Source organism: Microbulbifer maximicatervae (SeqCode) (genome assembly GCF_052467825.1).
Genome location: NZ_CP174327.1, coordinates 3,479,115 through 3,940,487, shown reverse-complemented (window position 1 = coordinate 3,940,487; position 461,373 = coordinate 3,479,115). Strand labels below are relative to the sequence as shown.

406 protein-coding genes, 4 tRNA genes and 9 pseudogenes (1 of these 419 cut by a window edge) are annotated in these 461,373 nt (G+C 46.8%); 132 read left to right on the top strand and 287 right to left on the bottom strand.

Annotated elements, in window-relative coordinates; all coding sequences use genetic code 11:
• From betA to ACJJII_RS17580, 3 genes are all read left to right on the top strand, one after another.
• Positions 1 to 533: the final stretch of a choline dehydrogenase gene (gene betA, locus ACJJII_RS17590; RefSeq protein ID WP_444908328.1), read on the top strand. It extends 1,141 nt beyond the left edge of the window; the window shows 533 of its 1,674 coding nt (coding positions 1,142-1,674); its start codon lies off the left edge, out of view; it ends in the stop codon at positions 531 to 533.
• Positions 534 to 656: 123 nt separating this feature from the next.
• Positions 657 to 1,874: a BCCT family transporter gene (locus ACJJII_RS17585; RefSeq protein WP_444913042.1), complete on the top strand. Its 1,218-nt coding sequence runs from the start codon at positions 657 to 659 to the stop codon at positions 1,872 to 1,874.
• 63 nt (positions 1,875 to 1,937) lie between these two features.
• Positions 1,938 to 2,651: a TorF family putative porin gene (locus ACJJII_RS17580; protein ID WP_444913041.1), complete on the top strand. Its 714-nt coding sequence runs from the start codon at positions 1,938 to 1,940 to the stop codon at positions 2,649 to 2,651.
• A 55-nt stretch (positions 2,652 to 2,706) separates the two neighbouring features.
• On the opposite strand, the gene ACJJII_RS17575 is transcribed toward ACJJII_RS17580, so the two are convergent.
• Positions 2,707 to 4,374 carry a BCCT family transporter gene (locus ACJJII_RS17575; RefSeq protein WP_444917123.1) on the bottom strand — a complete coding sequence of 556 codons (1,668 nt, stop codon included), beginning with the start codon at positions 4,372 to 4,374 and terminating at the stop codon, positions 2,707 to 2,709.
• Between the two features lie 287 nt (positions 4,375 to 4,661).
• On the opposite strand from ACJJII_RS17575, the gene ACJJII_RS17570 reads away from it, so the two are divergent.
• Complete coding sequence (locus ACJJII_RS17570; protein ID WP_444917122.1) at positions 4,662 to 5,567, top strand: M15 family metallopeptidase; 906 nt, start codon at positions 4,662 to 4,664, stop codon at positions 5,565 to 5,567.
• Positions 5,568 to 5,599: 32 nt separating this feature from the next.
• Here the strand turns inward: ACJJII_RS17570 and ACJJII_RS17565 are convergent, their stop codons facing one another.
• Positions 5,600 to 7,297 carry a BCCT family transporter gene (locus ACJJII_RS17565; protein ID WP_444917121.1) on the bottom strand — a complete coding sequence of 566 codons (1,698 nt, stop codon included), beginning with the start codon at positions 7,295 to 7,297 and terminating at the stop codon, positions 5,600 to 5,602.
• 261 nt (positions 7,298 to 7,558) lie between these two features.
• Complete coding sequence (locus ACJJII_RS17560; RefSeq protein WP_444917120.1) at positions 7,559 to 8,617, bottom strand: DNA-binding protein; 1,059 nt, start codon at positions 8,615 to 8,617, stop codon at positions 7,559 to 7,561.
• Between the two features lie 192 nt (positions 8,618 to 8,809).
• On the opposite strand from ACJJII_RS17560, the gene ACJJII_RS17555 reads away from it, so the two are divergent.
• Entirely contained in the window at positions 8,810 to 9,820 is a 1,011-nt protein-coding gene (locus tag ACJJII_RS17555; protein ID WP_444917119.1) for a tyrosine-type recombinase/integrase, read from the top strand.
• An 80-nt stretch (positions 9,821 to 9,900) separates the two neighbouring features.
• Here ACJJII_RS17555 and ACJJII_RS17550 read toward each other — a convergent pair whose 3' ends face one another.
• Positions 9,901 to 10,356: a macro domain-containing protein gene (locus tag ACJJII_RS17550; protein WP_444917118.1), complete on the bottom strand. Its 456-nt coding sequence runs from the start codon at positions 10,354 to 10,356 to the stop codon at positions 9,901 to 9,903.
• Positions 10,357 to 10,626: 270 nt separating this feature from the next.
• Here ACJJII_RS17550 and ACJJII_RS17545 point away from each other — a divergent pair, with 270 nt between their 5' ends.
• Positions 10,627 to 10,998, top strand: coding sequence for a VOC family protein (locus ACJJII_RS17545; protein WP_444917117.1), 372 nt, complete (start codon positions 10,627 to 10,629; stop codon positions 10,996 to 10,998).
• A gap of 235 nt (positions 10,999 to 11,233) precedes the next feature.
• Here ACJJII_RS17545 and ACJJII_RS17540 read toward each other — a convergent pair whose 3' ends face one another.
• Both ACJJII_RS17540 and ACJJII_RS17535 read right to left on the bottom strand, forming a co-directional pair.
• The gene (locus ACJJII_RS17540; RefSeq protein WP_444917116.1) at positions 11,234 to 11,914 is read right to left on the bottom strand and encodes a GlcG/HbpS family heme-binding protein; all 681 of its coding nucleotides are present in this window, start codon (positions 11,912 to 11,914) and stop codon (positions 11,234 to 11,236) included.
• Between the two features lie 299 nt (positions 11,915 to 12,213).
• On the bottom strand, positions 12,214 to 12,804 hold the full coding sequence (locus ACJJII_RS17535; protein ID WP_444917115.1) for a hypothetical protein: 591 nt from the start codon (positions 12,802 to 12,804) through the stop codon (positions 12,214 to 12,216).
• 253 nt (positions 12,805 to 13,057) lie between these two features.
• On the opposite strand from ACJJII_RS17535, the gene ACJJII_RS17530 reads away from it, so the two are divergent.
• Together ACJJII_RS17530 and ACJJII_RS17525 are read left to right on the top strand one after the other, a co-directional pair.
• Positions 13,058 to 13,807: a flavodoxin family protein gene (locus ACJJII_RS17530; protein ID WP_444913741.1), complete on the top strand. Its 750-nt coding sequence runs from the start codon at positions 13,058 to 13,060 to the stop codon at positions 13,805 to 13,807.
• A gap of 240 nt (positions 13,808 to 14,047) precedes the next feature.
• Positions 14,048 to 14,893, top strand: coding sequence for a mechanosensitive ion channel family protein (locus ACJJII_RS17525; RefSeq protein ID WP_444917114.1), 846 nt, complete (start codon positions 14,048 to 14,050; stop codon positions 14,891 to 14,893).
• A 79-nt stretch (positions 14,894 to 14,972) separates the two neighbouring features.
• On the opposite strand, the gene ACJJII_RS17520 is transcribed toward ACJJII_RS17525, so the two are convergent.
• Both ACJJII_RS17520 and ACJJII_RS17515 read right to left on the bottom strand, forming a co-directional pair.
• Positions 14,973 to 16,004: a M12 family metallo-peptidase gene (locus ACJJII_RS17520; RefSeq protein ID WP_444917113.1), complete on the bottom strand. Its 1,032-nt coding sequence runs from the start codon at positions 16,002 to 16,004 to the stop codon at positions 14,973 to 14,975.
• A gap of 436 nt (positions 16,005 to 16,440) precedes the next feature.
• A complete protein-coding gene (locus tag ACJJII_RS17515; protein WP_444913030.1) occupies positions 16,441 to 17,331 on the bottom strand; it encodes a LysR family transcriptional regulator in 891 nt (296 codons plus the stop codon).
• Between the two features lie 58 nt (positions 17,332 to 17,389).
• Here ACJJII_RS17515 and ACJJII_RS17510 point away from each other — a divergent pair, with 58 nt between their 5' ends.
• A complete protein-coding gene (locus ACJJII_RS17510) occupies positions 17,390 to 18,199 on the top strand; it encodes an SDR family oxidoreductase (protein ID WP_444917112.1) in 810 nt (269 codons plus the stop codon).
• A gap of 81 nt (positions 18,200 to 18,280) precedes the next feature.
• Positions 18,281 to 18,700: a DUF1097 domain-containing protein gene (locus ACJJII_RS17505; protein WP_444917111.1), complete on the top strand. Its 420-nt coding sequence runs from the start codon at positions 18,281 to 18,283 to the stop codon at positions 18,698 to 18,700.
• A 122-nt stretch (positions 18,701 to 18,822) separates the two neighbouring features.
• On the opposite strand, the gene ACJJII_RS17500 is transcribed toward ACJJII_RS17505, so the two are convergent.
• Positions 18,823 to 19,650, bottom strand: coding sequence for an alpha/beta hydrolase (locus ACJJII_RS17500; RefSeq protein WP_444917110.1), 828 nt, complete (start codon positions 19,648 to 19,650; stop codon positions 18,823 to 18,825).
• A gap of 372 nt (positions 19,651 to 20,022) precedes the next feature.
• On the opposite strand from ACJJII_RS17500, the gene ACJJII_RS17495 reads away from it, so the two are divergent.
• Positions 20,023 to 20,904: a putative selenate ABC transporter substrate-binding protein gene (locus ACJJII_RS17495; protein WP_444917109.1), complete on the top strand. Its 882-nt coding sequence runs from the start codon at positions 20,023 to 20,025 to the stop codon at positions 20,902 to 20,904.
• 37 nt (positions 20,905 to 20,941) lie between these two features.
• On the opposite strand, the gene ACJJII_RS17490 is transcribed toward ACJJII_RS17495, so the two are convergent.
• Positions 20,942 to 21,733: a LysR family transcriptional regulator gene (locus ACJJII_RS17490; RefSeq protein WP_444917108.1), complete on the bottom strand. Its 792-nt coding sequence runs from the start codon at positions 21,731 to 21,733 to the stop codon at positions 20,942 to 20,944.
• Between the two features lie 243 nt (positions 21,734 to 21,976).
• Between ACJJII_RS17490 and ACJJII_RS17485 the strand changes: the two genes are divergently transcribed.
• Positions 21,977 to 22,570, top strand: coding sequence for an FMN-dependent NADH-azoreductase (locus ACJJII_RS17485; RefSeq protein WP_444917107.1), 594 nt, complete (start codon positions 21,977 to 21,979; stop codon positions 22,568 to 22,570).
• 118 nt (positions 22,571 to 22,688) lie between these two features.
• Here ACJJII_RS17485 and ACJJII_RS17480 read toward each other — a convergent pair whose 3' ends face one another.
• Both ACJJII_RS17480 and ACJJII_RS17475 read right to left on the bottom strand, forming a co-directional pair.
• The gene (locus tag ACJJII_RS17480; RefSeq protein WP_444917106.1) at positions 22,689 to 23,441 is read right to left on the bottom strand and encodes a class I SAM-dependent methyltransferase; all 753 of its coding nucleotides are present in this window, start codon (positions 23,439 to 23,441) and stop codon (positions 22,689 to 22,691) included.
• Between the two features lie 432 nt (positions 23,442 to 23,873).
• Positions 23,874 to 24,173 carry a hypothetical protein gene (locus tag ACJJII_RS17475; RefSeq protein WP_444917105.1) on the bottom strand — a complete coding sequence of 100 codons (300 nt, stop codon included), beginning with the start codon at positions 24,171 to 24,173 and terminating at the stop codon, positions 23,874 to 23,876.
• Positions 24,174 to 24,252: 79 nt separating this feature from the next.
• On the opposite strand from ACJJII_RS17475, the pseudogene ACJJII_RS17470 reads away from it, so the two are divergent.
• Positions 24,253 to 24,409, top strand: a pseudogene (locus ACJJII_RS17470) (IS30-like element ISVsa7 family transposase); the annotation flags it as partial.
• Positions 24,410 to 24,710: 301 nt separating this feature from the next.
• Here ACJJII_RS17470 and ACJJII_RS17465 read toward each other — a convergent pair.
• Together ACJJII_RS17465 and ACJJII_RS17460 are read right to left on the bottom strand one after the other, a co-directional pair.
• Positions 24,711 to 24,908: a transposase family protein gene (locus ACJJII_RS17465; RefSeq protein WP_444917104.1), complete on the bottom strand. Its 198-nt coding sequence runs from the start codon at positions 24,906 to 24,908 to the stop codon at positions 24,711 to 24,713.
• 38 nt (positions 24,909 to 24,946) lie between these two features.
• Positions 24,947 to 25,507 carry a putative adhesin gene (locus ACJJII_RS17460; RefSeq protein ID WP_444917103.1) on the bottom strand — a complete coding sequence of 187 codons (561 nt, stop codon included), beginning with the start codon at positions 25,505 to 25,507 and terminating at the stop codon, positions 24,947 to 24,949.
• A gap of 841 nt (positions 25,508 to 26,348) precedes the next feature.
• Between ACJJII_RS17460 and ACJJII_RS17455 the strand changes: the two genes are divergently transcribed.
• The gene (locus tag ACJJII_RS17455) at positions 26,349 to 26,537 is read left to right on the top strand and encodes a hypothetical protein (protein ID WP_444917102.1); all 189 of its coding nucleotides are present in this window, start codon (positions 26,349 to 26,351) and stop codon (positions 26,535 to 26,537) included.
• A gap of 63 nt (positions 26,538 to 26,600) precedes the next feature.
• Positions 26,601 to 27,672: pseudogene (locus ACJJII_RS17450) on the top strand (IS256 family transposase); the annotation flags it as partial.
• Between the two features lie 68 nt (positions 27,673 to 27,740).
• Here ACJJII_RS17450 and ACJJII_RS17445 read toward each other — a convergent pair.
• From ACJJII_RS17445 to ACJJII_RS17435, 3 genes are all read right to left on the bottom strand, one after another.
• Positions 27,741 to 28,109, bottom strand: a complete 369-nt coding sequence (locus ACJJII_RS17445) for a hypothetical protein (protein ID WP_444917101.1) — start codon at positions 28,107 to 28,109, stop codon at positions 27,741 to 27,743.
• A 410-nt stretch (positions 28,110 to 28,519) separates the two neighbouring features.
• Entirely contained in the window at positions 28,520 to 31,702 is a 3,183-nt protein-coding gene (locus ACJJII_RS17440; RefSeq protein WP_444917100.1) for an efflux RND transporter permease subunit, read from the bottom strand.
• Positions 31,703 to 31,713: 11 nt separating this feature from the next.
• Positions 31,714 to 32,898, bottom strand: a complete 1,185-nt coding sequence (locus ACJJII_RS17435; protein ID WP_444917099.1) for an efflux RND transporter periplasmic adaptor subunit — start codon at positions 32,896 to 32,898, stop codon at positions 31,714 to 31,716.
• 272 nt (positions 32,899 to 33,170) lie between these two features.
• Between ACJJII_RS17435 and ACJJII_RS17430 the strand changes: the two genes are divergently transcribed.
• Positions 33,171 to 33,833, top strand: a complete 663-nt coding sequence (locus ACJJII_RS17430) for a TetR family transcriptional regulator (protein WP_444917098.1) — start codon at positions 33,171 to 33,173, stop codon at positions 33,831 to 33,833.
• A 179-nt stretch (positions 33,834 to 34,012) separates the two neighbouring features.
• Here ACJJII_RS17430 and ACJJII_RS17425 read toward each other — a convergent pair whose 3' ends face one another.
• The 12 genes from ACJJII_RS17425 to ACJJII_RS17370 form a co-directional block, all read right to left on the bottom strand.
• A complete protein-coding gene (locus ACJJII_RS17425) occupies positions 34,013 to 35,113 on the bottom strand; it encodes a SagB/ThcOx family dehydrogenase (protein WP_444917097.1) in 1,101 nt (366 codons plus the stop codon).
• A 423-nt stretch (positions 35,114 to 35,536) separates the two neighbouring features.
• Positions 35,537 to 38,293: a TonB-dependent receptor gene (locus ACJJII_RS17420; protein ID WP_444917096.1), complete on the bottom strand. Its 2,757-nt coding sequence runs from the start codon at positions 38,291 to 38,293 to the stop codon at positions 35,537 to 35,539.
• A 159-nt stretch (positions 38,294 to 38,452) separates the two neighbouring features.
• Positions 38,453 to 39,148 (bottom strand): gluconate 2-dehydrogenase subunit 3 family protein, encoded by a 696-nt coding sequence (locus ACJJII_RS17415; protein ID WP_413665737.1) that lies wholly within the window; start codon positions 39,146 to 39,148, stop codon positions 38,453 to 38,455.
• A gap of 1 nt (position 39,149) precedes the next feature.
• Positions 39,150 to 40,946 (bottom strand): GMC oxidoreductase, encoded by a 1,797-nt coding sequence (locus ACJJII_RS17410; protein ID WP_444917095.1) that lies wholly within the window; start codon positions 40,944 to 40,946, stop codon positions 39,150 to 39,152.
• 251 nt (positions 40,947 to 41,197) lie between these two features.
• Positions 41,198 to 42,109 (bottom strand): sugar phosphate isomerase/epimerase family protein, encoded by a 912-nt coding sequence (locus ACJJII_RS17405; RefSeq protein WP_444917094.1) that lies wholly within the window; start codon positions 42,107 to 42,109, stop codon positions 41,198 to 41,200.
• On the bottom strand, positions 42,106 to 42,324 hold the full coding sequence (locus ACJJII_RS17400) for a twin-arginine translocase TatA/TatE family subunit (RefSeq protein WP_108733294.1): 219 nt from the start codon (positions 42,322 to 42,324) through the stop codon (positions 42,106 to 42,108). The genes ACJJII_RS17405 and ACJJII_RS17400 overlap by 4 nt, the downstream gene beginning before the upstream one ends.
• A gap of 3 nt (positions 42,325 to 42,327) precedes the next feature.
• On the bottom strand, positions 42,328 to 43,038 hold the full coding sequence (locus tag ACJJII_RS17395) for a 3-keto-disaccharide hydrolase (protein WP_444917093.1): 711 nt from the start codon (positions 43,036 to 43,038) through the stop codon (positions 42,328 to 42,330).
• Positions 43,039 to 43,108: 70 nt separating this feature from the next.
• The gene (locus ACJJII_RS17390; RefSeq protein WP_444897240.1) at positions 43,109 to 44,116 is read right to left on the bottom strand and encodes a LacI family DNA-binding transcriptional regulator; all 1,008 of its coding nucleotides are present in this window, start codon (positions 44,114 to 44,116) and stop codon (positions 43,109 to 43,111) included.
• 56 nt (positions 44,117 to 44,172) lie between these two features.
• Positions 44,173 to 45,495, bottom strand: coding sequence for an MFS transporter (locus ACJJII_RS17385; RefSeq protein WP_444917092.1), 1,323 nt, complete (start codon positions 45,493 to 45,495; stop codon positions 44,173 to 44,175).
• Positions 45,496 to 45,551: 56 nt separating this feature from the next.
• Positions 45,552 to 46,613 (bottom strand): sugar phosphate isomerase/epimerase family protein, encoded by a 1,062-nt coding sequence (locus ACJJII_RS17380; RefSeq protein WP_444913013.1) that lies wholly within the window; start codon positions 46,611 to 46,613, stop codon positions 45,552 to 45,554.
• A 198-nt stretch (positions 46,614 to 46,811) separates the two neighbouring features.
• Positions 46,812 to 47,981: a Gfo/Idh/MocA family protein gene (locus ACJJII_RS17375; protein WP_444913012.1), complete on the bottom strand. Its 1,170-nt coding sequence runs from the start codon at positions 47,979 to 47,981 to the stop codon at positions 46,812 to 46,814.
• Between the two features lie 252 nt (positions 47,982 to 48,233).
• Positions 48,234 to 49,493 carry an FAD-dependent oxidoreductase gene (locus tag ACJJII_RS17370; protein ID WP_444917091.1) on the bottom strand — a complete coding sequence of 420 codons (1,260 nt, stop codon included), beginning with the start codon at positions 49,491 to 49,493 and terminating at the stop codon, positions 48,234 to 48,236.
• Positions 49,494 to 49,710: 217 nt separating this feature from the next.
• Here ACJJII_RS17370 and ACJJII_RS17365 point away from each other — a divergent pair, with 217 nt between their 5' ends.
• On the top strand, positions 49,711 to 50,247 hold the full coding sequence (locus ACJJII_RS17365) for a lipocalin family protein (RefSeq protein WP_413665728.1): 537 nt from the start codon (positions 49,711 to 49,713) through the stop codon (positions 50,245 to 50,247).
• A 187-nt stretch (positions 50,248 to 50,434) separates the two neighbouring features.
• Here the strand turns inward: ACJJII_RS17365 and ACJJII_RS17360 are convergent, their stop codons facing one another.
• From ACJJII_RS17360 to ACJJII_RS17345, 4 genes are all read right to left on the bottom strand, one after another.
• Complete coding sequence (locus ACJJII_RS17360) at positions 50,435 to 50,971, bottom strand: thioredoxin family protein (protein ID WP_444917090.1); 537 nt, start codon at positions 50,969 to 50,971, stop codon at positions 50,435 to 50,437.
• Positions 50,972 to 50,997: 26 nt separating this feature from the next.
• Entirely contained in the window at positions 50,998 to 51,732 is a 735-nt protein-coding gene (locus ACJJII_RS17355) for an SDR family oxidoreductase (protein WP_444917089.1), read from the bottom strand.
• Positions 51,733 to 51,872: 140 nt separating this feature from the next.
• A complete protein-coding gene (locus ACJJII_RS17350) occupies positions 51,873 to 52,439 on the bottom strand; it encodes a carboxymuconolactone decarboxylase family protein (RefSeq protein ID WP_444917088.1) in 567 nt (188 codons plus the stop codon).
• A 338-nt stretch (positions 52,440 to 52,777) separates the two neighbouring features.
• Positions 52,778 to 53,359, bottom strand: coding sequence for a TetR/AcrR family transcriptional regulator (locus tag ACJJII_RS17345; protein WP_413665724.1), 582 nt, complete (start codon positions 53,357 to 53,359; stop codon positions 52,778 to 52,780).
• 545 nt (positions 53,360 to 53,904) lie between these two features.
• Here ACJJII_RS17345 and ACJJII_RS17340 point away from each other — a divergent pair.
• The 6 genes from ACJJII_RS17340 to arsJ all read left to right on the top strand — a co-directional run bounded on the left by ACJJII_RS17340 (position 53,905) and on the right by arsJ (position 60,236).
• Positions 53,905 to 56,004, top strand: a complete 2,100-nt coding sequence (locus ACJJII_RS17340) for a carboxy terminal-processing peptidase (RefSeq protein ID WP_413665723.1) — start codon at positions 53,905 to 53,907, stop codon at positions 56,002 to 56,004.
• Between the two features lie 91 nt (positions 56,005 to 56,095).
• A complete protein-coding gene (gene xthA / locus ACJJII_RS17335) occupies positions 56,096 to 56,911 on the top strand; it encodes an exodeoxyribonuclease III (RefSeq protein WP_444917087.1) in 816 nt (271 codons plus the stop codon).
• A 98-nt stretch (positions 56,912 to 57,009) separates the two neighbouring features.
• Positions 57,010 to 57,438 (top strand): arsenate reductase ArsC, encoded by a 429-nt coding sequence (locus ACJJII_RS17330; RefSeq protein WP_444917086.1) that lies wholly within the window; start codon positions 57,010 to 57,012, stop codon positions 57,436 to 57,438.
• Entirely contained in the window at positions 57,435 to 57,779 is a 345-nt protein-coding gene (locus tag ACJJII_RS17325) for a metalloregulator ArsR/SmtB family transcription factor (RefSeq protein ID WP_282932732.1), read from the top strand. Before ACJJII_RS17330 ends, ACJJII_RS17325 begins: the two co-directional genes overlap by 4 nt.
• An 84-nt stretch (positions 57,780 to 57,863) precedes the next feature.
• Positions 57,864 to 58,868: an ArsJ-associated glyceraldehyde-3-phosphate dehydrogenase gene (locus tag ACJJII_RS17320; RefSeq protein WP_444917085.1), complete on the top strand. Its 1,005-nt coding sequence runs from the start codon at positions 57,864 to 57,866 to the stop codon at positions 58,866 to 58,868.
• Between the two features lie 120 nt (positions 58,869 to 58,988).
• Positions 58,989 to 60,236, top strand: a complete 1,248-nt coding sequence (gene arsJ, locus ACJJII_RS17315; protein ID WP_444917084.1) for an organoarsenical effux MFS transporter ArsJ — start codon at positions 58,989 to 58,991, stop codon at positions 60,234 to 60,236.
• Positions 60,237 to 60,504: 268 nt separating this feature from the next.
• Here arsJ and ACJJII_RS17310 read toward each other — a convergent pair whose 3' ends face one another.
• The 3 genes from ACJJII_RS17310 to ACJJII_RS17300 form a co-directional block, all read right to left on the bottom strand.
• Positions 60,505 to 61,098, bottom strand: coding sequence for a cytochrome b (locus ACJJII_RS17310; RefSeq protein ID WP_444917083.1), 594 nt, complete (start codon positions 61,096 to 61,098; stop codon positions 60,505 to 60,507).
• 51 nt (positions 61,099 to 61,149) lie between these two features.
• Positions 61,150 to 61,806, bottom strand: coding sequence for a DUF6962 family protein (locus ACJJII_RS17305; RefSeq protein WP_444917082.1), 657 nt, complete (start codon positions 61,804 to 61,806; stop codon positions 61,150 to 61,152).
• A 263-nt stretch (positions 61,807 to 62,069) separates the two neighbouring features.
• Positions 62,070 to 63,080, bottom strand: coding sequence for an NADP-dependent oxidoreductase (locus tag ACJJII_RS17300; RefSeq protein WP_444917081.1), 1,011 nt, complete (start codon positions 63,078 to 63,080; stop codon positions 62,070 to 62,072).
• Between the two features lie 151 nt (positions 63,081 to 63,231).
• Here ACJJII_RS17300 and ACJJII_RS17295 point away from each other — a divergent pair, with 151 nt between their 5' ends.
• Positions 63,232 to 64,140: a LysR family transcriptional regulator gene (locus ACJJII_RS17295; RefSeq protein ID WP_444917080.1), complete on the top strand. Its 909-nt coding sequence runs from the start codon at positions 63,232 to 63,234 to the stop codon at positions 64,138 to 64,140.
• 361 nt (positions 64,141 to 64,501) lie between these two features.
• Positions 64,502 to 65,134 (top strand): hypothetical protein, encoded by a 633-nt coding sequence (locus ACJJII_RS17290; RefSeq protein WP_444917079.1) that lies wholly within the window; start codon positions 64,502 to 64,504, stop codon positions 65,132 to 65,134.
• A gap of 615 nt (positions 65,135 to 65,749) precedes the next feature.
• On the opposite strand, the gene ACJJII_RS17285 is transcribed toward ACJJII_RS17290, so the two are convergent.
• The 7 genes from ACJJII_RS17285 to ACJJII_RS17255 all read right to left on the bottom strand — a co-directional run bounded on the left by ACJJII_RS17285 (position 65,750) and on the right by ACJJII_RS17255 (position 73,710).
• On the bottom strand, positions 65,750 to 66,745 hold the full coding sequence (locus ACJJII_RS17285; RefSeq protein ID WP_444917078.1) for an alpha/beta fold hydrolase: 996 nt from the start codon (positions 66,743 to 66,745) through the stop codon (positions 65,750 to 65,752).
• Between the two features lie 1,574 nt (positions 66,746 to 68,319).
• On the bottom strand, positions 68,320 to 69,039 hold the full coding sequence (locus ACJJII_RS17280; RefSeq protein WP_444917077.1) for a hypothetical protein: 720 nt from the start codon (positions 69,037 to 69,039) through the stop codon (positions 68,320 to 68,322).
• A 428-nt stretch (positions 69,040 to 69,467) separates the two neighbouring features.
• Positions 69,468 to 69,893 carry a hypothetical protein gene (locus ACJJII_RS17275; RefSeq protein WP_444917076.1) on the bottom strand — a complete coding sequence of 142 codons (426 nt, stop codon included), beginning with the start codon at positions 69,891 to 69,893 and terminating at the stop codon, positions 69,468 to 69,470.
• 91 nt (positions 69,894 to 69,984) lie between these two features.
• Positions 69,985 to 71,274: a DSD1 family PLP-dependent enzyme gene (locus ACJJII_RS17270; protein WP_444917075.1), complete on the bottom strand. Its 1,290-nt coding sequence runs from the start codon at positions 71,272 to 71,274 to the stop codon at positions 69,985 to 69,987.
• Between the two features lie 41 nt (positions 71,275 to 71,315).
• The gene (locus ACJJII_RS17265) at positions 71,316 to 72,710 is read right to left on the bottom strand and encodes an FAD-linked oxidoreductase, L-gulonolactone oxidase family (RefSeq protein ID WP_444917074.1); all 1,395 of its coding nucleotides are present in this window, start codon (positions 72,708 to 72,710) and stop codon (positions 71,316 to 71,318) included.
• 5 nt (positions 72,711 to 72,715) lie between these two features.
• The gene (locus ACJJII_RS17260) at positions 72,716 to 73,102 is read right to left on the bottom strand and encodes a c-type cytochrome (protein WP_444917073.1); all 387 of its coding nucleotides are present in this window, start codon (positions 73,100 to 73,102) and stop codon (positions 72,716 to 72,718) included.
• Between the two features lie 269 nt (positions 73,103 to 73,371).
• Complete coding sequence (locus tag ACJJII_RS17255; protein WP_413665706.1) at positions 73,372 to 73,710, bottom strand: hypothetical protein; 339 nt, start codon at positions 73,708 to 73,710, stop codon at positions 73,372 to 73,374.
• 257 nt (positions 73,711 to 73,967) lie between these two features.
• Between ACJJII_RS17255 and ACJJII_RS17250 the strand changes: the two genes are divergently transcribed.
• On the top strand, positions 73,968 to 74,864 hold the full coding sequence (locus tag ACJJII_RS17250) for an aldo/keto reductase (RefSeq protein ID WP_444917072.1): 897 nt from the start codon (positions 73,968 to 73,970) through the stop codon (positions 74,862 to 74,864).
• A gap of 141 nt (positions 74,865 to 75,005) precedes the next feature.
• On the opposite strand, the gene ACJJII_RS17245 is transcribed toward ACJJII_RS17250, so the two are convergent.
• Positions 75,006 to 75,575, bottom strand: coding sequence for a hypothetical protein (locus tag ACJJII_RS17245; protein WP_444917071.1), 570 nt, complete (start codon positions 75,573 to 75,575; stop codon positions 75,006 to 75,008).
• 1,012 nt (positions 75,576 to 76,587) lie between these two features.
• Positions 76,588 to 77,355, bottom strand: coding sequence for a S1/P1 nuclease (locus tag ACJJII_RS17240; protein ID WP_444917070.1), 768 nt, complete (start codon positions 77,353 to 77,355; stop codon positions 76,588 to 76,590).
• 291 nt (positions 77,356 to 77,646) lie between these two features.
• Here ACJJII_RS17240 and ACJJII_RS17235 point away from each other — a divergent pair, with 291 nt between their 5' ends.
• Positions 77,647 to 80,787 (top strand): TonB-dependent receptor, encoded by a 3,141-nt coding sequence (locus ACJJII_RS17235; RefSeq protein ID WP_444917069.1) that lies wholly within the window; start codon positions 77,647 to 77,649, stop codon positions 80,785 to 80,787.
• A gap of 219 nt (positions 80,788 to 81,006) precedes the next feature.
• Here the strand turns inward: ACJJII_RS17235 and ACJJII_RS17230 are convergent, their stop codons facing one another.
• From ACJJII_RS17230 to ACJJII_RS17155, 16 genes are all read right to left on the bottom strand, one after another.
• Positions 81,007 to 83,220, bottom strand: a complete 2,214-nt coding sequence (locus ACJJII_RS17230) for a hybrid sensor histidine kinase/response regulator (RefSeq protein WP_444917068.1) — start codon at positions 83,218 to 83,220, stop codon at positions 81,007 to 81,009.
• A gap of 46 nt (positions 83,221 to 83,266) precedes the next feature.
• Positions 83,267 to 83,470 (bottom strand): DUF2788 domain-containing protein, encoded by a 204-nt coding sequence (locus tag ACJJII_RS17225; protein WP_282932717.1) that lies wholly within the window; start codon positions 83,468 to 83,470, stop codon positions 83,267 to 83,269.
• A 109-nt stretch (positions 83,471 to 83,579) separates the two neighbouring features.
• Positions 83,580 to 83,852, bottom strand: a complete 273-nt coding sequence (locus tag ACJJII_RS17220) for an acetyltransferase (RefSeq protein ID WP_282932716.1) — start codon at positions 83,850 to 83,852, stop codon at positions 83,580 to 83,582.
• A gap of 185 nt (positions 83,853 to 84,037) precedes the next feature.
• The gene (locus tag ACJJII_RS17215) at positions 84,038 to 84,526 is read right to left on the bottom strand and encodes a type II secretion system protein M (protein WP_444897209.1); all 489 of its coding nucleotides are present in this window, start codon (positions 84,524 to 84,526) and stop codon (positions 84,038 to 84,040) included.
• A 57-nt stretch (positions 84,527 to 84,583) separates the two neighbouring features.
• A complete protein-coding gene (gene gspL, locus ACJJII_RS17210; RefSeq protein WP_444917067.1) occupies positions 84,584 to 85,927 on the bottom strand; it encodes a type II secretion system protein GspL in 1,344 nt (447 codons plus the stop codon).
• Between the two features lie 11 nt (positions 85,928 to 85,938).
• Entirely contained in the window at positions 85,939 to 86,925 is a 987-nt protein-coding gene (gene gspK / locus ACJJII_RS17205) for a type II secretion system minor pseudopilin GspK (RefSeq protein WP_444917066.1), read from the bottom strand.
• Between the two features lie 18 nt (positions 86,926 to 86,943).
• Positions 86,944 to 87,672 carry a type II secretion system protein GspJ gene (locus ACJJII_RS17200; protein ID WP_444917065.1) on the bottom strand — a complete coding sequence of 243 codons (729 nt, stop codon included), beginning with the start codon at positions 87,670 to 87,672 and terminating at the stop codon, positions 86,944 to 86,946.
• A 5-nt stretch (positions 87,673 to 87,677) separates the two neighbouring features.
• The gene (gspI, locus tag ACJJII_RS17195; protein WP_444897205.1) at positions 87,678 to 88,049 is read right to left on the bottom strand and encodes a type II secretion system minor pseudopilin GspI; all 372 of its coding nucleotides are present in this window, start codon (positions 88,047 to 88,049) and stop codon (positions 87,678 to 87,680) included.
• Positions 88,039 to 88,605: a type II secretion system minor pseudopilin GspH gene (gene gspH, locus ACJJII_RS17190; protein ID WP_444917064.1), complete on the bottom strand. Its 567-nt coding sequence runs from the start codon at positions 88,603 to 88,605 to the stop codon at positions 88,039 to 88,041. The genes gspI and gspH overlap by 11 nt, the downstream gene beginning before the upstream one ends.
• Positions 88,606 to 88,624: 19 nt before the next feature.
• Complete coding sequence (gene gspG / locus ACJJII_RS17185; protein ID WP_282932708.1) at positions 88,625 to 89,053, bottom strand: type II secretion system major pseudopilin GspG; 429 nt, start codon at positions 89,051 to 89,053, stop codon at positions 88,625 to 88,627.
• 267 nt (positions 89,054 to 89,320) lie between these two features.
• Positions 89,321 to 90,538, bottom strand: coding sequence for a type II secretion system inner membrane protein GspF (gene gspF, locus ACJJII_RS17180; protein ID WP_413665695.1), 1,218 nt, complete (start codon positions 90,536 to 90,538; stop codon positions 89,321 to 89,323).
• A 2-nt stretch (positions 90,539 to 90,540) separates the two neighbouring features.
• Positions 90,541 to 92,037 (bottom strand): type II secretion system ATPase GspE, encoded by a 1,497-nt coding sequence (gene gspE / locus ACJJII_RS17175; protein ID WP_444913696.1) that lies wholly within the window; start codon positions 92,035 to 92,037, stop codon positions 90,541 to 90,543.
• Positions 92,034 to 94,049 (bottom strand): type II secretion system secretin GspD, encoded by a 2,016-nt coding sequence (gspD, locus tag ACJJII_RS17170; RefSeq protein ID WP_444897203.1) that lies wholly within the window; start codon positions 94,047 to 94,049, stop codon positions 92,034 to 92,036. The genes gspE and gspD overlap by 4 nt, the downstream gene beginning before the upstream one ends.
• 57 nt (positions 94,050 to 94,106) lie before the next feature.
• Positions 94,107 to 94,802 carry a type II secretion system protein N gene (locus ACJJII_RS17165; protein ID WP_444917063.1) on the bottom strand — a complete coding sequence of 232 codons (696 nt, stop codon included), beginning with the start codon at positions 94,800 to 94,802 and terminating at the stop codon, positions 94,107 to 94,109.
• Between the two features lie 220 nt (positions 94,803 to 95,022).
• Entirely contained in the window at positions 95,023 to 95,952 is a 930-nt protein-coding gene (locus ACJJII_RS17160; RefSeq protein ID WP_413665691.1) for an electron transfer flavoprotein subunit alpha/FixB family protein, read from the bottom strand.
• Positions 95,952 to 96,701 (bottom strand): electron transfer flavoprotein subunit beta/FixA family protein, encoded by a 750-nt coding sequence (locus tag ACJJII_RS17155; RefSeq protein ID WP_282932702.1) that lies wholly within the window; start codon positions 96,699 to 96,701, stop codon positions 95,952 to 95,954. Before ACJJII_RS17155 ends, ACJJII_RS17160 begins: the two co-directional genes overlap by 1 nt.
• A 354-nt stretch (positions 96,702 to 97,055) precedes the next feature.
• Between ACJJII_RS17155 and ACJJII_RS17150 the strand changes: the two genes are divergently transcribed.
• Positions 97,056 to 98,693: an electron transfer flavoprotein-ubiquinone oxidoreductase gene (locus ACJJII_RS17150; protein WP_413665690.1), complete on the top strand. Its 1,638-nt coding sequence runs from the start codon at positions 97,056 to 97,058 to the stop codon at positions 98,691 to 98,693.
• A gap of 101 nt (positions 98,694 to 98,794) precedes the next feature.
• Here the strand turns inward: ACJJII_RS17150 and ACJJII_RS17145 are convergent, their stop codons facing one another.
• From ACJJII_RS17145 to ACJJII_RS17125, 5 genes are all read right to left on the bottom strand, one after another.
• Positions 98,795 to 101,515, bottom strand: coding sequence for a TonB-dependent receptor domain-containing protein (locus ACJJII_RS17145; protein ID WP_444917062.1), 2,721 nt, complete (start codon positions 101,513 to 101,515; stop codon positions 98,795 to 98,797).
• A gap of 122 nt (positions 101,516 to 101,637) precedes the next feature.
• Positions 101,638 to 103,305, bottom strand: a complete 1,668-nt coding sequence (locus ACJJII_RS17140) for a beta-helix domain-containing protein (protein ID WP_444897198.1) — start codon at positions 103,303 to 103,305, stop codon at positions 101,638 to 101,640.
• Between the two features lie 591 nt (positions 103,306 to 103,896).
• A complete protein-coding gene (locus ACJJII_RS17135; RefSeq protein WP_444912985.1) occupies positions 103,897 to 104,451 on the bottom strand; it encodes a DUF1285 domain-containing protein in 555 nt (184 codons plus the stop codon).
• Positions 104,444 to 105,130 carry a TetR/AcrR family transcriptional regulator gene (locus tag ACJJII_RS17130; protein ID WP_282932697.1) on the bottom strand — a complete coding sequence of 229 codons (687 nt, stop codon included), beginning with the start codon at positions 105,128 to 105,130 and terminating at the stop codon, positions 104,444 to 104,446. Before ACJJII_RS17130 ends, ACJJII_RS17135 begins: the two co-directional genes overlap by 8 nt.
• Before the next feature lie 328 nt (positions 105,131 to 105,458).
• Positions 105,459 to 106,139 carry a hypothetical protein gene (locus ACJJII_RS17125; protein ID WP_413665686.1) on the bottom strand — a complete coding sequence of 227 codons (681 nt, stop codon included), beginning with the start codon at positions 106,137 to 106,139 and terminating at the stop codon, positions 105,459 to 105,461.
• Positions 106,140 to 106,488: 349 nt separating this feature from the next.
• On the opposite strand from ACJJII_RS17125, the gene ACJJII_RS17120 reads away from it, so the two are divergent.
• The gene (locus ACJJII_RS17120) at positions 106,489 to 107,337 is read left to right on the top strand and encodes an acyl-CoA thioesterase (protein WP_282932695.1); all 849 of its coding nucleotides are present in this window, start codon (positions 106,489 to 106,491) and stop codon (positions 107,335 to 107,337) included.
• 69 nt (positions 107,338 to 107,406) lie between these two features.
• A tRNA-Pro gene (locus tag ACJJII_RS17115) sits at positions 107,407 to 107,483 on the top strand.
• Positions 107,484 to 107,880: 397 nt separating this feature from the next.
• On the opposite strand, the gene ACJJII_RS17110 is transcribed toward ACJJII_RS17115, so the two are convergent.
• Positions 107,881 to 107,957: transfer RNA gene (locus ACJJII_RS17110), tRNA-Pro, on the bottom strand.
• Positions 107,958 to 108,042: 85 nt separating this feature from the next.
• On the opposite strand from ACJJII_RS17110, the pseudogene ACJJII_RS23050 reads away from it, so the two are divergent.
• The 8 genes and pseudogenes from ACJJII_RS23050 to ACJJII_RS17075 form a co-directional block, all read left to right on the top strand.
• Positions 108,043 to 108,381, top strand: a pseudogene (locus ACJJII_RS23050) (hypothetical protein); the annotation flags it as partial.
• A gap of 697 nt (positions 108,382 to 109,078) precedes the next feature.
• A complete protein-coding gene (locus ACJJII_RS17105; protein WP_444917061.1) occupies positions 109,079 to 109,948 on the top strand; it encodes a hypothetical protein in 870 nt (289 codons plus the stop codon).
• 90 nt (positions 109,949 to 110,038) lie between these two features.
• Positions 110,039 to 110,272 carry a hypothetical protein gene (locus ACJJII_RS17100; RefSeq protein WP_282932693.1) on the top strand — a complete coding sequence of 78 codons (234 nt, stop codon included), beginning with the start codon at positions 110,039 to 110,041 and terminating at the stop codon, positions 110,270 to 110,272.
• 85 nt (positions 110,273 to 110,357) lie between these two features.
• Positions 110,358 to 112,265 (top strand): S8 family peptidase, encoded by a 1,908-nt coding sequence (locus tag ACJJII_RS17095; RefSeq protein WP_444917060.1) that lies wholly within the window; start codon positions 110,358 to 110,360, stop codon positions 112,263 to 112,265.
• A gap of 398 nt (positions 112,266 to 112,663) precedes the next feature.
• Positions 112,664 to 113,890, top strand: coding sequence for a hypothetical protein (locus tag ACJJII_RS17090; RefSeq protein WP_444917059.1), 1,227 nt, complete (start codon positions 112,664 to 112,666; stop codon positions 113,888 to 113,890).
• A gap of 472 nt (positions 113,891 to 114,362) precedes the next feature.
• Positions 114,363 to 114,436 (top strand) — tRNA-Cys (locus ACJJII_RS17085).
• Between the two features lie 90 nt (positions 114,437 to 114,526).
• Positions 114,527 to 114,613 (top strand) — tRNA-Leu (locus ACJJII_RS17080).
• Positions 114,614 to 116,081: 1,468 nt separating this feature from the next.
• Positions 116,082 to 116,546: pseudogene (locus ACJJII_RS17075) on the top strand (RidA family protein).
• Between the two features lie 160 nt (positions 116,547 to 116,706).
• On the opposite strand, the gene ACJJII_RS17070 reads toward ACJJII_RS17075, so the two are convergent.
• Both ACJJII_RS17070 and ACJJII_RS17065 read right to left on the bottom strand, forming a co-directional pair.
• Complete coding sequence (locus ACJJII_RS17070; protein WP_444905356.1) at positions 116,707 to 117,402, bottom strand: YopT-type cysteine protease domain-containing protein; 696 nt, start codon at positions 117,400 to 117,402, stop codon at positions 116,707 to 116,709.
• A gap of 386 nt (positions 117,403 to 117,788) precedes the next feature.
• The gene (locus tag ACJJII_RS17065) at positions 117,789 to 118,955 is read right to left on the bottom strand and encodes a dipeptidase (RefSeq protein WP_444917058.1); all 1,167 of its coding nucleotides are present in this window, start codon (positions 118,953 to 118,955) and stop codon (positions 117,789 to 117,791) included.
• Between the two features lie 79 nt (positions 118,956 to 119,034).
• On the opposite strand from ACJJII_RS17065, the gene ACJJII_RS17060 reads away from it, so the two are divergent.
• A complete protein-coding gene (locus ACJJII_RS17060) occupies positions 119,035 to 119,643 on the top strand; it encodes an LEA/WHy family protein (protein ID WP_444917057.1) in 609 nt (202 codons plus the stop codon).
• Between the two features lie 30 nt (positions 119,644 to 119,673).
• Here the strand turns inward: ACJJII_RS17060 and ACJJII_RS17055 are convergent, their stop codons facing one another.
• The 11 genes from ACJJII_RS17055 to ACJJII_RS17005 form a co-directional block, all read right to left on the bottom strand.
• Positions 119,674 to 121,383, bottom strand: coding sequence for a sulfatase-like hydrolase/transferase (locus tag ACJJII_RS17055; protein ID WP_444917056.1), 1,710 nt, complete (start codon positions 121,381 to 121,383; stop codon positions 119,674 to 119,676).
• 158 nt (positions 121,384 to 121,541) lie between these two features.
• The gene (gene pgsA / locus ACJJII_RS17050; protein ID WP_413665675.1) at positions 121,542 to 122,105 is read right to left on the bottom strand and encodes a CDP-diacylglycerol--glycerol-3-phosphate 3-phosphatidyltransferase; all 564 of its coding nucleotides are present in this window, start codon (positions 122,103 to 122,105) and stop codon (positions 121,542 to 121,544) included.
• A 101-nt stretch (positions 122,106 to 122,206) separates the two neighbouring features.
• Positions 122,207 to 124,021, bottom strand: coding sequence for an excinuclease ABC subunit UvrC (gene uvrC, locus ACJJII_RS17045; protein ID WP_444917055.1), 1,815 nt, complete (start codon positions 124,019 to 124,021; stop codon positions 122,207 to 122,209).
• Between the two features lie 44 nt (positions 124,022 to 124,065).
• Positions 124,066 to 124,719: a response regulator gene (locus ACJJII_RS17040; RefSeq protein WP_413665673.1), complete on the bottom strand. Its 654-nt coding sequence runs from the start codon at positions 124,717 to 124,719 to the stop codon at positions 124,066 to 124,068.
• Positions 124,720 to 125,269: 550 nt separating this feature from the next.
• Positions 125,270 to 126,286, bottom strand: coding sequence for a UDP-N-acetylmuramate dehydrogenase (murB, locus tag ACJJII_RS17035; RefSeq protein ID WP_413665672.1), 1,017 nt, complete (start codon positions 126,284 to 126,286; stop codon positions 125,270 to 125,272).
• A gap of 11 nt (positions 126,287 to 126,297) precedes the next feature.
• The gene (gene kdsB, locus ACJJII_RS17030; RefSeq protein ID WP_444905363.1) at positions 126,298 to 127,065 is read right to left on the bottom strand and encodes a 3-deoxy-manno-octulosonate cytidylyltransferase; all 768 of its coding nucleotides are present in this window, start codon (positions 127,063 to 127,065) and stop codon (positions 126,298 to 126,300) included.
• The gene (lpxK, locus tag ACJJII_RS17025) at positions 127,055 to 128,089 is read right to left on the bottom strand and encodes a tetraacyldisaccharide 4'-kinase (protein WP_444912975.1); all 1,035 of its coding nucleotides are present in this window, start codon (positions 128,087 to 128,089) and stop codon (positions 127,055 to 127,057) included. Before lpxK ends, kdsB begins: the two co-directional genes overlap by 11 nt.
• Positions 128,090 to 128,098: 9 nt before the next feature.
• Complete coding sequence (gene msbA / locus ACJJII_RS17020; RefSeq protein ID WP_444917054.1) at positions 128,099 to 129,928, bottom strand: lipid A export permease/ATP-binding protein MsbA; 1,830 nt, start codon at positions 129,926 to 129,928, stop codon at positions 128,099 to 128,101.
• An 83-nt stretch (positions 129,929 to 130,011) separates the two neighbouring features.
• Positions 130,012 to 130,431 carry an ExbD/TolR family protein gene (locus ACJJII_RS17015; protein ID WP_444897173.1) on the bottom strand — a complete coding sequence of 140 codons (420 nt, stop codon included), beginning with the start codon at positions 130,429 to 130,431 and terminating at the stop codon, positions 130,012 to 130,014.
• Between the two features lie 15 nt (positions 130,432 to 130,446).
• Positions 130,447 to 131,070 carry a MotA/TolQ/ExbB proton channel family protein gene (locus tag ACJJII_RS17010; RefSeq protein ID WP_413665667.1) on the bottom strand — a complete coding sequence of 208 codons (624 nt, stop codon included), beginning with the start codon at positions 131,068 to 131,070 and terminating at the stop codon, positions 130,447 to 130,449.
• 113 nt (positions 131,071 to 131,183) lie between these two features.
• Positions 131,184 to 133,763, bottom strand: coding sequence for a DNA internalization-related competence protein ComEC/Rec2 (locus ACJJII_RS17005; protein WP_444917053.1), 2,580 nt, complete (start codon positions 133,761 to 133,763; stop codon positions 131,184 to 131,186).
• 271 nt (positions 133,764 to 134,034) lie between these two features.
• On the opposite strand from ACJJII_RS17005, the gene ACJJII_RS17000 reads away from it, so the two are divergent.
• Positions 134,035 to 134,973 carry a porin gene (locus ACJJII_RS17000; protein ID WP_444917052.1) on the top strand — a complete coding sequence of 313 codons (939 nt, stop codon included), beginning with the start codon at positions 134,035 to 134,037 and terminating at the stop codon, positions 134,971 to 134,973.
• A 121-nt stretch (positions 134,974 to 135,094) separates the two neighbouring features.
• On the opposite strand, the gene ACJJII_RS16995 is transcribed toward ACJJII_RS17000, so the two are convergent.
• On the bottom strand, positions 135,095 to 136,579 hold the full coding sequence (locus ACJJII_RS16995; RefSeq protein WP_444917051.1) for a bifunctional 2-methylcitrate dehydratase/aconitate hydratase: 1,485 nt from the start codon (positions 136,577 to 136,579) through the stop codon (positions 135,095 to 135,097).
• A 137-nt stretch (positions 136,580 to 136,716) separates the two neighbouring features.
• Here ACJJII_RS16995 and ACJJII_RS16990 point away from each other — a divergent pair, with 137 nt between their 5' ends.
• From ACJJII_RS16990 to trhP, 3 genes are all read left to right on the top strand, one after another.
• Complete coding sequence (locus ACJJII_RS16990; RefSeq protein ID WP_444917050.1) at positions 136,717 to 137,361, top strand: Crp/Fnr family transcriptional regulator; 645 nt, start codon at positions 136,717 to 136,719, stop codon at positions 137,359 to 137,361.
• Positions 137,362 to 137,448: 87 nt separating this feature from the next.
• Positions 137,449 to 138,018 carry a cytochrome P460 family protein gene (locus tag ACJJII_RS16985; RefSeq protein WP_413665663.1) on the top strand — a complete coding sequence of 190 codons (570 nt, stop codon included), beginning with the start codon at positions 137,449 to 137,451 and terminating at the stop codon, positions 138,016 to 138,018.
• Between the two features lie 224 nt (positions 138,019 to 138,242).
• Positions 138,243 to 139,553 (top strand): prephenate-dependent tRNA uridine(34) hydroxylase TrhP, encoded by a 1,311-nt coding sequence (trhP, locus tag ACJJII_RS16980; protein WP_444919282.1) that lies wholly within the window; start codon positions 138,243 to 138,245, stop codon positions 139,551 to 139,553.
• A gap of 163 nt (positions 139,554 to 139,716) precedes the next feature.
• Here trhP and ACJJII_RS16975 read toward each other — a convergent pair whose 3' ends face one another.
• A complete protein-coding gene (locus ACJJII_RS16975) occupies positions 139,717 to 139,878 on the bottom strand; it encodes a hypothetical protein (RefSeq protein WP_444917049.1) in 162 nt (53 codons plus the stop codon).
• A gap of 174 nt (positions 139,879 to 140,052) precedes the next feature.
• On the opposite strand from ACJJII_RS16975, the gene ACJJII_RS16970 reads away from it, so the two are divergent.
• The 8 genes from ACJJII_RS16970 to ACJJII_RS16935 all read left to right on the top strand — a co-directional run bounded on the left by ACJJII_RS16970 (position 140,053) and on the right by ACJJII_RS16935 (position 148,043).
• The gene (locus tag ACJJII_RS16970; protein ID WP_444917048.1) at positions 140,053 to 141,303 is read left to right on the top strand and encodes an efflux RND transporter periplasmic adaptor subunit; all 1,251 of its coding nucleotides are present in this window, start codon (positions 140,053 to 140,055) and stop codon (positions 141,301 to 141,303) included.
• Between the two features lie 35 nt (positions 141,304 to 141,338).
• Positions 141,339 to 142,055, top strand: a complete 717-nt coding sequence (locus tag ACJJII_RS16965) for an ABC transporter ATP-binding protein (RefSeq protein ID WP_444917047.1) — start codon at positions 141,339 to 141,341, stop codon at positions 142,053 to 142,055.
• Complete coding sequence (locus ACJJII_RS16960) at positions 142,052 to 144,487, top strand: ABC transporter permease (protein WP_444917046.1); 2,436 nt, start codon at positions 142,052 to 142,054, stop codon at positions 144,485 to 144,487. Before ACJJII_RS16965 ends, ACJJII_RS16960 begins: the two co-directional genes overlap by 4 nt.
• A gap of 88 nt (positions 144,488 to 144,575) precedes the next feature.
• The gene (locus tag ACJJII_RS16955; protein WP_444917045.1) at positions 144,576 to 145,484 is read left to right on the top strand and encodes an alpha/beta fold hydrolase; all 909 of its coding nucleotides are present in this window, start codon (positions 144,576 to 144,578) and stop codon (positions 145,482 to 145,484) included.
• Positions 145,485 to 145,621: 137 nt separating this feature from the next.
• Complete coding sequence (locus tag ACJJII_RS16950; protein WP_444897162.1) at positions 145,622 to 145,993, top strand: RidA family protein; 372 nt, start codon at positions 145,622 to 145,624, stop codon at positions 145,991 to 145,993.
• A 73-nt stretch (positions 145,994 to 146,066) separates the two neighbouring features.
• Positions 146,067 to 146,675 (top strand): hypothetical protein, encoded by a 609-nt coding sequence (locus ACJJII_RS16945; RefSeq protein ID WP_444917044.1) that lies wholly within the window; start codon positions 146,067 to 146,069, stop codon positions 146,673 to 146,675.
• Between the two features lie 93 nt (positions 146,676 to 146,768).
• Positions 146,769 to 147,275: an arsinothricin resistance N-acetyltransferase ArsN1 family B gene (locus ACJJII_RS16940; RefSeq protein ID WP_444917043.1), complete on the top strand. Its 507-nt coding sequence runs from the start codon at positions 146,769 to 146,771 to the stop codon at positions 147,273 to 147,275.
• A gap of 450 nt (positions 147,276 to 147,725) precedes the next feature.
• Positions 147,726 to 148,043: a heavy metal-binding domain-containing protein gene (locus tag ACJJII_RS16935; protein ID WP_413665654.1), complete on the top strand. Its 318-nt coding sequence runs from the start codon at positions 147,726 to 147,728 to the stop codon at positions 148,041 to 148,043.
• 12 nt (positions 148,044 to 148,055) lie between these two features.
• Here the strand turns inward: ACJJII_RS16935 and ACJJII_RS16930 are convergent, their stop codons facing one another.
• Complete coding sequence (locus ACJJII_RS16930; RefSeq protein ID WP_413665653.1) at positions 148,056 to 149,117, bottom strand: FAD-dependent oxidoreductase; 1,062 nt, start codon at positions 149,115 to 149,117, stop codon at positions 148,056 to 148,058.
• A 273-nt stretch (positions 149,118 to 149,390) separates the two neighbouring features.
• Here ACJJII_RS16930 and ACJJII_RS16925 point away from each other — a divergent pair, with 273 nt between their 5' ends.
• On the top strand, positions 149,391 to 149,810 hold the full coding sequence (locus ACJJII_RS16925; RefSeq protein ID WP_413665652.1) for a hypothetical protein: 420 nt from the start codon (positions 149,391 to 149,393) through the stop codon (positions 149,808 to 149,810).
• A 220-nt stretch (positions 149,811 to 150,030) separates the two neighbouring features.
• Here the strand turns inward: ACJJII_RS16925 and ACJJII_RS16920 are convergent, their stop codons facing one another.
• The gene (locus ACJJII_RS16920; RefSeq protein ID WP_444917042.1) at positions 150,031 to 150,171 is read right to left on the bottom strand and encodes a hypothetical protein; all 141 of its coding nucleotides are present in this window, start codon (positions 150,169 to 150,171) and stop codon (positions 150,031 to 150,033) included.
• 374 nt (positions 150,172 to 150,545) lie between these two features.
• Between ACJJII_RS16920 and ACJJII_RS16915 the strand changes: the two genes are divergently transcribed.
• The 3 genes from ACJJII_RS16915 to pbpC all read left to right on the top strand — a co-directional run bounded on the left by ACJJII_RS16915 (position 150,546) and on the right by pbpC (position 158,488).
• Complete coding sequence (locus ACJJII_RS16915) at positions 150,546 to 150,704, top strand: hypothetical protein (protein ID WP_282932647.1); 159 nt, start codon at positions 150,546 to 150,548, stop codon at positions 150,702 to 150,704.
• A 297-nt stretch (positions 150,705 to 151,001) separates the two neighbouring features.
• Positions 151,002 to 156,125 carry an alpha-2-macroglobulin family protein gene (locus ACJJII_RS16910; protein WP_444917041.1) on the top strand — a complete coding sequence of 1,708 codons (5,124 nt, stop codon included), beginning with the start codon at positions 151,002 to 151,004 and terminating at the stop codon, positions 156,123 to 156,125.
• Entirely contained in the window at positions 156,122 to 158,488 is a 2,367-nt protein-coding gene (gene pbpC / locus ACJJII_RS16905; RefSeq protein ID WP_444917040.1) for a penicillin-binding protein 1C, read from the top strand. The genes ACJJII_RS16910 and pbpC overlap by 4 nt, the downstream gene beginning before the upstream one ends.
• A 65-nt stretch (positions 158,489 to 158,553) precedes the next feature.
• On the opposite strand, the gene ACJJII_RS16900 is transcribed toward pbpC, so the two are convergent.
• The 7 genes and pseudogenes from ACJJII_RS16900 to ACJJII_RS16870 form a co-directional block, all read right to left on the bottom strand.
• The gene (locus ACJJII_RS16900; protein ID WP_444917039.1) at positions 158,554 to 159,081 is read right to left on the bottom strand and encodes a NosD domain-containing protein; all 528 of its coding nucleotides are present in this window, start codon (positions 159,079 to 159,081) and stop codon (positions 158,554 to 158,556) included.
• Between the two features lie 73 nt (positions 159,082 to 159,154).
• A pseudogene (locus ACJJII_RS16895) lies at positions 159,155 to 160,022 on the bottom strand (IS3 family transposase).
• A 293-nt stretch (positions 160,023 to 160,315) separates the two neighbouring features.
• A complete protein-coding gene (locus tag ACJJII_RS16890) occupies positions 160,316 to 161,956 on the bottom strand; it encodes a PKD domain-containing protein (protein ID WP_444917038.1) in 1,641 nt (546 codons plus the stop codon).
• A gap of 863 nt (positions 161,957 to 162,819) precedes the next feature.
• A complete protein-coding gene (locus ACJJII_RS16885; protein WP_444917037.1) occupies positions 162,820 to 163,416 on the bottom strand; it encodes a hypothetical protein in 597 nt (198 codons plus the stop codon).
• Between the two features lie 452 nt (positions 163,417 to 163,868).
• Positions 163,869 to 164,333: a DUF2489 domain-containing protein gene (locus ACJJII_RS16880; RefSeq protein ID WP_282932600.1), complete on the bottom strand. Its 465-nt coding sequence runs from the start codon at positions 164,331 to 164,333 to the stop codon at positions 163,869 to 163,871.
• Entirely contained in the window at positions 164,333 to 165,262 is a 930-nt protein-coding gene (locus ACJJII_RS16875; RefSeq protein WP_444917036.1) for an AEC family transporter, read from the bottom strand. The genes ACJJII_RS16880 and ACJJII_RS16875 overlap by 1 nt, the downstream gene beginning before the upstream one ends.
• Before the next feature lie 6 nt (positions 165,263 to 165,268).
• On the bottom strand, positions 165,269 to 166,747 hold the full coding sequence (locus ACJJII_RS16870; RefSeq protein WP_444917035.1) for a DNA recombination protein RmuC: 1,479 nt from the start codon (positions 166,745 to 166,747) through the stop codon (positions 165,269 to 165,271).
• Positions 166,748 to 166,902: 155 nt separating this feature from the next.
• On the opposite strand from ACJJII_RS16870, the gene murI reads away from it, so the two are divergent.
• From murI to ACJJII_RS16855, 3 genes are all read left to right on the top strand, one after another.
• Positions 166,903 to 167,736: a glutamate racemase gene (murI, locus tag ACJJII_RS16865; protein ID WP_444917034.1), complete on the top strand. Its 834-nt coding sequence runs from the start codon at positions 166,903 to 166,905 to the stop codon at positions 167,734 to 167,736.
• A 98-nt stretch (positions 167,737 to 167,834) separates the two neighbouring features.
• Positions 167,835 to 170,534 carry a PD-(D/E)XK nuclease family protein gene (locus ACJJII_RS16860; RefSeq protein ID WP_444917033.1) on the top strand — a complete coding sequence of 900 codons (2,700 nt, stop codon included), beginning with the start codon at positions 167,835 to 167,837 and terminating at the stop codon, positions 170,532 to 170,534.
• A complete protein-coding gene (locus ACJJII_RS16855) occupies positions 170,531 to 173,989 on the top strand; it encodes a UvrD-helicase domain-containing protein (RefSeq protein ID WP_444917032.1) in 3,459 nt (1,152 codons plus the stop codon). Before ACJJII_RS16860 ends, ACJJII_RS16855 begins: the two co-directional genes overlap by 4 nt.
• 506 nt (positions 173,990 to 174,495) lie before the next feature.
• On the opposite strand, the gene ACJJII_RS16850 is transcribed toward ACJJII_RS16855, so the two are convergent.
• The 4 genes from ACJJII_RS16850 to ACJJII_RS16835 are packed head-to-tail and all read right to left on the bottom strand — an operon-like array spanning position 174,496 to position 178,601.
• Positions 174,496 to 175,155: a Cap15 family cyclic dinucleotide receptor domain-containing protein gene (locus tag ACJJII_RS16850; protein WP_444917031.1), complete on the bottom strand. Its 660-nt coding sequence runs from the start codon at positions 175,153 to 175,155 to the stop codon at positions 174,496 to 174,498.
• A 43-nt stretch (positions 175,156 to 175,198) separates the two neighbouring features.
• Positions 175,199 to 175,684 carry a Mov34/MPN/PAD-1 family protein gene (locus ACJJII_RS16845; RefSeq protein WP_444917030.1) on the bottom strand — a complete coding sequence of 162 codons (486 nt, stop codon included), beginning with the start codon at positions 175,682 to 175,684 and terminating at the stop codon, positions 175,199 to 175,201.
• Positions 175,678 to 177,435, bottom strand: coding sequence for a ThiF family adenylyltransferase (locus ACJJII_RS16840; RefSeq protein WP_444917029.1), 1,758 nt, complete (start codon positions 177,433 to 177,435; stop codon positions 175,678 to 175,680). The genes ACJJII_RS16845 and ACJJII_RS16840 overlap by 7 nt, the downstream gene beginning before the upstream one ends.
• On the bottom strand, positions 177,432 to 178,601 hold the full coding sequence (locus ACJJII_RS16835; protein WP_444917028.1) for a CBASS cGAMP synthase: 1,170 nt from the start codon (positions 178,599 to 178,601) through the stop codon (positions 177,432 to 177,434). Before ACJJII_RS16835 ends, ACJJII_RS16840 begins: the two co-directional genes overlap by 4 nt.
• Before the next feature lie 408 nt (positions 178,602 to 179,009).
• Between ACJJII_RS16835 and ACJJII_RS16830 the strand changes: the two genes are divergently transcribed.
• Positions 179,010 to 179,885: a WYL domain-containing transcriptional regulator gene (locus ACJJII_RS16830; protein WP_444917027.1), complete on the top strand. Its 876-nt coding sequence runs from the start codon at positions 179,010 to 179,012 to the stop codon at positions 179,883 to 179,885.
• A gap of 820 nt (positions 179,886 to 180,705) precedes the next feature.
• Complete coding sequence (gene csrA / locus ACJJII_RS16825) at positions 180,706 to 180,894, top strand: carbon storage regulator CsrA (RefSeq protein WP_282932586.1); 189 nt, start codon at positions 180,706 to 180,708, stop codon at positions 180,892 to 180,894.
• Between the two features lie 230 nt (positions 180,895 to 181,124).
• On the opposite strand, the gene ACJJII_RS16820 is transcribed toward csrA, so the two are convergent.
• Together ACJJII_RS16820 and ACJJII_RS16815 are read right to left on the bottom strand one after the other, a co-directional pair.
• Entirely contained in the window at positions 181,125 to 181,259 is a 135-nt protein-coding gene (locus ACJJII_RS16820; protein WP_444917026.1) for a hypothetical protein, read from the bottom strand.
• Positions 181,256 to 181,711, bottom strand: a complete 456-nt coding sequence (locus ACJJII_RS16815; protein WP_444917025.1) for a hypothetical protein — start codon at positions 181,709 to 181,711, stop codon at positions 181,256 to 181,258. Before ACJJII_RS16815 ends, ACJJII_RS16820 begins: the two co-directional genes overlap by 4 nt.
• A gap of 359 nt (positions 181,712 to 182,070) precedes the next feature.
• Between ACJJII_RS16815 and ACJJII_RS16810 the strand changes: the two are divergent.
• Positions 182,071 to 182,154, top strand: a pseudogene (locus ACJJII_RS16810) (carbon storage regulator); the annotation flags it as partial.
• A 293-nt stretch (positions 182,155 to 182,447) separates the two neighbouring features.
• Here ACJJII_RS16810 and ACJJII_RS16805 read toward each other — a convergent pair.
• Complete coding sequence (locus ACJJII_RS16805; RefSeq protein ID WP_444917024.1) at positions 182,448 to 182,678, bottom strand: hypothetical protein; 231 nt, start codon at positions 182,676 to 182,678, stop codon at positions 182,448 to 182,450.
• Positions 182,679 to 183,541: 863 nt separating this feature from the next.
• On the opposite strand from ACJJII_RS16805, the pseudogene tnpA reads away from it, so the two are divergent.
• Positions 183,542 to 183,793, top strand: a pseudogene (tnpA, locus tag ACJJII_RS16800) (IS66 family insertion sequence element accessory protein TnpA); the annotation flags it as partial.
• Between the two features lie 2 nt (positions 183,794 to 183,795).
• Here the strand turns inward: tnpA and ACJJII_RS16795 are convergent.
• A complete protein-coding gene (locus tag ACJJII_RS16795; RefSeq protein WP_444897098.1) occupies positions 183,796 to 184,437 on the bottom strand; it encodes a hypothetical protein in 642 nt (213 codons plus the stop codon).
• A 321-nt stretch (positions 184,438 to 184,758) separates the two neighbouring features.
• Here ACJJII_RS16795 and ACJJII_RS16790 point away from each other — a divergent pair, with 321 nt between their 5' ends.
• Positions 184,759 to 184,959: a carbon storage regulator gene (locus ACJJII_RS16790; protein WP_444897097.1), complete on the top strand. Its 201-nt coding sequence runs from the start codon at positions 184,759 to 184,761 to the stop codon at positions 184,957 to 184,959.
• A gap of 474 nt (positions 184,960 to 185,433) precedes the next feature.
• Here ACJJII_RS16790 and ACJJII_RS16785 read toward each other — a convergent pair whose 3' ends face one another.
• The 7 genes from ACJJII_RS16785 to ACJJII_RS16750 form a co-directional block, all read right to left on the bottom strand.
• Positions 185,434 to 186,030, bottom strand: coding sequence for a hypothetical protein (locus tag ACJJII_RS16785; RefSeq protein WP_444913615.1), 597 nt, complete (start codon positions 186,028 to 186,030; stop codon positions 185,434 to 185,436).
• Positions 186,031 to 187,520: 1,490 nt separating this feature from the next.
• Positions 187,521 to 187,811, bottom strand: coding sequence for a hypothetical protein (locus tag ACJJII_RS16775; RefSeq protein WP_371840690.1), 291 nt, complete (start codon positions 187,809 to 187,811; stop codon positions 187,521 to 187,523).
• 401 nt (positions 187,812 to 188,212) lie between these two features.
• The gene (locus ACJJII_RS16770; RefSeq protein WP_282953304.1) at positions 188,213 to 188,446 is read right to left on the bottom strand and encodes a hypothetical protein; all 234 of its coding nucleotides are present in this window, start codon (positions 188,444 to 188,446) and stop codon (positions 188,213 to 188,215) included.
• A 682-nt stretch (positions 188,447 to 189,128) separates the two neighbouring features.
• Positions 189,129 to 189,290, bottom strand: coding sequence for a hypothetical protein (locus ACJJII_RS16765; protein ID WP_444917023.1), 162 nt, complete (start codon positions 189,288 to 189,290; stop codon positions 189,129 to 189,131).
• An 82-nt stretch (positions 189,291 to 189,372) separates the two neighbouring features.
• Positions 189,373 to 189,678 carry a hypothetical protein gene (locus ACJJII_RS16760; RefSeq protein ID WP_444917022.1) on the bottom strand — a complete coding sequence of 102 codons (306 nt, stop codon included), beginning with the start codon at positions 189,676 to 189,678 and terminating at the stop codon, positions 189,373 to 189,375.
• A gap of 91 nt (positions 189,679 to 189,769) precedes the next feature.
• Positions 189,770 to 190,795: a hypothetical protein gene (locus ACJJII_RS16755; RefSeq protein ID WP_444917021.1), complete on the bottom strand. Its 1,026-nt coding sequence runs from the start codon at positions 190,793 to 190,795 to the stop codon at positions 189,770 to 189,772.
• Positions 190,796 to 190,864: 69 nt separating this feature from the next.
• Positions 190,865 to 191,470 carry a hypothetical protein gene (locus ACJJII_RS16750; protein WP_444897090.1) on the bottom strand — a complete coding sequence of 202 codons (606 nt, stop codon included), beginning with the start codon at positions 191,468 to 191,470 and terminating at the stop codon, positions 190,865 to 190,867.
• A gap of 919 nt (positions 191,471 to 192,389) precedes the next feature.
• Here ACJJII_RS16750 and ACJJII_RS16745 point away from each other — a divergent pair.
• Positions 192,390 to 192,713 (top strand): hypothetical protein, encoded by a 324-nt coding sequence (locus tag ACJJII_RS16745; protein ID WP_444917020.1) that lies wholly within the window; start codon positions 192,390 to 192,392, stop codon positions 192,711 to 192,713.
• A 203-nt stretch (positions 192,714 to 192,916) separates the two neighbouring features.
• Here the strand turns inward: ACJJII_RS16745 and ACJJII_RS16740 are convergent, their stop codons facing one another.
• From ACJJII_RS16740 to ACJJII_RS23045, 5 genes are all read right to left on the bottom strand, one after another.
• A complete protein-coding gene (locus ACJJII_RS16740; RefSeq protein WP_444917019.1) occupies positions 192,917 to 193,432 on the bottom strand; it encodes a YcxB family protein in 516 nt (171 codons plus the stop codon).
• Positions 193,433 to 193,911: 479 nt separating this feature from the next.
• On the bottom strand, positions 193,912 to 194,121 hold the full coding sequence (locus ACJJII_RS16735) for a hypothetical protein (RefSeq protein ID WP_444917018.1): 210 nt from the start codon (positions 194,119 to 194,121) through the stop codon (positions 193,912 to 193,914).
• Positions 194,121 to 194,636 carry a hypothetical protein gene (locus ACJJII_RS16730; RefSeq protein ID WP_143731642.1) on the bottom strand — a complete coding sequence of 172 codons (516 nt, stop codon included), beginning with the start codon at positions 194,634 to 194,636 and terminating at the stop codon, positions 194,121 to 194,123. Before ACJJII_RS16730 ends, ACJJII_RS16735 begins: the two co-directional genes overlap by 1 nt.
• A gap of 535 nt (positions 194,637 to 195,171) precedes the next feature.
• Entirely contained in the window at positions 195,172 to 195,414 is a 243-nt protein-coding gene (locus tag ACJJII_RS16725) for a hypothetical protein (protein ID WP_444917017.1), read from the bottom strand.
• 107 nt (positions 195,415 to 195,521) lie between these two features.
• Complete coding sequence (locus tag ACJJII_RS23045) at positions 195,522 to 195,875, bottom strand: DUF6559 family protein (RefSeq protein ID WP_502867323.1); 354 nt, start codon at positions 195,873 to 195,875, stop codon at positions 195,522 to 195,524.
• A 495-nt stretch (positions 195,876 to 196,370) separates the two neighbouring features.
• On the opposite strand from ACJJII_RS23045, the gene ACJJII_RS16720 reads away from it, so the two are divergent.
• Positions 196,371 to 197,252, top strand: coding sequence for an SDR family oxidoreductase (locus tag ACJJII_RS16720; protein WP_444917016.1), 882 nt, complete (start codon positions 196,371 to 196,373; stop codon positions 197,250 to 197,252).
• Here ACJJII_RS16720 and ACJJII_RS16715 read toward each other — a convergent pair.
• Complete coding sequence (locus ACJJII_RS16715) at positions 197,247 to 198,152, bottom strand: LysR family transcriptional regulator (protein WP_444917015.1); 906 nt, start codon at positions 198,150 to 198,152, stop codon at positions 197,247 to 197,249. The two genes, ACJJII_RS16720 and ACJJII_RS16715, sit on opposite strands and share 6 nt — an antisense overlap.
• Before the next feature lie 101 nt (positions 198,153 to 198,253).
• Between ACJJII_RS16715 and ACJJII_RS16710 the strand changes: the two genes are divergently transcribed.
• Positions 198,254 to 198,688, top strand: a complete 435-nt coding sequence (locus ACJJII_RS16710) for a PACE efflux transporter (protein WP_444905449.1) — start codon at positions 198,254 to 198,256, stop codon at positions 198,686 to 198,688.
• 95 nt (positions 198,689 to 198,783) lie between these two features.
• Here ACJJII_RS16710 and ACJJII_RS16705 read toward each other — a convergent pair whose 3' ends face one another.
• The 4 genes from ACJJII_RS16705 to ACJJII_RS16690 all read right to left on the bottom strand — a co-directional run bounded on the left by ACJJII_RS16705 (position 198,784) and on the right by ACJJII_RS16690 (position 202,758).
• A complete protein-coding gene (locus ACJJII_RS16705) occupies positions 198,784 to 199,218 on the bottom strand; it encodes a hypothetical protein (RefSeq protein WP_444917014.1) in 435 nt (144 codons plus the stop codon).
• 116 nt (positions 199,219 to 199,334) lie between these two features.
• A complete protein-coding gene (locus tag ACJJII_RS16700) occupies positions 199,335 to 199,919 on the bottom strand; it encodes a hypothetical protein (RefSeq protein ID WP_444905451.1) in 585 nt (194 codons plus the stop codon).
• Between the two features lie 16 nt (positions 199,920 to 199,935).
• Positions 199,936 to 201,072 carry a dipeptidase gene (locus ACJJII_RS16695; protein WP_444917013.1) on the bottom strand — a complete coding sequence of 379 codons (1,137 nt, stop codon included), beginning with the start codon at positions 201,070 to 201,072 and terminating at the stop codon, positions 199,936 to 199,938.
• A gap of 18 nt (positions 201,073 to 201,090) precedes the next feature.
• Positions 201,091 to 202,758, bottom strand: coding sequence for an amidohydrolase family protein (locus ACJJII_RS16690; protein WP_444917012.1), 1,668 nt, complete (start codon positions 202,756 to 202,758; stop codon positions 201,091 to 201,093).
• Between the two features lie 183 nt (positions 202,759 to 202,941).
• Between ACJJII_RS16690 and ACJJII_RS16685 the strand changes: the two genes are divergently transcribed.
• Both ACJJII_RS16685 and ACJJII_RS16680 read left to right on the top strand, forming a co-directional pair.
• Positions 202,942 to 203,730, top strand: coding sequence for a LysR family transcriptional regulator (locus ACJJII_RS16685; RefSeq protein WP_444917011.1), 789 nt, complete (start codon positions 202,942 to 202,944; stop codon positions 203,728 to 203,730).
• Positions 203,731 to 203,817: 87 nt separating this feature from the next.
• Positions 203,818 to 205,104: an NRAMP family divalent metal transporter gene (locus ACJJII_RS16680; RefSeq protein WP_444917010.1), complete on the top strand. Its 1,287-nt coding sequence runs from the start codon at positions 203,818 to 203,820 to the stop codon at positions 205,102 to 205,104.
• A 598-nt stretch (positions 205,105 to 205,702) separates the two neighbouring features.
• Here the strand turns inward: ACJJII_RS16680 and ACJJII_RS16675 are convergent.
• The 5 genes from ACJJII_RS16675 to ACJJII_RS16655 all read right to left on the bottom strand — a co-directional run bounded on the left by ACJJII_RS16675 (position 205,703) and on the right by ACJJII_RS16655 (position 211,715).
• Positions 205,703 to 206,773, bottom strand: a complete 1,071-nt coding sequence (locus ACJJII_RS16675; RefSeq protein ID WP_444917009.1) for a hypothetical protein — start codon at positions 206,771 to 206,773, stop codon at positions 205,703 to 205,705.
• Between the two features lie 140 nt (positions 206,774 to 206,913).
• Positions 206,914 to 207,984, bottom strand: coding sequence for a hypothetical protein (locus tag ACJJII_RS16670; RefSeq protein ID WP_444917008.1), 1,071 nt, complete (start codon positions 207,982 to 207,984; stop codon positions 206,914 to 206,916).
• A 140-nt stretch (positions 207,985 to 208,124) separates the two neighbouring features.
• Positions 208,125 to 209,195, bottom strand: a complete 1,071-nt coding sequence (locus ACJJII_RS16665) for a hypothetical protein (RefSeq protein ID WP_444917007.1) — start codon at positions 209,193 to 209,195, stop codon at positions 208,125 to 208,127.
• 140 nt (positions 209,196 to 209,335) lie between these two features.
• Complete coding sequence (locus tag ACJJII_RS16660; protein WP_444917006.1) at positions 209,336 to 210,406, bottom strand: hypothetical protein; 1,071 nt, start codon at positions 210,404 to 210,406, stop codon at positions 209,336 to 209,338.
• Positions 210,407 to 210,413: 7 nt separating this feature from the next.
• Entirely contained in the window at positions 210,414 to 211,715 is a 1,302-nt protein-coding gene (locus tag ACJJII_RS16655) for a hypothetical protein (RefSeq protein ID WP_444917005.1), read from the bottom strand.
• 772 nt (positions 211,716 to 212,487) lie between these two features.
• Here ACJJII_RS16655 and ACJJII_RS16650 point away from each other — a divergent pair.
• Positions 212,488 to 212,655 (top strand): carbon storage regulator, encoded by a 168-nt coding sequence (locus tag ACJJII_RS16650; protein WP_444917004.1) that lies wholly within the window; start codon positions 212,488 to 212,490, stop codon positions 212,653 to 212,655.
• Between the two features lie 415 nt (positions 212,656 to 213,070).
• On the opposite strand, the gene ACJJII_RS16645 is transcribed toward ACJJII_RS16650, so the two are convergent.
• The 15 genes from ACJJII_RS16645 to ACJJII_RS16575 form a co-directional block, all read right to left on the bottom strand.
• Positions 213,071 to 213,484, bottom strand: coding sequence for a DUF4279 domain-containing protein (locus ACJJII_RS16645; RefSeq protein ID WP_444917003.1), 414 nt, complete (start codon positions 213,482 to 213,484; stop codon positions 213,071 to 213,073).
• 114 nt (positions 213,485 to 213,598) lie between these two features.
• The gene (locus tag ACJJII_RS16640; RefSeq protein ID WP_444917002.1) at positions 213,599 to 213,844 is read right to left on the bottom strand and encodes a hypothetical protein; all 246 of its coding nucleotides are present in this window, start codon (positions 213,842 to 213,844) and stop codon (positions 213,599 to 213,601) included.
• 578 nt (positions 213,845 to 214,422) lie between these two features.
• Entirely contained in the window at positions 214,423 to 215,133 is a 711-nt protein-coding gene (locus ACJJII_RS16635; RefSeq protein WP_444917001.1) for a DUF4386 domain-containing protein, read from the bottom strand.
• A 97-nt stretch (positions 215,134 to 215,230) separates the two neighbouring features.
• The gene (locus ACJJII_RS16630) at positions 215,231 to 215,935 is read right to left on the bottom strand and encodes a hypothetical protein (RefSeq protein WP_444917000.1); all 705 of its coding nucleotides are present in this window, start codon (positions 215,933 to 215,935) and stop codon (positions 215,231 to 215,233) included.
• A gap of 474 nt (positions 215,936 to 216,409) precedes the next feature.
• The gene (locus tag ACJJII_RS16625) at positions 216,410 to 216,895 is read right to left on the bottom strand and encodes a GNAT family N-acetyltransferase (protein WP_444916999.1); all 486 of its coding nucleotides are present in this window, start codon (positions 216,893 to 216,895) and stop codon (positions 216,410 to 216,412) included.
• 658 nt (positions 216,896 to 217,553) lie between these two features.
• The gene (locus ACJJII_RS16620) at positions 217,554 to 218,114 is read right to left on the bottom strand and encodes a YbhB/YbcL family Raf kinase inhibitor-like protein (RefSeq protein ID WP_444916998.1); all 561 of its coding nucleotides are present in this window, start codon (positions 218,112 to 218,114) and stop codon (positions 217,554 to 217,556) included.
• 86 nt (positions 218,115 to 218,200) lie between these two features.
• Complete coding sequence (locus tag ACJJII_RS16615) at positions 218,201 to 219,007, bottom strand: helix-turn-helix transcriptional regulator (RefSeq protein WP_444916997.1); 807 nt, start codon at positions 219,005 to 219,007, stop codon at positions 218,201 to 218,203.
• A 505-nt stretch (positions 219,008 to 219,512) separates the two neighbouring features.
• A complete protein-coding gene (locus tag ACJJII_RS16610) occupies positions 219,513 to 219,905 on the bottom strand; it encodes a hypothetical protein (protein ID WP_444916996.1) in 393 nt (130 codons plus the stop codon).
• A 147-nt stretch (positions 219,906 to 220,052) separates the two neighbouring features.
• A complete protein-coding gene (locus tag ACJJII_RS16605; RefSeq protein WP_444916995.1) occupies positions 220,053 to 220,295 on the bottom strand; it encodes a hypothetical protein in 243 nt (80 codons plus the stop codon).
• Positions 220,296 to 220,371: 76 nt separating this feature from the next.
• Complete coding sequence (locus tag ACJJII_RS16600; RefSeq protein WP_444916994.1) at positions 220,372 to 220,797, bottom strand: N-acetyltransferase; 426 nt, start codon at positions 220,795 to 220,797, stop codon at positions 220,372 to 220,374.
• Between the two features lie 89 nt (positions 220,798 to 220,886).
• On the bottom strand, positions 220,887 to 221,486 hold the full coding sequence (locus tag ACJJII_RS16595) for a dihydrofolate reductase family protein (RefSeq protein ID WP_444916993.1): 600 nt from the start codon (positions 221,484 to 221,486) through the stop codon (positions 220,887 to 220,889).
• A gap of 862 nt (positions 221,487 to 222,348) precedes the next feature.
• Entirely contained in the window at positions 222,349 to 222,660 is a 312-nt protein-coding gene (locus tag ACJJII_RS16590) for a hypothetical protein (RefSeq protein ID WP_444916992.1), read from the bottom strand.
• Between the two features lie 356 nt (positions 222,661 to 223,016).
• Positions 223,017 to 223,466: a hypothetical protein gene (locus tag ACJJII_RS16585; RefSeq protein WP_444916991.1), complete on the bottom strand. Its 450-nt coding sequence runs from the start codon at positions 223,464 to 223,466 to the stop codon at positions 223,017 to 223,019.
• On the bottom strand, positions 223,453 to 224,127 hold the full coding sequence (locus ACJJII_RS16580) for a response regulator (protein ID WP_444916990.1): 675 nt from the start codon (positions 224,125 to 224,127) through the stop codon (positions 223,453 to 223,455). Before ACJJII_RS16580 ends, ACJJII_RS16585 begins: the two co-directional genes overlap by 14 nt.
• The gene (locus ACJJII_RS16575) at positions 224,127 to 225,398 is read right to left on the bottom strand and encodes a sensor histidine kinase (RefSeq protein ID WP_444916989.1); all 1,272 of its coding nucleotides are present in this window, start codon (positions 225,396 to 225,398) and stop codon (positions 224,127 to 224,129) included. Before ACJJII_RS16575 ends, ACJJII_RS16580 begins: the two co-directional genes overlap by 1 nt.
• 188 nt (positions 225,399 to 225,586) lie before the next feature.
• Here ACJJII_RS16575 and ACJJII_RS16570 point away from each other — a divergent pair, with 188 nt between their 5' ends.
• Positions 225,587 to 226,414: a DUF2306 domain-containing protein gene (locus ACJJII_RS16570; RefSeq protein WP_444916988.1), complete on the top strand. Its 828-nt coding sequence runs from the start codon at positions 225,587 to 225,589 to the stop codon at positions 226,412 to 226,414.
• Between the two features lie 201 nt (positions 226,415 to 226,615).
• On the opposite strand, the gene ybiA is transcribed toward ACJJII_RS16570, so the two are convergent.
• Both ybiA and ACJJII_RS16560 read right to left on the bottom strand, forming a co-directional pair.
• Positions 226,616 to 226,840 carry a riboflavin biosynthesis intermediates N-glycosidase gene (gene ybiA, locus ACJJII_RS16565; RefSeq protein ID WP_444919281.1) on the bottom strand — a complete coding sequence of 75 codons (225 nt, stop codon included), beginning with the start codon at positions 226,838 to 226,840 and terminating at the stop codon, positions 226,616 to 226,618.
• A 510-nt stretch (positions 226,841 to 227,350) separates the two neighbouring features.
• Positions 227,351 to 227,626 (bottom strand): hypothetical protein, encoded by a 276-nt coding sequence (locus ACJJII_RS16560; RefSeq protein ID WP_444916987.1) that lies wholly within the window; start codon positions 227,624 to 227,626, stop codon positions 227,351 to 227,353.
• A 1,024-nt stretch (positions 227,627 to 228,650) separates the two neighbouring features.
• Between ACJJII_RS16560 and ACJJII_RS16555 the strand changes: the two genes are divergently transcribed.
• A complete protein-coding gene (locus ACJJII_RS16555) occupies positions 228,651 to 229,148 on the top strand; it encodes a DoxX family protein (protein ID WP_444916986.1) in 498 nt (165 codons plus the stop codon).
• Positions 229,149 to 229,863: 715 nt separating this feature from the next.
• Complete coding sequence (locus ACJJII_RS16550) at positions 229,864 to 230,916, top strand: DMT family transporter (protein ID WP_444916985.1); 1,053 nt, start codon at positions 229,864 to 229,866, stop codon at positions 230,914 to 230,916.
• Between the two features lie 449 nt (positions 230,917 to 231,365).
• Here the strand turns inward: ACJJII_RS16550 and ACJJII_RS16545 are convergent, their stop codons facing one another.
• Positions 231,366 to 231,659, bottom strand: a complete 294-nt coding sequence (locus ACJJII_RS16545) for a hypothetical protein (RefSeq protein WP_444916984.1) — start codon at positions 231,657 to 231,659, stop codon at positions 231,366 to 231,368.
• Positions 231,660 to 232,638: 979 nt separating this feature from the next.
• Between ACJJII_RS16545 and ACJJII_RS16540 the strand changes: the two genes are divergently transcribed.
• From ACJJII_RS16540 to ACJJII_RS16520, 5 genes are all read left to right on the top strand, one after another.
• Complete coding sequence (locus ACJJII_RS16540) at positions 232,639 to 233,670, top strand: XdhC family protein (protein WP_444916983.1); 1,032 nt, start codon at positions 232,639 to 232,641, stop codon at positions 233,668 to 233,670.
• On the top strand, positions 233,667 to 234,353 hold the full coding sequence (locus ACJJII_RS16535) for a nucleotidyltransferase family protein (protein ID WP_444916982.1): 687 nt from the start codon (positions 233,667 to 233,669) through the stop codon (positions 234,351 to 234,353). The genes ACJJII_RS16540 and ACJJII_RS16535 overlap by 4 nt, the downstream gene beginning before the upstream one ends.
• A 157-nt stretch (positions 234,354 to 234,510) precedes the next feature.
• On the top strand, positions 234,511 to 234,969 hold the full coding sequence (locus tag ACJJII_RS16530; RefSeq protein ID WP_444916981.1) for a (2Fe-2S)-binding protein: 459 nt from the start codon (positions 234,511 to 234,513) through the stop codon (positions 234,967 to 234,969).
• Positions 234,970 to 234,971: 2 nt separating this feature from the next.
• Positions 234,972 to 237,215: a xanthine dehydrogenase family protein molybdopterin-binding subunit gene (locus tag ACJJII_RS16525; RefSeq protein WP_444916980.1), complete on the top strand. Its 2,244-nt coding sequence runs from the start codon at positions 234,972 to 234,974 to the stop codon at positions 237,213 to 237,215.
• A gap of 1,300 nt (positions 237,216 to 238,515) precedes the next feature.
• Positions 238,516 to 238,725 (top strand): hypothetical protein, encoded by a 210-nt coding sequence (locus tag ACJJII_RS16520; protein ID WP_444916979.1) that lies wholly within the window; start codon positions 238,516 to 238,518, stop codon positions 238,723 to 238,725.
• Positions 238,726 to 238,922: 197 nt separating this feature from the next.
• On the opposite strand, the gene ACJJII_RS16515 is transcribed toward ACJJII_RS16520, so the two are convergent.
• The 3 genes from ACJJII_RS16515 to ACJJII_RS16505 all read right to left on the bottom strand — a co-directional run bounded on the left by ACJJII_RS16515 (position 238,923) and on the right by ACJJII_RS16505 (position 241,728).
• A complete protein-coding gene (locus tag ACJJII_RS16515; RefSeq protein ID WP_444916978.1) occupies positions 238,923 to 239,834 on the bottom strand; it encodes a right-handed parallel beta-helix repeat-containing protein in 912 nt (303 codons plus the stop codon).
• A 267-nt stretch (positions 239,835 to 240,101) separates the two neighbouring features.
• On the bottom strand, positions 240,102 to 240,704 hold the full coding sequence (locus ACJJII_RS16510; protein WP_444916977.1) for a nitroreductase family protein: 603 nt from the start codon (positions 240,702 to 240,704) through the stop codon (positions 240,102 to 240,104).
• 118 nt (positions 240,705 to 240,822) lie between these two features.
• The gene (locus ACJJII_RS16505; RefSeq protein WP_444916976.1) at positions 240,823 to 241,728 is read right to left on the bottom strand and encodes a LysR family transcriptional regulator; all 906 of its coding nucleotides are present in this window, start codon (positions 241,726 to 241,728) and stop codon (positions 240,823 to 240,825) included.
• 103 nt (positions 241,729 to 241,831) lie between these two features.
• Between ACJJII_RS16505 and ACJJII_RS16500 the strand changes: the two genes are divergently transcribed.
• Positions 241,832 to 242,764 carry a DMT family transporter gene (locus ACJJII_RS16500; RefSeq protein ID WP_444916975.1) on the top strand — a complete coding sequence of 311 codons (933 nt, stop codon included), beginning with the start codon at positions 241,832 to 241,834 and terminating at the stop codon, positions 242,762 to 242,764.
• A 58-nt stretch (positions 242,765 to 242,822) separates the two neighbouring features.
• On the opposite strand, the gene ACJJII_RS16495 is transcribed toward ACJJII_RS16500, so the two are convergent.
• Positions 242,823 to 243,068 carry a DUF2164 domain-containing protein gene (locus tag ACJJII_RS16495; RefSeq protein WP_444916974.1) on the bottom strand — a complete coding sequence of 82 codons (246 nt, stop codon included), beginning with the start codon at positions 243,066 to 243,068 and terminating at the stop codon, positions 242,823 to 242,825.
• Positions 243,069 to 243,255: 187 nt separating this feature from the next.
• Here ACJJII_RS16495 and ACJJII_RS16490 point away from each other — a divergent pair, with 187 nt between their 5' ends.
• Positions 243,256 to 244,089, top strand: coding sequence for a DUF4349 domain-containing protein (locus tag ACJJII_RS16490; RefSeq protein WP_444916973.1), 834 nt, complete (start codon positions 243,256 to 243,258; stop codon positions 244,087 to 244,089).
• Between the two features lie 142 nt (positions 244,090 to 244,231).
• Here the strand turns inward: ACJJII_RS16490 and ACJJII_RS16485 are convergent, their stop codons facing one another.
• From ACJJII_RS16485 to ACJJII_RS16460, 6 genes are all read right to left on the bottom strand, one after another.
• Entirely contained in the window at positions 244,232 to 246,871 is a 2,640-nt protein-coding gene (locus ACJJII_RS16485; RefSeq protein WP_444916972.1) for a TonB-dependent receptor, read from the bottom strand.
• 625 nt (positions 246,872 to 247,496) lie between these two features.
• On the bottom strand, positions 247,497 to 248,675 hold the full coding sequence (prpF, locus tag ACJJII_RS16480; protein WP_444916971.1) for a 2-methylaconitate cis-trans isomerase PrpF: 1,179 nt from the start codon (positions 248,673 to 248,675) through the stop codon (positions 247,497 to 247,499).
• A 3-nt stretch (positions 248,676 to 248,678) separates the two neighbouring features.
• Positions 248,679 to 251,276 carry a Fe/S-dependent 2-methylisocitrate dehydratase AcnD gene (gene acnD, locus ACJJII_RS16475; RefSeq protein WP_444916970.1) on the bottom strand — a complete coding sequence of 866 codons (2,598 nt, stop codon included), beginning with the start codon at positions 251,274 to 251,276 and terminating at the stop codon, positions 248,679 to 248,681.
• Positions 251,277 to 251,402: 126 nt separating this feature from the next.
• Complete coding sequence (prpC, locus tag ACJJII_RS16470) at positions 251,403 to 252,530, bottom strand: bifunctional 2-methylcitrate synthase/citrate synthase (protein ID WP_444905390.1); 1,128 nt, start codon at positions 252,528 to 252,530, stop codon at positions 251,403 to 251,405.
• Between the two features lie 110 nt (positions 252,531 to 252,640).
• Positions 252,641 to 253,519 carry a methylisocitrate lyase gene (gene prpB, locus ACJJII_RS16465; RefSeq protein ID WP_444916969.1) on the bottom strand — a complete coding sequence of 293 codons (879 nt, stop codon included), beginning with the start codon at positions 253,517 to 253,519 and terminating at the stop codon, positions 252,641 to 252,643.
• A 3-nt stretch (positions 253,520 to 253,522) separates the two neighbouring features.
• Positions 253,523 to 254,203 (bottom strand): GntR family transcriptional regulator, encoded by a 681-nt coding sequence (locus ACJJII_RS16460; RefSeq protein ID WP_282932633.1) that lies wholly within the window; start codon positions 254,201 to 254,203, stop codon positions 253,523 to 253,525.
• Between the two features lie 312 nt (positions 254,204 to 254,515).
• On the opposite strand from ACJJII_RS16460, the gene ACJJII_RS16455 reads away from it, so the two are divergent.
• Positions 254,516 to 255,040 (top strand): DUF2062 domain-containing protein, encoded by a 525-nt coding sequence (locus tag ACJJII_RS16455; RefSeq protein WP_413665638.1) that lies wholly within the window; start codon positions 254,516 to 254,518, stop codon positions 255,038 to 255,040.
• Between the two features lie 108 nt (positions 255,041 to 255,148).
• On the opposite strand, the gene ACJJII_RS16450 is transcribed toward ACJJII_RS16455, so the two are convergent.
• The 4 genes from ACJJII_RS16450 to ACJJII_RS16435 all read right to left on the bottom strand — a co-directional run bounded on the left by ACJJII_RS16450 (position 255,149) and on the right by ACJJII_RS16435 (position 260,142).
• The gene (locus ACJJII_RS16450) at positions 255,149 to 256,408 is read right to left on the bottom strand and encodes a lipoprotein-releasing ABC transporter permease subunit (RefSeq protein WP_444916968.1); all 1,260 of its coding nucleotides are present in this window, start codon (positions 256,406 to 256,408) and stop codon (positions 255,149 to 255,151) included.
• The gene (lolD, locus tag ACJJII_RS16445; RefSeq protein WP_444916967.1) at positions 256,401 to 257,153 is read right to left on the bottom strand and encodes a lipoprotein-releasing ABC transporter ATP-binding protein LolD; all 753 of its coding nucleotides are present in this window, start codon (positions 257,151 to 257,153) and stop codon (positions 256,401 to 256,403) included. Before lolD ends, ACJJII_RS16450 begins: the two co-directional genes overlap by 8 nt.
• Before the next feature lie 61 nt (positions 257,154 to 257,214).
• A complete protein-coding gene (locus ACJJII_RS16440) occupies positions 257,215 to 258,456 on the bottom strand; it encodes a lipoprotein-releasing ABC transporter permease subunit (RefSeq protein ID WP_444916966.1) in 1,242 nt (413 codons plus the stop codon).
• Positions 258,457 to 258,507: 51 nt separating this feature from the next.
• Entirely contained in the window at positions 258,508 to 260,142 is a 1,635-nt protein-coding gene (locus tag ACJJII_RS16435; RefSeq protein ID WP_444916965.1) for an alpha/beta hydrolase, read from the bottom strand.
• A gap of 264 nt (positions 260,143 to 260,406) precedes the next feature.
• On the opposite strand from ACJJII_RS16435, the gene ACJJII_RS16430 reads away from it, so the two are divergent.
• The 3 genes from ACJJII_RS16430 to asnS all read left to right on the top strand — a co-directional run bounded on the left by ACJJII_RS16430 (position 260,407) and on the right by asnS (position 262,950).
• Positions 260,407 to 260,703, top strand: a complete 297-nt coding sequence (locus ACJJII_RS16430; RefSeq protein ID WP_282932628.1) for a hypothetical protein — start codon at positions 260,407 to 260,409, stop codon at positions 260,701 to 260,703.
• Between the two features lie 167 nt (positions 260,704 to 260,870).
• On the top strand, positions 260,871 to 261,344 hold the full coding sequence (locus tag ACJJII_RS16425; RefSeq protein ID WP_444916964.1) for a L,D-transpeptidase family protein: 474 nt from the start codon (positions 260,871 to 260,873) through the stop codon (positions 261,342 to 261,344).
• A gap of 199 nt (positions 261,345 to 261,543) precedes the next feature.
• A complete protein-coding gene (asnS, locus tag ACJJII_RS16420; protein ID WP_444897139.1) occupies positions 261,544 to 262,950 on the top strand; it encodes an asparagine--tRNA ligase in 1,407 nt (468 codons plus the stop codon).
• Positions 262,951 to 262,996: 46 nt separating this feature from the next.
• Here asnS and ACJJII_RS16415 read toward each other — a convergent pair whose 3' ends face one another.
• On the bottom strand, positions 262,997 to 264,958 hold the full coding sequence (locus tag ACJJII_RS16415) for a GMC family oxidoreductase (RefSeq protein ID WP_444916963.1): 1,962 nt from the start codon (positions 264,956 to 264,958) through the stop codon (positions 262,997 to 262,999).
• Positions 264,959 to 265,640: 682 nt separating this feature from the next.
• Here ACJJII_RS16415 and ACJJII_RS16410 point away from each other — a divergent pair.
• Positions 265,641 to 266,018 carry a hypothetical protein gene (locus ACJJII_RS16410; protein ID WP_444916962.1) on the top strand — a complete coding sequence of 126 codons (378 nt, stop codon included), beginning with the start codon at positions 265,641 to 265,643 and terminating at the stop codon, positions 266,016 to 266,018.
• Positions 266,019 to 266,100: 82 nt separating this feature from the next.
• Here ACJJII_RS16410 and ACJJII_RS16405 read toward each other — a convergent pair whose 3' ends face one another.
• Positions 266,101 to 266,784: a hypothetical protein gene (locus tag ACJJII_RS16405; RefSeq protein ID WP_444916961.1), complete on the bottom strand. Its 684-nt coding sequence runs from the start codon at positions 266,782 to 266,784 to the stop codon at positions 266,101 to 266,103.
• A gap of 600 nt (positions 266,785 to 267,384) precedes the next feature.
• Between ACJJII_RS16405 and ACJJII_RS16400 the strand changes: the two genes are divergently transcribed.
• Complete coding sequence (locus ACJJII_RS16400; protein WP_413665629.1) at positions 267,385 to 267,654, top strand: DUF1330 domain-containing protein; 270 nt, start codon at positions 267,385 to 267,387, stop codon at positions 267,652 to 267,654.
• 167 nt (positions 267,655 to 267,821) lie between these two features.
• On the opposite strand, the gene ACJJII_RS16395 is transcribed toward ACJJII_RS16400, so the two are convergent.
• Positions 267,822 to 268,376, bottom strand: a complete 555-nt coding sequence (locus ACJJII_RS16395; RefSeq protein WP_444916960.1) for an RNA 2'-phosphotransferase — start codon at positions 268,374 to 268,376, stop codon at positions 267,822 to 267,824.
• 37 nt (positions 268,377 to 268,413) lie between these two features.
• The gene (locus ACJJII_RS16390; RefSeq protein ID WP_444916959.1) at positions 268,414 to 268,914 is read right to left on the bottom strand and encodes a GNAT family N-acetyltransferase; all 501 of its coding nucleotides are present in this window, start codon (positions 268,912 to 268,914) and stop codon (positions 268,414 to 268,416) included.
• 224 nt (positions 268,915 to 269,138) lie between these two features.
• Between ACJJII_RS16390 and ACJJII_RS16385 the strand changes: the two genes are divergently transcribed.
• Positions 269,139 to 271,256, top strand: coding sequence for a TonB-dependent siderophore receptor (locus ACJJII_RS16385; protein WP_444916958.1), 2,118 nt, complete (start codon positions 269,139 to 269,141; stop codon positions 271,254 to 271,256).
• A gap of 288 nt (positions 271,257 to 271,544) precedes the next feature.
• Here ACJJII_RS16385 and ACJJII_RS16380 read toward each other — a convergent pair whose 3' ends face one another.
• A complete protein-coding gene (locus ACJJII_RS16380) occupies positions 271,545 to 271,937 on the bottom strand; it encodes a DUF3224 domain-containing protein (protein ID WP_444916957.1) in 393 nt (130 codons plus the stop codon).
• Between the two features lie 243 nt (positions 271,938 to 272,180).
• On the opposite strand from ACJJII_RS16380, the gene ACJJII_RS16375 reads away from it, so the two are divergent.
• Positions 272,181 to 272,351 carry a hypothetical protein gene (locus tag ACJJII_RS16375; RefSeq protein WP_444916956.1) on the top strand — a complete coding sequence of 57 codons (171 nt, stop codon included), beginning with the start codon at positions 272,181 to 272,183 and terminating at the stop codon, positions 272,349 to 272,351.
• A gap of 186 nt (positions 272,352 to 272,537) precedes the next feature.
• On the opposite strand, the gene ACJJII_RS16370 is transcribed toward ACJJII_RS16375, so the two are convergent.
• Genes ACJJII_RS16370 through ACJJII_RS16360 form a run of 3 tightly spaced genes read right to left on the bottom strand, consistent with a single transcriptional unit; the run spans position 272,538 to position 277,715 of the window.
• Positions 272,538 to 275,675 carry an efflux RND transporter permease subunit gene (locus ACJJII_RS16370; protein WP_444916955.1) on the bottom strand — a complete coding sequence of 1,046 codons (3,138 nt, stop codon included), beginning with the start codon at positions 275,673 to 275,675 and terminating at the stop codon, positions 272,538 to 272,540.
• A complete protein-coding gene (locus ACJJII_RS16365; RefSeq protein ID WP_444916954.1) occupies positions 275,675 to 277,033 on the bottom strand; it encodes an efflux RND transporter periplasmic adaptor subunit in 1,359 nt (452 codons plus the stop codon). Before ACJJII_RS16365 ends, ACJJII_RS16370 begins: the two co-directional genes overlap by 1 nt.
• The gene (locus ACJJII_RS16360) at positions 277,023 to 277,715 is read right to left on the bottom strand and encodes a TetR/AcrR family transcriptional regulator (protein ID WP_444916953.1); all 693 of its coding nucleotides are present in this window, start codon (positions 277,713 to 277,715) and stop codon (positions 277,023 to 277,025) included. The genes ACJJII_RS16365 and ACJJII_RS16360 overlap by 11 nt, the downstream gene beginning before the upstream one ends.
• Before the next feature lie 560 nt (positions 277,716 to 278,275).
• Here ACJJII_RS16360 and ACJJII_RS16355 point away from each other — a divergent pair.
• Entirely contained in the window at positions 278,276 to 279,097 is an 822-nt protein-coding gene (locus ACJJII_RS16355; protein WP_444916952.1) for an alpha/beta hydrolase, read from the top strand.
• A gap of 197 nt (positions 279,098 to 279,294) precedes the next feature.
• Here ACJJII_RS16355 and ACJJII_RS16350 read toward each other — a convergent pair whose 3' ends face one another.
• From ACJJII_RS16350 to ACJJII_RS16335, 4 genes are all read right to left on the bottom strand, one after another.
• On the bottom strand, positions 279,295 to 279,678 hold the full coding sequence (locus tag ACJJII_RS16350; RefSeq protein ID WP_413665620.1) for a hypothetical protein: 384 nt from the start codon (positions 279,676 to 279,678) through the stop codon (positions 279,295 to 279,297).
• Positions 279,679 to 280,163: 485 nt separating this feature from the next.
• On the bottom strand, positions 280,164 to 281,051 hold the full coding sequence (locus ACJJII_RS16345) for an AraC family transcriptional regulator (protein WP_444916951.1): 888 nt from the start codon (positions 281,049 to 281,051) through the stop codon (positions 280,164 to 280,166).
• 309 nt (positions 281,052 to 281,360) lie between these two features.
• Positions 281,361 to 281,726 (bottom strand): VOC family protein, encoded by a 366-nt coding sequence (locus ACJJII_RS16340; RefSeq protein ID WP_444916950.1) that lies wholly within the window; start codon positions 281,724 to 281,726, stop codon positions 281,361 to 281,363.
• A gap of 65 nt (positions 281,727 to 281,791) precedes the next feature.
• Positions 281,792 to 283,015, bottom strand: a complete 1,224-nt coding sequence (locus ACJJII_RS16335; protein WP_444916949.1) for a CaiB/BaiF CoA transferase family protein — start codon at positions 283,013 to 283,015, stop codon at positions 281,792 to 281,794.
• A 276-nt stretch (positions 283,016 to 283,291) separates the two neighbouring features.
• Here ACJJII_RS16335 and ACJJII_RS16330 point away from each other — a divergent pair, with 276 nt between their 5' ends.
• Entirely contained in the window at positions 283,292 to 283,609 is a 318-nt protein-coding gene (locus ACJJII_RS16330) for an Mpo1-like protein (RefSeq protein WP_444897123.1), read from the top strand.
• A gap of 5 nt (positions 283,610 to 283,614) precedes the next feature.
• On the opposite strand, the gene ACJJII_RS16325 is transcribed toward ACJJII_RS16330, so the two are convergent.
• The gene (locus ACJJII_RS16325; protein WP_444916948.1) at positions 283,615 to 285,042 is read right to left on the bottom strand and encodes a TyrR/PhhR family helix-turn-helix DNA-binding protein; all 1,428 of its coding nucleotides are present in this window, start codon (positions 285,040 to 285,042) and stop codon (positions 283,615 to 283,617) included.
• Between the two features lie 196 nt (positions 285,043 to 285,238).
• Here ACJJII_RS16325 and phhA point away from each other — a divergent pair, with 196 nt between their 5' ends.
• The 3 genes from phhA (at position 285,239) to ACJJII_RS16310 (ending at position 288,047) form a co-directional block, all read left to right on the top strand.
• On the top strand, positions 285,239 to 286,042 hold the full coding sequence (gene phhA / locus ACJJII_RS16320) for a phenylalanine 4-monooxygenase (RefSeq protein WP_444916947.1): 804 nt from the start codon (positions 285,239 to 285,241) through the stop codon (positions 286,040 to 286,042).
• Between the two features lie 268 nt (positions 286,043 to 286,310).
• Positions 286,311 to 286,781, top strand: coding sequence for an Lrp/AsnC family transcriptional regulator (locus ACJJII_RS16315; protein ID WP_108733441.1), 471 nt, complete (start codon positions 286,311 to 286,313; stop codon positions 286,779 to 286,781).
• 96 nt (positions 286,782 to 286,877) lie between these two features.
• Positions 286,878 to 288,047, top strand: coding sequence for a cation:proton antiporter domain-containing protein (locus ACJJII_RS16310; RefSeq protein WP_444897120.1), 1,170 nt, complete (start codon positions 286,878 to 286,880; stop codon positions 288,045 to 288,047).
• Positions 288,048 to 288,116: 69 nt separating this feature from the next.
• On the opposite strand, the gene ACJJII_RS16305 is transcribed toward ACJJII_RS16310, so the two are convergent.
• From ACJJII_RS16305 to ACJJII_RS16295, 3 genes are all read right to left on the bottom strand, one after another.
• Positions 288,117 to 288,920, bottom strand: coding sequence for an amidohydrolase family protein (locus ACJJII_RS16305; RefSeq protein ID WP_444916946.1), 804 nt, complete (start codon positions 288,918 to 288,920; stop codon positions 288,117 to 288,119).
• Between the two features lie 128 nt (positions 288,921 to 289,048).
• Complete coding sequence (gene lepB / locus ACJJII_RS16300; RefSeq protein WP_444916945.1) at positions 289,049 to 289,696, bottom strand: signal peptidase I; 648 nt, start codon at positions 289,694 to 289,696, stop codon at positions 289,049 to 289,051.
• 211 nt (positions 289,697 to 289,907) lie between these two features.
• Entirely contained in the window at positions 289,908 to 290,819 is a 912-nt protein-coding gene (locus ACJJII_RS16295) for a LysR substrate-binding domain-containing protein (RefSeq protein WP_444916944.1), read from the bottom strand.
• 119 nt (positions 290,820 to 290,938) lie between these two features.
• Here ACJJII_RS16295 and ACJJII_RS16290 point away from each other — a divergent pair, with 119 nt between their 5' ends.
• Positions 290,939 to 291,625: a sterol desaturase family protein gene (locus ACJJII_RS16290; RefSeq protein ID WP_444919297.1), complete on the top strand. Its 687-nt coding sequence runs from the start codon at positions 290,939 to 290,941 to the stop codon at positions 291,623 to 291,625.
• On the opposite strand, the gene ACJJII_RS16285 is transcribed toward ACJJII_RS16290, so the two are convergent.
• Positions 291,572 to 291,868 carry a DUF885 family protein gene (locus ACJJII_RS16285; protein WP_444916943.1) on the bottom strand — a complete coding sequence of 99 codons (297 nt, stop codon included), beginning with the start codon at positions 291,866 to 291,868 and terminating at the stop codon, positions 291,572 to 291,574. The genes ACJJII_RS16290 and ACJJII_RS16285 overlap by 54 nt on opposite strands.
• On the opposite strand from ACJJII_RS16285, the gene ACJJII_RS16280 reads away from it, so the two are divergent.
• Complete coding sequence (locus tag ACJJII_RS16280; RefSeq protein WP_444919280.1) at positions 291,854 to 292,060, top strand: IS3 family transposase; 207 nt, start codon at positions 291,854 to 291,856, stop codon at positions 292,058 to 292,060. The genes ACJJII_RS16285 and ACJJII_RS16280 overlap by 15 nt on opposite strands.
• Before the next feature lie 573 nt (positions 292,061 to 292,633).
• Here ACJJII_RS16280 and ACJJII_RS16275 read toward each other — a convergent pair.
• Together ACJJII_RS16275 and ACJJII_RS16270 are read right to left on the bottom strand one after the other, a co-directional pair.
• The gene (locus ACJJII_RS16275) at positions 292,634 to 293,272 is read right to left on the bottom strand and encodes a hypothetical protein (protein WP_444916942.1); all 639 of its coding nucleotides are present in this window, start codon (positions 293,270 to 293,272) and stop codon (positions 292,634 to 292,636) included.
• Positions 293,273 to 294,001: 729 nt separating this feature from the next.
• Entirely contained in the window at positions 294,002 to 295,966 is a 1,965-nt protein-coding gene (locus ACJJII_RS16270) for an aconitate hydratase (RefSeq protein ID WP_444916941.1), read from the bottom strand.
• 369 nt (positions 295,967 to 296,335) lie between these two features.
• Here ACJJII_RS16270 and ACJJII_RS16265 point away from each other — a divergent pair, with 369 nt between their 5' ends.
• Together ACJJII_RS16265 and ACJJII_RS16260 are read left to right on the top strand one after the other, a co-directional pair.
• Positions 296,336 to 297,022 carry an alpha/beta fold hydrolase gene (locus tag ACJJII_RS16265; RefSeq protein WP_444916940.1) on the top strand — a complete coding sequence of 229 codons (687 nt, stop codon included), beginning with the start codon at positions 296,336 to 296,338 and terminating at the stop codon, positions 297,020 to 297,022.
• 129 nt (positions 297,023 to 297,151) lie between these two features.
• Entirely contained in the window at positions 297,152 to 298,720 is a 1,569-nt protein-coding gene (locus ACJJII_RS16260; protein WP_444916939.1) for a multicopper oxidase family protein, read from the top strand.
• A 53-nt stretch (positions 298,721 to 298,773) separates the two neighbouring features.
• On the opposite strand, the gene gad is transcribed toward ACJJII_RS16260, so the two are convergent.
• The 11 genes from gad to ACJJII_RS16205 form a co-directional block, all read right to left on the bottom strand.
• Entirely contained in the window at positions 298,774 to 300,147 is a 1,374-nt protein-coding gene (gad, locus tag ACJJII_RS16255) for a glutamate decarboxylase (RefSeq protein ID WP_444897583.1), read from the bottom strand.
• Positions 300,148 to 300,161: 14 nt separating this feature from the next.
• Positions 300,162 to 301,682 carry an amino acid permease gene (locus tag ACJJII_RS16250; protein WP_444916938.1) on the bottom strand — a complete coding sequence of 507 codons (1,521 nt, stop codon included), beginning with the start codon at positions 301,680 to 301,682 and terminating at the stop codon, positions 300,162 to 300,164.
• Between the two features lie 220 nt (positions 301,683 to 301,902).
• On the bottom strand, positions 301,903 to 302,706 hold the full coding sequence (locus ACJJII_RS16245) for a class I SAM-dependent methyltransferase (protein ID WP_444916937.1): 804 nt from the start codon (positions 302,704 to 302,706) through the stop codon (positions 301,903 to 301,905).
• A 36-nt stretch (positions 302,707 to 302,742) separates the two neighbouring features.
• On the bottom strand, positions 302,743 to 303,111 hold the full coding sequence (locus ACJJII_RS16240) for a SpoIIAA family protein (protein ID WP_413665487.1): 369 nt from the start codon (positions 303,109 to 303,111) through the stop codon (positions 302,743 to 302,745).
• An 81-nt stretch (positions 303,112 to 303,192) separates the two neighbouring features.
• The gene (locus ACJJII_RS16235) at positions 303,193 to 303,759 is read right to left on the bottom strand and encodes a hypothetical protein (protein WP_444916936.1); all 567 of its coding nucleotides are present in this window, start codon (positions 303,757 to 303,759) and stop codon (positions 303,193 to 303,195) included.
• 309 nt (positions 303,760 to 304,068) lie between these two features.
• On the bottom strand, positions 304,069 to 304,533 hold the full coding sequence (locus ACJJII_RS16230) for a netrin-like domain-containing protein (protein ID WP_444916935.1): 465 nt from the start codon (positions 304,531 to 304,533) through the stop codon (positions 304,069 to 304,071).
• 199 nt (positions 304,534 to 304,732) lie between these two features.
• Complete coding sequence (locus tag ACJJII_RS16225) at positions 304,733 to 305,818, bottom strand: PQQ-dependent sugar dehydrogenase (protein ID WP_444916934.1); 1,086 nt, start codon at positions 305,816 to 305,818, stop codon at positions 304,733 to 304,735.
• A 150-nt stretch (positions 305,819 to 305,968) separates the two neighbouring features.
• The gene (locus tag ACJJII_RS16220) at positions 305,969 to 306,982 is read right to left on the bottom strand and encodes a GlxA family transcriptional regulator (protein ID WP_444905544.1); all 1,014 of its coding nucleotides are present in this window, start codon (positions 306,980 to 306,982) and stop codon (positions 305,969 to 305,971) included.
• A gap of 2,144 nt (positions 306,983 to 309,126) precedes the next feature.
• The gene (locus tag ACJJII_RS16215) at positions 309,127 to 309,774 is read right to left on the bottom strand and encodes a YiaD family glycine zipper/OmpA-like lipoprotein (RefSeq protein ID WP_413665482.1); all 648 of its coding nucleotides are present in this window, start codon (positions 309,772 to 309,774) and stop codon (positions 309,127 to 309,129) included.
• A gap of 615 nt (positions 309,775 to 310,389) precedes the next feature.
• The gene (locus ACJJII_RS16210) at positions 310,390 to 310,617 is read right to left on the bottom strand and encodes a SlyX family protein (RefSeq protein ID WP_282933169.1); all 228 of its coding nucleotides are present in this window, start codon (positions 310,615 to 310,617) and stop codon (positions 310,390 to 310,392) included.
• On the bottom strand, positions 310,617 to 311,759 hold the full coding sequence (locus tag ACJJII_RS16205) for a serine hydrolase domain-containing protein (protein WP_444916933.1): 1,143 nt from the start codon (positions 311,757 to 311,759) through the stop codon (positions 310,617 to 310,619). The genes ACJJII_RS16210 and ACJJII_RS16205 overlap by 1 nt, the downstream gene beginning before the upstream one ends.
• Before the next feature lie 110 nt (positions 311,760 to 311,869).
• Between ACJJII_RS16205 and ACJJII_RS16200 the strand changes: the two genes are divergently transcribed.
• The gene (locus tag ACJJII_RS16200; RefSeq protein ID WP_282933171.1) at positions 311,870 to 312,334 is read left to right on the top strand and encodes a PaaI family thioesterase; all 465 of its coding nucleotides are present in this window, start codon (positions 311,870 to 311,872) and stop codon (positions 312,332 to 312,334) included.
• 63 nt (positions 312,335 to 312,397) lie between these two features.
• Here the strand turns inward: ACJJII_RS16200 and ACJJII_RS16195 are convergent, their stop codons facing one another.
• Positions 312,398 to 313,231, bottom strand: coding sequence for an ion transporter (locus ACJJII_RS16195; protein WP_413665480.1), 834 nt, complete (start codon positions 313,229 to 313,231; stop codon positions 312,398 to 312,400).
• Positions 313,232 to 313,397: 166 nt separating this feature from the next.
• Between ACJJII_RS16195 and yciH the strand changes: the two genes are divergently transcribed.
• Complete coding sequence (gene yciH / locus ACJJII_RS16190; protein WP_444916932.1) at positions 313,398 to 313,721, top strand: stress response translation initiation inhibitor YciH; 324 nt, start codon at positions 313,398 to 313,400, stop codon at positions 313,719 to 313,721.
• Here the strand turns inward: yciH and ACJJII_RS16185 are convergent.
• Positions 313,718 to 316,261, bottom strand: a complete 2,544-nt coding sequence (locus ACJJII_RS16185; RefSeq protein WP_444916931.1) for a mevalonate kinase — start codon at positions 316,259 to 316,261, stop codon at positions 313,718 to 313,720. The two genes, yciH and ACJJII_RS16185, sit on opposite strands and share 4 nt — an antisense overlap.
• 183 nt (positions 316,262 to 316,444) lie before the next feature.
• Positions 316,445 to 317,089 carry a TetR/AcrR family transcriptional regulator gene (locus tag ACJJII_RS16180; protein WP_444897600.1) on the bottom strand — a complete coding sequence of 215 codons (645 nt, stop codon included), beginning with the start codon at positions 317,087 to 317,089 and terminating at the stop codon, positions 316,445 to 316,447.
• Positions 317,090 to 317,291: 202 nt separating this feature from the next.
• On the opposite strand from ACJJII_RS16180, the gene ACJJII_RS16175 reads away from it, so the two are divergent.
• The 6 genes from ACJJII_RS16175 to ACJJII_RS16150 all read left to right on the top strand — a co-directional run bounded on the left by ACJJII_RS16175 (position 317,292) and on the right by ACJJII_RS16150 (position 325,052).
• Positions 317,292 to 318,185 carry an SDR family oxidoreductase gene (locus ACJJII_RS16175; RefSeq protein WP_444894137.1) on the top strand — a complete coding sequence of 298 codons (894 nt, stop codon included), beginning with the start codon at positions 317,292 to 317,294 and terminating at the stop codon, positions 318,183 to 318,185.
• The gene (locus ACJJII_RS16170; RefSeq protein WP_282933177.1) at positions 318,185 to 319,792 is read left to right on the top strand and encodes an acyl-CoA carboxylase subunit beta; all 1,608 of its coding nucleotides are present in this window, start codon (positions 318,185 to 318,187) and stop codon (positions 319,790 to 319,792) included. The genes ACJJII_RS16175 and ACJJII_RS16170 overlap by 1 nt, the downstream gene beginning before the upstream one ends.
• Positions 319,793 to 319,873: 81 nt before the next feature.
• Entirely contained in the window at positions 319,874 to 321,040 is a 1,167-nt protein-coding gene (locus ACJJII_RS16165) for an acyl-CoA dehydrogenase family protein (RefSeq protein ID WP_444916930.1), read from the top strand.
• A gap of 9 nt (positions 321,041 to 321,049) precedes the next feature.
• On the top strand, positions 321,050 to 321,853 hold the full coding sequence (locus ACJJII_RS16160; protein WP_282933179.1) for an enoyl-CoA hydratase/isomerase family protein: 804 nt from the start codon (positions 321,050 to 321,052) through the stop codon (positions 321,851 to 321,853).
• Positions 321,853 to 323,877 (top strand): acetyl/propionyl/methylcrotonyl-CoA carboxylase subunit alpha, encoded by a 2,025-nt coding sequence (locus tag ACJJII_RS16155; RefSeq protein ID WP_444916929.1) that lies wholly within the window; start codon positions 321,853 to 321,855, stop codon positions 323,875 to 323,877. Before ACJJII_RS16160 ends, ACJJII_RS16155 begins: the two co-directional genes overlap by 1 nt.
• Before the next feature lie 11 nt (positions 323,878 to 323,888).
• Positions 323,889 to 325,052, top strand: a complete 1,164-nt coding sequence (locus ACJJII_RS16150; protein WP_444916928.1) for an acyl-CoA dehydrogenase family protein — start codon at positions 323,889 to 323,891, stop codon at positions 325,050 to 325,052.
• 584 nt (positions 325,053 to 325,636) lie between these two features.
• Here the strand turns inward: ACJJII_RS16150 and ACJJII_RS16145 are convergent.
• Complete coding sequence (locus ACJJII_RS16145; protein ID WP_444916927.1) at positions 325,637 to 327,406, bottom strand: DUF885 domain-containing protein; 1,770 nt, start codon at positions 327,404 to 327,406, stop codon at positions 325,637 to 325,639.
• Positions 327,407 to 327,756: 350 nt separating this feature from the next.
• Positions 327,757 to 329,574, bottom strand: coding sequence for a haloalkane dehalogenase (locus ACJJII_RS16140; protein WP_444916926.1), 1,818 nt, complete (start codon positions 329,572 to 329,574; stop codon positions 327,757 to 327,759).
• Positions 329,575 to 329,968: 394 nt separating this feature from the next.
• Between ACJJII_RS16140 and ACJJII_RS16135 the strand changes: the two genes are divergently transcribed.
• Positions 329,969 to 330,994: a sensor histidine kinase gene (locus ACJJII_RS16135; protein ID WP_444916925.1), complete on the top strand. Its 1,026-nt coding sequence runs from the start codon at positions 329,969 to 329,971 to the stop codon at positions 330,992 to 330,994.
• 7 nt (positions 330,995 to 331,001) lie between these two features.
• A complete protein-coding gene (locus ACJJII_RS16130) occupies positions 331,002 to 331,778 on the top strand; it encodes a LytR/AlgR family response regulator transcription factor (RefSeq protein ID WP_444916924.1) in 777 nt (258 codons plus the stop codon).
• Positions 331,779 to 331,846: 68 nt separating this feature from the next.
• Here ACJJII_RS16130 and ACJJII_RS16125 read toward each other — a convergent pair whose 3' ends face one another.
• Together ACJJII_RS16125 and ACJJII_RS16120 are read right to left on the bottom strand one after the other, a co-directional pair.
• Positions 331,847 to 333,826, bottom strand: a complete 1,980-nt coding sequence (locus ACJJII_RS16125; protein ID WP_444916923.1) for an alpha/beta hydrolase family protein — start codon at positions 333,824 to 333,826, stop codon at positions 331,847 to 331,849.
• A complete protein-coding gene (locus ACJJII_RS16120; RefSeq protein ID WP_444916922.1) occupies positions 333,823 to 334,485 on the bottom strand; it encodes a hypothetical protein in 663 nt (220 codons plus the stop codon). The genes ACJJII_RS16125 and ACJJII_RS16120 overlap by 4 nt, the downstream gene beginning before the upstream one ends.
• Positions 334,486 to 334,550: 65 nt before the next feature.
• Between ACJJII_RS16120 and ACJJII_RS16115 the strand changes: the two genes are divergently transcribed.
• Entirely contained in the window at positions 334,551 to 336,335 is a 1,785-nt protein-coding gene (locus ACJJII_RS16115) for a WD40/YVTN/BNR-like repeat-containing protein (protein WP_444916921.1), read from the top strand.
• A gap of 104 nt (positions 336,336 to 336,439) precedes the next feature.
• Here ACJJII_RS16115 and ACJJII_RS16110 read toward each other — a convergent pair whose 3' ends face one another.
• Together ACJJII_RS16110 and ACJJII_RS16105 are read right to left on the bottom strand one after the other, a co-directional pair.
• Positions 336,440 to 337,837: a tryptophanase gene (locus ACJJII_RS16110; RefSeq protein WP_444916920.1), complete on the bottom strand. Its 1,398-nt coding sequence runs from the start codon at positions 337,835 to 337,837 to the stop codon at positions 336,440 to 336,442.
• A gap of 955 nt (positions 337,838 to 338,792) precedes the next feature.
• Complete coding sequence (locus ACJJII_RS16105; protein ID WP_444916919.1) at positions 338,793 to 341,075, bottom strand: TonB-dependent receptor; 2,283 nt, start codon at positions 341,073 to 341,075, stop codon at positions 338,793 to 338,795.
• A 386-nt stretch (positions 341,076 to 341,461) separates the two neighbouring features.
• Here ACJJII_RS16105 and ACJJII_RS16100 point away from each other — a divergent pair, with 386 nt between their 5' ends.
• The 5 genes from ACJJII_RS16100 (at position 341,462) to ACJJII_RS16080 (ending at position 346,713) form a co-directional block, all read left to right on the top strand.
• A complete protein-coding gene (locus ACJJII_RS16100) occupies positions 341,462 to 341,818 on the top strand; it encodes a hypothetical protein (RefSeq protein ID WP_444916918.1) in 357 nt (118 codons plus the stop codon).
• Positions 341,819 to 342,723: 905 nt separating this feature from the next.
• On the top strand, positions 342,724 to 343,068 hold the full coding sequence (locus ACJJII_RS16095; protein WP_444916917.1) for an ArsR/SmtB family transcription factor: 345 nt from the start codon (positions 342,724 to 342,726) through the stop codon (positions 343,066 to 343,068).
• A 284-nt stretch (positions 343,069 to 343,352) separates the two neighbouring features.
• The gene (locus ACJJII_RS16090) at positions 343,353 to 344,786 is read left to right on the top strand and encodes a hypothetical protein (protein WP_444916916.1); all 1,434 of its coding nucleotides are present in this window, start codon (positions 343,353 to 343,355) and stop codon (positions 344,784 to 344,786) included.
• Positions 344,787 to 344,964: 178 nt separating this feature from the next.
• Complete coding sequence (locus ACJJII_RS16085) at positions 344,965 to 345,225, top strand: hypothetical protein (protein ID WP_444916915.1); 261 nt, start codon at positions 344,965 to 344,967, stop codon at positions 345,223 to 345,225.
• 270 nt (positions 345,226 to 345,495) lie between these two features.
• Positions 345,496 to 346,713, top strand: coding sequence for a phytanoyl-CoA dioxygenase family protein (locus ACJJII_RS16080; protein WP_444916914.1), 1,218 nt, complete (start codon positions 345,496 to 345,498; stop codon positions 346,711 to 346,713).
• Between the two features lie 8 nt (positions 346,714 to 346,721).
• Here the strand turns inward: ACJJII_RS16080 and ACJJII_RS16075 are convergent, their stop codons facing one another.
• Positions 346,722 to 347,798 (bottom strand): FAD-dependent oxidoreductase, encoded by a 1,077-nt coding sequence (locus ACJJII_RS16075; protein ID WP_444916913.1) that lies wholly within the window; start codon positions 347,796 to 347,798, stop codon positions 346,722 to 346,724.
• Positions 347,799 to 347,924: 126 nt separating this feature from the next.
• Between ACJJII_RS16075 and ACJJII_RS16070 the strand changes: the two genes are divergently transcribed.
• The 3 genes from ACJJII_RS16070 to ACJJII_RS16060 all read left to right on the top strand — a co-directional run bounded on the left by ACJJII_RS16070 (position 347,925) and on the right by ACJJII_RS16060 (position 349,793).
• Positions 347,925 to 348,557: a LysE family translocator gene (locus ACJJII_RS16070; protein ID WP_444916912.1), complete on the top strand. Its 633-nt coding sequence runs from the start codon at positions 347,925 to 347,927 to the stop codon at positions 348,555 to 348,557.
• Positions 348,558 to 348,644: 87 nt separating this feature from the next.
• Positions 348,645 to 349,391 carry a metallophosphoesterase family protein gene (locus tag ACJJII_RS16065; RefSeq protein WP_444916911.1) on the top strand — a complete coding sequence of 249 codons (747 nt, stop codon included), beginning with the start codon at positions 348,645 to 348,647 and terminating at the stop codon, positions 349,389 to 349,391.
• 45 nt (positions 349,392 to 349,436) lie between these two features.
• Positions 349,437 to 349,793, top strand: coding sequence for a DUF4870 domain-containing protein (locus ACJJII_RS16060; RefSeq protein ID WP_444896786.1), 357 nt, complete (start codon positions 349,437 to 349,439; stop codon positions 349,791 to 349,793).
• A gap of 105 nt (positions 349,794 to 349,898) precedes the next feature.
• Here the strand turns inward: ACJJII_RS16060 and ACJJII_RS16055 are convergent, their stop codons facing one another.
• The 6 genes from ACJJII_RS16055 to ACJJII_RS16030 form a co-directional block, all read right to left on the bottom strand.
• Positions 349,899 to 350,669, bottom strand: a complete 771-nt coding sequence (locus tag ACJJII_RS16055; protein WP_413665268.1) for a zinc-dependent metalloprotease family protein — start codon at positions 350,667 to 350,669, stop codon at positions 349,899 to 349,901.
• Positions 350,670 to 350,901: 232 nt separating this feature from the next.
• Complete coding sequence (locus ACJJII_RS16050) at positions 350,902 to 351,579, bottom strand: protease inhibitor BamI-like protein (RefSeq protein ID WP_444916910.1); 678 nt, start codon at positions 351,577 to 351,579, stop codon at positions 350,902 to 350,904.
• A gap of 612 nt (positions 351,580 to 352,191) precedes the next feature.
• The gene (locus ACJJII_RS16045; RefSeq protein ID WP_444916909.1) at positions 352,192 to 353,139 is read right to left on the bottom strand and encodes a hypothetical protein; all 948 of its coding nucleotides are present in this window, start codon (positions 353,137 to 353,139) and stop codon (positions 352,192 to 352,194) included.
• A gap of 285 nt (positions 353,140 to 353,424) precedes the next feature.
• Positions 353,425 to 357,366 (bottom strand): cobaltochelatase subunit CobN, encoded by a 3,942-nt coding sequence (gene cobN, locus ACJJII_RS16040; protein ID WP_444916908.1) that lies wholly within the window; start codon positions 357,364 to 357,366, stop codon positions 353,425 to 353,427.
• Between the two features lie 2 nt (positions 357,367 to 357,368).
• On the bottom strand, positions 357,369 to 357,722 hold the full coding sequence (locus ACJJII_RS16035) for a DUF2149 domain-containing protein (RefSeq protein ID WP_444896781.1): 354 nt from the start codon (positions 357,720 to 357,722) through the stop codon (positions 357,369 to 357,371).
• The gene (locus ACJJII_RS16030) at positions 357,722 to 358,252 is read right to left on the bottom strand and encodes a MotA/TolQ/ExbB proton channel family protein (protein WP_413665263.1); all 531 of its coding nucleotides are present in this window, start codon (positions 358,250 to 358,252) and stop codon (positions 357,722 to 357,724) included. The genes ACJJII_RS16035 and ACJJII_RS16030 overlap by 1 nt, the downstream gene beginning before the upstream one ends.
• Positions 358,253 to 358,481: 229 nt before the next feature.
• Between ACJJII_RS16030 and ACJJII_RS16025 the strand changes: the two genes are divergently transcribed.
• Complete coding sequence (locus ACJJII_RS16025; RefSeq protein WP_444916907.1) at positions 358,482 to 360,653, top strand: TonB-dependent hemoglobin/transferrin/lactoferrin family receptor; 2,172 nt, start codon at positions 358,482 to 358,484, stop codon at positions 360,651 to 360,653.
• A 96-nt stretch (positions 360,654 to 360,749) separates the two neighbouring features.
• On the opposite strand, the gene ACJJII_RS16020 is transcribed toward ACJJII_RS16025, so the two are convergent.
• Both ACJJII_RS16020 and ACJJII_RS16015 read right to left on the bottom strand, forming a co-directional pair.
• Complete coding sequence (locus ACJJII_RS16020; RefSeq protein WP_444896778.1) at positions 360,750 to 361,337, bottom strand: SRPBCC family protein; 588 nt, start codon at positions 361,335 to 361,337, stop codon at positions 360,750 to 360,752.
• A 152-nt stretch (positions 361,338 to 361,489) separates the two neighbouring features.
• On the bottom strand, positions 361,490 to 362,401 hold the full coding sequence (locus ACJJII_RS16015; protein ID WP_444916906.1) for a LysR family transcriptional regulator: 912 nt from the start codon (positions 362,399 to 362,401) through the stop codon (positions 361,490 to 361,492).
• 123 nt (positions 362,402 to 362,524) lie between these two features.
• Between ACJJII_RS16015 and ACJJII_RS16010 the strand changes: the two genes are divergently transcribed.
• Both ACJJII_RS16010 and ACJJII_RS16005 read left to right on the top strand, forming a co-directional pair.
• Positions 362,525 to 363,268, top strand: a complete 744-nt coding sequence (locus ACJJII_RS16010) for a glycine betaine ABC transporter substrate-binding protein (protein ID WP_444916905.1) — start codon at positions 362,525 to 362,527, stop codon at positions 363,266 to 363,268.
• A 17-nt stretch (positions 363,269 to 363,285) separates the two neighbouring features.
• Entirely contained in the window at positions 363,286 to 364,392 is a 1,107-nt protein-coding gene (locus ACJJII_RS16005) for an L-dopachrome tautomerase-related protein (RefSeq protein WP_444916904.1), read from the top strand.
• Positions 364,393 to 364,436: 44 nt separating this feature from the next.
• Here the strand turns inward: ACJJII_RS16005 and ACJJII_RS16000 are convergent, their stop codons facing one another.
• Positions 364,437 to 364,643 carry a DUF2905 domain-containing protein gene (locus tag ACJJII_RS16000; RefSeq protein ID WP_282933328.1) on the bottom strand — a complete coding sequence of 69 codons (207 nt, stop codon included), beginning with the start codon at positions 364,641 to 364,643 and terminating at the stop codon, positions 364,437 to 364,439.
• 122 nt (positions 364,644 to 364,765) lie between these two features.
• Between ACJJII_RS16000 and ACJJII_RS15995 the strand changes: the two genes are divergently transcribed.
• The 4 genes from ACJJII_RS15995 (at position 364,766) to ACJJII_RS15980 (ending at position 369,188) form a co-directional block, all read left to right on the top strand.
• A complete protein-coding gene (locus ACJJII_RS15995) occupies positions 364,766 to 365,932 on the top strand; it encodes a PQQ-dependent sugar dehydrogenase (RefSeq protein WP_444916903.1) in 1,167 nt (388 codons plus the stop codon).
• Between the two features lie 67 nt (positions 365,933 to 365,999).
• Complete coding sequence (locus ACJJII_RS15990) at positions 366,000 to 367,652, top strand: amidohydrolase (protein ID WP_444916902.1); 1,653 nt, start codon at positions 366,000 to 366,002, stop codon at positions 367,650 to 367,652.
• Between the two features lie 203 nt (positions 367,653 to 367,855).
• Complete coding sequence (locus ACJJII_RS15985) at positions 367,856 to 368,317, top strand: GNAT family N-acetyltransferase (protein ID WP_444916901.1); 462 nt, start codon at positions 367,856 to 367,858, stop codon at positions 368,315 to 368,317.
• Positions 368,318 to 368,555: 238 nt separating this feature from the next.
• Positions 368,556 to 369,188, top strand: coding sequence for a GyrI-like domain-containing protein (locus tag ACJJII_RS15980; protein ID WP_444916900.1), 633 nt, complete (start codon positions 368,556 to 368,558; stop codon positions 369,186 to 369,188).
• Between the two features lie 324 nt (positions 369,189 to 369,512).
• Here the strand turns inward: ACJJII_RS15980 and ACJJII_RS15975 are convergent, their stop codons facing one another.
• The gene (locus tag ACJJII_RS15975; protein WP_444916899.1) at positions 369,513 to 371,729 is read right to left on the bottom strand and encodes a M3 family metallopeptidase; all 2,217 of its coding nucleotides are present in this window, start codon (positions 371,727 to 371,729) and stop codon (positions 369,513 to 369,515) included.
• A 910-nt stretch (positions 371,730 to 372,639) separates the two neighbouring features.
• Between ACJJII_RS15975 and ACJJII_RS15970 the strand changes: the two genes are divergently transcribed.
• Positions 372,640 to 373,590 carry a right-handed parallel beta-helix repeat-containing protein gene (locus tag ACJJII_RS15970; RefSeq protein ID WP_413665251.1) on the top strand — a complete coding sequence of 317 codons (951 nt, stop codon included), beginning with the start codon at positions 372,640 to 372,642 and terminating at the stop codon, positions 373,588 to 373,590.
• Between the two features lie 307 nt (positions 373,591 to 373,897).
• The gene (locus ACJJII_RS15965) at positions 373,898 to 374,860 is read left to right on the top strand and encodes a right-handed parallel beta-helix repeat-containing protein (protein ID WP_444916898.1); all 963 of its coding nucleotides are present in this window, start codon (positions 373,898 to 373,900) and stop codon (positions 374,858 to 374,860) included.
• Between the two features lie 109 nt (positions 374,861 to 374,969).
• Here the strand turns inward: ACJJII_RS15965 and ACJJII_RS15960 are convergent, their stop codons facing one another.
• The 3 genes from ACJJII_RS15960 to ACJJII_RS15950 form a co-directional block, all read right to left on the bottom strand.
• Positions 374,970 to 375,356 (bottom strand): RidA family protein, encoded by a 387-nt coding sequence (locus ACJJII_RS15960; protein WP_444916897.1) that lies wholly within the window; start codon positions 375,354 to 375,356, stop codon positions 374,970 to 374,972.
• Positions 375,357 to 375,367: 11 nt separating this feature from the next.
• The gene (locus tag ACJJII_RS15955; RefSeq protein ID WP_444916896.1) at positions 375,368 to 375,736 is read right to left on the bottom strand and encodes a VOC family protein; all 369 of its coding nucleotides are present in this window, start codon (positions 375,734 to 375,736) and stop codon (positions 375,368 to 375,370) included.
• Between the two features lie 147 nt (positions 375,737 to 375,883).
• A complete protein-coding gene (locus ACJJII_RS15950) occupies positions 375,884 to 376,840 on the bottom strand; it encodes a LysR family transcriptional regulator (protein WP_444919279.1) in 957 nt (318 codons plus the stop codon).
• Positions 376,841 to 376,951: 111 nt separating this feature from the next.
• Between ACJJII_RS15950 and ACJJII_RS15945 the strand changes: the two genes are divergently transcribed.
• Positions 376,952 to 378,022, top strand: coding sequence for an alkene reductase (locus tag ACJJII_RS15945; RefSeq protein WP_444916895.1), 1,071 nt, complete (start codon positions 376,952 to 376,954; stop codon positions 378,020 to 378,022).
• A 27-nt stretch (positions 378,023 to 378,049) separates the two neighbouring features.
• Here the strand turns inward: ACJJII_RS15945 and ACJJII_RS15940 are convergent, their stop codons facing one another.
• The 6 genes from ACJJII_RS15940 to ACJJII_RS15915 all read right to left on the bottom strand — a co-directional run bounded on the left by ACJJII_RS15940 (position 378,050) and on the right by ACJJII_RS15915 (position 383,521).
• The gene (locus ACJJII_RS15940; protein ID WP_444916894.1) at positions 378,050 to 378,865 is read right to left on the bottom strand and encodes a DUF817 domain-containing protein; all 816 of its coding nucleotides are present in this window, start codon (positions 378,863 to 378,865) and stop codon (positions 378,050 to 378,052) included.
• Positions 378,866 to 379,003: 138 nt separating this feature from the next.
• On the bottom strand, positions 379,004 to 379,213 hold the full coding sequence (locus ACJJII_RS15935) for a hypothetical protein (protein WP_444916893.1): 210 nt from the start codon (positions 379,211 to 379,213) through the stop codon (positions 379,004 to 379,006).
• A 287-nt stretch (positions 379,214 to 379,500) separates the two neighbouring features.
• Positions 379,501 to 379,896, bottom strand: coding sequence for a hypothetical protein (locus ACJJII_RS15930; RefSeq protein ID WP_444916892.1), 396 nt, complete (start codon positions 379,894 to 379,896; stop codon positions 379,501 to 379,503).
• Between the two features lie 446 nt (positions 379,897 to 380,342).
• Positions 380,343 to 381,734, bottom strand: a complete 1,392-nt coding sequence (locus tag ACJJII_RS15925) for a class II 3-deoxy-7-phosphoheptulonate synthase (RefSeq protein WP_444896762.1) — start codon at positions 381,732 to 381,734, stop codon at positions 380,343 to 380,345.
• A gap of 69 nt (positions 381,735 to 381,803) precedes the next feature.
• Positions 381,804 to 382,994: an amino acid aminotransferase gene (locus tag ACJJII_RS15920; RefSeq protein ID WP_444916891.1), complete on the bottom strand. Its 1,191-nt coding sequence runs from the start codon at positions 382,992 to 382,994 to the stop codon at positions 381,804 to 381,806.
• Between the two features lie 26 nt (positions 382,995 to 383,020).
• Complete coding sequence (locus ACJJII_RS15915) at positions 383,021 to 383,521, bottom strand: MarR family winged helix-turn-helix transcriptional regulator (protein WP_282933355.1); 501 nt, start codon at positions 383,519 to 383,521, stop codon at positions 383,021 to 383,023.
• Between the two features lie 273 nt (positions 383,522 to 383,794).
• On the opposite strand from ACJJII_RS15915, the gene ACJJII_RS15910 reads away from it, so the two are divergent.
• The 3 genes from ACJJII_RS15910 (at position 383,795) to ACJJII_RS15900 (ending at position 386,078) form a co-directional block, all read left to right on the top strand.
• Positions 383,795 to 384,925 (top strand): homogentisate 1,2-dioxygenase, encoded by a 1,131-nt coding sequence (locus ACJJII_RS15910; protein WP_444916890.1) that lies wholly within the window; start codon positions 383,795 to 383,797, stop codon positions 384,923 to 384,925.
• Positions 384,926 to 385,001: 76 nt separating this feature from the next.
• On the top strand, positions 385,002 to 385,631 hold the full coding sequence (maiA, locus tag ACJJII_RS15905; protein ID WP_444916889.1) for a maleylacetoacetate isomerase: 630 nt from the start codon (positions 385,002 to 385,004) through the stop codon (positions 385,629 to 385,631).
• 165 nt (positions 385,632 to 385,796) lie between these two features.
• The gene (locus ACJJII_RS15900; RefSeq protein ID WP_444894281.1) at positions 385,797 to 386,078 is read left to right on the top strand and encodes a 2TM domain-containing protein; all 282 of its coding nucleotides are present in this window, start codon (positions 385,797 to 385,799) and stop codon (positions 386,076 to 386,078) included.
• 412 nt (positions 386,079 to 386,490) lie between these two features.
• On the opposite strand, the gene ACJJII_RS15895 is transcribed toward ACJJII_RS15900, so the two are convergent.
• The 49 genes and pseudogenes from ACJJII_RS15895 to ACJJII_RS15655 form a co-directional block, all read right to left on the bottom strand.
• Positions 386,491 to 387,990 carry a vanadium-dependent haloperoxidase gene (locus tag ACJJII_RS15895; RefSeq protein WP_444916888.1) on the bottom strand — a complete coding sequence of 500 codons (1,500 nt, stop codon included), beginning with the start codon at positions 387,988 to 387,990 and terminating at the stop codon, positions 386,491 to 386,493.
• 1,063 nt (positions 387,991 to 389,053) lie between these two features.
• A complete protein-coding gene (locus ACJJII_RS15890) occupies positions 389,054 to 389,299 on the bottom strand; it encodes a hypothetical protein (protein WP_444916887.1) in 246 nt (81 codons plus the stop codon).
• 145 nt (positions 389,300 to 389,444) lie between these two features.
• Positions 389,445 to 389,927 (bottom strand): GNAT family N-acetyltransferase, encoded by a 483-nt coding sequence (locus ACJJII_RS15885; RefSeq protein ID WP_444916886.1) that lies wholly within the window; start codon positions 389,925 to 389,927, stop codon positions 389,445 to 389,447.
• A gap of 1,323 nt (positions 389,928 to 391,250) precedes the next feature.
• Entirely contained in the window at positions 391,251 to 391,610 is a 360-nt protein-coding gene (locus tag ACJJII_RS15880) for a hypothetical protein (RefSeq protein ID WP_444916885.1), read from the bottom strand.
• A gap of 487 nt (positions 391,611 to 392,097) precedes the next feature.
• Positions 392,098 to 392,568 carry a DDE-type integrase/transposase/recombinase gene (locus ACJJII_RS15875; RefSeq protein WP_444916884.1) on the bottom strand — a complete coding sequence of 157 codons (471 nt, stop codon included), beginning with the start codon at positions 392,566 to 392,568 and terminating at the stop codon, positions 392,098 to 392,100.
• 530 nt (positions 392,569 to 393,098) lie between these two features.
• Positions 393,099 to 393,701, bottom strand: a complete 603-nt coding sequence (locus ACJJII_RS15870) for a GDSL-type esterase/lipase family protein (RefSeq protein WP_444916883.1) — start codon at positions 393,699 to 393,701, stop codon at positions 393,099 to 393,101.
• Between the two features lie 737 nt (positions 393,702 to 394,438).
• The gene (locus tag ACJJII_RS15865; protein ID WP_444916882.1) at positions 394,439 to 394,792 is read right to left on the bottom strand and encodes a hypothetical protein; all 354 of its coding nucleotides are present in this window, start codon (positions 394,790 to 394,792) and stop codon (positions 394,439 to 394,441) included.
• A gap of 89 nt (positions 394,793 to 394,881) precedes the next feature.
• Positions 394,882 to 395,328, bottom strand: a complete 447-nt coding sequence (locus ACJJII_RS15860; protein ID WP_444916881.1) for an AgmX/PglI C-terminal domain-containing protein — start codon at positions 395,326 to 395,328, stop codon at positions 394,882 to 394,884.
• Positions 395,329 to 395,385: 57 nt separating this feature from the next.
• Positions 395,386 to 396,246, bottom strand: a pseudogene (locus ACJJII_RS15855) (IS3 family transposase); the annotation flags it as partial.
• A gap of 85 nt (positions 396,247 to 396,331) precedes the next feature.
• Positions 396,332 to 396,499 (bottom strand): annotated as a pseudogene (locus tag ACJJII_RS15850) (transposase); the annotation flags it as partial.
• Positions 396,500 to 396,655: 156 nt separating this feature from the next.
• The gene (locus tag ACJJII_RS15845; RefSeq protein WP_444916880.1) at positions 396,656 to 396,949 is read right to left on the bottom strand and encodes a DUF7660 family protein; all 294 of its coding nucleotides are present in this window, start codon (positions 396,947 to 396,949) and stop codon (positions 396,656 to 396,658) included.
• 597 nt (positions 396,950 to 397,546) lie between these two features.
• Complete coding sequence (locus ACJJII_RS15840; protein WP_444916879.1) at positions 397,547 to 398,032, bottom strand: hypothetical protein; 486 nt, start codon at positions 398,030 to 398,032, stop codon at positions 397,547 to 397,549.
• Between the two features lie 87 nt (positions 398,033 to 398,119).
• Positions 398,120 to 398,623: a hypothetical protein gene (locus ACJJII_RS15835; protein WP_444916878.1), complete on the bottom strand. Its 504-nt coding sequence runs from the start codon at positions 398,621 to 398,623 to the stop codon at positions 398,120 to 398,122.
• A gap of 90 nt (positions 398,624 to 398,713) precedes the next feature.
• Positions 398,714 to 399,115, bottom strand: a complete 402-nt coding sequence (locus ACJJII_RS15830; RefSeq protein ID WP_444916877.1) for a hypothetical protein — start codon at positions 399,113 to 399,115, stop codon at positions 398,714 to 398,716.
• 975 nt (positions 399,116 to 400,090) lie between these two features.
• A complete protein-coding gene (locus tag ACJJII_RS15825) occupies positions 400,091 to 400,456 on the bottom strand; it encodes a hypothetical protein (protein WP_444916876.1) in 366 nt (121 codons plus the stop codon).
• A gap of 125 nt (positions 400,457 to 400,581) precedes the next feature.
• Complete coding sequence (locus ACJJII_RS15820; RefSeq protein WP_444916875.1) at positions 400,582 to 400,785, bottom strand: energy transducer TonB; 204 nt, start codon at positions 400,783 to 400,785, stop codon at positions 400,582 to 400,584.
• Between the two features lie 12 nt (positions 400,786 to 400,797).
• On the bottom strand, positions 400,798 to 400,980 hold the full coding sequence (locus tag ACJJII_RS15815; protein ID WP_444916874.1) for a hypothetical protein: 183 nt from the start codon (positions 400,978 to 400,980) through the stop codon (positions 400,798 to 400,800).
• Positions 400,981 to 401,113: 133 nt separating this feature from the next.
• Complete coding sequence (locus ACJJII_RS15810) at positions 401,114 to 401,551, bottom strand: hypothetical protein (protein WP_444916873.1); 438 nt, start codon at positions 401,549 to 401,551, stop codon at positions 401,114 to 401,116.
• 93 nt (positions 401,552 to 401,644) lie between these two features.
• Complete coding sequence (locus ACJJII_RS15805) at positions 401,645 to 401,953, bottom strand: ankyrin repeat domain-containing protein (RefSeq protein WP_444916872.1); 309 nt, start codon at positions 401,951 to 401,953, stop codon at positions 401,645 to 401,647.
• Between the two features lie 989 nt (positions 401,954 to 402,942).
• On the bottom strand, positions 402,943 to 403,425 hold the full coding sequence (locus tag ACJJII_RS15800) for a hypothetical protein (protein WP_444916871.1): 483 nt from the start codon (positions 403,423 to 403,425) through the stop codon (positions 402,943 to 402,945).
• 90 nt (positions 403,426 to 403,515) lie between these two features.
• Positions 403,516 to 403,821, bottom strand: coding sequence for a hypothetical protein (locus ACJJII_RS15795; protein ID WP_444916870.1), 306 nt, complete (start codon positions 403,819 to 403,821; stop codon positions 403,516 to 403,518).
• Between the two features lie 91 nt (positions 403,822 to 403,912).
• Complete coding sequence (locus ACJJII_RS15790; protein ID WP_444916869.1) at positions 403,913 to 404,311, bottom strand: putative periplasmic lipoprotein; 399 nt, start codon at positions 404,309 to 404,311, stop codon at positions 403,913 to 403,915.
• Positions 404,259 to 404,675 carry a hypothetical protein gene (locus tag ACJJII_RS15785; protein WP_444916868.1) on the bottom strand — a complete coding sequence of 139 codons (417 nt, stop codon included), beginning with the start codon at positions 404,673 to 404,675 and terminating at the stop codon, positions 404,259 to 404,261. Before ACJJII_RS15785 ends, ACJJII_RS15790 begins: the two co-directional genes overlap by 53 nt.
• Positions 404,676 to 404,797: 122 nt before the next feature.
• Entirely contained in the window at positions 404,798 to 405,385 is a 588-nt protein-coding gene (locus ACJJII_RS15780; protein WP_444916867.1) for a hypothetical protein, read from the bottom strand.
• Positions 405,386 to 405,888: 503 nt separating this feature from the next.
• Positions 405,889 to 406,281: a hypothetical protein gene (locus tag ACJJII_RS15775; protein ID WP_444916866.1), complete on the bottom strand. Its 393-nt coding sequence runs from the start codon at positions 406,279 to 406,281 to the stop codon at positions 405,889 to 405,891.
• A 73-nt stretch (positions 406,282 to 406,354) separates the two neighbouring features.
• Positions 406,355 to 406,654, bottom strand: a complete 300-nt coding sequence (locus tag ACJJII_RS15770; RefSeq protein ID WP_444916865.1) for a hypothetical protein — start codon at positions 406,652 to 406,654, stop codon at positions 406,355 to 406,357.
• A gap of 237 nt (positions 406,655 to 406,891) precedes the next feature.
• A complete protein-coding gene (locus ACJJII_RS15765) occupies positions 406,892 to 407,278 on the bottom strand; it encodes a hypothetical protein (protein WP_444916864.1) in 387 nt (128 codons plus the stop codon).
• A 113-nt stretch (positions 407,279 to 407,391) separates the two neighbouring features.
• Positions 407,392 to 407,781: a hypothetical protein gene (locus ACJJII_RS15760; protein ID WP_444916863.1), complete on the bottom strand. Its 390-nt coding sequence runs from the start codon at positions 407,779 to 407,781 to the stop codon at positions 407,392 to 407,394.
• Between the two features lie 101 nt (positions 407,782 to 407,882).
• Complete coding sequence (locus ACJJII_RS15755) at positions 407,883 to 408,281, bottom strand: hypothetical protein (RefSeq protein WP_444916862.1); 399 nt, start codon at positions 408,279 to 408,281, stop codon at positions 407,883 to 407,885.
• Positions 408,282 to 408,362: 81 nt separating this feature from the next.
• Positions 408,363 to 408,674 carry a transthyretin-like family protein gene (locus ACJJII_RS15750; protein WP_444916861.1) on the bottom strand — a complete coding sequence of 104 codons (312 nt, stop codon included), beginning with the start codon at positions 408,672 to 408,674 and terminating at the stop codon, positions 408,363 to 408,365.
• A 396-nt stretch (positions 408,675 to 409,070) separates the two neighbouring features.
• Positions 409,071 to 409,379, bottom strand: coding sequence for a hypothetical protein (locus ACJJII_RS15745; protein WP_444916860.1), 309 nt, complete (start codon positions 409,377 to 409,379; stop codon positions 409,071 to 409,073).
• A gap of 103 nt (positions 409,380 to 409,482) precedes the next feature.
• Positions 409,483 to 409,881: an ankyrin repeat domain-containing protein gene (locus ACJJII_RS15740; protein WP_444916859.1), complete on the bottom strand. Its 399-nt coding sequence runs from the start codon at positions 409,879 to 409,881 to the stop codon at positions 409,483 to 409,485.
• An 84-nt stretch (positions 409,882 to 409,965) separates the two neighbouring features.
• Complete coding sequence (locus ACJJII_RS15735) at positions 409,966 to 410,853, bottom strand: IS3 family transposase (RefSeq protein ID WP_413662311.1); 888 nt, start codon at positions 410,851 to 410,853, stop codon at positions 409,966 to 409,968.
• Positions 410,805 to 411,158 (bottom strand): transposase, encoded by a 354-nt coding sequence (locus tag ACJJII_RS15730; RefSeq protein ID WP_413662312.1) that lies wholly within the window; start codon positions 411,156 to 411,158, stop codon positions 410,805 to 410,807. Before ACJJII_RS15730 ends, ACJJII_RS15735 begins: the two co-directional genes overlap by 49 nt.
• Before the next feature lie 94 nt (positions 411,159 to 411,252).
• Complete coding sequence (locus ACJJII_RS15725; RefSeq protein ID WP_444916858.1) at positions 411,253 to 411,690, bottom strand: hypothetical protein; 438 nt, start codon at positions 411,688 to 411,690, stop codon at positions 411,253 to 411,255.
• A 90-nt stretch (positions 411,691 to 411,780) separates the two neighbouring features.
• Positions 411,781 to 412,263 (bottom strand): hypothetical protein, encoded by a 483-nt coding sequence (locus ACJJII_RS15720; protein ID WP_444916857.1) that lies wholly within the window; start codon positions 412,261 to 412,263, stop codon positions 411,781 to 411,783.
• Between the two features lie 73 nt (positions 412,264 to 412,336).
• Positions 412,337 to 412,666, bottom strand: a complete 330-nt coding sequence (locus ACJJII_RS15715) for a DUF1493 family protein (protein ID WP_444916856.1) — start codon at positions 412,664 to 412,666, stop codon at positions 412,337 to 412,339.
• A gap of 135 nt (positions 412,667 to 412,801) precedes the next feature.
• Complete coding sequence (locus ACJJII_RS15710; protein WP_444916855.1) at positions 412,802 to 413,152, bottom strand: hypothetical protein; 351 nt, start codon at positions 413,150 to 413,152, stop codon at positions 412,802 to 412,804.
• A gap of 47 nt (positions 413,153 to 413,199) precedes the next feature.
• The gene (locus ACJJII_RS15705) at positions 413,200 to 413,652 is read right to left on the bottom strand and encodes a netrin-like domain-containing protein (RefSeq protein WP_444916854.1); all 453 of its coding nucleotides are present in this window, start codon (positions 413,650 to 413,652) and stop codon (positions 413,200 to 413,202) included.
• Between the two features lie 98 nt (positions 413,653 to 413,750).
• Positions 413,751 to 414,080: a hypothetical protein gene (locus ACJJII_RS15700; protein WP_444916853.1), complete on the bottom strand. Its 330-nt coding sequence runs from the start codon at positions 414,078 to 414,080 to the stop codon at positions 413,751 to 413,753.
• A gap of 103 nt (positions 414,081 to 414,183) precedes the next feature.
• Positions 414,184 to 414,432 (bottom strand): hypothetical protein, encoded by a 249-nt coding sequence (locus ACJJII_RS15695; RefSeq protein ID WP_444916852.1) that lies wholly within the window; start codon positions 414,430 to 414,432, stop codon positions 414,184 to 414,186.
• A 104-nt stretch (positions 414,433 to 414,536) separates the two neighbouring features.
• Positions 414,537 to 415,067, bottom strand: coding sequence for a DUF6714 family protein (locus ACJJII_RS15690; protein ID WP_444916851.1), 531 nt, complete (start codon positions 415,065 to 415,067; stop codon positions 414,537 to 414,539).
• 152 nt (positions 415,068 to 415,219) lie between these two features.
• Positions 415,220 to 415,537 (bottom strand): hypothetical protein, encoded by a 318-nt coding sequence (locus tag ACJJII_RS15685; RefSeq protein ID WP_444916850.1) that lies wholly within the window; start codon positions 415,535 to 415,537, stop codon positions 415,220 to 415,222.
• Positions 415,538 to 415,673: 136 nt separating this feature from the next.
• Complete coding sequence (locus ACJJII_RS15680) at positions 415,674 to 416,147, bottom strand: hypothetical protein (protein WP_444916849.1); 474 nt, start codon at positions 416,145 to 416,147, stop codon at positions 415,674 to 415,676.
• 208 nt (positions 416,148 to 416,355) lie between these two features.
• Positions 416,356 to 416,760, bottom strand: coding sequence for a DMP19 family protein (locus ACJJII_RS15675; RefSeq protein ID WP_444916848.1), 405 nt, complete (start codon positions 416,758 to 416,760; stop codon positions 416,356 to 416,358).
• A 64-nt stretch (positions 416,761 to 416,824) separates the two neighbouring features.
• Complete coding sequence (locus ACJJII_RS15670; RefSeq protein ID WP_444916847.1) at positions 416,825 to 417,142, bottom strand: hypothetical protein; 318 nt, start codon at positions 417,140 to 417,142, stop codon at positions 416,825 to 416,827.
• 76 nt (positions 417,143 to 417,218) lie between these two features.
• A complete protein-coding gene (locus tag ACJJII_RS15665; protein WP_444916846.1) occupies positions 417,219 to 417,920 on the bottom strand; it encodes an alpha-ketoglutarate-dependent dioxygenase AlkB in 702 nt (233 codons plus the stop codon).
• Positions 417,911 to 418,231: a hypothetical protein gene (locus tag ACJJII_RS15660; protein WP_444916845.1), complete on the bottom strand. Its 321-nt coding sequence runs from the start codon at positions 418,229 to 418,231 to the stop codon at positions 417,911 to 417,913. The genes ACJJII_RS15665 and ACJJII_RS15660 overlap by 10 nt, the downstream gene beginning before the upstream one ends.
• Before the next feature lie 63 nt (positions 418,232 to 418,294).
• Positions 418,295 to 419,488 (bottom strand): IS91 family transposase, encoded by a 1,194-nt coding sequence (locus ACJJII_RS15655; protein ID WP_444916844.1) that lies wholly within the window; start codon positions 419,486 to 419,488, stop codon positions 418,295 to 418,297.
• Positions 419,489 to 419,877: 389 nt separating this feature from the next.
• Here ACJJII_RS15655 and ACJJII_RS15650 point away from each other — a divergent pair, with 389 nt between their 5' ends.
• On the top strand, positions 419,878 to 420,858 hold the full coding sequence (locus ACJJII_RS15650; protein ID WP_444916843.1) for an integron integrase: 981 nt from the start codon (positions 419,878 to 419,880) through the stop codon (positions 420,856 to 420,858).
• A gap of 16 nt (positions 420,859 to 420,874) precedes the next feature.
• Here the strand turns inward: ACJJII_RS15650 and ACJJII_RS15645 are convergent, their stop codons facing one another.
• Genes ACJJII_RS15645 through ACJJII_RS15635 form a run of 3 tightly spaced genes read right to left on the bottom strand, consistent with a single transcriptional unit; the run spans position 420,875 to position 423,897 of the window.
• Positions 420,875 to 421,201: a VOC family protein gene (locus ACJJII_RS15645; protein ID WP_444913506.1), complete on the bottom strand. Its 327-nt coding sequence runs from the start codon at positions 421,199 to 421,201 to the stop codon at positions 420,875 to 420,877.
• Between the two features lie 41 nt (positions 421,202 to 421,242).
• Positions 421,243 to 422,805 (bottom strand): arylsulfatase, encoded by a 1,563-nt coding sequence (locus ACJJII_RS15640; protein WP_444905584.1) that lies wholly within the window; start codon positions 422,803 to 422,805, stop codon positions 421,243 to 421,245.
• 42 nt (positions 422,806 to 422,847) lie between these two features.
• On the bottom strand, positions 422,848 to 423,897 hold the full coding sequence (locus ACJJII_RS15635) for an HAD family hydrolase (RefSeq protein WP_444916842.1): 1,050 nt from the start codon (positions 423,895 to 423,897) through the stop codon (positions 422,848 to 422,850).
• A gap of 106 nt (positions 423,898 to 424,003) precedes the next feature.
• On the opposite strand from ACJJII_RS15635, the gene ACJJII_RS15630 reads away from it, so the two are divergent.
• Entirely contained in the window at positions 424,004 to 426,268 is a 2,265-nt protein-coding gene (locus tag ACJJII_RS15630; RefSeq protein WP_444916841.1) for a tetratricopeptide repeat protein, read from the top strand.
• Here ACJJII_RS15630 and ACJJII_RS15625 read toward each other — a convergent pair.
• The 17 genes from ACJJII_RS15625 to ACJJII_RS15545 all read right to left on the bottom strand — a co-directional run bounded on the left by ACJJII_RS15625 (position 426,265) and on the right by ACJJII_RS15545 (position 444,045).
• Positions 426,265 to 427,608: a hypothetical protein gene (locus ACJJII_RS15625; RefSeq protein WP_444916840.1), complete on the bottom strand. Its 1,344-nt coding sequence runs from the start codon at positions 427,606 to 427,608 to the stop codon at positions 426,265 to 426,267. The two genes, ACJJII_RS15630 and ACJJII_RS15625, sit on opposite strands and share 4 nt — an antisense overlap.
• 12 nt (positions 427,609 to 427,620) lie before the next feature.
• Positions 427,621 to 428,373 carry an outer membrane lipoprotein-sorting protein gene (locus tag ACJJII_RS15620; RefSeq protein ID WP_444916839.1) on the bottom strand — a complete coding sequence of 251 codons (753 nt, stop codon included), beginning with the start codon at positions 428,371 to 428,373 and terminating at the stop codon, positions 427,621 to 427,623.
• 12 nt (positions 428,374 to 428,385) lie between these two features.
• Positions 428,386 to 429,615 carry an ABC transporter permease gene (locus tag ACJJII_RS15615; RefSeq protein ID WP_444916838.1) on the bottom strand — a complete coding sequence of 410 codons (1,230 nt, stop codon included), beginning with the start codon at positions 429,613 to 429,615 and terminating at the stop codon, positions 428,386 to 428,388.
• Between the two features lie 2 nt (positions 429,616 to 429,617).
• The gene (locus ACJJII_RS15610) at positions 429,618 to 430,337 is read right to left on the bottom strand and encodes a hypothetical protein (RefSeq protein WP_444916837.1); all 720 of its coding nucleotides are present in this window, start codon (positions 430,335 to 430,337) and stop codon (positions 429,618 to 429,620) included.
• Positions 430,334 to 431,038: an ABC transporter ATP-binding protein gene (locus ACJJII_RS15605; protein WP_413665418.1), complete on the bottom strand. Its 705-nt coding sequence runs from the start codon at positions 431,036 to 431,038 to the stop codon at positions 430,334 to 430,336. The genes ACJJII_RS15610 and ACJJII_RS15605 overlap by 4 nt, the downstream gene beginning before the upstream one ends.
• Positions 431,038 to 431,772 (bottom strand): tetratricopeptide repeat protein, encoded by a 735-nt coding sequence (locus ACJJII_RS15600; protein WP_413665417.1) that lies wholly within the window; start codon positions 431,770 to 431,772, stop codon positions 431,038 to 431,040. The genes ACJJII_RS15605 and ACJJII_RS15600 overlap by 1 nt, the downstream gene beginning before the upstream one ends.
• A 19-nt stretch (positions 431,773 to 431,791) precedes the next feature.
• Positions 431,792 to 432,046 (bottom strand): acyl carrier protein, encoded by a 255-nt coding sequence (locus ACJJII_RS15595; protein WP_413665416.1) that lies wholly within the window; start codon positions 432,044 to 432,046, stop codon positions 431,792 to 431,794.
• Between the two features lie 2 nt (positions 432,047 to 432,048).
• Positions 432,049 to 433,179: a hypothetical protein gene (locus ACJJII_RS15590; RefSeq protein WP_444916836.1), complete on the bottom strand. Its 1,131-nt coding sequence runs from the start codon at positions 433,177 to 433,179 to the stop codon at positions 432,049 to 432,051.
• A complete protein-coding gene (locus tag ACJJII_RS15585; protein WP_444916835.1) occupies positions 433,176 to 434,090 on the bottom strand; it encodes an alpha/beta fold hydrolase in 915 nt (304 codons plus the stop codon). The genes ACJJII_RS15590 and ACJJII_RS15585 overlap by 4 nt, the downstream gene beginning before the upstream one ends.
• Positions 434,087 to 436,054 carry an NAD(P)/FAD-dependent oxidoreductase gene (locus ACJJII_RS15580; RefSeq protein ID WP_444916834.1) on the bottom strand — a complete coding sequence of 656 codons (1,968 nt, stop codon included), beginning with the start codon at positions 436,052 to 436,054 and terminating at the stop codon, positions 434,087 to 434,089. The genes ACJJII_RS15585 and ACJJII_RS15580 overlap by 4 nt, the downstream gene beginning before the upstream one ends.
• On the bottom strand, positions 436,051 to 437,913 hold the full coding sequence (locus tag ACJJII_RS15575; RefSeq protein WP_444916833.1) for an acyl-CoA dehydrogenase family protein: 1,863 nt from the start codon (positions 437,911 to 437,913) through the stop codon (positions 436,051 to 436,053). The genes ACJJII_RS15580 and ACJJII_RS15575 overlap by 4 nt, the downstream gene beginning before the upstream one ends.
• Positions 437,906 to 438,925, bottom strand: a complete 1,020-nt coding sequence (locus tag ACJJII_RS15570; protein WP_444916832.1) for a hypothetical protein — start codon at positions 438,923 to 438,925, stop codon at positions 437,906 to 437,908. The genes ACJJII_RS15575 and ACJJII_RS15570 overlap by 8 nt, the downstream gene beginning before the upstream one ends.
• A gap of 2 nt (positions 438,926 to 438,927) precedes the next feature.
• Positions 438,928 to 439,455 carry a hypothetical protein gene (locus ACJJII_RS15565; RefSeq protein WP_444916831.1) on the bottom strand — a complete coding sequence of 176 codons (528 nt, stop codon included), beginning with the start codon at positions 439,453 to 439,455 and terminating at the stop codon, positions 438,928 to 438,930.
• On the bottom strand, positions 439,455 to 440,288 hold the full coding sequence (locus ACJJII_RS15560; protein ID WP_444916830.1) for a hypothetical protein: 834 nt from the start codon (positions 440,286 to 440,288) through the stop codon (positions 439,455 to 439,457). Before ACJJII_RS15560 ends, ACJJII_RS15565 begins: the two co-directional genes overlap by 1 nt.
• Positions 440,285 to 441,325 carry a hypothetical protein gene (locus tag ACJJII_RS15555; protein WP_444916829.1) on the bottom strand — a complete coding sequence of 347 codons (1,041 nt, stop codon included), beginning with the start codon at positions 441,323 to 441,325 and terminating at the stop codon, positions 440,285 to 440,287. The genes ACJJII_RS15560 and ACJJII_RS15555 overlap by 4 nt, the downstream gene beginning before the upstream one ends.
• Before the next feature lie 3 nt (positions 441,326 to 441,328).
• On the bottom strand, positions 441,329 to 442,477 hold the full coding sequence (locus ACJJII_RS15550) for a type III PLP-dependent enzyme domain-containing protein (protein WP_444916828.1): 1,149 nt from the start codon (positions 442,475 to 442,477) through the stop codon (positions 441,329 to 441,331).
• A gap of 92 nt (positions 442,478 to 442,569) precedes the next feature.
• A complete protein-coding gene (locus ACJJII_RS15545) occupies positions 442,570 to 444,045 on the bottom strand; it encodes a class I adenylate-forming enzyme family protein (protein WP_444916827.1) in 1,476 nt (491 codons plus the stop codon).
• Positions 444,046 to 444,926: 881 nt separating this feature from the next.
• Here ACJJII_RS15545 and ACJJII_RS15540 point away from each other — a divergent pair.
• Positions 444,927 to 446,459 (top strand): DUF1254 domain-containing protein, encoded by a 1,533-nt coding sequence (locus ACJJII_RS15540; protein ID WP_444916826.1) that lies wholly within the window; start codon positions 444,927 to 444,929, stop codon positions 446,457 to 446,459.
• 22 nt (positions 446,460 to 446,481) lie between these two features.
• Here ACJJII_RS15540 and ACJJII_RS15535 read toward each other — a convergent pair whose 3' ends face one another.
• A complete protein-coding gene (locus tag ACJJII_RS15535; RefSeq protein ID WP_444916825.1) occupies positions 446,482 to 447,519 on the bottom strand; it encodes an AraC family transcriptional regulator in 1,038 nt (345 codons plus the stop codon).
• A 115-nt stretch (positions 447,520 to 447,634) separates the two neighbouring features.
• Here ACJJII_RS15535 and ACJJII_RS15530 point away from each other — a divergent pair, with 115 nt between their 5' ends.
• Positions 447,635 to 449,164, top strand: a complete 1,530-nt coding sequence (locus tag ACJJII_RS15530; protein ID WP_444913487.1) for a flavin-containing monooxygenase — start codon at positions 447,635 to 447,637, stop codon at positions 449,162 to 449,164.
• A 643-nt stretch (positions 449,165 to 449,807) separates the two neighbouring features.
• Here ACJJII_RS15530 and ACJJII_RS15525 read toward each other — a convergent pair.
• The 5 genes from ACJJII_RS15525 to ACJJII_RS15505 form a co-directional block, all read right to left on the bottom strand.
• Positions 449,808 to 450,782 (bottom strand): DJ-1/PfpI family protein, encoded by a 975-nt coding sequence (locus ACJJII_RS15525; protein ID WP_444916824.1) that lies wholly within the window; start codon positions 450,780 to 450,782, stop codon positions 449,808 to 449,810.
• Between the two features lie 592 nt (positions 450,783 to 451,374).
• Positions 451,375 to 451,758, bottom strand: coding sequence for a hypothetical protein (locus ACJJII_RS15520; RefSeq protein ID WP_444916823.1), 384 nt, complete (start codon positions 451,756 to 451,758; stop codon positions 451,375 to 451,377).
• Positions 451,759 to 456,681 (bottom strand): RHS repeat-associated core domain-containing protein, encoded by a 4,923-nt coding sequence (locus ACJJII_RS15515; RefSeq protein ID WP_444916822.1) that lies wholly within the window; start codon positions 456,679 to 456,681, stop codon positions 451,759 to 451,761.
• Positions 456,682 to 457,046: 365 nt separating this feature from the next.
• Positions 457,047 to 458,930 (bottom strand): hypothetical protein, encoded by a 1,884-nt coding sequence (locus tag ACJJII_RS15510; RefSeq protein ID WP_444916821.1) that lies wholly within the window; start codon positions 458,928 to 458,930, stop codon positions 457,047 to 457,049.
• A gap of 401 nt (positions 458,931 to 459,331) precedes the next feature.
• Complete coding sequence (locus tag ACJJII_RS15505; RefSeq protein WP_444916820.1) at positions 459,332 to 461,338, bottom strand: alkyl/aryl-sulfatase; 2,007 nt, start codon at positions 461,336 to 461,338, stop codon at positions 459,332 to 459,334.
• Positions 461,339 to 461,373: the final 35 nt, after the last annotated feature.

Below are 461,373 nucleotides of genomic sequence, written 5' to 3'. Positions count from 1 at the left end.
TCGGGCACAACAAGCCCAAGAGTCGCGGCAGAGTCAAAGTGGTGAGCAGTGATCCCAAGCAATCCCCTTCCATCCTGTTTAATTATTTACAGGAGAAAGAGGATATTGAGGGTTTCCGTGCTTGTGTGCGACTAACTCGCGAGATTATCAATCAGCCGGCTTTCGACGAGTACCGGGGCGATGAAATCCAGCCCGGCACCGATATCCAGACTGATGAACAAATTGACGCTTTCGTACGGGAATCCGTCGAGAGTGCATACCACCCATCCTGCTCCTGCAAGATGGGCACTGATGCAATGGCAGTGGTAGACCCGGAAACCCGTGTACACGGATTGCAGGGCTTGAGAGTTGTAGATTCCTCCATCTTTCCGACCATTCCCAACGGCAACCTGAATGCGCCCACCATTATGGTGGCGGAGCGGGCTGCTGACCTGATTTTAGGGCGCCCAGTATTGGCGCCCTCCGAGGCACCGGTAGCGACCAAAGCTACCAGCACTCAGCGACCTGGCCGCCCTGCGCGCTCAGTTAGCTGATTTTTCGTCGGCGCTCTGGCAGAGATTTGACTGCCCCCTTCAAACACGACGGGGATACTCAAATCTCGCACAGCAACGCCCTTGAGGGGCGCCGGCATACCAATAACTAGCTGGAGACTCAGCATGACAGCTTGGCTTTCTGCGGGATTATTATTTACCTTCACGGCAATAATTTTCTCGCTGATTAAATGGGGAAATGTGAAGATGGTCGGGGTGACCCCGGTCAAAACCTTCACTTTTATAGCGATCCTTTTCACCTCCGGCCTCGATGTAGGCCTGATCATGTTCCCCCTCACCGAGTTCGGTGGCTATGCAGACCTAACCGCAAACCCAGAATACGGCTTCACCAACGCACTCGCGATTGAGTTTGGTTTTTGGGCCTTCCTGATCTGGGGTTTCTACTTCCTCACCTGTTTTTACTTCTGCATTATCGAGCCCAAAGTTAAATTCTTTGAGATCGGCCTGGTAAAGCTGATCAACAACGTGGTGATTATCGGTACCTGCGCGTTTACCGCCTACCTGCTGCTTAGCAACCTGCCCTGGTATCTGCCACAGGTTGGCGATGGTGAAACCATTGTTGGCACCTTCTACCTGATCGTCTTTGCCGTGATCGCCGCTGCGGTCTACTCATCCACCAGCCTGCGCTATGTGCGCTTCCTCAGCTTGGCGACTACCTGGATGTTTATTGGCCTGATCGCGGTAATGTGGGTAGGCGCCTTTACCGGTGAGAACGGTAGCGTTGGCGACTTCGCTTCCACCTTTGCGCTGCTCGGCGGTTACTTCGGTAATATCCACCAGTTCGTGCTGCCGCTGAATGACTACCACGAGTTCTACCTGTTCTGGTGGTTTGCCTGGAGCATTATGATTGGCCAGTTTACCTCCCGCTTTGTGGGCGGCCTGCGCACTTACCAAGTGCTGGCGGCGATGCTGATCTTCCCATCCATCCCCATCGCGCTCTGGTTCACCGTGCTCTACTACTACTCCAGCCAAGGCTTAGATACCAGCGGCTTCTACAACCTGGCCATGGTCATTGTGGGCATTACCTTCGTGATCAACTCGCTGGACTCCCTGATTCGCCTGTACACCGACAACCTGGGTATGACTGTTGCGCGTCTGGGCAAGTGGAAATACTTCGTCCTGAACCTGGTTGCGATGAGCCTGCTCACCCTGTTGTTCAAGCTCAACTTCCTGCAAATCCAGTGGATCGGCGCCCTGGTAATTGGCATTTTCTTCTGCTGCCTGGGTTACATCCTGGTGAAACGCTTCAGGGCGGTAGCAGCTATCGACTCCTCGCCTAAAGAAAACAAGATCGACTTTAGCAAGATCGAACTGGCGAGCTAACTGTTGAAATCCCCCGCCTGGTTTGGCGGGGGCTACAAAATATAAATAAGTGGTAATTGAACAATGAAATCAACTTTGAAACTTTCTGCACTGACCTGTGCTTCCCTGCTGGTGCTTGCCCAACAATCCCAGGCAGAGCTGTCCTCTACTGTTAACCTGACTACTGACTACACCTTTAATGGTGTCAGCCAGACTCAAAACGACCCAGCACTGCAAGCCAGTCTGGACTACGGTTTTGATAGCGGCTGGTATATCGGCACCTGGGCTTCCAACGTAGACTTCGGTGAAGAAGACGATACCAACCTGGAGTGGGATTTTTACGCAGGTAAGTTCATGCAGCTTACCGATAAAGTAAGCCTGGACACAGGACTCGCCTATTACACCTATCACGGCGATGATGATCTCTCTAATGACTACGCCTATCCGGAAGCTTATGCCAAGCTTGGCTACAGCTCTGCTCTAGGCGAATCAGAAGTCAATGGCTGGTATAGCTGGGATTACTTTGGCACGGGCGGTGGTCATTACATTATGATGCTGGCGCATACCTTTGAGTTTGCAGAAGGTCACAACGTTCGCTTCAGTGTTGACCGCTCTACTAGCGTCAATAAAGACAAATGGACCTGGGATGGTAAAAAATCTTACAACCACTACCGAGTGGAGTATATGACTTCCCTGGAAGGTTTTGATTTCAATGTTGCCGCCGAGAATACCAATCTCGACGTGGGCACTGCTGACGAGCGAATTGTCTTCTCTGTTGCCCGCACTTTTAGTCTTTAAACTATAAATGCAGCCGGGGCTTTAGACAGCCCCGGCATATCTTACTAGTCTGCTCTTAAGGCGCTTCTTCTTTTCCGCCCCCGCTAATCTCCTCTGCAGATCTCATCACAACTTGCCCTGATTCAGCATTTCCACTCCAGGCACTTTCCTCAGCTACCCCTACCAAAACAATTTCCTTTTCAAGGATAACTGGGTGTAAATTCAAGTCATGCCGTGCAACTTTAACCATTGAGATACAAAGCAAGAGGGCAATTAGCAGCAAAGGGACACCAGCGATAATGCTTGCCGCCTGCAATGCTTCCAGCCCGCCAATAAGCAACAAAGCAATAGGCATTACTGCCAGCGCGAAGGCCCAGAAAATTCGATTCCACCGAAGCGGCTCGCCATGAACCTCTTTCTGCACAACTGCGGCAAGAATATGAGATATGGAGTCAAAAGTAATGACCGTGAAAACCAGTGCGATCAGCGTATACAGCAACACAACTAACTGGCTCGCGGGCAACATATCCAAAACGGCAAAGATCACGGTATTGGCCCCCTGCTGATTCAGTATTTGCACCAAGTCCAGCTCGCCCGAAAAATGCAAGTAAACGCCGTAGTTGCCTAGCACCATAAAAAACAAGAAGCAGCCAAAAGTTCCAAAAAATAGTGACCCAAGAATCATCGCCTTGATAGTCCGCCCTCCGGAGATACGCGCAATAAATAAGCCAATACTCGGAGCAAAAACCAACCACCAAGCCCAATAGAAGACAGTCCAGTCCTGGGGGAAGCGAGTACTGGGGAACTGTTTAAAATGAGAGAAGGACTCAGTCCAAGTGGCCATTTGCAAGAAGTTCTGCAACGCTCTACCCAGGGAATCCAACCCACTATTGAGCATAAATAGTGTCGGCCCTGCGATAAACACGAAGAGCAGCAAGGCAAGCGAGAGAAAAATTGTAAAGTTTGATAGAACGCTAAAGCCCTGCTTTACCCTGACAAGAGCACAATAACCAAACAATAGCGCACAAAATATCAGCACCCCGACCTGAAATCCCACCCCAGTAGGAATTCCAAATAGCTTGTGCAATCCCAAAGTAATCAGCGGCGCTGCGATACCAAGCCGTGTAGCCGCACCTCCTAGCATGCCAAATACCAGAGAAGTATCGATAAGCTTGCCAATCGGCCCGCTCACTCTACAATCACCCAATACTGGCGCGAGCGCTTGGCTCAACTTGAGAACCTTGCGTTTACGCACATAGTAGTAATAGGCAATTGGTAGTGCGGGGATTAGATAGATAGACCAAGCCAGTGGCCCCCAGTGAAAGATACCGTAGGAAACTGCCCAGCGCGCAGCTTCAGCTGAGCTTGCTTGAACCTGGAACGGCGGCTGTTGGTAATAGTAGATCCATTCAACCATCGACCAATACAAAATAGAGGCGCCAATACCGGAAGAAAACAACATGGCAGCCCAGGATAGAGTTGAGAATTCGGGGCCCTCTTTCCCCCCTCCCAACTTTATCCTGCCGATATCACTGAAGGCGATATACAGCACAAATAACATCGCACCTAGGCCAAGCAGGAGATAAAAGACCCCCAACTTCTCTGTTACCAGATCTTTAGCTGCCAATAACCATAAAGAACCCGCCTCGGGAAAGAGGATCAAGGGCACTGTCGCCACTAGTAGCAATGCAAAAGAGCCCCAAAAGGTGGGCTTGTCTATGAGATCCTTTGTTCCCTTATTCAACAAGGGTTCCTTCTGAAAAGATGTTCTTACAAAACGGGAAGGAGTTGGGAGCTAAATCAATTACAGTCTGGCTATTTTTTGACCAGCCGGAACAAAGTTGCTGAAACTAAAGACGCCAATCTTTAAGGCGAGCACTGCACTGCCATTTACCAACCGCTGGCATGACGTGATTAGCATCCTTTTGAGTGCTGATTTAACAGGCCAAATGCAATTCAAGTGTGAACAGGATGTGCATACTCAAATACTATTTGAAACGGGGCTTTCCCAAAGGAATACCGAGAAGCGATATGTATAAGAAGGCTATCGCCGCCATCGCGGGCCTGGCGCTATTTGCATGCACCAAGGACAAGGATAGGAGTGTTAATGATTTTGAACCTGAACCAAAGATAGGGATTTACGACATTTCCCAAGAAGACTGTGAGCTGATGAAGCTCCGGCAGGTTCTTCGGAACAACTCCCCTATTGGCTGTGAAAGGCTGAAGAGAGTCGTCTTCAACTATACGCCTCTCTTAGATCCCCCTGCTCAGGATAATGTTGGCATCGAAGCTGATCTATACCGCAGAGGCGCTGTTGTTGTACTTGATATCGTTGCCGAGAACGTCCTGTCTCTATTTGGCGAGATCTACCGATCTAGCTTTCCAATACAGTCAGCCATTCCTGTTGAATATTTTACTCTGCAAGAGCGAATGGCAGATGATCGAAACAACACACTGGCTTTTGATTCCCGGCCTATTACTGGCGGAAGCAGATGGTCTGAGCACGCTTATGGTGTTGCTATTGATATTAACCCCCTACAAAATCCCTACCTGTATATTGATAAACACACCCGAGCCAAAGTAATCCCTAAGGATGCAACAGAAGGATATTTAAACCGGGCAAAGTTTCGCCCGGGAAAGCCAACCCGTATGGGGATGTCTGAAGATGTAACCACAATCTTTGTAAGGCATGGCTTCGCTGTCTGGGGTGGAGACTGGAATGTCCCGATTGATTATATGCACTTCCAGGTTGGTTCCCGTCAATTCATTAACCGCCTTGTAACTTTGCCAAAGGAAAGAGCAAAACAACTATTTGACCGATATAGCCAGCAGTTGAATCATTGTTTTGAAGAGAACAACACTATAAAAAGTGTTGCTCACCTCAGGAAACATTGTGTCGAGAAGACCGTATCAGAATTTGATAGTGAGCAGGAGTGAGCACGGTTGCCCTCCTCCTGCCGAACCAACTGTTATAGTCGAGAGGGATGGCTTCCCGGATCGCCCTCTATATGGGGTTTGTCATCGTGGGAGACACCGTGTTCCGATTGGGTTGGAACGTCCCAGTTGCCCTCTTCCGTCCAGGGATCATCCTCTGGGAACTCTTCAATATAGATTTCCTTCTCTTCGTAGCTCGGCTGGTAGCGCAAGTCATAGTGAGCAGCTTTCACAATCGATATGCACAGCAACAATGCGACAACCAAAAGCGGCACTCCACCAATCACGCTGGCAGTTTGCAGTGTGTCCAGGCCGCCCAAAAACAGGAGTGTTATCGGCATCAGCGAAAGCGCAAATGCCCAGAACAGGCGATTCCATCGCGCTGGCTCTTCATCGACCTCTTTTTGCACAACGGCAGCAAGAATGTATGAGATGGAATCGAATGTAGTCGCAGTAAAGATCAGGGCGAGCACGGTATACACCAGAATCACCAGTTTACTGCCGGGGAGGGTTTTGAGTGTAGCGAAAATCGCGGCGGTAGCGCCCTGCTCATTTAGCACTTGCACCACATCCAACTCACCAGAGAACTGCAAGTAAACGCCGTAATTCCCCAACACCATAAAGAACAGGAAACAGCCCAAGGTGCCGTAGAAAATGGAGCCAACCACCATGGTCTTAATGGTCCTCCCCCGTGAGATACGCGCAATAAATAAGCCGACACTCGGAGCAAAAACCAACCACCATGCCCAGTAAAAGATGGTCCAGTCTTGAGGAAAATGGGTGTCTGGAAACTGTTCAAACTCTGCAAACGGCTCAGTCCAGGCAGCCATATGGAAGATGTTATCCAAGACACGGCCCAAGGCATCCAGGCCTGTATTCAACATAAATAAAGTGGGACCAACCAGGAAAACAAACAGAAGCAGCAAAATAGACAGCCACATATTCAGGTTGGAAAGTGCGCGGATACCTTTCTTCAGTCCAACAAAAGCGCTATAGCCGAAGATTACTGTGCATATCATCAGCACCACAACCTGGGTTGCCAGCCCAGTGGGTACACCTAGTAGTTCATGGGCCCCCTGGGTAATCAGCGGCGCAGCAATCCCCAAGGTCGTAGCACCGCCGCCCAACATACCAAAGATAAACAGCACGTCGATCAGCTTGCCGAGTCCGCCCTGGGCGCGCTGCTCCCCCAAAACGGGCATCAGCGCCTCACTAATTTTCAGCACGCTATGGTTTCGAACGTAGTAGAAGTAAGCGATCGGCAAAGCGGGAATCAGGTAGATGGACCATGCCAGCGGACCCCAGTGGAAAATACCGTAGGCAACAGCCCAGCGTGCAGCCTCGGGAGTGCCTCCTTCAACCTGGAACGGCGGAGTCTGGTAGTAGTAGATCCACTCAACCATAGACCAGTAGAGAATCGAAGCACCGATACCCGCACAAAAAAGCATTGACGCCCAGGATATCGTGGAGAACTCTGGGTCCTCTTCAGGCGTCCCCAGCTTGATCTGGCCGATATCGCTAAACACGATATAGACCATAAAGAGGATTGCCCCGACACCCAATGCCAGATAGAAAACCCCTAGCTTGTCAGTGACGAAACCTTTAGCGGCTAAAACCCAGGCAGCACCAACTTCGGGGAACAGCACCAGTGGAATTGTCACTGCCAACAACAGCGCCAGCGAACCAAAAAACGTGGGTTTATCGATGATTTCTCTGAAATGATTGGACAACACTTGCCTCCCAAATGCCTTATGAACCGCGGCAAATAAAAGCAAGGGGGACTTTATATAAGGAACTTTATTATGCGGTGTTAGTGAGTAGGACTTATATAAGGATAGGTAGATCAACTACAGCTAAATTTGCTCTTACTTATCTTTAATAGTACCAGCTAGTCAAAGTATTTCAATTTGACAGTTGTCACATCTGTTTAGATGCGACAACCAATTGAACTGGGGCTATCAACTGACGACGACCCCAACCTGCCGGGTTCTGAACTACTGCTTACCCAAAGATTTTTCCAGTTGGGCAAACTGCCCTTGCAGCATTGCCTTCTCCTGTAGAAGGATACGATTCTCGTCTGACAAGGTCTCTATCCGGTCTTTTGTAGCACCCAGTTCAGCATCCAGCCTTTCCAAAGATACTTGCTGAAGCTGAATCTCCTTAGCTTGCCCTACACCGCTGCTCTGGAGGCGGGCAACCTCATCCTGTAATCGTGTAATTTCAGAAGATTGGAGCTCAGCGCTTGCCGCCTGCTCTTCAGCCTGCCGCTTGTAGTTTGCCGCTTCGGCTTGAGCGGCGCCTATATTTTCACGCAACTCCTGCTTTTCCCGATTGAGTTCAGTAATTAATGCCTGCCCCTGTTTATACAGGAGATCCTGCTCAGAAATCCTCTGTTCCGCCAACCCAAATTGCTCCGTCAGTGAGGCCACCTGCCCCTTAAGTTGCTCACTGGAAGATCGAAACTGATCTCGCTCGTGCTGCCGGTCTGTAGCTGTTCGTTGCTGGAAGTGCTCAAAGTGTTCGCGCACATCGCGATTCTCCTGCTTCATCTCTTCAATTGAGGCCTTCTGCTCCTCAGCTCGAACCGAGGCCTGCTCCAATTGAAACTCACTTTTTTCCAGTTCTGACTGAGTTTCACCCAGGGTAACTTTGAGGCGGCGCTTCTCACCTTCAGAAGCTGAAAGCTTCTGCTCCAGCTCGCGAATCAAAGCGGCTTGCTTGCTACTGGTCTCTTGAGCTTCGTTTAGCCTCTCTGTTATCTCCAGCTCTTTCGCTTCAAATTCCTGCTGAACCTGCTCCACTCTTCGGTCCGCATCGCCCTGGATACGCTGATGAAGTCCTTTCAGTGCCTCCACCAAATCTTTAGGCAAGCCGCTGACATCAGTGCTGCTGGAACTCTCGCTTTTCCACCGCTTTAGAAGCGGCGCAATTGTACTTTTACTCCCAGTCCCCAGATGAGCGCGCACCCTATCAACTGTCGGCTCCTCGCCCCGGGCCTTAATCGCTTTTGCTGCTTCAAAAATATCCAGATAGGTGACCCCTGTGCGCGCCATTAATCTTTCCTCAGATTATTTTGTACCAAATTACGTATTACGTAATAATACATAATATATAAAAATAAACCAATTCTTGAATTAACCCAGCTAACCTTCGATAATGATTCTTATCGAAGGTTATAAAAGTAAGGAAGCCCCCATTTAACGTACTCTCAGTACAAATGGTGCTTTTCAGGTGACACAAAATTCATGAGAAAACAGCCTCTAACCTCAACCAAAATCCAACCTCAATCCCCGCTCAGCAGTACATCTAACGGGGCTGGAGTACTTCTGACTGAGGATGACATTCAGAAGTACCTGCGAGCAGCGACTTCAGACAGCACTCGCAAAGCCTATCGGTCTGCCATTCGCCAGTTCGAGAAATGGGGAGGCCGACTCCCCACCGATAGCCATTCACTGGTTAGCTATCTATTGAGTCGGGCCGAGCAATTGAACCCACGCACCCTGGATTTGCACTTAACCGCCATAGGCCAGTGGCACCTTTATCAAGGCATCGCCAACCCAGTTACTGAACCGCTGGTACAGAAAACCATGAGCGGTATTCGCCGCACCCACGGTAAGCCCAAGCAAAAAGCCAAGGCGCTGAGCCTCGAAAACATTGCCACCCTTACCCGACAGTTGCGCTCTCAGCCTGATTCCAAGAAGAAGGCCCGTGACTTGGCGTTGGTGCTGGTAGGTTTCTTCGGTGCCTTCCGGCGTAGTGAGTTGGTGGCGATCCAGGTAGAAGACCTGATATGGGAGGAGGAAGGCTTGATCATTCGCCTGCCCAAATCAAAAACGGATCAAAGTGGTCAAGGAATGATGCGCGCCCTTCCCTACGGGCCCCCTGAAATCTGCCCCGCACGAGCACTTAAGTCCTGGCTAGACGTTAGTGGCATTAGAACTGGGCCAGTATTTCGGTCGGTCAATCGCTGGGATACGGTGCAAAGTCGACAGTTAAACCCCACAGCTATCAACGATCTACTGAAAAATCTCGGGGAGGCCTGCGGTTTTGATTTTGTTGCCGAACTCAGCAGCCACAGCTTTCGCCGAGGCCTGTCTACTTCCGCTGCGCGAGAAAAAGTTGGCTTTGAGCTGATCAAGAAGCAAGGTGGCTGGAAGAGTGATGCCACTGTCTGGGAGTATATTGAGGAGGGGCAACAGTTTACCGACAATGCCTCAGCTATCTTGATGAAGAAGATGTCGGAACTACTCTCTTAAGAAGCTGCTATTGGCCTACTGGCAAGTCCCGCCTTTCAGGCGGGCAGTATATGTGCGGAAGTAATCAGCCTGGGGGCTTGTTACGGCACAAACTTAACAAGTGTGTGATTTTCGCCTTCAAGTTCATTTTCTATGATGCTGGAAATTACCTCCCAATCTCCACCGGCAAGCCCCGCACCTATTAGAGGATACCCAATCCTCTTCCCCGGAAAATCTTTCTTAACTTTGGTGAATACACTGCGTATAGCCTCATAGTCCGCCATTACCCCCTTACCTCTCCAGTGAAACTGAGTGTAAGCATTGACGACCGTAAAGCTGGCCTCTAACTGTGATATGTAAGCACTTGAATAGGTGCCCAGTTTAAGTCGTGAGCCTTTTTCTGTACCCAAGTCTGCTGCGAAGGCTTCAGGGAAAAGCTTCTTGATAGTTAAGGCTATCCCCTTTCCCATTTGGCACTGGCAATTACACCCATTAACAATTACATCAAAATGGCCCTCAAGTGCCATTTTGATCAAATCACCTTCTACTACATTCATTCTCGAACTCCAGAAATCCAAAACGCCTTGGCAGTCTTCAACGCGTATACAGTGGAACGAAAGGCAAACGCTCTAGCGCAGTTTCAACTTTCTTGATTGATTAACAACTCTCAACTAATTGACACTAGATCAATATAATATGCACCAAGCTGCTCTGCGCTAAGGCACACTGAAAAGCCTTACCCAATTTGTTGTTGCTAAAAATAACTATTGATAACTTAACATAGAAGTTATCGCTACGAAGAATTTAAGTATGAGTAAAGAGGAAATATGAGCGGACCCGCAAAATTTGGTGTCGTTGTATACGCAAATGATATCAATGAATTGTCAAAATTCTATATAAATATGTTCAGCTTGTCTGTACTTCATAAAACAAACGAACTGGTTAGTTTGGGCGGAGAGGGTTTCAATATTGTTGTGCATACTCCCCCTATTGAACTTTCCGAGGAAAATTTTAATACAGTCAAAGTATTTATAGCAGTACAAAGCCTTACAAAGGCACGGCACCAAGCAATAGAGTTAGGTGGCAAATCCCTTGGCGGAGAGTGGTCAAATCCAATATTCAAAGCCTGCAATGTAGCTGACCCTGAAGGCAATCATATTCAGCTTCGGGAGTTCACTAATAGTACGACTAATAAATAGATCCCCCTACCCGTTTGCGGCGCCTATAGGCGTCGCCACCATCTTATCTCCCGTTTACAGCCGCAATATAAGAGGCTCTTGTTTATTAGTATTGATTGGATCGGTAGCCTATTTATCACCCTTGCAGCTAGATTTTTTCATCAGTTTACACTAGTAGATATCGGCGACTAGCCGATCAACTTAAGTACATATGGAGAGCCAAGTCAGTTCATTACCTGAATTGCTCTAAAGTAATTTATTTTTTAGATCTAGTCGGATGTGTCTTAGGTAGTTTTTTGGCAATGTCACTTGCTTCAGGCGAGCAGGCAGGGTGCCCCCAACCACCAGCGCTAACACCACCCACAATGTCATTGACGATGTTATCGTCCTTGCTAGGACTCACCCCTTCAGGTATGTAGTCCATCTTGAGCATATGACGAACTTTCCACGCAATATTATGGTCCGCACATGAACTATCACCACTTACCCCAACTGCTCCAAGAAGCTTGCCGTCGTCTTTGTACAGCGCTAAACCACCACCAAAAACATTAACGCCTCCAATTTTCTTACCAATCATTGGGTCGTGTTCTGTACCAATATCATTGGGTAGCCCGCTATAAGCAACATTGGTATCAACTGGATTGCTATGCTGTAAACCATACAAACTTCCACCAGGCTGAACAGCTGTAAAAAGGTTTGCTGTCGATAAGGGTAGGCCTGGCAGACTGAAAGCATTTGCTGTATTTGCTTTTTGCGCTGAAATGACGCGGCTACCGGGCCATTGGTCGCCTCTATCTTCGCCGGAAAATACAACAGCTCTAACTATTCCATCTCTATCAACTACCGTTGCCCACATATTTAAGCTAAAACCGCCATTCTGTTCTTTTACGACATCTTTTAGCACCGCCTTAAGTTCGGAATATTTTGGTAACTCCATTGAATTAACCTGCATAATCTATATCTTCATTTCTTGCTGAGAGTGATGGGCCGTTGATAATACTAGGTTAGATTAATATAGAATCAATTATGCCCTTGGGTTTTAGCTATATTTTTAACACTCCTAATAAATGTCTTTAATGGTTGGCTAGAGTAGGCATGAAAAATCGCACCAGGTCGCCTTTCGCAAAGGTATCGACGATACCGCCTTAATAGAATTACGATCTTTAGCTAATTTGCTGAATTGTTTAGTTGTGGTAATGACATCGCATCCCCGGCAGTATCATTAGGCCCAAGCACTTATTGCTTGATATGGGTCTCATTGAAGATTGATTCCCAGTCCTGATCAAAGGTCTCGGGTATTGACGAGGAAGTCCTCCGAAAGAACAACACACCAACATGAGCTTCATGACCCTTCTTAGCGGTGCTGTCAGCAGTAACCTCCTCGATAAAACCTCGCATAGTGCCACTGCCATCGAGGGTCAAATTTGTAACGCTCTCATCGGACACATCAACAGCTACCACTTGAATTCTATTGCCACTCTTCATATAGGCAAAGATACCGATATCCTTAGCTATAGTGGTCTCATTCACCTTCTCTTCAACTGCAGTTAGTTGGTGTTTAACATCCGGCTTCTTCGTTACCTCAAGATAGCGACCACCACCACCCACCCCTGTTTGCTTGAGAACTTTATAAGTTCGGCAAATCTGCTCCTTTTCTAAGGTAAAGGCGTCTGGACTGTGCTCGTAAAAAATAAACGACTCACCTTCAATTGCACACCAGACTCCTTCCAAGGAATCTTTAGCTTCCGATTGGGCATTGGCGTGAGTGGCAACAAGAGTCAGAAGTACTGAGGACAACAGGAGTAATAGCTGATTGATTATTTTCATGGTGACCTCCAAGGTGGTAGTCAGTCAAATATAGGCGCAGCTTTACGGTTAGATAATCCCGGGGCAAGCCGAATCACGCCAATAGTAATGACCCCCAGCGGACCCTGGATGGATAAGTCGAAGCCTGATACCCGTAAGTTATATGGACTAACACCGTGTCGCAGATCTATTTAGGTAAAGTTCAACGGATCCTCTTTGAAATCACGGGATTAGAACTCAGGCTATTATCTAAGTGGTGGCAAGGAGGCCCAAAATGACGACGTTAAATCAAAAGCAAATTGAAGACTGCAAGTCTAGTGCGTCGGACTTCTCCGACCTCAAGGCGCTATTCCTCAACTGCACTCTAAAGCCTACGCCTGAACTCTCCCATACAGACGGTCTAATTCGCATATCCAGGGAAATCATGGAGCGCAACAAAGTCTCAGTTGAGGTTTTACGCCCTGTTGATCACGATATCGCTTTTGGTGTTTACCCGGATATGACGGAGCATGGCTGGGACACTGATGAGTGGCCACTGCTCTATCGCCGGGTTGAAGACGCAGATATCCTGGTTATAACCACGCCGATCTGGTTGGGAGAGAAATCCTCTATCTGCACCCAAACTATAGAAAGGCTCTATGCGAACTCAGCTGACCTGAACTCTAAAGGCCAGTACGCGTACTACGGTCGGGTGGGCGGCTGCCTTATCACCGGCAACGAAGATGGCGCAAAGCACTGTGCCATGAATATTCTCTACTCTCTGCAACACCTTGGCTATGTTATCCCTCCCCAGGCAGATGCGGCATGGGTGGGAGAAGCGGGCCCCGGCCCCTCGTATCTTGACCCTGGTTCCGGTGGTCCGCAAAACGACTTTACCAATCGCAACACCACTTTTATGACCTGGAACCTGATGCATATGGCGCGAATGATAAAAGATGCTGGGGGCATTCCCGCCCACGGTAATCAGCGCTCTGCCTGGGATGCCGGCTGTAAGCCCGACTTCCCTAACCCTGATTATCGATAGAAACATCCTGCATTTTTAACTTTATAGAGCTAAGCAGCCTAAAGTTGTTGCTGTTTGGCCAAGTCTATCCGTATTTACAAAATCCTATTTACAAGATGTAGCACCAGGGATAAATTCCCGCCTTCTTTGCTCCCATTAACACCCACCTGCCCGGCATAGCACTCCTTTCTCCATAAAGGGATGCTAGGCGTTGCCATATGAATTGGTGGTCCAGTAATTCCTGTGAGGTCCCTGTCCCGAATGAAACCAGAGTTCTTAGCGCATATCCTGGATAGCAAATTATTTATCACCATATGCCTGATCTCAGTAGTGATGTTATTACGTGGCCTGCTCACGCTAGTAATAGCACGAAGTAGTTGGCAAAAAGCGGATAAGCGCCGCCGTATCAATACCATACATAACCTTGGCAACTTGTTATTGGTAGTTGGCCTGATAGCAATTTGGGTAAGCGAACTCCGGGACTTTGCCCTATCCATTGCCGCTTTCTCTGTGGCAATTGTGCTGGCATTGAGAGAGGGTGTGCAGTGCCTCGTTGGTGGCTTGTACCAGGCAAACATGCGCTCGTTTACTGTGGGAGACTGGATCAAAGTCGGCAATCAATTTGGTGAAGTCACCGATAGTGACTGGCTAAGCACCACCCTTTTAGAAATCGATCCGCACGGTTTGGGCAATGGCTATACAGGAACAACTCTGTACATCCCTAACAATGCCTTCTTTACCCAACCGGTAAAGAACCTGAACTTTATGCGCCGGTATATCGAGCACACCTTTTCGATTACCCGAGAAAGCAAAGGAATGAATCCATTTGAAGCCAAGAAGTTTATCTCTGAGCGACTTAAAGAACACTGCGAGTCCTTCCGTGAAGTTGCCGAACGCTACTGCAACCTGATTGAGAACCGCATGGGCGTTGAGCTCTCGGGACCGGATGCCAAAGTCTGTATCACGACCAATGAGCTCGGCCACGATGTAACCACGGTAACCGTATTTTGCCCCCGAGAGGAAGCCACCAATATCGAACAGTTGGTGACTGAAGACTTCTATAACTTTTGGTTCGAGAAGACCAAGGACGTGGGGTCTAAAGCTTAACGCAGTCGTATTAAAAGGTATCGCCGATTGAAGCCGCTAGCAGTTCTGCCTAACTAGCGGCTCTTGTATGAATTTGCCGTTAACTTTCCCCATCGACCCGGAAGTTCGCAACCTCCCAGGCGCGCTCACGGATAACCCGCGCATTATCCTCTAGGTTGGAGGTGCCTGTAGGGTCTCCATCTATTGTGATATCCGGGTTGGACCACTGCTGAATTCTGGGGCCGCCTCGATCCGACGGGCAATTGTAGGCCATCACACTCCTCCAAGTTGAAGGGGTGGTATTGCAGTAGCCGTGGCCATATTCAAACGGCTCCATATTCGAATCACTGTAGATAATATGTCGGGCTCCCATTAGGTGGCCAATTTCATGGGCAAAGCTGAAGTACCCCGTTGCGCACCCTTCCCTTGCGAAAGCAAAGGCTGTTGATTCCGATGCGTAGATCGTCTTAGCTAATCCACATGATCCGCTGTACAAATCATTGCCGGTTAAAACAATCATTACATCTGCACTATACAAGTCTCTAAGTTCGTATAGTTCTTTAGTTTCTGGATATGCGTCATTCGAAAAGTACTCGCGGTCCACATAGAAGCTACCGCTTTCTGCATAGCTGGTTCTATAAGAGTGAACAATTTCTACCGAGGTATTGACTTCACTATTGGCAAATGAAACATTGGTTTCCTCTTCCAATAAATCCATGTAGGCGGGTACATCACCGGCGTCTGCCTCAAAGGCATCGGTATAAGCAACTATAACGGTTATTTTTCCACCAGAGTCAGTAGTCGCAATTCCTGAGGTTGTGTTTAGCGCGCCAACCTTGGAAGTAAAATCCATCTCTTCGAAGTAGTTACTATCATGGTCGACAAGTGAATTGTCTGGAACCTCAGCGATTGTAACCGCGCCTTTTCCGGCAGGTCTCACTTTGTAGAGCCTACCTTCAGATTGTATTGAGCCAACAATTCTACCGTTGTTCTCGGCTAAGGTGATAAACCCTTTTCCATCCTCAGAAAATGCAGATAGTGAAGCCCTATTTTTTGTTGAGCGAATATTTTGCAAGGTAAACCGTTGCTTGCCGAGCTCACTGGGAACCTCAAGGGTACTACCGGGCTTCAAGCTAAAAATCTTATTATTTAAACTTTTTTTAGTTTTATGTGAGATTATATTTGATCTACTTTCACTCATGGAAGATTCAAAAACAACATTCACATTTTCTTCTGAATAAGCGCCAAATGTAGAAAATAGCAACACGAAAGGCGCAAGAATTTTAAAGCTTTTCACAGACATACTCCCTGTATCCGCTTCTCGGAAAATCAATTTAGAAAGATCCGCACTAAAGATAAAAATAAATCTATTAATGCAGCCTTTAAAATACTGAATAGAAATATTTATTGAAATCCACAGTGCGCGGCTACTCTATATGATTCTTAACTAAAAAAATATTCTTACGCCTACCAATAATTTAACTTCGCAAATTTTTGACAAGTTACTATCTGAAGAGCAGATAACTTTTTGGAAAATTAAATTCAAATGAAAGCTTAATCACAATCCTTTAAATGGAAACTGAAAATATTTTACTTAACCACTCAATAAATGCTCTAACCCTGGGAGATAAAAAGCGATTCTGGGTGAACACAACCGATACCGGCTCGCTGGGCGGGCGAAAATTGGGCAATATTTCAACTAAATTTCCAGCATCCAATTCTTTTTCTACATGAAACTTTGGAAATTGAGCTAATCCGAGCCCCCGCTTAACGCCATCCAAGTAACTCTCTGTCCCAGTTACCGTCAATTGCGCCGGAACTTGCAACGTCTCTACCCTATCGCCAAGACAAAAAGAGAGCGGCGTAGACTTCCCAGTCGTTATAGAGCGCAGCGCTACAACACGGTGACCATTCAGTTGTTCCAAAGAGCTTGGGTGGCCGTAGTGTTCCAGGTATTGCGGCGATGCGCATGTAAGCCGTTCCAGCATGATTAAACGCCTGGCAATCAGCTCACTATCCGCCAAGTGTCCATAGCGAATAGCACAGTCGACCCCTTCTTGGACTAAGTCCACCCATCGATCCCCCTCACTCATTACCAAAGAAATGTCAGGATACTGGGCAAAAAATTGGGGGAGTTGCGGCATAACAAAATGACGGGCAATAGTCCCTTGTACGTCTACCCGCACCTCACCGCCTGGCAATAAACCTGTAAATGCCCCTTCTGCTTCCTCTACGTCCGCAAGTATTGAAATACAGCGCTGATAATACAGTTCCCCATCCAGTGTTGCCCTTACCTTGCGAGTCGATCGCTGCAACAACCTGACTCCCAGCCGCTTCTCTAGCCGGTTGATCACCTGAGTCGATGTCGACCTCGGAATCCCAAGATCAGTAGAAGCGGCTGTAAAACTGCCCCGCTCCACAATCCGCACGTACAAGCGCATCGCATCCAGCTTATCCATATCGCCCTATTGTTTGTTTATTTGGAACAATAGATTCCATTTTAGCCGGATTATCTACATGAATAACACGAATAGTATGGAAATACAGCCAAATCAGGGAGCTGCAAGGGCGGCTCCAGTAATCACTACGGAGATCATTATGGAGAAAGTGGCACTGGTAACAGGAGCTTCCCGTGGCATAGGCGCGGCGATCGCCTCTCGCCTGGCAAAGGATGGCTTTACCATTCTGGTGAACTTTGAAAGTAATATTTCAGCTGCCGAAAAGTTGGTAAACCGCATTGAAACCGAGGGTGGCAAGGCGGTTACTGCCCAAGCCGATATCAGTGATCAACAGGCGGTTTCGCGCCTATTCAACTCGGCAGAAGTCACTTTTGGCGGAATCAATAGTGTCATCAATAATGCGGGCATTATGAAGCTAGCCCCTCTGGCAGAATGTGAAGAAGATGATTTCGATCGTCAGGTAGCTGTAAACCTTAAGGGCACCTTCAATGTCATGCGTGAAGCCACCGCAAGGCTTCAAGAAGGCGGCCGCATTATCAACTTATCCTCGAGTGTCGTCGACTTGTGTATGCCGAATTACAGCGTATATGCGGCGACCAAAGCAGCTGTTGAAGCTCTGACCCAGGTAGTCGCCAAGGAAATGCGGGGGAGAGATATCACTGTGAATGCCGTCGCCCCAGGGCCCACCGCTACCGAGCTATTCCTGTCGGGGAAGACCGATGAAATGGTGAATACTCTTGCCAAAATGTCGCCACTTGAGCGCTTGGGCAGGCCTGAAGATATTGCAAATACCATTGCCTTTTTAGTCAGTGAGCAAGGTGGCTGGATCAATGGACAGGTCATACGAGCCAATGGTGGACTTGTCTAGCCTCACAAGCAATCACCCTTCTATTTAACATTCCTCAGCTAAGCGTTATGCGAGCTGGGATGATTTAGGACTAAAAAGCCAATGACCGCTCAATCACCGGTACTATGGGGTAAATACATCAGGGACACCCTTATCGCTGCGACCGTAGCCAGTGCAGCAGCATTTACTTGCTATATGCTAGAACTTCCTCCCTGGGCCATGTTTGTTGGATGGGTTGCTTTTTTTACCCAACCAAATTCTGCCTCAAGTGCAATCTCCAGCGGGGTTTGTATTGCTCTAGGGATATTGATGGGAATGACAGCAGCTATAGTCAATACCCTTTTGCAGCCAGTGGTAGGCGGCATTGCCTTTGTAGTTACAGTTTTCTCCGTTGCATTTGTGGTGGTATCGCTAAGAGGACTGCCACTTGTAGGTAATATCATTGCCTGGTTTTTAGGGTTAATCGCTGGCTATTGCTGCTCCTACCTACAATCTCTTGCTGGAGAAACTAAAGCTAGTTGATAGTCAGGGAGTCTCGGCATAATTCAGCATTATCCCTGAGGGCCTTAAGAGGCTCCCTGATTAGAACTAATCCCAACATATATTCAAAACTAGATAAATTGAGCGCTAAGTCATACCCTCTCTCAATTCACACCGCAGATATCCAGTATCTTATTCATTAGATCATTATTTCTACTGCTTAACATACGCGATACAGTATAGTGGTTTTTATTTTTCAAAAGTATATATTCGCACGGGCTTGTCGTTTGCTGTAGCTTCCCACAGTATCTTTTTGACTGATCAATAAATTCCGCAGTCTCATCATCACCTACTGCAACAATCGTTTTGGTGAAACATCTAATATCGCCAAAAATGGGACTCAAATTAGTAACGTCATCTTCTGATAAACGCAGAGATTCATTGAGATAAGATTGCCTCATCTTTGTTAAATCATAGAGCCCGCTTAACATAATAGCGCCGCTAATAGAGCTGCGGACTTCAGGTGTCCACTCAAATTCTAAAATTTTAGCGACAAGAAAGGCCCCAACAGAGTGACCACAGACCACTATATTACTGGGGTTGCCATTCCAGCGATCAATATTCTTATATATCCATAAGAATGCCTTTATATTTTGCTCATTAATTTCTTTAACACTGACGGCGGGCGCCAAATCATAGTTGACCAAAGCAACTGTACACCCGGCCTCTACAAAGGGCTTGGCAATGTACCGGTATTGCTTTTTATCTAGCGCCCGGAAATACCCGCCGTGGATGAACACAAAAACCGGTGCATTAGGAGATTTAGCAGGGAATATATCAACCTTTTCACCGGGGCTATCTCCGTAGCTGATATCCAGTGAGTTTCTCAGGGTTTGCGTGGCCAAATAGCTTTGTAGCTCATTGATTAGCAGATGGACTCTACCAAATGGGTGCCGCTTGCGCAGATTAAACTGATCATCATACTCACTCATTCTATGTTTCGACTCCGCAAGTGCTGGCATAAACTGCCTATTTTACACTAAAGGTTCTTTCTAGAGTCTAAGGAGCCTCTAAACAACTCCGTAACTCCCCTGGCTTGTGTGGCGGGCCTATTTAGCACAGAAAGCATCCTACAAAGGAAGAGACCCTATAATAATAAACACCTGTAGAGGCCTAAATATGTGTCAATTATTTCAACAACTCAGATATTGCGGATAAATGGTAGAAAGCCATCTCAATTTTGCTAGCCCAAACAGAGAAATACAGTTTCTTCCAAACATTCTGATCTATATATAACGCCTATAGTTAAACTTTTAGTTTTATCCTACAAATTTTGAACTACAGATCCGCAGAGGACCAAAAGAATGTTAAAGCGTTTAACCGTGTCTATTCTAAGCCTCGTAATTCTGTGCGGCGTACCCTTCGTATTATCTCAAGAAAACCCAAAACCTTTTGTTTTCACTGCCATTCCAGACCAGGACCCGGAGCGCTTACAAAAACGCTTTGGCAAAGTTGCACAGTATTTGTCCGACACGCTTAGGGTTGAAGTTAAGTACTTACCGGTGAAGTCCTACAGCGATACGGTTAAAGCCTTTAAAAATAACAAAGTTCAATTGGCCTGGTTCGGCGGATTTACTGGAGTACAGGCCCGTATTGCGGAGCCTGGCGCCAAGGCCATTGCCCAGGGAGAAGGAGATCAAAATTTCACCTCCTATTTTATTGCGAATAAAAGTACTGGGCTCACTCCCTCAAAAGAGTTCCCCCGTGGTATTGAGGGTATGACCTTTGCTTTTGGTTCAGAGCACTCCACTTCTGGGCGGCTAATGCCGGAGTATTTTATTAGAAAAGCACTGGGCAAGCCCCCGGCCGAGGTGTTCAGCCGTGTAGGCTTTGCCGGCGACCACTCCAATACCCTCGATCTAGTGCAGTCTGGGAAATATCAGGTGGGCGCCCTGAATCACAAAGTGTGGGAGAACGAAAAGAAAGCCGGCAAAGTGGATGAGAGCAAGGTGCAAGTAATCTGGAAAACCCCAGGATATCCAGATTACAACTGGACAATTCGTGGGGATGTCGATGAAACCTGGGGCAACGGTTTCTTAGACAAGGTCCAGCAGGCGATTTTGAATATGCGGGACCCTAAACTACTTGCCGCATTTCCCCGCAAAGGGTTTATCAAAGCCGACAACTCAATGTACCAGCCAATCGTCGAGACCGCTCACGAAATTGGCTTGTTGAATAATGAGTAAGCGAGCTGTTGGCCCTGCCGACCGACCTGATTCTTACTTAAGAACTCTCCGGGGAAGACAGATCCTGCAAACGCTCCCTGATAATAGTTGCCAATCTCAGTGCGCCGGGGCCGATATCATCCCGGTTAGGAAAGATCAGATACATAGGGACCTCTCTTTTACCTCCTCCTTCAAGGGGCAACAGTTTTAGACTTCCCTCAATAAGCTCATTAAGAATTTTATCTTCCGGTAACCAAGAAAAACCGTACCCCTGACAGGCGGCTCTGATCAAAGAAGACATGCTGCTTAGCGTCCATCGCTTAGCGACGTCAACCGTAAGCGTTTTACTTCCGCGCTGGGGGTTAGTATCCCGAACCACCAAATGCCGGTGATTACGGAGATCTTTCATTGTCAACGGGCGATCCAACTTATGTAGGGGATGGCTGGGGTGCGCCACGGGAACAAGCCGGGCAGGAGCCGGCAGTAACTCACCGTTGTAGCCCTGGGGGATTCTAGGACTGATCGCAAAATCGACCCGCCCTTCATTTAAAGCCTCCAAAGCACCACTAATCACCATCTCATGTACTTCAATACGAGTCTGAGGGCTCTCTTCGCCAAAAAGCGCTAGGCAGTCCAACAACAACCAAATTGGGAATAGCACCTCCACGGAAATCGCAATCTGGGACTCCCATCCAGCCGAGGCTCGGCTGGCGGCCTGCTCCAATGCAGAAGCATCCTCCAGTAATTGCTTTGCGTGACGGTAGAGCATCTCACCTGCGGGAGTCAGAATCGCCTTGCGCCCACTAATAGTGAAAACCGCTACAGCCAGTAGTGATTCCAACTTCTGCACCGAATAGCTTACCGACGACTGACTCTTGTGCAGAAGCTCGGCGGCCTTTGCATACCCCCCCCCCTTCAACTACCGCTATCAGGCAACGCCACTGCTCAAGAGTGATCTTTGGGTTTGATAATTGTGTCAACTGTTGGCTCATGATCGAATTTTTAGATAAAAACAAACAAATAATTCTAATTTTTAATCAACTTAATGAATGTTTCAATAGCGTCATACAAAGTTAGTTACGAGGAAACAGTCATGGCAAAGGTACTCAACATCAAGTCCAGCCTCTTTCAAGAGAACGGTCAGTCATCTCAACTTGCGGACAATTTCATAGCGAGCTGGAAGACTAATAACCCGCAAGATGAAATCATCCATCGTGACTTGGTATCCGAGCCTGTACCTCATCTGAGCCTGGAGCACTTTCAAGCCCACAATACGCCAGCTGATAGCCGTTCAAACAAGCAAAGTGAAATTGCAGAACTTTCGGACAAGTTGATAGAGGAGATATCATCGGCAGATCTGCTGGTGCTAGGTATCCCGATGTATAACTTCAACGTCCCGTCTAATTTGCACACCTACTTCGACTTTATTGCACGTGCCGGGGTAACATTCCGATATACCGAAAACGGCCCTGAGGGCTTATTAAGGAACAAAAAAGCCGTCGTTTTTATTTCAAGGGGTGGTGTTTATGGTGATGATCATCCCCAAAGTAATTACCTTCGACAGTTCTTGGGGTTTATTGGTATTACTGATGTGGAGTTTGTCTATGCTGAAGGCTTGGCAATGGGAGATGAAGCAAAAGAAAAGGCGTTGGCAGCTGCGAAGAAGCGTATTGCTGAACTTGTGTGAGATACGGAGATAAACAAGCTCTTATTTGAGTACCTGTAGGGGGAAACTAATCCTCCCCCTCTATTAAAAAAAACCGGCAGATTATTGCTTAACCTATCTTACATATATCAAATCTTATTTAGAGCTTCTTAAAATAGAATGTTACCCCAAGCGCACCGCCATGATCTGTAAAATCCAAATAGCAATGTGACATAGCCTCCCTTTGAATTTGGGAAAGCAACTTATTTAAATCATAGTTATTCATCTGCATTCTTGGAGCCATAAAAGGCTCGCCTTTAAGAAGGTTAAGGATATTCCCTGAAAAAGGCACAGTACTACTCAAAAATGAAGTCAACCTTTTTAGTTTTGAAGTTTTGGCATATGAAAAATGGGCAACGCAAACCCCGCCCGATTCTAACTTATCAAGCAGAAGACTAAATAGTCTTTGCCCTTTTTTAACAGGGATATGTTGAAACACTATAAAGGAGTGGATGAAGTTGAATTTCCTTTGAACTAGAGAGAGCTTCTCATCAGCTTTCACAAATTCAATATTCTTTAAGCCTTGCTCATGACTATTTTTTTTAGCCTCCATAAGCATCGAATCAGATATGTCAACACCTGTAACATCTTCAGTAATATACGCTAAAGGAATCGCTACTCTTCCAACTCCACAGCCAAAATCAAGCGCCCTCTTGACGACAAAGCCATCATCTACATGTTGTTTCACTTTTGTCAGTATATTGTGAACATGGCTTTGTCCCGTTTTAAAGAAATCTTGCTTTGCGCTATCTGTTAAGTTTTCCTTCCTAAATTTTTCTTCGGTTAGAACACCGTAATAAGCATCTTCTTTGCCAAACTTTTCCCACTCTTTGTCAGAGTCAGCAATAAACATCGACATTCTCCCGCTACTACCTCACTCACTCCAAATCTAAGGCCATTTGAAATAAGCAATTCCATTTCACCACGAATACGAGACGATTGTATCAAGAAATGTCTTTCCAAAACGAATACTTATAGGGTACCGGTGTACCACTTCATCCTCAGGGAACTCAAAGCATGTTGACGGCCTTGGCAAGTCAGCTCTATTCAGGTTAAGTATTTCTTACAGAGATCCCAATCCTGTTTAGCTGCAACTTGATTCCACAATATGCATTTTGCCAACTGAACTATCAGAAATAGTGAGCTTTTACTAAACGAATAGAGTTGCCTTCTCGATATAATTCAATGCGTTGAGCCCCTGCAACTCTAATTAGGGGCTATAAGTTTGAGACGGTTATCACATAAAAGGATATTTGTTTTTGAAATGTAGTAAAAAGACTATTATTTAGCTGTTCACCGCATCATCCATATACTCCACTGCCTCTCCTATAGAAATAGTGAACACTCCGGCATTGCCATTAATATATTCACGCTTCCATGAATTATAGCCATCCTCATAATCAGGTATCTCACACTCCCCCATCAGTTCAGGTATGCTTGACCCTAGTGCCTCAATTGAAAACGGCAAATGAGTAATTTCCTCAATGACCTCTCCACTATTAGGGTTATTAATCTTTATACCTGAAATCTGAACATGCACTACCATTGAATCGTCCTTAGACTCTTCAATTTTTAAGTTGCTCACTCGCAGAATATCAAATAAGAGTAAGAAGGCAGTGGGCCGTGCAATCAAACAGATGCTAAAGTCTTATCAGGCCGTGTGTAGAACCATAACTTACAACAACGGAGGTGAATTCGCGGGGCATCAGTCGACCGTGCGGAAACTAGGCTGCAATATATATTGCCAAACCGTATCACTCGTGGGAGCGTGGTTTGAGCGAAATTACCAATGGACTGCTGAGGCGTTTTTTCCGAAAGGGATAGAGATTAGCAAGTTACCGAACAGGTAAATTGACGATGCAGTGTATCGTATTAATGCCCAACCTAGAATGATGTTAAATTATTGGAGCCCGCTGGAATTTCTAGTGGGTAAGCGCCTGTCACTTATGTCGGCAATCTAGCTAGCGCTCTGGGTGCTCATTAAGAATTCCTGATCGTTAAAAAACAGGAGAGTAGAGAAAAGTTGGTGGGTGTTTTAGGTGGGCTTGCTTAATCGCTTACGAAACATCTCGGTTAAAAGTGTTTTTTGAGGATGTTCCGTTATTTAGCGGTGTGAAGCTTTTTAGATAATCCTTCTTCGACTCTGCGAAATCAACAAATCTCTACAGATTTTCGCACCACAGATGACACCGCAAAACATGATAAGTAAAATATCGGGTCGGGCGTGCTGCCTGCGTCGACCAAGCCTAGGATCTTCCATGTCACCAAAGTAGTGTAAAAGGCTTGGGACTGCCCTCGGTAAAGCGCCATTAATACTCATACCCCATAGAATTAGGGTATGAGCGGAAATTCTATAAGTTAGTACGGGTACGGCTTCTGCTGGTCAAAATCATTACCTTGGCTAGGTGACCGACAAGCAGTGAAATGTATCTTAGTGTATTTTAAGCTGTTTTTAGTGATAACCTCGAAAACATCAGCCAATTTAATGTTGGCACCCTCTTTCACTAAAATCAGATCGTGGGCATGAAGCCCACCTTCCCAAGCGGTTTTGATATTATCCAGATGTGGAAGGCTTTTTTCGTTATACGAAAGATTATAGTTGCGAACCTCTGCACCGCAGCCAGCAATAGAGATCACTTTTCCAGATCCCATTCTCAGAAATGTTTTAGCTTTGCTAAATTCGACTAAACCATTCTCGTTATCCGTGTCGGCAGGCTTACCCGTTTTAGTCAAACTTTTGACTGCATGATCAGTAGAAGCAGAGCCATGAAAGGAGTAAAAGTACATTGATACGTCTTTTGGCAGCGCCACAGTTTTGGAGCCTTTATCAAATGAACCATGCGCATAAAGAATGGCCTCTCCCCCAGTCGAGTTATCTTTCCTATGTATTATTACGTTTCCGAGTTCAAGAGTTTCCATAACAATCTCTATCAATTAAAAGGTTATTTAAAATTCCCTATCCGGGTCTAGCTGCATTCAATATTTACAGATTAATAAATTTAGATCAACGGCAAGATCCGTAAGGGCATCACCTCGCCCGCTATTAATAGCCACCAACCTGCTTTCCGAACAACAACATAATCATGCACACCTGACATAACAAACACATTAGGATAAACATCTCATAATATGGATTAGAGCATTAAATTTATCAATTAAGGAATTTTCCGTGCACATTTCAAAATCGGAAAAAAAGGAGCAATACTAAAGTCATACTGTAGATTTCTCTCTACAAATATACCTATTAAAACTCACAAAATAAGTATGGATTTTATGGTTATTCATTGAAATAGTGGCCATACCGCCATCAAGAATTGCTAAAACCTCCACCAACATACGACACTTCACCACTTGGAATTAATTTCTTTCCTGTATTCACAGAATGTAAAAAATTAAGAATGTGAACAGGCTTGCGCTCAAATTAACTAAGAACTGTAAGTTGCCTCATAAATTGATTGAGCCTTGCCTTCCCCAGCTACAATGTAGAAAAGTAGGCCTGAAACCTATTGATAACTGAGTATGTTTTGAGGCTACCTTATGGATTTTGCTATCAGGTTACGATAGAAGGACCATCCTTCACCTTACCCTCCACTGAGCACTTGCTGGAAAGACCATAGTTTTGCAAGGGCCAAAGCGCATGCTTGTTTCGAGGTATGGAGGATGTTTCTCAGGTAGTTTGATCAGCGGTCTCTACTTAACTAGTAGTGGTGTAACGAACAATATATTTAAATATAATTTGGCTGCTTTTGGTATACAGACAATGTCCGCCCCCGTAACAATAGCCCTCACAGACGAGGAACGTAAAGAGTTTCAACGTCTCTGTCGCAGTGGTAAGACTCCAGCGGGAATCAAAGAGCGTCTGTCAATTGTATTGCTTGGCGATGAAGATTTATCGAACAGAGAAATTACTGAACGCTTGCCCTTTAGTGACCATGAAATTGCTAGATAGCGAAACAGGTTCGCAGAATCTGGCTTTAAAGGTAATGAGAAAGATCTACCACGGGGATCAAACCAGGCGGCCATGCAGGCGGAATTGGAGGAGCACCTCGCCAGCAGGTACAAGCCCAACCGCAAGAATGGTAACACCTCAAAAACCATGAAAAGTCCCGCCGGTAGCTTCGAACTGCAGACGCCACGGGACCGTGCTGGTACTTTTGAGTCTCAAATCGTTAAGAAGCATCAAGCCTAGCTTACCGACGAACTGGAGCGCAAAATCACTACCCTGTTTGCCTTGGGTAACAGCTACCAGAACATTCGTACATATATTGCCGATATCTGTGGAATGGAGCTTTCCAACGGTACCAACAACACCGTTACAAACAAGCTGTGCCTGGGCTTAAAGCCTGATGTGAGTGTGATCTGGAGGCTATTTACCCAATCGTCTAGCTCGACGCTTTTCATTATATGATCAAGGAAAATGGTCGTTATGCTAGCAAGGCCATTTACACGATTCTTGGTCTCAATATCGAATGCAAGAAGGAATTGTTGGAACTCTATTTATCCGACGAAGAAGGCGCCCACCATTGGCTGAACGTCCTAACTGACCTCCATAACCGTGGGGTCAAAGATATCCTGATGGCATCCAGGGCTTTCCCGAGGCCATAGAGATCATCTGCCCAAATACCGAGATCCAGCGCTGCATCATTCACCAGATCCGCAACTCGCTGAAGTATGTAGCTTCAAAAAATCAGAAGACCTTAATAGCTGATATTAAGTGCATCTACAAAGTGGAAACGCTCTATGCTGCCGAGAACGCTTTAGATGAGCTGGAAGCTAAGTGGGGGAGGAAAATATCCAATGGTAATCAAGTCGTGGGGCAGTAAATGGACAATTCTCTCTATCCACTTTAACTACCCGGAATCTATCCGCCGACAAATGCAGTGGAAGCCATCCACAGGCAATTCCACAAGCTGGCCAAAACCAAGGGAGGCTCCGCCAGTGAGAATAGCTTACTGAAGCTTCTGTACGCCGGTATACTAAAAGCCTCCGAGCGCCGGACGCACCCAATTCAAAACTGGAATCTGACGCTGTCACAGCTAACGATCCACTTCCCCGATCGTTTGGAGAAATACATCAGCCTCTGAGGCTATGGCTGACACAGAGTTTTGAATACCCTCCATTTGTCGCTGAAATGTGGTAGCAAATCTATTATTTAGCTGTTCACCGCATCATCCATATACTTGACTGCCTCTCCTATAGAAATAGTGAACACGCCCGCTTTACCGTTATCATATTCTCGCTTCCACGAATCATAGCCCTCCTCAAAATCAGGTATCTCAGACTCCTCCATCAGTTCATTTAAACTCGCCCCTAGTGCCTCAATTGAAAACGGCATATGAGTAATTTCCTCAATGACCTCTCCACTATTAGGGTTATAAATTTTAATGCCTGAAATCTGAGCATGTACCACCATTGAATCGTCCTTAGACTCTTCAATTTTTAATATGATAACCCGCGAATTCTCCTCGCCCTCTCGATTATCATATTTCCACACTTGACCTTCTTTAACTTTTAAATCCATCCCGACTCTTCACTTTAAATTATCTGCTAATAACATTTATGCAATATCGGAGGCCCCATAGAAGTAATAATCTATGAACGTCCATATCAGGCTTCTATACTGCACTCTATCTAGCTTGGAAGTGAGGCTCAATCATGTATGGATAGCTACTCACCTTGCCTGGGATTAGCATTTTGACTCCAAACACTATTCGGCTTCTTGATTTAAATCATTGCTGATGCTTCATTACTTCAGCGAATAATTTAAAACGATGACATGTTCGTGGAGCTGGAACTAAAGAGGTTCGCTTTGTATCTTGAGACTCGCAGTAGCACCCTATTCAGCGATCTTGTGGCTTATGGGGGCCAGAAAGTAAAAAGCCAGGCCCATTAACCTGGCCTGGCTTTACTTACTTTATAGTTAAAGCTCTGTTAAAGCGCTTCGGCCGCTTCTGCTCTCTCATTTTTTTCTGACGAGATGTCTTGTTTAGCCAGCTCCACTTCCTGCTTATGGATTCTCTTGCCAAACAACCGCTGCACCACAACAAAGAACAGTGGGATAAAGAAGATTCCCAGTAGAGTTCCAACAATCATGCCGCCGAACACACCGGTACCGATTGCCCTTTGGGCACCTGAGCCAGCTCCGGTTGCTATGGCTAAGGGCAACACCCCCAAACCAAAAGCGAGAGATGTCATTAAAATCGGGCGTAACCTGTCCCGTACAGCTCGCATCGTGGCATCTACCAGTTCCATACCGTCTTCCAGATTCTGTTTCGCAAACTCCACAATCAGGATGGCATTTTTACTGGTTAGCCCCACTGTTGTCAGCATCGCGACTTGGAAGTAAATGTCGCGCTCCATGCCCCTTAGGCTATTGGCCAGTACTGCACCCAGGATTCCCAAAGGAGCCATCAATAGTACTGCTGTCGGTACTGTCCAGCTTTCATAGAGAGCAGCCAAACACAAGAACACGATCAAAAGGGACAAGGTATACAGCAATGGGGTTTGTGCTCCAGCAGAGCGCTCTTGATATGAGAGACCACTCCACTCCATACCAATACCTGCGGGTAGCTGCGCCACTAGGCGCTCAACCTCTTCCATTGCTTCACCAGAGCTAACTCCGGGTGCAGCCTGCCCATTAACCTGCATTGATGGAACGCCGTTATAGCGCTCCAAGCGGGGGGAACCGTACTCCCAGCCAAAACTGGCAAAGGATGATAGCGGTACCATATCGCCCTTATCGTTGCGCACTGACCACAATTGGAAGTCTTCCGGGACCATCCTAAAGGGAGCATCAGCCTGCATATACACGCGTTTTACCCGCCCGCGATCGATAAAGTCATCAATATATGAACCGCCCCATGCTGTACTCAAAGCGCTGTTAATATCGTCGATAGACAAGCCAAGCGCAGCTGCTTTTGCATTATCAATTTTTACACGGAATTGCGGGGTATCTTCTTGGCCATTGGGGCGAACATTAGCCAAAAGTTCACTCTGCCCGGCCATTCCCAGAAACTGGTTCCTGGCTGCTGTTAAAGCCTCATGACCCAAACTGCCATTATCCTGAAGATAAAAGTTGAAACCACCAGAAGAACCCAACTCGGGGAGCGGCGGAGGTGCGAAAGCGAAAGCCATCGCATCTTTAATTTGCATCAAGGCACCCATCGCGCGCATGGCGACAGACCCAGCGCTCTGAGACTCTTCTTCACGCTGGGACCAATCTTCCAAATTTACAAAAGCAATACCGGTATTTTGCCCGCTACCGGCAAAGCTGAACCCCTGTACCGAGAATACTGATTTCACGATACCCTGCTCATTGTTCAGGAACTGGTCCTCTACTTTTCGGATAGAGTTCATAGTGCGCTCCTGGGTTGCCCCCACCGGCGCCTGCACCATGGAGAACAGCACACCCTGATCCTCATCCGGCAGGAACGAACTGGGCAACCGCAGGAATAGGAAGGCCATGACTGCGGAAAGCGCAACAAACAACAGCATAAAACGACCGCTGCGCTTCAAAATACCTTGCACTCCACCTTGATAGCGCTGGCTACCTCGATCAAAGTTGCGATTGAACCAGCCAAAAAAGCCCTTCTCCCCATGCCCCTCCCCTTTGGATATTGGCTTCAGCAAGGTCGCACAAAGCGCTGGTGTCAGAATAATCGCCACCAACACTGACAACGCCATAGCTGCAACAATCGTGGCGGAGAACTGACGGTAGATCACGCCGGTGGCGCCATCCATAAATGCCATAGGCACAAACACTGCCGACAAAACTACGCCAATGCCAATCAGTGCCGCAGTAATCTGGTGCATCGACTTCTTAGTGGCTTCTTTAGGGGAGAGCCCTTCCTCCCGCATCACCCGCTCGACATTCTCCACCACCACAATGGCGTCATCCACAAGCAGGCCAATTGCAAGCACCATGGCAAACATCGTGAGCATATTGACTGAGAATCCCAGCGAAGCGAGTACGGCAAAAGTACCCATTAGCACCACTGGTACCGCAATCGTCGGAATCAACGTGGCACGGAAGTTCTGAAGAAACAGATACATCACCAGAAATACCAGGACGATCGCTTCAATCAAGGTAGAGATAACACCCTTAATAGATGCCTCAACAAACGGTGTCGTATCGAATGGTACTACCGAAGTCATGCCACGGGGAAAGTAAGCCTCCAGCTCCTTCAACTTGGCTTTCACCCCATCAGCAGTTTCCAGGGCATTGGCCCCTGTCGCCAAGTTAATAGCGATGCCGGTTGCAGGCTGGCGATTGTAACGGGAAATAAACTCATAATTCTCCGCACCTAGCTCGACCCGAGCTATATCGCCGAGGCGCAAGAGCGAGCCGTCGTCATTGGCTCTGACGATAATATCCCGGAACTCCTCAGGGGTTTGCAAACGTTCCTGGGAAGTAATTGCCGCATTTAGCTGTTGCCCTGGAATAGAGGGAGCAGCACCGAGGCTTCCGACCGTAACTTGTGCATTTTGGGCCCGCACTGCGTCGGTAACATCACCAGGGGTAAGTTCATAGGTGGTGAGCTTATTGGGATCGAGCCAAATCCGCATCGCGTACTTGGAACCAAATACCTGCACATTGCCCACGCCTGGCACCCTGCTGATCGGGTCAACAATGGCCGAATTGATATAGTCAGCAATATCATTGCGGTTCATGCTGCCGTCTTCAGACACAAAGCCGGCAACCATTAAGAAGCCACCTCGAGACTTACTAACATTTACTCCTTGTACCTGGACCTCCTGTGGCAGCAGCGGCATCGCCAGTTGCACTTTGTTTTGCACCTGGACCTGGGCCGTATCCGGGTCAGTTCCGTTCTCGAAAGTTAAAGAGATTGAAACGCCACCGTTGGATTGACTGGTGGCGGACATATAAAGGAGACCATCTAGGCCCTTCATGTTGCGTTCAAGGATTTGAGTAACCGAATCCTCAACCACCTTGGCGGAAGCGCCCGGGTAATTTGCCTCAATATTGATCGACGGTGGCGCAATATTTGGATAGCGCTCAACTGCCAGCTCGCCGATAGACAACACACCTGCCAGTATCGTGATAATTGCCAGCACCCAGGCAAAGATGGGCCGATTGATAAAAAAACTTGCCATAACCCCTACCCTTAAGACCCCTGCTGTGCAGGCGCTTCGCCAGCTTGTTGATCGCCTTCAGCCGCCGGCAGCTGCTCATTTTCGCGCTCGCTGGCCTGTACCGGTGCTCCCGGGCGAATTTTCTGAAGCCCGGCGACTACGACCCGGTCCCCGGCCTCGAGCCCATCTTCCACTAGCCAGCGATTGCCAATCGTACGACTAACCCGCACAGATCGCTGGGCAACCACATTTTCCTCATTAACAACCATGGCTGAGGTATTGCCTTTAGGGTCCCGCGCAATTCCCTGCTGAGGTACCAGAATTGCGTCTTTACGGACACCACTACCGACAATTGCGCGTACATACATACCCGGCAACAGCATGGTATCCGGGTTTGGAACAACTACTCGCAACAACACACTGCCCGTTGAGGGGTTGACACTGGCTTCGGCAAACTCCAGCTTGCCCTGGTGTTCAAATTCGCTGCCATCTTCTAATAGGATTGTCACAGGTAGATGAGTGGCGTCGGCCAATGTGCCCGCTTGAAGCGCTCGGCGAAGGCTAACAAGCTCAGCTGCCGACTGGGTAACCTCAACATAGATCGGATCTAGTTGCTGCACAGTAGCCAAAGTTCCGGCTTGATTGGCCGTTACCAGAGCACCTTGAGTAACTGTAGATTTGCCAATTCGGCCTGTAATCGGAGAGGTGACCCTTGCATATTCCAACTGGATTTCCGCCCTGTGCAGCTCCGCCTGAGCTGCGGCTACATCGGCTCGGGCCTCCTGAAGATCGGCTTCCGCAGCATCATTTTCCTGCGTGCTAACAGCACCATTACCCACCAGGTTCGCAGTACGCTCGGCTTTGAGGCGAGCGATGTTCATAGCCGCCTTTGCGCCTTGCAAACTTGCCCTAGCACTATCGACGTCAGCACGATAAAGAGCGTCATCTAGCTGGTAAAGTGGCTGATTTGCACTAACTTGGCCACCTTCACGGAACAACTGGCGTTTTATGATGCCATTAACCTGCGGACGAACCTCAGCCACTTTAAAGGGGGAAGTCCGCCCCGGCAGCTCCCTGGTAAGAGTGACGGATTCCGGCTGAAGTGTGACTACGGTCACTTGGGGGGCCATTCCCGGTGGAGCCGAAGCTTCCTCGTTACACCCCGCCAACAATGCGGAAGCGACCAAAAGGCTGGTGAGAGCTCGGGCTTTTAACATGGTTACCTCTAAAAATGACTGCGCGGACAAAATATTGGCAGTTAGCGGAATTTTTAAGTGACAAGGAAATCTGAGTAAAGTAGCGTGGCATTTTATGAGTACGTAGGAAACAGGATCAACTGTTCATAATCGTGCAATTTTCATCTAACATGCACTTTCACCCAGTATATTCAAGGGTTTGCACATAAAACCCCTTTGCACACTTGCGGTTAAACGCTGCAAAAATGAGCCAGAGTGAAACTAATAATTGATTAAAGAAGCCGCTGTTCCTTATGACCAAACGCAGAGATGAGCAAATTTTGACCACCCGTGAGCGTATATTAAACGCCGCGCTCAATGTGTTTCATGAATATGGAGTGTGTCGCCCTTCCCTTTCCGAAGTCGCAAAGCTGGCTGGAGTTAGTTGCGGTGCTGTTGCCGACCACTTTCACAGCAAAACCGGTTTGCTGCTCGCTCTGACAGAACGCATGGTACTACCCGGCGAACAACTTTGTAATAACGCCGGCGAGCAACTCAACGCCAATCCCCTCGGTACACTGCGAACCCGCTGGGTGTGGCTGTTTCAGGAAATTGCTTGTAACCCAGAGTGGCAGCAGGTACTTGAGATTATCTTCCATCCCTGTGAAGAAAAGGTTACCGAGAATAATGAAGCCCACTTGCGTATGAAGCAAGGGCGCACCCGCGGGCTTGAGCGAATGGCACAACTGATTGCCCTCGCAGTATCCGAGCGCCAACTGCCCGAAGATCTTGATACAGACCTCGCGATGCAGATGTTACACGGTGGCCTGTTCGGTGTGATTGAAACTTGGCTCTTATCCTCAAGAATTGAAGATATCGGCGAACTCGGTGAACGCTATATCGACTCTCTAATCGATATGATCCGCTTCTCCCCCACCATGCGCTTAAGTTCACAACTGGTCCACACCCTGCACTGACGCGCCTTATCCTTATCTACTTCGGTGGGGCATACTGCTTTGCAGTTTTCACCTCACCATAAGTACCTTTTCTCTTTTATGCTCATTGGAAGTCCCAAACTGGTTATTTTGGCCCTGAAATCATCGATTACCGCAATGTCAAACTTCTTTTTTCAGGCAAAACATTTAACTATTACTCATTAATCCAATTTTGTTGAATCAGAAGGCAAGTACTCTACCGGGAAACAGGCATGCTCTCCTTCCCCAATAGCCATAAAAAAGACCATGGCACTGTCTTTATCCAACTTCAGCAGACTCTCAAACTCTTCATCGTAAAAAGCGCCCGCTATAAATACGTCTTGCTTAAGAGAGTGTGCATAGAGAAATATATTCTCAGATAGATGGCCGGCTTCAAGGTAAGCCATCCGATAGATACGGGAATGACGATACTTGGACCAGAACCGATTAAATTTGCAGACAAAGCAAATATTAACTGCGGCACCCTCGGCATAGGGCTGACCGACCAGCAAACGGCGGATCTTATCATGGCTAACAGGACCTCCGACTTTGGTCAATCCATGATCAATTGGATTGTAAAGGTAAATACCAGGATCAATCCCCTGTACCGAATGCACTATCAGGTAAATATCTGTAGCTTGTAAGGCGCCGCCAGCAGGGCTGCTGCGAAAATATCCAAAATAATTTATTTTGTCTGAGTGGGCCTTATAAAACTTTTCAACAAACGGAGAAGTACGAAATTTTACACAATGAAAAAGTATTTTTTCCAAAAGCTCACGTTTTAAAGTGGTACCCGGTACAAATTTTCGTGAAGAAAACCGGGTCCCAAACACAGACTCCAACTGATTGGTGGTAGGAAAGCTATTCAGTGGAATATCCACTTCTGGATAATTGTACTTGCCTTTAGCCTTTTCCGGCACCTGTTTACAGTAGTCAACATACTGTCTTACCCAAGATACCCTGGGATCTTCACTAGCCCCTTCTTTGCCCTCAGTCGAGGGCGGTAACGAAAGCTTGGTGCCATAATGGTAAAACCAGGATAGTACATCCCAACCCCATTGTTTCCGAGCTAAATCACCACTGATGAAGGCTCCATTACTTTGAAGGAAATCTGCTGCCTTAGTTTCTCCTGTCTGCACATCGGAATAAAATTTATCCAGAATATTTATGAGGGTTTCTTTATCCAAAGCCCACTGATCGTGATGAACAACATCCCACAAGATGACTTCATTTTCACTGAAATAGAGAAAGAAATTATCTAATAAAGCAGCGCCTTTCATCATCGCTTAACCATCATATTTACTAGAAGTGGTAAAAAAACTAGAAAGGCAGAATCGATAAATTCTTGATTTGTCTGTATTAGCCCTGAGTGAGACGTCCCTCATGTTCAAGGGCCATCTCACTTTTTGTGAAAAACTACCTTCTATTAACAGGTAGTGTAGACTGTGACACAAACTCCCAGAGCATAGGGTGTTGCGTCTTCTATATATACCCTTTTCATGATAAATCCCTCCATTCAAACTACTTTAAATTACTCCTTCAACTGAGTACTAGTATAAAATGCACACATTTCCTAGATCGAATTGATATATGAGAGCTAATAAAATACTCAATTGCGCCTAAACTGAGTACGCTGATATGAAATTAAAAATTTACAGAAAGGTGCGGACACGTCCCTGTGTCCGCGTGACTGGGTAGCAATGAGGTTAGAAACTATATGTCAGCCCCATATAAGCTCGTCGGCCTGAATATGAGGAGCCCCAGACCCGGTTTTCCTCACCCCAATATCTATCCACCTTCTCTTCGGTAAGGTTGATTATTGAGGCGGTCAACGTCAGGTTATCCATCAAGCGATAAGATGCATTAACATCCAACTGATCGTATTCATCAGTGAAAGTGTTCATGCCATTGTGGAATCCGTCTGCATAGTCACTGCGATAATTGTAAGAAGCGCGAATGCTAAAGTCGATATTTTCATAGTAAAGGGATAGGTTGTACTGGTCCTTTGAAGTGCCGGCAATTTCTGTTTTGGTTTTGATACCTTCAGAGTCAATCTCAGCTAGCTCCGTATCTGTGAAGGTATAGTTTGCATAGACTCCAAAGCCATTATCAAAGGCATACTGAACAAACAGTTCTACACCTTGTGCGGTAGCATCAGTGCCATTGACCGGCATAGACATAGACACTGCCCGGGTAACACCATCGATATCCCTTGTCACCATAGAACTGCCGTTGATTACAAACGAAGCAATATCTTTTCTGAACAAGGTCAGTCCTGCAGCAGAGGCATCATCGAAATACCACTCCAGCCCCAAATCAAACTGATCAGCTTTATAAGGCTCCAATTCAGAGTTGCCTGCATACCCTTGACTGACTGTTGAGCCGGGCAAAGGAGCGTGGATCACTTCAGAACCCCCGAGATTATCGTATTCCACTCTCGCTACGACTCTAGCGAGAGCTGCGCGCATAACCAGTTCATCGGAGATATCCCAAGCGATATTAGCACTAGGTAAAATATCAGTATTGCTGCTGTCACGAATATTGGGTTCGTCCTGTAAGACCCCATCAATATTGTCGTAGGTGCTCGCATACTGCTTGGTCTGGACTGCTCGAATACCAAAGTTTCCGCGCAGGACTGCCGAGGCAAAATTCTGCTGTACATAAGCAGCCGTAATTTCCTCACCAACCCGGTAAACCTGATTTTTCTCGACGATTACCGTAGGGTCACCATAGGTTGCGTATAGAAACTCTTTTAACTTATCAAACTCCAGATAAGCGAAATTTGGCACATTCACACCGCCGATAATATTATCGAGAGGGCCGCTTGAAAGGATATCGATTGTGTCGGGCACACCATCGGGATCAGTGTGGAATGAATCACTTGGCCACCAGGGGTAACAAGCTCCATCAACATCACCCCAGTTAATCGTTGGACAGGGAGGATTATTATCATCCCAGGATTGTTTGGTGATGCGGCGGTTTATCTCATGGTCCCGGTACTTAACCCCAACATCCAGGGAGGTAAGCCAGGCATAATCCATATCGAAGGAAACGTCCAGCTGGTAGTAACTCTCATCGTCCTCGCTGCTGGTCCAATGGGATGAGAACCAGTCGTATAAAGGATAAGTGTTGGGATCTCCCAGATCTGCACTGGTATCAATTTCAGCAGTACCACTGCTAAGATCCCAGCTCCAATCGGTTGCAGTGCCATAACGGGAATTGACTGATGCAAACAATTTCTCAGAGGGGCCGCCCTCTGCACTGGTATTACCGACTATCAACCGAGCACTATATCCATCTCCCTCGTAACTGATATTGAAATCCAGCGTATCCGAAACATATTCCGCTCGAGTGTAGTCACCAGCTACCTGTGGAGACTGTAACTCTGCCTGGCCCCGATCGAGCATACCAATGCCGAGAAGAGTATCACCATCATCATCAAACTTGAGACTGCCCGGGGCTATTGCATCCCCGTAGTTCCACTCAGGGAATACGATACGATAATTCTCTGAGTTGCCGCCCAGCTCAAAGCGGAAATAATTGACACCAAATTCCAGCTGTTCTACCGGACGCCATTGGGCACTTAGCTGCATGCCATCCCGGGTCCGTTCCTCTTCCAAGACACTACCGACAACGGCTCGCGGCGCATAGAAATCCCGGTATTCATTACCATCAATATCCACCATCGGCCCCCTGGCCTCTACGCCAGTCTGGGGGGACTCATCTCCCTGCCAACCCCAGTTTTCTACCGAGGTGCTAATTACCCGGTTCTGACGATCCTGCTTTGAGTATCCAAACAATACGCCCAAGGTTTCCTGATCATTTTTCCATGAGTAAAAACCGGTGTACTGAGGTTCGTACTCCCCAGTAACATCAGCATAAGTACTCTCAATGGATAACATGCCCTCCCCGGAATCCAGGTCCAGTGGCTTGCGGGTGTGTAAAATTACAGTACCACCTATCCCGCCTTCATCCAGTTTTGCTTCTGGACTTTTATACACATCCGCTCGGGAAATCATCGCTGAGGGTAGCAACGCATAGGAAAATGATCGGGATGGATCATCGCCGGGAGTAGCTATGTAGTTTCCATTTAGCTGGGTAAAAGTGAGCTCAGGTGCAGTTCCTCGGATACTTACTTCGGCACCCTCGCCGCCGCTTCGAACGATGGATACTCCCGGAACCCTCTGCAAAGAGTCTGCAACATTCTTATCGGGGAATTTACCCATATCTTCAGCGGTGATTGAGTCTACTACCGCATTGGAAAAACGCTTTACATCGAGATTTTTCTCCATGCTCCGGCGAATACCCAATACCTCTACTTCCTCCAGCACCAGACTCTCTGTATCAGATTCACTGGTGCTCTGTGCATTTGCCATACCGACAACACTGTACAACACTAGAACACTAACAGACGTCCTCAATAGGTCTAGTTGGCGATTTGTATTTAAGGGTATCTCTCTCATTGCTCAAATTTCTCTTTTATTATTTTTTTCTAGCTTTCCGTTCACCCTACAAGCCCGACATATCATTTGCCGGGCCACCGGAATATGCCCTACTCTTATCGATCCAATTCTGTCTCGATATTTTTAAGCGCTAAAGCAATATGTGCGTATAAAGCGTTTTTAGCTATCCAAGCCAAGTCGCTTGAGAACTTCAGGGGGTGCTCCAGGGAAACTCGCCATTGGTCGGTTACCCACATAACCAATATCCGCCATACCTTCCTCGGTGGTATAGAAAGCGGTGGACACGAGAACTCGAACTTTGGCAAAGAAACGAGCACCAGCCTGGAACTCAGGCTTCGCCGTGCGAGTCCACTTGATATCCTCACAGATGGCTACTTTTTGAGGTTCATTCAGATCGACAAAGGAACCTCCAAATCTGCGCTTGGACTCACCCTCCAGCCAAACAACCCCTCCCCGAATCGTGACAAGATCTGCTTTATTATTGGAATATGGGGCGCTGACATATTCGTTGATGTAGTGATGGGCCCCTACTGAAGAGGCACTCGGAGAAGTTTCATCTGCGGGAATAATGACGTCGCAAAGTGCTGCCAATACCGCTAACTCACCCATTTCAAGCTGCATCTCCCAAGGCACAACGGGATTAAGGAGATCCGGATCTGTCGGCGTGCCCCTGGCAAGAGTCTGCTTCGGGGCGTCCAGGTTCTTTACTACCGGTTCAGCCGCTGGCACCTCCTCTTTCACTACAACTTTTTGCGCTACTTTCTCAGAACAGCCAATGACTGGAACTGCAGCAGCGGTGGTAGCAATCAAACGCAGGGCGTTGCGCCGACCCAGATTGGTTTTTTCCTCGCTCATATCAGATATTCCTCTTCTTGAACTGGTCCACGATGTAGTCGCAGGTGCGCCAGGCCAGCGCCATAATGGTCAGGGTTGGATTCTTATCAGCATTGGAGACAAAGGGTGCGCCGTCAGTAAGGAAGAGATTCGGTACTTCCCAGGACTGGCAGTAAGGATTGAGCACGGAATCATTCGGATTTGAGCCCATGCGCGCGGTGCCGACTTCGTGAATAATCGCACCGCCGTTGATAATTGCCTTGGCACCGTCGGTTTGCACGGTAGAGGTGACCTTACCGCCCATGCCTTCAATGATTTCAGCAAAGGTTTTGTGCATGTGAGCGGCCTGGTTCAATTCCTGGTCACTCCATTTCCAATGGAACTTCAACACCGGGATGCCCCATTGGTCTACCTGGTCCTTATCAATTTCACAGTAGCTGTCCTCATTGGGAATCATTTCCCCGCGACCGTCAAACCACACAAAGGAGCCGTAGTAACGCCGGCAGGCTTCTTTCAAGTCTTTGCCATAAGCGCCACTGGTAAAATCACCCATACCGCCGAAAGCACCTGCGCCCGGCATACTGCGACCACCGCCGAATTCAATGTGGTAACCACGGGCAAAATCCAGGTCACCACGCAATTGTTCCTTGTACAACCACCAGGGCATATACATGTGCATCGCCGATGCGCCGTCCTCGTTGTGGGCAGGCATACTTTCCAAAGCGGGAATCTGCCCGCCGATACCAGCTCCCACTGTATCCATCAGGTATTTCCCTACGGCACCGCTGCCATTGGCGATACCATCGGGGAATAAAGTGCTTTTGGAATTAAGGAGAATGCGCGAAGTTTCAGCTGCACTGGCTGCAACAACCACAGCGCGGGCACTGGCAAATCTTTCCTGACGGGTATCTTTATCAATATAAATAACCCCGTTTGCCTTACCTTTTTTATCAATGGTAACTTCACGCACCATGGCATCAGTAATGATATCCAGGTTGCCCGTCGCTAATGCCGGTGGCAGTAGTACAGTCGTGGACTGGAAATTCGCCTTAATTGAGCAACCGCGCCCACAGGGCGTGGCCCAAAAACAGGCTGCGCGAGATTTCATTGATTCCCGGGTGACGTCCTGAGCCAATTTATTGTTTGGGAATAATTTCTGCGGAATATTTTCGTGATCCAGACGCTCACTGAGAATAGCCAGGTGAGAGGGAATTACAGGGATCCCCAGCCTATCGCACGCTTTTTTGGCCAGAAGTTCATAGGCACGGGGCTTCGGGGGTGGCAGCAGCACTCCTTCGGAGGAGTCAGGAGTGTTTTCTAACCCCTCGTTAGTGCCATAAACACCAATGAGCATCTCGGTTTTATCGTAGTAGGGAGCGAGATCGTTGTAATTGATCGGCCAATCAAAACCGAGCCCATCCCTTGAGTAGGGTTTAAAATCATACTCACCCATTCGCAGGGAAATCCGTCCCCAATGGTTCGTACGGCCACCCAGCATACGAGCACGCCACCAGTCAAAACGGCGGCCTCTTTCTCTGGAGCCCTGAGTGTAGGGTTCGCCGGGTACCTGCCAACCTCCGTCAACCGTTGCATCATAGAAACCGAACGGCTTTTCCGGTGTGCTCCCCCCACGCAAAGGCGCATCTTTTGGGAGGTTAAACATTGGGGTTTCCTTAACCGGGTCATAGGATCTCCCCGCCTCCAGCAGTAGAACCTTTAGCCCTGCAGTGGCTAGTACATAGGCAGCCATACCGCCGCCAGCACCAGACCCAACAATCAGTGCGTCATACTCTTTCTTCTCGAAGTCATCATTCGGCATCGCCTCTCTCCTACTTCATCAATTATTTTTGTTTTACTCGTTTAATTTTAAATAACTTATAAGATAAATCTGTAACCGGTTACATTTTTTTCCAAAAATTTTTACTTATCCGTTACATCTAATGTCTAACTTATGTTTTTTTAACCAAAAAGATTAATTTTTATGAATATTTTTAACGAACCTAGAAATCCCTAAACACTTTGATCAAAAAATGAGAGTAACCGGTTACATTTTAACCAAATAATTATTACTTACTTACCATATAGCTCACCCTGTCGCGACAAGCGCAGCAAAAGCTCTTTCGTTGCTTTGATCCCCCAGTCTTCATCGCCGGCGCCTTCATACTCAATACCGATATACCCCTTATAACCCGCCTTTTGAATTATCCGCAGCATCCGGGCAAAATCCGTATTGGTCTCATTTCCCCGCTTATCAAACGAAAAACTCTTTGCGCTGATTCCGCGGGCAAAGGGCATCAACTGCTCTACTCCCAAGTAGCGGTCGTAGTCACCAAAGTTTCCAAAGTCTGGCAAACTTCCACAGTTCGGCATATCCACTGACTGTAATAACTGGGATAACCAAAGTCCGTTTGAGGAATAGCCACCGTGGTTCTCCACCACGATATTGATGCCGAAGTCCAAGGCAAACTCTGAGAGGGCTCTCAGCCCATCTCTACAAGCAGAACTAACCTCCCTGCTACTACCCTGTCCGCCAGCATTCACCCTGATAGAGTGGCAACCCAAATATTTGGCAGCTTCAACCCACTGGAAATGATTTTCTACCGCTTGTTGTCTTTCGCCAGCATTTGGGTTGCCAAGATCACCTTCTGCATCAACCATAATCAAAAGGCTTTTAACCCCGTGATCTATTGCACGCACTTTCAACGCTGAAAGAAAATTCTGATCCCTGGCCTTATCGGCAAAAAACTGATTGACATACTCTACCGCGTCAATTGCAAATGCCTTTCTTGCCTTAATAGGGAAATCCAATACCTTGAGAGCGCCACTTCGCAATTGCCGATGCAGGGACCATTGGGCCAGGGAAATTTTCACAGGGCTACCCGGGGTATTGGTAATGATTCGCCCACTATTACCAAACAAGGGGGCGGTAAAAGCAGCTGCAGCCAAGCCGGCACCAACCTGTAGCAAAGTTCTACGCTTCATTCCCGCTCCCCAGCTTGGAGTAGATTGCCAGACAAGTTACCTGGGGAATCTTCTCTAGTGCCATCCTTATCGCTTTGATGCAATGAGCGGCGGAAACCACTAATCGCTCCTCCAAGGTCTTCTCCCAGACGGCGGATCTTGCCACTACCAAATAGTAGAACCGCTAACACAAGAACAATAAGTACCTGCCAAATACCCACGCCTGAAATACCCATGATTTACAGCTCCCGAATTCTGATATTGCGGTACCACACTTTGTCGCCGTGGTCTTGTAAAGCAATAAAGCCACTCTCACTACGGGCAAAATCGGGGTAAGAGGAAAACTTACTGTTGGCAAGACGTGTATCCCAATCTTCAGACCAGAGTTCATAGCTGACAATCATGCTTCCATTCAGCCAATGTTCAACCCGACCATTCTCCACTAGAATACGCGTTTTATTGAATTCTCCTGCCGGCTTTACCTCATCTTCGCTGGGTGCATACAAGTCGAAGACTGATCCTGCGCTGTGGCTCAGTTTTTCCAGTTCGGGAAAAGCACTGTTATCAAGTACCTGGTATTCCATACCTGACATCCAGACTGGTGCATTGCCACCAGCTACCCGATAAATAATGCCGCTGTTGCCGCCTTCAGATATCTTCCATTCCAGTTCCAGCTCAAAATCAGAAAACTTCTCTGCAGTGACGATATCCCCTGCTCCACCAGCAGTGAGCACCAGGTTGCCATCAACGACCTGCCAGGCCTCTCCTACATGAGAGCCATTGGCACCGGTCCAACCCTGCAACGTTTTACCGTCGAATAAATGCCTCCAGTCCTTATCCGCTTGTATACCGGACTTTTCCGGCATCCGTTCACAACCCCCTAGTGTGACTAGTAGTGCTGCAGAGGCCAATATAGACGTGCAAAATTTTGTCTCAGTGAATTTTTTCATCGTTGTTATCTCCACATGAATTGGTGTTTATCTAATCAGTTCGCCGTGATGGTTTTACATCCGTACTTTATTAATCCTGATAGCGGGCAGTACTTCCCCTTGCCACTAAATCAAAGGGCAAAATAGTTCGACTCGCTTTTAACGGTTTTCCGTCAATAATGCGGCGCAAGGTTTCCATCGCATATCTGCCCAGCTTCTCTGCGGGCTGGTCAATTGTTGTCAGGGGCGGGTCCGTAAATTGCGAAAACTCAATATTATCGAAGCCCGCCACCGATACATCCGCAGGCACCTGCAAACCCATTTCCTTCGCTTGATGAACAGCACCAATAGCCATTTCGTCATTCATACAAAAAATGGCGGTAGGCGCACTGGCTAAAGAAAGCAGTTTTTTTGCACCCTCCGCACCAGACGGCATAGTGAATTCTCCGTTTACAACCAGGTCAGAATTCAACTCTAGACCATGCCGTTGCATCTCCTCCTCAAAACCGGCCAGGCGATCACGCACAATAGGACTGTTAAGCGGGCCGGTCACTATGCCGATCCGGCGGTGACCCAGCTCAATCAAATGGCGAGCCATAGCTTGCGCCGCGCCGGAATTATCCAGTTCAACAACCGGATAGCGGTCGTCTTCAGCAATGCGCTCACACGCATTTACCATTGGAATCGACGCTGCCAAAGCTGCATCTTTCTCTGCAAATGGATAGCGGCTATCCAGTTGAATAAGCCCATCTGCCTGATTCGTCAGCGCCATTCCCGCATAGAACTGCTCGTGAGCTGGTTCGCCCTTGGTATCTCCCAGCAATACGGAATAACCCTGGTCTTGAGCTGCCTTTTCTATCCCTCGGATAACTTTGGAAAAAAATGGATTGGCGATATTTGGGACCAGAACCATCACCGCAAATGACTTACCGGAACTAAAGTTTCTCGCCAACATATTGGGCCGATAGCCGGCCTCTTCCACCGCTTTCAGCACCCGCTCCCTGGTCCGCGGAGAAACCATTTGCGGGTCTTTCAGGGCTCTGGACACGGTCGCGACGGAAACACCGGAGCGCCGTGCAACTTCGCGAATGTTTGACATACTTTTCCGTTACTTTGTTGTTAGTAGTCGACTATTTTCGCACAAATGGAAAACGCCTACTGGTTGCCTACTACAGTGACACCTTGCACTTTGCTCGCTGCTTGCCTGCGATCCCAAAACCAGATAAACGCAAAAATCGGCAGCAAGATAAGGGGAACCACGGCTAGTGACTGGAATGATTCGATAGAGGCAGTCGCCAACACAGTGTCTAGCTCATCGCCCGTTAACTTTTCAAAGGCTTCCAAACCACCGGCAGCCTCAATCTTGGCGTTGTCGAAAATTTCTCCAAGTTTCGGCAGTACGAACTGAATAGACATTCCCCCAGCAAACCCCAGCAGCCCCAAAAACAGTGCACCGCCGCGTACAAAACGCTCGGATACCGTAGCGAGCATGGTAGGCCACATATAGCAGACACCGATGCCCCAAACTGTTGCCGCTAAGAATGCAGTTACCGGGGTTCTCGCCATTCCTAAGCAATAGAGGCCAACAGCTGCAAGTAAACTACTGAGCCACAAGAGTCCAATGGGAGAGAGTTTTTTGGCCAGCCGTCCGGCAAAGTGGCGCATTACAAACATCAACATGCTGACATAAACCAGAATGAGAATGCCCTTCATACCGACTACTCGAGAGAGCGTCAGGTCAACCCACTGCCCTGGAGCCAGCTCTGTTGCAGCGGTTAGCCACATACAGACCCATAGCACGATAAACATCGGCTGCCTGAAAACTTCTTTAAACATCTCGCCATAACTGATGCCATAAGAAACCCGTTCAGTTACCGGGAATTCTGTTCTGGACACAAGCCACGCCATGACCACAGCCGGTAGGGCCAAAACAATCAGGTTCAACTGCCAGGGAAGTTCAAGCGCAGAAATGGCTAACCCAAGTAATCCCCCCACCACAATCCCGGCAGGCCACCAGGCATGTAGTACATTTAGGCGCTGAGTTTTATTTTCAGGATCAACCGCAGCAACCATTGGATTACTGGCGGCCTCCACTGCCCCCCAGCCCAAACCGGTAAGTAACAGCCCCGCAAGAACCAAGTTCTCAACGCCCTCCCCGGGGGTTACCAAGGATGCTGCAATAATAAGCAGGCTCCCCAACACGTAGCCTATTGATGAGAGCATTAACATCCGTTTGATACCGACCAAGTCTACCAATGCGCTGCCAAATAGCAGGGTTAGGGCAAACCCTGTAAAGGTAAATCCAAGCGCTTCTCCAACCATTGCGGTGGAGTTGGCAAGATCAATATGATCATAAATATCCGACTGTAAGTTGCCGGCGATCGAAGCCCTCACAGCAAACCCAAGGCCAATCATAAAGATTGACAGATTTCCCACCAGGAAGACGTTCCTGTGCAAAGCCTTTGTCTGTGTACTCATCTATCCAGTCTCCGCATGATTTATTGTTATTCGTTGTTCACTGGGATTGGCAAAAATTAGTCCAGCCCTAAAATCCTACGATTTCGAGCGCGATCTGTTTCAGCACCGGCAAAATCATCAAAAGCTTTGTCAGCCACGGTTATCAGGTGCTCTCGAATAAATGGCGCACCCTCGCTGGCCCCCTGCTGTTGATCCTTAATGCAACACTCCCATTCCAATACCGCCCAGCGATCGTAACCGTACTGGGTCAGTCGGCTAAAAATCCCACGAAAATCTACCTGACCATCCCCCAGGGAGCGAAAGCGACCGGGCCGGTCAATCCAGGGGGCATAACCGCCGTATACGCCAGCCCTTCCACTCGGGTGAAATTCCGCATCTTTCACATGGAAAGCCTTGATTCGCTCGTGATAGATATCGATAAAGGCCAGGTAATCCATTTGCTGTAAAAGCAAATGGCTTGGGTCATACAAGATGTTGGCTCTAGGGTGATCTTCCACCTCGTAAAGAAACCGCTCGAAGGTCAAGCCATCATGCAGGTCTTCACCGGGGTGCAGCTCATAGCAGACATCGACCCCCGCGCTGTCAAACGCATCCAATATCGGACGCCACAAACGGGCCAGTTCGCGAAAACCTTCTTCAACCAACATCGCTGGGCGCTGGGGCCATGGATAAAAAGTGTGCCAGAGTAAAGCGCCGGAGAAAGTTGCATGGGATTTGAGCTTCAGGTTGGCACTGGCCCGAGCAGCAAGAACTAATTGATTGCTCGCCCACTCTGCTCGGGCTTGCAAGTTTCCGCGTACTGCCTCTGGAGAAAAAATATCCAGCATTTCCTTATAGGCTGGGTGAGCTGCGACCAACTGCCCCTGCAAATGCGTAGACAATTCAGAAATCTGTACCCCAGCCTCCTCACAGATTCCCAGTACATCATCACAGTAAGCTTGGCTTTTACTGGCCAGCTCAAGGTCGAAAATCCGCTTGTCCCAAGTGGGAACCTGGATGCCTTTGTACCCCAGGTCTGATGCCCAACGAGCCATAGATTCAAGCGAAGCTGGCTGTTCGCTCGATGGGAGAAACTGGGCGAGAAAAATTCCGGGCCCCTGAATTCTGGGTGCCTTCATTTATTGTTATCCTTTTTACTGCTGTACTTATTAATTCTGCAACCAACCCTTTCCAAGCGATTGGTTTGCACCTTTTGAGAAAACTCTTCAAAAGGTAACTGGCCGCAGGCCGACACCGGCACCTCCCTGTGCCGTACTAGCTGCCGGACGCCCACCCTGCCAGAGATACCTAAATTCTGTGAGGTTGGACCTAGCCGCTCACTTCCAAAAAGGCGCCAGGGAAACCCATGAGGATTTTGCGCGACTGCTCTCCAGCACACCGCGCACAAATGCCATCGCGCGAACACCTGCATCAATGTTGCCAACGGCAGGACTGTTCTTTGAAATTACCCCCTCGCGGCGGCCTCGGACTTGACCAGCAAAATCGCGATAGATATTGGCGAAGGCCTCTATATAGCCCTCCGGGTGTCCTTGAGGTGTCCGGCAGAAAGACCTGACGTCTCCATCCAGATACTCACAATCCGCACCGGCTTTCCAAATCGCCACAGGCTGCCCCCTGCGCTTTACTTGCAATTGGTTTGGGGCTTCCTGCTCCCAAAACAGCGAACCGTCTTCACAGTAAACGCTGATATTCAGGTTGTTCCCTTCTCCTCCACAGACTTGACTGGCTGTAAGTGTTCCTCGGGCGCCCTGATCTAATTTAAATAGCGCTGCACCGTCATCATCCAACGCTCTTTCATCAACTACCGCTTGCACGTCTGCGCAGACTTCAGAGATATGCTGGCCAGTAAAAAACTCCACCAGATGATGAGCATGGGTGCCTATATCCGCAAAGCAGCCACTTTCTCCCGAACGTGCAGGATCTGTTCGCCAACTCGCCTGCTTACTTCCCGTGGAATCACCGGCTAGTGCCAGCCACCCCTGCGGATAGGCAACGGTAACTCGTCGAATAGACCCCAACTCTCTCCTGCCCAGGATTGCTCTCGCTTGCATAACCAGAGGGTAAGCAGCATAAGTGTGGGTCAAACCATAAAGATGCCCGCTTTGCTCCACTGCCTTTTTAAGCTCAAGTGTTTCTTCCAAAGTGGAGGCGGCTGGCTTGTCGGAGAGGACATGGAATCCCGCCCGCAACGCAGCAATAGAAACGGGTAAATGGAGATGGTTGGGAGTTACTACAGATACAAATTCAACTCGATCATCAGCGCTGCGACGGGATTCCTCTTGGAACATCTGTTGATAGCTTTGGTAAATCCTGTCCGGGTGTAGCCCCAGCTTTTCACCAGCTTTACGACTGCGTTCGGAATCGCTACTAAAGCAGCCGGCGACTAGCTCTATCTCACCGTCGAGAGCTGCAGCCATTCGATGGATTGCACCAATAAAAGCACCCTCTCCACCACCAACCATGCCCATTCTTATTTTTTTAACCAAACCCCATCCCCTCGGGCCACTCAAAGAACCAGCTGAATAAACAGCCTACTTATTTTTTTTCCGTGTTTTGTAAGCGGACGCGCTGTTTCCAGACTGCGGTTTTCGTAGCACTCCACTGCCTGAAACAGAATGTAACCGGTTACATTTCAATTTAAGATACAGAAAAAAAATGTCTTTGCAAGCGAAATACGTTGTTAATATCGCCTTATTGGACTCATAGACTGATGGCTCAACGCTGAAATACTAAGCAAATCACCTGATTGGCAGGCCCATTTTCTGGACAAACTCAGCCCAAGAGTGCCACTTCAATTCATCGCTTTGCCATTTATTACAAATAGTTTGATGATCAACTGACTGCGACAGCAAGCTACCTATCGCTTCAGATTGAGGATGCCGAGGCTTAGCTTTTGAGCGAACCCATTTCCCGGCCTCCTTTGCAGCTTCCACGGCGAGACCCCAGTGATTCGGCCAAACCGCCAAGAAATTGGCTATATCAAAGCTGTGGATGTGGTATGGACGCGGATAGTTTAACTGCACAAGAGCATCCCCATCCGGCCCTGGAGCGTCAGTTTTCCAACCTGCGTAACCACCCCAATGGCAGCCGGCTGCCCAATCCTCAAACCCGGTCATACAATTTGCCAATCTATCCAGGGTATCCCGGATTAACGCCCTCTCTATGGGCGGGGCCACCCTCATGTCAACCACACCAGAGCGAAATCTGGGGTATTCTGGATTTAAGGTGAGTATCCAAAGTCCCTCTCCACTTTCCAGCGGGTGATATGCCACTACCATGTCCATCAGGAAGGCTGAGATTGGAGGGGTATTAGCCCCCTTAGCCAGCAACATATGTAGGGGCCGAACAACTTGGCTATCCCGCACACCTTGAGCTGGCACTCCAAGACTTTCGAGTATTGCTGCATTGCCCGCCCCGCATGCTGAGAGAACCAACTGGGGTTGTATTTGGTGGGAGCTACCATTGATATCGGCAGAGACCTCAGTCACGCCACCACTATCTTTGTCGAACCTTCGGATACTCCCTTTCACCAGCTTCTCGCTAACAGGAGCACTAAAACGTCGATAGGCTTCAGCGCCGTCAAACATAAGGTCATCAGCAAATCGAAAGCACTGATGCGACGGCAAGCTAGTTGTTACCAGTGGAGCTGGTATCGGAACCTCTTCCACTGGAATACCCGCCGCAATCCAGTTGGGCTCGACAGTATCTAAAAATTCTCGGGGAAGCGCGGCATAGAAATCTGTTATGTGGCTATCAACACCATCGCTCTCCAGTTGTGTGCGCCAAAACTGTGCGGCCTTTAAGTAAGCCTTTGCCGCACTTGGGTGTGCCGCATTCCAGCCTGAGGAGAAATAACCATGAAAGTGTAACGACTCAGCATCGTCTAACCCCTGGTCTATTGCCATCACAGAAAAATCTGTTGATAGCTCTCGCAACAATGAAATCGCTTGAATTCCGCCCCCTAATACCAGGACGTCTACGTCTACCGTTTTAGCCATGGTCAGCCTCAAACAAATCCTATCTATCACCACTTAGCAAAGGCTGGACTTCTGTCAACTTCTAAGACCTCAGCTCATTCACCTAGGTGACACTTTTTTGAAATTCAGATTAAACACAGAACCTGGTTAATCCGTTCCAGTTATATCCCCGTAAAGAGATTGTCGCTCAGCTATGAAGCTGGCGGCCTAAAAAACTGCGAACACAAGGAGCAAGGAAATGAAGAGCTTATTGAGAGGTATAGGAATTGTACTGTTTGCACTCAGTACCCAGGCCGTTCTGGCAGATGATGAACTGGAAACGGTTCCCTATGTCGATGTGAATCAGTATCTCGGCAAGTGGTATGAGATTGCCCGGCTACCGCAAATTTTCCAGCCAGCTTGTACTGCGGTAACAGCGGACTACGGCCTCAATGATGATGGATCTATCAGCGTTTTCAATTTTTGTCGAATCTTACACCCAAAATATGGGTTCCCGATCAGTGTTCAGGGCACTGGAGTCCCCATTGACGAGACGAACAGCAAACTCGCTATCACCTTCTTTGAGGGTAAAGCTGCCGGCGACTACTGGATACTAGAGCTAGATCCTGGCTATCAGTGGTCACTCGTTGGTGATCCGGACCGCTCCAGCCTCTACCTGTTAAGCCGCACTCCCCAGCTGGATGAAGCTATTACAGACTATCTACTAGACCTGGCAGTTACAAAGCATGGTTATAACATTGACCACATCATCATGACCCGCCAGCTTACTGAGTAAATAAGAAAGCGGGTGTCACACTTCTGGCACCCGCCACTTAACAAACCACATTAACTTTTTATTAATTCTTTATAATCAATAGGTTAGCTCATTATATTAATGTGTTTTCTTATATTTTGTGTGCTTTATGTTCGCCAGAGCATTCCTGTCAGCTAGCAACCCATATCAGTTATAGTTACCACTCCATTTAATAGAGCACCCCCATACTTGGCAGCTGCTTTTCCGGCCCTACCCCAGTCTCTGCGATCAACTTCATTGCATTGACCAGCTCCCTGGTTCGGCCAGCCGGATTTCCCATTCCCGCATCATCGATGCGGCCTCGATATTGGAGCTCTCCATCCTTATTCAGCCCGAAGAAGTCCGGTGTACATACCGCCTGGTAAGCTCTCCCTACGGACTGATCTTCATCAACCAAATAGGGGAAAGTAAACCCATGGTCTCGGGCAAACTTCGCCATATAAGGAGGACTGTCAATTTGGTAATCGCGATAATCGTTTGACATAACGGCCAGAACATTAATGCCCAGCCCTTGTAGCTCTCGCACATCCTCAGCTAGACGATTTGCAATCGCCTGAACATAGGGGCAGTGATTGCAGATAAATGCAATCAACAACCCCTTGCCTCCCAGATGGTCCGACATTCGAAAGCTCTTGCCGTCAGGGTCTTTCAAGGTAAAGTCTGGGGCTTTCCATCCGAAATCACATACTGGTGTATCTAGTAACATTGCCCGATCCTCTCTTGGGTTCTAAGTTAGCTTTCGATCTCAAGTACGCTCTTGGCAAAGGGAGCGTAAATTTTTGCGACCTCTCGAGCCATCTCATCTGGATAAACAAAAAAATCACCCGTTGTTAGTGCCTTCATAATGCCATCGAATACGATGCTCGCTGGAGGGGCTCCCTCTCCCATGCCTGCGGAGTCGGCCATATCCGTCTTGATTGGACCAGCAATAACACTGATAACTTGAGTCCCCTGCTCGACCCAGGCCTCCCTCAAACCCTGAGTTACTGCATAGGCAGCCGCCTTTGAGCCGGAGTAACCAGTAAATGGGAGAAAATTTTTGATAGATGCCAGTGAGTTCATTTGGACAAAGACACCCCCACCATTAGATTTCAAAACAGGGCCAAACGCTTTGGCCAGGTTTATCAGTGGGTAAACATTGCCCTCCATTTGATACTTGAAGCTCTCCACAGCATCATCGTCCAAGGGTGTCGATAGCTTCACTACGCCCGCATTAGAGACAACCAGATTGACATCACCGGCAACCTTTACAGCGTTTTGAATGGTTTCTTCACGTGAAAGATCAAATTCAATGGGGACGACCCTTTCACCATACTTTTGAGCGAGCTGCCTCACCGAGGCTAGGTCGCGAACAGCGGTATACACTTTAACCGCGCCCGCATCCAACAGCCCCTCTGTAATGGCCTTGCCAATACCTCGATTTGCCCCTGTGATTAATGCAGTGATATTGCTAGCTTGAAGAGTCATTTCGTATACCTCAGTTACTTAAGTCGAATAAATTCAAATTTCGATTCGCAACACAGTTGCGGGCTCCGCTACGAATTGTTGATGGCCACCCCATGTCTCCTCAGTGAGGGCTGGATGGCCAATCAAGCCCAGGCCAGAAATCAGGCCACTGTCTCTCCTTCGGGAGTCCACTCATTAACTGCAAAGGCACTATCTAGGGCGGTCTCGGCAATGTGATTTGTATAATTCGACATAACTTTTAAAGCGGTACCTAGAACCACTTCCAGTACGCTCTGCTGCGTGTAGCCAGCAGCAAGGAAAGCGTTAACTTGTTCCTCCGACGGCCAGCCACGGCTTTCATTCACTACCGCAGCAAATGTACGTAATGCCTCAAGCTTTTCATCTGCAATCGGTGTGTTACTACGCAATGCTTCGATAATTTCCGCTTCAACACCGGCCATTTGGGAAATGGATGTGTGTGCAGCCATACAGTAACGACACCCGTTCAGGCGGTTGTTTGTCATTAAGATGATTTGGCGCTCTGTCTCGGAAAGATTGGTTTTATCGAAAATTCCCGCCAAGGTCGTATAACCCTCAAGTAATGCGGGGGCCTCTGACATAGTTGCGAATAGATTGGGCACAAAGCCCATCGATTTCTTAGCGCCTGCAAGAAGAGGCTGAGCAGCAACAGGAGCGGATTCAATCGTGTGAGTCTTGAAAGTAGCCATCATATTTTTCCTAACTAGATAGTTTCACTTGTTTGTAGCGATCGGTCCAAACCTGGTTAAAAAATAAGGGGAGACACCCCTGTAAACTGTATGTACCGATTGCTACAAACAATGCTAATGAGTTTGTACCGATCGGTAAAGATTATTCATATAACTATTTGCTATGCATTAATGCCTACTGAGAATGAACAGAAAAAATATGAAGCCCTATCCAATGCAAAAATTGACAGGAAGGATCAATGGAGGTCAGGAGAGGGAAATCACAGTGCAGCCCTGGCAACCGAGAGGACGGCGCCAAGACCCTACGAAGAGCTTTCAACGCCAGAAGAAAGATCAGGTCAACGCAGCAAGTCTAATGCCTGTACCTTAATTCTGGAGAGGCTTTCCTTATTAAAAACTCCACGTGCCAACACTCGCAAGCCGACTAAAAGAGTCAGTAAACTATTGGCGCAGACTTCCGGGTCTACTCGATCAGATATCACACCTTTCTCTATCCCCAGGCGAACCTGCCTTGCAAAAAATGACTCAGTATCCCGCAAGCCCTTTTTTACAGCATCCCCAATATCGCTATCCAGGTTAGGCATATCAAGTGCGGTATTAACCAAAAAGCAGCCCTTCTTTTCCGGATCTGCAAGGCTTTGTTCAATTAGGGAGTCGAAAAGCTGACTGATAGCGCCGATAGGATCTTCCAACGACTCAAGCCGGGCCATTACGTCGCGCCGCTGCTCTCTCTCATACTTGAGTAAACTCAGGGTAAAAAGCTGCTTCTTACTGCCAAAGGCATTATAAAAGCTCCCTTTAGTCAGCCCAGTAGCTTTGAGCAGGTCGGCCAGAGAAGTCGCTTCAAAGCCTTTTTTCCAAAAGGCTTCCGTCGCTTTATCGACTGCGCTATCGACATCGAAACTTTTCTCCCAAGGCATAAGCACCTCACCTCAAACAAATCTACTGGCCATGTTACCACTGTTTGGACCAAGTGGTAAAAACACGATTCGCAGATACAGATACTGGCACTCGCCCGATATTCGCCTATTGCTCCGAAATCAAAACACCATTTTTGCGGTCACAGTGATTATTGGAGCAACACTTCTAGCCGAGGAGCGCTCACTCGAATTAATAAAGTGGTAACTGGTGCAACTTCATGACCCTAAAAGCCTTCAAAGTCATCAAAGTGGCTCTGACCTATTAGTCAAAGTGCTTATTTTTAACGCTTTTTTACAGTTGCAGTTACACAATAGTTATGATGACCATACATACTCAAGCCCTCAAAACGAGAAAAAATGCCTCAATTTCACACTCAATAGGAAAGCTATTTTGCTAAATACAGTGTTAAAGAAAAAGATCCATCTCTGATTAGAGGTATTTCATGCCCTTTGGAGCTTTCAGCCTTTATACTTGTCCTAAGCTATAGGTCGCCGAGCCATAAGGGCCGGACGCCTATGAAGTAGGACGTATAAAGAGACTCCCTATGCTTACCAATCGGATCGCCGCTTACTTTTCCGGCTTCTTGGTCATTGGCCTTCTTTCCACAAGCGTTCTGGCAGAGCCAGAGCGAATAGCCCCCGAAGAGGGTCAAGGTGGTACTGCACAAGAGATAGTCAGCAAGCTTGAAATGCTGCACTACAACAAAATCAAAATCGGCGACGAAATGTCCGAGAACTTGTGGAACGAGTATATCGATGCACTCGACCCCACTAAAAGTTACTTCCTCGCCTCTGATATCGACGAATTCCGCGCGTGGGAAGCGGAGATGGATGACCAGCTTCGCGCTGGTGATGTCACCGCTGGATTCAGTATCTACAACCGTTTCCGCCTGCGTATGGGGGATCGGCTAGATAATATTTTGTCCCAACTAGAGAAAGGCCTGCCCGCCTATGACTTTTCTCGGGAAGAGACCCTTGAGCTGGATCGGGAGGAAAGCCAGTGGCCCAACTCGATCAGCGCTGCAGATGAACTGTGGCGCAAGCGCTTAAAGAGCAGCATCCTGAATCTTCGCCTTACCGGTAAGACCGATGAGGAAATCCAGGACCTTCTTGTGCGCCGTTACAAAGGCCAAAAGAAGCGCCTCGAGCAACAGAAGAGCGACGACGTTTTTGAGCTCTATATGAATTCGTTGACTCGTCTCTACGATCCGCACAGCAATTACCTGTCACCGCGCTCATTGGAAAACTTCAATATGAGCATGTCCCTCTCCTTGGAGGGTATCGGTGCTGTGCTGCAGGCAGACGAGGAATACACCAAAGTTGCTCGCCTGGTACACGGTGGTCCAGCCGATCGCACTGGCAAGATCAAGCCCAACGATAAAATCGTGGGTGTTGGCCAGGATAAAGAAGGCGAAATGGTCGATGTAGTGGGCTGGCGCCTGGATGATGTTGTCGACTTGATTCGCGGCAAGGCCGGTACCTATGTTCGCCTGGAAACCATCCCCACTGGTGGTGACGGCACTCATAAGACTATCTTGATCAAGCGCAGCAAAGTGAAGCTTGAAGATCAGGCGGCCAAGAAGGCAGTGTTTGAATTCTCTGACGGCAGCAAGAATTACAAGATCGGTGTGATTAACCTGCCGACCTTCTATATCGACTTTGATGCCTATCGCCGCCGCGACCCCAACTATAAGAGCACCACGCGAGACGTTGCCCGTCTGCTGAGTGAACTTAAAGAGGAAAAGGTTGACGGTATTATTCTGGATCTTCGCAACAACGGCGGTGGTTCACTGCAAGAAGCCACCATGCTCACCGATCTGTTTATTGATCAGGGTCCTGTTGTACAGATCCGTCATGCCAATGAGCAGATTTCCCGCCATAACCGCTCGCGCTCCCGTGCCATGTACCGCGGGCCGCTGATGGTATTGATTAATCGCTTGTCGGCCTCAGCATCCGAGATTTTTGCCGGTGCAATCCAGGATTACAACCGAGGCCTGGTAGTGGGTAACCAATCCTTTGGTAAGGGTACTGTGCAAACTATGGCTCCCCTGAAGGAAGGCCAGTTGAAAATTACCCAGTCCAAGTTCTACCGGGTTTCCGGAGACAGCACACAGCACGCGGGTGTGAAGCCGGACATCGATATGCCACAGTTGATTGATGCCGAAAATGTCGGTGAAAGTGCTTACGATACTGCCCTGCCCTGGGACCGTATCCACGCTGTGCCTCATGCGAAGTATTTCAACTTGAAGATGCTGATCCCGAACTTGATTACCAAGCACAACAAGCGCACGGAAACAGATCCAGATTTTGTTTTCCTGCGCGATCAGTTCAAGTTCGACGCCGAGCGGGCTGACAAGAAGTATGTCTCTCTCAACGAATCAACTAGAGAGAATGAGCGCAAGTCCGTCAACCAGCGATTGCTGGATATGGAAAACCGTCGCCGCAAAGCTAAAGGCCTTGAACCCTACGAGAACTTTGAGGCATACGAAGAAAGCGAATCTGAAGAGGTGGCTAACATTGGTGGTCCTGTAGAGATCAAGTTGGAAAAAGATCCAATTTTGAATGAAGCGGGCTATATAATGGCGGACTTTATCGGCCTCGCCGATAAGGCCAGCAAGGCCCCGCCCCAAGTTGCCAACTTCTAAATACTGATAGGCACTGGGCGCGGCGTGCGCCCGGTCCGCGAACTAACTCTTAGGTCGGGCTAGCCCGACCTTTTTTATTTTGGGGGAAGAGATGAAGGTTGTTTCCTTTAACGTCAATAGTATTCGCACTCGCCTGCACCAGATGCAGGCCTTGGTAGACAACCATCAGCCCGATATCATCGGCCTACAGGAAACCAAAGTCACCGACGAAGACTTTCCAGTAAATGCGATAAAAGACCTGGGCTATGAGCTGATTTATTTTGGCCAAAAAACACACTACGGTGTTGCCCTGCTCTCACGCCTACCTTTTATTGATCGCGAATACGGTTTCCCAACTGATGCCAGCGACGCCCAGCGCCGTATGGTTGCCGGCAAGTTTGATATCGGCGGTCCTGAGCCCCTCACGGTTATCAATGGCTATTTCCCGCAAGGTGAAAATCGCGAGCACCCGGTTAAATTTCCGGCAAAGCAAAAGTATTACGCCGACCTGGATACCTACCTGCAAACCACGTGTAAGCCGGAAGCGCCTGTATTGGTTATCGGCGATATGAATATTTCACCCAGCGACCAGGATATTGGTATTGGTGAACCCAATCGCAAGCGCTGGCTGCGCGATGGCAAATGCAGCTTCCTTCCAGAAGAGCGCGAGTGGCTTCAAAAAATTGAAGGCTGGGGGCTCACCGACACTTTCCGCGCACAAAACCCAGAAACAGACGATGTATTCAGCTGGTTCGACTACCGCAGTCGTGGGTTCGATCGCGAGCCCAGACGCGGCCTGCGTATCGACTTGATCCTAGCCACCAACCCTCTTCTGGAAAAATGTGTCGGGACTGGCGTGGACTACGATATTCGGGCTATGGAACGCCCATCAGACCACGCGCCTGTATGGGCCGAGTTTAAGCTATAAGCACAGGTTACAGCCCGCTGGTTCAGTGGGCTATTTTTAAGACTATGAATATATGGTTTTCCATATATAATTGTGAAAAAGCCAAATGGAGCCCTCCAATGAAAAGGCGTGTTCTGTTTGTTTGCGCCGGGGACTCTGCCCGCTCACTGATGGCTGAGGCACTGTTGCGGCATTTTGGAGGCAACTCATACGAAGCCGTTGGCGCCGGAACCAATGTCCATACAGTGGACCCACGCGCTCTACAAGCGCTGGAGCGATTGGGGGTTTCAGCAGAGGGACTCACTCCCAAAGTTGTAGAAGATGTAGCTGACCAACCTTTTGACCTGGTCATCACACTTTGCGACAAAAGCCGGGAAGAGTACGTACCCTCCCCAAAAGTTGACAAGATGATTGCCTGGAATTTCAAGGAACCGACAAAGCGACACTGCTTCTGCCCTTTTTACACCACGGCACGTGAATTGAGCACTCGCATCAAACTACTAGTCTTGGCCCAAGCCGAGGCGGATTTACGAAAAAGAGCAGCATGAACCCAGTACAGTTTTACAAATGCCTGGCCGATGATACACGGCTACGCACATTGCTCCTTATTGCTCACGAGGAAGAGCTTTGCGTATGCGAGCTAACGGCAGCCCTCGAATTGAGCCAGCCGAAAATTTCCAGGCACCTCGCCTTGCTGAGAAGTTCAGACCTACTCCAAGACCGCCGCCAGGGGCAGTGGGTGTTTTACCGAATCAACCCGGACTTAAATGCCTGGGCAAAGTCTGTACTGTTCGACACCTTACAGGCGAACCAGCACTTTATTACCGAAGACCTCAACAACCTGATTCAAATGGGAGACCGGCCAGAGCGCACAAGTCTGTGCTGCTGATACCGCCTGCCGACCTAAGATTTAAACTATCCAGATATATATGATTTTTCATATGTGCCTGGCAGAAACGGAGCAAAATTAACAATGACCATCAAAATTGGGATCAATGGATTTGGCCGAATTGGCCGGCTGGTACTGCGCGCTGCCTGGGATTGGCCTGAAGTTGAGTTTGTCCAGATTAACGATCCTGCCGGTGATGCAACCACACTCGCCCACCTGCTCAACTTTGACTCTGTACACGGACGCTGGCACAGAGAGGCGAAAGCCGTTGATGACACAATTCAGGTTGATGGCAAAACAATAACCTGTAGCCGCAATACCGCTATTGCAGATACCAATTGGAAAAACTGTGACCTGGTTGTAGAGGCCTCCGGTAAAATGAAAACTACCGAACTTCTTCAACCCTACCTGGATCAAGGGGTAAAGAAGGTGTTGGTCTCTGCACCAGTTAAAGAGGCTGGAGTTCCGAACATTGTCCTTGGAGTGAATCAACATATTTACCAGCCGGACAAACACCAGATTATTACCGCCGCTTCCTGTACGACTAACTGCCTTGCTCCAGTAGTAAAAGTTATTCACGAAAACCTGGGTATTCGTCACGGTTCAATCACCACTATTCACGATATCACCAATACCCAGACTATCCTCGACGCACCCCATGGAGATCTGCGCAGAGCCCGCGCTTGTGGTGCCAGCCTGATTCCCACAACAACAGGTTCAGCTACAGCTATTGCCACCATCTTTCCAGAGTTGTCCGGCCGCCTAAACGGCCACGCAGTTCGTGTTCCCCTCGCCAACGCATCCATTACCGATTGTGTTTTCGAAGTGGAAACCGCCACTACCCCAGAGGCAGTAAACCAGCTATTTAAGGACGCTGCAGAGGGTGAACTAAAAGATATCCTCGGCTATGAGGAAAGGCCCCTCGTCTCCGTGGATTACAAAACCGACCCCAGATCGAGCATTATCGATTCTCTATCGACCATGGTCGTTAACGGCACCCAGGTAAAAGTTTACGCCTGGTATGACAATGAATGGGGTTACGCCAACCGCACGGCGGAATTGGCTCGAATGATTGGCACCATGGGCTAAACAGCCAAAGTACAACGGGGCCGGAAGGAAAGAACACACTGCACCTGAGGGGTACGCCTCTCCATGAGCTCATATTTTTTCCTCCTGCTTTTAGTAAATAGCAGTACACAGAACAAGATCATGCAGTTTCTTCACAATTTATCGTCGCCAGTGCGCCAATACTTGCTGGTAACAGGCAATTACTGGGCATTTACTTTGACTGACGGCGCTCTGCGCATGCTGGTGCTGCTGCACTTTCACGAACTCGGCTACAGCCCTTTGCAAATAGCCTTGCTTTTCCTTTTCTACGAATTCTTTGGCGTAGTCACTAATCTTATCGGCGGCTGGCTCGGTGCCCGGATTGGACTCAACCGGACCATGAATTTGGGGCTGGCCTTACAGGTTGTTGCTCTTTCCATGCTGCTGGCACCCAGTCAGTATCTCTCGGTCCCCTTGGTTATGGCCGCCCAAGCCCTTTCCGGTATCGCCAAAGACCTGAATAAAATGAGTGCGAAGAGCTCAATCAAGTTACTGGTGCCCGATCAAGCCAGTGGTGCCTTATATCGATGGGTCGCCCTTCTTACCGGTTCGAAAAACGCGCTAAAAGGCTTGGGCTTCTTTCTCGGCGGTGCCCTACTCGCCTCACTTGGCTTTCAAGGCGCGATTGTATCGATGGCCCTAGCTCTTGGAATAGTTTGGATATTGAGTCTCAAATTTCTTAAGCGGGACTTAGGGAAAGCCAAAGCAAAAAGCCGATTCAGAGATATCTTTTCCAAGAGTCCCGCAGTCAACATATTGTCGGCCGCGCGCTTACTCTTGTTTGCTTCCCGGGATGTTTGGTTTGTTATAGCTCTACCGATTTTCCTGGCCAGCCAGTTCGGTTGGAGCCACTGGCAGGTAGGTACCTTCCTGGCATCCTGGGTGATCGGATACGGCATAGTGCAAACCCAGGCCCCAAAGGTCACAGCGGCACGTTCAGCCCAGGCTCCGGATGGTCGAACCGCACTATTCTGGGCAATAGCGCTCACTGCAGTGCCCGCATTAATCGCAATCGCATTACACAAAGGGGTGGATCCACAGCTCGCCGTACTGGGTGGACTTTTGATATTTGCTGTACTCTTCGCCGTAAACTCATCTTTACACAGCTACCTGATAGTAGCTTATGCCCGGGAAGATGGCGTCTCTATGGATGTGGGCTTCTACTATATGGCAAATGCCGCTGGGCGATTGCTCGGGACACTGCTCTCGGGGTGGGTATTCCAAACTCAGGGGTTGGTGGCTTGCCTGCTTATTTCCAGTGCTTTTCTTCTGTTAACCGCACTGGTTTCACTGGGTTTGCCCAGACACAAAACCGGGGCTCAGGAGGTTGGCAGCTTAAGTAGGAGCTGATCCGATAGCAGTATGAGTGCTACTTGCCAGCAAAGGCTGGCAAGTAGGCTGAGGGACCATTTCGACCTGCACGATTCGATACAGTTTGGACTCAGGTATGCACCCCATTTGAAATAGAATCAAAGCAAGGACCAAATACCTCATATAACACCCACCTCAAGTCCAAGTACACAGTTCCACAGGAGCTGCAAAAACTCGAGATTAAAATGTCTGGATTTGGCACTCAATGCCTATTTGCCACTACTTTCTGCCAAAACCATCGCAAGAACTATGACTTTTTAGTCACAGTCATTCTTAGCAAAGTCCGATCCTTTTTGATGTAGTGGTGATATAGAGCGACCATTACATGCCCCAGGATTAAGATCCAGACCACCCACTCTCCCAGGATCTCTTTATGGATAAAATCGACCGGCTTCTCAAACTGTTCGAATGTCATCCCCATCCGATCCTGAACTATCGCCACAAAGGCTTGGGTGCTCTCAAACTTAGGAATTTCAAACAGGAAAAAGTAATCCGTATCCACACCTGTTCCGATATACCCTGTTAGCGGAGCGACGACCATAATCAAGTAGAGAAGAACATGACCGGTATGAGCGGCAAAGTGTTCCAGGGAGCTACCTGGTTCTAATGGCGGTGGCGGATTAGTGAGACGCCATACGATTCTTAAGATGACGATCACCCCAATGGTGACGCCAATAGATAGATGTAACTGCAAGGCAGTCCAATTCGCCGGTGTTTCCTCTTGGGTAAACCACTGGCGGTAGTAGACTGAAATATAGGAACCCAAAAACAATAAGGCCGTTAACCAATGTAGCCACTTGGCTACTGAACCGTAACTGTCAGGTTGATTTCTCAGGCTCATTCCTATCTCTTTCCCACTTCCGAAAACTATATTCTATCGGCAATTCGCCTACTATTTCTCCGAGTAGAATCTACGTAAACCCAAAATAAAGAGTACAACACCAAACGCTTGGACAAAATGATAGATAATATTGTGATCAAGGTCCCAAATGATACTGACTGATAAACTTCCATCTAACTGGACAGCCATTGCAACAATACTAACTATCGAGCCAAGTGCCATAAACCAACTGCCACGCGGTGAGCTTTGTCTCCTTAAGGCTAATATAGAATACCCTATAAAAGCCACTGCACTGATTAAAAACTGATAAACAGCAAAGGCAAAAATTTTATCTTTAAGTGAAAACGAGAAAACAAAAACTATCAGAAAAATAAATAATACTGGCAAAATGGCTCTTTTGGAAAAATCTTCATTCACCAAATCTACACTAACCGCAAGAACAAAAGAAGAAATCAGAAAACCAAGTAAAACAAGCACTCCATACCATAAACAAACTCGAAAATATGGAGGGATTTCAAACCCGTGATAGATAGCTGCCACTAATGAGGCTATGAACATGATAGTGAAAAAAATAAGCCAAATACTTCTTTTCCACTGCTTCCTCCTTACAAACACCAACAAATAAAGGGCGCCAATAAATGCGACCAGAGCCAGCCCGACATTAGTAATTGCAGTTAATAGGTCTATTTCGCCATGTACTAGAGTCATTCTATTTCGAATATAGTCGACACACTTTCATATACATTCTCTATCCAACCCAGATCGTAACCCTTTATAGCAATATATCAGACTTTCTGAAGATCAATTGAACATAGGTGTGTCATCTACGAAAACTCAATAATATCAATTTCTCTAGTGCAACCTCAATAATGAAGTAGATGCAAAGTTTAAAAAGCACAGAGACAGACAAGAGCCAGCGCGCCATTATATTTCAAGGCGGCACTGACACTTATTGATCGTTTCAACTCTTATTAACTGGCTATAACTGATACAATCACCTTGCCTTTAGCGCGTCCTGAAGCGAGATATGAAAAAGCTTCTTTGCCTTGCTCTAAAGAATAGATCTTGTCTATTACTGGAGAAAGAATCTTCTGCCGGTACAGATCCCCCAACTCACTCAGCTGTCCTCCATTAGCTTCCATAATAACCATTCGATAGAGCGCAGATTTGTCCTTCGCTGCCTTCATTAGCTTTCGCGACTTAAGCGCCACTAGCTTGCGAAGCAACCAACCTAGCCCAAGCTCTTCAGCTGTCTGCGGATCTAAAGCCCCTTTAACAGAGACAACACGCCCACCAGTTTTCAGGACCTGAAATGCATCCAAAGCATACTGACCACCCAAAGTATCGAACACGACATCCATATCAGATAGTAATTGCCGGTAGTCATCTTTTTTATAATCAATAACAAGGTCGGCACCGAGTGCTTTTACCCACTCCACATTCGCGCTACTTGTTGTAGTCACCACATAGGCGCCTACAGACTTCGCCAATTGGATCGCCATAGAGCCAACACCACCTGAGCCTGCATGTATCAGCACTTTCTCGCCAGACTTCAAACCCGCAACTTTGATCAAAGACTGATAGGAGGTCAGCCCAACGAGCGGAATACCCGCTGCTTCACTGTGTGACAAGTTTTCGGGCTTTGCAGCCAAGTGGGAAACACTAACGGTGAGATATTCTGCAATAGTGCCCACATGATCCTCCCCCACCCTGGAAAACACCAGGTCCCCTACACTGTATCCAGCAACATCATTCCCCACTGCTACAACTTCACCGCTGACATCCCGGCCAATACCAACCGGAAATACTTCCTTTCGTACCGATTTAAGCTCCCCCCGCACCATCATGTTATCAACTGGATTTACGCTAGCCGCATGCACCCGAAGCAAAACTTCACCAGCCTTGGGGGTGGGAACCTCAGCTGACTGAAACTCCAGGCTGCTATCAATATCCCCATAGCGAGTCATTTTCAAAGCTTTCATTGGTCATCCTAACAATCGGTTCAACAAACATTGAAAGCGATAGTGCCCATACTGCGACCATAAAAACAGGTGGTAATAGGTATAAGTCTTTTGTCATTTTGGCAATAATGGGGAATATTTTGAGCCGATGACAAACAGTTAGAAGTTGATTATGGACAAAATCAGAGCATTGCGTTACTTCAAGCGGGTGGTAGAACTGAATAGCTTTACTGCAGTTGCTGAGGAATTTGAGGTTCCCGCTTCATCAATCTCCCGCCGCGTAAAAGATCTGGAGCAGTCCTTAGGAGTGGAGTTACTGCAACGCAGTACCCGCCAAGTCAAGGTTACTGAGCTCGGCAAGCTCTACTATTCGATGATAAGTAAAGCAATTCGCCAGCTTGAACAGGCTGATGAATTGGTTAGCCAGACATTTGAAGCGCCCAACGGTCTGATACGTATCAGCTGCCTCCCAACTTATGGAGAGCAGCATTTAACCCCCCTTCTTGAGAAGTTTGCCCAACGTTACCCCAATATCGTATTCGACTTAACCTATAACGATGACCTGTCCCAGTTAGGGAAAGATCCCGTTGATATTGCGATTCGCGGAGGGTTTGCGCCGGATGAGCATGTTATTGCCAAACGCCTATCGGATAATGAGTTCACCCTCGTGGCTACACCGCAGTTTATCGACAAGTTGGAGTATAGCTTCCCCTTAAACAAGTCGGCGATTGAGTCAATTGCTACCTTGCAATACCGGGGGCCTCGTGGCGTCATTGAGTGGTACATACTCAATGACGAGCACTGGGAGCCCCTGAAGTTGACTCCAAAAGTTATCAGCAATAACGGTAAAGCATTAACAGCAGCCGCCCTCAATCACCGCGGTATGTTCTGCGTACCTTCCTGGAGTATTTGTAACTATCTAGATACAGGGGAGCTTGTACAGGTACCTTGCGAGGGTAAAGTCTCAGTCAGCCCCGGTGGCGATCTGGGAGTATTTCTTCTTTATGAGCGCACTAAATACCAAATTCCCAAAATAAAGCTTTGCGTAGATTTTATCTATGAAAATTTGAATGAACGATAGAAGAATACCAAAATTTTTCGCAGTGCTACTTAAATTATATGGGCCAATAATGCTAGCTTGAACAAATCTACCATTAAAAAAAGCACTCCCCCTTCTTTATTGTTCGAAAAAATTTATATTCGACTACAAGCTTATATCCCGCACCCCGTGGACATATAAAAACCTCATAAAACTAAAAATTGATCTACTTCAAGCTGCCCTTAGATTTATTTGGAGGCATATTGATAGGTATGCTAGTTTGAAAAGTAGAAATCATGCCAAAAGTACCTTTAACTATGAATAACTAAATGGAGAAGTTAGCACTGATAAAACCAGGTCAAACCGCTTATATCAGAACAGCCGGCGACAAAAGGATTGAGCCATGCCAAGTTATGAAGACTTCATCAGCCTATTAGAAAAAGACATTGAATCAGCCTTCAAAACCTATGAACTTGATTTTAATACGGAGGCCTTCGACAACAAATCAGGAGCTTACGAAACTGGGTTTGATTTTGAATTTGTAAAACCCAATAAAATCATGATGGTAAAAAGCGGAGATTCTGGCAAGAAAGCAACATACCTCACTTGGGCTAGAAAAACAGCTGTACCTGTAACTCTAGATAGTAAGAGTCCCCCATACTTCTTCACCTCCCATCTCAGTAATTGTCGAATGACCTTCAAGTACCATGACGACCAAAGCAAAAGTGTAACGGTTATCCATGTTGCAGGTGATGTTTCCCAGGGGGGGACCATCGAGGGAAGCAAACAAAGAGACGAACTGGAGCAGATGGTAAAAACTCCCGTTGTAACCAAGGAGAGGAGACTCTCAATAGGTGGCCCTAAAGGAGGTAATAAAGGAGCGAAGTTCAAGAAAAAGCAGGCAAAACTTGGTACTTCATACTACGATACCTGTGCACGAGTATTCGGGGTACGAGATGAAAACGGCCAGTGGGCATTTTATACACAAAATATCGGTCGTAAGGATGAGCTGCTGGGCTTTTTCGAAATCACATAATTCTTTGCAACAAACAATCTAAACTCAGCCCAGAATCTAATCAAATAGAGCCGCACGAAAAAAGTCGTTGCGGCTGATCCCATTCCACCCATGAAGGAAACTGTATTACCAGTGCCAGATTGAATTAGCTATATTTTCTCTTGGTAGTAGATATCTTATCAATTTCTATATACTACTGAATAAATCCCCTAGATATCGGATAATGTCTAACTTCCTTTAAGACTTATGTGTACCCTCATCACTACAATGAGGGTATCAATCAATAAATTGAAAGAGAACTTAAAATAAACATGGCACATATGTTAGGTGTCTAATTCTGATAAAAAATGCACTATAAACATCTAGGGAGCCTCTGAGCGACTCCGTGATGCCTCTGGCATGCAGAGCGGTTCACAATCAAGGCGCTGCTTCACAGGAATGTCTAGACCTTTCAAGAAGTCGCAACGCGGAGTGTGAATCGCTCTGCAAGCCCCGAAGGGTGGGCCTTGAAGGCCGCATCTGCTGCGTTGCAGCTCTTGCAAAGGGCTACGGCCATTCGCGGCGAGCTGCGCCTAACATCTGCAGCCTTCAAGACCCGCAGAGGTATTACGGAGTTATTCGGAGGCCCCTAGTTAGCTAAATAACTGTTTTCGAGCAACGACCACTCTCTAAGAACTGCAGTAAGGTTTCACCAAGTTCTTCATCGGCATCAAAAAATGGAAGATGATGGCTGTCTTTAAGTATAGTGAGGCACTTTGGCCCACGATATCGCGCAAAATCATCTTTAACTTGAGAAGGAGTGGTTATTGTATCCTTTTCACCTACCATGAATAATGCTGGAATCTCCAAGCTATCGACTTCAGCATTAACATTTAACGCCTGAAGCTCCCTTTCCATTTTATCTGCCAAGCTTCCCCGTTTCTGTTGCCACCCAGGAAACTGCTCATTTATCTTTTGATCTGCTATAAAGCCATGAATATCCACCCCATTTGCGATACCATTATTCGCCCTACTTGCCCACTTTGCGAGTAAAAGATGGTTCTCTCCTGGGTTCTCTTGATATTGCTTCAATTCGTGCATTGCATGTTCATTATTTTCCTGCATTACCCATTTTAGGGTTGCATCAAGGCTTGTTTTGGACTGAACCTTTCCATTTTGGAATGAGGAAATAAATACTATGCTAGCTAATTCTTCTGGATATTTTCCTGCATAAAGAGCAGCTAAAGCACCACCCCATGAATGGCCAACCAGAATAAACTTGTCTTTTTTATAATGGGTCCGGAGAAAATTAACTACATTGCGCACATCCTCAACATTATTATCAATCGTTAAGGTATCTTCCTTAACTTCAGGGGATTTCCCTGCCCCTCTTTGATGCATATAAGCAACTAAATAATCAGCTTCCAGAGTTTTCCCAATTTTTACCTGAAATGGAACCAACCCCAACTCCACATCCCCAGGCCCGCCATGTAAAAATAGCAACAAAGGCTTGCCTTCATCTTGCCCTGCAACTTCCACATACAAATTTGTGTCATTACTTTTAATACTCTGGATATCATTTACTTGTTCTCCAACCGCCATATTGGAAAGCAAGGCAACAAATAGAAGAACCAACCGGGCATGCTTAAACATCGATGTAATCACCATATCAACTATATTCTTAGGCAAATGAGCTGAAGTACCATTAGGTGGCACACTACCTTTTGTGAAGAGTCTCACAGATATATGTCAAAGATATAGGAAAAAGAGTCGAGTTGAATTACTTCAAAGGTAAATAGTAAATTCAAGCCTCATAACATCAAAGGGCAACCTTACCAGAACACCTCTGAAACCCTACTCATAAAATAGATTACCATCCAACGATAATTGATTAAATGCACACAACTAACCCATTACTGGAATAAGTAAAAGCGAAAAAAGACATTCCTAGTGAATATATAGATCAACCATTCTATCCATCGCTAATCAAACTAGCGTAAAGCAGAATACCAAAGCAAGCTTGTCAATCACTAGAAAGATGGCTTCTACCTGCACAGCACCATGAAATCAAGCTATAGGCCTGAATAAATGAAAGGATAAAACTGACCCGTCGTCAATTGATAACTTAAAGGCCCGGCACAGCTATGCCATCCGGGTCATGTTTTTCCTACTGCCTAAGAAGCTATTACTGGGTGCTGTTGAAACAACAATACAGCCCTACTCCCCAGTATAAGACTTGATAATACTATCCGATCAAGCTTTTAAGTAACTTGATTTGAAAGAGGTACACAAGTCCATGTGGCAGGTATTGCCAGCCATCGTCAACTACAAATAAAGGACGCTTGATAGCTGGCATGTATTGGAATTACTCAAAATTATGGTTCAAGGCATCCTCAAATGAAACAGACTTAATCACGCTCCTAGCTGTAAAACGATTCATCCTTGCGGTATACGTTGACTTACATCGCTGTGAAGTCCCCAGGTCCCTAGCCTTAATCTCATTGGCTATAGCCCAGTGCCATTGAGAATGATATTTAAAAGTTTTATCGGCCAGCTTTGTGCAAAGCTCCCAATCACCAAATCGCTTAACTCTAGTGTCCGGCTCTCCAAGAAAAACTGTACAACCAGTGAACAGAATCGAGCCCGATATGACCAAAATCTTTAGAATTCTCATACTCAGTAAACCCAAATGATACTTCATGGATGAGCTTTTCGATATCCTGAACCAGGTCACAGGATCGTACGACATCGCCAGCCCTTATCCATCTCAATTACTACCAGATGCTCGTAGGCTACCTATAAGCATTCTAGGAATTCATGAAAATATTAACATATTGTTGATATTTGGTCATACTATTCTGTCTAACATATATAAGGTATTTGCATACCCAGTTTAAGTACTACTTGGTTGGTTAATTTTAGATACCTACTAAGTCCAGTAAGCGGCCCTTATTAGCTATCCTATCACGCCACTGAGTCGCATGTTGCTCAACACTTAAGTCAAGGAAGGTGACTCTAAGAGTGGCCATTAAAATATCGGCATTTAGTTCGCTATTTATCGGTTACTTGGATAAGCGCAGTGAAGCAATATATAAACCCCTTTTATACTAATTCATTAATCTAGTTATTCTCTAGAGAATCGGGCCACCTTAATTCGCCAAGTTACCATAATTAGTCACAAACTATATAGTCAGCTTATTTTTTCCAACATAATTATCAGCAAGAAGTCAAAGGTCTATCAGATTCCAGCGAGCATTATTTTGGCAATCTATAATCTGTTGATCAATGGCGGCTATTCGACCCCGAATACGCTCCCAATTACTTTTCTTCATTTTCAGCTCATCAGTAATACTTGCACTGTAATCAATAGATTGTTTATCAGCTAAACTTGCCGTCCGAGAGTCATGGTGTTCTTGTCGTATGGTAATCCAAATATTAGGGTCCAGTTCCGATGTATATGTGATGGCCTGACGGAGTTTCGTGGGTACAGACTCTACTCTGACATTTCCATTTCGATCCGTAAAGTTAAGTACTTTTTGTTTGTCCACATTGACAATGTAGAAAAATTTACGATTTTGATTTAAGACCCAGTTCGCAATACCTTCAAAGGGGATCATCGCAGTATTGAGACCATGACTGCCAATGATCGTATTGTAATTGGAGTAACGGCGTTCATGTAAAATACCCGCGCTTACTCCAATTAGGTGAAGTCTCTCCCAGCTGCGCCCCAGTCCAGAATCTCGATCCCCAATTATTTCTCCCAAACCACCGCTAATTAGCCCCATAGCAGAGCGAGCCATATCTCCTGGCAATGGACCTATAACTCCTGCTTGGTTATGCAGTGACCTATGCACAATCCCTTGCGGAGGATTGAATGGCTTAGAGCTCGCAAACCATTCAATATCGCCTGAAATATTATACCCCGCAGAACTAACTCTAAAGTACATTATGTCGCCCCTATAATTGAGGAAATTCCGTTAGCAACTAGTTGTCAACTCATAAACTTGGAAAGCGAGGGAAATTATCCGCCTGAAATCAGATAAGCAAATAGTCGAATTGGGGGAAAACTAACAATCCCTCCCATGCCCTGAATATAATATCAGCAATCCTGAGCACACAATCACCTGTGTACTGCGCCGTAAGAAATGATTCAAATTTTTTCCGGCGAAAACCAATATAAACACCGCCGACACATCATTGGGTACCTATTTAGTTTGACCCAACAACTGCCATAGAGACATTATACGCCGACATTTTCTGTAGAAATTAAAGTTCGCCCATCGACTTTAGCAATGACATTCTCACTACTGATTTGGCATGCTGATCATTATCGGCCACAACAAACATCGTGACCGAATTTCAAAGGGTTTAAAATTTAGAGGAGTATCCAAAGTGCGGCTATTAGATTCAGTGACATCATTATAAAGTCAGTGATAAAGATAAAACGCATCACGCCTTTAACTTGCCACGGCCCTTCACCTTTTCGGTTTTGTAGGGCTACCGGGACATTGTAAATAAACTGTGTTCCGTGAGTGACAGCAAACACCAGCAGCAACGTAGCGCGTTGTACCTCCGTAGCAAATACTGAGGGGCTGATTAGCAGTAGGATATTGAGTAGCGCCAACGACAGGTTAAAACCACCCAGAAATTTTCCCGATTCTGCCAAGATATTAAATACGGGGGTATCCCTTTGTTCCCTGGGTACCAGTAACTTCGCAAATATATAGTTTCTCAAAGAGAAAACGTTAAATCCCATCAGAAACCAAATCGTGTTTAACACCAAAACAACTTCATAGATCATCAATATCTCCAAGACTTGTTGTTTGCCCGCCACTAAGGTCAGTACATTTATTAAACAAATTTGTACTTACCCCGTAGCAGGGGTTGAATCCTCAGGAATTACTCATTACCGGCCAGAGATCCACTATCTCGCCTTTGCTATAGACCGCAATATCACCAAACTGCAGGAACACGGACTCACTCTGTGTGGGCCGGAGAAAGACCCAGTCGTCTTCATTCAGCAGTACCTTTTTTGAGCCATTCAGCATTTCTTGGTTGCTGGAGCGGCCATAAATGGGGTTGATCGATAGACCTTTTGGTGATTCTGGCTCCGCCTTCCAATAGCCGCCAGATATAAAGAAGCTTTGCTCCCGATTTGGGTTCAACCAACTAAAGGGTCCGGTAAGCCCTTCTATGCCGGGTATCTGTGTCTGTGACAATTTCTTCAATACCGGACTTGCGATATACGCCGCTGGTAAATGATCAGACAGAGTGGGAATATCAAAGCCCACCGGTTTAACCAGGCACGAGCCAGCGGCAATCTCGTTACAGGGAGCCCGGTCTGCTCGGGATTTGTACAGTTGGTAGGTTGGGCTACCGGCAGCGTTCAAAGTGGCCGCCTTCGGGAATGCACTTCCCAGCTGGATCTTAGCTTGCTCCACCCTGCTTTGGTAAATATCCAACCCCCGAGTGATTGCCTTTTCAGGTCCACCGAGAACACTTGGCATTTTTGCGGCGTGGGCGTCGTAACCCATAAAACCGGAAAATTCCAAATAGGGTTCCCGCTGAATGATACCAAGCATCGTGGAGAGATCTTCCGCACTGGCAATGCCACCCCGGTGTAGGCCTACATCAATCTCGATATTAATTCGCAAGGATTGTTTGAGCGATCGCGCCAGATCGGCGTATTGATTAAGTCTGCGGGGGCTGTCAACCAGCCACTGTAACTGCCGCGTAGGATCAAAATGCTCCGCCCTAGTGCCAAAATAAAAGGCCTTTGCCGCAGAAATCGGCAGAGGTTTACCCAGTAAAATATCACTCGCTGGATGAGATTTAACCAGTTTCTGTAAAAATGGCAGCTGGAATACCATGATGCGATTGGTATTTGTTCGCTGAGTAATAGCATCCAGCAGGTTTAGCGAGGGCAAAGATTTAGCCACTACCCGGTAGTCATAGTGACCTCTGAGGTGGCCGGCTAATATATCGGCGTTCTTTTGCAGATTTTCCAAGTCTATGACTAATGTGGGACCAGAAAAGCCGGCATTATCCAGAGCTTTAGAAACACTGGAGAAGTATTTGCTGTGCCCTCCCTGCCCTTGCGCTTTAGGGCGAAGAACGGCGACACCTGCCACCGCTCCTAATGCGACCCCACCTAGTATTAGCTTTCGTCGCTTGATATCCATTGTGCTTTCCTCTTTGAGGGTTCACTGCTGAGCAGCGTTGCTCAGGTAAAAAGCGTTTTCAGATAGGGGTTTAAGAACTTACCACTGGGGTCCAGCTCTCGGCGAACCTCAAGAAAATCCTGCCACTGAGGGTAGAGCCCGGCAAAGTCCGAGCCTTGTAGCTTGTTTAACTTGCCCCAGTGCGGGCGGCCCCCATATTTGTGCATAATGGGCTCAATGGCCTGAAATAGCGGTAGGTGGTCCTCTTCAAAGTAGCGGTGTATGGCGATGGACACGGAATCTTGCTTATAAAACGGACTCAGCCAGATATCGTCAGCTTTAACGAAACGCACCTCGATAGGGAAGAAAACATCCAGGTTATTTTCCTCAATCGTTCGACGTATTTCCGCGAAGGCTTTCAAACCGTCCTCGCGGGGCAAGTGGTACTCCATTTCATTGAAACGTACGTTTCGCTCACTGGCGTAATTCCGCCAGGAGGACTCGACAACGACTTCCCTCTCGATATCTTCCATCGCATTTTGCAGCGCAAACTGGCGCAACTTCGGTGACCAACCCAGCCAGTCCCGCACGGATTTCAGGGTCATCACCGCTTCATTAGTATCTTCCCGCTCCGTAGAGAAGATTTCCTCTGTGGTCGGCTGGTGGGAATCAGCCATGCACATCCCAGAAAATGGGATATAGTAAAATTCAAAGTTCCGATTGGCCTCTGCCAATTCTGGAGCCAGATCCAACACCTCTTCCAGGGGCGCTACCCAAGATTCACGACGCAAACGGTAGCTGGGCTGGTTCTGCATACGCACCTTGGTCACCATACCCAGGCTGCCAAGGGATACTTGCGCTGCCGCGAACACCTCGGGGTTTTCCTCACCATCACACCAGAGCGTATCCCCCCCAGCGGTCACCAGTTCCATACCCGTTGCATAGCTGGACATACAACCCAAGCCTGCACCGGTTCCATGGGTCGCGGTTGCCAGGCAACCACCTAAAGTCTGCTCATCGATATCTGGTTGGTTAATCAGCGCTTGACCGATGTCCTCTAAGGGTTGGCCAATGTCTGCTACACGGGTGCCAGCGTAGATTGTCGCCTGGACCTTGTCGGAATCGTGGTCGGCGACGCCAGTAATGCGGCCCAATGAAATAATTGTGTCGTCAGTGGGTACCAGTGCAGTGAAGGAGTGACCCGCACCTACCGCCCTGACCGTACCTTGCGCTTCCGCAATTATCGTTTGCAGTGCAGGAATATCTTTGGGTGCCAGACGATGGGCCGGCAGACACTCTTGTGAACCAGACCAGTTCCGCCATCGAACACCCGCTTTTTTTGTCGGTGGGGCTGCAGCTTGCAATAAGGTGCGTGCAACTGATGAGATGGGCGCGGCCGCTAATGATGCGGAGCCGATCGCAATAGAATTAATAAACTGGCGACGATTGAACCCCATATCCTTTACTCCGCTGTAGCCATAAAGGCAATCAACTGTTCAAACTGCTCGGGGGAGCACTCAAAACAAAGGCCTAGTGGCGGCATACCCTGGAACCCATTGATAGCATTTTCCACCAACACATCCATCCCCTTCTCCATACGGGGCTTCCAGTTGGCTAAATCTCCGGTAAGGGGTGCGGCGCTGGCGCCAGTGCTGTGACAGCTGCGGCAAGTGCGAGTATATATTTCAGCGATTTCCGGATCAGCGGGCGCAAGAGACAGCGCTCTTTGGGTCAACATTGCCCGGCTTTTTTCACTATCCTGTGGAGGCTCAGAACATCCTTGAATGACATTTAGTACCAAAAAAAGAGACAAGAGCTTAAAGCTCCGGCGCAAGACTTCCAGTTCCATATGCGTACACCTACTACATTATTGTTGTTTATTTCTTTTTGGCTATTGCCAAAGCTATCGTGTACATATCGCTGGCACTATTGTTAATCATGATGACTGCTAAAACAACTACTTGAGTTGCCTGTTCTCAATTATTTCTATCGTAATTTATTTGCGTACCACTTAGAGAACTAAAGCCTATGTACATCTCGAAGTTAAAATCAGCATTTATTACAGAGATAAAATGACTCTTGTTAACAGTAGACAGGCTTTGCAAACATCAAAAAGAGCTATTTATATTTACGAATATATAGCCATAAATAAAAACCGCCGACCAAAGTGCCCAGCGGAACATTTAGCACACTCACTGTTGAAAATATTAAAGCTAACTCTGGGGCATACCTTTTATCCAAAAGGACAGCAATGCCAGCAAAGACCCCCAAAATATTCAAAGACGCAAACAGTATTATCATCAACCCCATTAGACTGAATATATTGAATGGCATACTCAAAATTGAATTCCCAAAAACTGCGTATAGGAATAACAATATTGCGCTGGATATCAACAACATCAAAATTGAGTAAGTAATTATCAACCAGCCGGAAACTTTTTCCTCGGTACTAACCATGCGGTGCTCCTGTGAAGGTAAAAGCCCAAGCCTCTTTAGTGATCCCGAGACCGAGAACATCAGGGCATTGAGAAATGACTCTAAAGTTGCTCCGGTTTCAGTTGTCAGCTAGCTCAACGATCAACATGACTCAATGACATTTATGACACCGATGGCGACTTTGGGCTGCCTACCCTTCTACTTTAGGCGTTGAGTATCAACAGGAACAGGAATACCCTAATGCTTTTCGATCAGGTAGGTATTCAGTGGTTAATAGAGTGCTAGTTTCTCCAAAAGGACCAGAACTGTCAGAGTTGATCCAAGGCTACTGGCGTGTGAGTGATTGGAATTTAAGCCCTCAGGAGCGCCTGACATTCCTAAAGCAACATATAGATATAGGGGTTACCACCGTAGATCATGCTGATATTTACGGAGATTACTCCTGCGAACAGTTATTCGGCGAGGCCCTTAAGCTGGATAGATCTGTTCGCAATCACATCGAGATTGTCACCAAATGCAATATCAAATTGCTTTCTGAAAAATATCCAAACAGGAAAGTTAAGTACTATGACTCCAGCGCTGAACATATTCAGCACTCGGTTAATAACTCCTTAGCCCACCTCGGTGTAGAGCACATCGACATCCTACTTCTTCACCGACCTGATGTTTTGATGGATGCAGATGAAATTGCCAGCACATTCGCCGAACTGCAGAAGTCCGGTAAGGTATTACATTTCGGCGTTTCCAACTTTACCTCCCAGCAATTTGATTTGTTGCAGTCCCGCCTGAGCTCACCACTGGTGACAAATCAAGTCGAGATTAATCCTATCAATTTTAGCGCTGCGGAGGATGGAACTCTGGATCAACTGCAGCAATATAGAATTCATCCTATGGCTTGGTCCTGCTTAGCTGGAGGGGAAATTTTTAGTGGATCAAGCACCCAGGCAACACGGTTACGAATCACCCTGGAAGATATCAAGCAGGAAATCGGGGCAGCCAGTATCGACCAGGTAATCTATGCGTGGGTACGACGTTTTCCCTCCAAGCCCCTAGCAATTATGGGGTCGGGAAAAATTGAGCGCGTTCAGTCGGCGATAGAAAGCCTGAAACTCAATTTGAGTAGAGAGCAGTGGTATAGAATATGGACCGCCTCTAAGGGGATTGAAGTTCCCTAGATCCAGCTTTCAGCCTAACAAATTATTGATTACTTGGCTTACGCAAAAAATAATTTATTAAGACTAACCTCTTGCTTAACAATTGGGCGGTGTAACTTTAATTCGGTTACACCACCCATCAACCAGATAAGTATATTTGCTCTACGGCCCCATCTGGCTTGACCACTGCATCAAGCGCCCCTGGGACATATTTTTATTTTTTTCATCCCCATTATTCATAAAAGATGCAAGTTCGGTAACTAAGTTACCCTTGCGCCAATCGTAGAGAAAGCTCGCCAATACATGGAATGCCGCATCTGAACAGTTGGAAATAATCTGCAACTGCCCATTATTATTTCCCTCCAGAGAACTCAAACGTTCCATCCACTTTCCTGGGGCAAATGCATATTGAAATGAAAGCTCTCCGCAATTAGGGTCATTATAGGCATTGCCGAAGCCTTGGGTTCCCAAAAGTTCACGCCTCAAAAAATTCCGGAACTCATTGTGTTCATTTTGGGTGACTTGCAAACCATAATACTGCGCTGTTGGGTCTGCGTTCATCCCCGTGTCATCACGCCAACGACCAGCAATAGGCCTCATACTATTGTGACGCCCGCCCACTGAGCCTTTAAATGCATCCCAAGAACTGTTGGGGTCCCAACCTACAATAGTATCAATAACACCATTGTGACCTGATATTAATGCCGTGTGCCCATTCCATGTTCTACCCAAAGAACTTTCCACCCCACCATTATTCCACCACTGCGCGTAAAACCTGGAAAAAAGAGAACCGTATGACCTCAAACTGGATACAAAACAAATACCTGCAAAGTATCCTTCACACGCCCTAGGATTAAAACCTCTTCCGCTCATCGCCCACATCCTCCATAACGACTATGAAATTTTTTACCAAAATTGTTATTTAATATTTTGACAATTCAAGAACTCTTTCAATTCATCGCTAAAGCCACTGAATTATTATTTTTATTACTCAGGACCTAATGAAAATTGACAGACTTTCTATATGACTCGAGATTATTTGATACCAAATCTGGTACTACTGTGTCAACACGGAAAATATTTCAAGCTGAAGAGAAGGGGTAACTGAGAGGCAAAGTAAAATAGGAGTTATGTATCCTCTAAAATTTATCAGAGAATCTCAAACAACCCAATGGGTCCATAATAAAACTCAAGATATGAAAGGATATAAAGCAGTTATTAGATATTATTTGCTTATCACCAAGTATAGTTGAATCATGAAAATTATTAGGAAATTACAAAACAACAACCATAAGAGAACTCACATACTAAAAACTCCCGCATAAAGGATTCCTTTTATAGGCACACCTACACAAGGAAGACTCAAAAGGCTGAGGGGAAGCTACTCTAAAGACCCTTTCTCTCATCCACAATCGCCTTTAACTTTCCCTCTCCAACCTGCTCAATCGCATTACTCACGAGCTACTTGAGCTAAAGATTTCACTCCCTCCTACTTACTTGAGCAAACATTTAAATGGGGATAATGATTGCAAATTTCAGCCATCTTTCGAAATAGATAACTTTACATATCTACAGTTCTAGGCAATTACCGACTGCTTATCGGACAAATTGATGACATTCCAATTAATTAACCAATAGACATCAAGAGAACAAAGATAAAAGAGGACAATTCGACTGATTTTGAAACTGCACTTTTGGCTCACCACATCAATAGCGTAGAGTGAAGCGAGCCCCAAGAAAGAATTTACTTATTGGCCACATCGATCGCAGGGTTACCAAGTGCACTGTTTAGAACATGGGCCAGGCGAACTCCCCCCTGCTGCAAACGCTTTTCAAGGGAGTCCTGACAGCGCAGAAAGTACTTTTCCCCAAGTTGTGTTTCGCTGGTATAGGCGAGACCATGGGCTAAGTGATGAGACTCCCGGGCCCAAACTTCGGCCGAGGTAGACTGCCAGATCTGCCTCTCAGCCGCACTAATTTTATCCGTTTGCTCCTGAGCATAATCTTGCCAGTCTAAAAACAAACGGGCGACCATATGGATGTCCCAGAGCGCATGTAAATTCGTTTCGACCCCATAGAATTGGACTTCCACATCATTACCCCCTTTATCTGAAAATAATCCGGTATGTAATGGCTGATGAAGGTCGCCAACAAAGTGGGCAATAAACATCAGTGCTTCTGCACGCTCCGTCTTGGTGCGCGAGCGATCGGCCAATACTTCCTGATATCTTTGAATCGCCTTCAATATGCATCCTGCAGCTGGGCAATCCCGCTCCTCAACATAAGCAGACCAGTCTCGAGACAAGTTTATATAGTGAAGCGGCGCAGCCCAGTTATAAGTCTCATCAGACCTAATTCGATCAGCCCAAGTTGTGGATTCAGCTAGATGCGGCTCACCGACTTCATCAAGGAGCAACTCTATTTCGGCGGCTACCTCCGGGTCCAGGTAATGCCATGCAATTTCTCCAACGACCCTGTGACCATCATCTCCCCAAGCGTGTGCTTGTGTCATAGCTGTGAGTCCGAATAGTGCAACCGCTATACGGGAAATTATCAATCGTATGCTCATTGGGCATGTCCGCCAGAGTGAATTTGCTGCGTACTTTAACGCCAGTATGTGACAAGTTCACGGCTGTAATAATTTATTTATATGTGCACTACATAATCGCTTCAGCTCTTAGACAGTACCCAATAAAAATCACATAACAGTCTCCATTGGAACTTGGAACCTAAGTTGCAAGAGCAAAACTCGATAATTACTTGGGCCACTTGAGTTGGCAATTCTTTAGACCAGGAAAACGCTATGAAACCTTCTCTGTTCCCGCGCGTATTGTTATCCGCGGCGATTATCTCTGCAGCTAGTATGGCGCAGGTATCTTATGCACAAGAAACCGCAGCGGGTATCCGCGGATCTATTACCGGTAGCAATGGGCAAACAATTAGCGATGCCAAGGTAACGGTAGTTCACACCCCCTCAAACAGTCGTCGGGTTGTAGAGGTGAGCGATTCCGGCCAGTTCAACCTAAGTGGCTTACGTGTAGGTGGACCTTACACTGTAACTATAGAGTCCGACGAAGGTAATCGGGTATTAGAAAATATCTACCTGTCTGTAGGCGATACCCTGCCGCTAACCTTAACCTTAGACAACTCCAACCTGGAAGAAGTGAGCGTAATTGGCCAAGCTATAACTAATTCTCGCTTGGCTGTCGGCCCCTCTTCTCACTTTAATAGTGATGATCTGGCGAGCGCGCCTTCTGTAAACCGCGATATTAAAGACCTTGTTCGACTAGACCCACGCGTCTATATCGATGAAGCCAGTGACGACTCCATTAAATGCACTGGTGCAAACTCACGCTTCAACAGCCTGACTGTTGATGGCGTTCGCATGAATGATAACTTCGGCCTGAACGGATGGGGCTACCCGACAGAGCGTATGCCTTTCTCATACGACGCCATTGACCAGGTTGCCGTAGAACTTGCACCTTTTGATGTTCAGTATGGTGGGTTTAGCGCATGTAATATCAATGCTGTTACCAAGTCCGGCACCAACGAATGGCACGGCTCTTTCTTCTATGATTATACTGATGACGGATTCCGCGGTGACTCCTTAGAAGGAGAAGACATCGACACAGGCAGTTTTGATGAGAAGCGTTACAATGCTGCGCTGGGCGGTGCCATTATTGAAGACAAGCTGTTTTTCTTTGCTGCCTACGAAAAACTGGAAGGTGTAGCCAACTTCTACCGCGGCCCTGCTGGCAGCGGCGCAGCCACCGAAATCCAGGGTGTTTCTCAGGAGCAGGTGAATGAAATTACTCGTATCGCCAATGAAGTTTACGACTACAATCCCGGCAGCCTTCCGTCCGGTATCCCAGAGGAAGACGAAAAACTGTTAGTCAAACTTGACTGGAATATAAATGATAATCACCGCGCCTCTCTTACTTACAACTACAATGATGGTTTCTCTATCGCAGAATCTGACGGCGATCCCGACGAACTGGAATTGTCCAACCACTATTACGAGCGCGGTGCTGAGCTGAACTCCTACGTCGTGCAAATGTTCTCTGACTGGAGTGACATCTTCTCGACTGAAATGAAGCTCGGTTATTCTGAATTAGATAATCGTCAACTTTCTCTCGGCGGCACTGACTTCGGTGAAGTTCAGATTACCACTTACAATGACCACGATAATAATGGTAGCGATTCACGTGCCACTGTTTACCTCGGTGCAGATGACTCTCGACATGCGAACAAGCTGAGCTACGATAACCTGACCTTCAAGCTAGCGGGCAAGCTCCTTCTGGGGGAGCACAACCTGACTGCCGGCTACGAGCATGAAAACTTCGATGTATACAACCTGTTTATTCAGGAAGCTGCCGGTGAGTATCGCTTCAGTAGTGTAGAAGACTTTGAAGCCGGCACCCCAAGCCGTATCACCTACGAAAATGCGACCGGTACCAATAATATTCTGGATGCTGCTGCAGAGTTCGCCTACGACATTGATACTTTATATGTTCAAGACGAATACACTTTTGCAGACGTGGACCTTACCGTTGTAGCTGGCTTGCGCTATGACCGCTATAGCAGTGATGATAAGCCTGTGGAAAACTCTGATATCACCGCTGCCTACGGCTTCTCTAACCAGCACACCATGGATGGCCTGGACCTGTTGCAACCGCGCTTGGGTCTAAGCTGGAACGTCGATGACAACCTAGAGGTTCACGGTGGTGTCGGCCTCTACTCTGGCGGCAACCCCAACGTTTGGATCTCCAACAATTATTCCAATAACGGTGTAATACAGATCGAAGCTCAGGATAGATCTGGCACCTCCCTGTTTGGTATGGATTGGACTGGCAATGGTAATCCTATCTACGATATCCCCCAGTCCCTCTATGATCAGGTTGCCAGCGGTGATGGTTACCTGGGCGGCGTAAACCTGATGGATCCGGATTTCGAAGTCCCATCTGTCTGGAAGTATGCAATTGGTGCTAGCTACGAATTCGAGTCTGGCTACTTGCTGTCTGCAGATTACCTGTACACTGACTACCAGGATGCTGCAATCATTCAAGATATCTCGCTTGAGCAAGTTGGCACTACCTTGGATGGCCGCGCCATCTATGATAGCTCCAATGACCGTAGCGGAGACTTTATGCTTACCAACGTGGACGGGGACTCTGGTTTCTCCAGCGTGTTCTCCCTTGGACTGAGCAAGTCTTTCGACTTTGGACTGAATGTAGCAGTTGGTTACGCTTTCACTGAAGCTGAAGACGTCAACCCGATGACCAGCTCTGTGGCCTACTCCAACTACACCACTATCGCGACTACCGACGCGCAAGATCCAGGTACAGCCACTTCCAACTATGTAGTACCTCACCGCTTTACTCTCAAGCTTGATTACGCCCAAGAGTTTTTTGCCGGTTACGAAACGCGCTTCACCCTGTTCGGTAGCGCCAACGAAGGCTTACCCTATAACTATACATTTGCCGGTAGTAACTTAACTGGTGTTGCGGGTTATGATAACGCGCTGCTCTACGTCCCAACCGGAATAGATGATCCCAATGTAGTGTTCGGGGATGACTTTGATACTGATGCATTTTTTGCATGGGTTGAATCAGAAGATCTGGACAGCGGCACCATGGAGCGCAACTCTCTGAATAGCGACTGGTGGACCAAGTTCGACCTGCGTATCGATCAGGAGCTGCCAGGTTGGCGTGCTGAAGATCGCGTAAATGCATACTTTGTTATCGAGAACCTGGGCAACCTGCTAAATGATGAGTGGGGCGTAATGTATCAAACCGACTTCCCACGCCATCAGCCTGCAGTTGCAGCCAGTGTTGATGATCAGGGCCGTTACGTATTTGGAGAATTTGTGGAACCCTCCGGCCAAACTCGCGTTGCTGATGCTTCTCTCTGGAGTGCCCGTATGGGTATTCGTTACGAGTTCTAATCCCACCTTTCCCCGTAAGGCCGCAGTGTTTACTGCGGCCTTTTTTGTTTCGCCTTTCCAGAAACCGGTTCTCTCTTCAATAGCTGCCGAGATAATTACTTTTCTGGGGCTAAACTTCTTCACCTCAAAAGCAGTAAGGCGTAAAGGTTGAGCGATTGGAAATAAAAAAGCCGCATTTACTTACAGCTTTTTACTCAGCATTAAGGCAAGCTCTGTAAGCTAAGCACTACCCAGCCAACGCGCCAAGGTTTCCCGAAGAAGATCCTTGCTCAGAGGCTTAGTCAGAAAATCATCCATTCCTGCTGCCAGGCAACGGCCCTCAAATTGCTCTTCAGTAGTACTGGTTACGGCAACAATAGGCAGGCGATCATCCGGGCGATGCTCGGACTCCCAGCGACGCAGTATCTCGATAATCTGCGCACTGTGATCCGTATTTTGCTGGCAATCCACTAGCACCAAATCATAATGACCTTCAGACAAGCGAACTAACGCATCATCAGCATCTACCGCTATATCTACCTGGTAACCCAGGGCCTGAAGCATTTCCTCAGTCACCCATTGATGAGGCCTAGACTCCTCCACCAACAACAAAGAGTAGTGACGCGGCTGATCCGCCCCACCGGTAACCACTCTTCGACAACTTCTTTTCGCACCGCCAAACAGTAATCCCACTAACGCATCGTGCAGTTCTTTACGGGTCACCGGTCGACTCAGATACTGTGCCGATGGTAAGAGTTGCTGCAGGTGAGCAAACTCACTCTTCTGTCCAAAGCCACCCAAGCAAACCAAGCGACCCTCTTTTTCCCCTGCCTCTTGGAATTCGTTAAAGAAAGGCGTAATGGAGTCGAAAAGAGTCGAGTCCCCCATTGCCGGCGCCATCATCACCAATTGGTTGCGCTCCACCGCTTGGCGTAGCAGCTGCTGGACTTCGCACTCACAACCTTCACACCAGCGGATCGACTTTACATCCATCCCAAAAGAACGCAGCACCTGCACCAAACCTGAAATAAATAGGCCTTTCTGATGAATTAACAGGACTTCAATATCCTGTAACTTTCTGTCCGGTGTGAGGTAGGTTCGCTGGTTTGGCTCGGTGGAATACTTGATCACCACCTGATAGCGGTTACCATCTGGGGTTGAATGCAGTTGAAGGTAACCGCCCATTGCTTCGGCTAGGCCTTTAGCAATCGAGAGTCCGAGACCTGTAGTTACCTGGGTGGTATCCATACGGGAGAAGGCACCGAAAAGTTCGCTCTCGTCCGGCAATATCTCACCGCGCCCATCATCCATCAAAGTGATCGAGAGCTGCCCTTCTACCGTGGTGATCGGGTTATAAGATACCTCACCCCACAGCTCGCCTCTTTGGGCAATGCCAGTAGCGGAGTCCACCAGATTACGAATCAGCTGGGCCGTTTTGCGATTATCCCCTGTCACCATCACCGGGAGGTTGTCATCAATCTGGAAGTTAAATTCTAACTCCTGACTGTGGGCAGCTCTCGCTGCAAACTTGAATGACTTTTCTACTGTCTTGACCAGGTTAAACGGGCCCTGGCGCAACCGAATATCTTTGCGAGCCACCCGGGTAAACAAACCCACATTATCAACCAGTTTGAGTTGCTGGCTACTGGCAACCTTGGCCAGCTCTACCCATTCGCGCTGACGGTCACTCAATGGCTCAGCTTCGAGCAGCGCTAAGGCACCAAGGGAATCAGACAGCTGACTGCGGAATTCCTGTCCGATATTAACTATGAACTCATTGGTCAGTTCAACTGCAGCTTCAGAGTGTTTACGGGCTGCAGCCAGGCTACTCGCTCTCTGTTGCAGCTCCTGCATCGCAGACAGACGCTCCCAATAGTTCTCCGATTCGCGACGGCCCTGGTGGGCAGTCAGCCAAATAAAAGCGAGGGTGAGAGTCCCGTAGATGGTCCCCAGGATCATGCCCGAGAACAGTGCCATTAGCGCTGCTGGCAGTAGTGAGGTTGCGGTGAACCAAGTCAGGAAACGATGGTAGGGAGAAAATACGGTGGTGACACTGGAGCAAAAGATTACTGAGTAGATCCACAGGAAGTGGGTCTCAGGCGCAAACCCCATTAAATAGACAAAGTAAAATAAGGTAATACCCCACCAGGCTGAGCCGATAATCGAGAACAGGAAGTAACGATTGCGCCAACGATTTGGTCCCGAGCCATACAGGTGGTCGAAGCGAAAAACGTAGTAGCCCCTGATCAGGGTTAGTACTACCAGGCCGATTCCCATTGTTAATAACAGGCGCGGAGCTTCTAGGCGCATGTCGCCAATAGAGGCTGCGATCAGAAATGCAAAAAGGGAGAGCACCATGCCGCGCCGGGTATATTTGGCGATACGCATATCAGTTGCGCGGCAAATACGTCTGTCTTTTTGAACCTTGAGTTCAGGGCGATCAAATATAGACATTGCGACCTTCCCTGAGAGACTGGGTATCCGGTGCCATTGAAGCTCCCTAGCCTATCCCGAGTACTTCAACCAAAACGGTCTTTATTAGAAATCCCAGCAATCCAAGCCCCAGAGCGAGGAACAGAATAAATGTTCCAAATCTACCAGCCTTGGAGTCTTTTGCCAGGTTCCAAACAATAAACACCATAAATAGAATTAGTGCACCGATTCCCAACCACAGGGAATACTCTTCAAACTGCTCAAATGTCATGCGTGCATTCGCTTAAAAAATTGGCGCGCATTGTACAGTGCTTAAGGGCAACTGGTAAGTCATTGGCAAAATCTAGTCGACCACCGTACCATTTGGTAAAACTATAAATTCAAGCACCTTGATAGTAGTCGCCATCCTCTGAAGCGTGAGTGCCGCAACGAAGCCTGCGAACCTCTTTATCCCGGTAGCGGCTGTCATGCCAGCATCTAGGAAGTGGCTCACCAGAGAGGAAGCATAAGTCAGTTTTATCGAAGACTTCTGGGTCCTGAATCTCTTCACCCCACAAATAACGGCCTACCACAGTCAGCTCGTAGGGATTCGAAAGTGTGACGATATCAGCCACTTCTACCAAATGCTTGGTGGATATGTCTTTAAAAAGCATAGTGGCACCTTTTTCCTCATTACTAATCCAGTATAGGGCTAAAGATGACATTTCCGCCTAAAACCGTCCTCCTTCTGTGAGGGTGCACACGATTGGGAGCGCCGATGACAGAGTGCGCTAAAGAGGTGGTTACCGGGGAGAAGTAGGCTCGAGTTCTATATTCGAGCCTGTCAGTAGGGAGGCTACTAGCCTTCGATCGTCAATCGAGCGGAGACCATGCCTTCATCCGCAAGGGCATCCAGATTAATCGTGCGAACAGCCATTTTCTCTTGCATTAGGCGATTCAACCAGGGTTGCAAATCCTGATAACGGACTTCTTCAATCCACAATCGGATGCGGTTTTCACCCTCAGGCTCAAAGCGCTTAATCACAATCTGGTTTTGTTTGGCCGCACCAGTAACGCGCTGCAGAAGAGTTCCTGAAGCACTACCAGCACCACCGCCTGCGGGCTTTATTCGCTCCAGCGTCGGGCGCTGGCCCTCCATCCAGTTAACCAGCTCACGATTTTCTTCCGCTCGCAAGCGGGACTCATCAAAGAAGCCCTTTGCCGGGGAATACAGGCCATAAACTATAAAAATTACGGCTCCGAATATACTCAGCAAACCCAAGGCTCTCTGGTCATTGGGCGGAAGTGCCTGCCATTTCTGGCGCCACTGTTCGATCTGTTCTTTCATTATATTGCTACCACCAATCTCTTCTTACGCCTGGCTGCTTTATATAAACCGCTGGCTCTAACGTAAGCGAATACGGCCTGAAACGCCTTTTTTCAACTCGTTCGCACCTAACAGGTCCGCCTTGATCCCACCGCCAGATAGCTTGCTGACAAATGCATCGAGATCAGACAGGTTTTCTGCCTGAAGCTGCAACACCATTTCTCCACGCTGGCCATCAAAACGAAGGGATTGCAATTTTAATGCGCCCCCTTTGTGAGCAATCCAGACTTTGCTCAACTGTTGCATCTGGGTAGAGAAAGCACCACCCTGATTACCCGCGCCTTTCAGGAAACCTTCAAGCTGTCGGCGCATCTGGGCAGACGGTCGAGTATTCGGGAACAATTCCGTAAACATCGCCCGGGCCTGCTCTTCAGACTGGTTGCCCTTCCACTGATAAAAAGCACCGGCACCAACGAAAAACAGTAGCTGGATAACAAAACAAGCGGCAGCAACTTTAGCCGGGCGTATCCACCAAGCCGCAGCGCTCTTATTACTCGATAACTGATAATCTCCAGTTAGCAAGTTTGTTAGCAGCCCCAGCTTGAACCGTTCAATAAAGACTTCTTCCGCTGAGCGCTGGTTTAGCTGTAAGCCATCGCCAAACTGGGATTCCAACTCAGCAATCAGCAGCCCATCCTGCTCGCCAGCCCCCAGCAGTACTACCTGTTTGTTATCGATCGGCTCGCCGCTTTCAGAATCATCTTCGCCTTCGGATTCATCACCTTCATCAACTAATAGCGAACCAAGAAGAGGTTGTAAAAAATCGCGATTAACAGTTAGACCCTGCCCGGCACCTTTCCAGATATGCGCTTGGCCGCCATCCAGCCACAGGCGAATGTCACCTTCGATCAAGCTAAGTAATTCATACTCCGGCACTACAGCAGCCAGCGGCCACTGGAGCCGCTCCAACTGGGAGTGAAGCGCTTCTATTTTTTCAACATCAATGGCGTATACGCTGCAGAGATCACCGGTGCGGGGTCTGCAGGCAAAGTGTAAGTCCTCGACATCCTGGGCCAAATGCTCCTCAACCATGTAACCAATGGCACTTGCCTGGCGACGAGCTGCCTTAGGTATAGTTTCGAGACCGCTCCATACCCAGTTACCAGGCACCATCAGTAGCGCTTTGGCGCCATCAGGAAGGTTGAGCTGAGGGAATTCTGGCTGCTCTTCGACAGTTTCAAATTCGGGATTAAATGCCAGAGAAAATTCTGAATCCAAGGCTACTTGTTGCCAAATACCCTCTTGCCACTGATGCAAGCGCAGAGTCAGGTCAGCAGTTTCGCTCAGCCGCAGCAGAACCAGAGACGACTGGGGAGGCGCTGTAGGGGCTTCAATCTCGTTAATGCTTTTCTTTTTAAACATACAATTTCTAACTATTCGCTCTCTTCAGTGCTTTCGTACTCGAGCAACTCCTGCATCATTTGACCAGAAAAGGCCCGGCGCTGGCGCTGGCGCACCCGAACCTTGCCATCTGTACTATTCCGAACCAGGGCGGACTCCCAATACTGCCTGTATTCGCCATCGCTTCCGAGTTGGACAGCAATTCGCGCCAGAAAGTGCTGGCTTTGATAAGTAAAAGGCCCCGAGTTAGCGATTTCATAATCTGCATATTCACTCGAGTCACTGATGTAACCACCCGACTCGCGGAGTTGCACCAACTTGGAAACACTTGCGGAAGGCTCAATCGCCTCGATTAACTCTTCAGAAGCCGTGTTGATATTCACCAGGGTTCCTGTCTCCGGGAGGGCACAAAGGAAAGGCACAAGTTTCTCCCAGTCCTCTAATTCCATATCTACTACCGATGACAACTCAGTAATATCAGTGATCATCATGTCCGGTGTTCTGTGGGCAAGTTCCCTTCCCAGGTAGCCGTCATCCTCTGTCCCCGAGGTTCGCGGGGTATCGCCATCGTCCACCCAATCTGCAATTGACTTGGCCAGGTCAGACTTGCCGGTAACATTATTCACCAGGCGCTGGAAGATCTCGAATTGATCACTATCGCTGCTATCAGACAAATTATTCACGTTAAAACATGAATGTAAGTCTTTGATATTCATGCGAATTTTGCCATTATCAGGATTGAACTGCAGAACTGGGAATGCCCAGGCCTCCAAGGCATGGTCTGCGGTTTCCTCCTCTTCCTGGTCTTCCTCGAAATCCTCCAACAGCGCTACCCGTGTCCAGGCCTCTGCCGCTTCAACAAACTCTGCCAACTGTGTGTTGGCCAACAGTGCACCGCTGCGGGAAATCGCAATCTGATCGCGCAAGATAGCGTGGGATACCGCCGCAATGGCAATCACCATCACCAGCAGTACAACAATCAGAGCCACCCCTTTTTGACGAGCCAGCGACCTCGGCATTTTTCTACCTTTCATCGCCTAACGCTCGTCATCATCATCGTCATCAGAAGAGGAACTGTCTTCCGCTGCCAGTATCTGGAAGACACGACGGACCTCCCCGTACTGTCGGGTAACGATGACAAACTCAATAGCTTGCGGAAGCCGTATATCCGCTTCTGTTTGGGAACCGTCCGAGCTGATCGGTGGCCACTGAGCAACCCAGGCATCAGTGTCTGGGTCCAGGTATTGAAGGCTTAAACTTTCGACTCCCATTAGCAGAGGCTCGGCGATGGGCGCAGAATCGGGAGACCGATCCAAGACCTGCCAGCGACTGCGCAGTAATAATCCACCTATATCGTCCTCGCCCTCCCGGCCAGTGCCGGTGGTCAGGGAATCGATCTCAAGATCCTCGGCGTATCCGATGCTATAACTCAAACGCAATAGCTCGCCCCGAGGTTCCCCGGTGAGATTTGCCGCACCAAGGCGCGTAAATTCCAACTCATCTTCATCACCACGTAACGCATGCTCATAACCGCTGTAGGCATTCTTAACAGCGCGGGCAGTTACCTGGCGAAAATCATTGTCTATACGGTACATCGCCATAGAAAAGCGACGTAGCTGCTCGGCCCTCTGGTCCACCATCTCTTCCGTGTCAAAAAAGAGTCCCAACAGCGAAAAGGAACCGACACTGATAATGGCGACAAGAACTAAAACTATGAGGACTTCAATGAGGGTAAAGCCCGACTGGCTGGAAAGGCGCAAAGACATATCAGTTACTCCTCAGCAGCCCAAGCATCCAGGGTCAGAGTTGGGTACTCAGCATCCAGGTGGCCTACTTCAATAATGATATGGCGCAAGCGCTCATTACTGGTGGCCTCCACTCGGGCACTAACCTCCCACTCCCTTTGCCCCAAGACCACCTGATCTGTTTGTTCCCCTAAAGGAGGCCAAGGAGTTTGCACGCGGACTTGGGAGAGCACTTGTTGGGCAACCCAGTTTGCCGAGAGGCGATCCTCCATCACCCGCTGCTGGCCAACACTGCGCTGCATTGCCTTCAGAACACTGGCGGCAATAACCCCAAAAATAACCAGGGCTATCAAGACTTCTACCAATGTAAAACCGCGCTGGGCTCTCTTAAAATTCATCGGCCTGCCACTCTAGCTGCAATCCGTTCAGGCTGGTGTAAGAAATAGTCGCACCTCGAACGTCGTCGCCACTCTCAACAAGGTACATGGCAACTTCTACGGGAAGTACCTCTCCACTGGAGAGAGCAACAAATTGCGGAACGACTCGATCTTCATTGGTCTCTTCTGCAAATTCCGTGGATTCTGTCGACGGCAGCTCCGCCTCAGTTATCACTTCAAGGCGAACAATTTCCGGCAATTCATGGGTGGCAAAACGCGCAGCACGCCTCCCCGACGCAACCGAATCTATCGGCAACCAGGTCATTGTTTCTTGCTCAAAATGCACCACGCTATAAGTGCCCTGCTCAAAAACAACGCCGTAATGCATTTTGTCAATCAGGGCTCGATCCGCAACCAACTGCAATAGCGCCGACAAGCGCTGGGCTTCTTTTTGCCACACGCGCCCGCCGGAATTCCCCATCGATAGAGTCGCCATGCCCGCCAGAGAGGCGATGATGACAATCACTACCAACAGTTCGATCAGCGTAAAGCCACGGCTTCGACCGATGCTATACATCAAGTGCAAATTTCAGGTGTTACAGGTCAGTAACGTAGATATCAGCGGCTTCGCCCTCACCGCCCGCTTTGCCATCGGCACCGAGGGTGAACAGATCGTAGGCACCGGCACTGCCTGGGCTGATGTATTGATATTCATAGCCCCAAGGATCTTTTGGCGCTTTCTTCAGGTAGGGCTCAGTCCAGTTCTTCGCTTCGGGGAAGCCGGATGGGCGGGATACCAGTGCCATCAGGCCCTGATCAGAGCTGGGGTAGACAAAGTTATCCATGCGGTAAAGGTCTAGTGCAGTCTCGATAGCTTTCAGGTCAACCCTGGCCGCTTTCATTCGAGCTTCGCCGGTCTTGCCAAGAACATTAGGTACAACCAGTGCACCAAGCACCCCGAGAATTACGATCACCACCATAATTTCAATCAGGGTAAAGCCACCACTTTTACGTAGGGTTTTCATTTTTCTCTCCTAGTTCACTCTAACTCTGGGAACCCCAAGGGTCACGATACCCTTCGTGACCCCAATTATTTAAAAGTCACCAAATCAGTAAATTACACGATTCCCCAGCCTAAAGCAGCAACATGCCCAGCAAAACTGCCGCTCCCAGCCCAACAAGAATCTTCGACGCCTCTAGCAGTGTAAAGCCGGCGCTGTTGCGCAAGGATTTCATACCAACCTCCTGAAGCAGCTACGCAATTTCTCTTTGACCTACACCTAATTTGAGCATTAAACAACCAATTCGTTCATGCTCAGAATTGGCATCATAATAGCCATAACGATGAACAACACGATCGCAGCCATTATCAGCAGCATCAGAGGTTCAAAGATGCTCACAAAGGCAGTTACCGCACCCTGCAAATCCTGCTCTTGCGAATCCGCCGCACGCTGAAGCATTTCATCGAGAGTGCCCGAAGATTCACCACTTGCGATCATATAGATCATCATCGGTGGGAAATAGCCTACATCTTCCAGGGCTTTACGAAGGCTCCCGCCCTCGCGCACGCTCTTTTGAGCCGCATCGAGTCGGTCTTTAAGGAAGGTATTGGTCATTACTCCACCAGCGATACCCATGGCTTGAACCAGCGGCACACTGCTGCCCGTAAGAATCGCCAGGGTCCCTACATAGCGAGCACTCTGTGTCCCTCGCATCATCCAGCCAATAATTGGCAGCTCCAGCAAACGGTGGTGGAAACGATACCGAATTGCCGGGCGCCGCAGCATCATCACAGCGCCAAAAATGAGCGCCCCAAGTGCCGGCGGCACCAGCCAGCCCCAGGCAGAAATAAAATCGCTCATGGAGACCAGGATGCGGGTAGCCAGCGGCAAAACCTGCCCGGTGCCGGTAAATACCTCGATAACATCAGGTACCACGTACACCATCAAACCGGTTACAACCAATACACAGATAAATACCAAAACAACTGGGTAGATCAGAGCCAGCTGCACCTTCTGCCGAAATTGCTGCTGCCCTTCCGTATAGTCACCAAGGCGATCCAGCACCGCATCCAAATGACCAGAGTGCTCCCCTGCTTCAACCGTAGCGCGATAGAGTTTGGGGAATGCCCGTGGAAAACTGCTCAGGGCCAAGGCGAAACTGTGCCCTTCAAGAATTTTGCCCCGAACAGCCAATACCACGCGTTTGATTTTTTGGTTCCGAGTCTGGTTGGCAATAGCCCCAAGGGTTTCTTCCAGGGGAATTCCCGCTCGAAGCAAGGTGGACATCTGACGAGTTAGCAGGGCCAGGTTTTTAACACTCAGCCCAGGGCTACCAGATAGAAAGCTGGCGCCGCCCTTCTCTTCTTTCTCGGTAGCTGCACTGACTTCCAGGGGCACCATGCCTTTCGCGCGCAGTTGCTGCCGCGCAGCGCGCGCGCTATCCGCCTCGAGCGTACCGCGACTCTTGCGGCCGGATGCTGCCAGCGCTGTATACTCAAAAGCTGCCACAATCAGGACTCCTGCGTAACTCGTAGTACTTCCTCAAGGGAGGTCCTACCCGCTAGTACTTTCTCTACGCCATCATCACGGATGCTGGGGCCAAGCTTGCGTGCTTCCGCAACCAACTTGCTCTCTGAAGCGCGATCGTGGATCAATTGGCGCATCACTTCGTTGAGCGGCACCAATTCATAGATACCGATACGACCGACATAGCCACTGTGATTACACTCTTCACAGCCATTAGGTCGATAGATGATGGCTTCCTCTTCAGGCCCGACGCCCAAAACCTCACGCTCGCTACTGTCAGCCACATGAGGTTGCTTGCATTCAGGACACAGAACTCGCACCAGGCGCTGGGCAAGAACACCAATCACGCTGGACGACAGCAGAAAGGGTTCAATTCCCATGTCCACCAGACGGGTTACCGAACCCAAAGCGGTGTTGGTGTGCAGGGTTGAAAGTACCAAGTGTCCGGTCAAACTCGCCTGGATTGCAATCTGCATAGTCTCCAGGTCTCGAATCTCACCAACCATCACTACATCCGGGTCCTGACGCAGGATCGCGCGAAGCCCTCGGGCGAAAGTCATATCAGCTTTGGTATTAACCTGAGTCTGTCCAACCCCTTCCAGGTTGTATTCCACCGGGTCCTCGACCGTCAGAATATTCTTCTCACGGTTATTGATACTACCGAGGCCAGCATACAAGGTGGTGGTTTTACCGGAGCCCGTTGGTCCGGTCACCAGGATAATGCCGTGGGGATGTCCCAACAGGTCTGTCATCACGCGCAAGTCGCGATCTGCCATCCCCAGCTTACTCAGGTCCATTTTGCCCGCTTGCTTATCCAGCAAACGCATTACCACCCGCTCACCCGCCGATGACGGCATGGTAGAGACACGTACATCTACCTCTCGGCCAGCCATCAAAAGGGAGATCCGGCCATCTTGAGGCACGCGTTTCTCGGCGATATCCAGTTTTGCCATTACTTTAATACGGGATACCAGCAATGGAGCCAGAGCGCGTCGGGGTTGCAGTACTTCACGAAGTACACCATCGACCCGGAAGCGCACGACGAGGCGCTTCTCAAAGGTTTCAATATGAATATCCGAGGCGCCCTGCTTGAGCGATTCGGCAAAAATTGCGTTGATCAATTTGACGATAGGTGCATCGTCTTCCTGTTCCAACAAGTCCTCAGTCTCAGGCAGCGAATCGGCGACCGCTGCAAGATCCAGGTCTTCACCCAGGCCTTCGACTTCGGAGAGGTTGCCACCCTCCCTGTTTTCATACAGGCGCTGCAAAGCACCCTGGAAAACATCTTCCTCTACAGCCTCCAAAGATACAGCCGCACCACTGATGCGCTGTACTTCGGCAACCGCTGATGGGCTCAGCGGCGCCACATATTGGCAGAGGGGTTTGCCTTCCTGCTCGGTTAACAGAACCTTGTGACGCTTTGCGAAAGCGTAAGGAAGGCGGCGAATTGTTGGAGTCCCTGTTCCTGTTTCAGCCGTCATTTAGCTTCTTCTACCTCCAACACCTCAACCTCAACATCCACGTCTTCTTCGACTGATTCAATGGCAGCACCATCTATAGAACCATCTACTGGCGCAGGGCTCTCGTTGTAGGTGCCTGTTGGCGGCATCAGGTCAGGTAGTACATCACCGCGGTGCCAATCCCAGATCAGGCTGGTGCGGTCTTTCAGGAATATTTGCTTCTGCTGCATATCCATGTAGCGCTTGCGCGTCTCCTCATAGCCAGCAACTTGACTACTGAGGATTCTGGGACGCAAGAACACCATCAGATTAGTTTTGCTAACACTCTTCTCAGTGTTTCTGAACAAGCGACCAATGCCGGGAATATCACCGAGGAGAGGCACTTTGGACACGGTTTCATTAACCTGATCTTCCATCAAACCACCCAGTACCAGGATCGCGCCATCATCGATCAATACTTTTGTGCGGATCTCACGCTTGCTGGTAACGATGTCGGATGCACCTTCCGCTGCAGCCGTAGCAGAAGACAAAACGTTTTCAACCTTTTGCTCGATCTCGAGAGTTACCGAGTTGTTGTTATTCACACGGGGAATCACTTTAAGAGTGGTACCCACATCCTCACGCTGGATAGTGGTAAACGGATCATCATTGCTACCAGACAGCAGCTGTTCACCGGTAATAAAAGGTACGTTCTGGCCCACCAAAATCTCAGCTTCTTCATTATCCAAAGCCATAATCGTTGGTGTAGAGAGGATATTGGTATTGCTCTCTGACGCTACGGCATTAATCGCAGCACGGATATCACCGCCACTGAGGTAGCCCAGGTGCAATGCGCCAGCTCCCACCAAATCAGTCACAGGAAGTGAAAATGGGTTGGGCTCCCCATCGGAATCCGTACCTAACTGGTTATTCCAGCCGGCAACAGCATTACTGCCGGAACCAGCAATCCAACTAATACCCAGTTCGCTACCTGTACCTTCAACTACCTCTACAATAATTGCCTCAATCAAAACCTGCGCTCTGCGCACGTCCAACCTGGCAATAACACCTTTCATCGTTTCAAGGAGAGCGGGAGGAGCAGTTAACACTAGTGCGTTGAGCGATTCGTTAACTTGAATGCTGACTTCGATATTCGCCGCTTGTTGGTCTTTCTCTGTGTTCTGGATGCTACCGCTCATACCCTCGAGGATAGGCTTCAGATCTGCTGCATTGGCATACTGGATATAAACAACTGCGGTGTTGCCTTCGCCATCCAGCGGTGCATCGAGACGGCCTATTACCGTCTTAATCTGCTGGCGGGTAACAGGGTCTCCGGTCAGGAGAATACTATTGGAGCGTTCATCCACAGAAATACGCAGCGGCTGCACTTCCTTACCCGCTTTGCCTCCACTCGATTGAAGTAGATCGGTAAGAACTTGCTTTACTTCCTTCGCAGAAGCAAACATCAACGGCACCACTTCAATATCAATAGCGCCGGCGCGGTCAAGTTGCTTCACCAGGCGAATAATCTGGTCAATATTCGCAGCGCGGTCAGCAATTATCAGAGTGTTGGTATCAGCATAAGCAGCCAAGTGCCCAGTTTGCGGAATCAGCGGGCGCAACATAGCAATCAGCTGTGAAGCGGAAATATTCTCAACCCTTATAGTGCGAACAACCAGGGATTCCGCGGGAGCTCGAGTGGCCTCATCTGCGACAGGTATCGCCTGCTGCTTGGCCAGCGCATCGGGAACTACTTTCCAGGTTCCGCCCTGTTCCACCAAACTAAAGCCATTGACTTGAAGCACCGACATAAATACATCAAAGGCTTCATTGTGAGTCATTGGGTCACCGGCAACTACGGTAACCTTACCCTTAACATTCGGGTGGACAATAATATTTTTGCCAGTGAAATCAGCAGCCCAATTGATCAGATCACGAATGTCTGCATTGTCGAGAGAAAGGGTAACCCGCTCCGGGCCCTGAGCCAGCGTTGCAGTACAAACAAAAAAACTCAATCCGACCGCAAGCAGCCGTCGATAAAACATCTTCATCATTATTTATCTGGCTCTAGTAAATGTTCAAAAAATCAAAACAATCTAGGTAGATAGTTTTTATTTAGGCTCACGCTGAGCACGACGCTCGCGGGCCAATTCACGCAGCTGCTCCATTCTCTCCCGAATGTTCTGCTGGTTCTCATCTCTTTGAGCAGTTCTTCTGGAGGAGCTGGAACTTGACGTTCTCTGTCTGGAGCTGCTGACGCCTCTCAATGGTACGTTTGGCCTTCCGTCCACTTCTGGGTATGTCAGTTTTTCCATCCTGCCATTACGACGAAGAACCACATGGTCAACCTCAACAGAATAAAGTTCGGCGCCACCTGGAAGCCGATCACCGACATACAAACGCTTGGAGGGTTTACCTTTCTCCGACACCAGAGCACTGGCTTTGGTTTTATTGGAGCTGTCAAAAACACCGGATAAAACAATATTCAGCTGGGTCAGAGGAATATTTTCGAGGTCGACTTCAGGGGCTTCTGTAGCCTTTTTAGGTTCAGCACGTCCAAAGAACGGCGTGCTGGGAAGACTGGCAGCGCTGGGGGGAGGAGCACCTCTCGGGCTTTTGCGCTCCGCGAGCAGGGATTCCTGAGGATCGCTTGGGACCAATAGGGAGCCATAGGCAAACAAATTGCCAGACAACCACAACAGGCCAATAGCTGACGCCGCCATAGTGCCACGGGAGAGACCTTTGCTCGACTCGCCCTGGGCAAACTTATTGCCAATTGAGCCAACGGCTCGCGCTAGAGGGGACATGAACATACCCACATACAAGTTCAACTTTCTGAGGTTATTGGTTTTTGACGCCTATTTTCTTGCCTCAGCCCGGGAAAGGCAACGCTCTTTCAAGTTAAACGCCGCAAACCCTCATTTCGTCCCTTAAATTGCACACTAGTTCCGCAGGTTGTCACCAAAAAACGAAAAAAGGCGGCATGACGCCGCCTTTTTCAATGCCCGCTAGTATAGCAATCGGACATTACAGCTTTGTTTCAAGCTCTGGTACAGCTTCAAACAGGTCAGCTACCAGACCGTAGTCAGCAACGGAGAAGATCGGTGCTTCCTCGTCTTTATTGATGGCTACGATAACTTTGGAGTCTTTCATACCTGCCAAATGCTGGATCGCGCCGGAGATACCAACGGCAATATACAAGTCAGGAGCTACGATCTTACCGGTTTGACCAACCTGCATATCGTTAGGTACGAAACCTGCATCCACAGCAGCACGGGAGGCACCAACTGCAGCGCCCAATTTGTCGGCCAGCTTGTACAGCATTTCGAAGTTTTCGCCATTCTGCATGCCGCGGCCACCAGAAATGACTACGCTCGCAGCGGTCAGCTCAGGACGATCGGATACAGCCAGCTCTTCGCCGACAAAAGAGGAAACACCAGCGTCATCCGCGATATCTACAGACTCAACCGCTGCACTTCCACCTTCAGCCGCCACGGCGTCAAAGGCAGTAGTACGTACAGAGATTACCTTGATGGCATCGGAGCTCTGTACAGTGGCAATGACGTTACCCGCATAAATCGGGCGCTTGAAAGTATCTGCACTTTCAACAGCGACGATGTCGGAAATCGGCTGAACATCCAGCAGCGCAGCAGCGCGTGGCAGCATGTTCTTACCGGTAGTAGTGGCTGGAGCCAGGATATGACCGTAGTCTTTACCCAGGTCCGCTACCAGCTTGGCAACGTTCTCAGCCAACTGGTGCTCGTAAGCAGCATTATCTGCCAGCAGTACCTTGGAAACGCCTTCAGCTTTAGCAGCAGCCTCCGCTACAGGGCCGCAGCCAGATCCAGCAACCAATACAGCAACATCACCACCAATAGCCTTGGCAGCAGCGATGGTGTTGAGCGTAGCGCCCTTCAGTTCGGCGTTGTCGTGTTCAGCAATAACCAGAATGCTCATCAGATTACCTTCGCCTCGTTTTTCAGTTTCTCTACCAGTTCAGCAACGTCAGCAACCTTAATGCCTGCTTGACGCTCAGCCGGCGGCTCAACTTTCAGGGTTTTGGTGCGGGGAGTGATATCAACGCCCAGCTCATCCGGGGTCGTGGTATCGAGAGGCTTACGCTTTGCCTTCATGATGTTAGGCAGGGAGGCGTAACGCGGCTCATTCAGGCGCAGGTCAGTAGTAACAATGGCAGGCAGTTTCAGTTCAACAGTCTGCAGGCCGCCGTCAATTTCACGAGTTACCTTAACAGCGTCGCCTTCTACGGCAACTTCAGAGGCGAAGGTACCCTGCCCCATGCCAGTCAAAGCACCCAGCATCTGGCCGGTCTGGTTGTTATCGCCATCGATGGACTGCTTGCCCAGAATTACCATTTGAGGCTCTTCTTTCTCAACAATCGCTTTCAGGCATTTGGCTACTGCCAGAGGCTGCAGCTCAGCATCGGTCTCAACCAGGATACCGCGGTCGGCACCCAGGGCCAGTGCAGTGCGGATTTGCTCTTGGCATTGCTTGGAGCCCATGGAAACGGCGACTATCTCGCTGACAACGCCTTTTTCCTTCAAGCGCACCGCCTCTTCTACTGCGATTTCGCAGAAGGGGTTGATAGACATTTTGACGTTGGCTGTATCAACGTCAGAGCCGTCCGCCTTGGGGCGAACCTTGACGTTGTAGTCAACAACGCGTTTCACAGCTACAAGAACTTTCATGGAAATCCCGTCTCAAATATGCTTTTTAACAGCCGCGACTGATAATTCACGTCGCGAACGGATACGGTGTTCTGGTCAAACAAGTGTTTGAACGGCGTGTATGGTGGCGGTTCTATAGCGCAAAATCAATAGTCAAATGGAAGTCCCTCCTGCCATTCACAAAATCTATTTCCGGGAATAAGAACCACCTATCCACCCCCAGTAAGCCGTTGAAATACAGCGCATTTGCCATAGCAAATGAATAGTCATGCAATTGGTAGGGTTGATTAAACGCCTATATAATCCGCCAGCAATATAAATGATAAGGCCGGATTGGCCGCAAAAAAGTTGAATACAACTGCTGAGGAGAGTGCCGTGGAACGCGAATCAATGGAATACGATGTAGTGATCGTGGGTGCCGGCCCCGCTGGATTGGCCGCGGCCTGTCGTATTCGTCAGCTCAATGAAGACGTCTCTGTATGTGTCGTGGAGAAAGGCTCAGAAGTAGGAGCTCACATCCTATCCGGTGCTGTATTTGAGCCCACCGCCCTGAATGAACTCTTCCCCGACTGGAAAGAACGTGGAGCTCCCCTCAATACCGAGGTAAAAGGCGACGACATCTACGTCCTGCGCAGCGAAGAGAACTCTATAAAAGTCCCCAACATGTTTGTGCCCAGCACCATGCACAACGAGGGCAACTACATTATCAGTCTCGGCAACCTGTGCCGTTGGCTGGCAGAACAAGCCGAAAGCCTGGGAGTGGAAATCTTCCCTGGCTTCGCCGCTGCCGAAATTTTGTACAACGAAGATGGCTCTGTAAAAGGTATCGCTACTGGCGATATGGGCATCGGCATGAACGGAGAGCAGAAAGACTCTTACATGCCAGGCATGGAGCTGCATGCCAAATACACTCTCTTCGCTGAAGGTTGTCGCGGTCACCTGGGCAAGCAGCTGATAGAACGCTTTAAGCTAGACGAAGATGCCGACCCACAACACTACGGCATCGGTATTAAAGAGATTTGGAAAGTCCCTGCGGACAAACACCAGCAAGGCCTGGTTGTTCACACTGCTGGCTGGCCGCTGGAACAAAGCTCCACCCACGGTGGCGGCTTCCTTTACCACCTCGAAGACAACCAGGTTGTTGTCGGTCTGATTACTGACCTCGCCTACAGCAACCCCCATGTGAGTCCATTTGACGAGTTCCAGCGCTATAAACACCATCCGGTAATCAAGCAGTACCTGGAAGGTGGCGAGCGCGTCGCCTACGGTGCCCGCGCCATAGTAAAAGGTGGCCTTCAATCCCAGCCGAAAATGACCTTCCCTGGCGGCCTGTTGATCGGTGATAACGCCGGCACCCTGAACTTTGCCAAGATCAAGGGCAATCACACCGCGATGAAATCCGGCATGATCGCGGCTGAGTCTGTAGTTGAAGCCCTCGCCGCTGAGCGCAATAGCGAAGAGCTGACAGACTACACCACCAAGTATCGCGATAGCTGGGCCTGGAAAGAGCTGCACATGCAGCGCAACTTCGGCCCTGCCCAGCACAAATGGGGCAACATTCTGGGATCTGCCTATGCATTTGTGGATATCAATATCTTTAAAGGCAAGCTTCCCTGGACCCTGCGCGACACCAAGGCTGACCACGCCCAGCTCAAGCCTGCTGCTGACTGCGCAAAGATTGACTATCCGAAGCCCGACGGCGTACTCAGTTTTGACAAGCTATCTTCCGTGTTTATTTCCAATACTAACCACGAAGAAGACCAGCCTTGCCACCTGACCCTGAAGGACCCAGAAGTTCCGCTGAGTCACAACCTGCCGATTTACGATGAACCCGCGCAGCGCTACTGCCCTGCCGGTGTTTATGAGGTTATTGAAGATACCAACGGTAAGCGCTTCCAGATCAACGCTCAAAACTGCGTACACTGTAAGACCTGTGACATTAAGGACCCAACCCAAAATATTGTTTGGGTAACCCCTGAAGGTGCCGGCGGTCCCAACTATCCAAATATGTAATTGGGTCTACACATAAAAAATGGCGCCGATGGCGCCATTTTTTATTGCTTGAGAACGCATATTTTCATGCACTTAATCCAAGGCACAGCCAGCTGACCTCCCTAGAATTTGTACTGCGCGCTCAATGCGAAAGTCTGCCCAACCTCCTCTTCAAAAACGGTGACACCCTGCCTCTCAATTTCAATGGCTTCACCCAAAAGGTTCTGCACTTTCGCCTTCACCGTCACCTCATCAGTTGGATACCAGAAGTAAGTTAAATCCAGAGAGTGGAATGGCTGCTCAAATGAATCGGGATGAGGATCTCGCCCCGCTTTGTAAAGGCGCTCACCAAATACGTTGTAAACCAAGCTGGCAGAATGGTTCCCGTCCGGGCTATCAAAGCCGAGTAGCATATTAACCACATAATCAGATGCCCCTGTCATTTCGCGGACTGCATTAGTCGGTGCATCAGCCTCATCACCGGCAACAATTTCCGAGTCTTGAAGCGTAATATTGCCCTGCAGGAAGAAGCTATCCATTGGGTCAGAGATAAAGCCAAGGCTTTTCATACCCTCTATTTCTATACCGGTAATCTCACCAGACTCAGCATTTATAATCTCTCGCGCAATATTGTCATCACTTGAGGCAGCTTCAAAAAACTCAATAGGATTAACAATATCCTTATAGAAAGCCGAAATAGTCAGGCTATCGCCGCTATCAAAAAACCACTCTGCGCGAATATCGTAGTTGTCGATCTCCGACGGCCGAACACTCGAATTCCCCCTGATCTGATCATCAGTGTGCGGATCTATATAAATAGCGTCGGTAATTTCACGCAAGTCGGGCCGAACAGCGGTCTTGGATGCACCGAACCTCAACTGGAATGTCTCCGCCCAAAATGACCCCATATAGGTCAAGGATAATGAAGGATAAATATCATCATCCGTATATACCGCTTCAGCCAACTCCTCGGGGTCATTCGTAATCTGTGGTTCACTTTGCGAGAAACTATAGGGGTTCCACTCTAAAGCAGCTTGACTATAGTCCTCCCATCGGGCCCCGGCTGATATACGCCAGGTTTCCTCAAGAGTCCAATCGAATTTACCGTAGATCGCATCTGTCGAAGTAGCGGCCAAATAACTTTGCTTGTTACTGCCAGACTTGGCAAAAACAAAGTTATTTTCATCGTTAGTGATATTGGTATCGCTAAACACATCACTCAAAGGGTCATCAAGAATTGAGGGGTCAGCCACACTGAAGATATCCAATCCAAATTCAGTTTGCTTATAGGAGCGCCCCTTCTCAATTCGAGCAAACCCACCACTCAACTCCAACGAAGACGAGGAAAACTCAACGGGCAATGTTGCGGACCAACCGTAGTTTCGGACCTCATCCTCCAGCTCGGTAAATCGAAAACTCGCACTCCGCGAAGCAATATCCACCGTTGAGTTAATAACCTCTCCGGTTTCAGGGTCAGTTTCGGTGTTAGCAATCACCTCAACCTGATTGGGGATATCTGTCATCGCCGTTGAATCGGAGTAGAACCAGTCAACCACCAAATCCTCAGGCACCCAACTTAGGGAGCTGACGGACAGCAGGCCTTTTGTTTCTGGACCAAGAGAGTGGCTTCCCTTTATTTGATGAAGCACCAGCTCCCGCTCTTCATACTTCAGGTCATAATTTCTCGATCCAGCGCCATCAGACAATAGACGATTTGAGTCAAAGTAATCCCTGATTGAAGTCTCATCGTCCGTATTCCTCAAATACAAACTGATACTCTCAACCGAATGCTCGTCCGCAAAACGTATACCTAGGTTTAAATTTCCACTGATATCTACGGAGTAAGTAGACTCGGTTCGACGGTCAACCTGCTCCTGTGGGTTACCGTAGTCACGAATAGTGCGCTCACTCTCCCTCCACTTACTCTTGTAGGAGGCTCCAGCCAGGAAACCGAACTCCCAATCGTCCCCGTAGTAGAAGCGATTCCCTACACTAGCCTTGTAGTCTTGGTCAGGATCGCTAGATTCCTCTTTAATAGAAATATCACGATTCAAGCTTAGGGCGAGTTCCCTATTTAGCGCTTGAGCCGCCTTTTCCGCCTCCTGGTTACTTGAATACTCATTCCCCTCAGCAATCAAGGTATCACGGATATCCGCAACTGAAATATTACCCTTGAAGCGTTGCAGTGCCGCAGATATCTCACCCGGCATCGCCCTGGTACCATCATCAGCACCCCAAATATCATCATCTCCACCGCTGTAGCTGAGCACATCACCATTGACTTCACTATTGGTGCCCGTACCAACTTCAATAGCGTAAGTCAGATCATCAGGTATCCCTTTGGTGCGGATATCGACATTACCACCTCCAAACGAGGCAGACTTATCAACTGAGTAGCTCTTCTGTACCGCTAGCGATTCCACGATAGAGGTCGGGAATAGATCTAGTGGGATGACATTTCTGGTCAGATCCGGGGATGGCACCGTCGAACCATTGAGAGTTGTACTTGAATATCGCTCACCCAAGCCCCTTACGTAAACGAACTTGTCACTTACCAGGGATAATCCGGATACTCGTCGCAGCGCTGCGGCTACGGTAGAGTCCCCCACCCTGCTGATCATCTCAGCCCCGAGGATATCCGTAACTACCTCCTCCTCCAGGCGCTCGCTGATTAGGACTTCAGCAGAGTCCTTCAGCCGCCCCTGGACTACAACCTCTTCAATCCCAGGAGTGGCACTATCAACCAGTTCAGCATCCTGTGCATACACTCCAGCTGCAAATGTGGAGCCCGCAGCTACCGCCAAAACAAGCGGCGCCCTTTGAAATCTTTCGCACTTAACCATCTCTCAGGCCTCTTTTCATTCCTAAGAATCACGGTCTTAAATCAAATAAGGCGCCGACTCCATCAGCGAAGGCGGCGCCTTAATTGATTGGGATTAGCATCCCCAACCGCTACCTCGATCTATTACTCAAACCAGAGAGGTTGAGCGCGATCACCCTGGTGAAGACCGTAAGTCCAACCCTGAGTCCAATCGGTACCATCCTGCTCAAGCGCACCCAAATAGGCACGACCCAGTTCGGCAGAAACCGTAGGTGCAACGCCATCGATCACTTGAGCAGATGCATCAACTGTGAACATTGCAGGGGAACCGCCGAGTAAAACAAAGTCAGTATCGGCATTAGAGGTTGGATTAACTTCACCGGAGATAGTGGCAAATTGGTTACCGCTATCCACAGCCCAAGTCTCAACATTGAAGCTGTCTTCATCGGTTTTAGTGCGATCTTCACAGGCGAAAATGTTGGAAGTCAGAGCCACCTCAGTCCCAGCAGATGCTTCGCCGCGAGTTTGAGAGCTCTCAATACGCAGGCAGTAGTTATCGCCGGCCACGCCAGTCTCATCAGCAAAGAAGGAGGCCACAACTATAGAATTAGTGATCATTGGATAAATACCCTCACGCAGGCGCCAGCCTGCACCGGGGTCATGAGTACCCTCTTCTTGAGCGGAAACAATACAGGTCAGCCCGTCAATTACTGGTCGACTGTTGAGACCCTGGCTGATCAAGGTGGAATAATCAGCTCCATCACTATATGAACCGATGCCATCGGCCTCTATACAGTGATTGCCGTCAGTCTCACTTTGAATCACCAAAGCATTGGTAATACTTCCACGATAACCTTCATCAATATCAATGGAGTCATCGCGAACGTAGAGTGCAACATAATTTTCGACATCTACAGCGCCACCGAAGAACTCGATACCGTCATCGTAAGTTGAGTATGTTTGAAGGTTACGGATCGTTGTGCCATTACCTACAGCATCAAAAGCAATTCCGTTCAACTCATCACCACTAGCAACTTCTGCGCCAGTGTGTTTGACAACAACGTACAAAAGCTCTCCCGAGTTATCGGCATTGTTGTCACCGCCGTAGTAGGAAGTATTGTCATCAGTGGATCCTTCAGCAGCTACGTGACACTCGCCATCAAGAGTCAGATCACCACCACCAATAGAACCTGTATATTGGCATTTGTTCGTTACACCAAAGCCATTAATAACCATTCCACCCCACTGTGAAACATCCTCCGGACCTACAGTGCCAAGAACATCAGTTTCTGACGTAAAAGTGATGGGAGATGTTTCTGTACCGCGAGCAAAGACTTGCGATCCACGGTTTACAACCATAAATGCTGAATTATCTTTAAAAGCGATAGTGGCGCCCGCCTCAATTTCCAGTTTTACGCCGTCACCACCCTCAGAAATACCGGCTGCTGCTAGGTCAGAATCGCTGGAGTAACTTTCTCCAACAAACAAACTGCCGCTAAAGACATGAGCTCCATTGCTATCCAGCGCAGTGAGATATAAATCTTCAGTTAATGGGTTTGCAGCAGAAACAAAATCAGTTGTGTAATAGCAGTTACCACCGCTAAATTCACCTTGTACACTTGAACTTTCTATAGTGGCACATGGATTTTCATCAGTGGAACCTCCGCCAGGATTTGTCACTGAATTATCTACCGAGTTGTCCACCGAGTTATCTACTGTTTCCGGCTCGATACTCACACCGCCACCGTCACAACCCGCTAATAGCGCAGCAATCGCAGCTGCCAGTAAGAGCTTATTCTGTACTCGCTTCATGTTTCCCCCTATAGGAATTTCAATCCAAAACTTTAATTGCTTCAACTCCGCCATTTTTAAAAAAAATAAATGACAACAACCAAGCAAATAAAAACTATATTTTTTGTTTCGCCGTAGCGATTTGGACGGAGGGAAGTTTAGAAATACACTGTTGCGGATTTGTTACTTATTTAGATATTTCCGTAAATTATCGAATTAATATTCGATTCCTTTCAGAACAAATACACTTATATTTCCATAAGATTTCAAACACTATTTTTTTAATAGAAATGAAATACAGCAACACCACAAATAAATGGTACGGACATGTATGTTCCCGGGCTATTTTCCGGACTCAGGCAAGCACCGGCGTAATCAAGTATAAACCCCATAGTGCTAATCAAAATAAAGAAGTGATAGTGGCATCCACTAAACAGTTTGATACCAAAGATATAAATAAGGAAAGTTCGTCGAGAGAGTAAGGTCAGGTGCTATAGAGTCAAGTAAATACTTTCTAAACTCGAACAGTGAAGAGCAAGGCTATAAATTAAAGCCCCAGCTACAAATCAGCGCTGAGGCGCGAGGAATCCGCCAGCAGGAACCTGGAGCTATCTAATTGCAAGAACCCAGCAGGAAATCTTTTCCGTCACTTTGCACAAAAAGCTTATCGGTATCGCGACCCCCTTCAAGCGCCCAGTCTACCAACTGGTAAAAAACATCACGGGAAACGCGAGCCTGTAACCCCCCTCGAATCTCCAGGTAAGGGATTGGCTGCGGCGGAGCACCAAAGTCTCTCAGTTGCCACTGCCCCTCTTCCGACAGCTCAACAACGTCGCCCACATTTGTGGTGAAAAGTAGCTGTTGATGAGTACTTCCGGGGTTGCGGGCTACCTGAGTGATCACAAATGGAACATCCTCCACTGTGATTCGCAGCTTTTCGACAGGGGTGACAAGGAAGTATTCATCCCCCTCACGCTTCAAAATGCTGGCAAACAGTTTCACAAGAGGGTGACGACGAATCTCTGTTCCCTCGTGGATCCAACGGCCATCAGATTTGATGACCATATCCATATCCCCACAAAGCTCTGGGTTCCACCTTTCTACAGGTGGATGCCCATGAAATTCAGCCTGTAATTTTTGCAGCTGCTGGAACAGGGGCTCAGCCAAGGGCGGACCCCGCAGAATCGCTGTGATGGCTTGTCTGGCTTCCCTCTGGCGTTTTGCGAGAGGACATATCACCGATATGCACACCCACATCCATAATAAACTCCATCAAACCTTCCCTGTCCTCTATTACATTGGCAAAAGACTTGGAGTGATAAAGCTCTACCGCCCCTTGCACAAGCGCCCAGTATGTTGAGTAATAGAAGTATGCAGGAACGTTCTTCAGCATGCCCTGCTCCATACGGCGCTCAAAGACCCGATTGAGAGAGGTGGCATTGGAATTACGAATATTGTGGAGCTCCGCAATCATTTCTGGAGCCAGGTTCAACGCGATAATCTTCTCCTCCAGGCGCTGGAAGAGTCTATCTTTGCCAGGATCGGCCATACGAGATTCAAAATAGGCGCGGGCTGGAGCGGTGATATCACCTTGCTCAGCTAGAGCTACGGCGGTCTTGAGGCGTTCGGCAAGGGACTTTTCATAATCCATCAGCAAACGCATGTAGATTTCTGTCTTGGAAATGAAGTGCTTGTAAATCGTGCCCTTACCGATATCCACACGCTCGGCAATCTGTTCGACCGTGACTTTCTCTTCACCGTGCTCCAACAGAAGCTCCAGAGCCGCATCCAGGATACGCTGCTCCCGCGCGCGGAACCGCTGAACCTTCTCTTTTGCCTTATCCATACTTCCGACCTTCTTTGCCCGTAAAAATGGGGACTGAAATTGACTATTCATTCATGAATGATAGGCAATTCAAGTCGGTTGGAAAAGTAAATCGGGGAATTAGACTGCCTAATATTAAAAATATTAGGCCATTTTGCTCAAAATTTACTCAAAATGAGCAATTTTAAGCTGAGAGCAGACCTTTTATTTTAGCATGTGGTGACGCTTGGCGAGCCCAAGCATTGCACATAACACATAAAATTCGACGATTGAGTGATTGCGAGGTAGTCCATTACCCCAATACTTCCGAATGAAATCAAGAACTACACCAGAACACAAGAAGCCACTATTAAACGGACTTCAGCTTTAGCTCCAACAGAGGCGCGACTACATCGTTGTCCTGCGTGCGTATCCAGAGCATTTCCTCCTCTGAGTAGAGCTCTGCAACAATCGCATTCGCTAATTCACAATCATGAGAAATCAAATGCTGCGCCAACCACTCTGCAGCAAAGGTACGTTTTTTACCGAGCGTACCCTGTGAACGCTTGTACAGGTTTTTTACTGCCTTTCGCGCATATTCTACTGAGGCGATTCCCGGAGTCGCTTCAACCATCTTGCGATGCAACTTTTTGCTTTTCTGTTCGATGATATAAGGAAGCACTTGGCCAGAAACATAGTCGTGGGCGACCGATCCTTTACAAGGACAGCTATACGACTTCCTGTTTTCGTAGATTTTTTTCAGAGCATTGAGGTGATTATTGGTCTTGTATGCGGATCGGGCCGCCAAACCAGCGTAACCAATGGACAATGCTGTTCCAGCAACAACCAAACCAATACCCGTTGCAGAAGTCGCGGCCGCTGCACCGGTAGCCAGGCCGGTTAGTGTGGCACCTGTAGCCGTCTGTGCACCCCACACCCCATAATAAGCAGCGGAGCCAACCCCTCCAGCCACAGCCTTTGCGGTACGGTGCCGACTGACAACCTTGCCGAAATTCAGTGGTGGACGTATATCAATATTGTTGTGTGGCACCTGTGGTATCTCCTACTTCTCTTATTCAATCTTTGTTGGATAGCTGCAAACGAATTAGTCCAACTGTCCCAACAACTATTGGCGCTTTATACCACAGAAATAAGTAAGAATTCGACAAGTCGCAATAGTCAATAGCACAGAGTTTCAACTTGACTGAGAAAATCAGTAGCTAGTGTATGGAAAAGAGCTGGATAGCTATACGAGGTGGCACCTGTGACCAAAATGGGCCTAACGTTCAAAATATGAATGGGGTTAAAGGGATTTGCTGTTATTATCCTTTTGATTAAGAGCGCAAAGCTCCCCATCTGCAAACTCTGTTAAGTGGAATAGGTAACGGGCAAAATCCCTTATGTTGGAAAAATTAGGTAAGTTATTGGATGTTGAAGAGCTGGATCGAAATCTCTTCCGCAGTCGTCATCACGTTGAAAATTATCGTAAAGTGCTTTTTGGCGGGCAAGTTCTGGGCCAAGCACTGATGGCAGCAACTCGTACCGTTGAGCATCGCCTACCCCACTCCCTGCACGCCTACTTCCTCCGCCCTGGCTCTAGCGAGCTGCCGGTGATCTACGAAGTAGACCCAATCCGCGATGGCGGTAGCTTTACCACTCGTCGCGTAGTCGCCAAGCAGCGCGGGCGCGCGATCTTCAATATGTCCGCCTCCTTCCAAATTCGGGAACCCGGATTTGACCACCAGGCCGACCTGCCTTGTGTCGAGATTCCCTCTCCTGAGAGCCTGAAAAACACCCAGGAGCTGGCCCTGGAAGCTGGATTGGTTAGCCCGCAGTACGATCAGCGGCGCTATATGATCGATTTTCGTCCGGTAGACCCGCAAAGCTACTTTGGCGCTGAAACTCGCGAAGCCAAATGCATGTTCTGGCTGCGGGCAGAGGGCGAGATGTCGGATGACCCGATGGAGCACCGGGCAGCACTTTGCTATGCATCCGATATGGGACTCCTGGGTACCTCCCTACAGCCGCACGACATATCATTATTCGACCCCCAATTGATGCCGGCGAGCGTTGACCACGCGATGTGGTTCCACCGCGATTTCCGCCTGGATCAATGGCTTCTCTATGTAACGGATAGCCCCTCGGCAACCGGTGCCAGAGGCTTTACCCGCGGCCAGATTTTCACCCGCGACGGAACGTTGGTAGCATCTACCTGCCAAGAGGGACTGATTCGACAAATAAAAAATTAAATCAGTGGTTTACAGCAGAAAAATTGCTGTTATAGTGCCGCCCCTTCGCAAATGATGCGAAACAAAAAACGGTGAGTAGCGCAGCCTGGTAGCGCACTTCGTTCGGGACGAAGGGGTCGGAGGTTCGAATCCTCTCTCACCGACCAGATTTTAAAAGCCCGCTTTTAGCGGGCTTTTTTTGTGCCTGAACTTTTTTAGCTTGAGCTGACGATCAGCCGTTCAGATTGCCCCTCATTTTCCCTCAGCTCATCGCACCAGGAAAGTACAAGCAATTCCTACATCTACCTTGCCGGCTCAATGCGGGAGTGCACTACAAAAGTCAGAAGCGATGAGGGCAGATAAGGAATTGGCTTCAGAAATACCGAAGAGGCATGGGGCTTTGTGTATGGTTGGCTTAGCTATTTGCACCGATGAACAACTAAGAGATCTACATCCTCAAGGCAGCTCTGTTATTGCCTATGTAAACCTTTAAAGTAAAAGCGCTACTAGGAGTGAAATCATAAACACAAAAAAGCCCGCAGAAGCGGGCTTTTTCTTTTTGTATGGTCGGTGAGAGAGGATTCGAACCTCCGACCCCTTCGTCCCGAACGAAGTGCGCTACCAGGCTGCGCTACTCACCGAGGCCGCGAATACTACTCATCCATTTTTCAAAGATCAAGTAATTTTTGGCGCGAATGTCATCATTGATCATTTTGCCGACACAACCGATCTTTGAGTTGTCCTCAAAGGCAGTCTAATCCGCATTATAGCTGGACCTCCCCGGCTCCAAGCGCCTCTTTCTACACTGGAGATTCAAGCTTTACGGTTGCTAGTAATTGCCCCAATCTCCGACATATCCATTTAGTCTGCCAACTAACAACCAATCCCTTACTCGTCCTGGGGTCGAACACTTTCCACCGATTTAGCCACTCTCTGAAACCCTCTTCACGTATACGGCAAACTGTGGTCGCCAAAGAAATACCGATATTATTTCTATCCACTTTCTTGTATTTACGTATCTTCAACGACTATCAAGTACTTTTAGTTTTGAGTGCACACGTATAAAAAATGCAAAGCTCTCCACAGAGGATGCAAGAGTTTGGAGCAGAAAAAACCAAGAAGGGCATACAGTGCGAGGCAATAGCAAATTACATTGAAAAGCTGCTAGATATCGTTTTTTGATATTTTGAGTAAGTAGATCTTTACATAAAAGCGAACTGACAAGCTCGTTAAGCTGCTTTTCCAAGACATCGATATAAACAGTTACCTTTAAATTCCAGTTCGCTATTTACGGATATTTCTACAAGTGCCGCTATTTTTCACCGGGCACCCGAGGGGATTTTCCCCGAGCCCTAACACCAATACAAGGGAGCAGCACCCTGCACGCCACAAGAATATTAACCACTCATTTAAGTAGAAAATCCCGAGTAAGACTTTATTTTTTAAAAAATATTCCTTTTGGGAAAATTACAGAATTTTAAGAAAAATGGTGACTACAATTGCGCCCCCATTACCTTTTTGTTTCCCGCTCCATTTTTTTTCAAACTTTCCCTGTGCTTCTGAAAAGCTTCTCTATACTCAGATCAGCCGGCTGAGTGTCCGTCGCAAGATGCAACAACTCGAAAGCTCATTACCGATTTATTATCAGCAGGCTGATCCTAAAAACGGGGCTCTATCAAGCTCCAAAATTCTCACCCGTAAACCATGAAATAACCTGGGCGATAGCCCCCTATCGTCATTGGTCTACTCGAGGAGTACGTTCATGTACCAACCATATGCATATGCTCAAGGGATCTTTGGACAACCACAAAACTATGCCGTACCTCCGATTAATCCGGTCGTCGGACTCACTCCCCCCCAGCCATACCTACCGCTTCAACAGTTAGCACCACAAGGATTGCTGGGAGAGTTTATTAGCCGTGCAGCCCCGGTAGTTGGCGGCATTGTCGGTGGACCACAAGGTCAATTGATCAATGCACTCGGCGGATTGGGCCAAGTACTGCCCTTCCAGGCCGCACCGCAGCTTCCACAACAGTTAGCGCCCCACATTCCTCAGCAGCTTGCTCCACAAATTCCACCTCAGTTCGCTCATCAGTTTGCCCCCCAAAACTATCTCAGCGAATTGATAAACCGCGCGGCCCCAGTTTTGGCCAATTACATCAATAACCCTCAGGCACAGCTAATCAATGCAGCCGCCCAACTAGGGCAGCTCTTACCCTATCAAGCCGCTCCGCAACTGCCACCGCAAGGTCTCCTCGGTGAGTTGATTAGTCGTGCCGCACCTGCTCTTGGCAACTACATTGGCGTACCTCAACAAGGTCAACTCCTTAACAACTTGGCGCGCCTCAACCACCTGCTGCCCTACCAGGCCGCACCGCAATTCACGCCACACCTCGTTCCTCAGACCTACATCGGCCAACCGGTAAATCAACTGGCACCTGTGGCTCCGGAGCAGTATGGATCGGTTCCCCCGCAGGCTTTTGCACCACTGAGCCAACCGGTGCCATTCCAGGCTTTCCCACAACCACCTCAGCAGCCCCTCCAGAATTTGAGTGGCATCGGGCAGCCACTGCCCTATCAGGCAATGCCGCAACCCAACTCAGCCTTTCAGCAACAGGCTTATCTGCACTAAAAATGCAAAAAAAGGGGCTTCACGCCCCTTTTCTTGGGGGTGGGTTCGACCCTGCCCTATTTTGGATGGCGCAGTCACAATGAGAAGAAAATGAAGAAGTTTGAGCAATATGTAGCCGTACCCAATCGTAAGGTATCAGCTAGCACTCTGGAGCTAGAGGAGCTGGTGAAGGAAGCTTCAAATTGCCCCGATGTTAAGGACGTTACTTTGCGCAAAAGCAACGTCACCCTTGTGGCTACACCCGATGCCGTCGACGACCTGAGAAAGAAATTGAGAGGCAAAGTAATTATTGATCCGGATCAACCTGTCCACCCTCTCAATTGAGGCTGAAACCCACTCGATTCACCACTTTCAGACGTTTCACACGCGTACTAAATCAGTACCGCACTGAAAGCGAAGGAACATGAACATGACTGAATCCCGACAAGAAAAGGCCGCAGGAGAACCTTCGGTCGAGGTTGCAGAGAAAGTCGAGTTACTTATTTCACCCCGCCGCAGCCTGATGGCTAAATCCATGGGCGTGCAGCCATTGAGCTCGGGCTCAATGCACCATGTGATTTCCACTATTGCCAGGCAGGCAGGTTGTGAGGTACTGCGTGAAATACGCCCTGGCAGAAAACTAAAAACGCTGTCCTCCGCCGATGAGGCCACCAATATTTACAAAGTCCGAATGGATGTGGATGCTGCTGCGGCACTTTACCAGACCACACCACCAAACGTCGCCGTTGAACTGGACTCACTTCTCTCTTACGGGCAAGCGAGTTATTCACCGACCTTTTCCGCAGTTTTTGCACAGCAACCCGGACTATTGCGTGAATACCATATCCAGGCTCAGCAGGTGCACTTCCGCGTTATCGGCGCAAAAGGTGAGCCCATACGCGACGCTCAAATAATTGTTGAAAGCGCGGGCTTTCCCCAGGAGGGGGTCACTAACAATAAAGGGGAAGTTGCGCTCAGTATTTTTGCGCAAAGCGGCGGCGCTCAAGTGAAATCACTTCTGATCCGTCCCGCAAAAGATTTCTGGAACAAATATATTCGCAGCCCTTCCCTGTCGCTCGCCGGTGTGAACCTGGTGAAACTCCAACCCCTAAGCGAAGCCATACCCAACTTCCCCAATGATGCCTCCTATGGCTGGGGGCAAAAGTACATGGGCCTGGACCAGCTACCCGATGAATACACAGGCAAAGGTATCAAAATCGCAATCATCGATTCCGGTGCGGACAATAAGCACCCGATACTGAGCCATTTAAAGAATGGTATCGATGTCACCAATAATTACGATACCGATAGCTGGGTAGAAGATATCGTCGGCCATGGAACCCACTGTGCGGGAATTATTACAGGCCAACCCTCTGGCTCCGAAGCAATACGCGGATTTGCTCCTGAAGCCGAAATCTACGTATTCAAAGTTTTCCCCGGCGGGCAATTTAGTAGCTTGATTGATGCGCTCTCACATTGCATAGAGCTCGGCGTTGATGTGGTGAATATGAGCCTGGGCAGCTCTGATTCATCAGAGGCCGTTGAGCAGCAAATCGAGGAAGCGGTCCAACATGGTATCGCCTGTATAGTTGCCGCAGGCAACAATGGCGGGGCAGTCCAGTATCCAGCCAGATCCCCAAATGCTATGGCTGTAGGCGCTCTTGGAATGCTCAATGAATTCCCCAAAGATTCCTGGGAAGCGCAAACAGTAATACCCTCAACAGCATCAGCCGACGGTCTATTTGTTCCTAGGTTTAGCGCTTTCGGCCAAGAAATTTCTGTTGCCGCACCTGGTGTGGGTATCGTTTCGTCTGTGCCTGACAAAGGCTTCGATGTTCAGTCAGGTACATCAATGGCCGCGCCGCATGTTACCGGTTTGGCAGCACTACTACTTGCCCACCATCCATTATTTAAAGGTACGCTCCGGCAGAAAGATGTATCCAGAGTGACCGCCTTATTCCAACTGATCCAATCCTTGGCCGCACCAATGCCCCTCGGGGCAGAGAGAGTTGGCGCAGGTGTTCCCAAGCTTTTCGGTATCAACTCCGCTTTTGAGTCCGCTAAAGAGCAAGCAAGGGCCGCGGGTACTCATGCCGCAACCGCGCAAGGCCCCTCCCCAGCCACTCCATACTCTGGATTTACCATGAGTCCGTTACAGGGCTACCCCCCTCAAGCTACACCCAGTTGGCAGGGGCAGTTTGTGCCGGGAGGCTATTACCCTTCCGAAATAGCCGCGGTTAACCCCCAGCAACCAATGGTAAGCAGTTTTCCAGATGGATTTGCCCTGAGCGCCTACGCTATGCAGTTCGTTGATCCCCGTGCAATCAGATATTGGTAGCTCTGTCGCCATCGTTAGTTAGACTGCAAAAGACCTTTCAAGACCGCAGCTATGCTGCGGTCTTATCCTTCGTAGCGCTCAATTCCCACTTAGTCAGCATGCCTGCCCACTAGCCCAGCCCTCTCAAAAGATGTTTGTGACGGCCCACCCATATCTATCTTCTTGGTTACTTATACGGGAGATGCTTACTAGTATGTGTGGTTATATGATAACGACTTTGTAAGTGTATTCTTTTTAAGTGGTACATATCTGAAAACCAATCCAATGAAACCTGACGGCACAAAACTGTCACCTCATAACTGGCTAGCTTGTGACCAGTTTGCTTGAAGATGACACAAGGGCACCTGTAGGCTTAGATACTGTCGAAACGACTAATTGTTGGATTTCCCGCTGAAGAAATGATGCTTAAACGATTACTAACACTGCCGCTATTACTCGCCACTCTATCCCCTGCTGTTCAGGCTTATGAGATTCTTTACAGTGCAGAGATCTCACCCAACTCCAAGCTGGCTGAGGTGGAAATGGCGCTCAGCGGTGATGATATGCCAAGTAAGCTCGTTCTAAACTTGCGCTCTGGCCGCTATCAGGACCTGGAAAGTGACACCCCCCTAAAGATCGAGGGCGACAAAGCAACCTGGCACCCCGAAGGAAAGAACCCCGCCCTCAAGTACCGCTTTGTCATAGACAACCAGCGTAGCAACGGTGGCTACGACTCACGGATCACCAAAGACTGGGCAATTCTCCGCAGCGATAAATTGATTGCACCGGTATCGGCAACCAGCCGTGGCCGCTCTACCGCCCGCCTTAAGCTGGAACTTCCTGACCAATGGTATGCGGCCCTACCCTACCCTGAGATCGAAGATAACCTATACGAGTTATCTGACCCCAAGCGTAAGTTTGTAAGACCCAAGGGCTGGATGATTGTAGGGAAAATTGGCAGTCGGCAGGATATGATTGCCGGCACTGAAACCCGTGTTGCAGGCCCTAAAAATGAGAACATTCGGCGGCAAGACATCCTGGCCTTCCTAAATTGGAACCTGCCAGAGCTCAAGAAAATCTTCCCCCTCTTCCCTGACCATCTATTGATCGTAACCGCTGACGACCCCATGTGGCGCGGTGGACTGTCGGGGACACGTTCTCTGTATATGCATGCTGATCGACCATTAATTAGCGGCAACCGCACCAGCAGCATGATCCACGAGTTAGTTCATGTGGGCACGGGAATTCACGGCGACGATGAGAGCGATTGGATTGTAGAGGGACTGGCTGAGTTTTACTCCCTGGAGATTTTAAGGCGAACTGGTGGCATCAGTGAAACCCGCTATCAGGAGGCAATGGATAAACTGATTAAATGGGGTAAGAAGGCTCCTTCACTATTAGTCGAACGCTCGTCCGGCCCCATTACCGCCCGTGCGGCCGGGGTAATGCAGCAACTGGATAAAGAGATTCGCGAGGCCAGCAATGGCAAGGCAAGTATTGATGACGTGGCACGAGAACTGGCTCGAACACGCGGTGAAGTGACTCTGGAAAGGTTTAGATCCCTGTCTGAGAAAGCAGCCGGTAAACCCGTGGATGCATTAGCCACAGAAAACCTGACAGACCGGGCGAAAGGTTCCAATAAATAGCAGACAAAAAAAAGCCCTGACGACGGGGGGGGAGAGCGTCAGGGCCAAGACCATTAGGAGTGAAACTTGGAGGATTTCATCCTTGCTTCCGGGTGGCAGCCATGTGAGCCACCCTACCAGCATTACTAAACACGTTGGGGGAGATGTGTTAGCCAGATAAAGACAGTATCGAACACAGGTCACAGATTGCCAGCACACCTGAAGATTAATTTAGAACAAATGGAAATAGGTTCTTGAGCACCAGCGCTAAAAGTTATTACAGCCCTCCCCCACCATCAGAAGGTAACTTTTCCTACTTTTTTTCACTTGTTTGCAACATTGATGAAAACAATGCTTGACTAATCCTCTAGAGTCCCTAAAATGGCGCCCACTTACACAGCGAAACGCACGTAAGTATAAGAAAACGCTAGGATTTTTCAGATTTATCAGATAGAATTCGCAGCGTTCTTTTCCGCCAAAGGCGGATAAAAAAGGCTAGGTGGCAGAGTGGTCATGCAGCGGACTGCAACTCCGTGTACGCCGGTTCGATTCCGACCCTAGCCTCCATTTTCCTCTTCATTGCAATATCCTGTTGAATGCAATGAAAGTGAGAATGAAGGGCAAGCATTAAACATCGCCCTCTCTCGCAAAGGATCTGCCCGGGTGGTGGAATTGGTAGACACAGGAGACTTAAAATCTCCCGGCTTCACGGCCGTGCCGGTTCAAGTCCGGCCCCGGGCACCACTAGATCCTTATACTTTCACAGTTACAAACCTTACGATATAGGCTTTTTTGAGCCGGCTCTCCCCCCCCTTTATAAATACGAATCTCACCAGTTAATATTTTTGTTGGCTGGGCAGAACTCTATGAGTTACCGATCCCCAACTTTCCCTGTCCGGATTAATAAACACATCCAGAGAGCACCCCCGCCACCCATCAAAGATTTTCCAGCCAAGCCACTGATCCATAACAACTAACACGACATCGCCATTTACGACCGGGATTTTTCTCACCGCAGGGAGCCAAATATCACCTGTACCTGGGAAAGCAAGATGAGAAGCATTTATTACACTGTGGTTACACTTACTGTTTTCTTGGCAGTCTAGCGAATTTAAGACAGGCGCTTAGCTTAGATGAGGAGCCCGATTCGAACTAAAGGATGCAGCCGTCGACCAAGGCCACACCAAGGAGGTATTCGTTAATATTGATTGCAGCTCTACCCCACCACCACTTCAGTTGGCGGCAATCAAACCCGTAACGCTTCCACCTGTTTTCAATCCAGAATAACCCTTGAAGACCACGGGGAAAGCAGCAAGTAGATTTACCGGACATCCGAGAAATATCAATCCCGGAAAATAAATCCACTTGAGTTACTACACTCATCGGACGTCCTCGGGACTAGATAGTACGGCCTCCAGAACTAGAAATGAAATAGTTTGCACGGATGAGAATAAAAAAACCGGCTTGGGGGCCGGTTCAAGAAAGGATGGTTGCTGCATAAAAACCAAAACAGCTACGAATATATTACCCCTCAAATCAAAATACTGTCAATACATACAGCTGTATATAAATACAGTTGACGGTGATTTACACGCCAATTTGAGGGGCGGGCTTGGGGCATTTAGCATCGAGCTTTACCGCTCTTTTGATGACGGGTTGGAGAGGGCTATCACATTTCAGAACCCAGGCACTGTAGTGGGGACGAAATTCTGGAAAACCTATATTTCCTTAAATGAAATGTGTGAACTGGTTTCAATTTAAAGAAATCGGCCCACTCAATACAGCGCTAAAATCTGATTTGTTTAAGGAGGAAAGAGTGCACTTGCATAGCAGCGCTCCGGACTCAGGTATCCAGGATACGCTATTGTTTAACGAGCCAGTATTGTAACGTGCGAAACTCAGGTAAGCAGTGGAGCGGAGCTACTCTGAGTACAAGAGAGCTTTCGTATCTATCGCCACCTTCAAGGCATACAACTTATATACAGATCTCGCGTAGATTCATCACCTAATATGCACATATGCCCTTTAATGTCTTTGTTCAATTAGCTTGATTTGGCAGGTTATACTTCACTAAAGAGAAGGTGGCTACTCATAAGTTGCGATACGCAGTTCTCCCAGGAAGCATTTCAAGCTTTGTGTGGTACCCACCAAGGGTAAAAAGTGGTTAATCGCAAGAGCCGTGTTTTTATGCATAACTTACAAAAAAATTCCCATGAAGATAAAGACATCACCTATAGAAATGTTAATTTTCGCAATTCTCGCTATTTCACTTTCCAATGCCAGCTATGCAAAGGACGCTGGGCAGGTTGAATTTCTGAACCCAACAGGATCAGTCTCAAAGCTACCGTTTTCAGAGGCTGTAAAAGTTGGCAACCAGCTATTTCTTTCTGGCCAAATAGGGCTTTCACCGAAGACTAAGCGGTTAGCCCAAGGGGGATTCGCTGCGGAGACCAAACAGACTCTAGACAACATAAAGTAAACTCTAGAGCACTACGACTACGAAATGAAAGATGTCGTTAAATGCACGGTCATTTTAACAGATATCAAGAATTTCCCTGAATTCAACAACATCTACCAGAAAGCTTTTGCCTCCCCCTACCCTGCAAGGACTACCTTTGCAGTGGAGTCCCTAGCGCTGGACGCCCAAATTGAAATTGAGTGCATCGCTGCCAAGTAATCAATATTAAAACTGGGAGTGCCAAACTAATCCCCCTAATTGACTCATCAGGACTTTTACTGCGGTCTAAATTCTCTAATATACGCTTGCACTTAAACTCAACGCACAGGGTCGCCTAAGCGACCCTGTGATACCTAGACAATAAAACAAGCCTACTAACTTATCTAAAAGTTGAAATCATCCAGCTTCCACCAGCAGTGCCCATCGCCAGGTATATCAAAGCCAGCTGATGTAATTCGGCCTTAAAGCGGTTGTATCCGTTAAATACAAAGGAGCCAAAATTGGGGTCAAAAAGCCTCCAGGTATTACCATTCTGTACTTGAATTGCAATTGCATGGCCGCTGTTGGGGCCCAGGAATCCTATCAATGCAAAGCCTTGATTAAGGCGGGCCATCCCCTGCCGTATCCATCGCAAAAATGTGGAAAAAGGCTCAAATGGATTCAACTGATGCCCACGGGCGATACAGTGCTCGGTATACCCATCTGTCCGACAAATCGTCCTTAACCCTGACGATATACCCATCACATTTCCCTGGATCTGCTGTTGCGCGGAAATTGCCCTTTGCATTGTATAGATAGGCTGCCCAAAGGTGGTGGTCGACCCGCCAACAGCCCTTAAAAACATACCTGGAGTTGCTCTGTTAAGAGCGTTTCCAATTCCTGTATTGTGGTAACGCTGTTGCAATCCTGCCTGGAGGTGCATATTTATATGGCCGCCGGGTTGCAAGCCGAGTCTCACCCACATGTAGGATAATGCGTAACAAACTCCGCGCCTTACATCATTGTGGACACCGGGTTGAATGTAATTTGCTTGATCCAATAGAAATTCTGTTTCTGTTAGTTTCGGATTGAACATGGAGGTCTCCCTATTCTTTAGAGATAGTGGACTTTTGCCTATCCGCAGTATCGCGGTCCATGTTCTATTTTTCTCACCTACAGTTTTATCTCTATCAATTTGTTTGCAGCTTTTTTAGCTTTAAGCCATTTTAAAAAGTAAACCGGAATTTGATTACACTTAATTTCAATTGGCCATTCAGGGCATTAAAGTCAAAATATGATACGAATTTCCAGTTGAAATTGCGTTTGGATAAGTGCAGAACGTATATTTATTTTTAACCATATACGAGTGCAAGTATTGCGCTGGTAATAACAAACTCATCAGAACAGTGAGCTATCAAATGCCAGCGCTAATATATCTCTTGAGAGAGCTGCGGAATCTAAATTCAACCTTCCTATATGATATTAACTGGGAAGTTGAGTAAGGAAGAAATCTCTCAGGTTCTCACCCATTACTTTACGGATCTCTTCTTCAGTAAACCCTTGCCAAAGCATTTCTGCGGTAAGCACGCCCAGTTCACTTACGTCAAATGCAACCTTTACACTACCGTCATAGTCCGACCCCAATGCGACATGATCCACACCCAGTGTATCAATGGCATAACGAATAGATTTAACAATGCTCGTGGGGCTTGTATCGCAGACAGCACCAGGCCAGAAACCAATTCCAATCAAGCCTCCTTTACCCGCTATCTCCTTCATTAGCTCGTCGCTGATATTCCGGCGTGAGTTACACGCCCCTTGAAGCCCGGTATGGGAAACAATCACTGGGCGCTCGGCAATATCCAAAACTTCGCGGACGACCTGCTCGGAGGAGTGGGCGACGTCAATCACAATAGAGCGCCTTTCCATCTCCTGCACTGCTTTCCGGCCAAATGCGCTCAAACCCTGCCCGCTTTCTCCATGCAGGGAGCCACCCAGCTCATTGTCGAAAAAGTGTTGCAACCCCATCACTCGGAAGCCAGCATCGTATAGGCGACCGATGTTTTCGATCTTCCCTTCCAAAGGATGGGCACCTTCAGTGCCAAGGAGTGCGGCCAAAACCTCTCCACCCTGCTTCCTTGCTACAAGCACCTCTTGTAAATCTGCCGCACTTTTGACGATACGTATTTGGTCAGGCGCAGATTGCTGTAGCGCATTAACACGCTCTGCATGATAGAGCGCCCGCTCATACAGGCTGCCCCACGCCTTTACTGGCCACGCCTGAGCAATGGCCAATAAGGTTATGTTATCGCCAGCTTTGCTGGAGTTCTTCTGATAGTTCTGCCCCCGGGGAGACTTGGTAACTGATGTGAAGACCTGGATACCCAGGTTACCTTCTCGCGCCCGGGGGAGATCCAGATGACCATAGTCGGCTCGCTTCCTCAAATCCCTGGCCCACAGGAAACTATCTGCGTGGAGATCACCTACCAATAGACTTTGGTGTAGCGCTTTAGCCTCAGATGACAGCGCTGCAATTTTGCCCGGCTCTACTTTGTTCATCGACTTTTCAATAGCCGGAAGCAAAAGCCATTTCCAGCTGGCGAACAATATCACCACCATTGTTGTCAGAAGAATGAACCACTTGCTCATCTATTGTCTCCGTTAGTAGAAATCCATGGGGAAGTTTGCACAGAGGCAACAACCTTCTTCGATCCATCAGGATCGCAGAATGAAGCAATTCGAGCGGTTGCTCAATAAGCAAGCAAGAGAAATAAAACTGTGGTGGTCGTGGAATAAGCGCTGGGACACCAACCTCGCACTTATCAGAAGAGAGAAAAATGAAGGACAAGCAGTGATTAAACTTTTACAACTGAACTTACTCGTATTATTCGCTCTATTCATGGGTGGTTGCGCCGCTTTATCGCCCAATTTTCAGCAGCCAGAGGTTGAGATTATTGGGCTGGAGCCGCTTCCTCCTGCCGTCGGCAGCGATCTGCGCTTCAGAATCCATTTGCGCATTTTCAACCCCAACAACCAAGAGCTACCCCTCTCCGGGATCTACTACAAGCTCAGTCTTGCCGGCCACAAAGTGATGACAGGAACCTCAAACAACTTATTGCCCATTGCCCCCTATGGCCAGGATGACATCGCGGTAGACGCAACTGCGAGCTGGATGGGGTCTCTATTCGCCGCCGCTGAATTAGCGAATAGTGGGCAGCAATCGGTACCCTATGAACTTCAGGCAAAGATTGGCCTTAGCAGGTCCATTGTGCCTTCCATTACAGTGCAGCGAAGTGGCGAAGTTCGACTAAATCAGAATCTGGGCCTCTACCACTAGTCCAAGCCTACTCACTTTGGATATAGCGTTTTAATCTCCCCAGTCGCCGACCTTGTCGGCACCGGGGATTTGATACTCGAGATAGTCTTCAACAGTGAATGGCATCTCACTGATGACTGCGCGCACGCGCTCACCAATAGCCTGTGTCTCAGGGCGCGCATTGGCCAGCCCGGTATAAGGTATGCCTTTGCCGCTGGCTACGTCTGGATATTTACGTTTGAATAAACGGTGGCGAGCCACCATATGATTGAACTGGCCCTGGGTGTAAATTAACGGCACCAACTGCGGGGACTCCTCCCGGGGGTCCATATATAAATCGTAATAAGCCTCCGGCATCCCCGACCCTGCCACCTCCCCCGCTCCCAGCCAATGCCTCTTATATCGCCCCTTTACTGTTGCCCCCAATTCCTTACCCGTATAAATGAATACATAATCCCGGCGGCCATGAGTATCGCCGTTTAGGAACAGAGCGGTCTGGTCGAGGCCGTCAACGACGCGATCCGTGGGAATAGCATCAGTTGCTCCACCCAAGCGAGCGAAAGTCGTATACAGGTCAGTGATATGAATGATATCTCCTGCCGTTTGTCCCGCTTCGATAGTTCCTGGCCACCAGGCAAAAGCAGGTACGCGAACGCCGCCCTCAGTAAAATCCCCTTTGCCCCCCCGATACAACATGGGCAGCATTCCCCACCCCGCCGGCGGACTGTGGACCATAGGACCGTTATCCGCCATTGCAACGAACAAGGTATTTTCAGCGAGCCCTAAGCTTTTCAATTCTTGCATCAGCACCCCGACAAAGTTATCCATCGCCGGGAAAGCATCGGCAACCATCAGCCCGGCCACCGAGCGCTTGGGGTTGTACATCGCCATGAAATTAAGGAGATTGGGCCAGTAGGCAACGAAAAACGGTTTCTTCTGCTCCGCACTGCGACGAATAAACGCCAGCGTTCTCTGTTCTGCTTCTGGATCAAACTTAGCGAAGCACTCGTTGGATGTTCCGCACCATTCCCGCCCGGGTTGTCCCTTTTTCCCTTCAATATTCATTACCCAGCCAGCGGGAATCAGACCAGGGCTGTCCAACTGGTAGGGATCAGGTGGATAGATTTCGGGGAACATTCCCAGCACCGCATTCGCCACATTTGCCTGGGGGTTAAACAGAGAGGTAATCTGGTTCATCGGAGTGAACAACGCCTCATCGAACCCCTGATTGTGTAAATAACTCTCCTCGATATCTCCAAGGTGCCCCTTGCCGAAAAAGCCTGTCGTATAACCCGCTTGCGAAAGTACCTCGGCAATAGTGACTTCTTCAGCGCGCAGACCGGAAAACTCATGGGGCATACCCACTTCACCCATGCCATAGCGCACCGGTAGCCGTCCGGTGAGCGCAGCGGCGCGGGTTGGTGTGCATGAGGGCTCAGAGTACATGCGGGTAAAGTTGATACCCTCTGCAGCCATCTGGTTTAGATTTGGCGTTGAGTAGCCAAAGTTCTTTTGTAACGCAGGAAAGCCAACAGCTCCAAATGCAGTGTCATCCCACAGCAGAAATACGATATTCGGTGGCTGTCCATATTTCTGCCGCAACTGCTGTAAGCGTTGCTCAAGCTCCGCATCCTCTTGATCCCAACGATCGCCGTTTTGCATCTTGAGAATATAAAACTCGGCATCGTGTACAACTTGCCCCTCGACATTGAGAGTGATGCAAAGCAGCCAGATCATAATCAGGTGGCTTTTGACGGACATGGGCTTCCTATGGATCGCAGAAAAGTATCTAACAATTTAGAGGAGCGCAGGGGTTTGGAAGAGGAAGAGCGAGTTTAAGCGGGGTAAAGAGCGCCTCGTTTTCCAGCAAATGCCAGAATCGAGGCGCCAATTTCGTGAGAGAAGGAACTCCCCTCTATCTACTTATCCCGGCTGTCGGCCATAAGGGCCGGCCATGCGGCGCGCAAGTACATCACCATCGTCCACAAGGTGAGGCCGGCAGCGATATAGAGCAGCAGGTATCCAATAGTTTCCATCACCGGAAACTCTCTAACATCGAAGGCAAGCAGAACAAGAATTGCTGCCATCTGTGCGGTGGTTTTGACTTTGCCTACATAGGAAACGGCAACACTGCTGCGCTGCCCCAGCTCAGCCATCCACTCCCGCAACCCAGAGACCGCGATCTCTCGACAGATGATCACCGCCGCAGCAATCGCAAACAGCGGATTGTCATGCAGTCCCACCAGCAAGACCAATGCCGTAGCCACCATTAGCTTATCGGCAACCGGGTCCAGAAAGGCACCGAGGGCAGTACTCTGATTTAATTTTCTGGCGAGATAGCCATCAAGCCAATCGGTAATTGCGGCAACTGCAAAAATTGCAGCAGAAGCAATGTAACTCCACTTGTACGGCAAATAGAAAACCAAAACAAAAAATGGGATCAAAGCAACACGTAACAGTGTCAGTTGATTGGCGATTGTCATACTTTTCTCTATTCTTGCGGAGGGCGTACGTTATCAAGCCATCGCGCAAAATGAAACGCTTTGGAAAAAACTGGCCATTTAATCGCCAGCTCAATCCTGTTCTACTCGTGGTGTAGTGCCGAGTATATATCCTGAGCCAATTTCCGGCTGATGCCATCCACGCTGGCAATCTCCGTTACTGTTGCGCGCTTAAGCTCCTGCAAACCTCCGAAATGTCGCAGCAGCGCCCTGCGGCGAGTGGGCCCTACTCCAGCGATACCTTCCAATGGAGACTCCCTGCGTTTTTTATCCCGTTTTGCCCGGTGGCCAGCGATAGCAAAGCGGTGCGCTTCGTCTCGCACCTGTTGAATTAAGTGCAGCGCTGATGAGTCGGCGGAGAGTACAAGCTCTTTGTTACTGGAAACCACATGTAATGTTTCAAAGCCCGCTTTTCGTGTAGTTCCTTTGGCAACACCAATAATTTGCACTCCGACGATGCCCAGCTCATTCAGAGCTTCGACCGCTTGTGTAACCTGGCCCTTCCCCCCGTCGATCAACAGGATATTTGGGAATTTGCCCTCGCCACCGGAAAGGCGCGTATAGCGCCGCTTTAGCGCCTGCCCCATTGCCGCATAATCATCCCCCGCCTGGATACCTTCAATATTGAATCGGCGATAATCCGACTTCACCGGACCTCCGGTATCAAATACAACACAGGACGCAACCGTGGCCTCACCGGAAGAATGGCTGATGTCAAAGCACTCAAGCCTCTCCGGGAGCTGCTCCAGTTCTAATACTTCCTGGAGCTTCTCGAAACGGTTGTAGAGTTTTTGCTGGGCTGCAGTTCGACTAGTCAAATTCTGTTGCGCTGCCTGTTGCGCCATTTCAACCCAAGTGGCCCGCTTGCCACGCAACTTATGGGTGATACCGACATCGCGACCACACTGCTCGCTAAGAGCCTGTTGAAGTGGTTCGAAATCCTGTAAGGCCTCTGAAACTAAAATCTCACGGGGGATCTCTCGGGGACTGCCCAGGTAAAATTGCGGGACAAATGCGGAAAGTAGCTCTGGCGGTGTGAGTCCCAGGCGCTCACTGGGAAAATAACTGCGACTCCCCAGAATTCGCCCCTGCCTGACAAACAGAACGTGTACGCAACAGCTACCGCCCTCACTGGCTATCCCCAGCACATCCACATCGCCACTTGCACCTTCAGCTACCTGATCCGCTTGTAGACGACGCAGCGCGGAAATTTGGTCCCGCAGTCTCGCGGCTTTTTCAAATTCCAGCGCCCGGGATGCCTCATCCATTTGATCGGCCAACTCCTGGATAATGCTGTCACTTTTACCCGTGAGAAACATCTCTGCGTGGCGAACATCCTGGCGATAGTCCTCGGGAGAAATAAAATCGACACAGGGAGCGGTGCAGCGCTCTATCTGATATTGAAGGCAGGGCCTTGAACGGTTGCGAAAAACACTATCTTCACAAGAGCGGATTCGAAAAGTTTTTTGCAAAAAGTTCAGGCTGTCGCGAACCGACGATGCATTTGGAAAAGGTCCGAAGTATCGGCCTTTCTTGCGCTTGGCACCACGGTGGAATGCAATGCGGGGGAAAGTGTCATTGCTGGAAAGAAAGATATAAGGGTACCCTTTATCATCCTTCAGCATCACATTGTATGGGGGCCGCTGGGACTTGATCAGGCTTTGTTCAAGCACCAGGGCTTCGGTTTCACTGCGCGTAACGGTGACTTCGATGTTTCCAATACGCTGCACCAGCGCCATGGTTTTTGTCGTTAGTCCGGAGCTCCGAAAGTAGCTCGACAACCGATTGCGAAGGTTCTTGGCTTTCCCTACGTAGAGGATTTTATTTTCGGCGTCGAACATCTGGTAGACGCCGGGTTTGCGAGTTACTGTCGCGAGGAAACGCTTGCTGTCGAACATCTGGCAACCGGCCTCAATATTTTAAGAAATCAGCCACTTTTCAATTAAAGTGCAGCATCTGGGTCGAGAATTTGGTGTTTAACAGCGAGGATCGTCAACTCTACATCACTATTAATATCCAACTTCTCAAAAATCCTGTAGCGGTAGCTATTCACCGTTTTGGGGCTTACCGAGAGAGACTTTGCAATATCCGCAACCTTGGCGCCATTGACGATCATGTCTGCAGTCTGCAATTCCCTTTTAGATAATTTTTCAAACGGAGATTGCTGATCATCCTGGCCACTGACACTGCGCATCGCCATTTTGGTTGCCATGGAATTACTGATAAAAACACCACCTGAAATAACCGTCCGTATCGCTCGAACCATTTCTTCAAGGTCCGCGCCCTTAGTCACGTAACCCATTGCCCCAGCTTGCATCAAGCGGCCCGGGAATAAATCATCATCGAGTGCACTAACGGCAACAACCTTTGCCTCCGGGCACCGCTGCAGCAGCTTTCTAGTCGCTTCAAGGCCGCCCATTCCTGGCATTTTTACATCCATCAGAATGACATCAACATTAGACCGGCGAACGAATTCCAGGGCCTCCTCGCCACAGTTTGCCTCTCCGGCGACTTCTATATCCTCAACATCACCCAGCATGCGCGAAATGCCCATTCGCACAAGATCGTGATCATCCACCACTAAGACTTTGATCAAGCTATCCCCAACTACGGATAAGTGCAGTGGCTACGCCGCGTATACATCCCCAACGCACGAGCTCTATAAACTGCGTTCTTCTTTTTAGCTCACGGTGAAACTACCCCGTGTAGGTCCCCCCGGAACCCAACCGCAACATACCAGACAAAAACGCTACTGCAAAGCAGAAGCCCCGTTTCAAATGCTGCTGAACAGACATTTGGCCACAGGATCTTGCTGCCTTTATAACATTTAATTATAGCGTAAAAACGTACCAATTAATTTTTCTGCGATCAAGATGAGCACTTCCGCAAAATTTGCGATAGAAGATTCATTTTATCGCAGAAAATATTTATGAAAGAAATCGGAATATGAGAAAATGTAAGATGTTGAATTCGTTATAACAAAATAATCGTCAACAACTAGAACAATTCTCTACTGATATTCAGGCTGAAAACTGCCAACCCCACCCAACAATTTGCACTTTTCTATTGGGTACTTGCTAACTGCAATTCAGTGAAGAATAAAAGAAGGGATTGTCCGTACCCTCATGCAAACAATCTTGAATAGATTAAGGGTAATAGCGCGGCTCAGGCTCCAGGGTAACACCAAACTTAGCCTGCACATCAGAAGCGATAGCGCGAGCCAATCTTGTCACTTCATCACCCCGGCCCCGGCCGGGATTAACCAAAACCAATGCCTGCTGGTGGTGAACTCCAACCGCTTCTTGCCGCCTGCCCCGCCAACCAGCGCGATCAATTAGCCAACCTGCCGCCAGCTTCCAACCTTCACCGCTGGCATAAGCTACTAAATCGGGATGTTCCGATTTTAGGTTTTGGTAAATGTCCGCATTCACCACAGGGTTTTTAAAGAAGCTGCCAGCGTTGGGGATTTGATCGGGGAGCGGCAATTTACTGTTGCGAATATCGATAACCGCAGCGGAAATTTGTGCGGGTGTTAAAGAGTCACAATCCCAACCTTGCTGGTCAATAAATTGCTGTAGGGCCGGGTAAGCTACCTTGGGCTGCCAATCTTGTGCAAGGCGAAGGTTAACCTGGGTAATAATAAATTGATCGCGCAACTGCCCTTTAAACACACTGTCCCGGTAATCAAACTCACAGTCCGACGCGGAAAAGTTATGTAGTGCACCTGTAGAAATTTCCATGGCCTGCAAGCTGCAAAAACAGTCGCGCAACTCTACGCCATAGGCGCCGATATTTTGGATTGGGGCTGCCCCCACTTTACCTGGAATCAGCGCAAGGTTTTCCAAGCCTCCCATGCCCTGCTCAACAGTAGACATAACCAGCTGGTGCCACCCCTCCCCGGCCGCCGCCTCAATCGTACCGCCACGACCATTGGGAGTAATTGTTAGCCCTCGCAGCCCGACCTGAATTGCAAGCCCGGGAAAGTCTCCCGTTAATACGATATTACTACCCCCACCCAACGGCAGAATTGGCAAACGCTTCTGCTGCGCAAAGCTCAAAGCCTCACGCAATTCATCCAGGGTTTCCACACGCGCAAAGTAAGCGGTGTTTGCTGAAATTGCGAGAGTATTGTGGGGCTGTAAATCAATATTGGCTTCAATCATTAGGTTCTACATCAGGCCAGGGTTTCTCGCATACGCTGAAGATCCTGCTCAGTATCTACGCCACCGGGCACTTCTGCGCAAGCATCCGCTACGTGAATCTCTTGGTCGTGGTAAAGAAAACGCAGCTGCTCCAGAGCCTCGAACTTTTCTAGCGGGGCCATAGGCCAGGAGACAAACTGGCGCAATAGCGCAACACGGTAAGCATAGATACCAATATGGCGACGAGGTTCCAAGCCCCTTGGCAGTTCACTGCTATCCATCGCAAAGGCATCTCTGGGCCATGGGATTGGCGCTCGTGAAAAATACCTGGCCAGCCCGGACTCTGTTGTCACAACCTTGACGATATTCGGGTTGCGAAAATCCTCCACTGAGGTGATGGGCTCCGCCAGGGTTGCAACGCCGGCTCGCTTGCTAGCCGCAAGGTTTTCAGCTACTTGATTTATCACCTCGGCGGGTATCAAGGGTTCATCGCCCTGCACATTGACCAAAATGCGGTCCTCGGCAAGGCCCAGGTTCTGAGCCACCTCCTGCAGTCGGTCAGTTCCCGAAGCATGCTCGGCAGATGTCATACACACCTCGGCGCCGAAGCCGTGAGCCACCTCCGCTACACGCATATCATCGGTGGCGATAACCACCCTCTGAGCATCGCTCTCACGGGCACGTAAATAAACATGCTCCACCATCGGCTTGCCGCCGATATCAGCCAAGGGCTTGCCTGGCAGGCGGCTCGAGCCATAGCGTGCGGGAATAATGACGTCGAAAGAAGAGTTACTTTTCATTTTCACTAAATTGTTGCAAGTGCTTGTGTACTTTTTGATAAAAAAGGTCTGGCAACTTGGCCCGCACCTCGAGCGCCCACCAATGACTCTCCCAGAAATCACGACATTTCACCGCATCTTTCATGGTCATAATCACTGGGGTTTCTCCATCGAAATGCAGTTCCTGGGGGCTGAATTGATGATGATCGTCAAAAGGTTGCTCTGTCACCTCGAACCCCAGCGCTTGCAGTGACCGGAAAAACCGCTTGGGATTACCGATCGCTGCCACCCCGTGGCAAGGCCCCACCTCAGGCCCTGATGGCAGGCGCAATGTGGAGGTTTGATCGAGGTTAAACTGGTGCCAACAGGAAGGCTCGAGTGTCATTTCAAACTCTAAAAGCCCACCGCACTGATCCCTGACTTTGGCTTCTGGCTCTCCATTACTAACCAGCATGTCAACGCTTTGCAGGCGCGTCACCGGCTCCCTCAGAGGTCCTCTGGGCAGCATATGGCCATTGCCCAAACCGCGATGACCATCAACCACACAAATTTCATAGCTGCGCCACAAACTATAGTGCTGTAGCCCATCGTCAGACAAAATAACATCGCACTGGTGATAGTCGATCAGGGCCTGCGCCGCCTCGGTGCGATTAGGGGAAACCATCACCGGCACACCAGTGATCAAGTGCAGCATCAGCGGCTCATCCCCGGACTCCAGGGGGTGGGATTGGGCAGTCACCTGATAGGGATATTTTTCTGCACGACCACCATAGCCACGGCTGATAATCCCCGGATTGCGACCCCGCTCCTTTAGCCAGCGAGCCAGCTCCGCCACCAATGGTGTTTTACCCGCACCGCCAACGGTGATATTACCGATGACGATGACAGGAACTGATAAGGGCTCCGGTGGAGTGCGAGAACTCATTACCCGGCGCCGCTTGCTCACCCCCCCATAGAGTAATTCCAGCGGAGTGAGCAGGGAGAGCGAGCGACCTTCACCCTTTTCCGGGTACCAGCGCTTGTTAAACCAGTCTTCCAGTGACATCCAGGTGCCCTACCCCATTGTTTGCTGCTGTAACAGAGATGCGTATCGACCACCCTGGGCGAGCAGCTCTGCGTGATTCCCACTCTCTACAATTCGACCTTTCTCCATCACCAGAATGCGATCGGCATTCTCGATCGTACTCAGGCGATGGGCGATAACAAACGTAGTGCGGTTTTTCATGACTTCAGCCAGAGCCGCCTGAATATGGCGCTCCGATTCATTATCCAGTGCTGAGGTGGCCTCATCCAAGATCAGTATGGGCGCATCCTTAAGCAGGGCACGGGCAATAGACAAGCGCTGGCGCTGGCCGCCGGAGAGCATCTGCGCATTATCCCCCAGAACCGTATTCGCCCCCTCAGGTAGCTCTTCAATAAATTGAGCTGCATGTGCCTGCTCCATAGCACGCAGAACATTTTCCTTGGGTGCATGTTCCAATTCACCGTAGGCAATATTGCGATATACAGTGTCGTTAAACAGCACGATATTTTGGGAAACCATACTGATATGACGGCGCAACTCTTTAAGTGGCACCTTGGAAATATCAGCCCCATCGACCAGGATACGTCCACCTGTCGGCTCGTAAAACCTAGCCAGCAGACTTACCAGCGTGCTCTTGCCGGAGCCAGATGCACCCACCAGGGCCACCGTTTCTCCCGGATTTACCGCGAAACTGATGTCGGAGAGTACTTTGGGTGCTGCCGGGTCATAGCTAAACTCAAGCCCTTCAAAAGCTACTGTGCCATTCACAGGCTTAGGTAGCTGAGCTTCACCATCCTGGGGCTCTCTGGGAGCATCCATTACTTCAAAGATACTCTCCGCTGCCGCAATACCCTTTTGGATATCGGCAAAAATTTCGGAAAGGCTGCGCACCGGCTTGGCCAGGGATGCAGCCGCACCAATATAGGCGGCAAAAACCCCAGCAGTCATGGACTCAACCATACCCGGTGCCAGAGCCAGCCAGACAATAGTTGCGGTAGACAAACCAACCAGTATCTGAATCACAGAAACACTGGCATTGTTTGCTACTACGAGCTTCATAAACTGCCGACGGTTATTGTCACTGGCAGAGAGGAAGCGGGATTTCTCGTAATCCTGCCCCCCATACATCCGCACCACTTGATAGCCATTGATCGCCTCCTGAGTGACATGGGTAACGTCGCCCATGGAATTCTGGATGCGATGGCTTAATTTGCGGAAACGCTTACCCACGATGCGCACAATAAAGGCGATCAAGGGGGCAAAAAGGAAGAAGGTTAAAGTCAGCTTCCAGTTCACCAGTAACAGGTAGGTCAAGAGACCGATTACCGTAAACGACTCGCGGAAGAGTACCTTCACCGCCTTGGTGATGGAGTTGGTTACCTGCTCAACATTGTATGAAACCTTTGAGATCAGGTAAGCGCCGGTATAGCGGTCAAAATAGGAGCTGGGAAGCTGGCCAATTCTCTCAAATAGCTGTGTTCGCAACTCGTGGATCACTGCACGGCCCACATAGGCCAAACCATAGCTGCCGACAAAATTGCCAATAGCCCTAAGGACAATAATCAGCAACATTGCAAGCGGTACAAGCCAACGAGCAGTCTCCTGGGGCATTACTCCATCGGGGTAATAGGATGCTACAAACTTTGAGAGAAACCCGCGACTCTCTTGGATACCAGCCCCCACTGCATCGAGCAAAAGCTCGGTCACAGCAATCAGGCTGACGCCCATGATCGAAAACAGGAAGAAGCCCAGTACCGCAACCCCGAAAATCGCCATGTGCGGGCGGGCATAAGTGAGCAATCGACGGTAAGTTTCCGCCCCATTTTGCGGTTTGCTGGGGGGCGCTTTTACTTTCTTCATACAGACCAATGAATGGACTCGCCCCAACTGGGGCGAGTGGGCACAGAAACCGAAGGTAAGTCAGCTCCCTACAGGGTTCCGCGCTAGTTTTCTTCCGGCTGCCGTGTAGTAATGCTTAGGTTGACAAAGCCTAGCTGTCCAGCGGCATCCATTGCCCGAACCACGGCTTGGTGATGAGCGGTGGCGTCGGCGGTTATCACAAGCGGGCGATTGTACTCGCCTGCGGAAACTTCCGACAGCGCAGATTTGAGGGTGTTGATCTTCTTGTTGATCAAAGCTTGTCCATCTACTGAATAAGAACCATCAGCACTGATTAAAATCTCTACAGATTTAGGTTGGTCAACAGACTGAGGACCTGCTGCTTCAGGTAGGTTCAGCTTAAGATGGCTTTCCTTGGTGAAGGTTGTAGACACCATAAAGAAAATCAACAGCAGGAATACCACATCGATAAGTGGTGTCAGGTTAACCCCTTCCTGCTCTGTGGCTTGGCGGCGGAATTGCATTGCTTGCTACCCCGCTCAGGCCGCATCTTCGATTTTACGATCGCTGTGCAGAGCATCCACAAGCTTGACAGCTTCCTGCTCCATTGCCACAACAATCGTGTCAACGCGACGCTGGAAGTATCTGTGTGCCATTAACGCAGGAATAGCGACAGTCAGGCCAGCGGCAGTGGTGATCAATGCCTGGCTAATACCACCGGCCAGTACGCCTGCATTACCGGTACCCTCCACCATAATCGCGGTAAAGACCTGGATCATACCGATCACAGTACCCAGCAAACCAATCAGCGGTGCTACGGCAGCAATCGTGCCCAGAGCACCCAGGAATCGCTCCAGTTCATGCACAACCTGGCTGGCAGTTTCCTCGATGCTATCTTTCATTACTTCGCGACCGTGGCGGGAATTGGACAGGCCCGCAGCAAAAATTTTTCCCAGTGGGCTGGAGTCGCGCAGCTCCTTCAATTTTTCCGCATTGACCTGGTTATTTTTAAGCCAGCCCCATACCTCACCTAATAAAGTACGTGGTGCAATATGCTGCGAGTGCAAAGTCCAGAAACGCTCGACACAAATAGCAATAACCGCTACAGAGCAAAACAGGATTGGCCACATCAGCAGGCCGCCGGATTTTATTATCTCAAACACTTTCTTAGCCCCAGAAAACCAGAGGGAATTTTTGGAAAATTATTACTGCGTCCTCGACGCAGAGCAGCACTTTATCACAGCTGGTGCCGGCGGCTAAGTCCTCCCGCGCATCCTTATTCCCTGTTGTGACTCGCATACCAAAACCGTGGTGCCAAACGAGCCTGTAAAATTTGCGGCTCTTGATCTCCAGCTCGCCAGAAAAATTCTACCGCTCCGCTCTCCGCAGTACTGAAAATACTGGCACCGAAGTTTTGGTAGCGCTTCACAACATCGGTGTGAGGGTGGCCAAAGTGGTGACGGAAACCGGCACTAAATACAACCCGTTTAGGCCTGGCCCATTCGAGCAAAGCGACCGATGAGGAAGAGCGGGAACCATGATGGGGCGCAATCAGTACGTCAACAGCGGGAAATTGTGGATACATTTTAGACAGTTGATATTCAACCTTACGACTGATATCCCCAGTAAGCAGTAAACGCACCCCCTGCCACTCAGCCAAAATTACACAGCTGTGATCGTTCTCCTCACCATCCAGTAATTCCTCTCCCTGTGCCGTTAAGGAAGGCCATAACCATCGAAATGATATATCTCCCAGTTGCTCTTCCGTTCCTGCCCGACATTGCTCAGTAATCGTGGCTGGCGATAATGGTAAATTGCTAGCTAAAGTCCCCGGAGCATAGAGCTTTTTTGCTTCAATGTTTCTAAGTAAACCCGACACGCCGCCGGCATGATCCCTGTCGCCATGGCTGACGATCAGCACATCGAGTTCACTACCTCCGCTACTCATCAAGTAGGGAGCCACTATCGAACCTCCCGCGCTCCAGCCCGAGGGGATTGAAGGCCCTGCATCGTAAACAATACGGCTTTTTCCGGTGCTGATAACTACTGACAACCCCTGACCAACATCCAGCACTGATAATTTCAAACGCTCATCTGCCGGTGCCAATGTAGAAAGCCAGGGCTGAGCAACTGGAAGAAAAAATAACCAGCCCAACTTGCGCCCTGGCAACCCTTTAGGCAGCAAAAGTAGCACCGCGCCAAGCCCGGCAATGACTATCGCCAATGCAGTGGAAGCAATCGCAAAACCGCGGAACCCCGGTATCGAATGATCGACAATATTGAGCGCAGTCATCAGCAGATCCAATTGCCAACCTGCAAACTGCAGCAGCCAAACACCCAGCTGAGTATCAATAAATACAGCACCTAACATAAGTGATGGCAAAATAGACAGGCCCATCCAGGGAATCGCTACAAGATTGACCAATACACCTGAAAGGCTAAAGCCAGAAAAATATATTATCGATGGGATAAACAGGCCAATTGCAATCAGCCACTGGCTTCGCAACAGCTGCCATAACGATAACTGGGAAAATCGGTGCTGCCATGAGGTTACAGCACCAGGGGCCTCAGCCTTCGGCCTCCATTGCGGCTCTCGACTTAAGCTAATTCGCCCACTGAACCCCAAAAGCAGACTCCCGACGGCCACAAAGGACAACCAAAAACCAGCACTGTAAAAAGCCAGTGGCTGCAGGGTAAGCACTATTGCCAGTGCCAATGAAAAAGCAAAACCGGCTCCCAGTCTGCGCCGCCAGTGCCAACCCAGTAATAGCACCCAGGTCATTACAAGCGCACGTTGCGCGGATAGAGGAACGCCGGCGATCAAGGTATAAACAAGGCTCGCCACCAAGGCGAGTCCTATCGCAATACCAAAACGGCTGGTGCCCGTAAAAAGCCCAATCCCTTTTGCCAGTATGGTGCCCATCAACAAAATACAACCGGCCACCATGCCCACATGTAAGCCGGATATGGCAATAAGGTGGCCCGTACCTGTCCTTTTAAGCAGGTCGGTATCACCTTCGCTCAACTGACTGCGATCCCCTAGTAATAGCGCCGCTATCAGGTCCAGTCGTTGGATCGGTAACTGACTAATTTGGGAGCGCAATTCATCCCTTAACTCGATAATGCCATTCCCCTGCCCCAGCCACTGAGGAGGATAATCGCGGGGGCGAACATACCCTGTTGCCGTAATTCCCTCTCGCAACAGCCAGCCTTCATAGTCGAATGTATGTGGATTCACACTTCCCCTAGGGCTTCTCAATCGCACAGGCAATATCCATTGAGAGCCACCTCGCAGACGAGCCAGAGCCTCACCGTCAACTCGGTACCAGGTTAGGTTGAGAAGGCTTCCGATAGATAGCTCTGGCGGTGCTAACTGGCCACCCTCTTCACCTAAAGAACTGGAAACAATATCCACAACTCGAGCGCGAAAACGCACCGTGTGTGATTCTGAACTAGCGCCAAACCCTCCCCCCTCAGTTAATTCAGGCAGCGAGACCAGGTTCAACTGAAGTGCAAAGTCCGCACCATGTGCACCGAGGGGGAGCCGGCGGTCCAGCGATGCTTCATGAGAGTGGAGTGCCCAGGTCGCACCAATAAAGGAGAGAAAGATCAGAGCAAGGGGGCGCCAGCGGCGTATTACCATCCAGGCAAACAAGGCTAGAGAGAGATACAGTGCCCACAGAGTGTTTTCAGCGGGTAATCGGGCAAAACAACCCACCGCGATAATAGAAAGCGAGTAGACCCAAAGGTATATGCTGGGCCCCGTGTAGCCGAGAATGCCTCTCGCCTTAGCCAGCAGGCGAGAAAGCCCGTAAATTCTCTCCCGAAAACTCCATAATTCCTTCCCCTGCGCCATCCCTTGCACCGCCCTTTTTGTTCAACTATTGACCACCTCTACTTAAATCAACGATGATTGCGGCCCGCCGCTTCAGGCGCCTAAAACCTTACTATAACTAGCTTACCTGCCATTCATAGCACCGGTCGGTCACATATTTTTAAGAAAAATGCCATTTTTAACATGTTTGTAATATTCAAAACGCAGAATCCGCACCAAATCGAAAGGCAGCCAACTAGGACGACACGGAAGGCACCTTTCAACCCAAAACCATAAACTGTGCGAGACGATTATGAATAAGACCGCTCTCTCTCTGGCCATCGTTGCCATGGTACCTGCTCTGGCCAACGCCCAAGATGAAGGCGATGTACTCGACTTTTACGGCAAAGCCAATGTCACTTTCCAGGCAGCTGACGAAGGTGACGATTCCGTCACTGACGTTCAGAGCAACGCTTCCCGCCTGGGCGTTAAGGGCGAAATAGCCCTGACTGAAGGCGTTAAAGGTATCTACCGTATGGAATACGAAGTAGATATGGACGGTGACGCTGACGATACTTTCTCCCAGCGCAACATCTACGCAGGTCTGGAAGGCGGCTTCGGCCAGGTCATCGCTGGTAAGTTCGATACTCCCCTGAAAGTTGCCCAGAAAAAAGTTGACCTGTTCAACGATCTGGAAGGCGACATCAAGAGCCTGATCACCAACAGCGATAACCGCGAAGAAGATGCGCTTCAGTACACTACCCCTTCTTTCGGTGGCTTCAAAGCTTCCGCTGCTTTTATCAGCAACAAAGAAGAAGTTATTGACGACGTAACTGGTAAAGAGCGCAACAACGGCGTATCCATGTCTGTCGCCTACGACAACAACGGTGTTTACCTGGCCTACGCTATGGACCAGGACGTTGAAGATCAGGACGTTGATGTTCATCGTTTCGTAGCCCAGTACAACATCGGCCCCGTACAGGTAGGTGCGCTGTTCGAAGAACAAGACGCTGACGACGGCGAAACTGTTGATGGCTGGATGAGCTCTGTTGCTTACAAACTGGACCAGTGGACACTGAAAGCCCAATACGGCCAGTCTGATATCAAAGAAGAAGGCGGTGAAACTTTCAGCCTGGGCGCAGACTACAAGTTCAACAGTGCAGCCAAAATTTTCGGCTTCTACACCGACGAAACTGCTGACGACGACTACGATCGCAGCTATGCCGGTGTTGGTGTTGAATACAAGTTTTAATCATTCCTGAGGTGCGGCGATCCAATTTGGGAAGTGCGATTCTGTCGCATAGGGAAGATTGAGCAGTGAAAAAGGCGGCCTTTGGCTGCCTTTTTCACTCTGGAATTTCCTAAAAGGTTTTCTAAATAACCAATAGATCCATAAAGCGATTAACTGACAACTGCTTTAACCCTTGAAGATCATTAATAGCTGCAAATATTTTGTTAGCCCGCCCTTGAGGGAATCGCGTAGCTAAATTACTACGGAACTTATCTTCCAATAACGGAACCCCCTCCCGTCGGCGACGGCGGTGCCCCATCGGATATTCAACTTCAATCTTTTCTGATGCGTCACCACTTTTAAAAAATACTTGTACCGCACTGGCTATAGAACGCTTATCTGGGTCTAAATAATCTTTTGAGTAACCTTTATCTTCTATCACTTCAATCTTGTCCCGCAAGATATCGATCTCTTTGTGATCGCGATGAAAACCGTCTTCATAAAAACCTGGCTGTATGTCACCAAAAATAAGCGCCACAGCAACAATATATTGCAAACAGTGATCCCGATCTGCCGGATTATTTAATGGACCTGATTTAGTGATGATGCGAAGGGCTGATTCGTGTGTGGTCACCACTACTTTAGTAATATTATCGATACGCTCTGCAACCTGTGGATGTAAAATGATTGCCGCCTCACAAGCTGTTTGACCGTGAAACTCAGCCGGATAAGAAATTTTGAACAGGATATTCTCCATGACATAGGAGCCAAAACTTCTGGGGAACTGAAAATTGCGTTCTGATGGTGGTTTCAGTTGCTGCTCAGCATTTGTCTTGCTAAACAGGACATCATAAAAACCCCATTGCTTTGCCGTAAGTACTCCGGGCACCCCCATTTCTCCACTTATCGCCAAATCAGCCAAGCGAACCCCGCGGGAACTGGCATCACCTGCAGCCCAGGACTTGCGTGATCCAGTATTCGGGGAATGCCTATAGGTCCGCAATGCTCCACCATCCGCCCACGCCTGAGACACCGCCGCCATTACTTCCTCCCGCCCAGCACCTTTAAGCCAGGCAGCCACAGCGGCAGAAGCAACCCGCACCAGTAGTACATGATCGAGCCCAACCCGATTAAAGCTGTTAGACAATGCCAAGACACCTTGAATCTCGTAGGCTTTGACCATTGCTTCGAGTACCGCGCCCATTTTTATTGGGCTTCCTCCTTTAACTAATCGCCCTTGCGACAGGTGGTCACAAACGGCCAATATTGCCCCAAGATTGTCAGAGGGATGCCCCCATTCAGCCGCCAACCAAGTGTCGTTGTAATCGAGCCATCGAATCGTACAGCCGATGTCCCATGACGCTTTTATCGGGTCCAAGCGAAACCGGGTGCCAGGTACCCGGGCCCCATTCGGCACCCATGCCCCCTCCACCCAGGGTCCTAATAACTTTGTACATTCAGGGAAACTCAACGCCAGAAAGGCACACCCCAAGGAGTCCATCAGGCTTAACCGTGCTGTTTCCCAAGCATCACTGGAACCCACTTTGAAATGAAGCACATAATCTGCGATATCCTGTATCACCTGATCGTAATCGGGGCGGATATTCGGAGCGGGGTCAGCAATCATGATTGAATAGCCCGTGAAATTGTCGGAGGGAAAAACAGATGGAGTAAGATTAGCTGCTTCCTAAACTTCAGATAGTTAAACAAACGACCGAAGAATTCTATATTGTTAGGAATCTCTAAAAACAGGAATCAACCCACTTGCAACGAACTAGCGGCCCAATAAAAAAACTTCGATTCCTCAAAGAAACGGTATTATTCCGACAAGGGGATTCTGGTCCCCAGATTTATTTTATTCATGCCGGCTACGTCCTTATCCAAAAAGTGGACTACTGCGGCAACCTAGCCATTGTCGATCTCTATGGGCCCGGATCATGGTTTGGACCAGGTCTAACTGGGAAAAACCTGGACACTCAAGCAAGCGCCAAATCCGGCAGTGAACTGGAAGTTACATCCATTCAACATCTAAACGCCATGATGGAGCGCCAATCACAGACCCACGGTGGTCTATTGCAACAACTAGCCACAAGGGAATCTCAGCTTCAGCAACGTCTTTTCCTCCACATCACCGCCCCCTTACCGGTCCGGTTGGCCAACCTGTTAGCACAACTATTTAATTACCGCGGACAACCCTGTGGCCATGGACATCAACTAGACATCAAGTTGACCCAGTCCGAATTGGCCGCCATGGCCGGTGGCAGCAGGCAAACAGTCAGCCAACAGCTTAAACAGTGGAAGTCTGATGGAGTTATCGACTATACGCGCCAATATATCTGCCTTCTCGATCAAACCGCGTTAAAAGGCCTGGCAGAGAACCAAATATATGCGCCAGTGTCAGCCAGCTGACAGTTTTACCCTTCCCGCCTTCATATACTTTCCAGCAGCTGAAACCCGGGTATAGCTCTCCCACATCAACAGCAATGGAAAAGGATTATGCGCAGCGCCTACTTATTTACCTCTTTAGTTCTGACACTCGTATTGGGTATTTCTGCAAAGGCCGATGAAAACCTCAATTCAACCTATAAAAGCATGGTTGATAGCCAGGGGAATATTACTTTGCCGGATAATTACCGCCGGGAATGGGTCTTCCTGGGCTCCTATCAGGTAAAGTCCTCGAGTGGCGATGGATGGGATACTCATAATGTTTATACCCAACCCGAGGCAGTAGAAGGGTATCGCAAAAAGGGGAAGTTTCCCGATGGGACAGTTTTGGTAAAGGATGTTAATAGCACCCAATCGGAGCCCTTAACCACAGGGTTGGCTTATTACTCTTCAGACCTTCAATTCACTTTTATGATGGTAAAAGACGATAACAACCGCTTCCCAGAAAACCCGGCTTGGGCCGAAGGCTGGGGATGGGCTTTATTTAAGCCAGGAATAGCCAAAAGTGAAACTGAAACCTGGAAAGGCACCGGGCTTAACAACTGTTTTGGATGTCATTTGCCTGCCAAGAATAATGACTGGGTATACACACAGGGTTATCAGCAGGTCCTGCAGAACTAAAAAGTAAACAGCAAAAATCAGAGGTTAGAGGTCTATTATTCGGCTAGAGTAACAGCATAGATTCCCTCCATAACAGCTTATCACCCCCACCCCAGCGCTAATTGATTTATATCAATTAGCGCGATCTTAAATACCGTTAACATGCGGCCGCGTCCGACTATTCCACTATGAGTTTTTCCGTGTTTAAACCTGAGTTACTGTCCCCCGCAGGGACTTTAAAAAATATGCGATATGCGTTTGCCTATGGAGCCGATGCCGTTTATGCCGGCCAACCCCGCTACAGCTTGCGTGTGCGCAATAATGAATTTAAAAATATTGAAACCCTGCGCCTAGGCATAGAAGAAGCACACCAGCAGGGAAAACAGTTCTATATCGCCTCTAATATCGCCGCTCACAACGACAAAGTTCGCAGTTACCTGCGGGACCTGGAAGAAATTGTCGAAATGGGGCCTGACGCCCTGATTATGTCCGATCCAGGCCTGATAATGATGGTAAGGGAGCGCTGGCCTGATCTGCCAGTCCACCTATCCGTACAGGCCAATGCGGTAAACTACGCGACCGTAAAGTTCTGGCATCGCCAGGGGTTATCTCGGGTGATACTTTCCCGGGAACTGTCCCTGGATGAGATTGAAGAAATTCGCCAGAAAGTGCCCGAGATGGAGTTGGAAGTCTTTGTCCACGGTGCGCTCTGTATCGCCTATTCCGGGCGCTGCTTGCTATCCGGTTATATGACCCATAGAGATGCCAACCAGGGCGCCTGCACCAACTCCTGCCGCTGGCAATACCAAGCTCATGAAGCCAAAGAGAATGAAGTTGGCGAGTTGATTCATGTGCAAACCCAGGAACCCACCAAGCAACCCACCAAGCAACCCACCAAGCAACCCACCTCCGCCAGTGACAGTACTTCTCAGGCCTTTTTACTACAGGAAGAAGGTCGCCCTGGAGAATATATGCCGGCCTACGAAGATGAGCACGGTACCTACATCATGAACTCCAAAGATCTGCGGGCCGTACAGCATGTCAAGCGCCTCACGGAAATGGGCGTTCACTCTTTAAAAATCGAAGGTCGCACTAAATCCCACTACTATGTGGCTCGTACTGCTCAGATCTATCGTCGCGCTATAGACGATGCTGCGGCAGGAAAAGACTTTGACATGAAGATGATGGACGAATTGGAGACCCTCTCGAACAGGGGCTACACGGAAGGTTTCTACCGTCGCCATCCACCAACAGAATACCAGCAATATGAAAAGGGGTTGATATCAACTCCGGGCCAACAGTTCGTAGGCGAGCTTATTGACGGCAGTCCTGAGTATTTGACGATTGATGTAAAAAATCGCTTTGAACGCGGTGATCAATTGGAGTTAATGACTCCCAGCGGTAGCTTGTTCTTCCCTTTGGAGCAAATGGAGAATACGGAAGGCAAAGCGATCGATGTAGCTCCGGGATCCGGGCATATCGTGCAAATACCCCGACCAGAGGGGGTTGATGACGATCAACTTCAACAGGCGCTATTGGTCAAAGCTCTGGGATAACCCTCGGCCTGTAATTTGCACTATGGCTTATCAAGCTCTTCGTTTTGCAAATATATTTTGTTAAAGATGTAGTGGTTTAGACAATCTACCGGATTCACTAAGCCACGACACCTTTATTCCCGCTACATTTCCACAATTTTACTTGTGAACCTATCATCAAAATTCATTGGGTCATCGTTAAACTTCTTAAGTGACTGCCCACCTCATAATATTCAAATCGTCCTGTATTTCCCCACCATTCACCGCAAGCAACTGGTTCTTGTACCAATTTTCCTGCATTTTCAGCCTCACCTAAAACCCTTTTAAAGCCCTGAGTTTTGATCACAAAAATATGCTCGACAGTACTAATTACAAGATAAAAATCCGCCCTACCTCGGAGTTCCAACAGGAATACACCCGTTTTAAATAGTTATGATTTTCCACCTCTAACTCGCCCCCGCATCAAGGTTTCACAGTAGAAAAGCGTGCAACGATTGCTTAACCAAGGAAACGCCGCAATATGGATATTATTAAACCTAAGAAACGCCCCCTGATTAAGCACCCTTTAATGCTAGGTGGTGCTGCTCTTGCTTTTGTGGCATTTACCAGCACCCTCCTGTTACTTCCTGACAGCGCCTATAAGGTTGAGCGGGAACAGCTGATGTTGGGTACCGTCCAACGGGGAGACCTGCAGGTTGTGGTAGATGGCTACGGTAGGCTGCGTTCAGACAAGCAGACTTTAATTACTGCACTAACCGCAGCGAATGTTGAAAAAATCATGTTGCGTCCCGGTGCAGAAGTACAAAGTGATAGCATCATTATGCAGCTGAGTAATCCAGAGTTAATGCGCGACCTGGATGCAGCCGAAACCTCCCTGGAACAAGAGGAAGCTAATCTGCGCCGGCTTGTTCTGAACAACCAGCGCGATGTGCTCGCGGAGGAAGCCATACTCGCGGAGCTAAACTCCAATTACCAAGTGATCAAGTTGCGTCGCGAAGCTGAGGACGAGCTGGTAAAAAGCGGGGTGGTTTCCCAACTCACCTACCAAACCACCGTCTTACGCCAGGAACAGATGAAAAAACGTGTGGACCTGCAAAAACAGCGTATCAACCACCTGCGCAAAGTCGCCGTCGAATCAGAGTTAATCCAGCGCGAGCAAATCAACCAAGCCCAAACCCAATTGCAAAGTATCCAGCAACGAACAGATCGACTGACCGTACGCGCCGGCCTGGACGGCATACTACAACGGCTGCCAGTAGAGCTGGGGCAAGGTGTCGATCCCGGGCAGGAGTTGGCACTGATCGGCAGCGAGACTGATCTTCTCGCTTTGGTTCAAGTACCACAATCCAAAGCAGAGCAACTGGAGGTTGGCCAGCCCGCTGAAATTGATACCCGCAGAGAAAAAGTCGAGGGCGTGGTAACCCGTATTACTCCTGAGGTTCGGGACGGCAATATTGAAGTGGAAATTGCTTTTAGCGCAGGCGCCCCAGAGTCTGCCAGGCCACAACTCAATGTCGATGCCCGGATCTTCACCGCCACGATGGAAGATACACTGTTCGTCGAGAGACCTATCAATGTGCAAAGGCACAGTGAGACCAACCTCTTCCTGATTAACGAAAACGGGGAGGAAGCGGCACTCCAGCCCATCAGCTTCGGCGAGGAGTCGGGCCGATACATCCAGATCACCCAAGGCGTCAATGAAGCGGACCGCATCATCCTCTCGGATATGGCCAATTTTAATGAAGCTGAGCATATCCAGATTATTGACTAAAGCCTGAAACCCAAAGCGAGAACAGGGAGTTCGCTATGTCCAAGCCAATCCTTCATATGGCCGGGATCACTAAGGTGTTCAGCACCGAAGAAATGGAAACTCACGCCCTGCGGGGCGTTGACCTGAGTATTTACTCGGGGGAATTTGTTTCTATCTGCGGCCCCTCGGGTTGCGGTAAATCCACACTTCTCTCGATTCTCGGCCTGCTGGACCTCCCCACCAGCGGCAGCTATGAGATTGAAGGCACTGAAGTCGCTCAATTGACGCTAAGTGAGGCGGCAACAATTCGTAACGAGAAAGTAGGCTTTATCTTCCAGTCCTTTAACCTGATTGACGAACTCTCTGTCTACGACAATATCGCCCTGCCCCTGCGATACCGACGCAATCCGATTTCCAAGTCTGAAGCCGACAAAAAAGTGAAACACTGCCTGGAGAAGGTGGGGATGAGTCACCGGGCCTCTCACAAACCTAATCAGTTATCCGGTGGCCAACAGCAGCGAATCGCCATAGCCCGCGCGCTAGTTGGCAATCCATCCCTGCTACTGGTGGACGAGCCCACCGGCAACCTGGATTCCCACAATGGCGATGCGGTAATGAAAATGCTGCGGCAGCTCAATAGTGAAGGTACCACCCTGTGCATGGTGACCCATGACCCTCGCTATGCAGATATGGCCAGCCGTCAATTGCATCTGCTGGATGGAAAAATCTCAACGCCGCAGCCCATACTAGAGCCCCATGAGATGGCCCTATGATCACCACAAAGGACCTGTCCATTGCCCTCCAGTCCCTCAATCGGGCGCGGAGCTACGCCACCACTATTATTCTGACCCTGGGTATCACTCTCGGCGCCCTGGTAACACTATTTAATCTCAACTACCAACTGTTAGCCGCACCCCTACCCTACCCGGACGAAGATCGGCTGTATGTCGTGAATGGTAATCTCTACCAGAACAAGCAGCTGCGGCTGGAAAACAACAGCCAATACCCTGCCCTGGTTGAAATCTATAAGAACGATAGTTTCTTCGAGTCCAGCGCCCTGGTGTACTTCTGGGAAGATGTGGTTCGCAATTTATCCGGATCACCACGGATTAATGTTTCCTATGTCTCTCCGGAATATCTCCAGCTGGCTGGAGCACCCCTGGCCCTGGGCAGACAATTCAATGCCGATGAAGGGCTCGACAGCCGAGTCCCTGTGGCGGTTATCAGCTATCAAACCTGGGAGCAGATGTTCCGGCGCAACCCAAATGTCTTGGAGCAAAGCCTGCAATTTGGGGAGGTGGACTTTCGCATTGTCGGCGTCACCGCCAAAGACTTCATTGAACCCCAAATCTATAAGCAGGGCCGGCAAACGGCGGTCTGGCTGCCCTGGGACTTTAACGATACACAAGTAGAGCGCAGAAATAATTGGAGAGGCTTCCTGCCTTTCCGCATGCTCACAGGAAAGCTGAAGCCGGGCATTGACCCCGCCAGTGCGGGGCATGAATTGAGCACATTAATGGATGCCCAGTATCAAGCGGCCCTAGCCGGGAGATCCTCTTCGGTAGAAAGGTCCGTTGAATACCGACTCACCCCCTTCGCCAATAAAATCCTTGGTGACAGCGCCACGCGAACCCTAATGATTATGGGCGGCACACTGGTACTTCTGTTAATTGCTTGCGCCAATGTTACCAACCTGATTCTTTCTCGCGCAGCCAAACAACAACGCAATATGGCGATACAGGTCGCGTTGGGCGCACACAAAAAACATATCTTTTTGGCCCTGCTATGTGAAATCGGCCTACTTATGTTAGGGGCTGCATTACTTTCTCTACTTTTAGCCCTGGGATCGACGGAAGTATTAAAGGTGATGGCTACGGAACAGATTCCTCGCATTCAAGAGCTCACCTTAAACTGGCAGACACTGGTTTTTGCACTGTTGTGTGCCTCACTTCTCGCCCTGTTCTTCTCAGCCATAGTCAGTCGACAGGTTAATTACCGCGCACTGAATCAAATGTTGCAGAGCAGCGGCAAAGGCTCCGGTGTACAAATTTCACCACTGATCCGCAAAGTCCTTATCAGCAGCCAAGTGGCGATGACCAGTTTGCTTATCGTCGCCAGCTTGCAGATTTTCCTGCAAGCTAACCGACTGATTAACCAGCCCTTTGGCTTCCCCTTGGACAACGTTCAAGTGATGACTCTGAATATCGGCAATCTTAGGAGCGCCCCCACTGCCGAACGGGAGAGTTACCTGAAGGCCATCAGGCAGAGATTGCTGGAGCACCCTAAAGTACAAAATGCCAGCCTGAGCCTAAACACTCCTATCTCTATCAGCCGGCCACTTTGGACCACATCCCTGAGTCATGATGCCAGCCGACAAAACCCGGTGATGGCCAAGACCACAGTTGTCGACGAAAACTACCTTTCCATTTTGCGTATGCCACTGGTAGCTGGCCGCCATATCAATGCGGCTGAGTTTTCCGATAACAATCACATGATGCTCGTCAACGAAACCCTGGCCCAGCAACTGGAGCCGGATGGAGAAGTATTAGGCAATCGCTACTACTGGCGAGGTGACTTGCCCTACCAAGTGGTCGGTGTAGTACGCAACGCAAGCCTGCCCGGCAAAAAGGAACCCGCCCGCTTATTTGTGCGCGGTATCAACGTGAGCTATCCCCTACTCGTACTTAGACATAAGTCTCACCAACCGCTCAGCACCACAGAGATTAATCGGGAGTTTGCCGAAGTAAACAGGCAGTACAAAGTTTCTGAGCTATTCACCCTGGAGCAGGCGCGAGACCTACTCCTAAGCAATGACCGGGTCTCAGTTTGGGTAACCACCGCCCTGACATTACTGGCACTTAGCCTCGCTGCCATCGGTATCTTTGGAGTGCTCAGTTACAGTGTACAACTGCGGCGTACTGAGCTTGGCGTGCGCATGGCAATCGGCGCCCGCCCAGCGACGATTTTCTATCACACCCTGATCGATAGCCTGATTCCCGTCGTTATCGGTATCGCTGTAGCGACTTTGGTCCTAGTCCCTCTGGCGCTTTGGCTTGAGCAAAGCGAGTTCAGTATTGAAACCAGCCTATGGGGCTGGCTGCTACCACCATTGCTTATTATCGGCCTAACCGCCTCGGTGACCCTGCTTTCAGTATGGAAGATAATCAACAAGCCCGCGATTTACGCATTGCAAGGAACAGGATAATTACTTTCCACCTGTAGCCGCTGCTTGAGGTTGCGCGCTCATCGTGCAATCTTTACAGCAAATACAACAATAAGAAATGGAACAGCCAATGCAGCCTCAGCAGTGGTTATCAAACGGAAGGATTTTTGATTATCAAAACCACCAACTCTTCTATGTCGATAGCAACCCAAGCTGCCGACATAAACCAGTACTGCTTTTGATTCACGGTTTTCCAACCAGTAGTTTTGACTGGCAAAAGGTATGGGCCCAACTGACAGCGGACTATCGCTGTATTGCTATGGATATGCTGGGATTCGGTTACTCAGACAAACCCAAGCAGCATAACTACAGTATCCACGGGCAAGCTGATTTACATGAAGCCCTTCTTCAACATTTAAACATCAACAAGGTCCACCTGCTGGCCCATGACTATGGGGATACCGTTGCCCAGGAGTTACTCGCCAGAGCCAATAGCGGTGGTACCACGAGGTATACCTCAGCATGCCTACTGAATGGCGGTCTATTTCCAGAAACTCATCAAGCGCGTTTCGTACAAAAACTGCTGCTCTCTCCCGCAGGCTTCCTGATCAACAAACTGATGAATTACCGGCAGTTTTGCCGCAGCTTCAGCGCCATTTTCGGACCCGACACACAACCCTCTGACAGAGAATTGCGAGACTTGTGGCAAATTCTCCAATATAAGAATGGTAACCGGCTCCTCTATAAACTAATCAGCTATATGCGCGACAGGCGCCAACATCGTCAGCGCTGGGTCGACGCCCTAAAGCGATACCCCGGCCCCCTATTGCTAATCAATGGCTCACTGGACCCAGTTTCAGGGAAGCATATGGTGGATCGATTTCGTCAAGTGATTGATCGTCCAGCAGATATTGTTGAGCTGGGAACGATTGGGCATTATCCCCAGTGGGAGGCTCCTGAAAATGTTGGGAATGAATATCTAAAATTCCTAAAAATACACCAGAACAACCCTTTCTTACTTTCTACACTATCGGATTAAAGTAAACTACTAGGGTAATGAGAGCTAATCATAGTAGCAATGCCGACACACTAGCCACTAGTAGTAATAACTAAGACTGGAATCTTCCTGTTTTAATTTAGTAAATCACCCAATTACAGAGCACAAAAGTAGATAGAATGATCGAAAGGATAAACTACCAAGACCTTCCCCAAGCTGCAGGCCCTTATGTACACGCAACAAAGCACAACAACACCCTATACATATCTGGCCTTACAGCGTATGAAACCGAAGTACAATCTTCTAGTTTGATTGCTCAGACTACTGAAATACTTTCCCAGCTTTCAATAATCCTTGATTGCGAGGGACTGGTAAAAAATAATTTAGTCAAACTAACAATCTTTGTTCGCGATATTGGCAGTTTAACATCCATTCGAGAGCTACTTTTTCAATTTTACGAAGAAAGTTTACCCGCTTGTTCATTGGTGGAAGTTTCAAAACTAATACATCCAGATTTACTAGTAGAAATAGAAGCTATAGCAGCCCTTTAGCGATGAAACTTGCAAAATTTCACAACATTTATCTTACACTTCACGCACGAAAAGCGAGACCCAACATTTGAGTATGAGACACTTAACGACAAAAGCCATTACTATTCTATATTGCATTTCGGCCCAATATTCTATTGCTAGTAATGAAGTAACAATACATGAAATACCAAAGGAGAAGGTTGCACAGGAAAATAAACTGCTCACTGATTTATTCACCCAAGACCAAAGCGCGCGCATTGCCCCCCACCGTGACATTGACTGGAAATCACTAAATCATGAAGACAAAACCCGGCGGATAAAAGTCTTAAAAATGCTTGAGAATGGGCATATTAGAACGTCAAAGGATTACTATCATGCAGCACTTATCTTCCAGCATGGTAATAAGTCAGAAGATATAAGACTGGCCCATGCTCTTGCCACTATTGCAGCAACCCTGATAGAGGATAAGAATAAAGCTAATTGGCTAAAAGCGGCCACTTGGGATCGCTTAATGATGAATCTTGGTCGGCCACAGTGGTACGGCACTCAGTTTGTTAAGGATGACTCTGGAAACTGGAGCCTTTATAACATTGATTCTGATATAGTTTCTGATCAACAGCGAATAGATTGGTCCGTTCGTACACTAGAAGAATCAAAAGCCATGGAAAAGTCGCTAAATAGTAAAAAGAAAAGTAAGCATTAATAAAGCTTTACAGAGCCAGCCAGCGGGTATCTGGCTAGTCAGTTCACCACCAATCTCTGGCCAATGCTATCAACCATAGGGAGAGACAACAGTATGATACGAGCAGTTAAAGCTTCTGACTCTGCTGGGATTGCTAAAATCTACAATTACTATGTGGAGAATACCTGTATCACTTTTGAGGTAGAGCCAGTTTCTGCAGAAATTATCGCCGACCGAGTCGAAGAATGCTCAAAAAACAATCTTCCCTGGTTAGTTGCTGAGAATGAGGGCCGTTTAATTGGCTATTGTTATGCCAGTAAATGGAAAGGACGCTGTGCTTACCAGTATTCGGTGGAGGCTACCGTGTACTTGGACACAAACTATTCTTCTAAAGGCTGGGGCTCGAAGCTCTATAATGAACTGTTTAAACAGTTAAGTGAACTCAATGTCCACGCAGTAATCTGCGGCATAGCTCTACCAAATGCAGGCAGCGTAGCACTTCATGAGAAGTTTGGAATGGAAAAAGTTGCTCATTTCAGAGAAGTCGGCCGAAAATTTAACCAGTGGATAGATGTTGGTTATTGGCAGTGCTTACTCCCCTTAAGAAAGGAGAAAGCATGAAATAAGCACATCATGAGGGAGTACATTTTAAGCAACTTTTATGTACCCACATTAACCCCACTAGGGATTTTTAACCTAAATTTTACCAAATTTTCTCTAATCTAAGGTCATAACTGCGCGCTTTTGCGCAGCAAGGGCTATTACATTGAGTAGCCGAGACTTTATTGAGGGCACTGATCTCCCTCCCAATTTATACCCAAAATAAAAGTGGACAACTTACGATCGAGAAAACTGTAGCAATTACTGGATTGTATGATCATTACACTTTTCACCCCGGAACCCTACCTCATTTAATGTAAGATTAAAGCTAAAATCCAGAAAAGACACAATAGCTAAAAACAAACATTCGACCACCATCAAACAATTAAATATATTCGCATAACGGATCCAGGTTAGGGTAAGATCACCAATAGAGCCAAAAATATAGGTAATTATAATTAAGGGAATGATATGATTTTTTCAACTACAGAAACAGTACCAGGAAGAGAAATATCGGAGGTGCTGGATATCGTTACGGGCAACGTTGTTCAATCAAAACATATCGGCCGTGACTTAATGGCAGGTATTAAGAGTATTGTCGGTGGAGAGATACGAGGCTATACGGAAATGCTGACCGAAGCGAGAAACAAAGCTTTTCAAAGATTGAGTGACAGTGCCCGGCAAAAAGGCGCTGATGCCGTGGTAGGAATTCGTTTTACTACAAGTGCAATTATGGATGGCTCCTCAGAAATTCTTGTTTTTGGTACAGCTGTAAAACTAAAAAAATAGGTTGGAATGCCCCTAAAGTTCTACCGCAAACTGCCCCAGTTTTCTCCGCACCGCAGGAATAGAACTGGCGGCAGCGATTAACGCTCGAAATTCAAATCTTGCTTTCAGGGATTGTCCAGTGATCATTTTCCGGCCACGCTCAGTAACCTCAATAACCTTTTTATCTTCTTGGTGGCGCAAATCAGAGTAGCCTAGGAGCTGCCCCTCAGTGATCCGTTTTGCCAATTCGGCTGCATCAGCTATCCCAAGGTTCATACCACGACCTCCAACCGGAGAGTGGCAATGGGCAGCATCCCCAGCTAGATGTATCCTGCCCTTTGAGTAAGTTTCCGCTTGCCGAATTGAGATTTTAAAGGTTCCCTCCCGCCGAACCCTCTTAACATCCACCGCCATCGGAAATGCTTTAATTGCATTATCACAGCTAGCTACCAGACGGTGTCGGCCTTCTCCCAATGGCACGGCAACAGCGACCACGCCAGATTCCATTTTGACCAAGGTAAACTTTCTTTTAGGAGGCCAATCCCCTGTATCAACATCCGCGATTGACCACACTTCTTCCAAGTCAAATCCAGGATAACTGATACCTGCAGCTTCACGAACAGTACTGCGAATACCATCCGCTCCTACGACCAGGTCAAATTGCTCCTCTTCACCATTATCAAAAAAAGCCACTACCCCACTCTTTTCCTCGGTAAGGGTTTTGAGTTCTTTCCTATATTCAACTTCGACTCCCATACCAAATAAAACCTGAGCCATGAGAGCTTCAGTTCTGTCTTGAGGAAGTCCAAGAATGGCGGGGAAATAAGTCCGATCGGAATGAAGGGGGAACTCTAGTGCTAAATGCGTATTTAGGTAAATGCATGCGCTCTGAACAGCGATCCCCTCAGCAATCAACTTTTCAGAAACGCCAGAGTGAGAAAGCAACTCAAGGCTGCGAGAAGTAACTCCCACTGCTCGACTAAGGGTTGACGCGCTATCCCGGCGGTCCACAATTCTTGGCAGTAGCCCTCGCCGAGCAAGCTCGACCGCTGTTGTAAGGCCCGTGGGCCCAGCCCCAACAATCAGTACTTTCACAGGCTACCTCAAATAACCCCACCTAACAGTAAGATAGTACATATGAAAGAGTAAGGGTGACTAGCTGGTCTGAGGCTCTTCATAAAAAACCTCGGCCGCTATCTGTGATCTCTTCACAGCAATACCAGTCACCGCTTGGTGAGTACGTGCTTAAACTTGCGAAGTCGAAACCTCTAATATCTGGCAACGATCTACAGAAGACTCGTCTTGCCAATAAGTACCCAATGTTATATCGATATTTTTTATGTTTCAGCTCTAGGGTATAATTTCTAAATGATTACACCACTTTACGATGATGTACATGGACTCGCACTTGAGATAGTCAATAAATCCGCCTCTGGGGATAAAGCTGGGTGCCAAGACTCCCTCAACTCGCTAGAGAGACTATGCGCAAAATATGCCGGAGGCGAGCTAGACCATCCCCTACAGTGGGAGGCTCTGGGTGATTTTTCAGAAAGCTGTGAGGATGCAATACAGGCATACACCCAGGGACTTAACTGCTCCATAAAATTAGATCTCCCTTTGTATTCAGCTTCAATTGCCCTGGAAATGGCTGAATGTTTTTTGAGACTAAACAATCAAGATAAAGCCTTGAAATTTGCCCATAAAGCACGTATCTATTCTGTCAGTACAGAGGATTATGAACTACAAGAATCCATTAACAATTTCCTTAGAAATCTTATACAGGTTTAGTTTACCCTTAAAGACCATCCAAGCTGAGTTATCATAGTTAACTAAAACAATGATTCTAAGATCACTGATTACTTCTATATTAGTCAGCCTAAGTTACACTCTGGCTGCACATTACATTTACGATAACTCTTTTGGTGAAGGTGAAATTCTGAAGCTCCAGGCCTCTATATTGATGTTTCAAGCTTCAGTCGTTTTCATACCTACATTCACTGCCTGCTTACTAGCCACATTCTGGCAAAACAAACTCAATAGAAAGACAAAATAAGACATTCTGTATGCCCCCAGCTTCAAGCATCATGGCTACCGCTTCAAAAATCAGCCTTTGTCTTATAGCAAGTTCAATAGCAACTCTTATTTCCATTATGGAGTACTGGCGAGGGCTTAATGATAACGAACTACTTCTAGCCAAAAGTGTCTCCGCTGTAACAGCTGCCAGGCAAAGCGGCCCAAAGTATTTAGAACCGACGCTAGTTGCCGGAAATGGTGGTGTTACCGAAGTTCAAGTCATCTTGATGGCTCTAGGCTTATCAGCACTTTTGGCCTTAAGTTCGCTGATAGTGGTGACGATTTACAGGGTCAGGCATGGCCATCACAAACTCTATCTGCCGTTAGCTTTTTGTTCCACAGCTCTATGCTTGGGTATTATTTATGTTGGGTTTAAGTCCGGTATTCAGTATAGTCTTTGTAGTAGGACAAGCTTAGGCTAGAACTGAGGCATAACAAAGGAATATCAAAGTGAAAAGAATTGCCACCGCACTGCTATTTTTATTTGCGGCAATTGCCTGCTACGCTTTCGGAGTCCCTGTGGGAGGAGTAATCTTCCTTGCTCTTGGCATTATCTTTGAAGGGATCTTCTGGATTAAGCTATTTAAACGTAAAAAGAAGCCAACATAGGTGTAGTGATACAACGTTATTTCGGCTAGATTCAATTGAACTAGTGATTATCGAATAAACTACACGCCTCAACCTGGCACCATAGAACAGGAAGGTCGCTTACTCCCTAAGCCACCTAATTGCCATCCCATCATTCTATAAATTTATTTTCCAGCCATCAGTAATCCCCACCTCACTATTGGTACACACTTGCATCAGGAATAGATACCGAGCACGGAAACCATGGAGGAAACTTGAGACATATTTAAAGACGGACTAAATTGTGCGTCGCTAAATGGATTCTATAAGGAAATACCCATGTCCCTTCACCGCTCACCACGCTGGATTGCGGTCATTCTTCTTTGTCTTATTGCTATGGCTTGCTCACAAGAAAAGTCAGAGAAGAAACTCGCTGACACCCCCAAGCTTGCGGAAGGCGGGAGCCTTGAAGAGGGTAACAACCAGGCACAAGCTCTCAGCCCCACTGAGAAAGTGCATAAAAAAGAAGCGGCCTCTTCTAGTAAAATAAGCCCGAAAGCTGATGAAGTTCAGCGCACTTCTAAAACTAATTCTACTGAGCTGACAGAGAATGATGCTACCCCTGCACAAGTCACAGCCAGTGCCAGTACTCAAATCTCCGGGGATCACTTTCTAAAGGTCCTCCATGTTGGGGAGCGGACGTTTAAAGATGCACGGGCCATCGCTGTTATCTTTTCTGAACCTTTACTGGGCAATGCCCATTTTGGCTCCTACTTGAATCTATCCCGTGACGATGGCGAGCGTGTAGATGGTGGTTGGGTTCTCTCCGATAACCAGAAAATTCTCTATTTTCTTCATATTGAACCAGATACTCGCTATAAACTCACCGTGCTCCCGGGTCTGCCCGGCGAAAACGGCTTGGAGTTACAGGAAGAGAAACAGGAGAGGATTCGCACCCGACGGATTGAGCCCAGTATCAGCTTTGCCAGCAATGGAAGTATTTTTCCCGCGACGGTAACTCCCGGCCTACCTGTTACTGCAGTCAGTGTTGAGGCTGCACAGATTCACTTCCATAGAGTGAAACCTGAGCATTATTCCGAGTTCTTCAGGCTGATCAAAAGCCAGTCACTTAAATACTACTATCGCTTAAAGTCCCTCAATCAAGTGGCCGATTTTGTCTATAGTGCCCAGTTCGATCTCACCAAGGAGAAATACGTCCAGCGAGATTTCGACCTCTCTATCGGGCATATAAAGCCCCTGCAACAACCAGGAATCTATGTCGCAGTTATGCAGCCGGCAGGCGTGTATGACACTAATCTCTATGATGTCACCCACTTCTCCATCTCCAACTTAGGCCTTCATGCGCGGTACTATCCAAACAGTGTTGACCTCTATGTTTCATCTCTGGATGAAGGGCAGGCTCTTAAGGGCATTGAGGTTGAGCTGCTCAACAACAAAGGGGAGTTAATCCAGCAATACACAACCGACCAAGACGGCCAGGTGCGCTTTGCTCTGACGCAGGAGCAGGAAGACTCACAGCGCTTCTTCATCGCAAGAGATCCTGATACCGGTCACTTCTCCATACTCGACCTACGTGAACCTGCATTGGACCTTTCGGATTTTCAGTTGGGCCAGCGCCCTTCGAGACCGATGGAGTTTTTCATGTATGGCCCGCGAGATCTGTATCGCCCCAATGAATCGATCCAGGTGAGCGGGCTGCTGCGCAATTATGATGGTCGCTATATCAAAGACCTGCCGATCAAGGCAGAACTCATAAAGCCGGACAATACCAGCGCGCGCGCATTCACATGGCACGCCAGCGCGCCCGGATACTACGAAAAGCTTATCCCACTTCCACAAAATGCACCTACCGGTGACTGGCGCCTGGATGTTGAGCTAGCCGATGGGCGCAAAGTGAAATATCCATTTAAGGTAGAAGAATTCTTGCCAGAGCGAATGAAGCTGGTTTTGCAAGACGGTGAAGAGCGCAGTCTGGTAGAGGGCCACAAAGAATCTTTCGAACTTCAAGTAGAAGGTAGTTATCTCTATGGTGCGCCAGCGGCAAAGAACCGCCTGGAAACTCTGGTGCAAATTAGCCACTATCGCGAGCCCTTCCCCCAGTGGAAAGGGTTCTTATTTGGGAACACTAATGAATCTTTGCCCACGCGACAGTTTCATGCGCCTACGATTGAACTCAATGAGGAAGGGTTGAGCAATCTGACCTTGCGCTCCCGTTGGAAACGAGCTAAGAGCCCGCTGAAAATCAACTTGGTTTCCAGCCTGTTCGAATCCGGCGGCCGCCCGGTAACTCGCCAACATCCAGTCCTGGTATGGCCCACACACCCGGTGGTAGGTATTCGCCCAAATTTTGGAGAGGAAAACCCATCGGCCAACAGCAGGCCTGAATTTGAAATAGTGGTTGCCGACGCACAGGGCGAGCCTGTTATCGGGCGGGATCTCAAAGCGGTGTTAATTTCCGAAGACCGCCAGTACTTTTGGGAGTACTCTGCAAATCGGGGCTGGCACTATGAATACTCAAGTGCTGAATTTGAAACTTTCAGTCGCCAGCTCCAATTCACCGAAGAGCAGCCCCTGAAGCTCACAGTCCCAGTGGAACACGGCCACTACCGCTTAGAAGTCACTGATACCAATACGGGAGCAACCAGCAGCTTACGCTTCCACGCCGGCCGGGACTGGTATTACTGGTGGCGTAAGGATCAAGTAGCCAAAGGCCAGGCTGCGCGTCCGGATACCGTGGCCCTATCACTGGATAAACCTAGGTACTCTTCTGGAGATCTGGCGCAACTCACCATAGTACCGCCCGCTGACGGAGAGGCGTTGGTGTTGGTGGAGAGCGACCAACTATTGTGGTCCAAACGACTACCTGTAGAAAAGTCGGGCACCAATATCGAAATCCCAATCTCTCCTGAGTGGGATCGCCACGACACCTATATTTCTGTTACGGCTCTGCGCCCTGCGGACAAGAATGAGCGTATCGCCCCCAATCGCGCTTTTGGTCTCGCCCATCTGCCCCTGGATCGCGATCCTCGGCACCTGCCCATTTCACTTGAAGCGCCCACGAGTGCCCTGCCCGGCTCGGAAATTGAAGTTACCATTTCTGCCAACGAAAATTCTATCGAACAAAACGGAGACAAAGCCTGGGCTACCCTGGCCGCCGTCGATGTCGGTGTACTTAATATCACCCGCTTCGAAACCCCGGATCCCTTCGAGGCCTTTTTTGGCCAGCGCCGTTACGGTGTGGATGTAAGGGATATTTATCATCGCATTATTGAATCCAACAGTGGCAAACTGGTGGAGCAACGTTTTGGCGGCGATGCGGAACTGGCCCGAGGCGGCGACGAGCCCAACTCCGACGTTCAAATAGTATCTTTATTCTCAGGACCCGTTGAATTTGATACTCAGGGCCAAGCAAAGGTCGCGCTACAACTACCGGAGTTTAACGGACAGCTGCGCCTGATGGCGGTTTCTTTCAGCAAAGACCGATTCGGTAGCACCGACGGAGAAGTAACAGTCGCCTCACCGGTTGTCACCCAAGCCGCCTTGCCTCGCTTTATGGCCCCTGGTGATAGCAGCACACTGGCCCTTGACCTCAATAACTTAAGTGGCCGCTCCCAGAAACTCACTGTAAATATGCAATCAGTGGGCGCGGTAGATTTGGAAATGGGTGAGCGGATGCTGGAACTGGCGGATGGTGAACGCAAAACTTTGCGCTTCCCTATCACCGCCAAAGATGCCACCGGAGATGCGGAGTTCAAACTGGTCGTGCAGGGTGCCGTCGATAAAGATGGAAATAATATCGATATCGAACAGCAGTGGCGCCTGGGCGTGCGCCCCGCTTGGCCGGCAACCACACGCAACCAGCGCAGACTCCTGTCCCAGGGCGAGAGCTTCAGTGCCGATAGCAGCTTCCTGGATTCCCTAATGCCTGGAACTGTTCAAACCCTGGTATCCCTGGACAGCCGACCGCAACTGCAGTTACAGGATCACCTATCCAACCTCCTGCAATATCCTTACGGCTGCCTGGAACAAACCTCCAGCCGGACCTTCCCGCTAGTCATGGCAACGCCGCAGCGACAGCAAAAACTGGGCCTTGAACCTCTGGATGAGAATGAGCGGGCCGAGCGTATCGACGCAGGTATTGAACGCATTTTCAGCATGCAAAAAGGGAACGGCAGCTTTGGCCTATGGAATTCCGAGTCTTCCGAAAGCCAGTGGCTAACCGCCTATGTAGTCGATCTTCTATTGCGGGCCCGGGACCAGGGAATCGTATTTGACGATAACCGCCTGGAATCCGCACTCAAGCGCCTGCAGGATTACGCCCGTGAGCGCGGTACTTTCTATCAGCAACGCTATAGCTATAGTCCCGATTTCTATGCTTATGCCTCAAGAGCTTACGCTGCCTATGTGCTCTCACGAGTACAGAAAGTGTCTCTCGGGCAACTGCGTACCCTTTATGAAAGCGGCTCTAGCCTGACCCAATCTCCCTTGCCAAATCTGCATATGGCAATCGCTTTGCACACCATGGGCGATGCCACCCTGGCCCAGGAGGCCCTGCAAAAAGCGCTTAAAATCGAGCGCAAACGCCGCAGCTACTATGGCGATTATGGGTCAGACCTACGGGATACGGCCCAAATGATCTCCCTGCTCCTAGAGCACAATTTCGCAGGTGATAAAACGGAATCCCTGGTGTTCGAGCTGGCCGATCTTCTCCACGGTCGCCAATACCTCAGCACCCAGGAGCGCAATAGTGTGTTTATGGCTGGAGCACAGTTGCAACTCAATAGCAGCGCAAACTGGTCCGCGACTTTGGCCAGTATTAATGGCTTGCGCGAGCTCAATAGCGATAACCCGCACAGCGCATTATTCCGCGGGCGCGAAGCCGCCAGCGCACTTGAGGTAACTGCACAGATAGAAAAGCTCTATTCAGCAATTACCATCAATGGTTACAGCAAGAAGTCACCTGAGCCGGTGATGGATAAAGGTGTCAGAATCAAACGCAGCTACCACAATTTGGATGGCACGGAAGTCATTCCCAACCAAGTTCGAGAGGGTGAGCTTTACCTGGTGCGTTTGCAAATTGATGCGGACCAACGCCTGCCCGACCTACTTGCAGTGGACCTATTGCCCGCAGGTTTTGAGCTGGAGAATCAAAATCTGGCCGACAGTGTCAAAGTGGATGAACTCCAGTTCGATGGCAAAAGTATTGCCCAGTGGCAGGACACCCAGGACAATATCCAACACACTGAATATCGCGATGACCGCTTTGTGGCGGCACTGGATCAGCTGAGATACAAAACCACCAATCTCTTCTATATTGCCCGCGCAGTAACCCCCGGCAACTATCAGGTGCCCCCACCCTACGTAGAGGATATGTACAAACCGGAACGCTTCGCTATCGGTGAAAATCCCCTAACGCAAATGCGGGTAATCGGTAAACAGTGAAGCTGTTGGCCACTATCCGGAGAGCCTGGCAAAGCAGCAGTCGCAGAGTTCGCACACTGCTGCTTGCGCCCGCCGCCCTCACAGCGGTACTGCTACTGCTCGACTTTGCTTTCCCTCCACCTCTTCCCGAAACTCAAGATTTTGCACGGGTCGTTGCAGATCGTTACGGTAAACCACTACGTTTCTTTGCCGACAGTCGCGGAGTTTGGAGATACCCAATATCTCGGGAAAATGTATCGCCGCGCTTTATCGAAGCTCTTCTCACCTACGAAGACCGACACTTCTACCGTCACCCAGGCGTAAACCCGCTCGCCCTATTGCGAGCTTCACTCCAATACCTTCGCAATGGACGAGTCGTTTCCGGCGGTTCCACTCTCACCATGCAGGTAGCGCGACTACTGGACCCACACCGCAAAACTCTGCCGGGCAAAACCAAGCAGATATTGCGTGCATTGCAATTGGAGTGGCACTTCAGCAAGAATGAAATTCTCGATCTATACCTGAACCTCGCACCTTACGGCGGCAATATTGAAGGCGTGGAAGCAGCCAGCCGTCTATACCTGCGTAAATCAGCCTCCGACCTTACCCATGCGGAAGCTGCACTTCTAGCTGTACTGCCTCAGGCTCCGAGTCGCCTCCGGCCAGATCGGCATCCTCTTAAGGCACAAAAAGCCCGGGACAAAGTTCTGGATAGACTGCGGTCATTTACCGTCTGGAGCGCAGAGGATGTTGAGCGCGCTCAACTTGAGCAGGTCTATGCGGAACGCTTGGAATTCCCACAAAACGCCCCGCACCTAGCCCGCAGGCTGGTGAATACCATCAGCGATCAAGAAGTTATCCGCACCACAATCGACGGCAACATCCAGCGCGGATTGGAAGATTTTCTACGCGATCATATGGATAGCTATCCAGCCAAAACATCTGCAGCTGTTGTAGTTTTGGAGAACTCCGATTTATCCGTGCGTGCCTACGTGGGAGCTTCTCATTTTGGTAACGGACGCCGCTATGGCTATGTGGATATGGCCAGGGCTGTGCGCTCACCGGGCTCTACGCTCAAGCCCTTTTTGTACGGACTTGCCATTGATGAGGACCTGATCCACAGCGCCTCCCTGCTCAGCGATGCGCCCCGCATCTACGGCGATTACCGCCCTGAAAATTTCCATCGAGGCTTCGCCGGCCCTGTCACCGCCACTGCCGCCCTTCAGAAATCTCTCAATGTTCCTGCAGTTCAGCTACTGGAACATTACGGCCCCGGTCGATTGGCCACAGCCCTGGAAAATGCCGGACTAGCACTAGAGTTTCCCAGTGGCGGTAGACCCAACTTGGCCATGATTTTGGGGGGCGTAGGTGCTCGTCTTGACCAGCTGGCAGGCATTTATGCCGCACTGGCACGGGGAGGCCAGACTGCAGCTCCCCGCTATTTACCCGAGGAGCCGGTACGTGAAAGGCATCTGATGTCTTCTGAGGCGGCTTGGATTACATTTGAAATGCTCGCTTCCAATCGCGGAGGTTCTCGTCGTTGGCGCAATCTGGTGCGACAAAACAAGGCAGATATCGCCTGGAAAACAGGCACCAGCTACGGCTATCGGGATGCCTGGGCGATTGGCGTAACTCCGGGCTACACCGTCGGCATTTGGGTAGGCCGACCGGATGGCACTCCCCTACCCGGTTACTATGGCTCCATTAGTGCCACACCTCTATTGAACGCAGTTGTCGCCGCATTACCAGACAACAAACAACAGCACCTGAAAAAGCCAGACTCAGTAACTCAAGAGACTATTTGTTGGCCGCTTGGTGGCCAGAAGACGCTCACACAAACCAGCCACTGCCATCTGCAACACAACGCCTGGTTAATCCAAGGGCGCACACCCAGAACACTATCGCCGCAAGGTGAGCCTCTGCGGGCAGCACAAACCTTCAGTTTCTTTGCAAACCGGCAAGGTATGCGGGTAAAGCCCAGTTGTATGGACTCTACTACTCAAAGGCATAGCCTAGCCCTTTGGCCAAAAGAACTGGAATCCTGGCTACCCGCAAACCAAACCCGGGCCCAACAAATTCCTCCGACGGCTCCCGAGTGTTACACCCCGACTGCAACAACAGGGACTCCACTAAAGATTATCGGAGCTGGAGATGGTAACCAGTATCGACCTACCGGCAAAAATGCCCCACTTCCGCGTTTAACTCTGAGCGCGATTGGCGGACAGAGAAAGCGCTATTGGTTCCTAAACGGTGAGCCCAAGGGCGAAACCCTCGGAAACGAAAACCTGGCACTACTTCCGGGAAGTGGTAAGCACCAAATTGCTGTACTGGATGCTAGCGGGAACGTCGATCGGATTGAGATTTTTGTGGGAGTTGGCGATTGATCATGGTTAGAAGCCGTCTCCCAACATAAATTCTTAGTGTTGGCCGCACAGCCCAAACCATCACATCAAGGGTCTACACAAACCCCGCCTGAAGTATCAAGCACCTTGCCTGTCCAAATGTTCAGGCAAGGTGCAGAATTAAGATCTTGCAAATCAAAAGCAACGTTATCCGCTGCCTGATTTCCTATAATCCTGTTACCTGATTGCCCTAAAGCAGACATATAAATACCTACGCTCCCAGGAACATTATCCTCAACAAAATTATATGCAATTAATTTATTGGAAAATTCAATTACTTTGCCTGAATTCAAACTTGAATAAATAAGGTTTAGTAGAATCACAGAGCTATTAGATATGACTTCCAAGAGAATCCCCTCAAATTCATTTAGCCCCAGCTTATTTGAAGAGATCGCATTGATACTGCCTGTCACAACAACACCCACGTTCGCATTATTCATAATAACTGACTGAAACAAGTTACTGTTATTTCCAGGAATTACTACGCTCAGAATCATATTATCAGCGACATTAACGCCAACAATATTATGGGATTCCTCGGACACAACCATATCTGTACCATAGTTAGTGATCAAATCATCCTGTCAGGTTTGCAGCCGTCACCTATAGCCAGATGATCCTACCCATCAACAACGAACACACTACCTACTAAGCGACTAATTGTTCCTCAAACGCCTCAGGGCTGAGATTGCCATTGGTGCTGTATAGGCGATTTCGATTGTAGTCTATCTCTATATACTCAAATGCGGTTTCTTGCATGAGGTACCTTGTGGGAAAGCGGTTACCATGAATTGCTTCTATTTTAAGTGAGTGGAGGAACGTTTCTACACAAGCGTTATCATAGCAATTACCTTTGGCACTCATGCTGCACCGCAGATCATACGCTGTAATTAAAGATTGATAATTTTTAGAGTAATACTAGTTTCTCTTGTCAGCATTGATTTTTTGCTCGAGCAGATTTGGGGCCACTGGCGAACCGTGTTTCGAGTAGGTTGTGTTTGCTGCTTTAGCCCGTAGGCCCTGTCGACGCATGCTGGCAGCAATTGTTTTTTAATTATATATACTCCCCTCACTGACCAACCCCATCGTCAGGCGAGGGGCGCCACTTCGTTCCTTGCTGGCTATAAAGCGCTGCCGTAGCAAGTTATCAAGCTGTATTCGATACTACCGGTGCTTGGATTGGTCAGCCGACCTTGACCCCCATCTGTAAAACCCACTGCGAGATACGCCCAATACTTTGGCCATCACTTTGAGCCTGAATTCATGCCTGTACTTTTGTATGAAGACGTACCTCATTTCAGGCTCTTTGCAAAGTACGCTGCGGCCTTTTCAAAGATCACCAGCTCCTCTGCCTGCTCAGCTAGCTGCCGCTTAAGTCGAGTATTTAATGTGGCTAGCTCTCTCTCGGTATCCCCTCGGCTACGATGTAGCTTAGCCTTACTCGCCATCCGTAAATCTGGAAAGGATGCAACCCAAGTTGTTTGGCGGCAACGCTTACACCGAACTTGAGCGCCAGTGCTAGGGCATCTTTTCTATACTTCTATGAGTATTGTTTACGAGTGGTTTTGGTTGGTTTACTTGGTCTTGTCATAGAGCACCTCTGTTGCGCAGTTTATCGCTTAAGAGAGTGTCCTTCATTGGTGTGTAGGATCAATATGAAAATTGGCAAGATACTCAAAAGCCGTATTGACGATGCGGTGGTCCGAATAAGCACTCGTCCAAGAAAGATTCTAAATTACTTGAGCCCACTAGAGCTTCTAGCGGGCAGAAGTATGTCACTTATGTTGGCAATCTAGGATTAAATAAGCATCAGTAGATGGTAACACCATAGTCATTCAGCATCCCAGATGTTTCATCTGCCTGAACAACAACAAACAGTCGTTCTCCATCGCTATGGTAAAAAACAAATCGACCTCTACCATCATATGCATTTCCATTCATTACAAATTTAGGGATAGTTAAGTCATCCTTATGAACCAAGAAATCATAATCATACCTTTTTATCTTAGTATCTTCTTTATCATCCCCCCAATAAGACACACCTGGAATTAAAGCGACCTCGTCTGCAGCAACTGAATGATCTAATTCTTGAATATTGACTACATCACTCAAAGAGCCGTTATAAACCATATCATTTGACTCGGACTGTGATGATCTAAAAACATTTCCGCATCGTGTAAAAATCCGTAGCCCGTCCTTAGATATCCAAAGATTGCCACACATGCTATAGTCACCGTGATAAGGTGAGTCATATGAATATTCAGCCGTACCCTTTGATATATCGTACCTTTCAATATCTGATGGAGAAAGACCATTATCAGCACCATAAATAACTTCCATTGTTGGATGCAATTTAGCCAACGTACCCGCACGAATACTCCTGCCGGAATTTGTAGTCTCTACTCCAGTATCAATATTTAAGCTTCGAATTGTCTCCCATTGATCAATGCGCGGAAATGCATAAATATAACCATTACCAGCCAGAACAACATCTAATACATCTGCTGATACAGGAATGCTTTTTATCAGGGATGTAGAACTTAGATCCACATAGGAAACCCAACCATCGTGTCCCACTGCTGCAAATTGACCATTCGGACCAACAGAAACACTCGATGGAGATAACGGTAAATCAACAGCAATATTTTTATTTAAAATAGGATCATATATGTGAAGCTGATTGGGTGACTCAGAAACCATAACTATTTCATTGGTCGAAACATTATATTCAGCATCAACCGGCCTATAGCTCAAATTTTCGATTTTTCGATGCACCTCTAAGGTGATCTGACTAGGATCACTATCAGATTTCCCATCATTTACTACAAGCTCTACAGAGTAAATACCCTCAACATCTGGCAAGATTGAAATCGCAGGCGTATCTTCAGCTGAAACAACAGCAGTACTAAATTCTGGTATAGAAACAATGCGCCAACTATAAGTCAGTGCATCTGCATCCTCATCGAAACTATCTATACCTTCAAAAATAACTTCGTTATTTACTACACTATAAGCATCTCCAGTCACAACAGCTACAGGAATAGCATTTATCGAGATAGCGACAATATCTGTATCAGAACTTCCACTATCATCAGTAACAGTCAATTGAACTTCATATATACCGCTTGAAAATACCAAAAATTCAGCAATAGAAGGATCGACAGAAGGCTCAATAATACCTGCACCCTCTGGACCTGAAATAATTTCCCAAGAGTAGGTCAATTCTCCTCCCTTTGGATCACTACTCCCACTACCGTCAAGCTCTATCACCATTCCTTCTGAATAGTTATGATATTGATCGTCTCCGGCAGACGCCACCGGACTCAAGTTTCCAGCACCTCCTCCACTTCCACTTCCACTTCCACCCCCACCACAAGCCGAAAGCAAGAAGAACAAAAAGAACAAAAAACCTGTCTTTCTTATATTGCTATAAATCATATTTAATTCCATTTTCAAACCTAAAGACCTTCCCCAAAAAATCAAATCAACCCTGTACAGGGTACCTCAGCGGTTACCATCCGCTATTAAAGTACTTATATACCAAATAGATTCATCTAAACATCTACATACCTTTAATTGAGACCACTAGATACGCCCCACACCTTTAAAAAGGTGCTAAAGCTTCAAGCCTAAATACCCACTCAATAACGACTGATAATATCTTAACTTCAAGTCAGGTTTTTGCAGATATCATCCTCAGAATAAAAGTGCAATCCATTAGAGTTTTGAAACTTCTACCCGACGTGAAAAGCTAACCCCAGTTTGAATGATTATATAAAGGCGATGTGTTTTTGGCTAGCTCTGAATGATACACCTTAGAATGACTAAACACACTCACGCTCTCTTCTTTTTCATCCAGTCGCCACCTACCACAGAGCAGCCCCTTGCCGACAATGACAAATACAAGCGTGCCACATTATTCGTATTCTCCATCTCAATATTCTTACGTAGCCGCCTCGAAAAGCTACTATAAATTTATACAAAATTTTGGTTCACTGCTGCTTAATATACATAGTTACTACTGAAGTAGTGAAATAAATAATTCTACTTACTTACTAAAGGCACAACCTTAGACTACCAACTGTCCCTCGGGTGCTTTGGTTTTATTCATTAACACAACGCCCCCCAGCACCCATGAAGTTCCTGGCTTGTTTGTGTGGAAGCTTACCAGCCTACAGCCAGCTGGCCTCCTTCGCTATCGCCATATGTGCCGGTTATTGTGGGAATCTAGGACTCAACATCAAATTTACACTTACACAACACTTTAAAGAAATCCCCTAAAGGATGAGCTAAGAATTAAATGCAGTAACTTTTTATAGGTTTACTTTCAACTTCATTGGGCCACCAAAGCCTACCTTGGCGTTAGAATTATGAGAAAATACTTCTCCTATCGGCCCCATGTGAAAGGCATCATAATACCAAGGTATCAATTTATCTATATTGCTAGGATCAACGTATACGATGATAGACCTAGCTTCTTCGCTTATAGAAAATGAATCCTTAAAATGAGTTGAACCATCCCACTCTGAACCTGGCTTCATACTACTTTCTTTGCGAAAAACTTCTTCATAATCTTCATTCAACACCAATATAGTCACAAATGGAACATGCCCCAAAGCTTGGGCGAAAGTATTGAACAAGGAAATCACTTCAACTGTAGCTTTGGATTCAATTTCGGGCAAAGAAAATCCTTTGTAAAAGGAAAGTCCATTTCCGAAGTCGAATACTTTACCATCATCACCCAACTCAAACTTATTGGTTTCACCTAGTGTCAAAAGTGTATATTCAAGTTGATCAAAAGACTGAAGCGAGCTAGAGGTAGATCTAAGCCTACTTTCATACTCACCCCTATCCGGATATATTGCACACCCTGAAATCAGAACCATCAAAAAGACAAAGATCCTTTTCATTTTTTTGCCTGCCAACCTTTATTATATGTAATTATAGCCTAGACATATTAATAGTTAATTTATACCGCGCACCTATATTTCACTCTGCTTATTCCCCTAAATCAATCCATAGCAATATAAACGAAGAACACCAAGAGCGATTCCATTACGTGAATATATAGCCACTATTTCAGGACCATCCACTCTCGATCATATTGCCATCCACTAAAAAGTCAATCACCCTTCACTAAAGTATTCAACATCTTGTTATAAGTCTAATAAACCAAAGAAATGGAAAATGCGAGACTTGAAGTCAATTCGTATAAGTAGAGGCGCCAATTGATAATGACTATTGTAAATATAAAACCGAAGCAAGCACAGACAAGACAGGATCAGACAAAGCTTATAAATCAGCAGGCAGCCCCCTACCCGCTGATCCAAAACGCCACCCCCAAACAGGAAATGACCCAGTACTAAAAAGAACGCCCCAAAATCCGTTTGGCAGCATCCATCGCAAAATCCTTATAGTCCGCCTCTACTTGCGCCATCTCCAACTCATACTTGAACTGTTCTTTACGCGGCAGTTCTTTCCAGTCTTTAAGAATTGGGATATGACTGGTTTTCTCTGCGATGGTGTAGAAGGCCACAAACTCTTCACGCACTTTATCTTCCACCTGAAGTGCATCCAAAAGAACGCGAATACGAATCGAGGCTTCGGTAAGCCCTACTCCATCATCCAACAGGGTGCGGGCAATAATCTGGATGCTGTCGTTTACTCTTTCTCGCTGATCTTCGGCAGCTTGCTCTAGCTCCGCCAGTTGTTCAGCCTGTTTCTTTTGCGCTACTGATAGTTTGCGCAGATAGTAGCCAGCCACAATAGCGAGAGCAAAAATGATTACTGCTGCAAGAATAAGCAACCAGGTTGGGAAAACGGTCATTAAAAGTACACCTTAAGCAATGCCAGCCCGATACTGGCAGTAACAACAGAAAGCAATGTGCTGAGCCCCACAATATTCGCCGTAAGCTGGCTGTTCCCGCCCATCGCATGGGCCATTACAAAGGCCGAGATCGCACAGGGAGCACCCGTCATCAGGATCAAATATCCCAAGTACTCAGGGCTCATGCCCAATGCCAAACCAATCAACAGGCAGACAATCGGAGCAACAACCAGTTTAAGTAATGAGGCCGCCAGCGCCGTAGGGGAACTGCGCATCAGTGTTCGCATTTTCATGCTGGCACCAATACAAATAAGCCCCAATGGCAAGCCCACAGATGCGAGATACTGAATGGTATCGTGCAGCACCTCTGGCAACCTTATAGCCAACAAACGGCACACAATGGCTGCGATTACACCGAGGATAAGAGGGTTCTTGACCAGCTCCCACAGCATCACCCGCCAGCCAAATTTTCTGTCCTTATTGTAAAGCACGAAAAGAGCGACGGCGATAACATTAAACTGAATCGTAAGTGCCGCTACCAACCCTGCGGAATTGGAAACACCCTCACTTCCGTAGGCTTTTTCGATCCAGGCAAGGCCGACAATCGCCACATTTCCACGAAAGGCTCCCTGGATAAATGCACTGCGATCCATTGGCGCTACCGGCCGTGCCAGCAACCATGCCAACGGGAGCATTACAAAAGTGCCGAGAACCCCTGCTACCAGTAGGTCTATTTCTTGCGCGGGGCTGGTATCCGAGGAATAGATATTAATAAAAAGCAATGCAGGCAAGGCTACGTGGAAAACAAGCCTTGAAGCATCATCAATAAAACTGTCCCGAACTATCCCTTTATACTTGAGCAGGTATCCGCCAATAATCATCAGGAAAATCGGCCCTGTGACTGATAGCGCGAATACAAGATTTTCCATAAAAAGTTATTCTTCCGCAGTAGTTTCCTCAGCCTGTGGCAATCCCTTTACCTCAGGCTGATCCGCTCGCTCCCTTAAGTCCGCAGAAATCTGTTTACGGGTTTTAGCACCAAGCTTACGCAGACTATCAATACGCTTCACCGCGTTACCACGGCCTGTCGCCAATCGCTTGTAAGTCTGCTGGTAAGCGTCATCAGCCTGGCGCAGACGGTCACCAAGAATGTCCAGTGACTCCAGCACCATAGCAAACTGATCGTGCAACTTGCCGGCCTCGTCGGCGATTTTTTCCGCATTCTTATTTTGTTTTTCGTAGCGCCAGATATTCTCGACGGTGCGCAGGGTCGCCATCAGGCTGGTGGGGCTCACCAGGACAATTTGCTTCTCATAAGCGAAACGGAACAGGTCTGGGTCCGCCTGCATAGCCAACATATACGCAGCCTCAATGGGCACGAAAATAAAGACAAAATCCAGGGTGCGCACACCCTCCAGCTGCTCGTAGGCTTTCTTGTTAAGGCCGGTGATATGGGCGCGCAGGGAATTCACATGCTGTTTCAGGGCTTGGGTGCGCTCCTCATCGGTTTCCGCCGAGCTGTAGCGCTCGTAGTCCACCAGGGAGACCTTGGAATCGATAATCAGGTCTTTGTTTTCCGGCAGGCGCACAATTACATCCGGCTGGCGCCTGCGGCCATCGCTCGTCAGGGTTACCTGGGTTTCGTACTCGCGCCCCTTCTGCAAGCCGGATTCCTCCAGCAAGCGCTCCAGCACCACTTCACCCCAGTTACCCTGGATCTTGCGGTCACCTTTTAGGGCCGAAGTCAGGTTCAGGGCCTCATCGCTGATGCGCTGGGTTTGCTCGCGCAATGCTTTAATCTGCCCCAGCAGGCTGTTGCGCTCAGCATTTTCGCGATCGTAGACATGCTCTACTCGCTTACGGAAATCCCCCAGCTGGCGCTCCAGCGGATCGAGACTTTTGCGCAGGCTGTCTTCACTGCGGCGCACGAAGCTTTGCTGCTTCTCTTCAAAAATCCGGTTGGCCAGATTCTCGAACTGCTCACCCATGGCTATACGCATTTGCTCCATCAGCTTGCGCTGCTCCGCCAGGGCCGCCTCCCCTTTTTCTACCAGCACCTGGCTTCGCGTGAGCTGCTGCAACTTGTCCGCCAACTCGGTTCGCAGGGATTCCACCTCAACCCCAAGTTGGGACTCCCGCTCGCGGCTGCTTTCGATACGCGCCTGAGCCACCTGCAAAGCGGCTTCGCTCTGCAGTAAAGCGCGGCGGCTACTGGCTCGCGCCAACCAAAACACCAAGCCCAACAGAAACAAGATGGCAACAGCCGCCATCACCGCATGATCGGCATTCAATTGCAGCGGGAACGCTGGCATAGAGTGGTACTCCCAGACCTGGAAAGAGATGGATAAATCAGGATTTTGCCAGGGGCCTCGCCCACTGGCCTGCCCGGGAAATTGCCCAGGCGAAGGCGCCATTCTACCAGCTTGCCCCTGGAAAGTACCCCGCGCCAGCCCGGCCGATAACCTCAGTATCAAGGGATAGGTTTGCGCCCGATAAGACCCAGCGGGAATTTTTACGGGGTTTTAGGTATTCTTGGAGGATTGGTTTCGATGTTGGTACTCCAGAACGCATGCACAAACACAGCGCCCACCCAGATAGCCCTGCCCCCAGCGCCCTGATCTTTGATTCCGGCGTGGGCGCCATCAGCATTGCGCGGGAGATCCGCCGCCTGGTGCCGGGCCTGACCTTGCACCTGGGTGTGGACAACGGCTTTTACCCCTACGGCAACAAAAGCGAAGAGGAACTGCGCCCCCGCATCGTCCAGCAGGCCCAAGCCATGATGGAGCACTGCGGGGCCGATATTTTAGTGGTGGGCTGCAACACCGCCAGCACCCTGGCCCTACCCCAGCTGCGCGAATCCCTACAGAAACCCGTAGTGGGCGTAGTGCCCGCAGTGAAACCCGCCGCTGCCGCCAGCCGTTCCCGCACTATTGCCCTGATTGCCACCGAAGGTACCGTCAATCGCCGCTACACCCGCGAACTAATCGAGCAATTTGCAAACGGCAACCGGGTAATTAATGTGCCCGCACCAGAGTTGGTGCATCTGGCGGAAAGCAAACTGCGCGGCGAAGCCATCACCGCAGAGGATTTGGAGCCGGTCTTGCACCGCGTATTCCACACCGCCGGCGGTGACCAAGTGGATATTGCCGTATTGGCCTGCACCCACTTTCCCCTGCTGCGGGAAGAACTGGACCAGTTCGCCCCTCGCTCAATCCAATGGCTGGATTCCGGCGAAGCCATCGCCCGGCGAGTGCGCTGGTGGCTGGAAGAACTTGAGCTGATGCTGCCGGATGCCCCAAATACTGGCCGCCTGATCACCAGCACGGTTGACCTAACCGGCAATATCGAACGGGCCTTCCGCGAGTTCGCCCCAGTTGCTGAACCCCTCGAACCCAACACCTAAGATCGCCAAAATGATGAGAACTGCGCACTTGGGTTGACAGCTCCGTCACAAACCGCGACCGTTCCCCGAATAACAAGCCCTAACCGGTACCCGAATTCATGCTGAAGCCGGCATTTCCCGCTCTCGAAATATTTGCGCAGCTGCCCCCCGGAGGGCTGCTGCTCACCCCCAACAACCGTTTGCGCAACCGCTGCCAACAGGTGTTTGCCGCGCAGCAGTCGCCCGGTGCCTGCTGGATGCCTCCGCCGGTGGAATCCCTGCGCAGCTGGCTGGACAAGCTCTGGTTCCAACTGCAACAGCGCAACTGGCAGCCCGCCTTGCAGCAGGTATTGAATCGCGAGCAACGGCAATTGCTCTGGCAGCGCGCCTTGGATGAATCCCTGGACCGGCAACTGCTCAACAGCCAGCAACTGTGCCGAGATGCCGATAGCGCCCTGGCGCAGCTGTTCCAATGGCAGCTGATCTCCGATCTCTCGCAAATAGATGAGGCGCTAACTCCTCTATTAGAGCAGTTCGCACTCTCTATGCGCAGCGACGAGCTGCCGCTGTGCGCAATGATCAAGGCCTTTGCTACTGAGCTTCAGGCCCACAGCGCCATCACACCAGACCAGCGCGATCAATTGATCCTGCGCGCATTCCAAGAAGGCATTCTGGAACCCGTCGCGCAAATTGATACCGCCGGCTTTGCCCAGATTTCGCCCCTCGCCAATGCCCTGATTCACGCAGGTGCAACAGCCGTTAATGAAAGGCCGGGACTTACCCAGCAGAGCGAGCTGTCCGTAGCCGCCTGCGCCGATTTGGATGAAGAACTCTATCAGGCAGCCCTTTGGGCCGGGCAAAAGCTCGCCGGAAACCCCGGCCACAGCGTCGGTATAGTGGTGAACAATCTCGGGCAATGTCGCGCCCAGGTGGAAGCGGTATTTTCCCGCGTACTCGAACCCCAATACCTGGACCCACAGCAACCGCGCTACACACTGCCGTTTAACTTCTCCGCCGGTACACCCCTGGCGCAAACTCCGGTCGGCAGCGCCGCTCTGCAATTGCTATCGCTACTCCAAGACGAATGGGATTACCCGCAATTGCAAAATATCCTGTTCAGTCCTTTTTGGGGCGACGACGGTGAAACCTGGCTGCGCAGTGCCCTGTTCCGCCGCTTACAAAAACTGGAACTGCGCCGCATCGACGGCGCAACCCTGCGCTACTGGGCCGAGCGCACCGCAGAATTACTCCACTTGGAATCACCGCAGTTGCCCCGCCAGCTGGAACAAATGGCCGAACGCGCCCGCCGCTGGCAGCGAGCCCCTGCAGAAATTTGGGCAGCGCGTTATTCCGAAACGCTGAAGGCCATGGGCTGGCCGGGAACACGCAATCCCGACAGCCAGGAATACCAGCAGCTGATGCAGTGGGAATCCACCCTGGAGGAGTTCGCCGCACTCAGTGCCTGCGGTGGCAACCTTACTCTCACCCAGGCCCTGCAATTGCTGCGTCAGATTGCCAGCCGCACCCCCTTCCAGGCGGAAACCCGCGATGGCCCTCTGCAAATTCTCGGGGTACTGGAAGCTGGCGGCCTCGCCTTCGATCACCTGCGCCTGGTCGGCTTCGGCCAACAGCAATGGCCGCCGGCACCGGCACCCAATCCGCTGTTGCCGATTCAATGGCAAAAACACTGGAAGATGCCCCGCGCCAGCGCCGAGCGGGAATTGGAACTGGCCCGCGAACTCACCGACGACCTGCAGAATGCCAGCGGCGATATCGTCGTGAGTTACACCTGTGAAGAAGACGGTGTGCAGCAAAGCCTGAGCAGCTTGTTTGAAAGCCCGCAACAAGCCCAGCACTTTGCCGAAGGCGCCCTGCACAATCACTACAGCCAACTGGCGCAAGCCTGCCAGCTGGAAAAAGTCGAAGACAAAAAGCTACCGCCACTCACCCCCGCCGAATGCGAACAGGTGCGCGGCGGTGCCTCGGTGCTCAAGGCCCAGGCCCTGTCCCCATTAAATGCGCAGTTGCGCTTCCGCCTCGGCGCCAGCAGTTTTACCCAACCGGATATCGGCCTCGGCCCCGCCGAGCGCGGCAATGTGGTGCACCAGGTGCTAGCGGAATTCTGGCAACAGTGCGGCACCCTCGCACAACTGCAAGCCATGGACGACGAGCAACGCCAAGCGCAAATCGAACGCGCAGTGGAGCGCTCCCTCGGCAGTGTGCGCAAAAAATACAATCACCTGCCGATCGGATTTTGGGCCATGGAAAAGCAGCGCCTGGAGCGCCTGCTGCAACAATGGCTGTCCGTGGAACTGGACAGGCCCAACTTCTCCGTAGAAAAAGTCGAATGGGAACAAGCCGTGGAAATCGGCGGGCTGCACTTTAACCTGCGCCTGGACCGACTGGACCAACTCGCCAGCGGCGAACAACTGGTAATCGATTACAAAACTGGCGTCCCCAGTATTCGCGACTGGCTTACCCAGCGCATCCGCGAACCCCAGCTGCCGCTCTACGCCCTTTTCCAACCGGACGCCCACGCCATCGCCTTCGGCCAAGTGCGCAACGGCGACTGCAAATGGAATGGCTGCGGAGATTTAGAGCACCCCATCACCGGCATTAAAGCCGTGGGCGATACCGAAAAGGAATCCCCCTACGGTACCTGGAGCAATCTGGTGGAGCACTGGCGCTACAGCCTGGAATCCCTCGCCACCGAATATCGCAGTGGTGTAGCCACCCTCGCCTTTGATCGCCCCACCGATAACAACAGTGAACTCTGGCCCCTAAACCGCTGGCCGGAAAGGGAGCAAATAACCGAATGAACGAAGTTGTGACCACTCCCGCCCTGCGCCGCCCCATCGATGCCGACGCCCGTAGCCAAGCCCTGGATATCAGCCGTAGCTTTGCCGTGTCTGCCCCGGCGGGTTCCGGTAAAACCGGCCTGCTCACCCAGCGCGTATTAAAGTTGCTCGCCGCCTGCCAGCAACCGGAAGAAGTGTTGGCCATTACCTTCACCCGCAAAGCTGCCGGTGAAATGCGCGAGCGCCTGATCGACGCCTTGCATAGCGCCCGCGACCAAGCCCGGCCTGACAACCCCCACGATGCCATCACCTGGGATTTAGCCCGCGCCCTGCTGGAGCGGGATCGCGAACTGGAATGGGAACTGCTGCAAACACCCCAGCGCCTGCGTATTCAAACCATCGACGGCCTCTGCCGCAGCCTCGCCAGCCAACTGCCGATCGAAAGCGGCCTTGGCGCACCGGGTGAACCCCTGGAGCGCACCCAAATCGCCTTCGAACTGGCCGTGGTGAACCTGCTCAAACACCTCGATGGCGAAACCCCAGATGCAGACCTACAGCAACTACTGCTCCACCTGGACAACGACCTGGGCCAGCTCAATAAGCTACTGCGCATTTTGTTGGACAAGCGCGAGCAATGGCTCAGCCCACTTTTGAGCGTTAACTTCGACGGCGCCCAGGATTATTTCCATTTTGTCATCGATGAACTGGTAGCAGAAAAGCTGCAAGATCTCACCACAGCCCTCGGCAGTTACGCCGGGGAACTGCTGGAGCTGGCCAGTTATGCCGGCGGCAATTTGCAAAAGGAAAACCCCAGCCACGGCCTGTGCCTCTTCGCCGAACTGGACGATTTCCCCAGCGCAGACAGCAGCGGCCTGCCCGCCTGGCTCGCCCTCGGCAGCCTCCTCCTCACCACCACTGGAGATCTGCGCAAAGGCGGCGGCATCAATAAAAAACTCGGTTTTGGCCTGCCGGATAAAAAAGATCCCGAGCGCCCCATCGCCGAAGAATACAAACAGCGCATGAAAGACCTGCTGGCAGAACTGGCCGGCAACGAACCGCTGCTCTCCGCCCTGCGGGAAGTAGGCAAACTCCCCAGCGGACTGCAACAGAGCCAATGGCAACTGCTGCAAGGGCTCGCCCAGGTACTGCCCAAGTTGGTCGCAGAATTAAAGCTGGTATTCCAGCAACTGGGCGCCACCGACTATACCGAAGTGGCCCAAGCCGCACTGATCGCCCTGGGCGATAGCGATAACCCCACAGACCTGGCCCTGAAACTGGATCTGCAAACCCAGCATATTCTGGTGGACGAGTTCCAGGACACCTCCCACACCCAGCTACAACTGCTGGAAAAACTCACTGCCGGCTGGCAGCAGGGAGACGGCCGCACCCTATTTATTGTCGGCGACGGCATGCAGTCCTGTTACGGCTTCCGCAATGCCAACGTAGGTATTTTCCTGGATGCGCGTAAACGCGGTATCGGTGAAGTGCCCCTGGAAGCCCTCGACCTCCAGGTAAATTTCCGCTCCGAAAGCGCAGTGGTGAACTGGGTCAACGAGACTTTCCAAAGGGCTTTTCCGCAAGCGGACAATATCGGTCGCGGCGCCGTGCGCTATCTGCAATCCGAAGCGTTTAAAGGCAGCAAATGGGCCGAGCCCTCGGTTAATTTTTACGGTTGCATTGATGACGAAGACCGCAACCGCGAAGCCACTCAAGCGGTTGAACTGGTGCAGCAATTACAAGCGCAAGACCCTGAAAGCCGTATCGCCATTCTGGTGCGCAAGAAAAAGCATCTACAAAAGATTCTGCCGGCCCTAAGTACTGCCAATATCGCCTTCCAGGCCCCAGAGCTGGCGCCGCTCGCCAGTAAAATGGTGGTGTTGGATTTACTCAGTCTCACCCGCGCCCTACTCGACCCCAGCGACCGAATCAGCTGGCTGGCCGTACTCCGCGCCCCCTGGTGCGGACTGCAACTGCCAGACCTTTACACCCTGGCCAACTGGGGCAATGGGGATATCACCGTAACCGATACCAGCGCGCGCCCATTATTAATGGCCTTGCAGGAAGTAGACGATATCGCCCTGCTCAGCGATGAAGGGCGCACACGCCTGGCCCAAGTGGCTCCCAAACTGCTGCACGCCTGGCAACAGCGCGGCCGCAAACCCCTGCGCACCTGGATTGAAGGCCTCTGGCTGGAACTGGGCGGCCCCGCCACCGTAGCGCAAAAATCCGACCTGAATAATGTGCAGGATTTTCTGCAATTATTAGAAGCCTTCGATACCGGCGGAGCCATTACCGACTGGCAACAGTTCACCCTGGCCCTGGAACAGCTCTACGCCCGCCCCGCCCAGGATGCCAAAGTGCAGGTGATGACCATTCACAAATCTAAAGGGCTGGAGTTCGAACACGTACTGATCCCAGGACTGGACCAAGGCGGCAAACCCGGCAGCGACCAACTGCTGCGCTGGAGCGAATGGCTCAGCCGCGAAGGCGAAAGCCGCTTCCTGCTCGCCCCCAAAAATGCGCGCGGCGGCCGTGACCCGGTTTTTGAATACCTGAAGCACGACAACAGCGAGCGAGAACGCCTGGAAGGCACCCGCCTATTGTATGTAGGCTGCACCCGCGCCATCCGCTCGCTGCATCTTTTGGCCTGCATCAACCGGGATGAAAAAAAGGGCCACCTTAAACCCCCGGGCAGCGCCGCCCTACTCGCCGGCATCTGGCCCAGCGTTTTGCACCACCAGGAAAGCGATTGGTGTCACTGGCTGGAAGCGGAAGAACCCCCGCTAAACCAGGAAGAAACCAGCAGAGATCACGACTACCTGCTGCGCCTGCCCAACCAATGGCAACCCCAAACCATGCCCCGGCAGGAATGGCTGGCCCAATACCGCATGCCAGACTACCAACCCAAAACCGAGGAAGAAGACAATATTCCCGAACTGGGCCAGGTTGCCCTGCGCTGGCTCAAACACGCCGGCACCGTAGCCCACGAAACCCTCGCCACCATTGCCGAGACCAACATTAACGACTGGACCCCCAGCAAACTGGAAGCCCAACGCCCTCTATGGCAACTGCGCCTGAAACAATTGGGGCTATCCGCCATCAGCCTGGACCGCGCCGCCGAGAAAGTGGAGATCGCCGTACGCAACAGCCTCAACTGCCCCACCGGCCGCTGGCTATTGGATGGCTCATTAAGGGAATCTGCCTGCGAACTGGAACTCCACAGCGGCGGCAGACAGTTACGGCGCTCCATTGTTGACCGTACATTTATCGATAACGAAGGCACTCGCTGGATTGTCGATTACAAAACCGCAGAGCCCAGTGGTGAGGAAAGCCAGGAAGAGTTTGTTGCGGCTCAATTGGAACAGTATCGGAATCAGCTGGAGAATTACCGCAAGCTTTTCTATGCGCAGGGGGAGCGGAATATTCGGTGTGCGCTGTATTTTCCATTGATGCAGAGGTTGGTTGAGTTGGGTTAGAAGCGGTAATATATAGTGGTGGACTCACATGAGTGCGATTCAAGGTAACGACCATGTATCGTGATGTAGGTCCACCAACAGTTAATACCTTACCTAATACAAATTTTAAATTTAGTTGGAGTTTATTGCGTGTTTAGATAGTTCATTACCTTCTACCACTCCTACGCCCCATTGAAATCATAGTCCCCAAAAGCAATCCTGCTCGCACAAGATAGAAGTCCATTATCACCGTCGATAAATTAAAAACGCTAGAGTGTGAGCTCTGTACAAGTCATTGAGAAATCTGGATTTGAATCTCTACATTATCGACTGACTGGATACTCAAATAACGCTCTATATCAAATACTCCACGAAAAAGTCATTTAAAATTCTTTCAGCAAGAAAGTTGGAACAACGCCCAAGCCTACCGAAAAAGAATATAATTGATCCACCTTCATAAATCGAACATAATAAATTTTAATACCTGTTACTTAAAACCATAAAATTATAGAAATCTAGTGTCGCTACTATTTTCTAGTTAAGTGAATGGTTCCCGCTGTCTGCCCGCTTCTTTGCCATGTTCTATTAGTCCAATAAACTCCAACTAGTTCGATCTCACTATCTTTGAACCGAACGTTCAACTTAGCAGCACCATCGAATTTCGAATCATCCTTAGCCTCCGGCCGATCAACCACTGACTCAAATATATACGACACATAAAATGACCCGTTTCTTGGATCTTTGTAAATTTCACTTTGAATTACAGTGCTTCTTTGATATTCGTTCGTTGATTTAAGCTTCATATCCAAGCTAAAAAAAGAGGCCTTAACAGTCAACTCGACTTCAGTTTTTACAGGGTTCCCGGATTCATCCTTATAGGTAGACTCTGTAAAACCAATCCACTCCCCATTTATATCAGGACAAACGTTCTTGTTGAGCATATCTCCGAGCCCTGGAATCGCCCAGACCCACTTCCAAAATATTGAACCAAAAAGCCAAACGACCGCGAGGAAAATGATGAAAATGGGGGTTAGTACGCCAATAAGTTTTCCAAACCCTTCAGCGGAAAAAAAAGATACAAAGCTCAGCCAACCGCCTGTAGCCCAGGCCAACGCAGAAGTAGCTATTGCACTTAACAAAAAAATTAGTAACTTAAGCAGCCCAAACTGGGGTAGTACTTTCCACATGACTATTTCTATCCTTCTGGTCTTCCAAAATTTTTGGCATTGGCTACTTATCTTCGACTAACTTCGGAAGGTGAGTCGCTTTCGAGCCATCCCAATAGGCAAGCCATATAGACTTAGTTCCAACAATCGCCAAAACAGCAATATTTCCTCTCAAGTTACGTTTCCAGTTGAGGATATCAACTTGAGAAGGTTCGGGATGACTTTCCGGGTGCGTGTGCCACTCTCCAATATATGTTTGTAAGCCTTGCGTAGAAGCCCATACTTCTTGAACATACCTGACATGATGCTGGCTTCTTCGTTCAAATTCATATCTCGAGCGATAATCTTGGCCCGAGGGTTCTGTGCACGATGTCAATTCGACATGAAAAGTCTTTTGGCTAACGGTAGACCTCCTCCAGCATCCTATCAGTACACCACCAGCTTCAGTATCACCAGGCCTAATTTGCCTATATGTATCCAATACATCCACAACCTTCTCTGGAACCAAGAGGAATCCACCCGCTGGTAAAATCGTGTAATAGTTCAGCATTCACTTCCGCTACAGCATGGACATTGGGAATACTGAGAAACATTTTGTGATTTTACGCTTCTAACCGATGAATCAAGTCCAATATGTCTAAAACGAGGACTTGGATCTTGAGAAAAATACTCTGACGTTAACTGTTGGGCAACTCCAGCTGCAATTACAGATACACCTTCCGAAAATGGAATATAACTCTCACCGCAACGGAAGTTTATTGTCGCATAATCCGGAATTTCACTCGAATGCTTGAACAATTCAAAACGCTCTTTCAATTGAAAATCACCACCTGCTTCATATACACGAAGACAGCGGTAGCATCCTCCAGTACCGTCATCCAAAAGTGCTCTGACAGCTAAACCATTCGCATCCACCCAGATATGGAGAATAGCTACTTTTCTCCCAAGCTTTCTGGCCCTACGCGCCTCATACGCTAGAACTGTAGAGAACTGCTCATCTCCAGTTGCATCAACTACAAGGTCATGTGAAAAAACACGAGCTATCTGACTTGGACGCAATTCTCCCTGTGACTCAATATTAACGGGATAAATGGACCGGCTATTTAACAAATCAGCAGTTGCGATAGCCTTGTTTTCCTCAAGATACTTAACTCCAAGAAAATGACGCCCTAAATTTGACGGTTTAAGCCAATCCCCATCATAAAGCATTAATCTACCGTTATTCCCTGCCCCAGCTCCAATTTTTACGAGTAGATTGGCCAAATGTGATCCGACCGTTCCGCAGCCAACTAATGCAATCTTCTTACCCTTAATTGAGCTCCGCTGTAGGTTTCTATCAACCAAAAAGTCTTCGGTTACATCATCAACTCTGATTCTTTCGAATTTTTTTTCATACAGGTTACTTCTCAAAACTTGGCGAAAATGTTTCAGACCAAACTTTGATTTCCGTTTAAATTTTTTCTTTGCGAGTCTAGAGGAAACTTCCTTTATTTTAGAATGAAAAGACACATAGACACCAAATGGACCACTTACAGGGCAAACCAACACAATAAAAGTCGTTAATGATTGGTTCAATGTATTCGCTAATTTTTCAATTAGATGAGCTTCTGCGGATGGATGGCATTCTTGCAGCCAAAGCTGAAACTCTCGGAATGTAGCGATAGGCCAATCTCGACCAGTTGGAATATGTGGTGGCTCACGAAGGCTAATAACAATAGCAGGAGAGCTAAAGGCTTGACTTACGATACTGCGATTCTTACTCCAACGGTCCAGGGTATCTTCAGCGTTATAAAACAGTGTCTCTTGTGTAGTATCACCACTCAACCGTGCGACATTAAACGTAGCGGCTTTAGACATACCTTCAGAAGCTGCCAAATATCCCGTGTATCTACCATCCCAGTATGTCGAGAATTCAGCGCCATATTCTCTCTTACGCTTGTCACCATCAACAAGAAGTAAAAGTGTCTGCTCTACAGCATCGACTATATGATTGGCATTAGCAACAGGTTCAAAGGGATCGAAATATATACCGGTCTTATCAAGGTAACAAAGATATCCATTGCTACCTATTACGTGCGGCAACACAGATGGCAATTCCTTTGGCCACCCTTGTAGTTGTACGATCGGAAGCTCCAGAAAGTTCGGATCTATACAGGATATCTCTAAGTTAAACTCAATATCTCGTAAAGAGATTGACCACGAAAATACCAAATCGGCGCCTTTGACCAACTTCAAGCCGCGACTTAAAAGCGCCCTCGTAATAAGGCTTATCGCGTCTCCTCTTAACCCCTCTCCGCTCATGCAGACCGGTGCGATTGAGATGGCTTAGGTTGTACCTGTGGTAGCACCGGTACACTTTTGACAACCTCAGCAATGGATAGGCGCTCAACCCAATGAGGCTTCGACGGAATTCGATCTCCGAAAACACCCTGCAGGACTTCTACAACCTCGTGGTCGTTGGCAGGCGAACATAGCGCTGTTGTAATTTGGTTCGAGAACTGCTCAACCGCAGCCCTGATCTCCCAAACCGTATCTCCGCCCAAACCGTTAGGAAACAGCTCTGACTCCCCTACCGGGTTCATAATTTTCGCCGAGAATAGCTCAGGTAACCGCTCGGCAACCGCCAGAAGCGCCTGACAATCGGTATTGAACGGTTCACTTAGCCCTCCAAGATGATTATCAAAAATCTCTGCTACCGCAGCCATAAGGGCGATAGAAGAAGGGCCGCCTTTCTCCCAGGAGTAGTCTCGCCATGCCTTCATATATCGGCACAGTCTACGGAGGCGCTGGCCATGCATAGCAACTTCTTTTTTGAACCATTTCTCTAGCTCTTTGGGATCCGACTGCACCCAATGCTCCCCATCATCCCAGAGGGCAAGGTAAATCTCATTCGGATCCAGACGAATAGAGGATTGATCCAGTTGACTGCCAAAGTGGCGGCTTTCAGATATGGCCTTCGCCATAACGGCATAGCGTTCCCTTGGGATCGCATATACAGGAATATCCAGATGAACGCGTTGATTGATCGTCAACCTGGCACAAGTGGACTTTTTGCTCAGCGTCCAGCTTTTCTCCCGTGCAAGAACTTCCAGCATGCCCGAGACTGACTTTAGAAGAGCATTTTTTACTGCAACAGGTTTCCCACTAACCAGCTCCATAGGAAAGTACACGCCATCATCCAAATCTATCTGTTGTGGCGGATTATGGGCAGGGTCGTTGAGTGTATTGTAGGAAAAGCTTCCTTGCGTCCAGAACTTAGGTTCCAGGGACGCAATGACATCAAGGTTGACACCTGAAATTTTGGCCTGATTGGCGAGAGCCCTAAAGCCTTTCCGCAAACATTCCCTGACATCCTTCCTGTACTCCATCAGGTCATTTTTCTCTTCTTCCGTGATGGTGAGCCGATCTAGAAAGTCCAACTCACTTAAATTGTTGTTCAAAAGTTTCTGAACCTTATACCGCTGCATCTCCCCCTCCTCTCTGCCACAAACTCTGAGCAGCAGTGTTAACTTTGTAAAGTGAACAACCTAGGAAACACCTAAAGCACTAGGACATCCTGTATAAAAACTAATCAGGCCGAATGTCAACATGGCGTTGGTAGCAGGCCAGCCCCGCTACGGCAAACTCAAATCATTGTCTTAGACAATCAATTAATAAAAACCAATAGTTGAAATAATTTTGTCAGTGATACCCTCTTCTCCCCTTCAGGGCCAAACGCCAAAGCAATGGACCCCATAGATCAACACCCAGGATGCTAACCATAACAACATGATATACTAATCATTTTGATGATGTCAACGGTTCTTCTTGATACGGAAACATCCTCACTGGTACGATAACACTGTCATACAATGAAAGAGTCGAGCAATTTGCACGTGGAAGAAATTAGCCCCCATCAAAAAAAGCGCCTAGCCCATATTGACTTCCGGCTGTATTTTCTTGGCTCAATCGGAAGAAACCATTTAGTGAAGAGGTTTGGTATAAAAGAGGCTGCAGCTACAAGAGATATTTCTCTCTATCGTGAGCACGCTGCGAAGAATATTGAATATGATGGAAGTGCAAAACTCTATCGCGCAACAGATGTATTTCACCCTCTATTCAATCACAAAGCTGAGTCAGTTCTTGCGGCGCTTTCTCAAGGGATAGGCGACGATAGCATCAGCGATCAACAGAGTTTCATTCCCTGTGAGACACCCTCTCAGCTAAGCAAACCTGATTTATCCATATTGGCGACCTTAACCAAGGCTATCTATAACCAGAAAATTGTTTCTATCGAATATAGATCAGTAAGTAGCGGGTTTACCAAGCGTGAAATAGCACCGTTTTGTTTGGTCGATAACGGGCTGCGCTGGCACATAAGAGCATACGACAGGCGTAGAGAGCGTTTTACTGATTTTGTGATTACACGGATTACAAAACCTAAAATTTTGCACGATAGTAAGGTCCTTAACAACGAAGAGCCTCAATCTGATATTCAGTGGAATAGAATCGCCGAACTTGAACTAGTGGCTCACCCGAAATTGGATCACAAAGAAACTATTGAGATTGACTACGGCATGACGAACGGGATTCTGAATGTGAATGTACGAGCCGCTGTTGCAGGTTATCTTTTAAGACGTTGGAACGTTGATTGTACTGAAAATGGGGAATTAGAAGGAAACGAATATCACCTGTGGCTTAAAAACCGCATGGCGCTTTACGGAGTTGAGAACTTGATAATTGCTCCAGGGATTAAGCAGGATCCGGTTTAACTAACCCCACCAATTAGAGAGTTAAGTCGATAATTAAACGCTTCCTTATTGCTATACTTTGAACAGCTCTTGGTCATAAAATTAAAACCGTGGTAGAAGCCATGAATAGATGCTAAAAAATAAGGCTTTCAAATCCAATTAACCCAGTACTCACCCATGGTAGATGTAGTTAAAAGATTTTTACCGGATTATCTAAAACAATTCTGGACACCCACCAATTAGAGGTATAATCCGCCAATCTCATCGATGAAAGCAGAAGACAGTACCAAGTACGGGATGCAACGCGCAATTGAGGAGACCAGCCTCCCAGTGCGGAATTTAGTAAAAATATAGGCGCGCAAATTCCTTTATTGGAATATATTAAGTTTTATTCGACGTCAAAGCTGCGTAAAATCAATAGGTATCTATCAGTGTGACGGGTTGCGATTAAGCAAATTTCTAGAGTCGCTCCCCCCAAAAAGATCCCAAAATTTCTGAAGCACCCACACTATCAATAAGAGAGCCGCAACGTGAAGTAAGAATAGAGAAAAGGCGCTGACCCAAGGTGCTGCAACACCAGGGGCCAGCTAACCAAATTGATAAGGACACTATCAAGATGGCTGTATGCATACTACGCTAGAAACCCGCTCGTCTTCAATAAAGTGGAGCACAATCAGCAGCTTGGAGCGATTCTCCAAGCTCTGGGAGCCTAGCGCCCGCCTTTTCCTATTCTGCGCCCACCGCCCCCGCGCCCCACCCCACTCTTCCACCAAGTATCACTTACCAATCTTCCCCACCAAGGAATGCCCACCCGCAGCTAGAGTATCGGCAGGAAGAAAACATGTTGATCCTAAAGCGCCGAACAGGCGAGAACCTAAGAATTGGAACGAACGTCTCGATTACAGTACTGGAGGTGAAGGGAAACCAAGTAAAGATAGGCATCCGCGCCCCCAAATCCCTTCCCGTCCATCGTGAAGAGATCTATGTGCGTATCGAGAGAGAACGAAAAATAAGCAACGGAAGGCGTTGAGGAAAGGTTCTCCAAGGAAGGAGGCTCCACCTCAATAAAGTCACTATTAATAGCCAGTTATCTTCGAGGTATAGGGCAGTGAACTTACATAGCCCTCTTTACAACTACAAAAATTCACCTCTCCACAGAAAGGTAAAAGTCAACACAAATTCGATCGAACAAGCAGTATAACTAGTTCGCAGAAGGCTGTGGTCGTTTTTTAACCTATTCTTCTTCATCACTACGATCTATTAGGTTTTCCGGTGAGCCCAGAGTGCTATCTTTTCAAGCTCTTCCTTAATATCTTCAGGAAGTGGCTTGAACAACTCTTTTGCCCTCTCTTCGGCTTTCTTTTTTGCCTGTTCGTATCTTTCTTTATCGTTCATAAGTCTCTTACCAGATAATGTGGATTGCCTTTCTTTGAACCAACCAATTTAAACCCACCATGAGACATATAGTACTTAATGAGCTTGTCATTCATAGGCTCCATGATGCGAATTTTCTTTGCACCAATTAGATCCCCATAAATTTCATACGCCAATAGAGAAATACTGAACATTTCACCGGCGTATGGACAATTCTTAGGGGCTCTCTCTATAAAATCTAAACGCATTTCGGTGCCCTTGAATGTAGGGCGACCAAGGGACATTGAACATAGAGTATTTCCCAACCAAACTGACATATCGAATGACTTCGGGTAGAAAATCTTATAGCTCCGGGAAAATTCCCAATTCCATAAAACCTTTCGTTCAGCGGTATCCTTCCAAGCCTGGAAAGCATTTAAGGTTTTGTGATCTATACCTTCAACATTTAGAACGCCCTTCAGGTTTCCGGGCAAACTTTCTTTTGCTATATCTCTGCTTGCGCTCGAAATACATCATACCGCTCTAACGTTTCCTTATGTGACGGTTGCATTTCTTCTCCTTGAATCTGCCTGTTGAGATCCGCCTTTAGCTGTCACTGAAGGCAGTATTTTCCCGGTTCATTGCGATCCGACCAATCATGGACGTTAATAAGTGAAAGCCCGATATGGATGGGTAATGATAACGCGAATGACCATTTGAGCCTAGCGCCCGCCTTTTCCTATTCTGCGCCCACCGCCCCCGCGCCCCACCCCACTCTTCCACCAAGTATCACTTACCAAGCTTCCCCACCAAGGAATGCCCACCCATTGCTTGAGTATCGGTAGGAGAAAACATGTTGATCCTAAAGCGCCGAACAGGCGAGAACCTAATAATTGGAATGGGTGTTTCGATCACAACACTAAAAGTGAAGGGAAATTAAGTAAAGACAGGTATCCCCCCCTATCCGCCGTGAAGAGATCTATGTACAACTCAATAACTAACAAAAAACAAGCAATGGAAGACATTAAGGGCAGATTCTCCAAGGAAGGAGGCGCTCGTACTTGCTCAATAGAAGTTTAAACTGATTCTTAAGTGGTATTTTGAACCGATTCCGCTAGCTCATGCCTGTAATTATTGCTCCTGTATTGGCTAGCCATCCCATTTTCAGATTGCTAAACCCAAGGGCCAACTGAAGCAGCACAGCCTCAATTGACAGTTCATGCTCATCTATTAAATTTCTTTTTGCCGGACATAACTATGCCCACTTTGTGGAAAGTAGACAATCTCATTTGTTTTTTTATTAAAAGCGGCACAGTTTCTTGAACCGCAATAAAGGTACAATAGCTCCTTTTTCGCGCCGTTAATTTGCACTATCACTCTACTGTTTTTATCAGCCTTGATATTTTGCAAAATTTTTCTTGCCTCTTGCACACCCTTCTTTTCAAAATGAGCCATCCCCATGATAAAAATAACTACCCCAATGAGGATGGACCATGAATTTTTATATTTTCTTTCATATTTTAAAACAAGAGGCCTATTCTATTTGGTCGGCAATTTGATCTTTTTTTTAAAATTAACTATATTCCTTGCGCTTGCAGTGTCTTTATTTACATATTCACTAAGGCAAATTTTGTACAATGAATAAAAAGTCACCAAGCCTGCCGCCACTAACGGAACATATAGTATGGTCCATATATTGAGAATCATTCCATGATATAGAATTTGATGAAAGTTTCTGCCCAGGATCTCTCCATCCAAATCTAAAAATTGAAAGAATCCGTGTGTAAACGCCGTGCTAGCCGAGTAAAGAAATGCTGTAATACAAGCTAAAATAACTGCACTATCTAGAAACTTAATAGTTCGCCTCCCTTAAATATATTGATTAACCTAAAACTTATTTACACCACTCCTCACTATAACTTTAAAAGCAACTCAATCAAAGTACCTAGATAGATTAATTAAATGCTTGTGGCTGGTGTATTTGTCCAGTCAAAATCCTGCCCTCTCCAAATTAGGCAAAAAATAGGGGCCGTACCTACCCACGGCTTGAATTCCAAAGGGAAGTAAATAGGTTGGCCATAAAGCACCGAACCGACGAAAGCTCATAAATTGGAACAAATATCCTAGCTGCTGTACTGGAAATGGAAAGCAATCAAGAAAAGATAGGCATCCATGCCCCCAAATCTTGTAAGCGATCAAGCAACCTCATCTAAAAATCAGCCAACTTTTCTCTACTCTCCTGATTTTCAATAATCAGGAGTTCTCAATGAACCCCCAGAGAAAATCCGAATTTTGGAGGAGCATATCAGTGCCAGGAACAACAGCGATTTTCCCAGACAGTATATTGTCAACAACACGATCTGAAACCCAGAACCTATACTTATTGGCACAACAAGCAGAGCAAGCGACGACCCAAGTTGATCCCGGTGACTATAGCGGCTTTTCAGGCTTCTGTTGATTTGACCTTGCCCGATAGCATTCAGATGCAGCTGCCGGTCTCTGAGCTGGCACCTCCTGCGGGAGCAACATTGATGCTACGCCCAAAACAATCCGCTCATAGGTTCCTCAGGTACTGAACTCAGATTTCCGTTACTGAAATGTTCAGATCCAGGTGACTTGAAGTCAGCTGATTTGTTGGATCTCTCGGGTGGTATGCGGTAGGTACAACCGATATTGACCACGTTCTATCCTCTAGCTTACATACCGCAGTACCTAAATAACCCCTCTTTGACAAATCAGAGATTATTTGCTGATCTTCAGCTAAGCCTGAGTTTCGATAAAACTTATGAAGTCTTTCAGTAGCAATACTTGCTGATCGCATAGCAACTTCATCAGAGGCGCCTAAAGACTTGGCGAAAGAGGCCGATGTAACTGCTGCCCTAACTCCATTATCTCGCAAAACTTGGATTTCATTGGAACCAATGGAATAAAACTTTCCACCTTTTACTCTACAATAGCCACCTACATCATCAATTGGTTTTCTAATTGATTTAGTATTAACGAATGTAAAGTAAGCCCGATAATTAATTACACCTGGCGACTCTACTTGAGATTTCCACTCATCAAATAGTTGATATGAGCCAATTTCCTTTTCAACAAACTCCACTAAATTAGAAAATTGCTCTGCACGCTCGATAGTGATTGGAGGGTTGGATGTAATTGAGCAGGCAGCATTGCCCCCTGTAAATAATATTAAAATTATAATTTTCCCTATTTTCATGTTTCTTCCTTGTTTTTACAGTAATGGGGACATGCCAAATAGAAGTATAAATCGCCTCGACCATTGACTAAAGGGGATAGATAGGAAAAATGCTAGGCACCCAAAAAAATTTATATTCCTCAATGCAAATGTATTAAAGCAAGCAGCATCTAAGATTATCTTTTAGAAAATTTGTTGGGCATCCAACAAATAGTGTAGAGAGCTAGAGCTATAGGCCTCGGCTAGCTTAGTTAAAATCGTATTTAAAAAACGGAGTTAATTTTACAGGTTGTAGCGCCCGCCCTTTTCTATTCCGTGACCACCGCCTCTGTGCCGCACTCCATGCCGCCTCCAAACATTACTTACCAAGCTTCCCCACTAAGGAATACCCAGCCAAGACTTGATATATACATGTTGATCCTAAAGCGCCGAACAAGCGAGCACCTAAGAATTGGAGCGAGTGTCTCGATCACAGTACTGGAAGTGAAAGGAATTCAAGTAAAGATAGGTATCCATGCCCGGACTCCCTTGCCACTACAATGAAAAAATCTACGTGGATCTCAAAATAGAAAAAATTAAAAAATAGAGGGCTTTGAAAATAGATTCCTAATAGAAGGAGAATCTCCCATCCTAGCATCCAACTTTTGCTCATAGTAATCGCGCCCATAAGGACACAACAACTCCAAGATAGATACGTCGCTATTTTAAAGCTATCTTTACATGTGTCCCCCGCTCTTCTATAAATCAAGAATCGACTCTAACTGGGACGGTCAGCTGAGTTTATACATTGCTAGCGTTAATGCAATCTGCTTAGACTAACGTCTATCAGTTACCTCCCCCCTTTAATCGCCATAACCCAATGAACGAAAATAGACCATCAGAGGATTCATAATTTACTCAGGGGTGTACTCACTACTCTCACCCTGCTTCTCATCTTGCCTATTAGACTCTCCGGCAGCGCTCTGGAAAAAGGCCATTCAGACAATATAAAAACAGATTGGCGTCCCTTTCCTTCCATTAGATATTTAATGCCTTTCGTGTACGATCTTTCAGAGATTCCCCGAAATGAATGGCATTAACTGACTTGGCTTGTGGCCAGTAAGTAATTTCTATAGAGCTTTCCTTATCAGCGACCTTTTCGACCCTAAAATCAATTACTGTAATCACACCGTTATGCATACGAGTATCCCTCATGTGGTAATACATAGATGGCATAATATCGTAGTGATACTCAAAATTCTGCATCTTTGTACTTGCCAAGCTACCAAATTCTTGCTGGATTTCACTGGTTGATTGGTATTCAAATTCTCTTTTAATTTTCATGAACACCACGTCCACATTCACAGGCACGGTAAATGCGATTTTATGATTAGTAGGCTTATTGGCAGATGTATTCACCGCAGTTTTGTCGGTAGTGCTTGTCTGCTCCATCTGGGATTCCTGTGCAGCTTGTTGCTGGCGAGTATTTCCATCGTGATTGATGGGGTCGCCAGTAACCGGATTATTCCAGCAGGTAAGACATTTACCGTCTGATGAGTAGATATGCTGATTAGACGCACATCCGCTCACGATAGAAACCAGGGCCAAAGAGAAAATAAGTGTTGGTAGCTTCATGAATGCTCCCCTAATGAGAGTGTTTATTTAAAAGTTACTATGAGATTCCAAGCTAGCAACCGAGTATACCGACTCCCTGTATTAACATCGAGCAAGGAGATACTTTGTACACGGAAGTCTTGGAAGGATCTGTTTAGTATTGGATTATCTCGCTCTCTGTATAGAAACCAAGAAAAAATGGCTGTGGGGTTGGTCCCTTTCTAACGCTAGTACCTAAATTAAACTTTCCTTTAGAAGAGACACTGTTGCGTTTAACATTGATCAGTCGTTTTCGACGAACCCTGTTCCAGTCTAACGTTCTTAGTGACCAAATCCTTTCTGATATCATGTTCAATTTCTACGATCCTCCCTGAATATAGATATTGATGGTTCTTTAGGTCGTTATTATGGAGCATAATACCCGGTGCGTCCGCCAGTAAATCATCATTTAAAAACCAATTTTAGAAAATCTTAAACTAAAGCACCGTGCAATATTGTTGTGGCCTAGTAAGCAAAATAACACAAAACTGTAAAAGCTTTGTGAATTCAACCACTTGTAGTGATTCCTCAAACTATAGGAACTTAGCGCCTATGCCATTCACACTTTACTCCGTTCTACCTGTAACTTCTGAAGCAGGGAATGCCCAGCCACAACCTTAAGTATTGGCACTAAAAAATTCTGATCTTAGAGCTTCCTAAAGGTGAGAGCATTAAAATCGGTACAAATGTCTCGGTTACATTACTGGACGTAACCGGCAACCATGTAAAGCGTGATATCTACAATACCCAAATCTCACCCCATTCATCGGGAGAAGATCTTCGTGTATTTTGATAGGAAAAGATGACTGGGGCTCTGCCACCATAGAGCCTATTAATCTTGAGAATCGCGGGGGCCCTTAATTAATAAAATGAGCCCCCTCAAGAGTTAAGCTAAGCGATGTTCAAACCGCACACCAGTAAGATGATTTTATTGAATAGACTTTTTAAGGATATCTGTACAAAAAGCACAGGTAAAAATATTAAAAGCTGATTTGAAAATAGCCTTTGTACCAACTTCCTCATGAGAAAAAACAATGCGCCAAGGAATACCCACCCACCACTTGAATGTCATCAGGAAACAAATATATTGAGCCTAAAGCATCGAAACGGCGAGAGCCCAAGAGATAGAACAAATGTATCAAGTAACATACTGGGAGTGAACGGTAATCTCTATCAGCCCATAGTGGAAAGATCTATGTGCGCATCAAAAGAGAACAAAAAGTAGGCACTGAAAGTGCGGTGGGAGCAGATTCACAATGGAGGGAATCCCACCCAAATCTCCTCCCCTCTTTCATCATCATAGTGGCACCTTTGAGCGCACACTATTTCTATGATGAGAAATGTCACAGCCATACAGTTACTTCCAAATGTATTAGAAAACAGCTGCACACACTCTATAAGTGAAAATCGACACTAACTGGGGAGATCAACTGAGTTCAAGACATAGCTAGCATTGCTGCAATCTGTTCACACTAATTTTTATCAGTTACCTCTTCCCATTCATCTTCATAACCGGCTGAACGAAAATAGGCCATCAGCGTAATGATGATTTTCTCAAGGATATATTCACTACTCTCTCCTTGCTTTTCATCTTGCTTATTAGACTCACTGACAGTTCTCCAGAAAAACTCAGCGAAGTGAATAGCCTCTTCTTTACTAGCCAAAGATCCTGAATTGATAATCTCAAGGCTTTTTTTATCATTGAGTAGCTCTGCATAATGCAAAAGAAACTCTCTCTCCTCGGGCAATTTATAATTAATCATCCTATCACCTTCGTACCATCTCTTATTACACTCATACGATCAGCAACCATCTGGAGCTTTTGGACTAGTTGAGAAACCGTCATTTTCCTCGTTATGGTTAGGAAGTAGTGTCTATTATCTTTCTGATCTTGCACAAATTTCAGATCAGGCGGCAAATCTGACTTCTCCAAAACCCAAAATACGTCGACATTTTTCCCAGGGTTTTTAGATGCTTTAAGCTTATATATTGATTTGAGGTGCTGCCAGTTTGCCGAAAAGCTGAGTCCCATCTGATTATGAGGAATCACCCACTCGTGCTTCCTCTATAGAGATTTAACTTTGGTGTATCAAACTTTGGTTACCGTACTATCGCCATAAAGAGGCGCATAACGTTGATCGCCGACTGTAATACCCTAGTAAACTCATAGTAGTTCGCGTGAAAAATTAACTATATTTTTTCCGTATTTTTCAACTGCCTTTTCTTTAAGAGGCTTTAGTAGGAGCCTTACTTCAATAAGATCATTACCAACATCCGCGATCTCATCTTCATTATCCGATGTTTCGCAAATATTGGACATTTTTTGTTCCATTTCTATCAGCGCTTCCAGGATAATCTTGAGCTCTGATTCTACTAGGCTTAATTGAAAGTCATTCATACCACTCTACCTTCTTTCTTAAAAACTCTTGTGGCGCTAAGGGCCATTTCTTCGGGGCAGTTCTGGACACCCACCAAGTAGAATGGCGAGCAGAGCAACAGTAGCCGGATAAGAAAATTGGCATTGAAAATATAGAAAGTTGTAAATTCAAAAAGTTATATTAGCTAATCAATTCAGGAACACTTACATCCACCCTTCCCTATTCTGCACTATTACGACTGCTCCCCATCCGCAAAGCATCACTCACCCAGCTCCCGCAGCAAGGAATCCCCCCCACATCTTGAGTATTTTCACGAAGTAAGTAGGTTGACCATAAAGCACCGAGCCGGCGAAAGCCCATAAGCTAGTACAAGTGTGCTAGCTGCAGTACTGGAGGCGAAAAGCAATCATGAAAAGATAGGCATCCACGCCCCAAATCCCCTCAGCCCATCGTAAAGGGATCTATGTGCGAATCGAAAGGTAAGCAATAGAAGGAATTCTCCAAGGAAGGAGACTCTACCCCAATAGGGCTCCAGAGAGGCGCTATTGATAGCTAGCTATCTTTCAGGTAACGGGCGGTATGCTCATAGAACCCTTTTCACACCTACAAGGAATTACCTCTCTACAAAGCGGAAAAGACAGTACAAGTTAGAGTGAACAAGTAGCCTAGCTACTTAGCAGAAGACTTTGATCGTTTTTCAACCTACTCCTTCTCATCAATACGATCTATTAGGTTTTCTGGTGAACCCAAGGTACTGTCTTTTTCAAGCTCTTTCTTGATATCTTCAGGAAGTGACTTGAACAACTCTTTTGCTCTCCCTTCAGCATTCCTTTTTACTTTCTCGTACCTTGGTTGGCGCTTCATGAAATTTCTATCAACAAATTAAGGTTAATATAGTTAACGAATGAACCTGAGGCGGAGCTTATAAATCAAGCAAGCAATGCAACTAACGAGCGTGTGAAATATCGACTACCTGACAGTTTTCACGGTGTAGTTTCACAGTCGGCTGACCACCGCCACGTCTATACTTTGATTCTTCCTTCGGAATCACTAAATAGAAACTGCCATCAACAATCAACTTGTAGTCCCCAACTTTTGCGCTTTTGGCCGGAAACTTTGTAGCAATTTCGGAAACCCCTTTTTCAAGAGCTAGTTCATGTGAACACAAGCAGGCGCTTGCAATGTGGGAACAAACTGTCAATACCATGAAAACTATTATTTTTACATTAAAATTATAGAATACTTTAAACATAGCAAGTTACCTTGTATGTATGGCTACCCATTTAGTAATACAGCCTTCTTGTTGGAGCAAAACTAAAAGCGAGTCTATCAATATACACTCGTTAAGACTCATTGACAGATGCCATTTCCTCTAGTTTTCTTTTCGCAAACTTACCCCTTTCTGATACAGGGTGAGACTCATCTGAAGCAAACTTGTTAGCTAACTCCTTAGCAATAACTGCTTCAATTTTACCCAGCTCTCGTATCAAAATCTCAGCTGAAACTCGTCTAACGATAGACGAGCGATCAGTAGATGATAATTTCAAAAAATCGAGTATAGGGAGCTTGATGTCTAGTTTTCGTTCACCTACGATGGGCCTTACCCTACCTTCACAATAGCGTATATCTGTCCATTCCCATTTCCGGCCCTCCATCCATACAATACGGCCTTCAAATAAACTACGATATGCCTTAGCTCTAACCGAAGGTTGAATAGCTAATCTCGCTATTTCCTCTAAATTCTCATCAAGAATAGGTGTGCGCCCAAGCTGGGAAAAAAGTGATGGCATGGGCCCAGACGCAGACAAAATTAACTTACGCCGAAGCGACTCTGCTATATCTTTTTCACAAATGACTTGAAGAAGAATCTGCTTGTCTTCTTCCTTGATTCTACCCCATGAGTTCCAATTTGATAGTGCAATACATAGTGCTTCAACTACACATTTTGGATCAGTTAATTTTGCTATCTCAGGAAGCTTTTCTCTTGCAACCTCACGCACTTGAGGCACCCAATCATTCAGCCTACGAACGGCAAGCGAGAAAAAGAATGTATTTGGCGCTCCTCCCGAAAGAGCTCGTAGAGCTTTCTCTCTTTTGTAACCATCCCAACTTATTAGGTCAAGCCAAGTTGTCAGCTCCTTAGGTTTTGACCAAAGCTTCCACTTGGAAGGCGTGGATTCTCTTAGTGCTGAAGAGAACTCAGTGCGTATAAACCGTTCCCAGTAGTCAAAACTGGAAAGAGATAACTGACTCGTCACATCAACTAATGCAGACATATCAGCTACAACCTTGCTCCCCGAATTTATCGAGTTCGCAAAGTCCTTAACTGCTAAAATAACTTTCTCTTCCATCATCTTCAACTGTTGCACCTATTTCACTGCTTGATAACGCCCAAATCAGCGGAGTTTCAGTTCCGCTGTATTTTCTTATTACATGCCCTACGCCATCTCTCTTAGCAAGTGAATAGATGTATTTTTTGGCAACCCCATTGAGCTTGCCAAACCATCTATACGATTAGCCACCATGGTAATCTCTGACTCGGCCACCCCTATCGCTTCATACACAGCCTGATAATCAACCTCAATTTTTCTATCTGTGGCGGGGATGAATGGCTCGTCATCAATGCACTCAATTATTACTTTATCGCCCTTTCTAAACGCACGCGAACTTGGATGCCCCTCAATGGCTATGTAGAGATCGGATTCCGACCTCAATCGCACCCAGGACTCAAGATCAGCTATAGTCCCACAACATTGGGGAAATAATTTATTAACTCCATTTATGACTAGAGCAAAGCCGCCAAAGAAGGCGCAACAATCTTTGACTTCAAAATCTGATATATGCAGTTCAATTGCGCGCGCCAAATTGTTGTCATCAAGCTTACTTAATGAATGAAATTGATGATCAGCTGAATACCCGACCAAGTCTCGATATCCACTAACTGTAAGTAGCTCGTCTCTTGCAGTCGAGCTGCATTCTTTCCTAAGATCGTTAGCCTGATCTGATATTGGCAACTCTATTAATGCTTCTAATTTTACTTCCATATTTGTGCAATTCTGGGTACCCACTAAATTGAAAGTATAAACCGCAAGAGCTATCAGACTGAAGAGTAGACTCAAATAAAGCACCGTGGGACAGCTGGCTCTAGAGGCCTAGCTTCGCATATTCTTACTCTGGACCTACCACCTCCTCACCCACCCCATTCCTCTAAGGGCTTCACTTATCAAGCTTCTCTACCAAGGAATGCCTACACACAGCTTGAGAGCCAGCGCGAGGGGGGGAGCATTTTGACCATGAGCCAGTAAGCCGGCGAAAACCTAGAATCTGGTACGAATGTTTCTATTGAGTGTGATAAACCCGCAATAAGTTGCTTGTCCGAATGGCAAATATTATGCTTTTACAATCAATACCATCGAAATGGAATTCAAAAATAGGTAAAAAGAAGATACCTTTCAAACATCAGCTAAAAACTGTACAAGACATTACTGACCGCATATCCAGAATCTATTTAGAAGCACTGGAGTGAAAGGAGAGAGCATTCTTTAGAACTGTCATAGATCCGAATGAAGCTATTATATAAGGAAGGCTCACATGGTAGAGGCGGGATAAGTAAAGGGGTTAGGCATTGTGACGACAAATTCTCAAATTCAGATCCTATGTGGATTGAACCCCGTGACGAGCACGGTTTGTCTTTCTCTTCAACGGTTAAGCATGCTGTCTCAACAATGGGATTTCTAGGCAGATTTTAAGAAAAGAGAACTAAAGTTAACTGGGACTATTGGATTATAGAAGACAGTCAGCATATCCCTTCCGGGATGAAATTTGTATAAGCCCCTGATAACTCATCTCATTATTTACGGGGAGTGACAGAACGCATGCGAGTTGATGAACTCGTTTTCAAACTTTGATCTATATCCGATAGAATGTCCATCATGACAGACCTGCAACTGGAGGCTTATAAAAGTGCTTAAATTTAAAGAATCTGAGTCTGATACTAAAAGCCTCGCTTTACATTACGCTAAAGAAATGAATGATGAACTTCTTGAAGAGTTTATCAATTCAAAAGTAAAAATTAATTCGAACGAAATGGCAGCGTCATTAACAGAATCATTTTGGAAAATGACAGACTTAGCAATCAAAGATAATGAAGAGCAAAAAGTCATAGAGGAAACTACTGATATAGAGTTCTGGATGCATAAACTCTTCAACAAATTTTCTGGCTACATGCTTATTAATGGTTTTGAAGAACTTTGGGAAAGTACATCAAGCAAGATACGTGCTAATTAAAACCTGGTATTGCCTTGCTCCAATTTAAGGGAGTATGGGCTTTCCCACACCCCCTTGGGCTGTCAGTATTTTGGAAATAACTACTCTTGTACTTGGCGACTCCCATGTGTTCTACTTTATTTAGAAGCTAGGGCTTCTTACAAATAGTATTTTTCTTAAAAAGGCCAGATACCACATTCTGGCCTAAATGTATCTTGGGTGTATTATGTATGCATTTTCAATGTAGCTAAAAGATCATCTTTAAAATCAATTTGCTCTAATGATTCAGCTGTAAAAATCAAAGCTAATGCTTGATCCACAAAAACATAAATTGCCCCATTAACTTCCTCCACCTGCTCAACCACTGCCCAACTATAGAAACTATGGCCATGTTGACAAGTTTCTTTAATACCCTCTGGAGAAATCTCATACTCTTTAGAGCCTAATATTATTCCATCCTTGTTTGGTGTAAAGCACTCACCTATTTTTACAGCCAACAACCTACTAAGAGCAACATAAAAAAGAAACGCAACTGATATTACCATAACTAATATGAACGGACTCAGCTCAATTTTCCCAGCCTTAAACTGAACACAAGACATAAAAATTAAACCGATAGCCAACCAAACAACTAAGATCTTAAGAATCGATATCCATGTATGAGATTTCAAACGACTACATACCACATAGTCACAAAAATTATTATGGTCAGCTTTAGAGGTTACTACTTTAAGTTTCAAACGAATCTCCACAATCTACATCATATATAAAGGTCAATCTACCTTAAGCCCAAGCGTAAATTCTTTTGGACACACAGTGAAAGCTAATCACATCACTATACTTCTACTCCCTGAGGCGCTTTTCTGCCTTAATAAATCTTCTGAACGTATATACCATTACGGCAATATAAAGGGCAATTACTATCGCCATAGCAGAAATATCATAGACATTTATCACCCAGCTTTCTGGGTGTTGATCTCCTTGCACCAATAGCGTAGTAGTTAGAAATGACACTAACAGCAGCAGTATAAATACAGCGGTTACCAATAGAAGTTTGCATGCCAGGAGTATAAATCTCTTCATAAAACAAAAACCAGGTTAGGCAGTTGAAGGCAGATGCAACCTGTACCTATATTTGTCTAAATAATTAGCTCAATACGACCTCCCCACATAAGGGGGGCCTTAACTACTTAAACCTTTTTACTTTATGTCCTGACCTTTAGACTGAGGTTAAAGTGGGGCCCCTATTCTCCCACTCGTCAATCATTCTTTCGGTCAGCGCCCTCAAACGCCCCATGTATAGAATATCTTCTTGAAGCTCTTCAGCTTCTTCATCATCACATTCATTAATATCAACATCACATAATTTTTCTTCGTAGCAAGCAAGGGCTTCTCGTATATAGTTCAAATCTTTGTAGTTATAAGACATCACTTAACTCTCATATATTTTTTTAAGGCGGCAAGCTTTTCAAAATACTCGGAAACAGGCATGTCGATTTCCGCTTCAATCGAGTAGTGGGTATTGCCTTCTGCATCGGGAAACATATCTTTTGCAATAATCAACCCTGGTTCCAATCTCGCATCTTTGGTAATTATCCACCAAGCATCCTTTCCCTCTCTAAATGGAACTTTGCTACTGATACCATCGAAAAGTGATACCCCACCCGATTTAGCCAAAATATACGGCTCTGAAGAGCCTGGCATCCGGTAGGTTACGATATCGTTTCGCTTGGGCCTTTCTTCACCCGTTCTGTTGTTTTTCACCATCATTGGCCGATGGTCCTCACGATACCTAACCTTATCGATCTGCGGATTATCAAGCTTTCCTTTCCTAAGCACCACATCCACATCAAATCTCTTCATATAGACTTGATTGGCACGTTTGTGTAGTTTTGCGTGCCCTATGGCATCATCCCGTGTAAAGCTCAAAACATTTAGACCCATTGACTCACTCCATAAGTTTCAATCCGATGTTGGTAAGCGATATTACTTCAATGCTTAACGACGAGCCACAGCCAACCGCAAACCCGATCCCCATTGCCATTAGAGCCATAGCGAATCCAATTAGTTAACTCAGTAGCTTGAAGCGACTCCCCAACTTCCCAGTACCTAATTCCCGTCTTTTACTGATCCACGTCCACAACCCTAAACCGACGAAATCCTACAAGCTGGGACATACGTCTCAGCAATAGTGCTGCAAGTGAAAGGAAATTAAGTAAAGATAGGCATCCACGCCCCCAGGTGAGAGATCTATGTCTACATCAAAAGCGAACGAAAATTAGGCTATAGGGGTTGTCCAGGTCAGGCTTCCCAAGGAAGAAGGCCCTACCCCTCTCTGTAGAAGTTAAATTTTATTTGGCAACGAGATGCATATCTACACGCTCTGCTCCAGCCTTTTCTTGAGTAAACTGTGCAAAATGTACATAAAGTAAGTTATTCCCAAAAAGCCCGAAGAGCCGTAGCATACTACTTGTGCTTGTTAGGCATCTGGCTCACCAAAAAGAAGGATGTACGCTGTGTAGGCTAATCCAGCTACTAACAACCAAAATGAAATACTGACAATCACCACCAGAAACCCATTTGGCTCTCTCCCTTTCTTTGTAAAAGGTTTACAAATGAGATTGCCAGGGAAATGGAACATGACCTCGACAATGATTGTAAATATAGTCTCAACAATAAATCGACCGAGAAATCTAAATACACTGCCTATTACTTCTTCCACTCATTCTCTCTCCGAACTCAGGATTTTTGACGCCTAAAGCACTTACAGTAAAATCAAATCGAAGCAACGGTTTTTACACCGTATGCCTTTTCGTTTTAAATGTGAGCTCAATCCGAACCTCCTGAGTCAGAAAATTCGTTGCTACAATTGGATTCTACTAGGGATGAATCACTTCTATTCATAGAAATCACAACAGAATCAATTTCTTTCCTGGCCTCGATTGAGCTAAGACTTACGCCAGATTCTGTACAATATTTATCAAACTGCTTTTTATCTGACCACATGTATATTGCGTACATTTGATACTTAGTCAGTTTGGGGTAGTGGTTTTGAACACTATTAGCCACCTCAGAGGCTAAATACTTTCTCTTATTCCCCCAGTCATTTGATAATTTACGCCTTAAATCCCTTTTGAAGATCCGTATGGCCTTGCGTTTACTTGACAATTTTAAAAACCACACGATCGGATACCTTTACCAATTAGTTCAAAAGCTACATCTGTATATCATGCTTCTCTCTAATTCTAAAACTCATATATCCTAGAACACAAAAAAATACAGAGAATCAAGAAACCACCTTTAACTGATAAGTATGTCAAATAAAGATATAGAGCAACCTCTTTATCTTTCTGTACTTTCTTTGCTCTGTATATTTTAGAAATGCTTTATGGGGCAATGAGGCTACCCACAAGTAACGAACCGGCAAAAACCTAAAAATTGTTACGAATTCCTCACTCACAGTGTTGAAGTAACTGGAAAATAAGTAAAGATATGCTCCCCCCCAAATCCCTTGTCGTCCACCGAGAGGAGATCTAGGTGCGCGTCATACATGAACAGAACGTAGGCACTAGAAGGTCCTGCTGTAGTATCTATTTGATAGATGGTACATAACTTTAAGAGTTTCTATCTCTTGGGCAAAGTATGGGCTACCTCATTCATTGCTTTAAAGGTTGAACTATGCAGAAAACTATTACGATTATTGGCGCCACAGGCCATTTAGGCCGTCAGGTAGCACGAAAACTGGATCATAAAGGTGTAAAGGTAACTGCGCTCGTAAGGGATGCGGCTAGCGCTCGCACTATCCTTCCAGAGAGTATCCAGCTTATCGAGGCAGATGTCTCGGATAAAGAGAGCCTGGTGTCCGCACTAGTTGGTACCAAAACACTTTATATCACCCTGAATACCACGTCACTCGACCCGACTTTACCCTTTCATAGTGAGCGTGAAGGTGTGATTAATATCGTGGAGGCTGCAAAGGTCAATGGTGTGCAACACATCATGCAGATTGCTGGTATTGATTATCTCCACCCAGAGTTTGCGGACAAGGGGCTTGAGTACAAGACCAATGTAATCCGTAAATCAGGCATAGAGGCCATTAAAAGTTCGGGCATTAATTTCACTTTCTTCTTCTGTTCATTCTTCCTGGATTCTTTCCCCACATTCATCGAGAACGGCCAATTTTCTATCATCGGCGATCATGTCCACCCTATCTACTACACCAATACAACAGATCTGGCAGAGATGATCGGTAATGCTATCGGGAATGAGATGGCCTACAACCAGAGTTTTTCAGTTCAGGGTACTGAGGGGATGTCTTTACCAGAGGCGGCCAGAACGTTTGTAGAGGCATATTCTCCGGGAACAGAAATTGCCGTTCACCCTATCGCGGCCATTGCAGAAATGGGACTGCCCGAGGAGCAGGCAGTATTTATGGAACATATGCTGAATTACGTAGAACAGCTAAAGGAGCAACCAGTGAGTCAAAAAACTTGGCAGGTGTTAGGTAAGCCAGATACAACTATCACAGATTTTGCCCGAGATCTGTCAAACGCTTCATAGCGACTGATCCTTGTTCAGTATTGCGTCCTCTGTGCTCAGCCGCTTCATCAAGTCAGTGGCTGCAGGACCCAGTGGACGCTTACTGGACCAGATAATATCTACACCGTGTGACAGCTCTTTCTCCTGCTCAAATACCAGAGGGAGCTGTATCAGTTTTTTCGCCGCTATCCCCTTCGCAACCACGTGTAGTGGCAATACTGCCCAGCCCAAATTGGCATCGACAAGGTCAAGTGCATCATCGACACGTGACACACTCCACACGTCGGGAGACACCAGCCAGCGAGTTTGGCTGGATATCTCAAACTCCTGCAATAAGATTTGTCGGTATTGTTTCAGGTCTTCCCAGGTTACTTCAGTAAGTTGTGCTATCGGGTGCTCAGCACAGGCGACGCCAGTGAGCTTCAGATGGCCCAGGGCTCTGAAATCGCACCCAGTGGGCACATCTTCTTGCTGCGTGATAATCCCGAGTTGGGCAACATCCCGTTCGACCCAGGTCTGTACATCCTGAACATTTCCCGCTCTGAGCGTAATTTGAACATTTGGATATTTGGTCTCAAACTCTTGAAAGAGTCCACCCAGGTTTTTAATCCGCACATGCTGGGCAATAGCTAACGTCAACCGGGCCTCGACATCCAGAGACAACCCTTGTGCGATCGCCATCAAACGCTCGCGTTGCTCGATAAGATTCCGTGCGCGTTCCAGCAGTGACTCACCTGCGTCCGTCAATCGCGGGTATCGTTGACTACGATCAAATAGATTGACTCCCAAGTCAACCTCCAGATTCGATACCAGTGAGCTGATTACCGACTGTGCCTTTCCACATTTACGTGCAGCCGCTGAGAACGAGCCAGCCTGCTCGGTTGCTACAAATGCTTCCAGTTGCTCAATAGAAACTGCCACGCGCCCAACCTATCTGTTTAAGGTATAGTATCTAACTTATCCCACCTAAAATAACTATATATCATTCAGGCATATTTTCTCAACCAGAGTGAGTATGGCTGATGACTAAATCATTGAAGAATCGTTTATTCCATGCGGTTTCCTACGAGTTTTTTCTGCTGCTGACAGGTGGCTTACTGGTGGTGCCAGTGTTTGATCTGGAGGTACACCAATCGCTAGTACTTGCGGCTGGACTATCACTGTTTGCGCTGGTCTGGAATATGGTTTTCAATCACGCCTTTGACTGGTACTTATTGAATATACGTAAAAACCCGGAGAAGACGTTTATCGTTAGAGCCATGCATGCGTTATTGTTTGAAGGGGGTATGTTGGTACTGACGTTGCCAGTAATCGCCTGGGGCTTTAATCTGACTATCCTAGAAGCATTTATGCTTGAGATAGTCATGGTGATTTATATCGTGATATATACCTATGTATTCAACTATTGGTTCGATAAGCTGCATAGCTCGTTTCAAGTTACTGAACACAAACGTTAAAGGTCTTCTCCACTTTCTATTTTAGATGAAATGCAGGACCAGTTAAGATACACATCGCCGGAATCACCCGATGGGGGCAGAGATACATACTTTTACTATGTGCTTAGCTCAATACCGATACATCTTAAATTTGTTAGCAGTTCTTTATATTGATCGGACTTGGAAGATAAGTATTGTAACTTACGATGCCTTTTAACTTCCCAATTACCAATGACAGAGTCAATTTTTGTACCGGATGCCGATGGTTCATCATCGAAACCAAACTCAAATCCGCAGCTACATATCTGGAAAGAGCCACTACCATCCTCTAAGTAAGCAGGAGCCCCCCAACTCAAGGCTACCACATACAGGATAATGCCAACATCCATTAACTCTTTAACAAACTTTCTGGCTATATGCTTATTAATGGTTTTGAAGATGCCTGGGAAAGCATACGTGCCTACTAAAACTAAGCATATCGATTGGATATGACCTCTTTTTAAGTGAAGTGGTTCAGGATTGATCTGACAGTTAACAGAAATTCTGGACACTCACCTAATGTAGCAGGCACAGGACTGATACTTATTCAAACAGATTGATTTAGGACTTGTGATAATTTTAAGTTGAATGGTAAGGCTTCCGAGTTGAGAGCAACTGGATTCTATCACTAACAGTTTTTGGGTTTTATCGACTGGAGTTCCACCCATACGGGGTGAGAGGAATTTTGTGGAGAAACAATAAAGTACCAACGAAGCTCATCAGTTTTTTCACAGTTAACTTGATTCCCTTTAAAGTAGAGGGTCTGCTCTTTTTTGGTTACAAATGGCTCAATCCACTTTATCTGACCAGTATACTTGCCATCATCCCACTCAATTGTAATAGCCGGCTTATATTCTTTGCCTTGAGTGACGGCCTTGTACAACCCCCTATAGTAGGAGGCTATAAAATCCTGGATTTCGACCTTCCCAAAAACTTGGTTCTTCTCTGGCTTGTGAGTCCATGAAAAAGCATAACTAAAGAAATCCTCTTTTTCTTGTTTATACATACCAGGCAGAAACACAAGCTCTTCAACACCATTCAAGGTGATATCTGAAGCAAATTCGATCGGGAAAGGAATCACTTCAGTCTTTGAACTCTTTGGGAATTCGGAATAAGTACTAAGTCCTTCAGCAAAAAGCAAAGGTGAAAAGAGGAAAGTAATACAAGCCACCAATCGAATTAGAACGCCATCAAGCCTTAGATAATTATCCATTTAATCTTACTTTCCTTTAATTCCATACCGAAGCAAAAACACGCAACCAGTTTTTACCAATTATTTTTTCTACCACTCGATCAGGAATTCCCTTTTGGCTTAGCCTATAGGCAATTAGCTCCATCCGCCGCTCAGAGTTCAGCTCAGGAATAAACGGTGGACGATTTGGTGTTTCTCCGGGCGCGGAGATTCCAGCCGCAATACGACGCTCAACTTCCTTACGGATACTTTCTCGATACTCAGGGCCATCATTGACCGGTACTACGCCTTGGTCACTACCTATGGCAATATGATCTTCACCACATACTTTATAGGCATGCAGTATATGTTCTATCACCACATCGGCCTTTATTTCATGCTCCCCACCCTCCAAAAATGGCATTAAATAGATTCCAACCAAGCCACCGGTGTCTGCTGCAGCTTTTAATTCGGTATCGTCATTATTTCTAGGGTGGTAATAAATTGCGTTGCAGCCAGTATGAGAGATCACAATCGGTCTTTTTGATTGACTGATTGCACTGGACACTGTCTTCTTTCCAGAATGCGAGAGGTCAATCAGAATCTTCTCCGCCTCCATGATCTCTATGGCTTTCTTGCCAAGGGAAGTTATCCCTGAATCTTCCTTAACGAGACCGCCGCTGCCAAGGATAGAGGGCCCATTGTAGGATACCTGCATTATCTTGACGCCCATTTTGGCGAATTCTGAAATACCTGAAAGTGACTCATCAAACATTTCAGTTGATTGGAATCCCATTATGATACCGAGTTTACTCTCTTGCTTCGCTTTCAGGATATCTGATGCAGAATGAATTAAACTCAAGTAGTTTGAATTCTGTTCGATGATAGATTTGGTTTTTTCAACCTTCTTTAAAGTCTCTGTGTAGTCATCACCTGGATAGGGGACTGTCATATTCAAGGCACTAATCCCCGAGTTCTTGAATATTCCCAGGACTTCTTCAGAGATTGGCTCCCTGAGCGAGAATGCTCCGCTGAGGCCATCAATTACAATCGATGAACCGTATTGATTCCACGTTGATTTTTCTGCATCAACTCCAGAAAAGGCATTTAATATACCTGAGTTAATGGCCAAGTATGAACCAACACTACCTGATACTAGAGATTTAATCAGTGCTCTTCTATTTATATCGTTCATAAGTCCCCCGCTCCAGAATTAATCGGCGATTCGTGAAGCTATACACTCCACCTCAGCTTTGGCATCAAGTGCCAGGCCACTCGCTGCAAAAGCACTCCTCGCAGGTTTCTTTCCGTTGAAGTACTGGAGGTAGACTTCGTTCGCCGCAGGCCAATCATCAATATCAGCGAGCATCAAAGTACACTTAACCACATCGTCAAAATCCAGGTTTTTGCTTTCGAGAACTTGGCCAATATTCTTCATTGTTTGATGCATCTGAGCTTCCAGACTTTCACCTGCCAAGGTTAAAGTTGAAGGGTGATTACCGATCTGCCCAGATAACCAAATGGTTCCATTCACTTCACGTGAAGAGGAGAAAGGCAACTGTGGATCGTCGCCAATAAAAATAAAGCGACCGTTCTTAACCACATGAGCTATCGACTGGCTATTTTCGATATTCTTTTCGGGACTTTCTGAAAGTACAACAATGTTTGCTTTCTTTCCCTCTTCAATACTACCGACAGAACCTTCTATCCCTATCACTTTTGCAGCATTTATAGTTGCAGCTTGAATTGCCTCGAGAGGTGTCATACCGATTTCATCTACGAGCAGCTTAAGCTCATGATGAATCATCGGTGTAGTGTCATTTTCAAGGTCACTAAATGCATCCGTACCAGCAGCTATAGTGATGCCGTTTTGATAGGCAAATTGTGTCATTTGTGTACTGAGCTGATCAAGTTGCCTGTACTTTTCGTTTAAGGTATTCCTTCTTTCAAATACTGTAAGCGTCGCATCTAAAATTGTACCTTTCTCTTTCATTGCATCAAAAAGGTCTAAATAGCTATCCTTTTGCAGCATTTTTTCCCAGGTTGAATCATCGAACTCAGCAGTTTTTCTGCGCCACGCCTTGAAGTTATCAACTAGCTGAGCAGACATATCTGAGGCATGTGAAATAGTCTCAACACCAGCATTGACAATATCCAAAGGTTTGGAGGGGCCTATATAAGCATGCGACCAGACTTTTAAACCATGTTTCTTGGCTGCACTTGCGAGTAATGGCACCGTCTCGGCCTCAACATCAGCATATATCTTGATGCCTGTTGCACCAGCGCCTATGGCCTGGAGCATTATTGAATCCATATCTGAATTTTGATCTACCGCTCTCATCCATGTTGTGTGACCTGGAGTACGCCCTTTAGCTGAGGCAATGGTTCTCGGGTCCGAGAAGAAGGATTCTCCACCAATAATGACTGAAAAGTAGATGTCTGGCGAAGCGATGGAGTCGACCTCTGCTTGACGTTTTAAGTAGGCCAATGCTCGTGCATCACCGCCCATATCTCTCACAGATGTGACACCACCACGAAGCAGGTATCGAAGTCGCTCAGTAGTGATAGACAACTTATCCCAGCTATCCGGATCTGTCGCATGGTGGACATGCGCATCTATCAAGCCGGGGATTACAAACTTCCCTTTTAAATCGACAACACTGGCCCCCCTCACCTTGGAGATATTTTTCGTTGAAGAAATTCTCTTTATCTTATCGCCTTCGATAAGAATCGACTGGTTTTCATCAACTTTAAGCGCTTTAACGTCCACTATATTGGCGTTAATGAGCAAAACTTGCTCTAGCTTTCCATCCTCTGCTGATACAACGCCGCTGGTAGCAATGTGTAGAACCGCCAGAATAAAAATTTGTTTTATTTTCATGTACTTATCTAATGTGAGACCGTGGGACTTTTAATCTACTAGCAAAATTTTGCGTCATTTAGGATGCACTTTAAATGTAATTTAGGTTTATAGTGTATAAACTATTTGTTTATTATGTTTGTCTGTATACTCCAGCTAATGCCCACCGTAAGAAGAGAAGCGGATTAGCCATCAGGGGAGTCAATGAACAAGTTACACGCCCTTGAGGCATACTGTTTAGTGTGCGAAAAGCAAAATTTTGCAGCTACTGCTCGCGAGCTCGGCATTTCAGCAGCAATGGTCGGTAAGTACATTAAGCAGTTAGAAGAGGAGCTGGGCTGCCTATTGGTGATGCGCAATACACGCAAAGTATCCATAACCGAAGCGGGCGAAAATTACTATAAACAGGTTTCACCAATACTAAAAAAACTCCACTCCGTCGACCAGGCGATGTCAGAATACAATCAAGAGCCTAGAGGCAGACTATCGATATCGACTAGCATAGAGCTAGGCAGTCAATATTTTTCAGGATTGATTGCCAATTACCGTAATCTATACCCTCAGGTATTCTTGGATTTTCATCTCAGCAATGACCCACTCGATTTACTCGACAATAAAATCGATCTCGTTTTTAGAATCGCACCAGAATTGCCAGACTCTAGCTATATCGTCCAATCTATCGCAAAAACTAAGCTAGCACTCTGGGCAAGTGACTCTTACATAGAGAAGAATGGGCTCCCTGAAAGCATAGAGTCATTAAAGAAGCATCAATTACTCTTCTTTAACCACAGTATTCGAGGGGATCATTGGCTATTTCAAGACAAAAAAGAAACAAAAAAAATCAAACTTCCCTGGGCCTGGCAATCTAACAATGGGAGGCTATTAAATGAGGCGGCTGCTGAAGGACAAGGAATAATCCAAGCCCTTTTTACTCTGTCAAATCTTATGTCGACTCTGGTCAACTCACTGAGATTCTACCTAGATTCACAATAAAGCCACTAACTATTTTTGCGCTCTACCCTCATCGCTGCGAACTTTCCCTGAAGGTTAAAACCTTTATCGATGTGGCTAAGAGCTATTTTGAGCAAAATCATTCCGAGCAGTTCTGATTCAATGGATGTATTCAAACGTACTTTCTCAAATCTAGGCCCTGGTATCATTTGGGCTGCAAGCAGTATTGGCGTATCTCATATCGTGCAGTCTACCCGCGCTGGTGCAGATTACGCTTTCGCTTTGATTGGTTTTATTTTCCTGGCTCATTTAGTCAAATACCCTTTTTTCAAAATCGGACCAGAGTACGCTGCTGTCACCGGTGAGAGTTTATTGGAAGGCTATAAAAAACACAGTCGACTTGGTTTTTATAGTTATATGGCTCTCACATTTCTAACAATGTTCTTTGTTCAAGCTGCGGTTACGATCGTCACAGCTGCTTTAGCCCTCAATTTATTTGGCGATATCTTAAATGTTTCAGAGTGGTCTGCCATCATTTTGGTCATTACATGTGCAATATTGATTGCTGGCCAATTTAAATGGCTGAATGAAAGCTTAAAGTGGATGGTCCTCATTCTGGCAATTGCCAGCTTGATCACTCTCATTGCCGCAATAAGTCAATATGGGCTTCTTCCCTCTAAATCCTATTTAACAGCCGATATGGCACCAGCTGTGAGTATCGCATTTGTTGTCGCCTTAGTCGGCTGGATGCCAACTTCAATTGAAGTTTCTGTTTGGCACTCTATTTGGTCAGAGCGAAGGATAAAGGAGAGACCGGATAGAGGGTTTGCCAAGAAATCCCTCGTATTTGACTTTAAGGTTGGTTATTTCACCAGCTTGATATTAGCTATTGTATTTGTATGGCTAGGCGCATTAGTAATGTTCGGGAAAGATATTGAACTATCTCAATCTGCAGGCATATTTGCTGGTCAGCTAATCAATATTTATACCGAATCTCTAGGTGATTGGAGCCATCTAACAATCAGTATTATCTGCTTTATCGCGCTTTTCTCAACTACCTTTGCAGTCTCCGATGGGTTTCCTCAAGTTTGGCGAAGTGCCTTGAGGTCATCGAGTAGTATTAAGATTCCCGAAAATAGAGTCTACGTATCCACTCTTATTATACTAAGCCTCATAAGCTGGTTTATTATTTCCCTATTTGCCAACCAGCTAAAGAACTTAATCGACTTTGTAACTACTCTATCTTTCGTTTGTGCTCCAATCTTTGCTTTACTCAACATTCTTGTTATGAACGGGAAATGGGTACCAAGAGAACATCACTTAAAGGGATGGTACTTAGTTTACACTTATGCCTGCCTGTGCCTAATGATAGGTTTTAGCTTTTACTTTATTTATTGGCGCTTCTTGAGTAACTAACTATTCCTTTGCAACATCAGCCGGCTTGAAAAGTTTATAGATAATAAGCTCAGGGATGAGCTCAACATATAAGGTCACCTAAACGTTAAACATCAATCCCCCTTCATCTTAAGCTAGCCCCATTCAACATAAAGAACTCTGAAAAGGATTCCCATGATCATTTTTCAGCCATTGCGCACTCTTAGGTAGGCTTAAACTCAACTGATAAAGCTTATAATGATCACTTCTTCAACTCCAAAACTAGCCTAACCGAGCTTCTCTAAACGCTCGTGAAGCACCAAATTGTCATAGGAAGGTTGGGGCCCAGACTTCCCTATTCTCCACCACCACGGCCGTTCCCCAACCGTAATGTAACCCCCATCGAATTTGAGAAATGTGTTTAAGTAGGTGTCCGATGGGACTTGATCATAATAGTTCTCAACCCTTCTCCCACTACGGAACTTCGACCCAAAGGTGAGAACGTCTTTCAAAAAACTCATAAAAAACCTATTTTCAGAGTGACACACATCAAGATGTGTATCCACAAAGATATAGAGACCTACCAAGAAGCTGTTTGCGGAGCGTAGCTCAATCTGAGAGCCCGCAGGGACTTAACTTGTTATTCGTGATGGATCAAAGGTTGACGAAGATACTCCGTGCAAATTCTTGACACAATTTCTATTTTATCCCCCAAAGAGTAGCTATTGTGTAAGGGCCTCGGCTGAATACGTTTATTGATAAAACTAGAAACTTCGTCAGTAGAAGCTCTATTATCATCATCCCTTCCTTTGCCAGGAGCTATATATCCAGAACTACTCCACATACTCATCACATACTTTGCATCGTTTACTTGCTTGGAAGTAAAAGACAAAATCGGCTTACTATTAGCCTCAGGATGCTCCAGAATTTTAACAAGACGACCAGACAAATCAGAGGTGAGACGTAAATCTAAAGAATCTACAATACGCTGCACAAACCCAATGTAATTTTCCCACGAAACACGCTCACTTACTCGATATGCATTACCGGCATTCGAAGCAGAGCGAGTAATATTAAACCTAAAACTTAAAAAATGCTTATCTGTAAGTGCAGTATGCCAGCTAACTTTATCAAGCTTATTTCGCAGAGACTGACTTTCAAAGTACAACCAACTCTTATTCGCCTGCTCTACCCAATGGCAATTAATGGGCCCCAAATAACTAGGCCAGTGATACTCGGTTAAATCAAATGGGTCGCTTTTTAAACCTAGCTCAAAGTTATGAAGGTCTCCCAATTCATATCGGCGATACACTTCTTTCGCCAGTACTCTTGTATCAAATAAGCTATCATTGACTGGAAGATCCTCTATTGAAGTAACAGTAACTACCAGCCCAACTTTGCCCGCATACCCCCCTATAATGGGCACCCCCTTAAACCCCCAACAGCTTGAGAATAGTCTTAGATACCTAATAGCTGGGAATTCAATTTTTTCATCCAAATCCTTACCCGAACAATATGAAATTGGGCGAAAATTCTCAGCCTCTAAAATATCAAATTCGTCAGGCTCTGCCTCCCACTTTTGAATAGAGGAAAATGGATCTGCTGTAGGAGGCACTATAAAAGAAAGCTTAGAGCCGGATAGAGTTTTCTCTATCCTTCTCGCACTACGGAAGTTTGTCCCCCGAGGAAAAATATCTTTCAAAAAATCCATATGGAAATAATCATAAAAGTAATCTGATCAAGGCAAGATATCGCAAGAATAGAGAAGCTCATCTGCGGAGTGTTACCCCGCAGAACACAACCTGGAGCCTAAAGTAGTGTTTTGATGGTCTATAAAAGCTATTTAATTTATCATCCTTGATAAATTAAGGGTTGGCTGAGATGCTCCGTGGGAATTCTGGACACAACCTCTATTTTATCCCCCAAAGGATAGCTATTATGTAAAGGTCTATGCTGAATACGCTTGTCGATAAAACTAGAAACTTCGTCAGTAGAAGCTCTATGAGCCTCGCCCTCCTCTTTACTTGGATCCGTATATTCCGAATCACTCCACATTCTCATCACAAACTTTGCATCTTCAACTTGCTTAGATGAGAAAGTTAAAATAGGCTTTTCTTTAGCTCCAGGCTGCTTCTGAACTTGAACAAGGCGTTCAGACAAATCAGAAGTGAGGCGCAAATCTAAAGAATCTACAATACGTTGTGCAAAACTAATGTAATTTTTCCATGATACGCACTGATTTATTCTGTAAGCGTTACCGGCATTCGAAGCTGGTCGTGTAATATTAAACTTAAAACTTAAAAAATGCTTATCTGTCAACGGGGTATACCAGCTAAGCTTGTCAAACTTTCTTCGCAAGGGCTGACTTTCAAAGTACAGCCAACACTTATTGGCCTGCTTGATCCACTGACAATTAACAGGTCCCAAATAGTTAGGCCAACGATACTGGGTTAAATCAAATGGATCATCCTTTAATCCTTTATGGAAATCATGGAGATCTTCTAACTCGTACTTACGATAAACTTCTTTTGCCAATACCCTTACATCAAACAAACTCTTATTTACAGGCAGATCTTCAACTGAATTGACATCTACAATCAGCTTAATATTACCATTGTACCCTCCTATAATAGGCACGCCCTTAAATCCCCAACAACTAGAGAAAATCCTTAAATATGTTACACCTGAAAACTTGATTTTATCATCTAAATTCTTACTCGATCGGTATGAAATTGGGCGAAAATTCTCAGCCTCAAAAATATCAAATTCGTCAGGTTCTACTTCCCACTTTTGAATAGAGGAAAATGGATCTGCTGGAGGAGGCACTATAAAAGAAAGCTTAGAGCCGGATAAAGTTTTCTCTATCTTTCTCGCACTACGGAAGCTTGGCCCACGAGGAAAAACATCTTTCAAAAAATTCATATGAAACTAATCTTCAAAGCAATGCGATCAAGGCAAGATATTGCAATAATAGAGCAGCTCATCTACGGAGTATTACCCCGCAGAATACAACTTGGAACCTAAAGAAGTGTTATAATGGCTTACAAAAACTATTTAATTTATCATCCTTGATAAATTAAAGGTTGACGAATATGCTCTGCGGGAATCCTTGATACAACTTCTATTTTTTCCCCCAAAGGATAGCTATTATGTAAAGGCCTGGGCTGAATACGCTTATCCATAAAACTAGAAACTTCATCAGCAGAGGCTTTATTATCTTCACCCATTCCATTTCCAGAAGCTACGCATCCAGAACCACTCCACATTCTCATTACATACTTTGCATCATTAACCTGCTGGGATGTAAAAGATAAGATGGGCTTGTCTTTAGCTCCGGGTTGTTCCTGAATTTGGCTAAGGCGATCAGATAAACCAGAAGTAAGATCTAAACTTATAGAATCTACAATGTGCTGCGCAAAGCCAACATAATTATCCAATGATGTACATTGAGCAACTCGATATGCATTACCAGTATTAGAGGGTGCGCGAGTAATATTGAATCTAAAGCTTAAATAATGTTTATCTGTTAATGCAACATGCCAACTGATTCTATCAAATCTATCTCTCAAAGGCTGACTTTCAAAGTACAACCAACTCTTATTAGCCTGCTTTATCCACTGGCAATTAACAGGCCCCAAATAGCTGGGCCACCGATATTGAGTCAAATCAAACGGGTCACTCTTCAAACCCGGGTCAAAATTATGAAGATCTCCCAGTTCATATCGGCGATAAACTTCTTTTGCCAGCACTCTTGTATCAAATACACTCTCATTAACAGGAAGATCTTCTACTGAAGTAACAGCGACAATCAGCCTAATATCGCCACCATACCCCCCTATAATGGGCATCCCCTTAAATCCCCAACAGCTTGAGAATAGTTTTAGATATGTAATATCAGGAAATTTTATTTTTTCGTTAAGGTTCTTACTCGAACGGTATGAAATCGGGCAAAAATTCTCAGCCTTAAAAATATCAAATTCGTCAGGTTCTACTTCCCACTTTTGAATAGAGGAAAATGGGTCCGCTGAAGGAGGCACCATAAAAGAAAGTTTAGAGCCGGAAAGCGTTTTCTCAACCCTTCTCACATTACGGAAGCTCGGCCCACGAGGGAAAATATCTTTCAAAGAATTCATATGAAACTAATCTTCAAAGTAATGGGATCGAGACAAGATATCGCAAGAATAAAGTAGCTCATCTGCGGAGTATTACCCCGCAGAACACAACTTGGCGCCTAAATAAGTTTTATAATGACCTACAAAAGCTATTAAATGTATCACCCTTGATAAATTAAGGGTTGATTGAGATGCTCCGTGGGAATTCTTGACACAACCTCTATTTTATCCCCCAAAGGATAGCTATTATGTAAAGGCCTATGCTGAATACGCTTGTCGATAAAACTAGAAACCTCATCAATAGAAGCTCTATGATCCTCATCCTCCCCTTTACCTGGAGCTGTATATCCCGAATCACTCCACATTCTCATCACATACTTTGCATCTTTAACTTGCTTGGAAGTAAAGGATAAAGTCTGCTTATCTTTAGCTCCGGGCTGCTTCTGAACTTGAACAAGTCGTTTAGATAAATCAGAAGTGAGACTTAAATCTAAAGAGTCTGCAATACGTTGCACATAGCTGACGTAATTTTGCCATGATACACGTTGATTTATCTGATATGAGTTACCAGCATTCGAAGCTGAGCGTGTTACATCAAATCTAAAACTCAAAAAGTGCTTATCTGTCAATGCTGTATACCAGCTAAGCTTGTCAAACTTTCTTCTTAATGGCTGACTTTCAAAGTACAACCAACTCTTATTTGCCTGCTTTACCCATTGGCAATTAATAGGCCCCAAATAGTTAGGCCAGCGATACTGGGTTAAATCAAAGGGATCGTCTTTCAATCCTCGATGAAAATCATGAAGATCCTCTAACTCATACTTACGATAAACTTCTTTTGCTAATACCCTCGTATCAAATAAGCTTTCATTAATGGGAAGGTCTTCTACCTTAATGACATCTACAGTCAGACCAATTTCCCCCCTATACCCTCCAAAGAAGGGCATCCCCTTAAATCCCCAACAGCTTGAGAATAGTCTTAGATACGTAATATCTGGAAATTCGATTTCATCGTCCAAATTCTTACTCGAACGGTATGAAATTGGACGAAAATTATTAGCATCAAAAATATCAAACTCGTCAGATTCCATCTCCCATTTTTGAATAGAGGAAAATGGGTCCGCTGAAGGAGGGGCCATGAAAGAAAGCTTAGAGCCGGATAGAGTTTTCTCTATCCTTCTCGCACTACGAAAGTTTGGCCCACGAGGAAAAACATCTTTCAAAAAATTCATATGAGACCTATTTTTTGACCAAACTTTTCTGTAACAATTGCTTCAAGGGCATGGTTGACCCACTATGATACTTTTCATTTAAGCTTGGAATACTTGCTAACGTTGTATTGGCTGTAGCGGCCGCTAGAATCCCAAACAATGCTTTTGCTCCCGCAAAAGAAAGACCCGAAGTAGCCGCTAAAGTAGCAAAAACTACAACAGTCGAATCAGCTCCTTTATAGAGTTTTACAGCAGAATCAAAAGCATCTACAAGTTTATTAGCAAACGCTTCTCTTGTTCGTGACTTGCACAGCTCACCTACCTCCATTGCTACCTTTCCAAGCCCTAATTCAGAACCTCCGACAATCTGGGCAACACCGGGTGTGGCTTTATACCAGGTTGAATCCTTAGTATTCATACCTACCTTACGGCGCAAGTTATCAGCTACATAATGGCTCGAGGTAGCATCGCTGAGGAAGATTTTTTGCTTCTCCCCCACATTCACCTGCCTTGTTGCAAGTAACTCCATAGCTTTGGTTATAACTTTTGAGCCGCCCCTATGACTTATCCAATCAACATATACACCTTTGTCATGTGCTTCTTTCATATGCCCTGCAAGAATCCTTGCTGCTTCCATGTCCCTAGCAGTTGTACCATGTCCCAAGTTTTTGACATAGCGCCAGCCCGCCTTCGCAGCCCCCTCTTGCGGCACATAAAAAAGGGTATAGCCTTTGCTTTGCAATTTTTCTAATTCTGTAGTGTCACCGCGAACAATGTGAGATGGCAGTATTTTTGCGGCATGGACCAAATCATCACAATACCCATTTATACCGATTTTTAACCTTGAATCTTCCTTGCCTGTCACAGCACCATTAGTGCGTAAAAACATAGTAGGCTCTTCTTTGGGAGACCAACTACCTCTACCACTACTTCCAGATTTCCACTCAACTTCCCAAAGGGAAGCCCGTTTTCCCTTTTCCGCTTCCCGCCCTAATAGTCTAACATCAAGAATCACAACATCAGTCTGCGGCCCACCATAGTAATTGATTAACTCATATTCAATCTCAAAACCATCTCCAACAATACAGCGGCGAGTTGCACTGCCATTCTTCAAATATGAGTTAACCGGTACAGCCCCGCCTCTCAACCCGTTCACAGCATTAGTCAACGCTAATGCGTGATACCCCTCACTACTAGGAATACGACTGAGTTCCTGAAACCCTTCCAGCATATGATGGAGCTGGTCATTAGCCACTATCGAACGACCAGATCCAGATTGACCAAAGGTTTTAAGTCCCAAGCTCGTAGCTGATGAAGGTAAAGAGTTCATTGATCATCCTTATTCAGTAGGCGCAGTTTCTCCTGTGAAGTCAGTCACATAAAGATATTCTGCCTGGTAATTTGCGCCTCAATTTACCAGTGAGACCATTCTAAGTACATTTTGAGAGAGATCACTAAAAATCGATTATATTTCACCATTAAGTAGACCGCTCGGTCAGAGCAGCAAGATTTTGCGGGCTGTAAAATTGGTGCCAGAGTGGAATTTTACTTAAACTGCTTTTTGGACAAAAAACCAACAGCTGTCTACTGCCGAAGTGTAATCATATGTAATCGGTTTCCTGCTATTTCTGAGAAGCACTTCCCACTGCTTGAAGCCCCTTAGCTACAAACGAGAGATTTGTACCAAATCAATAACACAAGACAACCACATTGTTCAACTGTACCTTTTCCGTAAATTCTGTCAGTAATACTGGACACACACCAAATAAGTAGAACCTGGCCAAAATAAGCGGTTGGATCGTAGCGTTAAACAAATACAGGGAGCCATTTTTCCTAATTAAATGAACGTCACAAATTAAAGGTGCATTCAACAGCTTGGAGTGATGCCCTAAATTCTAGGAAGCCAGCACCCGCCTTTCCTTACTCTGGACCCAACCCCGCTCGCCATCGAACTTCCCTGTCAAGGAATACCTATCTGTGGCTTGAGTGTCAGTAAAAAACAGATAGGTTAACCCTAGAGCACCGCCCTATAACAATTCTGCGGTAATTATGCCACGCACAAAAATTGAGCCGTGAGCCCAGCTTAATTATCAGTAAGCAGGTTGAATATTGAGCACAAAACCGGCAAAAGGCTGGGGATCGGTACGAATATCTTAATCACAGTGCTGAAAATGAACGGCAATCAAGTAAAGATAGGCATCTGCGTCCCCAGGTCCCCCCATCTCCACTGCGAAGTGACCAACGTGCGCATCAGGAGAGAAGAAAAGTAGCCAGTTCAAGGGGATACTAATTGGTTCTATAACGAAGGAAGGTGGCCCATACGCTCGGTGCGAGCTTAACTTAATTAGATGTTAGATTTTAATTACCCCAATAGGGCCCTGTATAGCGATCGATTAAGAGTGGCGAACGGACAAAAACGGGGCTTCCAGGTCATACTTTTTATAAAACTCCATGACAAAATCAACGGCTTTCCTGAAATTATTTTCACCTATTATTTACTACCTTTTCAATATTAAAAAATCACGCCTGATACTTTTATCATATGGATAATTTGCATAACCCATTGTTTCTTTGATGATACTCTTAACAACCTCTTCAGAAACTACCATCTTTTTCCCTACAATTATAGGACCTACTTAAGATGCCTCGCCAAACATAATTTTTGAAACACTTGTTAGGCATGGGCTAATCAGCACTATCATAAATATCAAGTGAAAGCACTATCCCACGACTACCAAGTTCCAACAGTGTTTTAGGAGAAATATTCATACCCTCATTGCCCTTATCCATAAATATGCCACAGAAAAGGTCAATACTATATTTTTGTGAAAGGTCCTCCCAAATGGCAATATTATCTGTCAAACGATCAAGAATTTCCTTCACTTGTCCATCTAAGTCTTCAGGTTTGCATTCCTTTGCTGCCAAAGACCAGTGCCCACTTTTACACACATATTCTCTACCACTTCTTTTTACAACTTTTAAGTCACCTTTGGAGTACATAGTTGTACCCTCACACCCCAATAGCACTGAAATCTCTTGTGGTTGCAATTTATCTCCAATCAATCTCAACGTAGCTTTAGACCGACTTACCTGTGCCATTGCTATAAACACCCAAAGCTTTAATAAACGGCAACCGGAACACAAATAGACTGCCCGATAGGAATCTCAATTTTTTCCAGGAACGAGTCTAAGTGAACTTAATATCACAAGCTACTAGTAATTCAATAAAAGTAAAATCAAGAAAGCAATAAATATAGGAAAGAATAGCAAACCAAAAATTGCCGAACGCCTGAAATTTGCTATCCTTTGCTCATCCATTGCTTCAATTTCTTCGCTGCTGAAATCAGTACCGCAAATATGGCAATCAAATCTACGCTCCTCGTGTGCAGCTCCACAGTGAGGGCAATTCGTAGTCCGTTTTTCATACAGCCATTGGACTTGATCCAGTAAATGAAACATAAGCTGAATCCCAGTATTTAAACACTATAAGTGATAGCAGTTTGTTCAATAGCACAAGCTAAATATCACACTTTCCCATAACTTAAAAGTTAGTCAGCCCGATGACTCACAGAAGTTAGCAAATAGAGGGGTTCCCAAGTCTCTTGCAGCTTGGCATTTGCTTTTTCCTATTCTGAGACCCCGTACCCCATTCCTCCATCAAACTTAACTTATCAGTCTTTCCCAATCAGGAATACTCACCTACGCTCAAATTTCAATAGGAAACAAATAGCTTGATCCCTAAGAGCACTACCAGCGCACGTCTAACAGTTTGAGGGCATGCCTCAATCAAGACAATAGAGGTGAAAAGAAGTCACGTTAGGAATTGACATCCCCAAATCCTTCCGCGTCCAAAGAAAAGAGATCTATATCCACATCAGAATCGACCAAATATTAGACAACTGGACGTTAAAGGCAAGTTCCCAAGAGAGGAGGCCCTAGCCAAATCCCCTCTCATGAAATTAAACTTTGCTTGGTAACAAGATACGATTATCTGTACAAAAACTGCACAGCCTTGTCAGTCATGCATTAATGCTTACTCAGGCATTACTTTTGTATAAACCTGGAGCATCGATTGAACTAGGTTTGATGTTAATTCCTTTGATTAATAACCATAGCCCAAATGTGATTTCAAAAAACGCGCCTGGAAGCATGAATTGTTTCAGTATTTGGGGCGGCTCGAGTAACAAAATATTTGAAAACCCATAAACCACCATCGACATATAAGTGAAAGCTCCCCAAAGAACTAACCACCTAGGCACATAATTTGAAACGTAAAATAAGTACATGAAAATAGTCGCGCCTATGCCCATTATGATTAAAAGAACATCCCACATCGAACCACTCATATTCACAAATATACTCGCTAACGCATGTAGCTGCTCTTCTTGAAATGTATTCGAATATTCCTGGTTTCTTAAAACTACTATAACCGTCAATGTAATAATTGTTGCTACAAAGCCAAGAAGCCCTTCTCCAAACCTGAAAAGCAATGCCAAAAAAGCAATATTTTTATTGATTGTTTTTGTAACCAAGTACTGCGCCCAAGATGCCCAAATAACAGCGATAAACATAATTATATCTATAATCTGAGCGAACCTGAATCTCACCTCTGTCTCAGCAAAAGCCCCAAAATCATATATTCCTTTCTTGACAAGTAATGAATTGAGCATCCCTAAAACGATATAAATTAAGTATGCAGCACCTAGATGCTTCGCATATAGGCTAAGTGATGATTGTGTATTATCCATCAGTAATTATCCTTTGGCTCTCGCATACGACGAAAGTCCTAATCTTTATTTCAGGTGCGAAGCTGGCGCCACCTGAATATAGTAGTTAGAGTTCTTGCTACAGTGTGCCAATACTGCTTAAAAATGACGTTAGCTGAGTTGCGGAATCCTTTAATGACTCGGCTACGGCAGCGATCTCTGCCTTCTTTATGGTTTCATTGAAATTAGTATCACCGAGTTCTTTGCGGGCAGAGAATTCGTTACTTGACACAACCGTAAATGGCACTATACCCGACCGAACATCAAGTAAGACTACTTCCACTGAACAGTATGCCTTTGTTTCATTCGGATCAATAAACTTATACTTCTCAAAAGTACGGCAACTTGAACGGTAGGCTAATAGTAAATCAGCTTGGTAGCGTGCAGCAGCTTCTCGAAGATAAGGCACTGTACGTTGCTCTGGAACGAGCATGCTTGGTAAGAATGAAGCATCGTAAACCCTTTCAGACTCTCTCAACTGCCCTACAAAGTCCCTAGCAATAGTTTCATTTAGTTGCGTAAAATCATTAGAGTAATGGCGCCAGTAGCTATCATTGGACAACTTGAGTATTGCAATTCTATTTTGTGCAGGAAGCTTTAACTCATAGTTGAGGATGCGGTCTATGTCTATATCCCCTAGCGATTCACCAGTGGAGCCAAATAGAGGCCCATTATTCGCTTCATTACCCCCAGCCTTATAGTAATCGCTTGGTCGATGAGATGTAGCTACAGTAGCGCAACCTGTAACAAGTATCGCAATTATAACTATCAAGTACTTTGTCATTTGTAATCCTTAGGTGGCAATTATTAACTCTTAATAGTTAATTCAAGTACAGCATCTATATATCACGCTTCTCTTGAATTCCAAAGCTAGCCCAATGAGATAAAATCAAGAGGAGCAAAGAATAGCCTTTAACTGGTACAAATGTTCAACACAAAATATTGATTGAGACATCCATAATCCTGAGACCACCCTACTTTATATCTTATGATGACGCTCTACGAGTTATGGAAAGACTCGTCCTATCCAAGAAACAACGGTAGCTGCGCTTATATTCTGATGATAAAACCACCTAAAAGACGTCTTTTAGCACTTCAAATATGAATTCCTTTCCTATTCCGTAACCAAGAATCACCTACTAAACCACCCCATTAAGATTATCTCATATACCAGATTTGGAGGCTGCTATTCAGTAAACCCGATATCAGAAAAAAATAATAGAACCACAATCTATCGTTTTATAATTTTATTAAACACTTACAGAAAAGCTGCTCTTTTTCTCATCTCGTGACTGTCGTTAGATTTGGTTAAGTCAATTACGGCAAGCATATCTTCTCCATCATCATCCATTCCGACCTCAACAAAGCCGAAACTAGAATAAAAAGCTTTTGCAACGGGATTATCAGGGTTATAACAAATTTCAATCTCTTGAAGTCCCAGGACATCCCGAATTTCTCCTAAAGCAAGATCCAGAGCTATCCGACCAATACCTTTTTGTTGGTAATTTTGATCAATCATAAACCGCCAGATTGAGATTTTTTCTAAGCTTTCTTGTACCCACATTAGAAATCCAACGGCTTCATTATCCAAGTAAATAGCACGAGTTTCATAGCCTTCGTTAAACATCGATTCAACTAGTGACCACATATTGCAGGCAACGTAATCTTCTTGACCCTGTGCAACATCAAGATCACATACTGCTTCATAATTCTGTTTGGTAATCTGACGAAGTGATACTTCCATGGTCTAACCTTAAAGTTCTAACAATCAATCGGCAAGTGACACCTATATATCACACTTCTCTATATTTCCTAAGCTTTTCAGCCTGATCGAAAAAAAGAGATAAATGATAAAGAAGCTACCATTAGGTGGCACTAATAATCAAAGTAAGATGTAGAACAGCGTCTATTGAATTTTGATATTTATATCGTAGCGTAATCAACGAAACAGCTTTTACCCATATTTTTGAGGCGTTTTAGTTCCCCCTCTAATCCACACCAGTAGACCCAGCTACTCCGTTTCCAAAAGCCGCTTTCCAAGCTTGTCTTTCAAAGATTCTGTACCCATAGATCGCATATCAGTAAAAAAATATGCTGACCTAAGAGACCCGAACTTACGAAATCTAAGATTTGGAATCAATCTGTCAATCAAAGTACTATTGGTGGATGGATGCCAATTAAAGATAGGAATCCACGCTTCACCACCGTCATCAAACGGATAGAATCTTACTGCATATATAAAAGAAGTATTGAGGGAACAGCCTCACCAAAGGAGGCCTAGTACAGCTTTTTCTTAAGAGGTTTAACTTTATGCGATAACAAGTAACAACGAGCTTCGATTATTTCGCTCTCGCACAGATTAGATCAGCCAAAAGCCCCATCTGAATTTGCTTGCTGGAGAGTCACTCCCGTATGTATAAAGCTTCAATAGTACTTTCCCCCAATGAGTTAGCCTTAACCATATATCCAGTTAGTGCCCCTGATGCATCGCTTGGTAAATCTAGTTTCTTTGATAGCGCAAAAACCGTAAACTGATACCGATGCGCACCATGCCCTTTTGGTGGGCAAGCACCACCAAAACCTCTTACTCCATAATCATTTACTATTTGTACACTACCCTGAGGAGTGCGATTTTGCTCTGAATTTCCTGCGCCAGCTTCCAGTGAACTAATATTTTTGGGAATATTTACAATTTGCCAATGCCACCAGCCACTGCCTGTTGGTGCATCAAGATCATATACAAAAACAGCAAAAGCTTCTGTCCCCTTCGGAGCATTTGCCCAAGATAATTGGGGTGAAGTATTATTACCAGTGCAACCGAACCCCTGGAATTCTTGCTCTTTACTCATATACTTCCCAGTATCTATATCATTACTCGAGAGCAAAAATGATTCTGCAGAGGCTACGCCGGATATAAGCACTGTAAAGACGGCACATTTAATTTTACTAATTAGGCCAAACATATTTACTCCAAACATATTAAAAATGATTACTTATCATAGGAGCATTATGTTCTGAGTAATATATCAAAAACAGGCAAACTTTCGCCTCAAACGTTCACTCGTGTTTTTCTCAGCTCTATAGGTGTTATACCAAAAGATCTTTTAAACTTATCTGAAAATCTAGACTGGGATTTATAGCCACATCTTTCTGATATACGGCCTACTGGCTCAAAAGTCGTTTGAAGTAAGTGCAACCCCAAGCCAAGCCTGATGTCATCTATAATGACTTTAATGCTCGTACCTTCGCTATTTAACTTCCTTCTTAATGTTGACTCACTCATTGACAATTTTGAAGCCAACATATCCACTCTTAAGTCAGCAGCTGGATTTTCACTGATAATTTTATATAATTTTTGGCTTACACTTGTCGATTCAAAAACAGAAGCTACTTCCTGGTATCCCAAATAGAGTAATGTTTGTAATATTTCCTGTCTTCGAATATGCCATAGATCAAAAGGAACGGAAGAACTCCATTCCATAAACTGATGAAGGGCTAACTCTAAAGTAGAATCTATATCTCCCGTAAAATATTTTTCTTCTTTGTTTCTTACAGGCGTTAATCTATCGAAATCGTTGCATTCAAACTCAATAAGTAATGCGAAGTATTCTGAATCACCTGGGATATTTCGCATATCAATTTTAGGGCTATTAGATAAAAATATAAACTCCCCTGTTGAGCAACTCTTTTGCCTGTCACCACCCAGCTCTTTGCATCCATCAAGCACACATATCAAGGTCGGATTAACAATAGGAACACTAAAAATATTTTGCTCTTTATATGAGGAATATACTGAAAAAGGTAAATTCTTACTCTCCTTTAGTATCTGCTTTGCTAATTGCTTAAGTTCATGCATAAGTTGATTGAGCGCCTAATAGTAAATTCAAAAACAGAGTTTATATAGCACGATTATCAAAAATTACAAAATATGCCTACCCAATCGCACACAATAAAATCGCCCGGATCACGACCATCAAAAACGCCTTAGTAGCGATTTCGAAATGGGACCTCCCTATTCTCCGCTTACTATCTTCCAGGTACACCTATTGCATACGTACCAAGCTTGCCTGTCAAAGCAAGATCAATTGTATGCTGGAGCAGCATCCGGTATCGAATACTTTGGTACGAAGCAGCGAACTAGTAAAAGCTGAAGAGTCGGTACAAATGTATCTGTCATAGAGCAGAAAGTGAATAGAAATCAAGTAATAGTATACAACCACGCCCCACAATTCCCTGCTGGTCCAAAGAGAAGAGATCCGCGAATGTACCAAATGAGACCAAATATTAGCTAACACGAGGCATCTGTGAACAGATGTCATATATAAGGATGTAGTCGAGACCAGGCTAGAGACTAAGTATTGCTAGACACAACTGTCCAGGTACAGGATCCCCTTTCTATCAGTAGAAAAGATTAAATAGCTCACTCCAGCCTCAAAATCATATTTGCAAGAGCAAATATTTCCAGAAGTAACTAGCTTCTTACCTGCGATATTTCCCTTTATTGACTCTTCAACATCGAACAAAGTGACTACTTCTGAAACATGTCCGCCCTTACCACTACCCTCAGCGATTACTTCTTTTCCAATACTCTCAGCGCTACCTATAAAAATTATTCTGCTTCTATCAACAACAAACTCTATTTCAGAAGTACCTCTTTCACGTGAAACTGCCTTGTCATGTAACGATATCCAACAACTCGTAGAATAGGCATCAAGTGAAATTGCCAAAGCAAATAAAGCTAGTGTGTATTTCATGTATTATTACTTTAATCTTAAGTAGGCTGCATGGCTGACGTAAGCAGCAATAAATTTTAAGGACTTCTCATGAAATTTACCACGCTTGAGAAATATATTTAAAGCATGCTTTGACTCAAACAGCAGATCACACCACTCTTGAGAGAACTATTTCGAATCTGGCTGAACTCTCTCCCAGAATTTATTTACAACTAATAGAGATTCAATTGCTTCTCTCACAAATACCTCTTTATCAAATTGAGTTATTGAATTAGCATCAAACCATTCACCCCAGAATTCAAGGTTAGCGATTGCAACATCAAATCTAAATTCATCTGAGAAAAATTCTAGAACTTCGATGATCCTATTCCTGACTCTTTTCTCTATACAACTCTTCTCTTCAGGTTTCATATTTGAGATATCTTATTCTAGCCTTATGCATAACGTCGCGCTAAACGACAGAAGTTAAGCCGACTTGAACTCCTTTTTATATTTTAGTACTCATTAAGTATTCCGGGTGACCAGTATGCTCATCTCTTTGTTCTTTTACTACTTTAAATTCTTGAGACAAGTAAAACTGATAGCTAGAAGCGTTCTCTTTGTAAACAGAAAGTATCAGCCTATCTCTTTTCGATTTTGCATGGTTAAGGAGCTGTTTGCCTATTCCTCTTCCCTGTAGAGAGGGAGAAACAAATATAGCTGCAAGCGTATCGCCACTAAGTGAGTAAAAGCCTACTGCTTTACTTTCCATCTCATAAACATATGTCTCTGATGTAGGAATGTAAACATCTCTCATATCACTTAACTGTGCCTCCCAGAAATCTGAAGGCATGAAATCATGAGCTTGAATAGAAGCTTGCAACCAAATATCCAATATAGTAGGCAGATCGTTACGGTTATATAACCTAATCATTTTGATAAATTCGACAATATTGCTTTTATTTCAACAACAATCTCAGTAAGGATAGTCGCATGAGTGAGTTTTCTATTTAACAACGCTCTTTATACAGCCCTGCCATCTAGTGATTTGTAAAAATGCATAAAAACCCCTGAGGGGCACTTCGCAAAATTGATGAGTTTGTATTTTGATGAAATTCCACCGCTTTCGAACAGTCGCTTTCCTTCTCCAACAACTACTGGAAACGTCCAAAGCCTAAGCTCATCTACCAAGTTATGCTTTAGAAGTGACTGCACCAACTGCCAACTTCCATGAACTTGTAGTAAAGGCCCATTCATTTTCTTAATTTTTGTTATCTCGACGACTGCATCCGAACCCTTTAGCTTGAATGAATTATTCCATGTGAGATCATCATTACCTGATGTTACGACATACTTTTTTGCTTGATTAAGTTTGTCTGCAGTTGGACTTCCAGGTTTGGCATTTGAAAAACTTGTGGCAAATAAATTGTATGTATTACGTCCTAATAGCAGATCATAAGGTTCCGCCATGGCCTCCCTTCTCACTTGCTCCATGACTTCACCCCAATAATCCTTGGCCCAGCCTCCATGACTAAAGCCACCTGAAAAATCTTCCTCAGGCACACTCGGTGCTTGCATTATTCCGTCAAGTGTTTGAAATACCAATATGGCTAAGTTTCTCATTGGTTGATTCTCGCGAAAGAGCCGAATAACGCTAAGCTCAGCTATATAGGCGCAAATACGCCGGAAGTGAATATAGCGCTGAATTATAAAGACCACTAACAACTAGAAAAAGAAACACAGCAGGCATTTACTATACATGAGTTCAATAGCGATATGAATCTCAAACACAAATAGAAACGCAGCGATAGCTTACCTTATACATCATAATGAAAGAATATCTACTGGATGCCAATATGGGTTAATCGTATACTGATCGGACATAGCCGCTTCTATGTAATTGCAACAATTAACACTCAGATAATCATAGCTATATACAAAAACAATAGCACCCAACCTGATATTTTATACCGGCCGAACACGCGCAAGTGTTTCCGGAGTAATGCCGTGCTTAGCTGGTCTATATTTAATACATAAATATATTTCTTTCACAGCTTCGGATTGAGTTCTCTTGTCTATATTCCCTGAGTAAGAATAACACGTGAGGGTTAGTATTGCCCCACTAACAAACCAAACTCCAAACATCACCCCTAGAAATTCAAACATCTTTGTTCACAAAGTGCCCCGATTAACAACTAAAACTCAATTGTTTGTTTTGTACTATAAAAGTACAAACATGTGACAAATTTGATATCCAGCAAACTCACCGACAACTTAAATTCCCTTACTATATTTTTTACTATAGAACGACAATCTGATAATTGTGGAATTAATGGCGATGTAAAAAAGTAGATGCGTAAGTAGAGCTATAGATTTACGGCTATCCCATACCAATCCAGCGAGAAAAGCTTGGAGACTTTAAGTAGTTGAAGCCTACGAAGCTTACGTCCTTAGTATGCCTCCGCAAATTATCCACCCACCGCTCTTAATATTGAAAATGGCGCCTGTATACAAATACAACCGTACCCTCTTCATCCTTGAGTTCACCATGAAAGTCGGAGCGCTTTCCAACATACTCTGACAATTCTGATGAAGATATCACAGGATAACTTTCTATATGGCCATATCCTAGTACAGCCGTAGTGACCTCTGGAGTAAGAATTAGGACTTTATTGCCGCCGAACTCAACATTACTTAAAGTACCTGTAACTTTTACCTCGCCTCTACCGACAACTGCAACGCAAGCAGAAGAATCAATCGATATTAAAAATATAATAGCAACAAGTAAGTTTTTCATAACTTCCTCTGCGGAACTAATAATTTAAAGGCATTGTTTGTATATCATACCTCCCCACAATTTAAAATCTCACCAGCCAAAGAATTTAAAAAATGTAGGAAATCATCTTGAACAAGTAAATATGCTCAAGGAAAGATGTTAGCTAAGTTCTATAACTCTGTTACCTTACTCAGGCTACATCTTTTGAGGAAGACGCCATGAAGTAATCGGAAGGGTTCTCTTCAAGTCTATTTGAAATGGATCTAACAAAGTGATGCTCCACCAAAACCAATTTAACCGATGGAGTTGTTTTTGAATAAAACACCTTGAGGTTTATGGTGTTGAATGTTAGCAAAACTCGCCGAGCGCTTGTGCTGCTAAATGTCCATCTCAACCGGCGGTTCTGCTGACATAGGCCATACCAGTCCAGTTCTTGTTACTAGGAGCAATAATACAAAAGACATCTCCAATGCGAGAAATATACCAATAGGGTGATTGGGAACCCCGCGTATCATTAGGTAGAACAAATAGCTTGTAGTAAGCAAATTTACCGCGAGAGTAACGTTGAGGGCATAGCGACGTTCTTGCCAGAGTGGCTTACAGAGCAGGAGGTTCAACACCGCCGTTCCGGCGAGCATCACACCGGGTAACATCAACAACAAACGACGGAATAAACCGATACCATCGCTGGTTACCAACGGCCAGATGGCAAAAAAGTGGCCCTGGGCTCCAAGGAAGAGAAACAGCCCCAGAACCACAGTGCCACAGGCGGCAAGGCGATAAAGTGCATTGCGTTGCAAAGCAGGCTTTGATCTAGAAGCCGACATCACGCTCCCCCACTGTGGCTAGGCCACATTCGTAGGCAAATACGACTGCCTGCGCACGATCGCGCACCTCCAATTTTGACAGCATACTGGAAACGTGGGTTTTCACGGTAGCAGGGCCAATAAACAGGGTCTCAGCAATCTCTGCATTACTCTTGCCTGCGGCGATGGCTTCCAGTACTTCACGCTCCCGGGTGGTCAGGCGCTCCAGCCGCTTTGCCAGGTTGCGCCCAGTTCCCAGTTTCTGTGCGAACTGGCTGATCAAGCGTTGGGTGATGCCCGGTGCAAGCATGGCACCGCCCTCTGCTACGGTGCGCACTGCCTGTACCAGCGCCTCTGGGGGAATGTCCTTGAGCACAAAGCCACTGGCGCCAGCCCGCAGCGCACGAAACACGTATTCATCAGGATCGAACGTAGTCAAAATAATGACACGGCAAGTTGCATCACTAGCTTCCAGGATGCGCGCTGTGGATTCCAGCCCGTCCATCTCCGGCATACGGATATCCATTAGGATGATATCCGGCTGGTACACTCGCGAGGCTTCAATTGCCTCGACACCGGTACCGGCCTCGGCGACCACCTCGATATCGGGTTGGTTATCCAGAATCAGGGCAAAACCGCGTCGCACCAAAGCCTGGTCGTCCACTACCATCACTCGCAACATTATGTTTTCACCATTCCTGTAGGTAGTTGTGCATATACCTCAAAACCGCCACCATCGACTACCCCCGCATACAGATAGCCACCGAGCAGTTCCGCACGCTCGCGCATTCCCGCGATGCCGTGCCCACTGCCTGGCTGCCCATCAATAGCTATTTCCCTCATGGGCCGCTCGCCGAGAGCATTTCCATCATCGCGCACTCGAATTGTGAGAGTGCCGTGGTCTGCGCGCACACTCACTTGCACTCGCGCTGCGGCACCGACGTGCTTGATGACATTGGTGAGGGATTCCTGAACGATGCGATAGGCGGCGAGCGCGACGCTGGTTGGCACTTTCTCCAGTGCACCGTTGGCCTCGTAGTCAACCTGGGTTAACACCTGTCGGACCTTTTCAATCAGATCTGGCAAATCGCCGAGTTCTGGTTGCGGAGTGAGCGCAGTGTCGTTATTAGTCGGTCGCAGTACACCGAGTAAATGACGCATTTCTGCCATGGCCTGGCGGCCAGCCGCCTCTACAGAAGCCATAGCCTCATTGGCAGCTTGCGGGTTATTGCGGCTGATAGCCCTGGCGGCACCGGCCTGCACAGTCATAAGACTCACTTGGTGTGCCACCACATCATGCATCTCACGGGCGATTCGAGTGCGCTCAGCCACAACTGCGCGCTCGGATTCGGCATTGCGCTCGCGCTCCAAATACTTGGCCCTCTCTTCCAACAAGCGCAGATATTCACCGCGAAAGCGCAGCCGGCGGCCGATATACCACAGCGCCCATACCAGCATCACCGTTACTGTGCCTGCTGCAGTTGGCTGAACCGGAATACCCTGGTCAAGCGCCACAAAAACCAGCGTCGCGATAACGCCAAAAAAGCTGGCCCGGGTATTGGCCTCGTAACGACCGAGGCTATACAGCGAAATCGCCATAGCCACGATGCCATCTGCCGGCAAACCCAGCTCCAGCAATATTGTTGCGCCGAGAATAACAGCCTGTACCTGCCAAGGGTGGGTGCGACGCCACAACAGAGCGAAGGAGCCAACGAATGCACACTGGAAAGCAACAACATCCCACAGGCTCTGCATGGATAGTACTTCGGGGGAGCCGTTGCGCGACCACATCAAAAGCGTCAGCAAGAACATAAGCAACGCAATAAACAAGTCGGTCAGGTGCGGCCATCGCTCAAACGGCCCACGTAAGGGCCGCCACATAGGGAGCTTGGGCAGTTCCGCGCTGGCATTGGGCGGATTCGGCGCAGGCGTACTTAGGGACGAAGATTTCATTTCCGCATGCTAAACCAGGGGCAACCAACTGTCATGGGACTTTCGGGGGAGATGGATACGGCAAACTCTCCACCTTTTGGGGGAGTTCGATTCCTGCCTGCGGCCGATGTGCGTAGGTCTGAAAAAGCAGAACATGCTCGGCAAGCACACTCAGACCCAATGCGGACCATAATCGCCTGGAGAACCCCATGAACGACGCTGTACTCAGCCAAACACTACCGCGACCATTCGACACCCGGCGGGCAGTTAACCTGTCGGTAAAAACCTGGTTCTGCATCGCGGCTATCGGCCATGCGATCTTCTTCGCCTATATCCTGGCCGTCTTCTACCCACCCATTGCCGAATCAGGAGTGCATGGCTTGAAAGGGCTGCACCTACCGGCAGGCTTCCGCGAGGGAGATATATTAGGCAACCTGGCTTCGGTGAGCCACGTGCTATTGGCCGCGATTGTCATTGGCGGTGGTCCACTTCAGCTAATCCCCTCGGTGCGGCGCCATGCCCCTAACTTCCACCGCTGGCTGGGACGCAGCTATCTGCTGACCGCTGTCATAGCCAGTATTGCGGGGCTCTACATGACCTGGACGCGGCACACTATTGGTAATCTGGTATCGCAGATCAGCATTACAATGGACGGCATACTGATTCTGTTATTTGCCTTTCTGGCAGTGCAGACTGCGATGGCCAGACGCATTGCTGAGCACCGCCGCTGGGCCTTGCGCCTTTTTATGGCAGCAAGTGCAGTGTGGTTTTTTCGTGTAGCCTTGATGGGCTGGGCAATGCTAACCGGCGGCTGGGGGATTGACTGGAAATCCTTTACCGGGCCTTTCCTATATGCACTGGGCTTCGGCCAATACCTGCTCCCACTGGCCATGCTGGAATGGTATTTTCACTGTCAAAAGCGTGGAGCCGCACAGGGTACCCAGATTGCGTTTGTCAGTACATTAATGCCGCTGACCGTGTTTATGGCCATTGGTATTTTTGCTGCTACGATGGGAATGTGGCTGCCACGGATCTAAGGCTACTAGAGCTGGTTATCGTGAACTTCTTATGCTGATTTGACTTTAGAGGTTCACGACTTGGAAATCCCGCTCTGAGCGAAGAGTTAGAAACTAGAGTACTATATTAATTTTGGCACTATGCATTTGTGTGATCCGAGGAGTTACCTCGTACTGAAAGCTCGGCACCCACCTTCCCCTATTCTACACCCACAAGCTATTTTAGATGCCTGTTAGCCTGGCTCTCACTTCCATAAGTGCGAACCCTAAAAGATTAAGGCCTTTCCAATCGTTGGGATTTTCTGACGCAGAATTATCTTGGGCCAGACCAATGCCCCATATTTTATCTACTGGACTAGCCTCAACTAATACTCTGTCTTTTGTATTAAGCAAAAATTGCTTTAGCTCAGAATTTTGAGAGAATTTGGCTAGAGCAGCATTTACCACAAACTTAAAAGGAATGAGAAGCAGGGAATGGCAAGAGATGTAGGCGATGATTATCGTGCTGACTTCAACATAACCAGCCACAGGTAAAAAATAATACAGGTTCAGTAAAAGCCATGTAAATGGCTAGGACGAGATTTATATCCTGGTTGGCTGGCACTACCGCACGATATAGTGCGATCACCAGCTACCCTGGATAATCATTTGGTTAATATAGGATATTAAAGTCTCTCTTTGTGCGACTGTCGCCCATACGCAAGTAGTATAGAAACCATTCCTCTATAAAGAGTTTAGCTTTAAAACTGATCACTTCCGCCCACTTAGCAAGGGCAAGTTCAACTGGAACTTGCCAAACGTCACTCAACGCCCCTAAAGGCTATGCCACCACCAACCGCTACCAGAGCAAATTGTAACCGGTCCTGTGGAGCCCCGTATTTTGTGGCCAAAACAACTTCAATGATCTTGTTATGGACTTACCGGAGGCTCCGAACTTTGAATGTTACTGGTATTAAGTTAAAAATTGATCTTCCCATCTTCACCCAAAATTAAATGCTCTAGGACTTGATCTTTTGACAATTTACTCTTTCTCTCTGTATCAATCTCTCGCTGCTCCAGCATTTTAGCCCGAGGTGTTTTCCCAAGATCTTCGGTAGCCCCATCGCTACCAGGAATGTTTATATATGGATCGCCGGACCAAAGCTCAGCATCAAGCAAATCTTCCTGGCTCGCACACCCTGTCCCACACACAGCCATAAAAACAGCCATTATAAAAATCAATTTTTTACTCATAACCTCCAGACCTCTACACAATGCATAATCGCAAATATCAGTAGATCGATCACGGCATGGCCTGGTTATGTATTTGGTGAGATACAAAAAAACAAAACCAACTTCCATATGCCAACTACCTTTAGAACAGCATATTGTATCTTGATTAGAACATAATTCAGAGAGATTTTCCCAAGCCCCATAGCTTTATCATAAATGAAACCCTAAAGCACCAAACTAGTAAGAGTCAAATATCTGGTACAATCGCTCCATCAGATGCGGTGGCAGCAGAAAGTAATCTAGTAAAAGTCGACTCCTAAATACCTTCCCCCCCCACCATGAAGGGGTCCTTGTGTGCACCAAATCTGATCAATAAACAAGCAGGCAGGGTCAATTAAGATGACATATAGATAATCTGACTCTAAAGGCTCTCTATTTCTGAGCCACTTAAATTTCTAAAAGTTGGAGAATTTATGTCAGAGCTATCGGCGTACGTTTAATTTTTTTCATGACGAACAGCCCACTTTCTTGTTGCCAGCACTACTCGGTTTTTCCGTCGCCATTATTATCGTTATCTTTCAAGCGACTCCTATCAGGGCGGGGCAAGAAATAGCGCAAGGATACTCTTGGTTCAGATTTTGTGGAAAACTATCAAACTATTCACAGACTTACTGTATTGCGCCAATATAAAGGTCAGTGTATTTTTGGCTTGCCCTTACACACTAATGGGCTAAGATGTTTGAGGGATAGTGGAGTATCACGTTTCTACTGTAGTTTTAGATAGCCCTATATCCGCTACATTCGAGTACGGCACGTAATCGAGACTGCTCACTAGAGATTGCCATTGCATATTTCACATTTAGTTTATGTATAATCCGAAACACTATTTGCGCCTACGTCTGAAAAGTTAAGGAGTCTTTGGATTACTGCTCTATAAATATTTTAGGTTCAATATTAGCCATACAGTGTAAAGCCAAAATTAAGGTGCATAAAACTTCTTAACTGGGCACTCATAATTGGGGCGCAATCATGCAAGAGGGCATGTATGTTTACTCAACCTTCTTCTTTAATTAAAAAAATACTTATAGGTAATCGCAGCTGGGAATGGGTGCCCATTTTAGTTGCACGCGTATCTCTGGGTCTATTTTTTTCAGTGTCTGGGTATAACAAACTATTTGATTCTGAGAAACATGCAGACCTTGTTAATTTGATGAGCGAAATAGGAATGCCCTTCCATAAATTTATGGCGCTGGTTTTAGCCTCTGTAGAGTTCTTCGGAGGATTACTTTTAATTATGGGCCTACTGTCAACACTTGCTGCCATTATCCTATCCATTGTAATGATTGTTGCTATTGCCACAGTTGAAATCGAACACGCCATCCCTAAAGGCATCGGACCGCTAGACTGGATGAGCTGGTTTCTTTATTTACCCCAAGTTTTGTATATTATTTTATTTATATGGTTAATAACTACTGGTCCCGGCCGATTTAGCTTAGATCATCTAATTGCCGACAAGTTGGGGCTCAACAGAACAGATAAATAAAACAGACAGATTTGTAGGTCTGGAAGATGGATATTGAATTGCTATCAGTATTAGCGCAACCCTTACCTTTACCCTTAATAAGAATTTGCAAATTCCCGAAAACATGCAATTTTAAACACTCGTAAAATACACTTTAAAGACTAACAACCAGAAGAAAAATGGGGGAATTGGCCTACACCTAACCAACCTTGCATTGCAAGCATTAATTCTTATATTTTAGAGTCCAATATCCTTGTGCCACATATTGAGAATCTCGATCTGAGCATACAAATAGCTTTGGCTCTAATTTTCTCTAATTTGCAGCCATTCATGGAGTACAATACACTATCCATCTCTAGAAGGGGCAAATTCATAACCATCTATATTTCCCTTAAAATATCGTACGCCGTTGTAGTAAGCTCTACTTCCAGCAGCATATATTAAGAGCCTGTCTCCAGTACTAGAATTTCACAATCATATTTTCCTCACTAAACTCCGGTATAACCTGATCCCTAAATAAAAATGAGTAAGAATGGCCCCAATACTCAGAGCAGAATTCGCTACAGTATTTTGATATGGGTGGACACCCTCCTTTCAAGCACTATCAGTTATTAGAATTGGTCTACACTAATCCAGATCAGACTGTCCCACTTACCACTACTTAATTGTAGGGGGATACTTAGTGCGGAACGACTTAAATTTAGTGGAACATGTTGTAGTGCCCAGGGAACATCAAATGGAAAATCAATCTTCCGTAAGAAGTACTCGATTTTGGTTATGGATTTCGATTCTTATTTTTGCTGCCTCCAACGCAGTCGTTGCGAAAATTGGGGAACTGGGTGCCAGCCACCCCATTAATGGAAACAACCCAATCTCTTTTTGCAACCTTTTGTTCGCTGGAAATCTCTTGGCGGGTATCACTCTTTTAATAATCTATAGGAAAGATTGGCGTCTCAGCATCTTAAAGCAATATCCATTCAAAGACTGGTTTTACATGTTCGTGCTTATTTTGATGTCTGGAGTTCTTGCCCCCGCCTTCTTCTTTATTGCTCTGATGCTCACAGAAGTGACCAATGTCGTTTTAATTGCAACTCTAGATGCTCCCTTGGGGCTTTTGTTCGCTTATCTGATGTTCAGGGAAAGGCCTACTGGGTTCGCAATAGTGGGAGCCCTTGTGGTAACGGTTGGTGTTATTGCAATTTTTGTCCTACACCAATCCCCGATGGAAGATCCAATGAGCATGAAAATGCTGAACCTTGGAAATCCAGCCATGAACCAATTTCTTCAAGACCTTCCCAAAGCTGGAGAAATTTTAACCGCTGTAGCAACACTCTTAGGAGTCATTGCCGTTCAGGCGAGCCGGAAACTGCTTGATCGCGTCCCTATTGGCGTCTTTTCAACTTTCCGCATGCTTGCGGGAGCGATACTCTTTTCGGTCATTGTCCTCTCTGTATTTGGCCCCCACCACTTTGACGACCTATTCTCTCCCTTCCTCTGGGTGTGGATGCTTGTATACGGGGCAATCATTATTGTCCTTGGGCAGATCACCTGGTTTAAAGGACTCCAAGGAGGGGCGAGCTCTGCTGATATCTCTATCGCCACAGCCATTACTCCCGTAGCCGGTACTTTCTTCGCCTTTCTTATCCTGCAAGAGGTTCCCAACTTCGCTCAAATTATTGGGGGTATCATTATTATGTCCGGAATAGGTATCTCATTACTCGGCCAATATCGCGAGCAAAAAGCCATCGAAATGAAGTATGAAAAACCATGCTCTTTTAAAGGGGTATAGAGCTTAGTAGATGAAACAGATACTATAGTGGAGACTTAGGTGACGATATAGGCTTTGCAAGGCTACGTAGTGGACTTTGCGAAAGCTCAAAGCTATTGCCTATGTTGAGAGAAATCTCTGTTCGTATGGAGCTATAGCTAATAAATATTGGTGAATAACTTCTCATACAAGGAGACTGACTTACCTGAGATTGGATTTCTAAATTAGCCAATCCTGACTATATGGCAAAAGCCCAAACTATAATTTAAGACTATAAATACTTACATGTACCAATTCAAACCTGACTTTCCAATTACCACTATTATGGAAAACACCCTGCCAATCAATATCCGAATTAATACAATCAAGGCTCACCCTCGGGGTCAGCCTTAACCAACCATTTATTTATAGGCGAGTAGCAATGTGTTTTTCTAGAAAACTAATTCTCAGGGAACCATAGCGATTTTATATTACTCTAGAACATCATTTTTTCCGAATCCATCTACACCAACAATTACCGAGGTAACGCCCTGAAAGATCTGGGGTAACATTTTTTCACCCTGCGGGTCATTGAAATCTGCATGGCTATGTCTGCCAATAAACCCAGGAGTAACATATAATCCTTCAGCATTAATGGTTAATTTAGTCTTACTCCTAAGACTATCAGCATTCCCTACAAAGAATATCTTGTCATCGACCACTCCAATGTCTTGCTGTATCCATGGATTACCTGAACCATCGATAACCTTTCCATCAATAATCAAAATGTCCAAATAATCTATTTTATAGTTCTGTACCAGAATTACCGCACTGTAGAAAATGAACGATAAAACAAGGCAAGACTTAACAAATTAACTCTGTATACATTTCACAATTACTCCCCATCAACTACATAATCCAAACCAAAAAACTTCACGATACGGTGAAATAGACAATCCAACACCTTTAATACTCTATACTTTAAAATACCACTATTTTCAGTAAGAATTGAAACACCAAATAATATTATACCTGCGATGAGAAAATTGAGAATCGACTTGGCATTCATAATCACCCTTATCAATTTATCTTTATATGGCACACCACAAAACACAACTAAATGGGCTTAAAATTCACCGCATTCTAACCTTATCTGTTACAATCTTTGAATCAAACACTACTTATCGCTTAAACAAGACCGGCTATCGATAGAATTTCATATGAATCTCGAATTTTTCCTGGCATTGCAATACTAACGTTTAGTTAACCTTATAAATATTGACGTAACCAATGGTTTCCCAGCACTAGCAGCTTAATATGTAATTTTCCATTCTACATCCATAACCCTTTTGCCTTGTTTTACTCTTCTACCAAAGATCAATTATAGAAACCTCTACGCACTAAGCCTTTCCTTACCCAAAGTATCACTAGGAAGTAAGTTACTGATTCGACTCGGAACAAGCTAGTGAGCTGGCACCACTATTTCAGAAGCTGCCAAAATAGAAAATTATCGAATAGAGGACATTTAGGACAAAACTCCACTGCCTCGCCTCAGATTCTACCCTTATAGAAGCAGCCCATTATTAAAAGAAAGCACACATCAATTTCCGACTATCGCGCTTAACAGTACAGCTACCGCATTTTCTGGGAACGACCTTGCATTTTATTCACATTCTTGGAGTATCGCTAAATTGTGGTGTTTTACAGTTTACTGGGTTCTAAATAGGTTTGTAGGTCATTTTTCATGTATTCGAGCACAGAGTTATGTCACACCATATTGAAGCCCTATTAAGTGAATGGCAGGCATCGCCTGAGGATGATTGGGTACTTGCCGTAATCACCAAAGTTCAGGGCTCAGCTTATCGTAAGGCGGGAGCGATGATGTTGTTTCACCCACTAGGTAAGAGTATTGGTCTAGTCAGTGGTGGTTGCTTAGAGGCCGATTTAAAACGATACGCTCAACGCGCTATTCAGTATGATACTTCGATTAAAGTGATTTACGATGCCAGTGATGAGTCGGATACTAGCTATCAATTAGGCTGTGGTGGCATTGTAGAACTAATTTTATTTCCCCTCACGCATAGGAACCAATATCTTCAGTTGCATTGCCTTTTAGAATATTTGAACTCGGGAAACTCCGCTTTCTACGAACTGGAGTTACCTATTCAAAATACCAATTCAAGAGATCTTGTTGCGAGAGTTATTGCCCCAGGAGCAATGGGCTACCAGATTGATAGCACTACCAAAGCTACCCTATCACTACAAAATGGAAAAACAGATACTCTGCATCCGAGATTAATTATTCCCTGCCTACCCCGCTTTCATATTGCTGTTTTTGGTGGCGGGTTAGATGCTCAGCCAGTAGTCAAAATTGCTCAAGAACTAGGCTGGCACATTACGGTGATTGATGAACGCGCAAGTTTTGCACGTCATTACGATTTCCCTGGTGCAAATATTCTAAAGAAACCCTATTCAGAGCTGACTACATCGCTGCTGAATCAGTTTGATGCGGCGATTGTGATGCACCACAACTTGGACTTGGATGCGAAGGCGTTACAAGCTGTAAGCCTAACGAAGCTACACTATGTTGCGCTGCTCGGCCCTCCACATAGACGTGATAAAGTTCTTGATAAAGCGGGGATAAAAGTAAGTGATTTCTATGGTGTCTTTTCCGCACCGGCAGGTTTAGCATTAGGTGGTGAGCTACCTGAGTCCATTGCTTTGAGCATCCTGGCTCAATGTCACGGAGTATTGCATCAAGCTAGATTGTTACCCCTAGACAAGGTCGCAACGTGAATAAATTTATCCGGGAGACAGCTAGACAACCTTCAAAACGGATACTGGTAGCATTGCTCGCTGCCGGAGAAAGTCGTAGATTTAATGGTATAAAATTACAAGCAACAGTAGATGTGATTGACTCAAATGGGAAGATTAAGAGTCAGCCTCTGCTGTTACAAACGCTTGATAAACTTACCAGCCTAAACACAAAAACATCAATCGGGCTAAAAGTAGAGTTATTGGTAGTTCTGGGAGCGTATCAAGAGAAGCTGGCTAATTTGTTGTCTTCCGATGTGAACCGGAGATTTAACCCTAACTGGCAAAGTGGTATTGCAAGCTCTATTAAAGAAGCAGTTATCGAAGCCGAGGAACTTAAGGTAGATGGTTTGCTAATTACCTTGGCTGATCACATAGGCGTAACTTTGGATGATTATCAACAATTAATCACTGCGTGGCAGTCATATGGGCAAACTTGCTGCGCCCAATATCAAAATAGTTTTGGCGTACCTGCAGTATTTAACTCCTCAGATTTTACTGATCTCGCATCTCTCACAGGCGATACGGGCGCAAAGCACTTATTGAAAAAGAAATCTAATCTTGATGCTTTATCAATTGTTGAGATCGAAGGTGTCGCCATAGATATAGATCGTAGAGCTGACATAGATAAATGGCAACAAATGATTGTGGAGAATCTCAGTTAGGCTTATTTTCAGTTTTTAGTGAGAGTATCAATATAATTAATTACTTCCGTAAAACTAGCTGTGCGATACACAGATTTCTAAGTCAGAGCCAGTTAACGAAAAGAGGCGATTTCGCCACCGATACGCAATTACTAGCGGGATTATCAAGGAGCGGGTAATGTCAGATAAGAAGTTAACCTTAACCATCAACGACGAAAGTTACGCACTAGATGTTGCACCAGAGATGCCACTTTTGTGGGCAATCAGAGATTTGCTTGGACTAACAGGCACTAAATATGGTTGCGGTGCTGGATTGTGTGGAGCCTGCACAATCCACTTGGATGGAACGCCGACGCGAGCATGTTTAACGACGGTTTCGCAAGCCAAAGGCAAGAAAGTAACTACCATCGAGGGGCTGCATTTTGCTGAATTGAAGCAAGCATGGAGCGACAATAACGTTCCACAATGTGGCTATTGTCAGTCTGGCCAGCTTATGACTGCTGCCGCGCTATTGACCCAAAACCCATCACCAAGTGATGAAGAGATTAACTCTGCCATGGCTGGAAATATTTGCCGTTGTGGTACCTACACACGAATTCGAGCTGCTATTCAAGACACCGCTAAAAAGAGAACTTAATAATGAGTAGCTTTACAGCCGTAAAAAATTTCAGCCGCCGGGATGTACTTAAACTATTTGGAGCAACTGGCGGGGGCTTAGCTTTAGGTGCAAGTGGGATGAGCTGGAGTCCGATGGCCATAGCACAAGGAAAGGAGCCGAGGTTAAACCTGTTTGTTGCTGTTGGCGAAGACAATAAAGTCTATCTTACCTGTCATCGTTCAGAGATGGGCCAAGGTATTAGAACCGGGATACCTCAGATACTCGCTGATGAGCTTGAGGCTGATTGGCAACATGTCGTTGTGATTCAAGGGTTAGCCGATAAGCGCTATGGAAGCCAGAATACCGATGGGTCACGCAGTATTCGTAAGCATTATGACAAAATGCGACAAATGGGGGCAATAGCTCGGACCATGCTGGAACAAGCTGCAGCAGACTCATGGCAAGTGCCTGTCGGAGAAGTGGAAGCCAGGAATCATAAAGTTGTGCATGTAAAGTCGGGCAGAAGCTTTAGTTATGGAGAGCTAGCAGTTGCTGCTGCGAAACTTCCCATACCAGAATTGAACCGCGTGAAACTGAAGGAAAACAAGGACTTTAAACATATCGGCAAATCTCACAAGATTGTCGACATGGATAATATGCTATCCGGAAGAGCTAGATATGGCTACGACATTCAAATAGATGGCATGCTGTATGCCAGTATAAGCAGGCCCCCGGTTCTCGGTAGTGATGTAGAAAGTTTAGATGATACCCTGGCTCGCAAGGTTCCCGGGGTTTTGGATGTGATTCAATTACCTGTGCCCGAAGGACCACCTAAGTTTCAAGTTTTAGGTGGTGTAGCAGTTATTGCTACTAACACCTGGAGTGCCTTGCAAGGGCGTAAAGCATTAGAAATAACTTGGACTGCCAGTAAGAATGATAGCCACAGCAGCACAAGTTTCATGGAGTCGTTAATTCAGGGGGTCAAGGAGCCTGGTAAATTAGTTCGCCAACAAGGAGTTGAAAACACCGATTGGCCGGAGGACTCTACCCAGCAAGCCATATACACAGTGCCCTATTTGGCCCACGCACCGATGGAAGCTCCTGCTGCTGTAGCTTCAGTTACACCAAATGGCTGTGAAATCTGGGCATCAACACAAACACCGCAAAGTACGCAGCAAAATGTAGCAGCAAACCTCGGGCTCAATGACGAACAAGTGAAAGTTAACGTCACGCTATTAGGGGGCGGCTTTGGAAGGAAGTCAAAGCCTGACTTTAGTGTGGAAGCGGCACTATTGTCTAAAAAGCTTGGACGGCCGGTTAAAGTTAGCTGGAGCCGCGAGGACGATATCCAAAACGGCTACATGCACGCAATTAGTGCCCAATTTTATCAAGCAAAACTTGATAGCGATCAAATGCCAACGGCAATACTACAACGTACCGCCTTTCCATCTATTAGCACTACCTTTGCCGAGAACGTGGAGTACCCCTCAGCTGGAGAACTGGACCTTGGCTTTGTCGACATTCCATTTATTGTGCCAAGTCATCGTTGTGAAGCGGTTAAAGCATTGGCGCATACCCGTATCGGCTGGATGCGCTCAGTGAGTAATATTCAACACGCCTTTGGTATTGGTAGCTTCGTGGATGAACTGGCACACAATGCCAAAGTATCATGCCCAAAGATGTGGAAAGAAATTTTGGGCCAACCTAGGCATATCGACTTTTCCGGTCAACAGTTCAAATACGGAAACTACGGAGAGGATCTATCACGTCACCCAGTCGATGTTGGTCGCTACCATCAGGTGATTGATATTGTTGAAAGAAATATGGCTGAATTTGCACCTAACCAGTCAAATCAAGGCTGGGGCTTTGCCGTTCATCGAAGCTTTAATAGCTATGTAGCTATAGCGATTCTGGTGGAGGTGAAAAACACAAACCTTAAGGTACTGCAAGCAATTGCAGCTATTGATGCTGGACTTGTTGTTAACCCTGATAGAGTTGTCTCACAAACCGAAGGCGCGGTGATTTTTGGCTTAAGCTTGGCGATGATGGGAGAGGTAGCCTTTGAAGATGGGAAGGTTAAGCAGTCCAACTTCCATGATTACCCTGTACTTCGTATGGGGCAGAGCCCTGATATTTCGGTAACGGTAGTGAGTGCCAATTCTGCTCCAGCAGGCGTTGGTGAGCCTGGTGTACCACCCGTAGCCCCTGCATTGACCAACGCGATATTTGCAGCAACAGGAACCAGAATTCGCAATCTGCCAGTAAATAAAACTTTTAATATTTGACCTACTCATGCAATCGTAAAGACCGCTAGTAAAACTCACTTTTAGCAGCTTTTACTGACAGTGTACCTAAACAACCATTTTTTTCTGCGACTAGCGACTAAAGAAGTAGCTTCATTGTCTTAGATTACTATCAGTTTATGAGGCCAATCGATCATAGGAGAATATTAAAAATCATAATTGAGTATTAACCAAAATATAATTCCATAGTTGCTTTTTAGACTTCATCGTGATCTATTATTTCAATATTTTATCATTAAAAATCTACTTTGCGACTATATCACCTTCTACGTATCAATACTGGGGCAGAGCTGAAATACTTCTATTACTTACTCGATTTCTTCAGGTTTAAGTTTCACGACTATAAAGCCTTGCTGGCCGCTCTCTATCAACAGCTGACCTAATAATATTTTTGTTTGGGATTCAATTAACGCAATTTACGATAGCATAGAAGAAAGCCAACTAGTTTATCTTTGAGGCATATGCCTAGGCTAGCATCTATGACAATAAAGCAAAGGGGCCATTTTCAGCCGTTAGGAGCTAACCAAAAGCAGAATGTCCTGTAGAGATTACGATAATACAGAGTTTTTCACCTCTATTGATCCACTTGTGAATCGTACCGCGCTGAGCAAGCGTGTCAGCTACATAAAGCTTCACACTCACGCGATCTCAACTCTACCAAATAGTACAACTGCATAATTAAACTATTGGTTCGATGCAAACGAGGGGGTACGCGGGGATAAACTCAACAAATTTGAAAGTAGAACCACCGAATGTCGTAGTGCCGGCGAATTTACACCCACTTCATTCATATCATCTCCAGTTAAATTTACTGGTAAATCCTCGATAGCTCACAAATGCTGCTGAGTAACATGAGGTCGCCAGCTGTTTTAGTTTGTATGTGAACCGCAACCGTCCATTCAGGCCACAGACACCACCTGTAAGCTATCTCCAACTCTACACACACATGTCTATCCTTAACGAAATGGTAACACCTGAGGGTAATATAGCACCTATAAATCCCCCCCACCCTGACTTAAACTAGCTCCCTACATTAGGGTTAAGCGCTAAAGATACTACTCAGACCAAATGTCCCTTTTGATATTGGTATCACCTACCTTGCGAAGTCACCATAATCACGAGCATGTCAGTATTACCTATTCAAAGTATCCTTCCTGAATTACTCCAAACCTTAGATGCGCACAATAAGATTTTTCTTCAAGCGCCTCCTGGTGCCTGTAAAACAACCGCAGTCCCCCTCGCTCTGCTTGATATACCATGACTAAAAAGGAAGAAAATTATTATGTTAGATCCGCGTCGTATAGCAGTGCGGGCAGCAGCGGCTCGAATGGCTGCCCAGCTCAGAGAGAAGACCGGGGAGACAATTGGCTTTCAAGTTCGAGGGGGACGTCAAGTGCCCCATAAAACCAAAGTTTTGGTTATCACCGAGGGAATTCTCACCCGCCTTTTACAGGCAGTTCCTGAATTGCCGCCGATCAGCTCGCTTAGCTAGACCTCTCTGTCAATAGGATGGTCAGTATGAATGCGTAACATCGCAATATAAGCTCAACTTAGCTAATTCCACAACTTACTCAAAATAGGGAAGAAAGGGATCCGCAGCACACCTTAAACGCAGTATATCTTTTCGGCTTCTCCAGCAGTAACACTTACACGCTCACTACTTCCCCCAGATTAAAAGCCTCCCCGATCTTAATCCAAACAGGCAGGTTCTGCTGTTACATGAGTATTGCCAATCCAAGTATTACTTCCACTGCAAGTTGGATCGGTAGGATCACGTAAATCAAATGCAGAATTATCAAGCGATGTATTCCCTACCACCACATTATTCTCATTATTGAATCCAGCGATATTGATACCGGCTGTATCAGGCGAGCCATTTGTCCCATTTTCCATGACTATATTTTGTATTATAGAAGTACTTGATACATCCACATTGAGTTCAATCCCGTTACTCGCACTGCCGGTAACAAAGTTCTGAATAACTGTTGTGTTACTTTCATTAATATCAATTCCGTTATCACCATCAGTACTGCCGACAACAGTATTTAGCTGAACCAGTGTAAACACACCATTTACCGTAATCCCCTGATCACCGGCTGATTCAATATAATTATTGATAATTTGGTTTCGATCGCCTCTAACATCTATACCATCATCATTGCCAGTATCAATAATTTGATTCCCAACAATATTATTGGAGTCACTATCAATAACAATTCCCTCTCGTGGAGAGTTTAAGATCATAATTCCATCTATGGTATGAAATCCATCTCCCTCCAGGTTTAAACCATCTGGACAGTCGGTTATCGTCCCACCATAAACGGCACCAGATAATCCATTAACCAAAATTCCAGCGATACCTTCTAGATTTGGGTTATCACAAATAATTTCCCCGCCCTCTGCCATCGTAAGGCTTCCACCGGGTCCAGTTACTGTTACCGCATAGGGATTCGCCAGGCTCAGTTCACAATTCAGCGTTTCCGACAGGGTTTCAGCTGTTGTTATTACATCGCCACAATCAACAGCCATAACAAGTGGTGATGAGAATAAAGTAGCACTTGTGACGAAAGCTGTGACTAACTTGTGGTAATAGGTGTTCATAGCAGGTCCCTCTCATTGATATAAGAAAATTGTAGGCATAAGCCACACTTCACGTTTCCAATATCAATGAAAAGAATTCATTCTGAGCCTAAGGGGGCTTTCATTATATTGCTCTATCTCATATCTATTATTTGAAGTAGGCAAGCATAACGAAACTTTGATAACGTCAGCAAATAGACACTGTAATTGCCTTTACAATTTACCCAACTAATCCTTGAGACCTACTAAAAGAGCCTCAATAGCGATTCACCCCTATTTATCATCACCTTAAAAGCTATTCTCGAACAGGACGTCATTTATCGACAGCTGTCCACCACGCCCATTCGCAACTTTTGCCGCTTTTCCAATCACTATCATCATCCCGATCAAATAACCTTCGGGCAAATTGATCAGCTCAGAGACTCTCTCTGGGTCAAACCCAACCATTGCACCTGTGTCATATCCCATCGACTTTGCCGCTAACATCATGGTTTGTGCTGCCAATCCGCAGCTTCGAATAGCCTCGTCCCGCTGTAGTTGCTGCTTACCCTTGTAGAACTCAGTTAGCATTGGCACTAATACATCCCGGGCCTCTTTCGGCGCATCGGCCCAGTACCGCTCCGGCCGATCGCTCCAGGCATTAATATCTGCACAAAGTATGACCAACTCAGAAGCATCTTCTACTTGCTGCTGTCCCCAGGCTGCATCTTTAAGCTGGCTGCGGAGGGAAATGTCAGTGATGCGCAGAAAGCGCCAATGCTGGATATTGTAAGAAGTCGGCGACAACATAGTCGCCTGGACCAGACGGGTGAAGTCCTCGGCAGGCATCTCTGCTGTGACATCGAAATGCTTAACCGAGCGGCGGGATTCAACAGCTTTAAACAATTCCATAAGTTTCTCTCTGACTATCGTTCGTTGATTGAATGTCGATGAGAAGAAGCTTATTGGGTTTCCTTATCGTTGATAATGGGGTTCGGCGGAGACTTACTGTTGACGAAAGGTTAACAGTTTACTGATCCCAATAAGGTGTATCGCCGCCAAAGTACTCTATTGCAAAGTCTATAAAGGCGCGGACTTTGGCTGGCATAAACTGCCGCTCAGGGAAAACCGCGTAGATAGACTTGGCAGGCATCTGGTACTCCTCGAAAAGAGGAATTAGCTTTCCAGCCTCAATGTCTGGTCCTGCCACGAAGGTGGGCAAGCGGCCTATCCCTACTCCTTGGAGAAGAGCCTCCCTCAGTGCCTCACTATTATTTACCTGGTAGTTACCCTTCACCTCGATGGTATGTAAGTGATTGTCTTTGAAAAAACCCCACTCTTTCACATCCCTGGAATAAGTAAAAATCAGGCAATTATGGGCACTCAACTGCTCCAGTTCTGTGGGCTCTCCGAATTCCTTCAAGTAGGAGGGTGATGCACAGAGTACACTTTTCAAAGGTGCAAGTTTGCGAGCAATCAGGCTGGTATCGGGAAGGTCACCTCCGCGAATAGCGATATCAAAGCCCTCCCCCACTAAATCGACAACTTTATCGTCCAGTACCATGTCGATACTAATCTCGGGGTAACGCTCCATAAATACGGGAATTAAGGGAGCCAGATGCAATCTACCAAAGGACATAGGAGCATTGATCCGCAAGCGCCCCCGAGGCTTCCCCTGTAGCTGCAGAACTGCGTCTTGTGCATCTTTGGCCGATTTATAAGCAATGCGTGCGTGCTCATAAAAATGCTCCCCAGCCTCCGTCAGGCTCAACTTTCGCGTAGTTCTGTGCAAAAGCTTCACCCCAAGCTGCAGCTCCAACTGGGTAACCCGCTTGCTTACCGCTGATTTTGAGATGCCAAGTAACTTTGCCGCCGGGGAAAAGCCACCGGTTTCTGCCACAGTCACAAATATTGGAATCGCTGCAATTGTCTCCATAGGCGACTGTTTCCTTCTCCTCAACAGTGAGTATCTATAATGCTGGATTATCAGTTTACCAGAAACGACTTACACTTATCTCTCGCTAATAGAGGGAAGAATCATGAGTGAGCTTACCAGGGACATAACCCCATCAACTACAAGCCCCAACACCTCGCTCTGGTGGGTTCACTGCCTGATGATACTTTGTACACTACTGGTTGCAGGATCATTTCCTATTGGGGAGTTAATCGCCGATTCACTCCCGGCGGATTCCATGATGTTGATTCGATTCTTAATTGCGGCGGGACTATTTGCACCCTTCATATTTTTAAAGCATGGGATTCAGCTTCCAGAACCCAAACAACTGCTGGGATATGCTCTACTCAGCATCCCATTGGTTATCTTTTTCTGGTGTATGTTTGAAGCACTCAAATACACCACCGCAGTGAATACCGGCGCTCTTTTTACAACCGTCCCGGCGATGACTGCCATCTTTACTTTGATCATCAATGGCGAGCGAAGCAGCACCCGAAAAGTTATCGGCCTAACCCTTGGGACTCTGGGTGCAGCCTGGATTGTATTCAAGGGGAGTATCTCAACAGCGATAACGCTAGACCTAAACAAAGGGGATTGGATATTCACCCTAGGTGCTATATCACTCAGTTTATATAACCCGCTTATCAAGAAGGTTCACTCAGGGGAACCTACAGAGGTCATGACATTCTGGGTTATTCTATTTGGCGCGCTCTGGTTACTATTGCTCTCTTTTCCAAACTTGAACCAGATAGAATGGCGAAATATACCCACCGAGACTTACGGCGGGCTATTCTATTTAGCCTTATTCTCAACTTTAATTAGTTTTTTTCTGCTGCAATTCAGTACATTAAGGATCGGGGCAACTAAGGTTGCAGCATATAGTTTCTTGAATCCGATATTTGTACTAATAGTGGCCATAGTATTGAAAATGACAAACTTTAATATCAGCTTTATACCTGGAATAGTGTTGGTCTTTGCAGCCATGCTATTTATCCAGGCAGAAAAACCTAAGAATTAATATCTCTGAACAGCTTATAAGAGATAGAATGGTGCTGCTATCAATAAGTGCAATATTTCTAGTCTACAGGCTTTTCTATCTCATAAATTGCATCAGAAATATCCTCCAACTTAGAGGACACTATTACCTGAGCATCATGTAAACCCTGATTATAAAATCCGGCCCCCAACTCCTTTGCGAGGAAATCAATAAAGAACTCCGCTTCAAAACCGCCAATTTCCAGCTCAAATTCTTTAGACAAATAACCCCTAACCTTTTCGATTAGCTCTAATTTCCGCCTTTCTTCCAACTCTATTGCAGACATTATCTATTTTCCACCAATACACAGATTTATAACAAACGCTCAGACTCGTAGAAGAATAACACACATCTTGAGTCTCCTTAATGAAACCCAAATATGCAGCATACACACCGACGTCAACCTTTATCAGTAAACCGAGCGATGCTAGATTCAAGTCTATTCGGATTAACTAAAATCAAACAGGATCCAAATGAGACTCTTTAACTACTTACTTGCCCTTCTTATATTGGGCAGTAACTACGGTTGCTCAGAATCAGGCAGCGAAAGTTCAGTAACCTCATACAACAATGCCCGTGCCTCCAGTAAGGTAGTTGCAGACATCCGGTTCCCGGAACCTATTTCAGGGGTCAATCAAAGTGGGCGAGGTCAATATATTGCTTACGAACACTTCCTGACAACCGAGCTACATACTGAGGAGGTTGAACCTGTATTCCACAAGCTCCAATTACTCTGCCAACAAGAGGTGGAGAAAGAATGCACAATATTGCATTCTAGTCTCAGCAATGATGAAAAGCCCTACGGAAGGATTCACTTTAGAATTCACCCCAGCGGGGTCGACAAAATCATTGATCTGGCATCAGAGCAAGGAGGAGTGATACAGCGAGAAACCAAAGCAGAAGATTTACAAGATGTCATTATCGACAACCAAAAGCGTCTTGAAATGTTACTCCAGTATCAGTCGAGGCTTGTAGAGCTGGAACAAAAATCTGCCAGTGACATCGATACTCTAATCAAGGTTGCTGAAAAGTTAGCATCGGTACAATCTGATATTGAGTATTCACAGGGGAAAAAAGCTAAACTGTTCAAGCGAACTCAGATGGATATGGTTCAAATTGAGTTACACTCAAAATCCTACACTTCTTTCTGGGCTCCCATATCAGACTCCCTATCTCACTTTGGTGAAAACTTGTCTGACGGGTTATCTGAAGCAATTACTGCAATCGCATACCTTTTACCTTGGACTCTTATCGCCCTATTTTTATTTTACATGATTCGCATAATTTGGCGTAAAACCAGAGCCTAGCTACTTACATAACCCCAAGATACTGGCATGCCTTAACAGGGCTAAAGAACTCGTAAGAAGCTTTGACACCACACTCGAGATATAAAAAAAGCCGGACCATTTAAAATGGTCCGGCTTTTAAATATGGAGCAGAAGTAACTACTTAGAAGTTGTAGTTGAAACGTACACCATAGTTAGCCGGGGTAGAGAATGGTCCAGACACCAGTGCATCGCTACCTTCCGCATAGTACGGAATAACTTCATCGGTCAGGTTGTAACCATAAGCTTCAACATTCCACTGATCGTCGGGGCTTACGTACTTAATAGAGGCATTAATCATCCAGAACGAATCACGGCTATCATCAAATGCAGAGGTATCGCCAACTGGGAAGTCATGCTTGTCAACATTCCAGAAGGTCAGGTAAGACTCATCTTCCCAGTGAACACTAATAAACGGAATAATTGCGCCACCGTGAGCCAGCTCAAAGGTATGGTCGTAGTTGATAGTGAAGCTGTACTCAGGCGATACCGGCAGTTCGTTACCCTTCAGGTTACGGTAGAGCTCAGGGTTGCTGTCATCATGTGCCGCAGCCCAATCAGTAATCTCAAACAGCGATGGGTTGTTATAGTTCCAGCGGTTTACGAAATCGGACGTGATCTCTGTTTGCATCCAAGTTGCAAAGCCGCTGATATGGCCATTTGGATACGGAGCCCAGTCAAATTCAAACTCAAAGCCTTTGATTTCTGAATGCGCAGCATTCTTGGTTCGATAAATTACCGCGGGCTCTGAAGTAATTTCCCCTGTAAGTTCGCCTGCATCATCAACCTCTCTCACCAAAAACGTATAGGCAACATCTGGAGCGGCCAGCTGCATATCTTTATATTTTGAGAAAAAGAATGTACCGGCAAGATTCAAACGACCATCGAGGAAACTACCTTTGGCCCCAAACTCCCAGGTGTCAACCGTTTCTTCATCGTAATTGGTTTTAAAAGTCTGCTCTACAACACGATTGCCATCTGCATCGAGAATATCCTCGGCAGTCTCAGGGTCCTGCGCGTATTTATAAACAACATCACCCAAGCCACCAGACTTAAACCCGGTTGCGAAATAAGCATAGAGCATTATATCGTCAGTCAGATCGTAATCGACCCCAAGACGATAGTCGACATTTTCCCAATTATCATCGACATCATTGTAAGTATCGATGGAATAAATGGAGTCATCCGCAAAGTAGTCGGAGGGTAGCTCACTGAAGGTCGGATGGATATAAGCGGGAAAACACCCGTATTCACCAGTAGCTTCAGTATCCAGTGACCAATCACGGCGGCAACTTAGGTTATTACCCCCCTCATCACTTTTCTCATCATAAGTATAGCGAGTGCCAAATGTGAGGTGTAGAGTGTCGGTAAGACTATAGGTTGTCTGAGCAAATGCCCCAAGTGCGTCAACATTTCTCTCCGGTTGACGCCAGAAAACGGCATTATCCAGTGATGCCAAGAAATAGCCATTTAGGTCGTTAGACTCATGGAAATAGAATAGACCTGTGATCCACTCAAGGGGGCCATCATCAGTAGATTGCAGCTGTAGCTCATGAGAGTATGAAACATTTTCTGCATCAGTGATGCTCATGCTCATATCCCAACTATTGCGACCAGCATCAGCATCAATCAAGTTACTGCGATTCTGTACCGCATAACCTGCATTATATACAAACGCCATGCTGTCACTAAAATCCCAACGGAAGTTGGAACGGAATGCATCCATGGTCAGATCGAGCTTGCCGGGAACGTTTACTGCTACTGTGTACTCATCAGCACCAGGACCATAATAAGTTTCACAAGTTGTTCCATCTGTCCGCTTCGCGGCCTTTTCACAGTCAATGGTATTAATACCACCGGCACTTTGATCCTGATAATGTTCGACAACGGTGTACCAGGAGATGTCCTCCGTTGGCTCCCACAAGGCGCCAATACGAATCGCCTGTTGATCAACATTACCGTAGAAGTCTTCAGGGTCGGCTTTTACCAGAGAAACATCCTCAGATGTCCACCAGTTATTGCTTTGAATAAATGTACGCTCAGCATCATTAGCGAGAGGGGTTGCGCCTAGGCTATCCGCGCTAAAATAACGATTGTCATATTGGTTAGCATCGTAGTAACCAGTAAGGTAGGAGTCCCGAGTTTCGCTCATGGCAGATACACGAAGAGCAAAGGTGTCGGAGACGGGTATGTTGATCACCCCTCTTACCATTTCTCGATCCCAGCTACCGTATTCAACGCCGACGTTGCCTTCAAATTCGTCGATTACTGGCTTCTTGGAGATAACATTTATGGCGCCAACGGTAGAGTTGCGTCCATACAGGGTACCCTGAGGTCCGCGCATAGCTTCAACTCGCTCGGAGTCAAACATCATTGCCATTGCAGACTGGGGACGCGCTGAGTAAATACCGTCAAAGTGTAACCCTACCGCCGGATCACCCAATTCACTGGTGTTTGTAGAGCGCACACCACGCATGGAAATTACTGGGGAGGACTGGGAGGCATCGTAGCCGATATCCACATTGGGGATAGTGTTGCCCAGGTCCTTAATATTTTTGATCCCCTGGCGGTCCAGCTCTTCCTGCGTAAATGCACTGATTGCTACGGGGGTTTCCATCAGGTTGGTTTCCCGCTTGGTAGCGGTAACCGTTACTTCTTCCAGCGCCCAATCGTCATCTTGTTGGCTATCTTCCTGAGCCCAAGCCGACACTACCGCGACATTTGCCATTGCAATTGCAAAGGTAAGTGGTTTTTTAATTCTCATTGATGTCTCTCCAATCTGCTGCAAAAGGAAAGCCACATTTATTTTTTAATGAATGGCCATCCCATAGGGCCGTCGGCAGTACGGCGGCTAGGCTAAAATCTCAAAAAGAAGGGACGTTAGAAACTCAGATACGATAGAGCGGATCGCGACTAGGACAAAGAGGACTAGTTCACAATTTGCTGTCACTAGTTGCGACCAGCAAGTCAAATAAGTACTGAAACCGTAGGATTCTTACACCAGCTTTCTACGAATATTGGGAGTTTTTTAGAGAATATCTGCTTGCTTACCCAACGCCTCGCATCCCAACAGCAGGCCTTAAATATACGTACGCTGAGCAATAAAGGCTATATCTAAACAGACCTAGATGTGACTATTAAGGCAAGCCCTGTCTCACAATGATAAAAATACAGCTTTCTCTGAGATAAAAAACTACCTGAAAACACAGGAGAACCGAAAGAAAAGTTGCTGTCAGAATACCTGAAATTTATATTTTCCTATAAAGCTAAATATATGCGGAATATAAAATTTGACTGGAGTAAAAATTTAAAACCGATTCCTAATCAATTTTTAGAGAAGAAAAATAAAAAGGGGCCCAAAGGCCCCCTATAAAGAAATCACTAAAGTCCTAAAAGCTATCGCCAGGTATTCGCACCCAACCCTCCATTAGGATTCGAGCGCTGCGACTCATAACAGCCTTGGTAGCAGTCCACTGCCCTTTGACCTCTTTGGCTTCAGCACCCACACGCAAGGTGCCTGATGGGTGACCAAAACAAACGGAGTTGCGCTCACCCCCGCCGGCGGCAAGGTTGACCAAAGTCCCAGGGATCGCTGCGGCGGTGCCAATGGCTACCGCTGCCGTGCCCATCATGGCGTGGTGCAACTTGCCCATAGATAAAGCGCGCACGAGGAGGTCGACCTCGGAAGATGCTACTGCCTTACCACTGGATGCAGCGTAATCCTGCGGTTTAGCAACAAAAGCAACCTTAGGGGTGTGATGACGATTTGCAGCTTCTTCTACGGTAGAAACCAATCCCATCTTTACCGCACCGTGAACGCGAATGCTCTCAAACATCGCCAGCGCTTTGCTGTCACCATTAATGGCATCCTGCAATTCAGTGCCGGTGTAGCCAATATCTTCTGCATTGACGAAAATCGTCGGAATTCCAGCATTGATCATGGTGGCCTTGAGCACACCTACATCGGGCACTTCCAGATCATCGACCAGGTTACCAGTAGGAAACATGGCACCCTCACCGTCGGCAGGGTCCATAAATTCCACTTCCACTTCAGCCGCCGGAAAAGTCACTCCGTCCAGCTCAAAGTCTCCGGTTTCCTGAACTTCGCCATTGGTCATGGGTACATGGGCAACAATGGTCTTGCCAATATTGGCCTGCCAGATGCGCACGGTGCAGATGCCATTTTCTGGCACTCTCGCGAGCTCTACAAAACCGCTATTGATCGCAAAGGCACCCACAGCGGCGGTTAGATTTCCGCAGTTACCACTCCAATCAACAAACGGCTTATCGATAGAAACCTGGCCAAACAGGTAGTTCACATCGTGATCGGCTTTATCGCTGGGCGACAAGATTACCGTTTTGCTGGTGCTTGAAGTAGCGCCACCCATACCGTCAGTTTGCTTACCGTATGGATCCGGGCTGCCAATCACGCGTAGCAGCATATTGTCACGGGCCTGCCCCGGCACTTGTGCAGCTTCGGGCAGATCTTGTAAGCGGAAGAAAACACCCTTGCTGGTTCCCCCGCGCATATAAGTCGCGGGGATTTTTATTTGAGGAGCAAACTTCATAACTCAGACCGTCGCTTCTGCTTCGAGGAAGTCTTTGGCAAAGCGCTGCAAAACACCCCCAGCCTCATAAATGGAAACTTCTTCTGCGGTATCCAGACGACATGTAACAGGAGCCTCAATCGTCTCACCATTAGCGCGGTGGATAAGCAAGGTCAGCGTGGCATGGGGAGTGCGCTCACCGATTACATCGAAACTCTCGGTACCGTCGATACCCAGGGTTTCACGAGTAGTGCCCGGCTTAAACTCCAACGGCAATACACCCATACCGATCAGGTTGGTGCGATGAATTCGCTCGAAGCCTTCGGCAACAATCGCCTCCACACCGGCAAGGCGCACACCTTTCGCAGCCCAGTCACGAGAAGAACCCTGCCCGTAATCAGCACCTGCAATGATAATCAGAGGCTGCTTCCGATCCATATAAGTCTCGATGGCTTCCCACATACGGGTAACCTGCCCTTCCGGTTCGACACGAGCCAGGGAGCCCTGACGGACTTCGCCGTTATCATCGCGCACCATTTCGTTGAGTAGCTTCGGATTGGCGAAAGTTGCACGCTGGGCAGTGAGGTGGTCGCCGCGGTGGGTCGCGTAGGAGTTAAAGTCCTCCTCCGGCAAGCCCATCTTCGCCAGGTATTCACCGGCAGCACTGCTGGCCAGAATGGCATTGGACGGAGACAGGTGATCGGTGGTGATATTATCACCCAGCACCGCCAGCGGGCGCATCCCCTTCAAGCTGCGCTCGCCTGCAAGGGCACCTTCCCAATAAGGTGGGCGGCGGATATAGGTGCTCATCGGACGCCAGTCGTAGAGTGCGTGGCCCTGCTCTTCTGCGGCATCCCGCTCTTCGAACATCGGAATATACACATCGCGGAACTGCTGTGGCTTCACGCTCTGACGTACAATCGCATCGATCTCTTCATCGCTGGGCCAGATATCTTTCAGGGTAATCGGGTTGCCATCGGCATCGTATCCCAGCGCATCTTTTTCAATATCGAACCGGATGGTGCCGGCAATAGCGTAGGCAACGACCAGCGGCGGTGAAGCCAGGAAAGCCTGCTTGGCGTAGGGGTGGATACGACCGTCGAAGTTGCGGTTTCCGGACAGGACTGCAGTAGCATACAGATCGCGATCAATCACTTCCTGCTGGATTATTGGGTCCAGGGCACCGCTCATGCCGTTACAGGTGGTGCAGGCGAAAGCCACTACGCCGAAGCCCATCTGCTCAAGATCCGGAAGCAGATCGGCCTCTTCCAGATACATTTTTACCGTTTTGGAACCCGGTGCCAGGGAGGACTTGACCCAGGGCTTACGGGTCAGGCCGAGCTTGTTCGCATTGCGGGCAATCAGGCCTGCGGCAATCATATTGCGCGGGTTACTGGTATTGGTGCAGCTGGTAATCGCGGCAATAATCACAGCACCATCGGGCATCTCACCGGCTTTCTCTTCCCAGGCTTTAGCGATTCCACGATTAGCCAGTTCTGAGGCCGGCAGCAGCGCGTGGGGGTTGGAGGGGCCAGCAAGGTTGCGACCCACTGTATCCAGGTCAAACTTCAGTACACGCTCGTATTCGGCATCCTTCAAGGTGTCGGACCAGAGGCCCGTTTCCTTGGCAAACTTCTCTACCAAAGCTACCTGCTCATCATCGCGGCCGGTGAGTTTGAGGTAGTCGACGGTTTGCTCATCGATAGAGAACATGGCCGCAGTAGCGCCATACTCTGGAGTCATATTGGAAATAGTGGCGCGATCGCCCAGGGTCAGGTTGGAAGCCCCCTCACCGTAAAACTCCAGGTAGGCTCCAACCACACGCTCGCGGCGCAGGAATTCAGTGAGAGCCAATACCAAGTCGGTACCAGTAATACCCGGCTGCAACTTTCCGGTGAGCTCCACTCCAACAATATGCGGCAGACGCATATAAGAGGCGCGGCCAAGCATCACGCTCTCAGCTTCCAGGCCGCCAACACCCACAGAAATCACACCCAGAGCATCTACCATCGGCGTGTGGCTGTCGGTACCGACACAGGTATCCGGGAAGGCCACGCCCTCGCGCACCTGCACCACCGGAGACATTTTCTCCAGATTGATCTGGTGCATGATGCCGTTACCGGGGGGAATCACATCGACGTTTTCAAATGCGGTTTTGGTCCAGTTGATAAAGTGGAAGCGATCTTCGTTACGACGCTCCTCTACCGCACGATTTTTTTCAAAAGCATCCTTCTCAAATCCGGGGTGCTCTACCGCGAGGGAGTGATCCACAATCAACTGGGTGGGAACCACTGGATTTACCTTGGCGGGATCACCGCCTTTATCGGCAATGGCATCGCGCAGACCGGCCAGGTCTACCAGCGCGGTTTGGCCGAGGATGTCGTGGCACACCACTCGGGCTGGAAACCAAGGGAAGTCCAACTCGCGCTTGCGCTCAATAATCTGTTTCAGGGAGTCGGTCAGTTTTGCCGGCTCGCAGCGACGCACTAGGTTTTCCGCCAGAATACGTGAGGTATACGGCAGTTTGGCATAGGCTCCGGGCTGGATCGCGTCAACAGCGGCTCGGGTATCGAAATAATCGAGGTCTGTACCGGGCAGTGATTTGCGGTAATCAGTATTCATAGCAGGTAAATCAGTCGAATCTTTTTTTAAAATCGTGTCTCTTCTGAGGGTGGCTCCAGGCCAATCACCAAAGGCAACCTGGAGCCGGCACACCGGGTGTGCCTCATTTCAAAAGTGAAATGAAAATTAACCGCGCTCAGCGATTGGAGTTACTGTACGGGGCTCAACACCTACGTACTCTGCACTCGGGCGAATAATGCGGTTATCAGCGCGCTGCTCGAATACATGTGCAGCCCAGCCGGTAACCCGGGACATTACAAAAATCGGGGTAAACAATTTTGTGGGAATACCCATAAAGTGATATGCGGAAGCGTGGAAGAAGTCTGCATTACAGAATAATTTTTTCTCGCGCCACATCACTTCTTCACAGCGAACAGATACTGGGTACAGCACGGTATCACCAACATCCTCAGCCAACTTTTCAGACCAGCCTTTGATAATCTCATTGCGCGGGTCGGACTCGCGGTAAATGGCGTGGCCGAAGCCCATAATCTTCTCTTTGCGCTCCAGCATACCCAACAGTTCTTTCTCTGCTTCGTCTGGATTGGAGAAACGCTCGATCAGTTCCATTGCCGCTTCGTTGGCACCACCATGCAGAGGACCACGCAGAGTACCGATAGCACCGGTGATGCAGCTGAACAGATCGGACAAAGTGGAGGCACAAACGCGAGCGGTAAAAGTAGATGCGTTAAATTCGTGCTCTGCATACAGAATCAGGGAAACGTTCATGACCTGCTCGTGCAGTTCATTGGGCTTCTCATCGCGCAGCATATGCAGGAAGTGGCCGCCAATGCTGTCGTCATCGGTTTCAGTTTCGATGCGCACATTGTCGTGGGTGAAACGGTACCAATAGCAGATTATGGAGGGGAATGCGGCCAGCAGGCGATTGGCTTTATCCAACTGCTGGGCGAAGGATTCTTCACCTTCCAGGTTACCCAACATGGAACAACCGGTGCGCATTACATCCATAGGATGGGCATCAGCCGGAATGCGCTCAAGCACTTCTTTTAATGCTTGCGGCAGGCCACGCTTGGCTTTCAGCAGCGCCTTGTACTCCGCCAGCTCTCCCTCAGTGGGTAATTCCCCATAGAAAATCAGGTAGGCAACTTCTTCAAACTCACAGTGCTGGGCCAGATCTTTAATATCGTAACCGCGGTAAGTCAGGCCGGAACCGGATTTGCCCACTGTAGAAAGTGCAGTTTTACCTGCTACCTGGCCGCGCAGACCAGCACCGCCCAATGCTTTCTCTACCATCTTCTTATTTCCCCTGTTGTATACACATTTGCTGTGTTCATCCAATTGAAAGCGCAGCGCCCGGCTTTCGCACCGGGCTGCTTGGGAGCCTATGAATAACTCCGTAATGCCTACTTATTGAAAAGTTCGTCCAGCTTCTGTTCAAACTCGTGATAATTCAGGTAATCGTACAGCTCCTCACGAGTCTGCATGGTGTCGACAACCGCTTGCTGGTCGCCATTTTGCAGGATGCTGGTATAAACATTTTCCGCCGCACGGTTCATCGCACGGAACGCCGACAGTGGATACAGTACGATATCTGCGCCCGCTTCGCCCAAATCTTTGGCGTTATACAGCTTGGTTTTACCAAACTCGGTAATATTCGCCAAAATCGGCACATTTAGCGCGTCTTTAAAGGCACGATAGTGCTCTAGCTCAGTAACCGCTTCCGCAAAAATGCCGTCGGCGCCAGCCTCAATACAGGCCTGGGCGCGTTCAATAGCCGCATCGAGCCCTTCCTGTGCAAAGGCATCGGTGCGGGCCATTACAAAGAAATCATCATCGGTACGGGCATCTACTGCCGCTTTGATACGGTCGACCATCTCCTGCTTGGAAACAATCTCTTTATTCGGGCGATGGCCACAGCGCTTCTGCGCTACCTGATCTTCAATGTGTACCGCAGCGGCACCAGCGCGGATCATCTCTTTAACGGTGCGGGAAATGTTGAAAGCGCCGCCCCAACCAGTATCGATATCCACTAAAAGCGGCAACTCACTGGCAGCAGCTATACGGCGCACATCCTCCAGTACATTATCGAGACTGGTCATACCCAAGTCCGGCAGACCGTAGGAGGCGTTGGCAACACCGGCGCCAGACAGGTAAATCGCCTTGTGACCAATACGTTCGGCCATAATGGCGGAATAGGCGTTGATGGTACCAACCACTTGCAGCGGTTGATTCTCGGCGAGTGCAGCGCGGAAACGCGCGCCAGCAGAAGGCTTTTGGCTCATGCTCTACCTCAGTTTCTTTTCAATGTTTATTCTCGAGGCGCGGATATGCCGGCGCATTAACAGCTCCGCCAGCTCACCATCCCCGGCCTCAATGGCCTCAATAATATGGTTGTGCTCGCGGAAAGCCCGCTGGGCCCGGGGACTGGCCATCCCCAATTGGTAGCGATACATACGAACACGGTAATAAAGTCGATTGCACAGGGTATCGATCAGAAGATCATTCTTTGATGCCTGCACGATGCGGAAATGAAAATCAAAATCCCCTTCCGGCTGGAAGTACGCCTTACCGGCCTGCAGCTCTTCCTGCTGCTCATGGTGATAGAGCATTTGGCGCAGCTCAACCAGGTCTTCCTCGGTGCGCTGTTCCGCTGCCAGACGGCAAGCCATCCCCTCAAGGGCTTCGCGAACTTCATAGAGTTCCAGTAAGCCGCGCTCACTTAACTCTACAACCCGGGCTCCGACATTGACCTTGCGTTCCAGCAGCCCCAAAGACTCCAGGCGCATCACGGCTTCGCGCAAACTCCCGCGACTGGCATTAAAGCGGCGCGCCAGTTCCGGCTCGCTAATTTTGCTGCCAGAGGCAATTTGCCCCTCCACAATTTCAGCGCGCAAAGTCAGAAATAAGCGTTCAGCAAGACTTTGGCGCTCCTCTGAAGCTGAACCGGCAGTACCAACTACAGTCATGCAAGACCTGGATTGTCGACAATCTTAATGGGGCATGACATTAAATCACCAGCATTCTCTCGTCAACTGCAGGCATCCCCGATTAAACATTAAGGATTGTTGACAATAGGGCAAAATAGGTGACTTTCAACAGAGCAGTAGTCTTGCCATGTTTAAGTGGGCATAATAGCGCCCGCGCCAGATGAGCCTGTTCGACTAACGCGAGCGCTCTATGCTTTATTTGGGGCTTAGGGAAAATCCCACAGAAAGAATATCCAGGCCTCGGAACAGCGCTTGTTTTAGGCTGCCACCACCCAGGTTACAGACAGAGTTATGCCGAAGAGTATTATCAGGCGATGGCTGCCAAGCCCCGAAGAAGTTAGAGCCAACAATGGCCTCAAATTTCTGGGGACTCTTCTCCACGACCCCAACCTTTTTCATTTGAACCGACACTCAGTCTCGGTCGCATTTGCGGTTGGCGTATTTACCAGCTTCCTCCCTTTGCCAGGGCAAATGGTTATAGCCGCCCTGCTCGCACTTTGGCTGCGCTGCAATCTACCTTTATCGATGATTCTTGTATGGATCAGTAACCCGATCACCATGCCGGCTATTTTCTTTAGCACTTACAAGCTCGGCGCCTGGGTTCTGGGGGCGCCACCGGTGGATTTCAGCATTGAACTGTCGTGGGAATGGTTGACCAGTGAAGTCGGGAAGATCTGGCTACCACTATTTACCGGCTCTCTGATTGCCGGGGCATTCTTTGCGACAGTGGCCTATTTTGCCATGCGTGCCCTCTGGCGCTGGCACGTTGTGAAAAGATGGAAATTGCGAATCCAAAGGCGATCAGCGGTCAGTTAATTTTTCCCGCTGTAAACCCTCTGCAGGCTCCAACAGGCAGCCAGCACCCAAGCCAAAATTGCGGCGGGCACCGGTAGATATCTTCTAAAAATTGAGACCCTACCCAACTTATTCATTGCGCAAGGCCGCTGCCGGCTGAACCCGACTGGCCTTCAAGGCCGGATACAAAGTTGCCAGCAAGCTAAGCAGAAAGCCCGCCGCCACAACCAGTGCCACGTCTCCCCATACCAACTGGGACGGCAAATAATCCACGGGATAGACATCAGACTTTAAGAACTGGATGCCGAGCATTGATTCCAGCCCCGCTACCAATTTGGTCACCGTCAGAGAGCCTAACACCCCCAACGCACCGCCAACTACAGCCCCCACAAGCCCGACCAGCGCCCCCTGACTCACAAAAGTCAGCAAAATCTGCCGGGTACTGGCACCCATAGTACGGAGGATGGCGATATCAGTATGCTTATCGATAACCACCATCACCAAAGTGGAAACCACATTAAAAGCGGCAATCGCAATAATCAGGAAAACCAGTAACCCCACCAGGTTGCGGGACATCTGAATAGCCTGGTAGAGGTTGCCGTGGGTTCGGCTCCAATCAGTGCCGTAGAAATTGCCCCGAGGCAGGTCTTGCAGAAGACGCCGCATAATCCAGTTGGCCTCGAGCATTTCATTGACCCGTAACTGGACCCCTGCCCCACCGCTACCTCCAGCCAGAGTCCTGGCCTGCTGCCAGGCAACCAGGGCGAGAGATTGATCCAATACAGTGCCAGAGTGAAAAACCTGCGCCACTTTAAATCCAGCAACCCTGGCTGCCTTACGTGCACCGGTGGCACTATCGTTATTTGGTACAATCAGGGAAAGGTAATCACCCGCCTCAACCCCCAACTTCTCAGCGAGCCCTTTACCCAGAACCACACCCGGTTCAGATGGGTCAAGCAAGGCATCGAAGGATGAGGATTCAAGGAAGTCCCCGATATTGGAAACTTCAGTAATTGTCTCCGGGTTTACCCCCTGCACCAACAGCGGCGTCACTTCAGCCCCACGCCTGGCAAGCGCATTGACTTGCCACACTTCTGCCGCAGAGAGAACCGCAGGGTCGGAAACCAATTGTTGGCGCAACTGGGCCCAATCCACATCAGGGCTCCCGTTGTAAATAGTGACATGGGGCATGATTCCCAGGATTCGCTCGCGCAACTCCCGGTCAAAACCATTCATCACCGACATCACCACAATCATCAAGGCGACACCGAGGATCAAACCAATCATCGATAAACCGGAAATGAATGAGACCAACCCGGCAGAATCGTCATTTCTACGCTGGGCACCGGCATAGCGCAGCCCAATATAGGCGGGAAGAGGCTTAAACATGATCACCCTGGTGCCAGTCAGCAGTCAGTCGCCCATCGATCAAATGCAGGCAGCGATCCAGGGCTGCCGCCAGATCCGGGTCGTGGGTAACGATCACAAAGCTAATTCCCATCTCCCGATTCAAGCGATCCATCAATTTATGGATCTCTGCCGCCGTAGCCCGATCCAGATTGCCGGTGGGTTCATCCATCAAAACACAGGCAGGCCTTGTCACCAGTGCTCGGGCAATGGCCACCCGTTGCCGTTCACCGCCAGAAAGCTGTGATGGCTTGTGGCCCATGCGCTCACCCAGACCTACCGCTGTGAGCATCGCCTCGGCCTCTTTGCGAGCTTCGGCAACTGAACGCTTACCTATCAGTAATGGCATGGCGACATTTTCCAGGGCGGAAAACTCGTTAAGCAAATGGTGAAACTGGTATACAAAACCGAGACTGCTATTTCTCAACCAGCCCCGCTCATTGGCGTTGAGTTCAGCGAGATTCTTACCCGCAACCCAGACCTCACCGGAGCTTGGGGTATCGAGACCACCAAGCAAGTTGAGCAGTGTCGATTTACCAGAGCCGGAAGCGCCGACGATGGCCAATTTCTCGCCCCGCTTTACCTCAAGCTCAACACCACTCAGAACCTCCAGGTCCCGGCCTCCCTGGCGATAATGTTTGCGCAATTGCCGACAAGCCAAAACAGCACCATTCGGGGCCGGAGCTGGCTGCGCTTTTTCCGTATCTATTTCCACTCGACTGTTCATCAAACTATTCGCTGTCTCTCAACATCTATAAATCACACCAAAACAGGCCGACTTATATAAATTATTCGTAACGCAAAGCTTCCGCTGGCTCAATCTGCGCCGCTCGCCAGGCAGGAAATATCGTTGCCAACAGGCTCATACAAATTGCCGCCGTTAGCACCACCACTGCATCGCCGACACGGAATTCAGAAGGCAGATAACTAACAAAGAAAACACGGGGATCAAATATCTTGGCACCCACTACCGACTCAATCCAGGTCACCATTTCAGTCAGGTTCATCGCTATCACGATACCTAAAACAGCACCGGCAAAAGCGCCGATAATGCCAATGGCACTCCCCTGAATCACAAACACCGCCATAATCTGGCGGGAGGTGAGCCCCAATGTTCGCAGCACCGCTATATCGGAGCGCTTATCCGCAACCATCAGTACTAATGCGGAGACAATATTGAATGCGGCCACGGCAACAATGATCATCAGCATCAACGTGACAACGGTCTTTTCCATTTTAACTGCCTGGAAAAGACTTCCCTGGGAATCCCCCCAATCTTCACCCTGAAAACCCTCGCCCAGCTCATTTGCATAAACAGAAACAAGCCCCAGCGCATTGTCCATATCGTCAAAGCGCAACTGCAGCCCCTGGACCTTACCCGTCACCCGGGTCAGGCGCGCAGCATCTTCAATATTGATCAGCGCGACATTCTGATCCACCTGCGCACCCACAGAGAAAACACCGGCAACCGTGAAACGCTTTGTTCTGGGGAATATACCAGCGGGGGTAACGCTGACTTCTGGCAGGGTCAGTATTACCGAATCTCCGGGAATCACATTGAGCTGATGAGCAAGGATTCGCCCCAGAACCACCCCGTAGCTGCGGGGCTCGAGCAAATCCAGGTTACCCATCACCATATGCTCACCGACGGTAGACACCTTGCGCAGCGCTTGCGGTTCCACACCTTGGAACTGGGCACCGTGACTGCTGCCATGGGCACTCAAGAGGGCGTAGCCATTCACAAAAGGGCTGGTCGCTTCGACATGTGGCTGAGCTTCCAAATGCCGTGCAGGTGTCTCCCAGTCCACAAGACCGCCTTCCCGCTCGACAAAGCCGTGAGGTACCACACTTAGTATTCGGGTTTTAAGCTCACGATCGAAGCCGTTCATAACAGAAGCGACAACAATCAACGCAAAAACACCAAGGGCCATCCCCAGTAGAGAAAAGCCATTGATAAAGGAAATAAACTGCTGCCTGCGGCGGGCAGCCACGTAGCGCAGACCAATAAATAGGGGAACAGGTTTTAACATAGGGTCGATTTAAACGGAAAAACGTCAGGAAATCCAAAGATTTAGGCAAGTTTACCGAACGTTGTATGTCTTGAGCTGGGCCTTCAGGCGCTTCAACGCCTCTTCATCCCACTCCTCTGGCTCTGTAAGGGCGAGCCACGCCAAGGTGTATCCCCACGGGGTATACCGATGGCCAAAAGATAACGGAGCGAGCCCTACATTTAAGTCTGCCAGCAGCTGCAAGCCGGTAACTAGAGGGTACCACTGGAGATCCGGCGATACATCAGGCCCTCTGGGATGGTTCAACCAGTCGGGCCTTTCCAGCGCCCAGCGCACACTAAAGAATACTATCGGGTCACTGGCGTGCTGCAAAAATGCAATCCTGAACTCACCCCATGGCTCACGACCAATATAGCCTCCGTACTGATTACCAAAGCGCACCACCTCCCCCCCTTTGAACTCTGGCAGCCAGGCGGGAGTGCCCGGATCTCGATTTCTGACAATCCGGCTCCACATGCCTACACCGAGGGGCGGCCCAGCCCAAAGGGCTCCATCAATCGGGTCATCGATAATGTCATAGAAGTCGAAGGAGTCTTCGGAAAGTTGAGCGCCAAGACTGAGGCCAAACAAGTAAACTCGGGGCCGCTCATCTTCTGGCAACTCCGCCCAATAATCATAAATGACCTTAAACAGTGCTCGCGCCGACTCAAGCCCCTCAGAATCATCCGCCATCAGCGCTATTGGACTGGATAAATAGGAGTACTGCGCCGCAACAGTGGCGGTATTACCTCGATACAAAAACTCTAAAGAATTTACAGCACCGGGATCAACCCAGCCGGCGCCGGTTGGAGTTGCCACTAACAAGATCTCACGCCTGAATGCACCAACCCGCTTTAATTCCTCCAGCGCCAACTGAGCGCTCTTCATGGGCGTCACAGCACTATCAAGCCCAACGAAAACCCTGATGGGCTGTACTGCAGAACCAGCCACCTCTTTTATTTCTTCCTCTGTCGGCCCCAGCGTTAAGAACCGGCGCCCTTGATTGCCAATGTCATCCCACTTAATCAGCGAATTGGCGCCACCAGGAAGATTGGGGTCTGCCGGAGGGGGAATACTCTTCGCATAAGAATTATCTAGCCGCTGATAGGTCGATGAGATCACATGCAAACCTGCTTTCAATAGCACTCCATTAAAAACAGCCCAGTAAAGGAGCACAGCCGCCAACACACCCACAAGCATCGCCACTCGCTCCGGCACATGCTGCTCCACATAGCAGGCCACCAGGAGAACTATTCGCTGAAACCCTTTTCCCAGGCACCACAACACCAGGAACATGAGGAGAGATATTACAGCGATCGTAATAGGCTCTACGGTACCAACCTGCTCCATACCCATAAGGGCGCGGATAGAGTTCTGCCACTTCACTCCCTGCCAGAGAGAAACAAGAAAAAGAAGGAGACATACGGCTAATACACTTCGATCAAATAGACGTCTTTGCCATGTGGAAATCGGCAGATTGGGGATACCCAGGTATTTCCAAAGCCAACTCAGAAAGACGCCGAAAACATAGCCGACAAAGAATGCAACGCCGCCCAGTATTCCCTGCATTACATCACTGCGAGGAATAAGGGATGGCGTAAGGGAGAGCGCAAAGCAGATAGAACCAATAAGAAGGCCGAGAATTGAAAAGGTATTAACCAGCCTCATTCTTGTCCGCTCGACAAGCCAAGCATAATTAACAGCCTAGCATAGGCGCCGATACAGCCAGCCAAGCCGTCTTCTGTTAAATCGCATCAAAATCCGAAGTAGTAGCGCTGCAAGAATTTAGCCGTCAACTCATGGCACCTAACATTCCAAAGAGGCGCATTTATTTCTATTCTTGGCGCGAAAACGTGAAGAAGAACAGGAGCATTGGCGGAAATTCTGTTTTAATGGGACGGCTAATGGAACATCTACATCGGAGAACAAAAAATGTTCAGCAGACTCCGCAGCGGATTGAATTGTCTCGCTGGCTCAATGGCACTACTTCTTACTTTTGGCGCCCAGGCGACAACCATTGAAGTACCCGTAGGCACCCAGGGTGGGGAGCTCACCATTGAAGAAGTCCGTGGGCTTAAAAAACATGATGTGACCTCACGCCTGGGGGAACCCCTTGGTATTGAGGGGCCAATTGGCGAACCCGCTATCACGCGCTGGGAATACGGCGAGTTCTACGTTTTCTTTGAGCAGGACACCGTCCTACACACGGTGAAAAAGCCCAGCGGCTGATCTAGCGCATCCTGGCAGGCACTCAACTGAAGCTGCCTGCCTCACCCAAAGTGAAGCACCCCACTCTAGCTGCAGCTGCAAGATAATTCAGCCCCGCCTTTTTGCTGATTCGGAAAATTTATATCACAGTAACCTGAATCAACCACCTCCAACTGGAGTTACAAACTGTGCGTTATATCGCCATTCTGCTTTTTGCATTAACCACTATTGCCCAGGCTGAAGTCACCCTGGTGGAAGTGATTAAGTCCGAAAACAAAATGCACTTGCTCGATGGCGACAAGGTCATAAAGAGCTACCATGTCGCCTTCGGCGGGCAACCCCAAGGACACAAGCAGCAGGAAGGCGATGAAAAAACCCCCGAAGGACACTACACGCTGGACTACAAAAAAGAAGACTCCTCTTATTATCGGGCAATGCATATCTCCTACCCCAATGCCGAAGACCGCGCTCAAGCTGAGGCTCGGGGAGTCTCGCCAGGTGGCTTCATTATGGTCCATGGCCAGCGCAATCGACTCGGCTGGCTCGCTCCAATCACCCAACGTTTTAACTGGACTGATGGTTGCATTGCCCTTACCAATGACGAGATGGATGAGTTTATGGCGCTCGTAAAAATCGGCACCCCCATTGCAATCCGCTGGTGAGACATCACCAATATAGAGGCCATAACAGCTCTTCAAAGTCCTTAGGGAGATTTTGAAGAGCTGTCCGATAGCCAAGGGACTGGATTTCCCCTCTACAACCAGTCAATATGCCCGCCGTAACTTCACCTTGGTGGGGTGGTCAACTTTTAGGCAAGCTGACAGAACACCACCTTCCGGACTAATGAGAAACCGATAGAAAATGACAGTAAAAGTCGAATCCGTAGATAGCCTATTGAAATCCAGCGGTCGCGAGGGCGAAGAAGTCCGCGTTCAAGGCTGGATCAGAACCCGCCGCGACTCCAAAGCCGGCCTCTCTTTCCTGGCCGTACACGACGGCAGCTGCTTTGATCCGATCCAGGTCGTTGCTGAGAATCACCTGCACAATTACCAGTCAGAAGTGCAGCGCCTGACTACCGGCTGCGCGGTAGATATCCTCGGTACCATCAAACCATCCGAAGGCAAGGGACAGTCTATCGAACTGCTCGCCACCGAAGTCCAGGTTGTCGGCTGGGTGGAAGACCCGGATACCTATCCCATGTCCCCCAAGCGCCACACTATGGAGCACTTGCGCGAACACGCTCACCTGCGCCCGCGCACCAATGTCAGTGGTGCCGTAGCCCGCGTACGTAACTGTATCGCCCAAGCGATTCACCGTTTTTATCACGAGAACGGCTTCCTCTACGTGCACACCCCAATTCTCACCGCTTCTGACTGTGAAGGTGCTGGCGAGATGTTCCGGGTCAGTACCCTGGATATGGAGAACTTACCGCGCACAGATAAAGGTGCAGTGGACTACAGCAAGGACTTCTTCGGCGAAGAGAGCTTCCTCACTGTATCCGGCCAGCTGAATGTTGAGAGCTACTGCCTGGCCATGTCCAAGGTGTACACCTTCGGCCCCACCTTCCGTGCAGAAAACTCCAATACCACTCGCCACCTGGCAGAGTTCTGGATGGTTGAGCCGGAAGTTGCCTTTGCAGACCTGGCGGATGTAGCCGATCTCTCTGAGCAAATGCTGAAGTATGTATCCAAGGCGGTACTGGAAGAACGCGCCGATGATATGGCCTTCTTTGCTCAGCGCATCGACAAGGAGGCTATCAGCCGCCTGGAGAATATCATCGACAACGATTTCGCCCGCATCAACTACTCCGAAGCGATTGAAATCCTGGAAAGCTGCAAAGAGAAGTTCGAGTTCCCCGTATCCTGGGGTATTGATCTGGCCTCTGAGCATGAGCGTTACCTGGCAGAGAAGCACTTCAAAAAGCCAGTTATCGTGATGAACTATCCGAAGGACATTAAAGCCTTCTACATGCGCATGAACGACGATGGCAAAACCGTTGCCGCAATGGATGTTCTGGCACCGGGAATCGGCGAAATTATCGGCGGTGCCCAACGTGAAGAGCGTTTGGAGAAGCTCGATGAGCGTATGGATGAAATGAATGTACCCAAGGAACACCTGGACTGGTACCGCGACCTGCGCCGCTACGGTACAGTGCCTCATGCGGGCTTTGGCCTGGGCTTTGATCGCATCGTGTCCTACGTGACCGGCATGGGCAACATCCGCGATGTAATCCCCTTCCCGCGCACACCGAAGAACATCTCATTCTAAATAAAAAGCCCCGCGTTGCGGGGCTTTTTATTTCACATACAAATCTTCAAGCGCTCAGCCCAGTTGCTGTAGCAATGATGTCATCACTCGCCTTTTCACTGATCATATAGACCGGCACCACAATGAAAAAACCGGGGATTCGGGGGAACACCGAAGCATCCACCACCCTTAAATTATTGGTGCCGTGAACCCGGAACTTACTGTCGACAACTGCCATAGGATCACTGGCAGGCCCCATTTTATTGGAACAGGAAGCGTGATGCCCCCAAGCTTGGTTCTTAACAAAATCGCCAATTTGCCGATCTGACTGAACCTCTTTACCGGGCAATAATTCCCTGGAGACCTGCTTGCTCACAATAGGGCCCGACATAATATCCCTGGAAATTTTTACCCCCTCAACAACTGCCTGAAGGTCTTCTCCCAGAGCATCATTACCCTCACCAAAATAGTGGAAGTTGATTTCAGGTGTGTCCCTGGGATCAGCAGATTGCAGGGTCACACGCCCGGCGGTATTGTTCGTATGGCCTTTCAGTACAATCCAGGAGAAACGGTCCTTGTAGTCCCGCAACGCCTGGGAGTACCCGGGAAAGTATCCGTGGAAGTCGGAGGGCACTCCGAAAATAAACAAGTCGGGATCTTCCAGCTCCGGTTTGGAACGTTTGACCAGAGACAATACCGGACCATTTCCACTGTAGGGCCCCTGATTGAACCAACCATAGCGATAGCGATTTAAGCAGGGATCATTCCCCTCCCCCCAAGTACAATCTTTAAGAAGGGCAAGATCCTCACTCATCTCACTAACGATTCCGACCTCATAGCGATCCTGGAGGTTCTCTCCTACCCCAGGCAGATCTACCAGGGGCTCTATGCCGTGATCTCGGAGCTCATGGGCGGGACCAATTCCTGACAACTTGAGAAGTTGCGGGCTATTGAAGGCCCCTCCAGACAAGATAACCTCGCGATTTGCCCGCACTTGCCTCAAGACTCCGGCAGTACCACTTTCGTCATGGTAAGGGTCTGCCTTATACAGGCTCGCCCCCTCTAAAAACTCCACCCCAACAGCAATATTCCCCTCAAACAACACACGAGTTGCCAGTGAATTTGTACGAATATGAAGCAAATTTGGGTAAATTGACTGGGTATCCAAGAGGTATTCACGCACACTGGTACGGCGGTTTCGGCTATCTGCTGCCATAGGGGCGATAAAAGGCCCTTCCTGGCCACCGGCCACGTCCCAATGATTGATATCCAAGCGAAGATTGCCACTGATAATTTTTTCCAAAGCCCCTTCGAGCCCATACTTGGCCAGCGCAGCCTGCGCAACTTTCAAGATCGCCGGGTCTTCCAGCAATAACGCGGGGTTGCCGCGATTCGTAGGCAGCCAACCATCAAAACCGTGACGGGATGGATTGGAGAAAATTGGGCGGGGCACATATTCACAATGCTCTAAACGCTCAAAATATCGCCGCATATTTGCGCTATCCCAGGAAATATCCCCTGTATCCCGTGCTATGCGGTCAAAATCATTGTTATGTGGATAGACCGTAATCAGTGCATGGTGCGTGGTACAACCACCGATAGTACTCGCCCGTGGGTAGAGGATTCCCTTCCCGGAAACATATTTTTCGTCCAGTTGCTGCTGATTGATATCCGCATAATGCTTAACAAAAAAGTCCCAGCTCAATTTGGGGTCTTCAGAAGCAAAGGGGTGCCATGCTGGAATATTATGGGTGTCATCACTGGGGTCATCAGCACCAGCTTCCAACACCAAAACAGAAAATCCCGCCTTTGCCAAATTTACCGCTAATGGCCCTCCACCCGCACCCGACCCAATAATCACGTAGTCATATTGATCATAGAAATTCCGATCCAACATTGAGAGAGCGGAAACCAATCCTGTTGAAGCCGCGCTGGCAGCAATACCCAGTTGCATCGCCCCTTTAGTAAAATTTCTACGGCTAATTTTTTTGCTCGACACTTTCTTGTTAATCGAATCCTTCTCTTCCATAGTGCTTATCCATTTTTATACGTTGTATCCGAGATAGCATTATGCACGCCAGCTTTTGCAATTCTGTCTTACAGGGATTGCTTTAATCTAAAACTCGACCTACTTACCAGCGCCAGGATGTATCACATGCCTAAAAGATATATCGACGCAAGGCTTCTTAAATGAAATTAAATAAACCTCTCCCACTCCACCTGGAGACCCCAGAAGAGAACCACCTGTGAGGCATCAAATAAAAGGCAAACGAGTTTTTAAGCTGACCAAAACCAGCGGTCATGCTTCAAAGTCCAATCAACCAGATAAACCTTCAAGCACCACATCAAAAAGGAAATATAAATAAATTTGAATAACTGCAAGGCAGTTTATTATTTTAAGCATTACGCCAACGCTTAAAATAATAAATTACCCAGCCCGGCAAGTAACAAACTCAATTCACAACGGCGGTTTTCGTGAATTTTCTACACAATCAGTCGCTGTAATATTCTTACCCCCCCTATTGAGAGTTTAAAACATTGCTCAAAGTATCAATATGTCTATATGATGCATATCATCGAATTTGATTGCGATTTTTGGAATAACAACTAGATTAATAAACACTAAAAAATAATTGCGATCCGATTCACCCCAAAATGCTCAGGAGCATCGGACACAAGTTTTAGTTGATGACCGTGAGAAGGAGACCAGAATGTCTGGAATAGAGCTCTATATCACCTACGAAGAACTTTTAAAACTCGAGAGTTTTAGAAAACCTAACTCAACACCAAGAAAACCACAAAACATTGATACCACCCACCTTGATGATATCGAAGTAATCATTGCTAACGGCAAAGGAATTCAAGCTCTCGATAGAGAAGCTATCAACAAACTACCATTAACAGGATGGGTTTGTAGATTTCCTGCCCACATTCACCCCCCCAAAGGGTTGAAACTCGTTCAAGTCAGCGAGCACCTATTGAATATTGCTCCGGCTAGAAATATGCCGTTGCAAAAATTTGAGGCTTTAGTCAAGGAACTCACTATAAGCGCCATCACAATATTCAAGAAGCAAGGTCGAGCCGTCTGATATATGACCCTGGTCACGACCGACTGCAAAACGGTATGCTATTGAGCTGCCGTTTTGTATATCTCCACTAAGTACTTACCCCCTAGCCTATTAATTTCTGAAATGCGATTAGCTTCCTGATGTAAGCTCGCATTTCCGGAGTATCAAATTTCCCCTGATAACGATCAGGATCGTTGACTGAGCGCCCCTTAATACCGGGACAGCCGCCAAATCGTATTAGTGTGGAAAAAGCAGGCATTAACTGCAACTCCTCTACCGAAGCCTTGATTTCTAAATCCAAATGATCTGAGTACTCTTCAATATATCTGGAAACCGTCCCCATACCTGAAAGTGTTTGTGCACAAACCATATTTCCAACTGTCCCAAACTTGGGAAATCGATGAACTTCTTTAAAGTCCACCTTATCAAAGCTGGCCAATAGATTTTCCTTCAATACCAACTCGGCAAACTCCAGGTGCTCCCCCTTTTTGGGTTTCAAGCCTGTCACCTGGTAGTGGAGCGCCTCAAAGGGAACAAAAAGATTGCTCCACCCCTTTTCAATTTTTGAAATTGCATATTCCTTATAAGCAGCTTTTTCCTGATGCTTATCGATAGTCTGAAAGATTGAAAGCGCCAGACCAACAACTGCCACCCCGGCTGCAACACCGCCTATCCTGGTTACCCTTTTCAGGCCAATTTGGGTTTCATCCCATGTCTTCCCATGAATTGCCAAAAGAGCCGCGATAGCTGTAAGTGCATGCCCTAAAATAGAAATAGTCAGATCCATAAGCTCCCCCAGAAAAAACTCAAATTTCAATATGCACTAAAAATCAAATCTTGGTATCACTATCTGCCAATACCAGAAAATCCCAACACAGTAGATACACGCCACATTGCGAAAATCACCGCCAAACTATCTGTTTTCATTAATGGGCAGGAACAAATAGAAAGATACACTTACTCAGAAAAGCTAATCAATAAGTTAAAATTACTATTTCTAGACGGGAGCCTTATAAGAAACCCAAAACAAAACAATCGTACCCATTTGGGCTCACCTCATCGCACAGAATTAAATAGCAATATACGGAGCTTGTACTTTTCCTGTGGATTTAATTAGAAAGTAGGCTGCGCAATAAGGGGCAAAGGTTGACTCACAAGATAGCGCTTTACTAACTATACTATTTAAGTCAAATCCCCTGACTCCATACAATTAATAAATTTAAAGGCCTATTATAACAACCGACCCCCAATACCTGCCAAACATCTCCTTTGCGACCCAAAGGCTACTATTGGGAACCTTTTTAAAACTTGACCCTGAATAGCTAACTACTATAACTATTCACAAGGTTGTATAACACGCAGCATCTACTGACCAACTGGTATCCATATGATACATCTATTTATGCACGCGAATGTTAAGGACTTCAACGAATGGCACAGAGTGCTAGAAGAGTTTATGCCTATAGTGAAGCAAATGGGCGCTACAGCTACATCTGTATATCGAGAAATTGACAACCATCACAATGTAACAGTGATCCATGAGTTTCCTTCGAAGGAGCATGCTATCAAGTTTGTCAATAGTAGTGAGCTTGAAGAATCTAGAAAAAAGGCTGGCGTGCTTGTAACTCCAAAAATTTGGTATACAGAAAAATTATAATTATTCCTTATTATGGCATAAAAATTTATAAAGCGATCTTCACCCCCAATAGGCCTATCCATTCAAGGGGTGTATCTTGATCAATGGCTCTTCCTTTATAAATAAGCTGACTCTAGAGTATCCCTCCACTAACAGTACCCATATAACAATACTGATAATCCCTGCCTTTAAAGTAACTTCATATACTTGACTGGCACATGATCAACCAGCCACACATTATTAGCAGAGCGATAAAAATCAAAACCATCTCGATGCATGGATTTAGCCTCCACCCTTAACAGTACGGGCTTGCCATACCTGGCCCCAACAGATCGAGCAACTGCCTCGGATTCTGACAGGTGAACATGATGCCTTTGCATTTTCTTCAGTCCTTGCGCGAGGATATCTTCAACAAAACGCTCTGCAGTGCCATGGAGAAGCGCACCTGGTGGCTCAAGGGGGCTTAAATGTAAATTAATATCTACAGAATGTCCCTGATTGGCTCTGATAGAAAGGTCATCATCACTTATAGAAAACCGCTGCTTATCATTGGTTTCCACAACGACAGAAACCAAATCCCTGTTTAGCTCAAAGTCTACAGTTTTCTGAATCAACTCATCAACTGCCACCCATCCATTCTCATCCATAAACAAGCCGATGGCTTCAGGCTTATGCCTGAGCAGGTAGCTGAAGTATTTTGATATCCTGCTCAGCTCTCTACTGAATTCAGTATCTCTGTTCAATTCTAATATTCCACAACTAAGAATATAACTCGAAATTTTATGATGGGGCATTCACCTTGGCGAAAATGTACTCATCAAAATAAATACCCCCTTTTTTTACTGAGCAGCTTAAAGTCCCTTCATGCTTATACCCCGCCTTCTGTAAAACCTTCATTGATCCGACATTTCCAGAAAAGACAGAGGCATAAAGCCTGACAATATTTTGTGAAGAAAAAATCGCACGAGTAAACTGAGTCAAAGCAATAGTAGCAATTCCTCTCCCCCAAAATTCTCGCGCAACCCAATATCCAACCTCACCGGAGTGAGAATGCTCAAACAGCTGCTCGCGCATACTTATAATCCCGCAAAAGGCCCCTCTGTACTCTATTGCCTTTACAACCCCATCCTTCCCACAACCTTTATCAACCCACCAAGCCGCATCTTCCAATGTATAAGGGTGAGGAATTCTCGATGACAAATACTTAAGCACTGACTCATCATTTAAGTACTCAACCAGAAGTGCTTCATCATTCTTTTCAATGTTTCTTAATTCAATCATTCGGACAAACCATCAATTCTTTAACCAATTACTGACACCCTTTCAAGGAAAATCAATGCTTTGTTGACGGCTAGGGTTCTAAGCTATCAACTCTTCCTACCTACTCTCCAATCTGCACAATAGCTTTTTAGCTTCCTACGACTGCCTCCCATTTATTACTACATCTCAAAATTGTCAGCCATTATCAATTATAATCGACCCTATTTGTACGGAATTCTATCGATATGTACCCTCAACAACTCAACTTGGCAGTATGGGCCTCACTAGCCCCTGCTGCGTTGGTGTCTGCCCAGGAAGTAACTCAAACGGTAGAAGAAGTTGAAGTTATTGGTAGAGCCCAACAATTTTATCTGGACTCTCATACACAAGTTGGAACTAAAACAGACGCAGACTTATTAAATATTGCGATGTCTGCTCAGGTACTAAGTGAACAGCTTATTGAAGACCAGGCTGCCCGCGATATCACTGACTTGTACCGCTCCATCGCAGGAGTTAGTGAATTCAGCTATTCCGGAGTCACATTTCGGGGATTTCGAGACAATAAAAATATATTTTACGATGGAGTCCGCGGCGATCCCTATTCAGGGTTTAGTGTTCCTCAAGTATCAAATGTAGCGCGCATCGAGGTACTAAAAGGGCCATCCTCCGCCCTCTATGGCGGCGGTGAGCCCGGAGGGATGATTAACTACACCTCCAAGAGGCCAACTTTCGATGAGCGCCGTGAATTAACAGTCACCTCCGGAAGCGAATCGCTAAAAGGAGCTTCTATCGAGCTAACAGGCGGTGTAATTGGAAATATCGCCTATCGTTTAGGAGGCTTCTATGAATCTCAAGATAGCTTTCGCAATAATGCGAAGAGCGAGAACATTGAACTTGCCGGGGGACTACTATTTGACCTCTCAGCAGACACTCACCTGACGACCACCTTCGAGCACATAGAACAAAACCTAGGCGGTAACCGCTTGCGCGGCGTACCCGTTAATGATGACGGCAAATTCCTGGTAGATCCTTCCTACAACACCAACGAAAAATCTGATTATCAAAACCTAAAAGCCTTGGTTCTTCGAACTAAAGTCAAGCATAAGGTGACAGATAGCCTGAACTTTAACGCAACATTGCGTTACATGGAAAATGAAAGGGAGCAGGCTTATCACGAATCACGCGGTTGGGTAGACATCAATGGTGATGGAATGGCCAATGCTGAAGATGGAACCATCCGCCGTGAGTACCGCGATCAGTACCGGGCAAATGAAGAGCTGAGCCTTACTTTGGATTTTGTGTATGACACAGACATTTCAGGTATGAATCATCAGATTTTGCTTGGTGGTGACTATCATGATGTTGATACAAAATATGACTATTGGCGAGCGCGCCCTGGAGCAGAGGGTGTTACAAACCTCAACATCTACGAACTCAACTACGGCATAACTGACCCGTCAACTTACAACCTTATCAATATGAATAAGGATGGTACGGCCAGCATCCGTACCAGCATTTATATCCAGGACACTGTGGAATTGACCAATCAGTGGTTCTGGATGCTAGGTGCGCGCCTTGATCAGTTCGACGAAACTGAAAAAGAAAGCGGCAATAGCTACAAAGATAATGATGCAAGCTACCGTACAGGCATCACTTATAAGCCCGTAGATACACTATCCCTCTATGCAAATTACTCCCAGAGCTTTAATCCGGTGAGCGCAGACGACTTTGAGGGTGGCGCCGGGGAGCTTGAACCCAGTACTGGCAGTCAAGTGGAGATTGGTGTGAAGAAGGAATGGCTGGATGGGCGTATCCTGACCACTCTAGCATTCTATCAGATAAAAAAAGCAAATATGGCCCAAAGCAACCCCGCCTATATCAGTGCCGAAGAGACCCCAAATGAAGCCGAAATTATCAACCTCGGGCAGGTTCAAAGTGGTGGAAGCGAGCTCACCTTAGTCGGTGACATAACTGAGAGGCTCAGCATAACAGCTAATTATGCGTACAACGATACGTATATCGCTGAGGGTGACTCACGCAATGTGTCAGACTCAGGTCAGTTCGTAAATGCACCCAAACACCAAGCAGGCTTGTGGGCCCGCTATGACCTCAGTATATGGGACTCAGCATTTGCCATTGGTGCCGACTATGTGAGCGATCAAATAAGCTTCGATGATCAAAAAGTAAAGGCCTACACTGTACTCGATGCCAGCTGGGCAACTCGCTGGGATGATATTCAGCTGAGTATCAACGTGAAAAACCTTTTGAATAAAACGTATGCAGTGAGCGGTTTTAATGAGCGGCAAGGACATTTTCCCGGCCAACCACGAGAGCTAATCGCCCAGCTTTCCTATGACTTTTAGCGACCTAGCAATTTATCGTCAGCGGATTTCCACTGGCGATATCATCTTGTTCTATACAGGAAGAAAGTTCTTTGACGATACACTCACCAATATATCCCCGCAGACTTACCCACCTGTTCAGCCCTTCTTCTAAACTTAGATATTATGAAAACGACACTGATCCCCCAGATTGAATTTCTATTAGCAAATATTCAATCCGAGGTTGCACCTTCAATCAAGACGAGTACAGACCGTATAAATTTCGATCGAATAACCTCTCCATGACGCTATACAGACAGCAAACTCCTATTAATCAAGTTGGTATTCAAAGTCGTAGTAATGAACTCCACCATCCACCTGAATAGACATTTTCCCAGAGAGTCCCACTAGTTCTCCAGTGCCAGAATCAGGCACAACTTCTAAAATAAGGAAGTCCTCTCCTTTCTTCATAGTCCCAAAGTGCTGTAAAACAAACGTGCCTCGCTTACCACCTAAAGTACCGGCAACTTGCTCTATAGCTACATACCCCGCAGATCCTTTTACGGGAGTCATTGCACTTAACATTTCTCCTCGACTTCCTCCTGAAAGATCACCGTAAAAGACTTTATTAATTGACATACGCCCCAAGCTGTTTCCTTCACTGCCTTTCGCATACGGATCCATCGGCTTTACAGTAACCTCGAACTTTCCTGAAATTTTCATATTTGCTCCTTTGCGAATCTAGATTGAAGTAGTACGTGTCTGGCTTTACCAGTAACAACTTAGGCTCTAAGAAAGTCTAAAATGCTACTTATCGGTTTTCCATTTTAATATACAGGACTGTATATTTATACACACACGATGGCAAAGTAAGTGACTATGGACTGAGACATTTATGAAGGTGCGCAATTAACACTCAAAATTACTAATGTCCACCAAACTGTTAAGAGACATAAGCGAGAAATATTGGAACCTACCGAAGCAGCATGGGATTTTAGCACTTCCAATCTTCCCGAGAAGATAGTTCATTTTTATTTGGGGCCAGGTGGAAATACGCTTGTTAATTCTACAGAGAGGGAAATTAAAGAAATCGCTAAAGCGGGATTACAAGAGTTCAGTGGAGCAAAGCCGAAATGACGATGCCCCTAAAACCATTTTGGAGGCTATGAGTTATTTTTCTACACTAATATTGGCAATAACGATAGACCGTAGATCTGTGGATTGACTAGCCCAAAACACTCACTGCCTAACTTATTAGCACCATTATTAGGTGTAATAAGCTAGGCATATCCTAGGAAACTAGCTTCCCTTCATATAAAACGATCAACTACTTGGCGCAGTTACCATAGGCGCCGGTACTAATACGTCTTCGCCATCACTCTCTTCTTGAGGTTCAGTAAACCCAAAATCCTCCAGTATTCCGTAGAGCGCCGGTAGCACCAGAAGAATCAGAATAGTAGAACTGCTGATACCAAATACAATACTGGTAACAAGCGGCACCAACACCTGTGCCTGCAGACTGGTTTCAAATAGCAGTGGCAACAGACCGACAATTGTGGTCAGCGAGGTAAGGAAGATTGCTCGGAAACGATCGCGACTGGCCTGACTTGCCGCGCTATGTACATCCATTCCTTCACGCACTCGCCGCTTCACAAACTCCACTAGCAAAATTGAGTCATTGACCACAATTCCGGCGAGAGAGACAAAACCCATCATACTGGGCATAGACATATTCTGGCCCATGATCAGATGCCCCCAAATAACACCAATCAGTGCCAGGGGAATAGCCACCAATACAATCAGAGGCTCCACGTAGCTACGGAATTGCATGGATAGGAGAAGGTAGATACCAATGGCACCTATTAACAAGGCCCGACCAATGGACTTAGCGGTAACCTCACTATTTTTTATTTCCCCCTGCATATCAACGCGCAACCCTGGGAACTCGCGGGTAAGCTCAGACAGGAACTTCTCCTGGGTGTCGCCAAGTACCTGTCCTGCATTCGCTTTCTCAGTGAAAACATCAGCAAACACACTCACTACCCGCGCGCCATCAATACGTTGAATTCGCGCATACTCCCGATTCATTTCTATATCGGCAACGGCAATCAGCGGAACCCGTTGCTTGGTAGTTGGATGGATAATGACCAATTCATCGAAACGGCTCAACGCTCCGCGGGAATCTGCATCCATACGAACCTGTATCTCGTAGACCTCCCCCCGATATTGAATTTCATCTATCTCCATCCCCTGGTAAGCAGCTCGCAACTGATTGGCGACATTGCTGGCATCCAGGCCAGAGGCATAGGCGCCTTCACGCATTTTGACGGTGAGTTGCGGCTTGCCGGGACGCAAGTCATCCACCACATTCACTACGCCGTCGTATCCACGCAACCAATTCTGCAAGCGAATGGACGCTGCCTTTAGTTGATCCAGCTCCAAACCGGCAAGGCGCAAGTGGATAGCACGGCCGGCAGGGCCTAAGGCCGGCTCTTTATAAAGAATAGCGATTGCTCCAGCCATATCGCCGGCAGCCTTATGCCAGGCATGGCGCAATTCATCCATACTGGTAGTACGACCTTCAGCAGCAAGCAAATCGACATTAATGGTGGCCACATGGGGGCCCGACTCAAAGGCATCACCATTAATACCAAAAGTGACACTCGTATGATTCACCAGAGGTGCATTTTCATCTTTTGACAACTCTGTGGCGACCTGATCCAGCGCCTTCAACTGCTTATCGACTAACTTCTCCATATCAACCAAAGAGGTTCCCTGGGGCATCAAGATCCGGGCTTGTAATAAATCGCCCTCTAAGGTGGGGAAACCCTGAAATTTGACGATCCCCGATGTCATCAAACTAATAGTGACCAGGAATAAGCCAAACACTCCCCCGACAAAGGCGTAGCGATATTTAACCGCCCAGTCCGCTGCGCGCCCTATATTTTCTCGCCAACCATCAAAGCGTTTAGCAAAACCCAGCTTCCAGGCGGGGATAGAGCTTTTGTGCTCAAGAGCATGACGCAAGTGTGCCGGCAGAATCAGGAAAGCTTCCACCAAACTAATGAGCAATACAGAAATCAATACAATGGGCAACACCTTGAGGACCTGCCCAATGTCTCCCTTAATAAAAACCAGTCCCCCAAAAACCATTACCGTAGTTGCAAATGAGGACAAAACGCCACCGGCCACCCGCTTGGTGCCATTGATAACCGCTTCCAGCGGAGATCTTCCCTCGCTGTGTTCACTGGCAATACTTTCCGATAACACAATGGCGTCATCCATTAGGATGCCAATGGCAATCAGCAGTCCCACCAGGCTGATCATATTAATGGACACGCCCATGGCCGTAATCAGTGCGAACGACCCCAGGAATGAAACCGGCAATCCCATGACCACCCAAAAAACATAGCGGCCACTAAAGAACAGATAGAGAGCCAATGCTACCAGGATCAGCCCCTGCCAAGCATTGGTTATGACCATCTGCAAACGATCCGCAACTATAGAGGCGCTGTCTTGGGTTAAGGTGAGCTTCATGCCCTCAGGCAGATTTTCATTTTCACGGTCGACAAAGTCGCGCACGGCTTCAAGCACACGCAAGCTATCATCCACACTATTCTTCTCAATATTGAGAAGCGCAGCGCGATGACCATCAAAAGTAATTTTGTCTTCAGCCAACTCAAAGTCATCGTAAATTTTTGCAATGTCCCCAAGTCGAACTTCCGCCCCATCACCACCTTTAATCACCACAAGGTTTTCCAACTCTGCAACCGTGCGGCGCTCTTCAGTAAAGCGCACCTGATATTCTCGATCTGGAGTGGAAACCTTACCGGCGGGCATATCAATAGCTTGCTGGTCAATAATATTGGCCAGGTCCATCACGCTAAGCCCGTATTGGCGCAAGTTGTAATCTGAGACTTCGATCTGGAGCTGATGATCAGAAAAACCGGAAATACGCACAATAGGAATAGCGGGGTCGCGGAGTAATTCACGGCGATAATGTTCGGCCAGTTGATTCAATTGAACCAACGGCAGATCGGCACTGATAGCAATACTAACCACAGCCTGAGTACGCCCCAGTTCCTCAATCACCGGGCGCTCACTTTCTGCAGGAAGCGAGTCGATACCGTCAACTGCGGACTCCACATCAGCAACAAACTGGTCCATATCACCCGCTTCTTGCATTTTAAGAGTCATCAGGCCCAGATTATCTTTCGCCTCACAAAGTCGCTCATCGATAAAGCTGATTCCATCGGTGGCCTCCTCCAAGGGAAGACAAATACTATCTTCCACCTCGGCCGCCGCAGCGCCGGCATAAGGGACCAAAACCTGAACCTCAAACTTATCGATTTCCGGCATCGTTTCACGCTTCATGCCAGGCAGAACAAAAAGCCCGCTTAGCATCAGCGCAACCATCAATAAATTGGCCGCCGTTGGGTGACCGGCAAAATAACGAATCACTACTGGTTACCTCTAGCACTAGCTGTAACAGATTGTTCATCACTAACGACGGAAACAGCCATTCCATTAATCGCAGGGATTACATCAGTCACAATAACCTGCTCACCGGGATTCAATCCCTCGCGAATCACAGTGGTGTCGCCTTGGTGGTAGTCAATCTGTACGGGGCGCACTCTTAGTTGACCATTTTCTACCAGATAAACCTTGCCTTCATGGAGGGCACGGCGGGGTATGGCGAGTGCTGGTGCGGCGGGAGCCAATAACTCCACACGGGCATACATACCGCGAAATAGCGGTGGTTTTTCACCGGTCACCGCTTTGCCGTAGGGGTCATCCACAGCTACAACAACGGAGAGTGTTCGACTGGTGCTATCCAGGGTTCCACCCAAGCGCACTACCCTCCCCTGCCACTCACTATTCCCCGGGCCACCCACCAGGGTGATCCGAGCTTCCAGCCCCAACAACATCTTGGGTAGATCATCAGGAGTCGGATTGGAATCTATGCCAGGCCTTAAATTACGCAATAGTGGAGCCACATGCACCATGGGAAGCTCTGCTGCAATTTCTACTTGGGCGAGTCCACTTGCATCAAATAAGCGAGCACTGCCAGTAACATATTGGTTTTCCTCTACATGGACTTCACCAATAAGAGCATTAAATGGCAGGGTCACCCTGGTGCGCTCCAAGTTGTATTTACTATCCCGTACCTGAGCTTCCGAGCGAGCTATCTGTGCTTCAATCACCTTGCGGCGGGTAGGGAAAAGGGAAAGTTGGCTGCTCTGGTTCTGCACTTCCTGGCGCAAGCGCAGCATATTTTGCTCTTCAGTATCTACGGTAGAGCGGGAGACGGTTCCCTTCGCAACTAACTTTTGCTTGCGAGCGAGTTCTTTCTCACCCAACTTGAGGGTGCGCTCGGCGATTTCCAGAGAACGTTGACTATTGGCCTCCTCCACTTCCAGCTCTTGCAAGTTAGCGCGATTTGCAGCCAGGTCACTTTCAGCCTGCGCCAGGGCAAGCTGGTAGCTGGTATCATCGATTTTCAAAACCAGCGTACCGGCAGAGATAATATTTCCCCGTTCCAATTCCGGAGCTGTATACACCACCCTACCACTGACTTCTGCATTGGCTTCCAGGAAAGTACTGGGTTTCACCTCTCCATATGCAATAGCTTGAGCTCGCAACGGCAGCTCCTGCACTTTTATTGCGTCTACCGTTGTTATAGGAGACGTGATCGCATCGTGTTTAGGCTCACTTTTAGTGACGTCCAACACTAAGGATACAACCACCGCCGCCGCAATCAGTACCGGCAATGCGAGCCGGCTATTCATCAGAGCTTTTATATGACTCTTAATTTCCATTGCTGACTTCCTCGCCTTTGGATATAGATTTTTTAGAAACACCTTGGAGTAAGAGTTGAACGGTATGGTTAATCCATCTCTCCCCACTTTCCTCCCCCAGAGCAAAGCCAAATTCTTCCTTAAAACGGGCGCCAGCAATAAAGGGGAAGGCGATCAAACTGGAAAAAGAGATTGGCATCAGGTCAATATCCAGATCCTCTCGCAACTGGCCATTGGACTGAAGGGTTTGCAGTAGAGTACGTAACTTGGGTATCAGTTTTGAGGCCAACCTATCGGCAAAGAGTTCGCGCATTCGACCGGATTTGGAAGCTGCTTCATCAACAATTAGGCGAGGAATCCAAGGCTCCTTGATATATAGGCGTATCATTCTGCTCATTGCTTCTCTCAACAATTCTAAAGTGGGCTCCCTCCCATCCAGCCCGGCAGTGATGAAAGCAGGGCCGTACTGCATTATTTGGTTCCGCACTACCTCGATAATCAGCCCCTCCTTGCCACCAAAGTGGTAACTGATCATTGCCGAGTTCACCCCTGCTCCCTGGGCAATCTCTCGAATAGAAATATCGCGAAATGCCTTATCCCGAAGCAATGCATACGCTGACTTCATAAGCGCCTCACGCACCTGGGATTCACGCTCAGGATCTTTTGGGCGCCCGCGCCCTCGGGTGGGTGGCTTATCAGTCACAGGCATACGCCCTTAATTAATCAATTGATTAATTAAATAGGAAATACACACATGCAACAACCCCAAAAACCGACCAGGCAGTCAGGCTGAGCCGGGTTAATTTCTGACCCTCAAACTGAACATCTTGGGACGCAATACGTGACAATGATCAAGGATTTGACGGGGGACTAGCAAAACAGGTCGTAATAATGACCACCTGCAAGTGGCCACCTTTAGTAAATTCAGCGGTACTTACCAGGACAACTCCAACCCATTAAATTTGTACATTTTCAGGCCAAACATCCAAATTTCTACTTAAAGCGACCTGAATATGAAACCAGGAAAGTCATTCAGCTGGAGCAGAAGAAAAACGTCGCAATCTCATCCCCTTCCATGTCCGAACGCCAATCCCAACAAGACTTTATGTATAAATGATGAGTGATGAATAATTTTAACCTTTAGATAAAGCATTACTACAACCACCACCCTTCCCGGTGTTAGTATTAGGCCGTTTCAATATGAATCTTCTACAGACCCTATCTATTTCAAGAATAATTTAACCTTCAAAGGGCATATAACTTATGGTCAAGTATTTGGCTCTCATCTCATTTTTTCTTATGGCTACTTTCGCAAAGGCTACAGACCTTAAGAGTTCTCCCCTAGTAATTGGCGACTCAATTAGTTTTCAATCAAAGATATTAAAGGAAAAGCGCACCTTAAATGTCTACTTACCCGAGAGCTACCATCGTGAACCTGAAAGAAACTACCCCGTAATCTATCTTTTAGATGGCTCCTTATCCGAAGACTTTATCCATATAGCGGGAGTGCTCCAATTCGGCTCATTCTCTTGGATTAATATGCTTCCAGAATCAATTCTTGTAGGCATAGAAAATATTGATAGAAAACGCGACTATACATTTCCATCCAAAATAGCTTTAGATCAAAAAGAATTTCCATCATCAGGCGGATCAAAGGAATTTATTGATTTTTTGGGCAAAGAGGTTCAACCCATTATTGCGAGCAATTTCCGTACAAAAGAAAAGTCCACACTGATAGGTCAGTCTCTGGGAGGACTTGTAGCTACAGAAATTCTGTTAAAGCATGCGGACCTTTTCGACAACTATATTATTATCAGCCCAAGCTTATGGTGGAGTGGAGAATCTCTTCTGACAAGCATCCCTAAAGACTGCTGTGAGGACAAACAGATCTATATTGGAGTTGGAAAAGAGGGGGAAGTGATGGAGCGCCTAGCGCGAACACTATACAAGAAGCTAGATAACAAGAAAAACAACACAAAAATACACTTCGGCTACTTTGAACAACTAGACCATGGTGACACTCTGCATCTTGCTGTTTACGATGCGTTTGGAAAGCTGTTTTCAGACAAAGCCCCTAAAAACTAGAAACATTTTTCAACTTAAAACTGGTTGCTTTCGTTTCAGGAAATAGAATACAAAACCTGCGGGAGCAACACACCACTTACCTCACCATCAATCAAGTACACAATTACCATAGCGTCAACCTCATTTCAGCGACGTTCTGAAAGAGAGGCGGTGTGACATTTACAGTAAACACCGCCAACACCCTGCATTTTCTGAACCTACGTCAAAGCTGCACGACGGAAGTTGTACACAGCCACCTGAGACAGAATAAATAGTGTAAATGTCACTACCAAGCCAGTCAGCATTACGGGCTCGTAGCCCTCAACTAATACAGAAATAAGCCGCGAAGAACCATTAAATAGAAAGTACATCGAGGCAGGAAGTATTAACAACCACTCTTTGCGAAAGGCACCAATTGCCGTAATGATCGCTAAGCTAAGCGTGGGGGCACCGAGAGTACGTAGGTTAGTGAAACCATAATTAGTTGTTGCATCAAATCCGGCTGGACCATTAACAACTTCAGGGAAAAGCATGGTCACTAAGCCAGCCGAACCCAATATAAGTACAAATATACCGGAAAGAAATTGTGCGAAACGAATCATATTAAATATTCCATTTGGTTGATTAAATGAACAGAACGAGAACTCAAAGATCCCCTGAAAAATTCCTTATCATCTCTGCGAGACCTCAACAGGCCAAGGCAGTGCTACTAATTGACTGTATCAAGTTTCACTATTTTTGATTGCACAGGGGACAGAGTGATTAGCCTTCAGGCTTCCAGCAAACATCAGCAAGTAATGAAAAGTGACTGATTCATAGTCTTCAGCGGTATCAGCTATAGTTCGCCCTAGGAGGGTTCTAATCAAACCACCAGGACGATAACTAATGCTCGTCGGGCTAAACGCAAAACCAACATCACCATTAGCACTACCAATGAGCATGTATTCATTCTTTAGCCCCTCAGTAACAAGAGGGTTTAAATATAACGACATATCGTTAGAAAAGTACGCTGTTAAGACAAAGACTAGATTAAGCAGTAAGCCAACACTTTACTTGGAACATCCAGTCAAGGATTTGTACAAATCCGTCAAATCGCCTTTTTACGCATTTGGGAAGGGGCTACTTGATAGTGCTGTTTGAACACCCGGGAGAAGTAACTAAGCTCATCAAAACCACACTCCAAAGCAACTTCAGTCAGGCTAAGATCGCTATTGAGAATCAGCTGCTGTGCTTTCTCCATCCGTTTCGAGGTAATATATTTCGTGGCGCTACTGCCATAGACTTGCTTAAATTTACGAGTAAATGTTGACTCGCTCATATGGCATAGAAAAGCTAAATCCGCCAGCTTCAGAGAGGAGTATAAGTGAGCTTGCACCACTTCCTGAAGTTTAGGCTGTTGCCTGATGAACAACTGCCCCAACATCTTCACAACTGTTCCACTGCTATCGAGCCTGGGGATGAGCTCTACTAATTCTCGAACCTTTAATACCACCAGTGGCTCACTGAATACTTCTGGCTGCTGGATATAGTCAATTATGCTACGCATATAATTGGAGAGCAGTACAGATTCCTGCAGGCGCTCAGCCGAGGGGGGCTGATTATTGGACTTATTATCCTCCTTAACAGCAGCCCTACTTTCGCCATTATTACCAAAGACATCAGGCATACCACTTGGGTAGAGTCGCTGTAATAGCTCTGACGTTAGCCGAAAACCGATGAAATTAATTTCATTGTTTATTCCATCTTCATGCCACTGATTAATAAAATTATCTGTCTTCATTAGCACAGTGGCACCTGGACTCAAGGTGAGGGTTTCATCACCACAAACCAAGGTTGAACAGCCACTGATAACGTAAACCAACCTTGCCTCATCAACCAAACGGTCTTGATAACTTAACGGTGCCCTGAATTTACGCTGACCAATTACCATTTTCCCTTGTATTTTAAATACAACTGATTCTTCACTATCTGGCATAAATTATTATCTTTATCAGGGACCTAGTCATTTGCAATAAAACATGAAGCATATCAACTTTTCAATCAGAGAAAACAACCAATCGGAAGTGATTGCCATAGCTTCTCTGGCAGGGGACCAAGTTAAATCCAGGGGCTATAAAGAACATGCTCTACAAAGCATCTTCTAAACCTAAGAGACTCAAATGCCTCTGAAAGGACTAAAACAACTTAAGGAGCCTCTGAACAACTCCGTGATATCTTTGGCATGCAGAGCGGTTCACAATCAAGGCGCGGCTTCGCAGGAATGTCTAGACCTTTCAAGAAGTTGCTACACCACCGCGTTAACTTCCACCTTATTCCCTACTGGATCAAAAAATACTAATTGCCGTACATTGCGCCCGGGCACATCCATTAGGTGATTGGCGACTCCCAATGCATCCAGACGCTGCTTAACCGGCTCAAGCGCATCTGTACGGAAAGCTATGTGATCCAGGTAGGGTTTCTCAGGCTGGTCACCACTCACCTCACCATCAATTAAATGCAAAATAGCCCTACCATTGCCATAGAGCCAAAATCCATTACGCTTGAAATTTGGCCTCTCACCCTCGGTCAGACCGAGAACCTGGGCATAGAAGTCCCGTACCTGCTTTAGGGTTTCCATAGGAGCAGTAATATTGACGTGGTCGAGTTCCATCTGTTTTCCCTAATTTACAAGGCACATCCTTGTGCCTGATTATCAGCAAGTTATCTATCTATAACTTACACAATACTCTTGTTCCGCAACTCTTCTACTTGCTCGTCACTTTTACCTAGCAAATCTCGCAATACTTCCTCAGTGTGCTCACCCAATACTGGCGGCGCCTGGGTGTAGTCGAGTGCGGACTCGGAGAAGATTACAGGGTTGCGCACGGTCTTCACCTTTCCAGCTTCCGGATGATCCTGCTCAACCACCATACCCCGGGCCTGTACTTGAGGATCAGCAAAAACCTCCTCCAATGTATTGATAGGCCCACAGGGAACATGAGCATCACTAAGATGCTGGAGCCACCAAGCGGATTCGTGCTTACGAGTCGCAGCTTCAATCTGCGGCACCAATTCTTCACGGGCCATAACCCGCGCTGAATTAGTCCCGTAGGCAGGATTTTCTGCCAGTTCTTCTACACCTGCGATTCCGCAGAAGCGTTTAAACTGGTCATCATTACCCACTGCCAACATAAAATAGCCATCTTTTGAAGGGACTGCCTGGTAGGGGACTATATTGGGATGGCCGGTACCCTGTCGCTCAGGGCTTTTACCAGAGGTAAGGTAATTTTGGGCTTGGTTAGCCAACCATGAAACCTGGGTATCCAATAAGGCGAGGTCGATATGCTGGCCAACGCCCGTATGCTGCCGGTGAACAACAGCTGCCAATACAGAAGATACTGCATACATCCCTGTCATCAGGTCGGCTACTGCCACCCCCACCTTTTGCGGGCCCGCACCCGGTTGCCCTTCCGGCACACCAGTAATACTCATCAGACCACCCATCCCCTGGATCATCGCATCATAGCCTGCTCGATTTTTGTACGGGCCAGTTTGCCCAAAACCTGTGATCGAGCAGTAGATAACACCAGGATTGATCGCCTTGATGGATTCATAATCCAGGCCGTACTTTTTCAACCCATCTACTTTGTAGTTTTCAAGAAGAATATCGTATCGGGCTGCCATCTCCTTGATCAAGGCCTGGCCATCTTCAGTAGTGATATCTACGGTAACTGATTTTTTTCCGCGATTGGCACTTAGGTAGTAAGCGGCATCAGCAGTGTCATATCCCTTCTCATCCTTTAGGTAGGGAGGACCCCAGTGGCGAGTGTCATCCCCTCGCTCCGGGCGCTCTACTTTAATAACCTCAGCCCCAAAATCAGCAAATACCTGCCCAGCCCAGGGTCCGGCGAGAATACGACTTAAATCGAGTACCTTTAAGTGTGCGAGTGGACCTGCCATAACTTCCTCATATCGCTTACTTGCGGGTTAACCGCATATTTTTGCGGCAGCCTAACAGATAATTTGTGCCCGCGCCCTGATTGGCGTCTGTAGATATTCGTCTTAAACTTAGGAGTCTCTGAATAAACCCGCGATACGGCTAGCTTACGGAGCGATTCATAGTTAAGGCGCGACCTCGCAGCAATGCCTGGACCTTGCAAGAACTCGCAACGCAGAGATATTACGGTTTTGTTCAGCGGCTCCCCTGATTGTGCAATAAAAATAAGGAGGCACAGCATGGCCGCAATAGAAGCGCAAAAATTTGAATCTTTTCGCGAGTTTTATCCATTCTACTTACAGGAACATAGCAATCTCACCTGTCGTCGGCTGCACTTCTTTGGTACCAGTCTGGTGTTCGCGACAATAATTGCGGCTGTAGTAACTTCCAATATGCTGTGGCTAGCAGTTACTCCTGTCGCGGGCTACGGGTTTGCATGGATCGGGCACTTTTTCTTTGAAAACAACCGCCCGGCAACCTTTAAGTATCCGTTCTACAGTTTTATCGGGGACTTTGTTATGTTTAAAGATATGCTGATCGGACGAATCGAGCGCTAAACAAACTATTTTTTATTGGCCGACAAACCGTATTTCCGCAATTTGTTGGCCACAGCGGTATGAGAAATACCCAGCTCCTTAGCCAGCTCCCTGGTTGAGGAGTGACCTTTGATAATGTCCGCCAGCAACGCCCTCTCCAGCTGCTCCATCATTTCCTTATAGGTAAGTCCACGGCCCCAGTCCCGCCAGGGAAGTTCCGCCTTAACCATTAAATCCGGCACATCCGCACAACTGATCGACGCCGCCCCTCTAATCAAGCATTGACTGGATGCGGCCATTAAATAGTCCCTGAGGCCGTTGAAGTTATCCGGCCAGTCGTGGAGTTTGATCAACTCCATCACCTCGCTATCAAAATTGAGCTCACTAGCCTCTGGAGACTCCTGGCGCATTAAAGTACTAGCATAGCGCGGCAGAGCCGGTCGCATATTTCGCAACGGGGGCAAGGACATCGCTAACGACGAAAAGAGCTGCGCAAGTGGCGGCGCAATAGATTCCCTATCAATAGCGGTGGCCACCAATCTCAGCGATGCCGGCAAATTGCGGAGTTTTCTCAATAAATCAACTTGAGCTTCTGTTTTGAGAGTATGTAAATCCTCAAGAATCAAAGTACCCGTTCGACGAAGATGTGAAGGCAGTTGCATAGTCCCATCACGTGGGATAATTCGATAGCAATCAGCCCTTGAGGCCGACGGGGAGAGGTAATGCACCGCACAGGCAAACGTTGTCTTTCCTGTGCCCCGCTCACCCAGTATCAACAGAGGTGCACTGAGTTCAGATAAGTCCTGCAGCTGGAGGCAACTTCTTCGACGCAAATCAAAATCCCACAACACCATCGGTCTTGGCAGCTCAGTGACAAACTCACTGCTATCCCGAGGCTGTAAACGCAGTACCGCCCCAGCCAGTGAGTCAACCGCTCCGGGATTTCCCTCCAGAGTGATTGGGGACCAGTCCACACGAAAACTCTGCCCCCTTACCACCAGAGGCAGTCCGTAGCGAGGCACTGCAAAATCCCGCAGCAATTCTGCGACCTGCATAAGCGGCAGGAATCTCTGCAGCTGTAGACCAGGCACCTTGTCCAAGCTCACACCGAAGGCCCTTGCCGCTGCCAGATTGGCAGCGACCACCCTGCCCTCGCGATCCACACTAAGAACCGGATCAGTCACATGACTCAGCAAAGTGTCCAACTCGAAATGACGTCGCTCCAGGGGCAATAGAGAGATCCTCCGCACCCGCTTAACTCCAGGAACCTGGTGCAGGGACTTCTCGATAGTCTGGTATTGAGTGGCAAGCATCCCGGGCGCTATCAGATAAACCTTATCTCCACTGTCACCCCCGAGCTCACCAGAGGTCACATTTATCCGATATTTTCCGAAAATTTGCATAATTTCGTGCAAAATGCCGACACGATTTGCACAAGTAATCTCTACCCGCACAGCGTCACCTGTAAAGAAATGTTTACAGAAAGTGTAATTTGAACTCCCCGGAAGGCGCAATAGCTCGCCGCTACCCCTCCCCACCAAGGGCACGCCTGGCTAAAAATAGAGGTCGAAACATAACAACAACAGGTTCAGCGGCAGGTGCTGGGCACTGGGAATCAGCGAGAGCTACCGAGCCGCAGGAGAGACATTCATGAAGAAAGAAGCAAAGAAGGCAAGCAAGTACGTTGCCCGTGAGCCCAATGAAGACGGCTTTATCGAGTATACCGACCTTGAACACCAAACTTGGCAGCGTCTGATTGAACGCCAACTGGATGTCTTACCTGGCCGCGCCTGCGATGAATATATGCACGGCCTGGAGCTGTTGGACCTACCGAAAGACCGCATACCCCAGCTCGAGGAAATCTCCAGCGTGCTGCGCAGGGAAACTGGCTGGGAAGTCGCCCGGGTTCCCGCCCTTATCGGCTTCGAAACCTTTTTCGGTCTTCTAGCGGATCGCAAATTCCCAGTTGCTACCTTTATACGCACTCCCGATGAGTTTGATTATCTGCAAGAACCGGACATCTTCCACGAAATTTTTGGCCACTGCGCCATGCTCACCAACCCAGCATTTGCGAACTTCACGCAAAAATACGGACAACTGGGCCTTAAAGCCTCACCCAAAGAGCGCGCCTATTTAGCCCGCCTCTATTGGTTTACAGTGGAGTTCGGCCTGCTGAACACCGACGGTGGTTTGCGCATTTACGGTGGCGGCATTCTGTCTTCCCCGAAAGAGACACTCTACGCACTGAGTCACCAACCAGAGCGCTACGATTTAGACGCGGTTACCGCACTGCGCACCCCATATCGCATCGATATTGTTCAACCCATTTACTATGTTCTCAACAGCTTGCAACAGCTGCAGGAACTGACAGAAATTGACCTGATGGCCAAGGTCCGCGAGGCCATTGAGCTGGGACTATTCGAACCCCGCTTCCCGCCCAAAGACGCAGCCTGATCTGCATTCAAGATTGGGCGGCCAACTTCCGCCCAATCTCACCTCTGCTAAAAAGCTCCCCCAGAAGCGTTGCACATCTAGGGAAATTCCACTACCAGCACTCCCCCCCTGAGCCTATCGTATCTGCAGTAGGTGTGATGGTAGTTCGATGACTTTCATCCAATAGCCCCCACACCCACTCGCCCAAATACCGTTAGGGGTAGCCAGGGAGGCAATGCAATCAGCGCAAGGACACAAAACCCCTACCTTATAGGGAGCGCATAGCACTATGTCCTCACTTGACGCGATTGATAGAAAACTTCTTGCGATTCTGCAATCTGACGTCAGCCTTTCGATCGAGGAGCTGGCGGAGCGTGTGGGCCTGACAAAAACCCCATGCTGGCGCAGGGTGCAGAAACTGGAAAAGAGCGGCATCATTCGACGCAAAGTCGCCTTGCTTAATGCCGAGATTTTAGGACTTCCGGTCTCAGTGTTTGCCCAGGTTAAAACTGACCAGCACACACCGGAGTGGGCCGACAACTTTGCCGAACATATGGCACAGTTGCCAGAGGTAGTAGCTTGCTACCGTATGGCAGGCGACTACGATTACCTGTTGCGAGTGGTAGTTAGCGATATCACGGCCTATGACCGCTTTTACAAGGAGTTAATCCGGCATGTTGGCATTAGCGATATTGTCTCCAACTTTGCCTTGGAACAGATCAAAAGCACTACCGAGTTACCGATTCCATCCGGTGAGTAAAGTCTCAGCGCAACCACTTGGTAGGCACATAGACCTTTCAGCTGTTCGCACATCTATGGATAATGGTTAAATCTCGCTCACACACAAGGATGGCCTGTGGCGGACAGCTCCCTTTTCCAATCATTCTTCTTGATCTTTAGTGGCGCAGCAATTGTTGCCTCATTGGCTCTTTTTGGACGACAACCGCTTCTGGTAGCTTACATCGCTCTCGGTGTTTTACTCGGCCCATCCGGCTTTGCAGTAATCGATAACCTGCGACTTCTATCCGATATGTCCAGCGTCGGGATTATCTTCCTGCTCTTCCTGTTGGGTCTAGATATGCAGCCTCAAGCGCTGGTAGCTGTATTGCGCAAAGCTACATTTGTGGGGGTTGTAAGCTGTGCGATCTTCCTCGGCCTTGGCTTTGGCATAGGCTTGCTGTTTGGATTTACTACCGTTGAATCCTGGGTAATCGGCATGGCGCTGATGTTCTCTAGCACCATTATCGGTATCAAACTGCTTCCCACGACGGTACTTCACCACAAGCACTTGGGTGAACTTATGGTGGGACTTCTTCTTTTTCAGGACTTTGTGGCAATAGTCTGCCTAATGGTACTGCTGAGTGATAACACCGGTGATGAACAGATCTGGCAATTGGCTCTCTCCTTTGGATCGCTGCCACTGCTGATCCTTTTTGCCTGGCTAATAGTAAAATATATTTTATTGCCACTTTTTACCCGCTTTGACCGCTTCCACGAATACGTATTCTTAATGGCACTTGGATGGTGTATGGGAATGGCAGAGCTGGCAGAAGTTGTGGGCCTTTCAAGAGAGATCGGCGCATTTATTGGTGGTATCACGCTGGCAGCCAGCCGGATTTCACAGTACATTGCCCTCAGCCTTAAACCTCTGCGAGACTTCTTCCTGATCCTGTTCTTTTTCAGCCTCGGAGCACAATTCAAGCTGGCCATGCTGCCCGAAATTCTACTTCCTGCCCTGGTCACAGCCGCCGCAGTTCTGGTAATAAAACCCGTAGTATTTCACTTCCTGCTTGGAAATCGCAGTGAACACAAAGTACTCTCTTGGGATATTGGATTTCGACTTGGGCAAATTAGTGAATTTTCCCTGTTAATCGCCCTGCTCGCTTATACGCAAAACCTGATTGGCAGCGCAGCATCACATTTAATCCAGGCAACAGCGATTCTTACATTCCTGGTGTCGTCTTACATTGTGGTGATGAACTTTCCCAACCCCATTGCAATCAAGGATGAGTTGCGAAGAGACTAAACCTCTTAGCCTCTTCCAATAGAGCAGTTAAGTTAACCGCCAGAATCAACCACAGTGACAAACAGCCGATCAAAGCTTAAACACTCTCTCTGCATTTTTATACAAGAAGAGTTCCGCAACCTCATCATCCAACTCCAGAAGGTGCATTTCCTTTAAGCACATCTCTGGTGTCAGCATGGGATAATTAGTCCCGAACATCACCTTATTCTTACCGTGGGACTTGATAAATGAAACCAGCTCGCGGGGGTATCTTTTTGGCTTATAAGCAGAAGTATCTATGTAGATATTGGGAAACTTGGTCGCAAAAGCGATCATTTCATTGTGCCAAGGGTACCCAATATGGCCGCAGACAATCTTTAGGTCCGGAAAATCAAGAGCAATCCGCTCAATATGAACAGGACGGCCAGAATCAGAGCTGCGCAACGGCCCGGTAAGACCCACTTGCAAACAAACTGGTACATCCAGCTCAACACAAGCCGCATATAGCGGATAATACAAAGGGTGAGTACAAGGCAACTCCCAGAGCCACTGCACAATGCGCAGCCCTTTAAAGTCATGCTCCAAAACGTACTTGCGCAGGGTTTGCACAGCCTCTACTGGCTTTCGCAAGTCCACTGATGCCAGACCGCAAAACCTGTCAGGATGAGTTAAAGTAAGATCCAGTACTTCATCATTGCTAATCAAGGCCCCGCTCGGCCCATGCCAAGCAGAAATCAATGCCTTGGACACATCTGCCATATCCATAGCTGACAGGGTCCACTCAAGGGGCACTTCTTTAAAATCCTGCCCCATCCAACGCCTCAAAGTATCAAAGAAAGGTTCAGCAAGAAAACGCTCTGTAGGATGCTGGGCCCAAACATCAATCACTTTCATGTTAGCAACTCCCTGCTATTGCAATCCTTAACCGGGAAGGAGGAGCACTTATCCCTCCCTCTATTCTCTGGTAGCACAAGTATTACCAGTGAACAGCTGCACCCATTTAAAGAAATATCATTGACTACCTACTTGAGAGGCATCGCCACACTACTAAAGAAATCTCTTTCCTTAGAGAAGGAAAACGCTAAAGATGTAACTTTGCCCATAACCCTATCACGGTCAACCAAGCCCCAATATCTCGAATCCAAGCTATCGTTGCGATGATCTCCCATGACAAAGTACTTACCTTCAGGGATCTCAATAGTCTTCCCAATGTATGGCAATGTCTTATTACCACTAAGCTTGAACCGATGCTCCCTGCCATCAATGACTTCCCTACCCAGGATGTCCGAGCCCACCCCACTTTCCAGGTGATACTCAAGCTGAGCTCCATTAACAAACACATTCGCCCCTTCAATACGTAAGCTATCACCAGGGACGCCTATTACACGCTTCACATATAGTTGATCAGTGTGAGGTGGCAAAAAGGTAATAACATCTCCTCTGGAAGGATTCCCCCATTGAGCAACCTGCTTATTGAAGAAAAATAAAGTTGGCCCATAGCTCGTCTTATCTACCCACAAAAAATCACCAGGATGAATAGTAGGCTCCATAGACCCACTTGGTACTGGAGACCAATCGGCATACGCTGACTTGAAAAAGTACATAAGAAATAGAAACAATATTGCACTGCGGTTGTTTCTTACCGCACCCTTAAAACTAAACCCACTCATTCCCTAAACTCCTTTCCCAGGGCAACGCACCACTTACAACTGATCACTCAGAAATAACAGAACCTCTGAAAACTAAAAAATCAGCCTCTAGCTTTCATTAGGTGGGACATTATCCTTATCAGAACGTTCGAAAAGGATTACTCTATTTTCAGCACATCCGTACTAAAAAAGGGAGCCATAAATATCAAAGGGCACTCGTATTACACGGCATTTATAAACTCGGATAAAGCTCCAAAATCTTTTCCCTTAGCCAGCGATGAGCTGGATTTGTTGTCTGCGACTTATGCCAGGTGAGCTGAAGTACTACCTTTGGAAATGCCATTGGCAGCTTGAGCATACGTATGGGAAGCTCTTTATAATAGCTTGAAATCATCATTCTTGCTGGTACAACGCCAATTAAATCGGTTGTGCAAACCACATAGGGGAAAGACGAGAGGTGTGGGACTCGCAAACAAATATTACGCTGTAACTTTCTGGGCCTGGCTAGCCTTTCCATTGGAGAGCCCATAGGGTTTCCTCTTAATAGGGATACTTGTGGCAGCGATTGGAATTTTTTTTCACTGATTGTCTCACCCACATTTTTATTATGTTTGCTGACAATAATCACAAGCTCTTCTTCTGCGATAGGCTGGTTAACATAGCTGGGGGAATTGACAGGTAGGTAGTCAATGATTAGGTCTACTTCCCCATTACTCACCATTCTGGCTGTCATTTCTGACTCATCGGGGAGTACAGTAAGCCTTATGCCGGGTGCAAATTCTCGAAGCCATTTGCAGAAGCCGGGGATCATCAGAGTTTCCACCACATCGGGCATAACGATGGAGAATTCCTGCTCTGCTTTCCGGTAATCAAAAGACATTTGCTGGAAGCCTGAACGGACGGTGTTGAGTGCCTGGTGAATAGAGGGGTGCAGTACCAGTGCGCGTTCAGTGGGGCGCAATCCCTTAGCGGTCCGTATAAAAAGCTCATCTTCATAAGTAGCTCTCAACCGCTTGAGGGCAGCACTGACGGCCGGTTGGCTCATATGCAGTTTCACTGCGGCTCTGGTCAGGTTTCGTTCAATCATAAGTGCTTCAAAAACGGGAAGCAGATTTAAATCCAGTGATCTAAGATGCGTAGACATTATCAACCTGATGAATAATGCATTTAATAATTATTTATTAGACGATACATAATGTCCCTAATTATATTTATCGTCAACAGCATGAAAAACCGTAAATACTATAAAAAGTCAGGTGAAATATGTCGAACATGCATGATACGGCGGCTTTCAGAGAGCAATATAGAGCCTATGCCCATAGCCGCTATAGTGGCTGGCTCCATTTAGGGAGTATTCTACTGATCAGCCTAATCGGTGCTATTTACTGTATTTTTCAAATAAGTGAGCTGAGGGCGCATGAACTGCTAATAATTCCACTGGGAATTCTTGCTTACAACGCTGTAGAGTATGCCGCCCATCGCTGGTCTGGGCATAATAAGTTGAGATTTACCAAACTGTTTTACAAGAGGCATACTGGCGATCACCACAGTTTCTTTTCTGCACCATTGCTGTCTTTTGAATCAACTCGTGATTGGCGTATAGTGCTGTTTCCAATCTATCTAACAGCTGTTATCACTTTTTTTCTGGCTCCACTTTGTGGTTTTTTTCTATCCTGGGTGGCTTCAGGTAATATGGGATATATCACAGCGGCAACCATGATATTAAATCACCTGGCTTATGAGCTAATGCATATCGGTTATCACCAACCCAAGAGTCACTGGTTTCATAAAGTGCCAGTATTTCGTGAGTTAGCCCACTTACACAGAATTCACCATCACCGTAAACTAATGAAAATTAATAATTTCAATTTAACTTTTCCGCTATTCGACCTTTTATTAGGCACTTTCTATTGGGAGCCGCAGGATTCCTTTGACGATTTTCGCGACTGATAGTTTGTAGATTACTTGTACCTTATTACGCACTAGGTTCTGCCTTTGATCTTGATTTTCTTCCTGTAATCTTGCCAGCATTAACTCTCGGATAATTGGCACTGGCGCATTACCAAAACTTAGAAACTCCTCATGGAAGGCCTTGAGATCAAAATTTTTCCCAATTCTTCGTTTGGTTTCCTCACACAGAGAGAGAATATCTGAGTAACTAGCAAAATAGCTGGCTAGCTGTACCTGGCTCAAGGTGGCCAGCCGCAACCTGTCTTCAGCTCACTTAAAGTAGAAGCAATTCATGGTAACCATTTTCCCACAAGGTGCCCCATGAGAGAAACCGTATTTGAGTATATGGAGCTAGACTACAATCGAAATCGCCTGCACAGCGCCAATGGCTCTCTCCTAAACCCTGAGGCGTCTTATGAACAACTAGTCACTTAGTAGTGTGTCCGTTGTCGATGGGTAGGATCAAACATATCCTCTGGAAGGGCTCTCCCATTGAGCAACCTGCTTATTGAAGGAAAATAAAGTTGGCCCATAGCTCGTCTCATCTACCCACAAAAAGTCACCAGGATGAATAGTAGGTTACATAGACCCAACTGGTACTGGAGACTAATCAGCATACGCTGACTTGAAAAAGTACATAAGAAATAGAAACAGTATCATACTGCGGTTGTTTCTTACTGCACCCTTAAAATTTCATTAGTTATGAAATAATTTCAGCAAAACGTTCGAAACGCATAAATATATCTGTTTAATAACGGTACCACTTGGAGAGGACACCTAGAGTTTAACCTCTTAAGATCGCCCCTCCAAACCAATGATAGAGACTGATGAATCTAGCCATACGGCATAGAACTATCTAGCAAGCTGTTCCAGCTATAGATCTCGCGCGTATCTCACGCACATAGAAAAGCTGACTACACTAAATTCGAGGAAAACAGGCTTCATTACTCAATTGCATATTTCCAACCAAAGCTCAAAACAATCACCATTAAGATAAAACAATAATATCTAGTTGGGTAACTTTATTTCCCTGATTATTTTATTTACAGAATCAACCTTCTCTATCAGGGATAACATTTTATTCCCAGAAGAACTCTTATTCTTCAGGTAGTTAAAACTCTTCTTGACCGGAGGTGGCTCACTCAAAGGGGTAGAACCTTTCTGCGGCAAGGGAATGGATACGGGATTATCTACAGGAATAGGATCACTCACAGAACCCTGGCTCAAAGGCGCTGCTTTATCCATAGATGCAGGGAAATCAAGATAATCAATATCGTGATCTTGCGCGGCAACTGAACAGTCAATTTCAAGACTAACACTTCGATCCAAATTAGCAAGAGGATCATCCAATGGAATTGCTGCAGGAACTGCCGGACTTATGAAGCTCAACCTATTTTGTAGCATTTCAGCCTCTGATCGGATGGATGCTATCCTCTGCTCCATGATTGACTCAAACTGAGAAAACCTTTCCTTTTGATGAGCAATTTCTAACTGTAGGACTTTGATCTCTTTTTTATGTATTAGATTGGAAATCATCCAGGATAGCGCAACCCCACCGCTTAGCAATGCAAAATAAATACCTGCGATATACTCCCAATTATTAACAACACTCTTACCTATAAATGTTATTAACTCCTCATCTGTCACGTATAGCGCTCCATATCTACACAATTCTTTATTAGGCATGGTAAAGTGGGGGGGGTATTCAGCTCATCGTTTATTGAACCAACACGTTCCACAATTTTTCCAACCCTGCCCGAGGTACAACAAAATGCACCTTTCACTAGCTAAATCTAACTATATCAAACCCCAAAGGCTATGCAATCCTTTGGTAAAATCTATTTCCGCACGTTAATTCATTAGCTTACAGTATTAAACCAACCTTTCACTACTGCAGCATCCCCAGCTGTACAATTCAGATTTAGATTTATTTACTCACAACCTTTGCCAACCATCCCCTAACACTGTTGATTATTCCAGCCAAAACTATGAAATCAGGCACCCAAATCTTATCCTATCCCAAAACTGATGATCACCATCTAAATCACACACAAAAAGAGTATCGCAATTTTAAGCAAAACCATAACTAACTTACAGGTATTTAACCGACCTTCAAGGTTTACCTCTACTTCATACTCTCTCTTCATCTTCAGTCAATACATACAACAATTAGCATACACCGACCTAGCAAAATGTAAAAGAATATAAATTGGAGATAAAGCCTAAGATACATTTTTAATAGCAATCAAGCCCGCACACTCAAACCAGACCATCAGCTTAGCTCAAACTGCCAATCTAGAACAACATTCCCCAATCGCATGCTGTAAATATAACTTCATTACAAGCCAAACTATATTTTAATTCACGCACGTACTTTTAATAAGAACCCATTTCTTCCAGAGACCGGCTAAACAACCCCTTAATATAGTTGATGCGGCCTCCAAATTTAATTATTTCAATTTCTTCTTGAGAAAGGTCATTTTCCAACCAAATCTTAATACCTTTAGTCACATTTCTCAGCTCTAGTATCTTGTTACCCCCTGTACAGCTTGAGAGATCATAAAATTGAAGTTGATCATCTTTACTAAAGGCGTCAAAATCGCTTGGATTACAAAATGTTAAAATGAGAATTCCGTGGTCAATAAGATTCTTGCGATAGAGTCCAGCTACACTTTTGGCTATGACGCAGCGCACTCCCAAGTATCGCAGTGTAATTGAGGCATGCTCCCGGCTCGACCCATGACCTAAACTGTTGCCGGCAATAAGAAATATATCCTCCTTGGTGCTCAAAGCCCGCTGATAAAAAGATTCATCTACATTTGAAAAAGCAAAGCGGCTTAACTCTGGGACATTTGACCAATAAGGCAAAGCATCCGCACCTCCGGGAATAATATCATCGGTTGAGACATTATCCTCCAGCTTTAAAAGAGCTGGGCCTTCGATCACACTTAACATTTTTTCCAGAACTGGCAAAGGCTTGATGTTGGGGCCCTTTCTCACCTCAACTTTCACTGGTATTTCCTGCGGTGGCTCCAATAGTGATCGCATATCCATTAGATGTTCAGGCTCTTCAAATACCGGATAATCCATGTCTAAATTTCTGGGGTCAGTTATTTTTCCTTTCAGGGCGCTGGCCGTCGCAGTCTCTGGGCTGCATAAATAGACGCTATCTTCTTTAGTTCCCGAACGCCCAGGGAAATTTCTCGGCACAGTTCTAAGACTATTGTGCCCGCTAGCTGGGGCTTGCCCCACACCGATACAGCCACCACAGCCGGTTTCATGCAAGTAAGCCCCTGCACCAAGTAGTTTTTCAAGGTCACCATTATGAGTCAGCTCATGAAGTAGTTGGCGCGACGCGGGATTAATATCTAAAGAAATCTCGTGCGGTACAAAGAGACCATTTACCATCCGGGCGGGAATAGAAAAATCACGCAACCCAGGGTTAGCCGAAGAGCCGATATAGCTCTGAGAAACTGGCCTACCCTCAACTTCACGAACTTTAACAACCTTATCCGGCCGCGAGGGGCAAGCGATCATTGGTTCAATTTTCGATAGATCTAAAGTTGCAACCTCATCATAGGTTGCATCCTTATCGGCAAGCAACTCGACAAAGTCGTTCTCGCGCGACTGCTGCCGCAAGAAAAGCCTCACTTGATCATCAGCAGGAAAGACACTTGTTACGGCCCCCATTTCCTGCCCCATATTGGCGATTACGTGACGATCCATTGCTGTAAGGTTTGCCAATCCAGGGCCGTGATATTCAACAATCTTGTTCCAGCAACCTCTCAATGTATATCTACGTACAAGCTCCAAAATAACATCTTTAGCGCTTACCCATGGCTGTAGCTCCCCCTCTAAACGCACCCCCAAAATAGTTGGCATTACCAGAGAAAGCGGAAATCCCATCATTGCAAGCGCAACCTCAATTCCTCCGGCTCCTATTCCTAACATACCTAACGAGCCCGCAGCACATGAGTGGCTATCCCCACCCAAAAGGGTTTTACCGGGGATACCAAAACAAGCCATATGGACAGGATGACTAATACCATTTCCTGGTCGCGAGTACCATATCCCGTAGTTTCGACAGGAACTTTGCAGGAACACATGGTCATCGCCATTCTTATGGTCTGCCCTCAATACATTGTGATCCACATACTGAGCACAGATTTCTGCTTTCACCTGCCTCGCCCCCAAAGCTTCTAGCTCCAACATCACTAACGTGCCGGTGGCATCCTCACTGAGGACTTGGTCAATTTTAAGCTCGATAACACTTTGGGGAGCCATATTCCCTTTGACCAAATGACTTTCAATTAACTTTCTAGTTACGTTTAGGCCTGTCATTAAGTTACACTAACGAACACTAATACTTACCCACCTAGACAACTTATTGGCCTAGCAATTCTGTTTTCGTTATCGATATAACTAGAAATAACGTATTAGTATAAATAAATATCCATTAGAATAATTAAATATATTTACAAGCCCAAATCAAAGAAATTATTTTTATCTAAAACATGCAGACCCAACAGCTTTCACAGCAACTTAAACCGCCTCTCACGATAGAAAACTTCACCTTTCGGCACTACCAGATTGCTTGTCCCGTACAAACATCAAGAAGAATTACCCTGACTAAATGTCATATATAGATAAACACCAAACATAAGCATGTTAATATTCAATTAATAGGAAATTCCAGCAGGATATTCGGAATTGAAAGTTTTACTTCTACCAGGACTTGATGGAACAGGAACACTGTTTTCAGGTTTGATTAAGGCACTGCCAAAACAATGGACAACCGAAACCATCTGCCTTTCCAAGCTCCCAGGGGATAGTTACCTGGCTCAAGCTCAATCAATCGCCAAGAGCTATCTCAATGAGAAGACTTACATTATTGCTGAATCCTATTCAGGAAGAGTTGCATATGAGCTATCCCTTTTAGCTCCCGAGAAAATTTTAGGCATTACCTTTATAGCTAGCTTTATAAGCTCTCCTTCGCTGCTATCCAAGGCGGCACAACTAGCTCCAATCTCGCTTATAGACTGCCCATCTTTAACCAAAATCACACTAAATTTCTTTGGTTTCAATGGCAAAGGCAGTGACATACTCATTGACAGCACCTATAACGCCCTACTAAATACCAACAGAGGCAAACTAAAGCAAAGGCTTCATAATATCGCCTCTATCTCCAAACCATCCCAAAAATTGGAAATCCCTGCCGTCTATATCCGCCCGGATAGAGATCGACTTGTGAGTAAAAAAGCTGTCATCGATATATCTGCGATATACCTCAACCTCAATGTCATTGATATTCCAGGTGGGCACTTTATTGCTCAGGCACACCCCAACAAAGTCGCGAGAATTATTATGAATTTTGCAGAAGGATTATTGCCACCCTAACTTACCTCTCAATTAACGATTATATGGCGAGCAATTCCACAAATAATCTCGCCTTAGAATCTAAACTGATATTCGTTCATAAAGTACCTCTTACCAATCTCGCTTCCCACAAAGTCCCCGGAGTTAACAGTGAGCAATAGAGAGCATATTTCCTTTCTAGAACCAATAAAAAATCCACCCGCTTACTCAATGGATAAAAAAAATAGAAAACTAGAACTTAAACTTGATGTACAGTACGAAAAGAATAACATTTTCAGTTTTTACAAAACCCATAACACACCAACCTGGACCCGTGTATTTTCATCATCAATCACTCAAGAAGCAGGTTTCACACTGACAGGCCCTACCATTGAAATTCGCGCTGATAGCCACCTTACTATCCAGACAAACAACCTGCTGCCAGAGGAAGACCCCCTCAATACACCCGCTACAATAAACTTCCCCCATGAGTTCAATACCTACAACTTACATACTCACGGGCTCCACGTCTCCCCAGAATCTCCGGCCGACAATGTCTGCATGAAGATCAAACCAGGGGAAAGTTATACCTACGAATACGACATTCCCAAGAACCAACCCCCAGGACTCTACTGGTACCACCCCCATAAGCACGGCTCTGTCGCTATACAAGTCGGCAGCGGGATGGCAGGTGCCCTAATCGTAAGGGATGAATTTGACGATGAACTTGAGGCAATGGGAGTTAAGGAACATATTCTTGTCTTCCAGAATATTGCCGTAGATGAGCACGGAAAAGTAGAGGATCAACACCAGGTCGCTAAGTTCCCAGATAGTGAATACTGTATTACCGTTAACGGACAATACTGCCCTATCATTCATGCAACGGTGGGTGAGCTTCTCAATCTGAGACTTCTCAATGCTACCACCAGGACATCGATAGATATCGATTGCCCTTGGTTCGCGCAAATGTACATCTACGGGTTTGATGGAAACCCTACTGATGACTATCGCCTACAAGACGGAGTAAGCCTGGGCCCCGCTAATCGAGCCTCCCTTTTCTTAAAAATCAGTGAAGCCGCCACTCCGGGAGCTCATTTTTACATTTACAATAATGCGATTGAGTTCCAACAAATGCCGCATTATAAGTACCATAACAACAGTCCACTTTTTGTTATCGCCATTGCCCAGGGAGAGGAAATCGGAACGGCAATCTATGCCCCCAGCAAACCACCCGCCCGATGTGCACCCCCACCCTTCCCCAGCAGTTTTAAAGTGGACTTACTGAAACCTATTACAGATGATGAGATCACCAATACACGTCGACTCACTTTCCAGGCCAACACGCTTGATGACCCCCAAAAATATTATCGCGGGCTGAATGTCAGTATTGACCATTCACCATTCGAAGGGTGTGAAGTGGTTAATCATTACGTAGAGCTTGATGCAGTAGAGGAGTGGACCTTGGTCAATGAAAGTGAATTCCCCCACCCAATCCATATTCATGTTAATCCGTATTATGTTATCGAGGTGGTTGGAGAAGACCCCATGCACCACACACTCAAACTACCGTTTTGGTGCGACACCTTTCAAGTACCTCCTCATGGGCACGTCAAATTCCGTACTCGTTTCAAGGATTTTACCGGGAAGTATCCTCTGCATTGCCACTTACTTTATCATGAGGATGGGGGCATGATGCAGCATGTTAGAGTTGTCAAAGATGCCTCGGAGATTCCAAAATAGCCCACTTATCTATCCAGTCATTGAATGCAAGGATCGTTAAAGTCCGGTAAGAATTAACACTTACTGGGGGCCACTTTTTGCGGGTCATGCAACTTGGGCGGAGTTGCATTACCACAATGCTCACTCAGCCAATCGCAAGCATGGATAATATCCTTTGCAAGGCCACTGATTGCATTCTGATTGAGATGAGGGCGAACAACAATTCTCAGAGAGTTTACAGACTGAGCGTTTGGCGGCATCGAATAGGCAGAAAGAACCCATCCCCGCTCACGTACTTTATTGGATATATCATATTCATTAAAATTCTTATATTTTTTATTCAGGGTCATGGCAACAACCGGGATTCTCTGGGTTTTATTCATTATTTCAAAGTACCCACTGGCCACCAGAAGTTGACGAAGAGTCTGCGCATTTTCCAAGGTGTGCTGCATAATCTGCCTGTAACCCTCATAGCCTAGACGTATAAAGTTGTAATACTGGTAGGCAACCGGCGATGCATTTCGGCTGAAGTTCAATGTGGCTGTAGGCATCTCCCCACCCAGGTAATTAACATAGAACATCAAGTCTTCATCAAAAACTGCTCTTTCACGAAAAATTATCCACCCCAATCCCGGCGGCACCAAGCCAAACTTGTGCCCGGAGGCATTGATAGATTTCACTCTTGGCAAACGAAAATCCCATTTGTAATTCGGATAGAGAAATGGATTAACAAATCCTCCCGACGCCCCATCAATATGCATAGGGATATCGTTTCCTGTTCTCTCTTCATACTTATCCAACCAGTTTTGAATCGCCCTAAATGCATCATCCTCACCGGTAAAGGTTTGCCCGGCGATAGCGACAACAGCGATGGTATTCTCATCGACCAATTCATCCAGATGTTCACTGGTAAAGCGGTAATGACCAGGCTTTAACGGTGCTATGCGCGGCTCCACATCAAAGTAGCGCATAAATTTGTCCCAAACGATCTGCACATTGGCTCCGGTAACCAGGTTAGGTTTTGAGCCGTCTTTGCCGGCTTGCTGCCTCTTCTTACGCCAATTCCACTTGTGCGCCAAACCAGCCAACATGCAGGCCTCTGACGAGCCTATGGTCGCTGCGCCGTATGGCTCTACTCCCTCAGGTCCATTCCAGAGGTTGTGTAACCAGCGAACCATTCGCGCTTCCATCGCAAACAGCTGTGGATACATGTCGTGATCAATATAGTTCTTCAGATAATGTTTCTTAGCGACCTCAAATGCTTCTGACTCAGTAAAAGTTGTGACAAACGAAGATAAGTTCATCGCAGGCTTTGCGTCAGCCCAGGTTTCACTGGTTACAATAGCCTCGGCAGCCTCTGCTGAAATACTACACCGGGGAAAGTGCTTTTCTGGAATATCTTCATTGTATTCGTCAAAGAACCTGTCAAATGGAGATTGCTCTTTCACTATCTACCTCCGGCTCACTCATCAATATCAGAAAATGACTGCTGTTGATGGCCACCCTCCCCCCGCCAGGAGGGATTGTGAAAATAGAAAATTAACAAGGGAACGGTGATCGCTATAGCAATTCCACCCAGGTTGAGAGCAACATAAGTTACAGGGTTTTTTATCGTGAGCTGTTCTGGCGGGAAAAATGAAACTACCAAGGCAAAAACAACGGAAATTAAGCCTATTCCGGCAACAATACAAACCCCTGGCAGCCCTCCCGGGATACGAAAACTTCTGGGTAAGCCTGGTTGCGTGATCCGCAATCGAATAACCGCAGCAAACATCATTATGTACATAATGATATATAAGCTAATAGCCATCACTGAAATTAAAACAAAAGCTGTAGATACATTATCCATTAAAATATAAATGGACGAGATTGCCGCTACCACTACAAACTGTGCGAGGAGAATATTTTTTTGTACACCCACCCGGTTTTCTCGCTGAAACCAGGGCGGCAACATCCCATCCTGGGCCGTAGCCAGTAGCCCTCGACTGGGTCCAGCCAACCATGCCAAGGCACCACTTAGTGCACCATAGCCAATTAGCCAGGAAAGTGCTTGCACGGGCCATTGAATCCCAAGTAGCTGCCCAAAAGCTCTTTCGTAAGCTGTAAATAAGCCAGTTTCTACAGATATCTCTTTATAGGGCAAAATTGCAGCAATAGAGAGTGCGCCGAGAGTGAACACCAGGATGGAAATAACGGCGGCGATGGCGATTACAGCTGGATATCCTCGACGGGTATCACGTAGTTCCGACACATGCGTGGCCTGTGCTTCCACCCCAGCAAAGGCAAGTAAAATACCCCCGAGAAAAGCAATCGCCCCCAAACCGTTAATATGGGGAAACCAGCGCGGGTGATCATAACCATCCCGACGCACTGCTACTTCCGGGTCGGTCAAGGTCTCCCAGCCAATAGGATTACCACTCACCACCCACCAAACAGCCAGGATAATCAAAATCAAGCAGGGAAATACGATACCCACCAGAAATCCAAACTGTGCCACTTTTACCAGAAAGCGGGTTCCGGTAAGGGCAATCAGTGTCGCTAGCAAATAAGCAAGAATACAAAACCCACCGATATAATAGGTATTCTGGGCGATGGTATTATCGCCCACCGCATAAGCCACCGCCGCAGCGGCAAAACCCAACTCCGTGGGATACCAAACAATGCACTCGATCCACTGCAACCATATAGCGACAAAACCCACCTTCGGGGTAAAAGCTTCACCAACCCAGGTATAGACACCCCCAGTGCGCTCTGAAAAGGCGCTGCCAAGTTCTGCCGACACGAGCCCTGCAGGAATCAAGAACAACAATGCCGCAAAGCCGATATAGAAAAACATCGTCAGTTCTTCCTGCGCCATCATCGGCAGGGTGCGCAAGCTGGTAACGACCGTTGCGGCAGTTAGGAGCCCGAGAGCAGCCACAGAAAACATCTTTCTGTTGGCAATATCCGGGGTGCTCGATGCACTGCTCCCTTTTGGTCGCACTGATGGGACCTCCCTGGAGTGCAATATTTTTGCGGCAGTACAAAGAAGCAAAGCCTATCGTGGGAGTCTGCGGGATAGATGGGATAACAGAGGTGCCTCTACCAAGGCATAAGCCGCCCTTTTAGTAACGGACTTATGGAAACATAGAATTCATAGCAAGTCGGTGCCCACACCATCTTTCACCCAAGGAGAAATCGGCTAGGGCAGCGGTATGTGGCAGTTAGCCTGGAACCCCATGTTTGGTGTAGATATCGAAGCGTCCGGATTTCCCCTCCAAGGAAAGGTTGGGCTTCAGATCAGCCAAATAGGGGGCAAGCTTAGGGCGCTTAACTACTGTGCGGTAGTAGCAGGCCGCCAAGGCAGGGCTCAATAAGCTATCCGCATCCTCATCAGTCCCAACCAAATGATGGAAGGCAGCCATTTCCTTTTTGACCTTGGCAGCTTTCCCCCGCGCAGGGAACATCGGATCCAGATAAATAACAGGGATGGATTCCTCCGATTGCAGCGCGAGCCACTCTGACGCCGCCGTACAGCAATCCACCAAGCTCATTCGCTCAGAAATCGCAGCCAACTCAGCATCCCCGATAGACGCCTGTCGCAGCCGGCGTATTCCATCTTTCAGCAATTGGAAAACAACCGGGTTGCGCTCCAGCATCTGCACCTCACATCCCAGCGCCGCCAGAACAAAAGCATCTCTACCCAAACCAGCGGTGGCATCGAGGACTTTGGGATGGAAACCAGAACGTAGACCAACAGCTTTTGCTACCGGTTGAGCTTTACCGCCGCCATACTTGCGGCGATGAGCAAGTGTTCCAGCAACAAAATCCACCCATACTGGCCCGGCTGCTTTGCGCCCGGTCGCACATAACTGCAGTTGCTCTCCGAGACACAACACTTGGGGAAAGTCGACCACATCAGCAGGAGAAATAGCTCCAAGGAGGGGGTAATCTAACTGAGCGGATAGTTCTTCCGCTGCGGAAACATATTCTGGCGCCGCAGCGACAATAGCCAACGATGGACTCACCTGCCCTCCAGGTAACATTGAAAAAGGGAGGCGATGCTAACCCGGTTTTTGTAACCATTCCAGAGCTTGAGCGGACTCCTCTTCGGGAAAGGGACGCACCTCAGCACTGATGAAGTGACAGGCAAGGTTGGGCATAAAGCGGAGGATAGGATTATCGGTAACCACGGCTATCCGGCGGATATGTCGTTGATGCTCTCGAATAAAGCGAAAATGAGAGATCATTGCGACGAAGCTCTCCCAGCCAGCAAAATCTCCCGCATTGACTAGCAACCCTTCTATACGTCCCCGCTTACTGATGATCGGATCAACTTGCGCGGCTAGCAACTGGAAGTCCTCAACGGTTAACTTCCCAACTGGTCTAACCTCGAGTATTCGATCACCCTGATGCCAGATATGCTCAATCATATTTTGAGAATGCGGCAGGGCCACACTTCTGTGCGGCCCTGCTTTTCGCTTAGCTCGATGTAGCTGAGTCATTACTATTGGTCAGTTATCATTACTTTCCATTCCCTCATCCTGACCGGTATCTGCCTCTGTATCTGTTTCAGTGCCATCGGCAGAGGCATCCATATCGTTAGTCGCGCCCTCTACCGCATCATTGGCTTCCTTCGTAGCATCATCTACGACCTTATCCGCTTGCTGATTTAGGTCGCCGCCCGAGTTATTGCTCGCGTCTGGCATGGCGCTAGAATCATTAGCATCCGGGCTCATGTTGCCATCTGCACCCATATTGTCGGACCCAGACATAGTAGCGTCAGGTGAGCTCCCGTTATCTGAAGACCCCGGAGGAGCGGGATCGGTTGAGTCAGAGTCCTGGGGTATTTGGGAATCGGGATTGCCCATACCATCAGGGGAATCCGAGGTATCTGCTGGGGCCATTGAGCCACCGCTACTTCCTCCACTAGAGGGGGTAGAGGATCCCCTCATCTGTTCACTCTTCTGCTCCTGCTCCATCGAGTTATAGGCTTCTTTAGCCTTATGCTCGCCGCTACGCGACATAAAATAACCGATGATCAGTAATAAAATGATCAGGGGAATCAGTAACTTCTTCATATCTGGACCTCTCGACCCCAGGCAAACTCAAAAGAAGACATTAATCATTAAAATCGAGCCGGTTACACAGTGCTGGTCGGTGTACTTTCTCGATAACAATCCCAAACCCTGACACTCCAGCCTGTTTACAACGGTGCGCAACTTAATGAGATGCAGCGCCTGTAAAAGAAGGTCGCGCCAATACTGATAAGAATAACCCTCCTTTGGGGTTCTTCAAGGGGGAGAGCCACTTCGTAGCAGGTTGGATTGCTGTAAAGAAAGAACCAGTTACAACTGATAGTTCTAACAGGTCTGCAAGAAAGTAACTTCTTAGCCCTGTTTAATAAACTTATTAAGTTGGGCAAGTATCGCGGTGGCGTCTGACTCAGCAATAACCGCCTCACAACTCCTCAGGTGTAACCTTCCGTAGCTATCCAAATTCGCAAAAATCAGATAGTTTTCACCTTGCTCCAGCTTTAAATCGCAGGATTCAAATCCCAGGCGGAAGGTGATCTCTCCACCCATTGGCCCCTTCCAAACCTGGCTGGGAACGGCAGAGTAGATATAGCCTGATATGGCTGTAATTCCCTCCTCAGACAGTGCGCTATCCACATCCCTGTGAACATCAATAATTTCTACTTGCGCCACAACCTCAGCTTGGGCAAAACGTAATTCCAAATGAGCAGTAGATGCCGAAGCTATGTCCTCAGCCGTATGCGCCGTGCTACTCACTAGGAGATATAAAATAACACTCACGATTTTGGAAAATGTCTCACAGGATATTTTTTGCGTCACAACCCTCTCCTTACTTATGCTCTTATCGCAGTAGACATAGCACAAGTAATTAGGATCGGCTTACTCTTTTTTACAGAGTCTGAAGGATAGCTAAGAGGTGAGGAAATTTGGCAGAAATTCCTCTAGCGTGAAAACCAATACAGTGGATAACCAAACGGGCTGCTCAATGAGCAGCCCTGATAGCTATAAAATCGGCCATTTAAATACCGGTATAGGTTAAGCGATAGATTTTATGGGCAAAATCATCAGAAATTAATACGCTGCCATCAGGCATTTCTAAAAATGCAACAGGGCGCCCATAGGTGGTTTCATCCCGCATAAAACCAGTGACCAGCGGCTTGTAATCCGTGACCTCACCATCTTTAACTGTCGCCATCATTACTCGGTAACCTGATTTTTTGCTTCGATTCCAGGACCCGTGCTCAGCAACCAACAAGTTCTGTTGGTATTCCTTGGGAAACTGCCCACCGCGATAAAAGTGAATTCCAAGAGGCGCCACATGGGCATCTAAATTTAATACCGGCTTGGAATAATCAGCGGCCTTCTTACCCTGACCAAATTCCGGATCTGCAATATCGTCACCGTGGAAATAAGGATAGCCAAAATGCTCTCCTGCAAAGCTTACCTTATTGATTTCACAGGGTGGGATATCATCACCCATCATGTCCCGACCATTGTCTGAAAACCACAATTCATTGGTTTGCGGATGAAAATCAAAGCCAACGGAGTTCCTCACTCCATTTGCAATCACTTTTGTTTTCTTAGATTGCAAGTCCAGTGAAAATATTTTTGAGTAATTTTCGTTGGCATCACAGATATTACAGGGTGCGCCGACGGGCACTATCAGCTGCCCTTCACTATCAAAACGCAAAAATTTCCAACCATGATGCCTGTCCGCTGGAAACTGATCATAAACAACCTCAGACTTCGGTTTGTCAAGATTTTTATCAATCTGGGGGAAGCGAATAATCTTATTGACATCAGCCACATATAAATCGCCATTTTTATAGGCAATACCTGTCGGCGCTTTTAAATCATCCATCAATAGCCAACGCTGATCAGCTACACCATCACTATCTGTGTCCTTGAAAGCATAAACTTTTTTCGCGCTGAAAGAACCAGAAAATACTGTACCCGACTCAGAACGTGCCAATTGACGAGCCGTCTCAACATCTTCTGCAAAGTAGCTGAGCTTAAAGCCCTCGGGTACCTTGAGGTAATCAAGGTCTATCTCAGCACTTGCAGAAACTGCAAATAGCAAACTGGCCAAAAGTAAGTATTTCATATTTATATTCTTGCAAAATATAAATATTAACTAAAAGTGAAGATGTTGATCAACTCAGAGGTTCAGACATACATGAGCATTCATGCTTAAACCCTGAAAAGCCGCCTCCCATGTCGAAGATAAGCCAAAAATCAACGAAATCCAGTATTTTCAAGCGAACTGTTTGCGGTATTTACTGGGAAGAATACCTTTCTGCCGAAGAAACGCCCTTCTCATTTGTTCCTGCGACGAAAAGCCACACTGGGTTGCCACTACATCCTGACTAATCCCTGCCTCCAATATTAACTGACAGGCCTTCTCAACTCTAACCTGCTCCAAATACCGAGCCGGAGTTACACCTATTTCGCTTGTGAAGCAGCGAGAAAAATTTCGGGGGCTCATTGCTTGTTTTTTAGCCAAAAAATCAACACTGAGAGACTGCTCTAAGTTTAGGTTTATCCATTCCAACAACGGGGAGAACCTATTATTTTTTAATTGTGCCTGTAAATAACTACTGTACTGACTCTGATCACCATCACGCTTCAGGTACAAAATCATTTCCCGAGCAACTAAAAGGGCCAGTTTTCGACCGAAGTCCTCCTCAACCATAGCCAAGGCCAAGTCTATCCCTGCACTTCGCCCTACAGAACTGTAGATTTTCTTATCTCTCACAAAAATCGCTTTGTCATCTACTTCAATATCTTTATATTTTTTTAGATCACCGATATATTTTTCATGGGTTGTAGCCCGATGCCCTGATAAAACTCCAGCCTTAGCAAGTACCAATGTGCCACTTCCGCTAACCCCTATCCTCTCAACTTCCTTTGCCTTAACTTTCAACCACTCAAGAAACAGACTGTCATCCGTTAAATCAAGGCAACTTTTCGCAGTACCACCTCCAACTAAAAGAGTATGGATGGAATCAGCCTCGTAGAAACATTTATCTGGATGTACTTTCAGGCCAGTAGTTACTTGCCTCGGCTCCTTGCTAGCAGCCAAAAATTCAATTTTATACAGCTGATCTTCGCCATACCCAAAATCGGCCATTTGTTTATTAGCAAACGTAAACACCTCAGCTGGACCTGTGATATCCAGGCACTGGGCACCAGAACAAATAATGATCGATATCGTTCTCTTTTTACTTTCTTTAAGGCCCTGGTATGGCGATAGAAGACTACTTTTCACGGCAAACACCTACAACTAACTTATCAACCCAGAAGGGTTCTTTATGTTTTCTCGCAAATCTAACTTGGCGTAAAAAGGCAAAATAACTCGATGGAATTAAGTGACTTTGCGTTAGGATGTACTAACCTTGCATATTCTGTAAAGTAATATTGATATCACCTTAAAGAATAACCAGTCACCCAAAATTTGGGGCCTTTTAACTGATCAAATTTCATCCCACTTGTACTTACAAGCTGTACCAATAAAACTAACAACCTCAATTGGTACAGATGAACCAATAATTATTTCGCTTATACAACGATAAATAGTATTTTCAACCCTAAAAATTTTGGCGCCTTTTGCACGCACACCAGCAAATGATTGAAGACTGTTTTTTTGACAAATCTAAATAAAATGCCAATTAAGGACCCACAACACTGCCTCAATTTTTCCACCTCGCCCCACAGGCCGGGACTGGGTGTAAAACAATCACCCAAAATTAAAAAAACTCCAAATTACAAACAAAAAAAGAATAAAAACCTACTAGAAAAATTTAAATGCAATAAAATTGCAATAAAAACCTAAAGATAAGAAATATTTACCAACCCTAACATCCAACCACTCAATCAATAACTTTACGATCGATTCAGCAATTAGGCGCAGCTACTACATCTACCGCATGTTAAGTGAGACCCCTATCTTTACCTGAGCCACTAAAATTCTAAACTCTCCCCTTAAGAGGAGAGTCAAGGCTTTAAGTTAAGAACTCATTGTGTACTTTTCTCAGAACCTACTTTTAGCCAACACCTTCTGCCAAGATCACCGCTACCCCTTATTAATTACCAACCAAAAGTTATAGAGATAGCCTTTCCATCTTATGGATACAATCTTTTAGTGAAGAACTGAAAATGACATAGACCTTCATGAAAAGAGCTTGAAGCCCTCAGCCCCAATATGAATCTCACAAAACATTTAAGTAATGAAGCTTGACGATCATCACAGGCCCACATCTTAAGACTCATCATTTCCAACCAAAAGGACAAGCTTCCTGCAAAATTTTACTTTATCGCCTCTTAAAATCAGTCAGGTTCACAATCACCATTATTATATTTCTGCAGCGTATAGATCAGCTATTTACAGCAGTGAAACCATGAAAAACAATACTTATGGAATTCTTTACCTACCTCAATGTATCGAGTTAATTCTCCGACGAGATAGACACAAACATCCATCCAACAACTAAATTACCAATCGAAGTGGCGAATGAGGGAAGGAACAACCTCCACTATTAACACAACCCTAAAATCTGGCGCTATACCCTTCGAATTAGAAGTATTTATACGATCCTTTGCCTGGGGGTACTAATCAAAACTGATTCCACCAACTAAACACCTAAAAACATCCGCAACAGAAAAAACAATAAAAACTTACGGCTCACACCACCACAACTGGAACAAGCGTACCAATATAAAAAGCTGATCAAAAATATAAATCCAAAAAATAATAAAACTAAGAAATCATTATTAGCGCCAACCCAACACTAGACAACTTAATTTTCGGACTTTCCTGCTTACTTGACGGCCAATGCGTTAAAAATTAAAAAGTAAGAAAATCCATCTCTGCATACATGGCCACAAAATCAATTTTTCATAGGTAGAAAATATGATTGGCAAAAAATCTCTATAAAAATGTTGGCACGTCTAATTTTTAGCAGTCGAACAAACTGAGACATCAAAGAACTGACAACCACTATCGTTTGGCTCAAAAAAAATTTTCTAAAAATATACTAGAATCAAACTAATGCTAAATCTTAGGGTCGTTAGATTTATATAAGTCTGAAAACAAGACAACACGGAAATCCAAAGATGAGCCTTGATCTAAATAGAATGGTTTGAGCGGCAACTACAAAAACAGTTCGGAAAAGATTCTGAAGATGGCAAGAGGATAAGTGAGAAAGCTATCTCTCAATACGTCATCCGCTGAGTAACCAGGGATCAAAGCCGGAAACTCTTTGCAGGGACAAACAAATAGCGGATTAAGGGAATAGTTAAGAAATTGAGCAGAATAATAAAGGGAATTTATGAAGGGGTGTAGTGCCCAAACCGAACAATCTGGGCACTATCAACAAAAGAACGACTAAAGGTAGAAATTATCTGACCTGATCGTTATAAAGGCAGTAGTTCCAACTCAACTCGGCGATTGGCCTGACGTCCAGCTTCAGAGTCATTGCTGGCAATAGGATAACGCTCACCGTAACCTACCGCCTGCACCCGACCTGCAGAAACGCCCTGACCGCTGAAGAAGCCAGCAACGGAATTAGCGCGCTGTTCACTCAAGCTCTGGTTGTACACATCTGAACCAGTGCTATCGGTATGGCCGCTGACTCGAATTGCAGTTTTATCAAACTCCTGCAATACAACAGTGACCGATTCCAGAGTGTCATAGAAATCTGTACGAATATCTGCGCGGTTAGTACCGAAGGTAATGTTACCCGGCATGATCAGGCGAATATTATCACCTTCACGCTCAACACGTACGCCAGTACCTTCCAGACGCTGACGCAACAACATTTCCTGACGATCCATATAGTAACCAATGCCACCACCGATTGCCGCGCCACCCAGGGCACCAGTCAAGGCTCCCTTACCACGGTCTTTCTTACTGGCAGTAGCGACACCAACGATCGCTCCAGTTACAGCTCCAATTCCAGCCCCCTTGGCGGCATTACTGGTCTTACTTTCACCTGTGTAAGGGTCCAATGTGGAACAACCAACCATCGAACCCAGTGCCAGGGCTGCTACCCAATATTTCATTATTGGCTCTCCTAACGCATTTTTAAGTAACGGGTATTGAGCTACACATGTCTTGTGCAATCTCTGTATTGTTCAACACACTATCTGACTGGCGGCTGAACCAACCCAATGAAATTTTCCATAGACTAAAGCGAATTTATTGTCAGTTCTACTGACTAGTCCCCATTACGTACTAACTATTCATAACTACGTACCAATGACGGACAAAGTAGCGAGCAAGAAGTGATCAGCTTCCCGGTCTTCCACAAAATCTGTGGATAAAACTGTGCACTAATACGCTATCCATGGCGCCAGCCGGCGTAAACTCTCGCCTACAGCGTTTTGCACATTTTTTAAACTCTTCAGTTTTCCTTTTAAAAACAACAAGTTAGAAATCTGCCTTGACGTCAAATAGCGGTGGATATCTTCTTGTTTGAGGGCAAATTTTACCAACTGCGTATGTGGAAAAGTTTGTCAATAGCCTCACGCTCCACTGAGGCAATTTTTTTTAGACGCTTTTGTTTTTAAAGTCACCCCCAAGAGGCAGCGAATACCTCTATGTCTGTCACTTAGTAACAAAAAAATTTCATGCCAGCCTCTGTGGACTTCTATAAAAACCCTTTTGTAACAACTGAATTAGTAATGCGGAGGTTTTTCATCCAGCGGCTTGCCGGCCCCCTGCATCTCAAAAGCAATCGTCCGATACTTTTCGCCCAACTCGCGCATATGTGCGAGTAGAGTGCGAATATCCGTATCCTGACGAGTAATCACATCATTTAATTGGCTTATAGTGTCTTCCTGGAAAGCCAAACGGCTCTCCAGTTCATCGACCCGCTCTACCAGAGCCTTTATTTCTTCAGTCATCACAATAACCCGTAAAGAACATCTACCAGACCGACCGCTCGACGATCCATAAATAAGCTCTGCCCCAAACGAGTTGTCACGTATCCGAAGCCCAGCCCTCTTTCCGGATCAGCAAAGCCGACACTACCACCCGCTCCCGGATGGCCAAAGCCCTGGCTACCCCCAAAGCGCAAGTCCGCCGCGGAACTGCTGCGAATAAAGCCACAACCAAAACTCACCTCAGCCTGCAATACTTTATCGTGGCCATGACTCTGCTCCTTTGCCGCTTCATCTATCAACCGCTTGGACAAAATAGTCGGCTCGTCACAGGTGAGTTCACCGTAAACCGCTGCCAGGTCTCTCGCACTGAAGTGGCCATTGGCTGCAGGAATTAAGGCACCGCGCCACTCGGAGCTATTGGTACCCATCATCAAGCTCACCGGGTTGCTAAATGCCATCGCAACAGGCCCTTTGCGGTCTTCTTTTATGGCGCGGCCAATGGCATTTTCCCGAAGCTCTGGTAAGGGTTGTTTCAGCGGGCTGACATCGGCAATTCTCTGCGAACGATGTCCGTTTGCCCCAAAGCCCCCATCAAGATTGAGGGGTTTGGCTAGCAATTCCCGATAAAGTTCCAACAAGGGTTTTTCAGCAACCCTTTCAATTAACCCACCCAAGCTCCAGCCGTATAAAAATGGGGCGTAACCCTGTGCACTTCCGGGCTTCCACCAAGGCTCGCTGCCAGCCACCTGGTCGCAAGCCGCCTGCCAATCGTAAATCAAACTGTCTTTTACCCGCTCTCGGAAAGCGACAAGTCCGCTGCGGTGGCACAGCAATTGGCGTGCGGTGACAGTTTCTTTGCCTGGGGCAAATTCAGGCCAGTAATCCGCTACCGGGCGATCCAAATCCAGTTTGCCTGCGGCAACTTGCTGCATCGCCAATACTGCGAGAATACCTTTGGAAGAAGAGAATACATTGGCCAACGTATCTTCGGTAAATGGCCTCTCTGCACCTCGATCTGCACTTCCCGCCCACAGGGAACAGATTAATTCTCCGTGCTGGCGCACGGCAAAGGCCGCTCCTGTATCGCCGCACTCGCGAAAATTTCTGGCAAAAGCATCGTAAAGAGCCTCTAAACCAGGGGCACAAAAGCCGTATATGTCCATGTATTTACGTCCAGATAATTCGGATAACTCTGTTGCAAGCCCGCAAGGGTAGTTTCTTCCACTCTGCGGCGCAAATCGGTAGTATTGCGCGCTCATAGCGAGGGATAAATATGACTCAGGAAAGCGCAATTCAAGATCAGATCCAGGGCAATCATTGCTTCGGCTGTGGCCCAGACAATGACCAGGGCCTGCGTATTAAAAGCTACTGGACCGAGAAGGATCAAACCCGCTGCGAGTTCCTTCCCAGCTCCCATCACAATGCTGGACCTGCTCAATATTTAAACGGTGGAATTATCGCTACGGTTATCGACTGCCATACCGTATGCACAGCCATCGCCGATGGTTACCTGCAAGCCGGACGAGCTGTCGGCACTGGTGACAAGATCTGGTATGCCACCGGCAAACTGGATATTAGCTATCTGGCACCGGCTGCCATCGATAAACCGGTCATTCTCGAAGCCACTATTGTTCAGCGCTCCTCCAAGAAAACTGTTCTGCACTGCAATCTCACCAGCAATGGACGCCTCTGCGCCAAGGCAGAAGTCATAGCAGTCCGCGTCCCTGATGAATGGTAAAACCATAAGCTGATAAATCGCTGCCGGCCCTGTGTTGGCCGGCAGTGACAAAGTGGGAATAACTTACAGCGCTTCGCTCTCTTCCATATCCTCCAGGCGATGGCCACAGAATTTGCAGTATTCCGCATCTGGGTCATGGGCACTACGGCTGCAGTTATCACAGCGCTGTTGCACTCGCTCCCGATGCATTTCTCCAGCCAATTCCGCCGTTAGAATGCCGGTAGGCACTGCAATAATTGAGTAACCAATCAGCATGGTCATTGCAGCAATGCCCTGCCCCAAAGGCGTTTGCGGAGAGATATCGCCATAACCAACGGTTGTGATGGTCACAATGGCCCAATAAACACTCGTGGGAATACTGGTAAATCCGTGGCCTGGCCCCTCCACCACAAACATCAGGGAACCAAAAATAATGCACATAACCAAAACACTGGAGTAAAAGACCAGGATTTTGCGCCGGGCCAGCCCGAGGGCTCGCAACAAGACGTTGGCATCACGTAAGTAGCGAACCAACTTCAGGATTCGGAAGATCCGCAGCACCCGCAACAGGCGAATCACCAAAAGATAAGTGGCGCCGGTATAGAGAAGCGCCAAGTAACTAGGGAGAATTGCGAGCAGGTCCACAATCCCATAGAAACTGAAAATATATTTGCGGCGATTCACCGTGCAATATATCCGGGCGATATATTCAATGGTGAAGAGACCAGTAAATACCCATTCCAGGCCGATGAGTAAGTGCTCATAGCGGTCGCGCACCGTACCTATGGAGGTCAGGAGCACCAAACCCACGCTGATCAGGATCGCCCAGATCAAAAAAACATCAAAATTCCGCCCTGCCCGGGTCTCGGTTCCGAAAATAACCTCATTGAGCAGTTTGCGACGTCCCGTCAACGCCATCTATCACCTCAACTACGCTGCTGTTTCATATTGCGGCAAAATTCTAACCTCTCAAGCCCCAGGGGTCGCCCCATTTTCAACATCGTTTACAGCGGCTTTGATATCCTGCGCACCTCGGGCACAATTCCCGGCATTTTCAGCAAATACCAACGGAGTATTCCCAGCCATGGCTAAGGAGAATCGTCTCGTCTATTCAACTGACCTCGGTCGAATTAAAGAGGAATCCAGGACAGAGAAGCGCCGTGATGGAGATGGCATAGTTCGAATCCAAAGGGAAACCAAGGGCCGCAAAGGAAAAGGGGTGACTTGCGTACGCGGGCTGCCAGGCACTGACAGCGAACTCAAGCTGCTCCTGGCAGAGCTCAAGAAGCGCTGTGGCTGCGGTGGCGCCCTCAAAGATGGGGTGATTGAGATTCAGGGTGACAAGCGTACTGAGATCAAAACACTCCTGGAATCTCGCAACCACACGGTAAAACTGGCCGGCGGTTAGCCGGCCTTAAGCAGTCGCAGTGGCTTTAACTGCAACTGCTTTTCCCGCTCCAAACACTGACTCAGCAAGGCGGCTAGCTGGATATGATAGTGTTCCAGAATCGCAGCGCGAATGTGTTTGCAACGCGATTCCATAACCTTCAGAGAATCCAGCACTTCCTGTCGCCCTTGTGGCAGCTGCCTGAAAGGCTCCCCCTGAGCTTTCAAATTTATTGCCGCAGCCACCCCTTGCTCCTTTAATAGAGCCGAACTCTCCACTGCCGCTACTATGGCATCTATCTCTCGCAAAGACAGCGCTGTATATTTTTGCAGCAGCTCCCTTTCATTCAACTCTGGTGATAGGTGCTGGGCAAATATTGCCAGCGAGTGGCTATAACCGGCGAGCCGCTCCAGATGCGGTGCCAAGCTATCGTAGGCGGCCAAATGGCGCAGCTGGTTCCTGGCTGTCTGACGCTGATCCGTAGGCATAGTTACCAGGGATAGACACAGGCGCTGATAGAAAACACCATAAATCTGCTGTAATTGCTTGTGTGACTCCTCCAGTTCAGCGCGCTTAACAGCGATCTGCTCTTGAGCTCCTGCAAGGCTGGCCCCCTTCAAGCAAAAGTCTTCAGCGGTAAAAGGGATTTTGCCGCGTATCAGCGCCGCTCCCAGCTGCATTGTAAAAACCCTGATCTGCAAGTCCTCCCGGCGTCCACGCAAATCACGCAACTCCACCAGTTTACTGCGCAGCCAATCGATAGTGCCCTGCAGATCCAGCGCCTGCATTTCCGCAGAGGATGGCCTGCGCAGAGGCATCAGGGTCAAGGGCGCCAGGCGATTGAAATACTCGTCCAGTACCTCAGCAGACTCCTCTGACTCCTTACTTGAACTCAGTAAAAGTCGGTTTTCGACCATCTCGCAGTCTTTGCCAGCAACTTCAGAGGTCACAGCGGTCGTCAGGCCGGCAAAGTCCACAAACATGGATTGCAGGGGTATCGCAGATCTAACCTGCCCCACAAACTCCCGCTCAATCAACACCGTTACACATTCACTGTCGATCGCCTGCTGAATATCCCAGGGATCCCTGGCCTGCGTCATAGCAGCCTCAACCACATCGCAGGTATCAACATCCAGGTTCTCCTGCATCCAGCGGACGGCATCAGGAATATTTGCACAACTGCGTCCCAGCGCCTGGGCTTCGCGATTAATTTCTGTCACTAAGAGATCTGCGTGCACTAACCGGTGCCACTTCCAGGCGAAGTCTGCCAACGCATCACTACCTATTATCTGCGCCGCAACACCGTCAGCCCTCTCCTGTAGCATTACGGCACTGCCTGCGGTTAAGCGGCAATGCAGTGCCTCCAGGCGCTGCAAGATAGGGAGCAAAATATATCCACCTGTCACTAGCATACGGTGAAATGGCGCGGCCAATGCTCCCGGAGCATTATCCGGGCTAACAACACTGCGCTCATTTTCAAAAGCCCACTGCATCAGTTCCAATCGCTGCACGGTGCCGTAAGTCAACCAACCAAGTGCGCCGAGCAAACGGCCGCGATAAAAGGCGAGCCCCCGGCCCACGAGTGCCAGGACCTCCTTTCCGTTCAATGAGGCGACGCTGGCAAGCCCTACCGTAAGTGGTAAATTCTGCCTAAAAACCTGGAGAAATCCCGGCTGGGACAGAATATGGGAGTCTGCACTTACAAAGACCTGGCTGATCTTTGGCAGCCCTAACTTATCGACCAATGAATTAATTAACTTCAAGGCCTCCTTACCTTCAGAGGGCAACAGCTGACGGGGCTCCGATGATTCTCGCAAACGGGAGGATAAGCAGAAAAATGGCCAGGCAAACAGCAGACCAACAAGCAGGGCGAGAAGTACGGTTAAAATACTCAGCGACACCCCCACCCAGGTAAGTTCTCCCTGCCAAACAGCCATAGGGATTTGCCATAGGGCATATCCACTGGAGAAAACACAAGCGAACAGTACCAACCAGAATATTGAAGGCACGATTACTGCTTTGACCACTCCCCAAACTGCCTTTCCCTGACTGGTGACACTGTCAGCCTGTAATCGGCCTGCATCAGATAAATACCACTCAACCGAACCCTGGGAGCCTTCCGGCTTTATTGCTGGGTTGCCTGCGGCAGTAGTGGATGAAACGACTTTCTGGGGCTCGTCTGCTTCGAGAGTTTTCTGGCTAACAGGAACAAAAGGGTCAGTACCAGCGCGCGACTTATCCAGCGCATCCACCGATGCAGCATTGACCTGGGCCTTGCGCCGCTGGGCGACTTTTATCTTTGCAATCAGCTCGCGGTTATCAAACCGTCCCGCCGGACAAACCTCCACTCGCAGGCCAATTTTCTGCAGACTGGTACGAAACTCCAGCGCCTGGTCAGAAACCAACCGATCTTTAATTACCCAGCCTTTTAGTAGCAGCCTGCGCGCCTGGGGCTCCGAGATAGAGAACAACTTCGCCACATCCCGGATAACCGGACCCGGTTCTTTGGCGTGAAGTGTCCTTCCCGTGGAAACCACCTGGTACAAATCCTGGCCCGCCATCTCCCTCTCCTGTCACCAAGTGACGCAAATTGTCACATTTATTACATCTTGCGCGGAGAGTAAAAGATTCAGAGAAAATCAGTTGCGCACCAGTTCTCACCAAGCCAGTTCAAAAACAAAAATGGCAGGAAAGAAGGCAAAGTTCACAGTTTTTCTGGCACGCTTTGCCAATTTAGAAAGAAATCAGGGAGTGAATATCGCTAGAACACGCGCCGCCAGATCTGGAATAGACAACCCCTTATCTCTCGGCTTATACCAACTGTATGTGTGACTCAAGGCACCGACCAGCAAACGCCTTACCAGTGCGGGATCACCACCAGGACACTCGGCGGCCTCAATAGCGTCCAGCCATATCTGCTCATACTCCTCCCTTAGGCGCAAAACCTCCTGCTGACTTTCTTCGGATAGGCTTCTCCATTCCACTACCAGGATAGAAAAACCTGGTACTGCCAACCCATGAATAGCCTCTAATTCACACTGAATACAGGCCTGAAGCCTCTCTTGCGGTGTTCGACTCTGTTCCGCCGCGGTTCGCATTCGCGCACCGGCAAATATCGTCACCTCCCGCATTACTTCACAGAGAATCTGCTCCTTACTGGAGAAATGATGAAAAATACTGCCAGACAAAATACCCACTTCAGCAGCGAGATCCCGCACTGTTGTCCGGGCAAACCCTTTTTGCTCAAACAACCGCGCTGCAGCATTCAGCAAACGTCCACGGGCAGATTCAGGATCTGTTAGCACTCCCTCTGCCACCAAAGCACCTACCAGCTGCTGCGGCGATAACTCTTCGGGAACTCTCACTAAATCCTGCCCACTTTCAATCACGAACCACTCCCCGTATTGATCAATTTGAGTCAAACATCTTAACGGCCCTGAGAATTTTTAATCAAATAGGCGCCAAGTATTGAATACCAAGCGCTTGCTTGGTAGCGTTAAGCTATTCTGCGTTTTCCCACACGCAGGCGCAAGCGCCGACAAGAACAATAAAAACTGAATAAGCCGTAAGGCCGTAAAAAAGGAAACTTTCATGCGCTATCAAAGCCAGCTGCGCTCCGGCAGCTTTAGCGAGCAAACCTATATCGTCACCGGCGGCGGCAGCGGTATTGGACGCTGCATCGCCCACGAACTGGCCAGCCTCGGCGCCCATGTAGTATTGATCGGGCGCAAACTGGACAAGCTGGAAAGGGTTGCCGGCGAGATCAACAACGATGCTGGCGAGTGCAGTTTATTCAGCCTGGACATCCGCGATGAAGAAGGAGTGCAGGAGACAGTGGGGCAAATAGTCCAGGCCCGGGGCCAAATTCACGGATTAGTGAACAATGCCGGTGGCCAGTTCCCCTCCCCCCTTGAGCAGATCAACACAAAAGGTTTTGATGCTGTTGTACGCAGTAACCTGCTCGGTGGCTTTTTAATGTCCCGAGAAGTTTTTGTTCAATCTATGAAACAGCACGGCGGCAGTATCGTAAATATCACCGCAGATAACGCCGGCGGTATGCCAATGATGGGCCATTCCGGTGCCGCTCGAGCAGGCATGGAAAATATTACCGAAACCTCCGCCTTAGAGTGGGCACCTTTTGGGGTTCGAGTTAATGCTGTAGCACCAGGCTATATTCTCTCCAGCGGCTTTGATACTTACGACCCCAAATTCCTGCGCGAGCTATTACCGGGCTTCCGAGACAGTATTCCCCTCTATCGATTGGGAGAGGAAGCGGAAATTAGTGGGGCCGTGTGCTTCCTGCTTTCCGATGCCGCCAGCTATATCACTGGACAAACGCTGCGTATCGATGGTGGCTCGAGTCTCAAACATCACTCTCCCCTTTGGCAGCCACAGGCGGCCCGTAACTCTAAGCGCTTCAACGGATTCCACCGCAAACGCCGGCCGCAGGTAGTGGAAGAATTGGAAGCGGAGGGCAAGCTCTAATGCAGCCGATTGATTCCCAGCTCGACAACCGCTCGGCAGAGTTCAATGACAACCAAGCTGCCATGCTGGAGCAGATCAACCATTTTCGTGAAGCTGAGCAACGTCCGGTACAGGCAGAGAAAAGTAAGGCTGCGCGCTATCGTGACAGGGGCTGGCTGCTGCCAAGGGAGCGCCTTAATTTATTGCTCGACCCCGGCGCACCTTTTGTTGAGCTGTGCTCCCTTGCCGGCTATAAACTTTTTGACGACCAGGATGGTACCGGTGCGGGTGGCGGAGCCATTTGTGGCATTGGCCAGGTCAGCGGACAACGTTGCATGGTTCGGGTGGATAACTATGCCGTAAAAGGTGGCACCATCTCACCAGCCGGGATGGATAAAGCCCTGCGAATGCAGAGGATCGCTCTGGAGAATCATTTGCCGATTGTCGCCCTGGCACAAAGTGGTGGTGCCAACCTGATGTATGCCAGCGACACTTTCGCTCCCGGCGGGCGGGGGTTTGCTAACCAGGCTCGAATGTCCGCTGCCGGTATTCCGCAAGTAACCGTGGTACATGGCGGCGCTACTGCCGGCGGTGCTTACCAGCCAGGCCTGTCAGATTATGTGGTCATGGTACGCGGGCAAACCGGTATGTATCTGGCTGGGCCGCCGCTACTGAAAGCAGCCACCGGTGAAATTGCCGATGCGGAAAGCCTCGGCGGAGCGGAAATGCACTGTACCGAATCTGGCAGTGGCGATTACTTAGCTGAGAACGACGCTGATGGTATCCGCATAGCAAGGGAAATTATTGCCACCCTACCCTCACCCATTAAAAGCTCAGTACAAAAAGACTACCGAGACCCATTGCATCCTATCGACGACCTGCTCGGCCTGATTCCAGCAGACAGCAAAAAGCCCTACGACGTGCGCGAAATTCTCGCTCGTGTAGCCGACGGCTCTGCCATGCTGGATTTCAAGCCGGAATTCGATCGACAAACCGTATGTGGCCATATTCGTATTGAAGGCTTTCCTGTAGGAATTATTGGGAATAACGGCCCGATCACCCCCAAGGGGGCCAACAAGGCCGCGCAGTTTATTCAGTTGTGCGAACAGAGTGGCACTCCACTGCTGTTTTTACATAACACCACCGGCTTTATGGTGGGTACCGAGGTGGAGCGCAACGGCATCATCAAGCACGGGGCCAAAATGATTCAGGCCGTGGCCAATGCCAGCGTACCAAAACTCAGTATTGTCGTGGGCGGTTCCTACGGGGCCGGCAACTACGCCATGTGCGGTCGCGGATTCGATCCCCGCTTTATTTTTGCCTGGCCCAATTCCCGCACCGCAGTTATGGGCGCAGCCCAGGCCGGCAAGGTAATGCGCATCGTCACCGAGCAAAAAATGCAACGCAGTGGCAATGTGGATGAGACTGTATTGGACAAATTGGAAAATGACACCAGCGCATTTATGCATGGCAATTCCGATGCTCTCGCCTGCAGTGCACGCCTCTGGGATGACGGCATTATCGATCCCCGCGATACACGCAAACTTTTAGGCATGTTGCTAGAAATTTGCAATGAGGCCGAGCAGAGAAAACTCAATAAAAATACCTTTGGCGTAGCTAGGTTCTAACGAAAAACCGGGGCAACAAGGAAGTGCGGTTGCCCATTAACACAATCACCGGGTTCACACTTCAAGGCAGGGAAAACAATAATGATATTTAGCGATCAACACCGGGAACTGCAGCGCACTGTACAAAACTTTGTACAGCAGGAAATCAATCCCAATGTGGCGGAATGGGAAAAGGCCGGCCGCTTTCCTATCCACGAAATTTTCCAACAACTGGCCAACCTGGGCCTGCTGGGCATCAGCAAGTCCACGGACTTCGGTGGTCTGGGCCTCGACTTCAGTTACGAAACCGTTTTCCTGGAAGAGCTGGGCAGCGCCCACTGTGGCGGCGTACCCCTGTCAATTTCAGTGCAAACCTCCATGTGCACCCCGGCTCTGGCTAATTTTGGCAGCCAGGATCTGAAAGAGCAGTTCCTGATTCCCGCTGTGAGTGGCGAGATGATCGGTGCAATTGCCGTTTCCGAACCCGGCGCCGGTTCCGATGTTGCTTCGATTAAGACCACCGCCAAGAGCGATGGCGACGACTATATGATTAACGGCAGCAAGATGTGGATCACCAACGCCCCTTGCGCCGATTTTTTCTGCACCCTGGTCAATACCAGTGAGGGCAAAGCCCATAGCAACAAATCCCTGGTCATTATTCCGGCGAAAACGCCTGGTGTACGCATCGGCGAAAAACTCGACAAATTAGGCATGCGCTCATCGGAAACCGCTCCCATCTTTTTTGACAATGTACGGGTGCCCAAACATTTCCGTATCGGCGATGAAGGTGCCGGATTCCTATTGCAGATGCTTCAGTTCCAGGAAGAACGCCTCGCCGGCGCCGCGCTGAACTTAAAAGGCCTGGAGCACTGTGTAACCAGCACCATCGACTATGTGCGCGAACGCCATGCCTTTAAAGCGCCATTGATCGACAATCAAACTATCCACTTTGCCCTCGCAGAAATGCAGACCGAAGTGGAATGCCTGCGCTCTCTAACCTGGCGCGCGGTGGAAGCTTATGTAGCCGGTGAAGATGTCACTACCCTTGCTTCAATGGCCAAGCTCAAGGCTGGTCGCCTGTCCCGCTCTATTCCCGATCAGTGCCTGCAGTTCTGGGGTGGCATGGGCTATATCGAGGAGACTGTAATCAACCGCGCTTACCGGGATAGCCGTCTCACCGCTATCGGCGGCGGTGCAGATGAAGTAATGCTCGGCATTATCTGTAAGCTGATGGGCATACTGCCCAGCAAACGCAAACCCACCGCGTGAGGTCAGGCCATGGAGACAATTATTGATGAAACCATCGGCATCGCCCGCCACCTCACCCTAAATCGCCCGCAACAGCGCAACGCCATCAGTTTGCAAATGGTAGATGAGCTTCTGCAAAAACTCGCAGAAGCGGAAGAAGATCCGCAGGTGCGAGCGTTGGTACTGCGGGGTGCAGAACACAACTTCTGCGCCGGTGGCGATATTGCCGATATGCTCAATGCTCAGCAGGGCGCGAGCGATGGAAATAGTGATGTATTTTTTCACCTAAACCGTCGTTTCGGTGAATTGATGGAACGATTTAATCGCACCCCTTTAATAGTCATTGCCGTACTGGAAGGTGCCGTAATGGGCGGTGGTTTCGGGCTCGCTTGCAGTGCCGATATTGCCATCGCCGATCGCAGTTGCCGCTTTGCCCTTCCGGAAACCCGCCTGGGTTTACCGCCTGCACAAATTGCTCCCTTTGTCGTGGCGCGAGTCGGTCTCTCCCAGGCCCGGCGCCTGGCCCTCAGCGGAGCAAAAGTCAATGCTCAGCAGGCTTTGGAAATTGGGTTAATCCACCAGCTGCTCGATAATTCCGAAGCCCTCGAAGGCGCGCTGCAGGAACACTTGGGCGCGATCAATGCCTGCGCTCCCGGCGCCCTGGCAACGACCAAGCAGATCTTGCTGGATGCTGCACGGGTAAGCGATGAGACTGCCCTCGGCCAACTGCTCGACGGCGCTGCGCAGCAGTTTTCCCGTGCAATTCAAGGCCATGAAGGGCGCGAAGGCGCCCGTGCATTTCTGGAAAAACGATCACCGGAGTGGCAGCACTGATGTCGACAACAGAGACCCTGTTAATCGCCAATCGAGGCGAGATCGCACTGCGAATTATGCGAACTGCTCGGGCGGAAGGCTATCGCACAGTCGCCGTCTACAGCGATGCGGACTGCGATGCACTTCACGCACAGACTGCCGATATCGCCGTAGCCATTGGCGGGCAGACTTCGGCGGAGTCCTATCTGGATATCCAAAAAATTCTCGCAGCAGCTAAAAAATCCGGAGCCACTGCCGTCCACCCTGGCTACGGCTTTCTCGCTGAGAATGCGGAATTTGCCAGGGCTTGCGAAGAGAATGGACTGAGTTTTGTTGGCCCGAGTGCCGAAGTCATAGAAATGATGGGCAACAAACGCAAAGCCAAGGAGTTTGTTGCCGCTGCCGGCGTACCCTGTATTCCAGGCTTCCAGGGTGCCCAAGACGACGACACCCTGATCGCCGAGGCGAGGCGCATTGGATTCCCGTTAATGATTAAAGCTGCCGCAGGCGGTGGTGGGCGCGGCATGCGCCTGGCTCACGAAAACAACGAGCTGGCCTCCCAGTTGCGCGCTGCCCGCAGTGAATCCATGAGTGCATTCGGCAGCGACGAGTTGATTCTGGAAAAGGCACTGGTCAACGCTCGCCATATCGAAATCCAGGTATTTGCGGATCGTCATGGCAACTGTATTCACCTGGGGGAGCGAGATTGCTCCGTACAGCGACGCCATCAAAAAGTGGTCGAAGAGTGCCCTTCCCCAGCGGTCAACACCCAGCTGCGGGAAAGAATGGGGCAAGCCGCTGTCGACGCCGCGCGAGCCTGCGGTTATCTAGGCGCGGGCACCGTAGAGTTTCTACTCTGCCCCAACGGCGAATTCTATTTCCTGGAAATGAACACCCGGTTGCAAGTAGAGCACCCGGTAACAGAAATGGTAACCGGTTTTGACCTGGTAGCTTGGCAACTGGCAGTAGCACGCGGCGAAGCCCTGTGCGTTTCCCAGCAGAGAGTCACCCAGCAGGGGCACGCCATTGAAGTCCGCCTGTATGCCGAAGACCCGGAACAACAATTCCTGCCCCAGGCCGGAAAAGTACTCCACTGGGTAGCGCCAAAGGGACAAGGAATCCGTATCGACCACGCTTTGAAAAATGGTTGCGAAATTACGCCATTTTACGACCCCATGCTCGGCAAATTAATTGCTTGGGGGCAGGATCGAGAAGAAGCTCGGCGCAAGCTAACTCAGGCCCTGACCCGGCTGGAATTTATCGGCCCCAAAAACAATATCCATTTCCTGCAGAAGATCCTGGCCGAATCACAGTTTATCGCTGGCGATGCCGATACCAGCTTTCTCGACCAAAACAGCACGCTGACATCCGCAGAACCAGTTCCAGCAGTAATTGCAGCCCAAGCCGCATTACTTAATCACTTGCACCAAGCCAGCCCTCAGGATCGGCGTAGCGGCCGCAGTGACTGGCGCAGTGGCGACAACAGCGTGCCGATCAACTACCGACTGGAAATTTCAGGACAAACCCTAAACTGTGAGCTGCTGGCGTTAGTAGATAATTCTTATCAAATCTCAGTAGGCGACGAGCAGTTCCTGATTCAGTGGGTCCATTTTGAGAAATCACACAAAGAAACTGGAGTTTATAGTGCTGAACTCCTGCTGGATGGCGTTAGCCAAAAGAGATTGTTCCTAGCCAACCAAAGCAATCTGCATCTCCTGTTAGACGGCAGGCAATTTCATTTTGTCGATATCACCCACGCCCCGGCCAAATCGAGCCTTAACGAAGGCAGTGGCCGCATCACGGCCCCTATGGACGGTTGCCTGGTGCAGGTATTGGTTGAGCCCAATCAAAGAGTTCAGCGGGGAGACACTATCGCCTTAATGGAAGCCATGAAAATGGAGCACGCCCTGCGCGCAGACCGCGACGGTACCGTAATTAAACTGGGCGCCTGTGAAGGAGACCAGGTACGCGGTGGCCAGCTGTTAGTTCAGATCGAAGCCGCTCCCACGGAAACCGCCAAAATCCCCAGCGACGCTACTTCCTAAAGGAGATCAGCATGTACGATATTGATGCCTCCCGCATGGCAAGCCCCTTCTATGACGAAGACCATCAGGAATGGCGCACCCAGTTGCGCCGCTTTGTCGACCGCGAGATTACTCCCTACATCACTCAATGGGACGAAGACGGCCAACTACCCGCCGAGCTTTGGAAAAAAGCCGCAGAAGTTGGCCTTCTACAGATGAGTTATCCGGAAAACTACGGCGGCATCGAAACCGATGTCTTCCATATGATTGTTGCCGCAGAGGAGTTAGCCCGCCCCGGCGCTGGTGGCCTCTACGCCAGCCTGATGGTCCACGGCATTGCCCTGCCCCCATTACTGCACTATGGCAGTGAGGCCCTAAAAGATCAGGTTATTCCCTCGGTATTACGTGGCGAAAAGCATGTTTCCCTGGCAATTACCGAACCAGGCGCAGGCTCCGATGTAGCCAATCTCCAGTGCCGCGCAGAGCGTGATGGGGATGACTATATCGTTACCGGCGAAAAGACCTATATCACCGGCGGTATGCGCGCTAACTGGTTTACTACTGCCGTGCGCACTGGCGAGGAAGGCTTCGGCGGTATCTCCCTGCTCTTAATCCCTGCGGATGCCGAAGGCGTTAGCCGGCAGCTACTCGATAAAAAGCAGGGCTGGTGGTGCTCTGATACGGCCAGTATCTTTTTTGATCAGGTGCGCGTCCCCGCGAGTAATCTAATTGGCGGTGAGAACCAAGGTTTCTTGCCCATAGTGCACAACTTCAATCGCGAGCGCCTGGGCATTGCCGCTTCCTGTGTAGAATTCAGCCGGGTCTGCTTGCAGGATGCCATTGAGTGGGCCCAGGAGCGCCAAACTTTCGGAAAGCGTCTCGCCAATCACCAGGTGATTCGACACAAATTTGCCCAGATGCTTCAACGCATCAATGCCACCCAAGCCTATCTGGACCTCTGTGCCTGGGCAGAGCAACAACATCAGCTCAAAGTAGCGGATATCGCACTACTCAAAGTCCAAGCCACAGAAACCCTTGAGTTCTGCGCTCGGGAGGCTATGCAGGTGTTGGGCGGCGCAGGCTATATGCGCGGCAGCCGTGTTGAGCGTATATATCGTGAAGTGCGAGTGAATGCGATTGGTGGCGGATCTGAAGAAATTATGCGGGATCTAGCGTCCAGGCAAATGGGGATTTAGTAAGTGTAAGGCCCCCTGAAAACATTCATATTAATAATTACGAAGCTTTATTTGGGGTAGTTACTTTGACTCAGGCAGCAGCAACTTCTTAAGAGAACAATTAACTACCCACTTTATAACCACCTTAATAACTACCAGAGGAATAAAAATATAGAGATAGCGAAGAGAATTGTGTGATATTTAGAAAATTCATCCCAAAAATTCACTTTCCCAAAGAGTATTTCTGCATAAGGATCACCAAAGATCCAATCCGGCCTCTCCCCTCGAGCCAACCTGTTACATACAGCATGAAAGGCATACGAGGAAGAACCCCTCGGTTTGAAAAACAAAGCCATCGGACTTCCATCCCTAAGCCATTTTTCATGGTACCTCTCAAATTGGTACTTAATCAGATCAGATAACTTTAGGTGACTGATTAAAATCGTAACTGGGAAGGAAAAAACCACTATAGTAAAAAAATTAAACATAGCCCAATTCGGGAACCCAACTTATATAGCGCTGACACTTAGTCAAAAATTAATTGGCACCCAACTGTGTAGCTCAGGCTCGCAATAACACGAGCCCGAGATCAGACTTAAACGCAGCTACCCTTGCTTCTTATCCTGAATGAAATCCCTTACCTGCTCACTTAGTACGGCCATAGGAACATTGCCATTTCTCAGAATGATTTCGTGGAAGTCCTTAATATCGAAGTCTTCACCAAGTTCATTTTGCATCAGTTCTCGCAAGGCGAAAATCTCGAGGGCACCAGAATCATAAGAGGTAAGCTGCGCAGGCATAACCGCCATTCGGTCCATCAGAGTCCTCGGGCCTTTTGCAAATGAAGCGCCAGAATCCTGCAAAAACTCCGCAACCTTTTCATCACTCCAACCGAGTACATGCATTGCGGTGTCCGCTACCATACCTCGCGCAGGCCATGCTCTCCTTAGGATCTTGGTTGACCCATACTGATACATTCCCGCTTCCTCCGCTAGATGTTCAGAGTACCTACCCCAACCTTCAGCAAAAGCAGAGTTAGACAAAGCATCTTCTATTTTGTGAAACTTTTCTTGCTCTTGTACGAGAGCAATTTGCATATGATGGCCCGGGTACCCTTCGTGGATAGTAACCTTCTCTGCAGAAGCGTAAGACTCATCCCTGTAAGTTGTCGGATCATATCCAAATCTCGCCTTGCGCTCCTTGGAGCCCGGAATATAGTGTGCGCTGCGACCTGAGCCCTGTTCATGCTCAGGGATAGCTTTTACTTCCATTTCGATCAAAGGCATTTCATGGAAGAAATCAACGGTTAAATCTCTAGACTTATCAACCAGGCGCTCATAAAACTGATGCATCTCATCAGCGCTATTAAATTTCTGAGTTTTATCCTCACTGGCCCTTGCCACTGCCTCAGAATAGGAATCTACTTGATAGAACTCCTTGCCTAAGCGAACCACTTCGCTCTTGTTTGAGTTGACAGCCCTTAAACCCAACTCAAAAACTTCTTCTGGTGTTCTCTGCAAAGTCGTATAAGAACGATACTGAGCCATATAACATTCACGGCCATTAGGAATCGCATGGATACCAAGCTCCGCTCTGGCTTCAGGTAAATAGGCAGACTCTAGAAAATTCTTGTAATTCTCCATTGAGGGGATAACGTGATCTGAAAGCACCTGTTTAAATGTAGCTTCAAACTCAGGGTCCCCAGCTTTCTTCGCTAACCCCAAGAACGGGTGCTCATCGATAGGTACTTGGGTCAAGCCACCAACTTGCTGAATGACTCGCTTAACCACACTCTGAGGTGCGGAGTAACCTTGCTCTAACCCCCGGCGGAGATTGGCTATTTCTTGCTCATAGTAACGAGCCGCGTCAAGCCAACGTTCAATCGCATCTGCCTTTTCTTGGGCTGTTTCAACCGGCTGAACCTCGGTCAAAAAGCCAAGAATGATATGAGGCCCAAACATATGATCAACAGACCAGAGTTCAGTCTTACACACCCTTAGGCCAACATTGGACTCTAATCGCTCTTTCAGTTTGAAGTAGAATACCTTCTCTTGATCACTTTTTAGACCATTAAGATCTATCTCTGCCAATTTATTGAGTATTCTGTCCTCAGATGCCGCTAGAGAGGCAGCGTTACTGGGGGAATTACTTAAAAAAAGGTTGTGCCTGTCCAGCTCCATATCTGAGAAGTAAGCGTACGGCTGGAAGTTTTCTAAATAAGCTTCGGCATATTGATCCGCTAGATCATGGAGTAGTGCCGAGTTGTCAATAGCTTCCCTACCGGCCACATCAGTTTGGTTATCAGTAACTGAGCATCCCATTAGGACCGATGAAACTACCAATACACCTAAACCCGCTCTTTTTACATTAATCATTCTTATAAGACCGCAACATAAAACTCATTAAAAAGGTTTCTACAAAGAAAACTTCAACTTCCTGTTTTATAGTAGGCACTGTAACAAAATGAGTTTCAACACCTCAAATGCGGAATATCGGCGAAGCGAGGATATTTATAGATAAATCCCAGAGATAGAGCGCGGAACTCGTTTAATTGGCAGAGTCACAAGTAACAAGCGCTAGCAACTTGACATAGAGACCACCTAAACCTCCCTTAACCTATGCACTTGAAGGGTATGGCTATGCATAAGAAGCCCACTTTAATAAAAATGGGCTTCTTAAAGAACAGTAATTCCTTATAACACCGAAGAATGTTACTTCATTTATATTACGGCACTAACTGGTAGCTATTACCTAAGTCGTCTTGTACCACCTCAGCAATACCATCGATGGCGGAGACTTCTAATGGCTCACTTAGAATGCGACTTCTAAATGTCCAGCCTTCTGGCAGATTGAGGCGACTTCCCAGATCTTTTAAATCGTCAAACTGAAGATCAGAGACCTCAATACGACTAAATGATTGCATAATATACACCTGCCCATTGATATCAGTTAGCTCATAAACACGACGGCCTTCATAAAACAACCAAGTATTATTCCTTAGTACTTGTCCAGGAATATAGGAAACACTCTCTCCGAGATCAGAACTATAATTCATGGTAGTCAATAAGCGCATTTCTAAGTCACCGAAAAAACGGTGTTCATCATCCGGACTAGGTGAGACAATATCGCCACCTAATATTTCATCCACCACAAAAAAACGCGGCCCGTTAGGGATTGCAAAAAGCGCACCATACTCAATTTCTATATCGCTGAAGTTGATAGCATCCCACTGATTTTGGGGACAAAAATTAACACCCGGGGTACCCCAAATCTCTGTTGACTCCTCAGCCCCGTCTAGATAAGAAAGTAATATCTCACAATAGCGAAAATTAAAGAGTGGACCGCCAGCTTGCAATGGTTCCTCAACCGTAGTATTTCGCAAGAAGTCTAAAAAATGTATGGCCAATTCCTCGCCTACATCGTCTTGAATAAAGTGACCGGCAATAAACCGCTTATGATCATTGCCGTCTGATCCAGGTACATGTTCAACCCACTTCTGCTGGACCTCTAAGCTACCCAACTTTATATCATAAGCTCCCGCATTAAACATAAAGGGGTTATGAAAGGCTCCAAGTGTTTTCCAAGCTGAAAAATTCAGCATTTCAATACCTGCCGACATCGCAGGAAAAGCCCGGATTGCTGCTTTATACTCGAAAGCAGGATAAGGAGCATTGTAAGCTGCGACTTCTTCACTGCTCAGCTCAACTCTGGTTACTACTTGCAGTACATCTCCAGCTATTAATTCTGGCACACCGGCAGCATAGTCAATCCACTGCTGAAACCCCTCCACCCCATCAGGTTCTTTTGACGCAAAGAATGTAGCTGCATCACCCAATGACTCATCGATCTCAAATGTCGGGTAAATATAGGGGTTTTGACCCACCGGAATGAGGGGAAGATCACCATTAGCAACAACCAGCCTAGCAATTACATGTGGCATATCACCCGCAATACGAAGACCGATAAGACTGCCCCAGTCCTGTACGAAAAGGTTGATATCAGTTAATTGCAATTTATTAATAAATGCCTTATTCCAAGCAACATGCTGTTCATACTGATGTACAGTGACGTCAATCGGTTTGTCTGACCTTCCCATTCCAATATGATCTGGTGCAATCACTCGGTAACCGGCATCAGCAAGGATCGGGATCATTTTTCGGTATAAATAGGACCAGCTGGGTTGACCATGTAGTAACAGTATAACTTCACCATTATCAGGCCCAACATCCACGTAATGCATATTTAAGCCGTCAATTTCTACGTAACTTGGCTCAAACTCATATCCTGAAAGGGAGTCAAAACAGGCATCGGGAGTAACAATGTATTCCAAACCCGTAGCGGTTGCATGTATTTCACTTTCAGACAATTTACAAGCATCGCTATTTGGGCCTGTAACTAAGGGAATCTCTGTCCCTGAGACATCTTCAGAGTCATCCGAGTCACAAGCAACCAATAGGTAACCCAAAAAGCAGATACCGAACAGACACCGGAATAGAGAGATATATTGGGGAGTTTTAGATATAGAGACAAAAGAATAATTCATAATATAAACCTTCCTTTTACATTAAATAAAAATTCCTTTAACTGGAGAGGATATTCATATCACCATCAGAGCATCCACCTATGACAGAATTGTGCGGATGGTGAAAATCTCCGCACGACCAGAACTGTTGGAAGTTTTACCATTAATTAAACAGGGAAAACTCTATAAAAAAACACATGACTAACTTCCGCCAATTTAAAAACTAGAGATACATAAACTTATGCTTAGATACTTAAAAATTTGCTTGCAATCGAGAATGTTTTGTATGAACGGTGCATATTTCAAGCTCAATGGAGCAAATGGCAAGTTTCTTTCATATGAGATTACCTATATCATTCACTGTTGATATTTTGATATATAAAATCGATATTGAATGCAATATAGGCAAGGAACCTTGTTTGAATTTCGCAAAATAAATAAGATCCAAGCATGGATATTTCTTCTAATATGGCCATGGGTGAATATCTTTATCGTCTCTGCTACACTTTATTCACTTGAGTCACTAACCCCCCACCTCTTCCTGTTGGCTACAGCTAAAATATGGGGAACATTTATTTTATGTCACCTTCTTTTCATTTTTATTGAAAATCTTCCCAACAGCCCTCTACGATTATTAAAAGAAAAACACACCTACTTACTTAGACCAATTGTAGTCATTTTTCTATTTATAAGCATTGCACCGATCGTAGAACCCCCATTAACTTTCAAAGTACCTGATATTAAAATATTACCATTGGCGATAATGCTACTTGAATCCACAGTTTATATTTTTGCCATATATATATTTCAACAGCAAAGTTTCTTCTATCGCTCGCAGCTTCATGCACAACAGGCAGAGCTACAAATACTTAAAATGCAATCAAATCCTCACTTTCTATTTAACACTCTAAATTTGATTGCATCAGAAGTTATTCAGCACCCATCAAAAGCTAAAGAGCTCATTTACAGCCTTTCCGATTTATTGCGCGACACAATCAACTTAACCAAAACCCAATGGATAACTATTGAGGAAGAACTAAGATTAATCGAGTTATACCTCTTGCTGCAACAAAAGCGCTTTGAGGATCGATTTACCTTTGATATTGACTGCCCACAAAATTTGAATGGAATGAATATACCTTCATTACTATTAATGCCAGCTGTGGAAAATGCCATAAAGTACGGTATTGCACCCTACGCCAAAAGTGGTCATGTGAGTGTAAATGTGGAACTAAATAATAGCTACATAGAAGTGGAAGTTCAGGATACTGGGGCATGCTTTGATGACAAGAACATCACTTATGGTGAAGGATTGCGTATTCTTACTCAAACATTAAGAGTCAACTTCAGTGACAACCACGCCCTTAAGTTAAATTCAAGCGGTGAAGGAGCAAGTTTGAAAATTCGCTTCCCACAAGTAAATTCATCCATAACCCCGTAGGTTGAAAATGGCGAAAATGAATACTAAAAAAGTAATTGTTGTCGATGATGAACCTGCAGCAAGATCCAATCTAATAGAAGTAATCAACACCTTCGATGAATTGAAAGTTGTGGCGCAAGTAACTGATGGAAAGTCAGCGATAAAGCAGATCATAACCAAAAGCCCTGATATCGTATTCCTTGACATTGAAATGCCAGAGGTGAATGGCTTTGATGTGGCTAATGCAACTCAACATATAAACTATCAACTTGTCTTCCTAACAGCCTATCAGCACTATGCCCTGCGTGCGTTTGACACAAATGCAATTGACTATTTGACAAAGCCTGCTCACCCAGAATTAATAAAGAAAAGCATTCGCAAGATATTACGGCAAGAGATGTATGCCTTAGGGCAACAGACGTCTTCGACAAGCGGAAACCGATTGGTTTTGAGTGATTATAATCAAATGAAGATATTTGAATACGACCAAATTAACTATATCGACAGTATCGGTCGTTATCGTCGTATCCACCTTACCGAGACAGGAGTTGAATCTCACAATACAAATACCATTATTTCAGATATGACACTTGACAGTTTCAGTGAGCAGCTACCTAAGGAAACTTTTTACCGATTACATCGAAGCTACATCATTAACAGCCATAGAATCCTTGAATTAAAGCTACAGTCACGACGCCATTTTGTCCGACTTTCCGGAACAGATACACTTATCCCAGTATCTCGCAGTTTTCTTTCCATCTTAAAGGAGAGTATTAAAGTCTCAGCTAGCTCTCTAATTGGGTAATAGATGGCTCTAAGTAATCCCACAAATACAGCTATGAAATTACTCCGAGCCTCCATAATCCCAGAAACCTACATGTTCTTTTCAAGGAAGCTGATGATCGACCCAAAAATAGCTCTATGGTGCTCACTATCAGTAGGACCATGAGCCATTTCTGGATATAGTTTCCACTCATAGTCCTTATCAAACTTACTTAACATCATATTCATGCGGTACATATGTTCAACATCAACAGTTTCATCCTTCTCACCATGAATAATAAATACAGGCCTTTGAAGGTTTTGTGCCAGATATACCGGTGAAATGTCCTTCAGTTTGCCATAGTCTTTAACAGTATCTCCAACATTCTCCAGCAACCACTTACTTTGAGCCTCAGTTGCATAGGGTGAGTTCAGGTAGAGGTTAACATCTGTGACACCGGCCACACTGACTGCACAGCGGAACAATTGCTGGTGTTTGATAGCCATCATTAGTGCAGCATATCCACCATAACTCATTCCAACAGAACAAATTTCCAAAGACAAAATATCGCTTCGGTCACTTACCACCTTTGTTGCTTGAAATATATCTTCAAGCATTAAGTTACCCCACTGCTGAACACCCGCTTCCTCCAGCTCAGTTGAATAACCACTCGATCCTCGATAATTCACCCTTAAAACGGCATAATTATTCGCCACAAAGAACTGTGTATAGTAGTCAAAATACTGATGGTCAAAAACGCCAAGAGGACCACCATGTGGCATAACTATAAGAGGGAATGGCCCGTTACCTTTTGGCATGGTCAATATATAGGGAATATCCAATCCCTCCACTTTAACCTGCTCGTGGTATTGGCGACTCTCAAGCTGATCATCTAAATGTGGAAATTTTGAGGCCACTGGCTGATCAATTTTCTGGCCATTACTACTAATGAAATAACGTCCTGGTTGGCCGTGGCTCTCGCTATAGTAAAGCTCTATAGTACTATCGAGGCTTCTTCCTACTGTTGTTTTTAGTAGACTCGCCATGCCATTTTTTTCTTGTCTATCCTCATCAATGTATTGATATTCTAACCGTCCATTATGAACGACCTTTACACCAATTAACTCCCCTGTCGATTGCTCTATTACCAGATCGATAATATCGTAGCTATCAGATCGATAAGCTATGCTCTGTTCTCCACTAGTGAAATTGCAGCGGTAAACTATCCGATCTTTCTCCGAATTAGTATCTAAGCAAAAGTAAGTTCCAGACTCTGGACTTATAGACACCGGTATAAGGATTCCATGCTCTGCTCCGGGGGCGGGCTCCTCTTCCAACTCTTCCAACTCTTCTTCAGTCCAACTCTTTATTGGGGCGGTAGAGTGTCCATCAACAACTTTACTCAAATGAAGCTTGCTGTCATTGAAAAACAGAACTGACTTTGGCTGCCCTGATGGATCAAAAAACCAGCGTATCGCATACCCTTCAACTGAAGCCACTTCATTCTGAACTGTAAACTGGCCTCCATCTTTTCGTAAAAGTTTACTTGCCTTCTGTTTAAATCGGTTAAGCTTAGATACCTCAATACTGTATACCTTGGAGTAAATCCCACTTTTTGCATACAGAAAATGGCCCGGCCTGTTTGGCAACGCATGGACCAACCATCCTGGTGTTTTTACCTCAAATATTTCTGGAGGCTGGCCTTCGGAGCCTGAGACATCAAGCACTAATAGTCGATAAGCTGGCTTGGTATCTAATAAATTTTTAACACCCTTCTTGACTTCCTTAAACTGGGCAACAAGATACTGTGGGCCAACCCAGCGGATAAATTGAATTGATGCGTCCCTGGATGTCAATGTTTCGAGATCAATCAGGGTATGACTAGACCCATCTTCACGACTCCAAATATCTAACTTTTGACTAGCATCACTCTGCTTAATGGACGCTACCAATCTTCCATCTGGACTGACTTGTGCTGTTATAGTATCAATCGATTTAAAGTAGCTTTCTGCTGGCATTGCTACAACTGGACCAATTTTCACCAGAATGCACAACAAAACCAATAAAGTCCCTCGAAAAAAAACAATCATTGGTTTATCTCCATAGGACTTAACCAACTTTGCAAGAATTCATCTTGCACTCCCGCACCAGATACAAGAGGATACAACTCAGTTAATGAATTTATAGCTTCTTGAATTCCATCTAAATCTGTTGCTATTCGATTTTTGAAATAGACTTCTACCGTATCTGACTTTCTTTCCTTACCTATAAACAAGCTACCAATATAATTTGTTTTTTTAGCTTCCACATGAAAACGCCAAGTACGCTGCTTAGCAGTATCTAGTTTGTAGGGGAGGTTGAAGTAAGGTGCATTTATTTGGGTAATTTGGTACAGGCCAGCTGGGACTGTCATCAGGTAAAAACCTTCGGACTTATCCTTGAGGCTGACTTTATAACGACCTTTCTTTCGCAGTTTATATTTTTGCCCACTCAGCAGGTATTTATTTCCATTAGCGTACATCTTAGCAAACTCAATTGAGGGCGCAGTACCTCCTACATCTAGCTTAACCAAAACATACCCACGCCCGCCCTCTAATTCAGGTGGATTATCATAGGGTACCAATGATAGCGTCCGAGCAATTACTGATTCAGACACAAGGATTGCCGCAAATATTATGCCTTTAAGAAGAGTATCTACTCCACTTACCTGATAGCCTACCGGCATCACGCTTCTAAAATTTAGTGTCAAAATAACACTTCCATATGTTTATTTATAAATGAGTGACAACGTTTTGAATACTATCTCAGAGCCAAATGCAATACAATTGGCAAGCTTTGGTCAAAATTATGGAGAATAATATGTCAGGGATGAACCCTCTCAGGTACGTTAAGTCTTGCCCACTTCTTTTAGCGGTCTGTTTATTATTTCTACAAGGTTGTGCGGGGCAAGTTAATATGCTACCAACATTGAAAGAAGACGTCCCTATTAGCGAACAAGATGGAATTGTTGTCGCTCGAATCATTAACGCCTCTGGAGTTGCCCTGCCGTTTAATCAACTCACAATTAACCCGGAAAACTTGAACGAGTCTAAATCCATAAAACCGGAACGCCTCCTTGCGGATCGACCAAAGCTAAATGGTACAACGGTATTTGCCTCTTCTGTCAAACCAGGGAATTACTCTATTAGTAGTATTCGGGCGTTCTATTCAAACGGTAATGGATGGTACAGCCGTTTCGTAAGTGCAGATGAGAAGCTGGGGACCTTTTCAGTTACGCAGGGTGAGGTCACTGATCTTGGTACTTTGATCTATTACCCAAAGCCACAAGGTGACAGATACCTTGACCTTTTGATTCGCGCGCCTGAATCAAAAGAAGGGGAGGTAATTGCAAAGCACTTTCCATTCATAAAATACGATCCTCAATCAATCAACGGGTGGCATGTCGATGAAAATGATGAAGAGCGTGAGTCAGCTTATATATCCATTGCACAGAATCCTCTGACATACAACGAAGAGTATATTTCTCCTGATAATTCCATCTACTTTCTTGGAAAGGTCGGCGTATTTATGAAACGTACTCCCGACGGGGACTGGGAGCTTGATGCTGTTGACACCAATCATGAACTAACGGCTATCGCACAAAACAATCATGGTGATCTAGTAGTCGGGGGGAGTGAAGGCGCCCTATTCTGGCGCTCTGCTAAAGGGGATTGGCTAGACATATCATTGGAGCACAATACTCACATTGAAAACCTGAGACTTCTAGATACAGGAGAGATAGAACTTCTAGTTACTCGCGACTTTGAAGTGAATATTTATAGGGGAGTAGTAGCAAATTCACAAGTAAAGTGGAAACTTTTGAATCAATACTCCTCAAGATCAGGTCAAGGATGGAAGCATATTGCGGAAGTAAAAATAGGGGAAATGAAAGCCCACACTAAAAGTGACCAACATATATACAATACAACTATTTTTGAATTCAACGGCCAGAATTACATAATTGTCCGTGAGCAATCAACGTATGGAAGTATTATATTTTCGCCAATCAATAGCGAAATCTTCATCTATGATCCTGAAAGTTGGATGATTGAAAAAACAGTAGATGATTTTGACCTAAATGCAATTGTTGACGCAGGCGCAGTTCAGTTAGGTGTCGAGGAAGCTGGCTTCTGGTCCTGGACAGGAAAGCCAACCTATTACAAAATTGATAAAAATGGCAACCAGGATAAAATAACTACGTATATTAAAGAATGTAAAGAGAGTAAATCTTCCAGAAATCGCTGTATAAATAGAAATTTCACATTTCGATCCGTTCCCTGGTTCTCAACTGACAATGAAGCCGTTGCGATTGTTGGTTTTTCACAAAGTAACTTTTCCGGTAGGAATCGTGAAACAGAAAACAGAATCTTGACAACAACGGATGGCGGAAAAAGCTGGATATCTACAGACAATAAACCACCTACAGACTATTGTACCTCTATAGTTCCTCTGGTTGCCGATCGTTTATTAGTTTCCTGCGATGGTGCCAATGGTGATTTCTATGAATCGACCGACTTAGGGGCCAGTTGGAACCAGGTAAGACAACAAGATAATTTCTAGAAAAAATAAGGTGGATACAAGTATCCAATGTATCCACCTTATTTTGGCTATAAAATCTACTAAAGAATGGTCTCACTACAATAGAAAAAATGGTTATTTATAGCTCAAATTTCTGTAAATCTTGCAGTAAAATGCCGTAGAACTTGTGGCTCATACTCGAAAGTTAACCCCCGCAATTCATTGGCCCGCGAGCTAAGTTCAATAATCGCATCTGCTACATAATCCATATGATCATTTGTATAGACTCTACGTGGAATAGTAAGCCGCATTAATTCTAGATCTGCTTTCTTTTGTTCACCGGTATCCGGGTCCCGCCCAAGAAGTAAAGATCCAATTTCCACAGCCCTGATTCCCGCTTCTAGATACAGCGCATTGGTTAACACCTGTGCCGGAAACTGCTCTGATGGAATATGGGGAAGAATCTTCGATGCATCTACAAAAACCGCATGCCCACCTGTGGGATATTGAATGGGTACTCCAGCAGATCTCAATCGCTCTCCCAGATAGGCCACTTGGCCAATTCGGTAGTTCAAATAGCTCTCATCGGCAGCCTCATAGAGCCCCCGGGCCAGCGCTTCCATATCGCGACCAGCCATCCCTCCGTAGGTCACAAAACCCTCCATAGGGACGCAGCGGGTTTGTACGGCTTGAAAAAGTTCCTCATTGTTTCGAATACAACAAAGGCCACCAATATTTACCATAGGGTCTTTTTTTGCGGACATTGTCAACATGTCCCCATATTGATACATCTCGCGAATAATTTCTAAAATCGATTTTTCTTGATACCCCTCTTCCCTTTGCTTTATAAAGTAAGCATTCTCGCAATATCGAGCCGAATCAATTACCACTGGGATATCATACTTAGTAGCAATTTCATAAACTGCCTGCATATTTTTCATGGACACAGGCTGACCACCAGAACTGTTACAGGTCACAGTAGTTATAATCGCACAGACATTGTGGCTTCCGTGCTCCTCAATAGTGGAAACCAGGCGTTGTAAATCAAAGTTACCTTTCCAGTCGTATGCTGTCGTGGTATCAAAAGCACGTTTATCTACCACATTAATTGCTTTTCCACCATTTAACTCTATATGCCCTGCAGTAGTATCAAAGTGATAATTTGAAATAAATACAGGCTCCGTCCCTCCACGCACTTGACGCATACGCTCAATCAGAGCAGGAAACAAAATTTGTTCTGCTCCACGCCCCTGATGTGTAGGAACAACCAATTTATACCCGAAAAAATGCTCTACTGCATTGCACAAATTGTAGTAGTTTCGGCTACCGGCATAGGACTCATCACCAAGCATCAAACCCGCCCATTGATTATCACTCATTGCACCAGTACCTGAATCTGTCAATAGGTCAATATAGACATCATCACTGCGCAGTAAAAACGGATTTAATCCGGCCTTATTGAGTGCAACCTCCCTATCTTTATAGGTTGTCATCTTGATCGGCTCAACCATTTTTATACGGAAGGGTTCAGGGATTCGCTTCATCACAATTATCCTAATAGTATCTGCCCTACTGCAGGCAATAACAATCCAATTATTATAAGTAGAGTAATTAGCATAAGTCGAAACAAGACCGGATTATATTTCAATTAAAATTAAGTCCTGTATAACATCTAAAAACTGTAAAAATACATCAATGGACTTTGTCCAAATACTGAGATTTAAGCTCCTTTGTCAAAAGACTGTAAAATATTATGGACCCTTTAGGTTATCTAACTTGCACTTATCACCAGGCTCTTAGATTCCCGAAACGGAAACTTACTCCGAATTTATAAGTAACGAGATAAAGAATCATACCTAACAATAGTATCACCTACATTCAAAACACTGACAAATAGGGATTTATACCAAGCGGGGCTAGAAATGCCTAGCTTACAAATGAGGCAAAAGATACTAATTAGATTCACACCTATCAGCAACCATTTTTTCACCTCACCGTCCTTCGCAAGATAGCCCCCTCCTTTCTCAAAACTTATACCATATTTCGAATAAAGTACAGAATGATCTTTGCGTTCGATGATGGGCTTTAGGTGGGTTGGCTGGACATTGCATACAGTAAAACTATCAAATAAGTTGTGGAAGATATCATAAATATCACCAAAAACTTAATAATCCAAACTGTGAACCTATACACAAATTTATTTAACTTAGAGCTGAACTCAATAGATGTAATAGAGCCAAAGCCCCAATTTGACAGTCTTACCCCCTGTATAGCTCCTGAATCAAATTTAATTATTTGGGGAATTAGTGAATAAGACAGGCGATGCGGCTATTTATTTTAGTGTGGTGACACAAGGATCTAAATCATAAGAATGACGAGTGGAGTTATCGTTCCATATATGCCCTTTACGGATTGAAACTATATGTTTTGGAAAATAAAAAAGCCGCACACTGGAGAAGTGTGCGGCAAAGCTTGGAAGCCTATGGGAGAGGCATGAGGTTAAAAATCGTACGCGAAGCTAAGCTTGATATTGCGCGGTAAGATGTAGCGGACATTAGACGCTAGCGGATCGCGGGGATCACCTTCGGTGATACCATCTTCATCAGTTAAGTTGTCCACAGCCAACTGGACAGTAATATCATTGATATAAGCCACCGCACCCAGGTCAACTTTTGTATAGGCTGGCAAAGTTACTTCATTGTTGCTTCCATTAAAGCGATCACCTACCCGACTGATATCGGTATACATAGCCATATCAATGTCATTCAGTGTGAAATCATAATTCTGGCTCAGGCGCACCTGGTATTCAGGCTGACGCATAACCTGGTTGCCTTCATATTCACCACTCGTGATTTCTGGCTTTTGTAGGGTAGTATTTAACCCAAAGGTAAAATCTCCCCAGTGAACTTTACCGTCCAATTCGAGACCAAGCGCCTCAGTCTCCAAACGAGTACAGGTACTGCTGCCAATGATACAGTCAGGCATGCCCTGGGTTTCGTTGTAGAACAGCGTCGCAAAGAGGGAGTAATCTTGCTCCTGTAATTTATAACCCAGTTCGTATTGCTCAATGTCGATCACAAGATCAGACCCAGCAATGAAGCTGTCACCAAACTCTCGATAGTTGTCAAAGTCTGCGAATTTAAAACCGGAGTTTATACGGAAGAATGTGCCCATATTTTCGGCAAATGCCCAGTCCACTGCCGCAGTGTAGGCAGTACCATTTTCGTCTGCTTTATAGGTGGTAAAATTACCGTCACGTTCGCCATGATCCACGGAGTAATTGGTTTTCCGGTTTGCGGAACGCACTCCCAGATCGAAAGTGAAATCTCCTAAGTAAAACTCGCCGGCAAGGTAAAGCGCGTTTTCACGGGCATCACCCACAGCATCCACATCATATTTCCAGTCACAAGTTGAGATATCGGCGGATGTATTACAGGCAAGGTCTCCTGTGAGCTCAGAGCCATCTGCAGCTCCTGTGATCAGCTCCCCATCTTGACCCAATACATAGTATTTCTGGTTACCCAGGGACCACCATTCATCAACTTCCCAGCTAGAGGTGTAATAACCGGCAGTTACCTTAAAGTTATCCCACTCTTTTGCCAGGCTAATGTCATTTGTCGTAGCCTCGATATCTTTGCGTACTACCCAGGCACCAAACTGCTGTACCACAGTATCGCCACTAAGTTCGTTTCCAGAGGCGGTTACTACTGCTTGGTCAGTAAGAGAATTTAGCGATACGGGCGCACCATTAGGAACAAAACCCAAAGTATCAGCGTTACCTGCGGTAAGTCCAAAGCGTTCGGTGAGACTCCAGCCATCGCCCAGGTCTAGCTCCAGATAAGCACCGGCTACATTACCATTCCACCCGCGCCCTTCGCCCATATCGAAAGTTTCCCAGGTAGTTTCTGAGCCGCCATTACCGTCAGCCTGAGTGATAGGTACAGAAACCTTGCGATTACTGGGGCCTACCTGGGTGTAATCTGTTTCCAGAAATGCAGCATTGGGCAAATACCAGGTACCAGTATCTTTTGTATCCCGGATGTAAAAACCCGCTTTGCCGTTATCCATCTCTTTGGTGATGTGCAGGGTAAATTGATGCCCTTCTTCCGCATCAAAACCCGCATCGCGAATACCCGGGGAGGAAGATACGTAGCCCCCGATCATGTAATAAACATCATCTGCGAGCTTACCAGTCATTAGGGCATCTGTTCGCTGCAGATCATAGTCAGATAAAGTGTACTTAAAGCGCCCCTCAGTCTCTTCAGTACCTTCTTTTAAGATAAAGTTGGTAGTCAGACCTGGCTGGCCATTGGAGAAAACCGGATTAGGTCCACCGCGTAGAGCTTCCACTCGCTGAATAGTTTCATCGACACGAAATAGAGAAGAGTTTTCTAAAAATGAGAGTGTTGGCGCTGGATACAGAGGCAATCCGTTCATGGATACCGTGACAAAGGGAGCATCACTACCGCCGGGGAAACCGCGAACATCGATATTTGCCCCAGAAACACCGCCAGAGCTCTCAACCCACAGGCCTGGAACGGACTTCAACAGGTCTGCAGTACTTGAAGGAGAGGCTTTGCTAATCTCATCATCACTTAAAGTTGTGATAGAAAAACTGGCATCCAGCTTACGCATGCCCGCACCGCCTGGGGTGCCAGTTGTGATGACTTCCTCCATCACCATATCGTTTTCAGGGCTAATTTCTTGGGCTGCGGCATAGCCGCAAAGACCAACGGAGAGCGCGGCCATGGATACGGCCTGCGCCAATGGTTTCTTGCTCATCAACTCTTCCCTCTCGTCGTCATTCTTATCTGTTCTGATACTTCGGTGCTATTTTTATAAAGCTTTATGCAATCGATTGCATAAGGAGTTGCTAAACGCTACTTGATGCACCGTGCTTTAACTATAATGTGCAAATGCAATCGATTGCAAATTGAATTAATGGCTAGATTTGAGTGACTAGTCATTCGTTAGACCTTCGCAGATCAAGAATTGAGGGGTAGGGGCAGGTTTTCTGCCATTGGTAGAAGTTCATATTTGGAAACTACACCCGGATGTTCTTAGATTTAGTATGTAGGGCTGTCCAAATGTGGCGCCAAATTATTGATTCTAGAAGCATTCGACGATGAGTGGTTCCATGTAAGTGCCAAGCGGCCAGGAGAGTTATCATGGAAAAAGGCAAGTGCCAACAGGCGGAGCATCATTCACATACCCATAATAGCCACTGTGGCCACACAGCCATTCGCCATGGGGACCATATCTGCTACCTCCATGACGGCCACCTACACCATCACCACAAAGACCACTACGACGAGCACGTCTTGGAAGTAAGCACCCAAAACCCGGAGGGTTGCCACCCTGTTACAGGGGGCTATGACAGCTCCCATGTCCACGGCAAAAACTGTGGCCATGAGCAGGTTCCCCACGGAGATCATGTTGACTACCTGGTTAACGGGCGGCTTCATCATGTTCATGGTGATCACTGTGATGACCATGGGCCGGTCGAACTGGCTAAACATCAGTAAGCCTGCTAGCCAAAACTTGGCGAGGCCAAGATTTATAGCAACCCAAAGTTCTCTGGGCGCCGATCACATAAGCTGAGATTTTATTTCTACTGACGGCGCCCTTTAATGTGCAGATCATATTTTAGCCGCTATCTATGCCTATGCCATTAAATAAACTTCTTCGAATTTGAGGCTCAGATCAATTCATTAACACTAAAGACTTTTGCATTAAAAACTCCTGAAATAAAAATCTCTAGGCAACTTATTGAAAGCTCCACCGAAGAGAAAGAAAAGTACATTGGCCAACCTGTTTTCTAGTGCTGAAGACGAAAGTTGTTGCCAAGCAATTCCTTTTTGGTGAGATCTTCTAAAAAGCGGCCATCCTTTTGTTCAACACAAGGGGAATTATTAAAGGAGATCTCTTTGGTGATCTGGAAGTAAAAGACCTGGAAATGAAAGCCGGCGAATGCCTTATTTCTCACCCCAAAATATTCACTCATCTTATACAAACACATCAAAAGATAAATCTCGATTTTCGTTTGCCAGGAGGTATACAGCTAATCACGTAAAAGTTGCTCCTTATGGCAAAGACAACATTTCAACCATTAAGGACTTGCTGGAATTCACATTGCAATATTCAGGTGTTTGGCAAAGATTCTTACGACTACAATGAAATCCTGGATGATGATGAAGATGATGAGTCTACTTCAGAATAGATATTCCCCCTCTGCTATGGGGCAATTAGCAGTAAATCATTATTTCGGTAAGTTTGGTAATATAGTTTAAAGAAATATAAGTAATGTAGCTTCCTCTCAATATCCTAAAAAACTAGTGGCAGCACTAGCTTGAGCAGTCCTCCACACGACACTTTATCTTTAGCACTAAACTGTATATATTTCGACGAATATAGAACTTATGACCAAATCATGATGGAAATCGAAGAAGTAGCCAAATCACTCAAAGAGCTGGGACACCCAACCCGCTTGTTGATCTACAAAAAAGTAGTCAAAGCTGGCCTACCGGGTATTCCTGTAGGCAACATCCAGGAGCAGTTAGATATCCCCGGATCAACCCTTTCCCACCATATTTCCAGTCTGATTTCGGCGGGATTGATCTTCCAGCGGCGTGAGAGCCGAACCCTTTTCTGCGTAGCCGAATATCAGCACTTGATTGAGGTTATTCAGTTTTTACAAGATGAATGCTGTCACGATGATTTCAATACACCGATAAAGTGTCCTGATATCAAATGTGCAATACCGGATCAGCACTGAACGATGCCGCTCTTACTTTGGGCGACCTCAATCGATGGCGTCCGAACTTTCCTCTCTTCACCCCGATGGGTACATTTAGGCCCTAAATTCTGCTTTAAGTACCGCTAGAATGACCATTTACAGAAATAGCCAGCTTTAGTTGGCTCCCTTCCCTTGATACCTTTCTTAGATACCTCGGAAATAACTCGAACACACACCTTTACTTAACATCCATATTTCCATTATTCTAGAAATTTCATATCATCTGAGTTGTGTACCCCAGCACACAAAGGCCAGAGGAAACCATGAAAAAGAGCCAACCAAACGCCATTCAGGCAGCCAATGAAGCGGTAGAGTGGGGGCTTGCCCATGGCTTAGCTTTCAAATCTAGTCGTGGCTCAGCGAGCCATGTTCCTTTTAGCCTTACCCCGAGTACTATCGCCCTGGAACGGTTTGAGACGTTAAAGAAAGCAGTACCCCTATTGGGAAAGCTGATACATCAAGTCTCAGAAGATCACCAATTTCTTCACGAAGCTATCAGGCCTGTTGCACATGGAGACCCGTTTTTCGGTGCCTTACTCGCCATGCATGGTCAAATAAAAAATGCGCCCCGCCTCCCCCTCCTGATTATGAGAAGTGACTTTATGGACGATGTGAGCCAAGGACCAAAGCTCATTGAGTTCAATGGAATCGCAGCAGGAATGGGGCCCTTCGGGCAGCGTATTTACGAGTTGCACCAATTCATCCGCTCGCAAAGTCCTGAGACCTATTCCGATTGGTCCAATACTTCGAACGGCCAACCTATAGAGAACCCAGCAATTGAGCGACTCTCCCAAGGCCTTGCCGATGCGACAAGAGCCATCAAAAGCGAGTTTGGAGATGGTGGCAGCCCAACATTTCTAATGGTGATACAGGAGCATGAAGACAATGTCTTCGACCAACACCTTCTTGAATATGCCTTAGCTGAAAAAGGCATTCGTACGGTACGAAAGACCTTTCGCGAACTCAAAGCGGGCCTGGTAACAGGCCCCAACAATAGGCTCTTGCTGCAAGGAATAGGCCCTGTAGATTGCGTGTATTTACGAGCCGGCTACAACTACTGTGATTATGTCGCCAAAGACCTGGATGGCGAGCGCTGCTGTGAAACACTGATGCAATCGCGAATTTTGCTTGAGAGCCATCGGATCGCAATTAATGCAACCGTAAGCCAACAACTGGCTACCAGCAAACGTGTACAAATGATCCTTTCGTCCATGTCAGTAGAAATGCTAACCGGATTCAATGTATCCCGGGATGAAGCGGTTTTAATCAAGTCATTACTTGGCGACATGCAACCAATTTCATCAGAAAAGATAGAATGGTTCGGTCAGCAGAACGCCTCCAAGTGGGTCCTCAAAAATCAGGGAGAAGGCGGCGGGCACTGTGTCTTTGGCCAGGATATCAAGCTGAAACTCAAACAGCTCTCAGTAGACGAATACCCTGCCTGGGCACTAATGCCACGCTTGAGCCCGCCCCCTAGAAGCAACCCCGCCCTGGTAGTCAGAGACTCTGAATTATATTTAGTAGGCGATTTAATCAGTGAAATAGGTATGTTTACAGTTCATTTCAATGGTCAACCAGCTACTTCAGAACAAGGTTTTGCCGGCTACTTAGTTCGAAGTAAATCCTCTCAGGAAATGGAGGGTGGCGTGCATAGTGGCAAGGGCGTTTTAGATTCACTGGTATTCAATATCGCATGACAATATCACAAGCATTCCGTAAAAGGGTCTCTTGGCACCATAAATCACACTTCAAAGCGGATGAAAATACATTAACAAAACCTATTATGGCTATTCGTTACATGATATAGATCATATTGTAGAGGCGCCTAAGGTCCTTGCTCCAAGGATAGAACCAAACCACCACTCATGTAGTTCGATGAAAGCACATGGCGCTGAGGAACTATCCCATCATGATAAGGGATTTTATATTGCTGGTATTAAATCCTATGGTCGGGCACCTACTTTCCTAATGCTGACGGGATATGAGCAGGTTCGCTCTATTGCAGATGAGCTGGCAGGAAATTATCAAGCTGCTCGCAGGCTGGAGTTGAATTTTCTTGGGGATGACACCAGTATCTGCCAGAAAAATGAAAACCGTGTTTGCGCTAAAGAATCAGCAGCATCAAACTGCTGCTAGTAACACAGAATGCCCCAACAGGTCCTAAATTTGGCAATCAATAATCCTAGCAATTGATTACCAAGACCTGGGCCAATAATACCCCCCTTTCTCCCATAGATCATGTCGTCTTCCTCGTCCTAGGATACACTCCAAACTATTGCGCCAACAGGCGGTTCAGTAATTGCCTAGTATTAATGAACGAATAATGACACCTAAAACAGGTTCATGACAGATTCAATATTGACCCCAAATTTTGCCTGACAACCTCTTAACCGCAGGAATAAATCGGTGAGCGATACACTAAAAAAAATGTTCAGAGGAATGAGCAACCTGGCGGACACTGCTAATTTTCCAATCTCAAATATTCAGCACCTCAAAATATTAGCTGGAGTCACAACAATACTACTTTATCGAGTATTCATCCTACCCTGGCAGAAAACTAAAAAACAAAAGCTATTAGAAACACTTGATCAGCTAAAAGACTTAAAGATAAACCTACCAAGAAAATGGTCAAATGCAGGGGGAGATGACAACTTTTTTCTCAGCGATGGAGACCTCTCGTTTTTTGAGCAGAATGGATATCTCCCCCCTTTCCAAGCAATTGACAAAAAGGGGGCCGAACAACTGAAGGCACTGGCCCTAGAGGAGTACGACAGTGATTTCCAGGGTACTTGTTATTTGGGGAAGCACATCCCCCAAATAGAGAAGAAACATGGACGCTGGTCCATAGACTATGCGGGACTGTACCAAGCACTGCGACTTAAGCCATTTCGGGAGTTGATCCGAAAGCCCCAAATATCCCAACGTCTCGCCAGCCTTCTCGGACATGAAGTTTTGTGTTGGCGCAGCCAGTTCTTTCATAAATTACCAGGAACCGACGAAACCCCTTGGCACCAAAATGCAACTTTTAGAGAGGCCGGGAAATATGCGAAGTTACAACCTACTCAAGAAACTTCTCCAGCAATAATCCAACTAAATGCTTGGGTTGCTCTCACAGATTCCACCCCCGAAAATGGATGTTTGCGGATACTGGCAGGCTCCTTTACCGACGCCAGAATCGACTATCTTTATAATTTTACGCCCAATAACAAGATATTCTACTTATCCTTACTACCCCTGTCGCCAGTTTATCTATACCACGCAGTAAAGGTCGCTTTTTATGGAAGGACGTTTAACAAAAGTGCTCTTGTCCTATTTACTGCTCTCAAGTTGATTGGAGAAGATTTCTTTGACCAGTTCGAAGTAAAGGATATTAAGATGAAGGCTGGAGAGTGCTTGATTTTCTCATCATTAAACATGCATGCCTCATACCCAAACAGCAGTAAGACTCAAGGGCGATTTTCCTTTGTAGCAAGATGCACTGCTAACCACGTAAAAGTAGCCCCTTATGGCAAGGATATGTATTCAACTGACGAGGGTTTAATTGAATATGATATTCCCGACGTCAGCACTTTCCAGGTCTACGGCAATGATACCTATGGCTACAACAAAATCCTTAAAGAATAACCAACCACCTATAGCTTTGTCAGGTTTTGGATATAGGCATGTCGCACTGTAGGGAAAGTTACAATTAGCTTTGCCAAAATACGAACCAATCCAATATTCACCCAGGCATTTGAACTAATAATTCGCCTAATAATTTCCGTCTTCCGGATAGTCGCCGCACCTATTTTATGCCTCTCATCAGAATAACTATCTACTGTGCCGTTTATAATGGCATCAACCGCAGCTATCGCATCGGCAATACCCAGGTTCATACCTTTACCACCTACCGGAGAATGGCAGTGAGCGGCATCTCCCACTAAAAGTACGCGCTGGGAGCGATAACTTTTCGCCTGGCGAATGGAAATTTGAAAACTACCGGAGCGGCGGATATTACTGATGTTTAACGGTTGATGTAAGGCTGCTAATGCATCTGGCTGGGTAGCAACTACTCTTAATCGCTGCTTCCCCATGGGCAAAACAATCGTAAATTGATTGCCGGGCTTCTGAATATCTACACTAATCAAGTCAGGGTCACACTTCTCCTCTGTGTCCACATCAGCAACCCCCCAGGGTTGTGGCAAATCTATACCCGGAAAGGGAATGCCCAGCTTTTCACGCATTGTTGAATGAACGCCGTCAGCAGCAATTAACCAGTCAAAGCATTCGACACTACCGTCAGACAGGGTGACTTCCACTCTGTGCTCACTAGAGTCCACCTCAGTAGCGGCAATACCGTATTCAACTACAACACCCTGCGTGAGCAGAGCGTCCTTCAAGATCTCCTCAGTGCGATTTTGCGGTAACCCAAAGCCCACATACTCTTTATATGCATCGCCCCGGTTGTCCAAAAATAACAGCGGCCTACCCGCTTGAAGATATTGAACTTTGCAGAGTCGCATCGCCTCAGAGACCAAATTATCTGAAACACCAACCTTAAGAAGGCGCCTGATGGTGCAGGGAAAAATACCGACTGCCCGAGAGAGTTCACTGGGCTTGCTACGGCGTTCAACTATTCGGCATTTGATTCCATAGAAAGACAAAGCACAAGCTGCCGCCAACCCCGTTGGACCCGCACCAACCACTAACACCCGGTCTATATGGCTCACTGGTACCATTGCACCCTGTCGTAGAACTCACTTCTATTGTAGAAGCCAGGGAAAAAGCAAGGCACGGCCATCATAGAAGTAAGCTCACCTGCTGTGATAAAATCGCAATTTCAGGGCACCCCTCATATGATCGACCTCAGTATTTTACCCGCCTTCTTGATCGCAGCGATTGTTCTAGCGGCCTCCCCTGGTCCTGACCTACTGTTAATATCTGCTTACTCTTCGGCTCGCGGATTTACTGCAGGAGCAATGATCTCATTGGGCATTTTTACTGCCGGGATGGTGCAAACGGCGCTAGTTGCTCTCGGACTCGGACATATTATGCAGACGATGCCTCTGGTAGCACTGGTAGTAAAACTGGTAGGCGCCGTATATTTAGCTTGGCTTGGATTGTCACTCCTTCGCAATTGGCGTTCAAATAAAGTGACAAAAAATAACCAACCAGATACCGTGGTTCTGTCGGCAACACAGCTGATCGCCCGGGGCTTACTCAATAACCTAATGAACCCCAAAGCCCTACTTTTCTTTAGCCTTTTCCTGCCTCAATTTACCGTGCCATCCCAAGCAATCACGACCCAAATCCTTGTATTGGGCGTACTTTTAAGCATTACAGCGCTGGCTTTTAACACCCTGGTATCTCTATCGTTTAGCAAGCTGGGAAAATCTCTTGCTACACAGGCCAATATTCAGCGGCACCTGGATGGTTTTCTTGGAGTTATTTTCCTCGGCTTGGCCTCTCGCCTGGCTTTTGACCGCTGATTTTTTATAGTTTTATGGACGACAGGAAGCTTTCTGTGAAAATATAGCGGCAGTCAAAGTACTTTCAGCAGTCCAGCGGAGAGCTCAATGCGAATAGCGGTTCTGTCTGACATCCATAGCAATATTTATGCCCTCGATGCCATTGTTGCTGATCTAAAAAAGAGAGGCGCCGATCTAACGGTGAACCTGGGTGATATTTTATATGGCCCTATTGCGCCACGACTCACCTATGAACGCTTAATGGAGCAAGGTTACACGACTATTCGCGGTAATCAGGACCGGCAAATATATGAAGCCACACCTACCGAAATAGAAAGCAACCCAACTCTGCAATTTATTCTGAAAGACCTTGGTGTTGAACCACTATTATGGATGAAGCAGTTACCACCCAGCTTACAAATCACCGATGAAGTCTTTCTTTGCCATGGAACACCCAGTAGTGACCTCATATATCTGCTGGAAGATACCAGCAGCGGCCGCCCCCAGATACGTTCCAACCATGAAATCCTCAACCTCCTTGGAAAGATTTCCTCAAAAGTAATTCTATGTGGGCATACACATCAACCACGCTGTATCTCTGTCAGTAGTGGCCAGCTGGTCGTAAATCCAGGCAGCGCTGGGCTACCGGCTTATACTGACAGTGAACCGCAACCCCATATTATGGAAACCTTTAGCCCCCATGCGAGTTACGCCCTGATAGAGAGAAGCAAAAATGGAGCCTGGAGCGCAGAATTTTTTAAGGTAAGTTATGATGCAGATAAAGCTGCCCGAGCTGCTATTGCGCAAGGGAGAGATGACTGGGGTTTCTATCTATCAACCGGACGAGCCAGCTAGGTAAATCTGCTTACACAGGATATTGGATAAAAGGAAATTCGCTAAATGGAAGATTATCGCCCTTGGGATATGGAACTAAATACCTTCATAATGCTGCTTCATCTAAGTCAATTGGCTTGGATCGTAATTCCTGGTGCTGGTTTTGTTTTACCCATTATTATGTGGGCAACAACAAGGGACCGTTCTCAAGAAATCGATAAACACGGCAAGATGATATTTAACTGGATGTTAAGCTTGCTTATCTATTCTATTATTTCCGTCATACTGATATTTTTTATTATCGGTATTTTTGGGCTGATTGCATTAGCAATAATCAATGTTATATTTATTGTGATTGGTGCAATCCGGGCTAATGAAGGCCAATTCTGGCGCTACCCACTCAGTATTCGATTTTTTGGTTAAATAGTTAACCGTACCTTCCAGATGGAAAATCGGGAGAGCACCTCCCGATTTCCCTTGGCTATAAGCCAGTAATCTCTACAATTACTTTCAGCAAATTAGCGCCGATTAGTAGTAACCAGAGATATCATCAGTGATAGGACCGAGAGCACGGTAAGCGTTAGAAATGTCTACGCCGTTTGAGCGCTCACCACAGGCCAAGCCACCACACTCGTACCAGTCAGGATCAGAGAACCAATCGTACTGGGTAACGTTTTCGCCGTATTTCCAAGGGTAAGCCATGATGGTAGAGAACTTGTTATCTACACCGTGACCCATACCGTAAGAGTAAACGCCACCAGAGGTATCACCCTGCTTGGTTGAGTGAAGCAGACCCATATTGTGGCCCAGCTCGTGAACGAAGGTGTTATAACCACAGTCAACGCCAGTTACGCTGTAAGCACGCTCTTTTGCGCTGGAGTACATGGTGCCATTGCTACCCTGTCCAACCCAGGCAATACCACAGGTGATGTAGGTGTTGCCGTCGATTACAGTTTCTTCAGCTTTACCCAGGAAAACCACCATATCCGCCTTTTCAGAGGAACGCCAGTCATTCACAGTGTCGTGGAAGGTAATCAGGTCCAGGGTTTCTTCGTTAACACGGAGATCGGAGCTGGTAGCTTGCCAGGTGTCTACCAGGTTCAACTGGATATCAATACCATTCCTTGAAAAGGAATTGTTCGCATAGCTGATATAGCTATCGATCTTGGCTGAGATATCACCGGTATACTCCGCAGCTGGTGCAGTGTACATAATAGCGATATCGACGGTATCGGCACTCGCAGCGCCAGAAACAGTCAGTGCTGCAATAGCAGCGGCCAGGCTTTTCTTCAGGTTCATTATAAGACTCCTTTTATTATAATAAGTAGTGCACACTCCTCCCCCAGCAATTAATTAAAATTGCTGCCCAAAGGAGTAACAATACGCTTTTAATACCCTGACTCGATTAAAAAACTATCCCTAGTCTTTTAACCGCCTGAGGAGACGAGCCCCCGGTATCTGCAGGATTTACTTGGGCCTTCCTTTGCCTGATTATTAATTCAAAGCATAATTACCTTGAATCAATTTATTCTTATTTGAAGTCGTTTAGCGGTACATCGTCATCCGACCAGGTCTTTTCACGAGGTGCTTCCGAGGACATATCCGTATCGTGTTTCTCTACGTGGTTTTTAATTAATGCACCATTAGGCGCTATCCATGCATAACTACCCTGACCTTCCATAGTATATGACCCGGAAGGTAGGTTTAGCTGTGCATAAACAGAGTTTGCTCCGAGTGTAAAAGTTGCGCCATGCAGGCGAGTCATCCCCGGAAAATTTAATTGTACGCTTTTGTTGCCACTGGCATGCTCTTCGATACTGCCAACCTGAGCATCGTAATCACCTTCAATACCTGGCAAGTCAATGTCGACGTAATCACCAACTGTGAGATTCCGGAGCATATCAATATCCAGCTCGAGATAGGTTTCACCATTGAGATCTACGGGTAGGCGGCCATTTTCATGAAGAGCTTCCCTGGCCATCTCTGACTCAACCCAAAGTGCTTTTTCTTCATCACTTTCGAGGAGCTCCTCTTCACCCACCTGAACCTCCTCAGGTTTAAGCGGCTCTGCTTTTTGAGTAGATTTACTGATAGCTGGCTTGGGCTTTTCCAGCTCAGCGACTGGTTTTTGACCTTCAGATTGGCTTTTGGACCAAACGAAATACCCTGCTGCCACTGCAATGGCGACGAGAGGAATTATTTTTCTCACAAGCTTTTCTCTCAAAATAATGCTACGTGCAACGGCAAAGCACGTCCTATCGACAGCTTAACCAGCCCTACCTCATGTTGGCATCTTTACGATTCTTAACATTCGATATTTAGTTGAGACGATCGATCCTAATTATCACGCAGCTTTTTTTTGGGAAATTTTTCACATAATTTTCATAAAAATTGAACAGAATCTAAATTATTTTTCAAAACTGTGGGGAACGTCGGAATTAAAGCAGACATATTTCACGAAAACCCTTTTTGCACCAAATTAGTTCAAGCCAAATACCAGTGGCGAGATTCCCCCAAATACGATCAGGAGCACCTGCAAAAACCAAAAAATAAGTTTCACAAGAAACAAATTTGGTAGATTTTTAAGCAGAATTAATAATTTCAGTGTACGAAAGGCAATAGAAGAAAAAAGTTGAAGCTCAAAATTTCTCTTCGATTTTGGAATAGAATTTTCTGTTAGAAAAAAGTGAATATAAGGACAAACTGGAAAATCGTAACTAGGCAGGCAATTCAGACAATCTATTTATTCTTGATTGGGTAGAGATAAAGCTGTACGGAGTAACTTCAGCGCACAGCAGTTAATTGGCTAATGGTGACACCGTTACTCAACTCGATAGCGCAACAACACCAAATTATCCAGGACTATATTTTTTGACCAGATAAATTTAGCACCACTGCCATAAAACTGTTTCCGAAAATTCATATACGCCGCTTTATTGTCCACACCTATCTGCTGCTCCGTGTACTCTGTCGCATAAGGCCAAGAAAGATAGCGATCGTCGACTTTCCAATTTTTCGGAATATCCCAGTGCAGAGAATAGACTTGTGCACCTGGTTTTGGGGGCCTCTCAGCACAGTCCGAGGAGGTTCGCTCTTCTCCCCGCTCTTTCATGCACCCCAAATCATAAATAGGTGCAGTATAAAAAGTTTGTGCATGCCACTTTGAATTCGTTTTGGTACCGTCAGAAAAGCTGGCAATAAAGCCACCGTCACCAGCGTGAGTGCGGACACCTCTATTACTCTCTGTGCCCTCCCCTAAGTTCTCCTCCCAGTCAACCGCTTTTACAGCGATATCGTAGGGTCTCTTTACCCTGAACTTAACCACACTGGAGTTAAATGGCGTAAATGGAACCGGATCAACAGCAACTAACTTGCCATTGATATATAGCTCAAAATAATTGTCGGCAAAGATATAACCGGTAACCACCTCGCCTTCTTTGTCGATATCGACCACCGGTACCTTTGTAAGATCCATATCATCCAATGAGGATGGAGTGACCCCAGAGCACTGGTTATAGAGATCTGCAGCAAAGTACCGCTTGCTGTAATTCACTTCAGCCGGAACGGTAAAGGCTTTGCCCTCTACCTGCTTCACCCCCATTGGCGACAACCGGGAGCGACCGGAAGCACAGGAAAACAGGTTCTCCGTTTCTACTTTGGCAGAACCCTCAGCCACCGCCCCATTGCTCGAGTAAGGGTTTTCCAGAGACCAGGCATTTGCCGTAATCGATATAAGGCCCAGGAAGGCCGCCTGATATCGTTTTCCCATCGTTCCAACCTCCTTTCGAGAGACAGCTATAGTCGTAAGCTCACCAAGCTGTAGCCCTATTAATCTGACAAGCTGCAAGCTTAATGATTTACAAAGTAATCAAAATGCACTTTTTACCTTCTATATAGAAAGCTAACACAGTAAGAGAGTAATAGTTGCCGGGGTCAACAATTCTTAACCCTGTAGCCGAGGCAGCTTTAAGAATATTTACACGAAAGGGGTAAAACAGAGGGGGGGTTAACGGCACCCGGCCTTAAGCAGATCGGGTGCCGTTAAAGAAGGGCATTAAGCGGGCTTGGTTCGCACCCACTTATGATCAAAGAAACCGCTGACAAAGCCAGCCAACACTATAGCCATCAACAGTAGCCATATCAGCTTTTCCGGCTTATCACTGGGAGTCGGCTCTGCAACCTGCTCCAGCTTCTGGCCACTGACCTGTTGCGCAGCATTGGCGCTGCTAACCTGAGGGTTATCCAATACCTGGGCATTGGCCAGGGCCGCAAGGCCGAACCCTAGTGCCTGCTGATTGACGAATTCCTTGAACTTGTCATTGTCGGTAGCCACATCAAACTGATTTGCCAGCTCGGTGTAGGTCTCTACCATTTTCTCCAGGGTTTCAGGCTTCGCATCCCAATATCCCTTGCGCACCGCTTCCAGCATTCGCTCCAACATCTGGGCCAGGGCCTCGGCATTGTGCTCTTCGAAGAATTCGCGCATGTCCATTTCATATTTGTCATCCACGTAGACTTCAAACATTTCCTGCCATTGGTCGTCGCGAATGGTTTCCGGAGTCATTACTTCCCAGCCCCACATATTGTTGACGCGATCCAGGATAGCGGTAGCGCCTGCGTAGCCGGAGTCCTGCATCGCTTCAATCCAGCGGGGGTGGAAGTAACGGCTGCGCATTTCCTGGTTGACGAACTCCGCAAGGGTTTGCGCTTTTACGTTATCTTTGCGACGCAAATTGGAAACATACATTTCCGGCGTTGCGCCATCCAGATTGCGAACCGCCAGACCGATACCGCCAAAGTATTGGAAGGGATCGTCATTGGTCATCATGGCGTAGAGGTTGGTGGAGCGGGAAAAAATCACCCCATCAGTGCCAGATAGCACCTTGCCGTACAGCTCAACACTGCGCTGATCCTCGCTCCAGCGGGATTCATCTTTGCCATAGGCAAAGCCCATACGGCGCATATAGAGGTCAGCGAGCTTGTCATCCCCCTCCCAACTGTCAGAAGCCAGGCTGGCGGCGGCAAGGCCCGTTCCATAGTTGCCGCTTTCATTGGAGAAGATACGCACCGATGACAAATAGCGAGCATCCTCTTCACTGTTGCCGTCTTCCAACAGTTGCTGTTGCAATGCCTGGCTGTGGCGGTAGACAAAGTTATTGTCTTCTTTCATCTGCGCCACTTTATCAATGGCTTCTGCCAACCACAGCATCACGTTGGGGAAAGCATCCCGATAAAGGCCTGTCGCAGAGATTACGACATCAATACGCGGGCGCTTTAATTCCGAATAGGGAATAACTTCTGTACCGGTAACATTGCCCTGCTGGTTCCACTTGGGTTTTAGGCCCAGGGCGTGCAGGATCTGGGCTTCCAGGGCACCCTGGTGGCGCATGGTTTCAAGGGACCACAGGGAGAAAGCCAACTTGTCCGGAAAGCGGCCATGCTTTGCATGGTAGTCAGCAATGGTCTGGTCCATCAGCTGAACACCAGCTTCATAGGCTTCCTTCGACGGCACCTTAGCCGGGTTAAAGCCAATCAGGTTACGACCGGTGGGCACCGCCTGCGGGTTGCGAATCGGGTCACCCCCATGGCTTACAGGAATGTAGTTACCATCGAGTGCCGACATCAGGTTTTCCAGCTCGGCAATTTTGGCAAAGTTATCGGAGTATTCCCGGGCCTGATCCAACTGGGCCCGCAAGGGCTCAGAAACCTGCTCCAGCTCACCGCCCTCTAGGAAGGTATCCAGCAACTGGAACCCCGCCTGCGCTTCCAAAGCCACAACATTGCGCTCGTCCCGGGTTTGCTCTTCCGGCAAACGCAACCCGTGCTCCGCCTCATATTCATCCGCTGCGGTGATAAACCCTTCACCCAACATTTGCAGCATGGTGCTGGTGAGGTGTTCGGTTTTGGGCAGCTGACCAAAACGATGGATGCCCAGCGGCTGGCTCATCTCTGCCAATTGACCCAAATGATCCTGCAAGCGGCTCAGTTGGCCATCAAAATCCGCACTTAAGGCTTCAGCACTGATTTCCAGATCCTTGAGCATATTGAGCTCTTCGGCCAGACTGATAATACGCTGTTGGGTATTGGCCCGGGTCTGCCCCTCAGACAATACCAGGTAATTGCCAATTAACTCGGACAACTCAGCCACTTCCGCATATAGGCCCGCTTTCGCAAAGCCTGGGGTCAAGTGGCTGATCATGGTGGCACGGCCACGGCGCTTGGCCTGCATAGCCTCTCCCACATTATCGATAATGTAGGGGTAGAACACCGGGATATTTCCCAGGGCCAAGCTAGGTGCATCGTAAACCGACAGGCCCCGCTCTTTGCCACTGAGCCACTCCTGGGAGCCATGGGTTCCAAGGTGAATATAGGCATCGGCACCAAAGGTTTCCCGCGCATAGAGGTAAACCGCCAGGTAGGCGTGGTTCACCGGGGTTTTCATATCGTGGTATAGGGAAGAGTGATCCTTGGCATTGTCCGCGCGAACGCCTTGCGGCAACACAATCAAATTGCCAAGGGTCATCCGGGGAATAACAAATGCAGGCTCGCCGTTATGTTCGGCCAACATGGCATTGTCTTCCGGCTTGCCCCAACGCTCTACAATAGGATCCCGTACAGTTGCAGGCAGTTGGTCAAACCAGGCTTGATAGGTGGACAGCGGCATCCAATCAGCCAGCCCTTTATCGATCAAGGCTACGCTGTCTTCGCGACGATAATAAGGGCGCAACAACTGCCCGGCCCAATCGATAAGGGTTTTTGAATCCCTGATATGTACCTCATAGCCTCTTTCGCGCATTGCCTGGGCAATCGACTCAATCGAGCTGGGTACATCCAGGAAAGCCGCACCGATATTTTTTTCCCCGGGCGGGTAGTTCCAAATAAACGTTGCCACCTTTTTATTGGTGTTGCTTTGATAAGCGAGGGAGGCGTGATTCCAGGCGCGCTCTATCAAGGCCTGCATCTGTACATCCATCACTACTTTATTGCCGTCTTTATTAGCAGCGATAATCACCGGATCGATGCTGCCAGTATCTTCAGGCATTACCAGGAAGAATGGAGTCAGGGATGGAGATACACCGCTATTATCAGCAAAATATTCTTCTTCGCTGCCCTCGGTGTAATTGAGCGCGTGAATAACCGGCACTCCCAACTTCTCAAATTCAGCGCGGCGCTTGCTGACATAGTGCAGGGAGCGGTAATTAATCATCAAGTCGACACGGGTATTGCCGCTGTCGGTTTGCAATAAGTCTGGATAGGAAAGCGGCAAGTCTTCGCCTTCAAAGAAGAAGGCGAAAGCCTTGGCACCTTTAGCCTCAAGACCATTCAACAGGGTGTCGACAACCTGCTGCTGCTCGTAATCCACCACGGAGCGATGGATAGCCACGGCAATCACTGGCTGCTTCTCAGCAGGCTTTAACCAGTCAAAGAAAAATTCCTCTTTGTCGGTGACAAGCTGCTCCAGGCGGGGATGATAAAAACCTACCTTGGGTACAATTATCGGTTCCGGTACTGAGCCACTGGAAAGGTCAAATACCTCTGCCGACAAAAACTGCATCATATGACGGTAGTTTTTGCGGCCCGCATTATTAAAATAAGCGGCAATCGCCCGATGCTCGGACTCTGCCAACCCCTGGTTCATGGACTTATTATCTGCATCCCCCAGGGAAATCACCGGAACTTGCGGATGCTTGGCCAGCATTGGCTGGAACTTGCCAAACATAAAAGCAGAAAGCGCCGGGTTGATGCCATCCAGCATTATCAGTTCAGCGGAAGACCAAGCCAGGTCGATTTCCTCATCGTTCTTACCTTTGCTGTTAAAGATCTCCAGCTCAAAGGGTTGGTCTGCAGAGAGATCAGCCAGCAATGTACCTTTTGCCTTGGCCGTGTGGCTCGACATCATCAAGAGTACTTTGGGTTTATCGCTGGCCTGGGCAAAGGTTGCAAAAGCCAAGCTCATCAACAGGCACACAAAACGTGCCCACAGTTTATTACGCACCACTAATTCCCCCCCGAAGCTTTTTCACCGGTGGGAGCATCTTTACCTTCCCCTTCCGGTACATAAACCAGGCTGCCATCGGCCATCTGGTAAGCCACTCCCGCACGGGTGCCCTCCCCTGAGCCAATTTCCCCGGTGGATTTGTATTGTTTGATTTCCTTACCGTCCTTGACGATCACTTCCATATTGGGTTCGCCGGCATTTTTAATCACCGTGACCTTTTCATTGGAAAAAACGTTCAAGGGATTTTGCGCAATGGCAATCAGCAGCGCGGCGATAATGACCAGAAACACATCGATCAGGTTCACCGCACTCAGAATAGGATTCAGTTCTTCATCTTCGTCGAGGAAGCGCATCAGTCGGCCTCCTTCAGCTTGCGGATATTAATAAGCTCAGAGGCAAACCAGCGTTTTTTCACTGAGGCAGGCCAAAAGGTAATCGTGGAGATCACCAAGCCCCAGATCACAGCGGCGAAAGCAATAATCAGGTTTTCACTGATTCCCTGGATATTGCCATCGGCCAGGGCGCGAAGTGCCGGCCCCATGGGAATCATGGTGGCAATCAAACCCAACATGGGCGCGATCCGGGTAGCCATGCGAAGAAGTTCCAGTTTTCTCAACGCAAAAACTTCCAACTCGTCGTCACATGCCAAAGGGTTATTCACGTAAAAGTTGTGTACTTGGTAGCCCGGCAGGCGCTCAACCCGACCTTGCTTCAATGCCAACCGATAGGCTCCGGCATTTTTGCGGCGAAGCATCCACAGTGAAATAAAGCGCCCAGCGGCATAAAGCGAGTAGATAAAAAGTACCAGGATCGCCAGTAATACTGGGGCCATAAACAGGTCGGCCACATCCGCCATTAAGGTCTCAATTGATTGAATATTCACTGCAAGCCTCCCAAGCCCCACTATTGATGCCGTTCACAAATTTGAGCGGAAAGTACCCAAAGAAACTTTTAAGGTCAAATTTAATCTAATTGATATTGATTCGCATTTACCTTTACATTTTAATAAGTATCCATATAATCTCGCTCCGAACTGGTCGACAAGACCAAGCGAAAGGGCAACCAGAGACCCTTAACGAGCAGACCGAATCAACGACATCAAGGAATTCACCATGAAACGTCGCCCACTAGCAGCAGCCATTTTGGGCTTAGCCTCCGCCTCAAACCTGTACGCAGAGACCCCGACCTCTCCGTCCAGCAATGAACTCGAGCTGATCGTCGTCAGCGGGCGCGCAGAAAAACCCCTGAAAGACGTTGCGGGCAGCGTTTCCGTGGTGACCAATGAAGAAATTGAGCAGCTTCAGCTCAATGACATGAACCAGCTGTTCCAATACGAACCTGGCGTTGAAGTAACTGGTGAGGCTGGCGGCGCACAGAATATTCTGGTGCGCGGCATGGGCGGTGACCGTGTACTGATTATCAAAGACGGTATGCGGGTGAACGAGGGTTATGGCGCCAATGGCCAAAACGACATTATTGGTCGCGGCTTTATTGAAGTGGACACCCTGAAGCAGGTTGAAGTTGCCAAAGGCGCAGCCTCCTCCCTATACGGTTCAGACGCCCTTGCTGGTATCGTAGTATTTACCACCAAAGATGCTTCCGACTACTTGGAAGATGGCGAGCAGTTTGGCGGCTCTATCAAGACTGGCTACAACGGCATCACCAGCCAGAAAAATGTTTCTCCTACCCTCGCCCTGCGCACCGGCAATTTTGAGCAACTGCTGCACACCACCTTCCGCGATGGTGAAGAACAGCAGAACTACGACGAAACCCAGGACCCCTTCGAGATTGAATCGAAGAGCATCCTGTACAAAGGTAAATACAACCTGGGTGGCGAAGACTTTATCAGCTTCAGCATCGACCACTGGAACCAGGAAACTGTCGGCGACAGTGCCGATGGCCTGCTGTATTACTTTCGCGGACTGGCCGACTACGGCTACAACATCGTCGCAGAACAATCTGTTTCCGACAAAGAGACCACTGCATACCAGCTCCGCTACCACAGCGAGACCCCAACTGCGATTTACGATCAGGTAAATATCAGCTTGTACAACAACAAGTCTGAACAGGAAGACGAGCAGTACGGCCAACTGGACATCAACGCCCCCATGTTCGGTGTGATCGAAATCCGCGACATGTGGGAAACCGGCCTCTACCGCCAGGACACTATCGGCCTGCTGTCCAACGCCAGCAAAACCCTGAATGAGACCCACACCCTGGGTTACGGCCTGGACCTGGAGCAAACCGAGAGCGAGCGTACCGTTCACCAATACCGTGAAGTTGCGGGTAGCTCCACCCTGGACTCCACCACCGAGAAATTCCCAGAAAACGAGGTGGCGCGCGCCGGCCTGTTTATCAATGACGAAATGTCATTCTCCAATGGCCAGCTGACCGTTACCCCGGGCCTGCGCTACGACTGGTACGAAATGGACCCCAACGGTGCATTGAAGTCAGATGACACTCCATTTGCCACCATTGAAGAAAGCAATGTTTCCTTCAACCTGGGCGCGCTGTACCGAATCAATCCGAAACTGTCCGCCTTTGCCCAATACGGACAGGGCTTTAAAGTGCCAGCCTACGATTTAGCTTATATCGAGCACTACCTGCAGCCGACCTCCAGTTACATATACGAAGTTCTACCCGCCGACGATCTGTCACCGGAAACCAGTGACACCTTCGAACTCGGCCTGCGCGGGCACCTGGGCCCGGTAGCTTTTAGTACTGCAGCGTTTTATACCGAATACGATGATTTCCTGGAAACCACTTTAATTCACCAAGAGTTTGTAAATGGTGATGACGGCAGTTTCTCCCATGTATTTGAACAGTACCAGTACCAGAACATCGAATCTGTCACCATCAAAGGTATAGAGGCGAGCGCCAGCTGGTACCTGTCTCCAACAATCGAGTTGTTTGCAAATGCCAGCTACCAGCGCGGCGAAAACGACACCACCGGTGAATACCTAACCAGCATCAGCCCACTTTCTGGCGTGGTCGGTGCAAGCTACAGCGGCGCCAAACTCTCCAGCCAGGTACTGGTGCGCTGGGCAGACCGCATGGAAAAAGTGAACGACGGCGCTACTGAAACTGCCGGTTATGGCACTGTAGACTGGACCCTGGGTTATCAGGTAATGGACTCCATGTCTGTGAACTTGGCAGTTAACAACCTGATGGATAAATACTACGTTCCCTACCTGAATGTTGCAGGCTGGGATGAAGGTAGCGATCTTTCTGTCAATGCGGCGCCGGGGCGTACTTTCTCTGCGTCAATCAGATACGATTTTTAATTAACGAGTTTTACACTCTCCTATCTCGCAAATAAGTCCCTTGATGGCCGTACTCCCATGCGGCCTTTTTTTATTTTGCGGCGTCAAAAAATACAATTAATCCGTGTAAATCTTCTCCATCATTTCTTTAACTTCTGCCTGGTATAGCCGCAACGCTTTTAACAGCTCAAGTCTGAACAGCGGCATATAAAGCAAGTACACTAGCTGATAAATTGGGTTCGCAGAGTGCATTTTGAAATAACACTGTCTCTCCCAGTGACTTGCCCCACCCTTCATTTCGGTAATGGTGTAACTGAAATGGCCCGTGATGTGTTTAGTAATTGGTAAAAATAATAGAACCAGCGCACCACCGTAAATCGTCTTCCCCTCCCAGGAAATTTTGTTGGGCCGCTCATAATTTATTAATTGATGCTTCATTACGTGGTAGCCAGTAATCCCCCAATATTTTTCGATCGCCACGCTACCTACAGTAGACTTATCGCCCCCCAGATTGTATTCCGCAAATAAAGTGTTCGGATATTTGCTTTCCCAATTTCGCAGGTCTACCACATAATCAAACAAGGCTTCGGGCGGGGCTTGTATAATGGCAGCATTTTTGTAGAAGTAGGACTTGTCTTTAAAATACAGCACCAGGCAAATCAACACATACAGAATAATTACCGCATATATGATGTCTAGTATCATCAACTGCCTCCACCACTAAAAAACTTAATACCGGCACTGATATAAATGAACTAGAAAGTCACAAGCCTAATTATAGAAGAATAAAAAAAAGCCATAGATTTACGGCCTGAATTCAAAATAAATAAAGATAACAATCAATTTAAGAGAGGCGATTAAATGATCGCAGAAGTGGATATAAATTTCATGGCTAATCGGTCTGCAAATACCGCCACCCGGCGCGGCTGGGCCCGGCTTGGAGGGAACAACATTTGAAGCGGTACCGGCGGTGGAGTGTACTCTTCTAACAGGCGAACCAGCCTGCCCGCCTGAATATCCGGCCCTACATCCAGTTCTGATTTTAAAATAATGCCACTTCCCTTCAGGCACCACTGGCGAGCCAGCTCCCCGTCATTGGTCACCCGGTCGCCGCGTACCACCACAGTTTGCTCACTCCCCGATCCATCGCGGCCATCGAGAAAGCGCCAGTGGTTATCCAGATTTTCACCGAAACGCATTACCAGACAGTTGTGACCCTTCAGGTCCTCGGGCTTTTGTGGAGTACCTCGCTCTTGTAAATATCTGGGAGAAGCGCAGAGGATGCGCTGCTTTTGGCTCAGGGTCCTGACCCGAAGTGAACTGTCGGTGATTGCGCCGAAACGCAAGGCTATATCAATACCCTGGCCAACAATGTCCACATAACCATCAGACAACAGCAATTCAATAGAAATAGCCGGGTGATCCAGTAAGAAGCGGTCAATTTCCGGGGCCACAATCGCCCGCCCCAAGTCACAGGGGGCACTTACGCGAATGCCACCTGACAGGGTCTGCGCTCCTGATCGAATACGGCTTTCAAGGTCATCCACTTCACCCAGAATCTGTTTAGCACCCTCAATCAGGGTGCGCCCTTCCTCTGTCAGGCTAATTGCCCGGGTTGTTCGATTCAGTAACACCACACCGAAGTGCGACTCCAGTGCCGCAAGGCGCTCGGAAACCCTGCTGGAAGACAGGCCCGAGTCCCGCGCTGCGGCGACCAGGCTACCTTTATCAACAATTTGCAGGAACAACTTGAGATTATCTACCAGCATTGATCGGAAATACCGAATATTGATTTCTATTAATAGCAGTTTATCCGGTAAATCAAAGCAACCACAATACCCCTATCGCAGTCACTACTGCACAGTCACAAACTTACACTAGGGAGTTTCGCTATGGATAACAGTATTCGCATCGGACACATTGCGCTCTCTTTCCACGATGCTAGCGCTCGGGAAGTCTCCAAGGTTCTTGAGGCTCACGGCCACCAAACCAGCTTCAAGTCCGCCCCCCATGAAGCGGCCTTCGAGCTGCTAAAGAACGGAGAAATCGACCTTTTAACTTCCGCCTGGCTGCCTTCCAGCCACGAGGTCTATCTGAATCCCCTACTGGACCAGGTAGAAAAAGTGACCGTGCTGTATGAGCCCTACTGTATCTGGGGTGTGCCGGATTATGTGCCCGAGAAAGCAATTGCCAGCGTTGATGACCTACTCAGCGAACCTGCCCTCACCCGTATGGATCGCCTGATCCAGGGAATCAATCCCGGTGCGGGTATTAGCCGCTTTTCCGCTGAAATGATCCGAGCCTATGGCCTCGATAAGGCAGGTTACGAATTCCGACCGGGAACAGAAGCGGACTGCTTCAACCGTTTTGAAGACGCCGTAGCGCAGGAGCACTGGGTAGTGATCCCCTTGTGGCACCCACAATTTCTTCACAACCGCTACACCATCCGCGCACTAAAAGATCCCAAAGGGCTTCTCGGCACTCAAGATGAAGCAACGCTCGTCGTGCGCAAAGATGCCAAACAGAAGATTGGCAGCACCGCCCTGGCTGCGCTGTCCCAGCTTTATATCGGCAACAAAAAGCTCAGCGCCTTGGAAGATGCTCTGCGCAAACAAGCCAAAACTAAAACACCGTAAAATTTAAGGAAGTCGCAATGAAGTCCTCGAAAATACTATTTGCCGCACTGGCTCTTGCAGGTGTTGGCAGCTTAGCCACCAGTGTCACTCACGCAGCTGAAGCGGATTCCCTGCAAACAGTCACTGAATTCAGCGAATCCCGCGCTGCCGGTGTCACTGTCACCCCCAATGGCCGGGTACTGGTCAGCATGCACCCACTGGATGCGCCAAAACTAAAAGTACTCGAGGTAATGGCAAACGGCTCCAAGCAACCCTTTCCCAATCGAGATTGGGCGGATGGGTCTGAGCAGGGTGAAGTGGGTTTTGGATCAGTAATTGGCATTCACTCTGACAGCAAAGGCATCGTCTGGATTTTGGATATGGGCGGTGAAAATACACCCGTCCAACTTGTCGCCTGGGACAGCGTCAATAATAAACTGCACCAACAGATTGAAATCTCCAAGTCCGCATTAGTGGAAAATTCATTTCCGCAGGATTTTGCCTTGGATGAAAAGCGCCAAAAAATCTACATCGCCGATATGTCCTTCGGTAATTTTAACGGCGCGACCAAACCGGCAATTATTGTCGTCGACCTGAAAACCGGACGCTCTCGGCGCGTACTGGAAAGCGCTAATGAATTTATGCCGCCAAAGCAGGATCTCATCATCGGCGGAGTTTTGCTAGCGGCTAAAACTGAAGGTGATACGAATAAAAGCCTGCACTTTGGTCTCAATCCCATTGCCCTGGACGGCAAGTCTGAATGGCTCTACTTTGGCAGCCTCAGCGGCGATAAAATCTTCCGTCTTCCTGCGGCGCAGTTGGCGGACGCCGATATTTCCGAGAGTAAACTAACCGCACAAATTGAAGAATTTGGCCCCAAAAACCCCAGTGATGGCATTGCAATGGCACCGGAAGGTGGCGTGCTGGTTACCGACCTGCAGAATAACGCCATTGGACTGACCACCCAGGGCAATTACCAAATCCTGCTACAGGACAAACAACTCTCTTGGCCTGACAGCCTCGCTATTAGCAATGGCTGGGTATATATCACCCAGGATCAGCTTCACCAGCATCCTGCTTTCAGTTCTGGCCTTGGTAATGCCAAGCCACCCTACAAGCTGATGCGCTTCCGCTACACTCCATAAACTCCCTCTCACCGCCAGGAGATAGTTGCCCTGGCGGTTTTTTATTAACGTCGAAATAAATTCACCAGTAAACTCAATACCAAACTAACGATAATCATCGATACAATTGGAAAGTAAAAACGGGTGCGCCCCGACTCTACACGAATATCTCCCGGCAAGCGCCCGAACCAGCTGAATAACCCTGGGGAAAAGTGCAATAGCACCCCAACCAACACTAAAATTATTCCTGCGATAATCAACCAGCGGGACATCTATGCACCTCCCTACAGAGTGATTTAACGCCCTGACAATTACCCTGGCGCACTGCCTGGACATTCCCCAGTGACTACTCTATCTATGCTCAATCCCGAGACAAATCGATAGAGGCCATGTGGTGAAATACCCCCTTATTGTAGTTGTCACAACCTGCATCTTTTTAAGTACAGCCGCCAATAGCCAGGGTAATCCTTTGATTTCCCGAGGCACTATCCCGCTCGCCGAAGGGGTTACCCTTACTTCAGTCGCCGGCCCACTTGAATACCCTTGGGGTATAACCAGCCTGCCCGATGGAAGTTTTCTTATCACCCAGCGCAGCGGACAACTCAGAATTGTAAAAGATGGAAAATTATTGGCGGACCCTATCAAGTTTCCAGCAGAAATCTTGTTTCTTGGCCAAGGGGGCCTACTGGATATCGCTGTGAGCCCCACCTTCCCTCAAGACCAGATGCTCTACTTCAGTTATGCCATTGGCAATATGGACAACAACCGACTTGCCATTGGTCGGGCTAAATGGAATAACGGCAAGTTGGAAAACTTTGAAGAGATATTCAAGTCCGCGCAGGGTAAAAATAACGGCGCACACTTCGGTTCCCGGCTCGCCTTCCTACCCGATAAAACGTTGCTGGCTACCATTGGCGATGGCGGTAATCCCCCACAAGAATTCCTCGATATTTTTGCCCGGGAACAGGCCCAAAACCTACAAACCCACTTCGGCTCTATTATTCGTATTAATGGGGACGGTTCAATTCCCGACGACAACCCATTCAAAAACCAAGCAGATGCCCTGCCGCAAATCTGGAGCTTTGGCCACCGCAATCCCCAAGGGTTGGTGATCGATCAACAAAGTGGGGAGATCTGGTCCTCCGAACACGGCCCCGCAGGAGGCGATGAATTGAACCGCCTCAAAGCTGGCAGTAACTATGGCTGGCCAAGGGTCACTTTTGGTCGGGACTACCGGGATGGCTCCAATATAGCCTTCAAAATCGAGGATCCAGAATTTACCTCGCCCGCACTGGCCTGGCTCGATACCCATGCCCCTGGAGGACTGGCCTTCTACACCGGCAATGCCTTCCCCGAATGGAAAGGACGGCTTATTTCCGCCGGGTTAGTTAGCGAAGATTTAAGGATCATTCAGATAAAAGATGGCGCTGCCATTGGCGAGCTAAGGATACCTATTGGGGAGCGTGTACGCGACGCAGAAGTTGGCCAGGATGGCAGTCTTTACATATTGACCGATGGCCCCAAAGGCCGTTTACTGCGCATAGATCCAGCAAAACAATAACTCGAATTTCAAGATATTCGACTAGTTGGGGCGAGGTTCAAAAGTCGCCCTATAAGGCAAGCTATCTATGCGTTTTTTCCGCCCCCTTACCGCCACTCTACTTATGGCCACCTCACTGTGTGTTCAGTCCACCACTCTGATTCACAATGTTTCCGGCTACCAAACTACTGATGATCAACTACTCACGTTCGATGCTTTAGCCTTTGATCAAGGCAAGGTACTGGCAACTGGAAGCTATCAACAGCTGCAAAAGCAATTTCCTACAGCCGATAGAATTGATGCGCAGGGTAAAACCCTACTTCCAGGCCTAATTGATGCCCACGGCCATATGCTGGGCCTGGGCCAACTTACCGGGGAATTGGACTTACGCGATCACTCCCTTGCACAAGCACTCTCAGCCATCAAGAAGTACGCCCGGGATCTGGGGCCCGACGAATGGCTATCGGGCCGTGGCTGGAACCAGGTTACCTGGCCCAACAAAGCTTTCCCAACCCGTAAACAACTGGATAAATTGGAAATCAAGCAGCCAATTTGGTTGCGCAGGGTCGATGGCCACGCAGGTTGGGCCAATTCCAGGGCCCTGGAGTTAGCGGGGATCGACAAGGAAACCCAATCACCAGATGGCGGTGAGATTCTACGGGATGAAAACGGCAACCCGACAGGCATCCTGATCGATAACGCCATGAGCCTGATGTACAAGGCGATACCCGCACCTACTTTAGCCCAGGAGAAAAAGAACCTACAAAATGCATTTACCACCGCTCTCTCCCTGGGATTAACCAGTGTGCATGATGCGGGTATCAGCGAACAGACCCTGAACGCCTACCGAGACCTGGCAAATAAGAAAGCCATCCCGTTGCGTATTTACCCCATGCTTTCAGTAGATAGCCACAATTATGCCCAGTTACTTCAGGCGGGGCATATTGGAGAGCCATCGGACCGGCTGTATATGCGCAGCATCAAACTTTCCGCCGATGGCGCCTTGGGAAGCCGAGGCGCTGCCCTGCTGGAGCCCTACCACGACCGCCCTCAGGAAAAGGGGCTGCTGCTCTACCCGGAAGACAAAATGTTGGCTTTGCTCAAGCTGGCTACCGACAATAACTTCCAGGTTAACGTACATGCAATCGGCGACAGGGCTAACCATATCGTATTGAACCATTTGGAAACCCTAAACAAGGCAGAGAGCCAGGCTAGCTATCGTCATCGCGTGGAGCACGCCCAGGTTATTGAGATGGAAGATATTCCGCGCTTCGCCCGGCTCAACCTGATTGCCTCCATGCAGCCCACTCACGCTACCAGCGATAAGAACATGGCCGGCGACCGCCTGGGGAATGAGCGACTGATCGGCGCCTACGCTTGGCAGACCCTGCTGGAACAAGGCACTCCTATAGCCGCAGGCTCCGACTTCCCTGTAGAACCCGCGAACCCCCTTTTCGGATTACACGCCGCCGTTACCCGCCGCGACCGCCAGGGAGACCCCAGTAAAGGCTGGCGCACAGAAGAAGCTATGACCCTGGAGCAAGCCCTGCGCGCCTTTACCCTGGATGCAGCCTATGCCAGCCATCAGGAGAAAGTCATCGGCAACCTTGAAGCCGGGAAGTTCGCCGATTTTATTTTGCTGGATAAGGATATTTTTACGATAGCTCCCCAGGAGATCTGGAAGGTACAAGTTCTGGAGACCTGGGTTGAAGGAGAACAGGTCTACCGTAAACCCCTTTAGCCAGTCACTAACCTTCACTTTTCCCGCACTTCAAACCGCGAATACCGGCGAAAATCGGTATTCGCAGAAACAACGACCGCCCCATAATTCACCAAGAGCCTTGTATTGCGGTATTGCTATACTACTTTTTGTGAATACAAGAAAACCTTATTGATAAAGCGCATATAGGTTAATGCCTGAAAGAGAAACAAATAGACCGCGCTATGAAGTACATCCAAATACCCGTAAGCGATGCACCTTTATATCTTCTACTCGAAGCAGATCCCTCTAAGAAGAAAATAGACAGCTATTTACCTGAATCCTGGTGTTTCGCAGCAATTGATGCTGGCGCTGTGGAGGGTATATGCGTAGTAAAAGAAATTGATACCGCAATCGCTGAGATTTTCAATATCTCAGTTTCTCCTGAGGTGCGGCAGCAAGGGATTGGATCAAAGCTGTTAAAGTTCTCTCTTTCAGAGCTCACCACCAAAGGAATTCACCGAATAGAGCTGGGCACTGGCACATTCGGTTACCAACTAACCTTTTATCAACGCCATGGGTTCAGGGTTGAATCTGTTGTTAAAGATTATTTTTTACACAACTATGATCAACCCATTGTTGAAGACGGAGTGCAACACAAAGATATGTTGCGACTTTCACTAGATCTTACAATTAGACGACAATAAAACTGTCTGCGGCATAGTGCCTACCCAAAATGGCAGGCTTGTACCTATTAATCATCGCTCAATCATCACCCAACGCGCCGGGATCAAAGTCGTCATAAAGCCATTCAGTTATAAGTGAAAATTTCCTTTCGCCTAATCTAACTTGACCTGCCAAACATCAACATTAAACCACCCACCTTGAATACTGTATTTATAAACAGTAAACTTAAAGTGACCTAGAAAGAACCAAGGGAATACTATGCCAGTAAAACATGAATGGCGAAAAAAAGAAAAATCCCTCTATCTCCCTAAAACTCTACCTGAAGTTATCGACATCCCTAAACTCAATTACATTACTATTCATGAAGAGGGCAGCCCTGCCGGGGAGTCATTCACGAACTGTATCGGTACCCTATATTCCTTGGCTTATGCCATCAAGATGCTTCCCAAAAAAACGGATGAGAAGCCGACTGGATACTTTGATTTTACAGTCTATCCATTAGAGGGAGTCTGGGACATCAATGAAAAGGCCAAAGAGAGCTATTCAGGGAAGATCAAAAAAGAAGATTTAATCTATAAGCTGATGATACGTCAGCCTGATTTTGTCGAGCTACCCTTTTTCAAGGAAATACTTAACTACGTTAAGAACAAAAAACCAAATCCATTACTGAATCAAGTTAACTTTGAGACTATTTTAGAGGGGAAGTGTGTACAAATGCTCCACTTAGGGAGATTTGAGGATGAGCCTATCAGCTTTGAGAAAATGGAAGCCTTTGCTAAAGATCAGGGCTTAAATCGCCTATCCAAGGTACACAAGGAAATTTATCTTTCAGACACAAGAAAAGTGGCACCGGAAAAATTGAAAACCGTATTAAGGTTTCGGGTTAGCTAAACAATGGCTTATTTTCACCCCCACAACCAACTTTTATCATCAGATCCCCCCCAGTATCCAAACCCTATTTTAGTACCAGCTATACACTAACTCTTATCAAGAAACCCTCCAATTCTGAAAGCCATTTATTAAGTTATACACCGGGAATATATTCAAGGTGTTAATGTTTCCAGCTAAGTTAATTAGCGCCTGCGGCTAAACAAGTAAAAGAACTTCACAGAGGGTGAGATCAGAAACCAGCTGAAATACTCACAGACTAAGTTAAACCAATAAAAAAAGCCGCATCGAAGGATGCGGCTTTTTTGTCACGGGGACTATTGCTAATTAGTCCTTAACAGCTACCGTGCTCGCTTTCTTTTCAGGGATCGGGAAGCCACGATCGCGCATTAATGCTTCGATATTGGCATCGCGACCACGGAAAGAGCGGTAAGCGTCTGCCGGGTCCAGCGCATTGCGAGGAGCGAACAAGTATTTCACCAGTCTCGCAGCTACTTCCTTATCGTAGAAGCCACCTTTGGACTCAGCAAAAGCCTCAGAGGCATCGGAGGTCAGTACGTCGGCCCACATGTAGCCGTAGTAGCTGGCCGCGTAGCCTTCACCAGAGAAGATATGACCAAAATGAGGAGAGCGATGACGCATCACCAGTTCATCCGGCATACCCAGCTTCTTCAAAGTTTCACGCTCAAACTTGTCTGGATCGATACCTTCAGGGTCAGCAGTGTGGAACTTCATATCCACCAGTGCAGATGCCAGGTACTCAGTAGTGCTAAAGCCTGAGTTGAACTTGGCTGCTTTCTTGATCTTTTTCACCAGATCCGCAGGGATCGGCTCACCAGTTTTGTAGTGCACCAGATAGTTATCGATTACCGCATCGGTAGACAACCAGCGCTCCAGCAGCTGAGACTGAAACTCAGTGTAGTCACGCACACCGCCATTTAAGGTCGGATAAGTAACGTTGGACGCAAGGAAGTGCAGCGCATGGCCAAACTCGTGGAAGAAAGTCTCTGCATCATCCCAGCTTACCAGTACAGGCTCACCGGGAGCGCCCTTGATAAAGTTGGAGTTGTTGGAAGAGAGAACGTTCTTCTTACCATCGAAAGTGGAGTGGTCGCGGTACATGGTTGCCCAGGCTCCAGAACGCTTACCCGCGCGAGCAAATGGGTCCAGGTACCAGAGGCCGATATGGTCGCCGCTCGTCTTATCGGTAACTTCCCAGACCTTAACATCTTCATGGAATACCGGTACTGAGCCTTCCTTCACTGGAGTGAACTCAAAATTGAACAGCTCTCCAGCCACATAGAACATGGCTTCACGCAGGTTATCCAGCTGCAAGTACTGTTTAACTTCATCGGAGTTCAGGTCGTACTTGGCCTTGCGAACTTTTTCTGCGTAGTAGCGGTAGTCCCAGGGCTCAATAGTGATATTGGCTTTTTCAGCATCAGCCACTGCCTGCATATCAGCCACTTCTTCCTTCACGCGACCAACTGCAGCCGGCCATACCGCTTCCATCAACTCCATGGCACGCTCAGGTGATTTGGCCATACGATCACGCAAGCGCCACTGAGCGTAGTTGTCAAAGCCTTGCAGGCCGACACGCTCATCGCGCAGCTTCAGGATTTCAGCGATAATGGCGTTGTTATCGCGCTCATCACCATTATCACCACGACTGTAGTAATTGGTCCAAATCTGCTTACGCAACTCGCGATTGTCAGAGTAAGTCAGGAAGGGATCCATGGAGGAACGGGTATTGGTAATCGCGTACTTACCTTTTTCGCCCTTCTCTTCCGCCATTGCTGCCGCTGCGGCGACAAAGGAATCCGGTAGGCCGCCCAGCTGATCTTTTGTCAGGAAGATATCGTAACCTTCCTCATCAGCCAGTACATTGTTGGAGAACTTTGTATAGAGCTCCGCCAAGCGCTTGTTGATTTCTGCATAGCGCTCTTTCTTTTCCCCTTCCAGGGTGGCGCCATTGGTTGCGAACTGGGTATATACCAACTCGACTACGCGCTTCTGCTCAGCGTCCAGATCCATCGACTCACGCTGATCATAGATAGACTTGATGCGCTTAAAGAGGGCCTTGTTCTGGTAAATTTTGGACTCGTAGTCAGCCCACAGAGGTGCCAGTTCACGCTGGACCTTACGGAATTCCGGGGAGGACATATTGCCGGCCCAGATTCCATAATAAGAAGATGCACGACCCAACTCTGCACCACTGCGCTCCATCGGAACAAAAGTATTGGCGAAAGTAGGCTTGGCAGGATCGGCGGCGATGGCGTCCAGCTCCGCCAGATTCATCTCAATACCCTTCTCAATTGCGGGCTTGAGATCTTCAAGATTCATCTTGTCAAACGCAGGAACACCACCAAAAGGACCTGTCCACTCCGCCAATAGCATGTTGCTGGCGTGCTCCGGACTAACAGCCATGGACTTCTCGGCATTCACGGTATCTTTGACCACCTCAGCCTGTTGTGTCTTTTCACCACAACCGCCCACTACCGCAAGAGCTGCGGCCACGGATAGTGCGATCATTGTTTGACGCATCGGTATCTCCTCTAGGATAGAGCTTTGTAATAGTTTTAAGAGCGGGAGTTTAACCCCAGTTGGCCTATGCCCGCCAATACTACCGCCATTCTCAGCCAAGGCTGCGACAAAGTGAAAGAAATACACGACGACTTCCTTCGACTTTGACCATATGGTCTAGACACTCCTGCTGCCCACACTTCGGCCGCTTAATAGTCCTTTTCTAAAGTAACCAAATCGGTAAATTCGACCCAAATCCCCTACCCGGTCAAAGTCAGCGTATTTTCGTCACCGCCGGAATCTCACTTAAAACTCAGCATAAATAAAGCCTTCAGCAGCCAGCTAATACAACTCCACACCTTTGTTTACCTTTTGTAAATAAAAGTGCGCTGTCTTGCAGCTAAAACTGAGCCTTTAAATCAGAGGAGTTTTGGAACAGCAATCAAAATTTCACTTACAACAGTAAACGATCTATAAAGCCGCACCTAAACTCAACACAAACAAACAAACACATTTAAATATATTTAGAAAAACCTATTCCCATTCATAATTAGGTGGAAACTTTTCTTCTACTCACAAAATCCTCTCCAACATAAAAGTCACGATTACTGGAAATATTTCCCCCATAAGAAAATGCAATTAGCGACAATCCGTAAAATTATCAGAATATTTACCACATATATCAATGAAATTCGGAAATAAAGCTAAGGGCGCTCAATAAACTCAACCACCTTATGCAATTTTTTATAATTATTTCCATTAAAAAATACTATTAAAACTTCAAAACAATATTTATCTAATCAAGACAGATCGGGCAATATTTAAACGAAAAGCAGGTGCTCTTTTTCAGGCACAAATAACAAATCCGGAAATCTGGCTTTTTATTTTATTTATACATTCGCTCAACTGATTAAAAGTTAGGGATAGACTCATGCAAAAGAAATCCATTTTACCACTTAGCGCAGCTATAGCAGTCTTATCAATGGGTATTGCCTCAGGCTCACAAGCTCAGGCGGTTAGCTGTGGTGACGTAATAACCTCTCCGACCACCCTCGACAGTGATTTAGTCTGCACTATTGCTGATGAATTTTCTGTCGCAATAGCAATTGAGGGACCATCTGGCAGCCTTTCAATGGGAGATTACAGTTTAACCTGTTCCACCAATGAATTTGGCACAGGTATTATTTTACTGGAAAGTGGCGCCCGGCTTAGCGGGGGTAGCGTAATCGGTTGCGGCGATGCTGTGACTGTTGGAGGGGATGGTAACCATTTTGTTACAGGTGTCACTATCACTGATTTTGGTGATGATGCTGTATATGTCGAAAGCGATTTCAATGTGGTCAGCAACATGACAATCACTGGAGATGGGTGGGATTCCGATGAAGGTATCGATATCCAGGGTAATAACAATCTAGTCAACAACAATCTAGTTGAAAATGCTGGTGACGAAGGTATTGAAGTTGCAGGAGACTACAATACGGTTACCTTTAACGAGGTCTATTTTTCAGGAAACGATGGCATTGAAATTGACGGTATTTTTGCAAATATCACCAACAACATATCCGCCTTCAATGGTAGCAGCGGTATTGAAATTGATAGTGACAACGGCACTATCTCTCTAAATAATGTTACTGATAACGAGGAAGGGGGAATCGACCTAGATCAAGGCGATAGTAATAGTATTGTCAATAACAACGTTGTTGATAATGGCACTTATGGAATATTTATTTCGGACGATGAACCTACCAACAATACGATTTCTGGTAATTTCTCTGAGGGCCAAACCTACGACTTATTTGATGCAGTTGACTTTGATTGCACAGGCAGTAATACCTGGCAAAACAATACATTTACCACATCTGATCCCTCTTGTTTAGATTAAATACTTGAGGGAATTTACAAGCAAGCAATTCAAGAACTTATAAATAGCAAACCTCCTTGTCAACCCACTTTAAACCTTAAGGCGATTCTCTTTCCCAAAAAGAGAATCGCCATTCAATTAAAAGGTTGCGCACCCACAACCATTAATAAATAGTTTTACTGTCGACATTAGCAGACACTTAAATCCGTCTCAACAATAAGAGACCATATCCGACAGATTAAAAGATACAGACACCTTAAATTACTCCGCTAAATATTCTCAATAAAAAGATATCTACACTTATTAAATCTGTTAAAAGGAGTTAGACATGTTGTACCCCAACCATTACCTTCAAATTCTATCCGCGGCACTACTTTCTCTAGGTGCTTCCCTATCACCAAGCATAAACGCTGTAGAATGCGGCGATATCATTACAGAGCCCGCAACACTAACAGAAGATCTAACCTGTTCAATCAGTGCCCCAAATAGCGCAGCTCTCACTATTCAAGGACCAAGTGGCAGCCTATATATGGCAGGATTCTCACTTACCTGTTCCGGACTGGATCAGTCAAACGGGATAGTCCTTACAGGCTCATCCGGTGAACTATCCACAGGCACAATTAATGGCTGTAACGACGCAGTAGTACTTTCAGAAGGTGGGCTTCATACCGTATACGGCATCAATATATTACTTCCACTGGACGATGCCATTGTTGTAAGCAGTGATAGCAATATCGTCACAGGCAATTATACACTTGGTGACGGGAATGACTCAGATGATGGAATCGATATCAATGGTAACCTTAATTTTATTTCCCAAAACATAATTGAGTTATCCGGTGACGAGGGCATGGAAGTTGACGGCACTTCCAATACAATAATCGGCAATACTATTACTGGGTCCGACGGTGATGGAGTCGAATTAGATGGGGATTTTTCAATCTTTGTCTCGAACATTGTACAAGACAATGACAATACAGGTATTGAAATTGAAGGAAGCTCATGCACCGTTTCGAATAACACAACAGTAGAAAATGGATCTTCTGGAATTTCATTAGAATTTTCCGCATCCAACAATGGCATCAGTCAAAATACCAGCAGTGACAATGGAGCTTACGGTATATTAGTTATCGGTGTTAACGCCATTGGCAATAACATTGTCTTTAACACTGCCACAGGAAACGGCTTATTCGACCTTGAAGATCTTTTTGAGAGTGAGGATTGTAGCGTTAACAATAACCTTTGGTCAGGCAACACCTTCACATCCGCGGAGCCAAGCTGCCTTGAATAAACCCTAAGTTACGTCTGCCGGGGTTATTAGCCTTTAAACTAAGGCAATAACCCCGCCCCCCTTTACTGCCAATGCTACTATTTCAGGTCGGCATTACCCCCTTTTCAAATTAACTTTCAGAGACAACGGCATCCATCTCAATCTCCACTAACCAATTAGAGTCAATAAACCCTTTAACCTCCACAAAAGTACAGGCAGGGCGAATATCTGAAAACAGTTCCCCATGTGCCCTGGCCGCATCTTCCCAGCGCTTTATATCAACTAACATAATCCGGGTTCTAATAACGTCAGACAGATGTCCACCAGCCTCCTTCAGAGCAGCGACCGCAATATCCAAGCAGAGTTTGGTCTGGCCATAAACATCACCGATAAAGGCAGTTTTGCCCTCTGATATAGGAGCGGTCCCCGATATAGCGATTTGCCCCCCGACCCTACAGGCTCTTGAAAACCCTATGGGATTCTCAAGGTATGAACCGGAACTTACCAATTTTCTCACTTTAACTCCTTCTAACGAGTAAATACGGCTATTTTATTTCCATCCAAATCCCTAAAATAGGCCCCATAAAAAGATTCCGAATTCCTATAGCCTGGATCACCTTCAGATGTCCCTCCAAGTCCAAGCGCTACAGAAAAAATCTTATCGACTTTATCAATACTGCCAACGTTAAGGGCTAACATTGTACCGTTACCAATACTCGCCGGCTTTTCATCATAGGGAGCAGTAACAGCAAGTTTTGTGGAGGAGCCTTTAAACTGCCAGAAAATAACTGTATCAGAGTGATAAACTTCCTCTGCAGCAATAGGGGCTAAAATCTTGCAATAAAACAGCCCCGCCCTGGGCAAGTTATTTGTACCTAATGTTATATGAGAAATCATGTCGTAAAGCACCCTATTGGAAAAGTAAGACCTAAGATTTTATGGTCTAACCGCTAAAGCAACTACTGTATTTCAAAGTTTTCAATCCGTGATCAGGTCTCTATTTAGTGAGAACGGCACCTCCAGATTATTGCCCCTACCTAAAATCTACAAATTCCCAGTAGTCAACGGGCAGGTTTCATATTGGCACAGCTGGTGATCAGGACCGAACTCAAACCGGCCTTTAATTTCATTTAAATACTCCAACAGTGCCGAGACTCTCTTGGGCTTATTGACTCCGGGCCGATAGACTACATAAATTGGCATAAATATCGCGTGCCATTCAGGAAATATTCGTATTAACTCCTGCTTCTCCAACTCGCAGATCATGCTGTTAACCGGAATTTGAGCTATTCCCACCCCGCCAGCAGCAGCCCTTATTGCCGTTTCTGGATTGCCACAATGGAAGTTACTTCGCACTTCGATAGATTCCGTTTTGTTTTCGGATACCAGAGTCCAAAAAGCAGACTCAGGGGCAGTCCCGGCTGTAATACAATTGTGCTGCCTGAGCTCCTGGGGTGACTCAGGTATTCCGTACTCCCTTAAATAGTCCGGACTGGCTACCAGAACCTGAGTCGTATACCCGATTTCTTTCGCCACCAAACGGTCATCGGCGATCTGCCCGACACGAATTGCCAGGTCTATACCCTGAATAAACAGGTCATCAAAAGTGTTGGATAGCTCCAGCGAGATTTGGGCTTTCGGCCACTGCTGGAGAAATGGAGGGAAAATATACTGGGCCAGGTAGCTCCCCATGGCCGGGGGGGCCGATACACGCAGCAACCCCTGTACTTGCTGCTCTATCTCCCGCACATCCTCGCGCAAGGATTTAAACTCCTCTACCAGTAGAGAAGCGCGACGCAGAGTGACTTTACCTGCATCAGTGATCTCAATTTTCCTGGTAGATCGCTCCAACAGCCTGGCCTGTAACTGCTCTTCCAACTTCGATATGGCCTTGCTCACCGTAGATTTGGGTAATCCCAGCTCTTCGGCGCAGTGAGTCAGACTCATCAGTCTACAAGTGGTTACAAAGATAGATAAAGTTCGGAAGTCTATAGTTTCCAAATCGCGAACAATCAATTTCCAAACGCCTTATTGTTTCAAATTACCCAAGAGAATAGTCTGTGCGCCATCGAGAGACAACTGCATTCAGCGACAACATTTAAGGTGAACAAGATGACTGCGACACAAGACTTGTTTTCAAGCATTCAATTGGGTGATGTAAAACTGACTAACCGTGCCGTGATGGCCCCTCTGACCCGCTCAAGAGCTGAAAACCATGTACCTACCCCTTTAATGGCTGAGTACTATGCACAGAGGGCAGGCGCCGGCCTGATTATTGCCGAGGCAACCATGGTAGCTGAGGGAACCTCGGCCTTTATCTCTGAACCAGGCATTTACTCCCAGGAGCAGATTGAAGGCTGGAGGCGAGTCACTGATGCCGTGCACGAGAGAGGCGGCAAAATATTTCTGCAACTTTGGCATGGCGGACGAGCCAGTCACCCAGACCTCAATAATGGTGCAACACCTGTAGCCGCAAGCCCAGTCGCCATTGATGATAGCGTCCACACACCGGATGGAAAAAAACCTTACACCACCCCTCGTTCTCTTGAAATCGAGGAGGTCCCAAGTATTGTTGCAGCTTTTAAGCAGGGAGCAATCAATGCCAGAGATGCCGGCTTCGACGGGGTAGAAGTTCACGGTGCAAACGGCTATCTACTGGATAATTTCTTGCGGGATGGCTCAAACTTAAGAACAGATGAATACGGTGGGGCGTTGGAGAATCGTGCACGCCTACTCTTCGAAGTTCTGGAAGTCGTCATCGAGGTTTGGAGCTCAGGCAAGGTCGGATTGAGAACATCCCCCCTGAACGGATTTAATAGCATGCGTGACAGCGACCCTGTGGGACATACCCGCTGGCTCGCCGATAAGCTTAATGAGTACAACCTGGCATACTGGCACCTGATGCGAGCGGATTTCCTGGGTGAGCAACTTGGAGATGTATTAACCCCCGCCAGGGAGCAGTACAAGGGCAACCTAATAGGCAATATGGGTTACGGGCGAGATGAGGCCAATGAAGCCATTGGTCAGCAACAGGTGGATGCAGTGGCCTTTGGTGTTCCATTCCTGGCCAACCCGGATCTACTTGAGCGGTTTAAAGCAGGGGCCAGCTTGAATGAAGCAGACCCGAGCACTTTCTACCAAGGCGGTGCAAACGGCTATACCAATTATCCCACGATGTCCTGACCTCTTCATATTTGCAGATAGGTCGCCTTAAGCGGGCGACCCACCCTCCTCACTCAGATTGGCTACCGCCACAGGTCGGATCTTTATATTACTTATCAATGAGACCAACACAAAACTGAGCAACATTAACAAGTACCACGAGCTGAGCTTCGCCAGAGATACCATTTGCCATTCGTGGGATTGATTAGGGTAAATCCATATATTTGCAAAAGTAGCAATGTTTTCAGCAAACCAAATAAACAGTGCTACCAGCAACCACCCCAAAAGAAGCGGCATAGAGCGATGCTTTTCAACGACCTTAAAGTAAATATTGGTTCGATAAAACATTAACACTGTTCCCGCTAGTAATGCCCAGCGGAAATCCCAGATATAGTGATGTGTAAAGAAGTTGACATAGATAAACACAACCAGAACAACTGTCAGCAATTTCGATGGATAGTGAGAATATTCAAATTCAAAAATTCGCCACACTCGAGCAATGTAACTGCCCACTGCGCTATACATGAACCCTGTAAACAGTGGCACATTACCAATCCCAAAGAAGTACTCTTCCGGGTAACTCCATGAGCCAATAGCATCGGAGGTCTTAAATATCTCCATGGCGGTCGCAACGACATGAAATACGACAATAACTATTGACTCCCTAAATGTTTCCAGTTTTGTCGCTAGAAGAAAGACCTGAAAGGCTATGGCAGCCAGAAAAATAAAGTCATACCGGTGAATCGATTCCAGTGGATACCAATAGTTGGTGACAATCATAATTCCCAGCAGGAAACCGCCAAACATGCAGGCGTAAGCCTGCCTCAAGCCGAACAGCCAGAATTCACGTATATATCGTTTCAAATCTACACTTGATAACACTGCAAATAACACCTGTACGGTAGAAAGCCCTGATGCTCTGCAAGGCGGCTACGGAACGTCAATTCCATTTAAAAGTCTGGCGTACAGCCAGCGACTCCTATCAATATTTAGCAAATCCAACTATCTGATCACAATATTTTTGAAGTCAAACTCTTTACTCCCCGCTTTAAAACCTAGGTTCAAGACTTCCCCATATTGCTCGGGCACTTCAAAGAATACTATTTCCAGATCTGCCTCTGAACCTTGAGGAAGCTCCAGATACGCCACCCCTTTCACCTCCTGCCCACCTCCAAAGGCCTCATATTCCTTAAAGACAGCGCCATCTTTCATAATCAGGCGCCAGGAAGTCAGCCTCACTTTCTGGCCACTTCTCCGGTTAGTAACGGTCATACGGCATTGCCAGACAGAAGAATGATACAAACAAGATATCAGGTCCAACCCTCCCCGACTGCCTACATAGCAAAAGTAAAGCTTAAGAATTCACACCGAAGGATATAGGTAAGTTTGCTGAAAGTTCGGAGATGAGATGTTGAGGAACTTACAAGATAAGGAAGTAGCAAGAAGCTACTTCCTTATCTTGCGCTTCATTTTATAACTAGCGGGTTTAGCCAACTATATTACACACCACCAACTGCATTCTTATATTCTACATATGCTGGTAATGCCACAGCAGCAACAATACCCACTATTGCAATGAGTAAGAAACAAACACCCCAAATGGACCATTTTCTCTGTACAGAGTTAAAGTGCTCAATACTTTCCCACTGCTTATTCCTCCAGGCGAGTTCCCGCCCTTTTATTCCCAAATAGATAGAAAAAATAAAACCAATATAAGGAACCAGAGCAAGCAAGCCTATATAAGTTTTGTTAAAGATGGCCCATATCCAACTAAAAAAGAAGGCACCCCAACTCCAACCTTTAACTCCCTCTGGGACAATATCACTTTTCTGCCCAGAATTATTATCAGCATCAACATTCACATCCGAATTTGGCGCAACATACGGATTAGTCATAACTTCCCCAAATTTTTCATTTTATAAATAGAATAAGTGCAGCAGGAGAAAAACTATTCCAAAAAAAGAAGGAAAGCTGCCTATTATCATGTAAATGAAGGCTCCCCTGTACAGGAAATGAATTCTAATCTGCTAACATTGGCAGTGCAATAGAACATCCAGACAAACACGAGTTACTGCTCAAGCAATTGCTTAAGTCATTATCATACCTGTCACTATCCCTATTCTCGCCGTCATAGCTAGACAATCGTGCCACTACCAACACACCAAGGAAAGCCAGCATTAATGTAAAGGAAATTATTCTTTATAAGTAGTTAGAAAAGTGCAATGAAATTCAGCTTTAAATAAAAAATCCATACTGGAAACAAAAAAACCTCTTACTCAAGCCATAGACTTAATGTAAGAGGTTTTTGATTAAGGGGTGCCTGATTAACGTGGACTAAAAATCAAGCAATTCGCCCGGCCCGCAACCACTCAGAAACACAAAAGGCCAATTCCAATACTTGGTCGGCATTCAACCGTGGATCACATTGAGTGCGGTAGCAACTGGCTAAATCTGCCTCAGAAATTTTCCAAGCTCCACCGGTGCACTCAGTAACATGCTGCCCGGTCATTTCCAGATGGATACCGCCGGGATGGCTTCCTTCGGCCCAGTGTACCGAGAAAAAGTCGCGAATTTCCCGCAGGATTTTTTCAAAATCACGAGTTTTATAGCCGTTACCCGCTTTAACTGTATTGCCATGCATGGGATCAGTACTCCATACCACCGAGCGCCCCTCCGCTTGAATGGCGCGCACCAATGCAGGCAATTTTTCTCCCAAAGTATCGGCGCCCATACGGGTAATCAATGTAAGGCGACCTGCATCGTTCTCAGGGTTGAGCTTATCGATCAAACGCAGCAACTCATCCGGTTGCATCTTTGGACCAACTTTCACCCCAATCGGGTTGCAAACACCGGAGAGAAACTCCACATGAGCGCCATCCAGTTGCCGAGTGCGTTCACCGATCCACAACATATGCGCAGAGCAGTCATACCATTTGCCAGTAAGACTATCGGTTCGTGTCAGTGCCTGCTCGTACTCAAGCAAAAGCGCCTCATGAGAGGTGTAGAGTGAAGTCTCACGAATTGCGGGAGAGTTCTCTGAGGTAACACCACATACCGCCATAAACTCTAAAGCTTCCTGAAGGCGTTCCGCCAGCTGGGCATATTTTTCCCGCTGAGGATTATTCTTCAGGAAGCTGAGATTCCATTTGTGCACCTGATGCAGATCGGCCAATCCCCCCTGGGCGAAAGCTCGCAGTAGGTTCAGGGTGGCAGCCGATTGATTATAAGCAGTTACCATCCGCTGTGGATCAGGTATGCGCGCTTCAGCGGTAAAATCAATGCCGTTGATAATATCGCCACGGTAACTGGGCAGCTCTACTCCATTCACTGTCTCGGTATTTGCTGAACGGGGTTTGGCATATTGGCCGGCCATTCTCGCAACTTTCACCACCGGCAGGTTACCGGCAAAGGTGAGCACGACAGCCATCTGCAACAATACCTTGAAAGTATCGCGAATGCGGTTTGCATTAAAATCGGCAAAAGATTCAGCACAATCACCGCCCTGCAAAAGGAAGGCTTTCCCCTCGGCAACCTGAGCCAGCTGACGGCGCAGCTCGCGAGCCTCTGCCGCAAAAACCAGGGGCGGATGACCAGAGAGCTGTTTAGCCACCTGGGCAACATCTTCGGCAGACGTGTATTGGGGCTGTTGATGTGCGGTGAAGTTTCGCCAGCTCTGGGGGGTCCAAATTTGGGTGGGGGATTCGGGCACTGGGACTCCTAGCTCAACTTCCATCTTTCACTCTTACTTCTAAAGGATAAATCTTAAGGGTGAGCATATTGCTCACCCCCAAATGTGCCGAATTTACAGCACGCTGGCAACAGCCTTACAGAAGTATTCCATATTATTGGAACTCAGGCCGGCAATACTGATGCGACTCGAGTCCACCATATAAATGGAATAGTCCTTTTGCAGCTGTTGTACCTGTTCGGGATTGATACCCAGGAATGAGAACATCCCTTTCTGCTGGCGGATAAAGCCAAACTCACCGGCAGCACCCGCTGCGGCGAGCCCTTCTACCAATCCAGCACGCAAACCGTTAATACGCTCGCGCATTTCGGTCAGCTCAGCTTCCCAGTTCGCTTTCAGTCCCGCATCAGTAAGAATAGATTCTACAATGGCAGCACCGTGGGAAGGTGGCATGGAATAGTTGCCACGAATAGCGCTCAGCAACTGGCTATGGCCTTTATCGGCGGCTTCACCATTCGCATAAATCACCATAGCCAGGCCGACACGTTCGCGATAGAGGCCAAAATTTTTCGAGCAGGAAGCCGCGACCAGCATTTCTGGAACAGATTCAGCCATCAAGCGCAGGCCGTAGGCGTCATCTTCCAGGCTCTCGCCAAAGCCCTGATAGGCCATATCGATAAACGGCGTGAAGCCCTGCTTTTGCGCCATTTCTGCCAACACTTTCCACTGCTCACGGGACAGGTCCGCGCCACAGGGGTTATGACAGCAGGCGTGGAAAAGAACAACATCACCCTCACCCACATCCTTCAGAGTCTCGACCATTTTGTCGAACTGCAAACTGCTGGTAGCGCGGTCATAGTAGGGGTAGCTCTTGATTTGCAAGCCCGCATTACCCAGAAGCGGCACATGGTTAGCCCAAGTGGGGTCACTCACCCACACGGTTGCCCCAGCTTTGGCGCGATTAATCAATTCCGCCAGAACTCTTAAAGCACCACATCCACCGGGAGTTTGGGCTGAGCGAACGCGACCGCCCACCAACGCGGGGTGCCCGGCACCCAGTACCAGCTCCTGCATGACTGTGTTGAAACCTGGAGTTCCGGCCGGGCCGATATAGGCCTTGGTTTCCTCACCCTGCAATAAGCGGGTTTCGGCTTCCTTGACGGCTTGCAAGACAGCGGTATGGCCTGCCTCATCTTTGTAGACGCCCACACCGAGATCAATTTTGCTGGGGTTTTCATCCGCGCGGTAGCTGGCCAAAAGGCCCAAAATCGGATCTGGCGGAAGGCTGTTTAAATGCTCAAACATCTGAAAACTCCTCTTAGTTATCTCATTTATTCATCAACGAGGCCGCGCTCAGACCATTCCTTCGCGCGTACCATTAACTTATCAATAATGCTATCCAGTTGTTCCCGCTCCTCAGTGGAGAGGGATGCCATCAAGTCATTCTCGTACTGATGGGCCAGCGGCACTATGCGAGCATAAATATCACGCCCCAACTCCGACAGGTTCAGCACTTGCCGGCGCCGGTCACCGGGATCTTCACTGCGTGTAATGTAGTCATTCTTTAACAGAGAAGAGACGGCCCGACTGATTGCGACCTTGTCCATCGCCGTCTGCTCAACCAGCTCGGCGGCAGATAAATCGGGAAAACGACCCAGAATTGCCATCACCCGCCAAGCGGGAATGGTGAGGTGGAAGCGCGCACCATAAGCTTGCGCAATAGCATTACTCACTCGGTTGGAAAGTACCGAGAGGCGGTAGGGTAAGAACTTTTCGAGGCGCAGCTCGTCGTTCTCAACAACGGTGGGTCGCGTGTTTTGTTCGATTGTCATAGCTGCCCTCAAACCTGCCTGCTCGGGTGTCCCGGTTGTACCTGATACTCAATTTAACTAACATTGGTTTCAATTGTAACCACTATCGGCACAAATACTTTCTGGAAAAGTTACCGGGCCATACGAAAAAATGGCCGGACAGTATAGGTTTTTTTGCGCCATATTTGCGAACTAATTGGGTCTATGGCGCAAGAAATTTGCGTGTAAGTGGCGCTGAGATGCTCAATTTTTCGCCACACCTTCGAACCATCCGCACAGAAGCGAGGCCACGCCATGAAACAGTGGATCAGCTTTCCGCGAACGGAAGGAAATACAAGCCGCCAAGCCCATGCAGATTTCCCACCTAACAGCTTTGAAAGGGAAATGGGCAAAGAGGGTTTTTTTGGGCCCTGCACCCACTTCTATCACCGCCATCCCCCCACCGGCTGGAGTCAGTTCGAAGGTCCACTGCGTCCCCACGCTTTTGATGCCACGCAAATGGAGCACAAAGGAACAAGCCCCTGGGATCAAAAGCCGATCCTGCGAAACCAGGATAGTCAGGTCGCCCTCTGGACCTGCCGGGAGCCTATGGATCATCTGGTGCGCAACGCTGACGGCGACCAACTCCTGTTTATACACAATGGGAGCGGCGACTTGTTCTGTGATTTTGGCCATCTCTCTATTCGCGATGGAGACTATATCCTGCTGCCCCGCGGCACCTTATGGCGCCTGACGCCGACCGAGGATGAGCCACTGGAACTATTGATGGTGGAGGCGATAGGCAGCCATTTTCAGCTCCCCGAAAAAGGCATCCTTGGCCCCAATGCAATTTTTGACCAGGCGATGCTGGATGTGCCTCGTATAGATAAAGCCTTTCTCGATCAACAGGGCGATGATGAGTGGCGGGTTGTGGTTAAAGCCCGGCAACAGCTGTCGACCATTACCTACCCCTTCAACCCACTGGACGCCTGTGGTTGGACTGGGGACAACCTGGCCGTTCGCATCAACTGGCGCGATATACGCCCGCTGATGAGCCACCGCTACCACCTACCCCCTTCGGCTCATACCACCTTTATCGCACAAGGTTTTGTTGTAGCGACTTTTGTACCTCGCCCGATTGAGAGTGACCCGGGCGCACTCAAAGTCCCCTTCTTTCACAACAATGATGACTTTGATGAACTCATCTTCTATCACCGTGGTGACTTCTTTAGCCGCGACAATATTCATCCGGGGATGCTTACCCTCCACCCCATGGGATTTACCCACGGCCCCCACCCCAAGGCATTTGCTACCGGGGCCCGGCATGCGCGCAAGGAAACCGATGAAGTTGCTGTAATGATCGACAGCCGCACCCCCTGGGATATTCTCCCGGATGCCCATGCCGTGGAGCTAACAGATTATGTAAACTCCTGGAAGCCAAAGTGAATACAGCGCATCCAGACAACACCAAAAAGGCTGACAATCAAACAGCCAAACGCCAAAACAAAGAAAAGGAAAGAGAATGGACCTTTACGGATACTTTCGCTCATCCGCCAGCTACCGAGTGCGTATCGGGCTCAACTTGAAAGGCCTGGAATACGAGTATCACCCGGTAAACTTGCTCAAGGGAGATCAGCACGGAGACGACTACCGCGCGTTGAATCCACACGGGCTACTGCCAACCCTGAATGATGGCGAAACCAGTCTCACCCAATCCCTCGCCATTTTGGAATGGCTGGATGAAACCCATCCAGGACCAGCGCTACTTCCAAAGGCTCCTGAAGCCCGCGCACATATCCGCGCGCTCGCGCAAAGTATTGCCAGCGATATTCAACCTATACAGAACCTCAGGGTTCTGCAGTACCTCCAGGCTGAACTCAAAGTCAGTGATGAGCAAAAAATTCAATGGATTCAGCACTGGATACACCTGGGCTTCTCCGCACTGGAGAAGCAATTAAGGCCCGCGCCTTTCGCCGCTGGAGACAATCCAGGGTTGTTCGAGTGTTGCTTACTCCCACAAGTATACAGTGCGGAACGCTTTGGCCTGAATATGACCCAGTACCCCAAAATCCAGAAAATCACAGACGCTTGCAATGAACTGCCGGCCTTTATTAAAGCCCACCCTTCAGAACAACCAGACTGTATTGTGTAGTACTCTTTTATGGATGCCTGGTCTCATCGGGCATCCTTCATACACTCGAAAATTTCACTACTTGCCACATGTCATTGGCTGTGGTTAATATCTCTATCCAAACTTAAAAATAACTCGAATAATGATATTCCCCACTGCTGTAGCTAATCAGCCGAGGTCATCAATATGAACTCCCAAGATCAGATCTCCCCCAAAGAAAAAGAAGTCATTGAGCATGTCAAAAAGCTGAAGAGCTTTTACCAACACCTAATCACCTACTTATTAGTTATCTCGGGGCTAGTAATTGCCAACTTAATACTCGCCCCCGGATACTTATGGTCACTCTGGGCGGCATTTGGCTGGGGTATAGGCCTCGCCTCCCATGCAATTAGCACCTTCAATTTATTTAATTTCTTTGGTGAAGATTGGGAGAGAAAGCAGGTAGATAAGAGAATGGGACGTAAATAGAAGGTTTTAAAGTGCTTTATCACCAATTTTTCTTTAACCAAAACTTCGACAACAACAAAAACAGGCAGCCCCTTAGTAAAGTAATGCTCGTTCATATTCCCAAAAACCGTGTCACAACCATAGGGCTTCTCAAAATAAGTATTTCCAACCTCTTTCTGTTCTAGCCTCTTATATAAAACTTTACATAAAACTAGAAATAACCTTTCCACTAGCCAAATAAGCTACCTTCATTAACTACTGCATAGAAATCACAGCCGCCATGTCCTCCTTGGTTGAAATTAGGAGTCGTATAATGATAATTAGGGATTCATTTCAGCCCAGAATAGAAGCCTCTAACATACAAATAAGGCAGAAGATACTAATTGGATCTATGTTGATCAATTAGCCAGCCTTCTGCCTCACTTCATCTCTCTTAGTTACCTTCTAATTTTGAAAGGTAAAACTGAAAAGCACGATGTGCCACTTGATGACCTATCGCCTGCCCTGCAGGTACTGAAGGCTCAAAGTGTACACCTCCCCATACACGACTGTTACCACAGTCCTCTTCAAATGAAGTCCAGGTAGGAAAATATAGATTCAAGTCAGTTTGTGGTGTTACACCAGGTTCAATCTGAGAGCTGCCAGACAGCGCAGTTACAGAATATCCCAAAGTATCGCCTTGAGGTAAAAACAAGCGGCTTGTCTCGGCATGCGCAGCACAAAAGCTAGCTGATGCGGAGGGATACTCGGGATGATCAGCTACAGGCAGATAGCTAGTCCACTGACTGGCGGGTAAATCATTCACAGTTCCCTTTCCAGCACCACCCCAAGCCGTTACAGGTTCATCCTTATAAATATACCGAACAGCAGAAAAAGGCCTTACTGAGTTATGGCGACGCTTTTCCTTCCAGATAGCAATAGCAGTATCAAAAGCTGCCATATTAGTCAGGAAGTCATAGTGTATGAAATCCATCAGAGATAAACCTTGAGATTCAGATGCAAAAACGGCAGCGAAGCCTAAGCTGAATATCTTCATATCAAATAGCTCGGCTTTCATCTTCTGCTCATCAGTTAAATTCGCTGATGTAGCCAATACATCATTTACTTGCGCTACGTAACTGGGGTAGTTCCAAATTTTGGATTTAATTGGTATTGGTGAAGTGAACTCATCAGGAGATTCGTAGCTGTAGGGCGTAGTCAATGCGATTTGAGGAGTGACGAACTGCTGAACCCGAAATACGCCTGGTCGCTCCATTAAAACTGCCGGCTGCCATTTTGATGGAAAACGCAGCTTGTAGGCAGAATTAGCGGGTTTAAAGTCAGTATAATCGGCATAAGGCAAGCGATGATAAAGCTGGTTACCTTCATTACCTAACTGATTCATCCCATCATTGACACGCCCTTCCAGAACTTTTCTACCAGCATAATTTCCTATACCAATTGGTGTCGTCGTATCTTCTGAAATATTTTCAGGATCTAGCCCTAGCTCAATTAGCATATCATCCCATTCAGATACCAAATGGGGAAATAAACCACTTAGTACTTTGTGGGAAGCATAGGTCAATGCAATATTTAACTCAGTATTATCTGTCGGCTCTGTCATTCGACTAATATCTGAGTAAACTCCCTTTGCTGTCGGATGATAAGGTGCTGTTGCATCAAACCAGGAGTTAGTGATAAGCGCTGTAAAACGGAGTACCAACGTCGCATCATTTGCAGCCGGAGACACTTCGAAGATTGCGCAGGCTGCAGCTGGGATTATATTTTGTACCGCAACATTACAAGTTCCAAGCTCTTCAGAGCTACATTTTGGAGGCAATGAAACGTCCTCTAACTGAGGGCAACTGATGGCCTGTGCTTGCCAACTTGCTGAAACAAATACTAATCCTATAATACTTTTTAAAGCTTTTTTATAAGTTACATCTTTTAGCATTGGATTTTCCTTTTTGCTATATCCATGTGACCAATGTAGCATCCCAACCACCGATCACTTTCTAATGATAAACACCTAAAAACACTTTAAAACAAACTGTTCGACCCCCATTTCAATTGTAAATGACCATAATTCCTGACATTTTTTAGTGCCGACAGCACTTGCATTATCAGAACCAATATTAAAAAACAACAATTAAGGCAAGCTAATAAAACTACTTGCAAAGTAATTACTTGTAAAGATACCAGCTCACAGAAACAGTAATTTTTTGAGATTCAAATTAATAGCGAACTCTTTTAAAAAACCAACAATCCATTTTTTCTTTTAACAAACTGCAAAGTCAAAAAAGTTACACCTTAGCGAATACTTTTTGAATTTAAAAGGGCCTCACCCAATATATACACTCCACAAACACTAACTGGCCCAACACAAACAGTAACAAAATCACTAATGCGACAGCATTTAACACTATAAAACCAACGCTTTTCCTTTCAGTTACTTAGATTATACCTTCTACTGATATCGGATTTACTTGTCTTATTTTGTGAGCACCCAAATAATTAAAGCCCACTTAACTCGAATACGGATAGCGTGCAGCTGCCATCAAAGCCATATACAAAAGCACCAACCGTTTGATTTTATTCTACTAGAATTATATTTACTAGGAAATTGCAGGCACTTATTTGATATTTCTTGAACAAGCACACTGAATAGATCGGAACAACAAGCCACCCATCAAAGGGAGTAAAAATAATTAGATAGAAGAACTTTATGAGCGACAGCCTCATACTTTAGTGCAATCCTTGGCAGCACAATATACTGTTAAACGAAGCTCTAAGGTGAAAATACTACATACACATCTGAAAGGCTCTGGAAGAATCGCTTATAGTAATTTCCAGAAACAAGCTAACTAACAATGGATTGGTTTCAGCTTTATCGAGAACTATTTTCTTTCGAGTGCGGGCAGAGTTAAATCTAAGGAAAATAGTTTCATTTTAATTTGCAATACTTAACATCTTTTTGATACACTACAACTTTTATGCTAACTTAAAATAACAAACATTCAAAATGCTCTTCCAAGAGCTGTGTACCAATTTTTACCTGCAAGCATCTCACCCGCTTCCATAAGGTACTGAGCACCTTTAGTATCTATGTATTTCTGACAAATATTGCCTATTTCACCATTTTTCAATTCGCCTGAAAGTTTATCCCAATCACTTGGATCATTGTGAGTTAGGGAGTAAAAAGCAAATGTCATTATTAGTGAGCCTTCTCTATTATCTATTAACTGATCAAGGTTTTCTTTCATGAATAACTCTTTTAGCAAATGCTAAAGTCATGTGCAGGTTTAACTATAGCGATAACTATCTTCACACTTTTTATTCTCTAATATCACCGTAAACGGCGATGCACAATGCGCCGAATACAGTGCCCCCCCAAAGCATGGAACACTCTTAATAGGTATCGCGATACAATTTCTTACAATTCACACACCTTAATATACAACCTCCATCATGCGAAATTAGCTTATGTGGCTCCAATTTAATACTCTTAATACCAGTAAAACCACGGTACTCATAAAGATGAATAGCCGCTGTATTATCAGAAAATACGATAAGACTTAGTTCACTGTAGCCTTCACCTATAGCTTTGCTCTTCGTTCGCTCCAGTAAAGCTTTGCCAATGCCTATGTTCCTGTTTTTTTCACCAACGCCCATAGCGCCGAGAAAGTAACTCCCCTCAACCCTGCTGGAATAGAATTCACGGAACCTCTTTAAACGATCCGCCGGCAGAAAATTTATTAGCTCGTCAGTTATACAGTGGAACTGCGCGGGATATGAAAGCGCCATACCAACAATCTCATGATCAGATTCTGCAACAATGCAGCTACGGAACGTATGTGGATATACATCTTGCTTTAATCCAGCAGATAGCAATTATATAGCTGACATACCAGGCACTAGATCATGAAATAAGTACTCCACAACTCCACCGGAAGCCATATAGTCAAGCTCTGCAATACGGTGACTATCATCCTTTTTTCCTTGCCTGTAGCTCATAATCATCTCGTGTTATAGAACATCATTCTTGGATACATATTCAACCGGTCCGATAAGACTAGCTACCCGAAAGCGCATTATTTAATGATTTCTTAAGTTTCTTCATCGCATGGAACTAGAAAATTAGGACTTACACCAGATAAAGCCTCATAGCATCCTACAAACCAATATGGCTTATAGTGCACATAAATTAGCGATGGCAACTCTATATCAACATCTTAGCCATGGATTGATATCACTCATCGAACAACCCAATACCTCCCAATAGTACCCAATAGTACCCCAACCATGGTGTACAAGCTTTGTGAAATAGAACTCTGTCCCTACTCCTACTGGAAATAGCATTGTACGCTGCTTCTCAAAGGCTAGCTTGTCAAACTTTTTCCTATCAAAATTACTCCGATTTTAAAGGTAACTTTTCTAGCCATCAGGAAAACCTTCTAACGCCTGTGCTTGGATACTCTTGCATAGTTCGCTATTATTAAACCGCGTAAGTTCTGCACAACGCCCTTTAAATATAAACGCAGGCTTAGCCGGCTTTTAACATCGCTCGATGATATGTAAGTACTTAGATTTTTTACTCAGGTCAATCGAGGGAATGAGGCATTCGGATAAACACAAGGCGCTGAATATCGCAACTTTTTCGTTGTATTTCTCTCTTCAGGCTGATTTTCTCTATAAAAAGTAAGTATTCTAAGAATACAAACTTTGTGCGACGATGAGAACAAAGTTCGGATTTCAAATGTGTGTCAGGTAATTCGCCCCGCACAAGGTCGAAACTTTACCATCTGTGCTCTTTAGGGTCTTTTAGGTACTGCCATATATAAAAACTGCCAACCAATGTGCCAACTGGGACAATGAAAATACTCACCTATGAAAATGGCAATGCTAAATTTTGAGCAATGCTAGAGTCCTTAATTACTAAATATCCCGCAAGGATACCGACGGCATTGATTATCGAAAACAGTAGTAAGAATATCGCCGAAACACCGAGGAAGCTAGCAGGATGACTTACAATTGCCTCTCCGAATTGATCAAAATTATAACGAAACTAGATAGTAAACCAAGAGTCATGAAATGCGAGTAAATTATTATTAACCATCCTGCAATGATTCTTACGTTGCTCATTTCCCACTCCTTGGTTTTGAGGGTTAACGCTTTTAGCAGGTAAGTGTTTAAGTACACTACTGCTTAAACTTGTTAAGTATCTCGTTCTTTAGCTTGATAATCACTTGCACCATTGTAGCCGGAAGATATTGTTACGGTGCTCCCGACTCTTAAGCCGCACGTTCGGTCATCATGGTCTTCACAATAATCTATCTCACCAATACCTTCCAAAGAGATATTGCGCTCTAGAGAGTGACCATGACGATTGAGGTTTTCTATTATCTCCTGCATTTTGTAAGCGATAATACACTTTAATTTAGCCCCAATATCACGATCGAGTTCTGTGAATCTTCTGCATCTTTCATTCATATCCTGTATCAAACTGAATGCACTCTTTGAATATCTCTCGTATTCCATATTGAGACTTAACTTTTTACTAAGGGGTGGCTGCATAGCTAGCATCCCGCAGAGGGCCGAAGGCCCAGGGTGCACTTGAGCAGCATGTTATGAGACATATCCAGCTACAATAGCTCATCTTCAAGTTCGTATTTCGTCTTGAGACCATGCTAAGTATAATGCTCTACATGCCAAGCTGCCTCACTCTCTCCGTGCACAGCACGCTGAGCACCATTAGCCTTTATTATTTTCTTTGCCGTTTGGCGCGAATCGATAAACTCATTGCATACGAACTCAATAACATCCGCAAATCTACCACTGATACTTACTGTACGTACAACAAATTGCTTCCATTTAGGTGCAAATTCTTGTTCATTTATGGTAACTCGGACTGTGGTCTTACCCATAAAAAGTAGACACTCTAACTGTGCGAGTTTCGCTCATACTCTGCTGGACTTACTTAGCCTCGCGACTCATACTCGGCTTGCACTTGCTTTCAAACAAGAGATCCTGGTAGTTCTGCGATCTATATTGCACACCCCTGTCAGAGTGGACTATTAATCCAGTTTTTTTGTCGTAGCTCTAGAGCCATTTCCAATGTGCGACGTGTCAATTCATCGGTCATCTGCGAGTCAAATGCCCAACCTACAATACGACGAGAGTACAGATCCATAACTACCGCGAGATACAACCACCACTCCAGAACCCAGATATACGTAATGTCACTGGTCCAGCGGCAATTGGATCGATCCACACCAAAGCAACGCTTAAGTAAGCTGGCGGAGACATTAATGCTCCCCTCTACGGACTGGCTATATCGAAAGTCTTTGCCATTTCTCGCTTTAATATGCTCCTTATACATAAGCTTAGAGGCGTAGTTCAGTGAGCATAGCTCACCAAACTCTCGAAGCTCGCAAGCGATTCTAGGCGCTCCATAATGACCTTTAAACCCAGCAAACGTCTCTCGGGTTTTCTCGATTGTTCGTATCTTTCTAACCGTGCGTGGAGCTGGCAACCGCCCTCGCCATCGATAATAACCCGATCTTGAGACTTCTAAGCACCGACACATCAAGCTAACCGGGAATGACCCTACATGCTCTTGTATCAGTGCGCACTTTACTCTTGGTGGTCCGCACCTTTTTTAGAGATTCAGCTTCCTGACGAGCTTCATGCAGCTCCTTCTTGAGCTTGCGAACTTTAGCACTTTCCTGTTTGGACTAGTCGACACCGTCTAAACTATTGAACTGCTTATCAGAAAGCTGATTGAATTGAAGACGCCAATTGTAGATCTGCCTTGCGCTGACGCCTAGCTCTCATGCCACGGAAGCCGTTGCGGAACCTCTCCGTATACGCCTGAGTTTATCTCTTACCCATGATACACCTCCGTGTTAGGCCTAAACCTAACTATACAGGCTGTCTACTAAACGTGGATAAGTCTTCTGCCTAACGCCAAATCCGGCGACTACCGAAGGCAATCCTCTGGATTTGGCGCTAGCTGTACGTTTTGGGAAAAACACTCGAAATTTAATAGTTAAAGTTATCAGGCTATTTCAAATAGCCTTCATCAATTAATAAGTCATGTATATTGATGGCGAGAGCTCTATACCCCTCATCATTTAAATGAACCATATCTGACTTATATTTTGGTTGACGTAGCAAATTTGATAAACTCTCCCCATCAAAGGGCACACTAAATTCTTCAGCCAACTCTTCATATAAATTTGCGCTAGACGAAAAAAGTTTTTTCTCAGGAACACCAATCAAAACAACCTTAACGCCGTTCTCTTGAGCAAATTTTATCATGGATGAAAGATTTTGTTTCGTATTTTTTAGATTCTTATTTCTAAGAATATCGTTTCCACCTTCGAGCAATACGACCAAGGCTGGATTATATTTTAAAATAGTAGTCGAGAATCGAGCAAGCCCCTCACTGGTTGTTTCACCAGATATACCAGCATTAACAACTTTAACACCTGATAGCTGCTCTAATATTTTCGGGTAAGAAGATTCTTTTGACCCAACGCCCTCGGTTAAACTATCTCCAAAAGCAAGAATTATATCATCTTCATTCAAAGTATGATTATTATCATTCCCACATCCAGATAACAAAGTAAATAAAACAACAAAAAATATCTTTTTTATAAACATATTAATCTATACGACCACATCTATTTTGACATATTAACAATTTTATTGAGCAAACAACTAGTACGGTGGAAAGCCTCCCCCCCCTTAAAGTAGACGCCACATTATATTCATCTTATGCGGCCATTCTTTCATATTCATCTGGGCTTTTATACCCAAGTGAACCATGTCTTCTTTTAGCCTTAAGCCCTGCGGTAACACTTGGACTTCCATAATTACCATCATGCAGCGTATAGATAGCCTCTATACAACTAGAATTCGCCAATTTTTTATATCTCGAGAGCTCTCATCGAGATTGAACCACTTATAAAACCCCTGGGGTGAAACATTCAAGTATCTACATAAGTACCTGACACCAAAGTCCAGTCGATTAAGAGATATAAACGAGACTCTTTCGGCTTTGAACCTTTCAGGTACATTTCCCACTTTTTCAGAAAATCATTCTCCTTTTGCAGTTTCTCGACCTGCTTGTTTTTTCTACTTTCCTGTCGCCATCTATACACCATTACTGGATGCAAAACAATAATGTTGGCGATAGTAGTCGTATCTACTTTCAGTTAATTAGTGAGAGTTACCACTCTAACGTTAAACTCCGTTGAATATTCAACAACCCGCTCTTTACTCCGTATTTTCGGCACTTTTTCTACCCTATTCAAAAGGTAGGCGTCTACTCGATGAGGGAAGTTTCAATGTAGGTCCAGCCAGCTTTGCCGGTGTTCGTGCTTAGCTTTGTTATGCACTTATATCTCGTTGATGATTTCGACAATTTCAAGCTCAGCAACTTTATGCAAGCCACCCACCAAATATGCTCTTTGGCCTGCTTTAACTCTTTCACGAATCATGTCGAAGTAATCATCTTTATCCTCGTAGATTGGCCTTCTAATAATGGCCCTATCTTCACCCAGGGCTTCACACTCGTCCCCTACAATGTTTTCATCAGGCAGTGTTTCGAATTCTGGATAAAGCGCAAAGACATATCTGTTTCCCGCGTCAGATTCGAATTTTAAATCACTCCGAAGACCGTTCGAAAGCTTACACTGCGTATCAAGCTTTCTATACCGAACTCGAAAATAGTAGTCTTCTTTATCGAGCATTACTCCAAGCCGCACGGGCCGGAGGTGCGAAGCACCGTAGACCCAAAAAATGCACAGCATTTTTGATCATGCCGACTCTTGTCATGCAATTACATCGACAAGAACTGAACAGACCACCTAACCTGAGCATTCTTTACATCTTTAGCCCCAAAATCAACGTTTTTTATTACCGATAAAAACTCCTTTAGTAGCTTCTGATCATTGATTTGAGTGCTAATGATCTTGGCTTTGATTACCGCCCCACTTGGAGCAATATCAATTATGAAATCGACACTGCCTTCAATTGTAGGATCAGTTTTCAACGCTGCATTATAGTATCGAAATAATAGAGGCTTTTTTTGCTCCAGAATTTTTTGTATCGGCTGCTCATCTCGTGTAGATCTATTTTGTTGTTTTACGTTGATAATCGAGACCTGTGCTGAAGCAGGCTTCTTGTCTGAAAACCTAATTTTACCGTTTTCATCGATCCACTTATAAATCTCCGCATAAGTCGCATTGACCAATAAGAGATTTAGAATCAAAAACAAATGTCTCATGACTCTCCTTTTGTTGGTTTTGCCCACAAAAAGCAGACACTCTAACTATGCGTATTTTCACTCACACACTGCTGGACTTACATAGCCCAATGCAGAGAGCCTACGAACCCTATTGTAGAAAATCTCAATGTATTCAAACACCTCAGATTTTGCTTGCTCTTCGCTTTCGAATGCTCCGGCATAGACCAGCTCGACTTTTAGCCTGCTAAAGAATGATTCCATTGCCGCATTATCCCAACAGTTAGCCGGGCGACTCATACTCGGTTTGCACTTGCTTTCGGACAAGAGATCCTGGTATTTCTGCGATCGATATTGCACACCCTTATCAGAGTGAACTAGCAGTCCAGGCTTTATTGGTCGTCGCTCTAGGGCCATTTTCAATGCTCGACGTGTCAATTCATCGGTCATCTGCGAGTCAAATGCCCAACCTACAATACAACGAGAGTACAGATCCATAACTACCGCGAGGTATAGCCACCTCTCCAGAACCCGGATATACGTAATGTCACTGGTCCAGCGGCAATTTGGTCGATCCACATCAAAGCAACGCTTCAGTAAGTTGGCGAAGACGTTAATGCTCCCCTCTACGGGCTGACTATATCGAAAGCCTTTGCCGTTTCTCGCTTTAATATGCTCCTGTTGCATAAGCTTAGCGACGTAGTTCCGCGAGTATGGCTCACCTAATTCTTGAAGCTCGCAAGCGATTCTAGGCGCACGATAACGACCTTTAAACTCAACAGACGTCTCTCGGATTTTCTCGATTGTTCGTATCTTTCTAATCGTGCGAGCAGATGGCAATCGCCCCCGCCATCGATAATAACCCGATCTTGAGACTTCTAAACACCGACACATCAAGCTAACCGGGAATGACCCTACATTATCTTGTATCAATGCGTACTTTACTCTTGGTGGTTCGCAAAGTACGCAGCTGCCTTTTTAGAAACTCAACCTCCTGACGAGCTTCATGCAGTTCCTTCTTGAGCTTGCGAACTTCAGCGCTTTCCTATTTGGAATAGTCGACACCGTCTAAACTATTGAACTGCTTATCAGACAGTCGATTAAATTGACGACGCCAGTTGTAGATCTGCTGTGCGCTGACGCCTAGCTCTCGTGCCACAGAAGCCGTTGTTACTCCAGGCTTTTCCGCTCTCTTAACTGCTTCTCTATGGAACTCCTCTGTATACGCCTAAGTTCTTTTCTTACCCATGATACACCTCCGCGTTAGACCTAAACCTAACTATACAGGCTGTCTACTAAACGTGGGTAAGCCTTTCACATAATGCCGCGCATAACGGCCGGAGGTCCAATTGCTTCGCCTTGCTATACCTTATTCGTATATTTTTCCAGCATGTAATATTTGGGCCATACGTTTCCAAGGATTAACCTCTTTAGGCAGGAGTGGCAAACCATTAATTGATGAGTTTGCCCATGCAGCAGACGCATCAAGATACTGCCCAATAGTCTCATGCTCCCATCCATTATGACCTCGGTCATGTGGATTACTTGGACTGGCCTTCTCATGCTCTTCCTCATCTAGTCTATCAGCAGCAAGGGCTTCCAAGAATAGAATGAAAGTTTCTTCGTTATGTACTTCGTCTTCGAGCTTAGCTAAATCTTTCATAAGGTATAGCGCCCGTAACAGGGGCCACCAATGCTATGCATGTTTTGTGCGAAACTGAGAGCGCAGCGACCAGCACAAAATGTGCATAGCGTTGGGCGTCCCGCGGAGGGCCGGAGCATCCTGCTTGTGTTTGCTAGGCACGGGCAACCCGGCGGAGCCTGAGAAATACGTATACCCCTGTGACAAACGGACTCGAAACACAGAATATTACAACAATAGGAATCAACCTATTACCTATCTCTGCGGTCAGCACGAGGATGACACTCAGTACGGCCGAAGCTAGCCCAAAGATTAAAAGCTTCAAAGTGCGTTTAGCGCGAATAGGGTTTGTGTAGGTTCGCTCGAGACTCGCAAAAACTAAACCAATTACACCTACGAAACCAAAAATATAGCAAACTATTATTAGATTATTTTGCCAGATATTGTGCCCCCTCATTAACTGCTCCGTGAATTTGAGTACAACTGGGGCGCCTATAAGTAACATAGGTGTAACGGGTAATATTGAAGCCAATACTCGAAAGTCCATTTCAAATCTCCGAAGGTCCAACGCCACGTGTATGGATGCGAAGCATCCCGTACCTTGCTTTGTTACGTGATTTAGTAGGCACCGAAATACTTACCACTGTGACATTTCCCAGTAGGCTTTTGTGTTGTGATTTCTTCTTTGGTTTCTGTAACCACACCCTTGTATTCACAATTCCCATAAATAAATGTGTAGTGAGCACCAGGCTCTGGGATAAAGGCAAATGTATGCCGGCAGAACTGTCCCTCCATAACCATTTCACCAGTAAATACAGTACGATCAAAGAACTCAAAAGACAGAAGTTTATTTGCAGGCACATTCACGGTGAATTCAAGCGTTGATGGCTCCGTCCAGTTTCCGTCCCAAAGATCACCGATATATTCTCCGTACTCGCTTGGATTACACTCTAGCCCCTCAAACATTGAAACAGTAGGACCATCTTTAAGACCCTCTTTTAGTTTAAAATTAATCTTTGCGATCTCACCAGATTGAGGTCCTTGATAGGTTGTAGCACAACCGGCTAAAACAAAAGGTAAAAAAACCAATACAAATTTATTCATTGTTACTCCATTTTTTAACGTAACGCCCGAAGCATTGGGCGTCCTGCGAAGGCCCCGCCGGGGACCGTAGCAAACTGCCTGCGATTGTTAAAAGGACTTACCACACCATTGTGTTACCGTCACCTTGGGATCAACCTCAGGCTCATTAACCTTTTCACCAGAGCTAGCCGCGCACTCATTGCTACCACACGTATATCCAACAGCACGATCTATTTTTCCGCACTCTTGAATTAAGCCAATAACTGTATTGTTACGAAGATAGAAGCGATACTTATACGTTCCAGTTGGTACTGCGAGCGGAACTGGTACTATGCCAACAAATGCTCCAGCACCAGCCCACGACGTTCCGTCTTTATAACTAAGTACTTTGCAATACTCAAATTGATCTACAGAATCAGGATTCCCCCAACGTTCGATAATTTCAATCTCTGAGTAAGGCGAATCTCTCTTTTCGAATGAGAATTGATTTCTCTCATTCCCTAGACTGAACTCTGTTCGAGCCCATTCTTTTTTCCCATAAGTGCCAACAGCCAAACCAACACAACCCGACATTATGCTAAGAGAGGCTATTATGAGAACGGCTCTAATCATTGACGTACCTTTAACGCCGTGCCAAGGGCGACCGCTTGCGGGCGTCCCGCGGAGCCAGCCTGCTAGCAGGCATCAGGTTAAATTCTAGCTTTATGACCATGTTATATCGTATTTGTATCTATATGTATTTATGTGATCTTTAGCCAAAAAGTAGGCGCTAAAATGATCACTGTAATTTATGCTATCTCCTTTTTTGAATCGGCAAAAGTAGACTACACCTTCATCACTTACTTCAAAACCGACATGACCAATTGCTTTATCATACATTTCATTTAATTCGAAGGAAGTATAATTGCACGTTTGTTTGATTAGTTTGGCAAAGTATTTAACTTCATCTTGATAAAACCAATCGCCAGAAGCAACAATTTCTTCTTTTATTATTTCTGGTTCCCACCCATCAGGTAGTTTGCAATTACTCATCTTGCATTTAACACTTACAGCACATGCCATTTTTTTGGTGCGACTAATAGGAGCAGCCAAAAAAACGGTCATGTGCCTGTGATTATTATATTTGTAGTGGAACATCGAATGAAATCTCACAAAGAGGCCCCATAGATACTCTATGGCCATTTTCGTCTTTATTTCTTTCAACACGAATATGCGGCTCATAAAACACTACAAACTTTGACTTCTCTAAAAAATCTTTTGACCCACTCAGCTTTTATGAGCGAAAGCCAGTATCTTCCCCTGCATTCTTGAGCGCGATTTTCGCGCTCGGGCTTACAAATGTCGCCCCAGCAAGGTTCATATGCTTCCAAACTAATGGTACTGAGAGCTTAACATGAATCAGGTTCTCCTCACCGGAGAGTTTTGAAGGCTCGAACTCCAAGTAGGACAATATGTCATCATCCCCACATGATAGCGCAAGTGATGAGTAAAGTAAGAAGCTGAATAGTAACGGTATTCTCATCATAAAATATAAACGTCGCGATAATGGGCAGGCGAAGTAACGCGTAGCCTGTCCTAGTGGAGGCCGCGTTTTTTGCGGCCGGAACGAATTAATTGCCTTGTTATGTGTGACCAAACTGAAGGTAGAATGCGAGAACATATAAGCCAATGCTTAGAAACAAAGTATAATTTGAGATCTTATGGTATACATATTCATTGTTTCTTTTATCATAATGATCTATAACCTCCGCTACGAAGCATGCGCACATAAGCATTAATGCAATATACATTACAATCACAGCTACACCACTAAAGTGATATACCTCCTCGCAACGCCGGCATACTGAAACAGCAAGATCGTTTTCAATTAGTCCTATAGTTCCAAGAACTGCCATGCCTACAGATAGAACTATATTCTTTATACGGTCATATAAAGGAACTTCGTTCTGAACGTAATTCTCTGCCATACCCTTAACTTTCAGTACACATAAAGCCGCCAACACGGGCCGAAACGGAGCTGCGAAGTGTAGGCCAGCCAGCTTTGCTGTCGAACGTGCTTGGCTTTGTTAGACATTTACTCTACCTTTCCGGCGTAGTGGCGAAGAATGTGCCGCCATTACCATCTGGGTTTAGCTTAACTAGATATGTGACTATATCTTTCCCATCATGTTGTATATGCCAACGCTCAATTCCTTGGCCCTCTCCTTTGTACGGAGTGATTACTTCAATCTTTATCAATTCACTGGATTTCGCGTTTGGATAAAGAACCTTATCGATGAAACCTACGCCGCCTGGTGCCCAAAGAACATCTCTGAATAGTTGCTCATCGGTTTGTGATGCAGCCCTTACTTCAGCCTGAATATTTAGAGTTGAAGAAGGTGGGCTTGTAGCACAGCCAATAAAACCCAAAATGATGAAAACTAGCATGATTTTAAATAATTTCATTGTTCTCTCATGAGGCCTACCGCTGTGAGCAGCGGAGGCTTACTTTATGCGCCTTTTGCGTAAAAACTGGAGTGGAGCAACTGCGCGAAAGGCGTATAAAATAAGCCGTCAGCTGCAGCACCTTGTTAGGAATTTTTATGTACCTTAAACTTCACGAGTAGCAAGTGGCCTTTAACATGTACCAGTCGATATGTATCATTATACTTCTTGTATTTTGTTTCACTAACATATTTTATTGCACTCGGAACAAAATCTTCGTACGGGCTAAAATCAACAAACCTTATGTTTTCTGTAACTCCTTCCGAATTTATATCTACTTTCAACAACACCCAGCCATTTTGCTAAATTTCAAACATACTTCTTGGAAAAAGCTGCTTTGGACGATACTCCGCCATTCCAATTGAATACTTGTTTTGTAACTCTGGAGCTTCCCGAACAGGAATAGTTTGACGCGAAGCGCAGCCAGCGAGCAGTAACAGCAATATTGATATTTTAACATTCAACAATTTTAGCTGTTTACTCATTCTGATTCCTAACGCCCGCATAAGGGGCGGCAAAGATACGCGGCGATTTTGTTAAACTTAAGGGCTCTTCCAAAACTAAATCGCCGCATAGTTTTGACGCCCCAGCGAGCCAGCGAGCGACTTGATACGATTGCTAGGTATTTGTACTTAAGGCGTGTTTTATTGCTGAACAAACACCACGACTTGAAGCCATTACACTCTCAAAAAGCTCACCACCTGACCTTAAAACGAGTGTACAGCCATTGCCTCGTTGAGGCTTAACTATGCCACTCACATTGGACAATACAACTCTTTTTCCTTCAGGGTAAACATAAGCTAGCTCAACAAAATTAGCTGGTCCCAACTTTACTGAATAAAAGCTGTCCAGGTGATTGCTGTACCCCATATAAATAAGGGCTGCCGGGAGAGATGAGCTAAAAAGCAGTGTGAAACCTAAACTAACAGTTTTACTCTTCCTTATAGCATCTAAACGTACACCTAGGTAAACGACTAAAAATGCAGCCAATGAGAGCCAAAGCATGAAATTAAACTTTGACCAAGAGGTAGACGGATCTAAAAGCTCAAATTCCATATTGATACCTAACGCGCCCAACAGGGGCGGCTAAAGCGAAGCGGAAGTCGTCCAGCGGAGGGCCGTAGGCCCGGAGCATACTGCTTGGATTTGTTAAATGATTTCTCGTAGGGCATTTGTCGCCTTCTTATTGCCAAGGGATTGGGCCAACTCTAGAGGAGATTCTCCACCAACATCTTTGATGACTTTTGCCCCTAATCTTCCCAAAAGCCGAATGGCATCCGGATTATCCATCTGACTGGCACAGTGAAGAGGAGTAAACCCGGACACTCCAATTGCGTCTATATCAGCACCTGTTTCGATCAAAATGGTTATCGCCTCACAATCCCCCCGGTACGATGCTATATGCAACGGAGTATCTCCATAGCCATTTCGGTAGTAGACCGAGTCTATCTGATGCATTGAGAAATCCGGAACACTTTCTATCTGCCTGAAAATTTCATCAAGGTCGCATTGCATTTAACGCCGTCAACAGAGGTGACCAACTTTGTGCGCCCCACAGAGGGCCGAAGGCCCGGCGCAAACTGCTTGGCTTGTTAAGTTTTTAGCTCATAGGCTTGCTAGCAGTATTGCCACTGCACTGGGCCCCAAAATAAGGCCTGTAAAATAGCGCCCGATAGGGCCTACCTGTCGAGGCGTGACTTGCCCCAATATAATACCAGCGACAATGCACAATATATATGGGATGAAACCCATAACAAAGCCTGCCATATGCATATTATTTTCTGACTGATTTAGAAAATAGTGCTGGACCAAACCATAAAGCATGAACAAACAGAATGGAGTGACAGCTCCCAGTACTGGAATGACTAAATTCCTCGTAGATCGAAGCTGGATACCAATAAATATAATTGCAACAAAAAGCCCGAACTCGAAACTACCAGCAAGTATTGTTAGTGTTGTGTCATTCATACTTTGGAAACTTAACGCCTGCTAACAGGGGAGTTTACGTCCCTCTGGCTGGCTTTGTTATAGATTTTCAATCTTAAATTCTGCTCCGCAGCTATGGCAAGAGTCTGGATTAAAGACAACACCTCCATGCCCTTCAAATTGGAAGGGGATAGACCCGCAACATGGGCAAAGGTAGTTCACAAGTGTATACGCGCTCCAGCTCATAATAAGAGCAAGAAGTCCAAATACAGAGTAAGTTCTAGCGTTTCCATCTAGGGTATCCATTAAGCCTATTAGTAGAAATACAATAGCAAGGTGCAGTACAGTTACTGCGATCCAAATTAATTTTATCCTATTGAATTTGCTAATGATGTCTACAGGTTCCATAACCTTCTACCTATAACGCCCACATAAACGGCAGCCGAAGCGTAGCGTAGGCTGTCCAGTGGAGGCCGAGTTTTTCGCGGCCAGAACGAGTTTAATGTGTTTGTTAGGCATTTCTAATTCCGCGCTCTAATTTTGTAAGAATCCAGCCTTACTCCATAAGTTTCAAGGGAAGTACGCTGACGAAGCTCTGATGGCGATAAAAGATAAGTGTCTTCATCATAGGTAAGCTTGGAAATAGGTAGGTTATCAATTTCCTTGTAGGCGATGCCAGCACCCTCAGAGTAACCACAACCAGGGTAAGAGAGACTCAGAGTTCTTTGCTGATCTAGCACTATTGAGAATACGGAATTTTCTCGTTTTGGGAAGGACGGATACCAGCTTCCACCGCCACAATAGTAATGCGATGGCTTGCACTCCATCGTTGCAGACTTGGTTAGCGTGCCATTCTTCGTGGACAATTCGGCCGTGAACTCGTAAGTGCGAACGGCAGGGTCGTTCTCGCCTTTGTTCGCTGCGCATACGCCAGATACGATTGCGGAAGCGCATCCAGTTAAGTGAGCAAAAGCTATGATTGAAATAAGAAGCTTAAATTTCATTCTGATGCCTAATGTTGCCAACAGGGGCGGCCGAAGCAGAGCGTAGGCCGTCCAGCCCAGCTAATAGCTGGGTGAGCCTGCCTGGCCTGGCTATGTGTTTGGGTAGAATACAAGGCAGCCACCATCCTGAAGAGCACTTTCGAAAAAACCACTAAACTCTCTATGAAGGTCAGAATTTAAAGCCTCGACTTTTAGGCAGTTACCTTCTAGTCCGCTAACATCCTCAAAGCCGAAGTTGGAAATTTCGAGTGTAGCGGCCTCGAAATTAACTGCCTCTTCGGTTTGCCGAAGAAAAAGAAGACAGTCATGACTATCTCCTTTCTCGGGAGGACTCCAGTTGTATTTCGATTCTCCCGAGTAAGTACCATTAAAACCGTAGAGATATACTTTCTTCATCGTTTACACATAACGCCTTGATAATGGGCCGACTGAAGCGCAACGCAAAGAAGTCCAGCCGAAGGCATCATTGACCAATTTGCTATAAGCGTTAAGAGCCAAGGTTAATATGAACCTTTACTTCAATATTGCCGCCTTGACATACCGGAAATGAGTGAATAGAACTAACCGCAATGTCACCAATTTCTTTGTTTATTTCAGGTGTTTTAAATAGTACTTGCTCGGTAACATTGAATGATACCTCCGGATGATCAAGCGCAAGCCAATTTACCTCAACTGGAAGTGGAAAACCCTTCTCTTCCTGATAGGAACGTACTTCTGAAATTTCTCGTGGCCAGACTTTATTTTCACAGTAATATTGCGCAAGGAGAACAGCAATGGCGACATGTTGCTGGCCATTATCACTTACCCTATCAGCTACAGTATTTGATATGGTTTCACAACCGGAAAGGCCAATAGCTAAAATTAATAATATTGCTATTCGATTCATAAAATATCTCTGTGCTTATAACACCGTCATGAAAGGCGAGCAATTTGTTGCGAGTCCAGCGCGCGTAACGCGCGATTTTTGATGGCTTTGTTATGCATTTTTTTGCAAGTGCGAGTGTGCTTTTGATAATTTTGAGCTCCTTTGTAGAGCGCCAGTTATCAATAGCCCAAACAAAGAAGAATACCCCTAGCATTGTATATAAAGTATTTGGATCTTCTGCTCGCACCCAATTTAAGTACGGAAAGTTATCTGGCAATAGAGGCAATGAAAACAACCAAATACCTAGTAGCAATGCTACCCATCTCGATATTTGATGTTTCCTGTCCATTTTCTTAACCAATTCTTCTGTTTCTTCAATATCCATAATTATCTAGTATGCATAACGCCCGCATAAGGCGCCCATTACGCGCTTGCTAGTATTTTTTGGCCTTGTGCCGACCCAGCAAGCGTGTAATGAGTCGATTTTAATACGATTGTATGGTAGATTCACAGAAATTTTGTGATGACGGCTTTTATTTTTTCCTTTTCTACTACACTTATAGATTGGTCTATATCGCTATTTGTAACATACGGATTGGCAAAATACGGAACTTCTACAAATGTTATACCTTTTACAGAGCAGACTTCTTTAACCAGCTTTCGTGCTGGCTCAAACCTTTCACCGGGGCCTGTAGAGAAAACAACAACTCTTACTCTTTGTACGACATCAAGACCAAATACGCCTTCTATGTGACTGTCAATGGATTTAAGGTCAATAGAGGCTCGAATGTGGTCTTTATCAAGAACAGAGTTAGGTATTGGATGGGGGAAGGCGTTTGTAAATAAGACAGGTCCAGCGTTTTTATGAATGCTCAGGTTTCTTAGATGTTGATTCGTTTCGGCGCAACGCTGCATAAAAGTGAGGGCTCTATTCCAGAAGGATGACCCAGAAGAGGTCGTCTCATCATAGATTGAGACACCAGGAATGGCCTTATTGCTTCCATTGCTCTCTCTACCAAACACCAGAATTAATGGAAAATCTTTGCTTTCAGTTTCTCCAAAAGCGACTACTGAATAATCTATTGCTTGATCCATAAGCTCAAATTCTATGTAAGTACCTAACGCCGCTAGCAAGGGCAGCCGTAGCGTAGGCTGTCCAGCCCAGCCCCGAAGGGGGTGAGCGAGCCTGACTAGCCTGGTTATGGCTGGCGCGCTCGGGACTACCTACTGGCACTTTGCCAGCCACAGCTTGGCTGGCCCCTGCCCAATATTTAAGAGGGAAGAATACCGCACTTCCCTCAACCAATTCCAATCTAATTGGCACTCCGCGAAATTGCAGCGGACTGCCGGTTTCTACCGCACCTGAGCAAACACTCTAGGAACGAAACTGCTTGAATTGCAACCAGCAAAATTTGCTCAATGCTGGTTGTTCTTTAGTGACACTAAACCTTCAGTTACCACGAAAAATCAATAAAACCGACCACAACAATAACACCTTTTTCAACCGCCACCGGAATGGAGCAGCTTTGTGCTAGCGTAACGTACAGCACAAACGAACGAAGTGTAGGTGGTCGGATGCGGTAACTCGTTATGTGCACCTAGATAGGATATGTGCATCTAATAACAACTTTACTTAGTCTCATTTCTTGAAAATACAAAAGAGTATGTTTATCTCTATTTTCTGAACAAAACTCTCCATGCTTACTAACACTCCATTCATTCGAGGAAGTGAAGCATCTTTCCACTACATCTTTTGCCGAATTAGCAGGCAACCAATTCAGACATTTTACACCGAAGGCGCTAATTTCCATTTCTGGATTTCTGGATATAATCTCTTTTTTTGAATCTCCTATCTGAAACCCATTAAAGGTGCCCTGGGATATCACTAAAATTTCAGCATCACTTCCAGGAAGAAATTTGAGAAAGTACACAATCGTACTAACTAATATTGCGAATATTATTAAAGATGCTGAAATAATGATTTTCTTCATTGCATATAACGCCCGCAATAGCATTGGGTATCCCGCGGAGGGCCGGAGCATCCTGCTTGCGTTTGTTATAAATTTAGCACGCCACTTCACGAATCTCTTCAATTGCAGGTAACCCAGAAAAAATGCCGACTAGCCCAGACACATAGGTAGTCTTACCAATACACCCTTCCATCTCGGAGTGAACGCTGCCATTTCTAATTGCTTTGTCAGAGAATAACAGTAAACTCAATACGTTAGCTGGAGGCTGTGTCTGCAAATTAATATGATCTTTTGATGGGATTAATACTAAAACATTACTTCTAGGCGGTTTGTACAAATAACCGACAACTTGAACATGCTTGCCATAGTAATTTTCAAACATACCGACAACCATAGGCACATTTCCTCGCATAAACCGTTGGATGGCTTATTACTACAAGCGGTCAGCCCCAAGAGAACTAGTAGTAGTATTGATTTAGTATTTCTCATGAATTCATAACGCCCGCAACAGGGGCGACCAATGCTGTGCACGTTTTGCGCGAAACTGGGAGCGCAGCGACCCGCACAAAACGTGCATAGCGTTAGGCGTCCCGCGGAGGCCCGAAGGGCCGTAGCATACTGCTTGCGTTTGTTATGCTTTTTTTGGAGCTCTAGGACGAACCGCCCCACCCAAATATGCACCCAATAATAACGCGACTACAAGCGAAGCCCCGTAAAGTAGTTTCAAGTAAAATGGAGCATCTGAGAAGTTCAGCAACCCAAACAATACAAATGAAGGCAAAACTTGCAATAAAGCAAGACCGAAAGCGGCCTTTCTGAATAAATAACCTGTAATAAGCCCCATCACTAAAAACATGAATTGGGCCGGGCCTGCAAATGTCAGAAATTCGCCGCCGAAAATTTCCGCAAGATGATTGGACAATTTCTGTGCGTAGCCGATGAATGGCGGCCAGAAATACCAGATTAGGACAATCCCTAGCCCAATATTAAAATGAATTAATGGTGTAAGACGCTTCATGCTTACTCCAGCTTAGATTTCGATCTCAGATGCATAACGCCCGGCTTAGGGGCGGACTTGGAGCTGCGGAGCAGCGGAAAGGCCGTCCCAGCCATGCGTTTTTCGCATGGCGACTACAGCCGCTTGTTATGTTTTAGTGGTACATTAAAACCCTTTTGGCATTGCTCTCCGTAGGAGATCCAAAGCGACATACCCTCCAAGCTTTCTTCATTGGCATAGAAATGAGCCTCGATTTTGCCTTTATTTTCATATGTACGGAGGTGAGCACTAAAAACACTTCCGTCTTTCCCTTTATGAATGTTTGCCAAGCCAAAAGGAAGTCCCTCAATAACTAAAGGCGCCCTAATTATAATGACCCAGGTATCAACATCGCGAATGTACTCGACATCTACTTCTGATGCGTACTTTTTAAAGCTCTCATCTATTGCTCCGCAATGAATGCTGAGTGCAGAACAGGAAAAAGATGCCAAGAGGCTTATTATCGTAATCAGAATTCTATTCATGCTGAAACATAACAACCGGCTTTGGGGCGGCAGTGGAGCCGCGAAGCAGCGGAATGACCTTCCCAGCGCCAAAGGCGCGACAACAGCCGCTTGTTAAGCATTTACTCTGGCTGATTGTGCGACGAATATCCCGCAACATACCATTTGCCTTGTTTTTCTTTTAAGTAGAACGAAACTATATGTGACCAATTTGAGTAGGTTTCTATAATCCATATTTCTCTGTTGCCTTTATGGGCCCAAATGGGAACTTCACCGTTAGACATGGGACCCACCAAGTTTTTAGCCAAGGTCATTTTTTTATGTATTTCGCGCTCCGGCTTTTCCGAGACATTAAAGTGATACCCTGGAAAATCTAGAAACACTTCCGCAATACCCTGCTCATCCTGCGCATCTACGGCGTTAAAGTAACATTCTAGTGTTTCTTCGGGATCAGTACTGGGGCACTCTGCCCACCCATGTGCGCTGACGAAGAACAGTAAAATTGCTATGTATCTACTCATGATGCTTAACGCAGAGTGCAGGGGCGGCTGGAACGAAGTGTAAGACGTCCCGGCGCGAAGCGCCCTTGCTGCCACGATTTGTTAAGTGTTATTTTTGGCACACTTGGTCTCCGATTTCCCATGGTAGCTTGTAAATACTAGTTTACTACCTGAATAAACGAAGAAGCTCGCCCCTTTTTCTGTGCTTAATGTGAAAGTTCCATTTTCATCCGTTTTGGTTTCTCCATGTTTGCCAGGCAAGTGAAAAGGAATCCATTCGTTTTCCCATGCTTCTACTTCTGCTCTAGCAATCGGATTATCTTGGCAATCAGTTACCGTTCCGGTATAGGTTTGTGGTGTAGCGCAACCATTCAAAATTAATATAAGTAAAGCAATTGCTACTGACGTCTTCATTCTCTCATGCACTTAACGTTGCTAGCAAGGGCAGTCGAAGCGGAGCGTAGGCTGTCCAGCCCAACCCCGAAGGGGTTGGGCGATCTTGACTAGCTTGTTTATGGCTGGCGCGCACTGAACCACCTACTTGCTCACTACCAGCCAACTTTGGCTGGTCACTGCCCGATAAATTTAAAGGGAAAAATACCATACTTTCCCAACCGGTTAACTATCTGATTGGCACTCCATGATGGCGTAGCTGGCTTGCAGGGCTTGCTGACTTAAAAAGATGGCACTGAAGCGAAACTGCGGTACCAAATTTCAGGAAAACTCTCAGGAAAAAGTGCTCAGATAGAGATTGATGCTTGCAGTAGCTACAGAACATCTAAAAATCGACCGCCAGAATACGCAGCTTTGTTAAGGCTGAACCTGCCTAAGCCCCCACCAATGTTTTAATGTGAAAGGAGCAAGAAATATTAAGAATACCAGCTGCCCAGATGCGACAAATTTAACGCTATTTGCAGGGCTAAATATATTTACAATTACGTAAGACACAAAGCTTAAAATTAGCACGGCTATTATTTCAGGCAATATCGCACTCTGCATTGGGTCAATCTCTGGATCTTTCCCCAGCTTGAGATGCCTCAAAGTCTCACTTGCAATACTTATATACTTCCACGCAAGAGCAATTAATATCGGCAGTATCAGGAAAATGACGATTTTCATAATTGAGCCTTAACGCCTAGCACACGGGCGGCCGAAATGAAGCGAAGCGCAATGTAGGCCGTCCGGCCCGGCGCTTTTTGCTGGGCTTTCGTGCTGCTGCTTGTTAGGTATTCTTACCACACTCCGCTTGTATTTTGTTTTGCAACTCTTCAATTCCCTGCTCTAGCTTTTTCATATGCTTAGAGTCAGCTTCTGGATCAAATTCAAACTCTACATCCAGGGCCTTAAGGCTGGCTCCTTTTGATATAAGGTAGTCCACTATCTGTTGATGACCGAAATCTTCTGCGACCTTTAATGGAGTAAAACCACCTTCACCCCTTTGCTCAATATCGATACCATTCTCGACTAATATTTTTGCCGCTTCGAGATCACCCCAAACACAGACACAGTGTAATGCATTATCGCCAAAGCTATTGGTATCGTTTATATCGTTCAGCTGAATTCCAGAAAAATCCGGAACATCCTCGACTTGGCTCAGCAACTTTCTAACTGCTTGATTCATCGTGTATACCTATCGCCGCGATAAAGGGCCGGAGCACGCAGTGGAAGCCTCCCCCCTTAAAGTAGACGCCACCTTATATTCATCTTATGCGGCCATTCTTTCATATTCATCTGGGCTTTTGAACCCAAGTGAACCATGTCTTCTTTTAAAGTTATAGTACCTATCAAGATACCAAGCTAAGTTAGCTCTTAGTTCCTCAACGGATTCAAAATTAAATCCTTTGAAACTCTCAGTTTTCAGTGTTTGAAAAAATGATTCTACATACACATTATCATTCATAAATCCTGGACGGTTCATGCTCGGCTCAATACCCAGTTCTTTGAGTCGACTTTGGTATGCATAAGCACCGTACTCAGAACCTCGGTCACTGTGAAATATTAGATCTGATTCTATATTTCTGCGACGAACAGCTTTATTTAGCGCTGACAGTGTTAGCTCAACAGTTCGAGTATCCGACAACTCCCAACCCAACACTTTCCGGGAGTAAAGATCAATAATCACAGCTAAATATTGCCATTGTCCATTGATCTTCAGATAGGTTACATCACCAGCCCATTGAGAGTCTGGTTTACTCGGCATACCATGCTCTCTTTGTAGGTTTTCAACCTTAATATAAGGATTTCCAGGCAAAGGGCGTCGACGATAGATCCTTCCAGCTTTCCCCACGATTCCAGCCTCTCTCATAAGGCGTTCAACGCGTTTGTGATTTATTCGTTCACCATTAGCTTTCAGCTCTGCGCTAATTCTTGGACTTCCATAATTACCATCATGCTGTGTATAGATAGCTTCGATACACCCTAGAATTCGCCTATTCTCTATGTCACGAGTGCTCTCATCTCGATTGAGCCACTTATAAAACCCTTGGGGTGAAACATTCAAGTATCTACATAAGTACCTGACACCAAAGTCTGATCGATTAAGAGCTATGAACGAGAATCTTTCAGCTTTGGATCTTTCAGGTACATTTCCCACTTTTTTAGGAAATCATTCTCCTTTTGCAATTTCTCGACCTGCTTTTTTAGACGTCTTATCTCTTTATCATCGGTTTGAGACCGATTTTTCGTTGTTTTTGTCATACTTATTCTACGACTGGGCTTCTCGACCAGCTTGCCTTCTCTACTTTCCTGTCGCCATCTATACACCATTACTGGATGCAAACCAATAATGTTGGCGATAGTAGTCGTATCTACTTTCAGTTGATTAGTGAGAGCTACCACTCTAACTTTGAATTCTGTTGAATATTCAACAACTCGCTCTTCACTCAGTATTTTCGGCATTTTTTCCTACCCTATTCAAAAGGTAGGCGTCTACTCAATGGGGGAAGGTTTCGTGCGGAGGTCCAGCCCTGTAGGGGCGCCTTTGATTGTTTTGTTAAATGTTTTTGGTGATTTCATAAACTGACACCAAGCCGAGGGCCATTAGGGGTATGTACACTGCCATAATGCCTTTGAGTCCAATCTTATAGTGCAGCTCATAAAATCGCCAAAATTCATAGAAGCGCGAAATTCCTCTTGGCAAAGTAGCCAATGAAATAAACAGAACGGGAAGAATAATCATAAGGCCGAAACCAAGACCTACAAGCCACCCATGAACCTCCTCTGGGAGGTAGTTGAACAACGGCAGTGGTGCAAAAATACCAGCCAAACAAAATACGCAAGCTATGCCATTGAGCAAACGATTCCTTTTGGTAAGCTCCTCAAAACTTGGTTCCCATTCAGATAGTTCCCTAGCGGGAGATAGCCTACCCCAAAACACCATTATTATTGGTGTGAGTGTGGCTGATAAAAATATTGTGATTGCAGTGCTCATGGCATTTAACGCTTCAATAACCCGCAGCTGGAACGTAGCGAAGCGAAGTGTAAGCTGTCGGGCGCCGAAGGCGCGTAGTTGATTGACTTGTTAAGGCTTTTTCTTGATGCGAAATTTATTAATTTGAATGCCATACTCTTTAAGTTCATTTTCGGCTAATGGGCCCCAGCTTGTAGATGTGGCCAGCTTTGTTTCAATTGCTGCCCCCTTTTTGTTACCGGGGAGATTGCCATCCATAAGTTGTTGACAGCCACCAAGAGGATAATAAATTAGTTGTTGCTCAGATATCCTTTTTAAAACCACCTTATCTAAACCGCTAATAAATGTCCTACTCCATTCATTGTGTAAGCCCCTGCCATCACAGGCTCGACCTCTATAGCTGCAAACAAGAGTATCGCTAACCAGGTTGCTCTCGCCATCGATTGAGTAGTTAAGCTCAAACTCAAATTCTCCAACTTTTTGGGTTGGCCTAGGTTCTGCTGGAGAATCTATAGCACAACTTATAAGAGTGGCCGTGCCGACGCAACCACTCAATAAAAAATTAGAAACTAATATAAATAATGTTCGATGCATTATGAGCCTTAACGCCTAAAGCAGCGGCGAGCGTCAGCGAGTCCAGCCCGCAGGGCGATGCTGCCTTTACTTGTTACATGCTGACCCATTTTCCGGCCTCTGCTGATTTGATTAATTGCGATACTGGTAAAGGAGTCAGATCATTTGTTTTATACCCTAACAGCCTACGTAATAAATAGTATGGCCATAAGATGATAAGTGATATTGGTATACCCTCTGGGCCAAAATAGACCTCAGATATTGTACTGAGATCTACGTTAAATTTCTTTGAATATTCTTCAAGTAATTCTTTTCCATCATCTCCATCTACACCAAGATCTATATTGATTAATGTGTCTGGGGTTATTTTCTCTGCTTTTACCGCAGTAAACTCAGATATAAATATGATGATTTCAGATTCCATAGAACATGTAACGCCGTTAGCAACGGCAGACTTGTTGTTGTGGTAGCTGTGCAACAATGGCGAAGCCATGCACAGCTGGCGCAATGACAAGGCTGCCCAAGGAGCGAAGCGACTGATGTTGCTAACATTGTTATATTATTGTAATTTTTTAAACTTTGTGACACTTACTGAACCCTGCGATTCAAAATGAGTAGCACTGAGAGATACAAGATCAATATCAGAACAAAAACAACTAAGCTTTACCGTATTATCTACTAGGTCATACTTAAACTCCTGAGCAGTCTTATCTCCCACCATAAACATCTCACCTGTTCCATCTTTATTAAATGTATATTTAATTTTGTCAAATGGTTCAGTTTTTTCACTGCTCATATAAACTCTTTCATATGAAGTCCATTTGCCAACCAATCTTGGATCACTTTCTTTTGTGCATGATGCTAGTAAAATAACACCAGTTAACAGCGTAAAACCACCTCTAATCTTCATTAATTTTGACTCCTACAGAAATATAACGCTTTTAGTAGCGGCGCAGTTTACTGCGTCCCTTGCCTAAACTTGTTATGCATGCTAGTTAGTTGCTTTAATTGGTTAAGCTCTTTTAGATAGGTGGAATCTTTATTGGTGTCTTTGGGAATGACGCCACCACAATATAAAGTGCTTAATTTGTCCTCAATTTTATAAGCGTAAATTAGATACTCTTGACCTTCTTTAAACCAGTAGCCTTCGCAACTTGAACTATTATTGAGTGTATCAAGAGTAATCAGAGAATCTGCATTCTTGAAGGTTTGCAGGACATCTAGTTTTACAATTATACGGTCTTCATCAAGCTCGTTTTTTTCATCCAATACGATGACTTCACGAGACTTACCTATGAAGACGCTTTCAGCGTTTTTAAGTTTATCTTCTACGGAGCCAAGATGGCAGCTGCATGCTAAGGCATGGCTTTGTGCTAATAATAGAATTAATGTAATTGTTATTCTTAACATGTTCTTCCTTTACGCATAACGCCCTGCTAATGCGCAGCAGTGGCTGTCCAAGCCAAGGTTTCCTTGGCTGATCATTGAGCAGTTTGTTATGAGTTATTTTATGGCAATGTAACATGTTTCACCCACAGATTAGCTGACCACCCGATGAAGCCACCGATAATTGCAGTATAAATGAGAACATTGGCCGCAAAGCTAAAAGCTAAGCCAGCTAACACACCTGCAATGGCACCACAAACCAACTGAACTAGCCACGCCTTCTTAAAAGCTTTGGGGTCAATTTCAGGAGCTGCCAGAAAACCAATGAACAATCCGAGAGCACTAACGACCAATAAGCGATTCCAATCACCGAAGTAGAAAACTAGTGAAACGACTGCGCAAAATAATGCACATGCCGAGCCGCTAATAGATAGTAGTTTTAGTTGCTTCATTTATGACTCATAACGCCTTTATAAACGGCGTGCGTTTTTCAGCGCGTCCAGTTGCAGCCGTTTTCTGGCTGCAACGATGTTTAATAAACTTGTTATATCCTGGCTATTTGTAGATTTTGGGATCGACTTCATATTCTCCACCCATTTCCTTGGGCTTCAAGCTCGGGTGTTGCTCGTAGATGGGGTTCATGAAGCTAGTAAGTAGTTCACCCATCACTTTTCCTGTGGCTTGCTGGTAGTTTTTAAACTCTTGTTCAGAGCATCCATCCTTAATAAGAGCAAGATTATTATCCATTGCAGCCCCTATTTTAAGTGCAAGCAAGCTTGTTTTTTCAGCTAGTTTTCTATCCATAGGTAGTATCCGTATAACGCTGTGTTAAGGGGCAAGCGAAACGTAGTGTAGCTTGTCCCGTGGAGGTTGCGCCTTTTGCAACCGGAGCGAATTTGAACACCTTGTTAACTACTGGCTCTCCAAAACTCATGCGATAAAGCCTTTTCCACCTCTCTTCCATCCCAGCCAGGAATATCGGGAGTGCATTCACGCAGAGCCACTACTAAGTACTGCATGAATTTAATTGTAACATCTCTTTTTAATCCAGTAATTTTAGAATATTTCTGACAATAGTATTTAAACAATCCTTTATCATCCGGCTCTATTTCTTCAGTTGGAACAAGCTCATATGCTAATGTATACAAGTTTTTATATGTCGGCTTATTAATGGCCAGAACCATAAATGCCGGAAGGTAAAACTCTACCCCTTCAGCATCTAGGTAGTTAAACCCTAAACTTTGTCCACTTATATGCTCTTCGGGCACATCCCACCAATGCCCACAGAAATCTCTCGCTTTTGTTTCATTGGCTAACAATTCTTTATCATCAACCCACCCATCTATTAGTTCTGCCGCCCTAATACCACAATGCCGAGGAAACTCTACATCTCCAAATGCATTTCGTATTTCTTCTTTCAATTTTTCACGATCTATCATAATTCATTGATCTAAAGATGGTGGGGCGCTTGGGTAGTTAACGCCAAGCTAAACGGCACAAAAGGTTGTGGCAGAGTGAAACGCGCCATGGCCTTTTGTGTCCGGTGGAGGCCCAACGGGCCGGAACGCATTTGAGCGCCTTGTTAAATTTATCATGCTAACACAATTGCAGATACTAGCCCTGCTGTAATCAATGCAAAGGAGGCATACATAAAACCCCTAGCTTTATCAGTATTATGTGGATGTATGTTGTCTAAAAAGTATTTGCTAAAGAAAACACCCGAGCCACCAAAGTAGAGAAGAGAAACAAAGTAGGCATCAATTCCGTGGTAGCGGATAGGATTTCCTTTGCCAAAGACGATATCTCCGCCCGTAAGTAGTTGATAAGCAGTATAGCCCGACAGAATCGCAGGGAGAACAATGCCTAGGATTAGAGCCTCAATTATCTTAATTTTGGGAATATCTTCCATAATTCACAGGGAAATTTAACGCCGCGTTCAGAGGCGACCGAAGCGGCGCACCGCCTTGTGTATAATGTGAGCGCAGCGAACTACACAAAAAAGGTGCATAGCTTTGGGAGTCCACTGCAACGCCTTGTTAGCAATTTTATCCAGGCATGCAGTAATTGTCATAAGAGTCCAACCACTGTTGCGTGATTTCCTGACGCTCGACATTAGTACAAACGACCATGTTTTGATCAATTTGTGTAATAGCGATAACAAAGCCCATTTCATTTTTTGGGAGATACTCAATAGCTGGAGTTATCACATGCTCACCAATTGAACTAAATAATTCTTCCTTGGAGTTTACTTCGCCAGGAATAACACTATTGGGATTGCAAGTAAGAAATGTTCTCTCTACTTCAGATTTACGATCAAATACAAAGCCCGAATAACTACAAGAAATACCCTTCTGTTGTGCATTCGTAATGTAACCGGATACAGCAACTTGCCGCTCATCAGGGGAAAACAAAGATGGTATTTTTGAAGCAGCATAACCCAAGCCTACCAGTACCAAGATAATTAAAAGGGCATAATTTTCGAACTTTTGCCACTTGGTTTTCCCCATTGACACATTCATAAAAACTCCAAATTACTTATTATTGCTAACTCCTGCATAATGGGCCGCCTGGAGCGCAGCGTAAGGCGGTCCAGCGGAACGAAGTGGAGCGAAGTGGAGCGAAGTGGAGCGAAGTGGAGCGAAGTGGAGCGAAGTGGAGCGATCATTGATGCATTTGTTAGGAACACACCTCTACCCAATCATCAAGTTCACTGCCAAACTTTGCTTCTTATACCTCAAGAACCTCAGGTTTAACACTATAGTATTTAGAATCTTGCGAAAAGGAGCTTGCCTCAGCCAAAGACGAGTACTCTTGAAGCGTATTAATCTTTGGTATATTCATTTGCAATGCTTCCTTAAGACATTCCTCCAATATTAAAGCTTGCTCCTTAGCACCGATGGCTATCAGAGCTGCTATCGTCTCTTCAGTTTCATCAAGCCCTTTATTTACGAAATACTGTAAATGCCCACCATTCATCACTTGTGCATCATAAATGTACGTAAGCCAAAACGTCCTGAATTGCTCGCTTGATTGAGCTTCAACGTTTTCTGCTAGGTACATGATTAATGCCCAGAGCTTAGCACTGGGGTCTTCAGACAATTCCCTTTTTGTAACAGATGCTACTGTATCCATTCAAATTTCCTAACGCCTTTAGTTGCGAAAAACTGCGCAGCAGATTTTCCGTAACCTGAATTTGTTAGCTATTTTTAAGCTCTTCATCTGTAATTATGAGCATATCATCAACAGGCTCACCATCTAAATCACTGAAAAGAGAGTAATACCCAACTTCTTCTCCGTGATAATCAATCCCAAGGGTGGTTTCAATATATAGATACTCAAATTCAGCGTGCTTGAAGCAGAACTTATGAAACTTGAAATAGAATTCGAAGCTTTCGGTAATGTTCTTTTCCATACCAAAATCTTCTGAATTTACCCAAGCAGATGCACCATTGAAAGCTTTGACTTCAAGGTATAGATCTTCTTGGAGTGAATTCAATTCCTGAGCTATCTTCACAAACAGTCCTTATATAGCTAACGCCGCACTAAGTTGTGCTAAAAGTGGGGCTTTTGGCATCAACTTGAGTGCTTTGTTATACATTTTTTTTGATTACTTGTCTAAACGTCAAAGAAACTCTGCGCGACCTTTGAACTCTCTGCTCGTTTATTAAGTCACTTTTTCTATTTGGAATACTGTGCGTCCAATTATACCGAGCATCTTTTTGGAGTATTACTACCGATCTTGGATTTAATAAAATGGATTTCTTCTCGACCTGTTTATTGCCAAATACCATTTCTGCTTGTGATCCAATACTTAGAGAAACAATTGTTTCCTTGAAACATGGAACACAATCAACATGTGCTGATATTCCTTGACCTGGCTCGTATTCATTGACGATAAGCTGATCAAAGGTTTCTGAAATAGACTCTTTGGCATGTAAGCGAGATAGAATTTTGGTAGACCAATCAGGGAGTGCCCCTAGATAAAGAGAGCTATCAACGAACCTAGTCTTATAGTCGTATCGATATCCATAGTGCTGCACTCGCCGCTTTAAACTCGTGAGCCATTCTTCATTATCCAAAGAATTTAGTAGAAATTGCTCTTCTTCTTTGGAGATAAACTCTTCTATGTATGTTAAACCGTGAATCATATTCTTTTCGTAAAATGTATAACGTTGCCAACAGGGGCAGCCGGAGCGTTTGCGTGCGAGGCACGCAGCGTAGGCTGTCCAGTCAAGACCTGAAGGGGATGGACGAGCCTGCTTGGTTTTGTTAAATAGCTGGCCTACAAACATGTCCCAGCCTGCTCCATTGTAGATTCATTAACTACCCCTTTAGAGTCCGCCTTGAATGTGATGATATAGTGCCATTTACTGCAGACGATACTATTAGCCTCACCAGAGTCAACAATCGTTAATGTATTTTCAGAAGGGTTAAAAATAGGCTCAAACGCTTTATATTTTACCATTAGATAACCAATTTTCGTCCTATGTGACTTGACAGATTCCATTTCTGCCTTCCAGTACTCAACTCTTCTTGGCCCTTCATTACTAATCTCACAAGAGCAAAGAAAAACCATCATTAACAGGGTGTATAAATATTTCATAAGCTATTTAACGCTTAGATAACCTGCACTGCAGGCGGTAAAAAAAATGACTTGGCATTGAATTTAGGCCGAACTAAAGAGGCCCATTCCTGCAGTGTCTGGTTCATCGCCATGTTGTACATTCCCGTCGGTGCTATCTGGCAGCACCGCCCCTTCTATAAAGGAAATTTCTTTTTTCGTCTTAGACCACACCCTGCCACTCAGTTTTGTGGGCTCGTGGCACTGACCACACTCTACCACCAGATCTTGGATTTGTAATCCAGCCGGGAGTGGTTGATCTTTCATTAAACCCACGAGATTGCTACATAGATCGTGCTTTTTTTTGTTACATCCAGCATATAATCCGTAACCTCGTACCATATGCTTACCTATCGGGGGTATGTGCTGCAAAATGCGCCTTAAGAACTCCTGAGGCTTTAACCGTAGTTGCTTACGTCGCTGGTCACGGTGATCAAAATAACGAAACTTCAGCCCCTTATGATCCACATTTAATATCTGCGTTGGCTTCAGCGGACCGCCTTTGATATAGCGTGAAAAATACAGCAGAACACCTCGACCATGCTCATATCGTTCCTGAATACGAACTGACCATTCTTTGCGATAGCAAGCTTTAAAGAGGATATCAAATTGGCCTATTGACCAATTGGGAGGGAGCTTGAGTAACCCGGCACGATACTGTTCTAATAAAAGCGCTTGAAATTTCCCCCTATAAAGTTTCTTAACCACTCGCACAGGTAATAAATATTCACCTGTTTCTTTCCAGTTTTCCCTTAAAGTCAAACCGCCAGCGGTCATCAAGCAGTGTACATGAGGATGTAAAGTTAACTGTCTTCCCCAAGTATGCAGAGCCATAAGCATCCCAGGGGTTACTCCCTGATAAGCCTTGCTCCCCATCAATTCAAATAGCGTTTCTTTACTTGATAAAAAGAGTATATCTGTAAGCCTTTCTTCGTTGTATTGCCATAATTTAAGATACTCATGAGGAATAGTAAAGACCACATGAAAATGCTCTGTATCAAATAATTTACGACGTTGCTGATCAACCCACTGTAGCTGTTTTCGACCTGAGCAGAGAGGACAACTTCTGTGTCTGCAAGAGTGGTACTGTTCAGTTACATGATTGTGCTTACAACGATAATAACTGCTTCCCATCGCTTTTGTACGGCACTCCTGAATCGATGAGATAGCTTTCAAATTTTTTAGTGGTTGCGCAGTTTTAGATAAATAACCACTGTACGCAGAAAATATATTTTGCAATACCCGGTTGTGCAGTTTCTAAAATGCCTCTTATAATTTAAAAGTGGCACCACTCCCGCGCAGCGGGTTTGTACAACATTTATATAGTAATCATTCTGATCACTATTATCCTGATTACTATCCTGGAATCAATCTAACGAAAAAATACACAAAACCCAAGTAAAATCAATATATTATTCATGATTCAGAACCACTGTACCAAATGTAAAAACGATCACTTTGACTACTATCCCCATTTTATACGAGCTCCCTAACCCATTGAAATAAAATAGGTTTTCAAACATTCCGGACCTAGGCCAAAAATAACGGTCAAACTGATCGAAAATCCTGATGACTCCCAGTCAAATGTTCATTAAACTGTTAATCCATACAGTATCCGGACTGTAAAAATGGACGACATCCCTATTCCGCTACCCCAGCGACCATCCCGCTTTATGGACCGTTTTAGGGCTTTTATACGGTCTCGCTATTTGGCATACAAAACAGAAAAGACATACTGCTTTTGGGTGAAGGACTTTATACGCTTTCATGGGATGCAACATCCGCAGGAGCTCGGAAAAGCTGAAATAGATAAGTGGTTAAGTCACCTTGCAGCCAATCGTAATGTGTCAGCCAATACTCAAAAAACCGCCTTAAATGCAATTGTCTTTCTCTATAAGCAGTTTCTGGATATTGAATTAGGGCAACTACAATTCGAAAAAAGCCATCGGCCTAAGCGATTGCCTGTTACTTTTAGCCATGATGAAGCAACCTCCGTATTAGAGCATCTTAGCGGTCCAAATAAGCTTGCTGCTTCATTAATGTATGGTTCGGGCCTTAGAGTTATGGAGGCTGTGCGGCTTAGGGTACAGGACATTGATGTTAGTGATCAATGCTTGATAGTACGCGAGTCCAAGGGTGAGAAGTGGCGAAGAACACTACTGCCTGGGTCTCTGATTAAGCCTCTCAAGGTACAAATAGCACATGCGCTTTCTCTACACGAGCAGGATTTGGCTGAGGGCTATGGGTATGTCTATTTGCCTTTCGCTCTGGCGAAAAAGTACCCACAAGCAGCGACGAGTGCTGCTTGGCAGTATGTATTCCCCGCTCGATTTCTATCGCAAGACCCTCGCAGCGATATGATGCGACGGCATCATATTGGCGAGCAGCAAGTTAGGCGGGCCGTTGCCAAGGCCGTTTCGGCCCTCAATATTCGTAAGAAAGCGAGTTGCCATACATTTCGCCATTCGTTTGCCACCAATCTTCTGCGGGCTGGTACTGATATACGCAATATTCAGGAGCTACTCGGCCACAACGATATCAGTACAACCATGATTTACACCCATGTTATAGGCGTACATGAGCGCGGTGTTACCAGTCCTCTTGACTAATTTCGCTCCCCGGCAGTTATGCCTTTGGGTGGTAGCTGGCTTTGGGCCAAGCCTTGTTGATTTCATCTGCCTGAAGCTCAGCATTAAAGTGTTCCCAGGTAATGCCATTAATGTCAGTTTCTGCGGTAAATGTATCGGCACCATCTGATTCCCAGCCTAGATGCCTAAGCGTTCCGCTTTCACAATTTGGATCATGGCGAATCGATAAGTTAACAGTGGCAGTTCGCCATAAAGCATATTCATTGGGCACATGCACGCAGGGAGCAGTATTTAACCTTCTACTATAGTCGGCAACTGACTCTTCTATCTGATTAGTCGACAGTGCTATATGAATTTTATCCATGGGCCCTACCTTTATTGATACTTGTGTTGGTATCTACATTTTTAGTTACTACCACTCGCTCCAGCTTCCAGCTGCTCCTGTACCTTATCCAAATTAAAAGATCCGGGTACCTGGCTGGGTGGATATTCTTTCATAGTTTGCAAAAATTTTGATGCGAGTTGCTGCATGGGAACCAGGACAAAAGCCCTGTCTATAAACCAGTCGTTATAGGTATTCGAGTTGTGTTGAGCTTTTTCAAAAGGATCTTGCCTCAAATTGAACAATAGTGGCACTCGTAATTCAGTAAAGGGCTCTCGCCAGACTTCAAAACCCCGCCCGCGATTTTCCAGGAAAATAGCTTTCCATGGTTCGTAGCGCATAGCTACAATTTGGCCGTCATCATTTACGTAGATAAATTCTTTTCTTGGTGAAAGTTTTGCTTTGCCGGTGAAGTAATCCATCATGTTGTAGCCATCAACATAATTTCTGTACTCGCGCCCATTGAGCTCGACCCCTTCCTTGAGCTGTTCCTTGATATTCGGGTTCCCCCCGGCCGCAGCGAGAGTCGGCAGCCAGTCTTCATGGGAGACAATACCTGTCAAAGTAGTACCCGCTGGAAATTTACCTGGCCAGCGTACAAAGGCTGGCACCCTATAAGCTCCTTCCCAATTGGAGTTTTTCTCACTGCGAAATGGCGTAGTTGCAGCATCTGGCCAGGTATTGAAGTGGGGGCCGTTGTCTGTGGAATAAAACACGATGGTATTGTCGGTGATATCCAGGCGGTCAAGCACACTTAGCAACTTTCCTACCAGGATGTCATGCTCTACCATGCCATCCATATACTCATTGCTGTTGGGGCCCGCAAGGTTTGTGTGCTCCTCTCTCACATGGGTGCGAAAGTGCATCCGGGTTGCGTTCCACCAGACAAAGAATGGGGTCTTAGCCGCGTGTGCGCGTTCGATAAAGTCGATAGCTGCCGCTAGGGTTTCATCATCGATGGTTTCCATCCGTTTCTTGGTGAGGGGGCCGGTATCTTCGATTGGTCCGCCGGCCTTGGCCTTAATCACTCCTCTGGGGCCAAACTTCTTACGGAATTCTGGGTCTTTAGGATAGTCCCGGTTCTCAGGCTCTTCCTCGGCATTTAGGTGATAGAGGTTGCCAAAGAATTCGTCAAAGCCATGGTTGATGGGCAGGTGTTCGTCCCTATCCCCTTGGTGGTTTTTACCAAACTGGCCGGTGGCATAACCCAGGCTTTTCATTACTGTGGCGATAGTGGCATCACTCTTCTGCCAACCCTCTTTGGCACCTGGAAGCCCCACCTTAGTCATGCCGGTGCGCACTGGAACATTACCCGCTAAAAAAGCTGCGCGGCCTGCTGTGCATGATTGCTGGCCGTAGTAATCGGTAAAAGAGAGCCCTTCTACCGCTAGCCGATCAATGTTGGGCGTGGTGTAGCCCATCATGCCGCGACTGTTGAAGCTGATATTCCAGATGCCAATATCATCTCCCCAGATCACCAAAATATTGGGTTTAGTCTGCGCGAAGAGGCTACCAGGAGAAAGGGATACAGCAGCCAGTACAACCAAAAGGAACAGTCGGAGACAGGATCGGGAGATCAGGAGCATTACACACCTCGATATTGGCAGGCTCAATACACCGCTTTAAGACTAGTCTCGGTAGGCGGGAACTTGAGGAATCACCGGCCCCTGGCCTGATTGATCCTGCGCTTCTGGCGGAAACACCGTCCGCCAGTCCTTCGCCATATCTACCACCAACCAACCATTTGCCTTAGCGGCTTGTAGCGCTTTGTCCAGGCGCCCCACTGAGGAGTTCTTATCGTATGCCCATTCTCTTTTGGCATCAGTATGGTGAATCAGCATGGCAAAACGCGGCCCCTTGGCGGCGGTGGTCCATTCCAGCATTTGTAAATCACCATCGGAATTGCCTGCGGCAAAAACTGGCCTCCGGCCAATCAAGTCATTGATTGCGATAGGCTTCCCCTGTTTATCGGTGAGGAAGGCCAATTTATCTAATTTCACAATATAGGGATGCCCACCCCCATTTTCATAGCGCGACTTTAGGCGACTGCCGATAACCTGCTCTGGGGGGATTCCATATAACTCCTGGGAAAACACTCGGATAAAATCTGTGCCGCCCCCCGAAACAATGTAGGTTTTAAAACCATTTGCTCTTAAGTATTCCAGCAACTCCAGCATGGGCTGGAACACCATCGCACTGTAGTGTTTGCCAGTTTCCGGGTTCTTAGCACTCTTGAGCCATTGGGCAACAGAGCGCTGGAAGGCATCCGTACTCAATCCCGCATGAGTCGCAGTAAGCATTACTTCCAAACCTTCCCTGCCTTGCTCCAACAGGTTTGATAAATTGCCCTTTAGAATCGAAGCGAAGGGCTCTTGGGTTTTCCACTCTGGGTGTTGGGGCGCTAGCCTTTTAACCTCATCAGCGGCATAGAGAAGCTGGAAGTACACGGGCTTCTCAGACCAGAGGGTGCCATCATTATCAAATACCGCGATACGTTCACCGACAGGTATAAAGTCGGCGCTGTCCTTACGGGTAACCTTGTCAACAAAGGCCATAATTTGGGCTTTAACGCCATCTTGCCAGGATGGCAAGGGAGAACTGAGTGCCGGTAAGCTGATTGCCAAAACCAGCAGCAGACACCCTCGGCTCAGGGCAACCCTAAATTTCCAATCCAGCATTCTGGCCCTCTCACAAAATGACATTTACGGCACATGAACTAATCTTTTGGCCTAGGGAGCCTCTGAATAACTCCCTAAGATAAGAACTCATCACAATAAAAAAACCGTGATAAATATAGCTGGCACTAGCCTCCTCCAAATCAGCCTTATCTGTCTCGTACTGGTGGCCTGTGGTAACGAAGAGCCGGTTGATACCCAACCTCTCAAGCGCCAGGATGAAGCAATTAGCTCAGAAGCCACTTTCGTGGGCTCCGCGCAATGCGCCGTATGCCACAAAGATGAGGCCAGTGCCTGGCAAGGTTCCCACCACCAGCTGGCAATGCAAGTCGCCAATAGTGACAGCGTTCTAGGCGATTTTTCCGGGGTGGCATTCGAGCATCTGGGGCAGAAATCTCACTTCTATCAAAAGGAAGGGCGCTATTACGTACGCACTGATGGGCCCAGTGGAGACCTCCAGGACTATCCCCTTGCCTATACATTTGGTGTCCACCCTTTACAGCAATATTTGATTGATTTGGGAGGCGGACGTCTTCAGGCACTGAGTATCGCTTGGGATAACCGGGACAAATCTGCTGGTGGCCAGCGCTGGTTCCATCTCTATCCCGATCAAGCGATAGACCATCAACATCCCCTGCACTGGACCGGCATAAACCAGAATTGGAACTTTATGTGTTCCGACTGCCATTCCACCAATCTGCAAAAGGCCTATAACCTACAAACCGATAGCTACCAGACATCCTGGTCAGAGATCAGTGTCGGTTGCGAATCCTGTCATGGCCCGGGATCGAGACACCTTCAGTGGGCAAAAACACAGAATGAGACATTGCAGAATAAAGGGCTTGCCCCACATCTTATTGACCCAACCCAACAGCTCCGGGAAATGGATCTGCAAACGGGGATTGCCAAGCTTGCGCCATCGGCAGCCATCCAGCGTGAAATAACAACTTGCGCCCAGTGCCATTCTCGGCGGAGTACCCATTTACCGGGGGCGCAGGCTAACAGCGAATTACTGGATCATTTCAACCTCACACTTCTGCAAGAGCCTCTCTACCACGCAGATGGCCAGGCCGATGGCGAGGTATTTGTGTACGGATCGTTTCTGCAAAGCAAAATGTACGCAGCAGGTGTTACCTGTGGCCACTGTCATAACCCCCACAGCCTACAACTGAGAACAGCTGGTGATGCAGTTTGTGCCCAGTGCCATATGCCGGCGCGATTTGCCCGTACTGACCACCATCTGCACCCAACTCAAAGCCCCGGTGCCCGCTGCACAAACTGCCATATGCCGGAGAAAAATTTCATGCAGGTGGATGGACGTCGGGATCACAGTTTCCGCGTTCCCCGACCCGACCTTTCCGAGGCGCTGGGCACCCCCAATACTTGCAACAGCTGCCATCAAGATAAATCGAGCCAGTGGGCGGCGAAAATACTGGAAGACAAATACGGCTCACCTCCCCCTCACTACGGGCAGACATTGCACACAGCTATGCGCGGGGATAGCGAGGCCGATAAGATGTTAATGGACCTTATTCAGGACAGCAGTCAACCGGAGATTGTCCGGGCCAGCGCAATCCGTTTGTTACCGCGCTACCTGACGATAAATTCCGCTCAGTTACTCCAACAAATTGCCCAGGGCGAAGAACCCTTATTAAACCTGGCCCTTGCGCAGTCTCTGGATGAACTACCAGAGCAATTGCGACTGATGATCGGTGTACCGCTGCTTTTCAGTAAAATGGCCGTAACAAGGTCGCTGGCTGCCAATGGCGTTACCGATGCTCAGATCGGGACTATGCCCGCGCAAGTACAGCTGCAATACTCAAAGGCCCTTAAAACCTATACCACCTCAGAATTATTCAACAGCGACCGGCCGGAATCCCTGGTAAACCTAGGCAACCTCCATTTCCGGAGAGGAAATACGCAACAAGCGGAAGCCTTCTATCGCCGGGCAATAACCAAGGCCTCCTACTACACACCCGCCTATATCAACTTGGCCGACCTTTACCGGGCAAGTGGACGTGAAACCGACGCGGAATTATTACTCAGAGGAGCACTATCGAAGAGTGAGGATATCGCCGTAATCCAACATGCCTTAGGCCTTTCCCTGGTTCGCCAGAACCGCCACCAGGAGGCAATGGGTTTTCTAAAGGCGGCGGCTGAGCATGAGCAAACCCAGAGCCGCTATCTCTACGTATATGCCATAGCCGTTCACTCGGAAGGCAGCAGCGAACTCGCCCTGGATATTCTAGAAGACGGCTATCACCAGTTTCCGCAGGACCTGGATATTTTGCGGGCATTAATTTCTATTAGCAGGGAATCCGGCAAGCGGGAAATCGCACAAAAATATGAAGCACTTTTAGCCAGCAAACGCTAAAAATCATAATAGAGACTTAACCTAAGAAGCCTTTCAGTTGGCAGCAGACCAAATTCACAGGACTCACAGCCCCTGAAAAACTGGGCTTGCAGTCGAGTACTAAAATGCTCAGTCCAGTTCTGAATCAATTCCAGGTTGTGGTACTGGCTCTTGTCATCCAGGTTGTATTGCACACTCTGGCGATATTGAAACTTCTTATCCAGCCGGGTGTTACCCCACATCAAGAACAAATACTCCTGCCGTAGTTGTCCGGTAGATAAAAGGTGAAAACTATCGGACAGAAAAGCAATCGCCTCATAAACCCGCGCGCTGTTCAATCCGTTCTTTGCACTATCTACCTGCGTTTGAACCAAATCCCACTCGTCATCATCGAATCCATGCTGGTTATACAGATACTCCGCAGTAACATCCCATCCCTGGTTGAAGCTGAGCTGAGTACCAAGTACCAGCTTCAAATAACCATCGTCTTCTGTCGGGAAATAGGAGAGTTCGCCCGGCTGCGGTAACTCCCGCTGATGTTCCCAAGCCCCCTCCAACCTGAGTGTGGCACTGTCTCCAGCCAAAGTACTCAACCCAAAAGCGACATTGGTTGCCTCCCCCTCTATCTGATGTAGTACCAAGCGGGTATCCAAGTCACCTTCACGATTCACTACGAGTGCGTACTGAAACTCATGGTCATTTACGCTAGTGTCAAAGTGACCATCCAGCTCATCCTCAACCTGAGCCATATAAATGCCGGTGTTCCAGCGACCATAGCGGAAATCGAAATGGGCCATATCCCAGCCCAGTTGCTGGGTAAGTTCATCGGCATCCAAATTGGGGCGATCAAAAGTGGCTTTTAAAAGATTTGCCGGAGACCAGTTGTAACCGTTGCTCCACTGAGGTTTTATCCGACCGACATTAATACCAAACCTTCGGTTGTCAGTGTAAGAAGAGAAATATCCCTCTAGCAGATGGGATTCTGTCTCTTTTTCAGATGTTCCAGCCTCATTAGACCGATAGTGCTCTATCGCCGCAAACCGCGAGTAAACTGAGAAGTGTGCTCCCAGGGAAAACTGGCCACTGAGATCCAGAGCAAGCAAGGACTCTTGTTCATCAAAGACAAACAGACCCGGATCGAAATAGGGATCACCCCGAACTTCATTCTGCTGGTGATACCCCAGTAGCGAAGCATCAATACCCCAAACAACTCGAGAAACCCCTTCCTCAGTGCTCACTTCATCAAAAAGTTCCGAGTTGGTCTCGAAAGGGTCCTGATAGTCTTCGGCACTGGCAACTTTTTCAGCAAAAGCGAGAGGAAGGAATATAAATGGGAGAATTGTCCTGATTCTGATAACCATTACCGACTCACCTCAATTCAGCCTGCCAAGGGAGCCTTTTTGGAAAATTGCCGGGTCCAGGCTCTCAAGACGATAGTCATCGAACTTCATCCAGGTATAACTCTCGTCAATGAGTGCATCCACCAAGAGTAATTTATGAAGTTTCAGCTCGCCTTCAAACTGCTTGAACTCTTTATAGTGCGCTGTTTTAAGGAGACGCCCGGAGCGGGTATAAAATTCCCCCTTTAAAGGCAGGTTTCCCTCACCCTGTGCCATCCAAACTTTTACTTTGTCATAGGCAACGCCAGAGGATTTTGCCGATAAATACAGCACCCAGTAATCTTCCCCATCAACAGTTTCCTGCCCTTGCAGCTCTGCCGTGTAATCCCGGGAGAAATTTGCCCCCACTACATCACCGTTACTGGTCTCGCCTATTAATCGCTGTGAGGGCGCAATCCGGATAACCCTGCGCGTACCGGGAATATAGAGCCACATATTGGCGCTCTCTTTTAGCATTGCCCTGCCCTTTTCCCGGGCGGGCGCCAAAAATTGGATCAGTGATTGCTCATTAAATACTTTGACACTGAGCTTATTGGTGCGGGGCTCCTTGTCCTTTTTATAGCTGATATTGGTGATATCAAAGCTAAAGCCCTGATCCCTGAACCCGCGAAAGTCATCCAGCTTATTAACCAGTGACTCAGCCGAAACCGATGCATAACTTGAGTAGCTAAACAACAAGCAGGCTATCGCCAACACCCACCCATAAAAAGAATTCAACTTATACATAGAAGACCCAAATCAAGTAAACCTAAGTGCTTTTACTACCGGCAGCCGGGATGCTTTTATCGCTGGATAAAGGCTGGAAACAAGTGAAATACAAAAACCCAACAGGAATGTTTTCAATAAGATATCCGGCACGACAAACACACGGATAGGATAATCCTGGGTACTGCCCGGTGGCCGGGGCATCATCCATTCTGCATAGGTAATGCCCTTGGCTGCCAGTGCACCAATCAGTAACCCTAGCAAACTTCCGATCAAACCGAGAAATACCGACTCCAGTAAGATCAGGTTTACAACCTGCCGGGGAGTACCGCCCATGGCTCGGATAGTACCCAGCTCGCGGGTGCGCTCCATGACTGCCATCAACATGGTATTGGAAATACTCAGCGCAACGATTACCAACACAATGACGGTAATAAAACCAAAAACCCCGTTAAACAGGCCAACAACCTGATGATAGTAACCCGCCAGTTCTTCCCAGCTTTTTATTTCTAGGTTCAAATTGTTCTGCTCAAAGACACTGGTCAGAGTCGCAATTGAGGGAGATGTAAGTTCGGTCTCCTCCAATAAAACCACTAGCCGTGTAATATCTGACGTATAGAGTAATTCCTGGGCCAGAGGCAAATTCACCCTGAGCAAGCGATCATCCAGTTCCTTAACACCGGTTGTGATTACCCCCATCACCTGTACATCGACAGCATTGATTGCCCCATCCTGGGTGCTTGCCAACAGGGTCAAGTAGTCCCCAATCTGAACATCCAGAGCATTGAACAATCCTTCTCCAAGGTGAGCAGCAGAAATATCCTCAGGAAATAGATCGTCCCCTTGAATAATCTGAATTGCAGAGGAAAGCATCACTTCTTTCTCCGCATCAATACCAATTCCAGTGATGGCTATCGATTGCTTGCCATCACTAAGCAGGCCATTGAAATTAAGGCGAGGCGCTACCACCAACGTATCGGTTTCATTTTCTACCAGCTCGGAAATCTTTTGAAGGTCCCCATCAGCAATCAGGTATTTTTCGGGTTCCGCTTTGCCAAACTGGTTGTAGCCTTTGGCATAGATTTGTATATGACCAAGCTGCGAGCGGATCATACTCTCCCGCATCCCCTCATACATCGACTGTACAAAACCGCCAAAAATAATCAGGCTGGTACAACCGAAAACGATCGCAGCCAAGGTAATCAGGCTGCGGCGCCCGTTACGCATAATATTCAGCAGTGCAACTTTCCAACCCAAGCCCATGACTAAATACTCCGAAGCGCCAGCTTGGCTTTAGCGGACCAGTCGGTATCCGACTCGGCCACTTTTCCCCAAAGAACCCGGGCATCATCGGGCTGTTTGTTGCGCTCGTAAGCCTGGGCAAGGTAGAACTCTACAAAGCCGAGAAATTCTTTACCGAACCGATTGCCCACCTGTTCCCTAACCAGCTCCAGGTCTTCAACAGCGTAGCGCGCTCTTTTTAGAAAGGCCGGCATATTGGCACAGCTGATTCCCCGCTGAAGGCGGGCGCCCAGATTGAATGGAGATTGTTTAACAGCCCGGTCCATCATGCGATTGCCTCGTCTGGAGAACAGCGATAGTTTTGCCAATCGATCAAGGTAGAAGCTGGATTTAAAGGAAGTTGTCGATCCCAATGCAGCATTGAGTTCGGGGTCATCCGGGAGACTCTCCACCAGTGACTGCATCAAAGCCTCTAACTCCTCAACATCCTGCAACTCTGCATCTTCCATCGACGTAAGGCGCGCAAGCTGAGCCAAGTAGGCCTGCTTTCTCTGCTCACTGGTCGTTTCGCCATTAACAGCAGCAAACAGCGCTCCCCTTTCACTATTGGTGAATGGAATCGGAGTTGGATAGACGAAATCTTCAGCCAAAGCCGGTGCAGAAATTAAGAATGCAACTGAAATAGCCAAAGCCGCTCTAGTTAGCGGGTCCCTAGCCAGCAACATTTTTATGATTGCTGTCATGCAAAAGCCTCCTGAACAATACCTTGAGGCGAAGCTGTATCCTCTACCAAATGACCATCTCGTACCGTGATAACACGAGATGCCAAGCTGGTTACATAATCATCATGGGTGGCTACGATAAAAGTGACACCCTGCTCCTGGTTGAGCTGCTTCACAAGGCTCATAATGCTCTCCGACGTGCGCGAATCCAGATTGGCTGTAGGTTCGTCCGCAAGCACCAGATCCGGCTTACTGACAATTGCCCTGGCAATCGCCACTCGCTGCATCTGCCCCCCCGAAAGCTGGGTAGGACGCTGATTAACCAACTTGGCAAGCCCTACTGCTTCCAGAGCGTCTAACGCTAGTTGCCTGGCATTGTTAGCCCCCCGCAGTGTCAGCGGGTACATCACATTCTCAAGTGCTGTAAGCACGGGAATCAGGTTAAAAGACTGGAAAACAATCCCAATATGACGACCTCGAAACAGGGAGCGCTGATGCTCTCCCAAACTCCCAAGATTAACGCCATCAATATGAACTGATCCGGAATCACACTGATCCAATGCGGATAGAAGGTTCAATAATGTGCTCTTACCACTACCGCTGGGCCCTTTCACAGCCAGAAACTCACCCCGATCGATAGCAAGATCTATATCCCGCAAGGCATCGACCCAGAGATCACCCAATCGATAGCGCTTTGAAACACGCTTAAGCTCAACCAACATTAACTTTTACCCAGGGTGACTGCCATTTGCCCCAGTTGCTCACAAGAGGTTTGCATCGTTGCAGGACAAGGAGCCATTGCTATTGCTTTTTGGTAGTAATCCATGGCCACTGCCAAATCTTCAGTGCCCTCTCCAGCTTTCACCCAGTAGGCATTAGCCAAAGACAAATACACCACCTGCTGCATAGCAGTCGGCAATAGATCGGGATCTGAATCCATCAGATTCTTAAACCAGGCTTCATCTTCGAACACCCGCTCAAAGTGGCCGCTTACTTCTCCTACATAAGAAAAAGTAATCAGCCGTATCAGGCGTACATTAAAATCTGAATCGGCACTGAGACCTGCCTGATCCACCTCGTCCATCGCATGCCGCAGACGGTAAAGCTTGTAAAGCCCCATCGCAGGGTCAAACATCGCACCTGCGCGCTTGCCCTCATTGGAGTAATACGCTGCACGTATCAGCATGTCGTCTGGACGCTGTTGATACGCGGCTTCCAGCAAGTGTGCAGCCTTTTCAAGCTCGTTATGATGACTAAATAACTGCCCAAGCTCCAACATCAAGTCGGGGTCTGTACTATTTTCACCAATCTCCTGCTGGAGAAACTCCACCTGCTCCATCTCGCCTTCTGAATAGGCAATCTTGCCAAACTCGATGGGAGCAGCACCTGAAAACCAGGCAACAACATTTCCAATAAAAAAACTACTGATAAGAATGGTAAGTACTTTTTTAAACATTGACTGCTCCCGAAGTACGCTAGACTTCTTCCGAGTTTTCAAGTAGTTGACCATCCATTTCCCTTAGGGTGGTATGTTCGTCGAAAACAAGATTTTCAGGGCTCATCACCCCCGGGTACAACTGCTCGCAAATTAGAATCACCTCGACAATATTCAGGGAATCTACCCCGAGTTCTGCAATGGGTGTATCTGCATCGACAGCATCAACATTCAGCATAAGAGCTATTTGCTCACATAGCTCTTGTACATTGCTTTCTACAACTGCTGTAGACATATTTACTCTCCGGTAACATTTCCTATTTTTAAGTTATTAAATCGCAGCAAGTAGTCCAACGTTAAAGTAAAAACACAAACATGCTGCTCTCGTTCTGAGTATTTTTGCTGCAGTTTTATGGCAGCAGAACTGATCATGGGCGGTATATAGAACCAGACTTTTGCAAGCCAATGGTGTCCATAAAAAAACACCCGCTGAAAAGATTCGTAAACATTACAGATAGGTTTATCACTTATTGAAAGTGCCGGGGGTATTACACCCTCATCTCCCGAACCACCAACAATCTCCACCATCTTGCTGGTATTCATTGCCAGTATATTGAGTAAAAACTGGGCAAAAGGCAGATAGAATGTCTGGAAGATATAATGTTCCCTATCGATACTTGATTCTGAGTCCTGCCAGGCTCGATCCAACTCTTCCTGTACCATATCGGTGTAACTTTGTAGATCGATCCCTTCTACGACTCTATTTTTATGAGCCGTATTAAAGATCTTTGCCCGCTTCTCCTGATAGCCAACCGTTAAAGGCAGGCTATGTCTACCCACTTTTAATTTGGTGCCGCTTGACTCCGCCAAACGATTGGCAATATGAGCATAAAAAGTGGTATCAACAGGCGAGAAAAGCTTAGAGGTTACCTCAGGTAAACTGTTGAAGAGTTTATCGGTAGCTTCTTTAGGAGTTACCAGAGCGGCATCAAATGACCCAGATTGATGATGTTCAGCTGAGAGCCAAATAAGCTCTCTAGCTGATATAACAACATCATCCTCTGGAAAGAGCATTTTAACATTCTGTAAAAGGCTCTTTCTTTCTATGGAGAAACCAAAATACTCTATTTCAATTAAGTAGTGGCAATCTACCGTATCGGCACCAACAGCAGGAAATAGTGATAAATCCTGACCAACAAATAGACGATCGTCCTTCAGGTAATAATAAAGGGGAAATCGAAACGCCTTGCCAACTTGCAAGTGAAAAGTGTTTTTATCACTTCTCTTTATAGTTCCTAAAGATGTCCAATCTTCGCCATGCCCTGCTCCCCAATCGGCATCACTTAAAAATGAACTCAGTGAAACCTCTCCACCGACGGGCAACATTTTTTCTCTCATCAGGGGAGTTTTGCCTTTGCTAGGTCTCATGCAACAGCCTCCTCAGGTTGCCGCATCAAAGTTGTCAACCAGTTGGAAATAGGTTTTGCCGAAGCAGAAATAGCTGACATATGAGTAGCTCTGGGCAACTCAGTGAGTCCAGCCTTAATACTGGGCGAGAGATACCAGCTCAATACAGTGTGGAGCACATGGGTATCAAGTACTTCGTCCTTCTCACCGACAAAAAAGTGGCAGGGTACATTTAAACTCGCAAAGAGATCCGCGTATCTCTTTACGTTATAGGCACTGAGTAAGTTAAACGTGCAGTCCAGAACTCGCCCTTGATTTCCCGCTGCTGATCCCACCGGGGGAAAGCTCAGCACTGATAACTTCCTCAATGGGGGGAACAAAAGTGCCAGCCAATATTTCAGCATTTTTATTTTTGGCAGATTCTGATCACCAGCCGATGCCCTAGGCCGCGTATAGTGACGTTTCCTTCCGTAACGAATGTAATACTCAAAGCCAGATGCGGGAATATCGTACTTTCTTGTTTCCTCTGACTGAGTCAGAGGCGGTGCTATCGCAAAAAAACCTGCAATATCTTTACTGCCATATAGGTGCAGATATTTAAGTGCAACCAATGATCCCGCGCTGTGCCCTCCAAGAACAAAGGCCTTAGCCCCTCTTTTTTTGAGGTGTTTTAATAGATCGGCAAGATCGTCTTGCAGTTGATCGGAATAATCGAGATCCCCCGGAACACCTTCACTCTTACCATGGCCTCGCCAGTCTGGCAGACACACACTAATACCGTTTCGGTGTACCATCCGTCCAAACATTAAATACCACTGGCTACTGAACGTGCTCCCGTGCATGCAGACAAGCACCAAGTCAGATTCATCGCACGGCAACCAGCGAAAGGAGAGTTTTTTTCCATCCCGCGCCTGAAAGAACTCTTGAATCACACAACCTCCGAATCCGCATGAGCAGAGTCTAATTCAGCTGTGCGCATAGCTTCACGCTGGTCAATAACCGAATCCATTATGCTATCCGGCTGACTGCGTGCAAAAGCAAGAAATACAGGAACCATACTAGGGATCGCAATATACTCCTGAGTCTGCACCCAGATAGATTTTGCTTTCTTGTTAACCTCAGCAAGTTCTTTATTGGAGTAGCTACCCGCAAGATCCATAACTTCAATCGTATCTGTGTGGAAGGACTCTTCCGATACAATAACGCTCACTGGATCTGCCATATCCTCATTGACTAGATCTGTAAGCTTGATAGATAACTTCTCAAGCAGCCAATTGAGGTCAGCCCCATTCATATTTGGCTTTTGTAAAAGATCAGGCAGGGTAATAGCCTGCTGAACAACCATCCGGTTTGCCAGTTTAGGGAGGTCGAGTCGCGCCTGGACAACACTCAGGAAAACTTCAACCCAAAGTTTGACCCGCAGATCGATTCGCCAACCATCCCGGCCTTGGGTTCCCATTAAATATACAAAGTACTTATAGTGATCGGCACCGGACTCAAAGAAACCTTCACTATTTCTGCGAAAATATCGATTCTGAGCTTTAAGCTCTTTTGCCGTTTCAACTAAAAGGCGTTGCAGGATTAACTCAAGGGCCATATATCCACGGCGCAGGTAACTTTTGCGTAGCCAGTACTCCTGATCCAGATAATTACCTGACATATAATCCCAGGCACTCTCCAGGAAATAAGCAGCGGTATTGTAGGCAAGCAAAGGAGAACACAGTTCAGCAGAGTCAATAACCGGGTATACATTTGCTACATGAGCATAGAGGCCCTGGTAAAATTCTGTGACCACTTGATTCGCGATCGGCAGTTCTTTTGCAAGCCGCTGCTGAGCTTCATAACGATTACTATCTGAGATATCGGCAACAATGTACTTACAAATATGGTCATTAAACAGGGCTATCATGTCGCCCCCACCACTAAACAGAGGATCAAGGAACATCGAGGAAAATCCGGAGGTAGCCCAGCGGTCCTCAAAGATAAACTCATCCGCTCTATAGGCAAGCTGCCCCCAAGCCTCGAAATCAATAAGCTCGGCGCCTTCCAGAAGCTCCGAAATAGCTCTATAAGCCAACAGAAAATCTAGGAAATCTTGCTTCTTTGTGGGCGGCTTGTCGAATTTACTATTCTCGCCAACGATACCTACACTGGTATAGCCACCACTTAAGGGTATAAACCAAACCCAGTAACCATCTCCAGAAAAATGATTCGTTGAAAGAAAGCGTCCAAAGGCCTTCTTCCTCCAATTCATATCTCCCATGGAGTCGATATCCTGTATATTCTTAAACCTACCCCAGGCAGAGAAGTGTTTAGGGACATTCTCAACTCGGGTAAGCTTCTTATGCTTCTTAGCAACCCGATTTCGACCACTGCAATCTACTAACCAGCGGGCGTTAACCACTCCGCTAGCGCCATCTTCCATAAGCTCTATAGAATGGAGTTCATCACCTGGCTGTATGTTAAGATTTTTTGCTTTTACGCCCTGAATAACCTCTATGCCATTCGTCCTATTCATATCGACAAGATCGGATTCCAATCTGGCCCGGTCAATTTGAAAAGCTGGATGAGGCGGAATACTGGTGGTTCCGTGCTCACTCATCTCTGTTAATGACAGTGTATGCTCAGGGTTATCGTAGAAAAAACGCAGACCATTTTTAGGCAAGTGATTCCTATAGAGATAATTCACCAAGCCCAACTGCTTCATAAAGTAGTGGCCGGTCATCTCCACTGTCGCTTCACCAACTTTGGCCTTAAACTCAGTATTTGCCTCAACAACCAATATGGTTAAAGCATCATTATTGAGTTTAAGCTGACGGGCCAGGGTTAAGCCAGCCCATCCACCACCGATAATCACTACATCGTAATTGGATTCCAGCTGATCAAGCTTGTTCATGAGACAGCCTCCACATTTGACAATAATGAATTCCAGGAGGAAGCGTCCATTTCACAAAAAGAATCCTGATCCTGAAGGATATCCAGCACCAGCTTGGTGCGGGGTAACTCATTGCGAATAAAGAATTTAGCACTGACTATTTTCGAGCTATAGAACTCCTCATCAGTATCGTTCAGGTCCTGACTCAACTTATCTGATGACGCGCATGCAGCCTCCAATAAAAGCCAAGCCAAGGTTATATCACCAAGCATATGTAGAATACGTGTGCTATAGGCAGGGATTTTGAACATTTCTTTTGTCTTCACCCATACCTGCACAGCTTTCAGTGCTGCCTCGAAATGTCCAAACGAGGTCTTTAAGCGCTCAAATTCAATCTCAAACTGAGGGTAGTCCGTGGCCCGATCGAGGAAATTATCAATTTCTGCCTGATAGAATTGGAATAGCTTACTGGAATTACCCAATCCTAACTTATCCCGGATCAAGTCCTGGCTCTGGATATAATTCGTTCCCTCCCAGATTGCCAACACTTTAATATCCCGGGCATATTGCTCTATACCCAGATCCTTGAGATACCCCTGACCACCACAGGTTTGAATCGCCAATTCACAGATACGCCAAGCCTGGTCACTGATATAGGCTTTAACAACTGGAGTTAGCAGGTTCATTAAACCTTGGTAGTGAGCAATGCGATCCTTTTTGTCTTCCTGCCCCTGGTAGATTTTGACTAAGCTCTCTGACAATGTCAGCTTAGCAATCAGTGCTCTACAGCCCTCTACCTTGGATTTCATTTCCAGCAACATACGCTGGACATCGGTATGCTCAACGATATTGACCCGACTTGCGGTAGAGCTAAAGCTCTCGTGAAATCTCTTGCCCTGTAAGCGCTTTGTCGAATAGGAAAGTGCATTGTAGTAGGCTGAGGAAGCCATACCCAAGGCGTAAACACCTGTGCTGATTCGTGCCTGATTCATCAAGGTAAGAAACTGCAACAAGCCTACATTCTCACGATTCCCCAGCAGGTAAGCTCTACAGGGGCCATTGTCACCAAACCGAAGGTGAGTGTTTGCACACCCTTTAAAGCCCATTTTCTCAGCTAGAGAAATGCATTCGATATTATTAAACTCGCCGAGACTCCCATTCTCTTCAACCCAGTACTTAGGCACAATAAAGCAGGACAAACCGTAGGTGCCCGAGCCGCTTTTTTCGCCACGACCCATAACGAAATAAATGGTGTTTTCTGTCAGGTCGTGCATACCGGCACTTATCAGGTATTTTTCGCCCGTTAACAAATAAGTGCCGTCTTCCTGTTTCGCAGCGCGAGTCTCTACAAGGGATACATCACTTCCCGCCTGGGGTTCAGTGAGGCAGAGACAAGATGTCCACTCTGAGGTGGCTAATTTGTCCCTAAACAGGTCTTTTTGCAGATCAGTTCCATATTTTTCCACCAAGGTGGAGGACGGCAGGCAAAAACCACCATAAGTCATAAAACTTGGATTTGCCCCCATAAACATTTCCAGGAGCATTTGCATTACAAAGGGCGGAATAGTTGTATTTTGTTCGCCCTCAAATGAGGAGATATTCCCCCAGTCATCCTTAAACCTCTGCCACATCTCAGAGAATGCACTCGGGAGCTTCACTTTCCCATTCTCTAACTGGCATCCCTCTCGATCTGAATCCTGATATCCCGGCCCGAGAACCTCATAAGAGAATTTTTTAGCCCGAACTAAAATTTCATGGAGAATCTCTGGTGAGCACCCTTTAAACATCTGGTCGTTGAACAGCGTTTTGGCTTCATGGAACTGTTCTTCAATAAGGAATTGAAATTCTCTTATATCAGTTTTATAAATATTATTATCCATGTCTTGCTCCTTGATATTCCAACAGCGTACGCCAACTACCTGCACCTAATACCCAGTCAAATATCTGGTTGTGTCTTCCACGGTAAATCCTCTTGGGATACCTTAATGCCTCACGAATATGCGAAAGGTAATCCTGGCCTAGAGTGTCACCCAGATGCTGGGCGGAACTAAAATCTATATAGGCGTCTTCCAACACCAATTTCTCAACATTTACCAGTCTTGAAAGAAATCCCTGAAAATTGGGCGAAGGAATGTCTATTTTCAGGCAACCTACCCTGCCGCCCCCCCCTAGAGTTAACAGCCATAGATCAGTCACCGTTTCCTCAATGTAATAACTGATCAGTTCAGACAGAGGTTTAATACTCAAATAGTGCCAGCCGTCCTCTTCGATACTGGGTAACCATGAGGCCTTATCGCTGTGCGAAAACCCTTTCAGGAGCCCCTTGGCCCATTTCGAGCGGATATCAAAGGAAACTACTCGAGTATCATCACTAGAGCTGGTTGAGATTACCTGCTTAATACTCTTTACTAAATCTGGTGCGCCAGATAAAGATGGCGCTTGAGAGAGAATATCGCAGCTGGATATTTGACAGAGATGTGTTTCACAATACTCTCGACAGATCCAGGTAGCCGCCACACCTACAAGAACATCTAAGCCATCTTGATCAGGTCCAACTCCAATTCCCAATGAATCCAGGCACTCTTGTTGCCGCTCTTTGCCCAGTTCGAGATTTAAGATCAAAGCTTCGGCTTCACTACACTTTGAAAAACTCAATACTGCAGCATGGAAGCTGGTGCAGGCGCTACCCACAAATCGAATATTATGCCCACCATCTTCAAGGTCTGCTATAAACTCTACAATCCGACTATCCTGTAGAACATTAGCCTCTCCCGCAGAAACCACATAGATAAGTTCTGGTAACAAATCATATTGATCCAGGTGTCCTCTCAAGGCATCAAGTAATCGATCAACCTGCCCGCCACTGTCTACCCATAGGTTTTTAATAAACATCTTTATGCTGTCCCGTCCATGGTGTTTATTGTTATATCACCGAAACCGCACTCGATAAGTAATTTAGAAAGCCCCTCAATTAAGAGATCATGGCGATCAACATCCACTGCCAACCTGATTTTCAGCTGGTTTGTTCCCGCTTCAAATGGGTGGCGAACCAAGCTATCTTCAATAGCTATATATCGTTTTCCTTCTCTAACCAATATTGCTTCTTCACCAGCCAGATCATGAAGCATTAAAACGGTGTCTTGTAATAGAGCACTTGGCATACGCCCACCAGCGGGCATCTGCATTTTTATCAAGATTAAGTCTATATCCAGTTCAGAACCTTCAAAGTATCGCAGAATATCCAGCAGTAATTGATAGTGCTCCGAATGATTCAGTAGCACCGGGCTGGAATTAACTGGTAGACTGGATAATGCAAGATAGTCCTGCTCAGTACTCAACGGCAGCATTTGTGCTAAGCAGGATTTCAATGTGTCCGGATAGGGGTTACGTTCGAGACACGTTGATAGCTCAACAGTCTTCATCACGCGGCCTCCATTAGATAGAAGTGACTTTGTTCATCAACGGTAACTTCTACAGTGCAGTAATAACCATTCAATGCAATCGAACAGGCCAGAAAATTTTCATGCTTGTCAAAGCCTTTTTCAGCACCTTGGCAAATAATATTCAGCCAGGGATCACTACCAAAACAATGCCCCCATCGATCATGCAAGTCTGGTAACTTTTGATTGGCCGACAACAATTTGGAGAAAATCTGGCGAATATTCTCTGGAAAGAATGGCAAAGATAAAGTCAGGTCATCTCGTCCAACAGCCATTTTTCGGATGACAGTGGCAAATTCCGGAGTTGTATTATAAGTAATCGTGCAGGATGCATTAAGGTTTACACTGTCAAGATCCCGCACTTCAAACAACAGTGTACAGAGACCAAAACCACTATCGCCCCAATTTTCATTTTTTCGCCAAAACGTTAGATCTAAAACATTGGCGTCAAGAATACTAGCCAGTAAGTAGCGCGATTCCGGATTTTGTGTCAGGTAATGCCGAAGGCTATAACCCCAAGATGCACATTCATAGGTATTAACAAAACTGGTAATTGGCGCTCTTGCATTATCACCGTAATTGAAGTCCTGCTCACTAATCGCCGATGAACTCAAAGGAAGTTCAATCATGGTAGAGCATAAAAAATGGCGATCTATTTGCGAATCTTTTATCTCTGGAGCAGCATCTAATACACTATCTGTCTGTCTTCGGATAATCCTGGCAATATCACCAAAGGCAGTTGATACATCACTACTGGATGAGACAGTGATACCTTCTATAGGGATAAAAGCTGCAGATCGTAAATACAGGCTCATACCCGCAGCCCCTTAAATTTGCTATATATCTCAAAGAAGCACCGATATGAACTGCCTTCCATTTTTGTGAAAGCCAACAGATCGCGCTGTCGATTCACGGATTTGATCTTTCCTGACAAGACCAGGTTCAGCAAAAGCTCATTGCTGGTAAATTTCGTTGCCAGAACACGGTTTACGCTGTGCATAGAGAAAGTGGTTGCAGCTATCTGCTCATTACACAAATAAATTAGATACTCTATATGAGCCTGATCTTCGCTGGTTAAATGAGCTTCTTTACAGTCATGTAGCCAAAGCACAAAGTGCATTAGTGATTTGACAAAGCGCGGGCGAACCAGTGTTAAAAATCGATTGACGCTACCCAACCCACCTTTGCTCAATAACATATCTTTGGTAATTGATACTTTACCCTTGCAATTTCCCAGCTGTAAGGTGCCATTTAAAAACGGCTCTCCTACAGTACTCTGCCGTAGTTGGTTACAGAGTTCTGGCGGCAACATCACTGTCAGGGGAAAAGGCCTTCCCGGTTGCTTGGTAACTACCATGGCAAAGCCAAGCTTATGTGCTTCAATGCCGTGGACCTTGTCGACATTCAGCAGCATGTCGCTATCAGCTTCAACCAGCTCTGTCTTCCAACCCATAAGGCTCGGGCCGCCGGGATCTGTCATAAGGAAGTGGCCGAAAATCCCCTGCTCCACCCATTTATTGACCTGGGCAAGCTGATCATCTGTAGCAGTCAGGCTCAACATAATCGAGCCAAATAGCCCGATCATATTGTGAAAGTGATTATCCAGTCCTTCATCCCGGACAGTGTCAATAATTTGATCAATAACAAAGGTCTGCTCAAACTGCTCTAATGGCTGCTGAACCGAAGCGTCCCTAAGTGGTGCAAGCTCTGTCAAAGGATCTTCGATAATCATTGATGCATCGAATAGCCGAGCACAAGAATTTTCTAACAGCGATTTCAATGTGCTGGGCACTGGTGAAATACTGGATAATTGATTGAGAACAAAACCACCTACAACCGATTGCATTTCCATGATCTACTCCACCAGATAAGAATTCGGAGCCGGCAACTTAAGGAAAGGTGCTACGGTATAACTTGCGTTATAGGCACCACATCCTTCAAATATGACTAAGTCCCCTTCTCGAAGGTCAATATTGTTGACTTCCCCAATCACATCTTCCTTATTACAAGATGTGCCCACTAAAAGGACTTTCTGCCCCTCATCATTCCCTTTTAGAGGAGTCCCATTACGCAAAACATGAGGTTGCTGGAATCGTTTAAAGGTACTTTCCGTTTTCGCCAACAGAAAATTTTGGGCCATTCCCCCATCACATACGGCGTACTTGTCACCGTTAATGGACTTTTTATAGCGAACTTCCGTGACGAAATAACCGGCTGAGCCCATAATTGCTCGACCACTCTCGTGAACTACCTTGATATGATCTGGAAATTCAGCAATCAAATTTCTATATTGCTCAAAATCAAACTCCTGCTCTCGCCAATTGGGGTCAAACCCACCACCTAGATTGGCTAATGACAGAGGGTATCCCAGTATTTCCTCAAACTCATAAACAACTTGTAAAGCCACTTTGGCAGTGTCGAAAGCACCTTTATTAAAGGAGTATGAGCCCCTAAACAAATGAAAACCTAAAACTGGAATCCCATGTTTCTTACAAAAATCCAAAGCCTCAAGACAGCCATTCCAGTCGAAACCAAAATGATCTTTTCTTAGGCCCTTTTGATTTCTATCAAAGTGGCTCAAGATTGAGGGATTAAGCCTTAAAACGACAGGGTTTACTGGCCGCCTTGCCTTCAACTCCTCAACCAAAGCTAATTGATTCAGGTTGTCGATAATTAAATGGCACTTACTCGCAATGGCAGCGCGTATAAAGGCCTTATCTGCCGATGGGTTATTGACAAATCGGGGACTATTCCCTTTGGGAAGTAGATTTAGTTCGCCTATAGATGCAATCTCAATACCGTCTTCAAAGATGTGCCCACAACGAAGTATTAAATCAAGGCAACTATTGGCTTTCAGAGAGTATATCAATCCCGTGCCCAGCGCTTCCTTCAGCTGCTTGTAGTTATCGTGAGCAGTTTTAACGGAATAAATATAACAAGGTGTAGATAGCTGTTTCTTATTTTGGCCCAACTGTTGAACCAGCGCATCTGACAGTGCACCCATAACTCCCCCAAGGGTTAAACGTATCGTTTATATTTTTATTAAGTTAGCGTTTTATGTTTTAGGCGGGATCCCGCCTAAATATACTCAGATCATTAGGCATGGACTTGTAAATCCTGTTCTAAGCACTTCCTATCGACCTTGCTATTAGCGGTTAATTGAATTCCATCAACAAACCTGATATCTCTCGGCATGTAGTCAGTATCTATGTTCGCTTTCAGCCAAGTGCGAAACTGCTTCTGATTGTCAGCGGTATTCTCATGAAGCTCCACAACACAAGTAGCCACTTCATTCTCGAGCTTATCTTTAGTGCCGATGACTGCATTGATATGCACCAATGGGCACATATCAATATGATTTTCCAAGTCTTTTGGAAACAGACAAAATCCACCTTGTTTTATTAAGTCTTTTGAACGCCCTTTAAAATAGAAAAAGCCATCCTGATCACGGGTAAAAAGGTCTCCCGTCGCCAACCAATTGTCGTCCCTATATCTGCCCGAAAAGATTTCTGCACCACCTTGAGCGGCCGGGTTATAGTAGCCTTGCATCACTGCCGTCCCACGAACATAAAGCTCACCTATCTCATCAGCTTTTGCTTCTCTAAATTTACTGACCTCTGAGTGAGGTATAAATACACGTGCATCCAGGCCAGGGATCGGCTTGCCAACTGAACCCATCTTTTCTTCCCAAAACTCCGGCTCCAAGTACAAGGCTCGCTTGCACTCAGTCAAACCATACATAGAGAAAACATTTAGACTTGGGCAGTACTCTTTCCAGGCGCGAATCATGTACTCAGATAAATGGCCCCCAGTATTGGTGATACTGCGCAGGTTGCTGAGGTCAGGTTTAACCAAACCCACCAGTTTCACCAGGGCAGCCCCCATTGCTGGCACGATCGGAAGAACAGATATATCCCGCTCTGAAATCGTTTTAAGGGCTTGTATGGGGTTAAATGGTTTGTCGTAGAGGATAGTTGTACAGTTGCTATATAGCGCAAATAGTACCTGATAAAGACCGTAGTCAAATGATAAAGGGGATAAGCACAAAATTCTGTCCTGTGCTGTCAGGCCCAAATATTGGGATATTGAGGCCAAGGAGGTCAGAATATTTTGATGGGTAAGCATAATGCCTTTTGGCTTACCAGTACTTCCTGAGGTATAGATCACCAGAGCCAGATCTACGCCTGTGACCACTGGAATAGAAGACACTTCAAACTCTGAGCATTCCTGCTGATAATCGGGCAAGGCCTCAATTTTTCCAGCACGCCATATCGCCTTGGCATTACAGTCTGAAGCGATCATTTTAATTGAAGAGTGGCTCAGATCCCCCTTTGCAGGTACAACCACCAACCCCATCTTCCACGCCGCCAACATAATGGCGACCGCCTCTATTTCAGACTGAGTACACACTAAAATGCGGTCGCCAGCACTGAAACAAACTTCTTCATTTGTAAGTGAGAGCCATGCATTCTCACAGTGAGCCGCGGTCAAAACCTCGCCATCCAGATTTTCCAGACGACCTTGCCAACATTTTTCCACAACTTTCTCGAACAGGCTGGCAAGAGAAAACATTTTTAGTCCATTTATTATTCTAAGATTTTTGATCTAGCCCGAATAAGCCTAAAAAAAACTATTCAAACCGGCTACATGGGACGATCATTTTATAAATCGGATGACCCAATAATGACAAGCATTTTCTGTAAAGCTTATGACAACCTCTTTATCAATCCATGAAAAGTTTCATCCTGTTAGAAATTATTCGATCTGACTAAACATTACAAACATTCCAAAAGACAAATAAATCAAGAAGTTAATAAACCCATTTTCTGATCTCGAACCACTACCAAGTAAAAAAATTGGCAATGAAAAACCAATTTATTCAGGATTTAATTCCATCAAATGACCAAAAAAAAGAAAATAATTTTTTTGGTAGTGAAACCCTATAAAGCCCAAAAAATTTGAACCGAATGGTCACAAAATAGGATGGGCAAATATTAAAAATCACTCAAACTTATTTCTGAAGGTGGTTTTTGAGAACCATGAAACCTTGAGAGATTTCTTTTACAAGTGATCGGCTACCTGCACTGAAAGCCAGATAAATATTTGAATGCAAGTTAATGCAATAATTTCGGTTACAGGAGAGTCAGATCAGTAGCGGCGTGAAATTACTGGCTTCAAGTAAACCTTTAAATCCAGGTCTGCCAGACAAAACACGGGCGCCAGCCTAACTGTGATAGACCAATAATTACAATAAAGTTGACCTTTTAAATCACCGGCCTCATCAGATCAAAATTAAGCCAAACTTATCGCTATAGATCCCAAGTTAAGCCTGGGGATAGCCATCTTTATAATCCGGCAGTTAACACAAAAAATTGGCACGAAATAACCCCAATAGAGGAAGCAATACCACACACTTACGTATCACGCACGCCTTGCATATAGAGGTAGCTATTTTGATTCGATTACTTCAGTACGGATTTGGGTCTGTCGGAATTTTTCTTCTGTTAACCAGCCCTCTGCCGCTTTGCGCCGATTTACATCCAGAGACTCTGAAATCAATCAGTACTCCAGATAAGGTGGACAGTAGTATTGGCACCCTCGAATTCCGCGATGGCGCTCCCTACCCCCAGACCGCAGAAAAGCTCTACGACTATTTGGATCATATGCGTGCGGTGGATAGTTTCCTCAAAGGAATTCAGGGAGCATCGGTACATGCTCTGATGAAAGGGGGAAGAGAGCTTGGCGCCAAGTCTGCCAATGAAGTCTTAATTTTCGATCGATTAATGAACTCTGAGTCTCTTTTTCTCACAGGCAATACTTCGACTATCTATACGCTGGCTTTTTTAGATCTAAAACGAGACGGACCAACTGTGTTTCACTCGCCGCCCGACGTTATGGGCGCGTTTAATGATGCCTGGTTCCGCTTTGTTGAAGATATCGGCTCCTCTGGCCCGGATAAGGGGCGCGGGGGAAAGTTTCTATTACTGCCACCAGACTATAAAGGCAATATTCCCTTCGGCTACATTCCCATCTACCCTCGCTCCTTCCGACTGTGGGTGTTTATGCGCTCGCCAAGTAACCAGCCTTTGCCGGAGGCCGTGCAAAACATCAAAGACAACTTGAGAATCTACCCCCTGGCTCAAAAAGGTAACCCGCCAAGGATGGTCTTTATCAGTGCGTCTGGAAAGGCCTTCAACACCATCCACCCTAATGACTATCAATTCTATAAGCACCTTAATGAAGTCGTTCAATACGAGTGGGTTGGGATGCTTAACCCAGAAACTCGCGGCCTCTTTGCCTCAATAGGCATTGAAAAAGGGAAAGCCTTCAGTCCAGATAAAAGAATGACCAAAATTCTTACGGACGCAGTTGCAATTGGTAATGGTATAGCCCGCTCAATTGTTTGGTATCCACGGACAGACAAATCCCTCTCCGATATCAAAATCTACCCAGGCACAGATAGCGCTTGGGTAATGGCGTTTCCCGGCAAGAACATCTTCTTCAATGGCCCCGATGGCAAAACCATTAATAGTGACGCTCGAGTCAGCTACTTCTACCCCTATACCGGTGTCAGCCCAGCAATGACTGCTATTGAACCTGGCAAAGGTTCTGATTACGCCATTGCCTTTGTCGATGAAAATAAAGAACCCTTTGACGGCTCTAGAAAATACAAATTGCACCTGCCCCCCGATGTACCGGTCAATGCCTTTTGGGCAGTGAATATCTACGACAGCCAAACGCGCTCAATGTTAAAAACCAGCCAGCCCTTTCCCGCAGTAAGCAGCCAGTCGAAAGGGATAAGACAAAACTCCGATGGTTCTTATGACGTTTATTTTGGACCCGAGGCGCCAAAAGGGTTTGAGAAAAACTGGCTGGAGACCCTACCCAACAAAGGTTTCTTCGTAATCTTGAGGCTGTATGGACCCTTGGGGCCATGGCTGGAGAAAACCTGGCGCCCTGGAGAGGTGGAGCCTACTGAATATTGAAAGAACCGACTCCTCCAGGCTTTTACGGAGATTCTGGCCGCCCCACAATTGCGCTGCCAGCAAGGCGTAAGCGGTGATTCCGGGGAGTCTCCGCAAACCAACGTCGACAAGCTCGCTGAAATGTACTCTGCTCGGAGTACCCCAACAAACCCGTAATCTGCCCCAAGGCCAGATTCGGATCGGATAAGTATCGAGTCGCCAGATCCCGCCGCACGTTATCCAATAGCTCTTCGAACCTAAGCCCTTCCGCAGCCAGGCGGCGCTGTAAAGTTCTGGGGTGGAGCTTGAGCGCCCCTGCCACAGTGCCGAGCTGAGATCTGCCGCTGGGCAGTATTTCGCTGAGTAACTGTCGAATTTCTACAGTTAGTGGAACGGGCAGCGTCGCACTCTGCTCCTCCAAATGGTAAATGGCCAACCGCTCAACCACTGGATCGGCAGACTTCAGTGGTGTATCCAGAAATACAGCTGGGAAGTCCATCGCGCAATAGCCCGAGCTAAACAGAACCTCACACCCAAAGTAATTGCAGTAGTCACCCTCTGCCATTTGAGGAGCATGAGGCAGCAGTACGTTTTGCGGGCAACACTCAGTCTCTACCAACATCCGTATCATCGTCAGCGTATTTCCCAGCACCTGCTCCCGGATCTGGCGATAGCTACTGAGAGCTGGGTCCTTCCAATCAAAAACAATACGTAGTACACCTCCCTCACTTAATGGCTCCAGTTGCATACTGAGGGATGAACTATGAAGAGAAAGAAAGCGCCTAACGGATAGCAAGGCTTGCCGTGGAGTGGCCGCATTGCATGCAACTACACCTATCCCACCCAAGCGGTCCACCCCTTGTCGCGATGCGAGGCACAGCCCCAAATCGGGGCGATCTAACCGGCGTGCTGCAGTTTCCAGCAGGCGCGCGACCTCAACAAATGATACCAAGCGGGAATCCGCCGGGCTGATATCACAAGGCATACCGAACTCGGCCAAGAAGGCTTCCCCCCCGCCCCCAAGCTGCTCCACGAATTCACTGAAACCGGAAAGAACACTGACTCGTACAAGGCTACCCATAACTTGCTCCCCATCTTTGTGGCGCGGAAAGACAATTATTTGTCGCAATCTAACAATAAATCATGGGCACATCTACCCAGTCTATAAGGCATAGAAATTTGCAGGGATAGGGATTGTGAAATCGACTCATTTCGATGTATTAATTATCGGCGCGGGACTCTCAGGCGTAGGAATGGCTTGTCATTTGAGTCGCGAATGTCCCAGGCGCAGCTTCGCCATTATCGAGCGGCGGGCACAAGTCGGCGGTACCTGGGACCTCTTTAAATACCCGGGCATTCGATCTGATTCCGATATGTACAGCTTCGGCTATGACTTCCAACCCTGGTCCGGCGAGAAAATACTCGCGGATGGCCCATCTATCCAAAAATATATTGAAACCACCGCAGAGCAATATGACGTTAAAAAGAGAATTCACTTTGGAATAAATTTAACTACGGCAAACTGGTCCAGTACAGACCGAGCTTGGACTCTGGAAGGTCACAACACCGAATCTGGCAGCCCAGTGAGATATACCTGTAGTTTTCTGATTGCCTGTACTGGGTATTACGACCATAAAGAGGGCTACTTGCCGCAATATCCAGGTATAGAAAACTATCAAGGAAAACTGATTCATCCCCAACAGTGGCCAGAAAATCTGAACTACCGCGGCAAGCGTATTATCGTGATCGGCAGCGGCGCTACCGCTGTTACCCTGGTCCCCTCGCTCGCAACCACCGCCCAACATGTCACCATGTTGCAACGCTCCCCAAGCTATATCATTTCAGTTCCATCTATCGATAAAATCTCTCGTGTACTATCAAAATTTCTGCCAGCACCCTGGGTCCACAGACTAGGACGCTGGCGCAATATCAAATTGCAGCGCTGGATTTTTAAAGCTGCTAAGCGCTGGCCTAACTTTATTAGAAAGTTACTATTAAAAGATGTAAGAAAAAGCCTTCCAGCTAATTACGATCTCAGTCACTTCGATCCCAGTTACAACCCCTGGGATCAACGTCTCTGCGTTGTACCCGATGGGGATCTGTTCTCCTCAATCTGCTCAGGAAAAGCTTCTGTTTCCACCGGTGAAATAGAAACCTTCTCAGATAAAGGTATCCTGCTTAAGTCAGGGCAACAATTAGACGCAGACATTGTTATCAGTGCGACCGGATTAAAGTTACAAGTTCTAGGAGGTATCAAGCTCTGTATTGATGGTGCACCGGTAGCAGTCAATCAAAAGCTGACTTACAAAGCAGTACTAATGGAGGGGGTTCCTAACATCTCATGGGTATTCGGCTATACCAACGCCCCCTGGACTCTTAAAGCCGACATTACTGCTCGCTATATTTGCCGCCTATTAAAATACATGGACGCACATAACTTTCAGGTGTGTACAGCGATAGATAGCGAAGGCAGTGCTGAGCAAGGTTCGGTGATGAGCAGCCTGGACTCTGGCTATGTAAAACGGGCAAATGGAGAACTTCCCAGACAAGGTAAGCGCTATCCATGGCGCCTGTTAAATAACTATGAGGAGGACTGTAAGATACTCCTTGATTCAGCGATTGAGGATGAATTTTTAACTTTTTTGCCCTATCAATTTGACACAGAGAAAACTCAAAAGACACAAGATAAAAACAACACATCCTCTATCGAAGTAAGCAGTATTTAAATTTCAGGCAGCATTAAGAATGCGAGCCTCGGCTCGCTTCTATTTTACCTTTCATTAGGTATGACGGATATAGATACTGCAAAAATTCCTAGCTCCAAGCCCAGACTAAAACCCCAAAGTGAACAACCGCGATCAACATTATTTGACCTAACAGTCGCGCCTCACAAAAAAGTAACAAACACTTCTAATTAATCCGTCACCGATGCCTTCTAGGAATTCGTTACGGGCTTCACGAAACCATATAATCTTGGGGTAGCAAATCCGAATATTAGGTCACCAGACAGGATGGCTTATTGTGAGAGCTGTGAGTATTTTTTTAATTTTGTCCTCGCTATCAATAGCTTCAATGGCGTCTTCTGTAAGTATACAACTAGAAAACTGGGACAGAATTTGTCAAATTCAAGTTACCGGCGGAAAAAACCCGTCGTTCACAAATTTCCAAACTTTTAATAACATTAAAAGAGGCTGGTCAATTTCCAAGCCCTATCAAATATGCTATCGCCGGAATGAAGAACCTTCCCAATGTAATTCAAAAATGACGATGTGGCGGTGCAAACGGTATGTTCAACCTGAAGACCAGAAAGCAAATACTTTTCCTATATTCTAGGTTTTATCGTCTCCACCTTTAACGAAAGCTACCAAATTATGACGCTTGATCCAATATGCTGAACTTAAGCACCCAAGGATTGATATCAGAGGGAGCAACGAAGTCAACTTGCAATACAGTACGATCATCAGAAAACTGATACACCCATTTATTGTCAATAAACTTACCCTGCCCCTTCCTCCACTCGGGATTTTCTTTCATTTGCTCACCAAACCAGGCTTTTACAGTTTCCACATCACCGGAAAGCTGAAACGCGGTGTACCATTCTTCCAGGCTACCATAGCTATACTCCTTAGAAACAAACTGAATCGATTCAGGCAAGTCACCAAGGTTTGGCATGATTTTATCCGCCATCATCCCCCGGATATAGCCCCCCTCTGGCACCCACAGGTACTCAATCTTCGCTGCGACACTTTTGGCTTTTTCAATCGTATCAACCTTGCTTACCAGATATAAAGCGCCATCTATACCAGATGAAAGGCCAGCTGTAGTAATAAACTTGCCGTTATCAACAAACTTTTTATTTTTTACCAATTCAACATCAGAGAAGTTCTTCTCGAAAGAATCAAATGCTCCACGAATGGTGGTTGCTTTCTTACCATCCAGAAGCCCAGTATTTGCCAGAATAAAGGCACCATTACATACCGATAGAACGTACTGGGCCTGTTTGGACTGATCTTTAATCCAGTGTAATACTTCCGGGCTCTCCATTGCTTCATTAATACTGCCCCCAGGGATAATTACTGCATCAAATTGATTGTCCTGATCGAAGCTGGTATCTGGAGCCACTCTAAGCCCCATAGCTGAAGTAATGGTTCCACCATCTTCCGAAACCGTTGTTAAACGATAATTGGCTTGCCCAAAAACCTCATAGGGCCCGGCATAATCAATGGTTTGTGCACCGTCGTACAATAATATCCCTATATGGAAGGCATCTTTAGATGTAGAGTGGGCCCAGACCATATTGCTAAAAATTAGCGAGCATAGGCCAGCCCAGATTAAAGAACGCATGACTATTTCCTTTTTGTTTTTTGTGAGTATAGATACATGCTTAAGCGCTTATCGGGCATCTGATACAAAGCCCAAACCTATAAACAAGATATCTTTTGGGGGTACAGCTGGAAGTGTAAGCTAGTGAATCTGGTCGCAAATGACATAAAGTCGACAAATTCAGACATAGATGTTTGGGTATGAGAAATATATATCTCATTGATAATATTTAATCTGAATATTGATACATGTTTGTATACTTTCTTACTGTATTATATTTCTTCGTGGCAAGGCATGTTACCTAAACAAGTAATAGGGCAAGGTTGCTCCCTACTAAATAGCGGTTGAACACATGGGATATACGGCTAATATTACTATCTTTACGCTACTAACTGAAACCCCAAAGCTATTCTACTTGGCCGACAAACCATCACACACTATTTATTCTACCCCTACGTCATACTTGCCTAAACATGACTGAATGTATTTAAGCTCCCTTTCACTCCTGTAAAACTCCTCGTTAAGCGGAGTCCAAAGATTTATTGTTCAATCCCCAACCTACGGGTGTCGAATAGTGCACTTCCTACAATCTATATTTCTATCGGGGACATAATTATTGCTTAAGTATTTCTTTATAATTTCTCTCTGTGTATATAGTTTCAAATGAATCATCAAGAACTAAATTCCACCGTTCCATAGCTTTCTCAGCTATTTTAGCCACAAGATCCATAGACCCAGGACTCTTTCCAACTGTCAATTCGAAAAAACTACATGCATCTGCACCGAGTGCCTTCTTCCATGCATCAATTTCATCTTCATCGCTTTCATCAAGAACAGAACCGCCTAGAAAATTTATCCAGACACAAGCCCTCTCGTTTAAAAATTGACCAGATATTTTTTGACTATCTATATCAATCGAACCTATATCAATAATGAAACCTAAAGCATCCTGGTTAGATATAATATCACTGCTAACTAAATATACCGAGGTTGACACCTATGGACCTCCATTCTTTTTCATATATTCATTCAACTCATCAATTGAGCGTACCACAACAGCCGCACCAGCTTTCACCGTATTTTCTCTCTTTTGTTTACTCGACATCTTAGGTGCTATTACGATGACAGGCTTTCCATTGGGGTTGACAATAGAATTTGTCAGACGCTCTCCCACTTGATTCGCCTTGCTTGACCTTCCCATTGTTGCCTCAATGATAAAATTCGGGGTTTCAATATCTATTTCCCCTGCGAGCCCCTCTTTCGAAGGATGAGGAATTGCTTTTCTGAACGAAACTAAGTAATCTCGAAGCTCGTTGGCAACCATCGCCTCAAATTTTGCGTCTCTAGCTTCGCTTTTAGGCAACAAAGCGCCTTTACAGTTTTTTCCTTCCAGTCCCAATGCAATAGCATCATCAAACTTTCCCACTTCTATATTTGAAAATTGAGCTTGCTGTAATTGCACTGCAGCAACTGTTTTTTTAGCTCTATTTGGATCTTCCTTCGTTGCTGTCAACCCAAGCGGGTCTACCCATCGAACAGGATTAGGCACATACTGGTAGTTATTTGTTCCACCTAGGAGACCAATCAGATCTTGCTGAGTAAATTGCCCAACTTTTGGGTCAAAATACCGATGTCGGTTGTAATGAAACCCTGTCTCTTCATCAAAGTACTGTCCCTGAAAGCGAAAAGGTTGCTCTATCTGGTTCTGATAGGCTAAGGCAATATTGCCATAGCTCTTGTAGGCAACACTCCATACCACTTCACCAGCCTGGTTGGTAAGGGTATCTGGGGTGCCAAGGTGGTCCAGGTGATAGTAGTAGACCTCTTCTTTATCTAGCTTACTTTCTTTTAAAGCAACCGGTTTAAAGGTGCTCGGTTCAAAGTAGTAGGTACGAGCGCTGAGGTCCTGCCTGGTTTGATTATCGGTATTAGTTTCCTTTAGAAGGGTGTCGCCATCCCAAAGGAAATCATTATTCTCTTTGTTTACAGCCTTACTAATACGGCGACCCAGCGGGTCGTATTGGTAGTGGATATCTTGTTGAAGGTGTTCTACACCCTCTTCCACCTTTAGCTTCTCCACACGTACCAGCTGCTGGCGACTGTTGTAGTGGTAACGCGTCTGCAGTTTTTGTCCTTTACCACGAAGCTCCGCAATCCGATTACCATGAATATCGTAGCGATAGTGTGTATCACCGCGAAAGGCGAGACGATTGCCTTTTACCCTGGTAGCGCTGGCTTGCTGTTTGGCTTCATCTTTTGAGTTGGCAGCGGCAAGGATATTGTGCGCAGGGTCGTGTACAAAATATTCTGGGTTGGGGCCGTCTACCTGGGTAAGGCGGTCCAGGGCATCGTAGTGATAGCTGCGATTACCGCGCAGGCTGTCTTCAATTTTGGCTATCTGACCAGCTTTGTTGTACTGGTAGCCACGCTCAAGGACTGGGTTTGTGCCTGAAGTGGGATCGGACGCTGGTTTTTGATTTACATTACTTGTTTTGCCCAGTCTGAGTTTTTGCAGGCGGCCTTGGGGATCGTAGTCTCTCTGGCTTTCCAGCCCATTGCCGTGTTGACGCAGGCTTTCCCTACCCTGTTCATCATGGCTGACACGGGTGATTAACTCATCAGTATCACTACCTAAAGGGCGACGGTGCAGGCTTTGGAATTGTCCGGCAGGGTTAAAAGTAAACTTAAGTACTTCTCCATCGGGCAAGGTCGTGGCAATACGATTACCTGCTGCATCGTATCGGTGGCTAAGCTTTTCTTTGCCCTGCCAGTCGCCGGTAACTCGGCCATTGGCATCGTATTCCCAACGCAATTTGCTGTGGGCATTTTCCGCCTCTATCAATTGCCCGCTGCGGTTGTAGCGGAAATTTGTATTGCCGTCCGGGGTAACCTCTTCCAACAACCGGCCAAAGGGATCGCGCTCAAAGATAGTATCGATACCTTTACCGCTGTCCGTATCGGTCACGGCTCTGGAGCTTACCAAGTGGCCGGCACGGTTGTAGGCATAGCGGGTAACGCGGCCGTCGAAGCCTACTTCTTCAATCAGGCGTTCGTTGAAGTCGTATTTAAGCTGGTAGCGCTCGCCATTTTCATTGGTGAGCCCGATTAGGTTACGCTCGCCGTCATAGTGATATTCCAGGCAGCTGCCATCCGGGTTGGTGCGGGTTTTTACCTGGCTGAGGCCATCGTAGGCATAGCAAGTGCTGCGGCCTTCAGAGTCAACAACTTCGGTAAGTAATCCATGGGGGTTGTAGCTGTACTGTGTGCGGGCACCGTCTGGAGTGGTCACCGCATGGATACGATCCTGAGCGTCGTATTCATAGCGGGTCAGCTGACCGGGGGCGTGTTGCACTTCTTCCAGTCGGCGAGCACTGTCGTACCGGTAGTGCTGGGCACGGCCCATTGGGTCTTTTACTGCGGCGAGCTTGCCTTCGGGGTTCCACAGATAGCGAGTGGTATTGCCGAGAGGATCGGTAAGACTACCGATCAAACCAACGGGGTTATAGCCGTATTGGGTCTTGTTACCGAGGGGATCTTTACTGGCCACGATCTGGCCATTTTCGTTGTACTCCCTTTGCCAGTTATTCCCAGCAGGGTCGGTAACTTTGGCGGGCAGGCCTTCAGCATTGTATTCGATACGATGGTTATTGCCGGCGGCATCGCTCTTTTGTATCAGGCGGCCCTGGTCATCGTACTGGTAAATTTCCTCGCGAAGGCTGCCATCGTCGCTGGGCAGTTGTACCCGAGTAACCTGCCCCAGGTCGTTGTAGCTGTAGAGAGTCTCTGCACCTTCGGGATCGCGGTGATAGATCGGCAGGGCCCGGTCGTTAAAGCGGTAGCGCTCTTTGCCGCCACGGGTATCAGTAACAGTAACGCCCTTACCATCATCGTCCCAGTCAAACTGGTAATTGTAAGTCGCCTGACCATCGATTGGGTCACCCCACTGTCTCACACAGCGGGCAGAAGGGCCTTCGGCATCCCACTCAAAATGGAAACGGTAGCCAGTTTTTATGATGCGCTGCTTAATTACATGGTGATGGTATTGGTACTGCTCACTGTAACCATCGGCGTCGGTGGCTTTAACCAAATCTCCAACATCGCTGTACTCATAGCTTGCGAGTACTTTAATGTGGCCATCGCGAGTTTCCTTCTTAAGCTCACCGATACGCAGGCTGTTCGACTGCCCTTGCGGAGGGCTGATATGCAAGGCTTCACCGAGGCTGCTCTCAATGCATATTAAACGCTCATCGATATAGTGGAACAGGTAGAAGTTACCATAGCCATCACGTATTTCCGCAAGCTTAAGTCCTCCTGTTACACCGGTTGCCTTAAAGTGTTTTTGCACGCCATTGGGAGCCCCGTAAGGGGTAATAATCCAATGATCGCCGGCGACACGAGTAAGTGTTAAATGCTCAACAACATTGTGGCTGCGGTCACTATCCCCCGGAAAGGGAAAACTAATTACCCGACCCTCCGCATCCATAAACTGAACACTTTTATCAGGTGCCGTTATTAACCTCTCTCCCAAGGTGTGAGTCCAACCATGACCTAATCCGAAATCTTTGGGATTACTACTGCGGTAAGTGCGCTCAAAAACAAGGGGAAGCGGTCCGTCTAATAGCGCATCGACTAAGGTCAAACGCTCTTCCCCGGTTTTTAAGTTAATGGGATCACCGCCTTCAATAGCACAACTATTATTAGGAACTTCCTTCCCAGTATGGCTTGTGCCGGTTATGGTCCCAGCTTTATCGGGCTGGTCAGAGCTTGTATTCGGGGAGCTCTGCGAACCCTGACTGCAGTCAGAACCCGCTTCAGGATTATCGTTGACTGTTCCTTTACCGCTTTGCGACGCTCCTGAACTTGATGTTTGCCCGCCGGAGGAAGGTGGTACTACAACTTCAGAAGAACTCAGATCAGAGAAGCTCGCCTTATTACCCTCAGCATTTCCTGCGCGTTTATGGAGAAATACATTGCGACGCTTTTTGATTTTGGCAAATTCCAGCATTAGGTTACTAACGCGCTGAAGAGACCTCAGTAAGCTCGCATTATCTTTGGAAATCTCGACAGCGTTGGAATCGCTCACGGATGCTACCATGGCGAATGTTAAGATAATCTCAAAAAGGCCATTTTCTGGTAGGGCAACCTCCGATGGGTATAGAGCTTTTAAGTAATCGCGGAAGAAACGTAAACTTGTTTCACGTATTCTCGCATCCTGGTATAAAGTTTCAGCTACTTCAAAGGCTAACTCTAAGTGCTGCTGGGTAACTTTATTGGCATCGAAACCAAGCGCAGCTACTAGGGATCTGCTAGAAGTCGGTATAGATTTTTCATCTTGCTTTTCAATGTTCTTTTCATACAGCAGATAGTTCTTAGCGGTGCACCCCTGCGCCATCAAAGGGCGAATAGAACTCACCAAAGTCTCTACTTCAGATAAATCTTTACGCCATATTGCTAGCCCTCCGGTAAAGTCACTCTGATCATTAGATTCATTGTTCGATAACCTTGAATTAACTCGCCCTAGGTCAACAATATATTGAAGGCCTGTATCGATTTTAGGAATCAATTGGGACTGCTTGTCGGCTAGCACCGCATCAGCAAATGGAGCCTCTTCGATTACCAAGCGGTTTTGAACTAACTCCTTATAAATAGCTCTCTCAACCCAGGAGTAGCTTGAAGGAGCATCTAAATGGAATGAGGCTGATAAGTCACCCCATCTATAAGGCTGCTTGCCTGGTTGAAGAGGATCTGAACAACTCCCTCCCATACCCAGGAAGTAATCGTAAATTTCTTGAAGAGCTGAAACACTGAACATTTCCAGGGTTTGCTCAGCACTAGCTGGCAGTGAAGATCCGGAGCTAAAACCGCTCCCTCTTCGAGCCAGGTAAACAATTCCATATGTATTCTCAACAAATAGCTGCATAACTCACTCTTTATTGATTACGAACCAGCCATGCAACATTCCTTCGCTGCTAGCTCAAAGCAAAATAAAGTCCACTAAAAGTACTCTGCCCTTTCCAACTTCAGTCTTCGCAACTCAGGGAGTCGGAACTTCTGTCACCACTGTTAACGAAAAGTGGTTTTCGGAACGGGAAAGCCGCGCGATTATACTGAGGGGAAATTAGGAAATGGATTACACAGGAGCACAATAAAAAATGATGCATCCTAATGTAATGGAACGTATAACTGAGTTACGAAAACAACTTAAAGAGAGGGAGATAAATTACTACAGATGCAGAGGTATAATTCAATTTGGGGCAAGCCTAAGCTTACCCCAAATCAGCGCAATTAATTTACGCTGTCAGAATGATAAACTATTGCCTGCCAAACATTTTGTTGGCCACCTATATAATTATCCAGGGTAGGATTCTTAATATAGCTCCAGGCAACTTTACCATTACCCAAGTACATAGGCTCATCCAAACCACCCCAACCGTAGTCAGTCAGCTTTACCGGCCCCTCAAGTACATTCAAGTCTGCATCAATCTCCATTACATAGTAAGCTTTTGGCACCAACATACGCATGGCATCACCACTCTTATTGTTACTGCGATTGTACGGGAGGTTATCGGAGATACACTGGAACTGCGCGTACCCAAATAAGTAACGGCCATTTTTCAGATCAACCAACTGGGGATCACTAATTTGGCAGTCAGAATCCGTTGCCAGCCATTCAATGCCATTACCTTCAATACTGCCTTCCCCATCAACTTTTGCAATACCTACACGTGTCAGGGAAGTAGTATCCAAGGCATCTCCAGAGTAGAGACCCTGCCTCGAAATTACGGGATATTCACCACTGTCGATATATGAGAAGAAGCAATTGCGAATGCCGTTATCAGCACATTCCTCATCGAAGGGGCCATCACCACTTGTATCGATGCCCAGCTCATCCTGTAAGAACATATCCATGTTCGAATCTTCAATGTACTTTGGAGAGACAATAACTGAGAGATTTGTATCGGCATCAACCGGGACAACCGTATGGCCACCACCGTTGGATATCATCGCACTTGTAGATGGTACTAAATGATTATAGGTGCCTTCATAAACAGAAGATCCACTGTCCTCCATTTTAATGGCGATCGCATTCAGGCCCGGTGACGGATAATATTTATTTCCATCACTGGTACACAGAGCACCGTACATCTCATTCCCCGGATTATAAAAGGCTCGAATATTCAGAACGTGGCCATGGCCACACGCCCAGTACCAACCCCGGTGATCATCTCCAGAGAAGGACATTGACCAGTCATCCCGATTGATTACCGTCAGCCCTGCCGAATAATGCGAACCGCTAACAAGAACACGAGCAGTCACGGAAAATGCATAACTTGTGCGCCCTTGGCTATCACCCTCTACGTACAATAGCTCCTGAGTCCCCAAATGAGTGCCACCATGCATTTTATTGACAACATAGGCATCTGGAGTTTCTGTTATAGGCTTGTTATCCCACTCCATTAGCCAGATCTGGTCATTATACTTCTCTTCATTATCGGTACCTGCAACACTGTCAAGATTATCTTCAATCTTCATCCAGGTTGTACCGTACTCTTCTACCAGATCTTTCTCGATATCATATCGCTCACTGGCCTTATATTCGGTATTGCATAAAACAGCTACCCTGGAGCAATCCGAACTGGCCGTAATACCATGTGACTCATAGCATTGATTCAGAATGGTGGCGTTACCCGTCTGCTCGAAGCTCATGCTATCTGGGTTATATTGAAGCTCGTAAACGGACCCATAGGTTGTATCAGAGGCACTATTCCCCTCTGACAAAGTTGTGGATACATACATTTTTGGCTGGGCAGTATCCGTAGCACAGGAGGCCGTATAGCTACGGATAGGAATATCAATATTTTCCTCATCCTGCTCACTGTCCGTACGGCCAATATAGTGGGCCAGCTGGTAAACTTCCTGAGCATTTACCATTGCGTTAGGCAAAGTGATATCTGTAGCGGTAATTGTTGCAAACCCGAGTTCAGCTGTTGACACATCTCCAACGGTTACAGTCGATGGGTCATTATCAGGTAATGAGGAATCATCTCCGCCATCGCTCACAGGTGGTGAATCGGAGTCAGAATCCGACGAACCTCCCCCTCCACCACAAGCTGCAAGTGCCGCGGTTAGTGCAATTACCAATAATTTCTGCCCGAATAACTTTTCCATAATCGCCTTAAGTGCCGTGTTTTTTATTTTGGTGTTAGGTACTGTCCAAAATATAAGTTCCGGACAGTCATGAAATGCAAAAGTGGGCGAAATTTTAGCGGAAACGAAATTTAATTCTGTGCGTAACTTAAAAAAATATGAACACAATGAGGAAGTTTAAAAATGAGAGAAACAGCACTGTATATTTTTTCTATTAGATATAGACGGACTTAGGAGCCAACAGCTAAAAACACATCAAGTTTCATTGGAAACTACTTATTTGGCCACCACTCGCAGAGCTATAAATGAAAGAAGTTGAAATATGCACTAGAAGCAACTAAACAGACATAAAAACACAGTTAAAAATACCACCAATACTGGGAGCCACTTCACCTTCGCATTTAAGCTAAATAGCCCTGATTCTAGAAGTCTGATGTCGACATCTTATCCATCGGTTCAGGCGTAACCAGGTTCCACCAGAAATCAAACCGGTCCATTAAAGAAAGTAATGTCTTCAACTCTCCCGCATCGCCCTCAATTTTGATTTTCCCATCCTCCATCTTCTCCTGGATAGATGCACTCCCCAAGATGATGTCATTGAGATCTGAGCGGTTTATCTGCACGCTACTGCCGGGATTCTTAACAGGAGGCCCGTAGTTCAGTACCGCATTCTCAAGCACAAGCGCATACCTTTCGTTTACGTCCGGCATGCTGATATTGATGGAGAGATTCTTGCCAGTTGCCTTGGGGCCGTTGAGCCGAATTCCCAGGTAATCAAAAATCAAACCAGCCGGCATGCTGCGAATAGTGTCCGGGCTCGCAGTCAGAGGAACCGGGTATCGCTGGATGCCATCCCGCAATTCCCTGGCACCGCTTAAAAAAAAGTTGCGCCAGGTACCATTTTCCTGCTGATAGCCCAATTGCTCTAATGCATCTGCCAATAGGTCTCTTGCTGCACGATTATTAGGCTCTGCGGAAACCAATCTATCTAACACCTCCGCAACCCAGCGGTACTCTCCAGCCTCATAGTCTTTCTTTGCTTGCTTGATAATATTGGCGGCCCCGCCCATATACTCGACGTACTTTATTCCCGCGGCCGTCGGTGGCATTGGATACAGGCGAGCGGGATTGCCATCAAAAAACCCTAAATAATAATTCCATACCGCACGGGTATCGTGATTTACACTGCCGTAATAGCCGCGATTGGCCCAATATTGTGAGAGCTCTGGAGGCAACTCCATCAGCTCAGCCGTTTGAACCATGTTGTACCCGTGATTGGCTAATCGTAGGGTTTGATCGTTGAGATACTTGTATAGGTCTCGCTGCTTTTTCAGATGATTCACCACATTCCCTGGTCCCCAGGTTGGCCAGTGATGGGGTGCAAACAGAACTTCGGCTTTTCCACCCCAGCGCTGCACGGTTTCATTGAGGTAGCGAGACCAGTCACGAGCATTTCGGACCTTTGCTCCCCGCAAGGTGTAAAGGTTATGTAAGGTGTGGGTTGCATTCTCAGCAGCGGTTACGGCTTTGAGTTGAGGAATATAGAAGTGCATTTCTGCCGGCGCTTCAGAGCCCGGAGCCAACAAAAATTCAAAGATAAGCCCATCCAGTTCCAAAGTTTGCCCGGTCTCAACAATGGAGTCTGTCGGTTCTATCAGTGTGATGGTGCCAGTGGAGGTTTCAAGACCGAGGCCAGACCCTAAGGTACCTTTGGGATCTTTAGGGATCAGGTTCCCGTACATAAAACTGGCACGACGCGCCATATGATTTCCTGCAAAGACATTTTCACTAACAGCTTCAATCAGGAAATCTTGCGGGGCTATTACCTTAACCTTGCCTGATTTTACATCTTCTTCATCGATAACACCGCGAACCCCCCCATAGTGGTCAACGTGACTGTGGGTGTAGATCACAGCAACGACAGGCTTGTTTCCGCGATGCTGCCGATAGAGGTTCAACGCTGCTTCAGCCGTCTCGGCAGAAATCAGCGGGTCCATAACAATGACCCCGGTATCGCCCTCAATAAAAGTTATATTGGAGAGGTCCGCACTGCGAACCTGGTAGATTCGCGGTATCACCTCATAGAGACCGCCCTCCGAAATTAATTGCAGTTGCCTCCACAGACTGGGGTTGGCACTGTCAGGAGCCTCTTTATCGCGAGCAAATTGAAATTGCTCCAAGTTCCATACCGTATCGCCTTTGCTGTTTTTAATAACACCATTATTTGGTAGAGGAGCGATAAACCCCCGCTTTACATCCTCAAAGTCCTTCCGATTTGCAAAGGGGAGCTCTTTCAGTACAGCCTGGTTTGATTTCATTGTGACGACACTGGCGGGATTGGGTTCTTGCGCCATGACACTTACGATCGTTAGCGAACAGGCTAGGAATACTAGGAACAGCGAAAACAGCGGCAGCTTGTTAACGTTCATCAGTTGTTTCCTTTCCATGATTCGCAAAGTGATGC

Excerpts from the sequence above, each read along its gene's own strand:
- ACJJII_RS17585 (WP_444913042.1), top strand. The coding sequence starts at position 657 with ATGACAGCTTGGCTTTCTGCGGGATTATTATTTACCTTCACGGCAATA.
- ACJJII_RS17580 (WP_444913041.1), top strand. The coding sequence starts at position 1,938 with ATGAAATCAACTTTGAAACTTTCTGCACTGACCTGTGCTTCCCTGCTG.
- ACJJII_RS17570 (WP_444917122.1), top strand. The coding sequence starts at position 4,662 with ATGTATAAGAAGGCTATCGCCGCCATCGCGGGCCTGGCGCTATTTGCA.
- ACJJII_RS17560 (WP_444917120.1), bottom strand. The coding sequence starts at position 8,617 with ATGGCGCGCACAGGGGTCACCTATCTGGATATTTTTGAAGCAGCAAAA.
- ACJJII_RS17555 (WP_444917119.1), top strand. The coding sequence starts at position 8,810 with ATGAGAAAACAGCCTCTAACCTCAACCAAAATCCAACCTCAATCCCCG.
- ACJJII_RS17550 (WP_444917118.1), bottom strand. The coding sequence starts at position 10,356 with ATGAATGTAGTAGAAGGTGATTTGATCAAAATGGCACTTGAGGGCCAT.
- ACJJII_RS17545 (WP_444917117.1), top strand. The coding sequence starts at position 10,627 with ATGAGCGGACCCGCAAAATTTGGTGTCGTTGTATACGCAAATGATATC.
- ACJJII_RS17540 (WP_444917116.1), bottom strand. The coding sequence starts at position 11,914 with ATGGAGTTACCAAAATATTCCGAACTTAAGGCGGTGCTAAAAGATGTC.
- ACJJII_RS17535 (WP_444917115.1), bottom strand. The coding sequence starts at position 12,804 with ATGAAAATAATCAATCAGCTATTACTCCTGTTGTCCTCAGTACTTCTG.
- ACJJII_RS17530 (WP_444913741.1), top strand. The coding sequence starts at position 13,058 with ATGACGACGTTAAATCAAAAGCAAATTGAAGACTGCAAGTCTAGTGCG.
- ACJJII_RS17525 (WP_444917114.1), top strand. The coding sequence starts at position 14,048 with ATGAAACCAGAGTTCTTAGCGCATATCCTGGATAGCAAATTATTTATC.
- ACJJII_RS17515 (WP_444913030.1), bottom strand. The coding sequence starts at position 17,331 with ATGGATAAGCTGGATGCGATGCGCTTGTACGTGCGGATTGTGGAGCGG.
- ACJJII_RS17510 (WP_444917112.1), top strand. The coding sequence starts at position 17,390 with ATGAATAACACGAATAGTATGGAAATACAGCCAAATCAGGGAGCTGCA.
- ACJJII_RS17505 (WP_444917111.1), top strand. The coding sequence starts at position 18,281 with ATGACCGCTCAATCACCGGTACTATGGGGTAAATACATCAGGGACACC.
- ACJJII_RS17500 (WP_444917110.1), bottom strand. The coding sequence starts at position 19,650 with ATGAGTGAGTATGATGATCAGTTTAATCTGCGCAAGCGGCACCCATTT.
- ACJJII_RS17495 (WP_444917109.1), top strand. The coding sequence starts at position 20,023 with ATGTTAAAGCGTTTAACCGTGTCTATTCTAAGCCTCGTAATTCTGTGC.
- ACJJII_RS17485 (WP_444917107.1), top strand. The coding sequence starts at position 21,977 with ATGGCAAAGGTACTCAACATCAAGTCCAGCCTCTTTCAAGAGAACGGT.
- ACJJII_RS17480 (WP_444917106.1), bottom strand. The coding sequence starts at position 23,441 with ATGTTTATTGCTGACTCTGACAAAGAGTGGGAAAAGTTTGGCAAAGAA.
- ACJJII_RS17465 (WP_444917104.1), bottom strand. The coding sequence starts at position 24,908 with ATGAGTATTAATGGCGCTTTACCGAGGGCAGTCCCAAGCCTTTTACAC.
- ACJJII_RS17460 (WP_444917103.1), bottom strand. The coding sequence starts at position 25,507 with ATGGAAACTCTTGAACTCGGAAACGTAATAATACATAGGAAAGATAAC.
- ACJJII_RS17455 (WP_444917102.1), top strand. The coding sequence starts at position 26,349 with ATGTCCGCCCCCGTAACAATAGCCCTCACAGACGAGGAACGTAAAGAG.
- ACJJII_RS17445 (WP_444917101.1), bottom strand. The coding sequence starts at position 28,109 with ATGGATTTAAAAGTTAAAGAAGGTCAAGTGTGGAAATATGATAATCGA.
- ACJJII_RS17440 (WP_444917100.1), bottom strand. The coding sequence starts at position 31,702 with ATGGCAAGTTTTTTTATCAATCGGCCCATCTTTGCCTGGGTGCTGGCA.
- ACJJII_RS17435 (WP_444917099.1), bottom strand. The coding sequence starts at position 32,898 with ATGTTAAAAGCCCGAGCTCTCACCAGCCTTTTGGTCGCTTCCGCATTG.
- ACJJII_RS17430 (WP_444917098.1), top strand. The coding sequence starts at position 33,171 with ATGACCAAACGCAGAGATGAGCAAATTTTGACCACCCGTGAGCGTATA.
- ACJJII_RS17425 (WP_444917097.1), bottom strand. The coding sequence starts at position 35,113 with ATGATGAAAGGCGCTGCTTTATTAGATAATTTCTTTCTCTATTTCAGT.
- ACJJII_RS17420 (WP_444917096.1), bottom strand. The coding sequence starts at position 38,293 with ATGAGAGAGATACCCTTAAATACAAATCGCCAACTAGACCTATTGAGG.
- ACJJII_RS17415 (WP_413665737.1), bottom strand. The coding sequence starts at position 39,148 with ATGAGCGAGGAAAAAACCAATCTGGGTCGGCGCAACGCCCTGCGTTTG.
- ACJJII_RS17410 (WP_444917095.1), bottom strand. The coding sequence starts at position 40,946 with ATGCCGAATGATGACTTCGAGAAGAAAGAGTATGACGCACTGATTGTT.
- ACJJII_RS17405 (WP_444917094.1), bottom strand. The coding sequence starts at position 42,109 with ATGAAGCGTAGAACTTTGCTACAGGTTGGTGCCGGCTTGGCTGCAGCT.
- ACJJII_RS17400 (WP_108733294.1), bottom strand. The coding sequence starts at position 42,324 with ATGGGTATTTCAGGCGTGGGTATTTGGCAGGTACTTATTGTTCTTGTG.
- ACJJII_RS17395 (WP_444917093.1), bottom strand. The coding sequence starts at position 43,038 with ATGAAAAAATTCACTGAGACAAAATTTTGCACGTCTATATTGGCCTCT.
- ACJJII_RS17390 (WP_444897240.1), bottom strand. The coding sequence starts at position 44,116 with ATGTCAAACATTCGCGAAGTTGCACGGCGCTCCGGTGTTTCCGTCGCG.
- ACJJII_RS17385 (WP_444917092.1), bottom strand. The coding sequence starts at position 45,495 with ATGAGTACACAGACAAAGGCTTTGCACAGGAACGTCTTCCTGGTGGGA.
- ACJJII_RS17380 (WP_444913013.1), bottom strand. The coding sequence starts at position 46,613 with ATGAAGGCACCCAGAATTCAGGGGCCCGGAATTTTTCTCGCCCAGTTT.
- ACJJII_RS17370 (WP_444917091.1), bottom strand. The coding sequence starts at position 49,493 with ATGGCTAAAACGGTAGACGTAGACGTCCTGGTATTAGGGGGCGGAATT.
- ACJJII_RS17365 (WP_413665728.1), top strand. The coding sequence starts at position 49,711 with ATGAAGAGCTTATTGAGAGGTATAGGAATTGTACTGTTTGCACTCAGT.
- ACJJII_RS17360 (WP_444917090.1), bottom strand. The coding sequence starts at position 50,971 with ATGTTACTAGATACACCAGTATGTGATTTCGGATGGAAAGCCCCAGAC.
- ACJJII_RS17355 (WP_444917089.1), bottom strand. The coding sequence starts at position 51,732 with ATGACTCTTCAAGCTAGCAATATCACTGCATTAATCACAGGGGCAAAT.
- ACJJII_RS17350 (WP_444917088.1), bottom strand. The coding sequence starts at position 52,439 with ATGGCTACTTTCAAGACTCACACGATTGAATCCGCTCCTGTTGCTGCT.
- ACJJII_RS17345 (WP_413665724.1), bottom strand. The coding sequence starts at position 53,359 with ATGCCTTGGGAGAAAAGTTTCGATGTCGATAGCGCAGTCGATAAAGCG.
- ACJJII_RS17340 (WP_413665723.1), top strand. The coding sequence starts at position 53,905 with ATGCTTACCAATCGGATCGCCGCTTACTTTTCCGGCTTCTTGGTCATT.
- xthA (WP_444917087.1), top strand. The coding sequence starts at position 56,096 with ATGAAGGTTGTTTCCTTTAACGTCAATAGTATTCGCACTCGCCTGCAC.
- ACJJII_RS17330 (WP_444917086.1), top strand. The coding sequence starts at position 57,010 with ATGAAAAGGCGTGTTCTGTTTGTTTGCGCCGGGGACTCTGCCCGCTCA.
- ACJJII_RS17325 (WP_282932732.1), top strand. The coding sequence starts at position 57,435 with ATGAACCCAGTACAGTTTTACAAATGCCTGGCCGATGATACACGGCTA.
- ACJJII_RS17320 (WP_444917085.1), top strand. The coding sequence starts at position 57,864 with ATGACCATCAAAATTGGGATCAATGGATTTGGCCGAATTGGCCGGCTG.
- arsJ (WP_444917084.1), top strand. The coding sequence starts at position 58,989 with ATGCAGTTTCTTCACAATTTATCGTCGCCAGTGCGCCAATACTTGCTG.
- ACJJII_RS17310 (WP_444917083.1), bottom strand. The coding sequence starts at position 61,098 with ATGAGCCTGAGAAATCAACCTGACAGTTACGGTTCAGTAGCCAAGTGG.
- ACJJII_RS17305 (WP_444917082.1), bottom strand. The coding sequence starts at position 61,806 with ATGACTCTAGTACATGGCGAAATAGACCTATTAACTGCAATTACTAAT.
- ACJJII_RS17300 (WP_444917081.1), bottom strand. The coding sequence starts at position 63,080 with ATGAAAGCTTTGAAAATGACTCGCTATGGGGATATTGATAGCAGCCTG.
- ACJJII_RS17295 (WP_444917080.1), top strand. The coding sequence starts at position 63,232 with ATGGACAAAATCAGAGCATTGCGTTACTTCAAGCGGGTGGTAGAACTG.
- ACJJII_RS17290 (WP_444917079.1), top strand. The coding sequence starts at position 64,502 with ATGCCAAGTTATGAAGACTTCATCAGCCTATTAGAAAAAGACATTGAA.
- ACJJII_RS17285 (WP_444917078.1), bottom strand. The coding sequence starts at position 66,745 with ATGTTTAAGCATGCCCGGTTGGTTCTTCTATTTGTTGCCTTGCTTTCC.
- ACJJII_RS17280 (WP_444917077.1), bottom strand. The coding sequence starts at position 69,039 with ATGTACTTTAGAGTTAGTTCTGCGGGGTATAATATTTCAGGCGATATT.
- ACJJII_RS17275 (WP_444917076.1), bottom strand. The coding sequence starts at position 69,893 with ATGATCTATGAAGTTGTTTTGGTGTTAAACACGATTTGGTTTCTGATG.
- ACJJII_RS17270 (WP_444917075.1), bottom strand. The coding sequence starts at position 71,274 with ATGGATATCAAGCGACGAAAGCTAATACTAGGTGGGGTCGCATTAGGA.
- ACJJII_RS17265 (WP_444917074.1), bottom strand. The coding sequence starts at position 72,710 with ATGGGGTTCAATCGTCGCCAGTTTATTAATTCTATTGCGATCGGCTCC.
- ACJJII_RS17260 (WP_444917073.1), bottom strand. The coding sequence starts at position 73,102 with ATGGAACTGGAAGTCTTGCGCCGGAGCTTTAAGCTCTTGTCTCTTTTT.
- ACJJII_RS17255 (WP_413665706.1), bottom strand. The coding sequence starts at position 73,710 with ATGGTTAGTACCGAGGAAAAAGTTTCCGGCTGGTTGATAATTACTTAC.
- ACJJII_RS17240 (WP_444917070.1), bottom strand. The coding sequence starts at position 77,355 with ATGACACAAGCACACGCTTGGGGAGATGATGGTCACAGGGTCGTTGGA.
- ACJJII_RS17235 (WP_444917069.1), top strand. The coding sequence starts at position 77,647 with ATGAAACCTTCTCTGTTCCCGCGCGTATTGTTATCCGCGGCGATTATC.
- ACJJII_RS17230 (WP_444917068.1), bottom strand. The coding sequence starts at position 83,220 with ATGTCTATATTTGATCGCCCTGAACTCAAGGTTCAAAAAGACAGACGT.
- ACJJII_RS17225 (WP_282932717.1), bottom strand. The coding sequence starts at position 83,470 with ATGACATTTGAGCAGTTTGAAGAGTATTCCCTGTGGTTGGGAATCGGT.
- ACJJII_RS17220 (WP_282932716.1), bottom strand. The coding sequence starts at position 83,852 with ATGCTTTTTAAAGACATATCCACCAAGCATTTGGTAGAAGTGGCTGAT.
- ACJJII_RS17215 (WP_444897209.1), bottom strand. The coding sequence starts at position 84,526 with ATGAAAGAACAGATCGAACAGTGGCGCCAGAAATGGCAGGCACTTCCG.
- gspL (WP_444917067.1), bottom strand. The coding sequence starts at position 85,927 with ATGTTTAAAAAGAAAAGCATTAACGAGATTGAAGCCCCTACAGCGCCT.
- gspK (WP_444917066.1), bottom strand. The coding sequence starts at position 86,925 with ATGCCGAGGTCGCTGGCTCGTCAAAAAGGGGTGGCTCTGATTGTTGTA.
- ACJJII_RS17200 (WP_444917065.1), bottom strand. The coding sequence starts at position 87,672 with ATGTCTTTGCGCCTTTCCAGCCAGTCGGGCTTTACCCTCATTGAAGTC.
- gspI (WP_444897205.1), bottom strand. The coding sequence starts at position 88,049 with ATGAATTTTAAGAGAGCCCAGCGCGGTTTTACATTGGTAGAAGTCTTG.
- gspH (WP_444917064.1), bottom strand. The coding sequence starts at position 88,605 with ATGTATAGCATCGGTCGAAGCCGTGGCTTTACGCTGATCGAACTGTTG.
- gspG (WP_282932708.1), bottom strand. The coding sequence starts at position 89,053 with ATGAAAACCCTACGTAAAAGTGGTGGCTTTACCCTGATTGAAATTATG.
- gspE (WP_444913696.1), bottom strand. The coding sequence starts at position 92,037 with ATGACGGCTGAAACAGGAACAGGGACTCCAACAATTCGCCGCCTTCCT.
- gspD (WP_444897203.1), bottom strand. The coding sequence starts at position 94,049 with ATGATGAAGATGTTTTATCGACGGCTGCTTGCGGTCGGATTGAGTTTT.
- ACJJII_RS17165 (WP_444917063.1), bottom strand. The coding sequence starts at position 94,802 with ATGTCCCCTCTAGCGCGAGCCGTTGGCTCAATTGGCAATAAGTTTGCC.
- ACJJII_RS17160 (WP_413665691.1), bottom strand. The coding sequence starts at position 95,952 with ATGAGCATTCTGGTTATTGCTGAACACGACAACGCCGAACTGAAGGGC.
- ACJJII_RS17155 (WP_282932702.1), bottom strand. The coding sequence starts at position 96,701 with ATGAAAGTTCTTGTAGCTGTGAAACGCGTTGTTGACTACAACGTCAAG.
- ACJJII_RS17145 (WP_444917062.1), bottom strand. The coding sequence starts at position 101,515 with ATGGTTAAGTGCGAAAGATTTCAAAGGGCGCCGCTTGTTTTGGCGGTA.
- ACJJII_RS17140 (WP_444897198.1), bottom strand. The coding sequence starts at position 103,305 with ATGAAGCGAGTACAGAATAAGCTCTTACTGGCAGCTGCGATTGCTGCG.
- ACJJII_RS17130 (WP_282932697.1), bottom strand. The coding sequence starts at position 105,130 with ATGGATAAGGCAAAAGAGAAGGTTCAGCGGTTCCGCGCGCGGGAGCAG.
- ACJJII_RS17120 (WP_282932695.1), top strand. The coding sequence starts at position 106,489 with ATGTTGGAAAAATTAGGTAAGTTATTGGATGTTGAAGAGCTGGATCGA.
- ACJJII_RS17105 (WP_444917061.1), top strand. The coding sequence starts at position 109,079 with ATGTACCAACCATATGCATATGCTCAAGGGATCTTTGGACAACCACAA.
- ACJJII_RS17100 (WP_282932693.1), top strand. The coding sequence starts at position 110,039 with ATGAAGAAGTTTGAGCAATATGTAGCCGTACCCAATCGTAAGGTATCA.
- ACJJII_RS17095 (WP_444917060.1), top strand. The coding sequence starts at position 110,358 with ATGACTGAATCCCGACAAGAAAAGGCCGCAGGAGAACCTTCGGTCGAG.
- ACJJII_RS17090 (WP_444917059.1), top strand. The coding sequence starts at position 112,664 with ATGATGCTTAAACGATTACTAACACTGCCGCTATTACTCGCCACTCTA.
- ACJJII_RS17070 (WP_444905356.1), bottom strand. The coding sequence starts at position 117,402 with ATGTTCAATCCGAAACTAACAGAAACAGAATTTCTATTGGATCAAGCA.
- ACJJII_RS17065 (WP_444917058.1), bottom strand. The coding sequence starts at position 118,955 with ATGAGCAAGTGGTTCATTCTTCTGACAACAATGGTGGTGATATTGTTC.
- ACJJII_RS17060 (WP_444917057.1), top strand. The coding sequence starts at position 119,035 with ATGAAGCAATTCGAGCGGTTGCTCAATAAGCAAGCAAGAGAAATAAAA.
- ACJJII_RS17055 (WP_444917056.1), bottom strand. The coding sequence starts at position 121,383 with ATGTCCGTCAAAAGCCACCTGATTATGATCTGGCTGCTTTGCATCACT.
- pgsA (WP_413665675.1), bottom strand. The coding sequence starts at position 122,105 with ATGACAATCGCCAATCAACTGACACTGTTACGTGTTGCTTTGATCCCA.
- uvrC (WP_444917055.1), bottom strand. The coding sequence starts at position 124,021 with ATGTTCGACAGCAAGCGTTTCCTCGCGACAGTAACTCGCAAACCCGGC.
- murB (WP_413665672.1), bottom strand. The coding sequence starts at position 126,286 with ATGATTGAAGCCAATATTGATTTACAGCCCCACAATACTCTCGCAATT.
- kdsB (WP_444905363.1), bottom strand. The coding sequence starts at position 127,065 with ATGAAAAGTAACTCTTCTTTCGACGTCATTATTCCCGCACGCTATGGC.
- lpxK (WP_444912975.1), bottom strand. The coding sequence starts at position 128,089 with ATGTCACTGGAAGACTGGTTTAACAAGCGCTGGTACCCGGAAAAGGGT.
- msbA (WP_444917054.1), bottom strand. The coding sequence starts at position 129,928 with ATGAAGAAAGTAAAAGCGCCCCCCAGCAAACCGCAAAATGGGGCGGAA.
- ACJJII_RS17015 (WP_444897173.1), bottom strand. The coding sequence starts at position 130,431 with ATGCAATTCCGCCGCCAAGCCACAGAGCAGGAAGGGGTTAACCTGACA.
- ACJJII_RS17005 (WP_444917053.1), bottom strand. The coding sequence starts at position 133,763 with ATGGCGCAGGGGAAGGAATTATGGAGTTTTCGGGAGAGAATTTACGGG.
- ACJJII_RS17000 (WP_444917052.1), top strand. The coding sequence starts at position 134,035 with ATGAATAAGACCGCTCTCTCTCTGGCCATCGTTGCCATGGTACCTGCT.
- ACJJII_RS16995 (WP_444917051.1), bottom strand. The coding sequence starts at position 136,579 with ATGATTGCTGACCCCGCTCCGAATATCCGCCCCGATTACGATCAGGTG.
- ACJJII_RS16985 (WP_413665663.1), top strand. The coding sequence starts at position 137,449 with ATGCGCAGCGCCTACTTATTTACCTCTTTAGTTCTGACACTCGTATTG.
- trhP (WP_444919282.1), top strand. The coding sequence starts at position 138,243 with ATGCGATATGCGTTTGCCTATGGAGCCGATGCCGTTTATGCCGGCCAA.
- ACJJII_RS16970 (WP_444917048.1), top strand. The coding sequence starts at position 140,053 with ATGGATATTATTAAACCTAAGAAACGCCCCCTGATTAAGCACCCTTTA.
- ACJJII_RS16965 (WP_444917047.1), top strand. The coding sequence starts at position 141,339 with ATGTCCAAGCCAATCCTTCATATGGCCGGGATCACTAAGGTGTTCAGC.
- ACJJII_RS16960 (WP_444917046.1), top strand. The coding sequence starts at position 142,052 with ATGATCACCACAAAGGACCTGTCCATTGCCCTCCAGTCCCTCAATCGG.
- ACJJII_RS16955 (WP_444917045.1), top strand. The coding sequence starts at position 144,576 with ATGCAGCCTCAGCAGTGGTTATCAAACGGAAGGATTTTTGATTATCAA.
- ACJJII_RS16950 (WP_444897162.1), top strand. The coding sequence starts at position 145,622 with ATGATCGAAAGGATAAACTACCAAGACCTTCCCCAAGCTGCAGGCCCT.
- ACJJII_RS16945 (WP_444917044.1), top strand. The coding sequence starts at position 146,067 with ATGAGACACTTAACGACAAAAGCCATTACTATTCTATATTGCATTTCG.
- ACJJII_RS16940 (WP_444917043.1), top strand. The coding sequence starts at position 146,769 with ATGATACGAGCAGTTAAAGCTTCTGACTCTGCTGGGATTGCTAAAATC.
- ACJJII_RS16935 (WP_413665654.1), top strand. The coding sequence starts at position 147,726 with ATGATTTTTTCAACTACAGAAACAGTACCAGGAAGAGAAATATCGGAG.
- ACJJII_RS16925 (WP_413665652.1), top strand. The coding sequence starts at position 149,391 with ATGATTACACCACTTTACGATGATGTACATGGACTCGCACTTGAGATA.
- ACJJII_RS16920 (WP_444917042.1), bottom strand. The coding sequence starts at position 150,171 with ATGGAAATAAGAGTTGCTATTGAACTTGCTATAAGACAAAGGCTGATT.
- ACJJII_RS16910 (WP_444917041.1), top strand. The coding sequence starts at position 151,002 with ATGTCCCTTCACCGCTCACCACGCTGGATTGCGGTCATTCTTCTTTGT.
- ACJJII_RS16890 (WP_444917038.1), bottom strand. The coding sequence starts at position 161,956 with ATGGAATTAAATATGATTTATAGCAATATAAGAAAGACAGGTTTTTTG.
- ACJJII_RS16885 (WP_444917037.1), bottom strand. The coding sequence starts at position 163,416 with ATGAAAAGGATCTTTGTCTTTTTGATGGTTCTGATTTCAGGGTGTGCA.
- ACJJII_RS16880 (WP_282932600.1), bottom strand. The coding sequence starts at position 164,333 with ATGACCGTTTTCCCAACCTGGTTGCTTATTCTTGCAGCAGTAATCATT.
- ACJJII_RS16875 (WP_444917036.1), bottom strand. The coding sequence starts at position 165,262 with ATGGAAAATCTTGTATTCGCGCTATCAGTCACAGGGCCGATTTTCCTG.
- ACJJII_RS16870 (WP_444917035.1), bottom strand. The coding sequence starts at position 166,747 with ATGGCGCCTTCGCCTGGGCAATTTCCCGGGCAGGCCAGTGGGCGAGGC.
- murI (WP_444917034.1), top strand. The coding sequence starts at position 166,903 with ATGCACAAACACAGCGCCCACCCAGATAGCCCTGCCCCCAGCGCCCTG.
- ACJJII_RS16860 (WP_444917033.1), top strand. The coding sequence starts at position 167,835 with ATGCTGAAGCCGGCATTTCCCGCTCTCGAAATATTTGCGCAGCTGCCC.
- ACJJII_RS16855 (WP_444917032.1), top strand. The coding sequence starts at position 170,531 with ATGAACGAAGTTGTGACCACTCCCGCCCTGCGCCGCCCCATCGATGCC.
- ACJJII_RS16850 (WP_444917031.1), bottom strand. The coding sequence starts at position 175,155 with ATGTGGAAAGTACTACCCCAGTTTGGGCTGCTTAAGTTACTAATTTTT.
- ACJJII_RS16845 (WP_444917030.1), bottom strand. The coding sequence starts at position 175,684 with ATGCTGAACTATTACACGATTTTACCAGCGGGTGGATTCCTCTTGGTT.
- ACJJII_RS16840 (WP_444917029.1), bottom strand. The coding sequence starts at position 177,435 with ATGAGCGGAGAGGGGTTAAGAGGAGACGCGATAAGCCTTATTACGAGG.
- ACJJII_RS16835 (WP_444917028.1), bottom strand. The coding sequence starts at position 178,601 with ATGCAGCGGTATAAGGTTCAGAAACTTTTGAACAACAATTTAAGTGAG.
- csrA (WP_282932586.1), top strand. The coding sequence starts at position 180,706 with ATGTTGATCCTAAAGCGCCGAACAGGCGAGAACCTAAGAATTGGAACG.
- ACJJII_RS16820 (WP_444917026.1), bottom strand. The coding sequence starts at position 181,259 with ATGAACGATAAAGAAAGATACGAACAGGCAAAAAAGAAAGCCGAAGAG.
- ACJJII_RS16805 (WP_444917024.1), bottom strand. The coding sequence starts at position 182,678 with ATGGGGATGGCTCATTTTGAAAAGAAGGGTGTGCAAGAGGCAAGAAAA.
- ACJJII_RS16795 (WP_444897098.1), bottom strand. The coding sequence starts at position 184,437 with ATGAAAATAGGGAAAATTATAATTTTAATATTATTTACAGGGGGCAAT.
- ACJJII_RS16790 (WP_444897097.1), top strand. The coding sequence starts at position 184,759 with ATGCCGCCTCCAAACATTACTTACCAAGCTTCCCCACTAAGGAATACC.
- ACJJII_RS16785 (WP_444913615.1), bottom strand. The coding sequence starts at position 186,030 with ATGAAGCTACCAACACTTATTTTCTCTTTGGCCCTGGTTTCTATCGTG.
- ACJJII_RS16775 (WP_371840690.1), bottom strand. The coding sequence starts at position 187,811 with ATGATTAATTATAAATTGCCCGAGGAGAGAGAGTTTCTTTTGCATTAT.
- ACJJII_RS16770 (WP_282953304.1), bottom strand. The coding sequence starts at position 188,446 with ATGAATGACTTTCAATTAAGCCTAGTAGAATCAGAGCTCAAGATTATC.
- ACJJII_RS16765 (WP_444917023.1), bottom strand. The coding sequence starts at position 189,290 with ATGAAGCGCCAACCAAGGTACGAGAAAGTAAAAAGGAATGCTGAAGGG.
- ACJJII_RS16760 (WP_444917022.1), bottom strand. The coding sequence starts at position 189,678 with ATGTTTAAAGTATTCTATAATTTTAATGTAAAAATAATAGTTTTCATG.
- ACJJII_RS16750 (WP_444897090.1), bottom strand. The coding sequence starts at position 191,470 with ATGGAAGTAAAATTAGAAGCATTAATAGAGTTGCCAATATCAGATCAG.
- ACJJII_RS16735 (WP_444917018.1), bottom strand. The coding sequence starts at position 194,121 with ATGTCTTATAACTACAAAGATTTGAACTATATACGAGAAGCCCTTGCT.
- ACJJII_RS16730 (WP_143731642.1), bottom strand. The coding sequence starts at position 194,636 with ATGGGTCTAAATGTTTTGAGCTTTACACGGGATGATGCCATAGGGCAC.
- ACJJII_RS16720 (WP_444917016.1), top strand. The coding sequence starts at position 196,371 with ATGCAGAAAACTATTACGATTATTGGCGCCACAGGCCATTTAGGCCGT.
- ACJJII_RS16710 (WP_444905449.1), top strand. The coding sequence starts at position 198,254 with ATGACTAAATCATTGAAGAATCGTTTATTCCATGCGGTTTCCTACGAG.
- ACJJII_RS16700 (WP_444905451.1), bottom strand. The coding sequence starts at position 199,919 with ATGGATAATTATCTAAGGCTTGATGGCGTTCTAATTCGATTGGTGGCT.
- ACJJII_RS16695 (WP_444917013.1), bottom strand. The coding sequence starts at position 201,072 with ATGAACGATATAAATAGAAGAGCACTGATTAAATCTCTAGTATCAGGT.
- ACJJII_RS16690 (WP_444917012.1), bottom strand. The coding sequence starts at position 202,758 with ATGAAAATAAAACAAATTTTTATTCTGGCGGTTCTACACATTGCTACC.
- ACJJII_RS16685 (WP_444917011.1), top strand. The coding sequence starts at position 202,942 with ATGAACAAGTTACACGCCCTTGAGGCATACTGTTTAGTGTGCGAAAAG.
- ACJJII_RS16675 (WP_444917009.1), bottom strand. The coding sequence starts at position 206,773 with ATGGATTTTTTGAAAGATATTTTTCCTCGGGGGACAAACTTCCGTAGT.
- ACJJII_RS16670 (WP_444917008.1), bottom strand. The coding sequence starts at position 207,984 with ATGAATTTTTTGAAAGATGTTTTTCCTCGTGGGCCAAGCTTCCGTAGT.
- ACJJII_RS16665 (WP_444917007.1), bottom strand. The coding sequence starts at position 209,195 with ATGAATTCTTTGAAAGATATTTTCCCTCGTGGGCCGAGCTTCCGTAAT.
- ACJJII_RS16660 (WP_444917006.1), bottom strand. The coding sequence starts at position 210,406 with ATGAATTTTTTGAAAGATGTTTTTCCTCGTGGGCCAAACTTTCGTAGT.
- ACJJII_RS16655 (WP_444917005.1), bottom strand. The coding sequence starts at position 211,715 with ATGAACTCTTTACCTTCATCAGCTACGAGCTTGGGACTTAAAACCTTT.
- ACJJII_RS16645 (WP_444917003.1), bottom strand. The coding sequence starts at position 213,484 with ATGGCACAGGTAAGTCGGTCTAAAGCTACGTTGAGATTGATTGGAGAT.
- ACJJII_RS16640 (WP_444917002.1), bottom strand. The coding sequence starts at position 213,844 with ATGTTTCATTTACTGGATCAAGTCCAATGGCTGTATGAAAAACGGACT.
- ACJJII_RS16635 (WP_444917001.1), bottom strand. The coding sequence starts at position 215,133 with ATGGATAATACACAATCATCACTTAGCCTATATGCGAAGCATCTAGGT.
- ACJJII_RS16630 (WP_444917000.1), bottom strand. The coding sequence starts at position 215,935 with ATGACAAAGTACTTGATAGTTATAATTGCGATACTTGTTACAGGTTGC.
- ACJJII_RS16625 (WP_444916999.1), bottom strand. The coding sequence starts at position 216,895 with ATGGAAGTATCACTTCGTCAGATTACCAAACAGAATTATGAAGCAGTA.
- ACJJII_RS16620 (WP_444916998.1), bottom strand. The coding sequence starts at position 218,114 with ATGTTTGGCCTAATTAGTAAAATTAAATGTGCCGTCTTTACAGTGCTT.
- ACJJII_RS16615 (WP_444916997.1), bottom strand. The coding sequence starts at position 219,007 with ATGCATGAACTTAAGCAATTAGCAAAGCAGATACTAAAGGAGAGTAAG.
- ACJJII_RS16610 (WP_444916996.1), bottom strand. The coding sequence starts at position 219,905 with ATGAAATACACACTAGCTTTATTTGCTTTGGCAATTTCACTTGATGCC.
- ACJJII_RS16605 (WP_444916995.1), bottom strand. The coding sequence starts at position 220,295 with ATGAAACCTGAAGAGAAGAGTTGTATAGAGAAAAGAGTCAGGAATAGG.
- ACJJII_RS16600 (WP_444916994.1), bottom strand. The coding sequence starts at position 220,797 with ATGATTAGGTTATATAACCGTAACGATCTGCCTACTATATTGGATATT.
- ACJJII_RS16595 (WP_444916993.1), bottom strand. The coding sequence starts at position 221,486 with ATGAGAAACTTAGCCATATTGGTATTTCAAACACTTGACGGAATAATG.
- ACJJII_RS16590 (WP_444916992.1), bottom strand. The coding sequence starts at position 222,660 with ATGAAAAACTTACTTGTTGCTATTATATTTTTAATATCGATTGATTCT.
- ACJJII_RS16585 (WP_444916991.1), bottom strand. The coding sequence starts at position 223,466 with ATGTCGGCTTCTAGATCAAAGCCTGCTTTGCAACGCAATGCACTTTAT.
- ACJJII_RS16580 (WP_444916990.1), bottom strand. The coding sequence starts at position 224,127 with ATGTTGCGAGTGATGGTAGTGGACGACCAGGCTTTGGTGCGACGCGGT.
- ACJJII_RS16575 (WP_444916989.1), bottom strand. The coding sequence starts at position 225,398 with ATGAAATCTTCGTCCCTAAGTACGCCTGCGCCGAATCCGCCCAATGCC.
- ACJJII_RS16570 (WP_444916988.1), top strand. The coding sequence starts at position 225,587 with ATGAACGACGCTGTACTCAGCCAAACACTACCGCGACCATTCGACACC.
- ACJJII_RS16560 (WP_444916987.1), bottom strand. The coding sequence starts at position 227,626 with ATGAGTAAAAAATTGATTTTTATAATGGCTGTTTTTATGGCTGTGTGT.
- ACJJII_RS16555 (WP_444916986.1), top strand. The coding sequence starts at position 228,651 with ATGTTTACTCAACCTTCTTCTTTAATTAAAAAAATACTTATAGGTAAT.
- ACJJII_RS16550 (WP_444916985.1), top strand. The coding sequence starts at position 229,864 with ATGGAAAATCAATCTTCCGTAAGAAGTACTCGATTTTGGTTATGGATT.
- ACJJII_RS16540 (WP_444916983.1), top strand. The coding sequence starts at position 232,639 with ATGTCACACCATATTGAAGCCCTATTAAGTGAATGGCAGGCATCGCCT.
- ACJJII_RS16530 (WP_444916981.1), top strand. The coding sequence starts at position 234,511 with ATGTCAGATAAGAAGTTAACCTTAACCATCAACGACGAAAGTTACGCA.
- ACJJII_RS16525 (WP_444916980.1), top strand. The coding sequence starts at position 234,972 with ATGAGTAGCTTTACAGCCGTAAAAAATTTCAGCCGCCGGGATGTACTT.
- ACJJII_RS16520 (WP_444916979.1), top strand. The coding sequence starts at position 238,516 with ATGTTAGATCCGCGTCGTATAGCAGTGCGGGCAGCAGCGGCTCGAATG.
- ACJJII_RS16515 (WP_444916978.1), bottom strand. The coding sequence starts at position 239,834 with ATGAACACCTATTACCACAAGTTAGTCACAGCTTTCGTCACAAGTGCT.
- ACJJII_RS16510 (WP_444916977.1), bottom strand. The coding sequence starts at position 240,704 with ATGGAATTGTTTAAAGCTGTTGAATCCCGCCGCTCGGTTAAGCATTTC.
- ACJJII_RS16505 (WP_444916976.1), bottom strand. The coding sequence starts at position 241,728 with ATGGAGACAATTGCAGCGATTCCAATATTTGTGACTGTGGCAGAAACC.
- ACJJII_RS16500 (WP_444916975.1), top strand. The coding sequence starts at position 241,832 with ATGAGTGAGCTTACCAGGGACATAACCCCATCAACTACAAGCCCCAAC.
- ACJJII_RS16495 (WP_444916974.1), bottom strand. The coding sequence starts at position 243,068 with ATGTCTGCAATAGAGTTGGAAGAAAGGCGGAAATTAGAGCTAATCGAA.
- ACJJII_RS16490 (WP_444916973.1), top strand. The coding sequence starts at position 243,256 with ATGAGACTCTTTAACTACTTACTTGCCCTTCTTATATTGGGCAGTAAC.
- ACJJII_RS16485 (WP_444916972.1), bottom strand. The coding sequence starts at position 246,871 with ATGAGAATTAAAAAACCACTTACCTTTGCAATTGCAATGGCAAATGTC.
- prpF (WP_444916971.1), bottom strand. The coding sequence starts at position 248,675 with ATGAAGTTTGCTCCTCAAATAAAAATCCCCGCGACTTATATGCGCGGG.
- acnD (WP_444916970.1), bottom strand. The coding sequence starts at position 251,276 with ATGAATACTGATTACCGCAAATCACTGCCCGGTACAGACCTCGATTAT.
- prpC (WP_444905390.1), bottom strand. The coding sequence starts at position 252,530 with ATGGTAGAGAAAGCATTGGGCGGTGCTGGTCTGCGCGGCCAGGTAGCA.
- prpB (WP_444916969.1), bottom strand. The coding sequence starts at position 253,519 with ATGAGCCAAAAGCCTTCTGCTGGCGCGCGTTTCCGCGCTGCACTCGCC.
- ACJJII_RS16460 (WP_282932633.1), bottom strand. The coding sequence starts at position 254,203 with ATGACTGTAGTTGGTACTGCCGGTTCAGCTTCAGAGGAGCGCCAAAGT.
- ACJJII_RS16455 (WP_413665638.1), top strand. The coding sequence starts at position 254,516 with ATGCCGAAGAGTATTATCAGGCGATGGCTGCCAAGCCCCGAAGAAGTT.
- ACJJII_RS16450 (WP_444916968.1), bottom strand. The coding sequence starts at position 256,408 with ATGTTTAAGCCTCTTCCCGCCTATATTGGGCTGCGCTATGCCGGTGCC.
- lolD (WP_444916967.1), bottom strand. The coding sequence starts at position 257,153 with ATGAACAGTCGAGTGGAAATAGATACGGAAAAAGCGCAGCCAGCTCCG.
- ACJJII_RS16440 (WP_444916966.1), bottom strand. The coding sequence starts at position 258,456 with ATGTTAAAACCTGTTCCCCTATTTATTGGTCTGCGCTACGTGGCTGCC.
- ACJJII_RS16435 (WP_444916965.1), bottom strand. The coding sequence starts at position 260,142 with ATGAGGCTGGTTAATACCTTTTCAATTCTCGGCCTTCTTATTGGTTCT.
- ACJJII_RS16430 (WP_282932628.1), top strand. The coding sequence starts at position 260,407 with ATGTTCAGCAGACTCCGCAGCGGATTGAATTGTCTCGCTGGCTCAATG.
- asnS (WP_444897139.1), top strand. The coding sequence starts at position 261,544 with ATGACAGTAAAAGTCGAATCCGTAGATAGCCTATTGAAATCCAGCGGT.
- ACJJII_RS16415 (WP_444916963.1), bottom strand. The coding sequence starts at position 264,958 with ATGGAAGAGAAGGATTCGATTAACAAGAAAGTGTCGAGCAAAAAAATT.
- ACJJII_RS16410 (WP_444916962.1), top strand. The coding sequence starts at position 265,641 with ATGTCTGGAATAGAGCTCTATATCACCTACGAAGAACTTTTAAAACTC.
- ACJJII_RS16405 (WP_444916961.1), bottom strand. The coding sequence starts at position 266,784 with ATGGATCTGACTATTTCTATTTTAGGGCATGCACTTACAGCTATCGCG.
- ACJJII_RS16400 (WP_413665629.1), top strand. The coding sequence starts at position 267,385 with ATGATACATCTATTTATGCACGCGAATGTTAAGGACTTCAACGAATGG.
- ACJJII_RS16390 (WP_444916959.1), bottom strand. The coding sequence starts at position 268,914 with ATGATTGAATTAAGAAACATTGAAAAGAATGATGAAGCACTTCTGGTT.
- ACJJII_RS16385 (WP_444916958.1), top strand. The coding sequence starts at position 269,139 with ATGTACCCTCAACAACTCAACTTGGCAGTATGGGCCTCACTAGCCCCT.
- ACJJII_RS16380 (WP_444916957.1), bottom strand. The coding sequence starts at position 271,937 with ATGAAAATTTCAGGAAAGTTCGAGGTTACTGTAAAGCCGATGGATCCG.
- ACJJII_RS16365 (WP_444916954.1), bottom strand. The coding sequence starts at position 277,033 with ATGGAAATTAAGAGTCATATAAAAGCTCTGATGAATAGCCGGCTCGCA.
- ACJJII_RS16355 (WP_444916952.1), top strand. The coding sequence starts at position 278,276 with ATGGTCAAGTATTTGGCTCTCATCTCATTTTTTCTTATGGCTACTTTC.
- ACJJII_RS16350 (WP_413665620.1), bottom strand. The coding sequence starts at position 279,678 with ATGATTCGTTTCGCACAATTTCTTTCCGGTATATTTGTACTTATATTG.
- ACJJII_RS16345 (WP_444916951.1), bottom strand. The coding sequence starts at position 281,051 with ATGCCAGATAGTGAAGAATCAGTTGTATTTAAAATACAAGGGAAAATG.
- ACJJII_RS16340 (WP_444916950.1), bottom strand. The coding sequence starts at position 281,726 with ATGGAACTCGACCACGTCAATATTACTGCTCCTATGGAAACCCTAAAG.
- ACJJII_RS16335 (WP_444916949.1), bottom strand. The coding sequence starts at position 283,015 with ATGGCAGGTCCACTCGCACACTTAAAGGTACTCGATTTAAGTCGTATT.
- ACJJII_RS16330 (WP_444897123.1), top strand. The coding sequence starts at position 283,292 with ATGGCCGCAATAGAAGCGCAAAAATTTGAATCTTTTCGCGAGTTTTAT.
- phhA (WP_444916947.1), top strand. The coding sequence starts at position 285,239 with ATGAAGAAAGAAGCAAAGAAGGCAAGCAAGTACGTTGCCCGTGAGCCC.
- ACJJII_RS16315 (WP_108733441.1), top strand. The coding sequence starts at position 286,311 with ATGTCCTCACTTGACGCGATTGATAGAAAACTTCTTGCGATTCTGCAA.
- ACJJII_RS16305 (WP_444916946.1), bottom strand. The coding sequence starts at position 288,920 with ATGAAAGTGATTGATGTTTGGGCCCAGCATCCTACAGAGCGTTTTCTT.
- lepB (WP_444916945.1), bottom strand. The coding sequence starts at position 289,696 with ATGAGTGGGTTTAGTTTTAAGGGTGCGGTAAGAAACAACCGCAGTGCA.
- ACJJII_RS16295 (WP_444916944.1), bottom strand. The coding sequence starts at position 290,819 with ATGTCTACGCATCTTAGATCACTGGATTTAAATCTGCTTCCCGTTTTT.
- ACJJII_RS16290 (WP_444919297.1), top strand. The coding sequence starts at position 290,939 with ATGTCGAACATGCATGATACGGCGGCTTTCAGAGAGCAATATAGAGCC.
- ACJJII_RS16270 (WP_444916941.1), bottom strand. The coding sequence starts at position 295,966 with ATGACAGGCCTAAACGTAACTAGAAAGTTAATTGAAAGTCATTTGGTC.
- ACJJII_RS16240 (WP_413665487.1), bottom strand. The coding sequence starts at position 303,111 with ATGATTGAGCATATCTGGCATCAGGGTGATCGAATACTCGAGGTTAGA.
- ACJJII_RS16235 (WP_444916936.1), bottom strand. The coding sequence starts at position 303,759 with ATGAAGAAGTTACTGATTCCCCTGATCATTTTATTACTGATCATCGGT.
- ACJJII_RS16225 (WP_444916934.1), bottom strand. The coding sequence starts at position 305,818 with ATGAAATACTTACTTTTGGCCAGTTTGCTATTTGCAGTTTCTGCAAGT.
- ACJJII_RS16215 (WP_413665482.1), bottom strand. The coding sequence starts at position 309,774 with ATGAAATATTGGGTAGCAGCCCTGGCACTGGGTTCGATGGTTGGTTGT.
- ACJJII_RS16210 (WP_282933169.1), bottom strand. The coding sequence starts at position 310,617 with ATGACTGAAGAAATAAAGGCTCTGGTAGAGCGGGTCGATGAACTGGAG.
- ACJJII_RS16205 (WP_444916933.1), bottom strand. The coding sequence starts at position 311,759 with ATGGACATATACGGCTTTTGTGCCCCTGGTTTAGAGGCTCTTTACGAT.
- ACJJII_RS16200 (WP_282933171.1), top strand. The coding sequence starts at position 311,870 with ATGACTCAGGAAAGCGCAATTCAAGATCAGATCCAGGGCAATCATTGC.
- ACJJII_RS16195 (WP_413665480.1), bottom strand. The coding sequence starts at position 313,231 with ATGGCGTTGACGGGACGTCGCAAACTGCTCAATGAGGTTATTTTCGGA.
- yciH (WP_444916932.1), top strand. The coding sequence starts at position 313,398 with ATGGCTAAGGAGAATCGTCTCGTCTATTCAACTGACCTCGGTCGAATT.
- ACJJII_RS16185 (WP_444916931.1), bottom strand. The coding sequence starts at position 316,261 with ATGGCGGGCCAGGATTTGTACCAGGTGGTTTCCACGGGAAGGACACTT.
- ACJJII_RS16175 (WP_444894137.1), top strand. The coding sequence starts at position 317,292 with ATGCGCTATCAAAGCCAGCTGCGCTCCGGCAGCTTTAGCGAGCAAACC.
- ACJJII_RS16170 (WP_282933177.1), top strand. The coding sequence starts at position 318,185 with ATGCAGCCGATTGATTCCCAGCTCGACAACCGCTCGGCAGAGTTCAAT.
- ACJJII_RS16165 (WP_444916930.1), top strand. The coding sequence starts at position 319,874 with ATGATATTTAGCGATCAACACCGGGAACTGCAGCGCACTGTACAAAAC.
- ACJJII_RS16160 (WP_282933179.1), top strand. The coding sequence starts at position 321,050 with ATGGAGACAATTATTGATGAAACCATCGGCATCGCCCGCCACCTCACC.
- ACJJII_RS16155 (WP_444916929.1), top strand. The coding sequence starts at position 321,853 with ATGTCGACAACAGAGACCCTGTTAATCGCCAATCGAGGCGAGATCGCA.
- ACJJII_RS16150 (WP_444916928.1), top strand. The coding sequence starts at position 323,889 with ATGTACGATATTGATGCCTCCCGCATGGCAAGCCCCTTCTATGACGAA.
- ACJJII_RS16145 (WP_444916927.1), bottom strand. The coding sequence starts at position 327,406 with ATGATTAATGTAAAAAGAGCGGGTTTAGGTGTATTGGTAGTTTCATCG.
- ACJJII_RS16140 (WP_444916926.1), bottom strand. The coding sequence starts at position 329,574 with ATGAATTATTCTTTTGTCTCTATATCTAAAACTCCCCAATATATCTCT.
- ACJJII_RS16130 (WP_444916924.1), top strand. The coding sequence starts at position 331,002 with ATGGCGAAAATGAATACTAAAAAAGTAATTGTTGTCGATGATGAACCT.
- ACJJII_RS16125 (WP_444916923.1), bottom strand. The coding sequence starts at position 333,826 with ATGATTGTTTTTTTTCGAGGGACTTTATTGGTTTTGTTGTGCATTCTG.
- ACJJII_RS16115 (WP_444916921.1), top strand. The coding sequence starts at position 334,551 with ATGCAATACAATTGGCAAGCTTTGGTCAAAATTATGGAGAATAATATG.
- ACJJII_RS16110 (WP_444916920.1), bottom strand. The coding sequence starts at position 337,837 with ATGAAGCGAATCCCTGAACCCTTCCGTATAAAAATGGTTGAGCCGATC.
- ACJJII_RS16105 (WP_444916919.1), bottom strand. The coding sequence starts at position 341,075 with ATGAGCAAGAAACCATTGGCGCAGGCCGTATCCATGGCCGCGCTCTCC.
- ACJJII_RS16100 (WP_444916918.1), top strand. The coding sequence starts at position 341,462 with ATGGAAAAAGGCAAGTGCCAACAGGCGGAGCATCATTCACATACCCAT.
- ACJJII_RS16095 (WP_444916917.1), top strand. The coding sequence starts at position 342,724 with ATGATGGAAATCGAAGAAGTAGCCAAATCACTCAAAGAGCTGGGACAC.
- ACJJII_RS16090 (WP_444916916.1), top strand. The coding sequence starts at position 343,353 with ATGAAAAAGAGCCAACCAAACGCCATTCAGGCAGCCAATGAAGCGGTA.
- ACJJII_RS16085 (WP_444916915.1), top strand. The coding sequence starts at position 344,965 with ATGAAAGCACATGGCGCTGAGGAACTATCCCATCATGATAAGGGATTT.
- ACJJII_RS16070 (WP_444916912.1), top strand. The coding sequence starts at position 347,925 with ATGATCGACCTCAGTATTTTACCCGCCTTCTTGATCGCAGCGATTGTT.
- ACJJII_RS16065 (WP_444916911.1), top strand. The coding sequence starts at position 348,645 with ATGCGAATAGCGGTTCTGTCTGACATCCATAGCAATATTTATGCCCTC.
- ACJJII_RS16060 (WP_444896786.1), top strand. The coding sequence starts at position 349,437 with ATGGAAGATTATCGCCCTTGGGATATGGAACTAAATACCTTCATAATG.
- ACJJII_RS16055 (WP_413665268.1), bottom strand. The coding sequence starts at position 350,669 with ATGAACCTGAAGAAAAGCCTGGCCGCTGCTATTGCAGCACTGACTGTT.
- ACJJII_RS16045 (WP_444916909.1), bottom strand. The coding sequence starts at position 353,139 with ATGGGAAAACGATATCAGGCGGCCTTCCTGGGCCTTATATCGATTACG.
- ACJJII_RS16035 (WP_444896781.1), bottom strand. The coding sequence starts at position 357,722 with ATGCGCTTCCTCGACGAAGATGAAGAACTGAATCCTATTCTGAGTGCG.
- ACJJII_RS16025 (WP_444916907.1), top strand. The coding sequence starts at position 358,482 with ATGAAACGTCGCCCACTAGCAGCAGCCATTTTGGGCTTAGCCTCCGCC.
- ACJJII_RS16020 (WP_444896778.1), bottom strand. The coding sequence starts at position 361,337 with ATGATACTAGACATCATATATGCGGTAATTATTCTGTATGTGTTGATT.
- ACJJII_RS16015 (WP_444916906.1), bottom strand. The coding sequence starts at position 362,401 with ATGCTGGTAGATAATCTCAAGTTGTTCCTGCAAATTGTTGATAAAGGT.
- ACJJII_RS16010 (WP_444916905.1), top strand. The coding sequence starts at position 362,525 with ATGGATAACAGTATTCGCATCGGACACATTGCGCTCTCTTTCCACGAT.
- ACJJII_RS16005 (WP_444916904.1), top strand. The coding sequence starts at position 363,286 with ATGAAGTCCTCGAAAATACTATTTGCCGCACTGGCTCTTGCAGGTGTT.
- ACJJII_RS16000 (WP_282933328.1), bottom strand. The coding sequence starts at position 364,643 with ATGTCCCGCTGGTTGATTATCGCAGGAATAATTTTAGTGTTGGTTGGG.
- ACJJII_RS15990 (WP_444916902.1), top strand. The coding sequence starts at position 366,000 with ATGCGTTTTTTCCGCCCCCTTACCGCCACTCTACTTATGGCCACCTCA.
- ACJJII_RS15985 (WP_444916901.1), top strand. The coding sequence starts at position 367,856 with ATGAAGTACATCCAAATACCCGTAAGCGATGCACCTTTATATCTTCTA.
- ACJJII_RS15980 (WP_444916900.1), top strand. The coding sequence starts at position 368,556 with ATGCCAGTAAAACATGAATGGCGAAAAAAAGAAAAATCCCTCTATCTC.
- ACJJII_RS15975 (WP_444916899.1), bottom strand. The coding sequence starts at position 371,729 with ATGCGTCAAACAATGATCGCACTATCCGTGGCCGCAGCTCTTGCGGTA.
- ACJJII_RS15970 (WP_413665251.1), top strand. The coding sequence starts at position 372,640 with ATGCAAAAGAAATCCATTTTACCACTTAGCGCAGCTATAGCAGTCTTA.
- ACJJII_RS15965 (WP_444916898.1), top strand. The coding sequence starts at position 373,898 with ATGTTGTACCCCAACCATTACCTTCAAATTCTATCCGCGGCACTACTT.
- ACJJII_RS15955 (WP_444916896.1), bottom strand. The coding sequence starts at position 375,736 with ATGATTTCTCATATAACATTAGGTACAAATAACTTGCCCAGGGCGGGG.
- ACJJII_RS15945 (WP_444916895.1), top strand. The coding sequence starts at position 376,952 with ATGACTGCGACACAAGACTTGTTTTCAAGCATTCAATTGGGTGATGTA.
- ACJJII_RS15935 (WP_444916893.1), bottom strand. The coding sequence starts at position 379,213 with ATGAAAGATGGCGCTGTCTTTAAGGAATATGAGGCCTTTGGAGGTGGG.
- ACJJII_RS15930 (WP_444916892.1), bottom strand. The coding sequence starts at position 379,896 with ATGACTAATCCGTATGTTGCGCCAAATTCGGATGTGAATGTTGATGCT.
- ACJJII_RS15925 (WP_444896762.1), bottom strand. The coding sequence starts at position 381,734 with ATGGAAGTTGAGCTAGGAGTCCCAGTGCCCGAATCCCCCACCCAAATT.
- ACJJII_RS15920 (WP_444916891.1), bottom strand. The coding sequence starts at position 382,994 with ATGTTTGAGCATTTAAACAGCCTTCCGCCAGATCCGATTTTGGGCCTT.
- ACJJII_RS15915 (WP_282933355.1), bottom strand. The coding sequence starts at position 383,521 with ATGACAATCGAACAAAACACGCGACCCACCGTTGTTGAGAACGACGAG.
- ACJJII_RS15910 (WP_444916890.1), top strand. The coding sequence starts at position 383,795 with ATGAAACAGTGGATCAGCTTTCCGCGAACGGAAGGAAATACAAGCCGC.
- maiA (WP_444916889.1), top strand. The coding sequence starts at position 385,002 with ATGGACCTTTACGGATACTTTCGCTCATCCGCCAGCTACCGAGTGCGT.
- ACJJII_RS15900 (WP_444894281.1), top strand. The coding sequence starts at position 385,797 with ATGAACTCCCAAGATCAGATCTCCCCCAAAGAAAAAGAAGTCATTGAG.
- ACJJII_RS15895 (WP_444916888.1), bottom strand. The coding sequence starts at position 387,990 with ATGCTAAAAGATGTAACTTATAAAAAAGCTTTAAAAAGTATTATAGGA.
- ACJJII_RS15890 (WP_444916887.1), bottom strand. The coding sequence starts at position 389,299 with ATGAAAGAAAACCTTGATCAGTTAATAGATAATAGAGAAGGCTCACTA.
- ACJJII_RS15880 (WP_444916885.1), bottom strand. The coding sequence starts at position 391,610 with ATGCAGCCACCCCTTAGTAAAAAGTTAAGTCTCAATATGGAATACGAG.
- ACJJII_RS15870 (WP_444916883.1), bottom strand. The coding sequence starts at position 393,701 with ATGTTTATAAAAAAGATATTTTTTGTTGTTTTATTTACTTTGTTATCT.
- ACJJII_RS15865 (WP_444916882.1), bottom strand. The coding sequence starts at position 394,792 with ATGCTCGATAAAGAAGACTACTATTTTCGAGTTCGGTATAGAAAGCTT.
- ACJJII_RS15860 (WP_444916881.1), bottom strand. The coding sequence starts at position 395,328 with ATGAGACATTTGTTTTTGATTCTAAATCTCTTATTGGTCAATGCGACT.
- ACJJII_RS15845 (WP_444916880.1), bottom strand. The coding sequence starts at position 396,949 with ATGAAAGATTTAGCTAAGCTCGAAGACGAAGTACATAACGAAGAAACT.
- ACJJII_RS15840 (WP_444916879.1), bottom strand. The coding sequence starts at position 398,032 with ATGAATAAATTTGTATTGGTTTTTTTACCTTTTGTTTTAGCCGGTTGT.
- ACJJII_RS15835 (WP_444916878.1), bottom strand. The coding sequence starts at position 398,623 with ATGATTAGAGCCGTTCTCATAATAGCCTCTCTTAGCATAATGTCGGGT.
- ACJJII_RS15830 (WP_444916877.1), bottom strand. The coding sequence starts at position 399,115 with ATGACCGTTTTTTTGGCTGCTCCTATTAGTCGCACCAAAAAAATGGCA.
- ACJJII_RS15825 (WP_444916876.1), bottom strand. The coding sequence starts at position 400,456 with ATGAAATTATTTAAAATCATGCTAGTTTTCATCATTTTGGGTTTTATT.
- ACJJII_RS15815 (WP_444916874.1), bottom strand. The coding sequence starts at position 400,980 with ATGAGTAAACAGCTAAAATTGTTGAATGTTAAAATATCAATATTGCTG.
- ACJJII_RS15810 (WP_444916873.1), bottom strand. The coding sequence starts at position 401,551 with ATGGAATTTGAGCTTTTAGATCCGTCTACCTCTTGGTCAAAGTTTAAT.
- ACJJII_RS15805 (WP_444916872.1), bottom strand. The coding sequence starts at position 401,953 with ATGCATCAGATAGACTCGGTCTACTACCGAAATGGCTATGGAGATACT.
- ACJJII_RS15800 (WP_444916871.1), bottom strand. The coding sequence starts at position 403,425 with ATGAAATTTAAGCTTCTTATTTCAATCATAGCTTTTGCTCACTTAACT.
- ACJJII_RS15795 (WP_444916870.1), bottom strand. The coding sequence starts at position 403,821 with ATGAAGAAAGTATATCTCTACGGTTTTAATGGTACTTACTCGGGAGAA.
- ACJJII_RS15790 (WP_444916869.1), bottom strand. The coding sequence starts at position 404,311 with ATGAATCGAATAGCAATATTATTAATTTTAGCTATTGGCCTTTCCGGT.
- ACJJII_RS15785 (WP_444916868.1), bottom strand. The coding sequence starts at position 404,675 with ATGGATATTGAAGAAACAGAAGAATTGGTTAAGAAAATGGACAGGAAA.
- ACJJII_RS15780 (WP_444916867.1), bottom strand. The coding sequence starts at position 405,385 with ATGGATCAAGCAATAGATTATTCAGTAGTCGCTTTTGGAGAAACTGAA.
- ACJJII_RS15775 (WP_444916866.1), bottom strand. The coding sequence starts at position 406,281 with ATGAAGAAAATCATTATTTCAGCATCTTTAATAATATTCGCAATATTA.
- ACJJII_RS15770 (WP_444916865.1), bottom strand. The coding sequence starts at position 406,654 with ATGGTTGTCGGTATGTTTGAAAATTACTATGGCAAGCATGTTCAAGTT.
- ACJJII_RS15765 (WP_444916864.1), bottom strand. The coding sequence starts at position 407,278 with ATGAAGCGTCTTACACCATTAATTCATTTTAATATTGGGCTAGGGATT.
- ACJJII_RS15760 (WP_444916863.1), bottom strand. The coding sequence starts at position 407,781 with ATGAATAGAATTCTGATTACGATAATAAGCCTCTTGGCATCTTTTTCC.
- ACJJII_RS15755 (WP_444916862.1), bottom strand. The coding sequence starts at position 408,281 with ATGAGTAGATACATAGCAATTTTACTGTTCTTCGTCAGCGCACATGGG.
- ACJJII_RS15750 (WP_444916861.1), bottom strand. The coding sequence starts at position 408,674 with ATGAAGACGTCAGTAGCAATTGCTTTACTTATATTAATTTTGAATGGT.
- ACJJII_RS15745 (WP_444916860.1), bottom strand. The coding sequence starts at position 409,379 with ATGAAAATCGTCATTTTCCTGATACTGCCGATATTAATTGCTCTTGCG.
- ACJJII_RS15740 (WP_444916859.1), bottom strand. The coding sequence starts at position 409,881 with ATGAATCAAGCAGTTAGAAAGTTGCTGAGCCAAGTCGAGGATGTTCCG.
- ACJJII_RS15730 (WP_413662312.1), bottom strand. The coding sequence starts at position 411,158 with ATGCCGAAAATACTGAGTGAAGAGCGAGTTGTTGAATATTCAACAGAA.
- ACJJII_RS15725 (WP_444916858.1), bottom strand. The coding sequence starts at position 411,690 with ATGAGCACTGCAATCACAATATTTTTATCAGCCACACTCACACCAATA.
- ACJJII_RS15720 (WP_444916857.1), bottom strand. The coding sequence starts at position 412,263 with ATGCATCGAACATTATTTATATTAGTTTCTAATTTTTTATTGAGTGGT.
- ACJJII_RS15715 (WP_444916856.1), bottom strand. The coding sequence starts at position 412,666 with ATGGAATCTGAAATCATCATATTTATATCTGAGTTTACTGCGGTAAAA.
- ACJJII_RS15710 (WP_444916855.1), bottom strand. The coding sequence starts at position 413,152 with ATGAAGATTAGAGGTGGTTTTACGCTGTTAACTGGTGTTATTTTACTA.
- ACJJII_RS15705 (WP_444916854.1), bottom strand. The coding sequence starts at position 413,652 with ATGTTAAGAATAACAATTACATTAATTCTATTATTAGCACAAAGCCAT.
- ACJJII_RS15700 (WP_444916853.1), bottom strand. The coding sequence starts at position 414,080 with ATGAAGCAACTAAAACTACTATCTATTAGCGGCTCGGCATGTGCATTA.
- ACJJII_RS15695 (WP_444916852.1), bottom strand. The coding sequence starts at position 414,432 with ATGGATAGAAAACTAGCTGAAAAAACAAGCTTGCTTGCACTTAAAATA.
- ACJJII_RS15690 (WP_444916851.1), bottom strand. The coding sequence starts at position 415,067 with ATGATAGATCGTGAAAAATTGAAAGAAGAAATACGAAATGCATTTGGA.
- ACJJII_RS15685 (WP_444916850.1), bottom strand. The coding sequence starts at position 415,537 with ATGGAAGATATTCCCAAAATTAAGATAATTGAGGCTCTAATCCTAGGC.
- ACJJII_RS15680 (WP_444916849.1), bottom strand. The coding sequence starts at position 416,147 with ATGAATGTGTCAATGGGGAAAACCAAGTGGCAAAAGTTCGAAAATTAT.
- ACJJII_RS15675 (WP_444916848.1), bottom strand. The coding sequence starts at position 416,760 with ATGGATACAGTAGCATCTGTTACAAAAAGGGAATTGTCTGAAGACCCC.
- ACJJII_RS15665 (WP_444916846.1), bottom strand. The coding sequence starts at position 417,920 with ATGTTTGTAGGCCAGCTATTTAACAAAACCAAGCAGGCTCGTCCATCC.
- ACJJII_RS15660 (WP_444916845.1), bottom strand. The coding sequence starts at position 418,231 with ATGAAATATTTATACACCCTGTTAATGATGGTTTTTCTTTGCTCTTGT.
- ACJJII_RS15650 (WP_444916843.1), top strand. The coding sequence starts at position 419,878 with ATGGACGACATCCCTATTCCGCTACCCCAGCGACCATCCCGCTTTATG.
- ACJJII_RS15645 (WP_444913506.1), bottom strand. The coding sequence starts at position 421,201 with ATGGATAAAATTCATATAGCACTGTCGACTAATCAGATAGAAGAGTCA.
- ACJJII_RS15640 (WP_444905584.1), bottom strand. The coding sequence starts at position 422,805 with ATGCTCCTGATCTCCCGATCCTGTCTCCGACTGTTCCTTTTGGTTGTA.
- ACJJII_RS15635 (WP_444916842.1), bottom strand. The coding sequence starts at position 423,897 with ATGCTGGATTGGAAATTTAGGGTTGCCCTGAGCCGAGGGTGTCTGCTG.
- ACJJII_RS15625 (WP_444916840.1), bottom strand. The coding sequence starts at position 427,608 with ATGGTTATCAGAATCAGGACAATTCTCCCATTTATATTCCTTCCTCTC.
- ACJJII_RS15620 (WP_444916839.1), bottom strand. The coding sequence starts at position 428,373 with ATGTATAAGTTGAATTCTTTTTATGGGTGGGTGTTGGCGATAGCCTGC.
- ACJJII_RS15615 (WP_444916838.1), bottom strand. The coding sequence starts at position 429,615 with ATGGGCTTGGGTTGGAAAGTTGCACTGCTGAATATTATGCGTAACGGG.
- ACJJII_RS15610 (WP_444916837.1), bottom strand. The coding sequence starts at position 430,337 with ATGACAGCAATCATAAAAATGTTGCTGGCTAGGGACCCGCTAACTAGA.
- ACJJII_RS15605 (WP_413665418.1), bottom strand. The coding sequence starts at position 431,038 with ATGTTGGTTGAGCTTAAGCGTGTTTCAAAGCGCTATCGATTGGGTGAT.
- ACJJII_RS15600 (WP_413665417.1), bottom strand. The coding sequence starts at position 431,772 with ATGTTTAAAAAAGTACTTACCATTCTTATCAGTAGTTTTTTTATTGGA.
- ACJJII_RS15595 (WP_413665416.1), bottom strand. The coding sequence starts at position 432,046 with ATGTCTACAGCAGTTGTAGAAAGCAATGTACAAGAGCTATGTGAGCAA.
- ACJJII_RS15590 (WP_444916836.1), bottom strand. The coding sequence starts at position 433,179 with ATGAGACCTAGCAAAGGCAAAACTCCCCTGATGAGAGAAAAAATGTTG.
- ACJJII_RS15580 (WP_444916834.1), bottom strand. The coding sequence starts at position 436,054 with ATGAACAAGCTTGATCAGCTGGAATCCAATTACGATGTAGTGATTATC.
- ACJJII_RS15575 (WP_444916833.1), bottom strand. The coding sequence starts at position 437,913 with ATGGATAATAATATTTATAAAACTGATATAAGAGAATTTCAATTCCTT.
- ACJJII_RS15570 (WP_444916832.1), bottom strand. The coding sequence starts at position 438,925 with ATGTTTATTAAAAACCTATGGGTAGACAGTGGCGGGCAGGTTGATCGA.
- ACJJII_RS15565 (WP_444916831.1), bottom strand. The coding sequence starts at position 439,455 with ATGAAGACTGTTGAGCTATCAACGTGTCTCGAACGTAACCCCTATCCG.
- ACJJII_RS15560 (WP_444916830.1), bottom strand. The coding sequence starts at position 440,288 with ATGAGCCTGTATTTACGATCTGCAGCTTTTATCCCTATAGAAGGTATC.
- ACJJII_RS15555 (WP_444916829.1), bottom strand. The coding sequence starts at position 441,325 with ATGGAAATGCAATCGGTTGTAGGTGGTTTTGTTCTCAATCAATTATCC.
- ACJJII_RS15550 (WP_444916828.1), bottom strand. The coding sequence starts at position 442,477 with ATGGGTGCACTGTCAGATGCGCTGGTTCAACAGTTGGGCCAAAATAAG.
- ACJJII_RS15545 (WP_444916827.1), bottom strand. The coding sequence starts at position 444,045 with ATGTTTTCTCTTGCCAGCCTGTTCGAGAAAGTTGTGGAAAAATGTTGG.
- ACJJII_RS15535 (WP_444916825.1), bottom strand. The coding sequence starts at position 447,519 with ATGGGTAGCCTTGTACGAGTCAGTGTTCTTTCCGGTTTCAGTGAATTC.
- ACJJII_RS15525 (WP_444916824.1), bottom strand. The coding sequence starts at position 450,782 with ATGCGTTCTTTAATCTGGGCTGGCCTATGCTCGCTAATTTTTAGCAAT.
- ACJJII_RS15515 (WP_444916822.1), bottom strand. The coding sequence starts at position 456,681 with ATGCAGCTATTTGTTGAGAATACATATGGAATTGTTTACCTGGCTCGA.
- ACJJII_RS15510 (WP_444916821.1), bottom strand. The coding sequence starts at position 458,930 with ATGGAAAAGTTATTCGGGCAGAAATTATTGGTAATTGCACTAACCGCG.
- ACJJII_RS15505 (WP_444916820.1), bottom strand. The coding sequence starts at position 461,338 with ATGAACGTTAACAAGCTGCCGCTGTTTTCGCTGTTCCTAGTATTCCTA.